At 45.8% G+C, this 461373-nt stretch carries 418 protein-coding genes and 17 tRNA genes (2 of these 435 cut by a window edge); 279 read left to right on the top strand and 156 right to left on the bottom strand.

Annotated features, from left to right (window positions below; genetic code table 11):
- From folP to U1F02_RS03425, 7 genes are all read left to right on the top strand, one after another.
- On the top strand, positions 1-421 hold the end of the coding sequence (gene folP / locus U1F02_RS03455) for a dihydropteroate synthase (RefSeq protein WP_409988947.1). The gene continues 434 nt to the left of window position 1, outside the view; the window shows 421 of its 855 coding nt (coding positions 435-855); its start codon lies beyond the left edge, outside the window; the stop codon is at positions 419-421.
- Positions 422-459: 38 nt separating this feature from the next.
- Positions 460-1797, top strand: a complete 1338-nt coding sequence (gene glmM / locus U1F02_RS03450) for a phosphoglucosamine mutase (protein WP_409988946.1) — start codon at positions 460-462, stop codon at positions 1795-1797.
- Positions 1798-1986: 189 nt separating this feature from the next.
- Positions 1987-2748, top strand: coding sequence for a triose-phosphate isomerase (gene tpiA, locus U1F02_RS03445; protein ID WP_409988945.1), 762 nt, complete (start codon positions 1987-1989; stop codon positions 2746-2748).
- A 49-nt stretch (positions 2749-2797) separates the two neighbouring features.
- On the top strand, positions 2798-3175 hold the full coding sequence (secG, locus tag U1F02_RS03440) for a preprotein translocase subunit SecG (RefSeq protein WP_409988944.1): 378 nt from the start codon (positions 2798-2800) through the stop codon (positions 3173-3175).
- A 7-nt stretch (positions 3176-3182) separates the two neighbouring features.
- Positions 3183-3267, top strand: a tRNA-Leu gene (locus U1F02_RS03435).
- Between the two features lie 177 nt (positions 3268-3444).
- A complete protein-coding gene (locus U1F02_RS03430; protein ID WP_409988943.1) occupies positions 3445-4842 on the top strand; it encodes an MATE family efflux transporter in 1398 nt (465 codons plus the stop codon).
- A 5-nt stretch (positions 4843-4847) separates the two neighbouring features.
- Positions 4848-5579: a tRNA-uridine aminocarboxypropyltransferase gene (locus U1F02_RS03425; RefSeq protein ID WP_409988942.1), complete on the top strand. Its 732-nt coding sequence runs from the start codon at positions 4848-4850 to the stop codon at positions 5577-5579.
- A 327-nt stretch (positions 5580-5906) separates the two neighbouring features.
- Here the strand turns inward: U1F02_RS03425 and U1F02_RS03420 are convergent, their stop codons facing one another.
- Positions 5907-6377: an Lrp/AsnC family transcriptional regulator gene (locus tag U1F02_RS03420; protein WP_409988941.1), complete on the bottom strand. Its 471-nt coding sequence runs from the start codon at positions 6375-6377 to the stop codon at positions 5907-5909.
- Positions 6378-6701: 324 nt separating this feature from the next.
- Between U1F02_RS03420 and adk the strand changes: the two genes are divergently transcribed.
- The 5 genes from adk (at position 6702) to U1F02_RS03395 (ending at position 11873) form a co-directional block, all read left to right on the top strand.
- Entirely contained in the window at positions 6702-7355 is a 654-nt protein-coding gene (adk, locus tag U1F02_RS03415) for an adenylate kinase (RefSeq protein WP_409988940.1), read from the top strand.
- 80 nt (positions 7356-7435) lie between these two features.
- Positions 7436-8143, top strand: a complete 708-nt coding sequence (tsaB, locus tag U1F02_RS03410; RefSeq protein WP_409988939.1) for a tRNA (adenosine(37)-N6)-threonylcarbamoyltransferase complex dimerization subunit type 1 TsaB — start codon at positions 7436-7438, stop codon at positions 8141-8143.
- Positions 8144-8163: 20 nt separating this feature from the next.
- On the top strand, positions 8164-9489 hold the full coding sequence (locus tag U1F02_RS03405) for a M18 family aminopeptidase (protein WP_409988938.1): 1326 nt from the start codon (positions 8164-8166) through the stop codon (positions 9487-9489).
- Positions 9490-9713: 224 nt separating this feature from the next.
- Positions 9714-10760: a cyclic nucleotide-binding domain-containing protein gene (locus tag U1F02_RS03400; protein ID WP_409988937.1), complete on the top strand. Its 1047-nt coding sequence runs from the start codon at positions 9714-9716 to the stop codon at positions 10758-10760.
- Between the two features lie 105 nt (positions 10761-10865).
- Entirely contained in the window at positions 10866-11873 is a 1008-nt protein-coding gene (locus U1F02_RS03395; protein WP_409988936.1) for a tryptophan--tRNA ligase, read from the top strand.
- 69 nt (positions 11874-11942) lie between these two features.
- Here U1F02_RS03395 and bioA read toward each other — a convergent pair whose 3' ends face one another.
- The 3 genes from bioA to U1F02_RS03380 all read right to left on the bottom strand — a co-directional run bounded on the left by bioA (position 11943) and on the right by U1F02_RS03380 (position 15927).
- Complete coding sequence (bioA, locus tag U1F02_RS03390) at positions 11943-13235, bottom strand: adenosylmethionine--8-amino-7-oxononanoate transaminase (protein ID WP_409988935.1); 1293 nt, start codon at positions 13233-13235, stop codon at positions 11943-11945.
- Between the two features lie 171 nt (positions 13236-13406).
- Positions 13407-14978 (bottom strand): methyl-accepting chemotaxis protein, encoded by a 1572-nt coding sequence (locus tag U1F02_RS03385; RefSeq protein WP_409988934.1) that lies wholly within the window; start codon positions 14976-14978, stop codon positions 13407-13409.
- Positions 14979-15087: 109 nt separating this feature from the next.
- Entirely contained in the window at positions 15088-15927 is an 840-nt protein-coding gene (locus U1F02_RS03380; protein WP_409988933.1) for a flagellar brake protein, read from the bottom strand.
- A 354-nt stretch (positions 15928-16281) separates the two neighbouring features.
- On the opposite strand from U1F02_RS03380, the gene ttcA reads away from it, so the two are divergent.
- On the top strand, positions 16282-17184 hold the full coding sequence (ttcA, locus tag U1F02_RS03375; protein ID WP_409988932.1) for a tRNA 2-thiocytidine(32) synthetase TtcA: 903 nt from the start codon (positions 16282-16284) through the stop codon (positions 17182-17184).
- A 353-nt stretch (positions 17185-17537) separates the two neighbouring features.
- Positions 17538-17924, top strand: coding sequence for a hypothetical protein (locus U1F02_RS03370; RefSeq protein ID WP_409988931.1), 387 nt, complete (start codon positions 17538-17540; stop codon positions 17922-17924).
- Between the two features lie 35 nt (positions 17925-17959).
- On the opposite strand, the gene lnt is transcribed toward U1F02_RS03370, so the two are convergent.
- The 6 genes from lnt to U1F02_RS03340 all read right to left on the bottom strand — a co-directional run bounded on the left by lnt (position 17960) and on the right by U1F02_RS03340 (position 24594).
- Entirely contained in the window at positions 17960-19480 is a 1521-nt protein-coding gene (lnt, locus tag U1F02_RS03365; RefSeq protein WP_409988930.1) for an apolipoprotein N-acyltransferase, read from the bottom strand.
- A 131-nt stretch (positions 19481-19611) separates the two neighbouring features.
- Positions 19612-20454: an HlyC/CorC family transporter gene (locus tag U1F02_RS03360; protein ID WP_409988929.1), complete on the bottom strand. Its 843-nt coding sequence runs from the start codon at positions 20452-20454 to the stop codon at positions 19612-19614.
- A gap of 111 nt (positions 20455-20565) precedes the next feature.
- On the bottom strand, positions 20566-21033 hold the full coding sequence (gene ybeY / locus U1F02_RS03355) for an rRNA maturation RNase YbeY (protein WP_409988928.1): 468 nt from the start codon (positions 21031-21033) through the stop codon (positions 20566-20568).
- A gap of 3 nt (positions 21034-21036) precedes the next feature.
- Entirely contained in the window at positions 21037-22104 is a 1068-nt protein-coding gene (locus U1F02_RS03350) for a PhoH family protein (RefSeq protein ID WP_409989061.1), read from the bottom strand.
- Between the two features lie 145 nt (positions 22105-22249).
- Positions 22250-23626, bottom strand: coding sequence for a tRNA (N6-isopentenyl adenosine(37)-C2)-methylthiotransferase MiaB (miaB, locus tag U1F02_RS03345; RefSeq protein WP_409988927.1), 1377 nt, complete (start codon positions 23624-23626; stop codon positions 22250-22252).
- An 80-nt stretch (positions 23627-23706) separates the two neighbouring features.
- Positions 23707-24594, bottom strand: a complete 888-nt coding sequence (locus tag U1F02_RS03340) for an RluA family pseudouridine synthase (RefSeq protein ID WP_409988926.1) — start codon at positions 24592-24594, stop codon at positions 23707-23709.
- A 43-nt stretch (positions 24595-24637) separates the two neighbouring features.
- Between U1F02_RS03340 and U1F02_RS03335 the strand changes: the two genes are divergently transcribed.
- The 3 genes from U1F02_RS03335 (at position 24638) to U1F02_RS03325 (ending at position 27151) form a co-directional block, all read left to right on the top strand.
- Positions 24638-25171 (top strand): YaeQ family protein, encoded by a 534-nt coding sequence (locus U1F02_RS03335; protein ID WP_409988925.1) that lies wholly within the window; start codon positions 24638-24640, stop codon positions 25169-25171.
- Positions 25172-25175: 4 nt separating this feature from the next.
- Positions 25176-26024: a tetratricopeptide repeat protein gene (locus U1F02_RS03330; RefSeq protein WP_409988924.1), complete on the top strand. Its 849-nt coding sequence runs from the start codon at positions 25176-25178 to the stop codon at positions 26022-26024.
- A 170-nt stretch (positions 26025-26194) separates the two neighbouring features.
- Positions 26195-27151: a DUF4380 domain-containing protein gene (locus U1F02_RS03325; protein ID WP_409988923.1), complete on the top strand. Its 957-nt coding sequence runs from the start codon at positions 26195-26197 to the stop codon at positions 27149-27151.
- A 67-nt stretch (positions 27152-27218) separates the two neighbouring features.
- Here the strand turns inward: U1F02_RS03325 and ylqF are convergent, their stop codons facing one another.
- The 3 genes from ylqF to U1F02_RS03310 all read right to left on the bottom strand — a co-directional run bounded on the left by ylqF (position 27219) and on the right by U1F02_RS03310 (position 29885).
- On the bottom strand, positions 27219-28157 hold the full coding sequence (gene ylqF, locus U1F02_RS03320) for a ribosome biogenesis GTPase YlqF (protein WP_409988922.1): 939 nt from the start codon (positions 28155-28157) through the stop codon (positions 27219-27221).
- Between the two features lie 53 nt (positions 28158-28210).
- Complete coding sequence (locus U1F02_RS03315; RefSeq protein ID WP_409988921.1) at positions 28211-28534, bottom strand: hypothetical protein; 324 nt, start codon at positions 28532-28534, stop codon at positions 28211-28213.
- Positions 28535-28721: 187 nt separating this feature from the next.
- Positions 28722-29885 carry an endo-1,4-beta-xylanase gene (locus tag U1F02_RS03310; RefSeq protein WP_409988920.1) on the bottom strand — a complete coding sequence of 388 codons (1164 nt, stop codon included), beginning with the start codon at positions 29883-29885 and terminating at the stop codon, positions 28722-28724.
- Positions 29886-30095: 210 nt separating this feature from the next.
- On the opposite strand from U1F02_RS03310, the gene U1F02_RS03305 reads away from it, so the two are divergent.
- On the top strand, positions 30096-31277 hold the full coding sequence (locus U1F02_RS03305; RefSeq protein WP_409988919.1) for a sugar efflux transporter: 1182 nt from the start codon (positions 30096-30098) through the stop codon (positions 31275-31277).
- A gap of 117 nt (positions 31278-31394) precedes the next feature.
- Complete coding sequence (locus U1F02_RS03300) at positions 31395-32198, top strand: inositol monophosphatase family protein (RefSeq protein ID WP_409988918.1); 804 nt, start codon at positions 31395-31397, stop codon at positions 32196-32198.
- A gap of 81 nt (positions 32199-32279) precedes the next feature.
- On the opposite strand, the gene U1F02_RS03295 is transcribed toward U1F02_RS03300, so the two are convergent.
- The 5 genes from U1F02_RS03295 to queA form a co-directional block, all read right to left on the bottom strand.
- The gene (locus tag U1F02_RS03295; RefSeq protein ID WP_409988917.1) at positions 32280-34283 is read right to left on the bottom strand and encodes a PAS domain-containing protein; all 2004 of its coding nucleotides are present in this window, start codon (positions 34281-34283) and stop codon (positions 32280-32282) included.
- Between the two features lie 138 nt (positions 34284-34421).
- Positions 34422-35591, bottom strand: a complete 1170-nt coding sequence (gene secF / locus U1F02_RS03290; RefSeq protein ID WP_409988916.1) for a protein translocase subunit SecF — start codon at positions 35589-35591, stop codon at positions 34422-34424.
- A gap of 15 nt (positions 35592-35606) precedes the next feature.
- Positions 35607-37487: a protein translocase subunit SecD gene (gene secD, locus U1F02_RS03285; protein WP_409988915.1), complete on the bottom strand. Its 1881-nt coding sequence runs from the start codon at positions 37485-37487 to the stop codon at positions 35607-35609.
- Between the two features lie 174 nt (positions 37488-37661).
- Positions 37662-38795 carry a tRNA guanosine(34) transglycosylase Tgt gene (gene tgt, locus U1F02_RS03280; protein WP_409989060.1) on the bottom strand — a complete coding sequence of 378 codons (1134 nt, stop codon included), beginning with the start codon at positions 38793-38795 and terminating at the stop codon, positions 37662-37664.
- A 293-nt stretch (positions 38796-39088) separates the two neighbouring features.
- On the bottom strand, positions 39089-40162 hold the full coding sequence (queA, locus tag U1F02_RS03275; protein ID WP_409988914.1) for a tRNA preQ1(34) S-adenosylmethionine ribosyltransferase-isomerase QueA: 1074 nt from the start codon (positions 40160-40162) through the stop codon (positions 39089-39091).
- A 443-nt stretch (positions 40163-40605) separates the two neighbouring features.
- On the opposite strand from queA, the gene U1F02_RS03270 reads away from it, so the two are divergent.
- From U1F02_RS03270 to motD, 14 genes are all read left to right on the top strand, one after another.
- Positions 40606-41190: an outer membrane beta-barrel protein gene (locus U1F02_RS03270; protein WP_409988913.1), complete on the top strand. Its 585-nt coding sequence runs from the start codon at positions 40606-40608 to the stop codon at positions 41188-41190.
- 108 nt (positions 41191-41298) lie between these two features.
- Positions 41299-42090 carry an endonuclease/exonuclease/phosphatase family protein gene (locus U1F02_RS03265; RefSeq protein WP_409988912.1) on the top strand — a complete coding sequence of 264 codons (792 nt, stop codon included), beginning with the start codon at positions 41299-41301 and terminating at the stop codon, positions 42088-42090.
- Positions 42087-43367, top strand: a complete 1281-nt coding sequence (gene clsB, locus U1F02_RS03260; RefSeq protein ID WP_409988911.1) for a cardiolipin synthase ClsB — start codon at positions 42087-42089, stop codon at positions 43365-43367. The genes U1F02_RS03265 and clsB overlap by 4 nt, the downstream gene beginning before the upstream one ends.
- The gene (locus tag U1F02_RS03255; RefSeq protein WP_409988910.1) at positions 43364-44359 is read left to right on the top strand and encodes a lysylphosphatidylglycerol synthase domain-containing protein; all 996 of its coding nucleotides are present in this window, start codon (positions 43364-43366) and stop codon (positions 44357-44359) included. The genes clsB and U1F02_RS03255 overlap by 4 nt, the downstream gene beginning before the upstream one ends.
- A gap of 124 nt (positions 44360-44483) precedes the next feature.
- Entirely contained in the window at positions 44484-46715 is a 2232-nt protein-coding gene (gene flhA, locus U1F02_RS03250) for a flagellar biosynthesis protein FlhA (protein WP_409988909.1), read from the top strand.
- Positions 46716-46895: 180 nt separating this feature from the next.
- Complete coding sequence (flhF, locus tag U1F02_RS03245; RefSeq protein WP_409988908.1) at positions 46896-48485, top strand: flagellar biosynthesis protein FlhF; 1590 nt, start codon at positions 46896-46898, stop codon at positions 48483-48485.
- 213 nt (positions 48486-48698) lie between these two features.
- Positions 48699-49517 carry a MinD/ParA family protein gene (locus U1F02_RS03240; protein ID WP_409988907.1) on the top strand — a complete coding sequence of 273 codons (819 nt, stop codon included), beginning with the start codon at positions 48699-48701 and terminating at the stop codon, positions 49515-49517.
- A gap of 33 nt (positions 49518-49550) precedes the next feature.
- Positions 49551-50273: an RNA polymerase sigma factor FliA gene (locus tag U1F02_RS03235; protein ID WP_409989059.1), complete on the top strand. Its 723-nt coding sequence runs from the start codon at positions 49551-49553 to the stop codon at positions 50271-50273.
- 329 nt (positions 50274-50602) lie between these two features.
- Entirely contained in the window at positions 50603-50986 is a 384-nt protein-coding gene (gene cheY / locus U1F02_RS03230; protein ID WP_409988906.1) for a chemotaxis response regulator CheY, read from the top strand.
- Between the two features lie 42 nt (positions 50987-51028).
- Positions 51029-51835, top strand: a complete 807-nt coding sequence (locus U1F02_RS03225; RefSeq protein ID WP_409988905.1) for a protein phosphatase CheZ — start codon at positions 51029-51031, stop codon at positions 51833-51835.
- Between the two features lie 11 nt (positions 51836-51846).
- Complete coding sequence (locus tag U1F02_RS03220) at positions 51847-54207, top strand: chemotaxis protein CheA (RefSeq protein ID WP_409988904.1); 2361 nt, start codon at positions 51847-51849, stop codon at positions 54205-54207.
- A 65-nt stretch (positions 54208-54272) separates the two neighbouring features.
- Positions 54273-55433: a chemotaxis response regulator protein-glutamate methylesterase gene (locus U1F02_RS03215; protein ID WP_409988903.1), complete on the top strand. Its 1161-nt coding sequence runs from the start codon at positions 54273-54275 to the stop codon at positions 55431-55433.
- The gene (locus U1F02_RS03210) at positions 55433-56176 is read left to right on the top strand and encodes a flagellar motor protein (protein WP_409988902.1); all 744 of its coding nucleotides are present in this window, start codon (positions 55433-55435) and stop codon (positions 56174-56176) included. Before U1F02_RS03215 ends, U1F02_RS03210 begins: the two co-directional genes overlap by 1 nt.
- A gap of 34 nt (positions 56177-56210) precedes the next feature.
- Entirely contained in the window at positions 56211-57062 is an 852-nt protein-coding gene (gene motD / locus U1F02_RS03205; RefSeq protein ID WP_409988901.1) for a flagellar motor protein MotD, read from the top strand.
- 20 nt (positions 57063-57082) lie between these two features.
- Here the strand turns inward: motD and U1F02_RS03200 are convergent, their stop codons facing one another.
- The gene (locus U1F02_RS03200; RefSeq protein WP_409988900.1) at positions 57083-57901 is read right to left on the bottom strand and encodes a PhzF family phenazine biosynthesis protein; all 819 of its coding nucleotides are present in this window, start codon (positions 57899-57901) and stop codon (positions 57083-57085) included.
- A 203-nt stretch (positions 57902-58104) separates the two neighbouring features.
- Here U1F02_RS03200 and U1F02_RS03195 point away from each other — a divergent pair, with 203 nt between their 5' ends.
- From U1F02_RS03195 to U1F02_RS03175, 5 genes are all read left to right on the top strand, one after another.
- Positions 58105-59541, top strand: coding sequence for a PLP-dependent aminotransferase family protein (locus tag U1F02_RS03195; protein ID WP_409988899.1), 1437 nt, complete (start codon positions 58105-58107; stop codon positions 59539-59541).
- A 108-nt stretch (positions 59542-59649) separates the two neighbouring features.
- Entirely contained in the window at positions 59650-60456 is an 807-nt protein-coding gene (locus tag U1F02_RS03190; protein WP_409988898.1) for a ParA family protein, read from the top strand.
- Positions 60453-61379 carry a chemotaxis protein CheW gene (locus tag U1F02_RS03185; protein WP_409988897.1) on the top strand — a complete coding sequence of 309 codons (927 nt, stop codon included), beginning with the start codon at positions 60453-60455 and terminating at the stop codon, positions 61377-61379. The genes U1F02_RS03190 and U1F02_RS03185 overlap by 4 nt, the downstream gene beginning before the upstream one ends.
- Before the next feature lie 131 nt (positions 61380-61510).
- Entirely contained in the window at positions 61511-61996 is a 486-nt protein-coding gene (locus U1F02_RS03180; protein ID WP_189416396.1) for a chemotaxis protein CheW, read from the top strand.
- A 111-nt stretch (positions 61997-62107) separates the two neighbouring features.
- Positions 62108-62506 (top strand): DUF2802 domain-containing protein, encoded by a 399-nt coding sequence (locus U1F02_RS03175; protein WP_409988896.1) that lies wholly within the window; start codon positions 62108-62110, stop codon positions 62504-62506.
- Here the strand turns inward: U1F02_RS03175 and U1F02_RS03170 are convergent.
- Positions 62499-63458, bottom strand: coding sequence for an AEC family transporter (locus U1F02_RS03170; protein ID WP_409988895.1), 960 nt, complete (start codon positions 63456-63458; stop codon positions 62499-62501). The two genes, U1F02_RS03175 and U1F02_RS03170, sit on opposite strands and share 8 nt — an antisense overlap.
- 100 nt (positions 63459-63558) lie before the next feature.
- Positions 63559-64974: a glucuronate isomerase gene (gene uxaC, locus U1F02_RS03165; protein ID WP_409988894.1), complete on the bottom strand. Its 1416-nt coding sequence runs from the start codon at positions 64972-64974 to the stop codon at positions 63559-63561.
- Positions 64975-65398: 424 nt separating this feature from the next.
- Between uxaC and U1F02_RS03160 the strand changes: the two genes are divergently transcribed.
- The 3 genes from U1F02_RS03160 to U1F02_RS03150 all read left to right on the top strand — a co-directional run bounded on the left by U1F02_RS03160 (position 65399) and on the right by U1F02_RS03150 (position 69983).
- The gene (locus U1F02_RS03160) at positions 65399-65767 is read left to right on the top strand and encodes a pentapeptide repeat-containing protein (protein ID WP_409988893.1); all 369 of its coding nucleotides are present in this window, start codon (positions 65399-65401) and stop codon (positions 65765-65767) included.
- 229 nt (positions 65768-65996) lie between these two features.
- A complete protein-coding gene (locus U1F02_RS03155; protein ID WP_409988892.1) occupies positions 65997-68255 on the top strand; it encodes a glycoside hydrolase family 3 C-terminal domain-containing protein in 2259 nt (752 codons plus the stop codon).
- Positions 68256-68420: 165 nt separating this feature from the next.
- On the top strand, positions 68421-69983 hold the full coding sequence (locus tag U1F02_RS03150; protein ID WP_409988891.1) for an alpha-N-arabinofuranosidase: 1563 nt from the start codon (positions 68421-68423) through the stop codon (positions 69981-69983).
- A gap of 69 nt (positions 69984-70052) precedes the next feature.
- Here U1F02_RS03150 and U1F02_RS03145 read toward each other — a convergent pair whose 3' ends face one another.
- From U1F02_RS03145 to U1F02_RS03125, 5 genes are all read right to left on the bottom strand, one after another.
- Positions 70053-70979, bottom strand: a complete 927-nt coding sequence (locus U1F02_RS03145) for an HDOD domain-containing protein (RefSeq protein ID WP_409988890.1) — start codon at positions 70977-70979, stop codon at positions 70053-70055.
- A gap of 106 nt (positions 70980-71085) precedes the next feature.
- Positions 71086-71997 carry a cysteine synthase A gene (gene cysK / locus U1F02_RS03140; protein ID WP_409988889.1) on the bottom strand — a complete coding sequence of 304 codons (912 nt, stop codon included), beginning with the start codon at positions 71995-71997 and terminating at the stop codon, positions 71086-71088.
- A 22-nt stretch (positions 71998-72019) separates the two neighbouring features.
- The gene (locus tag U1F02_RS03135; RefSeq protein ID WP_409988888.1) at positions 72020-73144 is read right to left on the bottom strand and encodes an ABC transporter permease; all 1125 of its coding nucleotides are present in this window, start codon (positions 73142-73144) and stop codon (positions 72020-72022) included.
- A 7-nt stretch (positions 73145-73151) separates the two neighbouring features.
- The gene (locus U1F02_RS03130; protein ID WP_409988887.1) at positions 73152-74081 is read right to left on the bottom strand and encodes an ATP-binding cassette domain-containing protein; all 930 of its coding nucleotides are present in this window, start codon (positions 74079-74081) and stop codon (positions 73152-73154) included.
- The gene (locus U1F02_RS03125) at positions 74081-75055 is read right to left on the bottom strand and encodes an HlyD family secretion protein (protein ID WP_409988886.1); all 975 of its coding nucleotides are present in this window, start codon (positions 75053-75055) and stop codon (positions 74081-74083) included. The genes U1F02_RS03130 and U1F02_RS03125 overlap by 1 nt, the downstream gene beginning before the upstream one ends.
- A gap of 107 nt (positions 75056-75162) precedes the next feature.
- Between U1F02_RS03125 and U1F02_RS03120 the strand changes: the two genes are divergently transcribed.
- The 5 genes from U1F02_RS03120 to pepN are packed head-to-tail and all read left to right on the top strand — an operon-like array spanning position 75163 to position 80936.
- Positions 75163-76062 (top strand): NAD(+) kinase, encoded by a 900-nt coding sequence (locus U1F02_RS03120; protein ID WP_409988885.1) that lies wholly within the window; start codon positions 75163-75165, stop codon positions 76060-76062.
- 2 nt (positions 76063-76064) lie between these two features.
- Positions 76065-77069: a metallophosphoesterase gene (locus U1F02_RS03115; protein WP_409988884.1), complete on the top strand. Its 1005-nt coding sequence runs from the start codon at positions 76065-76067 to the stop codon at positions 77067-77069.
- 32 nt (positions 77070-77101) lie between these two features.
- Complete coding sequence (locus tag U1F02_RS03110; protein WP_409988883.1) at positions 77102-77965, top strand: rhomboid family intramembrane serine protease; 864 nt, start codon at positions 77102-77104, stop codon at positions 77963-77965.
- 12 nt (positions 77966-77977) lie between these two features.
- Entirely contained in the window at positions 77978-78244 is a 267-nt protein-coding gene (locus U1F02_RS03105; protein WP_409988882.1) for a YeaC family protein, read from the top strand.
- A gap of 16 nt (positions 78245-78260) precedes the next feature.
- Entirely contained in the window at positions 78261-80936 is a 2676-nt protein-coding gene (gene pepN / locus U1F02_RS03100; RefSeq protein ID WP_409988881.1) for an aminopeptidase N, read from the top strand.
- A 109-nt stretch (positions 80937-81045) separates the two neighbouring features.
- Here the strand turns inward: pepN and U1F02_RS03095 are convergent, their stop codons facing one another.
- The 4 genes from U1F02_RS03095 to U1F02_RS03080 all read right to left on the bottom strand — a co-directional run bounded on the left by U1F02_RS03095 (position 81046) and on the right by U1F02_RS03080 (position 85586).
- Positions 81046-81600, bottom strand: a complete 555-nt coding sequence (locus U1F02_RS03095; protein ID WP_409988880.1) for a hypothetical protein — start codon at positions 81598-81600, stop codon at positions 81046-81048.
- A 72-nt stretch (positions 81601-81672) separates the two neighbouring features.
- Complete coding sequence (locus tag U1F02_RS03090; RefSeq protein ID WP_409988879.1) at positions 81673-84219, bottom strand: M56 family metallopeptidase; 2547 nt, start codon at positions 84217-84219, stop codon at positions 81673-81675.
- Entirely contained in the window at positions 84216-84587 is a 372-nt protein-coding gene (locus U1F02_RS03085) for a BlaI/MecI/CopY family transcriptional regulator (RefSeq protein ID WP_409988878.1), read from the bottom strand. The genes U1F02_RS03090 and U1F02_RS03085 overlap by 4 nt, the downstream gene beginning before the upstream one ends.
- Positions 84588-84755: 168 nt before the next feature.
- The gene (locus tag U1F02_RS03080) at positions 84756-85586 is read right to left on the bottom strand and encodes a S1 RNA-binding domain-containing protein (RefSeq protein WP_409988877.1); all 831 of its coding nucleotides are present in this window, start codon (positions 85584-85586) and stop codon (positions 84756-84758) included.
- An 86-nt stretch (positions 85587-85672) separates the two neighbouring features.
- On the opposite strand from U1F02_RS03080, the gene U1F02_RS03075 reads away from it, so the two are divergent.
- The 4 genes from U1F02_RS03075 to U1F02_RS03060 all read left to right on the top strand — a co-directional run bounded on the left by U1F02_RS03075 (position 85673) and on the right by U1F02_RS03060 (position 91041).
- Positions 85673-86743, top strand: a complete 1071-nt coding sequence (locus U1F02_RS03075) for a site-2 protease family protein (protein ID WP_409988876.1) — start codon at positions 85673-85675, stop codon at positions 86741-86743.
- Positions 86744-86816: 73 nt separating this feature from the next.
- Entirely contained in the window at positions 86817-87212 is a 396-nt protein-coding gene (locus U1F02_RS03070; protein ID WP_409988875.1) for an antitoxin Xre-like helix-turn-helix domain-containing protein, read from the top strand.
- Entirely contained in the window at positions 87212-87907 is a 696-nt protein-coding gene (locus U1F02_RS03065) for an RES family NAD+ phosphorylase (RefSeq protein WP_409988874.1), read from the top strand. Before U1F02_RS03070 ends, U1F02_RS03065 begins: the two co-directional genes overlap by 1 nt.
- 248 nt (positions 87908-88155) lie before the next feature.
- On the top strand, positions 88156-91041 hold the full coding sequence (locus U1F02_RS03060) for a TonB-dependent receptor domain-containing protein (RefSeq protein WP_409988873.1): 2886 nt from the start codon (positions 88156-88158) through the stop codon (positions 91039-91041).
- Between the two features lie 74 nt (positions 91042-91115).
- Here the strand turns inward: U1F02_RS03060 and U1F02_RS03055 are convergent, their stop codons facing one another.
- From U1F02_RS03055 to U1F02_RS03000, 12 genes are all read right to left on the bottom strand, one after another.
- Positions 91116-92075 (bottom strand): alpha/beta hydrolase, encoded by a 960-nt coding sequence (locus U1F02_RS03055; RefSeq protein WP_409988872.1) that lies wholly within the window; start codon positions 92073-92075, stop codon positions 91116-91118.
- A gap of 251 nt (positions 92076-92326) precedes the next feature.
- Positions 92327-93616 (bottom strand): phosphoribosylamine--glycine ligase, encoded by a 1290-nt coding sequence (gene purD, locus U1F02_RS03050; protein ID WP_409988871.1) that lies wholly within the window; start codon positions 93614-93616, stop codon positions 92327-92329.
- A gap of 147 nt (positions 93617-93763) precedes the next feature.
- Positions 93764-95344, bottom strand: coding sequence for a bifunctional phosphoribosylaminoimidazolecarboxamide formyltransferase/IMP cyclohydrolase (gene purH / locus U1F02_RS03045; RefSeq protein WP_409988870.1), 1581 nt, complete (start codon positions 95342-95344; stop codon positions 93764-93766).
- A gap of 188 nt (positions 95345-95532) precedes the next feature.
- Positions 95533-95832 carry a DNA-binding transcriptional regulator Fis gene (fis, locus tag U1F02_RS03040; protein WP_409988869.1) on the bottom strand — a complete coding sequence of 100 codons (300 nt, stop codon included), beginning with the start codon at positions 95830-95832 and terminating at the stop codon, positions 95533-95535.
- Positions 95829-96818, bottom strand: a complete 990-nt coding sequence (gene dusB / locus U1F02_RS03035; protein WP_409988868.1) for a tRNA dihydrouridine synthase DusB — start codon at positions 96816-96818, stop codon at positions 95829-95831. Before dusB ends, fis begins: the two co-directional genes overlap by 4 nt.
- 202 nt (positions 96819-97020) lie before the next feature.
- Complete coding sequence (locus tag U1F02_RS03030; RefSeq protein WP_409988867.1) at positions 97021-98628, bottom strand: DUF3426 domain-containing protein; 1608 nt, start codon at positions 98626-98628, stop codon at positions 97021-97023.
- A 217-nt stretch (positions 98629-98845) separates the two neighbouring features.
- Positions 98846-99730 (bottom strand): 50S ribosomal protein L11 methyltransferase, encoded by an 885-nt coding sequence (prmA, locus tag U1F02_RS03025; protein ID WP_409988866.1) that lies wholly within the window; start codon positions 99728-99730, stop codon positions 98846-98848.
- A gap of 47 nt (positions 99731-99777) precedes the next feature.
- A complete protein-coding gene (locus U1F02_RS03020; RefSeq protein ID WP_409988865.1) occupies positions 99778-100230 on the bottom strand; it encodes an N-acetyltransferase family protein in 453 nt (150 codons plus the stop codon).
- A 72-nt stretch (positions 100231-100302) separates the two neighbouring features.
- Positions 100303-101658 (bottom strand): acetyl-CoA carboxylase biotin carboxylase subunit, encoded by a 1356-nt coding sequence (accC, locus tag U1F02_RS03015; RefSeq protein ID WP_409988864.1) that lies wholly within the window; start codon positions 101656-101658, stop codon positions 100303-100305.
- Between the two features lie 31 nt (positions 101659-101689).
- Entirely contained in the window at positions 101690-102160 is a 471-nt protein-coding gene (gene accB / locus U1F02_RS03010) for an acetyl-CoA carboxylase biotin carboxyl carrier protein (RefSeq protein WP_409988863.1), read from the bottom strand.
- Between the two features lie 48 nt (positions 102161-102208).
- On the bottom strand, positions 102209-102649 hold the full coding sequence (gene aroQ / locus U1F02_RS03005; protein WP_409988862.1) for a type II 3-dehydroquinate dehydratase: 441 nt from the start codon (positions 102647-102649) through the stop codon (positions 102209-102211).
- Between the two features lie 305 nt (positions 102650-102954).
- Positions 102955-104784 (bottom strand): protein-disulfide reductase DsbD family protein, encoded by a 1830-nt coding sequence (locus U1F02_RS03000; protein WP_409988861.1) that lies wholly within the window; start codon positions 104782-104784, stop codon positions 102955-102957.
- Between the two features lie 210 nt (positions 104785-104994).
- On the opposite strand from U1F02_RS03000, the gene U1F02_RS02995 reads away from it, so the two are divergent.
- From U1F02_RS02995 to U1F02_RS02975, 5 genes are all read left to right on the top strand, one after another.
- The gene (locus U1F02_RS02995) at positions 104995-105747 is read left to right on the top strand and encodes a hypothetical protein (RefSeq protein ID WP_409988860.1); all 753 of its coding nucleotides are present in this window, start codon (positions 104995-104997) and stop codon (positions 105745-105747) included.
- Between the two features lie 17 nt (positions 105748-105764).
- Complete coding sequence (locus tag U1F02_RS02990) at positions 105765-106196, top strand: copper chaperone PCu(A)C (protein ID WP_409988859.1); 432 nt, start codon at positions 105765-105767, stop codon at positions 106194-106196.
- An 11-nt stretch (positions 106197-106207) separates the two neighbouring features.
- Positions 106208-107308 (top strand): DUF2333 family protein, encoded by a 1101-nt coding sequence (locus tag U1F02_RS02985; RefSeq protein WP_409988858.1) that lies wholly within the window; start codon positions 106208-106210, stop codon positions 107306-107308.
- Between the two features lie 9 nt (positions 107309-107317).
- Complete coding sequence (locus U1F02_RS02980; protein ID WP_409988857.1) at positions 107318-109690, top strand: DNA polymerase II; 2373 nt, start codon at positions 107318-107320, stop codon at positions 109688-109690.
- A 274-nt stretch (positions 109691-109964) separates the two neighbouring features.
- Complete coding sequence (locus U1F02_RS02975) at positions 109965-110366, top strand: SMI1/KNR4 family protein (RefSeq protein WP_409988856.1); 402 nt, start codon at positions 109965-109967, stop codon at positions 110364-110366.
- A gap of 42 nt (positions 110367-110408) precedes the next feature.
- Here the strand turns inward: U1F02_RS02975 and U1F02_RS02970 are convergent, their stop codons facing one another.
- Positions 110409-111242, bottom strand: a complete 834-nt coding sequence (locus U1F02_RS02970) for a glutaminyl-peptide cyclotransferase (RefSeq protein WP_409988855.1) — start codon at positions 111240-111242, stop codon at positions 110409-110411.
- A gap of 28 nt (positions 111243-111270) precedes the next feature.
- Between U1F02_RS02970 and U1F02_RS02965 the strand changes: the two genes are divergently transcribed.
- A complete protein-coding gene (locus U1F02_RS02965; protein ID WP_409988854.1) occupies positions 111271-111891 on the top strand; it encodes a DUF502 domain-containing protein in 621 nt (206 codons plus the stop codon).
- Between the two features lie 60 nt (positions 111892-111951).
- On the opposite strand, the gene U1F02_RS02960 is transcribed toward U1F02_RS02965, so the two are convergent.
- Both U1F02_RS02960 and mnmC read right to left on the bottom strand, forming a co-directional pair.
- Entirely contained in the window at positions 111952-112395 is a 444-nt protein-coding gene (locus U1F02_RS02960; RefSeq protein ID WP_409988853.1) for a late competence development ComFB family protein, read from the bottom strand.
- Positions 112396-112490: 95 nt separating this feature from the next.
- Positions 112491-114542 carry a bifunctional tRNA (5-methylaminomethyl-2-thiouridine)(34)-methyltransferase MnmD/FAD-dependent 5-carboxymethylaminomethyl-2-thiouridine(34) oxidoreductase MnmC gene (mnmC, locus tag U1F02_RS02955; protein ID WP_409988852.1) on the bottom strand — a complete coding sequence of 684 codons (2052 nt, stop codon included), beginning with the start codon at positions 114540-114542 and terminating at the stop codon, positions 112491-112493.
- A gap of 136 nt (positions 114543-114678) precedes the next feature.
- On the opposite strand from mnmC, the gene U1F02_RS02950 reads away from it, so the two are divergent.
- Positions 114679-116199, top strand: a complete 1521-nt coding sequence (locus U1F02_RS02950) for a helicase HerA-like domain-containing protein (RefSeq protein WP_409988851.1) — start codon at positions 114679-114681, stop codon at positions 116197-116199.
- Positions 116200-116240: 41 nt separating this feature from the next.
- Here the strand turns inward: U1F02_RS02950 and fldB are convergent, their stop codons facing one another.
- From fldB to trmL, 7 genes are all read right to left on the bottom strand, one after another.
- On the bottom strand, positions 116241-116765 hold the full coding sequence (gene fldB, locus U1F02_RS02945; RefSeq protein WP_409988850.1) for a flavodoxin FldB: 525 nt from the start codon (positions 116763-116765) through the stop codon (positions 116241-116243).
- Positions 116762-117208 carry a flavodoxin domain-containing protein gene (locus tag U1F02_RS02940; protein ID WP_409988849.1) on the bottom strand — a complete coding sequence of 149 codons (447 nt, stop codon included), beginning with the start codon at positions 117206-117208 and terminating at the stop codon, positions 116762-116764. Before U1F02_RS02940 ends, fldB begins: the two co-directional genes overlap by 4 nt.
- Before the next feature lie 425 nt (positions 117209-117633).
- Positions 117634-118443 (bottom strand): class I SAM-dependent methyltransferase, encoded by an 810-nt coding sequence (locus U1F02_RS02935; RefSeq protein WP_409988848.1) that lies wholly within the window; start codon positions 118441-118443, stop codon positions 117634-117636.
- Positions 118409-119767 carry a glycosyltransferase gene (locus U1F02_RS02930; protein WP_409988847.1) on the bottom strand — a complete coding sequence of 453 codons (1359 nt, stop codon included), beginning with the start codon at positions 119765-119767 and terminating at the stop codon, positions 118409-118411. Before U1F02_RS02930 ends, U1F02_RS02935 begins: the two co-directional genes overlap by 35 nt.
- Before the next feature lie 439 nt (positions 119768-120206).
- Positions 120207-122387: a peptidase domain-containing ABC transporter gene (locus U1F02_RS02925; protein WP_409988846.1), complete on the bottom strand. Its 2181-nt coding sequence runs from the start codon at positions 122385-122387 to the stop codon at positions 120207-120209.
- A complete protein-coding gene (locus U1F02_RS02920; RefSeq protein WP_409988845.1) occupies positions 122384-122941 on the bottom strand; it encodes a hypothetical protein in 558 nt (185 codons plus the stop codon). The genes U1F02_RS02925 and U1F02_RS02920 overlap by 4 nt, the downstream gene beginning before the upstream one ends.
- Before the next feature lie 457 nt (positions 122942-123398).
- Positions 123399-123878, bottom strand: coding sequence for a tRNA (uridine(34)/cytosine(34)/5-carboxymethylaminomethyluridine(34)-2'-O)-methyltransferase TrmL (gene trmL / locus U1F02_RS02915; RefSeq protein WP_409988844.1), 480 nt, complete (start codon positions 123876-123878; stop codon positions 123399-123401).
- A 182-nt stretch (positions 123879-124060) separates the two neighbouring features.
- Between trmL and U1F02_RS02910 the strand changes: the two genes are divergently transcribed.
- The 17 genes from U1F02_RS02910 to U1F02_RS02830 all read left to right on the top strand — a co-directional run bounded on the left by U1F02_RS02910 (position 124061) and on the right by U1F02_RS02830 (position 141106).
- Positions 124061-124990: an MSHA biogenesis protein MshI gene (locus tag U1F02_RS02910; RefSeq protein WP_409988843.1), complete on the top strand. Its 930-nt coding sequence runs from the start codon at positions 124061-124063 to the stop codon at positions 124988-124990.
- Positions 124990-125604 carry an MSHA biogenesis protein MshI gene (locus U1F02_RS02905; RefSeq protein ID WP_409988842.1) on the top strand — a complete coding sequence of 205 codons (615 nt, stop codon included), beginning with the start codon at positions 124990-124992 and terminating at the stop codon, positions 125602-125604. Before U1F02_RS02910 ends, U1F02_RS02905 begins: the two co-directional genes overlap by 1 nt.
- Complete coding sequence (locus tag U1F02_RS02900) at positions 125604-126308, top strand: MSHA biogenesis protein MshJ (protein ID WP_409988841.1); 705 nt, start codon at positions 125604-125606, stop codon at positions 126306-126308. Before U1F02_RS02905 ends, U1F02_RS02900 begins: the two co-directional genes overlap by 1 nt.
- Before the next feature lie 22 nt (positions 126309-126330).
- Positions 126331-126636, top strand: a complete 306-nt coding sequence (locus U1F02_RS02895) for a hypothetical protein (protein ID WP_409988840.1) — start codon at positions 126331-126333, stop codon at positions 126634-126636.
- 13 nt (positions 126637-126649) lie between these two features.
- Positions 126650-128383, top strand: coding sequence for a pilus (MSHA type) biogenesis protein MshL (gene mshL / locus U1F02_RS02890; protein WP_409988839.1), 1734 nt, complete (start codon positions 126650-126652; stop codon positions 128381-128383).
- A gap of 40 nt (positions 128384-128423) precedes the next feature.
- Entirely contained in the window at positions 128424-129344 is a 921-nt protein-coding gene (locus tag U1F02_RS02885) for an ExeA family protein (RefSeq protein ID WP_409988838.1), read from the top strand.
- The gene (locus tag U1F02_RS02880; RefSeq protein ID WP_409988837.1) at positions 129341-130663 is read left to right on the top strand and encodes a tetratricopeptide repeat protein; all 1323 of its coding nucleotides are present in this window, start codon (positions 129341-129343) and stop codon (positions 130661-130663) included. The genes U1F02_RS02885 and U1F02_RS02880 overlap by 4 nt, the downstream gene beginning before the upstream one ends.
- 7 nt (positions 130664-130670) lie before the next feature.
- On the top strand, positions 130671-132386 hold the full coding sequence (locus U1F02_RS02875; RefSeq protein ID WP_409988836.1) for a GspE/PulE family protein: 1716 nt from the start codon (positions 130671-130673) through the stop codon (positions 132384-132386).
- Between the two features lies 1 nt (position 132387).
- Positions 132388-133611 (top strand): type II secretion system F family protein, encoded by a 1224-nt coding sequence (locus U1F02_RS02870; RefSeq protein ID WP_409988835.1) that lies wholly within the window; start codon positions 132388-132390, stop codon positions 133609-133611.
- A 21-nt stretch (positions 133612-133632) separates the two neighbouring features.
- A complete protein-coding gene (locus tag U1F02_RS02865; protein ID WP_409988834.1) occupies positions 133633-134157 on the top strand; it encodes a hypothetical protein in 525 nt (174 codons plus the stop codon).
- A 192-nt stretch (positions 134158-134349) separates the two neighbouring features.
- Positions 134350-134754 (top strand): type II secretion system protein, encoded by a 405-nt coding sequence (locus U1F02_RS02860; RefSeq protein ID WP_409988833.1) that lies wholly within the window; start codon positions 134350-134352, stop codon positions 134752-134754.
- A gap of 28 nt (positions 134755-134782) precedes the next feature.
- Positions 134783-135196 carry a Tfp pilus assembly protein FimT/FimU gene (locus U1F02_RS02855; protein WP_409988832.1) on the top strand — a complete coding sequence of 138 codons (414 nt, stop codon included), beginning with the start codon at positions 134783-134785 and terminating at the stop codon, positions 135194-135196.
- Positions 135186-135656, top strand: coding sequence for a prepilin-type N-terminal cleavage/methylation domain-containing protein (locus U1F02_RS02850; protein WP_409988831.1), 471 nt, complete (start codon positions 135186-135188; stop codon positions 135654-135656). The genes U1F02_RS02855 and U1F02_RS02850 overlap by 11 nt, the downstream gene beginning before the upstream one ends.
- Entirely contained in the window at positions 135656-136456 is an 801-nt protein-coding gene (locus tag U1F02_RS02845; RefSeq protein WP_409988830.1) for a type II secretion system protein J, read from the top strand. The genes U1F02_RS02850 and U1F02_RS02845 overlap by 1 nt, the downstream gene beginning before the upstream one ends.
- Entirely contained in the window at positions 136446-136946 is a 501-nt protein-coding gene (locus tag U1F02_RS02840) for an MSHA biogenesis protein MshP (RefSeq protein ID WP_409988829.1), read from the top strand. Before U1F02_RS02845 ends, U1F02_RS02840 begins: the two co-directional genes overlap by 11 nt.
- A 3-nt stretch (positions 136947-136949) precedes the next feature.
- Positions 136950-140633, top strand: a complete 3684-nt coding sequence (locus U1F02_RS02835; RefSeq protein WP_409988828.1) for a DUF6701 domain-containing protein — start codon at positions 136950-136952, stop codon at positions 140631-140633.
- A gap of 50 nt (positions 140634-140683) precedes the next feature.
- Positions 140684-141106, top strand: coding sequence for a DUF2721 domain-containing protein (locus U1F02_RS02830; protein WP_409988827.1), 423 nt, complete (start codon positions 140684-140686; stop codon positions 141104-141106).
- Between the two features lie 21 nt (positions 141107-141127).
- Here U1F02_RS02830 and U1F02_RS02825 read toward each other — a convergent pair whose 3' ends face one another.
- The gene (locus tag U1F02_RS02825; RefSeq protein WP_409988826.1) at positions 141128-141664 is read right to left on the bottom strand and encodes a glycine cleavage system protein R; all 537 of its coding nucleotides are present in this window, start codon (positions 141662-141664) and stop codon (positions 141128-141130) included.
- Positions 141665-141746: 82 nt separating this feature from the next.
- On the opposite strand from U1F02_RS02825, the gene U1F02_RS02820 reads away from it, so the two are divergent.
- The gene (locus tag U1F02_RS02820; RefSeq protein WP_409988825.1) at positions 141747-141980 is read left to right on the top strand and encodes a YheU family protein; all 234 of its coding nucleotides are present in this window, start codon (positions 141747-141749) and stop codon (positions 141978-141980) included.
- 6 nt (positions 141981-141986) lie between these two features.
- Positions 141987-143039, top strand: coding sequence for a 23S rRNA (cytidine(2498)-2'-O)-methyltransferase RlmM (gene rlmM / locus U1F02_RS02815; protein WP_409988824.1), 1053 nt, complete (start codon positions 141987-141989; stop codon positions 143037-143039).
- 9 nt (positions 143040-143048) lie between these two features.
- Here the strand turns inward: rlmM and U1F02_RS02810 are convergent, their stop codons facing one another.
- Positions 143049-143435, bottom strand: a complete 387-nt coding sequence (locus tag U1F02_RS02810) for a hypothetical protein (protein ID WP_409988823.1) — start codon at positions 143433-143435, stop codon at positions 143049-143051.
- 110 nt (positions 143436-143545) lie between these two features.
- Here U1F02_RS02810 and tusA point away from each other — a divergent pair, with 110 nt between their 5' ends.
- Both tusA and U1F02_RS02800 read left to right on the top strand, forming a co-directional pair.
- Positions 143546-143785, top strand: coding sequence for a sulfurtransferase TusA (gene tusA / locus U1F02_RS02805; RefSeq protein WP_409988822.1), 240 nt, complete (start codon positions 143546-143548; stop codon positions 143783-143785).
- 140 nt (positions 143786-143925) lie between these two features.
- Complete coding sequence (locus tag U1F02_RS02800; RefSeq protein WP_409988821.1) at positions 143926-144360, top strand: hypothetical protein; 435 nt, start codon at positions 143926-143928, stop codon at positions 144358-144360.
- 39 nt (positions 144361-144399) lie between these two features.
- On the opposite strand, the gene U1F02_RS02795 is transcribed toward U1F02_RS02800, so the two are convergent.
- Positions 144400-145098 carry a hypothetical protein gene (locus U1F02_RS02795; RefSeq protein ID WP_409988820.1) on the bottom strand — a complete coding sequence of 233 codons (699 nt, stop codon included), beginning with the start codon at positions 145096-145098 and terminating at the stop codon, positions 144400-144402.
- A 163-nt stretch (positions 145099-145261) separates the two neighbouring features.
- On the opposite strand from U1F02_RS02795, the gene U1F02_RS02790 reads away from it, so the two are divergent.
- The 3 genes from U1F02_RS02790 to U1F02_RS02780 are packed head-to-tail and all read left to right on the top strand — an operon-like array spanning position 145262 to position 148492.
- The gene (locus U1F02_RS02790; RefSeq protein WP_409988819.1) at positions 145262-146407 is read left to right on the top strand and encodes a 4-phosphoerythronate dehydrogenase; all 1146 of its coding nucleotides are present in this window, start codon (positions 145262-145264) and stop codon (positions 146405-146407) included.
- Entirely contained in the window at positions 146400-147542 is a 1143-nt protein-coding gene (locus tag U1F02_RS02785; RefSeq protein ID WP_409988818.1) for an ATP-NAD kinase family protein, read from the top strand. Before U1F02_RS02790 ends, U1F02_RS02785 begins: the two co-directional genes overlap by 8 nt.
- A gap of 17 nt (positions 147543-147559) precedes the next feature.
- Positions 147560-148492: a class I SAM-dependent methyltransferase gene (locus U1F02_RS02780; RefSeq protein ID WP_409988817.1), complete on the top strand. Its 933-nt coding sequence runs from the start codon at positions 147560-147562 to the stop codon at positions 148490-148492.
- Positions 148493-148549: 57 nt separating this feature from the next.
- On the opposite strand, the gene U1F02_RS02775 is transcribed toward U1F02_RS02780, so the two are convergent.
- Positions 148550-149764: a pyridoxal phosphate-dependent aminotransferase gene (locus U1F02_RS02775; protein WP_409988816.1), complete on the bottom strand. Its 1215-nt coding sequence runs from the start codon at positions 149762-149764 to the stop codon at positions 148550-148552.
- Positions 149765-149853: 89 nt separating this feature from the next.
- On the opposite strand from U1F02_RS02775, the gene msrB reads away from it, so the two are divergent.
- Positions 149854-150249, top strand: a complete 396-nt coding sequence (msrB, locus tag U1F02_RS02770) for a peptide-methionine (R)-S-oxide reductase MsrB (protein ID WP_409988815.1) — start codon at positions 149854-149856, stop codon at positions 150247-150249.
- Between the two features lie 12 nt (positions 150250-150261).
- Here msrB and U1F02_RS02765 read toward each other — a convergent pair whose 3' ends face one another.
- Positions 150262-151038, bottom strand: coding sequence for a hypothetical protein (locus tag U1F02_RS02765; RefSeq protein WP_409988814.1), 777 nt, complete (start codon positions 151036-151038; stop codon positions 150262-150264).
- Between the two features lie 214 nt (positions 151039-151252).
- Between U1F02_RS02765 and U1F02_RS02760 the strand changes: the two genes are divergently transcribed.
- The 4 genes from U1F02_RS02760 to U1F02_RS02745 all read left to right on the top strand — a co-directional run bounded on the left by U1F02_RS02760 (position 151253) and on the right by U1F02_RS02745 (position 151618).
- Positions 151253-151328: transfer RNA gene (locus tag U1F02_RS02760), tRNA-Glu, on the top strand.
- Between the two features lie 3 nt (positions 151329-151331).
- Positions 151332-151407: transfer RNA gene (locus tag U1F02_RS02755), tRNA-Gly, on the top strand.
- A gap of 52 nt (positions 151408-151459) precedes the next feature.
- Positions 151460-151535: transfer RNA gene (locus U1F02_RS02750), tRNA-Glu, on the top strand.
- Between the two features lie 7 nt (positions 151536-151542).
- Positions 151543-151618 (top strand) — tRNA-Gly (locus tag U1F02_RS02745).
- 29 nt (positions 151619-151647) lie between these two features.
- On the opposite strand, the gene U1F02_RS02740 is transcribed toward U1F02_RS02745, so the two are convergent.
- Positions 151648-152052 carry a PA2817 family protein gene (locus U1F02_RS02740; RefSeq protein ID WP_409988813.1) on the bottom strand — a complete coding sequence of 135 codons (405 nt, stop codon included), beginning with the start codon at positions 152050-152052 and terminating at the stop codon, positions 151648-151650.
- Positions 152053-152095: 43 nt separating this feature from the next.
- On the opposite strand from U1F02_RS02740, the gene U1F02_RS02735 reads away from it, so the two are divergent.
- Genes U1F02_RS02735 through queF form a run of 3 tightly spaced genes read left to right on the top strand, consistent with a single transcriptional unit; the run spans position 152096 to position 154647 of the window.
- Complete coding sequence (locus U1F02_RS02735) at positions 152096-153034, top strand: ABC transporter ATP-binding protein (RefSeq protein ID WP_409988812.1); 939 nt, start codon at positions 152096-152098, stop codon at positions 153032-153034.
- Position 153035: 1 nt separating this feature from the next.
- Entirely contained in the window at positions 153036-153809 is a 774-nt protein-coding gene (locus U1F02_RS02730) for an ABC transporter permease (RefSeq protein WP_409988811.1), read from the top strand.
- 10 nt (positions 153810-153819) lie between these two features.
- Positions 153820-154647 carry an NADPH-dependent 7-cyano-7-deazaguanine reductase QueF gene (gene queF / locus U1F02_RS02725; RefSeq protein WP_409988810.1) on the top strand — a complete coding sequence of 276 codons (828 nt, stop codon included), beginning with the start codon at positions 153820-153822 and terminating at the stop codon, positions 154645-154647.
- Here queF and U1F02_RS02720 read toward each other — a convergent pair.
- Positions 154637-156019, bottom strand: coding sequence for an adenylate/guanylate cyclase domain-containing protein (locus U1F02_RS02720; protein ID WP_409988809.1), 1383 nt, complete (start codon positions 156017-156019; stop codon positions 154637-154639). The two genes, queF and U1F02_RS02720, sit on opposite strands and share 11 nt — an antisense overlap.
- A gap of 171 nt (positions 156020-156190) precedes the next feature.
- Positions 156191-157459, bottom strand: coding sequence for a hypothetical protein (locus tag U1F02_RS02715; protein ID WP_409988808.1), 1269 nt, complete (start codon positions 157457-157459; stop codon positions 156191-156193).
- A 160-nt stretch (positions 157460-157619) separates the two neighbouring features.
- Here U1F02_RS02715 and U1F02_RS02710 point away from each other — a divergent pair, with 160 nt between their 5' ends.
- The gene (locus U1F02_RS02710) at positions 157620-158153 is read left to right on the top strand and encodes a nitroreductase (protein ID WP_409988807.1); all 534 of its coding nucleotides are present in this window, start codon (positions 157620-157622) and stop codon (positions 158151-158153) included.
- Positions 158154-158473: 320 nt separating this feature from the next.
- A tRNA-Ser gene (locus U1F02_RS02705) sits at positions 158474-158561 on the top strand.
- A gap of 22 nt (positions 158562-158583) precedes the next feature.
- Here the strand turns inward: U1F02_RS02705 and U1F02_RS02700 are convergent.
- From U1F02_RS02700 to U1F02_RS02690, 3 genes are all read right to left on the bottom strand, one after another.
- Positions 158584-160899, bottom strand: coding sequence for a helicase C-terminal domain-containing protein (locus U1F02_RS02700; RefSeq protein WP_409988806.1), 2316 nt, complete (start codon positions 160897-160899; stop codon positions 158584-158586).
- Positions 160883-162517, bottom strand: a complete 1635-nt coding sequence (locus tag U1F02_RS02695) for a VRR-NUC domain-containing protein (protein WP_409988805.1) — start codon at positions 162515-162517, stop codon at positions 160883-160885. The genes U1F02_RS02700 and U1F02_RS02695 overlap by 17 nt, the downstream gene beginning before the upstream one ends.
- 154 nt (positions 162518-162671) lie before the next feature.
- Positions 162672-163088, bottom strand: a complete 417-nt coding sequence (locus U1F02_RS02690; protein ID WP_409988804.1) for a PRC-barrel domain-containing protein — start codon at positions 163086-163088, stop codon at positions 162672-162674.
- A gap of 277 nt (positions 163089-163365) precedes the next feature.
- Between U1F02_RS02690 and U1F02_RS02685 the strand changes: the two genes are divergently transcribed.
- Positions 163366-164502, top strand: a complete 1137-nt coding sequence (locus tag U1F02_RS02685) for a PA0069 family radical SAM protein (protein WP_409988803.1) — start codon at positions 163366-163368, stop codon at positions 164500-164502.
- A gap of 164 nt (positions 164503-164666) precedes the next feature.
- Positions 164667-164743: transfer RNA gene (locus tag U1F02_RS02680), tRNA-Arg, on the top strand.
- Between the two features lie 125 nt (positions 164744-164868).
- Here the strand turns inward: U1F02_RS02680 and U1F02_RS02675 are convergent.
- The 12 genes from U1F02_RS02675 to fnr all read right to left on the bottom strand — a co-directional run bounded on the left by U1F02_RS02675 (position 164869) and on the right by fnr (position 170631).
- Entirely contained in the window at positions 164869-165198 is a 330-nt protein-coding gene (locus U1F02_RS02675; protein ID WP_409988802.1) for an FKBP-type peptidyl-prolyl cis-trans isomerase, read from the bottom strand.
- A gap of 37 nt (positions 165199-165235) precedes the next feature.
- On the bottom strand, positions 165236-165556 hold the full coding sequence (locus U1F02_RS02670) for an FKBP-type peptidyl-prolyl cis-trans isomerase N-terminal domain-containing protein (protein ID WP_409988801.1): 321 nt from the start codon (positions 165554-165556) through the stop codon (positions 165236-165238).
- A 42-nt stretch (positions 165557-165598) separates the two neighbouring features.
- Positions 165599-166675, bottom strand: a complete 1077-nt coding sequence (locus tag U1F02_RS02665; protein WP_409988800.1) for a hypothetical protein — start codon at positions 166673-166675, stop codon at positions 165599-165601.
- Positions 166672-166857, bottom strand: a complete 186-nt coding sequence (locus U1F02_RS02660) for a hypothetical protein (RefSeq protein WP_409988799.1) — start codon at positions 166855-166857, stop codon at positions 166672-166674. The genes U1F02_RS02665 and U1F02_RS02660 overlap by 4 nt, the downstream gene beginning before the upstream one ends.
- A 370-nt stretch (positions 166858-167227) precedes the next feature.
- A complete protein-coding gene (locus U1F02_RS02655; protein WP_409988798.1) occupies positions 167228-167479 on the bottom strand; it encodes a hypothetical protein in 252 nt (83 codons plus the stop codon).
- Positions 167469-167999 (bottom strand): hypothetical protein, encoded by a 531-nt coding sequence (locus U1F02_RS02650; protein WP_409988797.1) that lies wholly within the window; start codon positions 167997-167999, stop codon positions 167469-167471. The genes U1F02_RS02655 and U1F02_RS02650 overlap by 11 nt, the downstream gene beginning before the upstream one ends.
- An 11-nt stretch (positions 168000-168010) precedes the next feature.
- Positions 168011-168181, bottom strand: coding sequence for a hypothetical protein (locus U1F02_RS02645; RefSeq protein WP_409988796.1), 171 nt, complete (start codon positions 168179-168181; stop codon positions 168011-168013).
- 135 nt (positions 168182-168316) lie between these two features.
- Positions 168317-168529 carry a protein kinase domain-containing protein gene (locus U1F02_RS02640; protein ID WP_409989058.1) on the bottom strand — a complete coding sequence of 71 codons (213 nt, stop codon included), beginning with the start codon at positions 168527-168529 and terminating at the stop codon, positions 168317-168319.
- 23 nt (positions 168530-168552) lie between these two features.
- Positions 168553-168756 (bottom strand): hypothetical protein, encoded by a 204-nt coding sequence (locus U1F02_RS02635; protein WP_409988795.1) that lies wholly within the window; start codon positions 168754-168756, stop codon positions 168553-168555.
- Positions 168757-168903: 147 nt separating this feature from the next.
- Complete coding sequence (locus tag U1F02_RS02630) at positions 168904-169284, bottom strand: SirB2 family protein (protein WP_409988794.1); 381 nt, start codon at positions 169282-169284, stop codon at positions 168904-168906.
- A 7-nt stretch (positions 169285-169291) separates the two neighbouring features.
- Entirely contained in the window at positions 169292-169873 is a 582-nt protein-coding gene (locus U1F02_RS02625; RefSeq protein WP_409988793.1) for a DUF4202 domain-containing protein, read from the bottom strand.
- 2 nt (positions 169874-169875) lie between these two features.
- A complete protein-coding gene (gene fnr / locus U1F02_RS02620) occupies positions 169876-170631 on the bottom strand; it encodes a fumarate/nitrate reduction transcriptional regulator Fnr (protein ID WP_409988792.1) in 756 nt (251 codons plus the stop codon).
- Positions 170632-171086: 455 nt separating this feature from the next.
- Here fnr and U1F02_RS02615 point away from each other — a divergent pair, with 455 nt between their 5' ends.
- Positions 171087-171293, top strand: coding sequence for a cold-shock protein (locus tag U1F02_RS02615; protein WP_189416505.1), 207 nt, complete (start codon positions 171087-171089; stop codon positions 171291-171293).
- A gap of 147 nt (positions 171294-171440) precedes the next feature.
- Here U1F02_RS02615 and U1F02_RS02610 read toward each other — a convergent pair whose 3' ends face one another.
- Positions 171441-173585 (bottom strand): FG-GAP repeat protein, encoded by a 2145-nt coding sequence (locus U1F02_RS02610; protein ID WP_409988791.1) that lies wholly within the window; start codon positions 173583-173585, stop codon positions 171441-171443.
- A gap of 291 nt (positions 173586-173876) precedes the next feature.
- On the opposite strand from U1F02_RS02610, the gene U1F02_RS02605 reads away from it, so the two are divergent.
- Entirely contained in the window at positions 173877-175541 is a 1665-nt protein-coding gene (locus tag U1F02_RS02605) for a response regulator (protein WP_409988790.1), read from the top strand.
- Positions 175542-175577: 36 nt separating this feature from the next.
- Positions 175578-176627, top strand: a complete 1050-nt coding sequence (locus U1F02_RS02600; protein WP_409988789.1) for a DUF4380 domain-containing protein — start codon at positions 175578-175580, stop codon at positions 176625-176627.
- A gap of 66 nt (positions 176628-176693) precedes the next feature.
- Here U1F02_RS02600 and U1F02_RS02595 read toward each other — a convergent pair whose 3' ends face one another.
- Complete coding sequence (locus tag U1F02_RS02595) at positions 176694-177683, bottom strand: D-hexose-6-phosphate mutarotase (protein ID WP_409988788.1); 990 nt, start codon at positions 177681-177683, stop codon at positions 176694-176696.
- 97 nt (positions 177684-177780) lie between these two features.
- On the opposite strand from U1F02_RS02595, the gene rapA reads away from it, so the two are divergent.
- The 5 genes from rapA (at position 177781) to U1F02_RS02570 (ending at position 183961) form a co-directional block, all read left to right on the top strand.
- On the top strand, positions 177781-180747 hold the full coding sequence (gene rapA / locus U1F02_RS02590) for an RNA polymerase-associated protein RapA (protein WP_409988787.1): 2967 nt from the start codon (positions 177781-177783) through the stop codon (positions 180745-180747).
- Between the two features lie 17 nt (positions 180748-180764).
- Positions 180765-181049 carry a hypothetical protein gene (locus U1F02_RS02585; protein ID WP_409988786.1) on the top strand — a complete coding sequence of 95 codons (285 nt, stop codon included), beginning with the start codon at positions 180765-180767 and terminating at the stop codon, positions 181047-181049.
- A 63-nt stretch (positions 181050-181112) separates the two neighbouring features.
- Positions 181113-182726 carry a M64 family metallopeptidase gene (locus U1F02_RS02580; RefSeq protein WP_409988785.1) on the top strand — a complete coding sequence of 538 codons (1614 nt, stop codon included), beginning with the start codon at positions 181113-181115 and terminating at the stop codon, positions 182724-182726.
- A 1-nt stretch (position 182727) separates the two neighbouring features.
- On the top strand, positions 182728-183210 hold the full coding sequence (locus tag U1F02_RS02575) for a hypothetical protein (protein ID WP_409988784.1): 483 nt from the start codon (positions 182728-182730) through the stop codon (positions 183208-183210).
- A 97-nt stretch (positions 183211-183307) separates the two neighbouring features.
- A complete protein-coding gene (locus tag U1F02_RS02570) occupies positions 183308-183961 on the top strand; it encodes a hypothetical protein (protein WP_409988783.1) in 654 nt (217 codons plus the stop codon).
- A 68-nt stretch (positions 183962-184029) separates the two neighbouring features.
- Here the strand turns inward: U1F02_RS02570 and U1F02_RS02565 are convergent, their stop codons facing one another.
- Positions 184030-185928, bottom strand: a complete 1899-nt coding sequence (locus U1F02_RS02565) for a DEAD/DEAH box helicase (protein ID WP_409988782.1) — start codon at positions 185926-185928, stop codon at positions 184030-184032.
- Between the two features lie 528 nt (positions 185929-186456).
- A complete protein-coding gene (locus U1F02_RS02560; RefSeq protein ID WP_409988781.1) occupies positions 186457-186912 on the bottom strand; it encodes a YaiI/YqxD family protein in 456 nt (151 codons plus the stop codon).
- Positions 186913-187005: 93 nt separating this feature from the next.
- On the opposite strand from U1F02_RS02560, the gene U1F02_RS02555 reads away from it, so the two are divergent.
- Together U1F02_RS02555 and U1F02_RS02550 are read left to right on the top strand one after the other, a co-directional pair.
- On the top strand, positions 187006-187848 hold the full coding sequence (locus U1F02_RS02555; RefSeq protein WP_409988780.1) for a 4-alpha-glucanotransferase: 843 nt from the start codon (positions 187006-187008) through the stop codon (positions 187846-187848).
- A 59-nt stretch (positions 187849-187907) separates the two neighbouring features.
- On the top strand, positions 187908-188300 hold the full coding sequence (locus tag U1F02_RS02550; RefSeq protein ID WP_409988779.1) for an HIT family protein: 393 nt from the start codon (positions 187908-187910) through the stop codon (positions 188298-188300).
- A gap of 37 nt (positions 188301-188337) precedes the next feature.
- Here the strand turns inward: U1F02_RS02550 and U1F02_RS02545 are convergent, their stop codons facing one another.
- The gene (locus U1F02_RS02545) at positions 188338-190290 is read right to left on the bottom strand and encodes a hypothetical protein (protein WP_409988778.1); all 1953 of its coding nucleotides are present in this window, start codon (positions 190288-190290) and stop codon (positions 188338-188340) included.
- Between the two features lie 226 nt (positions 190291-190516).
- On the opposite strand from U1F02_RS02545, the gene U1F02_RS02540 reads away from it, so the two are divergent.
- The 3 genes from U1F02_RS02540 to U1F02_RS02530 all read left to right on the top strand — a co-directional run bounded on the left by U1F02_RS02540 (position 190517) and on the right by U1F02_RS02530 (position 194362).
- Positions 190517-191800, top strand: coding sequence for a sensor histidine kinase (locus U1F02_RS02540; RefSeq protein ID WP_409988777.1), 1284 nt, complete (start codon positions 190517-190519; stop codon positions 191798-191800).
- Between the two features lie 44 nt (positions 191801-191844).
- Complete coding sequence (locus tag U1F02_RS02535; RefSeq protein WP_409988776.1) at positions 191845-193353, top strand: sigma-54-dependent transcriptional regulator; 1509 nt, start codon at positions 191845-191847, stop codon at positions 193351-193353.
- Between the two features lie 214 nt (positions 193354-193567).
- Positions 193568-194362 (top strand): hypothetical protein, encoded by a 795-nt coding sequence (locus U1F02_RS02530; RefSeq protein WP_409988775.1) that lies wholly within the window; start codon positions 193568-193570, stop codon positions 194360-194362.
- An 8-nt stretch (positions 194363-194370) separates the two neighbouring features.
- Here U1F02_RS02530 and U1F02_RS02525 read toward each other — a convergent pair whose 3' ends face one another.
- On the bottom strand, positions 194371-194562 hold the full coding sequence (locus tag U1F02_RS02525) for a PA3496 family putative envelope integrity protein (protein ID WP_409988774.1): 192 nt from the start codon (positions 194560-194562) through the stop codon (positions 194371-194373).
- A 244-nt stretch (positions 194563-194806) separates the two neighbouring features.
- On the opposite strand from U1F02_RS02525, the gene fliE reads away from it, so the two are divergent.
- The 18 genes from fliE to flhB all read left to right on the top strand — a co-directional run bounded on the left by fliE (position 194807) and on the right by flhB (position 211167).
- Complete coding sequence (gene fliE, locus U1F02_RS02520) at positions 194807-195178, top strand: flagellar hook-basal body complex protein FliE (RefSeq protein WP_409988773.1); 372 nt, start codon at positions 194807-194809, stop codon at positions 195176-195178.
- 53 nt (positions 195179-195231) lie between these two features.
- Positions 195232-196929 carry a flagellar basal-body MS-ring/collar protein FliF gene (gene fliF, locus U1F02_RS02515; protein ID WP_409988772.1) on the top strand — a complete coding sequence of 566 codons (1698 nt, stop codon included), beginning with the start codon at positions 195232-195234 and terminating at the stop codon, positions 196927-196929.
- A 47-nt stretch (positions 196930-196976) separates the two neighbouring features.
- A complete protein-coding gene (gene fliG / locus U1F02_RS02510) occupies positions 196977-198008 on the top strand; it encodes a flagellar motor switch protein FliG (protein WP_409988771.1) in 1032 nt (343 codons plus the stop codon).
- Positions 198009-198058: 50 nt separating this feature from the next.
- Positions 198059-198853, top strand: coding sequence for a flagellar assembly protein FliH (locus U1F02_RS02505; RefSeq protein ID WP_409988770.1), 795 nt, complete (start codon positions 198059-198061; stop codon positions 198851-198853).
- Between the two features lie 66 nt (positions 198854-198919).
- Positions 198920-200299: a flagellar protein export ATPase FliI gene (gene fliI / locus U1F02_RS02500; RefSeq protein ID WP_409988769.1), complete on the top strand. Its 1380-nt coding sequence runs from the start codon at positions 198920-198922 to the stop codon at positions 200297-200299.
- A gap of 10 nt (positions 200300-200309) precedes the next feature.
- Complete coding sequence (gene fliJ / locus U1F02_RS02495) at positions 200310-200762, top strand: flagellar export protein FliJ (RefSeq protein ID WP_409988768.1); 453 nt, start codon at positions 200310-200312, stop codon at positions 200760-200762.
- A gap of 219 nt (positions 200763-200981) precedes the next feature.
- The gene (locus U1F02_RS02490; protein ID WP_409988767.1) at positions 200982-201287 is read left to right on the top strand and encodes an STAS domain-containing protein; all 306 of its coding nucleotides are present in this window, start codon (positions 200982-200984) and stop codon (positions 201285-201287) included.
- 70 nt (positions 201288-201357) lie between these two features.
- A complete protein-coding gene (locus U1F02_RS02485; protein ID WP_409988766.1) occupies positions 201358-203064 on the top strand; it encodes a SpoIIE family protein phosphatase in 1707 nt (568 codons plus the stop codon).
- Positions 203065-203097: 33 nt separating this feature from the next.
- Positions 203098-203442, top strand: coding sequence for an Hpt domain-containing protein (locus U1F02_RS02480; RefSeq protein WP_409988765.1), 345 nt, complete (start codon positions 203098-203100; stop codon positions 203440-203442).
- Between the two features lie 142 nt (positions 203443-203584).
- A complete protein-coding gene (locus U1F02_RS02475; protein ID WP_409988764.1) occupies positions 203585-205168 on the top strand; it encodes a flagellar hook-length control protein FliK in 1584 nt (527 codons plus the stop codon).
- Between the two features lie 259 nt (positions 205169-205427).
- Positions 205428-206045 (top strand): flagellar basal body-associated FliL family protein, encoded by a 618-nt coding sequence (locus U1F02_RS02470; protein WP_409988763.1) that lies wholly within the window; start codon positions 205428-205430, stop codon positions 206043-206045.
- A gap of 23 nt (positions 206046-206068) precedes the next feature.
- Complete coding sequence (fliM, locus tag U1F02_RS02465) at positions 206069-207079, top strand: flagellar motor switch protein FliM (RefSeq protein WP_409988762.1); 1011 nt, start codon at positions 206069-206071, stop codon at positions 207077-207079.
- Positions 207066-207467, top strand: a complete 402-nt coding sequence (gene fliN / locus U1F02_RS02460) for a flagellar motor switch protein FliN (protein WP_409988761.1) — start codon at positions 207066-207068, stop codon at positions 207465-207467. The genes fliM and fliN overlap by 14 nt, the downstream gene beginning before the upstream one ends.
- A gap of 24 nt (positions 207468-207491) precedes the next feature.
- Positions 207492-208106, top strand: coding sequence for a flagellar biosynthetic protein FliO (gene fliO / locus U1F02_RS02455; protein ID WP_409988760.1), 615 nt, complete (start codon positions 207492-207494; stop codon positions 208104-208106).
- A gap of 9 nt (positions 208107-208115) precedes the next feature.
- A complete protein-coding gene (fliP, locus tag U1F02_RS02450) occupies positions 208116-208955 on the top strand; it encodes a flagellar type III secretion system pore protein FliP (RefSeq protein WP_409988759.1) in 840 nt (279 codons plus the stop codon).
- Positions 208956-208965: 10 nt separating this feature from the next.
- Positions 208966-209235: a flagellar biosynthesis protein FliQ gene (fliQ, locus tag U1F02_RS02445; protein ID WP_409988758.1), complete on the top strand. Its 270-nt coding sequence runs from the start codon at positions 208966-208968 to the stop codon at positions 209233-209235.
- A gap of 15 nt (positions 209236-209250) precedes the next feature.
- Positions 209251-210036, top strand: a complete 786-nt coding sequence (gene fliR / locus U1F02_RS02440) for a flagellar biosynthetic protein FliR (RefSeq protein WP_409988757.1) — start codon at positions 209251-209253, stop codon at positions 210034-210036.
- On the top strand, positions 210037-211167 hold the full coding sequence (gene flhB, locus U1F02_RS02435) for a flagellar biosynthesis protein FlhB (RefSeq protein WP_409988756.1): 1131 nt from the start codon (positions 210037-210039) through the stop codon (positions 211165-211167).
- 103 nt (positions 211168-211270) lie between these two features.
- Here the strand turns inward: flhB and U1F02_RS02430 are convergent.
- A tRNA-Leu gene (locus U1F02_RS02430) sits at positions 211271-211357 on the bottom strand.
- Between U1F02_RS02430 and U1F02_RS02425 the strand changes: the two genes are divergently transcribed.
- Entirely contained in the window at positions 211321-211512 is a 192-nt protein-coding gene (locus tag U1F02_RS02425; RefSeq protein WP_409988755.1) for a hypothetical protein, read from the top strand. The two genes, U1F02_RS02430 and U1F02_RS02425, sit on opposite strands and share 37 nt — an antisense overlap.
- 363 nt (positions 211513-211875) lie before the next feature.
- On the opposite strand, the gene U1F02_RS02420 is transcribed toward U1F02_RS02425, so the two are convergent.
- The 4 genes from U1F02_RS02420 to U1F02_RS02405 are packed head-to-tail and all read right to left on the bottom strand — an operon-like array spanning position 211876 to position 216236.
- Positions 211876-212349 carry a Mov34/MPN/PAD-1 family protein gene (locus U1F02_RS02420; protein ID WP_409988754.1) on the bottom strand — a complete coding sequence of 158 codons (474 nt, stop codon included), beginning with the start codon at positions 212347-212349 and terminating at the stop codon, positions 211876-211878.
- 23 nt (positions 212350-212372) lie between these two features.
- Positions 212373-214079 carry a ThiF family adenylyltransferase gene (locus U1F02_RS02415; RefSeq protein WP_409988753.1) on the bottom strand — a complete coding sequence of 569 codons (1707 nt, stop codon included), beginning with the start codon at positions 214077-214079 and terminating at the stop codon, positions 212373-212375.
- Positions 214079-215122 (bottom strand): cyclic GMP-AMP synthase DncV-like nucleotidyltransferase, encoded by a 1044-nt coding sequence (locus U1F02_RS02410; RefSeq protein WP_409988752.1) that lies wholly within the window; start codon positions 215120-215122, stop codon positions 214079-214081. The genes U1F02_RS02415 and U1F02_RS02410 overlap by 1 nt, the downstream gene beginning before the upstream one ends.
- A 19-nt stretch (positions 215123-215141) precedes the next feature.
- Positions 215142-216236 carry a patatin-like phospholipase family protein gene (locus U1F02_RS02405; RefSeq protein WP_409988751.1) on the bottom strand — a complete coding sequence of 365 codons (1095 nt, stop codon included), beginning with the start codon at positions 216234-216236 and terminating at the stop codon, positions 215142-215144.
- Positions 216237-216564: 328 nt separating this feature from the next.
- Between U1F02_RS02405 and U1F02_RS02400 the strand changes: the two genes are divergently transcribed.
- The 13 genes from U1F02_RS02400 (at position 216565) to U1F02_RS02340 (ending at position 229362) form a co-directional block, all read left to right on the top strand.
- Positions 216565-216951 (top strand): hypothetical protein, encoded by a 387-nt coding sequence (locus U1F02_RS02400; protein ID WP_409988750.1) that lies wholly within the window; start codon positions 216565-216567, stop codon positions 216949-216951.
- An 88-nt stretch (positions 216952-217039) separates the two neighbouring features.
- On the top strand, positions 217040-218341 hold the full coding sequence (locus tag U1F02_RS02395) for a TolC family protein (protein ID WP_409988749.1): 1302 nt from the start codon (positions 217040-217042) through the stop codon (positions 218339-218341).
- Positions 218338-219309 carry an efflux RND transporter periplasmic adaptor subunit gene (locus tag U1F02_RS02390; protein ID WP_409988748.1) on the top strand — a complete coding sequence of 324 codons (972 nt, stop codon included), beginning with the start codon at positions 218338-218340 and terminating at the stop codon, positions 219307-219309. The genes U1F02_RS02395 and U1F02_RS02390 overlap by 4 nt, the downstream gene beginning before the upstream one ends.
- A 57-nt stretch (positions 219310-219366) precedes the next feature.
- Positions 219367-222480: an efflux RND transporter permease subunit gene (locus U1F02_RS02385; RefSeq protein ID WP_409988747.1), complete on the top strand. Its 3114-nt coding sequence runs from the start codon at positions 219367-219369 to the stop codon at positions 222478-222480.
- A gap of 59 nt (positions 222481-222539) precedes the next feature.
- On the top strand, positions 222540-222860 hold the full coding sequence (locus tag U1F02_RS02380; RefSeq protein ID WP_409988746.1) for a P-II family nitrogen regulator: 321 nt from the start codon (positions 222540-222542) through the stop codon (positions 222858-222860).
- 8 nt (positions 222861-222868) lie between these two features.
- The gene (locus tag U1F02_RS02375; protein WP_409988745.1) at positions 222869-223267 is read left to right on the top strand and encodes a hypothetical protein; all 399 of its coding nucleotides are present in this window, start codon (positions 222869-222871) and stop codon (positions 223265-223267) included.
- Positions 223268-223281: 14 nt separating this feature from the next.
- The gene (locus tag U1F02_RS02370) at positions 223282-225327 is read left to right on the top strand and encodes a heavy metal translocating P-type ATPase (RefSeq protein WP_409988744.1); all 2046 of its coding nucleotides are present in this window, start codon (positions 223282-223284) and stop codon (positions 225325-225327) included.
- Between the two features lie 78 nt (positions 225328-225405).
- Complete coding sequence (locus tag U1F02_RS02365; RefSeq protein ID WP_409988743.1) at positions 225406-225615, top strand: hypothetical protein; 210 nt, start codon at positions 225406-225408, stop codon at positions 225613-225615.
- Positions 225616-225645: 30 nt separating this feature from the next.
- Positions 225646-226041 carry a flagellar basal body rod protein FlgB gene (gene flgB / locus U1F02_RS02360; protein ID WP_409988742.1) on the top strand — a complete coding sequence of 132 codons (396 nt, stop codon included), beginning with the start codon at positions 225646-225648 and terminating at the stop codon, positions 226039-226041.
- A 71-nt stretch (positions 226042-226112) separates the two neighbouring features.
- On the top strand, positions 226113-227489 hold the full coding sequence (locus U1F02_RS02355) for a sensor histidine kinase (RefSeq protein ID WP_409988741.1): 1377 nt from the start codon (positions 226113-226115) through the stop codon (positions 227487-227489).
- Between the two features lie 12 nt (positions 227490-227501).
- Positions 227502-227843, top strand: a complete 342-nt coding sequence (locus tag U1F02_RS02350; RefSeq protein WP_409988740.1) for a zinc-ribbon domain-containing protein — start codon at positions 227502-227504, stop codon at positions 227841-227843.
- Between the two features lie 176 nt (positions 227844-228019).
- On the top strand, positions 228020-228448 hold the full coding sequence (locus U1F02_RS02345) for a hypothetical protein (protein WP_409988739.1): 429 nt from the start codon (positions 228020-228022) through the stop codon (positions 228446-228448).
- A 107-nt stretch (positions 228449-228555) separates the two neighbouring features.
- Complete coding sequence (locus U1F02_RS02340; RefSeq protein ID WP_409988738.1) at positions 228556-229362, top strand: hypothetical protein; 807 nt, start codon at positions 228556-228558, stop codon at positions 229360-229362.
- A 270-nt stretch (positions 229363-229632) separates the two neighbouring features.
- Here the strand turns inward: U1F02_RS02340 and U1F02_RS02335 are convergent, their stop codons facing one another.
- From U1F02_RS02335 to U1F02_RS02310, 6 genes are all read right to left on the bottom strand, one after another.
- Complete coding sequence (locus U1F02_RS02335) at positions 229633-229962, bottom strand: YnfA family protein (protein ID WP_409988737.1); 330 nt, start codon at positions 229960-229962, stop codon at positions 229633-229635.
- 13 nt (positions 229963-229975) lie between these two features.
- Positions 229976-230389, bottom strand: coding sequence for a MerR family transcriptional regulator (locus tag U1F02_RS02330; protein ID WP_409988736.1), 414 nt, complete (start codon positions 230387-230389; stop codon positions 229976-229978).
- Positions 230390-230891: 502 nt separating this feature from the next.
- Positions 230892-231368 (bottom strand): hypothetical protein, encoded by a 477-nt coding sequence (locus U1F02_RS02325; RefSeq protein ID WP_409988735.1) that lies wholly within the window; start codon positions 231366-231368, stop codon positions 230892-230894.
- A gap of 41 nt (positions 231369-231409) precedes the next feature.
- Positions 231410-231829: a DUF6957 family protein gene (locus U1F02_RS02320; RefSeq protein ID WP_409988734.1), complete on the bottom strand. Its 420-nt coding sequence runs from the start codon at positions 231827-231829 to the stop codon at positions 231410-231412.
- Positions 231830-231838: 9 nt separating this feature from the next.
- On the bottom strand, positions 231839-233251 hold the full coding sequence (locus tag U1F02_RS02315; RefSeq protein ID WP_409988733.1) for a DEAD/DEAH box helicase: 1413 nt from the start codon (positions 233249-233251) through the stop codon (positions 231839-231841).
- A 2-nt stretch (positions 233252-233253) separates the two neighbouring features.
- Positions 233254-233790 (bottom strand): hypothetical protein, encoded by a 537-nt coding sequence (locus U1F02_RS02310; protein ID WP_409988732.1) that lies wholly within the window; start codon positions 233788-233790, stop codon positions 233254-233256.
- Between the two features lie 64 nt (positions 233791-233854).
- Between U1F02_RS02310 and U1F02_RS02305 the strand changes: the two genes are divergently transcribed.
- Positions 233855-234106 carry a helix-turn-helix domain-containing protein gene (locus U1F02_RS02305; protein ID WP_409988731.1) on the top strand — a complete coding sequence of 84 codons (252 nt, stop codon included), beginning with the start codon at positions 233855-233857 and terminating at the stop codon, positions 234104-234106.
- 63 nt (positions 234107-234169) lie between these two features.
- Here U1F02_RS02305 and U1F02_RS02300 read toward each other — a convergent pair whose 3' ends face one another.
- The 5 genes from U1F02_RS02300 to U1F02_RS02280 form a co-directional block, all read right to left on the bottom strand.
- Positions 234170-234562 (bottom strand): hypothetical protein, encoded by a 393-nt coding sequence (locus U1F02_RS02300; RefSeq protein WP_409988730.1) that lies wholly within the window; start codon positions 234560-234562, stop codon positions 234170-234172.
- 50 nt (positions 234563-234612) lie between these two features.
- The gene (locus tag U1F02_RS02295) at positions 234613-236646 is read right to left on the bottom strand and encodes a hypothetical protein (RefSeq protein WP_409988729.1); all 2034 of its coding nucleotides are present in this window, start codon (positions 236644-236646) and stop codon (positions 234613-234615) included.
- A complete protein-coding gene (locus U1F02_RS02290; protein WP_409988728.1) occupies positions 236643-238079 on the bottom strand; it encodes a tyrosine-type recombinase/integrase in 1437 nt (478 codons plus the stop codon). The genes U1F02_RS02295 and U1F02_RS02290 overlap by 4 nt, the downstream gene beginning before the upstream one ends.
- Positions 238079-239320 (bottom strand): tyrosine-type recombinase/integrase, encoded by a 1242-nt coding sequence (locus tag U1F02_RS02285; protein WP_409988727.1) that lies wholly within the window; start codon positions 239318-239320, stop codon positions 238079-238081. Before U1F02_RS02285 ends, U1F02_RS02290 begins: the two co-directional genes overlap by 1 nt.
- Positions 239321-239452: 132 nt before the next feature.
- The gene (locus U1F02_RS02280; RefSeq protein ID WP_409988726.1) at positions 239453-242383 is read right to left on the bottom strand and encodes a ribonucleoside-diphosphate reductase subunit alpha; all 2931 of its coding nucleotides are present in this window, start codon (positions 242381-242383) and stop codon (positions 239453-239455) included.
- Between the two features lie 1055 nt (positions 242384-243438).
- On the opposite strand from U1F02_RS02280, the gene U1F02_RS02275 reads away from it, so the two are divergent.
- From U1F02_RS02275 to U1F02_RS02260, 4 genes are all read left to right on the top strand, one after another.
- Complete coding sequence (locus U1F02_RS02275; RefSeq protein WP_409988725.1) at positions 243439-244461, top strand: alpha/beta hydrolase; 1023 nt, start codon at positions 243439-243441, stop codon at positions 244459-244461.
- Between the two features lie 117 nt (positions 244462-244578).
- Positions 244579-247317, top strand: coding sequence for a glycoside hydrolase family 3 C-terminal domain-containing protein (locus U1F02_RS02270; RefSeq protein WP_409988724.1), 2739 nt, complete (start codon positions 244579-244581; stop codon positions 247315-247317).
- Between the two features lie 166 nt (positions 247318-247483).
- Entirely contained in the window at positions 247484-247888 is a 405-nt protein-coding gene (locus tag U1F02_RS02265) for an NIPSNAP family protein (RefSeq protein WP_409988723.1), read from the top strand.
- Between the two features lie 159 nt (positions 247889-248047).
- Positions 248048-248410, top strand: coding sequence for a GFA family protein (locus U1F02_RS02260; RefSeq protein WP_409988722.1), 363 nt, complete (start codon positions 248048-248050; stop codon positions 248408-248410).
- Between the two features lie 45 nt (positions 248411-248455).
- On the opposite strand, the gene U1F02_RS02255 is transcribed toward U1F02_RS02260, so the two are convergent.
- The 3 genes from U1F02_RS02255 to U1F02_RS02245 form a co-directional block, all read right to left on the bottom strand.
- Positions 248456-250666 (bottom strand): patatin-like phospholipase family protein, encoded by a 2211-nt coding sequence (locus U1F02_RS02255; RefSeq protein ID WP_409988721.1) that lies wholly within the window; start codon positions 250664-250666, stop codon positions 248456-248458.
- A 45-nt stretch (positions 250667-250711) separates the two neighbouring features.
- Positions 250712-251437 carry a TrmH family RNA methyltransferase gene (locus U1F02_RS02250; protein WP_409988720.1) on the bottom strand — a complete coding sequence of 242 codons (726 nt, stop codon included), beginning with the start codon at positions 251435-251437 and terminating at the stop codon, positions 250712-250714.
- Between the two features lie 140 nt (positions 251438-251577).
- Positions 251578-253197, bottom strand: a complete 1620-nt coding sequence (locus tag U1F02_RS02245) for an NAD(P)/FAD-dependent oxidoreductase (RefSeq protein WP_409988719.1) — start codon at positions 253195-253197, stop codon at positions 251578-251580.
- A gap of 188 nt (positions 253198-253385) precedes the next feature.
- On the opposite strand from U1F02_RS02245, the gene rlmE reads away from it, so the two are divergent.
- The 3 genes from rlmE (at position 253386) to U1F02_RS02230 (ending at position 258580) form a co-directional block, all read left to right on the top strand.
- A complete protein-coding gene (rlmE, locus tag U1F02_RS02240; protein ID WP_409988718.1) occupies positions 253386-254006 on the top strand; it encodes a 23S rRNA (uridine(2552)-2'-O)-methyltransferase RlmE in 621 nt (206 codons plus the stop codon).
- 213 nt (positions 254007-254219) lie between these two features.
- Positions 254220-255377, top strand: a complete 1158-nt coding sequence (locus U1F02_RS02235) for an efflux RND transporter periplasmic adaptor subunit (RefSeq protein WP_409988717.1) — start codon at positions 254220-254222, stop codon at positions 255375-255377.
- Positions 255378-255382: 5 nt separating this feature from the next.
- Complete coding sequence (locus tag U1F02_RS02230) at positions 255383-258580, top strand: efflux RND transporter permease subunit (protein WP_409988716.1); 3198 nt, start codon at positions 255383-255385, stop codon at positions 258578-258580.
- A gap of 44 nt (positions 258581-258624) precedes the next feature.
- Here U1F02_RS02230 and U1F02_RS02225 read toward each other — a convergent pair whose 3' ends face one another.
- A complete protein-coding gene (locus U1F02_RS02225; protein ID WP_409988715.1) occupies positions 258625-259575 on the bottom strand; it encodes a LysR substrate-binding domain-containing protein in 951 nt (316 codons plus the stop codon).
- A 151-nt stretch (positions 259576-259726) separates the two neighbouring features.
- Here U1F02_RS02225 and U1F02_RS02220 point away from each other — a divergent pair, with 151 nt between their 5' ends.
- From U1F02_RS02220 to U1F02_RS02190, 7 genes are all read left to right on the top strand, one after another.
- Positions 259727-260689: an MBL fold metallo-hydrolase gene (locus tag U1F02_RS02220; protein ID WP_409988714.1), complete on the top strand. Its 963-nt coding sequence runs from the start codon at positions 259727-259729 to the stop codon at positions 260687-260689.
- 106 nt (positions 260690-260795) lie between these two features.
- Positions 260796-261680, top strand: a complete 885-nt coding sequence (locus U1F02_RS02215) for an AEC family transporter (protein WP_409988713.1) — start codon at positions 260796-260798, stop codon at positions 261678-261680.
- Positions 261681-261776: 96 nt separating this feature from the next.
- On the top strand, positions 261777-262637 hold the full coding sequence (gene purU, locus U1F02_RS02210) for a formyltetrahydrofolate deformylase (RefSeq protein WP_409988712.1): 861 nt from the start codon (positions 261777-261779) through the stop codon (positions 262635-262637).
- The gene (locus U1F02_RS02205; RefSeq protein ID WP_409988711.1) at positions 262637-263005 is read left to right on the top strand and encodes a DUF6164 family protein; all 369 of its coding nucleotides are present in this window, start codon (positions 262637-262639) and stop codon (positions 263003-263005) included. Before purU ends, U1F02_RS02205 begins: the two co-directional genes overlap by 1 nt.
- Positions 263006-263117: 112 nt before the next feature.
- Positions 263118-264213, top strand: a protein-coding gene (gene prfB / locus U1F02_RS02200; protein WP_409988710.1) for a peptide chain release factor 2 whose coding sequence is annotated in 2 segments (ribosomal slippage) — positions 263118-263189 and positions 263191-264213 — 1095 coding nt in all. Because the reading frame shifts where the segments join, the coding sequence is not laid out codon by codon here.
- Positions 264214-264358: 145 nt separating this feature from the next.
- Entirely contained in the window at positions 264359-265849 is a 1491-nt protein-coding gene (lysS, locus tag U1F02_RS02195; RefSeq protein WP_409988709.1) for a lysine--tRNA ligase, read from the top strand.
- A 9-nt stretch (positions 265850-265858) separates the two neighbouring features.
- Positions 265859-266875 (top strand): cupin-like domain-containing protein, encoded by a 1017-nt coding sequence (locus U1F02_RS02190; protein ID WP_409988708.1) that lies wholly within the window; start codon positions 265859-265861, stop codon positions 266873-266875.
- 295 nt (positions 266876-267170) lie between these two features.
- On the opposite strand, the gene U1F02_RS02185 is transcribed toward U1F02_RS02190, so the two are convergent.
- A complete protein-coding gene (locus tag U1F02_RS02185; RefSeq protein WP_409988707.1) occupies positions 267171-268421 on the bottom strand; it encodes a DUF418 domain-containing protein in 1251 nt (416 codons plus the stop codon).
- Positions 268422-268639: 218 nt separating this feature from the next.
- Between U1F02_RS02185 and U1F02_RS02180 the strand changes: the two genes are divergently transcribed.
- A complete protein-coding gene (locus U1F02_RS02180; protein ID WP_409988706.1) occupies positions 268640-268978 on the top strand; it encodes a DUF6172 family protein in 339 nt (112 codons plus the stop codon).
- A gap of 71 nt (positions 268979-269049) precedes the next feature.
- Here the strand turns inward: U1F02_RS02180 and U1F02_RS02175 are convergent, their stop codons facing one another.
- Positions 269050-270360: a DEAD/DEAH box helicase gene (locus tag U1F02_RS02175; RefSeq protein ID WP_409988705.1), complete on the bottom strand. Its 1311-nt coding sequence runs from the start codon at positions 270358-270360 to the stop codon at positions 269050-269052.
- A 281-nt stretch (positions 270361-270641) separates the two neighbouring features.
- Here U1F02_RS02175 and U1F02_RS02170 point away from each other — a divergent pair, with 281 nt between their 5' ends.
- From U1F02_RS02170 to U1F02_RS02125, 10 genes are all read left to right on the top strand, one after another.
- Entirely contained in the window at positions 270642-271976 is a 1335-nt protein-coding gene (locus U1F02_RS02170) for a glycoside hydrolase family 5 protein (RefSeq protein ID WP_409988704.1), read from the top strand.
- Between the two features lie 102 nt (positions 271977-272078).
- Positions 272079-272555, top strand: a complete 477-nt coding sequence (locus U1F02_RS02165; RefSeq protein WP_409988703.1) for a hypothetical protein — start codon at positions 272079-272081, stop codon at positions 272553-272555.
- A 115-nt stretch (positions 272556-272670) separates the two neighbouring features.
- Positions 272671-273012 carry a DUF1820 family protein gene (locus U1F02_RS02160; protein WP_189416630.1) on the top strand — a complete coding sequence of 114 codons (342 nt, stop codon included), beginning with the start codon at positions 272671-272673 and terminating at the stop codon, positions 273010-273012.
- 66 nt (positions 273013-273078) lie between these two features.
- The gene (locus U1F02_RS02155; RefSeq protein WP_409988702.1) at positions 273079-274569 is read left to right on the top strand and encodes an FGGY family carbohydrate kinase; all 1491 of its coding nucleotides are present in this window, start codon (positions 273079-273081) and stop codon (positions 274567-274569) included.
- 83 nt (positions 274570-274652) lie between these two features.
- Entirely contained in the window at positions 274653-275828 is a 1176-nt protein-coding gene (locus U1F02_RS02150) for a glycerol-3-phosphate dehydrogenase/oxidase (protein WP_409988701.1), read from the top strand.
- A 133-nt stretch (positions 275829-275961) separates the two neighbouring features.
- Complete coding sequence (locus tag U1F02_RS02145; protein ID WP_409988700.1) at positions 275962-276975, top strand: aspartate carbamoyltransferase; 1014 nt, start codon at positions 275962-275964, stop codon at positions 276973-276975.
- Between the two features lie 65 nt (positions 276976-277040).
- Positions 277041-277223, top strand: a complete 183-nt coding sequence (locus U1F02_RS02140) for a DUF4160 domain-containing protein (RefSeq protein ID WP_409988699.1) — start codon at positions 277041-277043, stop codon at positions 277221-277223.
- The gene (locus U1F02_RS02135) at positions 277175-277282 is read left to right on the top strand and encodes a hypothetical protein (protein ID WP_409988698.1); all 108 of its coding nucleotides are present in this window, start codon (positions 277175-277177) and stop codon (positions 277280-277282) included. The genes U1F02_RS02140 and U1F02_RS02135 overlap by 49 nt, the downstream gene beginning before the upstream one ends.
- Positions 277266-277514, top strand: a complete 249-nt coding sequence (locus U1F02_RS02130) for a DUF2442 domain-containing protein (protein WP_409988697.1) — start codon at positions 277266-277268, stop codon at positions 277512-277514. Before U1F02_RS02135 ends, U1F02_RS02130 begins: the two co-directional genes overlap by 17 nt.
- 159 nt (positions 277515-277673) lie before the next feature.
- Positions 277674-278927: a glycosyltransferase gene (locus U1F02_RS02125; RefSeq protein ID WP_409988696.1), complete on the top strand. Its 1254-nt coding sequence runs from the start codon at positions 277674-277676 to the stop codon at positions 278925-278927.
- 77 nt (positions 278928-279004) lie between these two features.
- On the opposite strand, the gene U1F02_RS02120 is transcribed toward U1F02_RS02125, so the two are convergent.
- From U1F02_RS02120 to U1F02_RS02110, 3 genes are all read right to left on the bottom strand, one after another.
- Positions 279005-279424, bottom strand: coding sequence for a hypothetical protein (locus U1F02_RS02120; protein ID WP_409988695.1), 420 nt, complete (start codon positions 279422-279424; stop codon positions 279005-279007).
- A 78-nt stretch (positions 279425-279502) separates the two neighbouring features.
- Positions 279503-281791: a protein kinase domain-containing protein gene (locus U1F02_RS02115; RefSeq protein ID WP_409988694.1), complete on the bottom strand. Its 2289-nt coding sequence runs from the start codon at positions 281789-281791 to the stop codon at positions 279503-279505.
- Positions 281792-281842: 51 nt separating this feature from the next.
- Positions 281843-282817 carry an FHA domain-containing protein gene (locus U1F02_RS02110; RefSeq protein ID WP_409988693.1) on the bottom strand — a complete coding sequence of 325 codons (975 nt, stop codon included), beginning with the start codon at positions 282815-282817 and terminating at the stop codon, positions 281843-281845.
- Positions 282818-283068: 251 nt separating this feature from the next.
- On the opposite strand from U1F02_RS02110, the gene U1F02_RS02105 reads away from it, so the two are divergent.
- Positions 283069-284286, top strand: a complete 1218-nt coding sequence (locus U1F02_RS02105; RefSeq protein ID WP_409988692.1) for a sigma 54-interacting transcriptional regulator — start codon at positions 283069-283071, stop codon at positions 284284-284286.
- Between the two features lie 63 nt (positions 284287-284349).
- Here the strand turns inward: U1F02_RS02105 and U1F02_RS02100 are convergent, their stop codons facing one another.
- From U1F02_RS02100 to U1F02_RS02060, 9 genes are all read right to left on the bottom strand, one after another.
- Positions 284350-285171: a mechanosensitive ion channel family protein gene (locus tag U1F02_RS02100; RefSeq protein WP_409988691.1), complete on the bottom strand. Its 822-nt coding sequence runs from the start codon at positions 285169-285171 to the stop codon at positions 284350-284352.
- 38 nt (positions 285172-285209) lie between these two features.
- A complete protein-coding gene (locus U1F02_RS02095) occupies positions 285210-285950 on the bottom strand; it encodes an electron transport complex subunit E (RefSeq protein WP_409988690.1) in 741 nt (246 codons plus the stop codon).
- 1 nt (position 285951) lies between these two features.
- The gene (rsxG, locus tag U1F02_RS02090) at positions 285952-286605 is read right to left on the bottom strand and encodes an electron transport complex subunit RsxG (protein WP_409988689.1); all 654 of its coding nucleotides are present in this window, start codon (positions 286603-286605) and stop codon (positions 285952-285954) included.
- A 2-nt stretch (positions 286606-286607) separates the two neighbouring features.
- Positions 286608-287672: an electron transport complex subunit RsxD gene (gene rsxD, locus U1F02_RS02085; RefSeq protein ID WP_409988688.1), complete on the bottom strand. Its 1065-nt coding sequence runs from the start codon at positions 287670-287672 to the stop codon at positions 286608-286610.
- 10 nt (positions 287673-287682) lie between these two features.
- Entirely contained in the window at positions 287683-289983 is a 2301-nt protein-coding gene (gene rsxC, locus U1F02_RS02080) for an electron transport complex subunit RsxC (RefSeq protein ID WP_409988687.1), read from the bottom strand.
- On the bottom strand, positions 289980-290597 hold the full coding sequence (rsxB, locus tag U1F02_RS02075) for an electron transport complex subunit RsxB (RefSeq protein ID WP_409988686.1): 618 nt from the start codon (positions 290595-290597) through the stop codon (positions 289980-289982). The genes rsxC and rsxB overlap by 4 nt, the downstream gene beginning before the upstream one ends.
- Positions 290598-290619: 22 nt before the next feature.
- Positions 290620-291204, bottom strand: coding sequence for an electron transport complex subunit RsxA (rsxA, locus tag U1F02_RS02070; protein ID WP_409988685.1), 585 nt, complete (start codon positions 291202-291204; stop codon positions 290620-290622).
- A gap of 91 nt (positions 291205-291295) precedes the next feature.
- Positions 291296-293329, bottom strand: coding sequence for a methionine--tRNA ligase (gene metG / locus U1F02_RS02065; protein WP_409988684.1), 2034 nt, complete (start codon positions 293327-293329; stop codon positions 291296-291298).
- Between the two features lie 94 nt (positions 293330-293423).
- Positions 293424-293921 carry a hypothetical protein gene (locus U1F02_RS02060; protein ID WP_409988683.1) on the bottom strand — a complete coding sequence of 166 codons (498 nt, stop codon included), beginning with the start codon at positions 293919-293921 and terminating at the stop codon, positions 293424-293426.
- 210 nt (positions 293922-294131) lie between these two features.
- Here U1F02_RS02060 and U1F02_RS02055 point away from each other — a divergent pair, with 210 nt between their 5' ends.
- From U1F02_RS02055 to U1F02_RS02000, 12 genes are all read left to right on the top strand, one after another.
- Positions 294132-294485, top strand: coding sequence for a DUF4870 domain-containing protein (locus tag U1F02_RS02055; protein ID WP_409988682.1), 354 nt, complete (start codon positions 294132-294134; stop codon positions 294483-294485).
- 248 nt (positions 294486-294733) lie between these two features.
- Entirely contained in the window at positions 294734-296155 is a 1422-nt protein-coding gene (locus U1F02_RS02050) for a circularly permuted type 2 ATP-grasp protein (protein ID WP_409988681.1), read from the top strand.
- Between the two features lie 41 nt (positions 296156-296196).
- Positions 296197-297144, top strand: a complete 948-nt coding sequence (locus U1F02_RS02045) for an alpha-E domain-containing protein (RefSeq protein WP_409988680.1) — start codon at positions 296197-296199, stop codon at positions 297142-297144.
- A gap of 64 nt (positions 297145-297208) precedes the next feature.
- Positions 297209-298084 carry a transglutaminase domain-containing protein gene (locus tag U1F02_RS02040; protein ID WP_409988679.1) on the top strand — a complete coding sequence of 292 codons (876 nt, stop codon included), beginning with the start codon at positions 297209-297211 and terminating at the stop codon, positions 298082-298084.
- A gap of 49 nt (positions 298085-298133) precedes the next feature.
- The gene (locus tag U1F02_RS02035; RefSeq protein ID WP_409988678.1) at positions 298134-298847 is read left to right on the top strand and encodes a peptidase; all 714 of its coding nucleotides are present in this window, start codon (positions 298134-298136) and stop codon (positions 298845-298847) included.
- Between the two features lie 404 nt (positions 298848-299251).
- Positions 299252-300376: an efflux RND transporter periplasmic adaptor subunit gene (locus tag U1F02_RS02030; protein WP_409988677.1), complete on the top strand. Its 1125-nt coding sequence runs from the start codon at positions 299252-299254 to the stop codon at positions 300374-300376.
- A 75-nt stretch (positions 300377-300451) separates the two neighbouring features.
- Positions 300452-303538 (top strand): efflux RND transporter permease subunit, encoded by a 3087-nt coding sequence (locus U1F02_RS02025; protein ID WP_409988676.1) that lies wholly within the window; start codon positions 300452-300454, stop codon positions 303536-303538.
- Between the two features lie 134 nt (positions 303539-303672).
- Complete coding sequence (gene apbC, locus U1F02_RS02020; RefSeq protein ID WP_409988675.1) at positions 303673-304770, top strand: iron-sulfur cluster carrier protein ApbC; 1098 nt, start codon at positions 303673-303675, stop codon at positions 304768-304770.
- A 111-nt stretch (positions 304771-304881) separates the two neighbouring features.
- Positions 304882-305451, top strand: coding sequence for a dCTP deaminase (gene dcd, locus U1F02_RS02015; protein ID WP_409988674.1), 570 nt, complete (start codon positions 304882-304884; stop codon positions 305449-305451).
- Positions 305452-305501: 50 nt separating this feature from the next.
- Complete coding sequence (locus tag U1F02_RS02010; protein WP_409988673.1) at positions 305502-306695, top strand: NAD(P)/FAD-dependent oxidoreductase; 1194 nt, start codon at positions 305502-305504, stop codon at positions 306693-306695.
- 72 nt (positions 306696-306767) lie between these two features.
- Positions 306768-307316: a hypothetical protein gene (locus U1F02_RS02005; protein ID WP_409988672.1), complete on the top strand. Its 549-nt coding sequence runs from the start codon at positions 306768-306770 to the stop codon at positions 307314-307316.
- Between the two features lie 230 nt (positions 307317-307546).
- Positions 307547-309568: a methyl-accepting chemotaxis protein gene (locus U1F02_RS02000; protein ID WP_409988671.1), complete on the top strand. Its 2022-nt coding sequence runs from the start codon at positions 307547-307549 to the stop codon at positions 309566-309568.
- Here the strand turns inward: U1F02_RS02000 and U1F02_RS01995 are convergent, their stop codons facing one another.
- Genes U1F02_RS01995 through U1F02_RS01985 form a run of 3 tightly spaced genes read right to left on the bottom strand, consistent with a single transcriptional unit; the run spans position 309569 to position 312446 of the window.
- Positions 309569-310462, bottom strand: coding sequence for a hypothetical protein (locus tag U1F02_RS01995; RefSeq protein ID WP_409988670.1), 894 nt, complete (start codon positions 310460-310462; stop codon positions 309569-309571).
- A gap of 38 nt (positions 310463-310500) precedes the next feature.
- A complete protein-coding gene (locus U1F02_RS01990) occupies positions 310501-310935 on the bottom strand; it encodes a DNA polymerase III subunit chi (protein ID WP_409988669.1) in 435 nt (144 codons plus the stop codon).
- A gap of 17 nt (positions 310936-310952) precedes the next feature.
- Positions 310953-312446: a leucyl aminopeptidase gene (locus tag U1F02_RS01985; RefSeq protein ID WP_409988668.1), complete on the bottom strand. Its 1494-nt coding sequence runs from the start codon at positions 312444-312446 to the stop codon at positions 310953-310955.
- Positions 312447-312672: 226 nt separating this feature from the next.
- On the opposite strand from U1F02_RS01985, the gene lptF reads away from it, so the two are divergent.
- Positions 312673-313782: an LPS export ABC transporter permease LptF gene (gene lptF, locus U1F02_RS01980; protein WP_409988667.1), complete on the top strand. Its 1110-nt coding sequence runs from the start codon at positions 312673-312675 to the stop codon at positions 313780-313782.
- Positions 313775-314833, top strand: coding sequence for an LPS export ABC transporter permease LptG (gene lptG / locus U1F02_RS01975; RefSeq protein WP_409988666.1), 1059 nt, complete (start codon positions 313775-313777; stop codon positions 314831-314833). The genes lptF and lptG overlap by 8 nt, the downstream gene beginning before the upstream one ends.
- Before the next feature lie 63 nt (positions 314834-314896).
- On the opposite strand, the gene U1F02_RS01970 is transcribed toward lptG, so the two are convergent.
- Both U1F02_RS01970 and U1F02_RS01965 read right to left on the bottom strand, forming a co-directional pair.
- On the bottom strand, positions 314897-316177 hold the full coding sequence (locus U1F02_RS01970) for a diguanylate cyclase (protein WP_409988665.1): 1281 nt from the start codon (positions 316175-316177) through the stop codon (positions 314897-314899).
- Between the two features lie 222 nt (positions 316178-316399).
- Positions 316400-316759, bottom strand: a complete 360-nt coding sequence (locus tag U1F02_RS01965; protein ID WP_409989057.1) for a YchJ family protein — start codon at positions 316757-316759, stop codon at positions 316400-316402.
- A gap of 156 nt (positions 316760-316915) precedes the next feature.
- Here U1F02_RS01965 and U1F02_RS01960 point away from each other — a divergent pair, with 156 nt between their 5' ends.
- The 5 genes from U1F02_RS01960 (at position 316916) to U1F02_RS01940 (ending at position 322755) form a co-directional block, all read left to right on the top strand.
- Positions 316916-318088 carry a 1-acyl-sn-glycerol-3-phosphate acyltransferase gene (locus U1F02_RS01960; RefSeq protein WP_409988664.1) on the top strand — a complete coding sequence of 391 codons (1173 nt, stop codon included), beginning with the start codon at positions 316916-316918 and terminating at the stop codon, positions 318086-318088.
- Positions 318082-320205, top strand: coding sequence for an ATP-dependent DNA helicase DinG (gene dinG, locus U1F02_RS01955; RefSeq protein WP_409988663.1), 2124 nt, complete (start codon positions 318082-318084; stop codon positions 320203-320205). The genes U1F02_RS01960 and dinG overlap by 7 nt, the downstream gene beginning before the upstream one ends.
- A 37-nt stretch (positions 320206-320242) precedes the next feature.
- On the top strand, positions 320243-320566 hold the full coding sequence (locus U1F02_RS01950) for a YqcC family protein (RefSeq protein WP_409988662.1): 324 nt from the start codon (positions 320243-320245) through the stop codon (positions 320564-320566).
- 44 nt (positions 320567-320610) lie between these two features.
- A complete protein-coding gene (gene mazG, locus U1F02_RS01945; protein ID WP_409988661.1) occupies positions 320611-321414 on the top strand; it encodes a nucleoside triphosphate pyrophosphohydrolase in 804 nt (267 codons plus the stop codon).
- A gap of 90 nt (positions 321415-321504) precedes the next feature.
- The gene (locus U1F02_RS01940; RefSeq protein WP_409988660.1) at positions 321505-322755 is read left to right on the top strand and encodes an HD-GYP domain-containing protein; all 1251 of its coding nucleotides are present in this window, start codon (positions 321505-321507) and stop codon (positions 322753-322755) included.
- A gap of 11 nt (positions 322756-322766) precedes the next feature.
- Here the strand turns inward: U1F02_RS01940 and U1F02_RS01935 are convergent, their stop codons facing one another.
- The 4 genes from U1F02_RS01935 to U1F02_RS01920 all read right to left on the bottom strand — a co-directional run bounded on the left by U1F02_RS01935 (position 322767) and on the right by U1F02_RS01920 (position 326716).
- Positions 322767-322997: a hypothetical protein gene (locus tag U1F02_RS01935; RefSeq protein WP_409988659.1), complete on the bottom strand. Its 231-nt coding sequence runs from the start codon at positions 322995-322997 to the stop codon at positions 322767-322769.
- Between the two features lie 87 nt (positions 322998-323084).
- Positions 323085-323744, bottom strand: a complete 660-nt coding sequence (locus U1F02_RS01930; RefSeq protein WP_409988658.1) for a hypothetical protein — start codon at positions 323742-323744, stop codon at positions 323085-323087.
- Between the two features lie 65 nt (positions 323745-323809).
- Positions 323810-325213 carry an alkaline phosphatase gene (locus U1F02_RS01925; RefSeq protein WP_409988657.1) on the bottom strand — a complete coding sequence of 468 codons (1404 nt, stop codon included), beginning with the start codon at positions 325211-325213 and terminating at the stop codon, positions 323810-323812.
- A gap of 48 nt (positions 325214-325261) precedes the next feature.
- Positions 325262-326716 carry an alkaline phosphatase gene (locus U1F02_RS01920; RefSeq protein ID WP_409988656.1) on the bottom strand — a complete coding sequence of 485 codons (1455 nt, stop codon included), beginning with the start codon at positions 326714-326716 and terminating at the stop codon, positions 325262-325264.
- A 332-nt stretch (positions 326717-327048) separates the two neighbouring features.
- Between U1F02_RS01920 and U1F02_RS01915 the strand changes: the two genes are divergently transcribed.
- From U1F02_RS01915 to U1F02_RS01885, 7 genes are all read left to right on the top strand, one after another.
- On the top strand, positions 327049-327180 hold the full coding sequence (locus U1F02_RS01915) for a hypothetical protein (protein ID WP_409988655.1): 132 nt from the start codon (positions 327049-327051) through the stop codon (positions 327178-327180).
- Positions 327181-327508: 328 nt separating this feature from the next.
- Positions 327509-328375 carry a Ku protein gene (locus tag U1F02_RS01910; protein ID WP_409988654.1) on the top strand — a complete coding sequence of 289 codons (867 nt, stop codon included), beginning with the start codon at positions 327509-327511 and terminating at the stop codon, positions 328373-328375.
- A gap of 109 nt (positions 328376-328484) precedes the next feature.
- Positions 328485-331226 (top strand): DNA ligase D, encoded by a 2742-nt coding sequence (gene ligD / locus U1F02_RS01905; protein WP_409988653.1) that lies wholly within the window; start codon positions 328485-328487, stop codon positions 331224-331226.
- Positions 331227-331378: 152 nt separating this feature from the next.
- On the top strand, positions 331379-334717 hold the full coding sequence (gene treS, locus U1F02_RS01900; RefSeq protein WP_409988652.1) for a maltose alpha-D-glucosyltransferase: 3339 nt from the start codon (positions 331379-331381) through the stop codon (positions 334715-334717).
- A gap of 114 nt (positions 334718-334831) precedes the next feature.
- Positions 334832-335479 carry a DNA-formamidopyrimidine glycosylase family protein gene (locus U1F02_RS01895; RefSeq protein ID WP_409988651.1) on the top strand — a complete coding sequence of 216 codons (648 nt, stop codon included), beginning with the start codon at positions 334832-334834 and terminating at the stop codon, positions 335477-335479.
- Positions 335480-335611: 132 nt separating this feature from the next.
- Positions 335612-336514: an SDR family oxidoreductase gene (locus U1F02_RS01890; RefSeq protein ID WP_409988650.1), complete on the top strand. Its 903-nt coding sequence runs from the start codon at positions 335612-335614 to the stop codon at positions 336512-336514.
- A gap of 19 nt (positions 336515-336533) precedes the next feature.
- On the top strand, positions 336534-336713 hold the full coding sequence (locus U1F02_RS01885) for a hypothetical protein (RefSeq protein WP_409988649.1): 180 nt from the start codon (positions 336534-336536) through the stop codon (positions 336711-336713).
- A 37-nt stretch (positions 336714-336750) separates the two neighbouring features.
- Here the strand turns inward: U1F02_RS01885 and U1F02_RS01880 are convergent, their stop codons facing one another.
- Together U1F02_RS01880 and U1F02_RS01875 are read right to left on the bottom strand one after the other, a co-directional pair.
- Complete coding sequence (locus U1F02_RS01880) at positions 336751-337506, bottom strand: cytochrome b/b6 domain-containing protein (RefSeq protein WP_409988648.1); 756 nt, start codon at positions 337504-337506, stop codon at positions 336751-336753.
- Between the two features lie 79 nt (positions 337507-337585).
- Positions 337586-338083 carry a c-type cytochrome gene (locus tag U1F02_RS01875; RefSeq protein ID WP_409988647.1) on the bottom strand — a complete coding sequence of 166 codons (498 nt, stop codon included), beginning with the start codon at positions 338081-338083 and terminating at the stop codon, positions 337586-337588.
- Positions 338084-338356: 273 nt separating this feature from the next.
- On the opposite strand from U1F02_RS01875, the gene U1F02_RS01870 reads away from it, so the two are divergent.
- The 3 genes from U1F02_RS01870 to U1F02_RS01860 all read left to right on the top strand — a co-directional run bounded on the left by U1F02_RS01870 (position 338357) and on the right by U1F02_RS01860 (position 341728).
- Positions 338357-339253 carry an FHA domain-containing protein gene (locus U1F02_RS01870; RefSeq protein ID WP_409988646.1) on the top strand — a complete coding sequence of 299 codons (897 nt, stop codon included), beginning with the start codon at positions 338357-338359 and terminating at the stop codon, positions 339251-339253.
- Positions 339254-339260: 7 nt separating this feature from the next.
- Positions 339261-339740 (top strand): RDD family protein, encoded by a 480-nt coding sequence (locus tag U1F02_RS01865; protein ID WP_409988645.1) that lies wholly within the window; start codon positions 339261-339263, stop codon positions 339738-339740.
- Between the two features lie 65 nt (positions 339741-339805).
- On the top strand, positions 339806-341728 hold the full coding sequence (locus U1F02_RS01860; protein WP_409988644.1) for an ATP-binding cassette domain-containing protein: 1923 nt from the start codon (positions 339806-339808) through the stop codon (positions 341726-341728).
- Positions 341729-341737: 9 nt separating this feature from the next.
- On the opposite strand, the gene U1F02_RS01855 is transcribed toward U1F02_RS01860, so the two are convergent.
- Positions 341738-342199 carry a universal stress protein gene (locus U1F02_RS01855; protein WP_409988643.1) on the bottom strand — a complete coding sequence of 154 codons (462 nt, stop codon included), beginning with the start codon at positions 342197-342199 and terminating at the stop codon, positions 341738-341740.
- A gap of 88 nt (positions 342200-342287) precedes the next feature.
- On the opposite strand from U1F02_RS01855, the gene U1F02_RS01850 reads away from it, so the two are divergent.
- On the top strand, positions 342288-342776 hold the full coding sequence (locus U1F02_RS01850; protein ID WP_409988642.1) for a hypothetical protein: 489 nt from the start codon (positions 342288-342290) through the stop codon (positions 342774-342776).
- A 3-nt stretch (positions 342777-342779) separates the two neighbouring features.
- On the opposite strand, the gene U1F02_RS01845 is transcribed toward U1F02_RS01850, so the two are convergent.
- On the bottom strand, positions 342780-343484 hold the full coding sequence (locus tag U1F02_RS01845) for a hypothetical protein (RefSeq protein WP_409988641.1): 705 nt from the start codon (positions 343482-343484) through the stop codon (positions 342780-342782).
- A 377-nt stretch (positions 343485-343861) separates the two neighbouring features.
- Between U1F02_RS01845 and topA the strand changes: the two genes are divergently transcribed.
- The 10 genes from topA to U1F02_RS01795 all read left to right on the top strand — a co-directional run bounded on the left by topA (position 343862) and on the right by U1F02_RS01795 (position 356641).
- Positions 343862-346486 carry a type I DNA topoisomerase gene (gene topA, locus U1F02_RS01840; RefSeq protein WP_409988640.1) on the top strand — a complete coding sequence of 875 codons (2625 nt, stop codon included), beginning with the start codon at positions 343862-343864 and terminating at the stop codon, positions 346484-346486.
- Positions 346487-346582: 96 nt separating this feature from the next.
- On the top strand, positions 346583-347083 hold the full coding sequence (locus tag U1F02_RS01835) for a DUF6586 family protein (protein WP_409988639.1): 501 nt from the start codon (positions 346583-346585) through the stop codon (positions 347081-347083).
- Between the two features lie 184 nt (positions 347084-347267).
- Positions 347268-347352: transfer RNA gene (locus U1F02_RS01830), tRNA-Leu, on the top strand.
- Between the two features lie 66 nt (positions 347353-347418).
- The gene (gene tig, locus U1F02_RS01825) at positions 347419-348732 is read left to right on the top strand and encodes a trigger factor (protein WP_409988638.1); all 1314 of its coding nucleotides are present in this window, start codon (positions 347419-347421) and stop codon (positions 348730-348732) included.
- A gap of 178 nt (positions 348733-348910) precedes the next feature.
- Positions 348911-349540, top strand: a complete 630-nt coding sequence (gene clpP / locus U1F02_RS01820; protein ID WP_409988637.1) for an ATP-dependent Clp endopeptidase proteolytic subunit ClpP — start codon at positions 348911-348913, stop codon at positions 349538-349540.
- A gap of 96 nt (positions 349541-349636) precedes the next feature.
- A complete protein-coding gene (clpX, locus tag U1F02_RS01815) occupies positions 349637-350932 on the top strand; it encodes an ATP-dependent Clp protease ATP-binding subunit ClpX (protein WP_409988636.1) in 1296 nt (431 codons plus the stop codon).
- A 153-nt stretch (positions 350933-351085) separates the two neighbouring features.
- Positions 351086-353500, top strand: coding sequence for an endopeptidase La (gene lon / locus U1F02_RS01810; protein ID WP_409988635.1), 2415 nt, complete (start codon positions 351086-351088; stop codon positions 353498-353500).
- A gap of 187 nt (positions 353501-353687) precedes the next feature.
- A complete protein-coding gene (locus U1F02_RS01805; protein WP_409989056.1) occupies positions 353688-353990 on the top strand; it encodes an HU family DNA-binding protein in 303 nt (100 codons plus the stop codon).
- A 168-nt stretch (positions 353991-354158) separates the two neighbouring features.
- Positions 354159-356027, top strand: a complete 1869-nt coding sequence (locus tag U1F02_RS01800; protein WP_409988634.1) for a SurA N-terminal domain-containing protein — start codon at positions 354159-354161, stop codon at positions 356025-356027.
- A gap of 71 nt (positions 356028-356098) precedes the next feature.
- Entirely contained in the window at positions 356099-356641 is a 543-nt protein-coding gene (locus U1F02_RS01795; protein WP_409988633.1) for a DUF1415 domain-containing protein, read from the top strand.
- 3 nt (positions 356642-356644) lie between these two features.
- Here U1F02_RS01795 and U1F02_RS01790 read toward each other — a convergent pair whose 3' ends face one another.
- Positions 356645-357613 (bottom strand): diguanylate cyclase, encoded by a 969-nt coding sequence (locus U1F02_RS01790; protein WP_409988632.1) that lies wholly within the window; start codon positions 357611-357613, stop codon positions 356645-356647.
- Between the two features lie 16 nt (positions 357614-357629).
- A complete protein-coding gene (locus tag U1F02_RS01785) occupies positions 357630-358244 on the bottom strand; it encodes a histidine kinase (protein WP_409988631.1) in 615 nt (204 codons plus the stop codon).
- Between the two features lie 270 nt (positions 358245-358514).
- Here U1F02_RS01785 and U1F02_RS01780 point away from each other — a divergent pair, with 270 nt between their 5' ends.
- The 5 genes from U1F02_RS01780 to U1F02_RS01760 are packed head-to-tail and all read left to right on the top strand — an operon-like array spanning position 358515 to position 365641.
- The gene (locus U1F02_RS01780; protein ID WP_409988630.1) at positions 358515-360575 is read left to right on the top strand and encodes a M3 family metallopeptidase; all 2061 of its coding nucleotides are present in this window, start codon (positions 358515-358517) and stop codon (positions 360573-360575) included.
- Positions 360576-360593: 18 nt separating this feature from the next.
- Positions 360594-362207, top strand: coding sequence for a peptide ABC transporter substrate-binding protein (locus tag U1F02_RS01775; protein ID WP_409988629.1), 1614 nt, complete (start codon positions 360594-360596; stop codon positions 362205-362207).
- Positions 362208-362219: 12 nt separating this feature from the next.
- A complete protein-coding gene (locus U1F02_RS01770) occupies positions 362220-363152 on the top strand; it encodes an ABC transporter permease (RefSeq protein WP_409988628.1) in 933 nt (310 codons plus the stop codon).
- A gap of 2 nt (positions 363153-363154) precedes the next feature.
- A complete protein-coding gene (locus tag U1F02_RS01765; RefSeq protein ID WP_409988627.1) occupies positions 363155-364027 on the top strand; it encodes an ABC transporter permease in 873 nt (290 codons plus the stop codon).
- A gap of 15 nt (positions 364028-364042) precedes the next feature.
- Positions 364043-365641: an ABC transporter ATP-binding protein gene (locus U1F02_RS01760; RefSeq protein ID WP_409988626.1), complete on the top strand. Its 1599-nt coding sequence runs from the start codon at positions 364043-364045 to the stop codon at positions 365639-365641.
- Positions 365642-365643: 2 nt separating this feature from the next.
- On the opposite strand, the gene U1F02_RS01755 is transcribed toward U1F02_RS01760, so the two are convergent.
- Positions 365644-367179 (bottom strand): LysM peptidoglycan-binding domain-containing protein, encoded by a 1536-nt coding sequence (locus tag U1F02_RS01755; protein ID WP_409988625.1) that lies wholly within the window; start codon positions 367177-367179, stop codon positions 365644-365646.
- A 127-nt stretch (positions 367180-367306) separates the two neighbouring features.
- Positions 367307-368089: a hydroxyacylglutathione hydrolase gene (gene gloB, locus U1F02_RS01750; RefSeq protein WP_409988624.1), complete on the bottom strand. Its 783-nt coding sequence runs from the start codon at positions 368087-368089 to the stop codon at positions 367307-367309.
- A gap of 98 nt (positions 368090-368187) precedes the next feature.
- On the opposite strand from gloB, the gene U1F02_RS01745 reads away from it, so the two are divergent.
- The 20 genes from U1F02_RS01745 to U1F02_RS01650 all read left to right on the top strand — a co-directional run bounded on the left by U1F02_RS01745 (position 368188) and on the right by U1F02_RS01650 (position 386019).
- Positions 368188-369039, top strand: coding sequence for a class I SAM-dependent methyltransferase (locus U1F02_RS01745; protein WP_409988623.1), 852 nt, complete (start codon positions 368188-368190; stop codon positions 369037-369039).
- A 23-nt stretch (positions 369040-369062) separates the two neighbouring features.
- Positions 369063-369497: a ribonuclease HI gene (gene rnhA / locus U1F02_RS01740; protein ID WP_409988622.1), complete on the top strand. Its 435-nt coding sequence runs from the start codon at positions 369063-369065 to the stop codon at positions 369495-369497.
- 49 nt (positions 369498-369546) lie between these two features.
- Entirely contained in the window at positions 369547-370290 is a 744-nt protein-coding gene (dnaQ, locus tag U1F02_RS01735; RefSeq protein WP_409988621.1) for a DNA polymerase III subunit epsilon, read from the top strand.
- A 111-nt stretch (positions 370291-370401) separates the two neighbouring features.
- Complete coding sequence (locus U1F02_RS01730) at positions 370402-372105, top strand: pilus assembly protein (RefSeq protein WP_409988620.1); 1704 nt, start codon at positions 370402-370404, stop codon at positions 372103-372105.
- A gap of 3 nt (positions 372106-372108) precedes the next feature.
- On the top strand, positions 372109-372903 hold the full coding sequence (gene nudC / locus U1F02_RS01725) for an NAD(+) diphosphatase (RefSeq protein WP_409988619.1): 795 nt from the start codon (positions 372109-372111) through the stop codon (positions 372901-372903).
- 18 nt (positions 372904-372921) lie between these two features.
- A complete protein-coding gene (locus U1F02_RS01720) occupies positions 372922-373575 on the top strand; it encodes a cation/multidrug efflux pump (RefSeq protein WP_409988618.1) in 654 nt (217 codons plus the stop codon).
- A gap of 27 nt (positions 373576-373602) precedes the next feature.
- Entirely contained in the window at positions 373603-374676 is a 1074-nt protein-coding gene (gene sohB / locus U1F02_RS01715) for a protease SohB (RefSeq protein WP_409988617.1), read from the top strand.
- Between the two features lie 26 nt (positions 374677-374702).
- Positions 374703-375335, top strand: a complete 633-nt coding sequence (gene msrA / locus U1F02_RS01710) for a peptide-methionine (S)-S-oxide reductase MsrA (RefSeq protein ID WP_409988616.1) — start codon at positions 374703-374705, stop codon at positions 375333-375335.
- 22 nt (positions 375336-375357) lie between these two features.
- Positions 375358-377706 (top strand): DNA internalization-related competence protein ComEC/Rec2, encoded by a 2349-nt coding sequence (locus U1F02_RS01705; protein WP_409988615.1) that lies wholly within the window; start codon positions 375358-375360, stop codon positions 377704-377706.
- Positions 377707-377849: 143 nt separating this feature from the next.
- Positions 377850-378476 carry a MotA/TolQ/ExbB proton channel family protein gene (locus tag U1F02_RS01700; protein WP_409988614.1) on the top strand — a complete coding sequence of 209 codons (627 nt, stop codon included), beginning with the start codon at positions 377850-377852 and terminating at the stop codon, positions 378474-378476.
- Between the two features lie 3 nt (positions 378477-378479).
- Positions 378480-378914: an ExbD/TolR family protein gene (locus tag U1F02_RS01695; RefSeq protein WP_409988613.1), complete on the top strand. Its 435-nt coding sequence runs from the start codon at positions 378480-378482 to the stop codon at positions 378912-378914.
- 28 nt (positions 378915-378942) lie between these two features.
- Positions 378943-379941 (top strand): tetraacyldisaccharide 4'-kinase, encoded by a 999-nt coding sequence (gene lpxK / locus U1F02_RS01690; protein ID WP_409988612.1) that lies wholly within the window; start codon positions 378943-378945, stop codon positions 379939-379941.
- 51 nt (positions 379942-379992) lie between these two features.
- A complete protein-coding gene (kdsB, locus tag U1F02_RS01685; RefSeq protein WP_409988611.1) occupies positions 379993-380754 on the top strand; it encodes a 3-deoxy-manno-octulosonate cytidylyltransferase in 762 nt (253 codons plus the stop codon).
- A 2-nt stretch (positions 380755-380756) separates the two neighbouring features.
- Complete coding sequence (locus tag U1F02_RS01680) at positions 380757-381236, top strand: low molecular weight protein-tyrosine-phosphatase (protein ID WP_409988610.1); 480 nt, start codon at positions 380757-380759, stop codon at positions 381234-381236.
- Between the two features lie 57 nt (positions 381237-381293).
- A complete protein-coding gene (gene murB / locus U1F02_RS01675; protein ID WP_409988609.1) occupies positions 381294-382313 on the top strand; it encodes a UDP-N-acetylmuramate dehydrogenase in 1020 nt (339 codons plus the stop codon).
- Between the two features lie 175 nt (positions 382314-382488).
- Complete coding sequence (locus tag U1F02_RS01670; RefSeq protein WP_409988608.1) at positions 382489-383142, top strand: response regulator; 654 nt, start codon at positions 382489-382491, stop codon at positions 383140-383142.
- An 80-nt stretch (positions 383143-383222) separates the two neighbouring features.
- The gene (gene uvrC, locus U1F02_RS01665) at positions 383223-385064 is read left to right on the top strand and encodes an excinuclease ABC subunit UvrC (RefSeq protein WP_409988607.1); all 1842 of its coding nucleotides are present in this window, start codon (positions 383223-383225) and stop codon (positions 385062-385064) included.
- 84 nt (positions 385065-385148) lie between these two features.
- Positions 385149-385709 (top strand): CDP-diacylglycerol--glycerol-3-phosphate 3-phosphatidyltransferase, encoded by a 561-nt coding sequence (pgsA, locus tag U1F02_RS01660; RefSeq protein ID WP_409988606.1) that lies wholly within the window; start codon positions 385149-385151, stop codon positions 385707-385709.
- Between the two features lie 116 nt (positions 385710-385825).
- Positions 385826-385899: transfer RNA gene (locus U1F02_RS01655), tRNA-Cys, on the top strand.
- Positions 385900-385932: 33 nt separating this feature from the next.
- Positions 385933-386019 (top strand) — tRNA-Leu (locus U1F02_RS01650).
- A gap of 316 nt (positions 386020-386335) precedes the next feature.
- On the opposite strand, the gene U1F02_RS01645 is transcribed toward U1F02_RS01650, so the two are convergent.
- Together U1F02_RS01645 and ccoG are read right to left on the bottom strand one after the other, a co-directional pair.
- Positions 386336-387772, bottom strand: coding sequence for a PLP-dependent aminotransferase family protein (locus U1F02_RS01645; RefSeq protein ID WP_409988605.1), 1437 nt, complete (start codon positions 387770-387772; stop codon positions 386336-386338).
- Positions 387769-389202 (bottom strand): cytochrome c oxidase accessory protein CcoG, encoded by a 1434-nt coding sequence (ccoG, locus tag U1F02_RS01640; protein WP_409988604.1) that lies wholly within the window; start codon positions 389200-389202, stop codon positions 387769-387771. The genes U1F02_RS01645 and ccoG overlap by 4 nt, the downstream gene beginning before the upstream one ends.
- Before the next feature lie 203 nt (positions 389203-389405).
- On the opposite strand from ccoG, the gene U1F02_RS01635 reads away from it, so the two are divergent.
- The 6 genes from U1F02_RS01635 (at position 389406) to U1F02_RS01610 (ending at position 395828) form a co-directional block, all read left to right on the top strand.
- Positions 389406-390347: a 5'-nucleotidase gene (locus U1F02_RS01635; protein ID WP_409988603.1), complete on the top strand. Its 942-nt coding sequence runs from the start codon at positions 389406-389408 to the stop codon at positions 390345-390347.
- Between the two features lie 191 nt (positions 390348-390538).
- Positions 390539-391513, top strand: a complete 975-nt coding sequence (cysB, locus tag U1F02_RS01630; protein ID WP_409988602.1) for an HTH-type transcriptional regulator CysB — start codon at positions 390539-390541, stop codon at positions 391511-391513.
- Positions 391514-391683: 170 nt separating this feature from the next.
- Positions 391684-392640, top strand: a complete 957-nt coding sequence (locus U1F02_RS01625) for a YbgA family protein (RefSeq protein ID WP_409988601.1) — start codon at positions 391684-391686, stop codon at positions 392638-392640.
- Positions 392641-392654: 14 nt separating this feature from the next.
- Positions 392655-393566: a MerR family transcriptional regulator gene (locus U1F02_RS01620; protein ID WP_409988600.1), complete on the top strand. Its 912-nt coding sequence runs from the start codon at positions 392655-392657 to the stop codon at positions 393564-393566.
- The gene (gene phrB, locus U1F02_RS01615) at positions 393563-395020 is read left to right on the top strand and encodes a deoxyribodipyrimidine photo-lyase (RefSeq protein ID WP_409988599.1); all 1458 of its coding nucleotides are present in this window, start codon (positions 393563-393565) and stop codon (positions 395018-395020) included. The genes U1F02_RS01620 and phrB overlap by 4 nt, the downstream gene beginning before the upstream one ends.
- Positions 395021-395108: 88 nt before the next feature.
- Positions 395109-395828 carry a hypothetical protein gene (locus U1F02_RS01610; RefSeq protein WP_409988598.1) on the top strand — a complete coding sequence of 240 codons (720 nt, stop codon included), beginning with the start codon at positions 395109-395111 and terminating at the stop codon, positions 395826-395828.
- Between the two features lie 19 nt (positions 395829-395847).
- On the opposite strand, the gene U1F02_RS01605 is transcribed toward U1F02_RS01610, so the two are convergent.
- The 3 genes from U1F02_RS01605 to U1F02_RS01595 all read right to left on the bottom strand — a co-directional run bounded on the left by U1F02_RS01605 (position 395848) and on the right by U1F02_RS01595 (position 398910).
- The gene (locus U1F02_RS01605) at positions 395848-396663 is read right to left on the bottom strand and encodes a sulfurtransferase (RefSeq protein ID WP_409988597.1); all 816 of its coding nucleotides are present in this window, start codon (positions 396661-396663) and stop codon (positions 395848-395850) included.
- A gap of 112 nt (positions 396664-396775) precedes the next feature.
- Positions 396776-397063 carry an EscU/YscU/HrcU family type III secretion system export apparatus switch protein gene (locus U1F02_RS01600; RefSeq protein WP_409988596.1) on the bottom strand — a complete coding sequence of 96 codons (288 nt, stop codon included), beginning with the start codon at positions 397061-397063 and terminating at the stop codon, positions 396776-396778.
- A 2-nt stretch (positions 397064-397065) separates the two neighbouring features.
- The gene (locus U1F02_RS01595; protein WP_409988595.1) at positions 397066-398910 is read right to left on the bottom strand and encodes a flagellar hook-length control protein FliK; all 1845 of its coding nucleotides are present in this window, start codon (positions 398908-398910) and stop codon (positions 397066-397068) included.
- Between the two features lie 205 nt (positions 398911-399115).
- On the opposite strand from U1F02_RS01595, the gene ccmA reads away from it, so the two are divergent.
- The 8 genes from ccmA to U1F02_RS01555 all read left to right on the top strand — a co-directional run bounded on the left by ccmA (position 399116) and on the right by U1F02_RS01555 (position 404811).
- A complete protein-coding gene (ccmA, locus tag U1F02_RS01590) occupies positions 399116-399814 on the top strand; it encodes a cytochrome c biogenesis heme-transporting ATPase CcmA (RefSeq protein ID WP_409988594.1) in 699 nt (232 codons plus the stop codon).
- Entirely contained in the window at positions 399807-400484 is a 678-nt protein-coding gene (ccmB, locus tag U1F02_RS01585; protein WP_409988593.1) for a heme exporter protein CcmB, read from the top strand. Before ccmA ends, ccmB begins: the two co-directional genes overlap by 8 nt.
- A gap of 8 nt (positions 400485-400492) precedes the next feature.
- The gene (locus U1F02_RS01580) at positions 400493-401251 is read left to right on the top strand and encodes a heme ABC transporter permease (RefSeq protein ID WP_409988592.1); all 759 of its coding nucleotides are present in this window, start codon (positions 400493-400495) and stop codon (positions 401249-401251) included.
- Complete coding sequence (gene ccmD, locus U1F02_RS01575) at positions 401248-401439, top strand: heme exporter protein CcmD (RefSeq protein ID WP_409988591.1); 192 nt, start codon at positions 401248-401250, stop codon at positions 401437-401439. Before U1F02_RS01580 ends, ccmD begins: the two co-directional genes overlap by 4 nt.
- A 50-nt stretch (positions 401440-401489) precedes the next feature.
- Positions 401490-401960, top strand: coding sequence for a cytochrome c maturation protein CcmE (gene ccmE / locus U1F02_RS01570; protein WP_409988590.1), 471 nt, complete (start codon positions 401490-401492; stop codon positions 401958-401960).
- The gene (locus U1F02_RS01565; protein WP_409988589.1) at positions 401950-403962 is read left to right on the top strand and encodes a heme lyase CcmF/NrfE family subunit; all 2013 of its coding nucleotides are present in this window, start codon (positions 401950-401952) and stop codon (positions 403960-403962) included. Before ccmE ends, U1F02_RS01565 begins: the two co-directional genes overlap by 11 nt.
- Positions 403955-404488: a DsbE family thiol:disulfide interchange protein gene (locus U1F02_RS01560; RefSeq protein WP_409988588.1), complete on the top strand. Its 534-nt coding sequence runs from the start codon at positions 403955-403957 to the stop codon at positions 404486-404488. Before U1F02_RS01565 ends, U1F02_RS01560 begins: the two co-directional genes overlap by 8 nt.
- A gap of 185 nt (positions 404489-404673) precedes the next feature.
- Entirely contained in the window at positions 404674-404811 is a 138-nt protein-coding gene (locus tag U1F02_RS01555) for a hypothetical protein (protein WP_409988587.1), read from the top strand.
- A gap of 101 nt (positions 404812-404912) precedes the next feature.
- Here the strand turns inward: U1F02_RS01555 and U1F02_RS01550 are convergent.
- Together U1F02_RS01550 and U1F02_RS01545 are read right to left on the bottom strand one after the other, a co-directional pair.
- Positions 404913-404989 (bottom strand) — tRNA-Asp (locus U1F02_RS01550).
- A 70-nt stretch (positions 404990-405059) separates the two neighbouring features.
- Positions 405060-405135: transfer RNA gene (locus U1F02_RS01545), tRNA-Val, on the bottom strand.
- A gap of 195 nt (positions 405136-405330) precedes the next feature.
- Here U1F02_RS01545 and U1F02_RS01540 point away from each other — a divergent pair.
- From U1F02_RS01540 to U1F02_RS01485, 12 genes are all read left to right on the top strand, one after another.
- The gene (locus U1F02_RS01540) at positions 405331-405840 is read left to right on the top strand and encodes a cytochrome c-type biogenesis protein CcmH (protein WP_409988586.1); all 510 of its coding nucleotides are present in this window, start codon (positions 405331-405333) and stop codon (positions 405838-405840) included.
- Positions 405837-407135 (top strand): c-type cytochrome biogenesis protein CcmI, encoded by a 1299-nt coding sequence (gene ccmI, locus U1F02_RS01535; RefSeq protein ID WP_409988585.1) that lies wholly within the window; start codon positions 405837-405839, stop codon positions 407133-407135. Before U1F02_RS01540 ends, ccmI begins: the two co-directional genes overlap by 4 nt.
- Before the next feature lie 176 nt (positions 407136-407311).
- The gene (locus tag U1F02_RS01530) at positions 407312-408430 is read left to right on the top strand and encodes a Gfo/Idh/MocA family oxidoreductase (protein ID WP_409988584.1); all 1119 of its coding nucleotides are present in this window, start codon (positions 407312-407314) and stop codon (positions 408428-408430) included.
- 271 nt (positions 408431-408701) lie between these two features.
- Positions 408702-412211 carry a chromosome segregation protein SMC gene (gene smc, locus U1F02_RS01525; RefSeq protein ID WP_409988583.1) on the top strand — a complete coding sequence of 1170 codons (3510 nt, stop codon included), beginning with the start codon at positions 408702-408704 and terminating at the stop codon, positions 412209-412211.
- A gap of 42 nt (positions 412212-412253) precedes the next feature.
- On the top strand, positions 412254-413291 hold the full coding sequence (zipA, locus tag U1F02_RS01520; protein WP_409988582.1) for a cell division protein ZipA: 1038 nt from the start codon (positions 412254-412256) through the stop codon (positions 413289-413291).
- Between the two features lie 75 nt (positions 413292-413366).
- On the top strand, positions 413367-415406 hold the full coding sequence (ligA, locus tag U1F02_RS01515; RefSeq protein ID WP_409988581.1) for an NAD-dependent DNA ligase LigA: 2040 nt from the start codon (positions 413367-413369) through the stop codon (positions 415404-415406).
- On the top strand, positions 415403-416014 hold the full coding sequence (locus tag U1F02_RS01510) for a transglycosylase SLT domain-containing protein (RefSeq protein ID WP_409988580.1): 612 nt from the start codon (positions 415403-415405) through the stop codon (positions 416012-416014). The genes ligA and U1F02_RS01510 overlap by 4 nt, the downstream gene beginning before the upstream one ends.
- An 89-nt stretch (positions 416015-416103) precedes the next feature.
- Positions 416104-416529 (top strand): hypothetical protein, encoded by a 426-nt coding sequence (locus U1F02_RS01505; protein ID WP_409988579.1) that lies wholly within the window; start codon positions 416104-416106, stop codon positions 416527-416529.
- Positions 416530-416630: 101 nt separating this feature from the next.
- Positions 416631-417608 carry a porphobilinogen synthase gene (gene hemB, locus U1F02_RS01500; protein WP_409988578.1) on the top strand — a complete coding sequence of 326 codons (978 nt, stop codon included), beginning with the start codon at positions 416631-416633 and terminating at the stop codon, positions 417606-417608.
- Positions 417609-417685: 77 nt separating this feature from the next.
- Positions 417686-419209 (top strand): Wadjet anti-phage system protein JetA family protein, encoded by a 1524-nt coding sequence (locus tag U1F02_RS01495; RefSeq protein ID WP_409988577.1) that lies wholly within the window; start codon positions 417686-417688, stop codon positions 419207-419209.
- Between the two features lies 1 nt (position 419210).
- Positions 419211-419960, top strand: a complete 750-nt coding sequence (locus U1F02_RS01490) for a DUF4194 domain-containing protein (protein WP_409988576.1) — start codon at positions 419211-419213, stop codon at positions 419958-419960.
- A 12-nt stretch (positions 419961-419972) separates the two neighbouring features.
- Positions 419973-423629, top strand: coding sequence for an ATP-binding protein (locus U1F02_RS01485; protein WP_409988575.1), 3657 nt, complete (start codon positions 419973-419975; stop codon positions 423627-423629).
- Between the two features lie 100 nt (positions 423630-423729).
- Here U1F02_RS01485 and U1F02_RS01480 read toward each other — a convergent pair whose 3' ends face one another.
- A complete protein-coding gene (locus U1F02_RS01480) occupies positions 423730-424362 on the bottom strand; it encodes a response regulator (protein WP_409988574.1) in 633 nt (210 codons plus the stop codon).
- Positions 424363-424533: 171 nt separating this feature from the next.
- On the opposite strand from U1F02_RS01480, the gene U1F02_RS01475 reads away from it, so the two are divergent.
- The 11 genes from U1F02_RS01475 to U1F02_RS01425 all read left to right on the top strand — a co-directional run bounded on the left by U1F02_RS01475 (position 424534) and on the right by U1F02_RS01425 (position 437019).
- Positions 424534-425385 carry an ATP-binding protein gene (locus tag U1F02_RS01475; RefSeq protein ID WP_409988573.1) on the top strand — a complete coding sequence of 284 codons (852 nt, stop codon included), beginning with the start codon at positions 424534-424536 and terminating at the stop codon, positions 425383-425385.
- Between the two features lie 77 nt (positions 425386-425462).
- The gene (gene ovoA, locus U1F02_RS01470; RefSeq protein WP_409988572.1) at positions 425463-427625 is read left to right on the top strand and encodes a 5-histidylcysteine sulfoxide synthase; all 2163 of its coding nucleotides are present in this window, start codon (positions 425463-425465) and stop codon (positions 427623-427625) included.
- 63 nt (positions 427626-427688) lie between these two features.
- A complete protein-coding gene (locus U1F02_RS01465; protein WP_409988571.1) occupies positions 427689-428864 on the top strand; it encodes a MalY/PatB family protein in 1176 nt (391 codons plus the stop codon).
- A gap of 75 nt (positions 428865-428939) precedes the next feature.
- Entirely contained in the window at positions 428940-429782 is an 843-nt protein-coding gene (locus tag U1F02_RS01460) for a hypothetical protein (protein ID WP_409988570.1), read from the top strand.
- Positions 429783-429906: 124 nt separating this feature from the next.
- On the top strand, positions 429907-431310 hold the full coding sequence (gene rimO / locus U1F02_RS01455) for a 30S ribosomal protein S12 methylthiotransferase RimO (RefSeq protein WP_409988569.1): 1404 nt from the start codon (positions 429907-429909) through the stop codon (positions 431308-431310).
- A 68-nt stretch (positions 431311-431378) separates the two neighbouring features.
- Complete coding sequence (locus U1F02_RS01450) at positions 431379-433604, top strand: DUF748 domain-containing protein (RefSeq protein WP_409988568.1); 2226 nt, start codon at positions 431379-431381, stop codon at positions 433602-433604.
- Positions 433605-433645: 41 nt separating this feature from the next.
- Positions 433646-433903, top strand: coding sequence for a GNAT family N-acetyltransferase (locus U1F02_RS01445; RefSeq protein ID WP_409988567.1), 258 nt, complete (start codon positions 433646-433648; stop codon positions 433901-433903).
- Positions 433904-433922: 19 nt separating this feature from the next.
- Positions 433923-434399 carry a pilin gene (locus U1F02_RS01440; RefSeq protein WP_409988566.1) on the top strand — a complete coding sequence of 159 codons (477 nt, stop codon included), beginning with the start codon at positions 433923-433925 and terminating at the stop codon, positions 434397-434399.
- 146 nt (positions 434400-434545) lie between these two features.
- Positions 434546-435286: a MotA/TolQ/ExbB proton channel family protein gene (locus tag U1F02_RS01435; protein WP_409988565.1), complete on the top strand. Its 741-nt coding sequence runs from the start codon at positions 434546-434548 to the stop codon at positions 435284-435286.
- Positions 435276-435701, top strand: a complete 426-nt coding sequence (locus U1F02_RS01430) for an ExbD/TolR family protein (RefSeq protein WP_409988564.1) — start codon at positions 435276-435278, stop codon at positions 435699-435701. Before U1F02_RS01435 ends, U1F02_RS01430 begins: the two co-directional genes overlap by 11 nt.
- Before the next feature lies 1 nt (position 435702).
- Complete coding sequence (locus tag U1F02_RS01425; RefSeq protein ID WP_409988563.1) at positions 435703-437019, top strand: hypothetical protein; 1317 nt, start codon at positions 435703-435705, stop codon at positions 437017-437019.
- 48 nt (positions 437020-437067) lie between these two features.
- Here the strand turns inward: U1F02_RS01425 and U1F02_RS01420 are convergent, their stop codons facing one another.
- A complete protein-coding gene (locus U1F02_RS01420) occupies positions 437068-438093 on the bottom strand; it encodes a zinc-binding alcohol dehydrogenase family protein (RefSeq protein ID WP_409988562.1) in 1026 nt (341 codons plus the stop codon).
- Positions 438094-438197: 104 nt separating this feature from the next.
- Between U1F02_RS01420 and U1F02_RS01415 the strand changes: the two genes are divergently transcribed.
- Positions 438198-439094, top strand: coding sequence for a LysR family transcriptional regulator (locus tag U1F02_RS01415; RefSeq protein ID WP_409988561.1), 897 nt, complete (start codon positions 438198-438200; stop codon positions 439092-439094).
- A gap of 59 nt (positions 439095-439153) precedes the next feature.
- Here U1F02_RS01415 and tnpA read toward each other — a convergent pair whose 3' ends face one another.
- The 10 genes from tnpA to U1F02_RS01365 all read right to left on the bottom strand — a co-directional run bounded on the left by tnpA (position 439154) and on the right by U1F02_RS01365 (position 444274).
- Positions 439154-439600, bottom strand: a complete 447-nt coding sequence (tnpA, locus tag U1F02_RS01410; protein ID WP_409988560.1) for an IS200/IS605 family transposase — start codon at positions 439598-439600, stop codon at positions 439154-439156.
- Positions 439601-439771: 171 nt separating this feature from the next.
- Positions 439772-440053, bottom strand: a complete 282-nt coding sequence (locus U1F02_RS01405; protein WP_409988559.1) for a pyrimidine/purine nucleoside phosphorylase — start codon at positions 440051-440053, stop codon at positions 439772-439774.
- Positions 440054-440164: 111 nt separating this feature from the next.
- Positions 440165-440240: transfer RNA gene (locus U1F02_RS01400), tRNA-Asn, on the bottom strand.
- 150 nt (positions 440241-440390) lie between these two features.
- Positions 440391-441434 carry a methyltransferase gene (locus U1F02_RS01395; RefSeq protein ID WP_409988558.1) on the bottom strand — a complete coding sequence of 348 codons (1044 nt, stop codon included), beginning with the start codon at positions 441432-441434 and terminating at the stop codon, positions 440391-440393.
- Position 441435: 1 nt separating this feature from the next.
- Positions 441436-442128 (bottom strand): pseudouridine synthase, encoded by a 693-nt coding sequence (locus U1F02_RS01390; RefSeq protein ID WP_409988557.1) that lies wholly within the window; start codon positions 442126-442128, stop codon positions 441436-441438.
- A 5-nt stretch (positions 442129-442133) separates the two neighbouring features.
- Positions 442134-442895: a tRNA pseudouridine(65) synthase TruC gene (gene truC / locus U1F02_RS01385; RefSeq protein ID WP_409988556.1), complete on the bottom strand. Its 762-nt coding sequence runs from the start codon at positions 442893-442895 to the stop codon at positions 442134-442136.
- Positions 442896-442960: 65 nt separating this feature from the next.
- Complete coding sequence (gene folD, locus U1F02_RS01380) at positions 442961-443821, bottom strand: bifunctional methylenetetrahydrofolate dehydrogenase/methenyltetrahydrofolate cyclohydrolase FolD (protein ID WP_409988555.1); 861 nt, start codon at positions 443819-443821, stop codon at positions 442961-442963.
- Positions 443822-443967: 146 nt separating this feature from the next.
- Positions 443968-444043, bottom strand: a tRNA-His gene (locus U1F02_RS01375).
- 46 nt (positions 444044-444089) lie between these two features.
- A tRNA-Arg gene (locus U1F02_RS01370) sits at positions 444090-444166 on the bottom strand.
- 31 nt (positions 444167-444197) lie between these two features.
- Positions 444198-444274, bottom strand: a tRNA-Pro gene (locus tag U1F02_RS01365).
- Between the two features lie 205 nt (positions 444275-444479).
- On the opposite strand from U1F02_RS01365, the gene U1F02_RS01360 reads away from it, so the two are divergent.
- From U1F02_RS01360 to U1F02_RS01335, 6 genes are all read left to right on the top strand, one after another.
- Positions 444480-444974, top strand: a complete 495-nt coding sequence (locus U1F02_RS01360; protein WP_409988554.1) for a flavin reductase family protein — start codon at positions 444480-444482, stop codon at positions 444972-444974.
- Between the two features lie 468 nt (positions 444975-445442).
- Positions 445443-446459: an NAD(P)H-dependent glycerol-3-phosphate dehydrogenase gene (locus tag U1F02_RS01355; RefSeq protein WP_409988553.1), complete on the top strand. Its 1017-nt coding sequence runs from the start codon at positions 445443-445445 to the stop codon at positions 446457-446459.
- 3 nt (positions 446460-446462) lie between these two features.
- Complete coding sequence (locus U1F02_RS01350; RefSeq protein ID WP_409988552.1) at positions 446463-446765, top strand: DUF4389 domain-containing protein; 303 nt, start codon at positions 446463-446465, stop codon at positions 446763-446765.
- Positions 446766-446803: 38 nt separating this feature from the next.
- Positions 446804-447277 (top strand): phosphohistidine phosphatase SixA, encoded by a 474-nt coding sequence (gene sixA, locus U1F02_RS01345; protein ID WP_409988551.1) that lies wholly within the window; start codon positions 446804-446806, stop codon positions 447275-447277.
- Between the two features lie 2 nt (positions 447278-447279).
- Entirely contained in the window at positions 447280-448137 is an 858-nt protein-coding gene (locus tag U1F02_RS01340; RefSeq protein ID WP_409988550.1) for an alpha/beta hydrolase, read from the top strand.
- Entirely contained in the window at positions 448138-449043 is a 906-nt protein-coding gene (locus U1F02_RS01335; RefSeq protein ID WP_409988549.1) for a DUF4892 domain-containing protein, read from the top strand.
- Between the two features lie 45 nt (positions 449044-449088).
- Here the strand turns inward: U1F02_RS01335 and folE are convergent, their stop codons facing one another.
- Entirely contained in the window at positions 449089-449628 is a 540-nt protein-coding gene (gene folE / locus U1F02_RS01330; protein ID WP_409988548.1) for a GTP cyclohydrolase I FolE, read from the bottom strand.
- 173 nt (positions 449629-449801) lie between these two features.
- On the opposite strand from folE, the gene prmB reads away from it, so the two are divergent.
- Positions 449802-450707: a 50S ribosomal protein L3 N(5)-glutamine methyltransferase gene (gene prmB / locus U1F02_RS01325; RefSeq protein WP_409988547.1), complete on the top strand. Its 906-nt coding sequence runs from the start codon at positions 449802-449804 to the stop codon at positions 450705-450707.
- Positions 450708-450771: 64 nt separating this feature from the next.
- On the opposite strand, the gene U1F02_RS01320 is transcribed toward prmB, so the two are convergent.
- Positions 450772-451749: an alpha/beta hydrolase gene (locus tag U1F02_RS01320; RefSeq protein WP_409988546.1), complete on the bottom strand. Its 978-nt coding sequence runs from the start codon at positions 451747-451749 to the stop codon at positions 450772-450774.
- 141 nt (positions 451750-451890) lie between these two features.
- Here U1F02_RS01320 and aroC point away from each other — a divergent pair, with 141 nt between their 5' ends.
- The 3 genes from aroC to U1F02_RS01305 all read left to right on the top strand — a co-directional run bounded on the left by aroC (position 451891) and on the right by U1F02_RS01305 (position 455056).
- Positions 451891-452994, top strand: coding sequence for a chorismate synthase (gene aroC / locus U1F02_RS01315; protein ID WP_409988545.1), 1104 nt, complete (start codon positions 451891-451893; stop codon positions 452992-452994).
- A 67-nt stretch (positions 452995-453061) separates the two neighbouring features.
- Positions 453062-454237: an MFS transporter gene (locus tag U1F02_RS01310; protein WP_409988544.1), complete on the top strand. Its 1176-nt coding sequence runs from the start codon at positions 453062-453064 to the stop codon at positions 454235-454237.
- 48 nt (positions 454238-454285) lie between these two features.
- Positions 454286-455056 (top strand): amidohydrolase, encoded by a 771-nt coding sequence (locus tag U1F02_RS01305; protein ID WP_409988543.1) that lies wholly within the window; start codon positions 454286-454288, stop codon positions 455054-455056.
- A 54-nt stretch (positions 455057-455110) separates the two neighbouring features.
- On the opposite strand, the gene pgm is transcribed toward U1F02_RS01305, so the two are convergent.
- The 3 genes from pgm to mfd form a co-directional block, all read right to left on the bottom strand.
- Entirely contained in the window at positions 455111-456751 is a 1641-nt protein-coding gene (pgm, locus tag U1F02_RS01300) for a phosphoglucomutase (alpha-D-glucose-1,6-bisphosphate-dependent) (protein ID WP_409988542.1), read from the bottom strand.
- 90 nt (positions 456752-456841) lie between these two features.
- The gene (locus U1F02_RS01295) at positions 456842-457546 is read right to left on the bottom strand and encodes a CsiV family protein (RefSeq protein ID WP_409988541.1); all 705 of its coding nucleotides are present in this window, start codon (positions 457544-457546) and stop codon (positions 456842-456844) included.
- A gap of 36 nt (positions 457547-457582) precedes the next feature.
- Entirely contained in the window at positions 457583-461068 is a 3486-nt protein-coding gene (gene mfd, locus U1F02_RS01290) for a transcription-repair coupling factor (RefSeq protein ID WP_409988540.1), read from the bottom strand.
- Between the two features lie 263 nt (positions 461069-461331).
- Here mfd and sthA point away from each other — a divergent pair, with 263 nt between their 5' ends.
- Positions 461332-461373 carry the 5' end (the start) of a Si-specific NAD(P)(+) transhydrogenase gene (gene sthA, locus U1F02_RS01285; RefSeq protein WP_409988539.1) on the top strand. Its footprint extends 1356 nt past the window's final position, so only the first 42 of its 1398 coding nucleotides appear in the window; its start codon is at positions 461332-461334; its stop codon lies off the right edge, out of view.

Here is a 461373-nt window from a genome sequence, read left to right as displayed (position 1 = left end):
CATGCAAGGTCAGCCGCAAACCATGCAGCAAGCCCCACAGTATGACGATGTGGTTACGGAAGTAGCATCCTTTCTTCAAGCGCGGATCTCCGCTTGTAAAGCGGCAGGTATTGCTCAAGATCGCATTTTAATTGATCCGGGGTTTGGCTTTGGCAAAACTCTCGCGCATAATCTCGCGCTTTTGGCGCGCCTGCCTGAATTATCAATCTTGGGCGCCCCGATTTTGGTGGGCTTGTCTCGAAAATCCCTGTTGGGTCAGCTTTTAAATCGTGATGTTGATGAGCGTTTGGCCGGTAGTTTGGCCTTGGCACTAGCGGCGGCGGAGCGTGGTGCAGCGATTGTTCGTGTTCACGATGTGGCTGCCACCAAAGATGTTTTACAGGTCTATCATTCAATAAAAAATGCGATGGCTTCATCGTAAACGCAATACAATTTTTGTTTTTAGTGGAGTAAGGATTCATGGCACGCAAATATTTCGGTACAGACGGCATTCGTGGTTTGGTAGGCGAAGCGCCTATTACACCGGATTTTATGTTGAAGTTAGGTTGGGCGGCCGGCCGCGTGCTTATGGATCGTTTCGACGGTTCTAACATGATCCTTATCGGCAAAGACACGCGCATTTCTGGCTATATGTTTGAATCTGCGCTACAGGCCGGTCTCATCAATGCCGGTGTGGACGTAGGTTTGCTTGGCCCTATGCCGACACCGGGTGTTGCTTATCTGACCCGTACTTTTCAAGCGCAAGCGGGGATAGTAATCAGCGCCTCCCACAATAGCTATGTGGATAACGGCATTAAATTTTTCGGCGGCAACGGTACGAAATTGCCTGATGAGCTTGAGCTACTTATCGAAGAAGAACTGGATAAGCCAATGGTCACTGCCGAAAAGCTCGGTAAAGCGCGTCGTATTGGCGATGCATCTGGTCGATACATCGAATTCTGTAAAGGCACCATGCCGTGGGGCTTCAATCTTAAGGGGCTCCAGATTGTGCTCGACTGTGCGCACGGCGCAACCTACAACATAGCACCGGATGTGTTTAGCGAATTAGGCGCAAAAATTATCCCCATGTTTGTGGAGCCAAATGGTACTAACATCAATCGCAGCTGCGGTTCGACCAAGCCTGAAGCTTTGCAAGAGAAAGTCATCGAAGTGGGTGCAGATCTGGGTATTGCTTTCGATGGCGACGGTGACCGAGTTGTATTTGTGGATCACAAGGGCGAGATCGTTGATGGTGACGAATTGCTTTTTATCATCGCCAAATACCAGCAAGAATACACCGGTGGTTGCGATGGTGTTGTTGGAACCTTGATGAGCAACTTCGGTTTTGAACTGGGCCTTAAAAAGTTGGGTATTCCTTTCGCCCGCGCCAAAGTCGGCGACCGTTATGTAATTGAGATGATGCGCCAAAACGGTTGGCGTTTAGGTGGCGAGAACTCTGGTCATATCGTCTGCAGTAATGTAACAACAACCGGCGATGGCATTATCTCTGCACTTCAAGTGTTGTTGGCGATTACAACCTACGGTGAATCGCTGAATAAGATCAAAAAAGGCATGAACAAGTTGCCCCAGGTAATGATTAACGTGCACATGGCAAAGCGCGTTGATTTGAGTACAGATGCAGCCGTTCAAGCCGCCGTTAAAGCAACGGAAGACAAACTGGCGGGCACCGGCCGTGTTTTATTGCGCCCATCGGGTACTGAACCTGTGGTACGCGTCATGGTTGAAGGTGAGGACAAAAAGTTGGTCAAAGAACTCGCGCAGGAGTTGGCCGCTACCGTTGAGCAGGCCTTGAGCTGAGTAAGCTTTGAAGTCGCTCATAAAAACTACCCAAGGTAAGTATCGGGATTAAAAATCGAACTGCGTTGTTCAAAATTTGACTCCCGATCTCCATAAAACCGATAAAAATCAGGGTGTAAGCTAAGATTAGGTTGTATGTTCAAGTCATCTTAGCTACCATGAGCGCCCGCTTTGGGGGAGGTATTGCTGTTGAACAAAACCAGTAACGCCAAGCGTCGCCAACTTGTAGTTGGCAACTGGAAAATGAATGGAAATCAGCAGTTAAATGCTGAGTTGTTAGCCAAAGTGGTAGCTGGCTGGCAAGGTGAACACCAAGCTGAAGTTGTTGTGTGTCCACCAAGTCCTTATTTACTGCCAGCGTTTGAAAAGATTTCTGGCTCATCCATTATGTTGGGTGCGCAAAACCTGAGTCAGTATGATTCGGGTGCTTATACCGGTGAGGTATCGGCGCAAATGTTGGCAGAATTGCATTGCAAATTTGTAATTATTGGTCACAATGAGCGCCGCCGTTTGCAGGGTGAAACTGATGAGCAAGTTGCTCAGAAATTCATGGCTGCACAGCGCGCAAGTTTGATTCCCATTCTTTGTGTTGGTGAATCATCGGCGCAGCGTGAGCAGGGCCGGCACCTTGATGTCATCGGTGCGCAATTAAAGGCGGTTTGCTCGCAAGTTGGTTGTGATGTGTTTGCCAATGCAGTTGTTGCTTACGAGCCTGTTTGGGCAGTAGGAACCGGTAAAACTGCAACACCGCAACAAGCTGAAGAAGTTCACCGTTTCATTCGCAGTCAGCTGGGTGAAGTGGCAGAAACAGTAAGAATTTTGTACGGTGGCAGCGTTAAAGCCAGTAATGCAGAGCAGTTGTTCGCAATACCGGATATTGACGGTGCTTTACTCGGCGGAGCTTCCTTGGACGCCGACGAGTTTTTGAAAATTTGTAAAGCTGCTGATTAATTTTAAAAAGTTACATCAGCAAAAATGATACTTATCAAGAGATCCAGCAATGGAAAAGTTAGTATTAATTGTTCACTCAATTTCGGCACTTGTAATTATTGTGCTGATTTTGTTGCAACAAGGTAAGGGTGCCGCAACCGGTGCTTCATTCGGTTCAGGTGCATCACAAACGGTATTTGGTAGTGATGGTGGTGGTAGTTTCTTTACGCGCGCTACTGCAATCTTCGCAACCATATTTTTTGTATTGAGCCTTACGCTTGCTGTAATGGCAAAAAATCATTCTAAAGTAGCTGTTCAAGGCATCCCTGCTGTTCCAGCGGCTGCGCAACCAGCGCAAGCGCCAGCAAATACTGATGTTCCTGCAGCGCAAAACCAAGCTGCTCCAGCAGCGAGCGATGTTCCTACTACCACGGAGCAAAGCAAGTAAGAGTTAAGCCCGAGTGGTGGAATTGGTAGACACGCTATGTTGAGGTCGTAGTGGCGTAAGCTGTGCCGGTTCGAGTCCGGCCTCGGGTACCAAATGCAAGTCCGATATTTTTGTTTTGTTATGTAAAATATCATTTAAAAACCCGTCCTTAATTTACATTAGGGGCGGGTTTTTTGTGTCTGTGAGATTTCCCCATTTTTCGATTTTCTCGCGCTGGCGAGTTGAGCTGTATTTCGTTTTAAATCACTTTATTCATTTCTGAGTTTTTCATGTCTGACGTTTCCGCTTCCCCAAATAAATCCCCCGAACCAACAACAACTGCGGCGCAATCTAAAGGTTTGTGGGGAATGGCTCGCCCGCTTCTTGTTGAGCAGGCATTGCAATTAAGTGTCCCTGTTTTGGATACATTTTTTCTCAGCCGTATTAGCGATTCCGCAGCGGCCGGTGCAGGTGCCATGACACCGGTTATTTTTTTCTGCGTAAATATTTTATGGGTAACCGTTTTTTCCGGTTCAAGTATTGCGAGCCAACGCTTAGGTGCGGGTGATCGTGAAAAAACCCTAGCAACTATCGGAACCTACACGACTTGGATTCTGGTTCTAGGTTGTTTGCTCGGCATATTGCTTTATTCAGCATCGCCAATGATTTGCTCATTGATGGGGTTACCCGGACAAATTCATGCAGATGCAGTTACCTATATCCAGGCCATCTCCATGATTATGTTTGTATGGGCCTTGAAGATGGTTTTTCAAACCATTCTGAATATTTTTGGTTTGCCGCAGTGGAATATGTTGGCGAACATTGTGTTTTCTATCTGCAATATTTTGTTTTGTTCTGCTGTTGTGTTTCAGTGGTTTGGTTTGCCTGCCTACGGAATTGTCGGCGTTGCCTACGCGAGCGTGTTTGCCGCTGTTATCGGTGTACTCGTTAGTGGATTCTTTGTATTTACCCGGCTCGATTTAACTTTGAGTTGGAATAGTTTTGTTAAAGAGTTTCGCCCTGCGTCTCGCCATACTTTGCGTATTGCATTGCCCAGCATGATTGAGCCTATGTCGTTTGATTTAAATATGATGGTGCTTAACGGTTTTGCTGCGTCGTTAGGTGCTGCTGCACTAGCGGCAAAAATTTATACGTTCAACACATTTTTGATTGGCCTCGTGATTACCTTGGCATTGACCATGGCGACTGAAATTTTGGTGTGTCAGTTTGTAGGCGCGGGCGCGTATGAAAAAGCGGCACGCCAGCTGCGTCAAAGTTTAAAGGCGGCGCTCTGGGGATCCGCTGTGGTTGTGATTCTGCTACTCGCTTTTCATCACCCCATTATGGATATTTACACCGATGATGAATGGGTAATCAATGCATCTTTTTGGTTGTTTTTATTAGCTGCCTTATCTGAACCGCCGCGTGCAATTAACGTTATGGTTGGTGGTGTGCTTCGCGCGACGGGTGACGGTTTGTTGATTTCTATTATTGGCCCCTTGTTCACGTGGATTGTCGCCATTCCCGCTGCCTATGTCATGGCGTTTGTATTCGGTTGGGGAATATTCGGCATTATGCTGGCCGCTATTCTTGATGAAGGCGTTCGCTCCTATTTTTATTGGCGACGTTGGAATGCGAACAAATGGCACCACACGCACGTATATGCACTTGAGTCCAAAGCGATCTAGCTAATATGGGTGATGTAAAAAACCAATTTCAACTACTTCGTGAACGTTGCCTGGCTGATTCAACGAGAGAATTTCTAGCGCGAGGCAAATCAGTGATTCGCTGTGATTCTTGCCAGCTTGCGGCCTTCGCGTGCATTTGTCAGTGGCAGCCGAAGCTCGAATCGCAGGTTGAGTTTGTTTTGCTGCTACACCGTAATGAAGTATTTAAACCGACGAATACGGGGCGATTAATTGCTGATTTATTGCCGTCAAAAACTCATGCTTTTTGTTGGAGTAGGACGGAACCGGATCGAGCCTTGATAGAATTATTGGCGGACGAAAACCGCCAATGCTTTATCGTTTTTCCGGCAGATACGCCGGGCGCAAAAAATAAATCGCGCGCAGTATTTTCCGAAATTCGGCAAAGTTCAAAAATAAATACGTTCATTCTTTTGGATGCGACTTGGAAGCAAAGTGGCCGCATGTTTCACTTAAGTCGCTGGCTTGAAAATATTCCTTGTGTTTCTCTGCCCCAAGGCGCGTTGCGTGGTTATGCAGTTCGCAAATCCCATCAGGATGATTATTTGTCTACCGCCGAAGCGGCTGCTTTATGTTTGCAATTAGCGGGAGAGTTAAAAAACAGCGAGATATTGCTCGATTATTTTCAATTATTTAACGAACATTATTTAGCCACGCGCGGCAGTCATCCGCCTGTCATGACTGAGCTTCACGAGCGTTTGGCCTTGCTTAAAAATTAATTTTCGTTCTGGCGATAAAGGTTTATATCGCTCACAGAGTGGAGAATGTCCTCACTCATCTGTAGCCAATTTCCTACAAAAAATAGCGCCATTTGCGACTATCCCGAACCCCCTGTTTCCCTGAAAATGGCGTCAACAAGGAGGTCGTCAAGGAAGTTCAGTTGACCAAGAAGGGTCAAGGGAAGCGACTAATTTGTCGGGCGGTTAGGGATGGTTAGTTTTCGCAAGGGAGTGATAAAAAATACGTCCCCAACGAAGCCCGATGTGATCGGGCTTCGTACTTTACGGTCTAATGCGTGGTTACGGTTTAGCGCGGTTTGGTACAGTTTAGATAGGCAGCTGCGTTGTGTATTTAATCTGCTTCAACGAAAAGGTTGAATGAATGCTGCCGACGTTGGGCAATGTTAATAAGGTTTTGCGCAAGAGCTGTTCGTATTCTTCCACGCTGTTGATCACTATCTGTAAAATATAATCCTTATCACCGCTGGTGGAATAGCACTCAACGATCTCGGGGATTGACTGAACGGCGGCTTCAAATGCGCTCAGGGCTTCTTCATCGTGGTTCTTGGCGGTCACAAAGGCGTGTACGCGTACGCCCAAGTCTATTTTCTTGGCATCCAACAGGGTTACTTTGCCACGGATAACGCCCTCAGTTTCCAGTCTTTTCAGGCGACGCCAGCAGGGTGTGTGGGATAATCCAATAAGGTTACCTAAATCTGCCATAGAGAAATCGGCGTTTTCCTGAAGTGCGCGTAAAATCTTGCGGTCGTATTCGTCGAGTTCTACTTTGGAAACCATTATTTTTACCCGTCAATTGTCATTATGGGCGCGATTGTAGGATGAAAATTCCTCCTACACAATGTAAAGAGGACAAATTTAAATCAATCGCTTTCGCCGTGCCCCATTATTAAACACAGGTGTTACCGCGCCTCCATACCCGTGTATAAAGTCCCCCATCTACCTTTATAAGACCGCCTTTGGGTTGTGATTGGACGGCTGGCCGTGTATCGTAACGCCTTTTTTGACCAGCACTTTTTGTGCGCGCGTTGGCATTTACCAGTTGGTTCCTCAGAGGCTTGAAGGCGCTGTTGGCACCCGTATATTTTTGAGGAGCAATCCGTAATGAGAGTGATTTTGTTAGGCGCACCTGGTGCAGGTAAGGGTACTCAGGCGCAGCTGATCATGGAGAAGTTTGGCATTCCGCAAATTTCTACCGGGGATATGTTACGCGCAGCCGTAAAAGCTGGAACTCCTTTAGGTTTACAAGCCAAAGGTATTATGGAAGCGGGTGGTTTGGTTTCCGACGATCTCATTATCGCCTTGGTAAAAGAAAGAATTCTTCAGAGCGACTGTAACAACGGTTTCTTGTTTGATGGTTTCCCTCGCACGATTCCGCAAGCGGAAGCTCTTTTGGATGCTGGTGTAAGCATTGATCACGTAATTGAAATCGACGTAGCGGACGAAGAAATTGTTGCACGTTTGAGCGGTCGCCGTGTTCACGAGGCGTCAGGTCGTGTTTATCACATTCTTCACAATGCACCGAAAGTAGAAGGTCACGACGACATTACCGGTGAGCCTCTTGTACAGCGTCCTGACGATCAGGAAGACACTGTGCGCAAACGTTTAAATGTTTATCACGCGCAAACCAAACCCTTGGTTGGTTTCTACCAAAACCTTGCGGCAAGCGGTACGAAAAATGCGCCTAAATACACGCGCATTGACGGTGTAGGTAGTGTTGATTCTATTGGCAAACAATTACTCAGCGTATTGAGCTAAGGTTTCCGAATTTGTAACAATGAATAGGCTCCCAGTGAGCCTATTTTTTTTATCGCGATTTTTTGAACGAACAGAAAGCTATGACCACAATTTTAGCGCTCGATGCTTCCACCGATGCGTGCTCCGTCGCTTTGTCACGCCATGGTGACGTAACTTCAATTTTTGAGCTTGCCGCAAAAAGCCACACGCAGCGTTTGTTGCCAATGGTTGACGAAATTTTGCGTTCCGCTAATTGCAGTTTGCAAGATTTGGATGCAATTGCATTTGGTCGTGGCCCGGGTTCTTTCACCGGCCTGCGCATTTGCATGGGCGTGGTACATGGCTTGGCGTTTGGCGCGAATTTGCCGGTCATTCCAGTGTCAACCTTGCAAGCAATGGCTCAGGCCCACGTGACACAAAATCCACAAACGTCAATGCCAATATTGGTTGCTCTGGATGCTCGCATGGACGAAATTTATTGGGGCTTGTATAGCGCCGATAAAAATCCCAGCTTATTGAGCGAGGAGTATGTGATGAAGCCGGCGGATGTTTGCGAGCATGATGCGGTGAAAGGCTTGAATAAACAATTTATCGCAATAGGGCCCGGCTGGCACTACGCGGAATTGCAAGCCATCGCGCCCGATATCATTATTCAAGATGCACATCCTAACGCACAATTTATGTTGCCTATTGCGTTGAATGCATTTAACAAAGGCGAAACACAATCTGTTTTTGATGCGCAACCTGTGTATTTGCGCGATTCTGTTTCTTGGAAAAAACGTCAACGTATTCGTACTCAATCCGTTTAAACAAAGCGGCAGGTAATCTTATGTCTTCAGTGCTGGATCAAACCGAATTTAATCAGCAATTACTCAGTTTCATTCAATCTTCTCCTACACCTTTTCATGCAACACATTCAATTGCGACGCGTTTGTCCCTAGCGGGTTTTATTGAGTTGGACGAAGCTGCTGCGTGGGATTTGAAGGCTGGGAAACGTTATTTCATCAAGCGTAATGATTCTTCCATTATCGCGTTTGTGTACGGCAAAAAAAGTTTGCTTGATACAGGGATTCGTATGTTGGGTGCGCACACTGACAGCCCTTGTTTGAAAGTAAAGCCGCAGCCGGAGTTAAATCGCAAAGGTTATTTACAGTTAGGTGTGGAAGTCTATGGTGGTGCCTTACTCGCTCCTTGGTTTGATCGCGATTTATCGCTTGCGGGTCGTGTTACTTACAAGACAACAGAAAATAAAATTGCGAGCGCACTCATTGACTTCAAACAACCTGTCGCAACGATTCCCAGTTTGGCAATTCATTTGGATCGAGAAGCCAATAACAGCCGCAGTATCAACGCGCAGCGCGATATAGTTCCGGTGTTATTACAGTTTGGGCAAGAGCAAACCTTAACACCTAACTTTAAATCCATTTTGTTGGCGCAACTAAAAAAAGAATGCCCGCACATTGCTGCAACGCAAATCCTGGATTTTGAAATCAGTTTGTACGACACACAGGCGCCCGCTTTTATCGGCCTGCAGCGTGATTTTATTGCAAGTGCGCGTTTGGATAACCTGCTCAGTTGTGTAGTTGGTTTGGAAGCTATTCTGCAAGCGAGTGATGAAGTTTCAAGCCTTTTGATTTGCACTGATCACGAAGAAGTAGGTAGTACATCCTGTTGCGGTGCTAAGGGGCCCATGTTGCAACAATTTTTGGAGCGACTGATTCCAGATACAGAAACGCGTATTCGCGTTATTGAAAACTCGCTGATGATTTCTGCCGATAACGCACACGGTGTTCATCCCAATTTTATGGATCGTCACGACGAAAACCACGGCCCCTTATTAAATCGTGGCCCCGTGGTGAAAATTAATGCCAACCAACGTTACGCAACCACAAGCGAAACCAGTGGTTTCTTCCATTTGTTGTGCGAGCAGTTGCAAGTTCCGGTTCAAGTATTTGTCGCCAGAACGGACATGGGTTGTGGCAGCACGATTGGGCCTATAGTGTCCTCTGAAGTGGGTGTTAAGACCATCGATGTAGGTGTGCCCACCTTTGCGATGCATTCCATTCGCGAGTTGGCTGGAGTAGCCGATGCGCATTACCTTTATCAAATTGCTTCCGCTTTTTATCAATATCCTTCCGCGTTGCGGTTCGTCTAAGACGCTTTCTGCGACACACCTGCCTTTATTTTTATAAAGGCGTGAATTGTCCTAAGCCTTGAACTTTGGTTTGGGGCTTTTGTCCGATCTGAGTGTGACTTAGCGCTAAGACCTGAAAACTAGCTTTCACTGCTTACCACTTGGCTGTTTATAATTCGGATAAGTTCGCGAAGCCTTGCATGACGCATTAAACAAGGCATTTCAATTTATAAATAGGCGACACCATGAAGCTTTCACTCGAATTGCTGGCGAGGTTTTCACCATTTAATACGCTAGCTTATGAATATCTTTCTAAAGTGATGGAAAAAGCGACCCTCAAGGAATACTCCAAGGGGACGATTATTTTTAAGCGTGGCCGTGAACTCCACGAATCCTTTTATTTAGTCAGCGGCACAGTTGACTTGATCGATTCACAATTTACCGTGACCTCGATCAGTAGCAGCGATGAGCTGCATAAGGTGCCCATTAACACGAGCGCTCTTACAAAAGTATCTGCTGTCGCCAAATCTGAAGTGGTTATTTTATCCGTTGAGGCTGATTTCTCTGATTTGGTATTGGCATGGAGTGAAAGCGGTAGTAGCCACGAGAAAGAAAAAGCCGATGGTGACGCTGAATTTGAATCGGCAGAGGAGGGCGACTGGATGTCCAGCCTGCTGCAATCTCCTTTCTTTAATAAAATTCCGCCCGGAAACATTCGTCAGTTGTTTTTGCGGTTTAAATCGCAAAAAGTCGCTGCTAACGAAATTGTTATTAAGGAAGGTGAGCGTGGCGAGTTTTTCTATGTATTGGAAGTGGGTAGCGCAAAAGTCATCGACAAGCAGGGAAATATTTTGGCGGCGTTGCGCCCCGGCGATTATTTTGGCGAAGAAGCTTTGGTGGGGGACACTACTCGCAATGCATCGGTACAAATGCTCACTCATGGCAAATTAATGTGTCTTGAGAAAAGTGATTTTCTGACATTGTTGCAAGAACCTGTGCACCGTTTTATTACTTACGAAGAGCTTCAGAAGTCCAACGAACAAAAAATCGCCTATCAAATTATTGATGTACGTTTGCCCTTGGAACGCCGTTTTCAGTCAGTTCCGCACAGCCGAAACATACCTCTAAGCCAACTTCGCAAACATCTACCCAATCTCGATTTATCCCAAGTCTATGTGGTCACTGACGATGCTGGTAGGCGGGCCGATGTGGCTGCGCAGTTGTTAAATCAGGCGGGTTACGAAACTCTCATTTTGAAAGACGCTAGTCTTCATCAAGCGGCAACCCATTAAGCCGCACGTCCCACCCAAAATCATCCAGAGAAAGCGCTAAGTCCGGTGCTTATCTGTATAATAGCGCCTCTTTTAATTCCTCTCCAAATATGTAGAAGTGCAACGATGAGTAAGCAACGTGTTCTTACCGGTATCACCACAACCGGAACGCCTCACTTAGGTAATTACGTAGGCGCAATTCGCCCCGCGATTGAAGCAAGTGAGCGTGCAGATGTGCAATCCTTTTATTTTCTGGCCGATTTTCACGCATTAATTAAATGCCACGATCCTGAGTTGGTTCATCAATCAACGCGAGAAATTGCAGCCACTTGGATGGCCTTGGGTTTGAATACCGACAACGCCATTTTTTATCGTCAATCTGACGTGCCAGAAATTCCAGAACTCTGCTGGATGCTCACTTGTATGGCCGCCAAAGGTTTGATGAACCGCGCTCACGCCTACAAAGCATCGGTAGACGCAAACCTAGCTGCAGGCGAAGACCCTGATTTTGGTATCACCATGGGGCTGTATTCTTACCCCATCCTAATGGCCGCCGACATTTTGATGTTTAATGCCCATAAGGTTCCTGTGGGCAAAGATCAAATTCAGCACATTGAAATGGCGCGTGACATAGGTGCCCGTTTTAACCATCATTACGGCGAACATTTTGTATTACCGGAAGCCATTGTGGATGACAATGTTGCGGTCCTCCAGGGACTTGATGGCCGCAAAATGAGTAAGAGTTACGGCAACACAATTCCCTTATTCTTGCCAGAAAAGCAGCTTAAAAAATCGATTAATAAAATCGTGACCAATTTGCTCGAACCGGGCCAACCCAAGGATGCGGATACTTCAACCGTGTTTCAAATTTGGCAAGCATTTGCAACGCCGCAGCAAACCGCGGATATGCGCCAAGCATTTGCAGATGGTATCGCCTGGGGTGAAGCCAAGAAGCAATTGTTTGAGTTGATTAATAGCCAAGTGGGCGAAGCACGCGAAAAGTACGAAGCATTGTTGGCAAACCCTTCTCACGTTGAAGACGTTTTGCAAGCGGGCGCGGAAAAAGCGCGAGCGCACAGTAAACCTTTCTTAGAAAAGCTGCGCGCTGCAGTCGGCATTAAGAAAATCAAATAGATAATTTAGAAAACGAAAAAGCCCGCTGTAGTAAAGCTGCAGCGGGCTTTTTTATCGGCAATTTAAAAATTAGCTTGAACAGACTCCTGAGAGAACAGCGTTAATTCCGCTCGTTAGCTGCGACAATTCATGCTCGTTAATGATAAACGGCGGCATAAGGTAAACGAGTTTTCCAAAGGGCCTCACCCAAATGCCGCGCTCAACAAACTTGGGTTGCAGCTCAAATACATTAGCGGGCTCTTTAAGTTCCACCACGCCAATTGCGCCTAGCACACGTACATATTCAACAATCGCCAAATCTCGACATGCTTCCAATTCTTGTTTGAGTTGGCTTTCAATGCGCGCTACATTTTTTTGCCAATCGTTTTTCATCAATAAATCAATACTGGCATTCGCCGCCGCACAGGCGAGTGGGTTTGCCATAAAGGTCGGCCCGTGCATAAACACACTGCTCGAGCCTTTGCAAATTCCGTCGCTCACTTTGTCATTACACAGTGTTGCGGCGAGCGTGATATAACCGCCTGTTAAGGCTTTGCCGATGCACATGATATCGGGGCTAATATTGGCGTGTTCACAGGCAAATAGTTTTCCCGTTCGACCAAAGCCTGTGGCAATTTCATCCGCAATTAAAAGCACGTCCAATTGGTCGCACAGTTCACGTACGCGTTTTAGAAATTCGGGCGAATAAAAATGCATGCCGCCCGCACCTTGCACGATGGGCTCGAGGATAACTGCCGCAATTTTTTGGCGGTTGCGTTGTAAGAGTTGCGAGAAATTTGCGAAGCTGCGTTCATCAAAAGTCTCACCAAATTTGCAACTCGGTGCTTCGGCAAACAGGTGATGCGACAAACTTTGATGAAACAAATGATGCATGCCTGAGTGAGGATCGCACACGGACATAGCGCCAAATGTATCGCCATGATAGCCCTGTTTAAGTGCTAAAAACGTAGTGCGTTGCGCTTGACCCTGTGAGTACCAATATTGAATCGCCATTTTCATAGCAACTTCAACAGCCACTGAACCAGAATCAGAAAAGAACACTTTATTTAGGCCCGCCGGCGTAATATCGACTAAGGTTTTTGCGAGCTTTGCGGCAGGCTCGTGGGTAAAACCCGCGAACATTACGTGCGCAACCTGATGTAATTGATCGGTGATGGCTTTGTTGATCGCAGGGTGGTTGTAACCGTGTAAAACGCTCCACCAAGACGACATACCGTCAATTAATTTTTTTCCATCCGCAAGTTCTATATGAACTCCCTGCGCACGGCGCACGGGAAAAACAGGGGACGGATTGGTGAAAGAAGTGTAGGGGTGCCAGAGGTATTCGCGATCAAGTTCAGTTAATTGTGTTGTGGACAGCATAGCGTACTCATTTATGAATTTAATGGCCGCAAAAGTAGTGGCAGCCTGATTCTATTATAGTTTCAAGCAAGTAAGCGTATAGCGATTTGTTGTGGTTTGGCGACAGAAAAGCGAAAAGAAGTAAGCCGACTATTCAGCGTCGGCTTACTAGAATGAATTCTTGCGGGGACATTATTTGAATCGGCTGATTAAATCTTTTTGCTTTTGCGAGAGATCAGCCATTTCATAACTCAAACGATCTGCCTCGTTAACTTGCATTTGGGATTCGTCTGAAATGTGCGAGATCTTATTGGTGTTTTGCTCAATCTCACGAGCCATAGAGGATTGTTCTTCCGCCGCCGTAGCGATTTGGTGTGACATTTGGTCTATAGCGTTCACAGAGTTGGCGATCGAGGTTAGAGCATTTCGTACGTTACCCATTTCATCCACGCTGCGATCTGCCAGCATCCTACAGTTATCCATATTCGTACTTGCCGCTGCAGTTGCTTTACCCAAGTTACCGATAATTTCCTGAATATCCCCGGTGGATTCCTGCGTGCGCTGGGCGAGGTGACGAACCTCATCTGCTACCACCGCAAACCCGCGACCTTGTTCGCCAGCACGCGCTGCTTCTATCGCAGCGTTAAGTGCGAGTAAATTTGTTTGCTCTGCAATACCGCGAATCACATCCACAACGCTGGCGATTTTGCCGCTATCTTCGCTTAACTTGTTCATCACTTGGCCCAAGTCAGCTACGGTTCCAGAGAGGTCGGAGATCGCGTTGTTTGCTACTGAGATAACGTGCTTGCCTTGTTCAACTTCGTTGATCGCCATGCCGGTTGCAGTAGAAGTTTTGGTTGCACCTGCGGCTACCTCCTGAACAGCGAGTGACATCTGTTGCATGGCGTTGGCGACACTCGCAGTTTCCTGCTGTTGTGCGGCTATACCTCGGGTTGTTTTTTGTGCTTGCTCATGTGCCGCTTTAGATTTTATATACATCTCATATGCAGATTCACCAAAGCGCCCGAGAGCTGTCCGCAGGCGTGCTTTCGTCGATATCTGCGCCAACATAATTTCGCCTTGAACATCACAGCGCCCCGTGTAAACGTAGGCAGCTATGGGGTCGTTAATGATGTTGCGTGCTTCATGCAGCGCTGCGGACAAACTGTTCAGGTGAATTTGATGCGCGCTAAACCCGACTACGAGCGATCCGATGATTAATCCGACAACCGCACCAAGCGATAATCCTCCGCCGAGAAAACTAGTGAGCATCCCTACAACCAGGCTGATGAGTGAGACGGAGATAAGCTTTCCCCACATGCCCCACATTTTGTCCCACAGGGGATAGGGTGACTGGCCTTGTCTAATGCGCGCGTAAACAGCTTGCGCGCGCTGGATGCATTGTTGGTCGGCGCGGACTCGTAAAGATTCATAACCCACGGATTGCCCCTTGTCATGGACCGGCGTTACGTAGGCATCCACCCAATAATGATCGCCATTTTTGCAGCGGTTTTTAACAATACCCATCCAGGCTTTGTCGGACTTCAGCGTCGACCAGAAACCCGCGAATACGGGAGCTGGCATGTCGGGGTGGCGAAGTATGTTGTGAGGCTGATTGAGCAGTTCTTCTCGTGAATAGCCAGACACCTTACAAAAGGTGTCATTGCAGTAAAGGATGGTTCCTTTGAGATCGGAAGACGAAACAATTTCTTCGTTGCTGGGAATGCTGACTTCACGTCCCGTGACTATACCGTTGTTTCGCATAGGTATTTCCTTCGTGTGAATGTTTTTCTAAATACTCCGCCGAGGCCCTATAGAATATGGCGCTCACAAAAAGCCTAGCTCAAAATTTTAGTCGTGCTTAATTGCTGATTTAAGCGCTACGCAGTTCGAAATCAGTTGGGGTTTGTTGCAGGTAAATCAGGTTATTAATAAATTGTTGCAACTGTTGCGCGCGCTCCTGAGGAAGATCGACAAATTCGAGACTTATTTGAGTATTGCGGTGAGGTGAGCGAAGCAGGCGAAAACTCCGTACGCGTGCAGCGCAGCCTATGTTCAATTCGTCACTCAAATTCAGCTCGCACAATGGTACTAAAGCGCCATGGCGAAGTTGTCCGAGTAGGTTGCCGGGGATACTAACGCGCAGGCCGCCGCTGGAAATATCCAGTACGCTGCCATAACTAATATCTTGGCCTATAGGGCGAATTTTAACTCTGAGGTTGCTATTGACCTGAGCGCGGCTCAATTGGCGGCGAGGCGCATAGTAAAGTTGTTCCGGCAACATAATGGCGAAACCTGTTGCGCCATAACTGCTACCCCACGCGAGGATCGGGGCGCTAAAACTGAGTTGCTCGCCGTTACGATGATGGCGCAAGGTGATGCGATCGCCCACCTCCAGCACGTGTTGGCTGGGGAAGAGATCATCTAGCCAAAGTAGCCCGCGTTGTATATCTATCGCCAATACAATTGTTTGGTAGCTGAGTGTACTGCCTTCCACTTTGACTTCGATGAGTTGGCGCTGAGTGAGCAATTGCCACAGCGGCAGGTATTGGTCAGGAACGGTCTCTTTGTTTACGCCTTTGCTAGTGTTGGGCATTTGCGTTACCTTGGCCATTAAACTTGCGGCTGTGAATTCTGGCTCCGCAGGTTTCTCTGCCTGCGCATTCGCCTGTTTGCCTGCTAGTTTTTTCCACACTGAACTCAACATCGTCATAACAATACTCTGCTAAAAAGTCGCACCGCGAAATGATTCTACAAGCCAATGCTTGCCGCTAATTAGGTAAGAGCAAAGCCTATGCCATGGGCTGTTTTGCCCTAATTCCTTCGCTAAGGCTCCGCTTTATCCACGGTTATCTAAAGTCAGGGCGGTGATGAGTGGCAAAGCTTTTCCGCTTATTTGAAAAGTGTTTGAAAACTAGACGCTTTTTTGCCGATGAGAATTCACCCTACGTCTATTTTTTTGCCCTAGTTCGAACATCAATTCTGCTGGTACGGGATGCGCAAAATCCGTACAATGCGCGCCTTTTCAGCGGTAGCTGAACCCCGTTTCTTTGTAGAGTCAAACACCATGAAAGAGCTTCACGAACGCCAGGAGCGTCTGGAATTCAACAAGTTGCAAAAACGTCTACGTCGCCTTGTAGGCACCGCGATTGTTGATTACAACATGATCGAAGATGGCGACAAAGTCATGGTGTGTCTCTCGGGCGGTAAAGATTCCTACACCATGCTGGACATACTGCTTAGTTTGCAAAAGACCGCGCCCATCAGCTTTGAGATTGTTGCGGTCAATATGGACCAAAAACAACCGGGCTTCCCCGAGCATGTGTTACCCGAGTACCTCACCGCGCTGGGTGTTCCTTTCCATGTTATTGAGAAAGACACCTACTCAATTGTCAAAGAGATTATCCCGGAAGGTAAAACAACCTGCGGTCTGTGCTCTCGCTTGCGTCGCGGCACGCTTTACAGTTTTGCTGATGAGATAGGTGCAACCAAAATCGCCTTGGGGCATCACCGTGACGACATCATCGAAACACTGTTTTTGAATATGTTTTACGGCGGCAAACTTAAAGCCATGCCGCCCAAACTCTTGGCTGATAACAAACGCAATATTTTGATCCGCCCCTTAGCCTATTGCAGCGAGGCCGACATTATTGAGTTCGCCGAAGCCAAAGGATTCCCGATAATCCCTTGTAACCTGTGTGGCTCGCAAGAGAACCTGCAGCGTCAGGTGATTAAAGACATGCTACATGCATGGGAAAGGCAATACCCTGGTCGTACAGAAACCTTGTTCTCCGCCATTAAAAACGTAACACCTTCCCAGCTTGCAGATACAAGCTTGTTTAACTTTACCGATTTGCGTGCTGACAAAACTGCAGCGGTTGAAGATGAAGCGGAAAGCTGCGCAACGGTTGAAACCTTTACGCCGAGGGCAGACGTTGTTCAGTTCTTAGACGCGAGCGATATTCTCTAAAATCCGCATTTGTTAAGCCAGACAAATATTGGGTAATAAAGCACAGCGATTTGTTACCCAATATCCCTCCTATTTCATGCAGAAAGCCACCTAAAGAAACACATGTTGTTTGTTTTTTGCTCATGTTTTAAAGGGCACACATTTTTTTATATCAAAACGCACCAAGCCTAGAAATAGATTTTAACTGTAACAAATTCAACGTAGACTGCCGCCCGCATTGCGGCCAAGGCGGTCAAAGCAATAGAAAGTCGATAGAAACGAGATTTACAAAAATTAAAAAACCTGAACGGAATTTTAGGAGATAAGGTTTGTCCATGTTTGTACAAGATAACCACAATAAGAAGGAATGCCCAATGACATTACCCAGCTCTTTCAAGCAACACTCGCTAGCGAATCGTTTAGGTCAAGCTCTTGAGCTTGCCGTTTGTCATGCACAGGCTTTTGGCCGTGAATATGTTTTCGTAACGACCTTTGCGCAGCATGCATCTAGCCTTGTCGCAAAAAATGCCGAGCATTTTGCGTTTCAATTACGTGAACTGTTTAAGTTGGACACGCGCCGTTTTGAAATGGTGGAGTTGCGTGGTGATTTAATGAACCCACAATTTTGGCGTTGGCGTTTTGAATGGGTTGGTAATTCACCTTTGTCTGCGCGCAGCGAATTGGTAATTTCACATAGCCAGCGCAATCAAATGCTGAGCTTGCTTCATATTCCAGCGAACATGCAAGCTGCAACTGCTTAAGCGATTGCTCTGTTCGTTAAAGAAAAAATCCAGACTTAGTCTGGATTTTTTTTGCCGAAGAAAAACATCAACATCAAACCAAACGCACTTAACAGCACAACAGGCAAGCTACCAAACATCATAAAAGGTGTTGCGCCATCGACAGCGTATATTTCACTGCTTAATGTGGTTTGTTCAAATGCGTTGGTTTGTGCGGTGATATTGCCTTTGCGGTCAAAAATGGCACTGGGGCCGTTGTTGGTGCTGTAGGCGTAGTAGTGCTGAGTTTCGAGTGCGCGCATTTGCGCCATCTGCATAAATTGGTGACGCCCCAAGGAATCGCCAAACCAACCGAGATTACTTACGGAGATGAGCAGCTGCGAATCCACAGCGTTTTTTGCAATCAAATCTGGGAAGGCAACTTCGTAGCACACGGACGGCGCTATGGATAAATCATCCACTTTTAAACCGTGCTGTTGTTCCGGGCCCAAGCTGATAATTGAAGTGGGTAAATTAAAGAATTCGATCAGATTACGCAGCGCTTCAATCGGTACGTATTCGCCAAATGGAACTAACCTGCGTTTATGGTGAATGCCGATAGCTTTGCCAAAGGTTACAACGGAGTTGTAGTAAACATCCTTTTCGGCATCATCAAAAATAATGCCTGTGATTAAGCCTGATTCGCTGTCCGAGGCTTTACGGTTCATTTCATTTAAAAAAGGCAGTACAGTGCTGTAGGGTTGAATAATAGCAGCTTCAGGCCAAATGATAATTTTGTGTCCCCACAATGGTTCAGTTTTGCTACGCAATAAATCGAAGTTAGTTTCCTGAAAATCTGATTGCCACTTATCTTCTTGGTTAACATTCGGCTGCACAATTGCAAGGCTGGTGGGCGACTTAGCAACTCGCGTCCAATCCAGTTTTTGCAACGCAAAACCGGCAAGCCAAATTCCGACTACTGCAATACAGCCTAATATTACGTTGAGCGATTTTTTGGGGATGAAAATAATCTGGGCAATTAAAGCAGCGGTTAAAGCGCTAAATAAACTTAAACCCATCACACCAACAATTGGTGCCCAACCCGATAACCAATTAGTGAGATCAGCATAACCGATAAACAACCACGGGAAGCCCGTGAGTAACCAGGTTCGCAACCATTCACTAATCAACCAACAGGCAGGAAACGCGACGAGCAAACTCAGCGGATGAAAGCTAAACCAGCGTCCAAACGCATAAAACGGCAAGCTAAAAAATGCTGCCATAAAAAAGACGAAAATAAGAACCAGGAATGCGGCGAGAGGTGCGGGCGCTCCGCCAAATCCACTGATACTCACATAAATCCAGGATACGCCAACCGCATACATACCCACGCCGAACCACCACGAGCGCCACCACACTGTTTTCAGAGATTGATTGTTAATCAGTACCGCGAAAATAACGAGTGCAAGAATACCAAGCGGCCAGATATTAAAAGGAGCAAAGCTCAGTGGAATTAATGCTCCGCTAAGTAGGGCGACTAGGAGTTGTAGCCAGCTGGGCATTTGGTTTAGGCGTTGGATAAGGTTGGATGAGTTCATAGAAGGGTAAAAACGTGTTAGCGAATTCTGGTGCTAGTTATTTAATGCTCTACCGTCATCCCCGCTGCGCGAGGATGACGACTCCCTAAGAAATATAAAAATCGCACCCTTAAGAAGGCGTGTGTTTTGTTTTATAAAATAGTCAAGCGCAGCAAATGGATTTGGCGGTTGTCAGAGTAGAGCACGCGGAATTGAAAGTTGTCGATCACGGCAACTTCGTTGCGTTTTGGGATGTGCCCGAATTCCTGCATCAGAATGCCACCGATAGTGTCGAAATCTTCATCGCTAAGATCGGCTTTGAAAAATTCGTTAAATTCTTCGATGGGGGTGAGCGCTTTGATAATGAAATCGCTATCGCTCATGCGCTTAATAAAATTATCGTTTTCTTCTTCGTCGGTTTCGTCTTCAATTTCACCGACGATTTCTTCCAAAATATCTTCAATGGTAAGCAGGCCGGATATACCGCCGTACTCATCCATGACCAAGGCCATGTGGTAGCGGTTTTCGCGGAATTCACGCAGCAATACGTTTACGCGTTTACCTTCGGGAACAATGTTCGCGGTGCGTAAAATGCTTTCGAGATTGAAATTCTCTGTGCCGTTAAGCGCGAGCGGCAATAAATCTTTTGCGAGCAAAATACCTTTAATATCGTCCAGCGTTTCGCCAATAACGGGGAAGCGCGAGTGGCCAGATTCGATAACTTGCGGCAGAAAATCTTGCGGGGAATCATCCAAACGAATCGCAATAATTTGCGAGCGTGGCACCATAATTTCGCGCGCTTGCAAGGAAGAAACATCCAGCGCACCTTCAATAATGCTGAGCGCATCCTGATCGAGAAGTTTGTTATCAGCGGCGTCTTTGATAATTTCCAATAGCTCATCGCGCGAGCGCGGCTCGTCGCTAAATGCATGGAGCAGTTTATCCAGCCAGGACTTCTCGTGTTTCTCCGTATGGCTGCTGTAGTCTTCCGACATTTTCGTTTCCTAAAAAGCTTCTCTTGATGTTGCGAATCTAAAGTGTTGCAAATCTAAAACGTTGCAAAAGTCTACGGTTTAATTGTTTCAACTCTTAACCGCAGCTGGCAATCAACCCTCAACAGTTTCGGTATAGGGTGCTGGAAAATTGAGTTGGGTAATGAGCCGTGTTTCTAAGGCTTCCATTACTTCCGCTTCATCATCTTCAACATGATCATAGCCCAGCAAATGTAAGGTTCCGTGAACCAACATATGTGCCCAGTGCGCTTCCAAGGTTTTGCCTTGCTCTTGCGCCTCGCGCTCTACAACCGGTGCACAAACTACCAAGTCACCGAGTAAGGGTACGCCCACCTCATCGGGAATATCCGCTGGAAATGACAGCACGTTAGTTGGCTTATCTTTGGCGCGGTACTGAAAATTGAGTTCCTGGCTTTCCTCTTCGTCAACAATGTAAACGCTAACTTCAGCTTCGGCCAATTCATCGCTGTGCAGTGCAGTTGAAATCCAGTGCTCAATGTTTTCTACGCTGGGGATCTTGGTGCTGGAGCTGTTCACTTCAACATCAATTCGGTACGACATGATTTAGCTCGCCTGATTGTTGTTGTGGTTAGGGTTAGCTTTTTCGAACGCTTCGTAAGCTTCCACAATGCGTTGCACTATGGGATGGCGCACAACGTCTTTAGAGGTGAAATGCGTGAAGCTAATGCCGGGAATATTACCCAGAACTTCCATTGCATGTCGTAAGCCCGAGGCTTGGCCGCGTGGCAAATCGACTTGCGTTGGGTCACCGGTAATAATCGCGGTGGTGCCAAATCCGATACGGGTCAAAAACATTTTCATTTGTTCGCGTGTTGTGTTTTGACTTTCGTCCAAAATCACAAACGAATTGTTCAATGTGCGGCCACGCATAAAGGCGAGGGGAGCTACTTCAATCACGCCGCGCTCCATTAATTTGCCCACGGTATCGAAGCCTAGCATTTCAAAAAGTGCGTCGTACAAGGGGCGCAAATAGGGGTCAACTTTTTGGGCGAGATCGCCCGGCAAGAAACCGAGCTTTTCACCCGCTTCTACGGCTGGGCGCACCAACAAAATCCGTTCAATTTGGTCTTTCAATAAAGCTTCTACTGCACAGGCAACGGCGAGATAAGTTTTACCTGTACCCGCAGGGCCAATGCCGAAATTGATATCATTGCTTTGAACTGCGCGCACGTAATTCAACTGATTCCCGCCGCGCGGTTTGATCGTGCACTTCTTGGTGCGAATCAAGGTCACGCCGTTGGACTCGGTCGCATCCAGATTTGTTTCGCGGGTGTTATCAAAAGGAGTGTTCAGTTGTTCCATAAGGGCTTCAATACCAGAGGTTTGCAGTGCGAGGTGAACTTCGTCGGGCGTTAAGTCGATAGATGCTGTTTCGGAATAGAGGTGACGCAAAAGTTCAGCTGCTGTGCTTGCGGGTGTATGCGCGCCGAGTAGGACAAATTCATTGCCCCGGTTGCGGATTTCTATTCCAAAGTGCTTTTCAATCTGATGCAGATGTTGACCAAGGTGGCCACTAAGATTGGCAAGGCGGCGGCTGTCGTTGGGTTCCAGCGTGAGCTGGACGGGTTTGGTAGAGGTCTGATCAGGGCTAGCCTGTTCAGAGCTGCTTATGGGGCTGTTCAAAGTATTCGATAAACTCGTGTGACTGGGTTAAAACCTAGACTAAACCATAACGCAGGTCGGATAAAGCAAAAAAATGTATAGATGGAGGGCAAAGGCGGCCAAAGAAGGCTCCAGCCGCCAGTTTTTCACTGATTTACTTGATCCAATCATCGTCCAATTCTGAGGCGATCAAAACGCCGCGCAGGGAGTTAGTGAGCGCTTCTTCAATAACGATATCCGCAAACTTGCCGATCAGGTCGGTGTTGTCGGAGCGGAAGTTAACCACACGGTTGTTTTCGGTGCGACCAGACAATTGGCCAGGGTCCTTCTTAGAGTAACCCGTCACCAGAATACGCTCGGTGTTGCCCACCATACGTCGGCTAATCGCCATTGCCTGCTGAGTAATACGGTCTTGCAGGATTTGCAGGCGCTGCTTTTTCACTTCTTCGGGGGTGTCGTCCGGCAAATCAGCAGCTGGCGTACCCGGACGCGGGCTGTAGATAAAGCTGAAAGACGTATCAAAGTCCATCTCATGGATAAGTTTCATAGTCGCTTCGAAATCAGCGTCAGTCTCGCCGGGGAAGCCGATGATGAAGTCTGACGAGAAGCTAATGTCCGGACGATTCTTCTTAATGCGACGCAGCTTGGATTTGTACTCCAGCACTGTGTGGCCGCGCTTCATAGCCATCAAAATACGGTCGGAACCGCTTTGAACGGGCAAGTGCAGGTGACTTACCAGCTCAGGAACTTCGTTGTACACCTCGATGAGCGAATCGGTAAATTCCACAGGGTGCGAGGTGGTGAAACGAATGCGGTCAATACCGTCAATCGCGGCCACGCAGGTAATAAGTTCCGCCAAATCCATGGTGGTGCCATCGCCGTTGTCGCCGCGGAAGGCGTTTACGTTTTGGCCGAGCAGGTTAACTTCGCGCACGCCTTGTTTGGCAAGGTGGGCGATCTCGGTGAGAACATCAGCCACCGGGCGGCTCACCTCCTCACCACGGGTGTAGGGCACTACGCAGAAGGTACAGTACTTGGAGCAGCCTTCCATAATAGAGACGAAAGCGCTTACGCCGTCGGCGTCGGGTTGCGGCAAACGGTCAAATTTTTCAACTTCCGGGAAGCTGATATCCACCACGACTGCACCGTTAGCGCGTTTGGTTTCCATCATTTCTGGCAAGCGGTGCAAGGTTTGTGGGCCAAAAATCAAATCTACGTGCGGCGCGCGTTTGGCAATGGCTTCACCTTCTTGGCTGGCAACGCAGCCGCCCACGCCAATCACTAAATCCGGGTTTTTCTTTTTGAGATTTTTCCAGCGCCCCAGCTCATGAAACAGACGCTCCTGCGCTTTTTCACGAATCGAGCAGGTATTGATGAGGATAACATCCGCGTCTTCTGGGTCTTCCGTTGCCACCATGTTGTGGGATTCGCCCAGCAAATCACGCATGCGCGATGAATCGTATTCGTTCATCTGGCAGCCGTGGGTTTTGATATAGAGCTTTTTGGTGGGTTTTTCGATGGTGGTGGACATGAAACGCGCCTGTTTAAAAACTAGTCAAAAACGAGGCGCGCATTATAGGTTAGTTAGGTCGTGAAGCCTATAGCTGCGCACTATTCAGCGCGTCCACAGTGGCTATAAAGAGCGGCTATAAATTGCTCTTTTTCAGGTAATTCCACACACAGATTTTTTTGGCTAAACGGGCATACGAATTCCAAGCGGTATGCGAGAAGCTGCAACCCACATTTTGCTTTTGTGCCGTAGAGTTTGTCGCCCACAATGGGATGACCTATGTTAGCTAAATGGCGGCGAATTTGGTGTTTTCTGCCGGTTTCAATATGAACATCGAGTAGCGTGCTCGTTTCATTCGAGCCGAGTCTCTTGATGTGTGTGATGGCGGATTTGCCATCCAATTCGTAAGAGTGCGTCATGCCTTCGACCGGCAGTTCACAGTCATCAATAACCCATGCCTGATAATACTTTTTAATATCGCGCCCTTGAAACAGTGCGGATAATTTTGCGGCGCTCTTGCTATCGTGCGCGATAATCATGAGGCCAGCGGCATCTGCGTCCAGGCGATGAACTAAAAAACACTCACGCTGGCTTTTGCCATGCGCGTATTCGCCGTTCACTTCCACCCACCGTAAAATGCTGCAGTGATCGCCCCATTGAGAGCCTTGTGCAAGCATGCCTGCGGGCTTGTACCAAATGCTGTAAACTTCCGCGTCGTAAATTAAGGTGGCGGGTTCAGGCTTGCGCGCAAGAACTTGTTCATCGTAAAAAAACTGAATGACTGAACCTTTCTGCAAGATTTTAGTGGCGCGGCGCAACCTTAGGGTTTTGCCTTTCAATGTCCACCAAACGGCGCCTTTATTCATTGCGTCTTTAACGCGCTGTTTGGAAAGTCCCGTTCCTTCCGCTAACAAATCCAACGCTGTTTGTTCGGGTTTGGTTACGGTGAATTCGTATTTTTGCGGTATGTCGAAGGAACTTTCAGCCATTGAATACTTCTAGATTGGGTCGTTAATAAAAGAGAGAAAAATTGTGGCAGAAAAGCCAACTATTCATAAGTTAAATCTTACGCTGTCCAATATGGACACTAATGTCTACGGCGATTACAACCTCACGATTGCACTTCATCCGTCGGAAACCATTGAACGCATGATGGTGCGTATTCTAGCCTTTTGTTATCGCGCTGCGGAGAATTTAACGTTTACGCGCGGGTTGTCCGCTACTGAAGAACCCGCGTTGTGGCTAAAGCACGATAACGGCACCATGCTGGAGTGGATAGAAGTAGGGCAACCATCGCCCGATCGCCTTAAAAAAGGTTGCAGTCAATCTGTATCGGTAAAAGTGTTTAGTTATGGGCGCGGGTTAGATATGTGGTGGAAAACCAACGCGGCTGCCATTACTTCATTACCTAAAGTCTCAACGCATTATTTTGATGCCGATGAGCTACAAGCCTTATGCGAACTTGCCGATAAAACCATGACCTTGACGGTTACGATTACTGAAAATATCGCCTACGTTGCCAGTGAAACAAAAAATGTTGCGGTGACATTGCGCGAAATGGAGTAGTGAAATGAATATCGTTGAAATTAATCTTGAAAACGCCAAACAGTATTTAATTGAAGAATCCTTCAATCGCCCCGTGTTGATTGATTTTTGGGCCGACTGGTGCGCGCCTTGTAAAAATTTAATGCCGATTTTAGAAAAGCTCGCCAACGAATATGCAGGCGCGTTTTTGCTGGCGAAAGTGAACGCGGATGAAATGGGAATGATTTCATCGCAATTTGGTGTGCGTAGTTTGCCAACGGTGGTGCTGATGAAAGATGGTCAGCCCATTGATGGTTTTGCCGGAGCATTGCCCGAGAAAGAAGTGCGCGTGTTGCTGGAGAAGTATTTACCCAAACCTTGGGAAAAAGCCGTAAACGACGCTCAGGCGTTTATCATGAACGGCGATTTTAATGCTGCGCTTCCGCTATTGCGTCAGGTCTATGAAGAATCGAAACAGGATGCGGCAATTGCTTGTTTGTTAGCGCAATGCCATTTGGAATTAAATCGTATCGATAACGCAGAAGCCATTCTAGCAACAATCAAAATGGCTGATCAGGATGCGCATTACGAGCAGCTACAAGCGCAAATCGAACTTAAAAAACAAGCCGCAAAAACGCCTGAACTCGTGGCACTGGAAGCCGCTCATGCGTCAGATCCAGATAATTTGCAGACCTCCTACGAATTAGCGATTCAATACCACGCGGAAGCGGCGCATCGACCTGCGCTGGAGCAACTTATGAGGATTTTGCGCAAAGACCGCAATTTCGCAGAAGGTGCTGCAAAAAAGACATTTATGGATATTTTGGCGGCTTTGGGTAAAGGCGACCCGCTTGCGATTGAATTTCAACGTAAATTATTTACGTTGCTTTACTAGTTTTGACCGAGTATCAAATAGTTATGTGGGATAAACCTCGGTAAACTAGGGGTTTATTGGAACGCTTTGGATTTTATGCAAAGCGTATCCTATTGGATCTTGACAGCGCTGTTTTGGAAAAGGCTTTCACGCAGCGGTTGCCAGAGCACCACTCGTTTTTTGAGGATTAGATGAAGTTATTTTGCCAATTAATTGCCATTGTGGCCTTGGGTTGCATGCTGGGTGCATGCGATTCGCGCAAAAATGCAGTTAATGCTTCCCAGTTGCCTGCGTTTGTTACGCAAAAAGGCTCTCTCTATTCAATTTCCCAAGGGCAGACGCGCCTGGAGATTAACGCTGACAAAGGCGGCCGAATTAGTTCGTTAAAAGTTGATGGCGTGGAATTCTTACTGACGGCAGATCAGACAAACAACGCGGTTTGGGGGAGCACTTTTTGGTCGAGTCCGCAAAGTGAATGGAGTTGGCCGCCTATAGAAGTGTTGGATAATGCTCCCTACGCGGTGAGCGTGGTTGATGACCGTATTGTATTCACCAGCAAAACAGATCCGGGCACCGGCTACCAGTTTGTGAAAAGCTACGGCATTAATGTGGAAAAAAAGTGCATCAGCATTATCTATTCAATTTACAACAAGTCGAATACAGAAAAGAACGTCGCAGGTTGGGAGGTGACTCGCTTTCGTCCAACCGGTATGGCGTTTTTCCCGCAAGGCAATACGGAAAGCAATAGCGGAATTTTCTATCCGCTCGCTGTAGAGCACGTAGGTGACTTGACTTGGGCGCAGTATCGCCCTGAAACGCTGTTGCAAAACCACCATAAGTTAATGACGGACGGTAAAGAGGGCTGGGTGGCTTATACCACCGCTGGAAAACTGTTGGTTAAAGAATTTTCTGATGTGCCTGTAGAGTTGATCGTTGCTGGTGAAGGCGAGATAGAACTCTTTGCTAACCACGAAAAAACATTTTGGGAAGTTGATCAGCAAGGTGTCATGACAAAATTAGCACCCGGCGAACATTTGGATTGGGAAGTTCGCTGGCATACGCGCTCCTTGCCAGCTGACGTGCCAGCAACGCTTGGCAGTGAAGATTTAGTGAATTATGCACGCGGTATTTTAAGCGGTACGCGTTAATAAATAGAGTCTAGTGAAAACTAAAAAGCCGTATTACTCAATACGGCTTTTTTTTAACGTGAAAAGACTATCTGCGATTTTTGCGCGTTTTAAGTCTGCGTATACGGTCTGCTTCTTCTTTTTCTTTGGCTTTAATTTCATCGGCGATTTTTGCGTCGATCACTTCTTTGGTCGTCATTTCTGGTGTCTCAAAGGTAATTCGCCCCAATAAGCCTGCGCGAATTTCTGTAATCAATAGTGATGAAACTTTTTGAATATCCACCCCACCGCCTTTACTGCTGCATCCGCGCTTAGCACCTATGGCTTCCAGTAATTCAATATCGGTTTCCGGCAAGCTTTCTAATTTGTAACGTTCTTTTAGCGCATCAGGGTAGGCCTGCAGCAAATATTCAGCGGCAAATAGCGCGATATCTGCGTAATCAAATACCGTATCTTTAATCGCGCCAGTAATTGCCAATCTATAACCGCAAGAAGGTGGCGTTAATTTGGGCCACAGGAATCCCGGTGTGTCCGTCAGCAAAAATCCGTTTTCCAATTTAATTTTTTGCTGCGATTTCGTAATGCCCGCTTCGTTACCCGTTTTGGCAACTACGCGGCCCGCCAATGTATTAATAAGCGTAGACTTACCCACGTTGGGAATGCCCATGATCATGGCGCGAGCAGGGTGGATGGATGCATTTTTCTCAGGCGCGAGCGCTTCGCACATATGCAGCAGCTGGCGAATTTGTTCCGGGTTTTGTTGGCTAACGGGCAGGGCTTTTACACCTTGTGTTTTTTCTAACTCCGCAATCCACAGCTCGGTAATTGCAGGGTCGGCCAAATCGGCTTTGTTGAGTAATTTAATACAAGGCGTATTGCCGCGCAGCGATGGAACCAGCGGATTCTCGCTAGAGAAAGGCACGCGCGCATCGAGCATTTCGATAATGACATCCACATGGGGCATTACTTCCGCAATTTCTTTGCGGGCTTTGTGCATGTGTCCGGGGAACCAATTAATAACTGACATAAAAACTCAAATAGATATTTTGGGTAAGAGCAAAGTGGCGTGCTCGTCAACCACTACAGGCCGCTAACTTTTTTTGCAGGATCAAAATGATGCAAAATCAAATAGCCTTGCGGAAGTGTTTCGTCCTCATAGGCTGCGATAGAAATCGGTGAAATAACGCTTGAATAATCAGCGTGCAAATAAAGCGCTGATTGCAAATCCTGCCACAACTTTTTTGGAAATTCGGTAAAAAACGTGTAGGTGAGATAGGTTTTACCTTTCTCGCTAAATTCATCAATTTCTGGAGCACGGCCAACTGCGCGAACTTGGGAAAGGAACGCTTGGCGATCGAAAGTCGCGAGGAACTCGGGTTGAATTTGAATGCTGATTGATTGCATGGCAAGGCTCAAATGCTCCCCGTCGAGCGCGTAGGCGCATCAAAGGGTCGTTAAGGAATGGCTGGCATTCTAACCTAAGGCGAGCGTTTGTTCCTGATTGATTTACGCTGTTGCGAGGAGTGAATTGAAGGTGGCCGCGGGCGCACGTTTAATTGGCCGTTGGCACACCGTCAATTCAGACGGAAGATTACTGTGCTTTTTTTGCCAAGGCTGGCACGGCCAAAATTGCATCGAGCGCCGGCTTAGCAGAGCCATCGCGATTCCACAGCAGCGGATAGTTGGTTCTGTTGGGAATTGGATAATCGTTCTTCCAATTCATACCGTCGTGAATTCCCCAGAAGGTCACGCGATCAATTTTGTCGCGTTTGCGGTAGAGGATTTCAAAGATTTCCTGATAGCGCTTAGCGTGCGCAGCCATAACCTCAGCTGGTAGACCGTTGCGATAGGGATCCAGATACTCTTTAAATTCCTCTTCCTGAAATTGTGGGTGGCTCATGCCGGTGCCGATGATTTGCCCCTCACGCGTGAGCGGCAATACATCAATATCAATCTCGGTAATCATGACCTTTACGCCCAGCGCGGCATAGGCATCAATCGCGGCCTCGATATATTCCTTCTTCGGATAATTAAGTCCCCAATGGCCTTGCATGCCGATGCCATCGATGCGAATCCCGGCCGCCTGTAGCATTTTCACCATACGGATTATGCCGTCGCGTTTTGCGGGTCGCCATGCGTTGAAGTCGTTATAGTAAAGTTCTGCGTCTGGAGCATATTGGTGAGCGTATTTGAAAGCTTCACGGACTACGGTATCGCCGTCACCAATACCGTTTACCCACAAAGTAGGGCGGTATTTGCCGTCTTCACCGATGATTTCGTTCACAACGTCCCAGGCATTCACTTTGCCTTTGTAGCGGCCAGCAACAACCTCGATAAATTTGCGCATATTTTCCAGCACTTGCTCAGCGGGGAGGGCTTGGCCTTGTTTGTCTTTAAAGAACCAGTCCGGCGTTTGGTTGTGCCAAACCAAGGTGTGGCCAACGATAAACATCTTGTTCTTTTTGCCCAACGCGACAAAGTCGTCGGCCGGTTTGAAATCATAAACCCCGGGTTGTGGGTTAATGCGCTCCGCTTTCATCACGTTCTCGGGCGTGATGGCATTGAAATGCTTGCTGATAATGGGTTGCCAACGGTTGTCTTGGCCGGAGGATATCTCTTGGTTAATGGCTACGCCGATTTTAAAAGAATCTTTATAGACGTCTTTCAAACCGTTTTTATCTTGTGCCAATGCCGGAGTAAAGACGGCTGACGAGTAGGCAAGCGCGACCCACGCGCACAGATTTTTGTATTTCATGATGAAGTCCAATGGTTGATAGCTGCAGCTAAATTAGTCTTATGATTGCGCTAACATGGTAGCGCGGGAACTTGTTAGCAGACAAGCCTGAGTTGCTTGCTGTAATTCATTAATATGTTTGGAAAGGTTAATTCAACACCGCTCAATGTTATGGGATTATGTTTTCCGCTAAGATTGCGCAATCTGATTTCCCTTCTGGATTGCTATTCCGTGTCCCCTTTATTCCGTCCTTTGGCGCTAGGCATATACGCATTGTTTCTCCTTATCGGCGTTGTATGCGCCTTGGTATTGCCAACGCTCAGTCTATTTTTGGCGAAGGGGTTAGGCGTTCGGCCATTTCTGGTGGGTATTCCCTTTGCGGGCGTTGCTCTTATGAGCATTCTGTACAATCAAGTGATCGGAAGTTGGTCGGATAAATTGGCTGATCGGCGTCCTTTAATAGCAACCTTTTGCTTCATCGGCGCGCTCGCCACCATTTCGCTCGCTTACTCTCGCAACTACCTAGTTGTTGCGGCTGTGGTTATTTTCTTCTTGAGCTTGGCTCTTGTATCTTTTTCGCAATTGCTGGCTTACAGCTTGGACTATGCCGAGCGCAATGTTCCTGCGGAGCGTATTCCTCTGTTTAATGCGATCGTTAGGGCGCAAATTGCTATTGCTTGGGTGGCGGGGCCTCCGGCGGGTTTTTTGTTAGCGAGTTATTTTGGCTTTAAGCAGATGTATCTGACCGCCGCCGGTATGTTTGTGTTTATCGGGCTTGCGATCCTTAAATTCTTGCCGCACCTGGATTCTCACGCCCATCATCTGGATCATCTCGAAAAAGCTGATCTCGTTCCTTTAGGTGCACTTCAAAAGCGTGCCTTGGTTCTTTGTGTGATTGGCTTTTCGCTAATGTGGGGCGCGAACAACGCCTATCTCATCAGCATGCCCCTACATTTGAAAGACGGTTTGCTGATTGGAACCGAATATGTGGGTTGGATTATGGGAACCTGCGCGGGCTTGGAGATTCCGTTCATGATCCTAGCGGGGCATTACGCTGCGCGTACCAATATCATGAATCTCATTAAACTCGCCGGCGCGTCCGCGTTGGTGTTGTATGCTGGAGTGTATGTGGCTAATGCGCTTTGGCAGTTTTTTGCCTTGCAGATCTTCAATGCCGTTTTTATCGGAATCTTGGCAGGTTTAGGTGTTTCGGTGATTCAGGAGCTTATGCCGGGGCGTTCCGGTGCTGCCTCTGCGCTTTACACCAATACCTCGCATTTTGGAAACCTGTTTAGCAGTTTGTTGGTAGCGGTAGTTGCGGATGCGTACACTTACCATCAAGTGTTTTTGGTGAATTTACTGGTTGTGGCCCTGGCAATCTTGGCCTTTGGTCGCGCTAGAGTAAAAAGCTAGAGCAAGGCGTTAGGGACTGTTATACTGCGCGCCCTCGGCGAGAGGCGCTTCCGGTATCGATTGGAGCAGCCTGCGGCCACGCTCTTTCACAATCCACTCCCTCTTATCTGGTGCTCTATGGAACCCATGTTAACTATTGCCTTGCGCGCAGGCCGCAAAGCAGCTGAATTGATTGAACGTGCATTTGAACGTGTTGATTTAATCCCGGTTGAAGCTAAAAGCCGTAACGATTACGTGACGGAAGTGGACAAAGCGGCTGAAAAGGAAATTATCTATCATCTTCGTAAAGCCTACCCAGACCACAGTTTTCGTGGCGAAGAGGGCGGATTCCAGCAAGGCAAAAATTCCGATTACGAGTGGATTATCGATCCGCTTGATGGCACAACCAACTTTATCCACGGTTTGCCGCATTTCTCTATCTCCATCGCATGTAAATACAAAGGCCAGCTTGAGCACGCCGTTGTTATTGACCCTATTAAACGTGAAGAATTTACCGCCAGTCGTGGCCGCGGCGCCATGTTGAATGATCGTCGCATTCGCGTTTCTCCGCGTCGCGGTTTTGAAGGTGCGTTGATCGGTACAGGAATTCCCTTTAGCGGTTATGCCTTGGAGCACATCGGCCCTTATTTAGAAACTATGAAGGAAATTGCGGGCGAAACCTCTGGTATTCGTCGTTGCGGTTCAGCAGCCTTGGATTTGGCCTATGTCGCGGCCGGCCGCTTTGATGCCTTCTGGGAAATGAACTTAAACCAATGGGACATTGCTGCGGGTATTTTGTTGGTGACCGAAGCAGGCGGTCTGGTGAGTGATTTTAATGGTGGTGTGGATTATCTGGAGTCTGGTCACATCGTTTGCGGCTCGCCAAAAGTATTTAAGCCTGTGCTGCAAATTGTTCAGAAGAATTTAGGTTATTTAAAATAATTTTTCGTCACGATAGTAAATAAAAAACGAGGCCAAGTGCCTCGTTTTTTATTTGGTATGAATGAATTGCGAATAAGTGAGTTACTGTATAAAAACTCTATTTAATGTCTCAATCAATTTATTCATATCCACCGGCTTGGTGAGGTATTCAAAAAAACCCGATTTAATCCCGCGTTCAATATCGTAAGGCATAGCATTTGCGGATAAGCCAACGACGGGAATGTGTTTAGTCGAGGGGTCATTTTTCAATACGTTCAGCGCTTCAAACCCATCCATGCCGGGAAGGTTAATGTCCAGGATAATTAAATCCGGTTGATTGCTCCTCGCTTTATAAATCCCGATAAAAGGTTCTTCCGCAATATCTAGACTTAGGCACGAGTGGCGATCAAAAAATTGTTGTAGCAGACGGATATTTGTGGGATTGTCTTCAATGTAGAGCACTTTTTTGTGCTGTTTAAATTCCAATTGCGTTGGCGTGAAGCCTACAGATTTTATAATTTCAGTTTGCTGTTGATTCCATTCCGTCGCAAGCGGAAGGTCAATCCAAAATTCGGTGCCGACATCTTCTTTGCTGTAAAAATCCAGACAGCCATTCATCATTTCGACAAGTTGTTTGGTAATTACCAAGCCCACGCCAGATCCTTCAACTTTGCTGAATTCTGCGTTCAGTCTATTAAAGGGTTGAAATACCTCGGCCTGTCTGTTTGCAGGAATTCCCTTGCCATTGTCGCGCACTATCAGGCGGAGTAATTTGTCGTGGGTTTGCAGTTTTACTTCAACTTCGCCTCCCATATTGTTGTACTTGATGGCGTTGCTTAACAGGTTGATAACAGCTTGCTTGTAGCGCACGTTATCGGCGATCACATAATGGCTTTCAAGATTATTCGTGGTGGCGTAAAGGCGAATGCTACGCGCGTCTGCTTGTGTCTGAACCAAGGTGAACGCTTCGCTAATAATGCGTGACACTAGAACCGGTTCTAGCGAAACGGTCATTTTTCCCGATTCAATTTTAGCGAGATCGAGCACGTCATTAATCAGCTGCAAGAGATGGTCACCCGCTTTACGAATTTCACGCACGTTTACCATTTGTTGCTGGGTTAAATTTAAATCGTACTCAAATAATTGTGCATAACCCAAAATAGCATTAAGCGGAGTACGCAATTCGTGACTCATGCTGGATAAAAATTCTGATTTCGCCTGGTTGGCTTTTTCAGCGGCGACCTTCGCTTGAATAACGCGCTCCTCCGCCAGTTTGATTTGCGTCATGTCCATGTTGGCGCCTGACATGCGAATCGGTTTACCTTCGGCATTGAAACTTGCACGCCCGCGCCCGCGCACCCAATGCAATTGTTTATCTTTTCCTATTAAACGGTATTCAAGATCGAAGGGGCCTTTACCCGCCATATGATCCGCGAGAGCCTGATCGAATTTTTCTAAATCTTGTGGGTGAATATGTTTGCGCCAAACCACCAATTTATCTTCGCCGCGAGTAATCTCATCGTCATTGGCGTTGTAGCCAATGAGTTCCCAACAACGACTGGAAAAATGAAAGCCCCCTTTTTTTGCATACCATTCCCAAATGCCATCGTTCGACGACTGAATAATGCGCTCTTGTCGCGCTTCTGATTCCCTTAATGCTTCTTCTGCTTGTTTGAGCGCGGTAACGTCAAAGCTTACGCCGGACATGATGAGTACCCGACCATTTTCATCGCGAACAGAATCTGCGCGAACCTGCGTCCAAATGTAGTCGCCATTTTTCATGCGAACGCGGTAAAAACTGCTGAAGGGATTTTTTGAGTGGAAGTGCTCGTACAAACTGTCTCTACTTGCCTGATGGTCGTCGGGATGTATGTATTCCCAAACGTTGTTGGCGTTGTTGATATGCTTCTCCTCCTCCTTGCTATAGCCCAGCCGCTCCCAGAAACCTCCCGACCAATCGATGTTTTGGGTTCGCAAATCCCACTCCCAAAATCCGTATCCGCTGCTGCTAAAGATACGCTGGAAACGTGCAACGGTTTCTCGCAGAGTTTGTATGTCTGTGCATTCGGAGAGGTCTGCACTGATTTGGATGTCGTGGGTGATCATAGGTTTTTATTGGTAAGGAAGAGTGCATTAAATTTAGACGAGAGTGAAGATAAACCAGCTGAATGACAATTGCAAAATCGTCGCCCCAGAAACAAAAAAACAGCGCAATGCGCTGTTTTTCTGAGTGCCTAGTGGTGATTAGGGAGCCATATCGGCTTCGGTGCCATCACCTTCTTTGGCGCGCGGCATCAAGTCCTCTTTACCGATACCCAATGCTACGGTTGCGTTGGCGGCGATATAGATAGAAGAGTAGGTGCCGAACACTACACCAATCATCATTGCTTTAGAGAATCCAACCAAAATTTCGCCACCGAAAAAGTACAACACAGTCATTACCAAGAACACGGTGACGTGCGTCATGATCGAACGACCCAAGGTTTGTGTCATTGAAATGTTTACTATGTCGATTGGGTCTGTTTTGCGCATCTTGCGGAAGTTTTCGCGGATACGGTCGAAGATAACGATGGTGTCGTTAATGGAATAACCGATAAGAGCGATGATCGCTGCGAGAACAGTTAAATCGAAATCCCATTGAAAGAATGAGAAACAACCCAGAGTCACAAGGGTTACGTGAATCAATGAAACAATCGCGCCTACAGAAAATTTCCATTGGAATTGAATGGCCACGTACAGGAATACCAGTGCAAACGCACAGATAATTCCCAAACCACCGTTATTCATTAACTCTTCGCCAACTTGCGAACCCACGGTTTCACTGCTGAGGATTTTGATTTTTGAATCGGTAGCGATTTCGATTTTCGTTTTTAAATAATTGCTGTACACAGTGTTCAAAGGGTTGGCAACTATGACTGAAACACTATTGTCTTTCTCAGTGTTGTACATGACTTTGCCAAAACGCTCTGCGTTAAAAATATTGGAGTTAGTTAGCTGGGCTTCAGTTGCGTTGGCAACGACGATGGTTTCTGCATAACCATCTACTTCGCGCGGCGCATTGCCAATGTTTTTAATTTCAACGCCATTACCGAGTTTAGCAAGCTCGGCTGCAATCAGATCGCGCCCTTTGATTTTCAGTTCATCTTGAGTGCGCACCATAATGTCGTTGCTCTCACCAAACACAACGGCCACTGGGCTTTTTAGATGTTCTTCTTCCAATACCTTGCGAATTTTTGGAATATCAGCAGGTTTGTCGAGCAACAACTCAAGTTGCGTACCGCCGGTGAAATCCAAACCAAAGTTAAAACCATGAAAGCCAATTGAAAATACGGCGATGATAGTGAGAATGATAGAGAAACCCGACGTGTACTTGCGGATTCCCATAAAGTTAATTGTTTTTAATTCGTAAGCCATGATTGCGCGCTCCGCTTAAACCGAAATTTTTTGTAAGTTTTTGCGTTTACCGTATACGAGGTTAGCCAGAGCACGGCTAATCATAATGGAGGTAAACATGGAGGTCGCAAGGCCAATACACAGAGTAATGGCAAAACCTTTTACAGCGCCCGTACCAATAGCAAACAAAATCACACCCATAATAAAGGTGGTTACGTTTGCATCCAGAATGGTGATAAAGGCGCGCTCATAACCAATATGAATAGCTTGTTGTGGCGAAACACCATTTTTAAGTTCTTCACGAATACGTGAGTAAATCAGTACGTTGGCGTCAACTGCGATACCCAAAGTCAACACGATACCGGCAATACCTGGAAGCGTAAGCGTTGCACCGAAGAGTGATAAAACAGTGAGCAGCATAAACAGGTTTACAGTAAGGGCGACGTTGGCGAAGAAACCAAACACGCGATAAACCGCGAGCATAAATATAGAAACAACAGCCAAGCCCCACAAACAAGAAGTTACACCTTTCTTAATGTTCTCTTTACCGAGTGATGGGCCGATGGTGCGTTCTTCAACAAAGTGCATTGGCGCGGCGAGGGCACCGGCGCGTAGTAGCAGCGCAAGTTCAGAGGCTTCGCCCGGTGCATCTAAACCGGTAACTTGGAATTGATAACCCAAGGCAGACTGAACGGTTGCTAAATTAATAATTTTACGCTCGATGTACTGGGTGTTTTTCTCAACTTGTTCGCCTTTTTCGTTGGTGACAAACTCAGTATGGTTTTTGTATTCAATAAAGAGAATACCCATTCTGCGGCCAATATTATTTTTGGTGGCGTGGTTCATTTTTACGCCGCCAACGCTATCCAGTTTGATATCTACTTTTTGGCCGTTTGATTGTTGATCGTAACCGCTGCGTGCGTCAGTCACCTGATCACCGGTTACGATAATTTGTTTTTCCAACCATGCTGGACCGCGGCGACGTTGTTCATTTTCATCACGCCAGTTGAATTGTTCTTTGCTTGAAACCATGGCATCTGGAAGTGCTTCCAAATGGAATTCAAGGTTCGCTGTTTTACCGATAACACGTTTTGCTTCCGCAGGGTCTTGCACGCCAGCCAGTTCAACAATAATACGGTTACGGCCTTGTTTTTGAACGATGGGTTCGGAAACACCTAATTCGTTTACACGGTTACGCAATGTCTGCAAGTTTTGGCTAATGGCGTAATCTTCAATTTCTTTTACCGCTGCTTCGCTCAATGACGCGTTAAAAATAAACTCGTCTGCATTTTGGCTTTCAACTTTAGTAAACAAATGCTGTTGGGTTGATTTACGTAACTCTGCGATAGCCTGATCACGGAATTCAGCTGTTTTGAAACGCGCAACAATCACGTTGTTCGGCGTATTTGAAATAGATGTGTAGCGAATTTTTTCTTTGCGGAGTTTTTCTTTGAAATCGTCTGCGGTAATGGTTTGGCGTTTTTCTACCGCGGAGGCGGTATCAACTTCCAGCAAAAAGTGTACGCCACCGGCCAAATCCAATCCTAACTTCATAGGTGCCGCGCCCATATTACTGAGCCATTTCGGCGTAGTAGAGGCGCGGTTCAATGCCACAATATAGTCATCCCCCAAGGTTTGTTGGATGCGACGGCGAGCGGTGGGTTGGTCTTCATCTTTATGCAAACGGATTAGAGCTGATTTGCCGTTTGCTTCAGCGCCGAAGTAATCGATTTTGGCGTCTTTGAGCGCGGATTCCGCTTTCTCAAGCACTGCAGCGTCTATGGTGGTTCCGCTTGAACTGCCGGAAATTTGAACGGCGGGGTCGGGAATATAGAAGTTGGGCACTGCGTAGAGCAGTGAAAGCAGTGTCGTCACGACAAGCAGGATGTATTTCCAAAGCGGGTAGCGGTTTAACATAAAAATTCCCGTGAATGTGTAAACGTATGACTGTCTGAGCGGCCTTTTATAGTGCTCTTGCCGGTTCAGATCATTTTTATAACTGTGGCAGGTGGCGACAGATGAAAGCGCCGGATTATACCTGTTTAACCAGCCACAACAACGCATTCTGGCTGGTCTTGGCGCTTGGTTGATCTATAGTTGGGGCTCTTCCGGCACTTCCAAGCCTTGCTTACCGTAAAAGTCGGTTAAGAAGTCTGCAAAAGTCCCTTCGCTCAAGGCGTTACGCATGCGCGCCATGAGGTTTTGGTAGTAGCGCAGGTTGTGAATGGTGTTGAGCTGGGCACCCAGCATCTCGTTGCACTTGTCCAAATGGTGCAGGTAACTGCGGCTGAAATTCTTGCAGGTATAGCAATCGCAGTTGGCATCCAGCGGGCCGGTGTCGCTGCGGTATTTGGCGTTACGCAACTTGAGCACGCCTTCGGTGACGAAGATGTGGGAATTGCGGGCGTTCCGAGTCGGCATCACGCAGTCAAACATATCAATGCCACGGCGAACAGCTTCCACCAAATCGGCAGGTTTACCCACGCCCATCAAATAGCGGGGTTTATCCGCAGGCATTTGCGGGGGAAGATGGTCGAGGATGCGAATCATGTCTTCTTTGGGTTCGCCGACCGACAAGCCGCCAATTGCGTAACCATCAAATCCAATCTCTGTGAGTGCGTTGAGGGATTCCGTCCGTAAATGCTCATACATGCCGCCTTGAACAATGCCAAAGAGCGCGGATGGATTACCTTCATGAGCTGCTTTTGAACGAGCCGCCCAGCGTTGGGAGAGCTCCATGGAATCCCGCGCTTGCTTCTCGGTCGCGGGGTAGGGTGTACATTCGTCAAAGATCATAACTATGTCGGAGCCCAGATCTCGCTGTACTTGCATGGAGGTTTCCGGGTCCAAAAATACTTTGCTGCCATTAATCGGCGATTTGAAGGTCACGCCTTCTTCTGTGATTTTGCGCATTTTGCCCAAGCTAAATACTTGGAAGCCGCCGGAGTCCGTGAGGATAGGACCTTTCCATTGCATAAAGTCATGAAGATCACCGTGAGCCTTAACCACCTCGGTACCGGGGCGCAGCATTAAATGGAAAGTGTTGCCGAGGATAATTTGAGCACCTATGTCTTCGATATCCTTGGGTGTCATGCCTTTCACTGTGCCATAGGTTCCCACTGGCATAAAGGCGGGAGTTTCTACCACGCCGCGGGGAAAGATCATTCGACCACGGCGCGCACGGCCGCCTTGATCGTTAACTGGCGTGTCGAGTTGGAATTGCATGAAGGTTTTGGTCACGGGTGATTCTCTATTCAAAATTTTGAGTGATTCGTTAACTAGAGGGCTCCTAGAGCGCGCCCTCAAAGGTCAACTACTTGCTTCTCTTCTTTTCAATTAAAACGTATGTCGCAAATAGGAAGAGAAGAGATGTAGACACCGCACCCAAGAAATGCGGTAAGCCCAGTAAGGGAGTTGCGATTGATATAAGGCAGAGCATGATAAGAAAAAGGGCTCTCATACTATCCTCCAAATCCGTTAAATTTTCGTTGTTATCGAACACGTTCAATTTATCCAATTTAGGACGGCATCTCATTAATCGCATCTGGATTCTTGGTGACGAACATCGCATCGCCGTAACTAAAGAAGCGATATTGGTTTGCTACAGCTTCTTTGTAGGCATTCATGGTGTGCGCGTAACCGGCAAACGCAGACACCAACATCAGCAGGGTCGATTCCGGCAAATGGAAGTTGGTGACTAAAGCATCCACAACTTGGAATTGATAGCTGGGGAAAATAAAGATTTGGGTTTCGCCTTGGTAAGGGTGAATTTCGCCTTTATGTTCGGGATTGTTAAACCCCTGCGCGGCAGATTCCAAGCAGCGAACACTCGTAGTTCCCACCGCGATAACGCGTTTGCCCGCGGCTTTGGTTTTTCTCACAAGTTCAGCGACCTCGGCAGATAAGTCCATTACCTCGGAATGCATTTGGTGTTCGGAAATATCGTCAGCGCGTACGGGCTGGAAGGTGCCTGCGCCCACATGCAAAGTCACAAACGCAATTTGAACGCCTTTGGCGCGGAGTTGTTCGAGCATCAGTTCATCAAAATGTAGCCCGGCAGTGGGAGCCGCCACCGCGCCTTTGTGCTTTCCGTACACTGTTTGGTAGCGCTCGCGGTCACTGTCTGCGTCCTCTCGGTCAATATAAGGAGGCAAGGGCATATGGCCAATGCGGTCCAGCACTGAAAGCGCGGTTTCTTCCGTTTCAAATTGCCATTCGAACAGCGCGTCATGGCGCGCGACCATTTTCAGCCGCGTGCCGTCTTCCAAAATGACATAGCTATCCACACGTGGCGATTTGCTGGCGCGGGTATGGGTGAGGATGCGATGCGTATCCAGCACACGCTCCACCATAATCTCCACCTGACCGCCAGATTCCTTCTGACCAAACACCCGCGCCGGAATAACGCGGGTATCGTTAAACACCATTAAATCGCCGGGGTTAATAAGGTCGAGTAACTCCGGAAATTGGCGGTGAGTCAATGCGCCGGTGGAACCATCCAAATGCAGTAAACGACTACCCCTGCGCTCAGCCGTTGGAGCACGGGCAATCAGTGAATCGGGTAAGTCGTAAAAGAAATCCTGGCGGCGCATAAACAAAGCAATCAGCTGGTTAAATTTAGGGCGGCAAGGGTATACCAAAATGGGGATTTTGGAAAATGCCTAAGTGTTTTAGATGAGATAAATTTAAAGAGGTAAGAGTATGTTTGCTTTTATGTCTGTAACGGCGAGCCTGCTGTCCGGCCGCCCATCTTTTCGCATATCGATTTCAATGAAAGTGTACACACTTATCTTTATAAATTGCTCGTTCTATTGAAGCGAAAAACATTCTTTCACAGTTACAAATACCTAATATTTTTCACACGAATATTAGTTCGCTGTCGCACATACATTTCAGTCCTCCCAACTTATTCTGCTCGCATATACAACATTATGGAAACGATGTTTTTCATGGGGTTTTGTCATTAAGCGTTGGTTTATTGGCGAACAAAATTGCGGTCAATTCTGAGCGTAATTAATTGAGTGGAGGAGTGATCATGATTAAACAAAAAAATTTATTAAGTGTTTTGTGTGCCGGTTTGATGGGATTATCGTTTAATGGTTTTGCGGCTGAAGGCGATGAGAGTGGATTCACTGTAGGTATTGACTACGGGCGTACTGAAGCAAAAAAATATTGCGACAATATTGTTACCTGTGATGACACAGATCGTGGCCCTAAATTTGAAGTGGGCTACGATTTTAACAAAACCTTTGGGGTGGAATTAGGCTATACCAGTTTTGGTACTATTTTTGATTCCAACGATAATTCGGTGCAAATTAAGCAGAAATCCAACGCGGTAACCTTGAGCGTATTAGGTAATGTGCCTGTCGGTGATTACTTTGGTGTTTACGCGCGCTTGGGTTACGCCCGCTACGATACCAACAATTCTGGTATGGTTAATGGCGTGGCAATTAGGGATGAGCATGGTAATACACCCATGTGGGGAGCAGGCGTTAAGTTCAACGCAACTGAGCAGATTGCGTTGCGCGTGGAATACCAGAATTATTCGGATCTTTCTGATATGCCCGGTCACAAGGATGATGTAAAAGGATTATTTGCGGGTGGTATTTATCGCTTTTAATGCCTAGAGCAAGGATGATTTACACCCACAACTCTCCTTTATTGGAGAGTTGTTTTATGTGTGCGTAAAACGCGCATTGCACGGTGAATGACATGTGGGAAATTCGACATGACTTCGATAGCAAACACGAATGCAAAAGCAGATTGGCCGGAACTCAATAGCGTTCATTCGCTGCGTATTTTAACGCTTAATACACATAAAGGTTTTACCACGTTTAATCGTCGTTTTATTTTGCCGGAATTGCGCGACGCCGTGCGACAAACGGCTACCGATATTGTTTTTTTGCAAGAAGTTCTGGGTGCGAACACTCAGTATCCAGAGCGTTATCCTAATTGGCCGGTTGCACCTCAATATGAATTTTTGGCTGATAGCATGTGGTCCGATTTTTCTTACGGTCGCAATGCCGTCTATCCTCACGGCGATCATGGCAATGCATTGCTGTCCAAGTTTCCGATTCTTCGCTACGAAAATATCAATGTTTCTGTGGGTACTATTGAGCAGCGCGGACTCTTGCATTCCGTGCTGTTTGTTCCCGGGCAGCAACAGGTACACGCTATTTGTGTTCACTTGGGGTTGCGTGAAAGCCACCGCAGACGTCAGCTCGCTTTGCTCGGCGAACTCCTTGAGAGTTTGCCATCCGATGCGCCAGTTATTATTGCGGGAGATTTCAATGATTGGCGTAAGCGAGCAGACGCCACGCTTGCACATCACGGCGTCACCGAGGCCTTCGTAAAAGAATTTGGCGCACCTGCACGAAGCTTTCCTGCGCGGTTTCCTTTTTTATGTTTGGATCGAGTCTACGTGCGCAACGCAACAACTCATAACCCTCAAATACTGCACAAACGCCCTTGGTCGCATTTGTCCGATCATGTACCGCTATCAGTGGAGATTAGGTTATGAGCGGGCAGTGGCGGGACGGTAACAGCATTGAATTATTAATTAACGGGGAAGAATTTTTTCCGCGGGTATTCGATTGCATTCGCAACGCAAAACGCGAAGTGTTGTTGGAAACTTTTATTCTTGAGCAAGACACTGTGGGTACTGCTTTGCAGCAAGCCTTAATTGAAGCTGCAGTGCGCGGCGTGCGCGTAGAGGTTACGGTAGATGATTACGGCACACCAAATTTGAGTTCAACCTTTGTGCAAAATATGGTGAACGCCGGCGTGAGGCTACATTTGTTTGATCCCACGCCGCGCTTGCTGGGGTTGCGTATCAATATGTTCCGCAGGCTGCACCGGAAAATTGTGGTGGTGGATGCGGAGGAAGCCTTCATCGGTGGCATTAATTATTCTGATGATCACATGGCGGCTTTCGGCCCTAAAGCAAAACAAGATTATGCTGTACAAGTACGTGGGCCTATTGTTCAGGATATTCACAATGCCTGTCTTAAGTTGTTAAACAAAGATTCCACCGATACGCAACGGCACAAACGTGACACCCATTTGTCTCCCGTGGTTGATCTCGCTGGGAGCAGCAAAATGTTGTTGGCCGTGCGTGATAATTTATGGCACACGCGTGACATCGAGCGGCAATATTTGCGCGCAATTCACAGCGCAAAAAAGCGATTGGTTATTGCGAATGCCTATTTTTTTCCTGGTTATCGATTGCTGCGCGCTTTACGCAAAGCGGCGCGGCGCGGCGTATCTGTAACGCTAATTTTGCAAGGCAGGCCCGACATGGCGTGGGTATCCATGTGCACGCGCTTGCTGTACAGCTATTTACTTAAAGAGGGAATCAGCATTCATGAGTATTGCCAGCGGCCTCTACATGGCAAAGTTGCTTTGGCAGACGATGAATGGGCAACCATAGGTTCGAGCAATCTGGATCCTCTAAGCCTTGCGTTAAATCTGGAGGCAAATTTAGTTATAGAAGATAAATCGTTCAACGAGCGTCTTCACAAACATTTAATGCAACTGGCCAATGCACATTGCAAACCGGTTGATGTGCAGGCTGCAGGTCGCGGGTACTTGTGGCGATTACCGCTCATTTTTTTAAGTTTTCATTTTTTGCGAACCTTCCCTGCGGTTGCTGGTTGGTTCCCTACACATAAGCCCAAGGTGCAATTGCTGGAACCTGAGGTTTTAGCTGAGCCGCGTGTTTCCGATATGGCGCAGTCTCAAGATGACCAGACCAACGCGTGGCAACAGCAAATCCGCGATTCCAGGAAAACGTTATGAAGGCTAAACAGCCCTCAAAAAAGTGGGTGCTTGCAAAGCGGGTTTTAAGTGTCGCGTTTTTTATCGCATTGCCCGTGTTTCTTTTCATACTGATTAAACGAGTTGACTGGCACGAAGTTGGTGTTGCTTTGCAGCAATTAAAACCATCCAGCTTGCTTACCGGTTTAGCTGTTGCCGCGCTGAGTTATTGTGTTTATGGAAGTTATGATTTGCTCGGCCGCAAATATTCCGAGCATTCGTTACCGGCGCGGCAAGTGTTGTGTGTTGCGCAAGTGTGTTATGCCTTCACCTTGAACTTGAGTTATTGGGTTGGTGGTTTCGCGCTACGATTTCGGTTGTATTCGCGACTTGGGCTAGATACACCCATCATCACTAAAGTGTTTACGCTGAGCGTAATTACCAACTGGTTGGGTTATGCGGTACTTGCGGGAGCCATTTTTACTTTGCGTCTCCCCGACCTGCCGGAGAACTGGAAAATTGGAGAGACCGGGCTGCAAATGGCCGGTGTGGTTCTATTGCTCATTGCAGCAAGCTATTTACTTGCGTGTAAATTTTCCAAGCGTCGATCTTGGAAATTCCGGAACCACGAAATCACCCTGCCAGGCTTTAACCTCGCCGTTGCTCAGGCAGGCATTGCGGCACTTAATTGGTCGCTTATGGCATTGATTGTGTACCTCTTGTTGCCCGCAAAAGTCGCTTACATCACGGTGCTGGGGATTCTGTTAATCAGTAGTTTGGCGGGCGCCATCGCACACATTCCGGCGGGTTTGGGTGTGCTGGAGGCGGTGTTCGTGGCCATGCTGCAGCATAAATTGTCACACGGAGCCATAATCGCGGCCTTGATTGGCTATCGCGTTATTTATTATTTAATTCCTCTTGCTTTGGCCACAGCAACCTACCTTGTTCTTGAAAGTCGCGCAAAAAACTTGCGGGCGCGCAACAAGGCACACGAGGTATCGGGTAATTCCGCATCCTCCACAACCGGTAGCTAGCAGACTCATTTGCTCCCGAAGCACCTTCCTTAAAAATATGGCCATTTCTACCAGTGCTCACAAATAGGCACGGCTCTTGCGATAGCACCTCACATCCAGCTAAAGCGTCAAGAATCCGTGAATTATGGCAATACCTACTTTCAGTCAGTTAAATAACGTTGGTGGCAAGTCCGCGCTTGATTCATTCCGCGGAATAGGGAAGGGGGCATTCGGTATTCCGATTATGCTCATGATCCTGCTGGCAATGTTGGTTTTGCCCATTCCACCGCTGCTGTTGGACGCTTTTTTCTCCTTCAATATCGCCCTTGCGCTCGTCGTTTTACTAGTGAGCGTTTACGCGCAACGCCCTCTGGATTTCGCTGCTTTCCCCACGGTTTTGTTGATTGCGACCTTGCTGCGTTTGGGTATGAACGTGGCGTCTACCCGTGTGATTTTAATTAACGGCCATGAAGGAGGGCACGCGGCCGGTAAGGTGATTGAATCTTTCGGTGAGGTGGTGATCGGTGGCAACTACACCGTGGGTTTGGTGGTGTTTGTGATCCTGATGATCATCAACTTTGTGGTGGTCACCAAGGGTGCTGGCCGTATTTCTGAAGTAAGCGCGCGTTTCACCTTGGACGCCATGCCCGGTAAGCAAATGGCGATTGATGCGGATTTGAACGCGGGTTTGATCGACCAGGATCAAGCGCGTCACCGCCGTCAGGAAGTTGCCGCTGAAGCAGACTTCTACGGTGCAATGGACGGTGCGAGCAAGTTTGTAAAGGGCGACGCCATCGCTGGCATCATGATCATGCTGATCAATATTTTCGGCGGCTTGGCGGTGGGTGTGCTCCAGCACAATTTGGCGTTTATGGACGCGACCCAAAAATACACCTTGCTGACCATTGGTGACGGCTTGGTTGCGCAAATTCCCGGCCTCTTACTCTCGGTTGCATCGGCCATTTTGGTAACCCGCGTAAACACCGCGCAGGACATGGGCAAACAGGTGATGAATCAGTTGTTTGCATCGCCCAAGGCCTTGGCGGTATCTGCTGGTATTCTGATTGTCATGGGCTTGATTCCCGGCATGCCGCACATTGCTTTCCTCGGTTTAGGCTCTGTGTGTGCGGCAATTGCCTATTACATCTACTGGAAAAAAGAACAACCTGCCGCGGTGGACGAAGGCTCTTTCATACCTTCCGGCAGCCGTTTGGCGCAGGAGTTGAATAACGCCAATCCTCCCAGCATGGGCGGCGGTACCGCAACCTTAGCCCCACAACGTACACCGCCTGCCTTGCCACAAGGCGCGCCTGAAACGCCTGAGTTGGGATGGGATGATGTTCAGCCCGTAGATGTTATAGGTCTTGAAGTAGGCTATCGCCTTATCCCTATGGTGGATAAAAACCAAGGCGGCGAGTTGCTTGGTCGCATCAAAGGTGTTCGTAAAAAGCTTTCGCAAGAGATGGGCTTTTTGATTCCGTCAGTTCACATCCGCGATAACTTGGACCTTATGCCGACCGGCTACCGCATTAGCTTGATGGGCGTCACCGTCGCCGAGGCTGAGGTGTACCCAGACCGCGAATTGGCGATCAACCCCGGCCAAGTATTCGGTAATCTCGATGGCGTAAAAACCAAAGATCCCGCCTTTGGGTTGGATGCCATTTGGATAAACGCCAGCCAAAAAGACCAAGCTCAAACGCTGGGCTACACAGTGGTCGACCCTAGTACCGTGGTAGCAACTCACCTCAACCAAGTTCTGCAAAACCATACTCACGAATTGATTGGCCATGAAGATGTTCAAAAGCTCTTGGATATGCTGGCCAAAACATCTCCCAAGCTAGTAGAGGAATTGGTACCCGGCACAATCAGCCTCAACGTATTGCTCAAAGTCCTGCAAACCTTGCTGCGTGAACGTGTGCCCATTCGCGATATTCGCTCTATTGCTGAAGCTTTGGCGGGGGCTAACGGTAAGAGTCAAGATCCCGTCGCTCTAACAGCGTTGGCCCGCGTTGCACTCTGCCGTCAAATTGTCCAAAACATCATTGGAAACGAGCAAAACCTGCCTGTTATCACTATTGACCCGGGCTTGGAACAGTTATTGCTGAGTACCGTTCAACAGGCACAAAAAGCTGGCGCTGAAGACGGTGCGTTTATTGAGCCTGGCTTGGCAGATCGCTTACAAGAATCACTGGTGCGAGCTGCTCAAAATCAGGAAATGGCGGGGAAACCCTTGGTGTTACTGGTGGCAGCGCCACTGCGGATGATGATGTCGCGCTTCGTGCGTCACAGTCTGCCCGATATGCGCGTGCTGGCGTACACCGAAATTCCCGACAACAAACAAATTACGATTGATGCGAGTGTGGGTGCTGATAGATAGCTCAACCGCTAACCCCACCCCAACCCTCCCCTTGAAAAAGGGGAGGGGGCTGAAAGTGCCAAAATCTAGTAAGTGGCACGGTCAGCTCCTCCCCCTTTCCAAGGGGGAGGTTGGGAGGGGGTTAAATCAACCCTAAAGAACTGAAAGAGAACCGAAGTAGCCGAAAGGCAGGAGCTGAATATGCAAGTTAAACGTTTCGTAGCCGCTGATATGCGCCGTGCGTTAGAACTGGTCCGCCAAGAGTTGGGACCCGATGCAATTATTCTCTCGAGCGGTCGTGTACCGGAAGGTGTGGAGCTGCTGACCACCACAGGTTCAGATAGCGAACTCGCGCAACTGCAACAACAACCTTTAGGCAGAATGGCCTTCGCCAGTGCATCGCCCATGATGAGCGACGGCGCTTGGGCTGAGACCGAAGTGATTGAGCGCGCCGCCAAGCAACATGCGAATTCCAGCTTGGCTGCAAACCTTGCAGCACCCAAAGCCGGTAGCAGTAATTTTGGTAAGAGCGGCCAGCAATTGGTGAATGACATTGAGCAAGCTCGCCTGCGTATGCTCGCTGCACAAAAGGCCGAAGAATCTGCGAAGGAATTTTTGGTAGGCCGCAACACGGTCGTTAACGCGGGTATTCCAAGACAAGCACCCGTAGCAGCATCAACCGCACCAGCCAAAACAAATCGTCCTCAGGGGCGTAAAGCTGTTGCGCCAGTTGAAGCACCTATTACTAAAACCACAATCACCGAAGCGAAATCCCCAAATCCAAAACTCACGGAAGCCAAGCCCAAAGCCATGAGCGCCGCTGAGCGTTACCCCTTAGTGGACGATGAAGATAAGGTTTCCCTGAGCGCGAAATCCAATCATGCGCCCGCCTTTGCTGCGACTAGTGAGCTTCACGAATTGCAGGCGGAAATTGCGGATATGCGTCTCTTGCTTGAACAACAATTAGATCGGTTAGCCGGCACTCCTGCGCCCGTTAACAATTCACCCATATTGGCGAGTGTTGGCCGTCGTTTGGAGCGTTTAGGCTTGCCATCTGCGCTCGTTGGCAACGTGTTAAACCGTTGTACCAAAACCAATAGCTTGAGCGATGCTTGGCCAGATGCCTTGGCCAACCTCGCTCACCAGCTGCCTATCGCTGGCCGCGATATTGTTGACCAAGGCGGCGTATTTGCTTTCGTTGGCCCAACTGGTGTGGGCAAAACTACTACTATTGGTAAGCTCGCGGCGCGCTATGTTTTGCAGCATGGCGCGGACAAGGTGGCATTGATTACTACCGATACTTACCGCATAGCTGCACATGATCAACTACGTTCGCTCGCTCGCATCCTGCGTGTACCTGTGCGCGTGGTGGATGAAAGCAACTCGTTGGAAAGTTTGCTGCGCAGCCTTCGTCATTGTTCATTGGTGTTAATTGATACCGCAGGTTTCCGCCATGGCGATCCACATCTTAAAGCGCAGTTGAAGGCTTTAGCAGACCAACCACAAGTGAAGAGTTTGTTGGTATTGTCCTGCAATAGTCAGGAGCAAATGTTGAAGGCGTCTGTTCACGCCTACGGCGCGGCGCGCTTGCAAGGTTGTGTACTGACCAAGCTCGATGAAACCGCCAGCATGGGCGAGGCCTTGGGAGTGGTATCGCAAAACCGCTTGCCAGTTGTGTACACCACCGACGGTCAGGATATCCCTAAGAACATTGAAGTCGCGCGTGCGCATCAGTTGGTTGCCAAAGCGGTTGCATTGTTGAAAACCAATCCGGCGTCGGCGGTTTCTTGAGAAATAAACCCCCTCCCAACCTCCCCCTTGAAAAGGGGGAGGAGCTAAAAGCTCGCAATTTTTGTGTTCGGAGTGAAGTCAGCCCCTCCACCTTTTCAAGGGGGAGGCTGGGAGGGGGTTAAAACAGTTATAAAAAGTCAGTACCAAACCAAATCAGTATCTATACTCAGTTCACAAATTTAGATTTAGGCCGGTTGTTGGAGTTAATAATCAATGCGCCCAGTACAAGTTATCGCCGTATCAGGCGGCAAAGGCGGAGTCGGCAAAAGTAATATTTCCGTGAACCTGAGCATTGCTCTGGCCGAAATGCGTCGTCGTGTAGTCCTCTTCGATGCCGACTTGGGCTTAGCCAATGTGGACGTTCTCTTAGGCTTAAAAGCGACTCACACCCTTGCCGATGTTCTGGCTGGCACTCATTCCTTGATGGACGTTTTAGTCACCGGCCCTGCGGGTATCAAGATTGTTCCAGCGTCCTCAGGCGTTCAACGCATGGCAGAACTCAGCGCTGCGGAACATGCCGGTTTAATCAATGCTTTCAATGAGTTAAGCGATCAAGTTGATGTGCTTATTATAGATACCGCCGCAGGTATTTCAGACACAGTCGTCAGCTTTGTGCGCGCTGCCAATGAAGTTGTGGTGGTGGTGTGTGATGAGCCTTCCTCCATCACCGACGCCTACGCACTCATCAAACTCCTTAACAAAGAATATGACATGCAACGCTTCCGAGTGATCGCCAACATGACGCGGAATCCTCAAGAAGGCACAAGCATGTTCAACAAGCTCAACACCGTGTGCGAACGCTTCCTTGACGTAACCCTTCAGTTTGTCGGTCAGGTTCCCTTCGACGAAGAAGTACGCAATGCGGTTCGCAAACAAAAAGCATTACTGGAATTCGCTCCCAATTCCAAAGCTGCGATTGCAATTCGCGGCTTGGCGCAGACTGTCGATAAGTGGCCATTACCCAGCGGCCCAAGCGGACGTCTGGAATTTTTTGTAGAACGTTTACTTCGTGCGGCAAACGACCGTTACTGAGTATGACTTATGGCCGCAGTTGATAGGTTAGCCATGTACGATAAAGCGGAGCAAAGCCTGCACAACGCGCGTATTGAAGAATTCGCGCCGCTGGTTAAGCGTATTGCCTACCACATGATGATGCGTATGCCGGCCAGCGTGCAGGTGGACGATCTCATTCAAGCGGGCATGATCGGTCTTATCGAAGCCGCACAAAAATACGATTCCTCTAAAGGCGCCAGTTTTGAAACCTATGCCGGTATCCGCATTCGCGGAGCCATCGTTGACGAAATGCGCCGAGGCGACTGGGCGCCGCGCTCAGTTCACCGCAATTCCCGCCGTATTGCCCAAGCAATTAAAGCCGTAGAAGCCCGCACTGGCCGTGACGCACAAGATGCTGAAGTCGCTGCCGAGTTGGGGGTGGATCTCCCCGAATATTTCAGCATGTTGCAAGACTCCAATTGCAGTCGCCTTTACAGCTATGAAGAAACCTTCGGCGAAGAAGATAGCAACATCGACGCTAGCGACACCAGCAGCGCCTTTGCCAGCCCCTTTGAAGGCTTGCAGCGCGAAGGCTTAAAGCAGGCACTCGCCGCGGCCATTGCCCAATTGCCCGAACGCGAACGCATGGTGCTAGCTCTCTACTACACCGAAGAGCTCAACCTGAAAGAAATTGGTTTGGTTTTAGGTGTTAGCGAATCGCGCGTAAGCCAAATTCATAGCCAAGCCGCGGCGCGACTAAAAGCGCGTTTGGCGGGGTGGCATTCGCAGGGTTAGGGTAATACTTCTTGGGAAGATTGTTCTGATCGAGGGTAGTTTTACGTTTAACAAATGTAGCTCATCCGCGTAGCGGGGATCCAGCTGTTAAAAAAGCACAATCGTTGGATCCCGCTACGCGAGGATGACGACTCCCTGTACTATCCCGTTTCATCTCCTGAGCGGAGTTGAATCTAATCGAGGCGGTTCAGTCTGCCCCTTAAGCAGTTTGAACAAATAAAGTGCAATAAGTAATAAAAAAAGTTTTTAACGTCAGAAAACTGGCTAGATCGATAAGTCTGTCTAGACTAACAGTAAACGAAATTCCTGAAGGTGTGACGGAGGTTGCTTTGGACAAGAACATGAAAATCTTAATTGTCGATGACTTCTCGACAATGCGGCGGATCATTAAAAATCTGCTGAGAGATTTGGGTTTTTCAAATACCCATGAAGCAGATGACGGCATGACGGCATTGCCCATGCTAAAGAATGGCGACTTTCAATTTCTGGTTACCGACTGGAATATGCCCGGTATGACTGGGATAGATTTGTTGCGCGCAGTCCGTGCGGACGAAAAATTGGCAACGCTTCCGGTGTTAATGGTGACGGCAGAGGCCAAGCGCGATCAAATTATTGAAGCTGCGCAGGCTGGCGTTAATGGGTACGTCGTAAAACCGTTTACGGCACAAGCGCTTAAAGAAAAAATTGAAAAAATATTTGAGCGCGTGGGCTAACAAATCTTTTTTGTTGCCACAACCTAACAATAAGGCATACCCATGGCATCCGAGATTCTTGTCAATCCTAACAATGAAATTTTCATCGCTGAGCTTAAAGAGTGCGCAAAGCTGTTAGCAGAAAAATTACAAGGCAATCAATTTGAAGAAGCGTCAGCACTGATTCAGAGTATTACTGAATCACGCGATCGTCATATTTTTCAAACAGTGGGTAGATTAACGCGCGGTTTACACAACGCTATCGTTAACTTTCACGTTGATGCGGATCTTTCTAAAGAGCCACCAAAAATAGAAGGTTCCGATATTCACGACGCGTCAAATCGTTTGAACTACGTCATCGAGCTTACGCAAAAAGCAGCAGAAAAAACCATGGATATGGTTGACGAAGCTGCACCCATTGCCGCAAACCTTGGTCAAGAAGCCAGTTTGTTGCGTGCTGATTGGGCACGTTTAAAACGCCGTGAAATGTCGGCGGATGAGTTCCGTGAATTGTACGATCGTATGGACGGTTTTCTCGGACAAATGGAAGTTGGCACCGAGCGCTTAAATAAAAGCTTGCAAGATATTTTATTAGAGCAAGGTTTTCAGGATTTAACAGGGCAAGTGTTAAAACGTGTGATTGGTTTAATCAAAGATGTTGAAAACGATTTGGTTGAGCTCGTGCGTATGGCTGGTCAAGTAGAAGAAATTACCGGCATTGTTGATGCGGCAGATCAACAACATGAAATTGAAGATTTGATTGAGAAACGTAAACACGAAGCAGAAGGGCCGCAAATCGACAAAGCAAAAGATAACGTAGTTTCCGGGCAAGATGAAGTCGATGACCTTTTATCCAGTCTCGGTTTCTAGAGGGCATGTGAATGAGTTTCGGTGATGACGAGGATATTCTCCAGGACTTTTTAGTTGAAGCAGGCGAAATTTTAGAACGCCTTTCGCAGCAATTAGTCGATTTGGAACAGCGTCCTGACGATAAAAATTTATTGAACGCAATTTTTCGTGGGTTCCACACCGTAAAAGGTGGGGCTGGCTTTTTATCGCTCACTCCAATGGTGGAATGCTGCCATTTAACCGAAAATTTATTTGATATTTTGCGCAATGGGAAGCGAGAAGTTTCTTCTGAATTAATGGACGTAGTGTTGCAGGCGCTGGATAGCGTTAAAGATCAATTTGATATTGTGAGCGCGCGTGGCCAATTACCACCCGTTGACCCTGAACTAATTCATGCATTGGAACGTTTGGTTTCCTGTGAAGATTTAAATGACACTCCTGCTGCTGTAGAAGCTGCACCTGAAGCTGAACCCCAAGCAGCTACGCCAGAAGAAGCCCCTGCGCCGCAAGTTCAAGCTGCGTCGGGCGATATCACTGATGATGAATTTGAAAAACTGTTAGATGCCATAAACGAAGCCCCAGCCGCAACCGCAACGACACCTGCATCACCTTCCACTCCAAGCGCAGCATCTGGCGGAGATGAAATTACTGAAGATGAATTTGATGCGTTGCTCGATCAACTTCACGGCAAAGGCAAAGCCCCCTCTGCGAAAACCGTAGCACCTACACCGGCTCCCGCGTCTGTAGCGGCAGCTCCATCGGCTCCGCCAAGCGCTGCTGCATCCGCTGGAGACGAAATTACAGAAGATGAATTTGAAGCCTTGTTGGATCAACTTCACGGCAAAGGTAAAGGCCCCGGCGTTGAAGCTGCGAAGCCCGCTGAAAAACCTGCAGCACCTGCGGCGCCCTTAACGTCCGCACCCGTGTCCGATGGTTCTGATTTAATTAATGACGACGAATTTGAAGCGCTTTTAGATCAGTTGCACGGCAAAGGCAAAGGCCCTACCGCCGTTGCAGCCTCTGCACCGAAAGCTGCAGCGCCAGTACCTGCACCGTCTCCTGCACCAGCGCCCGCTGCAAAACCCGCTGCCGCACCTGCCGCAGCCAAACCTGCTGCGCCAGCGCCAAAAGCGGAAGCACCAAAAGTTGAACCACCAAAACCTGCTGCGGCCGCACCCGTCGCTGATAAAGATGCACCCGCTGCTGTAGAAACAACGGTGCGTGTGGATACCCAACGCCTTGACGACATCATGAACATGGTGGGCGAGTTGGTGTTGGTCCGTAACCGTCTTGTGCGTTTGGGCAACGCGTCTACGAATGAGGCTTTGACAAAAGCTGTCGCAAATTTGGATGTTGTTACCGCCGATTTGCAAACATCGGTAATGAAAACACGCATGCAGCCCATCAAAAAAGTGTTTGGGCGCTTCCCTCGCGTCGTGCGCGACTTAGCTCGTCAGTTGAAAAAAGAAATCAACTTGGAATTGGTGGGCGAAGAAACGGATTTGGATAAAAACTTGGTAGAAGCACTGGCAGACCCGTTGGTTCACTTGGTGCGCAACTCAGTTGACCACGGTGTTGAATTCCCTGATGTGCGTGAAGCAAATGGAAAACCTCGTACCGGCCAAGTCGTGCTATCTGCCGAGCAAGAAGGCGACCATATTCTGTTGTGCATTAGCGACGACGGCGCGGGTATGGACCCGGTTAAATTGCGTCGCGTTGCAGTTGAAAAAGGTTTGTACGACGAAGATACGGCTGCGCGCTTGTCAGATGTAGAAGCATTTAATTTAATTTTTGCACCGGGCTTCTCCACCAAAAAAGAAATTTCAGATGTATCGGGTCGTGGCGTTGGTATGGATGTGGTGAAAACCAAAATCAACCAACTGAACGGCAGTGTGGAAATTCAATCCACCTTAGGAAAGGGCACACGCTTTATCATCAAAGTGCCTTTAACCTTGGCGATTATGCCAACGCTCATGATTATGTTGGGTCAACAAACATTCGCGTTGCCTTTGGTGAGCGTGAATGAAATCTTCCACATGGACTTATCAAAAAGCCATGTCATTGATGGCCAAGATTGCATTGCCATTCGCGATCAAGCGATCCCATTGTTCTATTTAAAAGATTGGTTGATCCGAAATTCGAGCGTTAGTGCACGGCAGCAGTTCGCGCATGTTGTTATTGTGACCGTAGGTACGCGTCGCGTTGGTTTCGTGGTAGATCAGCTCATTGGTCAAGAGGAAGTGGTGATTAAGCCTCTCGGAAAAATGTTGCAAGGCACTCCGGGTATGGCGGGCGCAACTATTACGGGCGACGGAACCATTGCACTGATTCTCGATGTCCCCAGCTTGTTGCGGCGCTATGCAAGAGGTTCAACCTCTTGGGGCCACACCTAATTTCAAATAATCACGAATTATAATTTATACCGCAATTATGCGAATCGCTGGTCGGAGTAAAGTTCATGCCGTTACGGGTGTTAGTGGTTGATGATTCCAGTTTCTTTCAGCACAGATTGAAAGAAATTATTAATGAACACCCCGATCTAAAAGTGGTTGGTATCGCAAGTAATGGCCGTGAAGCCGTAGAAAAAGCGGAAGATTTGAAACCCGATATCATCACTATGGATTTTGAAATGCCCGTGATGGATGGTATCACTGCGGTTAAACATATTATGGCGAGCCGCAAAACGCCCATCATTATGTTTTCCTCTCTTACTTATGAAGGCGCCAAGGTAACGCTCGATGCACTTGCCGCTGGCGCGCTCGATTTTATTCCAAAAGATTTTGCAGAAGTTTCGCGCAATTCTGCTGCGCTAAAGAAAAAACTTCACGAGCGTTTAATTACGCTCGCTCGTTCCGGCCAGCAAGCTGCGCCAGCGCCGGCTGTTTCCCCTTCACCCGTACAAACCAGCGCAACGGCGGTTGCGACCTCGTTATTAAGTTCAACGCGATCTGCAATGGCAGAGCAATCTGCTTCGCGCTCTGTTGCTGCACCTACGCTAGCGGTTGCTCCCAAAGCGGCACCAGTTTCTGCAGATAGCTACCGTTTAAAACGGCAACCAAAAATTTTGGTAATAGGTGCATCAACAGGTGGCCCTGTCGCGCTGACAGAAGTATTAATGGCCTTGCCTGCAAACTTTCCCGTACCGATCGTACTTGTACAACACATGCCTGAAAATTTTACGAAAGCATTCGCAGAGCGTTTAAACAAGCAATGTAATATTCGCGTACGCGAAGCGGTGGACGGCGATACATTACAGCCCGGCCTCGCGCTTTTAGCTCCAGGTGGTAAACAACTTATGTTGGATAAACGCAACGGCGGTAGTGTGCGCGTTTTGCCAGATGATGATCGTGTAAATTACAAACCTTCGCTCGATATTACCTTTGGTTCAGCAGCGAATTGTTATGGCGACAAAGTTCTTGGCGTCGTTTTAACTGGGATGGGTTCAGATGGCTGCAAAGGTGCAGGTCTCTTAAAAGAAGCCGGTTCGCAATTGTGGTCGCAAGATGAAGCTAGCTGTGTCATTTACGGAATGCCCATGGCGGTGGCGCGGGCTGGATATACCGATCGGGTGTTAAGTTTAAAAGATATCGGCCAGCGCCTCGCGCGTGAGGTTGTGTAATGGATCTGCTCAGCATTGTCGGAGTCATTCTTGGCTTTGCTGTCATCATTGGCGGAAATTTTGCCGAAGGCGGTTCAATCCATTCATTGCTGAATGGTTCAGCCGCTATCATCGTTATCGGCGGAACCTTAGCTGCTGCCATTTTGCAAACACCCAAAAACAGTTTGAAACGCGCGCTCGCCATGTTTAAGTGGGTTTTTCAACCACCGTATTCTCCGTTTAAAGAAGGCATTTCAAAATTAGTGCGCTGGGCAAACGCCGCACGCAAAGATGGCTTGTTAGGCTTGGAGAATATAGCCGAAAAAGAGAAAGACCCTTTTGCGAAGAAAGGTCTGCAGTTGTTGGTAGATGGTAGTGAACCCGAAGCCCTACGCAGGATTTTAGAAGCTGATTTAATTTTGGATGAGCAGCGCGATTTTGATGCCGTAAAATTCTACGAGAGCATGGGGGGCTATGCTCCCACCATTGGTGTGATTGGCGCGGTTATGGGGTTAATCCATGTAATGAACAATCTTGCCAACCCAGCGTTGCTTGGTCCCGGAATTGCGATTGCATTTGTCTCGACCATTTATGGTGTTGCGCTCGCTAATTTATTTTTGCTTCCCATCGCGAACAAATTGCGCATGTGTGTTAACGAGCGTTCGCAATATCGTGAGCTTATTATTGAAGGTATTATCGCCATTGCCGATGGTGAAAATCCCCGTTCAATTGAAATCAAATTGAACGGTTACTTGCACCCTTAATCCTCTGTAGTTATTCCACTGTGGCGTAAAGCTTATGGTACGTCGTCGTCAGCAAGACATTCACATAAATAATGAGCGTTGGCTGGTTTCCTACGCCGATTTTATTACGCTCCTGTTTGCCTTCTTTGTAGTGATGTATTCCATTTCGCAAGTGAATGAAAGTAAGTATCGCGTTTTGTCAGAAACCTTTGTTGAAGCGTTTAATCAGCCAAATGATTCGAAGGCAAATCCACTTCCACAAGAAAAATTAAATCCCTCAAACGATGCTGTAACGCCTATTGATATGGGTAAAACGGCAACAGAAGATCATAGCCAACAATCTCCTATAGTTATTGTTGACGACACTGCAAATCCGCAGATGAACGCGCAGTCAAATAGGACGGCCAAAACGCAAACCTCGGATGAGCTAACGCAAATTTCTGATTTAGTGAACGAGAAATTTTCGCAGCTTATTAATGATCAAATGATTAAAGTGTCCAGCAATGAGCTGTGGTTACAAATTGAATTAAACGACAGTATTTTATTTTCTTCGGGTGGTGTAGAAACCAGTGCGCAAGCTCAGGTTATCTTTACTGAAATCGCCAATATTTTGAAAAATTACGAAAACCCAATTCAGGTGGAAGGCTTTACCGATAACGTTCCGATTAAGAACACCCGTTATCCCACAAATTGGGAACTATCATCAGCGCGTGCAACCGAGATCGTAAAATTTCTGGCCACTAAAGGCGTGGCGCCCGAGCGTTTGGCGGCGGTAGGCTATGGTGAGTTCCAACCGGTTGCTTCTAACGATACCGAAGCGGGGCGCGCGCAAAATCGTCGCGTTGCTGTTATGGTTGCTAAACGTAAAATGGATAGACCTAAAACCACTGCGAATCAAATTCCCTGATTCACAGCGTTTTAGAAAAGTTAAAGTGCTAGGTTTCCCCGCGAAAAAGTTCGGCTTTCACCTATCAGGCTCACATGCTCGGGGTAAACTCCGAGTTCAATTATCCCACGGCGTTTTGACAACTGCTCCGCACGCAAAGACGACTTACCTAATTTTTTACTCCACAAAACTGCCAAACTACAATGTGCTGAACCTGTAACTGGGTCTTCATTAATCCCAAAGCGTGGTGCAAAAAAGCGCGATACAAAATCACGGTCAGGATTTTTTCCGGGGGCTGTAATAATTACGCCGCGAGTATCAATCTTCGCTAACTTATCAAATTGAGGTTCGTAATCTAGAACCTCGTCCTCATGTGCCAGTTCTAGAATAATGTCTTCACCCGCTTGGTAGACGGCAACAATATTTAAATCCAAGGTATCAATTGCAGCGGTTTGTTCATGTAAATAGATGTTGCTAAATAGCTTGGGTTCTATTTTAGGAAAATTAAGGGTAATAGTGTTTTCATTTCCCTTTACGACTAGAGTTCCGCTCAAGGTTGAAAATAAAAACTCCTCATCTTTTAAGCATAACTCACGTGCAAGTACGTGAGCAGATGCCAAGGTTGCATGGCCGCAGAGTTTCACTTCGCAAGTGGGTGTGAACCAACGAAGTTTCCACTGGTTGTTTTGTTGGTGCCATAAAAATGCGGTTTCAGACAAATTAAATTCCGCAGCCACACCTTGCAACCACTCATCCGATGTTGCTTCTTCCAGGATACACACAGCGGCTGGGTTTCCGCTAAAGGGGTTGCTGGTGAAGGCATCTACCACAAAAAAGGGAAAGTGTTGGTTGTATGTCATTGCAAACTCCTGTGATGTTTCACCACCTGTGTATGTTGTCTTTCAAAATATCGACTGACGAGTACAGATTATTCTTGCGTGCTTCATGTGTACAGATTTAAAATTTTCAAATTACATCAGTACAGATTGCTTTCTCGTAATCTGAACTGCTCAAGTAAACCGTGTTCTGTATTGGTTATGCAAAACTCACAGGGTTGAAGTTCATGGGAAATTTATATCATCAGCTCGCTTCAGAAATAATTTCGCAAATTGAATCGGGCGTTTACAACGTGGGTGATAGGTTGCCTGGCGTGCGTGTTACAAGCACGCAGCGCGGTGTGAGCCCTGCAACGGTAGTTGCTGCTTATAACGAATTATTGAGCGGCGGTTATATTGAATCGCGTCCGCGCTCTGGCTTTTATGTCAACAAGTCAGTTATAAAAGACTTTGAGCTTCCACAAATCACGCAACACAAAATGATTCCGCGGGATGTTGTGGACCAGCAAATGATTCTAGAACTCTTTCACCAAATTCAGGAGGTGGCGGAGGTTAATCTCGGTGGCGCTGTACCCGATGTAAAAGTCCTGCCCACGGCTCTCGTAGAAAAATCCATTGCCAAAATGGCTCGGTTGGAACGTTTGAATGTGTGCTCCTATGAATCCTACGCACGCGGAAATCTTCCATTGCGCCAACAAATCGCCAAGCGAATGGCATTGCTGGGTTGTCAATTGAACGTGGATGACATTGTGATTACCAACGGTTGTCAGGAAGCTTTATTGCTTTCCTTAAAGGCGATTGCAGCGCCGGGAGATTATGTTGCTATTGAGTCCCCCAGTTATTACGGGCTTATGCAAATCATCCAACATTTGGGTTTAAAAGCGATTGAAATTCCTACTGATCCTGTAGAAGGTATTTCACTGGATGCACTGCAATTAGCGATGGAACATTGGCCAATAAAAGTGTGCTTGGTTGTTTCCAATTTTAGTAATCCCTTGGGTGCCAGCCTTTCAGATGCGAAAAAGAAATCGCTTATTTCCCTGTGTCGCAAATTTAAGGTGAACTTGGTGGAAGATGATATCTACGGCGACTTAGCCTTTGGTCATCAGCGCCCGAGTGTGTGTAAGCGGTTTGACGAAAAAGTGATTTACTGTTCGTCATTTTCCAAAACCTTGGCGCCAGGTTTGCGCGTAGGTTGGGTGGCATCACGCCAGATTGCGCCGGTGGTTGGGCAGTTAAAGTTTATGAGTAGCATGGCGTGTCCAACTATCGTTCAATACGCAGTCGCCGATATTTTAAAGAGCGGCAAATACGAAAGACATTTGCGCAGCATGCGCATCCAACTCGCTAAAAGTATGCATGAACTGATTACTGCGATTGAGCGCTACTTCCCCGCAGGAACGCGAATCACTCAACCGCAGGGCGGGTATGTGCTTTGGGTTGAATTGCCATCGGAAAATCTCGTCTCTAAAAGTTTCGATACTTATGAGCTGACCTTGCGCTTGATGGAGGAGAAAATCGCCATCACGCCGGGGAAAATTTTTACGACGACGTCAAAGTACAAAAACTGCCTACGCCTGTCGTCTGGCGGCCTCTGGTCACCACAAAAAGAAAAAGCTCTGAAGCGAGTAGGGGAGCTTATTAAACAGTCTTATAAGAACTGAGCGGCAAAAACGACATAGGCATAAACTTTGCTGAATAGCGGTGAGAGGCTTGCTTATACTTATGGCAAGCCTAAACTGACATCTGCTTTTCGCGTGAGGAAAAGGTAAGTGCGTGTAATAACTGTGGCCAATCAAAAAGGTGGTGTGGGTAAAACGACCACCAGCGTAGCGCTTGGAGGCATTGCTTCTTCGCTTGGCTACCGCGTTTTGCTCATGGATATTGATCCGCACGGCTCGCTCAGCACCTATTTTCGCCAAGACCCCGATACCACCGAACTGAGTTCGTACACACTGTTTCAAGAGCGGAAAGAACTTACCGCTGCCAGTGTAAAACGGTTAATTCGTGCCACTGATTACCCCAATCTTCATGTGTTGCCATCCTCAACAGCCTTGGCAACGCTGGAACGTCAGGCCATCGGCCAAGACGGAATGGGTTTGGTGATTAGTCGCGCGCTCTCTTTTATTTACGATGATTACGATTTTGTTTTTATCGACACGCCGCCTCTGTTGGGTGTGCTCATGATTAATGCCTTGGCGGCTTGCCAGCATTTGGTTATTCCGGTTCAAACCGAATTTTTGGCGCTCAAAGGTTTGGAGCGGATGGTAAATACCTTAAAGATGATGAGCCGCTCGCGCAAAAAAGCCCTTGAATATACGATTTTGCCTCTGATGTATGACCGCCGCACGCAAGCCTCAGTTACCAGTTTGCGTACTATTCGCAATACTTATCCAGATGAAGTGTGGCCTGGGCATATTCCGGTTGATACCAAATTCCGTGATGCCAGCCGCGCCGGTGTTCCCCCACATTTGTTCGATGAAACCGCACGCGGGGTAGATGCGTACAAATCTTTGTTCAAATTCCTTATGCAGAAATTTTCAGCTGAAGACGCACGTTTGGCGGCGGGTGGGTTGTGAGCGATATAAAAAATCCGTTCGATAGCTTGCAAGACTATTTTGATGATTTGCTGCCATCAGAAGAGCTATCGCCTACACCAAAAGCCCAAGCCTTAGAGTCCGCAATAAAACCCGCGAAACCGCCAATCGCTCATCGCACGGCTGCGCGCAAGGCTTCGCCTAAAGTAGCGCCTGATTTTGCCGAACCCGATGCCGCTAAAAAAGAAAAGCTTCAAAAACTCCTCAGCAGTGCCCAGCCTAAAATCGCTGTTGCGCCTATCGTAAAAGTCGCGCCGGTTGAAGTTGTCGCGCAACCTAAAACAACATTCGTTAACGACCCCAACGAAATTCAGGAATGGGTGATTGAAACTGCAGCGCCGATTGTGGATGCGCAACCTATTGTTGAAACCCCGGCCGTTGTCGAAGCTGAAACAACCAGCTTTAAAATTCCGGGTCTGGAGTGGATGCCTAATGGTCTTCCGCAATGGGCGCAATCTCGCTTCGATGTGCTGTTATTCAAAGTGTCTGGCCTAACACTGGCGGTTCCGCTTATCTCCCTTGGGCAAATTCAGCCGATCACGGACGAACTGGCGCCACTCTTCGGTCAAGCGGATTGGTTCATGGGATTCCAGCCAACGCCGCAAGGCAAAATCCGCACGGTGAATACCGCAAAGTTTGTTATGCCCGAGCGTTACGATGAAAGTTTCGTCAAAAACGCCAAATATGTCGTTTCGATTAATGGCGTTCCTTGGGGCTTGGCGGTGGATTCTGTTAATCAACCCATAAGTCTTATGCCGGACGAAGTGAAGTGGCGCAGCGACCGCTCCAAGCGCCCCTGGCTGGCGGGAACGGTTAAGGAACACATGTGCGCCTTGCTGGATATTCCCATGATCGGCCAGATGTTAATGGAAGCCGACAAGAACCTGATGAAAAGTCGCGCCTAATGAAAAATAGGCACCTAACGAAAAATAAGTGCCAAGACTGGCGGAGCAAGCAGCCTCGACTATAGTTATAACAATTATCCACATTGTGGATTTTGCGAATGTATAAAGGCTACGCCCTTGAGGAAATTTTTATGGCCAATGATGTAGTAAAGAATAAAAGCACTGACGATCCAGTCCTACAGTGGGTAACTTTTCGTTTAGATGGCGAGACCTATGGTATTAACGTAATGCAGGTACAGGAAGTGTTGCGTTACACCGAAATCGCCCCCGTACCCGGCGCACCCTCTTATGTCTTAGGTATCATCAATTTGCGCGGTAATGTGGTGACGGTGATTGATACTCGCCATAGATTCAATTTGCCCAGCGGCGATATCACGGACAATACCCGTATTGTGATCATCGAAACTGACCGCCACGTTATTGGTATTTTGGTGGATAGCGTTGCGGAAGTGGTTTACTTGCGTCAATCCGAAATAGAAATGGCGCCGAACGTCGGCAACGAAGAATCAGCCAAGTTTATCCAGGGCGTTTGCCACAAAAACAACGAGCTGCTGATTTTGATTGAGTTGAACAAACTCTTGACCAGCGAAGAATGGAACGAGTTAGAAGACGTTTAATTTCTGATGTCATTAAATCCTCGCGCAAGCGAGGATTTCCCTCCCGATTTAACAATCACGCCTTTTGAAGTATGATCTAGTCCAATTTTACGGACTTCTATCGAGATTCCCATGCAACTAACTCCCTTGGAAATAGGCTTGGTTATTACGCTTTTTATCGCCATTGTGGCGTTGATTGTTGCCATCAAAAGTTACGGCGTCGCCCGTTCGCAGCAAGAACACACGGAAAGATTAATTCAAAAGCTAACGCGCGACCTTGCGGTTTCCAACAGTGGTTCGGTGGGAATGGGGCAGCGTTTATTAGCTATGGAAAAGCGCTTGCAAGAAGAACCCAAAAAGGCCGATCAGAAGATTGATTATTATAATGACGATGATTTTCAACCTTATTCGCAAGCTGCTCAATTGTTTAAAATGGGGTTGGATGCAGAAGAGGTTGCTCGCCGTTGCGGATTGTCTCGTGCAGAAGCATCATTAATTCAAATGATGCAAATGAAATCAGACGTTAAATAAATCCCGCCGCCTGCAAAAGCCATAAACCGAGCGTCACCGTTAACATCGAGCCCAATGTGGTTTGCACAATAATATTCGCAGCGAGTTTGGTGTTGCCATTTACCGCTTGTACCATTACAAAACTGATTGTCGCTGTGGGTGATGCAGCGAGTAAAAATAAAATCGCAAGGTTTTGACCGCGTACACCGAGCATAATCGCAATTGCGCAAGCGATAATGGGCGATAAGAAAAGCTTCCACACACTGGCACTTAAGGTTGCCGAATCAAATTTCGCAAAGCGCGACACATCTAAAGCGCCGCCAATGCAAATCAACGCAAGCGGCAACACCATCTGGCTTAAATACTTCCCACTATCCATTAAAACTTTTGGTGAGGTCAGGCTTGCTGCGTTCACAATCAGACCCAGAAGGATCGCAATAATTAACGGGTTTTTTGCAATCCCAATAATCGTTGGTTTGAGCGAACTATTTGCGGGATGCAAACTACGGTTAAGTACATACACAGAAAACACGTTGTAAAACACAACCGTCATAGCCACAGGTAAAGCGGCAATTGCTAATCCCCGTTCGCCATAAGCGTTAGCGCAAAAAGCTAAACCTAAGATGACGAGATTCCCGCGAAAAGCACCTTGAATAAAAACGCCATGGTCGCGTGCATCTTCGCAATGCCAATGAGCGGTGAGTAAACTGCCAAGAAAAACCATAAGCGTCATCACGCTAAACGCAACTAGCACTTTCATATCGGCCATTTCACCAAAGTGTGCAGTGGCGCATGTAGTAAATAACATAACGGGAAGGCCAATGTTATAAACCAATTGCGATGCAACTTTAATAAAGTCCTCATTAATCATGTGCACACGTTTCAGTGCTATGCCAAGCACCAACATCACGAAAATCGGTGCTGTGACTGAAAAGGCAAAGCTGAGTGTGGCGAAAGGTGAGTCAATAATCACGGTGGTCTCTTTGATAAAAATAAGCCCAGCATTGCTGGGCTTATTGGTCACATTACAGGGTGTGTTGTTTCAGAATCGATTTGCTCATCCAGGTTTCTCTTTATTCAGGTACCTTAAACGGAAAATAATTCTTCGCGTTGTTAAAGCTAATATCCTGAATCATTTTGCCAACCATTTTTGTATCGTTGGGAACCAGACCTTTCGCCATATCACGACCGAATATTCCGCACAAAATACGACGGAAATATTCATGGCGTGAATAGCTTAAAAAGCTGCGGCTGTCAGTAAGCATTCCCACAAAACGGCTCAGCAAGCCTAGTTGACTCAAGGCTTCGATTTGGCGAGTCATGCCATCCATTTGATCCAGGAACCACCAGCCGCTACCGAATTGAATTTTGCCCGCAGACGATCCGTCTTGGAAATTACCAATCATGGTGCCAATCATTTCGTTATCGCGTGGGTTCAAATTGTAGAGAATCGTTTTAGCTAAACGGTTTTCACTATCCAATCTGCCTAAAAATTTGGCGAGTGGTTTCGCGTAGTTGTGATCACCAATAGAATCAAAACCAGTATCCGCGCCGATGGTGCGGAAGAGGCGAGGGTTGTTGTTACGAATTGCACCTATATGAAATTGTTGTACCCAACCTTTGGCGTGATCTTGAAAGGCAAATTCAACCATCATGGCAGATTGGAATTTCTCAATTTCTAGCGCATCGAGTTCATTGCCACCGCGAATTTTTGCGAAGATGCTTTTGATTTCTGCTTCGGTGTAATCTGCAGCGTAAACAGTTTCCAAACCGTGGTCAGATAAGCGGCAGCCATTTTCATGAAAATAATCGTGGCGCTTGTTAAGTGCCGCCATTAAATCGTCAAAGGTGCTGATATTGATATCGGCAACAGCCGCCAATCGATCAATATATTTGTTGTAAGCTTCCGCGCTTTCAACTGCCATGGCGCGGTCGGGTCGCCAGGTTGGAAGCATTGCAGATTTGAACGCAGAGTCTTGAGCAACTTTTTTGTGATGAGCCAAATCGTGGATTGGATCGTCTGTGGTGCAAACCATTTTTACGTTGGCTTGTGTCATTAAACCGCGCGCACTGAACTCCGGTGTTGCGAGTAGCTCGTTACATTGATCCCACGTTTTTTTGGCGTTAGTGCTGTCTAACAAGCGATCGGTAATACCGAAAGGTTTGCGCAGTTCTAAATGTGTCCAATGATAGAGTGGGTTGCGCAAGGTGTAGGGAACGGTTGCGCACCATTGTTCGAACTTCTCGTAATCACTTGCATCACCGGTACAAAAGCGCTCGTTAACACCGTTGGAGCGCATGGCGCGCCATTTGTAGTGGTCACCGGCAAGCCACACTTCGGTCAAATTGCGGAATTGCTTGTTGTCGCCAACTTGCTCCGGTGGCAAATGGCAGTGGTAATCGATAATGGGCATTTGTTTGGCGTAGTTGTGGTACAGCTCTTTGGCTTGCTCAGTATCGAGTAAAAAATCGTCATGAATAAAATTCATTTCTCACAATTCCTCAGCGGGTTTTCAAGGGAAGTTAGCCCGAAAATTTGTTATTGAGGTACGTTTAGTTCATGGAGCTGCGCTATTTAGATCGCGCAAACAGGACATTAATTAAACATAGCCATTATCCACAAGCATGACTCAAGGGCTGAGATGCAGGTGAACGTTTAATTACATTGAGGTATTTGACCGAGGGCGAACTTTTGAGGTTCATTTTTAATGTTGTGCTACTGCTATTTTGCAGCTGGTACACCAGTTTAACGCCTGCCCCCTTAAAATGCCATTGCGCTCAACAAATTTGTTGATGGCGTCGACCCCTGAAATCAGTGAGCAAAATTAGGACTCTGAGCTATAGTCAAGGGTAGATAATCTGTTCGTTATTCGATCATTCGAATGAACAAACGATAACCTCTGAGGAGCTGCTATGACTAAGCCAGTTGTTCATCAAAACCCGTTATATGATTTGTTGCGCTCCGAGCAGGTTGAGGAGTTTAATCAACGAAAAGCGGCCGGCGAGCTCAATGAAGGGCAGCTGCGCGGGGGTGATTTTCGCGGCCTTGATTTGCGCGGGCTTGATGCAAACGGGCTCGATTTGCGAGATGCCTATTTTCGCGGAGCTGACTTGCGTGGAATAGATTTTCGTAATACGAATCTTGAAGGTGCCAGTTTTTGCCAGGCGCATATCTCAGGCTGTTTCTTTCCAAAAGAATTGAGTGCAGATGAAATTCGCCTGTCATTTGATTTAGGTATACGGGTTAGATATAGAACAGTGGTTCGCGTTGTTAAGCGGTAAAAACCCTCTTCACCGCGGTGCCCTAACCCTTTGCAAGCACCCGCTGCGTTCGTAACCAGCATTTACAAGAACGATTACAGTGTTGTTACTGTTCGTAAATATTAGTTAAGAAAATCAGCTTAATGATGTCATCACGTTATTATTGAAGATTGGCGTGTTGTGACTTACCGCTCTCCATAAGTCGCAATTCACTTTGTCATAGTCACTCAAACTTATTGAGGAAAATAATATGGGATTCCCCAAAAAAATCAGCCTTTTGGCGATGGCTGTTGCTTTGGTATCAACCACTTATTCATATGCGGCCGATACAAATGGCGCAAAAAAAGCTGAAGCACCAAAAGCCTGGATGAATAAAAAGCTCGCCCCGGAGCAACGTGCAGATTTAGTGTTAAAGCAAATGACCATGGATGAAAAACTCAAATTGGTCTTTGGCTATTTTGGTACAGATGCGCCTTGGAAAAATTTCAAACGCCCCGTTGAGTCTATTACCCAATCAGCTGGTTTCGTATACGGTGTTCCGCGTTTAGGTATTCCCAACCTGTGGGAAGCTGATGCGGGTGTAGGTGTTGCCAGCCAAGCTGGCCCGGATGTTCGCGGTGCAACCGCATTGCCTTCTGGTATTGCGACAGCGGCAACCTGGGATTTGAAAACTGCCTATGCCGGTGGAGCCATGATTGGTTCGGAATCTCGTGCATTTGGCTTTAACGTGCAGTTGGCAGGTGGTGTAAACATCATGCGCGAACCGCGCAACGGTCGTAACTTTGAATACGGCGGTGAAGATCCATTGCTCGCGGGTAAAATTGTGGGAGCACAAATCGCGGGTATTCAATCGAACAATATTGTCTCAACCCTGAAGCACTACGCATTCAACAACCAAGAAACCAACCGTTTCAGTTTGGATGCAAAAATTGACGATGCGTCTGCAAGAATGTCTGATTTGCTCGCGTTGCAAATTGCTAAAGAAGAGGGTAACCCAGGCTCGGTAATGTGCTCTTACAACCGCGTTAATGGTTTCTACGCCTGTGAGAGCGATTACTTATTGAATCAAGTGTTGAAGAAAGACTGGGGCTTCAAAGGTTGGGTAATGTCTGACTGGGGTGCGACCCACAGTACAGTTCCAGCTGCGAATAACGGCTTGGATCAACAATCAGGTATTCCTTTTGACCATTCAGAATATTTCGGCGCTGCTTTAAAAGAAGCGGTTCAAAATGGTTGGGTAAGCGAAGCGCGCTTGGACGATATGGCTCGCCGCGTATTGCACCCAATGTTTGAGTTCGGTTTGGTGGACAATCCAGTTTCACCCAACGTCAAATCCATTAACTTTAAAGCCAACGGTCTTATTTCCCAGAAAGATGCCGAAGAAAGTATTGTTCTGTTGAAGAACGATGCCAATTTATTGCCTATGGCTAAGTTCTACAAAAAGATCGCAGTGATTGGTTCACATGCGGATGTTGGCGTATTGTCTGGTGGTGGCTCATCGCAGGTTTACCCCGTTGGTGGCGTTGCAGGTTATCGTGGTGGCCCAGCGGTATTCCCTGGCCCAATGCTCTATTACCCATCATCTCCAATGAAAGCAATTCAGGCGCGCGCGCTTGAATCTAAAGTTACCTATAACGATGGTACCGACCCGAAAGCCGCCGCCGCGTTGGCTGCCGAGAGTGACATCGTGTTGGTGTTTGTAAACCAATGGACTGCGGAATCGATGGACGTACCAAATCTCTCCCTGCCCGATAACCAAGACGATTTGGTGAGTGCTGTCGCCAAAGCAAATTCAAAAACCGTCGTAGTCATGCAAACTGGCGGCCCAGTGCTTATGCCTTGGCTTTCAAGCGTAGGCGCTGTGCTCGAAGCTTGGTATCCCGGCTCTAACGGCGGCGAAGCTATAGCTCGCGTATTGTTTGGTGAAGTAAACCCATCAGGCCATTTGCCAGCTACCTTCCCGGCGTCGGAATCGCAATTGCCACGCCCTGTCTTGGATGGCTACCCAGAAGTGAAAGATGCTCGCATCACCGTGAATTATCACGAAGGCGCTGCTGTGGGTTACAAGTGGTTCGATTTGAAAGGTCATAAGCCATTGTTCCCATTCGGCTACGGCTTGTCCTATTCAGACTTTGCCTTAGGTGATTTGAAAGCGGAAGTGAAAAACGGTTTAGTGAACGCAAGTTTCTCCGTTAAAAACACGGGTGCTGTCGCTGGTAAAGAAGTAGCGCAAGTGTACGTTGCTCCTGTTACTGCTAAATGGGAATCGCCCAAGCGCTTGGGCGGCTTCCAAAAAGTAGACTTGAAACCAGGTGCAAGCACAACCGCGAGCGTTACTGTAGACCCACGTTTGCTGGGCATGTATGACAGCGCATCCAAAACGTGGAAAATCGCCGAAGGCGATTACAAGGTAATTCTTGCTTCCCATGCTATGGATGCAAAAGCCACCAGCGTAACCGTCCATTTGTCGGCTGCCACTGTGGATATGCACGGCAAACTTGTGAAATAAGCGTTCTCTGCTTAACTAAAAAGGCCAAGTCCATTTGGGATTTGGCCTTTTTTTATGTCGTAAATTTCTGTTAACTTGTATGACAATAATATTGTAGCAGGTATCATTAGCGCTGCTATCGAGCGGGTCACGAGGCAATAACAAGAATCTTAAGAGGTATTTCCCATGGTAAAACTCAATTTGCGCTTGGCAGTCGCAAGCATCGGTTTAGTTGCGGCCAGCGCCTTTGCTGCCGATAAAGTTGAAATAACGGTAGACGCCCAGAAGCCGGGTCCTGTTATTAACAAAAACGTATACGGCCAATTTGCTGAGCATCTTGGTGCAGGTATTTACGGCGGCCTTTGGGTTGGCCCAGATTCGAAAATCCCGAATACCCGCGGTTGGCGTAACGACGTCGTCGGCGCATTGAAGAACTTGAAAGTACCATTGGTTCGTTGGCCCGGTGGTTGTTTTGCTGACGAATACCACTGGCGTGAAGGTATTGGCCCACGCGACCAGCGCCCTGTAAAAGTGAATACTAACTGGGGTGGTGTAGAAGAAAGCAACGCGGTGGGTACCCACGAATTCTTCGACTTGGCTGAAATGTTGGGTGCGGATACTTACATCAACGGCAATTTGGGTACAGGTTCGCCACAAGAAATGGCTGAATGGTTGGAGTACATGACTGGCGAGAGCAAGTCTACTTTGGCTGAAATGCGCCGTAAAAACGGACGTGAAAAGCCATTCAAAGTTGATTACTTCACCATTGGTAACGAGGCATGGGGTTGCGGCGGCAATATGACGCCAGAGCATTACACCAACCTCTATAAGCAAACTGCTGCCTTCCTGAAAACCCCAAAAAACAATACGCCAAAGCTGATTGCGAGTGGTGGTACTACGGGTCATGAAGAGTGGACTGAATACTTAAGTTCTCACGTGACGCCCACTTGGAGCTTGCGTATGGATGCAATCAGTTTCCACTATTACACCTTGCCAACCAACGACTGGAAAGTAAAAGGCGCCGCCTTAAACTTCCCGGAAAAAGAGTGGATTTCTACTTTCAAAGAAACATTGAAAATGGATGGATTTATTTCCGATGCGAAAAAGACATTGGATAAAAACGATCCTGCGAAGAAAGTAGGTTTCTATGTTGACGAATGGGGTACTTGGTACGATGTAGAGGCAGGCACCAACGAAGGCTTCTTGTACCAACAAAACAGCTTGCGTGATGCGCTGGTTGCGGCAACTAACTTCAATATTTTCCATAAGTATGCAGATCGCGTACATATGACCAATATTGCGCAAATGGTTAACGTGTTGCAGGCGATGATTTTAACCAAAGACGACAAAATGATTTTGACTCCTACTTACTATGCGTTTGATTTGTACAAACCATTCCAGGACGCAACATCATTGCCAACCAACATTACTCGCAACACCACCTACACCTTGGGCGATGTTAGTGTTCCAGGTGTTAACGCATCTGCTGCGCGCGGTAAAGACGGTAAGATTTATGTTGCTTTGGTAAATACCAATCCAAAAGAATCGGTTGATGTGTCCGTTAATTTGGATGGTGCAAAAGTATCAAGTGCGAAAGGTCGTATTTTGACATCGCAATTGATGGATGCGCATAACACCTTTGAAAAACCTGACGCAATTAAACCTGCTCCGTTTAGCGCATCTGCTAAAGACGGTAAGTTGAGCGTGAAGTTGCCGGCTAAATCTGTTGTGGTTGTTGCAGCAGAATAAGATCGGATAAAGGTTAAATAAAAAAGGGGGGTTGAAAAGCCCCCTTTTTTATTGCCTGAATTTTGGTGTTTATTCAAAATTTTTTTGCAGCTGTAATATATGACTGATGTTTTCTTCGATAATCAAAAGCTTCTGCTGTTTAATCATTGCGTATTGCGGATTTAATTTTTTAAAAGCAGCGATCTCTTGCAGAGGGATTAAATCATTTTGTGGTTGCAAATAATGGATGGTATGAAATAGCCCTAAGTTAATAACGTCAACCAATTGGAGAAGCCGCCCAGTATCCAATGTCCATGCACCTGTCTTACGTAATACATCTACAAAAACAGGCGACACTCCCCACTTGGCTAACAAAATTGCACCCAAATGTTTGCTGTAATGTTGGCAAAGTATTTTATAAGTTGGCGCTGCGGGCGCAGCGTAATCTTGCAACGATGATAGCAAGGCTAGTGTACCTACCTCACTTAATAAGCTTGCTACTATGGCGTCTTCTGGATTGGGAAAGTGCAGCGTTTTTGCGAGGTGGTAACTCATGCAAGCTTTTAATGTTTGTCTTTGCCATGCCTGTTTGTACAGTGCTTTTAATTGGTGGTTACGTAAAACAAACAAGCTTTTAATGCTGTGTGAAAGTGTCAAACTTTCTATTGCCCCCATACCCAAGCGTTTAATCACATCCTGCAAGTTTTTGGGCTTATCGGCAGTGCGATAAAAAACGCTGCTCGCGTGCTTCATTAAAATGGCGGTCAGGCTTGGGTCTTTTGCAATTAGCGAACTTAAATGATTAAGGTTTACGTTAGGGTTAGAAGTCGCTTTGCGAATTTCCAATGTGATAATAGGTAGGCTCGGTAGCTGGTCGTCATGAGCTCGCATTTTCTCTATGGCGTTTTGGTAGATATGGAATTCCTTTTGGCCATAGAGATCGCCAGCCTCCCGCAATGAAGTTTTAGCGGGTGCGAATTTGTTTCCCTGATTTGAGTAATTCGGGTGCGAGGGCATGGCAAACTCATCCTTATTTATCGCGTGTAAGGACAAGTATAGATGGCTTTTGGCCAAAGAGTTGAAGAGGGAGGGGCAGTGGCTCAGGGAGCCACTGCAATAAACTTTAGAACAGGTCTTCGATGGATAAATAGCGTTCGCCGGTATCGTAGCTGAAAATCAAAACCCGGCTTCCTGCGGGAATCTCATCTTGTTTTTGAGCCAGAGCGGCCAAGCTTGCACCAGAAGAAATGCCTACAAAAATACCTTCTTTGAGCGCACTTTGTCGCGCCATTTCAAATGAGCTTTCTTCGCTTACTAAAATGGTTCCATCCAAAGTGGCGCGGTTAAGTACTTGCGGAATAAAGCCCGCCCCAATACCTTGTAATCGGTGCGGACCTTTTTCGCCGCCGCTAATGACGGGTGATTTCTCTGGCTCAACGGCAAAGGTTTTCAGGTTGGGGAATTTACGCTTCAATACTTCGCTGCAACCGGTGATGTGTCCGCCGGTACCGACGCCAGTAATTAAATAATCAATACCCTCTGGAAAATCTGACAGAATTTCTTGTGCAGTAGTGTTGCGGTGAACTTCTGCGTTAGCTTCGTTCATAAATTGTTGCGGAATCCACGAGTTATTGTGTTCAGCAGCGAGTTCGTTGGCTTTTGCGATAGCGCCACCCATGCCCAACTCTTTAGCGGTCAATACTAATTCCGCGCCATAGGCTTTCATTAATTTGCGGCGCTCAATGGACATGGATTCGGGCATGGTTAAAATCAAACGATAACCTTTTACAGCGCATACCAGCGCCAAACCTATGCCTGTATTGCCAGAAGTTGGCTCGATGATGACTGAATCCTTGTTGATGAGACCTTTTGCTTCAGCATCTTCAACCATCGCCAAGGCGATGCGGTCTTTAATGCTGCTGCCGGGATTAAAACGTTCAACCTTCATCCACACCTCAATATCGTTGCGAAATAAATTGTTGATGCGTACGTGAGGCGTGTTACCAATGGTTTGTAGAATGTTATCGGCTTTCATGGTGATATCCTGATGAGAAAGATTAGTCCAAGCGCTTTTTAAACCGTTTTGCCGCGACAAGCAAGCCTAAGAGCGTAAAGCAAAGTAGCCATAGAAGGTCTCGCCACAAATCGGCGAGGTCCGCCGCGCGTAAAACAATTCCGCGAATCAAGCGAATGAAATGTGTCGCAGGTAGCGCTTCCGCAATCCATTGTGCAACCGCAGGCATACCTTCGTAAGGAAACATAAAGCCCGATAAAAGTATGGAAGGTATTAGCAAAAATACCGTCAACTGCATGGCCTGCAGTTGGGTTTTGGCGACAGTGGAAATCAACATGCCGAGCGTAAGGCTCGCGCTAATAAAAAATAAACTGGCAATAAGGAGATGACTGATTTGCCCGTTAATAGGAACGTCGAAAATGAGATTGCCAAGTCCCAAAATAATGACCATTTGTAACAAGCCAACAAACACATAAGGAACAATTTTTCCAATAATTAATTCCATGGGCTTAATCGGAGTGGTAATCAGTAATTCCAGATTGCCGCGTTCGCGTTCGCGCACCAATGCGGCAGACGTAAACAGCACCATAGTCATGGTTAAAATAATTCCCACTAATCCCGGTACTATGTTGATCGCAGATCGCCGCTCTGGGTTGTACAGCAATGTCATTTCAAAAGTAGGCTTGCTAGCATTGGCAGGTGTGCGCGAATTTAAATCTGGCTGTGGCATATTTCGTAAATTTAAAACGGCATTCCCAACCATGTTGTCTGAACCATCAATAATCCATTGCGCAATAGGGCGCTCGTCGCTCAGGCGTTGAGCTATATCTTTAGGAATCACCAGCGTTGCGCGAACTTGACCGCTTGTAATGGCCTGCGCGCCTTCTTCGGCGGTAGGGTAGGCTTGAATAAAATCCACCACTTGAGTTGCTGCTAGATCGGCGGTTAATGCACGCGCAATTTCACTGTGGCTGTTATCAACAAGGGCAACGGGTAGATGGCGAACGTTGGTATTGATCGCAAATCCAAAAAGCAAAAGTTGAATAAGCGGAATCATGACAATCATGCCGAAGGTGGGGCGATCGCGCGATAATTGCCGCAACTCTTTTGCGACAATAGCGTAAATTCGCAGAAGGGAATTTTTATAAGTTGATGATGGCGTTGTCATGCGTGCCTCACTGACGTCCTTGGCCGGTGCAATGCACAAACACATCTTCAAGGCTAGGACGAACCAAAATAATGTCGCGCGCGTTGAGTTCACTAGAAAACTCTTGCCGTAGCCAATCGATGGGATTTGAAATGGTATTTTTAATGAGTACACGCAAATGCGTACCTTGCTGCGCGGCGGAAATAACATGGGAATGCGCAACGAGTAATTGCTTTAATTGACGAAGATTTTCGCCATCAATCTCTACAACTTGGGCACCTAATTCCTTCATAAGTTGTGCAGGTGATCCGTCTGCACGTTTGATTCCACTCTCCAAAATTGCAATACCGTGGCACCTTTCGGCTTCGTCCATGTAGTGCGTTGAAACTAAAATGGTGGTGCCTTGATCGCATAAATCAAATAGTTTTTCCCAGAAGTCGCGGCGGTTTTCTGGGTCAACCGCAGACGTGGGTTCATCCAATACTAATAACTCCGGTTTATGAAGTGTTGCGCAGGCGAGCGCCAGACGTTGACGTTGCCCACCACTCAAGCTCCCCGCGAGACGAGAAGCGCGCTCGTTTAAACCGTAAGAAGAGAGTTGTTCGTCTATTCGCTGTTTAGCGGTGTGAAAATCCAAACCATAAATTTGTGCAATAAAACCTAAGTTTTCAATCACGCTCAAATCATCGTACAGCGAAAATTTTTGTGTCATATAGCCTATACGTAAACGCAAGGCTTCGGCTTGTGCAGGAATCTCCATGCCGAGTACGTGTATATTTCCTTGCGAGGGTGTAAGCAGGCCGGTAATTAAGCGCATGCACGTAGATTTCCCGCAGCCGTTTGGGCCGAGAAATCCATAAATTGTTTGGCTTGGAATGCTTAGGTTTAAATTATCCACGGCTTTAAAATTGCCAAAGAAATGCGTTAAACCATGCGTTTCTATCGCGATTTTTGACATTAGTTTTTATTCCGCGCATTTTCGGTTGATGACGGAATATCAACTTGCACAGGGATGCCGCTGGGCAAATCAATAGCTGATTCTGGCAAGTCAATCTCTGCCGAATACATAAGTAATGCGCGGTCGTGGGAGTTAAGTGCGTAGTAAGGCGTAAACGCGGGGTCGTGTGAAACCCAACGCAATTTTCCGTCAAAGCTATTTGGGTAACCATCAACATGAACTTTCAACGAATCGCCAACGCGTAAATGTACTCGTGCTGGTTCCAGAACATACACCCGCGCATAAGGTGTTTTTCCTGCCAGAACTACAGCGAGCGGATCGTTAAGATTTGCACGCTCGCCAACATATTTGGGTAGACGATCCAACACGCCGTCGCGCGTGGCTTTAATACTAAGTTGATCGAGCTGGTGCTGCGCTATGCGTAAATTGGCTTCCGCTTCGGCTACCTGTGCATCGGCTTGATTTAAATCTTCAATGCGGGTTCCGTTAGTGAGAGCGAGCAGGTTTTGTGTGGTGCGTTTAACGTTGGCATCTGCCGCGTCGCGAGAGCTTCTCGCTTTATCCAACTCAGCTTGGCCAACCATTTTTTGTTCCGCTAACAATTTAATTCGTTGAAAGTTTGCTCTGGCGTCACTTGCTTGCGCGTTGGCTTGTTCAAGTTGGGCGCGGCTAGCCGCTATTTCTTCCGAGCGGGCTCCGTGTTGCAGCTTGGTTTGATTTGCGGTCGCCATTGCTTGCGCAGCTTTTGCCTTCATAAGGTTATTTTTGGCTTGTGTGTCATCCAGTTTTACCAATAAATCGCCTTGCTTTACCCAAGTGCCCTCACGCACGGGAGCTTCTGTAATAATTTCGGCTGCTGTTGCCTTAAGCACAATGCGGTCGCGTTCCAATGTTCCGAGTGCCTGATATGTGCCCTTATCGCTACACGCGCTGAGTAGAATAAAAAGGATAATTAAGCCCGGAGTTTTGTTCATGGAGGTTTCCGTTGTGTTTGTTGGGTTTAATGCCGTACTTGTGGCTATAATAATCTCAATTCTGCCGTAATTTGGCGATTCTAACAATCAACTCTGTGTGACAAACAATGACTTCCTTCTCTGTAATAGGCCTTATTGGTCATCTCCATAATGAGCGCGCAACCTATTCGCTTAAACGTTTGATCAGTTTTCTACAAAAGCGCAAGGTGGAGTTTGTTCTGGAGCAAGAAACAGCCGGTTTGCTAGCTGATGATCCTCTATTTCAAGCCGCTCACAAAATAGTAGATGTGGATGCCTTGGGTGGGTTGTGCGATTTGGTGATTGTTGTTGGTGGTGATGGAAGCCTGCTACGCGGTGCACGCGCGTTAGCTAAACATAATGTTCCTTTGTTGGGAGTGAACCGCGGTCGCTTGGGTTTTTTAACAGACATCATGCCCGAAGAAATTGAAATAAAAGTAGATGAAGTTTTATCGGGAAAATTTGTGCTGGAAGAACGCTTCTTGTTGGATATGTCCATTCAACATCTGGGTGAAACTATTGCGTCGGGCGAAGCATTAAACGAAGTGGTTTTGCACCCCGGCCAATTTGTTCACATGCTGCAATATGAAATCTATGTAGATGGTTATTTCGTAACAACCCAATCGTCAGATGGAATTATTGTGTCAACTCCAACGGGCTCAACCGCCTATTCATTAAGTGGTGGTGGGCCGCTGTTGCATCCTAAACTGGATGCAATTGCCTTGGTACCCATGAATCCGCACACGCTAAGCAGTCGCCCAATGGTAGTTGCTGGAGATAGTCACATTATGATTCGCGTGGGCGAGCACAGCCGTGCAATTCCCATGATTTCGTGTGATGGTCATAACCATTTTGAAATGACCATGGGCGATGAAATTCATATTTCCAAAAAACCTGACGTATTAAAACTTTTGCATCCCGCCGAATATAATTTTTACGAGCGCTGCCGTACAAAGTTAGGGTGGGGTGGTCATCTTCTTGATAATTAGCCATGCGCAACCGGTACACCCACGAAATACTGCCGCCAGTTGAAGGTTATGACCTGATTGGTGATGTTCACGGGTGTGCAAAAACGCTTGAGCGCTTGTTGGAAAAATTAGGCTATCGAAAAATTCGGGGCATTTATGAGCACCCAAAGCGCCGCGTAATTTTTCTTGGTGACATTCTTGATCGCGGCCCGCGTATTCGGGAAGCCATGTTAATTGTTCATGGCATGGTGCAAAGGGGAAGCGCGCACATGGTTTTGGGTAACCATGAATACAACGCGATCACCTATTTTACAAAAGCGTTAAATTTACAGAGCGGCGAGTTTGAATATTTGCGCCCACACACAGCTGCCAATATTCGATTAATTGCCGAAACTCTGGAGCAATACGCTCATTATCCCGAAGAATGGAAAGAAATATTGCGCTGGTTAAGGTCCGTTCCTTTATTCATGGAGTTTGGTCGGCCTGAGCTTGCCAATTTGTTCAGAGTTGTTCACGCCTGTTGGGATCATGATGTGGTTGCTGAACACAAAGCTATGTTTGGCGATGGTCGCTTTGACGAAAATTTTTTACACCAAAGCGCACTCAATAACACGCCTGAATCACAGGCTACGCAATTGCTTACGCGAGGCGTAGCATTTCCCCTGCCTGATGGCGCAAAAGTTGTTACGCATGATGGCTATGTCAGACATACATTTCGCACAAAATTTTGGGCGGAAAACGCACAAACATACGGCGACTTGTTGTTTCAGCCAGATCCAATTCCGCAAGAAATAGCCTCGCTTCCCATTGCCAAGCACCACCGCGATAGTATGGTGCGTTACGGCTTGCATGAGCCCCCGTTGTTTGTTGGCCACTACTGGTTAAAGGGCCACCCAGCACCAGTCACGAATAATATCGCCTGCCTCGATTATAGTGCGGTAAAATACGGGCGCTTGGTTGCCTACAGAATGGACGGCGAGCAACAACTTCACCCCAAAAAATTTGTTTGGGAATATGTTGATCCTTAGCGCACTGTCGCTTGCAAACTTTCGAGATTATTGTGGACTGGATTGTAGTAAAAAAATTTCCACTGACAGCAGATTTAACCGCGGTAACGGGCTTTTTGCGTGAGCGCGCTATTGTGCACCGTATTTACGAAGAAGCCGGCGAACAAGTTCTTGCGGTAAACGATCCGCGTATGGCTGCGCCTATTGCACAATTTTTAGAAGATGTAGTGCAAGGCCGGCTAATTATCTCTGCAGAAGAAACTGCACAGCCCACTGATGTTAACAACGATTCTTTACCAATCATTGCGCAAATGAAAACGGCGCCGGTTAGCGTTGTTTTGATTGTGCTCAGCGCCTTGGGCGCATTGCTGGAGGCGCTCGATCCTGATCGCGCTTTTGTGCGTTGGATTAGTTTTCAGAATATGGATACCTATGGATTTTTATCCTTTAGCGACTCTTTAAAAGCGGGTGAAATTTGGCGTCTTATCACTCCCGCATTTTTGCATTTCGGTTTTTTACATGTGCTATTTAATAGTTTGTGGGTGTGGGATTTAGGGCGCCGCCTTGAACTGCTCATGGGCAAAAAAAATTATATGTTGTTTTTTATTTTCACCGCGTCAGTATCCAACATCGCGCAGTACCGCTGGGCGGCGGATACTTTGTTTGGTGGAATGTCTGGCGTTGTTTACGCACTGATTGGATTTATTATTGTGAGTCACCGGCTTGCTCCGCATAGGTTAACCGCAGTGCCTGCATCTGTGTTGGGCTTTATGCTGTTTTGGTTAGTGCTGTGTATGTCTGGCGTGGTTGATTATTTTATTGGTGGCGGTGTTGCAAACGCTGCCCATGTTGGCGGCTTACTTGCCGGTGCTGTCTACGCAGCCATAACGGTTAAGAAAACGTCTACAGATTACTAAAGAGAGTGAGCTATGGATTTAAAACAATTGTTAAACGCCATTACGCCTGAGATATATGAAAATTTAAAAACAGCGGTGGAGTTGGGTAAATGGGCTGACGGAAATAAATTATCCAGCGAGCAACGCCAGTTGTGTATGCAGGCAGTCATTGCTTATGAACATAAACATTTACCTCCAGAGCAGCACACGGGTTTTATCCCACCAGAACCACACACATTCTGCGGTGATGACGACCACGATCACGCCGAAACTGAAAAACCCATTAAATGGGTTGAGTAATATTTAAGGAATCTTTATGACTGCGATTGAACAAACGCCAAAAGCGATTTACTTAAAAGACTATAGTGTTCCCAATTATTTAATTAGCAAAACGGAATTGCATGTTGATATTTATGACGGGTATACGCTGGTCACAGCGAATTTAACGCTTTACAAAAACCCGGCTGCAAATAAGGTTTCACAGTTAACATTACACGGTACTGATTTGGAATTGGTATCTATCGCGATTGACGGTAAAGCACTATCTTCAGATACCTATGAGTTCGGCGAAGAAACCCTAATTGTTAAAAATACGCCATCTGAATTCCTGCTAAGCTGCGTCACCAAAATCTATCCGGAAAAAAACACCTCGCTCGAGGGGTTATACAAATCTCGCACCATGTACTGCACCCAGTGTGAGGCAGAAGGTTTTAGGAAGATTACCTATTATCTTGATCGACCCGATGTGATGAGTGAGTTCACTACAACAGTGGTTTCAGATAAAAAATTCCCCGTGCTTTTATCCAATGGGAATTTGATTGAAAAAGGGCAGTTGGATAATAATCGTCATTTTGCGACTTGGCATGACCCTTTTAAGAAACCCGCTTATTTATTCGCGTTGGTGGCGGGCGACCTCGCTCACATAGAAGATAAATTCACCACCTGCTCCAATCGCGAAGTTGCATTAAAAATCTACGTTGAACCGAAAGATTTAGATAAATGCGATCACGCCATGACATCCCTAAAAAATTCCATGCGTTGGGATGAGGAGGTTTATGGGCGTGAATACGATCTTGATATCTTTATGATTGTAGCAGTTGATGATTTCAATATGGGTGCTATGGAAAACAAAGGATTGAATATTTTCAACACCTCTTGCGTCTTAGCAAAACCAGAAACAACAACTGACGCGGGCTTTCAGCGCGTTGAAGGCGTAGTGGCACACGAATATTTTCATAATTGGACGGGCAACCGAGTAACCTGTCGTGATTGGTTCCAATTAAGTTTGAAAGAAGGTTTTACGGTTTACCGCGATTCAGAATTCTCTGCGGATATGGGCTCGCGCACCGTTAAACGTGTGGAAGATGTGAGTTTGTTGCGTACACTTCAATTTGCTGAAGATGCTGGGCCAATGGCGCATCCGATTCGCCCTGAGTCTTACATCGAGATTTCGAATTTTTACACCATGACGATTTACGAAAAAGGTGCAGAAATTGTTCGTATGTTGGCAAATTTGTTGGGTAAAGAAAATTTCCGCAAAGGAACCGATTTATACTTTGAGCGTCACGATGGACAAGCTGTCACTACAGAAGATTTTGTGGCAGCGCTTGCAGATGCTTCAGGTAAAGATTTAACCCAATTCAAGCGTTGGTATTCACAAGCTGGCACACCGCGTTTACGAGTAACAGATGAATACAACGAAGAAACACAAGAATACGCATTGCATATCAAACAATCTTGCCCACCCACACCCGAGTGCCAGCAAAAATTACCATTCCATATACCTATTGCGATGGGGTTGTTGGGGAGTGCAGGTGATTTGCCGCTTTATTTAAAAGATGCTGAGCCAGATTTTGAAACAGACGATAATACCCATAAAGTGATTGAGCTGACCCAGGCAGAGCAAACTTTTGTATTCTCGCGTGTACAAGAAAAGCCTGTTCCATCCTTGTTGCGTGGTTTCTCTGCGCCGGTGAAATTGCAATACGGTTATTCACGCGAAGATTTAATGTTGTTGATGAGTCGAGATAGCGACGGATTCAACCGTTGGGATGCGAGCCAACAGCTTGCGTTGCAAGTGATCAGTGACGTGATCGCCGCTTATCAACGTGGCGAAAATATTAATGCAGTGGAAATTGATAGTCGTTTGATTCAAGCTTTCCGCAATGTGTTGCAAGACGAAAGCCTCGATCAAGCCATGGTCGCCTATATGCTGACTTTGCCGTCCGAAGCTTATATCAGCGAATTGGCGGATATGGTTGACGTAGAAGCAATTCATTACAGCCGCGCTGCGGTACGTAAAAAAATTGCGGTGGAGTTACGCAACGAATTCGCTAGGATTTATAGCGCTTACGATCACCAACAAGTCTACGCCGCCACGGCAGATGCAATCGCAAAACGCAGCTTAAAGAATGTTGCCCTTGCGTACCTGATGTTATTGAACGATGACGACATTGTGCGTGCTTGCGAGCAACAATATTTAACAGCGAATAATATGACCGATGTCATGGCTGCCTTAACGCAATTGGTCAATGCAGAATCGGCTTTTGCGCAACAACTGTCTGGCAATGCCTTGGCTGACTTCTACGAAAAATGGAAAGATGAATCCTTGGTTGTGAATCAATGGCTCACCGTTCAAGCAACATGCAGTCTGTCCAATACACTGGCACGCGTAAAGGCACTGGAAGTCCACAACGCCTACGACAGCAAAAACCCCAACAAAATTCGCGCACTCATTTCGAGTTTCTGCAATAACAATGCGATCAACTTCCACGACAAAGCCGGAGATGGATACAAATTCCTTGCTGATAAAATCATTGTGTTAAATGCACAAAACCCGCAGATTGCATCTCGTTTGCTCACGCCACTGACCAAATGGAAAAAATACGCACCTGCTCGTCAACTGCTTATGAAAGCCCAGCTTGAACGCATTATGGCGGAACCTGATTTGTCTAAAGACGTGTTTGAAGTGGTGAGTAAGAGTTTGGTGTAGATTGTGGTTAGAAGTGCATCGGGCGACTGTAGAAGGTGACTGATAACTTCTAAAAATCTTTGAAAAGTTAGTGCGCCTTCCTTTTCGTGAAGGGGCACTAACTTTATGATTATTTACTTTCGTCTAAACCTTTTATAATTCTTTCAGCGTCCGAGCATTTAATGCCTGAATAATTTCCTGATACAACTTTGTTTGCATTTTTCAACTTCATATTTTTGGGGATTTCAGGGCAGAAGTCCTGGGTTAGTTTAAGGAAGCTTGATAAAGGCTCCTTGTCTAGCTTAACATTGAATGTGTCTTCAGCTGTTGTTGCAGGCGATGTGTTTTTGCTAAGGCCATCATCCAGTTTCTTGATAACTTGCTCGGCATTTTTGCAACTTAGATCAGGAAAATTTCCAGACAAGGTTTTGTCAGCATTCTTGAGTTGGATGGTTTTCGGCATGGTCGGGCAAAAATCTTGAGCAAGTTTTAAAAATGTAGAAAGTGGTTCTTTATCCAACTTTACGCTAAAACTATCATTCGCTGATTTATCTTCCGTCGAATAGCCGGTAATCGAGAAACCAGCACCCGCAAGAAATAACGCCATAATTGCCACTGTTTTTCCATAGGTTTTTCCGAAACTTGCTTCTTTGATGAAAAGACGCTTGATACGATTACGTAACATATTTTTCCTTCCTGTTAAATTAAGTGTTAGTGGTTGGTGCTGTTTTACTTCAGTAAATTGCTTTTTTGGTATCTATAAGTTGCTATTTTTTACAACCATTGCGTCATAGTTTCCTGCTCTTGGTTCAATATTCTGTGCGTCAAAGCTAATAAGGTGAATAGTGTTTTGGGTTTCGCTAAGCGGAGCACGATGTTGGCTGAAAGCAATAAGTCCGCTGGTTGCTTTATTAACGCTTTCCCGGATATTCGCAATTATTTTTTCGTTAATAAAGCGAGACTTCTGCTGATCCGACATGTTGTTAAACCATGTTTTGGACTCTTCGTGAGTGAACTGGTCTTTCAATACCGCAACAATTTCTTTTGATTCAGCGTCTTTTAGCACAACACCAAGAAAAACTTTTGCTCTGAATGGAAATTTCTTTGTGCCCTGTGTGATCGCCGCATTGGCTCCGTTTCCATTTTCTGTATAGGGAATAAGTTCACGTTCCCAATAGGGTTTAATTTTAAAGATATAAATTTCACCGATAAGGCTTTTTGTGCCATTGGGGTTGAGCACCGAACTTTTATCGCTATTAATGGCCTTGAGTAGACTGTTATTAGTTGCTGAAATAAATTCACGATCAAAACCGCCGAATTCGCGTTGGGCATATCTGTAACTTTTGGCGTCCGTGGTATCAATTAATTTTTTTCCCAAAAATAGAGGCGCGAATTCAATGTCTTTGTAGCTGGCTATATTTGCTTGGCTATTGATTGATAGTCCGGATTTGAAATCCCCATCTTCGGTTTGATGGTCTTCGTTGTTGTTTGTAGTTGAGTTGCTTTGATTGTATTGCGTGGTTGCGATGTGTGAAGTGTCGCTTGCGTTGGATGTCGTGGCTTTAGTCTCATTGCGCCACTTGATTCGAATGCTAATTCCCTTTGCAGTCACTGCGTGTCCATCCTCCATTTTTATGGGGAACTTAGCTTTTTTAGCGGTGTTACTGATTAAATTTTCAAAATAGCGCTTTTGTTCATCGTTGGGGCTTACGCATGTTGGCACTATATCTTTGCCCAATCCTTTCAGGTCCACCGTGAATGTCACTGTACAATCCCCAGTGTAGCCCTTGTCTACAATTTCTTTGGGAAAATTAAGTTCCTTATAAAATGCTTTTTCGTATTCGCTTGGTTCTTTAATCTCAATTTTTTCTATTTTCCCTACACGAACCGATTGACCGCCTTCGCTGGTATCCATGTGTTTGATAGCGTCTTGAATGCCCCCACATGGAAGGTTTTCTGCCTTAAAGCTTACCAATGTGTCCGGGTTGTTTATTGTTATTTTTCCTTTTAGTTCTGGGCAGTAGCTTTCAATCTTATTAGCTAAGGTTTTCAAAGGTATATTTTTTTCATCGACTACTATGCCAGTTAGGCTTTGATTAAGACTATCGTCTAAGCCTTTTATCATGCGCTCTACAGACCGACATTCCAAATCTGGAAAATTTCCTGAAATTGGTTGATCGGGGTGTTTCAGAGAAATTTTCCCTTTGATATCCGCGCAATAGCCTTCGGTTAGTTTTAATAGCGTGGATAGGGGTTCCTTCTCTATTTGTATGCTGAAGGTATCTGCTTCAGATTTTTTCTCTTCTGAGTATCCTGTTACTGAGTAGCCAATGCTGGCCAAAAAGAACACCATTAGGGTGAGTAGTTTTCCGTAGGTTTTGGCAAAACTTGTATCGCTAATAAACAAGCGTTTAATGCGGTTGAACAGTAAATTTTGTCTGCCGGTCATAGCAACTGCTGGGGAATAGTTGTTATTCATTTCCGCAAACTCCTTTAGAGTATTGGCATAAAATAATGGGTCTTTGCATTGCGATACAGCTATATCGTCGCATGCATTTTCACGTTCTTCGTCAATCTTGGAGGAAATCCAACGGGCAAATGGGTTGAAGAAATAAAACACGTTTATGAGAGTTTGCAGGCCGCTGATAAGGTAATCGTTGCGGCGTACGTGGCCGAGTTCGTGCAGTAAAATAACTTCTAGCTGTTTGGCGGAGAGGCCAAGCACAAGGCTAGCTGGCAAAAGAATAACGGGTTTGAAGTGACCTATAACGCAGGGGATATCAACAATATCTGAGATTCGAAGCTGAATATTTTTATGCAAATTTAGCGCGTCTTTTAAATCGTCAAAAAGCTTGAGTAGGTTTTGTTTGGGTTCTGTAACGCGATTGTTTTTGATGTGCTGGCAGTAGAAATATTCGGCCATATATTTGCTTATATATAACACAAACCCAACCAACCAAATAAATGCTATCTGATTAATATACTGGTTAATAAGGTCTGATATGCTTTGAAAATGTACGGGGCTAAGGTTTGGGCTCATTGTAGCTATATAGTCGGTACTAACTATTTCAATGGCGACCGAATCATAATAATTTAAGTAAAAAGTCACGCCACTTGTCAGAGCACAACTTAAAAGGCCTGCGCAGTTAATCCAATAACGTAGTGATGCAGACGACTTTTTGGTGAAGGCGTAGCTAATGGCAATGAGCAGGGCGATAAGTGTGCATTGCCATAGCGAATGAATGATTGTCCATGTGATTGCGTAGTTGAACTCGTGACTGAATAGCTGAGATAAAAGTTTCATTTTTTACTCTCCATTTCATTGAGAAATTCCCGGATGTCTTTCAATTCCTGCTTGGATATTTTTTCGCTTCCTAGCAGCTGCATTACCAATTTTGATTTTGAGCCACCGAACGCAGAGTGGAGTAAGCGCTGAAGCATAGTGGTTTGGGTATCTTGTTGTTCTGCGGCGGGGTAGTAGATGTGGCTTTTTCCATCTTTTCTGCGCCCGAGCAGTCCTTTTTGCTCCATGATTTGCATGGTTTTAAGTGTGGTGGTGTAGCCCACGGGCTTGGTTTTACATTGTTCGTCGTTTACGGCCTGAACTTTGGCTTCGCCAAGGCTCCAGATAATGCGCAATATTTCCAGTTCTGCGGGTGTCGGGTTTGACATGGTGCCTCCATTGATAGGCTTTCTACGTAAGTCTTCGTAAAAAGATATACGAAGGTTTACGTAGTTGCAAGTTTTGGGTGTGTAAAGATTGTGTTGGGTGTTAATGGAGGGGGAAGGGCGTACCTACGTAAAGCACGGTACGCCATATTTTTCGTTGCGGGTTTTCAATTACACTAAGGTAATCTTCTCTTTCGTAATCAAAATTTTTCTTTCTTTATAAAGCTTGCTCAGCGCATTTTTATAAATGCCTTTGCTCACTTTGTATTGCGCGTAAATATCTTCGGGGTCGCTTTTGTCGGTAAGTGTGGATACGCCGTCGTTTTCTTTTAAGAAATTTAAAATAACTTCGGTAAGCTCATCGCGCACTTTGCTGTTCACAGGTTGCAGACTTAAACCAATTTTGCGGTCAGGTCGAATTTCTTTAATGTAGCCTTTTAATTTTTCGCCGTAGAGAAGCGTACGTGGTGCGTTGTCGCGAAAGATTAATCCCAGGTGTGAATTATTGATAACGGCTTTAAATCCTAAATCTGAGCGACCGCATATCAACAACTCTACTTCTTGCTGTACTTTTAAACCATTGGCACGTTCTTCCAAGTGGTGGCTTAAGCGTGATGAGGCGGTAATGCGCGATGTATGTGCATCCAAATAAACGTAGACTACGTAGCTTCGGCCCACTTCCATGGGTTTTAATTGTTCGTTGTAGGGCACCAATAAATCTTTTGGTAAACCCCAATCTAAAAATGCGCCCACGGCGTTTACATCTTTTACTTCCAAATGTGCGCATTGCCCAACCATAACTTTGGGCGTTAATGTTGTGGCGATAATGCAATCGTCAGAATCCAAATAAATAAATACATCCAGCTCGTCCCCAATTTTTGCGGTAGCGGGCACGTAGCGCTTGGGTAGCAAAATATTGCCGTATTTTTCACCATCCAAAAACAGACCGAAGTCCACTTGTTTGAGTACGCGCAAGCGATTCATTTCACCAATTTTAAGCATGTTTAACCTTTTGTTTACAGGGCATAATGGCGGCTATTGTAAGGCTTGTGCCGAGTTTAATGCGATTTAATTAGAGTAGATCACTTATGGAATTGTTTGCGTTTGAAGTTCGTGAAAGGCGTTTCGCGGTAGACCTTGATCTAGATTTGCGACTGCAGCGTTTGTTAATCGATGGCGCGGTTATGTCCGTAAAACCTATGGATGATGGGACTGGCATTCATCGTGCTGAAGACGAGCGTTTAGGTGAGTTTGAGTTGCGCTTTGCTTTGAGTCCCCATGCCGCGCGTTATGAGTTGGACTTTAAAAATGCCGAAACCCTGCAAGGTGAGGTTGAGTTGAATGAACAGGCGAAAGCATTGTTGGTGGATATGACCCCTAACGCGCAACCCGCTCCCAACAAAGCGAGCGGGTTTGTACTGGTGGGGATTGCGCTTAAGTTGTTTAAGAGCTTTAAGGTAATCAAAGTCGCTTTGTTAGGTGCATCGGTCGCCGTCTACAGCGTGATGTTTACGGTGGAGTTCGCATTGGCGTTGGTTGCGGTGCTTATGTTCCATGAGTATGGCCACGTGCGTGCGATGAAGAAGTTTGGCATACCGACAAAGGGCTTTTACTTAATTCCGTTTATGGGCGGTATTGCGATTGGTGATAGGGCGCGTACCCAGTGGGAGTCCCTTTATATTGCCATGATGGGGCCTGTTTATGGGCTGATTATGACGGTGGCGTTTTACCTGGCCTACCTCATCACCCATAGTCATTTCTGTGGCTTGGTTGCGGCTATCAGCGCCTTCCTTAACCTCGTTAATCTTTTCCCTATATTGCCCTTGGATGGCGGTCAGGTGGTAAAGGCCTTGGTGTTTTCCCGTCGCAATCGCATAGCCTTTATGGCTTTGTTGGTGTCTTCGGCCTTGTGTTTGTACGGTGCTTGGGCGTTGGGCTTTTACTTTTTGTGCTTTTTTATCGTTATTGGAGTGGTGGACATCATTGCCAACTGGTCGGTGCCGGTAGCCGAAGATTTAGTGCCGCTCAAAACCTACGGTATTTGGTTCTCGTTGCTATGGTACTTGGGCGTAGCTGTGGCATTTATCCTGATTATTGTGCTCTTGGTAGAGGCTCAAGTTCCCGGAGCAGAGATAGTTACCAAGGTATTAAGCTCATAAAGTTGTCTTTTTATAGACAAATATTGATTTTATGTTCTATTATGAACTTAACAGGTAAATGTTGAGGTTCAAAATGATCGCTCTAGCCCAAGCCTTACCCGCTAACGCTGCCCAAGCTGCGGTTGCTACTGCCTTGAATATCATGGACAAGTGGGAGTGTTCAGAGAAAGAGAAAATGGCATTGCTCGGGGTAGGGCGCTCAACCCTGCATAAGTATCAAGCCGCACCGGCAAGTGCTCGTTTATCTCCCGATTTGCTGGAGCGTATTAGCTACCTGCTTAATATCCACGCAGTGTTGCGAATCCTGTTTGAAAATCCAGAAAACCAATATGGTTTTTTGCGTATGCCCAATAAAAACAGTTTTTTTAACGGCAAAGCGCCTATGGAAATTCTCAGCTCTGGATTGATGAGTGCGCTTTATGAAGTGCATCGTCATTTGGATGCTATACGTGATGGGCAATTCGCTTAATGGATTTGGCTACTATCCCTCTGGTTAACTTACTTAACCAAATTGCCTATAGGTTAATTCCCAGTAAATATCCACCGCGTTCATTATTTGATGACGTTGCAAATCACGATGAATTTGAAATTCTCTTCGCCATACAAGAACTCACCAACCCACGTATTCGTAACGAGCTTGGCAATTTAAACCGAGTACCTGCCGAGCAGCGCCCTTATGGCATTCGCGGCTGTAATTATGCACTTGGACCTTTCGTTCATTTAAATCCTGCAGGGTCGCGTTTTTCTAACGGTGACTTCGGTGTTTATTACGCTGCGGAAGATGTGCAAACGGCCATAGCGGAAACCCGTCATCACCAGCAAATTTATTTTTCAGGTGTGGTGGGCTTGAAGTTTGATCGATTAACCATGCGCTGCTTGAAAACACAATTTACGGCAGGCTTGCATGATATTCGAGGCGACGAATTTAAAAACGAAAATTGGTATCTCAAAGATGACTATACCGCTGGGCAGCAATTGGGCTCTTTAATAAAGCGAGAGGGCATGGATGGTTTGGCTTATCTTTCTGTGCGGCTCGAAAATAAAACCTGCTACGCGCTTTTTTCACCCATTCTAATAAAAGATGTAGTTCAAACAACCCATTACGAATATATATGGGATGGTGAAAAAATTGTGGTTGCGTTAGAAACCACAGAGGTTAGTTGACTGAATCGATAATTTTCGTGCCATTATCCCCATAACTGTTGCTCTTTTGTTACTAAAAGAAATCCTTTCCCCGTAAATTTCTTATCTCTCGAAGAATCCGCTAGAATTACTAACACTAGTTTTTACTAGGCGAATAAGTGGCTGATTTAATTTGATAACAAAACTAAAAAGGAAAAGCTATGAACAGCACAAAACTTTGCGCGCATTTTTCAAAAAGGGCTCTGGCATCAATTATAGGTGCGCTTAGCATGTCTTTACTATCGCAAGTAAGCTTCGCGCAAATTGGCAGTGCCAGTGTGCAAGGTATGATTGCATCGCATCTTCAGCCACAACCGGGCGTTGAGGTTATCGCGAAGAACGTAGATAACGGATACACCTTTCGCGCAGTTACTCAAAAAGACGGCACCTATTCTTTTAAAGGTTTGGCACCAGGAAATTACCAAATATCGCTTGGTGCTACAGGGGAAAAATCCCCAAAAGTTGTTGCTTTAAAAGTAGGTCAAGCCATGGCTCTCGATTTCGAAATCGATAAGCCAATTACAAACACCGATAAAGTCGATGAAATTTTTATTATTGGCTCGCAATTAAAAATTAAAAGCAGTGGCGGAGAAATCGGCACAAACGTATCGCTCGAGCAAATTAATAAGCTTCCACAAAACACGCGTAACTTTCTCGCCTTTGCTGACCTTGCCCCGGGTGTTCAATTCACCCAAGGCACAGACGGCAGTACTAGTATCAAAGGTGGTGCACAGAGTCCAGATGCGATTAACGTTTTTATTGATGGTGTGGGTCAAAAAAATTACGTTTTACGCGGGGGCATAACCGGGCAAGATTCCAGTCGCGGAAATCCGTTCCCACAATCAGCTATCGGCGAATACAAAGTCATTACGCAAAACTATTCGGCTGAATATGACCAATTGAGTAGCGCAGCTATTGTCGCTGTTACTAAATCGGGAACTAATGAATTTCACGGCGGTGTTTTCGTTGACTACACCGACGAAGGCATGCGTAAGCCTCGTCCTACCGAAGAAAAAAATAACAATGAAAAAGTAGAAAGTACACAAAAGCAATTTGGCTTTAGTGTGGGCGGCCCTATTATTCAAGACAAGATGCATTTCTTCTTTGCCTATGAAGGCAAAAATAATGCAGACCCCAAAGATGTTATTCCAGGTGGTGGTGCTACTGTTGCTGATCTACCACCTGCGCTACAAGCACAAACGGGCGGCCGCTCTGCCGACTTTAAAGAAGATTTATATTTTGGAAAGTTGAGCTATGTCATTTCAGATGAACAAAAGCTCGAATTGACTGCAAAAGTTCGCAAGGAAACTGAACTAACAGGCATTGGTGATGTAAATACGCTTTCTTATGGTACCGACAAAAAGAACGACGAAACGCGAATTGATCTAAGCCACAACTGGCGCACCGATAATTGGATTAACGATGCACACTTGCTGTACGAAGACAATAGTTGGAATCCACGCCCGCATTCATTGGGTAATGGTTTTAAATATAGCAACGGTGGTGGCAGCGCCATATTAAATGTTGGTGGAGGCCCAGATTTTCAAGACAAAGGGCAATCAGGTTGGGGGTTTCAAGAAGACTTCACTTATCTCGCCATTCAAGATCACAGCATTAAAGCTGGAGTGAAATATAAATCTATTGAGCTACATGCGAAGGAACAGCAACCATACAATCCGCAGTACGAATACAACGTGCAATACGATAAGAATGCAACTGTGCCTTTTAAAGTTCGTTGGGGTGCGCCCTTGGCAGGTATTGGAAATGGCACTGCAAAAGCAGACAACATGCAGCTTGGCATTTATTTGCAAGACGAATGGACAGCTACCGATAATTTAACCATCAATGCGGGTTTGCGGTGGGATTACGAGGAATCTGATAGCTTCCTTGATTACAAAACGCCAGCGGATGTTCGTGCCCAAATTGCTAACTGGGTAGGTATAGGCAAATCTGATATCAACATTAACGATTACGTCAGTACAGGCAGCAACCGCAATGCGTTTAAAGATGCATGGCAACCACGTGTTGGTTTCAGTTATAAATTTAATGATGAACACGATATGACGTTGTTTGGTGGTGTTGGTCGTGCTTTTGATAGAAATCTATTCGACAATTTACAACTGGAATCTACCAAAGCCACTTTCCCTGCCTATGAAGCTTTATTTATCACTGGCGATCCATCGCATCCTTGTGCACCCGGTGCGTGTGTAGTGTGGGATCCAAAATACTTAACGCGAGATGGTTTGACCCAATTGCAAAGTGGCAACAAAGGCGCTGGTCGCGAAGTGTTTATGGTGAACAATAATTTAAAAACACCTTACTCCGATCAATTTAGTTTGGGGTTACGCGGCAGTATCAGCGAAGGCTGGAATGGTGAAGTGAGTGTCTCGCGTATCGTCAGTAAAGATGGTTTTGCTTGGCGTTTGGCAAATCGTCGCGATGACGGTAGCTTTTTTGCACCGGGTACAACTTGGGGTGCGCCTTGGGGCTTTGGTATTCCAACCTTTGGTGCAACTATCATTGGCGACAACGGAATTGAGACAAAAGCAAATTCGCTATACGTAAAAGTAGAAAAACCTAAAGCAGATTCGAATTGGGGAATGGCTTTGGCTTATACCTATACAGACCCAAAAACGAATCGCGAATCGGGTGAAACCTTTGCGTTGGATTATCCAACCTTGGATGATTACGGAATGCATCCAGCCAATAAAGTTCCAAATCATAGATTGGTTTTAACATCAATTGTCGGTTTGCCAATGGATGTGGATTTTTCAGCCAAATTGAATTTGCAAACGGATCGCTATTTCTACGGGACAGATTGTCGCGCAGGCTGGAGCGACTGTAAGTTCAATACATTTACACCCGATAGCCGCTTTACCTATAAACAAGTTGATATTGCTTTCAGTAAAAATATTCAAACCGGCGGTTGGGTAACCGATAGCAGCATGACCTTGCGTTTAGACGTGTTGAATTTGTTTAATAGCTTTAACTATGACGGCTATGAGACCTGGTTTGGCGGTGCTGGAGAAAACTTGCCGGACAATTTCGGGAAGCACAATGACAGTCTTGCTGGCCCAACTCGCACGGTAAAATTGGGTTTAAGTTGGAACTGGTAGTTTAAAATTTTTTTAGCACAACAAAAAAAGGCGATACATTTCTGTATCGCCTTTTTTATTTTCGGAATTAACGCTTAGCTTTTGGGTTTCAAGAAGCCATGCATGTCCAACCAACGAACAAAACTATCAAACCAGCCAGTGCTTGTTGTTGTTTTTGGATACATACCAAAACCGTGGCCGCCTTGCTCAAACAAATGGAATTCCACTGGGCGTTTTGCTTCGCGCCAGCTATCAATCAAACCGAATCCTGCATTTGCAAAGAATGGATCATCTGCAGCCAAGCCAATGAAAAGAGGCGGTGCATCGGCAGGAACATCCACTTTGGTTAATGGGCCGTAGATATCGCCAATAAACGCTGGTTTGGCATCTTTGCCATAAAGCGTGGTTGAAATGGTGAGCATTGCACCGGCAGAGAAACCGACCATACCAATGCGGTCAGCATCAATTTGCCATTCTTTGGAGCGTTTACGAATTAATGCAAAAGCCGCTCGTGCGTCAGCAATCTGTTCTGCAAATTCAACAGCAGGGTCTTGCTGAGCAAGTGGACGATTAGCGCGAGCTGCACCGGAAAACATTTCAGCCATGGCTTTCTCAAAGTCAGCCATGTCCGCAGGCGTTTGTTTCAAGCGGTATTTAAGAACAAAGGCCGCGATACCTTTATCGGCCAGTGCCTTTGCTACATCCCAACCTTCATTGCTCATTGAAAGCGTGCGGAAGCCGCCACCTGGAGCAACTATGACTGCTGCGCCTGATGCTTTACCCGTCGCAGGAAAAAATGGCGTCAATGTAGCCACTGTTACGTTACGAGCGAAAACGCTGCCGTATTGGCTGTGCCAAGACTCTTTGGCTTTTGCACCGGGCAGTGGGCCGGTGCCAAGTTCAATAGCGCTTGGTTGCGCTGGAATGGCAATGGGCGTCATTTTGTCATCTGCAGCGAAAGAAGCTGCCGATAAGCTAAGGCCGAACGCGGCGAGGCTGAGTGCCAACGCACTAGCCAATTGATTAAAACGGGGTTTGCGAAGTGTTTTGATCATCGTTATTAGTCTCCTGAAATCCTGATCTACCGGAGGTAGCCGGTGTGTTTGCCGATTTTCAGCTGGCACCGCGACTTAGGCAAGTGCATCAGCCGAGCGGATAATTACACAGAATGGAGGCTATTAATACTTTTATACTATAAAAATATTAAAAGGTGATAAACGTAATATCATGGCCACAGAAAAGCAAAAAGCCCGTAAAGTGCGAAGCTCTTTACGGGCTAATTGGTTGCGTAATGTTTTAGGAGTAATTACTTCGCTTGTTCCCGAGCAATGGCGCGGTAAGCAATGTCATTGCGATAAAACATGCCGTTCCAGCTAATTTTTTTAGCCAGCGCGTAAGCGGTTTGTTGGGCTTCTAATACAGTATTACCCAAGGCTGTTGCGCAAAGAACGCGTCCACCATTGGTTACAGTATTGCCATCTTTCGATGCTGTACCCGCGTGGAAAACTTTTTGGCCTGCAACTTCCGTTGTGGGTAAGCCTGAAATCACATCGCCCTTGTTGTAAGCATCGGGATAACCGCCTGCGGCTAACACAACTCCGATTGAAGCGCGTGGATCCCAGTCAGCAGTCGCCTTATCCAAATCACCCTTCAAAGCGGCTAAACAAAGTTCTACCAAGTCAGATTGCAAACGCAACATAATCGGTTGGGTTTCCGGGTCGCCAAAACGGCAATTGTATTCAATCACTTTTGGTGTGCCTGCGGCGTCAATCATCAAACCGGCGTATAGGAAGCCAGTGTAAACATTGCCTTCAGCAGCCATACCGTTAACGGTTGGGTAAATGATTTCTTTCATTACACGATCGTGAACAGCTTGCGTCACAACGGGAGCGGGAGAGTATGCGCCCATACCGCCGGTGTTCGGGCCTGTATCGCCGTCACCAACGCGTTTATGGTCTTGGCTGGTTGCCATTGGCAATACGTTTTTGCCGTCAACCATCACAATAAAGCTGGCTTCTTCACCGGCTAAAAACTCTTCGATCACTACACGGCAACCTGCGTCACCAAACGCATTACCTGAAAGCATATCGCGCACGGCGTCTTCAGCTTGTTGCAAGGTTTCTGCGACGATTACGCCTTTACCTGCAGCGAGGCCGTCGGCCTTAATCACAATAGGTGCGCCTTTTTCTTTTAAATAGGCGAGGGCGGGTTCAACTTCGGTGAAATTTTGGTAATCAGCGGTTGGGATTTTGTGACGCGCAAGAAAATCTTTAGTGAACGCTTTAGAGCCTTCCAATTGCGCAGCGCCTTTGGTCGGGCCAAAGCACAACAGATTTTGAGAACGGAAATAATCAACAACACCAGCAACCAGAGGAACTTCTGGTCCAACGATAGTTAAACCTACGCCATTATTTTTTACGAATTCAGCAAGCTTTGGAAAATCCAGAATATCAATCGCAACGTTCTCGATATTATTTTCCAGCGCGGTGCCTGCATTACCGGGCGCAACAAATACTTTTTCGACGTGTTTGCTTTGTGCGGCTTTCCACGCGAGGGCGTGTTCACGGCCGCCGCTGCCAATAATTAATATGTTCATAAATTTCAATCTCTATGTTGGCCTCTGATATAAACAGCCATTTAATAGGGAATCGTCATCCCCACTGCGCGAGGATGACGATTCCCTTCTTAATTACAACTCTTGTTAGCAAAATTAAGTTGCAGTGTGTCTACTATGGCGTACAAATTAATGACGGAAGTGACGCATACCCGTAAACACCATTGCCATGCCATGTTCATCGGCTGCAGCGATAACCTCTTCATCGCGCATTGAACCACCTGGTTGAATTACAGCAGCAATACCAACTTTCGCCGCGTTATCAATACCGTCGCGGAAAGGGAAGAATGCATCAGAGGCCATCACAGAGCCAGCAACCTGCAAACCAGCGTGCTCAGCTTTAATGGCAGCGATACGCGCAGAATTTACGCGACTCATTTGGCCAGCGCCAACGCCGATGGTGTGTTTGTGTTTTGCGTAAATGATTGCGTTTGATTTAACAAACTTAGCGACTTTCCATGCGAACAACAAGTCTTGAATTTCTGCAGGAGTCGGCGCACGCTTGGTAACGATTTTTAAATCGCTTTCAGTAATGATGCCGTCATCGCGATCTTGTACTAACAAGCCGCCGTTGACGCGTTTGTAATCCAAACCTTTCACACGCACTTTGCTCCACTCACCAGTAGCGAGCAAACGAACATTTTGTTTAGCTTTAACCACTTCAATTGCCTCTGGGGAAACACTTGGAGCGATGATCACTTCAACGAATTGGCGCTCAACAATGGCTTTTGCTGTTTCTGCATCCAATTCGCGGTTGAACGCAATGATGCCACCGAATGCAGATTCGCTATCAGTTGAATAGGCCAAGTCATAAGCGTGTTTAATAGATTCTGCTACAGCAACGCCACATGGGTTTGCGTGTTTAACAATTACACATGCTGGCTCATCAAATGATTTAACGGTTTCCAATGCTGCGTCAGTATCGGCAACGTTGTTGTAAGAAAGCTCTTTACCTTGCAATTGTTTTGCAGAGGCAATGCCCACTTCTTGTGGATTTTTTTCTACATAGAAAGCGGCTTTTTGGTGTGGGTTTTCACCGTAACGCATTTCTTGCGCTTTGATAAATTGGGTGTTGAAGGTGCGTGGGAAATCAGCGCTGCCGCCTTCAACCATACGGCCAAAGTAATTGGCGATAGCACCATCATAAGCAGCTGTGTGTTCGTAAGCTTTTATCGCTAAATCAAAACGGGTTTTATAAGACGTGCAGCCATTGTTTGCTGATAGTTCAGCCAAAATTTTTGTGTAGTCAGACGCATTAACAACAATATTTACATGTGCGTGATTTTTCGCAGCTGCGCGAACCATGGTTGGGCCGCCGATGTCGATATTTTCTACCGCGTCTTCCAATGAGCAATCTTTATTAGCAACAGTTTTTTCGAAGGGGTAGAGGTTTACAACCACCATATCGATATTGTTGATGCCGTGTTTTTGCATCACCGCATTATCAACACCGCGACGCGCCAGAATGCCGCCGTGAATTTTGGGGTGAAGTGTTTTTACACGGCCGTCCATCATTTCTGGAAAGCCAGTGTAGTCAGAGACTTCAATCGCAGGGATTTTGTTTTCAGTGAGTAATTTAAAGGTGCCGCCAGTGGACAGAATTTCTACGCCTTTCGCGTTGAGCGCTTGCGCAAACTCAACAATACCGGTTTTATCTGAAACACTAATAAGTGCGCGTTTTACCGCTACAAGATCAGCTGTGTTACTCATGGTTGAGTCTCCTGGATAGTAAAAGATAAAGATAAGTACGCAATATTCTGAACAGGATATCTATATCTAAAATATTGGGTACTTAGCTCTATGTCATGCTGGATATAAACAAAGGTGGAAAATAAAAAGGGGTGGAAACGAATTGCCACCCCTTTTTTCTGCGTGGCGAAATGAGTCGCCCGCGTTAATTACAATAAGCCGTATTGCTTTAACTTTTTGCGCAAAGTGCCGCGGTTCAAACCCAATACTTGCGCTGCGCGAGTTTGGTTGTGACGAGTGTATTTCAAAACGATTTCGAGCATTGGAGCTTCGACTTCGGCCATTACCATTTCGTAAACATCGCTTACCGATTGGCCATCTAAATGTTTGAAATAATTTTCCATCGCTTGCTCAACACAGGCGCGCAATGATTGCTGTTGTGCAGGTTGGTTCAGATTCTGCGCGTTGTTGGTGTTGACGGGTTGGGTAATAAAAGTTGCAGTGTTCATGCGGCTTTTTCCTCTTTCTTTATCAGCTGCTCAAAAAAACGTTGTACGCTATCTTGTTGCGCTTGAGCCGTTTCCAGTTTGTTGAATTCTCGGCGAAATAATTCGCTATCGGGCACTGTTTGCAAATACCAACCCGCATGTTTGCGAGCGATTCGTGGCCCCATAAATTCCCCGTAGAAACAGTACAGTTCGCGCAGATGGCTGCTTAAAATTTCTCTTACTTCGTGAAGAGAAGGTTCGGGTAATTCGTTTCCTGTAACCAGGAAGTGCTCAATTTCGCGGAAAATCCACGGGCGTCCTTGAGCTGCACGACCGATCATCACCGCTGCCGCTTGGGTGTGATCCAATACCGCTTTGGCTTTGCGTGCTGAATCTATATCACCGTTGCTAAACACCGGGATACTGACGGCTTGCACAACCGCTGCGATAGTGTCGTACTCGGCCTCGCCGGTGAACGCGCATGCGCGGGTTCGGCCATGTAAAGCGAGGGCACTTATGCCGGAATCTTCTGCGATGCGCGCAATGCGTAACGCGTTGCGTTCTTCGGTGCTCCAGCCGGTGCGGAACTTGAGGGTTACCGGCACATCGACTGCGGCGACGACTGCTTGCAGAATTTCGGCGACCAACTGTTCATCTTTTAACAAAGCTGAGCCAGCGGCTTTTTTACACACTTTTTTGGCGGGGCAACCCATATTGATATCAATAATTTGGGCGCCATTGGCGACGTTTAAACGTGCTGCCTCTGCCATCATTTCCGGGTCACCACCGGCGATTTGTACCGCAATGGGTTCAACTTCGCCGGTGTGATCCAGGCGCAGACTACTTTTGCGTGTACCCCAAAGCTCCGAGTTTGAGGTAACCATTTCAGATACCACCAAACCAGCGCCCAATTGCCGGCAAAGCTGGCGAAAGGGGCGGTCTGTCACTCCGGCCATGGGCGCGAGAATAACTTTGCTGTCAAATTGGTAGGGTCCGATACGGAACATTAATGCTCCTGCTGAATGCACGCGCCAGCAAATACCGCGCTGGCTTAAAGGTTCTGCACCTGCGTAAAAGGGGCGCCATCATAACCGTTCAGGGGCGGATTGAAAACGAAAAAACGCCAAAAATTGGCGTTTTTTTGAGCTAAAAATTTGCTTTAAGGGGTTGCATTTTTGTGGGCTAGATGCGTGCGTAGCTCAAAGCATTTTAGTGAGTAAGAAGGCTGTAATTTACGGCGTCTGGACCCGGGTCTGCGATTTCAATCGTGATGTGTACAGGCTGGCGCACCGGAATGTGTTTCATGCCAGCTAACTCTCCCGCTAAGTATTCGGCAGGTGTAAAGCGGCGGGTGGCGACAGGTGTTTCATCCAGTTTGCTGAAGGATAGGGTCAGATCCGGAAAGGGCTGCTCGAACGGTGCGTTGTTAATCAATATAGCGTCAACCATCAAGGCGTTCGCGGCCTGTGGGTGATTCCGTACGATGAGGTTGGTCGCCAAAATTTGACTGGTGTCGATGAGCGTAGGAACCTCACAACCAAAAATGGGGCAAACAAATAAGTAGGCTGTTCTGTAGGGTTCTACGCGGCTGAAGTAATCGAACTTGAAATAGGCTACTTGGAAAAACAGTAAAAACGCCATTAAAAAGCTGAGTGTTGACCAGAGCTTGCGTTGGTACCAGCGGCGCATGCGCTTGGCCGTAAACTCCACGGGGGCCGGCATAATATTCATAAGCAAGGCGGCACGAGATGTATCGAAGGCGCGGATCTTGGATGACTTGACTGGACGTTTCGAGCTCGCTTTTTCTGATTCGGGTTCAGAGTCGAGAGGGCTTGAATTGGCTCCGCCGCTGAAAAGTGCTGCGGCGAAAGAGGCTGCTTCGGCGGCGCGTTCCTCTTTCGCTTGCGGGGAATTTGTTGCATTCAAGAATTCTTGGCTGAATACAGTCTCTTCCTGCTGTTCCTGTTTGGGTTCGCCTTTTGATTCTTCTGTTTGCGGGTTAGGGCTTTCATCAACCAAGCTGAACACAAGGCCGGAGTAGGGTTTCGGGGCCTCGGGTTTGAGTTCTTTCGATACGACTTCTTCTGGTTGACCGTAAGACTCTGCAAACTCCTCTTCTTCCGTTTTTACGATGGGCGGCGCAGGCTTTTTAAGTTGATGTAAAACCTCTTCGTTGTCGTCCAGTAACTCCTCTGCCCAAGATTCGTCTTCAGGCTCCTCTTTTTCGTCAGTTGGTTGCTCGTAACGAATTTCGCGTTCGAACAGAGAAACAGTTTGCTTGGGGCGTAGATCAATATCTAGAAAGCCATCGAACTCGTAAGTCGAGTTTTTCTCAGTTTCCTGATCCATGTCATCGCTAATAAGCACATCATCTTCGTCTTCAAGCACTTTAGCTTTATCGATGACAGGTTTGGTGATGGGTGTTTCGGCTTCGAAAGTAGAGGGGTGTGCCTGTATCGGGGCTGCTTTTGTGGCCGAGGGTGTTTGCACGCTCGAAACGGCGGTGGTATCGGCCAAAGGTTTGGTAACTACTTTGGTTGGCGCAGCTACAGTCGGTTGTTCAAGAGGAAGTTGTTCGGTTTTAAATTGTTCTGGTTTTGGTTGCTCGGCTTTCGCGGCAGGTTTAGTAGCTTGTGGCTCAGGCTTTTTGAGGGCTGCTGGCTCTTGCGGATTAGTTGTTTTTACAAGGTAATCTTGGGCTTTGAAAATGTGCAGGCACGAACCGCAGCGCACTGCGCCCTTAGCTGACTCAAGTTGGGTGCTGGTGATGCGGAAAGCAGTTGCGCATTTCGGGCAGCGGGTAGCCATTTGGGTCATGGTAGCGGAGATTCCTTGTTGAATTACCTGTGAGTGTAGCGGCTCACTTTGGCGGGGTAAATTGTTCTTATCATGGAGTGTTAAACCTCCCGCATTTGTAAACAAATACGGGACTTAAAGCAACTTATTCACCCTAATTCTTCAGTTTCTTAATTTCTAGGTTTTTAGGTTTCTAGCTTTTTGGTTCGGAAGTGTCTTGATTCTGGAGTTCAAACCTTTAGGCGCGAACTTTGGTTCCCGTTATGCGCACCCACTCTTCTTGAGTGGCGATAGGGTCGAAATCAAACCACTGCGCGTAGGCGGCTTTAACGGCATCTGCTTGAATTGCCAAAATGCCCGACAAACAAATTTTACCCCCAACTTTGGTCATGGCGTTAAGTGCGGGCGCAAGTTCGGCCAAGGGGCCGGCGAGAATATTGGCTAGCATCATATCCGATTGGAAGTTCGGGCAATCTTTGGGCAGGAATACGGGCATTGCATCTTCGGGGAGATTATTACGCTTAGCGTTTTCGGTGGTGGCGAGGAGTGCTTGGGGGTCTATATCAACACCAATCACTTTTTTCGCGCCCATCAAGAGTGTGGCTATACCGAGAATACCTGAGCCGCAGCCGTAATCCACAATATCTAAGCCATCGAAATTTTGCTGGTCGATCCACTGCATGCACATAAAGGTGGTGGGGTGTGTGCCCGTGCCGAAAGCGAGGCCGGGGTCTAGCATTAAATTGATTTTGTCCGGCTCAGGCGGTTGTTGCCAGCTCGGGCAAATCCACAGGCGCTCGCCGCAGCGAATGGCGTGGTAGTTGTTCATCCATTCGCGTTCCCAATCTTTATCTTCCAATTGTTCCCATTTGTGATGGGGGATTTGACCGCGCAACTTGTTGGCAATTTTAGTGGTGATTTCTGCGGTATTTACTTCTGCATCATAAAGGCCGGTAACGCGTACTTGATCCCATAGCGGTGTTTCGCCCAATGCTGGCTCAAAAATAGGTTGATCGGCATTGTCCTCAAGTGTGACGGATGCGGCGCCCGTTTTGAGTAAAGCGCTTTCGAGTTTTTTTACCTCGGTGCGGGGAGATGCAATTTTTAATTGAAGCCAGGGCATGGTTAGTTACTCAGAAAAATCTTGTGTAAATAAAAGGTGATTTCGTATTAGACGCTTTTATTGTAAGCATAAAAAATGTCATCTCTCACCCAGTCTAAAGATTCATACAAAGACTGAGCGGTTAAATTCGTTTTGGCAGTCGTTAAATCCATGCGTGCAATTTTATTTGCTTGGGCGTGTTCGTGTGCTTGTTCTAGCAGCATTTTCCCCAAACCTGATTTGCGTACATTGGGCGATACAAATAAGTCATAAAGCACATAAATCGGTGCACCTATAACAGAGCAAAAACTGGGGTAAATCTGGCAGAAGCCTAGCGCTGTTTGCGAATCATCTTCAGCAATAAAAATAATTGATTCGTTGTTGTTTAGTCGCGCGTAAAGAAACTCTTTGGCAAACTCCAAATTTGGTGCTTGTTCGTAGAACTGGCGATAATCATTAAAGAGAGGTGCAACTTTGTCTAGGTCTGCGAGGGTTGCTCTGCGGGTTATAAACTTTTTCATTCTTGCTCCATCAAAATAAAAATACCCCAGTGCAAAAACACTGGGGTATTTCTAATAAACAAAATGTGTTTATTAGTGATCCATACCCAATTTCTTTTCAAGGTAATGGATGTTCACGCCGCCTTTGCGGAATTCTTCATCGCGAACCAGCATTTGTTGTAGCGGAATGTTGGTTTTGATTCCGTCAACAATGGCTTCATCCAACGCCTGACGCATACGATCCAATGCAATCTCGCGCGTATCACCATAGGTAATGATTTTCGCGATCATTGAATCGTAATTCGGCGGAACTGTGTAGCCGTTGTACAAATGCGAATCCACACGAACACCCAAACCGCCAGGAGCGTGGAAACCTTTTACTAAGCCGGGGCAAGGCATAAAGGTTTGTGGATCTTCGGCGTTGATACGGCACTCGAAAGAGTGGCCACGAATCACAACATCAGATTGTTTGATGGAAAGCGGCAAGCCCGAGCAGACGCGGATTTGTTCTTTGATCAAATCAATGCCGGTCACCATTTCAGAAACCGGGTGTTCTACCTGAATACGAGTATTCATTTCGATAAAGTAGAAGCGACCATTTTCGTATAAAAATTCAAAGGTGCCTGCGCCTTTGTACTTAATATCGATACAGGCTTGCACGCAGGCCTTGTAAGTGGCTTCCCGAACATCTTGTGGAATTCCCGGTGCCGGAGCTTCTTCCAACACTTTCTGGTGACGGCGTTGCAAAGAGCAATCGCGGTCGCCCAAATGAATCGCATTACCTTGGCCGTCTGACAAAATTTGCACTTCAACGTGACGTGGGTTTTGCAGGAATTTTTCCATGTAAACCGTGTCGTCACCAAAAGCGGCTTTTGCTTCGCCCATGGTGATTTGAATTGAGCTGATCAAGTTCTCTGCTTCATGCACAACACGCATGCCGCGACCGCCACCACCAGCAGCAGCTTTGATAATGATTGGGTAGCCGATGCGCTCGGCGATTTCCATACATTTTTCGGGCTCTTCGCTTGGGTTTGGCAACGCGCCGTCGGAACCGGGTACGGTTGGAACGCCGGCTTTTTTCATCGCCTTAATCGCTTCAACTTTATCGCCCATCATGCGAATTACATCTGGATCTGGGCCAATAAAGGTGAAGCCGCTTTTTTGCACGCGCTCGGCAAAGTCAGCATTTTCTGCAAGGAAACCGTAGCCGGGGTGAACGGCTTCAGCGTCAGTGATTTCCATGGCGGCGATGATAGAAGGAACGTTCAAATAACTTTTTGGCGATGGATTGGGGCCAATACAAACGGCTTCATCGGCAAGGCGAACGTGTTTTAAGTTGCGGTCTACTACAGAGTGAACAGCAACCGTTTGAATGCCCATTTCTTTACAGGCACGCAAAATGCGGAGTGCAATTTCGCCGCGGTTTGCAATGAGAATTTTTTTAAACATAAACCAAGTCCTCAGCAGTTAGCTGTTATTGTTAGGCAATAATCACTAATGGCTGATCGAATTCAACGGGGCTACCGTCTTGTACCAGAATGGCTTCAATAACGCCGGCTTTGTCAGCTTGGATTTGGTTCATCATTTTCATGGCTTCGATAATACAAATTACGTCGCCAACTTTTACGGATTTTCCTACTTCAATGAAGGGCGCTGAACCGGGGCTTGGCGCGCTGTAGTAGGTGCCCACCATGGGAGACTTAATGCTGTGGCCGCTAATAGCAGCTGGTGCGGCAGCGGCAGCAGGTGCTGGAGCAGCTGCAGTTGCGGCGGCTGGAGCTGGGGCAGCTGCTTGCGCAGGTGCTGGAGCATAGTTGGGTGCAGTTACGTATTGAACGGTGCCGCTGTTGCGGGCAATGCGCACAGACTCTTCGCCTTCTTTGATTTCTAATTCACCGATGTTTGATTCTTCAAGCAATTCGATGAGTTTTTTAATTTTGCGAATATCCATAGGATCCTCTTTGCAACAGTTGTTGATTTTAAAAATAGTAATTAACGATTAATTCTTGAGTAATGAAAAAGCGGCTTGCATCGCCAAGCGGTAGGAGTCAGGGCCAAAACCGCAGATCACGCCTTGGGCGATATCAGAAAAGTAAGAGTGGTGGCGGAAGGCTTCGCGTTTGTGCACGTTGGATAAGTGCACTTCAATAAACGGAATGTTCACCGACAAAATTGCATCGCGCAGGGCAACGCTGGTATGGGTGAAGGCAGCGGGGTTGATCAGAATAAAATCTACGCCTTCTTTGCGCGCATCGTGAATACGGTCGATCAATTCATATTCCGCATTGCTTTGCAGCGTTTGAAAATGATGACCAGCTTCTCCACACATTTGGGCTAACTGCTGGTTTATGGTCTCAAGAGTGGCGGCACCGTAGATGCCGGGTTCACGTAAGCCAAGCATGTTTAGATTGGGGCCGTGAAGAACCAAAATTGTAGCCATAGTGAGTCCTATTGTTGTGAACGGCTGCGATCGGGCGGTTTGACCGCGAAAGGTCGTCACAAGTTTCATCGGATATCAAAAAAGTGGCGGGAGTTTGCCGCAATTTGTTACTTATGTCCACGATGAGGGTGAAATTAATTTAAATTGCTGAAAATCGCTGCAAGTTTGCAGAAATTGTTACGGAAGGTGATGTTGAAGGCGGTCAGAACAGGAATTTTAGTGACTTGTTACCGCATCTTTTACGCTTTTTAGAGGCAAGATGCGGCAACTTCGCTTAATTGGTGCCTAAATGCAGTAAATTTCGGCTATTTGGGTTCTTTGAGTGCGTTTATGACAATGGATGGGGTTAGGAGTTGTGGCAAAACGACGCCTTTGCTGTTTTGACCGGCAGGGAACCATATATACAAAGGAACGCCAATTCGACCATATTCTTGCAGTAACTGCTTAATATCTTCGTCTGAATTCGTCCAATCTGCTATCAAGGTTGTTACTTTTAGCTCGTCGAAGACAGCTTCTACTTCCGGATGTGTCAGGGTTGTGCGCTCGTTGACCTTACAGGTAATACACCAATCTGCGGTTACATCGATAAAAACGGGTTTACCCTGCGCACGCAAATCCGCCAAAACGGCTGGAGTATAAGGCGTCCAGCGCTTGCTGCTTTCTTGTGTTTTCATTGCTTGATAAGGGATGTATATCGCCAAAAGCAGTGCAACGAGGCCAATCGCTTTATAGATTTTGCTCGCCAGACCTACAGCGGGGCGACGGTAAATCCAAAAGGCAAAGGCGATGGATACAGCACCGAGGCAAGCCGCGAGCATCATTCCCGAACCGGCTTGATTAGTGAGCACCCACAGCAGCCAGATGGCGCTGATATAAAGGGGGAAGGCAAGGAACTCTTTGAGTGTTTCCATCCACATACCGGGTTTTGGTAGGCGCTCCGCCAGTTGCGGCAAGAAGCACAGCAGTAACAGCGGCGCGGCCATGCCCAAGCCAAGTGCCGTGAAGACGGCGAGACAAATATAAGCAGGCTGGGTCAACGCGAAGCCTAGGGCTGCGCCCATAAAAGGAGCTGTACAGGGGCTGGCAACAACAGCAGCTAAAACGCCAGTGAAAAACGAACCCTGCAAGCCCGATTTTTCCGTTAGATGTTGGCCGACTCCCATGAGCGATCCACCAAGTTGGATGTACCCACTCATGGCCAAACCCATCACAAAGAACAGGTAAGCTAGCGCCGTAATCAGCCCAGGTGACTGCAGTTGGAAGCCCCAGCCAACCGCTTGTCCACCTGCTTTGGCGGCCAATAACAGGCCAGAGAATCCTAAAAACGAAGCAACAATTCCAAGAGTGTACATAAGCCCGTGCAGCTTGATGGTTTGCTCATGGCTTTGTACAAGGCTAAGCACTTTGATGGAGAGCACGGGAAACACGCAAGGCATAAGGTTCAAGATAACGCCGCCGAGGAACGCAAAAAGCAAGGCTTGCCATACCCAAAGTTCGTCTTTCGGTTGCTCTGAAACGGGTGCTGCTTGTTGAGCGGGTTCTGCGGCTGATTGGGCATTTGTCGCAGGCTTGTTCGCGGCCTTTTCTATTTGATTTTGAGTGGGATCGACATGAAGCGTTTCTGAATAGGGGGGGTAACACAATCCCGCTTCCGCGCAGCCTTGCGAGGTGACTTTTAGATCAAAAGCGGGTGTTGAGCTGGGGAGAACAAAGTCTGCTGTCACCTCATGGTAGTGAAGTGTCATATCTTTGCCTGCAAATTCGTCGAATTTGGGTTTTCCTTTCGGACTAAAGCTTGGAGTGAGCGTCACCTCAGGCGTGGCTTTGAATTTGAAGCGCTCTTCGTAAAGGTAATACTTGTCAGCGATGGTCCATGTAAGGCTGAGTTTCTTGCTGTTGGCATCTACATCCTTTATGTCTGCCGCAAATTTATAGGCTTCGGTAACCGGTAAAAACTCATCGTGAGTGGTGAAGCCTGCCGTTGTCGTAGAAGCGCCGGTATCGCCCGCCGCTTTAAATCCTTCAGCAGAGGTAAAGGATGCTGGCAAGAGAATTGAGCACAGAATTGCGCAGGCGAAGTGCTTAATTCGCATCTGTAACAAATTAAATTCGGGCAAGCGGAAAGAACTTGGCATAATGAGCGCCTTACTGCAAAAGTGAGCTGACAAACCAGCCGATTGAACGAAGTGGCGTAAAGTGCTGCAAGTGTAGTCGAGTCGGGAGTCCAGCCGCTAGTCGTCTTGTTGGAATGGGATTTGGTGAGGCTTTTGCGCGCGCCCTATGTCACAGCTTCCATCACTGTTTTGCATCATCAAATTATGTTTTGTTTAGTAGAGAAGGTAGTCATGTTCAGCCTGTTAAGTATTTCCAGTATAAAAGCGTCCAAAAGTTTCAATGTGATTGGCATTATTGGGTTGGCAGCAACATTAAGTGCTTGCCAATCAACTCCGAAGCAGGAAGAGCCTGCGCCTGTAGCTCAAAGTGTACAAGCTCCGGTTGAATTGACTGCGCAGCAAAAGGTAATCAATTCTCTTCTTTCTGAAGCTGATTACTGTTTGTCACAAAACAAATTACTTAACCCCATCTCGGATAACGCGCACGATCGTTATCGCTCAGTGCTGTTGATGGACCCCGAAAATGAGCGTGCAAAAACGGGATTGCAGACTATCTCCCTGCGTTTGGTAGACCTTGCCCGTAATGCTGCCAAGCGCGGTAACCTGACCGAAGCGCAAACCATGATCAGATACGCACGTGGAGTTGATAACAATCCTGTCGTACAAGATGCAGCTGAAACATTGCGTAAACAAATTGCTAGCGGCGGCGCTCCGGTGGAAAGAGCTTACACACCAAGCGAAGGCGAAGTTGTACTAGATGCGAAATTATTACAAGCGAAAGATCCACAACTCACTGCACAATTGGTTGGTGTTGCTCAAAAAGCAAAACAGACTGATCAGTTTGTATTGATTACTGCCCGCACCGACGCCGATGGCCGTTATATCTACCAATTATTGCGCAATGCGGTTCCGGGTTACTTGGTGCGCGGTGATATTAAAATCGGCGCGCCTGCGCGCGTTAAATTGGTTAAATCCCTCGACTGATAACAACAAGGTGCGCCATGGGAAACTTAATTAAAAATATTGCGTTGCTTCTTACTTTTTTTATCGGTACAAGTAGTGCATTCGCAGCTACCACCTCTGTGTCTGATTTTAGTGTAAGTAATGCATTTTTTTACGTGCCTTTAGGTACGAGCAAAACCACCATGGCGTTTTTTACCATCACCAATAATACAAATAGTGACGTTCGTATTACTGGTGTGAAATCTAGTTCGGCCAACCAAATAGTTGTCATGCCTGAGCCAGTCTTACTGGTTCCAGCTCACCAATCTGTTGCGTTGAAATCCAGTGGGCGTTATCTCCAAATTAATGGTCTCAAAGGCAAGCTAAGTACCGGCGACGAGCTACACTTAATAGTAAGTCTCAGTAACGGGCGCAGTATTGACGTTATCGCTCTCGCGAAAAGTGCTTACGACCAAATGCATGGCCATTAAAGGTTGGCATCATGAGCCTATTAAAGTCTTTGGGTGTTAAAGCATTATGGGTGCGCGGAATGCGCCGAGCCCGCGATGAATATGAAGACGCCCAGAGTGATATAGAACATGCCCGCCCGTTTTATCGTTGGGCGATCTATGCGGTTCTGCTTTATTTTTTATGTGCGCTATGTGTTGGTATTTATTGGAGTACCGCGCCCGCACCAGTGAATGTTCAGGCAGAAATTCAACGTCAAATCAATTACTCAAAAACCACCGCGAGCACACCTTTGGTCAAGGGTGTTGCCACAACATCTGCATTGATTGCCATTGCTGAAACCCTGATAGATAAAAATGGCGGCTATATTTCAAACGATGTATTTCCTCCGGGAATTTGGCTAGACAACATGCCCCATTGGGAGCTGGGTGTTGTTATGCAATTGCGTGATACGACCCAAATTTTGCGTAGCTCACTCAGCCAATCTAATTTAAATCACGATTTGGATCTGGATTTGCAAAAGGCGGAAGTGCGGTTTAATTTTTCAAATAACTCTTGGGGCTTTCCCGCTACCGAATCGCAATACCGATCTGGCATTGAGCATCTGCAGGCATACAATTTCCGTTTGTTAAAATCTGGTCTGGGTAATGCGCAGTTTCACGCGGATGCCGAACACTTAAACGATTATTTGGCTGGTGTTGAGCAACGCTTAAAAGTATTGTCTCAGCGACTAACTGCCAGTGTAGGGCCTACAACCAACTCTTCGTTGGTAGAGGTAGATTCGAGGGAAACAAAAAAAATTGTGAGTTCCCTCTACACAAAAACACCTTGGTACAAAGTGGATGATGTTTTTTATGAAGCACGCGGATCCTCTTGGGCGCTTATTGCATTGCTGCAAGCAGTTGAGATTGATTTTGCAGATGCCTTGCAAAACAAAAACGCGCGGGCGAGTTACGAGCAAATTATTCGCGAATTAAATCCAACACAAGAATCGGTATTTAGCCCGGTTATTTTAAATGGCGACGGTTTTGGTTTGGTTGCCAATCATTCGCTCACCATGGCCTCCTATTTGGCACGCGCACAAACAGCCATCTCCGATTGTCGCCGCCAGCTTTTAGTTCCTACATCCCGGTAAGTCCCGCTTATGCTTAATGCTTTTTTATTGACTCGCCAATGGCGCGATACTCGCGAGGGTATAGTGCTGGATTTTTGGTGGGCAACTGAGCAGGGTCCGCTGTGGACGCAAGTAGGCGCTCAAGAAGTTGTGTTGTTTGTGCTGCGTGAAGATGCGCAAAAAATTCACAAAGCTCTGGCAGGTTTACGCAAATGGCGAATGGCAGACGTTGAGTTAAAAACCTTTTTGAATTTGCCGGTTAGCGCCTTGTATTTTTCCAGCCAGCGTACCGCGCGCGAGGCAGTGGAATTGCTTAAACGAGAGTTTATCGGTCACTGGGAGGCCGATATCCGCCCCCATGAACGATACTTGATGGAGCGATTTATTACGGCATGCGCAAATATTGATTTACCGCAGATACCAAATGCATTAACGCCTGTTCTGAATCCACGCTTGAGCCCAAGCGATACACGTGTCCCGCTAAAAATGGTTTCGCTGGATATTGAAACCTCCATGGACGCAAAAAATTTATTTTCCATCGCGGTGTGGGCAGAGCATGATCGAAAAGTGTTTATGATTGGTGAGGGCGAATACTCTCAGTCTTCATCTTCGTCTAATTCCGTATTTTTTTATCCGACACAGCGCGAATGTTTGCAAGCTTTTCTGAATTGGCTGCACACCTACGATCCCGATATTTTAATTGGCTGGAGCGTTGTTCAGTTTGACTTGTGGGTTTTGGAAACCTTGTGCCAAAACGAAAACATAGCATTTGAGTTGGGGCGAGCAAAACAAACGGTGCATTGGCGGCAAGACGAAAGCGATGGCCGACGTTACGCGGTCATCCCGGGTCGTGTTGCGCTGGACGGGATTGAATTATTAAAGGCAGCTAACTATCGCTTTGAAAGCTATTCATTGCAGTTCGTGTCTGAGCAGTTGCTGGATAAAGGAAAGCTCCTTCAGGGTTCCGGCCGTGGTCACGATATAGCACGATTATTTACAGAAGATAAACTCGCCTTGGCTGACTACAACCTTCGTGATTGCGAGTTGGTGTGGGATATTTTTGCGCAGAAAAAACTGCTGCACTTCGCAGTCGAGCGAAGCCAATTAACGGGACTGCTGCTCGATAGAATTGGCGGCTCTGTCGCTGCGTTTGAGTATTTATATTTGCCTCGCTTGCATCGCAAGGGTTATGTGGCGCCGAATTTGGGTGAACTTGAATCAGACGTGACTAGCCCCGGTGGTTACGTGATGAATTCAAGGCCCGGAATTTATGACAACATTCTCGTGCTGGATTTCAAAAGCCTTTATCCAAGTATTATTCGCACCTTTTTAATTGATCCATGCGCGTTTTGGATTGCCGAGCATGAGCGTCTGGCAGATGAACAAGTGTTAGACGGTTTTAACGGAGCTCGTTTTGCTCGCGAAGGGCACATACTGCCGCAAATCATTGAACACCTTTGGTCGGCACGCGACATTGCAAAACGGGAAAAAAATGCTCCGCTTTCCCATGCCATTAAGATTATTATGAATTCTTTTTATGGAGTGTTGGGCTCCACAGGTTGTCGATTTTTTGATCCGCGAGTGTGTAGTTCAATTACCTTGCGAGGGCACGAAATCATTCAGCGCAGCCGTGATTGGATTGAGCAACAAGGCTACTCCGTTATTTACGGCGACACAGATTCGCTGTTTGTATGGTTAGAAAATAATTGCGTTGGCAAGCCACCTAAAAATAAAGAGCAATGCCAAAAAATTGGTGGCCGTTTAGCAAGAGAGCTCAACGAATGGTGGAAGAAAACCTTAAACACCGAGTACAACATCAAAAGTCACTTGGAAATTCAATTTGAAACTCTCTACCTTCGTTTCTTAATGCCTACCATTCGAGGCAGTGATTTGGGAACCAAAAAGCGTTACGCAGGAGTAGTGGAAAATGATGGACAGACAGAAGTTGTATTTAAAGGTTTGGAAAATGTTCGCACCGATTGGACTCGGCTCGCCAAAAATTTTCAGGAGCAACTTTACTCCAAGGTTTTTGCGGGAGAGGATTATCTCGACTTTCTGCGCGAAACGGTTGCCGATGTACTTGCTGGCAAACGCAATGAAGATTTAGTGTATAACAAGCGTTTGCGTCGCCATTTGCATGAATACGAAAAGAATGTTCCGCCTCAGGTTCAAGCTGCGCGCAAATATGTTCAGCTAACGGGTAAGCCAATAAAACGCGGCGATTGGATTGCCTACGTCATCACCACCAATGGTGCTGAACCTGTAGCCGCTCAGCAAAGCCCGCTGGATTACCAGCATTATGTGGATAAACAACTTATGCCGGTAGCCGATAGCATTTTGCATTTTATGGAACAAAATATGACTGAGCTGGTGGACACGCAAATGTCATTGTTTGTCGATTGAGATTAAACGGGAATTTTTTATGAAACTCAAAATTGTGTTTTTTTTAGTGATATTTCTTAGTTCTTGTGTTGGTCAACCACTTAATGAATCAGCGCGGAATACTATGAAGCTTAAATGCCAAGGCTTGCCAATACCGCAGCGTAACGAGTGTTTGGCCGATATTCCACCGGAATACAATAAATACCAAGAAGATCGATAAAGGTTACTGAACGAACGAGCTAGACCCAAATAAGATTGCTTTGAATAAATGCTGCTAAAAAATAGAGTAAATGAAATGGAAGAAATACTAGAACTACTGCGCGACCACAATGTCACTGTTCCCGTGCCTCTGGATTTGCCCGACGAAGATCAATTGGTAATGATTGAAGAGGAGTTGTTGTTGCCAATTCCTCGCGATGTACGAACGTTTTTGTTGGAGGCAAGTGACGTGATTTACGGTTCACTTGAGCCTGTGACAGCTGCAGATCCAAATTCGCACACTTACTTGCCGGAAGTGACCGCAGTAGCTTGGTCAGAAGGTGTGCCGCGTTATTTGTTGCCCATTTGTGAAGACAAAGGTGCTTATTACTGCGCTGATCCTGATGGCGAAATTGTGTTGTGGAAGGATGGCGATTTAACCGATGAAACCTGGCCTTCAATTTGGCAATGGGTTCGCGATGTTTGGTTGGAATCGTGAGTGAATGCGGGTTAGCTTTATTGGGCTAGCCCGCGTTGATAATCAGTGTGTCATTTTTATCAAAAACATTTTGGGCCATTGTTTACCGGTGATCCAGAATGCCTTTTTTTCAGCATCGTAAGCAATTCCATTTAAGACACTTTCTTCATCCTTAACTTTGAGGTTCTTGGCTAGGTCTGACATATCCAGTGCGCCGACCACATCGCCAGTCGTGGGGTTAATCTTAATGATTCGGTTGTCATGCCAAATGTTTGCCCAAATAAAACCCTCGGCGTATTCCAATTCATTTAGATTCAAAATGGCTTCTTGTTTATATTTTACTGAAATGGTTTTTTCAACGGCAAAGGTATCAGGGTTGTGGAAAAATAATGTCTGGCTTCCATCGCTGCGAATAATATATTTTCCATCGGTCGCCAAGCCCCAGCCTTGTCCGGTGTAGTTGAATGTTTTCACGAACGAAAAATCTGCAGCCTTGTAAACAAATGCGGTGCCTTCTTGCCAAGTAACTAAGTAGAGTTTGTCGTTGAGCAGGGTTAAGCCTTCTGCAAAGAATCGGTCGGGCAATTTTTGTTTTTGGCTAAAGGGCGCAGTCATTTTTTCCCAAGCGCTGGCAGGTTCGGCGAGTGGATAGGAAACTATATTGGATTTTGAGTAGAGCCCACTGCTCTCGAAAAAGCTGCCATCTTTGAATAAAAAGCCTTGCGTAAATAGATTGGTTTTGTGGGAGCGCTCGGCAATTATGCTGTAAGGAATTTGTGTTGCCTTTGCGAGCGAGTCGGCTTGTGCTGCGGAGAAGTTCGCAATCAATGTCAGGCTAAGGCAAAATAGGCGAATAATATCTTTCATAGTTTCAAGCTTTCCGAGCGAATCACTCATTTATTTATTCAATTTTAGGGCGAGTATCATGAAGCGTTTGCGGTCATTTGTCAGTATCACTTTGCTTGGCGGGTTTATGGTGGTTTTGCCCGGAGCTATTCTGGTTTTGTTTGCTGAATGGCTGTTTGGTGTGATTAGCCGATTGGTGCAACCCTTTAATGAATGGGTGGCGAGTTGGACGCCCCTTACGAGCTATATGGCGGATTTTACGGGAGTTGCCGTTTTGCTTGTGGGCTGTTTCTTAATCGGCCTTTTGGTAAAAACAAACATTGGCCAGTGGCTTCACGATTTGATTGACGATTTTCTGGGCAAAGTTTTGCCCGGTTACCAAACTATTAATAAGCTTGTGTCTCAATTACTAGGCGGCGAGGGCAATACATCCTTGTTAAAAGGTGAAGCCTGCCGCGCTTACATCATGGGGCCTAATGTACCTACGTCCGTAACCGGCATTGTCACAGCCAAGCATGCGAACGGTGATTTTACGGTTTACGTTCCGACAGCGCCGTTTTTAACCTCGGGGATGGTTTATCATTTGGGGGCAGACAGTGTTGTGTTGTTGCCGCATATCTCGGTGGAAGCAGTAATGCGTACTATCATTGCTTGCGGCAGTGGGTCACAAGTGTTGATACAACCCCCACCGGAAGAATAATGAGTGAATTAAAAAGGCCGCACTTGCAAAACAAGGCGGCCTTTTTTATTGGGTTGATGTTTACTTTTTTGCGGGTGATTTTGGTTTTGCCGATTTCTTTGGGGTTGTATCGTCGGACGTTATTTTTGCATCAGATTTAGCTGGCTTGCTGGCGCGTGTGCCTGAAAGCGACACGTTTACCGAAGGCAGTGCAGGATCTTCACCGCGCTCGCGGCTTTCCACATAGTTAATGGCATCTTTCACCGCGTTAACCACTTTGTTGTGTATTTCCTGAATGTCCTGCGGGGACATGAAGAAAGTCATATCCACGTCGTGACGAATGTAGCGAGGCGGCATTCTATTGAGCGCTACGCAGGCAACATCGGCCAAAAAATCTCTATCGCCTTCCTCCGCGCGTTTGCTTTGCGCAAAAATCTCTTCGAGTACAAGTCGCTCGTAATAATTGTGGATAAAGTCAATTTCGTCGTAAGCAACAAGATTGTAATTGCGGGAATTGGTCAGCATGGCGTAGTTCTCTTATTAAACTTGGGCAGATTTCAAAAGAGTATAGACCGGGTTTTGGCTTGTGGTGTGTTTTGCTGGTGCAAGGGGCAAATGGCTTAACGCTTGTTGCGGGTTAAATCTCTTATCACAAAGCGCGCCGGATGTAGGGCATTCACCAGTTCGCGGGGAAGGGGTGCTGGTTCCTCACAAATATGCGATGCCAGCAATTCCGCGCATAGTGGTGTGTAAGCCAAGCCGCGGGCGCCGTGGCCTAGATTAATATATAGCCCCGGCCAATAACTCCCTCCGCAGGTGACGCCAGCTCTGGCGTTTTTTCGCAAGGGCGCAAAATCAGCCACCATTTTATCCACGATAGGTAGAGGCCCCACCGCTGGCAGGTAATCCGGCAAAGAACACCTAAAAGCAACGCGGCCTTGCAACTCGTTTGCATCTACCTTTGCGTCAAACGCAGGCAAGTGCTCATGCAAGTTGTCTAGATTGGTTTGATGGTCGGAAACGCGCAGCGCCGTTTCATCATCTTTAAGATTGAATGTCGCGCCCGTACAAAAAATGCCTTGCTGCGCGGGACTAATGTAGCCCTCCGCGCATACAACCGTGTTCAATGACGCACCTGTGCTATTCGCTGGAACATAAGTGACTTGGCCGCGAATTTTTTTGAGGGGGAGATGATCAGACAAAGAAAAATTTGCAGCGTCTTTTGCGTTGGCAATAACCACAGCTGGCGCATTCAATGGTTCACCCGTTGGTGATGATAAAGTCCAGCCGTGTTCAGTTCGCGTGATGGAATCAACCGCAAAATCGTAAGTCACGTCGATGTTGGGATGATCAACCAAATGAGCGCACAAACGACGCGGATCTATCCAGCCCGCTTTCGGGAAAAAGATGCCACTCTGAGTGAGCGCAATACCAGCGATCTTACTTGCTTCATCTTGATCAACGAAGCGAACCAACTCTTCCGCTTGTGCAAATTTTTCGCGCAGTAGCATCTGCAAATCTACTTCTGATGGTTTGTGCGCGAGCTGTAAAACGCCGCAGTCATCTCCAATTTCACTCCACAGAGGCCGATAAAAATTCAAGGCGTATTGCAAGCTCGCTAAATTAAACGCAGCTTGCACTTCTTCCATCGGCGACAGCTTGGCGTAAAGCACACCTTGTGGATTGCCAGAACCTTCCTGCGCAAGCGCGCTATGTTTCTCAAGAATATTAACCTTCCAGCCGCGTTCTGCGAGCGCGCGCGCCGTATGGCAACCCGCTAAACCGCCACCGATAATAAGCACGTGTTTTTCGTTGACGCGTAGTTTTTGCGTGTCGATGGTCCACGGAACGGGGTAAGGAGAAAAGCTTCCGCGGTAGGTAAAATCGGCGGGGTCGAGCGGTAAAAATTCTTCGGTAAATTCAGCTTTGACCATTTCGCGTTTGCGGCCAAAACCGGCAACCTTTTGTATTGCAAAACCGGCCGATTTTAATCCGTTTTTTACAATGGCTGCCGCGCTAAAAGTTGCGGCTGTTGTGCCCGGTTTACTTAGGTTTCGTACGCAAGAAAATAAGTCGGTACTCCACATTTGCGGATTTTTTGACGGCGCAAAGCCATCTAAAAACCAAGCATCTACTTTTATACCTGTTGCACAATAAAGCGGGTGTGTTGTGGCAAGTAATTTTGCAAAACCTTGCGCCGCGTCATCAATAATGAGCGTTAATTTTATGCGACCGTTATTGAAATTGAGTCGATGAAAACCCGTACTCACAAACACCGGGTAGGCGGCAATGAGTTCATCGGCGATATGTTTAAGCTCTTGCCATAGGGCAAGCGCGCGCTGTAAGTCATCTTTACGCAGCGGAAATTTTTCCACGCTAATGAAATGCAATTGCGCAGTGGCGGGCGCAACTTTAATCCATAAATCCCACGCAGCTAAAAAATTCAAGCCCGAACCGAAGCCGGTTTCGGCGATCGTAAAGCTTTCGTTTTGTGTTAATGCGGCCCAGCGCTCGGATAAATGGTTGTGCTTTAGAAATACGTGACGTGTTTCTTCCAGTCCGTTGGCTTTAGAGAAATAAATATCGCCGAATGTGCTCGACAGGGGTTGGCCTTCTGCATCCCATTCCAAGGTTGCAAGCTCAAGACTGGGGTTAGATGGGGATAATTTCATTAGCAGGCAGGTACACTATTAAAGGAACCGCGATTTTGCCACAAATCATTCACGAGTGGCTGTTAAGTGGGATGAAAGCGGGTGCCGGTTATAAAACGGCCTGTTATGATTCGCGTAAATCCTCGGGAGACTCACAATGATCGAACCTATTTATTTAGCCCGCAGCGGCACTCAAGATTTGGTTTTACTGCCTGCCTTGGCCAATCGTCATGGTTTGATAACGGGCGCTACGGGCACCGGAAAAACCCTAACCCTGCAAAAAATGGCAGAGTCGTTTGCAGCCATTGGTGTGCCGGTTTTTATGGCCGATGTGAAAGGCGACTTGTCGGGTATTGGTGCAAAAGGTGTTTTGTCAGAGAAGCTGAGCGCCGCCATTGCCGAGCGCGGAACTTTGGTGCCTGAGCCGGTGGCAAACACCCCCGTGTTTTGGGATTTGTGGGGCAAGGCTGGGCACCCGGTGCGTGCAACCGTTTCGGATATGGGGCCGATTTTATTGGGGCGCTTGTTTAATTTAAATGATACGCAAGCGGGCGTTTTGCAGTTGGTGTTTAAAATTGCTGATGACAACGGATTACTGTTGCTGGATTTAAAAGATTTGCGCTCCATGCTCAATTTTGTGGGCGAAAACGCTAAACAATTTACAACGTCTTACGGAAACATTTCGGCGGCATCAATAGGTGCAATTCAGCGTGCGCTTATGGCGCTTGAGCAGGAGGGTGGCGACAATTTTTTTGGCGAGCCCATGCTCAATATTCAGGATTTGTTGCAAACCGATACACGGGGCAGAGGCGTTATTAATATTTTGGCCGCTGATAAATTAATGTTAGCGCCAAAAGTTTATGCGACTTTCTTGCTGTGGCTCTTATCGGAACTATTTGAGCAGTTACCCGAGGTGGGCGACTTGGAAAAGCCCAAACTGGTGTTCTTTTTTGATGAGGCACATTTGTTATTCAACGATGCACCACCTGCGCTGGTTGAAAAAGTTGAACAAGTTGTGCGCTTGATTCGTTCAAAAGGTGTGGGCATTTATTTTGTTACGCAAAATCCATTGGATATTCCCGACACAATTCTGGGGCAACTTGGTAACCGTGTGCAGCACGCGTTGCGTGCCTTTACTCCGCGTGATCAAAAAGCGGTAAAGACGGCAGCGCAAACCCTGCGCGCAAATCCAGCGTTTGATTCGGAAAAAGTCATCACCGAATTGGGTGTTGGTGAAGCGTTAATTTCGATGTTAGACGAGAAAGGTCGCCCCACCGTAGTTGAGCGTGCGTTTATTAATGTTCCGGGTTCGCGTATTGGCCCGCTCACGGCAGAAGAGCGCAGTGCACACATTGCTAATTCTTTGGTGGCAGGTATTTACGAAGCGGTTGAAGATCGTCAATCAGCATTTGAACTTTTGCAAGCTAAGGCCACGCAAGTAGAGTCCCCGGCAGCGGCACCCAGTGGTGGTGCTGCGCCTACTGCTTCAGGCGATTCAATGCTGGGCGGCTTGAATGATATTTTATTCGGCACAACCGGCCCTCGTGGAGGTCACCGCGATGGTGTTGCGCAAATTGCTGCTAAAACAGTTGCGCGAACCATTGCGAGCGAAGTGGGTCGCCAAATTATTCGCGGTGTTTTAGGGTCAATTTTAGGTGGCGGCCGCTCACGGCGATAAATTTTTTGAGCAGCTCAGGCTAGCGCTGAGCTGCTCAAAAATTAAAGCCCAAACTCATCGCGGATTTGGGCGCACCACAAAGAAATGCGTTCGGCCGTTTTGGCGAATTCGTTTTCTTCGTCCAAGGCCAAGCCGACAAAATGAGTTCCATCTGGCGTTAGCGCTTTGGATTCCTCATAGGTGTAGCCTTCATTGGGCCAGTAGCCACATGGAATGGCTCCGCGCGCTACAACCTTACTGTGCAAATAGCCCATAGCATCCAAAAACCATTCGGGGTAGCCAATTTGGTCGCCAAGGCCGTAGAGCGCAACCTTTTTGCCGGTGAAGTCTACTTCATTAATATCGTCCCAAATTTCTTCCCAATCTTCCTGTAGCTCGCCGTAATCCCATGTGGGAATCCCTAAAATAATGAAGTCATAAAACTGCGCGGTAATGATGGGGGTTTCGTTGATGTTGAAAAAATCCACCAGTTCTTCGCCCAGTTCAGTGCGAATTTTTTCGCCGACCATTTCCGTGTAACAAGTGGAGCTTCCGTAAAAGAGAGCAATAGGTGCTTGTTGGGTCATAGCGATTGCCCCCACGCATGAATCCAATCGCGAGTCTGCGCTTCGGGGTTGTCACCGCTACAAGCATCTAACACCAATGGTTCACCGATACGCACCGCGCCAAGATTAGCGAAGGCAGCATCTAACATACGACCTGCTTCATTAAAGGTGTTGTAGCTACTATCGGCTAGATTGATAACGCCATACCGCTTACCCGCAATGCGCGGATAGTCGCGTGTTAAATGAAGGTAGATGGGTTCAATGTTGTCCGGCAGCTCGCCTGCGCCCGTGTTGGAGTGGCAGAGCAACAAAATTTCATCGGCATTGCGCACCAAGTCTTCGGGGCGAGCGTAGGTGTTGAGGCTTACCTCATGCCCGAGCCCACGCAGGCTCGCGGCGGCAACCTCCGCGATTTGTTCGGCGCGGCCGTAAACGCTGCCGACGAGTATTTGAATAGAAGCCATGACAGAAACCTACTTTCGGAGATGGCGCGCATCATAGAGGTTTTCAAAGCGAAACAAAACTAGCTAGTTCTAAATCCGACTTAGATAAAAATAGCTGAAGAAGTATCAGAAACAATTCATCCATCGGCATACCTATTCGTGTTTGGTTGGTGTAATTCATAGAGATAATAATAGGTTGGAGAAACTCCATTTGCTTGAACAAACGAATCTAAATACTTAGGAGTTTTTGCTACAAGTTGGTAACAATAATCAAACAAACATGGCTCGTAATTTATATGAGTTAAGATCTATAGAGATTAAGTTTTACCGTTATTGTTAAAATTGTTGGGCGCAATCATCAGATATCTTACTTTATTTGATTTAATTTTTTCCAAAAAAACGCTAGTTAAGTGGCTCAAGCGAAACATAGGGTAATAGTAGCCGTGTCAGACGCTTTTTATTCCAATGTAGTTAACGGTATCTTCTAATCCCTGCTGCTCAATTACCTCTTTTCCTTTATCTTTAATATGATTATCTTCGATCACATGAAAGCCAATGTTGCGAAGCTTATCTGCAAAATCCAGCCCATAGAGTCTTACATGATCCCACTGCCAAAAAGCTTTGGTTCTTGCCTCCGGGCTGATGATAGAGCTGTCTTCGTAAGTGGTATTTCGTTTAGTGTCGATTGGTACGTCAAGCAGGGCTTTTCCGCCTGGTTTTAATACACGAAGAAGTTCCTGCATTGCCTTTTTGTCATCGTCTATATGCTCAAGGACATGCATGCAAACAATAAGATCAAATTGGTTATCTTTAAATGAAAGTTGTGTAATATCCTCTTTTCTCATCGCTCTACGGTGATCAATGTCAACGCTTAGATAATCTACTTTTGGGTTAATCTTCAATAATTCAGCAATAATACGCTCTGGTGCAAAATGTAAAACTTTTATCTTATCCTGTTGAAATTCATTTAATATTCGATCCATCGTATATTTATATGATCTATGTCGTGGATGTGAAAAGCATTCAGGGCACAAAGTTTTTTTAAATACAAAATCATAGCCCACATGAAAATCCACAAAATGCTTTCCTGACCAACCACAAAGATTACAGGACACCTTGTTTTTAGCATGCTTATAAGCACTTCTTGCATCAACAATACCCTTTATCATTTGTATATATTTTTGGATAGGGGTTTTCTTGTTTGTAGCTATTGCATGGTATCTAGCATGCTGCGCAACTCTCAATAATTTCTGCATTTTTATTCTCTTGATTTTTTAAAAATTGGTTAATTATTTTGCAACAATTTTCAACACCATTTTCATTGCGCACCAAGTCAGAGTAGTAGGCAAGAAGTTCTTGACTCTTTGGATTACTTTCGACGTGCAGCAAAATATTAGCCACGGTATCTGCATGAAATGCTTCTGGAAAGATTGAGCCGCCTAACCCAAACATCATTACTCGGACACCGTTTGCAGGCTGGTCATACATGCGGGGCCGAAGGATTTGAGGAATACCTGCACGAATTGCTTGTGCAACTGTTCCTATACCACCGTGGTGAATTAAACATCTTGCTTTGGGGAGTAGATGTGAAAATTTTGCGTGTTCGATATAAAGTAAAGGAACATCATCCACCTTTTGCAATAGATCAAAAGCACGTTTTCCATGTTTTGAGCAAAAAATCCCTGGCGAACCTAATTTACGACAAATCGGGATTATTTCATTAACAAAGGCCTGCACATCCTCTACTGCTGTACCAGGAGTGAATACTATTGGGCTGCCATATGCGTCAATAAAACGATCAATAGCAATTTCCTGTTCGCCGATTGTTTCTTCAATAAAGGGGAATCCCGCAAAATAAAAATCCTTTATGCTTTTGTCTATAGGTTCACAGAACCAAAATGGTGCAAGAACTATTTCCCGTGGGGAGTTAAACTTCGAATGAGTTTTTTTTGATTTTAAAAAGTTTAGGCTTTTCAGAAGAATTTGCCAGTTGGAGGCCACCGGCTTTAATCCCAACTCTTTTCTATACGCATTAAATTGATCTTTTACTTCAAAATTGAGCTTCAATTTCATGATATGTAGAGGTGTTTTTATATAGCGAATCCACCACTCATTATCACTGTAGAAGCTTGCGCAAAGAATTGCATCTTCAAAATTGTTCAATATCTGGGATGGGGCATAATGGGTATAAATAATAGGAATATCAAACGCCTCACAGGCCAAAACTGCAGGGCTCAGATTGCCGTGGGTGACAACAACGAGTTGAATACCTTGGGCAACTTTTTTAGCTATAAAATCATAAGTTTTTTTATAGCTTTTTCCGATAACGTGTTCGTACCTGCGTTTTCGGCCTTCGGTGCTTTCACCTGAAAGTGAATTGGTTTCACGTGCTGCCACTTGATCTTCAACTGTTCCAATAGGAAAGAAGTTAACTTCTGCCGCTTCTATGTGTTCACGAAAATATTCGTTTGTTAAAAAAGTAACTGTTCGGGTTTGCTGCATTCGTTTTGCAACGGCGAGTAAAGGGAATATGTCGCCTAAAGATCCAAATCCAACAAATAGAACTTCTATATTTTTCATGGTGTGCTCATGTGAATTCAGCGGTCATCGAATTTGAAAACGCAGCCGGTCTAGTGACCGGCTGCGTTAGTCTCACAAATGCTTATAAACAATTAGTTGTCCAGTAGCCTTGGTTATATCCAGTGCTAACCCATCTTAGAGCACATTGTTTTGGTTCTGGCGGTGCAGGGTAGTAAGTGCAGCTATAGGTAGTTGTGCTGAAGTATTGGTTGTAGCCGCATTGTTGTTGTCCACCGCTAACAGCTTTCATTTCTTTTTTTGATAAAGTACGCATTTTTATGTATTCCATATAAAAATATATTAAATATGCAGTCGAAACTGCACGTGTTTTTTGCATCCAGCAAAGACAACTTTTACAAGCTACCTTACGAAAAATGCTTTTTACTTAAACAGCGATATGCTTATCATTGTTTGTTAAAATAACATTTTCCTTTTCGTCCTAAAAACTCGCTAGTGCGCCCCCCATTAAAATTTTTTTATCTGCTGATTTAATCGTTTCTGGTCTGTGAGCAATGAGCACTTTCGTAATGGCTAAGTCTTTTATATGTTGGTTAACTAAAGATTCGTTAGCGATATCAAGATGGCTTGTTGCTTCATCCAAAAATAAAATACGAGGTTCGCGATATAAGGCTCTCGCCAACACAATGCGCTGTTTCTGTCCCCCGCTTAAGCTGGAGCCCATATCCCCCACAAGCGTTTCGTAATCCATAGTGAAATTTAAAATTTCATCATGCACACAGGCCTTCGATGTGGCGAGATAAATGCGATGCCAATCAGTGGTCGATGAAAATAATGTGATGTTGTCTTTAATGGAGCCGGAAACCAATTGATCGTCTTGCATTACTCCAGCGATTTGGCTGCGATATTGTTTGAGTGATTTGATCGGTTTCCCATCAATCAATATTTTTCCTTGCGTTGGCTCCAGTAACCCCATCAAACATTTCATGAGCGTTGTTTTTCCGCAGCCACTCGGCCCAACTATCGCGACTGATTCACCTGATTCAATGGTGAATGAAAGGTTTGAAAATAAATCTTCATCCTTGCCATCAAAACGGTAAGCCAGATCGAAAGCTTCAATTTTTCCCGAAATCACAGGGGCATTAATCGCGTTGCCAACTTTGGGTAAGTGTTCGTTAATGTTTTCCTTTTCCGTGAAAGCAATATCGCTGATGCGCTCTAAGTGAATGTCTAGCATTTTAAAATTAATGGCCTGAGTAATGAGATTGTTCACTGCAGAGATAAAGCTAATTTTAAAGCTCATAAACGCGAACAGCATTCCTATGGTAAAGCTACCTGTCATCACCAGTTTTGCAGCAAGTAAAACAACAATGATATTTTCTAGTCCGAAAATAGTGCCTTGAGCTGCACTAAATCCAATACCCCATTGGGCGATTTTAATTTCCTTATTAATGGTGGCAGCCAAACGATTTAACCATTGTAATTGGCGATCATTTTCTTGTTGAAATATTTTTAAGGTTTGAATTGCCCTCAATGTTTCCATGAAGTGTGAGTTTTCTTTGGCGCTCGCAATCAGATTTTCCAGGTTGAGTTGCTTAAAGGGTTCATAGAACGCAATTCGCATGAAAATATAAATCGCAACCACCGCCAAAACGACTATGGTTAACTGTGTGTTGTAATACCACAATACTGCGAGGGTTATAATTGCCATGAGGCCATCTAACACCGCACTTAGAATGCCTGTAGTTATCATTTGGCGAATGTGTGATAGCGAGCCGAACCGAGATAAAATGTCGCCTACATGTCGCTTCATAAAAAAACTTAAAGGCAAACGAACTAAGTGGTAAAACAAATTTGCAGCCATTTGAATATTTAGTTGGCTTGATAGACGCAAAAGTGCTAAATCTCTCGCGGCTGAAACAGCAATCTGAGTAAACATTATTAGAGTGAACCCGAGCGCAATTGTATAAAACGCATCTAGGGAGTGCTGTTTGGGGATTAAATCAATAATAATTTGTGAATAAAGTGGGGCAATGATTGTCAGGCATTCAATCAAAAGCGAAATAACTATTATTTGAATTAGACTCTTTCTTAAGCCAATTATTTCGCTCCATAAATCAGAAATTTTTAAGCGTCTGGTGTTGTCCTTTTTTTCAAAATCTTTTGTTGTGAATAGTTCAAGTGCAACACCAGTGAATTGCTTTTCAAATTGAGCCCGTGAAATTTTTCGTTTGCCGTACGCAGGGTCGTGAATGATCACGTGGTTTGCGTGGATTGATTTAATCACAACAAAATGATTTACGTTCCAATGAATGATACAGGGCAGCTTAATCTGAGATAGTTCGCTTATCTCGATGCGAATAGCGCGGCTGGCAAAATTCATGCGTCCCGCAATGTCTGCCAGCTGAGATAAATCCATTCCTTGTTGGGAGATGGGGTGATTTCTGCGTAGGCTAATTAAGTCAATAGAATACCCATAAAAACTAGAAACCATGGCAAGGCAAGCCAAACCACACTCAGCACTTTCAGATTGCAAAATAACAGGTAACTTACTGTGAAACTCAAAATTCAAAAAATTTTCTATCGGTAAAATCTGAGGTTTCTCTCTGTCAGCTTTCGGTTCAGGATCAATATGCATCATATTGTTTTCGGCGTGTGTCATTTATTCGCCCCTGCAAGATATTTCTGCAGCCATGGGAGCAATTTTTCGGGTTTGCTATTCAATGTAAACGAAAATATGATTCCTTCAGAAAGCAAAAATTTCTGATTTTGAAAGAGGACTGCAGAGCCTATTAATGATGCGTCAACTTTTAGGTTTGCAATATTCGCCTCACTAGAGTGGGGCGGGATTGATACTGAGAGGGTTTGATCTATATGAGAAATTTTTATATTGGTATTAAGGTGTTGGGTCTCTGAAAGTCCTATTAATTGAATGGGGATTATCTCGCCAACTCGAACTTGATTTGCGAAATCAATTGGCAGCATAAATCTGGCGACAAGGTTGTTGTTTTCTTGCAAAACCAATTTGCCAGTAATTATTTTAGGGGAATTTATTTCAATGAGCTGGTATATGGAAAACATTAAAGCTAACCATGCTGCACCACATAACAAAAAGACTTTGGAAGAAATATTAGGGTTTAATAGTATTTCACCATTGAGCTTGTTGTTAAGCTCATCTATGACTTGCTTCCGAAATAAATCCTGTTCTATTTTCATAATTTTTTTATGTTATTTATTATAGAAATCCATTTTTTAACTATGATTAAGCAGCTTATAGTTAATTTGACTTGTACGTTAATAACGAAAGACGGGGTTGTCAATGAAAAATATTTTTAATCGGGAGTGCTATAGCGTTTTTGAGAAAATAATCACGTTAGCGCTGAATGAATATAATTTCTGTCGCTTAAATAAACATTTGTCGGTGCGAGGTTATTGATTTAAAAAATTTTAGTGAAAAGAAATCTTAATGGTGTGCTTTTTTTTGAGTTTGTCGCCAAAAAAGATATCTCTAAGATTCAAATCCGATAGATTTTTATCCTGCACCTTTTTGTCGTTGCGGATTTTTGAGCTGTTGGAGTTGTGACATTGCATCATTCAATTCGAGAGGTACCTTATTCCGATTTTTGGTGAGCTACATATAAAAGTTGACAGTGTGTGTACTGTCAGCGGTTCCTCATTTGCTTGATACATCCAAAGCGCCTTGATAGCCTTGTTGTCGCCAAGCTTCAAATACCATCACCGCCACCGAGTTAGACAAATTCATACTGCGGCTGTTGGCTACCATGGGAATGCGTAAGACCTGTTCGTGCGGAAGTGATTCGCGCAAGCTTGCGGGCAGGCCGCGCGTCTCCGGGCCGAACAGCAAATAGTCGCCGGGTTGAAACTGCGGCTCACTGTGGCAACGAGTGCCTTTGGTACTGAGCGCAAAAATACGAACAGGTTGCTGTTTGGCTAAAAACTCATTCCATCCTTTGTAGGTTTTCACATCTTGCAGTTCTGCATAGTCCATTCCTGCGCGGTTTACGCTCTTCTCATCCAGCTTAAAACCCAGAGGTTCAATCAGGTGAAGTTGGCAGCCGGTGTTAGCGGCTAACCGAATAATATTGCCCGTATTTGGCGGGATTTCGGGTTCAAACAAAACAATATGAAACATTTGGCATTTTTACCTTTTATGGTCTAAGGTCATGATAAAGGTTATGTTTGTGTTCTCAATTATAGAGAAGAGTTATTAGGCAATTATAAAGAAGAGTTTTTAAGTGGTTGGGAAAAGTCTCATCAAATCCACCGCGCAAATTTACCTCATCCTATAAACATTCAGCATCAAGAGGCCCTTGGTTGAACTGGTTCGGTGCAAAATCGCGGAAAAACGAAGTTATCGGTGTTGAATTTACAGCCGAAGGCGTCGCATTCGCTTATATAAAGCGCCCAGCAACACAGCAACCTTTACTCAGTCATTGTGAATTTATTCCGGTTGACGCGGGTCTCAATGCGGCAGATTTGCTGCGCGCGCGGCTAGGCAAGCTAGGCCTGCTAAAGGTCCCATGCAACATCGTCATGAGCCCGGGCACCTATCAAATGTTGCTGGGTGAAGCCCCTAAAGTACCGCCAGAAGAACTTGCAGAAGCCTTGCGTTGGCGAGTTAAAGATTTAATTCAATTTCCCATCGCTGATGCCGTTCTGGAAGCTTTCCTATTGCCCGAAGATAGCGCGCGCGGAACCAGCCGTATGGCATATGCCGTGGTTGCCCAGCGCAACAACGTTGTGCAGTTGATCGGCCAAGCAAAAGCTGCTGGTTTGGATCTGCAATCCATTGATATTGCGGAGTTAGCCTTACGAAATTTAGCCCAAGCCTGTTGCGACACTAAACGTGGTATCGCCTTGGTGAGATTGGGACAGGGCGGTGGCAGCTTACAAATTATTCGCGATGGCAATGTTTACTTAAGCCGCCAATTCTCACTTGCTTATAACGCAGGTCTGCTCGACGATTTACCTGGCGAAGCACTTGTATTGGAGTTGCAGCGCTCACTCGATTACTTCGAGCGCCAAATGCGGCAAACGCCACCGAGTCATGTTTATTTGTGTGGTGAAAACGTCACAAGCGATAAGCTCACACCGGAAATTCGTAACAGTCTCGCGGTAAAAATCGAGCTATTTAATCTCGAAGCAGGTTTACAGTTTGGAGAAGGGGTGCAAGAGCACAGCTTGTCCTTATGCTTATTAGCTTTAGGCGCAGCCTTACGTGAAGACGAAGTGGGGGCGGCGTGATGCAACAGATCAACTTATACCTGCCCGAGTTTCGTCCTAATCGTGAACCTGTACGCGCGATCCACATGTTGTGGGCTGGTTTGGCGTTTATCGTTTTGTTAATCGCATTTTCAATTTATTCCAACCATCAATATAAATTGTTGGAGCAGCAACTCACTGATGAAAAAGCTGCGCAGCACAATATGCTTGCTCAATTGCAAGCGATTGCAGCCAGGAAACCCGCTCAAACCAGTGCGCAATTAGATGCGAAAATTGCACAGTTGCAAAAAAACTTGCAGCGTCATAACCAAATTCTGAGCATGATCTCGCATCAAGATCTTGGGAACGATAAGGGCTTTTCTGCTCAAGTTGGTGCGCTTGGGCAAGCATCATTAAATACCATGTCTTTGGAGAGTTTTTCTTTGCAAAAAGGTGGTAAGTACGCCGAACTAAAAGGCCTTACGCGCACAGCAGATCAGATTCCGCTCTATTTGCAGCGTTTGCGTAAAGACCCCGCATTTAGCGAAGTTGGTTTTGGGGTGCTCACGATGGAACGCGACATACAAACAGGCTTGTTAAAATTCAGCCTTGCCAAAGCAAAAGATGAGAAAGATGTAGCGGGAGGTAAGCGCTAATGTTTGAGTCTCTCAAATTAGACTTTCTGCTGTCGTTACAGGAAAAAATTGACGCGCGTATTATGCGTGAACGAGTGCTTATATTGCTAACACTTCTCGCACTTATTTTTATGTTGTGGAATTTTGCCGTTCAGTCTTCTATCGACAAAAAATCACACGAAGCGGCTGAGAGTTTGGCAAATCTAGTTAGCCAACGCGCAGCATTGCAAAGTCAGATTGCAGCAGCAACGCAAAGTTTGCTCAATGATCCAGACAAGCCTAAAAAAGAACAAATTGAACAACTCGAAAAAGATGTTCAAGGTCTTGAAACCCAGTTGCAAAGCGTTTCGCAAAATTTAATTAGAGCGGAGCAGTTGCCACAGGCTTTGCAAGAAGTTTTGCAGAAATCTCAAAGCCTCACCTTATTGGAAGTCAAAACTTTACCTGCGAAAGAACTGCAGCTAGTCGATGCGGCATCGGCGAGTCCGTCTGCTGCGCAAGCGCCAACTGAAGGCGAGCCTACAGTGGGTGTTTACCAACATGTAGTTGAATTGCGCGTTTCCGGTAGTTACAGCCAAATGCTGCATTTTTTGATGGAGTTGGAACAATTGCCATGGCGTTTTTACTGGCAAAGTTTGGACTACAGTGTGGATAAATATCCAAACGCGGAAGCCGTTTTACGTGTATATACCCTGAGCTCAGAAGAGGGCTTGTTCGGTGTTTAAAAATTTACTATGCGCATTGGTTATGTTTCCGGCTTTTTTCGCCAGTGTTGAGGCTCAGGAATCCGTTATTGATCCAACTAAGCCCTTAGGTTTTTCCGGTGGGGCAGGTGTGGTTGGTGTGAGCGCGCAACAAACCATTCAGTTGACGAGCATTTTAATTGCCGAAGATAGAAAGGTGGTCATCATTAATGGCCAAGCACTCCGTGAAAATCAAACCTTGAAGGGTGTTGGCGCTACAGTGAAAAAAATAGATGCAGATGCGGTAACACTGCAACAAAACGGTAAAGTCTGGCGCGTGGCTTTAAACAACGCGGCTATTCGCAAATAAAGCTTTTGGAGTTATGGCTATGCCACTCAAAAAAAATAATCTTATTCTTCATCGCCCGCTGGTGCTGCTTTTAATCGCGGCCTTTACGTTGGCGAACGGGTGCTCGAATAACGGCAACAAAAAAATTACCGCCGAAAATGAAATGAGCGCAGTTGTTGCTGAGCAGCTTGAGCGCAATAAAAAAGTAGCAGAGGTTCCTCCCGAGGTAACTCAAGCACTGTTAGATAACAACACCATCAAAACCGCCAGCGGCAAAAAATTTGCCGATCATTTTGATGTTTCTGTGCGAGCGGTTCCTGCACGGGATTTTTTTCTGGGCTTGGTAAACGGAACCGGCGTTAATGTTGTGGTTCATCCAGACGTGACGGGAACTATTTCGCTCGATTTAAAAAATGTAACTATGGATGAAGTCTTGCGCGTAACACGCGACATATATGGGTATGAATACAAGCAAGAACGCGGTATATACACGATTTACGCGAATGCCATGCGCACCGAAGTTTTCCGTATTAATTATTTGGATGTTCAACGCGTAGGTGTGTCTGATACCGCAGTGCTTGTTGGTCGGGCACAATCCAGCGGCCAGGGCAATAGCAATAGCGGCAACAATTCCGGCGGATCTAATAACGGAGGCGACACCGCTAATTTATTGGGCATGCTCGAGTCAGCAGAAAAAAATAAATCATCCAGCAATAGTGGTCAGGGCATTACACCTGGGTCGCGCGTTCAAACACTAAACCACACGGATTTCTGGTCTGGTTTACAGCGTACAGTTGCGTCCATTATTGGTGGCGAAGGCGGTAACCGTTCTGTAACTATTTCCCCGCAAGCAGGCATGATTGTTGTTAAAGCATTGCCAAGCGAATTAAGCGCGGTGCGGGAGTTTTTGGAGCGCTCTGAGTTGAGCGTAAAACGTCAGGTTATTTTGGAAGCCAAAATTTTAGAAGTTAATTTGAACGAAGGTTTTGAAGCGGGTGTTAACTGGGGGGCGATTTCGGGTGGTCTGCAGCAAGCCTATTCAAAAGATACAACTTATGGATCAACGGGTAATATAGATTTGCCTACTTCGATTAGCGCGAGTAAATCTTTTTCATCGGTATTAGCAATCGAGGATATCACCCAAGTTTTATCTTTATTGCAAACCCAAGGTTCCGTGCAAGTGCTCTCAAGCCCACGAGTCTCAACAGTTAACAACCAAAAAGCTGTTATTCGTGTTGGATCCGACGAGTATTTTGTAACAGGTATTTCCAACAACACGACTTCAAACGCGACCTCTGTTTCAAGCACACCTAATATTGAGTTGTCACCATTTTTTAGCGGAATAGCGTTGGATGTTACGCCGCAAATTGGGGAAGATGGCGAAGTTGTTCTCCATATACATCCTGTGGTTAGCACAGTGACAGATCAACAAAAAAACTTCACTGTAGGAAATCAGGATTTTTCTTTACCACTCGCACTTCGTGGTATTCGCGAATCAGATAGCATTGTAAAAGCCAAAAACGGGCAGGTGATTGTACTCGGCGGTTTAATGCAGGAAAACAAACGTAAAACCAATGGCAAACGGCCGGTCTTGGGTGATGTTCCTTTGGTGAATGGTTTGTTTCGCACGCAAAATAAAGCCAGTTCTAAAACCGAACTCGTTATTTTGTTGCGTCCCGTAGTTGTTGATGGCGACACATGGCAAAGCCAGTTGCAAGACAGTGAGGTGCGTATTCAAAAAATGGGCGATGAATTTAGGAACCAATAAACTCCTTTTGCTTGCAAGATAATCGTTAGTCGAGGTCACTATGTACCGCCAGCACTTTGGATTAGTGGAGCATCCGTTTTCGCTGACGCCCGATACACAATTTTTCTTCAACAGTCAAAGTCATCGTGAAGTGTTGAGTACGCTTCTGCTGGCGCTTCGTCATAGCGAAGGCTTTATTAAAATTGTCGGCGAGGTGGGTACGGGTAAGACCTTATTGAGCCGCAAGTTGTTGGCGAGCCTTGGCGATAATTTTCTCACCGCTTACATTCCAAATCCTTATCTTACGCCAGAAGAACTCAAGTGGTTTCTGGCAGAAGAAATTGGCATTACCTATTCACCGGAAATACCTTCTTATCAGCTGTTGCGTGAAATTAACCAACGCTTGGTAGAGCTTGCACAACAGAAAAAGCAAGTGGTGTTAGTAGTAGACGAAGCTCAAGCCATGCCGCGCGAGACAATTGAAGCACTGCGATTGTTAACAAATTTAGAAACAGAAAAAAATAAACTCTTACAAGTAGTCTTGATAGGTCAACCGGAGTTAGATGATCTTTTAAATAGACCCGATCTTCGTCAGCTCAAGCAGCGCATCGTTTTTTCCGAATATTTACATGGAATTCCGCGTAAAAGTTTGGCGGATTACATCAGTTATAGGTTGAGTTCCGCTGGTTATCGCGGTGCGCATTTATTTTCCGCAGGTGCAATTAATTTGCTTTACCGCGCATCGGGTGGTGTTCCGCGCTTGATCAATGTGATATCGCATAAAGCCATGCTTGCGGCCTATGGCGAAAAAAGTGAAAAGGTCACGCGTAGCCACATGGCTCGTGCCATTGCAGATACCAAAGAAAGTAAATCTATTGGCCGTATTCTTGCGCAGCGCAATATTTGGCTGTGGCCTGGTGTTGCCGCGGCAGCTGCAGCATCAGCCTTAATTCTCCCGAGCTTGTTTGGGGTGAACTTATGAGTTTGCTCAACGACATGCTGAGAGATTTGTCTCGCCAAAAACCGGTTGGTGATGGTGTTGAAGCTTACGATAACGCCTTGCTGGAAACATCGTCCCTAGCTCCTAGAAAGCAGCCCTCCTGGGTGCCCTTTGTTGTTTTTTTTGTGGTGATTTTTTGCATTGTCTTAATGGCTAAACGCTATCTTTCTTCGAGTCAGTCACTAACGCAATCAACACTGGCTCATCAAGGCACAAATATTTTGCAAGAAGCGTCATCGGTTGCATCGAATAATTCGGTAGTAACACCGGCGGTAGTGCAAGCTAATGCCGTAAATCTTGATGCTGCATCGGCTTCTGAAAATCAGGATCATATCAATGATTTGTTAAATCAAGCTGAGCGTGCGATCAGTATGGATCGTTTAACGGTACCGATTGAAGATAACGCTTACAACTACTACCAAAAAATTCTTGTATTAAGCCCTAATAACAACCAAGCCAAAGAAGGCTTGGACAAAATTGCAAGCCGCTATATGGCTATGGCGCAAGATCAAATAAATGCAGGTAACTTACAGCAAGCGCAAGCCCTTATTCAGCGAGCTCGCTTTGTGTCTGAGCGTTATGTGCAGGCGCATGAGATTTCTATTGGCGAGGTTGCGGCACAAAACCTAGGCGCTGTTGCGAGTGAAAAAATTAACGCCGAGCCTGTAATTTCAGAAACCATCAAGTCAATTCCTGAAGCAGAAGCGCAAAGTCTTTCTGTTACACCCAACGCAGCGTGGAAAGATGAACAACTGGCTAAGCATGCACAAGAACTTGCGCAACAAGGAAAGCAAACCGAGGCGCTGGCGCTGTTAAAAAGTTTTGTTGCAGCGGAGCAAAAGCCAATATTGTCCGCCGCACTCTTAGCGGATTTGTATATTCAGCAAGCCAATACCCAGGCAGCAACAATTGTGTTGCAAAAAGCAACTTATTTGCCAATAGATATAAGTACAAAATTACACGCTCAAATACTGGTTCAGCAAGGCGAGGAGAGTGAAGCTATTTCCTTGCTGGAAAAAAATATTGGCTCCGCGCAGGCAAATGAATCCTATGGTGCTTTACTTGCGAGCCTATACCACAAAACTGCGAACTATCAGCAGTCTATTCTTAGTTACCGAGGGCTACTCAATCATTTTGGTGAAAAGCCTGCCTATTGGTTAGGGCTTGCGCTTGCTTATGATGGTTTGGGCCAAACTAAAAATGCCCTTCAGGCTTACAAGCGTTTGGGTGAATTCCCGCAACTGCAAGAGCAAGTAAAAAAATACACAGATCAACGAATTGCTGCTTTAGGTGGCGAGTGAGATAAGCATGTTTAGTTCATCAAAACGTATTCGTATTGGCGATTTGCTCGTCGAAAAAAATATGATCACCGAGACCCAGCTGGCTCATGCGCTGCAAGAGCAAAAGCTGACGGGGCGTAAGCTCGGCAATCAGCTTGTCGAGTTAGGTTATGTTGATGAAAACGAATTGCTAAACTTGCTTTCTACGCAATTAGAAATTCCTTTTGTACAGCTAAAGCAGTTTCGATTTGATAAAGATTTAGTTCAAACCTTGCCCGAAACCAGTGCGCGCCGTTATCGCGTTATCGTGTTGCGCGAGGATTTCGATGGTTTGTTGTTGGGTATGGCTGACCCTACCGATATTTTTTGTTTGGATGAGTTGCAACGTATTTTGCAAAAAAATCTCAAACCCGCTGTAGTGCGTGAGTCTGAGTTGCTGGATATTCTGGATATTGCCTACAGCCATGCCAGCGAAATTGCCTCTTTGGCGGGTGAGTTGGATGAAGAGCTACAAGAGTCCGCCGTGGATTTGGATAGTTTTATCGCCGACTCGGTTGATAGCGACGCGCCTGTTGTTAAATTGCTGCAAAAAATATTTGAAGAAGCGCTAACCAACAAGGCCTCGGATATTCATATTGAGCCTGACGAAAAGGTATTGCGCATTCGTAATCGTATCGATGGTGAACTTATTGAGCAGGTGATGAATGAAAAGCGCATCGCGTCAGCGTTGGTCGTTCGTATCAAATTAATGGCTGGTTTGGATATTTCCGAAAAGCGTTTGCCGCAAGATGGTCGCTTTAACTTAAAAGTTAAACATCACAACATCGACGTGCGCTTATCCACCATGCCGGTACAATTCGGCGAATCTGTGGTAATGCGTTTGTTAGATCATACCGACGGCGTGCGCAGTTTAGATAATGTAGGCATGCCTACACATTTGGTTTCTCGCTTTAGAAAAATTATTACGCGACCTCATGGCTTGGTACTTGTGACTGGGCCTACAGGTAGCGGTAAAACCACGACGCTTTATGGCGCGCTCTCTGAATTAAATAAACCGCAGAAGAAAATTATTACGGTTGAAGACCCGGTTGAATATCGCTTGCCACGTATTAGCCAGGTGCAGTTGCACGAAAAAATTGGTTTGACTTTTAGTAGTGTGTTGCGCGCAACCTTGCGACAAGACCCGGATATTTTATTGGTGGGCGAAATCCGTGATGCCGAATCTGCAGAGATTGCTTTGCGAGCGTCAATGACAGGGCACTTGGTGTTATCAACACTTCACACTAATGATGCTATTAGCTCGGCGTTGCGTTTATTGGATATAGGTGTTGATGGCTATTTGGTTGCGACAGCCTTAAAAGCTGTTGTCGCGCAGCGACTTGTTCGTCGCATTTGTTCCAGCTGTATTCAAAATCACACCCCTGATGCAAATGAATTACAGCTGCTCGCAACAATTTCAAAAAATAGAGATTTCAGCTCAGTTGGATTTAAGCAAGGTGCCGGTTGCCCGCACTGTAACAACACAGGTTACCGCGGCCGTATAGGTGTATTTGAAATGCTGGAACTCACGGCGCCCATGGCCGAAGCCTTGCGGACGTCTGATATTAACGGTTTCGCAAAAACCGCCAGTGAAAGCCCCAACTTCAAAACGCTAAGCCAAGCGGCTCTGGAATATGCTGAACAGGGCATTACAACGCTCGATGAAGTTATGAATATTACCGCGCAAATCGAAGAGTTGAATTGATATGGCTGTATTCCTTTTTAAAGGGCGCAACGCCGATGGCCGATTGGTGAATGGTCAGGTGGAGGCTGCAAATACTGATGCAGCGGCAAGCCAACTATTGGGGCGCGGCATTACCCCGGTTTCCATGGATGAGCAAATCATTCAACTGAGTTTGCGTGAGCGGTTTGAGCGCTCTACCAATCTTGGCAAAGTTGAAACCGTTGAACTGATTATGTTTTGTCGCCAAATGTATACCATTTCAAAATCGGGTATTCCGTTGGTAAAAGGTTTGCGTGGATTATCAATGTCGTTGCGGAATTACATGTTTCAACGTGCGTTGGAAGATATAGTTGCGCGTTTAGAGACAGGCGTTGAGCTTTCAACGGCTATGCGCTTTCACCCCAAAATTTTTAACAATCTTTTCGTCAGTATGGTGAGTGTTGGGGAAAATTCCGGCCGTCTGGATTTAATATTCAAGCAGTTAAGTGAATATATGGAGCGCGACCTAAACACCAATAAAAGTATTAAAACGGCGTTGCGCTACCCCATGTTTGTGCTAATTGCCATTAGCATCGCAATGACCATTATTAACGTTAAGGTTATCCCTGCATTTGCAGGAATGTTTGCAAACTTTGGGGCGCAGTTACCCTTACCCACGCGAATCTTAATTGGTATATCAGATTTCTTTGTCGACTTCTGGCTGTATATGTTAGTGGCCGTAGTTGGTGCGGTCGCCTGGTTTTTCCACTATATAAAAACACCAGAGGGTAGCCGTTGGTGGGGACAAAAAAAATTAGGGTTGATTGTGGTGGGCGATATTATTGAACGTGCATCGCTTGCACGTTACGCGCGTTCGTTCAGTTTAATGTTGAGCGCAGGCTTGCCCATTTCAAATGCCTTGGAGCTTTGCGCTCGCGCAATCGACAATAATTATTTGGGCGATAAAATTCGCGGCATTCGAGCAGGTATAGAGCGCGGCGAAGGCTTATACCAAACACATTTGGTTAGCGGTATGTTCACCCCGCTCATTTTGCAAATGATTTCGGTGGGCGAAGAGAGCGGTCAAGTCGACAGTTTGCTCACTGAAGTCGCAGAGTTTTATGAGCGAGAGGTTGAATACGACACGAAATTATTGGGCGACCGAATTGAGCCGCTTATGATTATCATTATGGCGGGTTTTGTTACGGTATTGGCGCTGGGTATTTTCTTGCCAATGTGGGACATGTACGCCATTCAAAAACACTAAATCTGCTGCAGAACGTCTGTCATGAAAAAAAGTTTAGGCTTTTCCAGCTTTGAATTTTATTTTGTGATGTCGATTATTGGTGTGATATTGCTCGTTGGATTTCACAGGTACAACCGGCTTGCCGACGAAACAAGACGTTTGAGCTTTGAGGTGCTCGCGCAAAATTTTAGTGCGGCGGTTCAAAGTCAGCACGCCCACTGGATTATATCGCAGCAAAGAATCGGTTCAGATTCATTGCTTGATGTGGAAAACAGGCGAGTACAGTTTTCACCGGATGGTTGGCCCATAGGGGTAGATCTCGCAGATTATGGTTCTGCACAAATAACCCTTTCTGGTTGCTTTAGCCTGTGGGTAGCGTTTTTGCAGAACGCACCCGCGATTTCCGTGAGGGGCGCTAATCCTCCGCCTAAAGAGTCTTACAGACTAGCGCTTTCGAACGATGGACAGTGTCGTTATATCTGGACGCTAGCTGAACAGGAACTCCACTTCGATTATTCGCCGGTAACCGGGGTGGTCAAGATTAATAATTTGCAGGCGCACGAATAAACAACCAATTTCTGAATAAGAACTGGCAAGTTCCCGTGATTGAACTATATTTTGGTTAATCAAGCCGTTCTCACATAAATGTCTTGACGAGACAGGGATGGCACTGTCGACCTTGCTCTTGTTTTGATGTTTTAAGATTGGATTTAACTTTAATTATTAGTCGTTAACACACACTTGGTTTGGAGTCTTGCTATGAAAACTCAACAATCTGGTTTTACACTGATTGAACTCATCGCGGTAATTGTTATTTTAGGTATTTTGGCGGCGACAGCTTTACCAAAATTTGTGGATATGTCTGGCGCTGCTGAACAATCGGCTGTTGATGGAGTAGCCGCTAGTTTAACGAGTGGGGCTGCCATGAACTATGCAAACGCGGTTGCAATTAGCTCCGGTGTAATCAGCGGAACTCCAAAGGTCACCGTTGCAAAGTGTAGTGATGTTGCCAAAACTTTGCAGGGTGGAGCACTACCTTCAGGCTACAATGTGACCGGTACAGACACAGCAGTGGCAGCGCTGGGTGATGAAGCAAATTGCACATTATCGGGCAAGGGCTCTCCTCGCAAAACAGCTACCTTCACTGCAATTGGTGCTCCGTAGTTTTGACGTGTGATTCCGGTGAGGTTAAATGCACAAAGGTGAGCAGGGGTTTACTATTATCGAGTTGGTCACTGTTACCGTTCTAATTGCTATTTTGTCGGTTACGTTATTTTCTCGTATAGGTAATTTCTCCAGCACTGCTGTAAATGCAAGCCGCGATGACGTGATCGCGGCTTTATTTTTTGCGCAACAAACCGCAATGGCTCGTAGCAATATTCAACTTATCATCACATCCAATTCCGTAAGTGTTACAGAGAACGGCGCCCCTATTGTTGTTCACAATAAGGGCTACCCGCTAACACTCGCTTCGGGCGTAACAGCAACACCTGCTACTTTATCTTACGATAAGCTTGGCAGAACAACGGCAACTACAATTGGTTTGTCTTCAACCTCCGGAGCGAGCGCGAGTATCGTGGTAGAGGCGAGCGGTTATGCACATTAATGCCAGTGCTAAGCTCAACATGCAGCAAGGCATTAGTCTCATTGAGCTTATTGTTTTTCTGGTGATTGTAAGTATTGCCAGTAGTGCATTAATGGCCACTTATATCAACAGTGTTAGGAAAAGTGCAGATCCGATTATTGCTATACGGGCGCTTGAATTGGCGCAAGCGAGGCTCGATGAAATTCTCGCGCTTAAATACGATGCCAATACACCAACGGGCGGAATTCCCGCGTGTGATAGTTCGGCTGTTGGCGCGGCAACCTGTGATAATCTTCCTGATGCTGACATGAATGACGTCGACGACTATAACAATGTTACAGACACGCCTTACGCGGGCTACACACGCAGTGTAAGCGTTACAGCTGTGGCAAATAATCAAAAGCTAATAACGGTAAGCGTGACCGTTACTGCTCCTCGAGCCATGACTTATACGCTTGCAGCTTATAAGGCGAACTTTTAATGTTGCCCTTATCTTCGCCAAAATTTTCACGCGGATTCACCTTAATAGAAATTATTGCAGTGATTGTTGTCTTATCCATTTTGGCGGTTTTAGGTGGAAAATTTGTTGTTGAGTCCACCCAAGCCTATCAATCAACTCAAACAAAATCACGTTTAATTAATACTAGCCGACAAGCGCTTGAGCGAATGTCACGGCAGTTGCGCATAGCATTGCCTTATAGTTTGCGAATAACCAATAACAGTGCGTGCCTTGAGTTTTTACCAATTGCTAGCGGCGGAAATTACCCGGATTATGTTCCGGATTCCGTTAATAGCGCAGCCAAGAAAACGACTCTGGACGTTTCTCCGCACAGCATAGGTTTTGGAACGGCTATTTACGTAAGTATTGGAGCTATGGCTCCGGGAGAACTTTACGGTGCGAGTCCAAGTTCTTTAGCAACCTTAACATCTCGTTCTGTCAATGTTATTAATTTTTCACCAGAAAAAGGCTGGAAACAAAACTCGATTAATAAACGTTTTTATCTACTTGATAGGCCTCAGGCTTTTTGCATTGTGAACAATCAGTTGCGATTTTATGCAGATCAAGATGTAACAGCGGGCGAGGTGAATACAAATTCTGCATTTAGTTTGTTGGCAGAAAATGTTACGAGCCCTACGGTGCCCTTTGCGCTGACGCTGGGCAGTGAAAACCGCAATACAATCGTGCAATTTAATATCACTTTTGCGCAGGCCAATACTCTTAAAGGTGGCACCGAATCCGTAAACATGAATCACTCGGTGATGATACGAAATGTTCCGTAAAAATCTAACAAAGCAGCAAGGCTTTCTCATGCCACTGGCGATTTTTATCGTGGTGGTGATGGGCTTGTTTGCATTGGTGATTTCACGTAACTCCATTCAATCTGCAACATCCGTGACTTTGGAGTTTGTATCCACTCAAGCTTTTTACGCAGCGGAAAGCGGTGCTCAGCGGGGCATGCAAACGTTGTTTTTTCCTACTGCACCTGCGAATAACACGCGTCAGCAAGTTGATGGGCGATGTGTGGGTTTAAATACAACGCATACTTTTACGGTTCCCGGCTTAAATAAGTGTTCTGCTGAAGTAACTTGCAGCTGCAAATTTCAAGACGACTCCAGTTGCTCACCGATTACTGCGGCAAATTACACCGTCGCCGCTCTGCCAGCAAAAGCAACGAGCTACTATACGGTTACAAGTGTTGCTAGGTGTGGGTCTGGTAATTTGCGCGCGGTGCGAACAATTGACGCAGGTGCGTTTTTAATGCAGGAATAAATGATGAATCATTTTAAAAAATTTTTATTTTTGCTGAGTGTGTTGTTGATGTTTCCGCTAACGGCTAAGGCTGTTAATTATTCGTTAGTGAGCGGTGCGAGTTGTGGTAGTGGTAGCACATGCCCGGTGTGTAGTAACGGGACTTGGAGTGTATCGGGCGCAAATTTCACTTGTAGCGGCGGTATTACCTTGGGCAGCGGCGATACGGTTACCATTTCTGCGCCGGGTAGCATTACTGCTACTACCGCTATTGCGTTGAATAACAACGTTATAGGCTCCGCGACTAACACCATTAATTTAACGAGCACGAATAACACTATTACAACGACGGGTAGTTCAAGCGTATTTGGTTCTATCGCATCCAATGGTAGAGCCTTAAGTTTAACGGGTGGCAGCGTAAGCGGTTCGGTCACCAGTGCGTGTTGTGCTATTACAACCAATGGTACGGTTATTGGAGGCTCAATTTCAGCTCCGAGTGGAGCCATCAGCATAACCGGGGGCAGCGTAGGCGGTTCTGTCACCTCCGGGTGTTGTACGGTTACCGCAACCAATACCGTAATCAGTGGCTCTATATCGGCCAATACAGACATTACCTTTACGAACAGTACCATTGGCTCGTCCTCATCGCCGGTGAGCGTCACTACGACAAGTGGCGCTATTACGCTGAACACGTCCACAACTGGTTATGGCACGTTTACGGCGCCGTCCTGGTCCACCGTTTATGTGAATTCCGGCAGTACGGTTTCTGGAAGTTGTATCCCCAATTCCACACCTGCGAATGCGTGTAATTCCTCGCCTGTGCTGTTGGGGTCTTGGCGTATGGACGAATTGTCTTGGAACGGAACTGCCGCCGAAGTGAGAGATTCTAGCGGCAGTGGGAACCACGGTAGGGCGCGAATTGCAGCGGGTTCTACCGCTCTGCCATCAACAACTTCGGGTTCACCTGCTTATACCAACGGTGCGCAGAGTACCTGTCGCTACGGGGTATTCGATGGTACGACAAATGGTGTGACACGTACTTATGGCTATGTCGAGTTATCGGGTTTTCCATCATTACCAAACGGTTTTACCTTTGCTGCATGGATTCGTTCGAGCAATGCCAGCGCGCAGCATCAGCGAATATTGGTGCGAGATGATAACCAAAATGGCTGGGGCTTGAGTTTGGCGGGCGGTACCAGTCAACCAAAATTGCGTTTTTTTGCGCGAAATATTACGAATAATGGCGCCGTAACAGGGCAGGGCACAAACCCCAATTGCGGTGTTTTCTGTGTGGATACTGATCCGGTTATAGCTAATGACACCTGGTATTACGTCGCTTCTGTTGTTGATACCTCAGCAAAAACTGTCACCCTCTATGTTTACAACACAGCGGGAACTCTCTTGGCTAAAGCCACCGGCGCATACTCTGGAACCTGGACAGACGGAACCGGCACGGCTGCTATAGGTGGAGAGACTTCTGCCTCCAGTGAAGGGACGCAAACCTCGTTTCATTTTTTAGGCAATATAGATGAGGTTAATATTTATTCGGGCGCGTTAACCCAAACCAATATCAACACGTTGCGAACAACCGTAAGAACATGTCCCGCGCCAGATCACTATGAATTGGTGATGTCGGCCAATAATTTAAGTTGTTTAGGCGCGGATGTGACGGTGCGAGCTTGCGCTGAAAGTGTATCGCCCTGTACCAATATTGATTACAGCATTAACAGCAACGTCACTGTCGCTACCAACGCCGGTTCGCTTACAGCCACCACTTTTCCCTTGGTTTCTGGAAGTGCAACAACCAAATTGTTTTATCCCGCAGCGGCAGAAAATGCCACGGCGACAGTTACGCTTTCGGGTGAAGTCACTGCTGCAATTAATCCTCGTAGGTGCTGTCTGGGGGGCACTTGCACCACCAGTAATAGTTGTACCACCACCTTTAAAACTGCGGGTCTTATTTTTCCCGATAGCGCTACGGGTACTAGCGATAATATCGCCAACCAAGTCGCTGGTGTGACGAGTGCAACGGGTACCGCATATGTAAGAGCCTTACAAACCAACACAACAACCGGTGCTTGTACCGCACGTTTCACCACTCCTCAGACAGTGAAAATGGCTTATAAATGTGTTAACCCCGGAACCTGCATTTCTGGACAAACATTGACCTTAAATGGCACTGGAGTGCCCGCCAATGCAAACAGCGTAGCGCTTAACTCGATTGTTTATGGCGATGTTAATTTGAATTTTGATGCTAACGGTTCCGCCAGCATTCCCATCAATTATTCGGATGTAGGGCAAATCCAGCTGTTTGCGCAAATTATAAAAACGCAGACAGCGACCGATCCCGCAATTACCTTGACTGGCGACAGCAATTTGTTTGTTGTTAAGCCGCACTCCTTAGTGGTTCTGCCCATCACATCAAACCCTGGCACAAGCGATACTGGCTCGCGTTTTGTATCGGCTGGAACAGAGTTTCAGGTAAAGGTTGAAGCGCGAAATGGCGCTGGCTCCTTAACCCCAAATTTTGGTAAAGAAAGTATTCCTGAGGACATCACACTTAAAAATCTTACTCTTGTCTACCCCGCTGCTGGCGGCACAGCCAGCGCTTTAACCTTGGGGGAAAATTTTGCCGCAACCACACCCACGGGAACATTCGTTAACAATAAGGTGAGCTGGAAACAAGTGGGCAGTTTTACGGTTCAGGCGCGCTTATCCGACGACAATTATCTCGGTGCAGGTGACTTGGCTAGCTTGGCGACTAGTGCGACCGTGGGCAGAATTTTTCCTGACCATTTTCGCTTGGTAAGTTCTACCTTGGCTAACCAATGCGGCGCTTTTACTTACATGGGCCAACCCTTAAACATGAGCTATAAGCTGCAAGCTGAAGCAGTTGATGGAACTGTCCTGACTAATTACGGTGGTAATTACAAAACCGTTTTACCTACCTATGTTGCGGAAAGCGCTAACAACGGCACAGATCTTGGAGCGCGGCTTTCGCTCGACACTACGCCAACATGGGTGTCGGGCGTCTATGATGTTACTGCAGCAATAAAAACCCAATTTGACCGGGTTTCTTTGCCAGATGGACCCCAAACGGACCTGAAAATTGGTTTGTTTATGGACGATAAATTGGATTTAAGAAACGTCCAGAGTTTGGATATGGATGCATCAACTTCAGGTGCGTGCACTGCCAGCACATGCACCGCAAAATCAATCGGGGCAGCCTTGGATTTACGCTACGGACGTCTTCGTTTGGATGATGCCTTCGGCCCCGAGACCTATCCATTAGATGTTAATTTCGTCACCGAATATTGGGCGGGAAATCGTTTTGTGTTGAACACGGCAGATTCCTGCACACAGGTTCCGCGCTCGGCCATAACTTACCCCGCGGGTGCTATTTCTACCGATGTCAAGCGAACTGTTGCCTTATCGAGCGGTTCAACGCAAGGGATATATGCAAATTTAACCTCCGCCTATGTTGGATTTAATGCGGGCACAGCAGGCCAAAAATTCACTAAACCCTCTGCGGGTGGCACAGGTACGTTCGTTGTCTCGGTGGATACAAGTCCCTTGCCTTGGCTAAGCTTCGATTGGGACCAAGGTAAAACAACGGGGCCCGATGATAAATTACCAAACGCAACTTTTTCATTCGGTTCTTATCGCGGCCACGACCGCATCATTTACTGGCGAGAAAGATTGCAGTAGTTGGATTCTTTGTTAAGCTCAGAACCTTATTGATTGTTGGATCTAAATGTATGGAAATGACTACACCGAGCCTGTTGTTCCCAGCAATTTCTTTGCTGTTATTGGCTTACACGAACCGATTTGTGGTGCTGACGAACGTAATTCGCCAGTTAAGCAGCGTGGAGAATGCCGCGGCTATGGATTTGGTTCGTCGACAAATAGATAACTTGCGTCTGCGTATTCAGGTCATTCGCCGCATGCAGGCCTTTGGCGTTTTGTCCTTCGTGATGTGCACGCTCTCCATGTTTGCGCTCTTAATGAAATGGCCAGTCGCCGGTCAATTGTTATTTGCTAATAGTCTTATATTGCTGGTTATTTCACTGATGTTTTCGTTTTACGAAGTAAATATCTCTACCGAAGCAATCAACATTGAATTGGAGAAATTCGACGCGCGCGTTAACGCAGGGGAAAAATCCGCCGAAAAAGACGGTTAGTGCTTTTTCGGCTGGCTCTTCTTAATGGTGGACGTCTTCAGTGGGCGCTTCAAGGCGAATATCAACGGCGAGTTCATCTGCAATAGTGTCCAGCTGATCGTAAAGCTCATCCATATTGACTGATTTGGGCACTTGAATAAGGCCCGTCGCTTCAAACATAGGTTCGCCAGACCACGGCATACTTGAGCAAGCGGTTTCAAGCTCACTCATGTTAATATGGCGCCCGGCGAAAGCTTGCGCGATTTCAAAGATGATACCGGGGCGGTCAGCTCCAACCACACTGAACTGAAATTCTTTGCCGGCAGGCTTGATTGAATCAGTGGCTGATTCAACCACGATTTTTAAACCTTGATCGGCCAAATTACCTAAAGCTTCGCGTAATGCTGCTTCGTTTTCACTATCAATCGCGACTTGCAAAATACCCGCAAATTTTCCCGCCAAATGTGCCATGCGGCTTTCGAGCCAGTTACCTTGGTGTTTGGAAATAGTTTGAGCTAAAAGTTCGACAACACCGGGTTTGTCGTCGCTGAGAATAGTAAGCACTAATTGTGTTTGCACAGTTGTTTCCTTTTTATGATGGCTTGGCAATGAGTCCAAGGTTAACTTTCTCCAAGCTTATGAACAAGTAAAATATGAACCTATGATTATTCCCCATCAACAACTTTCTTCCGAGGCCTTGCAAGGCTTAATTGAAGAATTTATTACCCGTGAGGGTACGGATTACGGCGCAGTTGAGGTTTCGCTTGCGCAAAAACTCGATCAAGTAAAACGTCAGCTGGACCGTGGCAATGTCGTCATTGTGTTTGATCCTGCTTCTGAAAGCGTTTCCATATTAACTAAACATGATGCCAAATTAATGACATCTAACGAATAAGATTCTATGAACCATTTGTTTTTACATTGTCGCGCCGGTTTTGAAAAAGAATGCGCCGCCGAGATTACCGATTTGGCGGCAGAGGCGGGCGTTTATGGCTACAGCAAAACCAAAGATAATTCCGCCTATGTTGTATTTATTAGTCATGATCCGAAAGGCGCGATGCAAGTCCACGAACAAATTCGTTTTCGTAAATTAATTTTTGCTCGTCAGTGGTTCGTCACTCAAGCACCTATTAGCAACTTGCCGGTGAATGATCGTGTAACACCCTTGGTTGCTGCAGCAGAAACTTTTCCAGTCGCGCGTGAGCTACTTATTGAAACCGTCGATACTAATGATGGAAAAGAATTGTCAGGTCTTAGCAAAAAGTTTGCAGCGCCTTTTAGTAACGCGCTGAAGAAAAGCCAGTTATTAAATCCCAAAAGCCCATGGCGATTGCATTTGGTTTTTATCACGGGAACTGAAGCTTATATTGGTGTGAGCCTTTACTCGAACAGTTCGCAGTGGCCCATGGGCATTGCACGTTTGCGTTTACCCAAAGAAGCGCCGAGCCGTGCAACCTTGAAATTGGAAGAGGCCTGGCATCACTTTATTCCCGCTGCGGATTGGGATACGCGTTTGGCGTCGGGGATGCGTGCAGTAGACCTTGGTGCCGCACCCGGCGGATGGACCTGGCAACTTGTTCAGCGAGGAATGTACGTGGAGGCTGTGGATAATGGCCCCATGGACAAAAACCTGTTAGAAACTGGTCAGGTTCTGCATATATTAACTGACGGCTTTTTGTATGAACCTAAAAAGAAAGTTGATTGGTTGGTGTGTGATATTGTCGATAAGCCTGCACGCGTAACTAGCATGATTATTCGCTGGTTTGGCAAAGGTTATTGTCGAGAAGCTGTGTTTAATTTGAAGTTGCCCATGAAGCAGCGCTACTTGGAAGTTAAAAAGTGCGAAGAGCGAATTCTTAAGGAGTTATCGAGTTTGGGGTTTGATGCGAGCATTCAATTTAAACAGTTGTACCACGATCGCGAAGAGGTCACGGGGCATTTACGAGTCTATTAAATCACCCGGTCAGGCTGTTTTGTCTGACGCTGTGCGGTTTAACACCCATTCCGTTAATTTGGCCCAGTCTTCGATCAGATGTTTTAATTGGTTTACATGCTCGCTAGGCATGTCGTGATTATTTAAGGCTTGCTCGCCGATTTCAGTTAATGCAGAGACAACTTTGCCTATCGTATAAGCTGAAAGTGATTGGTAAATTTCCGCGTTGAAATACATTTCCCCAGTGTATGCACCGTGCAGGTTTTCGTAAGGTGCAACATGAATGTGTGTCAAGGCGTTGTTGATTGCGTTAGCCAAACCGGGATTATTGTTACGCAACAACCTAAACGTAAGCTCTAAGGTTTGATGGCTAAAAAAATCATCCGGCTGATGGTTTTCAATATGAATCCGAGACATCGAACCTTGTTCCCCGGTTATGAATGGAAGTCCATTGTTTTTTAATATCCTCAGTTTGAGTTTAGCAATTGATTGTTGTTTTGCCGGGTGTTTTTAGACGAAGAAATACTATGAATAGTGAAATCGATAAAGTTTTAGATACCACGGGTTTGCTTTGCCCGGAGCCCGTAATGATGCTGCATAAAGCCGTAAAAGATCTTCCAGAAAATGGAGTGATTAAAGTTATTGCAACAGATCCCTCTACCACGCGTGATATTCCCAAATTTTGCCATTTTTTAGGTTATGAATTAATTCGCCAAGAAGCTGACGAAAAGGAATATCTTTATTTCATCCGAAAAAAAACTGACTGAAATTTGGACATTGCTAAGTGCGCTAGTTCTCAATATCGCTTGTATTTATTTATATAAATTGACACATCAATAACTCTTCATTAGTTTCGCCCGCGCCAACGATTGGCGAGGTCTTTTTGAATAATTGTGGAGTATTTTTTGTGAAAAAGTTGTTGTTAGTTTTATCCTCCGTTGCTTTATTGAGCATGCAAGCAAGTGCCGCTGATCTTTTGGGTTCAATGAAGAAAGCGACTTCGAAAGTTGAGGAAACCCAAACCAAAGTAAATGAGACAAAAGCGTCTGCGAAAGATGCTGTTTCCTCCCCGGAGCAAGCGGCGTTGGGTTTGGTTAAAGCAAAATTGAAAACCGGTTCAACCAAAGAGCAAGTTAGAAAAGAACTTGGTGAACCCGTGGACGTATCTAATGGCGGTGAGTCTGAAGTGTGGTTTTACGACGTAAGCGCAGTTAATGCATCTTTGGGTGAAAAGGCGGCGATCGCTGAAGCCGTAGGTGTGAAGGTTCCAGGAGCTGATAAACGCGTAGCTATCAGCTTCAAAAGTGACAAAGTACACAATATCAAAGTTGCCGGTGAATAAAGCCGCAATCAAAAAAACCGCCCTAGGGCGGTTTTTGGTTTAAACGTCGTCAACCAATAAGGATATTGCAGCTAAGGCTTCCGGGTCCTGCGCTTTGATCTTGTTGGCGATTTGGTGCTGGAAAAAATACCGGAAGTTATCGTTGGTCTGTGCTGCGTATAAGCAGTCATCACCGGGTAAAACGGGTGTACTGACAACCTTGGTGTGGTCGGTCAGCATGCCGTAAATCGTCCCGTTGTGCAGCAGACGCCAGCTCACCACCTCAACCAAAGACAGGTGCTTTTGGCCGGGTGTTGCCAAGACGGCATGTGTGCCAATCATATCCGGCACTTCCTGAACCACGTCATCATCGTTCTCGCACTCAATTTCGTAGTATTCGGCTGCTGTTTCCAGTTCCACAACCTTATGAATCGGCGCTTCGAAAAACACTTCGTCAATCCCTTGGTCATAATAACCTTCAAAATGACCGTTTAGTGGATCGCACAAATCGGGGCAGGGCACAATATCGTTTAACCAAGGCACCAACCCCACCACTTCGCCGTTAGCGCGCAAACCCCAGCACAGGATTTTAAGGCTAAACAGTTTTTCGGAGCTTGTGTCGTTCGAGTAGAGCATTTCCAAGCCATCCAGTTCGGGGGCAAGGCGTATAAAGCGCTCATCATGCAGGGTTGAGAAAGTTTTGCCGGTGAAGAAATCCACCACATTGTCCATATTGTGGGTTGGGTTCGAGGTCTTCATAATGCCACCCCCTTAATACAAGCGGTTGGTGATAGCCTGCTGGACGCTGGCTGGCGGTAAGGGTGCTGTCGTAAACGCGACCCTTGAACTAAGTATATGCTAAAGATTTCCGGTACAACACCCTTTTATTGACAAAAAGCCCATAGCTTTGAAGAGATGATTTATGAAAATTTTGGCGGATGAAAATATCCCTTTAGTGCACGAGTTTTTTGAGTCAATGGGTGATGTGGTTACTCGTCCCGGTAGAAACATGTCAAACGATGATGCGCGTTCCGCATCTGCTTTGTTGGTGCGTTCGGTCACTAATGTTAATCAAAACTTATTGGAATCCAGTCAAGTTAGCTTTGTAGGGACTTGTACGATTGGCGTGGATCATTTAGATCAACAATGGTTGCAAAATAATCACATCACTTTCTCGAGTGCGCCGGGTTGTAACGCGAATTCAGTTGTCGAATATGTTTATGCCGCACTTTGTCATCTTGATGTGAATTGGCTTGATAAAAAATTCGGCATTATCGGTTGCGGTAATGTTGGTGGTTTGTTGTACCGACGTTTAAAACTGCAAGGTGTGGATTGCTATTGCTACGATCCTTTGCGTTCGAGCGAATCCAATCCTGATTTATGTTCGTTAGAGGAGGTGTTGAGTTGTGACATTATTAGCATGCACACGCCTTTAACGAAAGCTGGATCGCATCCAAGTTTTCATTTAATTGAGCTACCTGAATTACGCCAATTAAAACAAGGTGCAGTTTTATTAAATTGTGGGCGCGGCCCGGTTATTAATAATGCGGATCTTTTGCAATTCTTGGATGAACGCAAAGATGTACGCGTGGTCTTAGATGTGTGGGAGCCAGAGCCAGATATTTCACTGGAACTATTGGATAAGGTAGCCTTGGGTTCGCCACATATTGCGGGCTATAGCTATGACGGTAAGCTGAAAGGTACAGAAATGATTTACCAAGCTCTGTGCAAACATTTAAACAGATCTCCTGAGCTTAGCGTGAAAAAATTGGTCCCACCGTTGAAAAATAATCAGTTAGTGGCGGATTCACAATTGTCGACGTGGGAACAAATCAAACGATTGATCGCAGAAGTTTATTCTATTTCATCCGATGATCGGGATTTGCGTGCGCTCGCAACAGCCGCACGTTCTGGTCATGAGAACTTTGGCCTTGGGTTTGATAAGTTGCGTAAGTATTATCCGGTTCGTCGAGAATTTCACAATTATCAAGTGTTCGGCGCAGACAAAAAAACAGCCGAATGGCTCAGTGTTTTAGGTTTCGGTTTAGCAAGCTCTGCAAATGAATAAGTTTAAGTTAGGCGTCATTGTTAACCCCTTCGCCGGTGTTGGCGGTAGCGTGGGATTAAAAGGTAGCGATGGTGATGATATCCGCGCGGAAGCCTTTGCTCGCGGCGCGGAAACTCGTGCGCTAACACGTATGCAGCGCTGTCTTTCACTGTTGAAAGATTTTAAAAATTCTATAGAAGTATTTTGTTTTGCTGGAGATATGGGCGAGTTGCCGGCACGCGATGCGAACTTGAATTACCGTATAGTGGGTTGTGCCCAAGCAACTCCATCGGGTGCGGAAGATACCATTAGTGCAGTTAAATCTTTGGTCAGTGAATCTGTCGATATTGTTTTGTTTGCCGGTGGTGATGGAACTGCCCGTAACGTCGCTGATGCGCTGCAACAAATAGGTGCGCCCAATCAGGCGGTGCTAGGTGTTCCGTCGGGTGTGAAAATGCATTCGGGTGTGTACGCAGTTACGCCTGAAGCAGCAGGTGAAATTTTGTTGTGCTTGCTTAAAAAACAATTGGTCAACCTACAAGCTTGTGATGTGCGTGATATTGATGAGGTTGTATTCCGCGAAGGAAAAGTGAAAACGCGTTTTTATGCATCCATGTTTGCGCCAGTGCTCCCGCAGTTTTTACAGCAAGTTAAAAATAGTGGCGCCACTCAAGATGAATTGGTAAAGCTCGACATAGCCAACTATTTAATTGATAACCTAATAGATGATGCGCTCTATATTGTCGGTCCAGGCTCAACTACTCAGGTATTTCTGGAACAGTTGGGTATTGAAGGCAGCTTGTTAGGTGTTGATGTAGTTCTTAATCGCGAGCTGGTGGCGGCTGATGTAACAGCAACACATTTAGCTAATCTCGTTGCTGAACATAGGGGTGAAATTAAACTTATCATCACTGCTATCGGTGGTCAGGGTCATATTATTGGGCGAGGAAATCAGCAGCTATCTGCGTCAATTATAAAGCGTCTTGGGCGTGACAATATTCAAGTCATAGCGACCAAAGATAAAATTCTTTCGCTTTCAGGCCGCCCTTTGCTTGTGGACTCAAATGATCCCGAACTGGATAAATCTTTCTCTGGTTACCAGTCAGTCTTGGTTGGCTACGATGAATTTATCTTATACCCCATTGGTATTCAGTGAAGAAAAATAATCAGTTCATGAATCAACTTTTTCTCAGTATTTCCAATCTGCTCAAAAATATTCAATCAAAATTCACGCTTGATAGTTACCGACTTTTGCATGGGCGAGGGCGGTGCTTTGATGGATTGGAATTCGTTAATATCGATTTTTTTCAGCCCGTATTAGTCGTCGTTTTTTATAAAGAGCCACCAGAGAATTGGCTTGAGGATTTAACGCAATTTTTAAATGGCTCTTTGTGTGATCGGCTCTCCTGTGTTTTGGTGCAGCGGCGTTATTTAGCGAATTCGCCCTCGGAGATTGTCTTGGGGGAATTGCCGGAGAAAGTATTTGCGCGTCGTGGACGTTTGTTATTTAACCTTCATTTGAATGCACAACAGAACTCCGGTTACTTTTTGGATATGGAATCAGGTCGGCAATGGGTTGAAAAGCATGCGGCCGGTAAGAGAGTGCTTAATCTTTTTGCATATACCTGTGCGTTTTCTGTAGTGGCTGTTGCAGCGGGTGCAGAAAAGGTAGTGAACGTTGACATGAGTAGCCCCGCGTTAAATCTTGGGCGAGCGAATCATCAGCTTAATCAATTACCAAAAGAAAAATCAGAATATGTGGCTGAAAATATTCTGAAATCCTGGAGTCGTGTTAAAAAGCCCGGTCCTTACGACTTGGTTATTATTGATCCACCTTCGTATCAGAAAGGTAGTTTTGTTGCGGAGAAAGATTACGCAAAAGTGATTCGGCGTTTGCCAGAGTTAATGCCGCAGGGTGGGTTGGTTCTTGCTTGTTTGAATGCACCGGAGTTGAGTGATGCGTTTTTGGTCGAACAATTTTCCGAACATCTTCCTCAAGCAGAGCTTCTGGAGCGGGTGCAGCCGCACAAAGATTTTCCCGACGTGAATCCGGCGCAGCAACTCAAACTCTTGGCTTATAAAATCCCTGCACACATTTTCGATTAAACCCTCCAAAACAAAAAGCCCGCATCTGCGGGCCTTTGATTATTCAGTCTATAAAACTCATTGCGTATAACGTGACAAAAACTCGCCAAAGCGATTAATAGCTCTGGTTAAATCGTCTTCACGTGGTAAGAAAACGATACGGAAATGATCTGTGTTTGGCCAGTTAAACGCGGTGCCTTGTACGAGCAGAATTTTCTCCTGAATCAGGAAATCAAGCACCATTTGTTGATCGTCTTTAATTTTGTACATGTTCAGGTCAATTTTAGGGAACAGGTACAAAGCGCCTTTCGGTTTTACACACGAAATGCCCGGCACCGCTGCGAGCGCTTTCATTGCTGCATCGCGTTGGTCGCGGAGGCGGCCGCCGGGAACGATTAATTCGTTGATGCTTTGATACCCGCCTAATGCGGTTTGAACAGCATACATAGCAGGTACGTTTGCACACAAACGCATAGACGAAAGCATTTCCAATCCTTCAATGTAGCCTTTTGCGCGATGCTTGGCGCCGCTGATGACCATCCAGCCTGAGCGGAAGCCTGCGAGGCGATAGGATTTGGAAAGACCGTTAAAACTAACGCATACAACGTCCTGAGCCAAACGCCCCATTGGGATGAATTCCGCATCGTCATATAAAATTTTGCTGTAGATTTCATCGGCAAAAATAATCAGGTTGTGGTCGCGCGCTAATTGAACGATTTGTTCAAGCACATCTTTGCTGTAAACAGCGCCAGTTGGGTTGTTAGGGTTAATAACAACTATGCCGCGTGTTTTGTCGGTAATTTTACTTTTGATGTCAGCGATATCGGGATACCAATCTGACTGCTCATCGCATAAATAATGGCGAGCTTTACCGCCAGCAAGATTTACGGCTGCTGTCCACAAAGGATAATCTGGAGCGGGTACCAAAACTTCATCGCCGTTGTTCAATAAAGCCTGCATGGCCATAACAATTAATTCGCTGGCGCCGTTGCCAAGAAAAATATCATCAATTTCCACGTTGGGAATTTGCAGGCGCTGGCACTCTTGCATAATAGCTTTGCGGGCCACAAATAGACCGCGTGATGCGGTGTAGCCTTCAGCGTTAGGTAGGTTGTGAATAACGTCTTGAATAATTTCGTCAGGTGCAGCAAATCCGAAAGGGGCAGGGTTGCCGATATTCAGCTTGAGGATGCGATGGCCTTCCTCTTCAAGGCGGTAAGCGTGTTCAAGTACGGGGCCGCGAATGTCGTAACAAACACCGTTTAACTTGTCGGATTTCTTTATGATATTCATTTGCAGTAATATGCCTTAGGTGGGTAGCGAAACTAAATTGCAAGCGCGAATAATCGGTGTTTGCGGCGTCTCATGTCAAGGGAATCATTATGTCTGAATCACAATTTAACGATGATGCTTATTGGCTCGAAAAGCTGACTCCAGAGCAGTACCGAATCTGCCGTCAGAAAGGTACAGAGCGAGCCTTTACGGGCGAATATTGGAACGAGTTTAGTGATGGGACTTATTTGTGCCGCGGCTGCGCTGAGCCACTGTTTATGTCAGACACAAAATTTGATGCGGGATGTGGTTGGCCAAGTTTTTATCAGCCTGCATCCAAAAGTGTTATCAAGGAGGTTTACGATAGTAGCCACGGTATGCATCGCACAGAAGTCGTTTGCCGTAAGTGCGGTTGTCATTTAGGGCATGTGTTTACCGATGGCCCAGCACCTACCGGACTGCGTTACTGCATTAATTCGGCATCGATTCAGCTGAAGAAAGAGTAGGACGTTTGCAGCTTAATCGTAAATTTGCTTTTTCTTCCAGCTGTCCATATCGTCAGCTGCAATAACATCTTTCCGTTTGTTCTCGGTGTCGGGCGCAGTTTCTATTTCTGCAGGAGCTTCGTTCGCAAGCCGCGCCTTCTCTTCCAGCTTTGCGGTGATGTCGTCAAGTTGTGCAATTTGTTTGTCATAGGCGCGAGTCGTATTTTCAGCAATCAGCAATTTTTTCGCTAAGGTAAAGTAGTGAATAGCCAAACGAAGTTTGCCTGCTTGTTGCGCCAATTTGGCGTGGTAAAGGTAGGCATCGACAGCCATTTGTAGGCTTAGGCGTTTGACCTGATCTGTGTAAGCACCAAGTTGAACTTTATTAATTATTTTTAATGCTTCCTGCTGCGCAAGAAAATGCTGGAGTTCTTGCAGGTGCTGGCGTATTTCCTTCATTTGCTGCGGATTATCGACCCTCGGCCGTTGCGCGCTATTGGTTTTTGGCAGAGTCCCCAATTGGTTGGTGTACAGCGTAATATCATCAAGGTGGCGAGGGTCTTTAGGTTCAATTTTGCTAAGTTGTTCGCAGGCGTCTATTAAGGCTCGATAAATCAAGCTTAATAATTCCGTGGTAAGGAAGTTTGGGGGAAATCCATTGATCAAGTGAACGAGATTCCGCTGCTTGGTTTTGAGCGTCATGAGGATACGCTGCTTCTGAATCATTTTCTTCTCAATGGACTGGCTGATGAATGCATAACAAGCCAAAGCACTGAGTAGTATGACGATTGCGGCGAGGAATATAGCCATAGATATGTTTCTAAAAATAATAATATCAGCAAGTATAGCACCGTTAATTAATCAAATAGATTAGCTAATACTCAAAGACTCCACAGGCGCTAAGTGCTTGTTTCCAAAGTTATAAAATTAAAAATAAAAAGTGTTGACAGAGTAGGGTCTGCTCCTTAGAATGCGCCCCACTTCTGCAGACGACGTCACAAACGTTAAAGCAGAAGGATTCTGGGTCCCCATCGTCTAGTGGCCTAGGACACTGCCCTTTCACGGCGGTAACAGGGGTTCGACTCCCCTTGGGGATGCCAATTGCGGGAATAGCTCAGTTGGTAGAGCATAACCTTGCCAAGGTTAGGGTCGCGAGTTCGAGTCTCGTTTCCCGCTCCAATTTTTTTGAAGTGTTGCATCAGCTTTGTTTACCAAGACAAAGTTTCAGATTGTCCCCTTCGTCTAGTGGCCTAGGACACTGCCCTTTCACGGCGGTAACAGGGGTTCGAACCCCCTAGGGGACGCCATTTTTAAGCGGGAATAGCTCAGTTGGTAGAGCATAACCTTGCCAAGGTTAGGGTCGCGAGTTCGAGTCTCGTTTCCCGCTCCAGTTTCTTTCCTCCCAGTTCTCCATCTCCCTCAGTGCAGTCCCATTGATTTTAATCGTTCATTTTCGTATGAAAATGGCTCACCTGTTTCGTTGGCTTGCTGGCGTAGCTCATCTAGTGTTTGGAAAACGCTTATCTCTTCGTCCGGCATGTAGTGCAAGCAATCGCCCCCAAAAAACCATAGCAAGTCTCGCGGGACTAAGGGCATCAGGTGTGGATAGACTGCTACAATTCTGCAAAACAGATGCTGCCCTTGTATTAACAGATTTGAGCCCCCACTATGGGGAAGCTCGCTAAGTTCCAGAAAAAAATCTTTGTCTTCTTGCGTGCAGTCTTCTAGGAAAAAGGGTGGCTGCTCTTTCGCTTGCGTTATGAAGGCCTGTAAAAGACGCATGTGAAAATCGTAATATGCTTTGTCGTAATCGTTCATTGTCATGGTTATTGAACTCGTAATATTCCATTGTTGAAAAAGAGGCGCTATGTCTGCTGCACTTTCAATTCGAAATCTCACCAAAACCTACAACAACAAATTTGAAGCTTTGAAAGGTATTTCTCTTGATGTAATGCCGGGTGATTTCTTCGCGGTGCTGGGTCCTAACGGTGCTGGCAAGTCTACCACAATTGGTATTATCAGTTCGCTCGTACGAAAAACATCCGGTGATGTAGAAATCTTTGGTGTGAATATAGATACCAATTTTTCCGAAGCGAAAAAGTTCCTGGGTGTTGTTCCGCAAGAATTTAATTTCAGCATGTTTGAAAAGGTGGAAGATATCGTTTTGCAGCAAGCGGGCTATTATGGTTTACCGCGTGCTTATGCAAAAAGCCAAACAGAAAAATATTTGAAAAAACTTAACTTGTGGGATAAACGTAGTACACCGGCGCGCATGTTATCTGGTGGAATGAAGCGTAGGCTCATGATTGCTCGCGCTCTGGTGCACGAGCCAAAGTTATTAATTCTGGATGAGCCAACCGCTGGCGTGGATATTGAATTGCGTCGTTCTATGTGGGATTTTTTGCGCGAAATTAATGAAGCGGGCACGACTATTATTCTAACAACCCATTATTTGGAAGAGGCTGAAAGCCTTTGTCGTAATGTGGCCATTATTGATAAAGGTCTATTGGTAAAAAATACAAGCGTTAAAAGTCTACTGCAAGGTTTAAATAAAGAAGTGTTCATCTTTGATACCAGCTCTGATTTGCCTGAGCCGTTTTCAATTGATGGTTTTTCTGTGGAAAAGATTGACAATCATTCTTTCGAAGTTGAGGTGGCGAAAGGGCAATCCTTAAACCAGGTGTTTGCGCTCTTAAGTGAACAACAGGTTTCGATTATTAGTATGCGAAATAAAGCAAATCGTCTGGAAGAAATGTTTGTGTCTATGATTGCTCAATCAACGGTTACTAAGAGTGAGGCGCAATAAAATGGAAGCAAAAGAACAGTGGATCGCTTTTACGACAATCTTGCGCAAAGAAATAAAACGTTTTACTCGCATATGGGTACAAACCTTGTTGCCGCCAGTTATTACGATGGCTTTGTATTTTGTTATTTTTGGTAAGCTCATTGGTAGCCGAATTGGTGATATGGGTGGATTTAGTTATATCCAGTTCGTGGCGCCGGGTTTGATTATGATGGCGGTGTTGACCAATGCATATTCAAATGTCGTATCGTCTTTTTTTAGCGCGAAATTTCAGCGCAGTGTAGAAGAGGTTTTGGTGTCGCCCACACCTAATTATGTAATTCTTCTCGGTTATACCATGGGCGGTGTTGCGCGAGGTCTTTGCGTTGGGTTTTTAGTTACAGTGATGTCGTTAATTTTTACCGATCTACATATTCATAGCTGGTTTGTTACTTTCGCCATAGTATTGCTTACTTCCACCTTGTTTTCGTTGGCAGGTTTTATCAATGCTGTTTATGCGAATACATTTGATGATGTTTCCATTGTGCCAACTTTTATTTTGACGCCGTTGACTTATTTGGGTGGCGTTTTCTATTCAATTAGTCTGTTGCCCGAAGTTTGGCAGCATGTCTCGCGATTGAACCCTATATTACACATGGTAAATGCGTTCCGTTACGGCATTCTTGGTGTTAGCGATGTCAACATAGTGAACGCTATGCTTGGCTTGGTTGCGGGCGTTATAGTGTTATTTGCTGTGAGTTTGCATCTCTTAAGAACAGGAAAGCGTTTGCGCGCTTGATGAGCTATTCATGAAACCATCAGTTGATCATAGTCCTCTGGGACAAAAAACCGCTTATGTTTCTTCCTATGACGCGAGTTTGCTTTTCCCTATTCCGCGTGCGGAGTCGCGTAAACATCTAGGGATTGACGGCGATCCTTCGTTCTATGGGGTCGATGTTTGGACAGGTTACGAATTATCTTGGCTCAATCTAAAAGGAAAACCAGAGGTTGCGGTTGCTGAATTTTTAATTCCTGCACATAGCATTAACATTATTGAATCAAAGTCTTTCAAGCTGTATTTGAACTCTTTAAATCAAACAAAGTTTGCCTCTTTTAGTGAGGTAAAAAATATCTTGATTAAGGATTTGTCCGCAGTGGCGAATGCGGATGTGGTTGTTAATTTATGTTCTCTCAAGGATTCGAGCCTGCTGGTGGATTGTGCTTATTCTGCTGTTTGTATCGATGAGCTTGACATTGATGTTAATGAATATCACCCGCACCCTGATTATTTGACGGCAAACGCGGACGTTATTATTACTGAGGTGCTGTCTAGCCACTTGTTAAAAAGTAATTGTCCGGTAACTGGTCAACCAGATTGGGCGAGCGTGTTCATCGAATATGCGGGGCCACAAATAGATCACGAAAATCTGCTGCGTTATGTGATTTCATTTCGTGAACATCAGGATTTTCACGAGCATTGTGTGGAGCGAATGTTTACAGATATTTTGCGCCAGTGTAAGCCGCATTCTTTGAGTGTTTATGCGCGCTACACGCGACGCGGTGGTTTAGATATAAATCCGTTTAGATCAACTGAAAAGAATGCGGCACCAAAAGTCGGCAGATTGATTAGACAATAACCTTGTCGCGCAATCTGCTTGCGGCTTTTTCTAAAGACTCGATAACTTTTTCTTTATCGTAATTGCGGATTTTGTCCATATCGAGATACATGGAAAAGCCTTCTGCGCGATCCTCAAAGTAACTTTGGTTTTTACCCAAGTCTTTCCGCAAATCGGCGACTTGGTAAACCTTAATCGGTTGTGCAAAACCCTTAACCTGAATTTCGCCTTTGTCGCGACACATAATGGTGTCTTTGCATAACGACCAGGTTTCGTGAGAGATCAAAATTTCATCCGGCTCTGCGGCCGATTCCAAGCGACTCGCCAAATTTACTTGAGTACCGAGTACGGTGTAATCCAAATGGCTGGATGTACCGAACGTACCTACGGTGCAGTAGCCAGTGTTAATTCCCATGCGTATTTGCAATGGTTTTTTGATCCCTTGGTTAAACCATTCCAGTTGCAAAGAGCGCATTTTCTTTTTCATGGCTACCGCCATGGACACGCAGCGTACGCAATCCGCTTTCACTCCTTGGCTGTTGCTATCGCCAAAGAGAACCATGATGGCGTCGCCCATAAATTTATCGATAGTGCCGCCATACTGGGTCACGATCTTGGACATTTCAGTAAGATAATGATTGAGGAGCTCATTCAATGCTTCGGCTTCAATCTCTTCTGCGAGTTGACTGAAATCTTTAATATCTGAAAAGAAAATACTGATTTTTTTACGTTCGGCTTGCAGGGTTTCGTCCTTGCCTTGATTGATTGCTTTCCATACTGTCGGCGGTAGGTAGCGTGAAAGCTTATAGGCGCGGATTTTATGCCATTTTTGTTCGTTCTCCAGTTGCTTTTGAGCAATCGAAAGCTTATGAAACCGGTTATGCATGTAAACGGCGTATACCAAAAAATAGGCTGCTATACCAATTAGGCTCGAAAGGCTGATTTCAATACTTGTGGATAACACGAAGCTAGGGGCGTGGAAAACAAAGCTGATCAATACTCCAACAGCAAATGCTGTATTGTCTTCCATCAGTTTCTTGAGCCCACCACTGATCAGCGCATTAAACTGAATCATGGTTAAAAATAAAACGCAGGGTAAAACACTAAAATTGGTAAAACCGAGAACGATACCGATGAGTGCCGCGTCCACATACGACAGCCAACGCACGCTCTTTACTAGCGTTTCTGCATCTTGTTTGTGGGTAAAATGGAAAGTGGCGAAAGCATATATCAGTAGCAGAACAATGGTTGCGCTGTAGAGCAAGCTGATATTAGACCAGTTTATGTAGGATGCGAGCGTTCCCGCAGCGGCAAAGCAAATAAGTGTACGAAAATAGTACTGCTGCTGGGGGGATTCTACTTGGATAGAGGATGGTTCATTCTTTTCTGTCATTTCCAAGGCCTGGTAGGGACGCGTAATAATTATTTAAAATTTATATAAAGCGCTGTTGTTATGGGTATTAAACGGTTTTTTGTGTTGAATGTCTATCAACTGATCAGGCCTAAATTATATTAGCCCTGTCTATTCAGATGCTTTCAGTTATCAATAGGGTTAAACACGCAACTAACCCCCCATTTTTAACTCCAGATATTTTTCTTCAAGTTCGGCATATTGCTTTTTGAGATCGTTTAGTTCCGATTGTATTAATTCTTGGTTTATGGAGCTTGATTCGGAAACTGCTTGTGCAGGGGGATACGTAAAGCCTGATTGTTTTAGCGAGTCGTTTTCCATTTCGAGATTGTTAATGCTATTAATTAGATCTTTGCTTTCCAGTGTGAAGTTATGAAGAGCTTCTTTTATCTGGCGATTTTCTTCGCTGATTGCGCTGGTTTCATCGAGTGTTTTTTCTTTCAATGAAATCTCTTCATGCGCCTTGGCCAACTCGTCTTCCAGCAATTGTATACAGGTTTCTGACTCTTGGACGAACCTGATTTGGCGCTGTAACTGTTGTTGAAGTTCCTGAATAATAAGTTCCTTCTCCTCGCTAGTGGTGGCGTCCATTAGCTTTCTTTGCAGATTGTTAATGATTCGGTGCTGGTCGGCTGCCACGTTCCGTAATTTTATAATTTCTTCGGCAGCTCGCGGATCCTGGCGAGTAATATTGATTGTTTTGTGAGAGATTGAGTCAGGATTTTCAAGGATTTGTGTGAAGTTATGATGAATACCGTCGTATACGCCGTGATAGCTTTGAAGAACATTATTAAATGCTGCTCGATCATGGACGCCGTCTGATAAGGCGAGCAATTGTGCGTAGTAATCCTGTGCGTTTGCTTGGGCTGTTTCCCACTGCTTTTCCATATCAAAAAACAATCGCTTAAATTTTTCGAGGTTTTCAATTCGTTTTTTGGCAGTCTCGAGTTCTTCATCCGATTCATTACTTACTTGGCCTGAAAGTAGAGGCTCTAAAGCTTGAAGGAAAATACTCCAGTATTCAGGACTTCCCCTGTGCTCTGTAGTACCTAATTCTTCAGATCGCAAGAAAGCATATCGTAAAGCAAGAATGCGTTGGATTAATGAGCTGTCTGAGGGTAATTCCAAGGCAATATCACCATCCGGAGAATGCACTGCAAATTCAGCGGCGGTAGCATCCAACTCTTCGTTTAAAAAAGTCTTATAGCTTTTGGCTTCAATTGCCGGAGAAGGCTGTTTTACAGGCTCTGGTGCGGGAGCAGGTGCGGGCTTTTGGTTTTTTAACAGTTCTAACAACTTTTCCTGTTGGCGACGAACAAGAGATTTCAATTTGCGGGCATGTATAAAGAAAAACACCAAGCCTATTAAAAGCACTATGATGATTTCCGCGGCGACAATAATAAGAGCGTTGGGTACCAGCATGTCATGGACTCGTTATTGGGGATGGGCTTTAATTAATGCCTATTTCTACATTCCGTAATTATGGTACAGAGTTAGGGGATATACTAATTTCCACATTTATTAAATCTGGCGATAAGTATGTGAGGTAAAGTTGAACGCAATAGAAGTTTTGCAAAATAGAGTGTCTATAACCAAGCTGATGGCTCCTGGCCCTAACGAGCGCCAGCTATTGGAGATCTTCAAGGCCGCTAATCGCGCCCCGGATCACGGTAAGTTGCAGCCATGGCGTTTTTGGGTCATAGAGGGCGAGGGCCTCAACCGCTTAAGTCAGGTATTTGTTGATGCCTTAAGCTCGTACGATGCTGAGATATCGCCAACGGTTTTGGAGAAAACCAAAAACATGCCATTTCGCGCCCCGATGATCATAGTTGCCATCGCGAAATGTGAGGATCATCCTAAGGTGCCCAAGCAGGAGCAATTGCTGGCCTGCGCCTGTGCTACCCAGAATCTTCTCAACGCCTGTTTTGCGCTTAACTTTGGCGCTGTATGGAGAACAGGCGAGCTCGCTTACAATCGGGATGTTAAACAATCGCTGGGGTTAAAACCTATGGAAGAAATCATTGGCTTTATCTATGTTGGAACGCCAGTTGGCGCCATCCCCTCAGCGCCAGAAGCGGACACCCAAGCTATTTTTGCTACTTGGCCTCCGATTTAATATTGCCTTTTGGTGTGTCCTTGTGTACATTTGCGCCCCCTTAGGCAGGGTCAGAAGATAACCTGTGGCCCCGTAAGTTTTATTCGTTAAATGTTCCGAGTGGTTGAGTTGGAGTTTCACGGAGACAACAGCCGAAGGCTGGTAACGAGCATGCAGGCGTGCAGTTTAAAACGCAGATTTTAAGTTTAGTTGAAAGTTTTATTGGTGAGATGTCCGAGTGGCCGAGTCGGAGTTTCATGGAGACAACAGCCGAAGGCTGGTAACGAGCACGCAGGCGTGCAGTTTAGAACGCAGATTTAAGTTTAGTTGAAAGTTTTATTGGTGAGATGTCCGAGTGGCCGAAGGAGCACGCCTGGAAAGTGTGTATATCGCAAGGTATCGAGGGTTCGACTCCCTCTCTCACCGCCATCTAAATAAACCCCGGAGTGTTTTAAAGCGCCCGGGGTTTTTTATTGCCTGAATCCAAGGCTTCACTTTTTATTGCCCACCAGCTGGGTAGTAAATTTCTTATGTCTTTTTGCAAAAATCGTTCATCTAGTAGCCATAGGTACCCGGTATCATCTTGGGTTCTTATTACACGGCCGGCAGCTTGAATAACTTTCTGAATTCCTGGAAATGTATAAGTGAAGTCATAACCCCGCTGAAATCGAGATTGCATTAGGCTGCGAATGTATTCGTTAATCGGGTTAATTTGGGGGAGACCAAGCGTTGTGATAAATACCCCCTTCAGCGAATCTCCAACAAGATCAATTCCCTCACCAAACACTCCTCCCAGTACAGCGAGCCCTAAAATGTTGTTGTGTGTGTTGAATTCCTGAATAAATAATTGCCGTTCTTGCTCGCTCATTCGTCTCGCCTGCTGAAGAAGCTTAATATCCATATCAGCGAACGTGTAACGCAGATGCTCGTTTACTTTTTGCAAAAAGTCGTAGCTTGGGAGAAACACAATGGCGTTTCCTGGTTGTTCTCGCAATTGTTGGCAAATTAAATGGCACACGGTATCTACAGCTGCGTTACGATCTTTAAAGCGCATGGATAAGTTATTTGCGATCTTAACGGTGAGCTGATTCTCCTGAAAAGGCGAGGGCACATTTAGCTGCACGCTATCATCGGGTAAACCTAATAATGTTCGATAATACTCCGGGGGACTTAATGTTGCTGAAAAGAAGCAGGATCCACTGGCTAGTTCCGTTCGCTGAGAAAGTAAACGCGCTGGAATTAAATTGCGCAGCGTAAGTATTTCGGCGTTTTTATGCTGCGATTGCAAATCTATACAGAAATCATCGTCAATAGATTCAAATACATTTTGAAATCGCAAAGCAGAAAAAAAGAATTCGTGCGCTGGTGTATGTTGAATTGGGTGATCCGGATGTTGTTGCAGCAACTCGACATATTTATTTGTAAACTCAAGTAATGACAGAATGAATTTTTCAGGCAGATTAGGAATGACTGAAAATTCATATCGCCCCACATCATCAATCATTTTTGACCATAATTTATTAATCGCACCCAAAGGTTTTTTTATAGATTTGACAGCAGCTTTTTTTGCGCTTAAAAGTTGTTTGCGATTTAGTTCGGCAGAGTACATTTGGCGCCCGCGATCAATTAGATTGTGGCATTCATCCACAAGTAAATAGGGGCGCCAGTTAAACTCTTGGGTGAGTCCTAGAAGCAGTGGAGTTCCGTCGAAATAATAATTGACATCGGCAACCACTATATCCACCCAACGGCACATCTCCATGCTCAGATAAAACGGGCATATCTCGTACGTATGAGCAAGTTGAGCAAGCGTAGTTTTGTCTAGGATCGGGTATTCATAAGCGGCCTCTCTTGCGCGCTTTAACTTTGTATAAAAATCGAGAGCATAGACGCATGTATCACCTCTGCATTGGCTTCCAGCCTGTAAACAGGATTTTTCTTGCGCCGTTAATTCCAAGGCTCGCAACGGAACCGTGCCATTATCGCTTGCTATTAAAGCGATGTTTTCCAGAGCTAAATGTTTACCCGTGGTTTTGGCTGTGAGGTAAAAAACTTTATTGATCTCTGTACGCGTCATTGCTTTTAACGCGGGAAACAGCCCAGCCAAGGTTTTGCCTGTGCCGGTTGGTGCTTCTGCCAACAACACGCGACCGGTTGCTGCAGATTTGTAAACGGCTTCCGCCATAAGGCGCTGGGATGAGCGCATGGTGCCGTAGGGAAACGCAAGTTTTTCGATCCAGCTGCCGAGCTGAACAAGACGCTGATTAATTTTAGTGTGCCAAGCTAAATAATGTTCGGCTAGTTCTCGAAAAAAAAGTTGTAGCTCTTGTGCGGTACAGGTGTTTTCAAAACGATGTTCTTTTTGGTCCGTCAAATTAAAATAAATAAGTGCCACCTTAATCGATTCGCAACCAAGCTTTTCACATAGCATCCATGCATAACATTTTATTTGCGCCCAATGTAAGTAGGTGTGATTCGTTGGGATGTTTTCAATATCGCCGTAAAATGTTTTGATTTCTTCAACACAATGGCTAGCGGGCTCGTATCCATCTGCGCGACCGCGAAAAGTGACTCCCTCAAGCTCTGTGCTTAAACTGACTTCGGTCTGGTAATCATCGGGGCGATTCGTAGTGACGCGCTTGTGACCCTCGATACCCTCTTGTCCACTGGGTGATGGGTTGAATTTACGATCCAGACTGCCAGTTTTTGCTGCGAACTCAACGAGTGTTTTTATGGCCACAACCGTAGTTTTATTGCCAGCTAACATATAAAACCTCAGCCGGAATATTGTGTTCGGAGAAATAATTGAACCAGCGTCGCTGATTGTCTTGAATCCTGTCTCCCGGCCCCTTTACTTCAATCAACAAATAACTCCTGCTTTCGGGGAAAAATTGAATAAGGTCAGGGAGGCCGCTGCGGTTATTTCGGATATCGAATAAGATGCGTTTAAAAATAAGTTTTAAATGATTTGCAGGTATCGACTCCAAGGCAAGATCGATAAGGTTTTCGTTCAAAAAATTCCAGTTTACAAAATGGTTTGCAAGCCCGAGTTTCGTCTTCCAAATATGTTTGATGTGGTCTTTATAGATGTCGCTTTCAAACAACTCGAATAACTCAGTGATCTTTAGTCGTTTATCGGTAAAGTTTTGCTCATACATGTCTAAAGGCGCTGATTGAAAAGGGTTGGCAAATGCGCCATCTACGCCTCTAAACATTTCGGGCCATAACCATAAACCGAACAGCCCAAGAAATAATTGGTTTTCAACATATATACAAGGAGAGGAATCGCAATTAATATGTTGGCGTACTATTTCTTCAACGCGTGATTCACCATTAAACTTATTTAGAAAAATGGATTTTTCGTTAAGTTGCGGATTGATGATAGGAATTACTGGTCTTCCAAGCTTTTTAGAAATTCTTGAAGAGAGACGCCCGAAGATCTGTAGTTCTTGTTCATCAATTGGATTTTTGGAAACAGCTTCTAATAACTCCCAAGCTTCTGCGTACATTCCCTGTTTTTCTAATAAGCGTATCCGGCATTCGCGAGCAGGAGCCAAATGGCTTTGACGATACAATTCTATTGCCAGCGAGTGATTGTTATGTCGCACTAAAGCATTTGCTAGCTTATTACACAGTTTTGATTTCCTGCGTAACAGGATCTCAGATGACACCGAAGCGGGAATTTGCATTGCAATGCAGACTAGCTCTTCGTTTAATGTGGCAAGCTCGCATTGTTCACGAAGATTACTCAACTTCTGGAATAGGCTAAGTTCATCGCGAGTCTTGAAAATGCGATACTGATGATCAATTTGATAGTTTTCGTATCGAAAAATACCCAAATCTTGCAACACAAACTCTGTTAAATTTTGATGGGTGTTACCAAAAAAAAGCAACGTAAAAGTGTTAAGTAATTCTTGCCACTTTAAGCGATAAAGATGACCGAATATTCCCGAAGTCCATTCGTGCCAGTCTTTGGTTTCGGGATATTGTTGAGCTACGCGATCAATCAGGTCACATCTACGTTCACTCTTGTGATTTTGTCCGAATAGATGTTGGAGCTCTGGTTTGGTTAAGACTCGTGAGAGATCGCTCACGTTCAAGCTCACATGAATATCTATCAAACCAGCATGAACTAAATGAAGCGCGGAGCTCTCAATACATTCAATTTCCGCGTATTTAATTTTATCTGCACGAAAAAGGTTGCCAGCGCGACTTGCCAAGCGAACATAAAGGCATTGGCTACCCTGGGGTAAGCTTTCAAAAATCCTCACAAAGTTTAGTTCGTCTTGTGTTAGCAAATCTGTATAGCGATTAACAACCCAGCTCACTAAAAACTGAAAATTGGATAGATAATAGTAGGGGGCGAGATCGGGCGCGCTATTCATTGAATTCAAACCAAAAGTTTTTATATTTATATTGTACTGGTTATAGATACAGTTTGCGAGCCTGCTTTAACGATTAACTTTTGAATTATCCGGCGCCGAATAAAAAAGCCATATCCGAAGATATGGCTTTAGTCGAGCAGAGTAGCGGCTGTTATTAATGTTGGCGGCTACTAAAAGGTTCAGTTTCGTAAAAGTTGTGAATGTTTTCGGACCAAGAGGTGTCAGCCATATCAGGCCAGTCATCTTTGTCGAATCCGGGTGCGTTTTGTAAGCGTTCTTTGCTTACATCTAAAATGAAGCGCTTGTTTTCTGTATCAAGTCTTAAGGCCTTCCAAGGCACTGCGAATAGCTTTTCACCCAAGCCCATAATGCCGCCGAAAGAAAGTACTGCATAAGCGATTTTTCCACTTGCTACATCAAGCATAATTTCTTTGATGTCACCCAGATCTTCATCGTTGTTGTTATAAACATCATTTCCATTGAGTGTGTCTGCGCCCATTAAGCGTGGGCCGGGGCCGGAATGATATTTGTGTTTGTACATGCCATAGGTATCTCGAGTTTCGTAGTTCATATCTATCTCCGAATTTTTAACCTAAGTGAATTTTTTGCTTGCAGTATGTTTACTACATATGCATCTAATAATTATTTGATTCCTAAATCTGTACGGGAACGCACAGGAATAAATTTGCTGGCGTTTAACTAATTTCTTTGAAAAATTATTTCAACGGAGGAGTGCTTCATTTTTTGTCGATTTGTTTCGATTTTGTTGAAGACATTCTGCTCAAGCATCCTTGACTTCCTAAATCGCTAACCCTATATTCTGTATATTTATACAGTATTGGTGGCGCATGATGGTTCCGGATGAGTTTGATGAATCCCGCTGGATCTTGGCGCCGACTAACGCCAAAAAGGGCAGGGGCGCCGTTAGTAATTTATCTGGTCGTTTCGAGATACAAACCAGTGAGTGGGTGGATGACGGGTGGTGGCAGGGTGATGAGCCTCAATCTGTATTAAAGACGCAAGTTACGCCCGAGTACGCGAAAACTATCTTGTCTCGAAACCAATCACCGGATTTACCTTTCAGTGTGTCGTTGAACCCATATCGCGGATGTGAACATGGTTGTATTTACTGTTTTGCTCGTCCATCACATGCTTATTTGGGATTATCGCCAGGGTTGGATTTTGAAACTCGTTTATTTGCAAAGCTGAATGCTGCCGAGCTTTTGCGCAGTGAGCTCGCGGCCGATTCATACGTTCCTGGTGCCATAGCATTGGGTGTCAATACTGATGCATACCAACCGTGCGAACGAAAGTTGAGGCTTACGCGGGGCGTGCTTGAGGTTTTGAAGGAATCCAGACATCCGGTTGGTTTGATTTCCAAATCCTCACTTATTGAGCGGGATATAGATTTGCTCTCGGATATGGCAAGTCAAAATCTTGCTATGGTAGCGGTGACTATCACTACATTGGATCACGAAACAGCCCGCACCCTGGAGCCTCGCGCAGCCTCTCCTGCGCGACGATTGGAGACTATCCGCAGGTTAGCTGCTGCCGGAATTCCCGTAGCGGTAAGTGTTGCCCCAATTATCCCCTTTGTGACTGATCAAGATATTGAGAAAATAATCTGTGCCGCCTTCGACGCGGGGGCCACTTCTGCTGGCTACACCATATTGCGGTTGCCTTGGGAGGTAAATCCGTTGTTTCAGGAGTGGCTGCAAGCTCATTTTCCTGACCGTGCAGAAAGGGTTATGAACAGGGTAAGAGATATGCAGGGCGGCAAAGACTACGATGCCAGCTTTGGCTCGCGGATGCACGGGGAAGGTTTATGGGCTGATATGATTTCCCAGCGCTTCCGCAAGGCCTTGTTGGGGGTTGGGATTGGTAAGCACAACCGGTTCCAGCAACTCGACACCTCCGTATTCCGGAAACCTCTCGTTATTCCGGCCAAGAAGCGGGGGGACGAGCAAATGGATTTTTTCGGTTAGCGGAGCGGGTTGGGTCTTGAGAAATAGCCTGCAATTTATTCAGATTGTCTGTTTTGTGTATTCAATTGATTTTTAAGAGAATAATTTTCAAAAAGACATAGTAGAAAAGCAAATAAATGCTTGACGATGTTGGCTTGGGTCAATAGAATGCGCGCCTCGACACTGCACTCATAGCTCAGCTGGATAGAGTACTCGGCTACGAACCGAGCGGTCGGAGGTTCGAATCCTCCTGAGTGCGCCATACAAGATAAAGGCCTAGCGTAATCGCTAGGCCTTTTTTGTTTCAGATCCGCTTGCTGCTCGTCCTTAAATTCCTCGACAATATTTGCCGCTTTCCAGAACCAATTACGAGTCGATACAGGCAAGTTATTTGGTATCCAACAACTCGAGTTCGTAAATAACCAAAGCAGAGGGTGGTACTTTTGAATTTCCCTCTGGGCCGAAGGCTAGTTTAGCGGGAACATAAACTTCCCACTTGGAGCCTTTTGGCATCATTGGAATTATTTCGCCCCAACCAGGTAATCCGGCTTTTGCTTGAATTGATAGCGGCTGACCTAATTTTTTGGAGCTATCGAACTCAGTTCCATCAATCAATTTGCCAACATAATTTAAATTCAGAATGTCGTCTGCTTTAGGTTTCTCGCCCGTTCCTTTTTGAATAATCTTGTACCGTAAGCCGTTCGGTGTTGTTAGCACACCGTCTTGCTTCTGGTTTTCTTCGAGGAACTTCTTTTCAGATAATTGGTTTTTGTTGCTGGAATTTTTTTGCTCTTCGGATTTTTTTCTCTAATTTTGTTTGCAGCTCGGCCATTGCTTGGTTCATCTCTTGCTCGGTAAGCCTTGAAGGTTGACCTAATAGTACATCTTTAAAGGCTGCGGCTAGTACCTCTGCATCCAGTGATGCGCCATCTTTTTGCAGGTTCAAGGCTAGGCCGCGAGCTATAGCATATTGCGCTTTTTGTTCCAGAGTTTGTACTACGAGCGGTTTTTGCTGAGCTTTATCTTTTTGACTGCACCCGACCAAACAACTTGACAAAAGTAATGCAAATATCATTGTTTTAAATTGCCTTAACCTGCCTCTGTGCCAGATTTTTCCTTATGGCAACACTACTGTCTTAATATTTTCCAGCGGACTTAAATCCCCATCAATTATTTTTGACCTTCCTATTAACCTAAATTCATTAAGTGATGGAAAATTGCGCAGGAAACCCAAAGAAGCTATATCCCCGCAATCCATAATCAAAATCTTTTCTAGATTCGGCAACCCCTCTAGATACTCAAAATCCATTATTTTTTTACACGCCTCTACGTGCAACGTACGTAGATTTTTATGATTGCTTATGGATTTAACGCTTTCAAGTGAGCGGCAATTTGCGATCAATAAATCTTCCAGATAAGGAACAAACTCAAGCCCATGAACAGATTTTATTTTGGATGTTTTTACCCTAAATGTTTTTAATTGTGGAGCTTTTTCAAGCAAAGAAAAATCCACCTGATCAAAATCTATTGCGGCCAAATACTCTAAATTTAAACAATGCTCAATGCCGAGTATTTTATTTTTCCGCCATTCAAGAACCAATTTTCTTAGCTCTTTAAGCGGTTTCAAATCAATTATTTTTTTTCCTTCAGTTATGACAGAGAATTCATGCAAACCGCCAAAAAAATTTAAAAAATCGTAATCATGGTCATCTCTGGAAGCAATGCTCAAAAACTTAAGAAAATTAAAATCTTTTAAAAAGTCAAAACTCTCAACTCGATCTTCATTTAAGACTGCAAATAACCTCATCCCCTTTAATTTTTTTTGTTCGATTACTGATTTTACAAATTCTGGCGTATAACCTTTTTTGTAGTCCAATACAGTATTGTCGTAAGATAATTTAATCTCTTTGTTCATTTTTTTATCTCGGCAAATTATATTTTGTAATTGCATCGTCGACCATATCGAAAACTTATCCATTCTTCCACCCATGGGATTGACTTTATTGAGAAGATTTTCAATGCCATCATTCGTTATGATTTTATATTGTTCATATACTTCTTGTTCAAGCTTAGTGGAACCTTCCATTTTATAAAACATGGCCTCGATTTTTGTATCGGCAGGTATATAGCTTGGGTTGGCAGGGCCGTTACACTGCTGGTAACGGCGCTCGCCCAAGCACCGTTGGTTTCTCACACGACGTCTGCAGCGCTGTTGAGCGTTTCATTTGATGTGGCGACTATGGGGCCTACATGGTTGCGGTGCAAGTATTTGTGGGTTTTGGTGGGTGTGATACCACCGGCTTGAATAAACAACCCGAAGTCGCCTACGTAATGAATCTTTTGCGTGATGCCGCCACGTGTTACTTCTTCGTACAAGCCACCTACGTATTTGGTAAAACTTGCTGTACTGGATACGATCCTGATTAGGGCCGTAAGCCATTGTGGAGAAAGCCGAGCCTTGGGTAATGCTAGTAGGGGTGTTGAAAGGACTATAGTGTTATAGCAGTTGATGGTGACGTAACTATGTGGCTTCTTTATTTTTTAAAGAACATTTTTTAATGCGGTGACTAAAAATATTTTTCGATAGAGTGCGCCCTTAAAATCGAAATTTATATTGCGATTGTTTAGTTGGGAATTTATCAGCGAAGCGGTGCCTGGTAATTTAAGATGGATAATCGCTCGCGATTTTTTACAAGGCTTTCCTTTGTGTTTAAGGTTTTTTTGGTCTTGCTAAGTTAAAATCCATTCAGTCCGCCCTTGCTCCTTTAAATGGCATTTCCTCAAATATCCATATGAATGCCATGGTAAGTTTTTTAGGGACGCTATTAATTGAAAAGTAAAGTTGATCCTGCCCCTCATCGACATCATACATAAAAACATCAATAAGTTTTTTTACGTCATTTCTTAATTGAAGATTGGGAATACTATCTGCTTCGTTTTTCTTTGACTCCAAAAAAATACGTCCATTTTTTACAAAAACAAAATCATCATTCGCCATAGGTAATTTTTGATTTTCTAAATCTACCCCCCCCCCTAAACCCAAAATCATCAAATATAATTTCACTAAAGTCATTGCCTATAAGCCGGTTTTCCGTTCTATTACTGGTTTCTAGGTTGTACGGGAGAAACTTATTAAAATATCCCTTTTTAATTTTTCCGGAAAAACTACAATTAATAAACTCTATTTGGTAGCAATAAAATTCCCGCGCAAAAATATTTTTAAAAGTGCAATTTTCAAACAATGCATCTCCTGAAGCTGTTGAACGAAAATCAAAATTCTCAAACAAACATGATCTGTACTTGCTTTGTTTATAACCTCCACCAAAGCAAGCTTTATCAGCTTTAATATCTCGAAAAGTACAATTAATAAATTCGCAATTTTCAACAGAAAGCGAGCCAATTTTTAAATTTTCATATGTCATGGAAGTAAGCTTTTGATTTGAAAAAGACAACTCTTCTTTAACAATGCGGAGGCCAGGTTTTTTTAGCCTAACTTGAAACTCAGGAATCTCGCTCACTTTTAACTCCATCAAGGAAAAGGTGTATAGGTAACTATTGATTCCCAACCACCCAAACGAGCGGCATGATTACCAGCTTGTTTGGTTGTTGTTAATTCAATAATTTCACCAGTAAATTTATCAATAAAATCAAACTTGCGTGTAGCATTGTAATCGAACCTACCTGGGAAGGCAGCCTCCAATAGTCGCTCCGTCTCTCTATGCACAGCGCCCGAGGCATAAATATCTAAGCTTGCTGATTCGATTTATACCTTTTTGTCTAGACCAATTATCTTGTTCAAGATAGGTGTGAGCCGGGAATCCAAAGTCTGTAATCTTTATAAAGTTGTTTTCCGCAAACAGTCGTTTTTCGTGAAATAACCTGCTATACCGAAATCAACCAGGCGTACATGTCCGTCATAATCAACTAAAATGTTGCCCGGCTTAATGTCGCGATGAATCACGCCGTTTCGATGCGCATAGGCTAATGCTTTGCAAATTTGTATAGCAATATCAATTTTACGCGTTGTGCTAATGTCATTTCTTTTCAGAATAGCGCTGAGTGGAACTGATTTTAAAGGGCATTACAAAAATAGGGGCGTCCTTGATCACTAATACCCTGATCGATGACTTGAACTATGTTGGGGTGATTAAGGCTCGCAATTAATTTTGACTCTTGTTCGAATTGAGATTTGATGAAAGCATCATCAATAAGAGATGCGTCGAAAACTTTTATGGCAACTTGACGATCTAACGACTCTTGCATTGCAAGATACACGTCGCCACTCCGCCAGAGCCCAAGGTTGTTTTAAGGCAATAGCCTGTAATTGTGTCCTCCAAAACCTGCTTCCGCAATTGAGTTAAATTGCTTTGGTTTTGGGTAAGTAAAAAACGCGCTTTAAAGCGCGTTTTAATTGGATTTGCCTTAGCCTGCGAAGAAGCCTAGCGGGCTTTTGCTTTTTGCGACGCTGACGATAAACGCGAAAACGATCAGCGCTGTAATCCACAGTATTTTTCTAATGAAGAGTTTCGGATGCTTGAAGGTAGCAATGCCTAATGCGATATAAACGACCAAAGCAATGAGTTTTGCTGCTAGCCACGGTTGAGTCGACGGGGTTAGGTGCAAGGTTACTGCTAGCCAGATACCGCTGGCAATTAAAATCAAATTAACGATGTGAGGTGCGATCAAAAAGAGCTTATTTATCGCGTTTGGAGATTCGCGCATCATCAGAATACCGCGAGCGAAAAAAAGCAAAAATGAAACAGCTAAGGCAGTTAAGTGAATGTGCTTTAAAATCTCGTACATATGAATCCTAGGCTTGCAGTGCTTTGGTAACTAACGAAAGCATTTGATTGGAGAAAGTAAGTTTTAATGCCGCCGCATGGCCAGCATCAGACATTTTATTCCAAGTTTTCTGGATGATATCGATAAGTTTGACCTCATCGTGTTTGCTTGCAAAATCTTCCAAGTAAAATTCCAGAAAAACCAGGCAAACAACATCTTCCAGAGCTTGAACTTCTGCGTCACGTTTTAAGCTGCGTTTCAATAGCAAGTCTTTTACACGTTGTACTTTATCGTCCCCGTAGCCATTTTTAATCATTACATTGCCCGCAGTTTCGCCATGGAACACTGCAAGATCCAAACGCCATTTTTTGTAGCCTTGGCGATCCATTGGGTAGTCGCTGCGTGGAATTTTCCAACGGCAAATATGCTGACTACGCGCTGCTAATTGGAGTTCTTCGGAAGGTTGGTTCACAAATTTGTGGAGCTGAGTCGTCATGCGTTGGCTGTAGAGCAACTCCTTCGCAACTGTCTCACCATTTGATATTTCGGTATTGGGATCTTGGGCGTTAAGCTCATCGAAATCTGCCAGCGTTTGTTCAAGCTGATTCATGCTTAGTCTGTGCCCTTGGCAATTATTTGAAGGTTTTCCATGTCGACGATAGAGATTTCTTTTTTGTCGACAACAATCACGTTATTTTTTTGCAAGCGCGTGAAAACCCGGCTCACGGTTTCAATAGTGAGTCCTAGAAAATTTCCGATGTCTGTGCGTGACATCGGCAAAATGAAATTGTTGGTTGATAAGTTTCGGCGGCCGTTTCGAGCAGAAATACTCAGCAGCAAACTGGCGATACGTGCTTCGGCGCTACTTTTACTTAACAGCGTGATAACTTGTTGTTCTTGCGTAATCTCACGACTCATAAGCTGGAAAAAGTGGCGCTGCAAGGTCGGAATCTGCAAGCTCAGCTCTTCAAGTCTATTGAAGGGAATTTCGCAAACCGATGAGGTTTCAAGCGCAATCACGGAGTTGGTATAAGTATCGGCTGCGAGGCCATCAAGTCCAACAACCTCTCCGGGCAGATAAAAACCCGTTACCTGCTCATCGCCGGTTTCGCTAATGCTAACGGCTTTTACAGCGCCTGATCGAATCGCAAATACCGAGTCAAAAGGATCCTGCGCGCGGTAGAGGTATTCACCTTTTTGTAATGGCTTACCACGTTGCACAATGCTATTCAGGCGATCTATATCCTCAATATGCAGGGTGATAGGAAGACAAATGGCGTTCAATCGACAGTTAGTGCAGCTGATACGCTTGTCGTGAGCGCAGTGGACGTCGTGAGTTTTTATGAAGGGAGGTTGAAAGTCGTTCATGGGCAACTCGTTGCTAGCCAGTGTGGTTTAAAAAGTGGATTGTTGCAGCTTTAGTGCAGGCGGTAAATAGTAGAGTGGCGTTGTTTCCACTCGATGCCTTACTTATACGCTTGGTTCGTTGGTTGGGGTGAAATGGGGCCTGTGTTAGTTCTTCCTCGAACACCATACTTTATTGCGGGCTACTGGAAGAACTATTTGCTGGCTAATTCTCGGCTTGCGCAATTAAATCTTTACTTACCGGAATATGGGGCATATAGTTCCTTCGCTGGCCAAATTGCAGCGTGAACATTTGCTTAGGCTATGTTCACAATTATTTATGGTAAGTCACATCCGTTGTTCTAGCAGTGCATCTCACTGGTTTCCAGTGTTAGGTTAATAGTAACTCGATGCTTCTTCATAAGTAACACCGATCTGTCAGCATTACATTTTTATTTTTAAGATCATCGAGGTTTAAAATGGCTAGAAGCACTGGCACAGTTAAATGGTTCAACGAGTCAAAAGGTTTTGGTTTTATCGCTAGCGAAGCTGGCCAAGACGTTTTTGTACACTACAGCGCAATCAGCGGTTCAGGTTTCAAAACCTTGGCTGAAGGTCAACGTGTTGAGTTCGACGTTAAGCCAGGCCAAAAAGGCCCACAAGCTGAAAACGTAACCGGTCTCTAATCCTTTAGGATTCGGCTGAAAAAACCGCACTTGTTGCGGTTTTTTTATGTCTGTGATTTTGCTGTGGATGACTGCATCATATCCTTATTTCTTGCAGACCAAAAAAAAGCCCGCGTATGCGGGCTTTTAGAGCTTGGTATAGTTGTTTTAGTAAAGATAGGCTGCGCCTGCTGCTTGGGCGGAGTTGTTGTTCCTGTCTCCATTGATACCGGTTGCGTTACTCTCTTCACGGTAGGCTCCAACTGCTAGGTTTTCCCCCGAATCATCGAGCTCTAATGTGCGCGCGAAGCGGTCTAGTGCGTTAGTATTGGGGGCTTTCACATAGCTTTTCTGCGCCCAAGTGCTTCCTGTACGGGTGAATATATATGCGGCACCAGCAGTGACTGCGCCTGTATCCAGCTGATCTCCATTTATTCCTGTGGCTTGGCTTGAGTCTACCCAAGTTCCCACCGCGAGTATATTGCCGTTAGCCGATAAGGAAACTGCACTGCCGAACAGGTAGCCCGGAATAATGTTTGCGGTTTTTATGTAGGCTTGTTGTGCCCATGTTGTGTCAGATTTCGCAAAAATATACACAGCTCCGGAGTTGTGTGTTGTGTCGTCATCGACATCATAGTCGGTGCCAGTGGGATTAATCCCGCCAGTTTTGACTTTATCTGTTGGTGAGCCAACCGCCAATGTCAATCCATCATCTGAAATCTTAATTGATGCGCCGAATCTTTGTGCCCAATGCGGGTTAGACGGCTTAAGCTTCGCCTTCTCTGACCACTTGGTTCCTTCGCGGCTGAACACATACACGCCCCCGAAATCGGAGTTAAAATCTACCTTGTTGACCAGAACCGTATCATTATTAGCGCTGCTGTCTTTACTGTCTTCAAACGGGGCGCCTACTGCCAGTAAATTTCCATCGTAAGAAAGAGTTACAGCTGCGCCAAAAGCATCGCTCTCTCCCGCATCAGACGCTTTTACAAAAGCTTCTTCAATCCAGCCCGTTTCTTTCAGTGTGTAGACGTAAACAGCGCCAGAATCTGCTCCACCAGGAGTGCTTGAGCTTGTCGAGCTGGTTTTGCTTGATGATGAGCTTATTGATGATGACGATGAACTTGATGATGTGCTTGAGCTTCTGCTGGATGAGAAATCCAGACATTTGAATGCAACCGAGCTGCTACCTTCACCAACTGCGGGAATAATTCCTGATTGCTTAAGTTTGTCTGCAGTTGTGCCCACAGCTAAGGTTTTCCCGTCGCCTGAGAGGGCAATTGTGCTGCCGAACGCCAAATTTGTATTGCCGTTATAGTAACCAAAGATCGGCTTGATATAAGCCTGTTGGGTCCAGGACGCGCTAACACGCTTGAACACGTAAACGGCACCTATGTCAGTGTTGCGGGTTTCGGTTACATAGCCTTGAGAGTTGGATGCGGCTGAAGAAATAGTCAGGTAGTGTGGCTCACAATTTACCCCAATGGACACGCTGTCTTCGTTAATGGCGCTTACCGCGAGTGTATTGCCGTCTGTGCTCAGTGCGACCTGATAGCCAAAACGTGCATTAGGGTTGGGAATCGGGGCGGAAACACCATCGCCGGGTTGTTCAGTGTTGGATGCTTTTAAGTAAGCCTCTTGTTGCCAGTTACCGTTCACCTTGGCGAAAACATAAACGGCGCCCGAGGTTGTGCTGGTGTTGCTGGTTTGGTCACCATTCACTCCTGTGGCGTTACTGGCTTCTGTGGGAGCACCAATCGCCATGGTTTTGCCATCACCGGAAATCGTCACGCTCCACCCAAACCAATCGTTAGCCTCAGTGTTAGACGCTTTGAGGTAGGTAATAGCGGAGTTCATGGCGCTGTCTGCAATGATCGGGTTTGAATCTTGGCAGCCACTGTCGTTACAGGCTTGAACTTTGTAGCGGCTGTTTACCCAATCGGTCAGATGGACGCTCACAGGGTCAATAGCAGAGTTGGTCGTGAAATCAGCCCCAACCTGAGTAAAGGTGCTGTTGTTATCTGCTTTTTTTAATAACTTGTAATGGGTTGCGCCGGAAACAGGCGTCCAATCAAACTTGAGGTTTTTGGTGCCGCTTGCAGAAACCTTTACATCTGGCCACGTACCGCTGCCGGGTGGTGTGACTGGTGTTGAACTAAAAACATGGGAGCTGGATGAGCTGCTGACGGAGCTGCTACTGCTGCTTTTACTACCGCCGCCACCGCCACATGCGGTCAGTAGCAAGCCTGAGCCTAAAACGGTCAATAAAAGTGTGCTCTGCTTCAGCAAACGAGAGATTCTAACAATATTCATTCAGCTAATTTCCTGATGTTTCAACATAGCCGGCGATTCTGTGTGGCGCGGCGCTCGGTGTCAATCTAAACCCTTCATTATCTTCAATGCTTGCGCAATTCGATTTCGTGCGGGGGCAAGGCTTAAAGGCTGGCTTAGGACACTCGGCTTGAGCGGAGGTTCCGACCGACAAATCAATCACTTAGCCATAACTAACGAAGGCAGATTTGTAGCGGGCTGCTAAACTCCAGTTATAACGGATTTCCCCTCCCGAATTTGTATAAAAATTGTCATTAGGTGAATTAAACCTGCATGCGTCAAATTGATTTAATAAGACTCTACAGCCAGATGAAATGTCTCGTTGTAGACGATATGCCCGATGTGCGAGTCGCTATTTCCGGGATGCTGCGAGTATTTGGTGTCCAACATGTAGACGTGGTCGCCAACGGCGAACAAGCTATGGACGCCTGTTTCGGCAATCACTACCACATGGTGTTGTGCGACTACAATTTGGGGCCGGGTCGAGATGGCCAGCAGGTTCTTGAGGAGTTGCGTTACCGAAATCGTCTCAATAACACCAGTATATTTGTGATGGTAACTGCGGAGACCTCGCGTGAGATGGTGCTCGGCGCATTGGAATACCAGCCGGACGACTATGTTGCAAAACCTATTACGCAAGCTTTGTTGCGGCAGCGGTTAGATCGCGTCTTACTTCGCCATCGCGAGCTGTACAGCATCAAGCAGGCAATGGACGAAAAAGATTATGCCGCCGCAGAACAGCGCTGCGCAGATCGCCTGAACGCCAATACGAGTTATCGTGGTGCCTGCTTGCAAATTCAGGCGGAAATGAATTTACGTCTGCTCAATTTTAAACGCGCTGAAGACATATATCGTGGTGTACTGAACGAGCGCCCAGTGCTATGGGCGAAATTGGGATTGGGTAAAACCCAAGTGTTGAAAAAAGAATATGCGCAAGCGGAAGGTAACTTAAAAGAGGTGATTCGCGACGACCGGCGCGTAGTAGAAGCGCACGATCTTCTTGCCGATGCCTATTTAGGCCAAGGCGATACAATTCTCGCGCAGCAAGCCATGCAAGATGCAGCAGAAGTTTCGCCAAAATCCGTCATGCGCCAACGCAGGCTCGCAGAGCTATCCAAATTAAATGCCGATATGCAAGCGTGCTTGGAAGCCAGCAGGCGGGTCATAAAAACTGCGCGTAACTCTGTGTATGAATCACCTGACGACTATTTTAATTTAGCGCGCAATCTCGCAGACATGAGTAAAGAAGGTGAGCCAAACGCTGATAAATATGTGAAAGAAACATTTGAGGTTTTGCAAAAGCTTGAGAAACGCCCTTATTTTGATGTGAGTGCCGATGTGCAAAGTAATGCGTTGAAATCACGCTCATTGTTAAACAACAATAAAGCAGAAGCGGCAGATCCTTTTTTAGAAAAGGCCAAGAACTTGTACAACGACCGCAAAGAGGAGCTAAAACCTGAAGTCGGTTTGGATGTTGCGCAAACACTCATTGTTAAAGGGGATAAAGCGGCGGCAGATGAAGTATTGCATGAGTTGGTCGAGAAATTCCCGACCCACGAAGCGGTTGTTGCCAAAGCGGATTCCATGTCTGATACACCGAAGAGTAAAGAGGGCCGCAAAAAAGTGGCGGATATGACCAAGGCGGGTATCGACTATTACGAAAGCAAAGAATACAAAAAAGCCGTCGAGACATTTAGAAATGCCATTGGTATCTTCCCGGGGCATATCGGCCTCAACTTAAACCTTGTACAGGCTGTTATTGCCGAGGTCAAAATTCACGGCGAACAAACCGGATACGAAACTCTGTGTAGAAATTCATTGTCACGTATTTCCAATATTGATCCGCAAGATCCACAGTACGCACGCTATTCCCATTTAACCAAAGAAGTGGATGAGCTGTTCAAAATGGATTTGAGTGGGCTCGATATTGAGTGGTGAGTGGTTTTACGTTTAACAATAAATCTGGATAAAAATATGTTTAACCTTTCGCTAAAAGCGCTTTTGTCTGCTGTATTGGTTTTGGCTTTTTCCATAGGTTCTTCCCTCGCTATGGCCCAAGTGCAAAAATTTAATTTAAGCAACGGCACCATTAACGCAGAAATAACACCGGATATAGGCGGGCGCTTGTTATCTTTTTCGTTGAAAGATCAGCCTAATTTTTTGCTGGTGGGCGATCTTGCTGCATTGGATACGCGCGCACAACCAAGTCCAACATCGCCACATATAAGCTACATGGGGCATGAAGTTTGGTTAGGGCCACAAAGTGAATGGTGGGTTCATCAAAACCTAAATGCAGAGCGTGCCGCCAAAAAAGCTGTGTGGCCGCCAGACCCTTATTTAGCGATTGCCAGGAATACGGTGCTTGAGCAGAGTGCGGAAAAAGTGCTGCTGAAAAGTGCGGAGAGCAGCATCTCTGGTGTGCAGTTGGTGAAGGCTTATGCATTTATCCCTGATCGTAAAAATAGTTTAAAACTGCAAGTGCGTGCTACCAATATTCGTAAAGAGGATATTGCTTGGGATCTTTGGTTTAATACCCGTGTAGCATCCAATACAAACGTTTATGTCCCTGTTGCAAACGCTGCCGATATTCGTCAGCAGCTAATGACTTCAGACGCAGTTGATCCCTTAACTTACAGCCTAAACGATGGAATTTTTGCTCTGGATTTTTTGCCGCCCACTCAAGGGAAAGCGATGCGTAAAGGCAAACTCATGATTCAGCCATCGCAAGGTTGGATTGCAAGTTTTTCCGGTAAGCAACTTTTTATTATTCAATTTCCATTACAACCACAATCTGCAATTCATCCTGAGCAAGGGCAGGTTGAGTTGTACAACGAATATAATCCGGAAAATTTGCAGGCTGGAATAATGGAGCTTGAAGTTCATGCTCCCTACAAAAAGCTTGCACCCAAGGAGTTTATGATTGCGGAGGAAACTTGGACGTTGGTTGAATATAAAGGCGCGGCGACGCGAAATGCGCAACTTGAATTTTTGCGTGCGCATGCGGCCGAGCTGGGTTTGCGTTAAATTGATCTTGCCTTAAAGCGAGAAGTGCTGCTCGCGCGTGATGATTTATATCAGAGCTTGGTTGTATTAAATTGCTTTAATCTTCATCCACGCACTTCTGGTTTCATTCGCTGTTAAGGTCCATTTTTCGGACAGAACCGCACCACGCTCTACGCATATGTATTCTTGTTCGTGGCCGGCACCTATATCTACAATTTTTGCGGCATTGATGTGGCCCGGATTCCAAACAATTACGCTCGGGCAGTTATGGTGCTCAATCTGAATTTGGGGTGAGCCCGAAATACGGATGTCGTTATTGATGTCTGGGAAAACGCGGTCAACCTCAGCGTGGAAGTCTACATCGCCGTACTGATTTTTAACCGCGTGCTGTTCCAAGTTGTCTAGATAGATTTTTCCTGAGAGTCCGAGTACGCGAACCTCGTTCAGCGAGCTGACCGGGTAATAACTATGTAATGCCCAGCTGCAATCGAACGAATGGGTGTCGGTGTTTGTGATGCTCAAATTCAGCTTGATGCTGGAACCTAAAGTCATGGTGAGTCTGGCGCTGAAGCTGTACGCGAATAACTCATCTGCAGGGCTATCAAAATCAAATACTAACTCCGCTTCCCCAGAGGGAGAGCAGTGCGCGTTGGTTAATTGCCAGTCCCGGTTGCGTGCAAATCCATGCTTTGGCAATTTCGGGTTCGTTGGATGAGGGCCAAACCAAGGCAGGCACACCGGAATGCCGCCGCGTAAAGCGACCCCGGGGCTGAAGTCGCAATTGGGACTGGTCCATAAAAGTGGCTTCCCACCTTTGGCCTGAAAGCTCAGTAATTGCGCTCCCTGAAGTGCTATATGCGCCGTAAATAGTGGGGTGGATACTCGCAATATCGGTAGTCCTTTGCCTCTGCTGCCAGGAAAAGCCATCTGGCTGGACACTAGGTCAATAAAATCGCGGTTGGCGACTGTGCCCAATAAACTTTCGCGGGTGAGAGAGGTAGTACCTGAGGTGGACATAAGATAGACCATAGCAAATTTCAGTCGGCCAATTTTATACAAGTCATTAGTTGTAATCATCTTATAGATCATGATTTTTTTGGTTTTGGCGCGTTAAAAACAGTATGATGCACGCCCTTTTTAAGTATCAGATTTTTTGCAGATATAGGTGTGTTGAGTGAGTAAATCGCAAGTAGGTAGTCAGGCCTTTACTATTGGCCAACGCTGGATTAGTGAAGCAGAAGCTGAGTTGGGCTTAGGCATAGTGTTGGATATTGCAAACCGTCGTTTGACACTAAGTTTTCCCGCGGCAGGAGAGCGCCGTACCTACGCGATGGAAAATGCGCCAGTGAGCCGTGTTGTGTATCAAGTAGGCGAAAAGGTTCGTCATCAAGATGGTACCAGCGTAAAAATTACGCGTGTTGTTGAACAACAGGGCTGTTTGCTTTATTACGGATTAGCATTTGATAAAGACAAAAACCTGACAAAAGAAGAAGTTGCGATTCCAGAATTCGAATTGGACAGTTTTGTTCAATTCAGCACTCCGCGTGACCGCCTGTTCGCGGGCCAAATTGATAAGCACACGCATTTTACCTTGCGCTACAAAACACTCGATTATCTCAACAAGCACCGCCAATCAGCTATTTTTGGTCTCGCGGGGCCGCGCGTGCAGCTGTTGCCGCATCAACTTTATATCGCAAACGAAGTTGCACAACGCCATGCACCACGGGTTCTTTTAGCAGACGAAGTAGGCTTGGGTAAAACTATTGAAGCGGGTTTGATTTTGCATCAACAGTTAATTAGTGGTCGAGTAAGCCGCGCATTAATTGTTGTGCCCAATAGTTTGCAACACCAATGGCTGGTGGAAATGTTACGCCGATTCAATCTGGCGTTTACTTTGTTAGACGAAAAACGCTGCCAAGCTATTGAAGGTTTGGATAGCTTTGAGGAATCAATCGACTATGTTGATGATTTTACCGATGACATTGAGCGTGAAGCGACCAGTGATAATCCATTTGAATCCGCGCAATTAATTCTATGCTCGCTCGATTTTCTCACAAAAAATCCGCAGCGTTACGCGCAAGCCTTGCAAGCGACTTGGGATTTGTTATTGGTAGACGAAGCCCATCACCTCCAGTGGAGTGACGGCAAGGCCAGTGTCGCTTACCAATATATCGAAGGGTTGGCCAAAGTGGCGAAAGGTTTGCTATTGCTAACCGCCACGCCAGAGCAACTTGGATTGGAAAGCCACTTTGCGCGTTTGCGTTTGCTTGATCCGGATCGTTATTACGATTTGGAAAAATTTATTGCAGAACAAAAATCTTACCAACCACTAAATGATTTAGTTCAATCGCTTTTAGCGGCGCACAGTGATGATGCTAAGGCGATTCCAGAAAACTTGGCTAACCAATTAGTAAATTATCTGCCCGCTGAAACGCTAAAAGAACTGGATTCACTTGCTGTAGAAACGGACCTAGGTACGGCTATTGATAAGGCTATCGGTTACTTGTTAGATCGACATGGTACAGGCCGCGTATTGTTTAGAAACACGCGCAATTCGGTAGCGGGTTTTCCGGAACGAAAATTACATCAACATGCAGTTGAGCTTTCGCAGGATCAAGCGGCTGAATTTTGCAAATTACCGCTTGAAAAACAACTTCGTGCGGAAACCTATTGGCAACAAACTGAAAATGAATGGTGGCTGCAAGATCCTCGTGTCACTTGGTTAAGCGATTGGTTAAAACAAAATCGCCGTAAAAAAGTATTAGTGATTTGTGCGAATGCAGATACGGCGCAAACGCTTGAAGATTATTTGCGCTTGCGTAAAGGCTTGTTGACCGCTGTTTTCCACGAAGGTTTGAGTCTTATCGAGCGCGATCGCGCTGCCGCTTACTTCGCCGATATGGAAGAGGGCGCGCAAGTGTTGATTTGTTCTGAAATTGGTAGTGAAGGCCGTAACTTCCAGTTTGCACAAGATCTGGTGTTATTTGATTTGCCGCTTAACCCGGATTTATTAGAGCAGCGAATTGGTCGCTTGGATCGGATTGGCCAGACTGCAACTGTCAACATTCACACGCCTTTCTACGCGGGTACGGCGCAAGAGAAATTAATCCAATGGTATCACCAAGGTTTAAATGCTTTTGAGAAAACCTGTGCCATAGGCCAAAACGTTTACATTAAATATGCGGATCATCTTTTGCCATCGTTGGTGAATAATGACGAAATGGTCTTCACCAATTTATTAAAAGACACCCAAACCTATGCGGCCGATTTGGTGGCACAGTTGCAAAAGGGACGTGATCGTTTATTGGAATTGAATTCATGCAAGCCCGCGCAAGCTGATGAACTGGTAACCGCATTGGCGGAGAAAGATGAAGATGAAAACCTCATCAATTATTTGGATGCGGTGTTCGATGCATTTGGAATCGATTCAGAAAAACACAGCGAGCATAGTCAGGTTATTCACCCAAGCGATCATATGCGCGTTGAGCAATTCCCCGGGTTGCCAGAATCCGGTTTGACCATTACTTATCAACGTCAGCAAGCCTTGTCTCGCGAAGATATGCAGTTTATAAGCTGGGAACACCCGCTAGTGCGCGGCGCCCAAGAGCTTATTTCATTAACTGAATTTGGGAACACCGCATTCTGTACATTGAAGTTACCGCCTTTGAAGCCTGGCAATTTAATGTTGGAGGCTTTGTATGTTCTGCATTGCCCGGCGCCCGCAGAATTGCAATTGTTCCGCCATATGCCGCAGTCAATGTTGCGTGTGCTCTTGGATCATAATGGTAAAGATCTCAATGCGGTGTTGGGCATTGATCAGCTCGGTAAACTATTACAAAAAGTACCGCGCAATAACGCGCAGGAACTCGTTCGTCATGCACGCCCCGCATTGGTGGACATGTTGCAGAAAGCGGAAGACAAAGCCAAACCACAGCAAGCTGAACTTATTGCCGCCGCGCAACACAAAGTAAAAGAAGAAATAAGTGCTGAGCTAGATCGTATGAAAGCTTTGGCACAAGTTAACCCGAACGTTCGTCAATCAGAAATTGATTATTTGCAGGAGCGTTTGGCGGCGAGCCAACATTACCTCTCGCAAGCTAAACTACGTTTGGATTCCTTGCGTGTGATCATGACTGTTTAATTAATGTGAGTTTTCTTATGTATATTTTTTCTGTAAATGCCAAGGCAAAAAAAGATCGCGACGACGGAATCAAAGAAGGACAATTAGTTCCTTTCATTGTTTATATCAATTTTATAGATCTGTTCGGAGCAGAGCAGCTTTGCAAAGTTTACTTAATGCGTGCTGGTTTCACGGAAATTGAAATAGAAAAGCGTAAACTTGTGCCGAGCAGCTTAACGGATGACCCGCGAGTTGTGGCGGCAGATAAAGCTATGGCAGAGGCTATTAAGTCTGGCTATATGATTCAAATGTTTGACGAATAACAGGTTTCTCCAAAGCCGCTCTGTAAGCGATCGAACGTGCTAAAAATAAGGGAGTAAGTCAACGTGTTAAAAAACCAATGTTTTTATGTGGGCATGTTAGTGTGCCTGCTAACGGCTTGTGGCGGTGGTGGTGGCGGGTCATCAGACTCTAATTCATTAACGAATGTTACTCAAATCGCTTCCTCGAGTATTAGCTTTTCAAGTAGTTCCGCGGAAAGTAGTCTAAATGCGTCATCCTCTATCGCAAACTCATCCATTTCTTCCTCAATACAATCCTCGGTGTCACGAAGTTCACGATCACTCCCTAATATTGCTAAAGTGTTTCAAGTTGGTAGCAGCACTTTGGTTGAGCCGGTTATCCAAATAACGCCTGCGCCTGAACGCGTACAAACAGGTGAGGTTTTCACTTTACAAACGGTAGCCTTTTCTGAGGAAGGCGAGATAAAAAATATTAACTGGACGCAAGTTTCTGGGCCTACAGTGTCATCTGCTGAAAGTGCTAACCAGCTGAAGGTAAGTGCTGGTGATCCTGGTGACGTTGTCTTGGAAGGCAAGGTGACGGATAACAAAGGTAAAAGCGTGTCAAAGCAAGTCGCTTTCACAGTTGCGCAACCTTTTTCCTCAAAGGCGAAATTGTTACAAGGTAATAGCAATGGTCGGGGCGTCGATTTGGTCATTGTCGGCGACGCGTTTTTGGCTGAAGATCAGGCAAAGTTAGAGGAGGCTGCGCGCGATTTGCTGGGCTATATATTTGATTATGACGATTACGCCTTAATGCACTACCAGTCATTGATCAATGTGTGGTTGGTGGAATCTATATCATCGTCGCGAGATGTTCCGCAAAGTAATTCGGGGGGCAATACTTTGTTGGGTGCCTATTTCGGTTGTGCGGGTATTGCTCGCTTGCTTTGCGTGAATGACCAAAAAGTTATCGATCATATTGCGCAACATGTTCCGCAATATGATCAGATATTGGTGCTCGTTAATAGCGGAATTTACGGTGGAGCAGGTGGTCACGTTGCAACGGCCTCACTAAATAGCGAAGTGAAAAATGTTGTGCTTCATGAGTTGGGCCATTCGCTTGTCTTGCTGGCTGATGAATATGTAGATAGCAATGTAGGGATTTATTTTAACGAGGAGCCGTTCGCCGCAAACATTACTATTAATCCAGCTGTGCTAGACGTTAAATGGAACTATTGGTTCGAAGATAAAAATTCCATCGCGGGTTATAACAAAAGCAATTATTCGGACTCCGAGGTGGGGTATTTTTTGGGCGGGGGTTACAGAGCTACAGGAATTTGGCGAGCAACAAATGATTCTATTATGCGCTCGCTAAACGCGCCCTACGGGAGCGTAAATCGCGAAGCTTGGGCGCTAACGATATGGAATTACTATTCAGCAACGGATAAATTTTTACCCTCAGGCGCTACAGTTTCACGATCCTCAAATTCACAAGTTTTTTCTGTTCCTCTGATAATTGACCCTGCCTATATGCGCGTGAACTGGTGGGTAAATGATGTAAAAGTTGAGGCTGCGAACTCAGCTCCATTTTTGATTTTGACGGCTGTGGATGAAACTATTCGTAGTGTTAAAGTAACGGTTGAAGATGATACGCAATTTATTCGTCGCGATCTTAAAGGCGTTAGCAAATTTCAACACTCGTGGAGCATTCAATAACATGAATTTAATTAAATCTATTGTGTTGTTAGTGTGTTTGCTGGCGAACACTACTTATGCGCAAGAGGTGAAAACCTTGATGCTTAAGTTAGAGGTTTCCGATACCACATATCGTCTGGTTGATGCCTGGCTAATACCTCGTGCTTTTCCTGCTACCGCAACTTTGCAAAAGCCAAGTGAAGGGGCGCTTAATTGGGATATTTCTTCCTCGTCAGGTGTAATTCTCGCAAAAGGTATTATTGCGGACCCACAAGTTATTCGCGCTCATTTTGCGGAAGCTGACAAGTTTTCACGCGGTCAGTCACGGTTGGAAAAGACTACCGTGGTTATTCGAGTTCCCTATAATAGCGAGATGCAAAAGCTCAGTATTGAACGAACCCCTATTATTTACCTGCCTTTATTAGAATCTTCGGGAACAACGAAGTCTCAGAAATTAACTCAGCGTAAACATGATTTTTTGATTACCCCAAGGGAAATTAAATAAATCACTCAAAGTTCAGGGACTTATCTTAAAGGTTAAGATGGAACTTTCAAGATGGTGCAACGTCTAGAGTCCGGTTAATAATATAGGGCTCGGTCGTATGGGATTTTTCCAATTACAAGGTAGTCATTTTTATTCTTCCTCAAAAGACCGATTAAGGATTCGCTCATCAATTGTGTTGGGCGTTATTCTGTTGTTGCATGCCTTAGTTATCGTGCTGGTATTTAATGATAGAGAAAGGCCGGAAAAGACCCGTCCTGAAAAAATTCTGCGTTTGATTAATGTGTTGTCGAAGCCTGAGGAAACAAACTCAGTGCTTCCAGAGCTCATTGTGAAGCCGCTCCAGCTGTCGCACTGGAATCCTCCCAATATTCAGATCGCTGAGCCGGTTATATCACCTTTGGATATTCAGATTAACGACTCGTCTTCTGAACTCCCCTCAAAAACGTCTGGGCAGTATGAGAATGTATTTGATCCAAAAATGCGGCAGAAATTATTGGACTCGCAAGGAGTAAATCGACCACGCGTGCAGGAAAAATCTAAAACATGGACGGCAATTGATGGCAGAACATTTATTGAGATGGGCGATGGGATGTGTATGGTATCTATGGCTAAAATGGATTCACGTGATCGCGCAAATAATTGGGGTTATACCACTTGCGGAAAAAACGACAGTGAAAAAGCTATGGATAGAGTTATGGCAGATTTTGAATCGCGTAAAGCCCCGCTTGGGAAACCGAAATCTAATCCCTAAATTTCGCGGTAATAGAAATAAAAAAGCCAGCTCAATGCTGGCTTTTGTATAAGTTTGATTGTTATGGATTAATCAAACTTCTTTGGACGAAAGCTTTTGCTTTTTTCGCTTCTCGGTTTTTCACCCAAACCTAACTTTCCGCGTGGCGCACCATCACGTGGTTTGTCTGAATAGCTACGTTTTTCACCGCGTGGCTTTTCATTGTATTCACGTGTGCGTGGACCGCGGTCGCCGAAGTCGCGGTCACGGCTGTTACCGCCGCCACCTTGATCAACACTGATTTCCAATGGACGATTGCGTACACGAACTTTTTTCAGTTGGCTCAATACATCGCCAGACAAACCTTTTGGTAAATCTACCGTTGAGAATTCATCGTGCAATTTAATGTGACCGATATTTGCGCTGGAAATACCTGCTTCATTGGCGATAGCGCCAACGATGTCACCGGGACGAGCTTCGTGGTTGCGACCTACTTCAATGCGGTAGCGAACCATGTTTTCATCATTGTGTTCACGGCGTGGACGATCTTCACGTGAGCGCTCGCGGCCACCGTCACGACCACCACGATCGCGCGAGCCACGGTCTTCACGACCACCACGATCATTACGGTCACCACGGTCGCGAGATTCGCGCTCTGGTTTTACATCGGTAAATTTAACTTGCAGTGGGCGCTCTTTTTGCAACAGATAAGCCAATGCAGACGCAATGTCTTCTGGAGACACATCATTTTTGTGGCTGTATTCGGCCAGCAAATCATTGAAGAAACTTAAATCAGTTTGCTCAGCAAATGTGTTGGTAATTTGTTGTGTGAATTGATCAATACGGTGTTTGGTTACAGTGGCGCCGCTTGGCAATTCCATTAAAGTAATGGGTTTGCGAGTCGCTTTTTCGATGGTGTAAAGCAAACGCTTTTCACGCGGAGCAACAAATAGAATTGCCTTACCGCTACGACCCGCACGACCAGTACGACCAATACGGTGAACGTAAGCTTCGCTGTCGTAAGGAATGTCGTAGTTGACTACGTGGCTTACACGTTCAACGTCAATGCCACGCGCAGCAACGTCAGTGGCGATAACTATATCCAATGAACCGCTTTTTAAACGCTCAATGGTGCGCTCGCGCAATTGTTGGTTCATGTCGCCGTTCAAGGCAGCAGCCGAGAAACCACGTGCTTCCAATTTTTCGGCGAGTTCAACGGTTGCAGTTTTAGTGCGCACGAAAATAATCATGCCGTCGAAAGGTTCAACTTCAAGAATACGGGTCAGTGCATCCAATTTATTGGTGCCGCTAACCATCCAGTAAACCTGTTCAATATTGTCGCCGGTGGATTGAGTGCTGGCGAGTTTAATTTCTTTGGCATCGCGTAAATAGTTATCGCACACTTTGCGAATTTCGCGCGGCATGGTTGCAGAGAACAATGCGGTTTGGCGAGTCTCAGGAGTATGTTCCAAAATCCATTCAACGTCATCGATAAAGCCCATGCGCAACATTTCGTCGGCTTCGTCGAGCACCAGGCTTTTCAAATTATTTAAATTCAAACTGCCGCGACGCAAGTGATCCATTACGCGACCAGGTGTGCCGACTACGACGTGCACACCGCGTTTCAATTGGCGCAATTGACTAGTCATATCCTGACCGCCGTAAATCGGTAATACGTGGAAGCCGGGAATTTCGGCGGCGTATTTTTGGAAAGCTTCTGCTACTTGAATTGCAAGTTCGCGAGTTGGTGCCAACACGAGGATTTGTGGGTCAGCTTGTTTTACATCTAATTTTGACAGCAGTGGCAATGCGAAAGCTGCGGTCTTACCTGTACCGGTTTGCGCCATGCCGAGAATGTCGCCACCGTTGAGCAGCACAGGAATAGCGGCTGCTTGAATCGGGGAGGGTACTTCGTAGCCAACATTTTGAATGGCTTTGAGTACGGGCTCGGAGAGGGCTAAATCGGTAAACAGAATTTGGTCAGTCATTTTTAAACCTTTGGGTTGATCACAAAAAGTTCGATTGAAAAACAATAAAGCAAAGCCGTCGCTGACATTCAGTAAAGCGCGTCAGTTAAGGATTCGTTTTTGTTTTTATTGATCGAATAAATAAATTTGCTGCGTGAAAGCGCAGCTCATGTGGGAGCGATGATCGGGTCGCTATGGGTGAGAAAGTAAAAATTTTCCCACAAAAGAAATTAGCAACAGCGTTGCTGAAGCAATATAAGGCGATTAAATCAACGGATTCCCGCGTGCCCTAACCAAAAAATAATTGGCTAACTGGAGCACAGTGCAATTGAAAACATCGTGTTTTCTAAAATTGCGCACTTTATAGCAGGCTGAAAATTTGAACTTCATGTTGTTGATCGGTTTTGGAAACCGATATTTGGGCAGCCCTCAGGCATCCTGCCTGCTCAGCATATCCCCACAACATAAACTCAAAAAGGAGGGGCGTTACTGAAAGTGCGCGCAGTATAGGGATTTGCGACCCATAAAGCCAGCAAAATAGCGCTTGGTTCACATTTTAGGCGTTGGCTTTGCGAGTAGGGAGTCGAGGGCGTTGGCAAAAGCTTGCTTGTCGCGGTCGTTGTAAGGCGGCGGCCCATCATGTACAACGCCGCTGGAACGCATGGTTTCCATAAAATCGCGCATGTTCAAACGCGCGCCGATAGAATCTTTGGTATAGCGCTCACCGCGCGGATTAATCACGGCGGCACCTTTAGCAATGGCTTCTGCAGCGAGGGGAATGTCGGCGGTAATGACGAGATCACCCGCAACGAGTTGTTGAACTATGTAATTATCTGCCACGTCAAACCCGCCCGCGACCTGAGCTGATTTTATCCACGGTGAAGCGGGAGCCGATAAAAACTGGTTGGCTACTAAGGTCATGGTGATTTGGCGCTTATGTGCAGCGCGATAAAGAATTTCTTTTACCGGCTTTGGGCAGGCGTCTGCATCGACCCAAATCTGCATGGCGTTCGTCTCTTAAATGGTTTGGCGCGATTATACATTTTGCTATAGCCATGGGTTAGACTCTTGGGCAAACTGATTAAGGAAGGTGTTTTTATGACAGAGCGGAAAATTTCCACCACGGTGTTGGCCAGAATATTAAACAAAAAAAATAACGACCTGTTTACGCTTTTGGCGCGCGCGGGTTGGATCGTATTTCAGGAAAGCCAGTGGACGCTCACGGAAAAAGGGCGATTTGAAGGTGGAACCTATATCAACCATCCTAAATTTGGGCCCTATATTGCCTGGCCTGAATCGATTCAACATCATCCGTTATTAGCACTCTTACCGCCGGCACCTTTAACGGCTACAGACCTTGGATCAAAATGGCATATACCCGCGCGGTTAATCAACCATCTTCTTGCTGAGCGCGGTTGGCTAAAAAAACATATTCGCGGTTGGATGTTAAGTGCGCGCGGAAAGGCGCTGGGCGGTGAGCAGCATTTTAGCGAACAGTCTGGGGTGCCTTACGTGACCTGGCCAGAAACGATTTTGGACAATTCCCTTTTCAACGAATCCATTGCACAAATTACAGGGGCAGCTTTTCCATCTTCCGGTAACCAACCGATCGAAGCATTGAGCGGCCAACTGATGAGTTCTGCGGAGGCATTAATTGTTGAAAACTGGTTGTATCTGGCCGGCGTGAACCACGCTTGTAATTACCCGCTAGCTCTCGGTGGTGACACAGTGACGGTCGATTTTTTTATTCCGGACGTGCAAGTGTGTATCGATCTTTGGGGTGCAAAAGATAATGCCGCAGCTTTAGCAAATAAGTTGGCGAAGCAAGAGTTCTATGAGAAACACGCTTACGACTTTATTGAAATTCACGATGAAAACATCAGCCAAATTGATGAGCTTTTAGCAAAACGATTGTTGAGTTTTGGTTTGGCAATTTATTAATGCAAAGGTCATTTTCAACCTGCGAGTGAAATGACCGAGATAAAGATTAGGAGAAAATAATGGCAAGTGTATTTACATTAATTATGGAAGGAAAAATCCCAGGGCACTTTGTTTATGAGGATGAGAAAGCCGTTGCTATATTAACCATACAGCCTATCCGCGAAGGCCATGTGTTAGTTATCCCTCGCGAAGAAATCGACCAATGGAGTGACCTCCCTGTTGGTTTGGCCGCGCATCTCATGATTGTTAGCCACAAAATTGCGAATGCCATGAAAGGTATTTTCCCGTGCACACGGATTGGCCTGATGATTGCGGGTTTGGAAGTTCCGCACACGCATATTCATTTAGTCCCGATTGATTCCATGGACGATTTGAATTTCGCATTTGCTAAAAATGCGGATCAAGATGCTTTGAAAAATACCGCCGCAAAAATTCGCGCTGCATTCGCTTAGGGTTGAAAAAAAGCCCGCGTAAAAGCGGGCTTATAAATTATTTTTCCAAACTAAAGGCATCTCGTATTTTCCAATCTGGATTTTTCTGGTCATCGCGTTCAATCCAAAGTGGGCGATTGTCTTTGTGATCATTGATAACCCAGCGCTGCGGCACTTGGTCTGTTCCAATCATGTAGCCATGCAGTGTGCCTTGGCTATCAATACGAAAGCGCAAAAAGCCTTTGTATCCTTGGTGTGCAATGGCAGAAAAGGCGTTGTTGGCGAGCCGACCAACGCGTGCCATTAATGTGAAGTAAATACCGAAAAGTAAACCTCCCACCACTACACCGCCACCAAAAATGAACCAACCTTTTAAATAAGGCCCCCAGTGGTACGCACTGCCAATCCAAAACAGGGTTGCTGCCGCGAGAATATGTAAAACGCTATAGATCACGCTAAAGAAAAAGGCATAGCCTCCATCTTCCTTTGCAATAGCACCGCATAGGCAGAGTAAGACAGCATGAATCAAAAAGGCGAGGGGGCTGAAAAATAGTGCCTTGAACCACAGGCCTAAAAAAGCCAGTAGATGCAAGTCGCCAATTTCGCTGGCGTGAATAAAACCATCAGCTTCAAACGAATGGGTGAAGACGAAACTGTTGCAATAGACCGCAAGAAAGTAGAGCAGGCCCAATAAGATGGGAAACATAAAGTTTCCGCCCAGCAAGCCTTTTTTGAGTTCCCCTAGCCGCTGCCAAGTGCGCTGAAATACACTGCCTTTTACTTCATCCGCGAATAGCCCAAAAATGGAGGTGGGCTTAAATAGTGCAACCAAATTCCACCAGGACAACCCCTTACTCGTTTTTCTACTTGGGTAACTCTTCTGGTGGTTATACCGGCGTTGGTTTTGCGTTTCTTTGCCTGCCTGAATGCCCACGCAAACGCGTTCGCTAATATCGGGAGTCATAGCGTTCTCATCGTCAATACGATCTAATACCTTTGTTGCGGTAACGCGTTTGGCATGTGTGGGATGCAAGAAAGCCCCGCCAGATCCGCAGGTTACGAGCATGTCCTCATAATCCAGTTGAGCTCCGGTGGTGGCAGATTCGCGTACGTAATGATGTAAATCCCCCGCGAGCCGCATACGGATTTTGATCCCTGCATTGAGAAGGGCGGCTTCCAGTCTTTGGTAGCGGCGTGGGTAACCTTCACCGGCGCCATCACCCAGCGGCCGCGTCCAGTAGGGTTCGGGGTAAAGCAGTATTAGGTTGTGACCTGCCTGAATTTTCTGATCCGAAGTATCGCCGACTTCCGCGATCAGGTGTAGAAAGGACTCATATTGCGTGCGGTCAAGGTCGCCAACCAAAGCGAAATCCAACCCGAAAATCCACCAGTTGTGGGGCAGACGGGTGGCGAAATAGCTGCGATTTTGCGGGGTGTGCGCCTGTAGGAAATGGTTGTCGTAGTCACCGATAAAGTGACGGTTAAAGCTGGAGATGTTGTCAAACCAATCATGGTTTTGCGGAATAGAAACAACATGCAGCTTGTTATCGGCCTTAGCCCCGCTAGCGACACGCGGTTTAGCTGCCTCCCACATTTCGATAAACCGGTATTGATATTCCTCGTTGCTCGCGCCGGGATATGCCAAGTCGCCGCCCAAGACCAAAAGATTGCTGGCGGGCAACTGGTTTGAGATTTCCGGGGCGACGACCCCGTCATCTATTCCTACGGGCAGTTTCGGGGTTTGCATCGCCCGCGCGACCGTGTAACTGGAATTGCCGCCATCGCCGCTATCGGAAATGAAATCCCACCAGTAATCACCGCCTTCGTAGTCTTTAGCTTGATCAATGACCTTAAATTCACCGGTGAACAATTCCCTGCGGTCAAAGTTACGGATGAAATCGCCCGTAGCCACCATTTCCCGTGCTGAGCGAAACAAGACAAAAGGGTGATACCAAGCCACCGGCCAACGCATATGCGGGGGTTCGTGTTTACCAAATTTGTAGTCGGCCACTGTTGTTCTCCTTGGGTGGTGGGCGTGCTTTGTAGACTTTGGCGAAGTGTAGCACCAGCGGTGCAAATTATGGCGCCCCGATTATTTGGTTTTCGGAGTTCCAAAAAGTGCCAAGCTTTTGACTTTCTATGTTTCAGTTTTTTTAAGCTTTTGAATTTAAAGAAAAAAATCTATTGGCATTGCCTTTGCAAAACCTCCCTTGAGAATTCATTCAGGCGTTAATTGTTTGACGCCACCACAAAGTGAGGGTTGGCCCATGCCGGGCATGCTGACTATCCAAACGATAAACACACCTTTGAAGCTGGTGCCATTGGAGATGATTGAGTCATCACCCAAAGCACAAGATAAAGCGCTGGATAAAGGTCAGGATTTAAAAAGCGCGTTTGATCTCTTTAACGAGATGTCGCAGCAGCTCACCGATTCATATTTTATGTTGGAGAATCGTGTCGCTGAGCTTAACCAAGAGCTTAGTGCGGTTGCCGACCAACGCATGCAAGAGTTGGCTGAGAAAGAAAAGATCGCCAACCGTTTGGAGAACCTGCTCAATTTTCTACCCGGCGGTGTAGTGGTACTGGATTGTTCAGGTCGCATTTCTGAATGTAACCCCGCCGCTATTGATTTGCTGGGCGAACCTTTGCGTGGCGAGTTATGGCGCGACGTAATTGTACGTTCCTTTGCTCCGCGTCAGGACGATGGCCACGAAGTGTCTCTGCGCGATGGTCGTCGTATTAGCATTTCTACTCGCAACCAAGGTGAAGACGGTCAAATTATTTTGTTGACCGATCAAACCGAAACGCGCCGTTTGCAAAGCCAATTGAGTCGCCACGAACGTTTGTCTGCGCTTGGAAAAATGATGAGCGCTTTAGCCCACCAAATCCGCACGCCTTTATCTGCTGCAATGTTGTATGCAGGACATTTGTGCAACAGCAAGTTGGATGAAGAAAAGCGTCACCAATTTTCAGAAAAAATTTGCAATCGTTTAAACAATATCGAACGCCAAGTGCAAGACATGCTGATTTTCGCCAAAGGCGAGTTACCCTTAAAAGATGTAGTCAGTGTGACTGAATTGCAGCAAGCCTTAACCGAGGCCATGGAAGTTCCGTTGATGACGACAGAATCCACTTGCGTTTGGCAAAACGACTGTGGCGAACAAGTTATTCAATGTAATCGAGAAGCCTTGATCGGCGCGTTGCTCAATCTCGTTAACAATGCCATTCAAGCGGTAGAACGAAAGGCAAAATTGCGCATTACCTTTACATCCACCCAACCTAAAAATGCGGACGAAGAACCGCTGTTAATGATTGCGGTGTGCGATGCAGGCCCCGGAATCGCGCCGGAATTATTACCTAATTTAGGCGATTTGTTTGTTACCACAAAAGCGCAAGGTACTGGCCTTGGCTTGGCGGTGGTGAAGGCTGTGGCGCGGGCGCATCACGGCAATTTCAGTTTGCAATCAACGGTAGGGCATGGCACTTGCGCCAGCCTCTTTATGCCCTTTGCGGATCTTTAATTTTCGCGCTCAATAATTTTTGTTAATCGGTAGGAGAAATACACATGGCACTTTCAGCATTGGCGATGAATTCATCATCCGATTACGGCAACAGTGAAATTAAAATTTTGGTAGTTGAGGATGATGCTAATTTGCGCGAGGCGCTAAGCGATACTTTGCAATTGGCGGACTACTCCGTGATTGCGGCACGCAGTGCCGAAGATGCTTTGAAAAAATTAGCAGAGCACGACGATCTGCGCATGATTATTTCTGACGTGAACATGGGTGCAATGAGCGGTCACGATTTGCTGCGTGAAGTTAAGGCGAATTATCCACATATTCCCATGATGCTGATTACTGCTTACGCGAGTATTAGCCAATCTGTTGACGCGATTAAAAACGGTGCAGTGGATTATTTGGTTAAACCATTCGCGCCGAATATTTTAGTGGAAACCATTGCGCGTCATTTAGGCGTGGCGCAACTTCAAGGCGATGAACCTATTGCGCAAGCACCGTCCAGCCGCCAGCTTTTGCAATTAGCGCAACGCGTCGCAAAATCAGAATCTACAGTATTAATCGTTGGGGAATCCGGTACGGGTAAAGAAGTTTTAGCGCGTTATATTCACAACCATTCACCCCGTGCAAACCAGCCTTTTATTGCCATCAATTGCGCGGCTATTCCAGAAAATATGTTGGAAGCCATGTTGTTCGGCCACGAAAAAGGTGCCTACACCGGCGCTCATTCAAGTGCTCCCGGAAAATTTGAACAAGCAAATGGCGGCACATTGTTGCTAGATGAAATTTCCGAAATGGATATTGGGTTGCAAGCAAAATTATTACGTGTATTGCAAGAGCGAGAAGTAGAACGTTTGGGTGGCCGTAAAACCATCAAGCTCGATGTAAGAGTTATTGCAACGTCTAACCGCGACATGCGCGAGCAAGTGGTAGCAGGTAAATTTCGTGAAGACTTGTATTACCGTTTAAGCGTTTTGCCATTGCAATGGGCTCCTCTGCGCGATCGTTTGGAAGACATAGTGCCGCTCGCACAAAAAATTCTGCAAAAGCACGCGCAAAAGCAAAATCGCCACGGTGTGAGTTTGACCTTGGCTGCGCAGCAAACGCTGTTAACTTATTCGTGGCCGGGCAATGTGCGCGAGCTGGATAACATTATGCAGCGCGCGTTAATTCTTCAGGTCGGCAGCGCTATTGATGCGGTCGATTTAGGTTTAGACGCGGGCAACATTTATAGTCAAAAACCCAATTTAGTGGAGGCGGCTATGCACTACCAAACTAACCATTTGCAACCCGTTCACGCGGCGCGTGAATTTGCGCGGGATCTAGCAGTTCCACAGCATAACGCGGAAAATATTGCGCTGATTAGCCCAACCCCATACGCACCTAACCCTGCATTGGGAACAGATTTAAAGCAGCGTGAATACGAAATTATTATGGAAACCTTGCGCAAAGAAGGTGGCAGCCGGAAAAACACGGCGGAGCGATTGGGGATAAGTGCCCGTACTTTGCGTTACAAAATGGCTCGTTTGCGTGAAGAGGGGTTTGAAATTACCGAGTAAAAGCCATTACCAAAAGTCGCTTGAGCCGTTGGGTGGTCTGAATATGCCTTGAGGTAAGGTTTAATCCTACATAAATTGGATTAATTCGTCTCCTTGAGCTATAAAGAATATCCAATAATAATTTACAGCGACTTACGAGTCCTCTATGGCCTGGCTTCGCTCAACCCGAATCAATCGCTTATCGAAATGCATGCTCATTTTATGCGCATGCATTTTGAAATCATTTAGCGCATATGCAGACCCGCTGCGCGTAACGATTAGCGGAAGCCCCAATACCGATAAATCAGTTCCCGCCTATTTTTACGAACAAATACTTAAGGTTGCCTTGGAAAAAACGCGCGCAACCGATGGCGACTTCATAATTGCGTACAATGTGCACGGCGGTGGTATAGCGCGAGATCGCGCCATGGTTATTGCAGACGCGGGTATCGATGTTATGTGGGGTTCTGCAACCAAAGAGCGTCAAGAGCAAATGCGTTTGGTGCCGATTGATCTGCTTAAAAACCTCAACAACTACAGGGTGTTGTTGATTCACAAAGATTCAAAGAATGATTTTGCGCAAGTCAAAACCTTGGAGGATCTAAAAAAATTTACCGTAGGTTCGGGTGAACATTGGACAGACGGCATTATCTTTAAAGATAACGGTTTCAACGTATCCTTCACCTCGAGTTATTGGGGGTTATACAAAATGCTTGCGGCGCACAGATTCCAATTTATATCCCGCGGCGTACATGAAATAAGTTTTGATGTCGCTACTTTTACAGATCTGGGTTTAGTTCAAGAAGAAACACTGCTACTAAAATACGATGTGCCGGTTCATTACTCGTTTTTTGTCAACAAAAATAACCTCGCCCTAGCTGATCGTTTGGAGCGCGGCTTAAAGCTGGCGCAGTTCGATGGCACCTTTGATCGGCTATTTTATGAAATGCCTAGCTTTAAAGAGGGCGACGCGATTTTAAAAAATTCGCGCCGAACCCTTATTGAAATCAAAAATACTAAAGTGGATTAATCACTCGTTTAGTTAAAGTCAAATTCGGAAATTTCCCGCTGTAAACGCTGTTCCTCCATTTTTATCTCCAGCTTTCGTCTGCATTCCATATTGTATTTGATCCGCGAGTTCTTGCTTTTAGCGTTTAAGGCCTGCCTTAAAAATGCGGCCATGGCGTGTTCAATCACATCTGATTCGTAGTGCTGCATTGATTCTTTCATCGCTCGTCCTCGTCGTGTTTCAGCAAATGGAACGCTAAAAAGCTACGAAGGCGGCGTTACATCTTGATGAATAACCTAAGTCATTTTTGTGAAACAGGTGGTTTGTTTTTAACCAAGAGGACATGCTTTGCCGCGCGGCAATTTTTGGCCTGCTTTGTGCAATATCGTCTGTAACAATTCAGCGTGCCAAATTATTGTCGCTGGCAGTACTTACAAACGTTAAGCAGAGTTTCGGAGAAATCCCATGACAGATCGCGTCGATATCAACCGTCTTCTTGGTGAAATGCGTACCCTCAAATCACAAACTCAGGTATTCCAGCGTCCGCAAATTAACGGCGACATGGGAATTAACCGTGGGCTTAACAATTTACAAATGGATACCCAAAACAAGGTTCCAAGCTTTGGCGATTTAATGACCAAAGCAATCAATAACGTAAATGAGGTTCAACAAAAATCCAGCGCCATGGCAACTGCCTACGAGAAAGGCGTCGACGGTGTTGATATCACCGATGTAATGATTGCCTCGCAAAAAGCGTCTGTGTCTTTTCAAGCCATGGTGCAAGTCCGTAACAAATTAGTTGAAGCCTATAAAGACGTCATGAGCATGCCTATTTAAGGCAAGTTAACGCGAATCACTCCATTAAAAAGTGTTGAAGAAAGGTTTTTGATATGGCCACCGCAGCAGACGCAAATCTCCCCGCAAAAACGAAAGGCCGCGCAGGCGATTTGGCAGAAGGCTTTAGCAGCCTGAATTTATTTCGCCAAATTGGTTTAATGATCGCGCTGGCAGCGAGCGTTGCAATAGGTTTCGCGGTGGTACTTTGGACACAAGGTGATGATTATCGTCCGTTGATGGGACGTATGGATAATTTGGACGCGGCAAGCGTTACTCAAATTCTCGATCAAAACAGAATCAAATATAAGCTCGACACCAATACCGGTGCGATTTTAGTGGCAGCAGATTCCATCCATGTAGCTCGTATGAAAATCGCTGAAGTCGGTTTGCCAGGAAGCGCAACACCCGGCTTTGAATTGATGGACAAAGAGCAACCATTGGGCACCAGTCAATTTGTTGAGAGCACTCGTTACCAGCGCAGTATAGAAGGTGAATTGGCGCGTACCATTACCAGCATTAGCAGTATTCGCAGTGCGCGCGTGCATCTGGCCTTGCCGAAAAAAACGGTTTTTGTACGTGATGCGTCTAAACCTACAGCGTCGGTTTTTGTAGAAGTTTTCGCCGGCCGTACAGTGGAACCTGCTCAAGTAAAAGCCATTATGAATTTGGTGGCTTCGAGCGTGCCTGATTTAAAAATGGCTGACGTAACCGTTGTTGATCAACACGGCGATTTACTATCCACTGGCGAAGATAGCCAGGATTTAATGCTCGCTACCAAACAACACCAATATTCAAAAACAGTAGAAGACTCTTTAATCAAACGTATCACAGGAATTCTAGAGCCTGTTGTTGGCAACGGAAAATTCCGTACGCAAGTGAGTGCAGACATAGATTTCACCGCAGTTGAACAAGCTGCTGAAACCTTTAATCCTGATTTACCTGCTGTGCGCAGCGAGCAAAAATTAATTGAATCAAAAGCAGGCGGTGCGGATGCTGCCGGTATTCCAGGTGCATTGACCAATCAACCGCCCGCTACCGGCCAAGCGCCTGAGCAAGCAACACCGCAAGAAGGTCAAGCGGCGGCGCCCAAAACAGCGACGAATAATCGTGAGCAATCCACACGTAATTTTGAGCTTGATCGAACTGTCAGTTATACCAAACACCAACAAGGTACTCTTAAACGTCTAACCGTTGCGGTAGTGGTGGATGATAAAATAATCAAAAATGAAGACGGCACAGAAACTCATCAACCTTGGACGGCAAACGAACTCGAACGCTTGGCTATACTGGTAAGAGATTCCGTGGGCTACTCCGCTGTGCGCGGTGATAGCGTCAACGTATTGAACGCGCCATTTACTGCGGGTGTTGAAGTCCCCGAAACAGAATTACCCGCAGTACCTTGGTGGGAAAAATGGTTGATGCCACATATTAAATCCATTGCCAGTGTCATCATTATTTTGGCGTTAATTTTCGGTTTGCTTCGCCCTGTGTTTAAAAGTTTGGCGCGCAACGGCGGCAGCATTGCTGAGCAAGAAGAAGCTCGCCAGTTAGCCGCACTTGAAGCCGCAGGCTTGGGTGGCATGGAAGGTGTTTCAGATGAAACCGTTACACTTTCCGGCGGCAGCGCGCTCTTACTAGGCGGACCAGAACAAGGTTACGAACAGCAACTTAATGCGATCAAAGGTTTGATTGCCGATGACCCGGGCCGAGTGGCGCAAGTGGTAAAAAAATGGGTCAACCAAGGCGAATAGCAGATCAATCATTAAATCTGCGTACGAACAAATTAAGGTAAAGATTGATGGCGAATCCACCCGAAAAAGCCGGTGAAAAGACCAAAACAAAATTGCGCCCCGTTGATCAGGCTGCGATTCTGTTGATGTCTTTAGGCGAACAAGATGCCGCTGAAATTCTTAAGCACATGGGGCCAAAAGAAGTACAACGTATTGGCGCTGCTATGACGCAATTAAGCAACGTACAACAAAGCGATGTGCAAGCCGTCATGGGTAACTTTTTGGATGAAGTGCGCACCTTAACTGGGTTGGGTGTAGGTGCAGACGGCTACATTCGCAAAATGCTGGTAACCGCATTGGGTGAAGATAAAGCAAACGGCCTTATTGACCGTATTCTTTTGGGCGGAAATACCACAGGTTTGGATACGCTGAAATGGATGGACGCTCGCTCAGTAGCAGACATTATTCGTAACGAACATCCTCAAATCCAGGCCATTGTGATTGCTTATTTGGACGCAGACCAAGCTGCCGAAATTTTGACTTTCTTCCCCGAAAAAGTTCGCCTCGACATTATGATGCGCGTTGCATCATTGGATACGGTTCAACCCAGCGCTTTACAAGAATTGAATGACATTCTTGAAAAACAATTCTCCGGTAATGCTGCTTCGCAAACCAAAGCCATGGGCGGTTACAAAGTGGCTGCGGAAATTATGAACAATTTGGATGGTTCTATCGAAGCCGATTTGATGGATTCCATCAAAGAAATCGACGAAGACATGGGTAACCAAATCCAAGATCTTATGTTCGTATTTGAAAACCTCAAAGATGTGGACGACCGCGGCATTCAAGCACTGTTGCGCGAAGTGTCTTCCGAAGTTCTTATTGTTGCGCTCAAAGGTGCAGACGACGAACTCAAAGAAAAAATCTTCAAAAACATGTCAAAACGTGCTGCAGAACTCTTGCGCGATGATTTGGAAACCAAACCTCCAATGCGCCTTGCCGATGTGGAAGCAGCGCAAAAAGAAATTCTTACTACCGCACGCCGGATGGCCGATTCCGGCGAAATTATGTTGGGCGGCGGTGGCGAGGCCATGATTTAATTTTTAAGTTCGCGTTTAAACGAATTTAATGCGTTCACAGTAGGGCGTTTATGACCACCAAATCCATGCCAGGCCGAATTCCATCGGAAGAGTTGGGAGAAGTAAAATCCTGGATGCTTCCACCTGTGGACGATACTGGCAGGATTTTATCCAGCGCTGAAAAAGAAGCGCGCATGCGTCGTGAAAAATTGCTGCAACAAGGCAAAGAAAAAATCGAAACTGTTGAAATTCCGCCGCAACAAAAAACGGGCATGACCGCGCAAGAAATGCAGGATATTTTTGATGCAGCCGAAAAAGACGGCTTCGCGCAAGGTCACGCTGCCGGTTTTGAGCAGGGCAAAAACGAAGGTTACGAAGCAGGGCGCCAACAAGGTTTAATGGAAATGCGCGCTCATTTGACGCTTGAGCAACAACGTTTTCAACATCTTGCTAATTCATTATTAAATCCGCTTACGGCGCAAGACAACGACATTGAACATATGTTGTTGGACGTGATCTGTTCACTCACGCAAAGCGTTATTCAACGCGAGTTAGTTACCGATTCTTCGCATATTTTAGAGTTAGTAAAAACAGCTGTTGAGGCGCTTCCAGTCGGCAGCAAAAACATTCGCATCAGTTTGAATCCAGAAGATCTAGCGGTTGTTGAGACTTACGCCAGCGAGCAACAACTGGATTGGAAATTCTTTGCTGACACGCAATTGCAACCTGGTGGATGCAAAGTAGAAACGCCGGAAAGCCGCGTAGATTTTTCTGTGTCCCAACGCTTGCAAACTGTACTCGAACAATTTTTAACGGGGCAACTGGCGCAGGTGGATGCAGAAGAAAGCTCTCCGAGCGTTGAATGATTTATAGCGAACTCAACACTAAATAGCCGTCATACTCACATTCTAGCGCCAAAAAATGGTTCTCCCATGTCAGAACGCCAATCCATAAGTTCCCGCCTGCAACACTACGCGCCGCGCCGCGTTGTGAAAAACGAGCCAGTGGCGGAGGGCCGAATTACACGTTCCGTGGGTTTAACCTTGGAGGCTGTTGGTCTTAAAGTATCGGTGGGAAAACAATGTGAAGTGATCAACAGCGATGGTCGCCAAATTGAAGCGGAAGTTGTTGGTTTTGCCGGTGACCGTGTTTTTTTAATGCCGATAAAACGCGTCGAAGGTTTGCAACCCGGCGCACGCGTTGTACCTGTATCCGCACAGCAAGGTATGCGAATTGGTTTGCAAACCTTGGGGCGTGTCGTCAATGGAATTGGCCAGCCTTTGGATAACAAAGGCCCGCTCATCGGCGACGAATTCCTCGATTTCAATCCTTCAGAAATTAACCCCTTGCAACGCCATCCGATTAGCGAAACCTTGGATGTGGGCGTTCGCGCAATTAATGCCTTGATTACCGTGGGGCGCGGCCAACGCTTGGGCTTAATGGCGGGCTCGGGCGTGGGGAAAAGTGTACTCATGGGCATGATGACCAAATTCACTACCGCCGACATTGTGGTGGTCGGTTTGATTGGCGAGCGTGGCCGTGAGGTGAAGGAATTTATTGACCATATTCTGGGTGAAGAAGGTCTGCGCCGCGCCGTTGTGGTTGCGTCACCAGCGGATGACGCGCCGCTGATGCGTTTGCGGGCTTCGCAATTATCCAGCCGCATTGCGGAATACTATCGGGACAAAGGCTTGAATGTTCTGCTGTTGATGGACTCGCTGACCCGCTACGCCCAAGCGCAACGTGAAATCGCACTCGCCATTGGGGAGCCGCCCGCCACCAAAGGCTATCCGCCGTCTGTGTTCGCCAAAATCCCGCAGCTGGTAGAGCGAGCAGGTAATGCCGATAAAGGCCAAGGTTCAATTACAGCGTTTTACACCGTTCTAACTGAAGGCGATGATTTGCAGGATCCTATTGCCGACTCGGCACGTGCAATCTTGGACGGCCACGTGGTTTTATCGCGTCGCTTGGCGGAAGAGGGTGTTTATCCCGCTATCGATGTGGAAGCGTCTATTAGCCGGGCCATGCAGAACATAGTGCCGGAAGAGCATTTGAAGCAAATGCAGCGCTTTAAACAGCTTTTATCACGCTATCAACAAAACAAAGATTTGATTGCGATAGGTGCCTATTCCCAAGGTGCGGATGCAGAAACCGATGCGGCTATTGAACGTTTCCCTCATTTGCGCGCATTTATCCAGCAAGGCATTAACCAACGCGTACTCATGCCGGAATCAATTGCCAATTTGCAGTCTGTTATTCGTACCCAACAGCCTAAAGGTAATGGGCCTTTGGCAGCTCAACATCAGCGATAGGTAGTTATTTATGGCTGAATCTCGCGCCAAGCGTATGCAGGTTGTTCTAACCTTGGCTGAACGGGCAGAAGAGGCCGCCGGTCAACAGCTGAGCCAAGCCCAAGCTCAGGTGGCGGCAGAAGTAGAACAGTTGCGCCAGTTGGACGAGTACGCCGCACAATATCTGGCGATATATGGCGAGCGAAAAACCGGTGTTAGGCCCCATGAACTCATTGCCTATAGTGGTTTTATCCAGCGATTAGGCGATGCGCGGAAAGAGCAAGAAGCACGCCTCAAGCGGTTCCAGCAACAACTCGAACGCCTGCGGCAAGCATGGCGAGTTGCACATCAAAAGTGTGAATCTATCAAGGAGCTTATCCTTCGCTTGCAGCACGAAGAAAATGCACTTATGGAAAAGCGCTTGCAGAAAGAGTTGGACGAGCTTGTGGGGCAGGCCTATGTCAGGCGCGAGCAAGTCGATTGACCCTGTTAGCTTGCTTGCACGCCAATAGTGGGTTGCAAAAGCCTATATATTTTTTGGGAATCCTTGGTCTTGCTCCTATACAAAAGGCATTTATCGACTAGTCTTAACATGGAGACCTAGTGCTATCCATATTCCAAAGGCGTTGGTGGTGGGTGGCAATAATCCTAGGCATACACGAAACAAATAATGATTATTTGGACAATGTGATAGAGGTAAGTTATGGCGATCACGTCTACCGTTTCAGCAGATGGTTCTCAATTGACCATCTACATCCAAGGGCGTTTTGATTTCAGTTCGCATCAGGATTTCCGCAACGCTTACGAAAAGCTTGCCAAAACTCCCAGCCGTTTTCGGGTAGACCTACAGGGCACCTCCTATCTGGATAGTTCAGCCTTGGGTATGCTCTTATTGTTGCGCGATCACGCCGGTGGCGAACGTGCTGATATTGAAATAGTAAATTGCTCGCAAGACGTAAAAAAAATATTACTCATATCGAACTTTGAGCAGCTGTTTGCCATTCATTGACGGATAAAACGCTTGGAATTGTTTCAAAGCTGTAGCGAGACTGGACGGACGGTAAACGGAACTGACTGCTATGAATGATCTGCGCAATTTAAAAATTCTGGTTGCCGATGATACCGATGCAGACCGATTGATTTTAGAAACCATTGTGCGCAAGGAAGGTCACCACGTTTTTTCTGCACGTAATGGTTTGGAAGCTGTTGATATCTATCGGCAGGAGCGCCCGGATATAGTCTTGCTTGATGCGCTTATGCCAGAGTTGGATGGTTTTGAAGCTGCAAGACAAATTAAACAGCTGGCGGGCGATGAACTTGTCCCCATTATTTTTCTTACCTCCCTTCAAGACACAGATTCCCTTGTAAGTTGCCTGGACGCCGGTGGCGATGATTTTTTATCAAAGCCCTATAACCGCGTTATTTTAAAAGCAAAAATAAAATCCTTTAATCGTATGCGTGGTTTGCACAACACCATGATCATGCAGCGAGATCAATTGTCGCAGCACCACCGTCGTTTATTGCAAGAACAAACAGTTGCCAAACAAGTGTTCGACAATGTTGCACACAGCGGTTGTTTGAACGCGAACAATGTACGTTATTTTCTGTCGTCGCTCGCGGTGTTCAACGGTGATGTGCTCGTTGCCGGTATGCGCCCGAACGGTAACATGATGGTATTGCTGGGCGATTTCACCGGGCACGGTTTGCCGGCCGCTATTGGTGCAATGCCCTTGGCATCCACGTTTTATGGCATGGTCAACAAAGGTTTTTCCATGTCAGATGTATTGCGCGAAATCAACAAAAAATTGAAATCCATTCTGCCTGTTGGATTGTTTTGTTGCGCAACCATGATTGATTTTAATTTTCGAAAAAAACGTATAAAAGTGTGGAATGGTGGATTGCCAGCAGGCATGGTCTACCGCAAAGACGGCTCCGTTATTCCTTTGCGCTCTACACATTTGCCTTTGGGTGTGCTCGCTGAAAAAAGTTTTAAGGACGATACACAAGTCATTAATCTTGATTCCGGCGACAGGGTATTCATGTGGTCGGACGGTATCCACGAAGCACGCAATGCACAGGGCGAAATGTTTGGCGAAGAACGTCTTCTGCAATTGTTTGAAGAGAATGAATGCAACCAAACCGCATTTGATGAAATTTTGTTAGGCGTCAAAAACTTCATCGGCTCCGGCGAGCAAGACGATGATCTATCCATGATAGAAATTTGTATGGATGCGCCGGAAAATCTGAGCATACCAAGTGCCAGTTCGGGTAAATTGCAACAGCATGGGCAAGTGGAATGGGAATTGCGGTTTGAAGTGAAACCGACCAGTTTTAAAACCTTTGATCCTTTACCTTTTTTGCTCAATATACTCACAGAAGAACCCGATTTGCGCGGGTTTAGTGGCAGCTTGTACACGATTCTAGCCGAGCTTTACTCAAATGCACTTGAGCACGGGGTGTTAGGCTTGGGTGGCGATATTAAAAAAACGCCGGAAGGCTTTGCAAACTACTACACGCAACGTGAAAAACTGTTGAATGAAATTACAACGGGGTTTGTCCATATTTATTTTGCTTATTCATCGAACCTTGACGGTGGTTCACTGACACTTCGTGTAGAGGATAGCGGCAAGGGCTTTGATTTCAGTTCGCGGCAGGGTAAAGAATTATCCATTACCGGTTATAGTGGTCGCGGTATTAGTTTGGTTGAAAAGCTATGCAAAACGGTGCGCTATTACGGTTGCGGTAATAAAGTGGAAGTCGTTTTTGAATGGGCTAATGACGACTGATGTTTGTCGCATAATTTGTTGCTTGGGTTGCTTATGAATGATGTACAGCATTTGGATTACGATGCGCTAAATGCGCTTAAAGAGGTTATGGAGGACGATTTTGGTTTATTAATTGAAACCTACCTGCGTGACTCCACCGACCGCTTGCTAAGCCTGCAACAAATGATTGGTGGTGAAAATCTGGATGCTATCCGCAGAACTGCACACAGCTTTAAAGGGAGTAGTAGCAATTTGGGTGCTGTGCATTTGGCATCGCTCTGTGCTGTTATAGAGCGCAATGCGTTGGATGCAAGCCTTGGGTCGCTCGCAGGAGATGTATCGCGCGTTGAAACTGAATTTCTTATCGTCAAACAAAAAATGCAGGATTATCTGCGCTAATTATTTATCAAGTTATTTGCCATTTTGGCACCCGCCTTGCTCTTTCTATTTTAAATTCATCAACTAAGCCTAACTCCTGATAAAGCGGCCATGTGTTGCCGTTTTATCCCTTGTGCGGCGGCAATAGAATGAGGTTGCGGCAATGAATAACAGTTCAGCGAATATGGTTTTCCTTAAATCAGCGCAAGCAACTGCAACACCGAATCCTGCGCTCAAGCGCGATTATCGCGAAGATGCCTCTTCCAGTTTTCAGCAGAGTTTAAGCGATGTGCAAGCATCGGCGCGTGCGGAACGCCAGCTGGCGGCCAAGCCTCCCGTTAAAAAAACTACGCAGTCGAATAAATCAGAATCGGCTGTAGAATCTGCTAAGCCTGCCGCCAAGCAAGTTGCCCGCGCAACCAAAGACGATCAACCTCTTCGCCATAGCAGAGAGCCTAAGTCGAACCATAGTTCAGATGTTCAAACTGAAAACACAAATTCTCGCGAACTCAAAACCGCGCGTAAAGTGGCAGCTACGCAGAGCAAACCAAGCGAATCCGACGCTATTCCAGTTGCTGTTGAACAAGTTCCTCAAAATCCCACTGATGAAAACAGTTCGTCAGAACTTGGCGTGCTAATGGCCGCGCTCCCGTTTGCGTCTCCTGCGGGAGAGACATTAGATACTCAGCCCGAACAGGGCGAGGGGGCGGATGCAAACACCACATTGTCACTTGCAGGTTCCGGGGATTCCACAGAAGGTGATTTACCTGTTTCGGCGAACTGGCTGGATAAGCTTGCAACCCAATCTTCGGTAGCAAATGAACCATCAGCGGCGGATGATACAGAAGGTGCTCTGACTGATAAGAATACCTCTGAATCCATTTCTCCCATGCAGACAGTACTGAGTCCGGATCAAATGACGCAACAAGCGACTGATGTCGCCTTGGCTGCCGGCGCGGCTCAAACGCAAATGATAAAGCCAACATCCGGCCTGAGTGCGTCCCCGGCTGATACGACGGAATTGGAGGGGGAGCCGGTCGGTCTGTTGGCGGTCTCGTCAGAGGCGAAGTCAGTGGTTAAGGCAGAGGTTTCCGCATCCGCTTTGCCGGAGGTGGTGGATGGCGAGTCTGAGGAGTCTCAGTCCGCCAAGCTGCCAACGGGCTTCGACAAATTGTTACAGGCTGCGTCTCAAACGAATGGCCACGCAAAAGACGATGTAACACAAGCACCGCCCGCACCAGTTGCCAACACTCCTTCATCGGGCGGGGTGCACGCTTGGTTGCAATCGGGGAACACAGAAATACCCGCTGCACGAACCTTTGTTGTCCAAACTGCGGTTTCAGTTCCCGTGGGGCAACCCCAGTGGAGCCAAGCAGTCGGTGAAAAAGTTTTATGGCTTGCCGCTCAAAATGTAAGCTCGGCAGAAATCAACCTCAACCCGGAACATTTGGGGCCGATGCAAGTAAAAGTCAGCGTCAACCAGGAACAAACCAGCGTAAGTTTTACCAGTCATCACCCAGTCACGCGCGAAGTGCTCGATCAAAATTTGGGGCGTCTGCGAGACATGTTTAGTGAGCAAGGTTTAAATTTGGTGAACGTGGATGTATCAGATAAGTCATTCAATCGTCATCAAGGTGACGCACAACATCAAAACGGGCAGGGCGCAAAACAGGACAAGGTTGAAGACGAGACTCCTGTTGCGGTGAGCCTAATTAAACAGCAGCGTCTGGTTGACCACTACGCTTAATTTTTTAAATAGGGTGAGGCTTTTAATGGCTTGCCCATGCAAACTAACGCCACACAGCTCGTTTCAGCTGAAGGTGTCGCTGCATAAGTGATCAGCTTGACTGCATCGCAACCAGCGTTCGTAATTTCATTTAAGAAAGCGAAAATCCCCCACCTGCTTCGCTAGCAATCAAACAATCCGCTGCTACTCTTTAGTGAGCAATAGCTGGCATAGCTATTGCTCAAACCCTATTAACCAAAGAAAGTGACGGAGTTTTGACATGGCCGCTGGAAAAAAAGAAGAGAAAGACGACAAAGCAGATCAGCAGGTTGATCCTGCCGCAGCAGAGGCCAAGCAAAAAAAGAAAAAGCTGTTCATGTTTATTGGTATCGCAGTCTTGCTGGTGCTCGTTTCTGTTGGCGCGACATTTTTTATTGTCTCTAAAATGATGGGTTCCAAACACGCGAGCGAGGAAGAGGCCAGTAGTGAATCCAGCGAAGCAGCTGAGGTGGTGGCACCGGCAATTTACTATCCGTTGAAGCCTAATTTTACTGTGAACTACGATGTAAATGGCCGGCAGCGCTTTTTACAAACAGAAATTACTTTGATGTATCGCGACGCAGAAATTTTGAAAACACTTGAGCTCCATATGCCTGCCGTAAGAAATGGATTGGTTATGTTATTGAGCAGCCAAGTATTCGACGAGTTGCAAACAGCAGAGGGTAAGGAAAAATTGCGAGCAGCTGCACTCAAAACAGTGCAAGAAATTATCGCTAAAGAAGAAGCGGCAGGCTCTGAGAAAGATAAAGAATCTGAAAAGGATGACGAAAAATCCAAAGCGAAAAAAACACCACCTAATATTGAACAGGTTTTATTTACCCAGTTCGTAATGCAATAGTTGTGAACAAAGGATAGCGAGACGTGCAAGATCTTTTATCGCAAGACGAAATTGACGCGCTCTTACACGGCGTTGATGACGGCGACATAGAAACCGAATCGGAGGTAGAGCCCGGCGCGGTTAAAAACTATGACCTCACCAGCCAGGATCGTATCGTGCGTGGGCGCATGCCCACACTCGAAATGATTAATGAGCGTTTTGCGCGTTACACTCGCATCAGCATGTTCAATATGTTGCGTCGTACAGCCGATGTTTCTGTAGGCGGTATTCAAATTCAAAAGTTTGGCGAATACGTTCACACACTATATGTGCCCACCAGTTTAAATATGGTGAAGTTTCGGCCTTTGCGCGGTACTGCATTAATTATTTTAGACGCAAAGCTTGTTTTTAAATTGGTGGATAATTTTTTTGGTGGTGATGGCCGCCACGCAAAAATTGAAGGGCGCGAATTTACGCCCACTGAATTGCGCGTAGTACAAATGGTATTAAACCAAGGCTTCGTTGATTTGGCTGAAGCCTGGAAAGCGGTAATGCCCATCAACTTTGAATATGTGCATTCCGAAGTAAATCCGTCATTGGCAAACATTGTTAGTCCAAGTGAAGTGGTTGTGGTCAGTACATTTCACGTTGAATTGGATGGCGGTGGTGGTGAGTTACATATCACCATGCCTTACTCCATGATTGAACCCATTCGTGAAGTTTTGGATGCCGGCTTGCAATCAGATACCGATGAGCAAGACGAGCGTTGGGTTAAAGCCTTGCGTGAAGATGTGCTCGCGGCAAAAGTAGAATTGGAGTGCGATGTTGTGCGCCGCGAAATTACCTTGCGCGATATTGTTGATTTAAAAGCTGGCGATGTTATTCCTGTTGAGTTCCCTGACTTTCATGTGGTGACCGCAAATGGCGTACCCATGTTCAGAACGCAATTAGGTCAGCATCGCGGCAATTTAGCCTTAAAAATTAAAGAATTCATTGACCGCTCTAATGCGCAAAATGTAACTGGTACCCCAGGAGTTAATCATGGCAAGCGATGATGTTAATCAAGACGATATGGCGGACGATTGGGCAGCCGCAATGGCTGAGCAAGCTATTGCTGATGAAGCTCTCGCAAATCCCATTTCGTTTGAAGAATTACAAAGCGAAACTATCAAGGCGAACCCCAATCCTGAATTGGAGGTTATTCTGGATATTCCAGTCACTATTTCAATGGAAGTGGGGCGCACATCGATTACGATTCGCAATCTATTGCAACTCAACCAAGGCTCTGTGATTGAATTAGATCGCTTGGCGGGTGAGCCTTTGGATGTGCTGGTGAACGGTACATTAATCGCCCACGGTGAAGTGGTTGTGGTAAACGAAAAATTCGGTATTCGCATGACCGATGTAATAAGCCCGGCCGAACGTATTAAAAAGCTGCGCTAATTCTATTCGTATAAAGGTGGTTCTATGCAAAATTTTACCGGCTCATTGTTTAAATCCACTGCCGGTATTTTATGTGTTTGTTGTCTGCTTTTTTCCGCGTCATTTTCATTCGCTGCTACCTCACCCACTGCGAGCGAAAATGCAACTGCAATAACAAGTTCAGCAGCCAGTTCCGTAAGTGCAATACAATCGGGTCAAGAGCCTGCATCGGTTTCATCTGCTGCGCCGTTAAAGCCAGCCGTATCAACCAAAACAACTAGCGCATCGCAGCTCACCAGTTTGGCGGGCGGCTTGGCGCTTATTTTGATTTTAATTTATGGATTGTCGTGGTTTGTAAAACGCTTTAGTCAAGGTGGTTTTTTAAATAACCCCACCATGAAAATTGTGTCAGCCATGCCTTTAGGTACGCGCGAGCGTCTAATGCTGGTAGATGTTGGTGGAAAGCAACTACTCTTGGGGGTTACCGCGACGCAAATTAATACCTTGCATGTTTTTGATGAACCTGTGGTGTCAACCGAAAAAAATCAGCCTGCAACATCTGATTTCAGTCAAAAGCTAATGGCGGTGTTGCAGCAGAAAAATGTGGCCTCGGGAGCTTCATCTGCAACTGAAAGCCCGAACACAACATCTAATTCGTAAGGAATTATTATGTCTATTTACGGATGGCGAAATTGTTCGCGCTTTGCCCAATTTTTCCTACTGACAATTTTCGTATTCATCAGCTCCAATAGCTGGGCGCAGGCAAACACTAATCAGCCCGCCGCTACACCTGCATCGGTTGCGAATATTGGTGGATCTCTACCTGCAATTCCCGGCTTGCCCGCACTTACCGTAAAAACCAATAAAGACGGTACTCAGGAATACACAGTAACGCTGCAAATTTTAGGCATCATGACGATGCTAACTTTTTTGCCTGCGTTGCTGATGATGGTCACCTCATTCACTCGCATCATTATTGTGTTTTCAATTTTGCGGCAGGCGTTGGGTTTACAGCAATCGCCGTCAAACCAAATTTTAATCGGCTTGGCCTTGTTCCTCACATTTTTTATTATGCAGCCGGTGTTTAACAAAGCTAATCAAGACGGTTTGCAACCCTATATCAACCAACAGATTACTGCCAATGTTGCAATAGAGCGTGTTGCTGCGCCTTTCCATTCCTTTATGTTGGCGCAAACCCGCGAGTCGGATATTAATTTATTTGTAGGAATTGCTAAGCATCCTCCCATTGCGACACCGCAGGAAACACCGTTTAATATTTTAATTCCTGCATTTATTATCAGTGAACTAAAAACTGCCTTTCAAATTGGGTTTATTATTTTTATTCCATTTCTGGTTATTGATATTGTCGTTTCCAGCGTGCTTATGGCCATGGGTATGATGATGTTGTCACCACTCATTATTTCACTCCCGTTTAAGATCATGCTGTTTGTGTTGGTTGATGGATGGGCAATGATTGTTGGGACACTGGCCGCCAGTTACGGGGTTTAACGGAGGTTATATGACACCCGAAGTTGCAATGGATTTATTTTCCGAGGCTTTATATCTCACCGTTTTGCTCGTGTTGGTAATTGTTGGCCCAAGTCTGATTGTCGGTTTAATTGTGAGCATGTTTCAAGCGGCTACGCAAATTAACGAGCAAACACTCAGTTTTCTCCCGCGGTTGATAATGACTATTGCGACTATAGGTATGGCGGGGCCTTGGATTATTACCAAATTTATGGATTTGTTTACGCGGCTTTATACCAATATACCCACGCTCATCGGCTAATGTTGATATCACAACATGCAAGAACTCGTTGTTAGTGAAGCGCAAATTAATCAATTTATCGGTCAATATTTATGGCCGCTAATTCGTATTAGCGCGTTTTATTTCGCGGTTCCTATCATCGGTGCTCGCACAGTTCCTGCTCGTGTTCGCCTCTTGTTAACCTTGTTTACCGCTTTGCTTGTCGTTCCGCTCTTACCCAATGCCCCGGTTGTTTCATTTTTTTCGCTGCAAGGAATGCTAATGGTTGCGAAAGAAATCATCATCGGCTTGGCGTTAGGTTTTTCATTACAAATTGTGATGCACGTATTCGTACTGGCCGGTCAGTTGATTGCATTAAAACTGGGGTTGGGATTTGCCGCGCAGAACGACCCTTCAAGCGGTGTGAGTGTGACAGTGCTTTCCCAGTTTTATTTGCTGTTGTCCACGTTGTTGTTTTTAGCAATCAACGGTCATTTGGCTGTTATTAATATGATCGTTAATAGCTTTACAACTTTTCCTATCGGTGGACCCGGGCTTACGTCCGATGATTACCTGTTAATTGTGCATTTGTTTTCGTGGATGTTCGCCGCGGCGCTCCTAATAAGTTTGCCGCTATTTACCTCCATGATGATCGTTAATTTATCCTTCGGAGTTATGGGGCGTTCCGCGCCACAACTCAACATTTTGAACGTAGGTTTTCCTATCACATTAATGTTCGGTTTTATTTTGATGTGGTATTCGCTGTCAAATTTCTTGCCACTTTTCTATCAAATTATTGATGAAGGTTTGGCTGCTGCTAATACCTTGATGGGAGCACGCTAAATGGCAGAAGACGATAGTCAGGAAAAGACGGAAGAGGCCAGTGGCCGAAAGATTGAGAAGGCGCGCGAAGAAGGGCAGGTGCCTCGCTCGCGTGACCTTACAACTTCCGTTGTATTGCTATTAGGCTCTATAGCTTTGCTTTACTACGCCGATTTTATGGGCGGAAAATTTGTAGACATGATGCGCGTGAATTTTGTGCTGTCGCGCGAAACAATTTTTGATCCCAATGCCATGATTGGCCATTTTGTGTCGGCCTTGTTTCAGGGACTACTCAGCATGGGCCCATTTATGGCCATTATGATACTAGCGTCCATTATCGGCCCAATCGCTCTGGGGGGGTGGTTATTCAGTGCTGATGCCATGATGCCCAAACTCAGTCGTATGGATCCTATGGCTGGCTTAAAGCGCATGTTCTCGATGAAATCGCTTGTTGAGTTGCTCAAATCGACTGCAAAGGTCAGCATCATTTTGGGGGCAACCGTTTTTCTGTTGAAGTTTTACGCGCAACCCATGTTTCGCATGAGCGATGAATCAATTAATTCCGCCATCATCCACTCTACAAAAATTAGCGGCTACGCATTAATTGCATTGTCCGCGTGCACATTAATTATTGCAGCCTTTGATGTGCCGCTACAGATTTTTGAATACAACAAAAAATTAAAAATGTCTAAACAGGAGGTGAAGGACGAAGCAAAAGACACAGATGGTAAGCCAGAAGTCAAAGGCCGTATTCGTCAGCTGCAGCGTGAAATGGCGCAACGCAGGATGATGTCAAATGTTCCCAGCGCAGATGTCATTATTACCAACCCTACGCACTATGCAGTTGCACTCAAATATAATCCTGAAACTATGGCAACGCCGATTTTGCTGGCTAAGGGCGGCGATAATATCGCGCTTAAAATTCGCGAAATTGGTAAAGCCAAAGGCGTTGAGATTATCGAATCCCCCGTGTTGGCGCGCGCGATATTCCATACAACGGAATTAGATCAGGAAATTCCATCCGGCCTTTATTTAGCCGTAGCCCAAGTGCTCGCCTACGTCTTCCAGTTGCGCACCTACCGCAAAGGTCGCGGCCAAAAGCCACGTTACCCAAGCAACATCACAGTGCCAAAAGATATGTATTTTGATTAGCGAACTTGGAAAACTCTGAGTGGGAGTAAAGAGGGCAAAAACAAAAAAGCCGCAATTAAGCGGCTTTTTTGTTTAACCGACATTGGTAGTTGTCAGTTTAATGTGGTACCAGTGGTCGGACTCGAACCGACACGCTTTTAAGGGCGCCGGATTTTGAATCCGGTGCGTCTACCAATTCCGCCACACTGGCAAAGAAAGTGGGCGCATTATATCAACGAGTTTTGCGGCGTCAACGATATTTTTCGTTTTTTCCAAGGTATTTTCAGTGGACGCCTGAAAAGCCGTCAGCTCGTTGGTTTATCGGACAAGCCGTTTATTTTAAAGGCTTCGCTCCTGATTCTTTGATCTTCCGAAAATAAAAAAGGCGACTCGAAAGTCGCCTTTATCATCTTGCTGCTGGGCTATGCAAGAACTTTACTGGCATTATATCTAACGCAAATCCGTATACATTATAAAATGTCCTTATAAATCAATATAATGTGAGTAATAAAGCTGCCTCTAAATCATATAGCGTATACATTGAATATTTTTTCATTAATATTTTTGACTAAAGTATCCGCTTTGATAGGCACTATATTGGAAGTATCCTTTGGGCACAACATGTGGTGTTATAATATTTTTGAAGCACTAGATATATGCCATAAATAATTTTGATTACTTAGCTATCTAATAGCTTTTAAATTAGCCATATGCAAGCTTTCGCAATGATTACTCAATATCCCAATGGAGAAGCTTTCCATCCATGTACGAGTAAACACTTATTCCCCCCTTATCCAATCCCTGACCTAAAATAACCATCAACAAACCATTTGTGGCGAGATTGGAACTCTTCATTAATCGTCTCATTGCATCAATATCGTGCCCAGAAGCTCTAGGTACTTTTTCGGCATGGGTATGCCACTCACCTAAATACACATTACCAAATTTTGCTTGTTGCTTAATTTCAGACTGAGCGCTCATCGCATCAGATCTATAGTGACGTGGACCGCGGTCGTCTTTTGAGTAAGGACCTGTAGCACAGGTAATAATAATTGAATCTGGATCTACGACTCCAAATAATTGCCCACCAGCCTCCAAACTTCTTGCATGTAATTGACGATGTTGTGAAAGATACTTAATAACTTGTGCTTGTATTGACACACTTTGTGTAAAGCTACTATTTACCGCTTTAAGCTCCAACATAAATAATGGTTAACTCCATAGTTTTAGTGCCATGGAAAGTCTTTAATACATGAATCATCATTAAAGTCTGCTCTAGGTATTAGATTACGCTGCAATGCTTCATCTCGATTTCCAAACCAAGTTCGTCGCGTTGAATTTGCAACTTTATTCATAAGGATATCAATAACAATTCGAGCTGCAATATTGACGGTTGACTGAAGTTCGATAGCACCATGTGGCTGAAATACATCACCACAACCTGCCATAGCAACTAAATGGTTCGCGCTTTCGGGAACGTCGCATGACCTAAAAATAATCTCCATATTTTCATCAAACATAGCGCTCACACTATCGTCATTAAATAAGGCGACGGCGTGTCCTGCAACGGCAAAAGCTTCTGCCCATGCGCAAACATGTACTGATTCATTGCTGTGAGTTCTTCTCCATTCATCCAAAAATAAGTCCCCTGAAATATCGATACCGGCGCTCACAATTACATCGGCACCTTGTATCAGCTCCAATTCTTGCTGCGTTAATGTTTCAAATTTTTTATGATGTGCAGTAACTTCTAACATGTGAGGAAAATCAGCAAGCAAAAGTTTTCGTAGTGATGTTACTTTGCTCGCACCAGAGCTTCCCACGCCTAATATATGACGCGATGCATTATGAGATGCAACTGTATCATTATCGATTAAATGAATTGTACCCACCCCAGCTTGCGCTAGTAACCGGGCTACCGATGCACCTAACGAACCGCATCCGCATATCACCACTTTTTTGTGATGTAAAGTTTCATAGTTTGGATCATGATCTCGTCCATGCACCCAAGCTCCATCAATTCTAGACACATTGGCTTTAAGAATTTTTTTTGTAGTAAAAGCTTTATGGACAAGCATAGTAGGAAGTTTTGAGGTTGTTCTAAAACCTCGCATGGCTTCCGATAGTTTTTGACTTCTTAATAACGATGCCAAAAAAATAATTCCATTGTCAGTTTTTGCCCCTATAACAATTAAGCAGTCTCTTCCGGCCACCAGTATTTGATCTAATATATTTTTAGGAATTAAATTTAATAGATCGCTACCAAATACGGGAAATTCATCCGGGAGCCAAGGACTATCCAACCATAATAGGTAACCTGGATAAATTTGTGCTGATTTCTCGGTACTACGAAGATTTTTTAAGTATTGAGTAAGCTCTTCAGGGGTATCTGCAGCAAAAAAAGTTTGATGATTATCTACTGAGTAAACGATTAAACGGCTTTCTGCATTAAGAGAGAGCAGGCTATAAATTTTTTCTTTGTTATCGTGAGCTTGATCCCAATAAGCAGCAGCTTCTCTCGCAAAATCCTTGCGTCTATTAATGGGATCCATGTTTAACAAGCTTTGTGCCCACGCAAGATGCTGAATAACTCGCTGAGCAGGATCGTCTGCCATAGATGATTTAGGAAGACAAAGATTTCCATAAATATCGATGTGCGGCCAACGTTTACTTTTCCCATGCACATATTGAGGCAGCCATATTATTGGCTGAGTTCTAGGATACTGATTGTCGATAGCAACAAAAAGATGGGTAACATTTGGGTATGTAATATCACCCTCAATAAACTCGACACGCCATATTGCCGCAAGCAGATTTAAAGACCGTTTAATACTGGGCGCGTTGGTTGTAGGAACTAATGACCAACGCGCCGGTAATTGGCTATTTAAAACAGCTCCAATATTTTGTACGAGCAGTGATTGACTTGGATTCATTAACCGAATCGACCACCATCATCATTACGCTCTGAAACTTTTGAGGGTGTTACCACAAAAGCTGACTTCTGAGACTTGGTATCTTCTGTAGCTCGTGCTGCAAAAAAAGAAGCACTAAAAACTATATCCCAGGCTTCTAACGCATTTTTATGCGAACAATCCTTTTCATCGAGCACATTGAGTTCTTTGAGTGCCCAAGCTAATTTATCTTTGAAAAAAGTTACTGCGTCATCATCTTTTCCTGATAGTTTTGTGTCTTTTAATACGGGATGATTTACTTCAGTGGAAGCATCTAAAGCTTTCTTTATGGCTTTCCAAGTATTTCGAATAGCAAGATCATCTCTGCCATCGCTCGACTGGAAATAATCAACAACTAACTTTGTAATAGTTATGCCTGATGCTGTTTTTTCTTTCCAGTCAGCTACGCTACGTGCAAACTTTTTTGTGTATCTTACAACTCGACGTAGTTGGCTACCGTCATTAACCTCACCGGAATTAAGGTTGGTCACGTGACCATTAAACCAACTCGTAACTGCTCGTGCATCTGATCGAACCCAGTCATCACCGCTTGCTAATTCAAAATATTCTTCTTCATTTCCATCGCTGTTTGTTTCTGTTTTGATTCGGTAAACGGGATAGTCGATATGGTAACCCTGCGGATAAGTTTGGCGCACACAATTTCGTTTCACTTCAGCGGGACTTTTCAAACGCTCATCATCCGACAGTGCTTCACAAACACGAGCACGTGCATCTGCGGGTGATAGCTCAAAAACAACTAGCCACGTGAGATCTTCGGGTTTGAAGTAAACCCCATCATCAATGTCATATTCACATGCGTCATCCTGCACCATGGTTTTCATGCTGTAGGAGCCTTGAGATTCAATTTTTTCTGGTACTGGTTTCTCTAGTCTGGTTAAACCATTTCGTAAACGTGTGCGGCCAGAATCGCGACGACTACGCATCGTATCTTGATCGGATTTACCCAATGTAACTTTTTCATTGTGGTAAGCGCGTAAGTCTTTATTACAATCTATCTCTGCCATTTGCATCAGTCCTCTTTGTTTAATTAAGTGTAGTCATCAATGCATCCCTGAAAGACTGCATGCGATTCGTGGGATTTGTAGTATTCATTTGCGCCCAAGCCCAATCCACATCGGATATTGCTTGACGTTCCAGCGCATTCAGTGCTTTATGTCGTGCGTCATCTAAATTTTTTAAATAGTTTCTAAGTTCATTTGAGGGGCATTGCGCGGGCATTCGATATGCAAAGCTTCCATCGTTTCGAAGTGATGCAATTTTCGATGAAATATAATCATAGCCAACAGCTTGAGCATTAAGACTTGCTTCAATAGCTTTTATACCTACTCCCCAACCAAACGAATTTCGATGTAGTTTTGCATCGGAAATTTCTTCGCCTCCTTGGGAGGGTAAAGATCCCAACATAAATAAATGGATAGGTCGAACTTCGTTTCTATCTTGAAGAATTTCACACGCTTCAATCATTCCAAGAGCGCCTGGATTGTTTGCCCATAATCCGCCGTCTATGTACACAGCGGTTGTTGACGTTCCTGCACTACTAGGTTCGATGAGTTTGGCCATAGAGCGAAGCATTGGTGCTGCTGAGGTTGCAAGACAAACATCGACTAATGTTCGGGAGTTATCACGTCCATTTAAACGAGATAGGTGGTGGGTTTTAAAAACGACGGCAGAATGTCTATTGATATCTAATGTAGGAATTGCAAATGCGATTCCTCGTTTTTTATAGACTTCATCAACTGTTTGAGTATTAAAAGCAGTATTAAGCGCAGCTTTCAGAGCGTCATTACCTGCGGATAAACCAATGCCAAGCCCTCTTATAGCAAGGCTTCCAAGTAATGGAATATGGCGAATAAATTGATGGGGGAAAATTTTATGACCTTCTTTGTAATAAAGATCACGAACCTGCTGTAATGGCACTCCAGCGGCCAACGCGCAGGCAACTATTCCTCCTGTACTTGTTCCTACAATGAGATCAAAGCTCTTGCCAACGTCTATTGTTTTTCCACCATCTAAACCAGCAAGTCTTGATGCGAAAGTGTTTAAATACGCGGACTGGTAAACACCGCGCATTCCTCCACCGTCAAGACATAAGACCCGAAAAGGCTGTTTTTCATTCATCAATTGATCCATTTTGTGATGCGTTTAACGACATATGGGATCTTCTGGTCGAATTTCAATCGTTCTGTTCAAAAAAAGATGATTTTTATGCCGAGGTTGCACCAATCTGGCGAGATTGGAGGCGAGGTGGTAACCGATAACTGCGTAAAACTTTACTTAACAGAAGTTTTGCGTTGTAAAGCTGATAAATTTTAATCGATCTAATTTCTCCCAAATTTAGATTAAATCAGGTATTTCTCTCAAAACGGATTGTCTTTCTGACAAAAAATGACTATCGTTTAAAAAGGATATGGTTGGTTTTTGTACTAACCCCATTTGAGACGCTGACTTGAAAAAACTGGTCCATCACAAAAAATATGCCTATATCGCATTGCTCATCTGGTTTATCGCCAGTTTGACCGGGATGCACGGGCACTATTGCTTTGACGGTGGTGAGCCTCCAGTATCGGTTCATTTTGATGTTGTAGATGGTCCAGATGTTGATCACAATGCCTTGGGCAAAGTGCATATCGATGTTGATAATAACCCTGCCCAGGCCAGCGCGATCAAGGTATTCAACCTCGATTTACCCTTTCTGGCACTAGCGTTATTTCTTGTATTTGTATGGCCCGTTATCCGTGGTCAACACTACAATCTTTCCAATACGCCCTCAGCTTGGCTGACCGTAACAGGCTTACGCCCGCCGCTTCGCGCTCCACCTAAAAACTCCCACTAAGTTCCATTTGTTGTGTTATTGGCTTTTGCTCGCTAAGCGACATGGCTAGTAGCGTGTTTGCGCATCTGCGCATTAGTTGGAGTTCATTATGTCCCTTTTTCGAATCAGGTTCGCGCTGATAGCGACCTTGTTATTCTGTTCGTCTGCTATTCAAGTTTCAGCCCAAACAACGGCTGATACCAAGACTGCCTCAGGCAGTAAGTTATCTTTGCGGGATGCTGTCACGGCAACTCTCGCCCAAAACCCTCAACTCAGTAGTTTCCAATTTCGCAGACAAGCCCTTGAGGGAGAGCTTCAAACCGCAGCCTTGAGACCCGCTTTACGGGTTGGTGCAACGGTTGAAAACGCTGCCGGAACCGGTGATTACTCCGGAACCAAAAGTGCCGAAGTCACGCTTGCCTTGTCATCAATTATTGAGCTGGGTGATAAACGTGAAGCTCGTATGGGTGTCGTTACTGAGCGCCAGCAAGGCTTGGCGGTTCAGCAACGCATTATCGAATTGGATTTGCTGTCAGAGGTAACACGCCGTTTTATTGATGTTGCCACCGCACAGCAGCAGCTCGGTTTACGCCAATCCACACTTTCGCTTGCTACTGAGACAACTGCATCAATCAAGCGTCGAGTAGATGCAGGGAATACTCCTGATGCGGAGCTAGCGCGTGCCCAAGCCAACCAATCTCGCACAGCCATTGAGTTAAAGCAGGCGGAGTTAAATTTCGATGCTGCACGAATCAAATTGTCTGCTATGTGGGGTACTACTGAACCAACTTTCACCTCGGTAAATGCCGATCTTCTCAGTACTGGTGATTCTCTCCCTCTTAACGAACTTCTGACTCAACTTTCGGATAGTCCTGACATTCTGCTCTTTGCAAACGAAGCACGTTTGAGAGACGCGGAAGTTCGTTTGGCTCTCAGTCAGCGTAAGGCAGATCTTGAATGGAATGCAGGTGTACGTCGCCTGCAAGCCAGCAAAGATTCAGCTGTCGTTGTTGGCGTTACCGTCCCTCTTTTTGGAAGCAGTCGAGCAGCGGGCGAAGTCGCGACCGCAAGAGCAAATCGTTTAAGTGTTGATAACGAGCGTGAAGTGGCATTGCTTCAAATGCGCGCGCAATTGGCAGGTCTTTACCAGGAGCGTCAGGCTGCACTTTTTGAAATCAAAAGCTTACGCAACGATGTTATTCCCCAATTAAAAAAAGCGGTGAGCGGTACACGAGCAGCATTCGACAAAGGTCGCTATGGCTATCTCGAACTTAGTACTGCCCAGCGTGAATTGTTAGAAGCCGAATCTGCATTAATTGATGCAGCGGCAAATGCGCATTTGCTGCGCGCTGAAATTGAACGTCTCAGTGGCACTGCCACCACCGCACAAAATTCCGGGGTTAATCCATGAAATCATTTTTAAAAGTTGTACAAAAAAAATTATCTACAAAGAATCTTTTGCAAATAGGATTTTTGAGCGTTGCGTTAATTGGTATTTCATTGGCAAATGCAGCCAAAGAAGAACCAAAAGGTTCTGCTAAGCAGGAACAAGCGGAAGAACATGAAGAAAAAGCCGCAGCCTTAACAAATGAGCAATTGAAAACAGCGGCAATTGGTCTTGCGCAAGTTGGACCTGCCGACATTCGTGAAACGATTTCGCTTTACGGTACGGTCGATGCTAATGGTGAAAAAATTCAACGTGTTGCAGCACGTTTTGTTGGCACTGTGCGCACCGTGAATAAAAAAGTTGGCGACGCTGTAAGAGAAGGTGAAGTCTTAGCAACCGTTGAAAGTAACGAGAGCTTAAAAACCTATTCGATTACGTCAGCGATCAGTGGTGTCATTGCAGAACGACATATTAACGTTGGTGAGCAAACTACGGATAAAACAGTATTTGTCATTGCAGACCTTTCGAGTGTTTGGGTGGATGTTGCAATTTTCCCTCGCGATGCTGCAAAAATTCGTGTTGGACAAACCGTAAAAGTTACCAATCCATCAAGTGACCTTACTGGCGAAGGCGAAATTATTTCAGTGTCGGCCCTAGGTTCCAGTACAAATCAATCCTTAACTGCTCGCGTGTTATTAGCGAATGCTGAGCATGAATGGACACCGGGTCTTTTCGTGAATGCTGATGTCGTGCTTGCAAAAAAAACTGCTGCTTTAACGATTCGTAATGAGGCTTTACAAGATCACGAAGGTAAGCAAGTTGTATTTGTTAAGGGACAAAAAGGCTTTGAGCCGCGCCCAGTAAAAGTGGGCCGTACAGATGGTGAGGTCAGCGAAGTTCTCGGTGGTGTTAAAGCGGGTGAAACCTATGCCAGCAAAAACAGTTTCATCATCAAAGCTGAATTAGGAAAGGACGGTGCTGAACATGAATAATTTCTGCATTAGTATTCTTTCCTTCCGGAAAAATATGGTTAACAAGGAGGTGACGTCATGATTGATGCACTTCTAAAATTTTCCATTTCTCGCCGTTGGTTAGTATTGTTTTTAGTGTTGGTTGTAGCAGGTGTTGGTGTATGGAATTACCAACGTCTTCCAATTGATGCTGTTCCCGACATCACTAACGTGCAGGTGCAAATCAATACAGCTGCTCCTGGATATTCTCCATTGGAAGTTGAGCAACGTATTACTTATTTGGTTGAAGTTGCTATTGCAGGTTTGCCTAACGTTGAAGAGACACGTTCATTGTCTCGTTATGCATTGTCGCAAGTAACGGTTGTGTTTAAAGACGGAACCGATATTTATTTTGCGCGCAATCTTATCAACGAGCGTTTGCAGCAAGCGAAAAGCCAAATGCCTCAAGGTATTGAGCCTGGTATGGGGCCAGTGGCAACCGGCTTGGGTGAGATCTTTCATTACGCTGTACATGCCGATAGCAAAGCACGCCAAGCGAATGGTCAACCTTACGATGCAACCGCGTTGCGTACATTGCAAGATTGGGTGATTCGTCCGCAATTGCGTTTAGTGCCAGGCGTGACAGAAATCAACACGATTGGCGGCTTCGAAAAACAATTTCACATCACCCCTAATCCAGCGAAGTTGTTGGCTTACGGAATTACATTTGAAAATGTTGTAGAAGCATTGAAGAAAAACAACGTGAGCGTTGGTGCTGGCTATATCGAAAAAAATGGCGAGCAATACTTAATACGTGCTCCAGGCCAGGTCAGCGATATCCCTTCGATTGAGCAAATTATTCTTGCTCATCGCGGCAAATTACCGGTGACTATTCGCGATGTGGCGGACGTAAGTTTTGGTAAGCAATTACGTACAGGTGCTGCAACCAGAGACGGTGCGGAAACTGTGCTAGGTACAGCAGTGATGTTGCTTGGTGGAAATAGCCGAACAGTGTCTGAAGCTGTGTCTGCCAAAATTACTGAGATTAATAAAACGTTGCCAGAAGGTGTGACTGCCGAGCCTGTCTACAACAGAACTATTTTGGTTAACAAAACCATTGCAACTGTTCAAAAGAATTTGCTCGAAGGTGCAATCCTGGTTGTAGTTGTGTTGTTGGTAATGCTTGGAAATGTGCGTGCCGCTTTACTCACAGCAATGGTTATCCCACTTTCTATGTTGATGTTAATGACTGGCATGGTTCAAACAAAAGTCAGCGCAAACCTGATGAGTTTAGGTGCATTGGATTTTGGTTTGATTGTCGATGGTGCGGTGATCATTGTTGAAAACTGTATTTTTCGCCTCGCGGGACGACAACATCATTTGGGTCGCAATTTAAATTTGGATGAACGTTTTCAAATTGTATTCAGTGCAACTCGCGAAGTGTTCACGCCAAGTTTAATCAGTGTTTTGGTTGTAATTCTTGTGAACCTTCCAATTCTTGCATTGACCGGTGTTGAAGGAAAAATGTTTTCGCCTATGGCCATGACCGTCATCATGGCACTGATCGCAGCGCTGATTTTGTCGTTAACGTTTGTTCCTGCTGCTGTTGCTCTTTTGTTATCAGGTCATATCGAAGAAAAGGAAAATATTATTGTTCGTAAAGCCAAGCAGGGATATACCGGCGTACTCGATTTTGCGTTGCGTTTACGCAAACCAATTTTAGCGGGCGCCGTTGTTTTCGTTTTGATTTCGGGATTCATTGCTACCCGCATGGGAACAGAATTTATTCCGAATTTGGATGAAGGCGATGTCGCTGTTCAAGCGTTACGTATTCCAGGTACAAGTTTGACGCAATCCCTTGATATGCAATTTCAAGTTGAAAGTGCTGTTATGAAAGTGCCTGAGGTAAAAACGTTTTTCTCTCGTGTAGGTACCGCTGAAGTTGCTAGCGATCCAATGGGGCCAAACATTTCTGACGGTTATGTCATGCTGAAAGATAAAAAAGAGTGGCCCACACCTCATCGTACTAAAGCTGAAGTACTTGAGGATATCGAATCGAAACTCGCGTTGGTTCCAGGTAATGCTTACGAAATTAGCCAGCCTATCCAACTTCGCTTTAACGAATTGATTTCAGGTGTACGTTCTGATCTGGGTATCAAAATCTACGGTGAAGATCTTGAGCAGCTACTCGCTTCTGGTAATCAAATTGCGAGTGTGCTGAATGGCATTAAAGGTGCCGATAGTGTGAAGGTTGAGCAAGTGGATGGCTTGCCCATTCTCTCTGTTGAAGCAATTCGTCCTGCGCTTTTACGGTACGGATTGAATATGACAGATGTTCAACAAACGTTATCCATCGCGACTGGCGGTGAAGAGGCTGGGCAAATATTTGATGGCGATAAGCGTTTCGATCTCGTTGTTCGATTGCCTGAAAAACTTCGCAATGATTTGACTGCACTTTCACGTCTTCCTATTCCATTAGCGGATGGTGGTTATGTTCCGCTAGGTGAAGTCGCGAAGTTAAAAATTGCTCCTGGTGCAAACCAAATCAGTCGTGAAAATGGCAAGCGTCGCTTAGTGGTAAGTGCGAACGTAAAAGATCGTGACCTTGGAGGTTTTGTTGCTGAGGTTCAACAGAAAGTTGAACAGCAAGTAAAACTTCCACCAGGTTATTGGGTTCGTTACGGCGGCACGTTTGAGCAATTGCAATCTGCATCCAAACGTTTGAGTGTTCTGGTTCCAATTACATTACTCGCAATCTTCGCGCTGTTAATGATGACCTTCGGTTCAGCAAAAGATGCGCTCCTTGTATTTAGCGGAGTACCGCTTGCACTTACCGGAGGCGTGATATCACTTTGGATTTGTGGCATTCCATTGTCCATTACCGCAGGTGTTGGGTTCATCACTCTATCGGGTGTCGCGGTACTAACCGGCGTGATGATGGTGTCTGCATTCCGTGATGGTTTAAAGGAAGGCAAATCGATTGATGTCGCTATTAGTGAAGGCGCAATGATGCGTTTACGCCCCATCCTGATGGTTGCATTGGTTGCTGCACTAGGCTTCCTTCCAATGGCGCTCAATACCGGTACTGGTGCGGAAGTTCAACGACCTCTCGCCACAGTGGTTATTGGTGGAATCATCTCTTCAACGTTACTGACATTGCTTGTATTGCCAGGGCTTTATCGCATGGCATTTCGACCAGTAAGTAAATCTTAATTAACGCAACGACAGCTGTTTATCGATTCGTAAACAGCTGTCTTATGAGGTGATACATCATGAAATTAATTACAGCATTTTTACACCATGTAAGAGTCAACAATGTTGTTGACGCATTAAACGATGCGGGTTATCGAAATCTCATTCTGCAAGACGTTCGAGGCACATTGTCACCACTCGATGAATTCGAAAGAGTTTATTCGGCAGAAGCAAGGTTAGTCATTTCAGAAGCGAAACTATCCATTGCGTGTAATGACGCTGAAGTTGAAAGCATCACAACGACTATTCGCGATGCTGGAAAAATCGGTGAGGAAATTTCTGGTTGGGTGTATGTCAGCGCCATAGAGCAAGCGTTACCCATTGGCGGTCCGTTGCTATAGGAGCCCCTATGAAGCTCTTAATTCGTAGTGCGGGCATTGGCATCTTGTTAATTTTGATAACTGGATGCGCATCAACACCTTCGTATCACACGATCTACGCAGATGATTTTAAAAATCACAATTTGAATCTGACTTACTCAAAAGTAAGCTTTGATAAGAACACTTTACTTATTGAGGGTGGAATTCAGTTAGCCAGAATTGCAGGACATGTGGCCAGTGGCCATATTAATATTTTGATAACTAATCAACAAAACGTTGTCTTGAAAGCTGTATCCCCAGAGTACTCGCCTCGTGAATTGTATTTAAGGCCAAAGGAGAATCGTACAGGTCTCTTCTCAGTGAAAATTGATGGTATAGAGCCGCAACCGTTACACATTCAATTTAGCTACCACGAAAATAGCATATAAGTAAGGAGCGTAAAGTGGAACATCAGCATATTTATGATCGTAACGGTAAACAGATTTGTTGTACAGAAGAAGAGAAAATTAATCATCATGCAAATGTGTCTATAAAAAAGCACGAAAATGAATCATCCAAGGGTGATAGCCATGATCACGATCATGAGCATTCGCATGATGACGGACATGATCATTCAGGTGGAAATGACAGCACTGCAAGTATGTTCGTATTTCCGGCAATAAGTTTTATAACACTTATTGTTGCTCTGATTCTTGATAGCTATGTGAATCAATCCTGGTTTACGGGCTGGCTGCGCGTTATTTGGTATCTAGCCGCTTATTTGCCTGTTGGTTTGCCGGTGTTGAAGGAAGCCATTGAAAGTATTCGCAACGGAGAAGTGTTTTCTGAATTTCTACTTATGAGTATTGCAACCCTAGGGGCATTTGCCATTGGTCAATATCCTGAAGGTGTTGCGGTGATGCTGTTTTATTCGGTGGGTGAGGTATTCCAAACACTCGCCGTGAAGCGCGCAAAATTAAATATTAAAACCTTACTTGATCAACGTCCTGATGAAGTCACCATTTTAGAAAATAACCAAGCAGTTGTACGCCGGGCAGAAGATGTAAAAATCGGCGATAAAATCCAACTGAAGGCGGGTGAAAAGCTGGGATTAGATGGAGAGCTTTTATCCGAAACCGCTTCTTTCAACACTGCCGCCCTGACGGGCGAAAGTAAACCAGATGCCAAGACAAAAGGTGAAACTGTTCTTGCAGGAATGATTAACTTAAATATGGTGTCGCTCGTAAAGGTCACAGCGGATTATAAAGATAGTAAGCTATCTAAAATTCTTGAACTGGTACAAAACGCCTCCACACAGAAAGCGCCTACAGAATTATTTATTCGAAAATTCGCAAAAATATATACTCCTATTGTTGTAGCGCTCGCGCTTGCAATTTGCCTGCTGCCGTACTTTTTTATAGATCAGTATGTCTTCAGTCAGTGGTTGTATCGTGCACTCATTTTTCTCGTTATCTCTTGTCCTTGTGCATTAGTTATCAGTATCCCCCTGGGATATTTCGGAGGCATAGGCGCGGCCAGTAAAAATGGAATTTTATTTAAAGGCAGTAATTTCCTGGACACTATTGCTGATATTAAGCATGTGGTTATGGATAAGACCGGCACCATGACAGAAGGTGTTTTTAAAGTTCAGGACGTTAATTTAAAACCTAACTTTAACAAAGACGATGTTTTGAAATGGGTGAACAAATTAGAAAGCCAAAGCACACACCCGGTTGCGACCGCTATTCATAATTTTGTAGGTGATATAGATAGCAGTATCGATTTGCAAAATGTTGAGGAAATATCAGGACACGGATTAAAAGCAAGCATTAACGGTAAAGAGCTCCTTGTAGGGAATTTTAAGCTGCTTGATAAATTCAATATTGCTTACGATGTTGATCCCAACTCCATTGTTTATACAACTATTGCCATCGCCTTCGACAGAAAATTTGCAGGCTATCTAACTATTGCAGATAGCATCAAAGAAGATGCGCAGGCAACGATTGATGCATTAAAAGGCATGGGCGTGAAAGTAACCATGTTGAGTGGCGACAAAAGTTCGGTAGTGAAATTTGTTGCAGACAAATTAGGCATCGAAAATTCGTTTGGTGATTTGCTTCCGGAAGATAAAGTTAAAAAAGTTGAAGAGGCAAAATCGCAAAGCCAAACCGTCGCATTTGTAGGTGATGGTGTCAATGATGCACCCGTAGTCGCGCTGAGTGATGTCGGTATTGCAATGGGTGGCTTAGGTAGTGACGCCACCATTGAAACAGCAGACGTAGTTATTCAGGACGATAGGCCGAGCAAAATTGCAATGTCCATCAATATTGGGAAACAAACGAAAAAAATTGTGTGGCAAAACATTATTTTAGCGTTTGCGGTAAAAGCAATCGTCCTGATTTTAGGTGCAGGTGGTTTAGCCACTATGTGGGAAGCGGTATTTGCTGATGTTGGCGTTGCGCTTCTGGCAATTATAAACGCTGTCCGCATTCAGCGGATGCGATTTTAGTTCAAGGCGTTAGTGCTGATATGTCTCATACAAAACTTTCAATAACGTGCGTGAAGTTGCTGCGTTAAGGCTGAGTTTATGAGATCCACCCGAAAAAAATTATCTACAAAGCCTGTAGAAAAAAGCGTATTTAAGACCAAACCCGTTTTATTCGTTCTCGCCGTTTTATTGTGTATGTTTTTGATTGATCTATACAGGGTGATTACCGCTGACCCTAAGGCTCATCACCATCATCACCATGCAAAACGTGTAGAGCAAAAAACTCAGGATGGTATTAACAAGCTTTGATTAAATTATCCAATTAATGGGATAACTAAAATGACAATTTCATTTGAATCAGCGTTAGGGTTGCACGAAAGAGCGTTGCGTTTGCGCGGTCAGCGAGCGGCAGTGTTAGCCGATAATTTGGCCAATATTGATACACCCAATTTCAAAGCAAGAGATTTGGATTTTAAAAGTATTCTCAGGCAGGAAGTCGAAAGCAGAATGTCTGCTGCCCAAACCAATCCACGTCATTTTGAAATTGAAACAGAAAGTGGATCAGAGAGTCAGCTGTTGTATCGCACACCACAGCAGGCATCCATTGATGGAAATACTGTTGAGGATCAAATCGAGCACGCCGAATATATGAAAAACGCGTTGGCTCTTCAAGCGAGCTTTGAATTTTTAAACGATGAATTTAAAAGTTTAAAGACAGCCATTCGTGGCGATTAACGATTTTCAATGAAGAACAGTCCTTCGTTTTAAGCAGTAAGCAACCGAATTATTTTCATGCAGAGATAAACATGAATTTTCGATTTTTTTTAATACAATCACTTCATCATCAATTGGCTATATGTTTGTCAGCAATTATTTTGTTGATAGCGCTAGTGACTGCTTATATGTCTTATTCGGCAGAACTTGAGAATGCCTTGGAAGCTCAAAATCATCATTTAACACATATTGCCCAATCATTAGATCCAAAAAGCATTACAGAAGACTCATCTGAAGTTTTAAAAAAGGTTGCTAGAGAACAGCTTGATGACAAAATAATTGTTCAGCAGCTAGACCCTAATCGAGTGTTTCAACGAGCCGAACCTTACCTACCCACAAACCTTTCTGATGGACTTCAAGCACTGACAATCCATGGAACACCTTTCAGAATGTATGTGAAAACATTTTCGCCTGAAATAAAACTCGCCATTTTTCAAAAAGCAAATTTCATTCATAAAATTGCCTTTAGGGAGGCCATACGGACTTTTTTATCAGTTCTCGCTGCGTTGCCATTTTCGATCTTTTTCCTATACGTCTTCATTAAGGGAAGATTTAAAACAATAAAGCAAATGGCAAATGATGTGCGAGACAGTGTGGAAAAAGGAGTAAAACCTATTGTAGATACCCAGGTTCCTGAAGAGGTCAGACCCTTTGTGTATTCAGTCAATCAAGTATTGGTGAAAGTTTCCAATACGATTTCCGCCCAACGGCGATTTGTGGCAGATGCTGCACATGAGTTGCGATCATCTTTAGCTTCCGTGATGATTCAGGTAGATCATTTAGATTCTGAAGAATTGTCTGAGGTATCTAAAAGAAAAGTAATTTCTTTAAAGGCAAGAATAAAACGCGCTTCAGATTTTCAAAATCAACTCATAACCTATGCTCGCCTTCATGATTCTGACCAACCAAAAGGCAAAAGTGTTGCGGTATTGTCAATATTTCGCAGGGTTATTGAAGACATGATTCCGTTGGCAGAGGAAAAAAATATAAAGATTAGTGTGATTGGATACGATGATATTTTAATAGATGTTTCTGAACTCGACCTTCTGCTTTTAGTAAAAAACTTGGTAGATAATGCAATCCGTTTTACTCCGCAAAATGGAAAAATTAAACTTTCTATATTTTATTGGTATGGCCAATACATTATAGAAGTTAGCGATAATGGTCCTGGAATCGCTGAAACAGAACGAGAAAAGGTGTTTGAACCTTATTACCGAATCCCTGGAAATGGGCAAACTGGTACGGGATTGGGATTATCGATAGTAAAGAACATCGTTATACGTAATCGTGCAAATATTCAAATTAAATATACGGATGAAGTAGCTAAAACTGGGCTTACTGTGTGGGTAATTTTTTCTGCGTCAGAACATTTTGATGGTGTAATGAATAAAGGCCATTTAACGAGCTAAATTTTCACAAAAATGTTATTTAAATTGATGGTATGTGCCATTCAACCAATACGAGGCAATCTCATGAGTTTTTTTAAAAATCTTTTTAATAATTTAGGTGGACATCACGGTGGTGGTCATGGAGGATCTCATGGGCGTGGGCATCATGGCGGCAATTATGGACCCTCCAATTATCCGCCCACCACTCAAGGGCCAAATGGGGTCGCTTGCCCTTCGTGTAATAGTATCAACTCTCCCAATTCACGCTTTTGCCAGCAATGTGGTACCGGTCTTGGTGAAAAAATCTGTGCATCCTGCAATTCTCAAGTTCAAGCGGGAGCGAAGTTTTGTTCAGGTTGTGGTAAGCCAATTTAATTATTACGGCTAGCTAAATACTTGGTCTTCCAAAACCCAAATGTATTACGTTTAAGCTAAGTGTTTTGAACTTCTGTACCGATCCAATTCTTTTTTGGCAGAACTACATTTACACACCTTTGTATTTAAGTTCATGAGATTGATAAATCGTCACGCTAGCGGCAGAGGAAATTAACATGAAACTAAAAATTTTTTTGAGCGCGGTAATTCTAGGGGTAAGTGGATGTGCTAGTGTGCAGCAACACTATCAATACGAAATACTAAATGCACAAACAGATCATATTAAATTTAAGTTCTTAATAGCATCTAACCGGGATGGTCACGAAACTTTATCAGGCTCTCTATTCCATAAATTTAGTAAGCTTGAATTTGATAAAGGGCACGTTGATATCAGTGTTTATGATGCATCAGGAACGTTTCTTTTTGATGCTATTGGAACTTATCGACCACCACTCAACGCTTATCATGAGTGGGTACAAACCGGCGTTAAATTCAAAGTAGATCTCCCCTCAGAAATTCCACAAGGCGCAACTGTTAAATTGGCTTTCCATAAAGAGCAATTTTCAGAAAAAGATGGTGTTCACGGTAAAAATATATCGCGATAAATAGTTGTATTTTTAGAACTGTTTTCACTGTAAAGAGCGGATAAATTTGATTTTAGAATCTTGTGCTAAGCTCAAAACAACTTTAGGAGAGTTTACAGGAGCTTTGCATGAACCGTTTTATTTATTCCATGTTTCGGATTTTCTTTCTTTGCACTCTTGTGGCGAGCCTCCAACTACAGGCAGAGGAAGCCGGTCCTATTGCAGACAATTCATTTCTTATTGAAGAAGCTTACAATCAAGAAGAAGGTGTTGTTCAGTACATTCAAGCCTATCAGTATTCGCGCCACACAAAAGAATGGATTTACACGTTTACTCAAGAGATTGCCGTTCCAAATCAAACGCATCAATTATCGTATGTAATACCCGTTGCCAGTGTTGGTGATCCGAATTCAGAAAAAGGTATCGGCGATGTATTAATTAATTATCGGTATCAGCTTGTTGCGAATGACACACTTGCTATTGCGCCTCGCATTACTTTAATAGCTGCCACTGGTGATGAAGAAAAGGGTTTGGGAAATGGCGCTACAGGTTATCAAGTTAATTTACCGATTAGTTTATTGCTTAATGAAAAATGGATAACCCACTGGAACCTTGGTACAACTTATACACCTAATGCAAAAGATGGCCTTCACCCAAAACAAAATCTGTCAGGTTACAACTACGGTGCGAGTATTATTTATCTACAATCAAATACCTTCAATTGGATGCTCGAATACGTTAAAACGAGTTCAGATGCATTTGATGAAGACGGTGGTAAAGTTACAGAAAGTGCAGCATTTATAAACCCAGGATTTCGTTTCGCCAAAAATTTCAGCTCTGGATTACAAATTGTATCTGGACTTAGTTTTCCTATAGGCCTTGGACCATCTAAAAATGACAATGGCTTTTTGCTGTATTTATCTTTTGAAAAATAACAACTGGCTCCAGTTAGAAGTCTTTGAGCTCAACGGAAATCCTTTTGCACCTACCTAATCAACAAGGGCCAAGGATTGGTCCATGCACCTTAGTCTTTGACTGAAGACGCCCGAAGCAATATTCGTTGTAGAAAATCAATCAATTGCAATGACGATAAGTGGCAAATAATGTTTCATTGAAAAAACCGTTAATTAATTATTGTTAGTGAAAAAAAGTGCATTTTGCTTATCGCCATGAAAGCTGTTTGAAAAATATATTCAGCATAATTTTCATTGAACGCTTTTCCAGCCAGCAACAATAATCGCCATTCCTAACAAGGCAACACCAGCTCCGATCCAATCGTAAATTGACAGAGTTACACCATCCACGAATCGCAGCCACACTAACGCCGTTGCAACATACACACCGCCATAGGCAGCATACACACGCCCACTTGCTGCGGGGTGTAACGTAAGCAACCACACAAATAGTGCTAGGCTTGCCGCTGCGGGCAGAAGTAGCCAAATTGATCCACCTTTACGAAGCCAAAGATAAGGTAGAAAACAGCCGATAATTTCTGCCAACGCAGTAGCGAAAAATAATAATGTTGTTTTGATCATATCTGCCTTCAGATTATTCGTTGTGTTTGTTGTAGAGGGTATCAACAATAGTGCAATCAGGAGCTTTGGTGCCAGGACAACAGCATTTGCAGCTTTGCGCCATTGCCAATAATGAATCTTTAATGCGCTGAAGTTCCGCCAGTTTTTCGTTTACGGTAGTGAGATTGGCTTCTACTAGCTCTAATGCCTCAGCACATGATCGCTCGGTGTTTTCCGATAAGCTTAATAATTCTCTAGTGTTATCCAGAGTAAAGCCCAACCCACGGGCTTTTAAAATAAATCCTAGTCGCTTCTCATGCTTTTTCGTGTAAAGGCGATGGCCTCCGCCAGTGCGTTGCGGCTCAGGTAGTAAGCCCAGTTTTTCGTAATACCGGATAGTCTCAATATGGCATCCAGTCTCGCGTGATAGTGCGCCAATTCCTGTCATCTAAATTTCCCTCCGCAAAGTGCTTGCATCTGTAGCTACTACAGATTTTATCCTTAATGTACCTGTAAAACACAACCCAAAGGAGTTTTGTATGAATAAGCCCAAGTCTGTATGGCTAACCATTGCTGCGATTATCGCCTGTGTTGGTTGTTGTAGTGTCCCCCTGTACTCCTTATTCGTTGGAGGTGCAGGACTGACGCTCTTACTGAGTAGCACTACAACTGAGATACTGAAATGCGTTCTGCCACTTTTTTTATTCGGCCTTGGATATCTACTTTATCGCAAGTACCAAGCAAGGAAACATTGTTGCCCATCCCCCCAAAGTGAGTGCAGCAGCAAGAAGTGCGCAAGTAGTCCTGATAGTGAGTGATAGTTGTTGGTTGACTTAAGCAAAGGCAAAAATCTCATTGGTACGTGTCAAATGATGATTTCACCTGAGCTTTTGTTGCATCATGATGCTGTAGTTGGCTTAGTGTCCAGTGTTTATATTTAACCGTCCGAACTATTTATTCTTGAGCAATTTTTCCACTGTTAACGCTATGGCCCAAGCGTCGTGATCCGCACGATGTTGCGTTAATTTATTGTTTTCGAAGGTCTTGGTAAGCTCACTGGAAAAGCTCGCGCGCTGGTCATTGCCGATTAGTTCACCAATGTCAGCGATGCGAAGATTGAATACTCCCAGCCGCTGCAACCATAAACTTTCCCACGCCGGGGCATCAGAATAGATGACCTCATGCCCATTCAGTTTTTCTGTTATTTCTGCATACACCTGATGAGCAGGAATACCATGCTCTTCGATAAACGAGCGCCTTAGCCCATGAATAGCCTGACTTTCAAGTGACCAATCAATCCAATCAGCTCGTGGTTTGATAACCCAGTAATAAACCTGTCCCGCGACAACCAATCCTGCGCTTATGGGATAACTGGTGTCGGACAAACTGCTTGCTTCAAAATCCAGAATCGGAGGTAATACCATCATAAAGTCCTGATATTTAAGTCATCCACAAGCATCATTACGCTTTAGAAATGCAAGCTTGCTGCTGCTTGCGGATCGACAGTTTTCCGATGTCCTTTGCCCACTAGAATATAGGCGGTATTACGCGTTATAAAAAAACAGTTTTCTTCAAACCTGACCAATGCCGTGGTTTTGACATTCCAACCTTCTTGGAAACGCCTGCTGCTGTCCCAAATCAAATAATGAGCAAAAACGATAGCTGGCTGTATTCCATTTTCTTGGAAAAGACCACGAGTTTCCTCTGATACTTCAAAGTCCCACCACATCCAGCTCTTAACAGCCCTAATAGCTCTGTTGGGGTAGCGTGTTTTTGCCATATCAATCATGGCAGGCAAAAGTGATTCATCGATACCAAAGTCACAAAAGATTCCAGTTTCGTAAAGCATACCAGCCACTTCTTGAATGGCATCAGTCGGAGCTTTCATGGAAATACCTTAGGCGCAGAGCCGTTGTAATGTGAGCAATTCTTGCCGGAAACGACCAAACATATTGATATTGGCTTCGTAATAGGTTGCGAGTAATGTGCCTTGTGGAGCTGGATTGATGTCCTGTGACGCAACTGAAGGAGATGGCGCACTATCAAAATCAAAATGCAATCGTTCCATCTCAGTACTGGGCGGCTCACTTTGAGCCTGGGGTTTTGATACATCGTCTGCAACCAACAACGAAGGCATAACATCGCGACGGAGGGTGCCTGCGTCTGGAATTTCTTCAATGATACGTCCGGCATATTCAGCCAAGCTGGGCTCAGCTGGAACGTACAAGTAGCTATCACCAGGGTGAATACCATCCATGCGTAAAATACGTCCCAACACTTGTCGAAAATGCAGCTCAGTTTTAACGCGAGTTAAATGACAGCACACTCGCAAGCGAGGAATATTGGTACCTTCACTCACCATACCAACAGATATGATCCAGGGTTCGTTACTCGCCCTGAACGTCGTAATCGCGGCTTGCGGATTCTCGCCCATGTAAGTGGCAATCACGGCTATTTCACCCAAGCGACGCTGCAAAATATCCGCAATCTTGTAGGCGTGTTCCACTGAGGCGGCCACAATCAGCCCACCAGCGTCAGCGTGTTGTTTGCGCAACGTACGCAGCTTCTTTGAAGATTGCTCCAATAGATAGGTAATTAATGCCTCGTTTCTGATGAGTTCCTGATAGGAACAATCAGACTGCTTCAGGAGGTCAGCAAAGCACGTAAATATCTGCTCCTCACTTCCTTGATGAATGTGAATGCGATCATTATCCACCAGCGTAATCACCGGAGCGCGACACACATTATCCTTAACCGCATCTCGTAACCCGTATACGAAGTCGCAGTGAACTTTGTCTTCTAATGTGTAATTTGCCAAGGAAATAGGAATACGGTCGGAACGCCAGGGTGTACCCGTCAAAGCTAAAGTAAACGCGGCTCGCCCTTGAATGCGCTCAATAATTTGGTGACCCCAAGCATTGGTATTGTCTGCTGAATCGCCTGCACAATGATGAATCTCATCAAAGATAGCGAATATGCGGTACCTATCGAACAATGACCAAAATTTTTCATCCTGAGTCAACATGGATTGGTAAGTCAGCGACTGTCCCTTTGATCCCAAGCGACCATCCATCGGCAATTGGACTTGTTGTTCTAGTGCACTTTGAAAATCCGTCGCGACTATAACGGAGGGAGAAAAGCACAGAACCAAATCAATTTTATTTTTTTGGAGCAGTAATCCCGCCAGTGTGGCGGCCATTCGCGTTTTTCCAGCGGCAGGCGTTGCTAAACAAAGGAAGTGATGATGACCACTGGTGTATTGAACTAAGGCTTTACGAATGCAGTTTGACTGCCACTGGCGCAGACGCATAATTAACCCGCTTCTGTTACCAATAAGCTCTCCAATGCTTTTACTCGTCCCAGTAATCGTGAACAACGCTCGCGCGACTCGTTATAGCGTGGTTGAGCAATCTCACGCAAATCTGGCATCTCTTGGCAAATTGCTTCGTATTCCTCCATTTCGCCCATCGCAGTCAAGACTTCCGCTTGATGTACTTTTAGTCTTTCTTTAAGGCTTGCCAGTGGATCAGTATTCAATTGCACAGCATCTGTATCTACAGATGGAAAAGGTGATATTGCGACTGAGGGGGTAGCTTTGTACAGCTGGATAAATTGCTGCGTCAACGCGTAATGCGGCCATCTACCAGCTGCTTTTAAACGCTCCATATAACCCACTTTCATCAACCTTTGCATATTACGATATACAAATTGCCGAGCTGCTTTTTTTGACGTATGCAAGCTTGAAGGATGTTGTAGGTAAGTCTCTGTAAGCTCATCCACCGTAAATGAAGTAACACTAATATCTTTCAATACATCAAGTATTTCAGACTTCAAAGCAATCTCTTTCATAGGAATAATTATCATTTGTGCCGCGAATTTCGCGCCATTCTAGCCGGTCTCTATCATCCGGGCAATGAAATCCTCTCCTTATTCACCTCACTATGAAAAACTCCAGACTTGGCTGAAAGAACAGCGAGGAAAGAGTGGCTACTCGCAGCGCGAAGTATCCGAAATCATGAATCGCCATCACTCGATTGTGGGCAAGATAGAACAACGCCGAAAGAAAATTGAGTTGCTGGAGTTTGTAAAATACTGCCAGGTGTTAGGCGCAGATCCGCATGAAGGGCTAGCACTATTAATTCAATCCCTTGGGGAGGAAAACTAGTTGTTGCTTACTCTGGCTAACTTATTCTCATTAGTTAGCAATGGATGCAACTTATTAATTTAATCAGCGGCGTGGAGTTTGCTGATCAAGGTCTTCCAGGGATAGTCCTTTACGAATTGCGTTATTAGCCCACCTTACAAATTGTTCCAATAATTTATCATTTTCACGTTTTAGTCGAGCGGTTCGCTCTTCTAGTTCGTGGATTCTATCTTTTGCTTGCTTGAGAGCTGCGTTGCCATATCCTCCTTCTTGTGGTGTGCTTTGTAATCTATTCTTTGCATGATCCCAAGCATCTTTAATTCGAGCGTGACGAAGCATTGCAGCTTTGGTGTACTTGTGATTGATTTGAGTAGCTAATATTGCTAGATATCTTTCCCATGTTAACTTTCCTGTCCAGCCATCAAGTAGTTCTACAGCTTTTTCAATATTTTTGTCATTGAGTTTTGGGGCGCCCATTAGAATATACCTATATTTTTATCTTTAAAAAATTGAGAACTGTTAATAATCTACGGCTGCATTGCTATCTCGAAAGCCAGTCCAGTCTTCGTTTGGCTCATGGGGACTTTAGGTAGTGATATAAGTGTTGAATCTTTAATGTTTGGATCTTTTAGTTTTTGGACTGCCAGCTTCCAGCGCTCCAGTTTTGGTCGATTTAATTCCAACCATCGTTCTACACCTGGCTCACCATTCTCTAAAGCTTCTGTTGCTATCCGTACTGCATTTTGAAGTAATTGCAATTGAGTCTCTGCTTCTTCTAGCTGAGCTCTATCTCCTTTCGTAAACAAGTGCTCACCACAATTAATGCAATCTTTGTCTTTGGGGCAGGGTGTCAGAGAATAATCGTGCCGGCACAGTCCATATCTAGTTACGTGAATAGCTCCTAATTCATGCTTAATTGCGTCGGCTTTGGTAATTAAATTGATGTCTGCAATAGTATTAGTTTTTTCATTCAATGGGCCTTCGATCGCGGGCTCAGGCACGTCTGCTTGCAGGAGTCGATAGGCTTCGATAAACGCCTCTTGAGGTACGTGGTTGTACCATTTGTTTTGGCTAACATCTCTTCTGCCGGACCACAGCGCTATCAATGATTGGTTGAGGTACTTGGATTGCGCGAGAGTATTTAAAAAGTGCCGAAATTGATGGGAAGTAATTTCTAAAGGATTGCCGTCCTCGTCGATTTTATTGTTTCTGAAGAATACAGTGAGGCCAGCTGGATGTGCGCCTAGTTGATGGTTTATCTGGCTGACAGATACAGTGTCTGGGACATATTCGAGTGTATCGGCACGTGGTCTGAAAATGTTTTTAGGAAGTGTGAATAAAGCGTCACTGTATTTAAGATTGCTAGCCTTACAAATTATAGGAAATGATTTTGGAAGTTGGGCGTTAACCCAGCGTTCAACTGATTTAAAGCAATAAATGGCTGCACTTGTTGTGTTTTGTGCTTCATTGAAACGGGATTTATCAGTAGTCAATCCTACGTTGATAAATTTACATGTCTCTGCAGCAAAAGAACTCTTAATTAGGTTTCTTCTTCCTAGTATTTTAGTTATTTCGCATAGAGTTAATGGTTGATCTCGAAGATGCTCAAATCCTTCTGGAAGATATAGTTGCCCTGGATTTAATTCATACCACGATGCGGCCTTTCTAGCATTTGCTCCAATATCAATAAGATAGTTAATTGCACTCTGAGTGAGAGCGGCGGCATTGTCAGAAAGAGCAAATTTTGTGATAGGTTGCCCCCCCTTAATTGGGTGCCATCGTAATCCCATTGCCACTTGATTAGGGCCTTGCGCTTGTACAACACACTTTACTGAAAGTGATAAAATTTCAGTCACTCTGCTTGGTGCGTGCATTGCTAGACATACCCAGCTGGTTGTTATTTTGTCTGGAGTATATAGTGAAGAGTTATGGATTTCTGCGAGTGCTAAAATTGTTTGTACTGATGGAAGTTTTTCGTGGTTGCCATTCGAGTTTACTCGATCACTGCGGGTAGGTGTTTTATATTTAAAAGGAGACTTCCAATCGAGAAATTGATTGCTTAGCCGAGCAGGTTCTATGAAATTTATTATAATCTTCTCAAGTTGTTTTCCGAGTAACCAAGGATCTTGATAGCGCTCTTTTAAAAAAATACTGGTTGTATCAAGAACATCTGTAGAAAGATTCGTAATGCAAGGAATTTGTTTGCAATGAATAAGTGCTTGCTCTAAAGTTTGTAGAGCATACAAAGGACGTTTATATTCCACCGGTCTGTATTTTCGCAAATATTCAGAAAAGGTAGCTTTAGCAAAACTTTTAAATGGCTCTTGAAGTGGTGTAGTAATTTTGGTTGAATTTTTTGTATCTGTTGCTGATTTAAAATATACATACGCTTTCCCTTTTCCTTGGTAACCTTTTTTACATATTTCTGTTACGTCCCATATATCGCTATTCCAATCTACGTTGTCTAGAGGACAATTTTGTTTGGCGTGCTGAATAAATTTCTCAAGATTTTGCTGGGCTGTTAATTCGGCGTGTCCCTGAAAAGAAGTGATTATATTCATTTTGTATTTTCCCCTTTTAAATCACGTAAACTAATGATTTCTTTTGTTGCATCAATTGCATTTTGGGTAATCATTTTTATGCGATCTTCACGCTCTTTGGATTGATCTTCCTCGAGCTTACTTAATAGTTGATTCCATGGGGCTTCACGAAATGGTTCAAAGTAACTGCAGGTCAAGCAGGCGATTGGAGCATTTTGATAACATTTGGCTTGGGTTCCACACGCACCTAATTGTTGTCCTGTGAGATGCATAAAATCCCTTATTAAACTCGCGCCTTTATCTTGTTGAGTTGCTTCACTTATATCAGCAATTAACTTACCCCTAAATGCTCGCGCAAAATAATCCATTTCCTGGCCGATTTTTTCCCGAATAGGTTCTTGTAGTTCTGGCATGGAAGCTCGGTAAAATTGGATACAGCTTGTGCTGCGGTGAGTGAGCAAACGAGCTACTTCCATATCAGACGCTCCTTGGCGAAGCGCTCTTGTCGCGAATGTATAGCGGAATCGATAAGGTGTAATGGGAATGGTGCTTTCTAATCTATCTGACCAAGTATTTAGTTTGTCAAACAGTGTCGTGATTCGATTTGATAAAGTGCTTGAGACTCCTTCAAAAAGTGATTTTTCGGTGCTTAACTGAAGCTGCTCAATATAGGTTATCAGTATTTCTGCTAATACGCTGGGAGCACGACGCCACCAATATGATTGTTTTGCTGTTTGTTCGCCTTTTGCAAGTGGCACGCGCAGATTGACTTCTTTGCCTTCTGGCCCTTCCAAGATTTGTACATCTTTGACTTTCATGCGCGCGATTTGAATTGGCCGAAGTCCAGTAGCAATAAACATCCATGTAAGTGCGAACGCAGAAATGTCAATTTTGTTGGTGCTGAATGCGTAATTTAACTCTGTGTGAAGACTATGCAATTCTTGATCAGTTAATGCGCCACATTCAGGGTCATTGGTTATTAATGAAAAATACGAACCATTACCTTTTTCTTCCCATTTGTAGTCCTTTAGGAGAAATTCTCTTGTTTCTTCGTCAATTCCTTTCAGGCCAGTTGAAATTTGGCGACGAAGAAACGGAACTATAAAGGGATGATAGCTTGAGGGGATTTTAGATAATAGGTTAATCGAATTAATGGATATTTCATCATCTGAGACCAGATTAAGTTCATCATTCCAAATTTTTAATCCGCGGGAAGTTACGGCTAAATAGGTCAGGCTATGAGTTGCAGCTAGATTACAGATACCTTTAAACCAGTTTTTATGAACAACATATCCTGTGTTTAGCCATGCAAGATGGATTATAAAATTGCCTGCATCTGATGTGGTAAAAGTTTGCTCGTTCGCTGCTTTTATTAATACTGCTCTCCCGTCCAAGAGAATAACTTCTTGCTCCATCACAAGACTTTCCGGTATTGGAATAGGTTGACGATTCATCAATTATTTCCCTGCTGCCATGGGTTGTTTGCGAGATATTCTGCATGTGAATCGGCAGATTTTCTAATATGCCTTTTTGCATATCTTATGGCTTCGCGAGAATTATCCGACCAACCCATAAGTCGATTGCGCATTTGTTGTTCTTGTTCGGAAGAAATTTTATTTGGATTATTATCAATCATTTCACTGAAACGGTCATTCCATGTACGTCGCATCGAGTGAGGGGATAAAAAATTTGGCACCTCTAAGATATTTTCTCGAATATTTTTAAATATTTTATTGATCGAATTATTAGATAAGTGCGCGCCTTTTTCTGTTGTCAGCAAGTAGCCTTTCTTGCGACTTGATAAAGGCAATTTCGACCAATAGTCTAAAATATATCTATGAAATCTATCTGAGAGTTCTTGTGAGTGCGGTACTGTGCGAGGAATGGTTTTAGATATTCTTATGCGTGTGTGGCATGTAATTCGGTCAATATCATCAATTTTAATATTTCTGATTTCATCTCTACGGGCCCCTGTATCATAAAAAAGGAGCCATACAATGAGGTTACGGTGTTTAATAAAATTTGAGTTAAATGGATTTTTTGGTGATCCTGGGTGTAGTGCTTCCTTAATTATAGTAACTATTTTCCTGTCAAGTCCTTCAAGATTTTCGTCGTCTTCAGCAGGATGTACCCTTGGTGTTAATGATCGTAAGTAATTAATACTTGTTTCTGCAAGGGATTTAAAAATTTCCAATGAATTTGCGTTGATATCAGATTTACTGACTCGTCTTCTTTTATGATATTCCAGATACATTGCTATCCAGCGTATACGACTAGCGCCTTCATGGCGGTTACCTGCAGTGATAGATTTGTGCTTCGTTTCTCTAGCATATCTAATTTTTTCAGAGGAAATAATATTCCTGTGATTGTTCTTTGATTTTTTTAAGTATGCGTTTTGTGACTCTGCATTACAGCGAAGGAATATAGCTAATTCCTCAATTTCATCAGTGTTGAGAAATTCTCCCGTTGTTAAGCGTTGATCTAAATCTTTAATGGTAGTTTGGATTGATGCCCAAGCGTAAAGCATCCCCAATGATCTTAAAACTTTTATGCAAGTGTTATGTGATTTTCCTGTATTTCGGTATTGAGAGTTGACAAATATGTTTGCCCAAAAAAAAGGGCTGCCCTCATCATTGATGAGGACAGCCATTTTGTCATTATCAGCGGCAATAAATGTTCTGATTGAGTAATTCATAATGTATACGCTCTCCCTAGTATTCAATAACTAAGAATAACGGAAAGAGCAGGTATACGCAAAAAAGATAATAAACTATAGGTTTATCAAATAGTTATCCCAGAAAAGTATATGTTTCATCTGCGGTGATTCCTATTGGCAAGCCTCGCAATCCGGGTTGTCGATTGAGCATGCCAGTGGAACTGGCGCTGCCTTCTCGAAACTAGCTTGTTCAATTTCCGAAACCACAGGCGCTGCCACCGCAGGAGCTGCAGCAATTCCACCGGCACCTGTTGCAGATACGGCATTCAATGCACCTGTATTGATGGTGGATTTCTCGGTTGTAGTGGCTGCTAAGGCGCGCAGGTAGTAAGTGGTTTTAAGGCCGCTGTACCATGCCATACGGTAGGTGATGTCGAGCTTCTTACCATTAGCGCCAGCGATGTACAGGTTCAAGCTTTGGGCTTGATCGATCCACTTTTGGCGACGGCTTGCAGCTTCCACAATCCACTTGGGTTCTACTTCAAAGGCGGTGGAATAAATCGCTTTCAAATCGGCAGGAATGCGATCAATTTTTTGCACGGAACCTTCGTAGTATTTCAAATCATTAACCATTACCGCATCCCACAGGCCGCGAGCTTTAAGGTCGTGCACCAAGTGTGGATTTACTACGGTGAATTCACCAGACAGGTTAGATTTCACGTAGAGGTTTTGGTAAGTCGGCTCAATGGATTGTGTTACACCGGTGATGTTAGAAATAGTTGCCGTTGGTGCAATTGCCATCACGTTTGAGTTGCGCATACCTTGCGATTTAACTTGTGCGCGCAATGAATCCCAATCAAGCGTTTGGCTGCGATCAACTTTAATGTAATTTTCGCCACGGTTTTGTGCGAGCTTCTCAATAGAGTCGATCGGCAAAATGCCTTGGCTCCACAAAGAACCTTCGAAGGTTGAATACTTGCCACGCTCTTTTGCCAATTCACTTGATGCTTTAATGGCGTAGTAACTTACTGCTTCCATTGAGGTATCTGCGAAGGCCACAGCTTCATCAGAGCTGTAAGCGATGCGTTGCAAATAAAGCGCATCCTGAAAGCCCATAATGCCCAAACCGATTGGACGGTGACGCAAATTAGATGCTTTAGAAGTTGCAACCGCGTAGTAGTTAATGTCGATAACGTTATCGAGCATACGAATTGCAGTTTGCACTGTGCGCTCTAATTTCGCTTGATCAAGTTTGCCATTCACAATGTGTTGTGCAAGGTTAATAGAACCGAGGTTACATACGGCAATTTCATCATTAGCTTTAGTGTTCAAGGTAATTTCGGTACACAGGTTAGATGAGTGAACCACGCCTGCGTGTTGTTGTGGGCTGCGCAGGTTACATGGATCTTTGAAGGTGATCCATGGGTGGCCAGTTTCAAACAACATGCCGAGCATTTTTCGCCACAAATCTAATGCGCGAACAGTTTTAAATACTTTGATTTTGCCCGCAGCGGCTTCTTGCTCGTAGAAACTGTAGCGATCTTCAAAGGCTTGGCCGTATAAATCGTGCAAATCTGGAACATCGTTTGGCGAAAAAAGAGTCCACTCTTTATCATCAAACACACGCTTCATGAACAAATCGGGAACCCAGTTAGCGGTGTTCATGTCGTGGGTGCGGCGGCGATCGTCACCGGTGTTTTTGCGCAGCTCTAAGAATTCCTCGACATCCATATGCCAAGTTTCTAAGTAAGCACAAACAGCACCTTTACGCTTACCACCTTGGTTTACAGCTACTGCGGTATCGTTCGCCACTTTTAAGAATGGAACAACACCTTGTGATTTGCCGTTAGTGCCTTTGATGTAGGCACCCAATGCACGCACTGGAGTCCAATCGTTACCCAAACCGCCTGCGAATTTACTGAGCATGGCATTGTCTTGCATTGCGCCGTAAATGCCATGAAGGTCATCGGGTACGGTTGTTAAATAGCAAGATGACAACTGTGGACGTAAAGTACCTGAGTTGAATAGGGTTGGGGTAGAGCTCATGTAATCGAATGAACTTAACAAGCGATAGAATTCAATCGCGCGCTCTTCTTTGTTTTTCTCTTCAATGGCCAAGCCCATAGCAACACGCATGAAGAACACTTGTGGCAATTCAATACGAACATCGTTGCTGTGAATGAAGTAGCGGTCGTATAGCGTTTGCAAACCTAAGTAGGTGAATTGCAAATCGCGATCAGCTAATAAGGCTTTACCCAATTTTTCGTGATCGAATTTTAATAATTCCGGTGAAAGCAATTCCAGCTCAACACCTTTTTTCAAATAAGCGGGCAGGGCGCGAGCGTAGTAAAGCTCCATATCGGATTGGGTCGCTTCTTTGGCGATGCCGAGGAAGCCCAATGCTTCAGCGCGCAATTTGTCCATCAACAAGCGTGCAGTTACAAAAGAATAGTTGGGCTCTTTTTCTACCAGTGTGCGGGCAGTGATAACCAAAGAAGTGTTTACGTCAGATTCGTTTACGCCGTCATAAAGATTGCGCATGGCTTCATCGAGAATCGCTTTCTCTTCTACGCCTTTTAAATTAGCGCAAGCTTCAGCAACTATGGTGCGCATGCGGGCGATGTCCAATGGCGCGCGGGTGCCGTTGGCCAAAGTTACGCTAATGCTTGGGTATTCATTATCGGCAGCTTGTTCAGCAGCGCGTTTTTCAGCGCGCATACGCGAATGCTGTTCGCGATAAAGCACATAGTCGCGAGCTACTTTTTGCTCGCCAGAGCGCATCAGTGTCAGCTCAACTTGATCCTGAATCTCTTCAATGTGAATAGTGCCACCAGAAGGCATGCGGCGTTTAAAAGTCGCGGTAATTTGCTTGGTAAGGTTGTCTACGGTTTCATGGATGCGGGTAGACGCGGCAGCAGTACCACCTTCAACAGCAAGGAACGCTTTGGTCATTGCAATAGCGATTTTGCTTGCATCGAACGGAACAACAGTACCGTTGCGTTTAATGATACGCAGCTGCCCCGGTGCCGTAGCGGCCAAGTTTGGAGTGCCGTGAATGTCGTGTTGAGGTGCTGTGCTGGTGCTTTCAATGTCGGTGTGCATAGACGTCTCCCGCATGAGGTCTGATCCGTAGTTATGGTGTAAAAACGTAAATCGGCTAAATCCTTGATTGAATTGATAATGCTTATGGCTGTGACAACTCAATCGATCGAAAAAACTGAGCGAGGCTGGGCTCGTTCTTGATATCCAAGCTGTTTAACTAAAATGTGAGTACCAAAATCACTAACTTAAGTCGCTAACTCATCTAACCCTTATGAGGACGAGTGCCATCTTTGCGTTATTAAAATCAGGGCTAAACGGTTTGTCGGCAGGCCTCACTAATTGCTACCTACCGACATACTGCAACCACTATCGCCCCGTATTTACCGACCAACTTTAACTCCAGGACTCAGAGTTGAAGGTAAACACAAGATATAGTGGAAGCGGTTCCCCATACTGCTGATTCCAAAACCTCGCGCTTAGGCTCTGTTTCGGCTGTTTATACGGTTGAAACACCTGATAAACACTCAATTGGGTTAAAAAGTCTCGCTAAAAACCTATTGACAGACGCGTCGCCTTACTATGGTTAAAGCCCAAAATGTCGATTGGAGAAGTCTGTCACAAAACCCTATATATAGGGGTAAATCAAAATTGAGCTACAAGATAATGCGGTTAAAAGATTAATGCAAGCCTGAAAAAAGACGCTTGCCCTGTGGATAAGATGTGGGTAGTCAGTGAAAAAGATGCGCATAACCCAAGAAATACAGTAGTTCCGCGGTGTTTATTGCTTTAGCCTAGCTTTAGATGAAGGTTAGAATTTTTTCTTCTAGGTAAACAAAGTGTTTATTACTACATATTGTGGTCTTAATGAAAGCGGATTTGGTGTAATTTGGCTGTGTGTTTTATATGTAATATTCAGGTGATGGTCAGCGCAAAAGCTTGCGATATTATTATCATATAGTAATAATGACTAATTGGTTGTGAGTGTGCTTGCGCTAACAATCCAATAGTTAACAGCAGCGAAAAACCATAAAACGAAGGCTAATAAAGCTAAATACTTAAAGCTAAACGCTGCCTTTTAAAGCTGAACACTACCTTTGCATGAGGAAACAATAAGAATGTACAAGCTAACTCGGTCCATTATTGCGTTACTTTTACTCTCTCCTTTCTGTTCTGCCGCATTCGCGGATCATCCGGTAAAACACAATGTGGGTATCGTCTGGGCGAGCCCAAAAGACTTCAAGTTGACCTTGGATATACATGTACCCCAAACCCAAAGTACAAAACCCAAGCCCGTTTTGGTGATTTTCCATGGAGGCGGCTTTCTATTGAATAGCAAATCGATCATGACTGACCTTGCCACCAGCATCGCAAGTCGTACCGACGTAATCACCGTGAATGCTAACTACCGTTTATTGTCGGACCTCGATAACACCACAACCATCAATGAAATTATTGAAGATGGCATGGGCGCGGTTTTGTGGGTGAAAGACAATATTCAACAATACGGTGGAGACCCAACCAAGGTTGCAGTAACGGGCGATAGCGCTGGCGGCCACTTGGCCTCTATGGTGATGCTGGCTGGTCGCAATTTGGATAGCGATGGTTTTGCGAAAAAGCCATTAGGATTTAAGCCTACCTACCTTCCGCAAGGTATGACGGCCGAACAGGTCGCGAAAAAAGACGGCCTGAAATTACAAGCTGCAATTCTCAGCTACACTGGTTTTAGTTTGGTTGGTATGGCTGAAAATGGCTTTGAGAAAGGCGGTCCGATATGGGGATGGGCACACGCAAAACCGCGCGGCTTTTTTGGTGATGCTATCAACCTAAAAGATAACCCTGAATATTATTTGGCTTTGTCTCCAGACCAATATTTAGTAAGTGCCAAGAAATATAAGTTGCCACCACAATTTGTGCATGTGGGCGAGAACGACCAAGCAACCAAACCAGAATTTTCGCAAAAATATGTAGAGCAACTTAAAAGTTTGGGACAAGAGGCCAAGCTTAAAATTTATCCTGGTAAAAAGCATGGCTTCCTGGATTCCGGTTGCAACGATTACAACCAAGGATGTTTTGACGATATGTCTAAACCAGCGGTTGACGACATGATCGCGTTCTTAAACGAAGTATTTGGTCTATAAAAAATCCAGTTTTGGTCTCCGCATAAACGTAGAAAGTTGTGCGGAGATTAACAAGCGGGCAACACAGCGCAGTCACCTCAGGCTGCGTATCTCTCCAATAAAAAGATGGAAATCATTATGGGTAAATTTACGCTTCCCCAGTTAAATCATTTTCCGCGCATGCACAAATTGACTTTGAAAAAGCTGCGTTTGAAAAAACATATCGGCACTCTTAATTCAGTCGCTTCGACCTGTACTCTTGTTTCGGCAATGCTGTTCTCCACATTCGCCAGCGCGCAGCTCATGCCAGATCAATTTCGGCCAAAAGTGTTGCCGTACAAAGATACCTCGCTCAGCTTTGAAGAGCGCGCCAAAGATTTGGTGTCACGCATGACGCTGGAAGAAAAAACACCACAGCTAATTAACGACGCTCCGGCAATTCCTCGTCTTGGTGTGCGTGAATATAACTGGTGGAACGAAGGCTTACACGGCGTTGCCGCGTTAGGTGATGCAACCGTATTTCCACAATCTGTAGGCATGGCGGCCGCATTTAACGAACCCCTTATGCACGAAATTGGCGATGTGGTGAGTACCGAATTCCGCGCAAAACATTTCTCCAAACTTCATCGCTTCGGTGGTTCAGATTGGTTTGCAGGTTTAACCGTTTGGGCGCCGAATATTAATATTTTTCGCGATCCGCGCTGGGGACGTGGTCAAGAAACCTATGGTGAAGATCCATATTTAACATCACGTCTTGGCACTGCTTATGTAAAAGGTTTGCAAGGCGACGATCCACGTTATTTAAAAACCGTTGCGACTCCCAAACACTACGCCGTGCACAGTGGGCCAGAAGCAGGTCGTCATCGCGATAACGTAAACCCAAGCGCAAAAGATCTTGAAGAAACTTATTTGCCTGCATTCCGTGCAACGGTTGTTGAGGGTAAAGCGGAATCCGTAATGTGCGCCTACAACGCAATCAATGGCGTTCCAGCTTGCGCAAACACCATGTTGTTAAAAGATCACTTGCGCGATAAGTGGGGCTTCAAAGGCTTTGTTGTATCTGACTGCGCCGCCGTATTTGATATTTATTTCAAAGGCAGTCATGGGTTCACCGCAACACCAGAAGAAGGTATTAAAGCCGCCTTTGAGAGTGGTATGGATTTAATTTGTGGCGAAGCCGACGAAGCAAATAATATCAACAGTGCACTTAAAAAAGGTTTAATCACTGAAGCACAAATTGATGCTTCTTTAGTACGTTTGTTTACGGCAAGAATGCGCCTCGGTCAATTTGATCCGCGCACGCAAGTCTTCCCTAAAATTACGGCGAATGATAACGACACTGACGAGCATCGCAATTTGGCTCGCAAAATTGCTAGCGAATCGCTCGTGTTGTTGAAAAACAAAGACAACTTCTTGCCATTCAAGCCGTCTGTTAAAAAGCTTGCGGTTATTGGTCCAAATGCCGATAGCGTTGCTGCGCTGGAAGGAAACTATAACGGCAGCCCTTCAAAACCTGTCACTGTGTTGAAAGGTATGCGCGCACGTTTTGGTGAAAACAATATTCAATTCGCGCAAGGAACTGGATTGGTTGACCCTGTGCAATCAGCTGTGCCTAACGACGTATTGTGTGCCGACGAAAAATGTAAAAAATCTGGCTTGAATGCAGAATATTATGTGGACAAGAGCTACAAAGATAAGCCTCTCAGCAAGCGTGTTGATGCCAACGCAACTGTAACCTGGAGCAATCAAGTAGCGAGTGGCGCCGTGCGTTGGACGGGTTTTGTGAAAGCGCCTGAAACGGGCACTTACTCTATGCGCTACCTCGCCGATGGCGGCTACCGCATTTGGGTCAATGACAAAATCGTTATTGATGCGTGGAATGTTGACTGGCGCCCCGTAATTGCAAGCGGTACTGTCGATATGGTTGCAGGTCAAACCTACCGTTTGAAAATTGAAGCATTCCAACGCGGTGAGAAAGGCGACGAGAAATTATTGTGGAGCCTGCCATCTAACCCAGGGGCGCAAGCTGCTGTGGCTGCGGCGAAAGATGCAGACGCGGTTGTGTTTGTTGGTGGTATAACTGCCCAAGTTGAAGGCGAAGAAATGCCGGTACCCATGCCCGGTTTTACCGGCGGTGATCGCACGGATTTGAATTTGCCTGCTGCGCAACGCGCGTTGCTTAAACAACTTTACGCCACCGGCAAACCTGTTGTGGTTGTGTTGATGAATGGCAGTGCTTTATCAGTTAACGAAGAAGATGCATCTGCAACTGCATTGGTTGAAGCTTGGTATCCCGGTGGGCAAGGTGGAGAAGCGGTCGCATCTATGTTGGCAGGTGATTTCAGCCCAGCAGGTCGTTTACCAGTAACCTTCTACAAATCGCTCGATCAATTGCCAAAGTTCACCGATTACTCCATGGAAAACCGCACCTACAGATTCCATACGAATGATGTGCTTTATCCATTCGGTTACGGTTTGTCTTACAGCAAGTTCACTTACAGCAACGTCAGTGCTCCTAAACAATGGGATGCGAATGGCAATGTCACTGTAACTGTAGATGTAACCAACGCGGGCAATATGGATGCCGACGAAGTTGTGCAGGTGTACGCCGCTCGCAAAGATATTCAAGGCTCACCGATTCGCACTCTCGTTGGTTTCCAACGCGTTCATATTGCCAAAGGCAAAACGCAGAAGGTGACTTTCCAATTGGATGATCGTCGTTTAAGTACGGTAGATGCCAAAGGCCAACGCGCAGTTGTCCCCGGCACTGTTAATCTTTGGGTTGGTGGAGGCCAACCAGCGCAACGTGCCGGTCTTGAGCCTGCTGCTGGAAGCGAAACCAGCGTGATCATCAAGAAAGGTAAAACTGTGTTGTAATCTGTCTAGTGATGCTTATCTTAAGCATTCATATTGATAAGATCATGAAATGGCTCCGATAGACTCGGAGCCATTTTTTTATGGAGCCGTAAACATTCGGCACTTACTTTTCTGCCAACATACTCATTCACTAACATACCCATCCACTAACTCAAGAAAAATCTCTATGAAAAAGTTAATGATTGCTTTAAGTATTTTAATTAGCATTTTTGCGGTTACCCCCGCACTAGCTGCTGAGGATTCTCCTGTGTTTGAATTGCGTGTTTACACTACTCACCCCGGTAAAATGCCAGATTTGTTAGCGCGCTTTAAAAATCACACCACTAAAATCTTTGAGCGACACGGGATGGTTAATGTCGGCTATTGGTTGCCGGTTGAACAGAAGGATGGCGACAAGCTTTATTATATTTTGAAGCACAAAAGCCGCGCAGCTGCGGAAGCTTCTTGGAAAGCTTTTGGTGCTGATCCAGAATGGGTAAAAGTGCGTGCGGACAGCGAAGCTAAAGGGCCGATAGTGGCGAGCGTTGAATCAACGTTTTTAACGGCGACAGAATTTTCGGCGATCAAATAGTCGGTTGGAAATATTGGATGTCACACACTAATTACTTTGCGCTTTCAGGTTATGCAGACAGGGCGCGAAAAAACAAAAATCAATTTTGGTAAACATAGATCGGCAATGAGGTAAAAACCTATGTTCAGCGGGCATTGTCTTTGTGGCGCGGTACATTACATGTCTACAGGTCCCGCTTTATTTTCCGTAGTATGCCACTGTAGAGACTGTCAGCGTGCGTCTGGCACGGGAGGTGTTCCTGTTCTTGGCGTTCCCCGCGAGTCATTCTCCTGCAGTGGCCCTGTTAAGCAGTCTAAAGTGGTTGGCGGTAGCGGCTATATGGCCGTCCGCAATTTCTGTTCTGAGTGTGGTTCTCTTTTGTTTGGTACGCCTGAATCCGCTCCTGAGATGGTTACCATTTACGCTGGTAGTCTGGATGATTCATCTTTATTTTCTCCGACAGATGCAATCTTCGTTAGCCAACGCAAGGAGTGGGCAGTGCTGGCCCAGTCTCTCAATGAACACCACGGGCTTCCCAAATAATAGACTTTCTTTCACGACGATTTAGTGGCAGCTGGCGCACTCTGCTTAGTGCGCGCCCACTTGCATATAAAGATTTAATTTTCCATCGTCCGCAAAACCAACACCAAGATAGGCAGGGCCTAAAGGTGTTTCGCCGCCTAAATAAATAACGGCTGAATTAAGCCAGCCATCTGTTTCATCGTAGGTATACGCCCGTTTTAATTTCGCCGCTTCCAAACCAAAACCTAACCGTAAATCGCCGTTAAACCCAAGTGGCATTCGCCCGATAATTCGCTCGCCGCGCAAGTGTGTGTAAAGTGCATTGTCAGCAATAATTTGGTTGCTCGCGTAGGCGGAGAGATTTAAAAAACCTCCCAGATAAGCGGCGTCAACCGGAGGCAGTTGCCCAAAGGTAGAACGAATGTAAGTTGTGCGGCCTGCCAATACAAATTTGTCGAGCGGATAAGCAAAGTTGAATTCGCTACTGAATTTCCCATAACCTTCATGCGTGGATTCAAAATAACTTAACTGGGTTGACCAACCGCGTGAGGGAAAGTGCAAGCGGTTGCGGCGATCAATATTAATATCCAACAAAGTACCGCCAAATTTATCGTGGGAATTGCCTAAATCAACAGAGCTTAAGTCAGATATGCTTTTTATATCGTATTCACGCCACGCAAATTTCGCCTGACCGAAGTTACCCAAATTTCTGCCCAAAGCAAATTCAGACCAAGCGCGAATCACTTCGTACTCCGCAACTTTGTTATCGTTTTGAAATACATTCACCATTTCACTTTTGCGATAAATGGAAGGCTGCACAAAATAAGTTTGGCGATAATTCAGGGGTTGATAAAGTTCGGCTTCAAAACCGGGATTGCTACCAATATCTACGCTGCCAAAAAGCTCGCCGCCGTGATGATTAATCCAAGTGCTGCGGTAGGCCCCGCGCAAATCAAAGTTGGTGCCTTGACGGTACTCGTTATTAATATCAAAACCAAAAGTAAAATAATCTGAACTCCATGTGGCTTCGCGCGCGTTGATTTTTAAAATGTTCCGTGATTCTTGCGATGCAATGGTGTAATCCACATTTTCGTAAAAGCCATCGCCGTAGAGGCGAATCAAATCCTGTTCCAGTTTTGTAACGTCCAGCGGTTTGTTTACTTTTTGACGAATATGTTGCTGTATGTAGTCGGGCGATTGGTCTTTCAGCGGGCTAATCGCAATTTCGTCGATGCGAACAGGTTCTTGCGGGCCTTTCTTTTCATTGCGCCATGCGGTGTAAGCCACCTCACTGACTGAATATTGTTTTAGCTTATCTATCTTCGCCTCAGCGGCGGCTTTGCCTATATCTGCAGCTGTCTTGTAATGTAAAAAATCGGCAGCCGAAAATTCGCCGAGTGCGGGCTCTATATAAATATCTTGCGAGCGCAGGGTGGAAATAGATTGCGCCACATTTTGCTTGGCCAAGATATCAATCATCTGCGTGGTAACGCTTAAGAGCGAATCAATTTCTTCGGCGGGCTTTAACGGGGTGCCGACATTTACGGCAATAATAACATCGGGATGGCAAAGCTCGCGCGCAACGCTGATGGGCAAGTTATCAACCAAGCCACCGTCAACTAATTTGTGGCCTTCGTAATCAACCGGCGTCATGAGCCCCGGTACTGACATGCTTGCGCGCATCGCGAGTGGGAGGCTGCCTCTTTTGAATACAAATTTTTCGCCTGTGCCTATATCAGTTGCTACCAATGCAAGCGGAATAGGCATTTCTTCAATGTTGCGAGCAGCGTAATCTGCGCCAACCAGCAAATTGAAAAACAATTTAATTTTTGTGCCCGCGATAACACCTGATTTAAGCGTAACACCGCGTTTAGTTAACCCGAGCTCAGCGCCCGATAGAAATCTATTGGTCACACGCTTTTTACGAAACCCAAGTTCTGAATAGTCTGCAGAATCCAGAAATAAATCTGTCCAATCTGCTTTGTCTAATTTCTCGCGCATTTCCGCGGAAGATAAACCTGCCGCGTAAGCGCCTGCTGTAAGGCCGCCCATACTGGTGCCAACCACGCATGCTAAAGGAATTCGCTCACGTTCGAGTACCTCCAGCACACCTATATGCGCCGCGCCGCGCGCGCCACCGCCACCTAACACCAGCGCAATACGTGGAGATGTTTGCGTATTTTGTTGTGGTTCGGTAGCTGTCTGTGCTTGAGTGAAAAAAGCGTGGATGCAGATGATAAGCATCAGGAAAAGACGTGCGGAAAAAAATTTCTGCATGGCGACAATTCGCATCCTTTGATTAAGCTAAGTTGAACAAGTTTATTATTGGCGCAAAAGCTCGTAAGCACACATATTCACCGCAGACGCGAGGTTTAATGATTCAATAGCGCCAGAGCCGGGAATGCTAAATGAATGAACATCGATCTCTGTAAGTAATTCATGAGGTACGCCGCGCGCTTCGTTACCAAATAAATAACAATCAAATTCCTTAAAGCTAGCATCGCTGGGTTTGTTGCCGTGCATATCAAGGCAAGCAATTTTGTTGTAGCGGTTATTTATTTCATTCAGTGAAACATCAAGTTCCATCGGTAAATGAAAAATAGCGCCCATACTTGAGCGAACCACTTTCGGATTGTAGGGATCTACCGAATTCGGGCTAAGCAACAAACGGAAATTTCCAAACCACGCGAGGGTGCGCACTATGGTGCCGAGGTTGCCCGGATCCTGCACTTCGTGAAGATAAATTGCTCGCTCACCTTTTTGCGCGTTATCACTTTTAGGTAAAAAAGGCACAACCGCAAGAATACCTTGTGGTGTTTTGGTATCTGAAATTTGTGCCATTTGTTTTTCGGTAATCAGGCTTTTCCGAAATTCACTTGGCCAATCTGCAAAGGCTTCGGTAACGTAAAGCTCGCTGTGCTTGAGCGAGGGAATTTTCTCTGCTGCTTTCTGCAGTTCAAGAATAAGATGCTCGCCCTCAACCAAAAAATGGCCAAGCTCTTCGCGATATTTTTTTTGTTGTAATTTTTTTACGTCGTCGAGTTTCATATTTTTCCTGTGAGTGCTTAACCCCCTCCCAACCTCCCCCTTGGAAAGGGGGAGGGGTTGAATGTCCCACTCACTAGTTTTGGCGCTAACAGTTCCCTCCCCTGCGAAGGGGAGGGCTAGGGTGGGGTTTCGTTTTTTAATTAATTTTTCAAATCTTCCAGCATCGCCTTAGCCACCGCTTCCGCCACTTTAATGCCATCCACACCCGCAGACAAAATTCCTCCCGCATAACCGGCGCCTTCACCGGCGGGGTACAAGCCGCGTGTATTTAAACTTTGTAAGCTGTCGTTGTCGCGTGTGATGCGTACGGGCGATGAGGTGCGAGTTTCAATACCCGTGAGGATGGCATCGTCACGATCAAACCCACGAATTTGTTTGCCGAACTCTGGCAAAGCTTCGCGAATGGCTTCAATGACGTAGTTCGGTAAGGATGGATTCAAATCGCCAAGACGCACGCCGGGTTTATAGGATGGCTCCACTTCGCCAAATTCGCGCGAGGGTTTGTTGCGAATAAAATCGCCCACCAATTGGCCGGGCGCGCAATAATCGCTGCCGCCTAAAACATAAGCTGCCGATTCAAGTTTTTCTTGAAACTCTACCCCTGCAAGTGGGCCTCCGGGGAAATCCTCTTCTGGATTAATACCCACCACAATGCCTGAGTTTGCATTGCGTTCGTTGCGCGAATATTGGCTCATGCCGTTAGTCACTACGCGTTCTGGTTCAGAGGTTGCCGCAACCACGGTTCCGCCGGGGCACATACAAAAGCTGTAAACCGCGCGGCCATTTTTTGCGTGGTAAACCAGCTTGTAATCTGCTGCACCCAATTCAGGATGGCCTGCATATTTGCCTAAACGTGCTTTGTCGATTAGTGATTGCGGATGTTCGATACGAAAGCCAACCGCAAAGGGTTTTGCTTCCACGTAAACACCGCGCTCGTGAATTTTTCGGAAAGTATCGCGTGAGCTGTGACCCAGCGCGAGCACCACGTAACGGCTGCGAATTTCTTCGCCGTTCGCCATGATCACACCTTCAATACGTCCATCTTGAATGATGAAATCAGTCACCTTGCTTTCAAAACGCACTTCACCACCGAGTGCGCGAATTTCTTCACGCATGGTGGATACCACGCCCGTTAAACGAAAAGTACCAATGTGCGGTTTACTCACGTACATGATTTCTTCCGGCGCGCCCGCCCGCACAAATTCGTGCATCACTTTGCGGCCGTAAAATTTGGGGTCTTTGATTTGGCTGTAGAGTTTTCCGTCCGAGAATAAACCCGCGCCGCCTTCGCCAAATTGCACGTTGGATTCGGGCGTTAACACCTTTTTTCGCCAGAGCGCCCAGGTATCTTTGGTGCGACGACGAACGTCTTTACCGCGCTCAAGTACGATGGGCTTAAAACCCATTTGCGCGAGCGTTAAAGCAGCGAACAAACCGCAGGGGCCAAAGCCAATGACCAAGGGGCGCTCAGTCAAACCTTCAGGCGCGGTGGCAACCGGGTAGTAATTGGTGTCAGGAGCGGGGCGAACGTGGGTGTCATCGGCAAAGCGCGCCAAAATGCGATCTTCGTTGTTAGCGCTCAGGTCGATGATGTAAACAAATTTGATTTCGCTATTTTTCTTACGCGCATCGTAGCTGCGTTTAAAGACGGTAAAGTTCAGTAGGTCAGCGTCTTTGATTTTCAGGCGTTCAACAATAGCTTTGCGCAGGTCTTCAGCGGGGTGATCTAAGGGTAAAGCAAGTTCGGTAATACGAATCATGGGCAGGTTCCTGGCCGGTTACTCCGGCAGAGGTGGCTTTAAAACCCGCAATTCTACGCTGGTTGGTTTGAGGCGTCACCGCTTGTTTCGCCCGATAGAACTAGTGTTTGCGGGTTCCAACACATACAATTGCGTCCCTTCTATCAATTAATCCTCGCTCCTTGAGCCTCTCTCTACCCAAACACACCATGGCCCGATCTAAAAGCAGTAACCGTTGGCTCGAAGAGCATGTTAACGACCCCTATGTAAAACGCGCTCAGGTGGATGGCTACCGTGCGCGCGCGGCCTACAAGCTAATTGAGCTCAATGACAAAGATAAACTGATTCGCCCCGGTGATTTAGTGGTGGATTTGGGCTCTGCTCCGGGTAGTTGGTCGCAAATTGCGGGGCGTTTGGTGGGTGTGAAGGGAAGGGTGGTTGCTTCGGATATTTTGCCGATGGATTCGCTCGAAAACGTAGATTTTATTCAGGGCGATTTCACCGAGGTGTCGGTATTCAACCAGATCATGGAGTTGCTTGGCGGTAACAAAGCAAACGTGGTGATTTCGGACATGGCGCCCAACATTAGCGGTGTAGACGTGGCCGACCAAGCGTCGTCTATGTACCTTGTAGAACTTGCATTGGATATGGCGCGCTCAGTGCTCAAGCCAAAAGGCGATTTTGTGGCCAAGGTATTTCAGGGCGAAGGCTTTGATGACTACGTGAAAGAGGTTCGCACCAGCTTTGATAAGGTCGTAATCCGTAAACCAGACGCATCGCGCCCGCGTTCGCGTGAGGTTTATGTGGTGGGTAAGGGCTTTAAAAGCTAATTGGCTGGCTATTTTTCGATCAATTTCCACTCGATTTGTGGCTTGTCTCCTCTGCGCGGGTAGGCCTTCATGCAAGATGCGTTTTCTTTGCGCATTTCTTTACAGTTTCACACATTAAAATTTCCCAAGGTGCATCTAAACTGCACGCAGCTATCGTCTAACGACTGTCTCAACCCATTTCACCTATCTCAGATCGATTTTTAAGGAATTGTTATGCCGAATAAAACGCTAATTGCTTTGGGCCTGGCGGCGCTCTTGTCTGCCTGTGGTGCGTCCAAAGAAGCGCCTTCCAAAGATGCCAAGCAAACCATGCTGATCGTAAAGGAAGATTTGGTCACCATCTCGTCTGGCCGTGTTGCGTCTGGGCCCATTATTTCCGGTTCTTTGGAAGCCAAAAAACAAGCCGATTTGCGCGCAGAAGTTTCTGCCATAGTGGTTCAGGTGCTTAAAGATAATGGCGATAAGGTTCAGGCTGGCGATTTGTTGGTTCGTTTGGACGATACGATTTATCGCCAAGCCTTGCTTTCATCGCAAGAAGCCGAGCGCGCGGCGCAGCAAAGTTTCGATCAGGCAGAACGTCAATTTAATCGTTTGAAAGCCTTGTCTACCAGCGGTGCGGTTTCTACCCAAGCGCGTGAGGATGCCGAGCTTCGCCGTAACGCGGCACAAAGTGAATTGGCGGCGGCTCGCTCACGCTTGGCGCAAGACACTTTGCAACTTGCCCGCACGCAAGTACGAGCACCTTTCGCCGGTGTTGTTGGTAACCGCGCGGCATCAAATGGCGATACCGCACAAGTGGGCAAAGCGCTGTTAAAAGTCATCGACCCGAGCAGTATTCGTTTTGAAGGTTTCGTACCTTCTGAACAAATCCAACAAGTTAAAGTCGGCCAAACCGTTAATTTTTACGTGAATGGTTCGCGTGACCAACTGCATGAAGGCAAAGTGGAGCGCATCAATCCGGTTGCTGATACCAACACTCGCCAAGTGGGTGTTCAAGTGAGTTTGAAAGACACCAAAAACTTAACCGTAGGTTTGTTTGCGGAAGGTCGTGTGCAAAGCCTTACGCAACAAAGTTTGACCATTCCTGAAACCAGTTTGATTCAGCAGGGCGATCACGCTTACATCTGGCGTGTGCAGCAAGGCAAGTTAAATAAAGTTGAAATTCAACTGGGCGCGCGCGACATTCAATCAGGTGATTACGCTGTGAACACGGGTTTGAGTGAAGGCGACACTATTTTGCGTCATCCACGCGGTATTTTGATTGAAGGCGCAACGGTGAGTTTGGAGAAAACACCGCCTAATGCGACTAAAGCAGCAAGCGCTGTTCCTGTTGAAAGTAAAACGCCAGCGGCAACCAAGAAGGAAGGTTAAGACTTATGTTTTTATCTGACTTTAGTATTAAACGGCCGCTAGTGACGGTGGTATTAGTCCTCGGTTTAATGGCGATAGGTTGGCTTGCCTTGGGCAAGTTGCGCGTAAACGAGCGCCCAGACGTTGCTCCACCGGTATTGCGCATCACGATTCCTTACCCCGGTGCTTCGCCCGAAACCGTTGAGCGCGAAATTGTCGATCGTTTGGAAAAAGCCATGCAAGGCATTCCCGGCGTACACCAAATGCGCGCATGGGCCAACGAAGGTAACGCGAGTTTCAGCATTGAATTTGAATTCAACAAAAATTTGATTGAAGCGGCGGATGAAGTGCGCAACTCCATTGCGAGTGTGCGTTACAAATTGCCGATTGAAATGCGTGAGCCGATTATCAGCCGAGTTGATCCAGATTCCTGGCCGATAATGTCGCTGTCCTTATCCTCATCCAGCCAAAGCCATATTGAATTATCTATTTTGGCCGAAAAAGAAATTGGCGATCGGTTGCGCGCAATCCCCGGTGTCGCCATCGTGAATATTTCTGGCGATTTAAAACGTGAACTCTCGGTGTTATTGCGCAGTGAAAAATTGCGTATGCACAATATTTCCGTTGTGGAAGTTCAACGCAGTTTACAAAGCCAAAACCTCACCGCACCCGGCGGAAAAATTCAGGGCGATCTTGAAGACCGCAGTATTCGTTTGTTAGGACGACTCGCTACTCCAGAAGATTTTGGCCGTATTGTGTTAAAGCGCAACGGCGATGAAGTTTTGCGTTTAAGCGATGTGGCTGATGTGGTGGACGGCAACGCCGAACAAAACAGTATTAGCTTGTACAACGGCCATGTGTCTGTGGGCATTAATATTATTCGTACCCGTGATGCGAGCACGGTTTCTGTTTCAAAAGCTGTACGCAAAGAACTCACGGAAATTCGTAAAAACCTAAAACCCGGCACTGTGATTGAAATCGCTAACGATGGCGGTGAATGGGCCGAGTCAAGTTTGAACAACGTGATTGAAGCGCTGATTCTTGGAGCAGGTTTAACCATCTTTGTGGTTTACGCATTTTTGAATTCCTGGCGTTCAACGCTGATTACCGCGCTCTCGCTGCCGACTTCTGTGCTCGCTGCATTTATTGCGGTGTGGTTGTTTGGTTTCTCGCTCAACTTTATGACGCTGCTGGGTTTGTCACTCGCTATCGGTGTGTTAATCGATGATGCGATCGTGGTGCGTGAAAATATTGTGCGACACATGGAGCGCGGTTCAGATCGCGTAACAGCATCGCGCGAAGGCACCAAAGAAATTGGTTTGGCGGTAATGGCGACGACCTTTTCGATAGTCGCAGTATTTATTCCCGTTGCTTTTATGAGCGGAGGCCCAGGCCAATGGTTTAAACCTTTTGCCTTAACCGTTGTGGCATCGGTTTTAGTATCGCTGTTAATTTCGTTTTCACTCGACCCTATGTTGTCATCGCGCTGGGGTGACCCGGTGGGTTACCAGGAACAACCCAAGCGCGGTTTTAGCGCTTTGTTAAAACGTTTTAACGAGTGGTTTGATCATCAGGCAGATCGTTACACCAATGTAATTCGCTGGGCCTTGGGTCACAGACGTTCCATGGCGGCCATTGCAATTGCGAGTTTTGTGGGTGCGTTAGTTTTGCAATCCGTAAAAGGTGGTACCAGCTTTTTGCCCGCGGCAGATAACGGGCAACTTGTTGTGAATATTCGTTTACCTTCCGGCGCGAGTTTGGAATATGCGCGGATTAAAACAGAACAAGCTGCGGAAATTGCGCGCAAATTGCCAGAAGTAAAATCGGTGTTTAGTGATATCCGCCGCAACAATAGCCGCTTGGATATTGATATCGACAAACCAAGTACACGCAAACGCACCGCTGCAGAAATTGCCAAAGAATTACGCGCAAATACCAATCGTTTAGTTGGGGCGGAATACACCGTACAAGATGATACGAGTAACGGCGGCAACAAACCTGTAAGCATTAATTTCTACGGGCAAGATTCGCGCAAGCTCATGGAAATTACCGATGCCTACATGGAAAGTTTGCGTAAAGTAAAAGGCGCAGTTGACGTTGGCCTTGCAGATCAGGATGCAATGCCTGAATTGCAAATTGAATTGGATCGCGGCTTGGCAAACAGCTTGGGTATTGTCGTGAGCGATGCAGCGCAAGCCTTGCGTCTTGCCTTTGCGGGAACAGAAGTGGGCGATTGGGTAGACCCTAATGGCGAAACACGCGATGTTGCCATTCGGCTTCATCCAGATGATCGCGCAGATGCTTTGGCGCTTGCACGTTTGCCTTTGGTTCCCGGCGGAAGTAATTCGGTTGTACCGCTTGAACAAATTGCAAATATCCGCATGGATAAAGCGCCATCGCGTATCGCGCACTCCGACGGTAAACGCACTGTAACAGTACAGGCAAACGTGGAAGGCGCTAACCAAGGCCAAGTTATTGATGAAGCTATGAAGCTCACCAAAGCTATAGATTTCCCACCGGGCTACGGCATTCAGTTGCGCGGTGCAGGGCAAGATCAACAAATATTGTTTAGTGCAATGTTTACGGCGCTTATCTCGGGTATCGCCTTAATGTATTTTATTTTGGTGATTCAATTTGGTTCGTTCCTGGCTCCTGTACCGGTAATGATGAGCTTGCCGTTAAGTTTGATCGGCGTGGTTATAGCGCTGGTTTCAACGGGGCACACGCTTAACTTGATGAGTTTTATCGGCATCATTATGTTGATGGGCTTGGTAGCCAAAAATGCAATATTGTTGTTGGACTGCGCGCGCGCAAAAGAGAAGGAAGGCTTTAGCCGAGAGGAAGCATTGATGCATGCAGGTCGCTCGCGCTTGCGCCCAATCTTGATGACGACCTTTGCATTAATTGCAGGCATGTTGCCAGTTGCTATTGGAATGGGCGAGGGCGGTGAGTTCTATCAACCGCTGGCGGTGGCGATTATTGGTGGAACTATTACGTCGACAATTTTAACGCTGTTAATGATTCCAACCTTTTATGACAGTATTGAAATTGCGCGCGATCGTTTGATTGCAAAATTCCATCGTCGTGCAAGCGAGCGCGGTACTTTCGTGAGTGCGATATTAATCGCCTTGGAAACCTTGGCGACCTTAACCTTTGGTCGGTTGATTTATCGTTCCATCAAACAGCTTATTGGTAAGCGCTCGAACTCCGCTGCCGCTGCCTAAGAAACGGTGAGGGGATTCAACCGAATAAAGCCGCGAAAGCGGCTTTATTTTTTTGTGGCGAATTGTTTGGCTGTAAATTCGTTAATGTCTTTATCCCAATAAGCGGGCTCACCAAATTCACTTTTTAAGTGCGCAATAAATAATTGGGCTTTCGCCGCGTGGGAGCGGCCGGGCATTCGAACAGCGTGAATGGCTGGGGCAATTTTTGCGGGCAAATCTTCGTCAGAAAACAGCGGAACTAATTCGCCAGAGAGAATTTTGTCTCTCACCAACCAGCTCGCTAAATGAATGATTCCAATGCCTTCCACTGCAGCATTCAGTAGCGAGTAGGTATCGTTACTGATCAAAGAGCCCTTCACAGGTAATGCCGCGCCTTTGTTCAGACTTGCAAAACACCAGAGTCCGTAAACAGGTTTTACGTGGCTGGCGAGCAGGCAATTGTGGTTGAGTAAATCCTCCGGTGTTTGTGGCCGGCCATGCTTTGCGATGTACTCCGGGCTTGCGCAAACCAAACGCTTGCTAGGCGCTAATTGCGTAGCCACTAAATCGCTGTCGGGTAATACGCCGATGCGAATGGCGATGTCGATTCGCCGTGCGGCTAAATCGATAATCTCATCGCCGATGTGTAAATCAATTTGCATCTGCGGATAGCGTTTTAAAAAGCGCGCGACGGCGGGGGCAACGTACATGCGTCCAAACGACGAAGGTGCGGTGACGGTGAGCAAGCCCTTCGGGTCTGAACTCAACGCGGAAAGATCGTGTTTGGCTTCCTCAAGCTCCAGCAGTATGTTTCGGGCGCGCGGTAAGAACTGTTCGCCTGCGTCTGTTAGCAGTAGCCGACGGGAACTGCGGTTAAACAATTTGAACCCAAGGTCAGCTTCCAGCGTATCGAGCTTTCGCGATACAGAGGAAACGGCGATGGTCTCTTGCCTTGCGACTCGGGAAAGGCTCCCATGTTCGGCAATAGCAAGGAAAATCCGTATGGCATCAATCATGGAAGCGCTCTCGTTGTTTTGCAAATAAAGCAAAGATGGTTTGCATTTTTGATGATTGTTCCGATCTGCGCAACACCATACACTTTTTTCGTCCGCGTTAATCGGCAAATATCCCACGTCACAAGTCCTAAAAAGACCAAACGGAGAATTTATGTTTAATCAAAAACTTAAGAAATTATGTGTAAGCCTCGCGCTTGTTTCAGGTGGCTTGATGAGTACAGCTGCCATGGCGTCAGCGCCCTTTGCCAAAACTTCAGCGCCCGGCTATTTCAGAATGATGCTAGGTGCCTATGAAGTAACTGCTTTAAATGATGGCACTGTGGATTTACCGGTCGACAAATTACTGATGGAGCCAGAGGAACAAACCAAAGCAGCTTTGGCAGATTCCTTTTTAAAGGCTCCGTTGGAAACCTCAGTCAACGCATTCCTTATCAACACTGGCGGCAAATTGGTATTGATTGACACCGGTGCCGGAACCCTGTTTGGCCCGACTCTGGGTAAGCTGTTGGCTAACTTAAAGGCGTCTGGTTACGAGGCGGCACAGGTTGATGACATTTTTATCACCCATATGCATGGCGACCATGTTGGCGGTTTGGCAGCGGCAAGTGCGGCGGCTTTCCCAAATGCGACTATTCATGCGGATAGGCGCGATGCAGATTACTGGTTGAGCCAAGCCAATCTCGATAAAGCGCCCGCCGATAAAAAAGGTGGCTTCCAAGGCGCCATAAGTTCTTTTGCACCCTATGTGGCAAGCAAGAAATTTGTTCCGTTTAAAGGCAGTGCTGAGCTGGTTCCTGGCATTAAGTCTTATTCCGGTTACGGCCATACACCCGGTCATACGGTCTACGTGGTGGAAAGCCAAGGCCAAAAGCTGTTGTTGATTGGCGATTTGATCCATGTAACAGCAGTTCAGCTAGAACACCCAGAAGTGACTATCGCCTTTGATTCCGACGCAAAAGAAGCTGCCGCCGCGCGCGACAAGATCTTTACCGAAGCTGCGAAAGAGGGGGCTTTGGTCGGCGCATCACACATTCAATTTCCCGGTTTAGGTCACCTCAAGAAAACGGGCAATTCTTACAATTGGTTGCCGGTGAACTTCACTCAGCTTCGTTAATGAAGCACTCAAAGAGCGCTTCGTGCGCTCTTTTTAATTATCTTATTTATCAAATCAACGCTCTGCCTGCTAGAATGCGTACCTTCTTTGCAGTCCTGAGCGCACCATGCTGAACGAACTTTTTGCCATTTTGGCTCCCATTATGATTTCAACCGGCATGGGCTATTTCTGGGGCAAAAGCGGGGCAGAGTTCCCCACTGCATTTATCTCTCGCATCGTAATGAACATAGGTACACCCTGTTTAATCATAGGGGTAATGGCCAAAGTTGAAGTAAAACCTGAAGTCATGGGCAGAGTTGCTCTCGCAACGGCGATTGTCATGACTGCTATGGGTTTGCTCGGCTGGCTTTGGTTGCATCTTCAAAAACTCTCGATCCCAACCTATCTTCCACCGCTGATTTTCCCTAACAACGGCAACATGGGTTTGCCCTTGTGCTTGTTCGCTTTCGGCCAAACCGGGCTTGCGCTCGCACTTGGTTCTTTTATGGTGATGATGATCGCCACTTTTACCGTGGGCTTGGTGTTAGTAACAGAGGGTGGTTGGCGTGAGCGTTTTACGTCTATTGCGAAGCAACCAGTCATCTATGCAATGGCCATTGCCGTCGGGTTGCTGGTGACCCACACGGCTTTACCGCGTTGGATGGCTAACACCGTAGATTTACTCGGCGGTATCGCGATTCCCTTAATGACCATCGCCCTCGGCGTATCACTTGCAACCCTAAAAATCCAATTTCTGTCCCGAAGCATAGCTTTCAGTCTCGCCCGAGTACTCGGCGGTTTAGCCTTAGGCTTTTTGGTCTGCGAACTCATGGGGTTAACGGGTGTTTCTCGTTCCGTGGTGTTGCTCCAATCTGCAATGCCTATTGCCGTGTTTAACTACTTACTCGCATTACGCTACAACCGCCAACCGGAAGAGGTTGCGGCAATGGTGTTGGTATCTACCTTAGTAGCCTTTGCCGGCTTACCGTTTTTGTTAGCTGCACTTTTGTAGCCGAATAGCTTTCAGGTTTACGCTCCCGGCAACTGCACGTACAATGCGAGCATCACGCTGCAAGCCCTTAATTTAAATAGTAAAACGGAAATCATTATGTCGGGCGTACAAGAAATCGTCTTAACCTTTAGTTGTCAGGATTCCAAAGGCATAGTTGCTGCGGTCGCCACTCTGTTTGCAACTTTGGGTTTTAACATCAAAGAGTCTTCGCAATTTGAAGACGTTGAACAGCGCCGCTTTTTTATGCGTACCGTGTTCGAATGTCCAAGCGGTTATAGTCTTAGTCAAATCCGTTCGTTGTTTAAGCCCTTGGCAGAGCAATACCAAATGGATTGGCAAATCTCCGATAGTCACGTAAAACCACGCGTCTTGATTGCCGTTTCTCAGTGGGGCCATTGTTTGAATGCGCTTTTAAACAGCTGGAAAAATGGCTCCTTACCGATTGATATCGTTGGGGTGGTTTCCAACCATAATGTGATGCGCGATTTAACCGAATGGTATCAACTGCCGTTCCATTATTTGCCGATCACACCTGCTACCAAGGTTGAACAAGAGGCGCAGCTTTGGCAGCTCATGCAAGATTTACAGGCGGATTTTTTGGTGCTCGCGCGATACATGCAAATCTTGTCTGACGATCTGTGCAAAAAATTAAACGGTCGTGCGATTAATATTCATCACTCATTTTTGCCCGGTTTTAAAGGCGCAAAACCCTATCACCAAGCCTTTGATCGCGGCGTAAAACTGATTGGCGCTACCGCGCATTTTGTGACAGCGGATTTGGACGAAGGGCCGATCATTGAACAAGCCGTTGAGCGCGTATCTCACATTAATTCGCCGGAAGATATGGCGGAAATTGGCCGCGATACTGAGGCTGTTGTGTTGAACCGTGCGGTGCGTTGGCACGCGGAACATCGTGTTTTGTTAAACGGCAGCAAAACCGTTGTGTTCTCCAAGTAATGACCATTCTCTTATTCAAACTTAAAGATGTCCCTGACGACGAAGCGGAAGAAATCCGAGAGTTACTTGCCAGCAGCGACATCTACTTTTACGAAACTCATGCGGGTTTTTGGCGCTTGGGGGTGGATGGTCTTTGGTTGCCGGACGATACCCATCTCGAGCGTGCTCGGGATTTAATTCGCAACTACCAAACCGAGCGCACGGCGAAACAGCAAAAAATTTATGCTGAGTTGCTTGAGAGCGGGCAGGCGCCAACACTTTGGCAAAACTTTCTCTTGTCACCACTGCGTTTTATCGCGCTCATTATTGCAGTGTTTTTCATTCTCACGCTCACACTCGCACCCTTTGGGTTTATGGGAAAGCATTAATCCCTTGGGGCGTTTGGCCTTAACCGCTATCTCATGTAGAATGCCCGCCTCGAAATTTACCGTCCTAATTCCTGTAAAATTGGGCACAAATTAAGGTTTATCAGTCACTTCCATGGAAATTAATCCGCTATTAAATGCCCTCAAAGACCTCACCGAGCGTACCGATGTGCTCCGGGGGTATCTTTGACTATGCCACCAAAAAAGAACGCTTAACCGAAGTAGAGCTTGAACTTGGCGAATCCAACGTTTGGGAAAACCCCGAGCGCGCCCAAACCCTCGGCCGCGAGCGCTCAAGCCTCGAAAACGTCGTAAAAACTATTGATGATCTCGACAGCGGCGTGGCTGATTGCCGCGAACTGCTGGACATGGCGGTTGAAGAAAACGACGAGGCTAGCGTTGCGGATGTACAAGCTGAAATTGAACGCCTCGATCAGCAACTTGCTGCATTAGAATTCCGCCGCATGTTCTCTAACGAGATGGACCCCAACAACGCCTACCTCGATATCCAATCTGGCTCCGGTGGAACCGAAGCGCAGGATTGGGCAGAAATGGTTTTGCGCATGTATTTGCGCTGGGGCGAAGCTAAAGGCTTCAAAGTAACTTTAGAAGAATGTTCTGCAGGCGATGTGGCTGGTATTAAAAGTGCGACCATTCGCTATGAAGGTGAATACGCCTTTGGTTGGCTGCGTACAGAAACAGGTGTCCATCGTTTAGTACGTAAATCGCCATTCGATTCCGGCAATCGTCGCCATACGTCTTTCTGTTCTGTGTTCGTTTCGCCAGAGATTGACGACAATATTGAAATTGATATTAATCCAGCTGATTTGCGCATCGATACTTATCGCGCAAGTGGCGCGGGCGGCCAGCATGTTAACAAAACCGATTCGGCGGTGCGTATTACGCACATCCCAACCAACATTGTTGTGCAATGCCAAAACGAACGTTCGCAACACGCTAACCGTGATCAAGCTTATAAAATGCTTCGTGCAAAAATGTATGAGCACGAAATGCAAAAACGAAACGCTGAAAAACAAGCGATGGAAGACAGCAAATCCGACATCGGCTGGGGCAGCCAAATTCGCTCCTATGTGTTGGACGATTCACGCATTAAAGATTTGCGCACCAGCGTACAAACCAGCAACTGCCAAGCTGTTTTAGACGGCGCGCTCGACCAGTTTATGGTTGAAAGTTTGAAAGCCGGTTTGTAAGAAAAATAACCCCTCATCCTAACCTTCTCCCGCAAGGGGAGAAGGGATTCCTCCCTCTCCCCTTGCGGGAGAGGGCTGGGGAGAGGGGCACACAACGCAATGAGAAATTCAATTTAATTATTAAGCAATTATCACAGTGACCACTATGACTAACGAAACAACTTCTTCACAAGCGCATGATGAAAACAAATTAATTGCCGAACGTCGCAGCAAGCTTGATGCTATTCGTGAGAAAGGCAACGCATTTCCCAATGACTTTAAACCAGAAAATAAAAGCCAGGAATTGCAAAATGCGTTTGGTGAAAAAACCAAAGAGGAGTTAGAAGCGCTTAATCATATCGTTAGCGTTGCTGGTCGTATCATGGCCAAGCGTGGCCCATTCCTTGTGTTGCAAGATGGTCATGGCAGCATTCAATTATATGCCGATAAAACTGCGCAAGAAGTCATCAAAGATAAATGGGGCGTGTGGGATATTGGCGATATCGTCGGTGTGAAAGGCGCGCTACACAAATCAGGTAAAGGCGATTTATACGTAAACTGTGAAAGCTTCCAATTGCTTACCAAAGGTTTGCGTCCGTTGCCAGATAAATATCACGGCTTAAGTGATCAGGAAATTCGTTATCGCCAACGCTATGTGGATTTAATTGTAAATCCAGAAGTGCGTGACACTTTCCGCCTGCGTTCAAAGTGCATCAACTTCATTCGACAATATATGGTTGGTCGTGATTTCATGGAAGTAGAAACACCCATGTTGCACGTCATTCCCGGTGGTGCATCTGCAAAACCATTTATTACGCACCACAATGCGCTCGATATGGAAATGTATTTGCGTATCGCTCCAGAGTTGTATTTAAAGCGCTTGGTTGTTGGCGGTTTCGAACGCGTATTTGAAATCAACCGTAACTTCCGTAACGAAGGTGTTTCAACGCGTCACAACCCAGAATTCACCATGATGGAATTCTATCAAGCTTACGCCGACTACAAAGACTTGATGGATTTGACGGAAGATATGTTGCGTAAAATGTGTCAGGAAGTGATGGGCACCACCACGCTGAAATACCAAGAAAGCGAATACGATTTTGGTAAGCCTTTTGTACGCTTAACAATGTTTGATTCTGTGTTGCACTACAATCCGCAAATCACTGCGGAGCAATTAAGCACCGTCGAAGGCGCAACTAAAGCAGCAGAAGCCTTAGGTTTAAAAATTAAGCCGGGCACAGCATTGGGTAAAATTCAAACCGAAATTTTTGAAGAAACCGTTGAGCACAAATTGGATCAACCAACCTTCATTACCGAATACCCAATTGAGATTTCACCACTAGCACGCCGCAGCGATCACAACCCAGCAGTTACCGATCGCTTTGAGTTTTTCATTGGCGGCCGCGAATTAGCAAACGGCTTCTCTGAGTTGAATGACGCGGAAGATCAGGCCGAACGTTTTATGCAACAAGTGCGTGAAAAAGATGCCGGTGATGATGAAGCTATGCACTATGATGCTGATTTCGTACGCGCACTCGAATACGGTTTGCCACCAACTGCAGGTCAAGGGATTGGTATTGATCGCTTAATTATGTTGTTTGCAAATGCTCCATCTATTAGAGATGTGTTGTTGTTCCCGCATATGCGACCTGAGTAAATCTCGAATATGTACGAGTCATTTGCGAAGACAAAAGAGCTTTACGGTGTAACTGAGGCGATTTTTAAGGAAAAAATTATTCCTGCAAATCGCCCGGTCATCTTGCGCGGCCTGGTTGATAGCTGGCCTTCCGTGATACAAGGGAAAAGTTCTCCTCTCGATACCTGCAAATACCTGCTTCAATTTTATCGTGGTGCTAAAGTACCTCTGTTAATTGGTGACACTCCTGGCAAGCGACATATCTTTTACGAAGACGGGATGACTGGGCTCAACTTCGAGCGCTACCCAGTAATTTTACCTGAGGCTTTGCACGCACTCTTAGACCAAATAGGCGATTCGAATGCGCCAGCAGTGTTTATGGAGTCTCTTCCCTTACCCAAATACTTACCGCAGTTCACTGATCAGAACTCTATTCCTTGGTTGAGCAGCGACATAGCGCCTAACATCTGGATTGGAAATGCTGTAAAAGTTCAAACTCATTTTGATTTGAAGCAAAACGTTGCCTGTGTTGTCGCCGGCAGGCGACGCTTCACGCTTTTTCCACCCGAACAGCTACCTAATTTGTATATTGGCCCGTTGGATTTCACTCCTGCCGGAACCCCCGTTAGCATGGTGCCTTTTGATAATCCCGACTTTGAACGCTTCCCCCGTTTTCGACAGGCTCTGGAATTTGCAGAAGTCGCTGAACTGGAGGCTGGCGATGCCTTATACATTCCTTACGCATGGTGGCATCAAGTTCAGTCGTTGGAGAGTTTTAATATATTGGTTAATTATTGGTGGAATGACGTCGCTTCACCTACATCGCCCTACGACGCGTTACTGCATGCGGTAATGGCTTTCCGTGATTTACCCCCGAATGAGCGTAAAGTTTGGCAAGGCATGTTTGAGTATTTTGCTTTTGAGGCACATGGCGGCGCCTTAGAGCACCTTGCGCCTGAACATCGCGGATTAATGGGCCCGACATCATCGCAGAGGACTGCGGAAATTAAATCCGTGTTGGCTCGAGCCTTTAATCGACCTGAATAACCAAAAAAGCGCCAAAAGGCGCTTTTTTTATGCTTGAAGCATTTCAATTTCATCTCTTCGGACTTTTCTCACGTGCATTGCCATGTCCGCTTTTGAGATTGCTGGATTTTCCGAATTCGCTTTTGCCGCCGGATTTTTTACTTTTGTCTTCTGGATGTTGGCTCATTTTCTAATCCTCTTGGTTGTTTCTATATCGCTGGGATCGCTGATAGCTGGCATTTTTCTGCGAGCTGTCTTGAGTCTCTCTCCGAAATATTTTTGTATCCGTTCGGTGGCGCACGTTTAGGTTGCAGCCCTAAGAAGGCTTTTTAAGAAGCGGTTGCCATTTAAAATAAGTTGCAGATCGCCACAACCATTCCACTGGGCCGTAGTTAAAGCGAGTGAGCCAAAATTTACAGAAAGCAACTTGGATAACAAATACCGTTACACAGATTACGGCGTTTAGCGAGGGTGATGTTAAAAAGAATAAACCGAGTCCAAAGTTGAAAAATAAAATCACACCGAAAAGCGATTGGCTTAAGTAAGAAGTGAGTGCCATTTTTCCAATGTGGGACAGTGGCGCCAAGCGCGTGTGCCATTTGGGCTTGAGCATAAGCAACGGTATGGATGCAATGTAAAAAAGCGTTACGCTGGCATTAAGTGCGTCATAAATTAATCCACCAAACCAGCGGCTCCACACAGCATGTTCTGCATCAATGGCGAGTGCTTGCAGGCAGATCAAAAAAACGATGCCTGCTACTGAAAATCCAATACTGGCGAGCCCGGCTTTTTTCCACACCTTCTTAAAAAAATCTTTGGATGTTTCAATATCTTCAAACCATTTTAAGCGCCCGGCCAACATGCCCAACATAAAGAATCCGAAGGTGATAACCAAACGACCAGAGGTGAGTTGATAGTCAATTTTTTCTTGAATGGCATAGATGTTGTGAGCAACTACATCGGCAAAAGAGCCTTGCGTTACAGCTGCATAATATTTAGCGCCGTTCTCCACTATATTATCAGCGATGAACACCGGTGTGCCTTGTGTGTAAATGGAAATAACTTCGATAATCTTGGCGGGCACGTTAAGAATAAAAAGAGCTGCAATAACAATGGTAGCTCTGTTACTTAAGTTGCGAGCAAATAACAGCAAGAGGCCAAGTGAAGCATAGATAGTTAAAATATCAGCGCGCCAGAATAGATGGTGCACAACTCCGATTAGTCCCAGTATCAGCAGGCGCCAGGCGAAACGTAAATTAGGGTTGGCATCCTTGGCAACTAAACCTTTTATCTGAATGTAAAAGCTCAAGCCAAACAAAAATGAGAACAGCGAAAAAAACTTGGCGTTAAAAAATAAAAAATTGAGTGCAATGACGATGCCGTTTGGAATATCCATATAAGCGGTGTAAACATATTCCGGCAGAGGACCTCCTTGATACCAGAAAATCATGTGTGCATACAAAATGCCGAGGAGTGCAAAACCGCGCAGAACGTCAATGGTTAAAATTCGCGGTTGTGCTTGTGTGCTAAGAGCTGGTGTTGGTTTGAGGAAGCTGACATTGCCCATAATGGTTCCTTGAGTTCTTGTTTTGCTACAGCTAAGACGCGGTTATTCTGGTTTTGGATGCAACTGTATAAAAAATCTGTGTGTAATTCCCTTATCGCATTTTCCGGCGCTTCCTCGATATGCGTGGTAAGATGCGCGCCCGCTATTATTTTGTCCGGCGCACTTATTCACAAGCTGGTTGGTCTCGAGCGCAAGCCGGTAGGTTTAAAGGTTAATCCATGAAAAAGACATTCAAACTCCATGTGGAAGGCAAGAACAGTGATCGTTTGTTAGAGGCGATCAAGCATGAAGTTCGTAAGTACGTTAAACGTGAAAAACGTAAGACACTGCCGCAAGGCGCCAACTATTGGGCATTTGACTGCAAGTTCGGTACAACCGAGGCGGCTGCTGAGGTCTTGCATTTAGGGGAAATCACAAAGCAGATGGATGTGGTTTCCAAAGCGGGCGGTGATAGTTTTTACGTAGAAATTTTAGCTCGCCCAGCTGTTCGCACGCCGCGTGAGCGTTCGGTGGATGAGAATGACTTGAATGATGACGATGATATGTTCGATGAGTAAACATCGATAAATCGATCAAAAAAAGCCGCCAAATGCAAATCTGGCGGCTTTTTTGTTTTAGGTGATTAAGTTTATTTGGGCTTTTTAGCAGAGGTCGTTTTAGGCTTGGCCGCATAAACTTTTTTAGCCGCTTTGTTAACAGTCTTGTCCCCACCGCGACGAATTTTCTTGGGAGCATCGGCGCGGGTGGCGGGCTTTTTGGGGGCGGGAGCCGCTTTTACCTTGCGTTGGTTTAGTGGTGGCGCTTCGGTAACGTCAAAACCTTTAACACGTACGCGTTTGATTTTGCTGCCTATTAAATCTTCAATTAGCGTGAGCTTGTATTCCTCGGCGGGCGAAACCAGCGAAATCGCTGTGCCCTTTGCGCCGGCGCGGCCGGTGCGGCCTATGCGGTGAACATAGTCTTCCGTAAAGAACGGCAGGTTAAGGTTTACGACGAAATCCAAACCTTGAATATCCAATCCCCGTGCGGCTACTTCGGTCGCAACCAATACTTGCAGTTTGCCATCTTTAAAATCTTGTAAGGCGCGGCGGCGGGAGCCTTGCGTCTTTTCGCTGTGGATTACCGCCGCGTCTACGTTGTCTTCTTTCAACGCATCAATCAGCTTGTCAGCTTCTTCGCGGGTACTGCTAAACGCCATGACCTGATACCAGTTTTGGCTGCGCAACAGGTGCACAAACAGCTCGTATTTGCGTGCGTCATCCACCGGGTAGACCACGTGCTCGATGGTGTCCGCCACCGCATTGCGTTTGGATACAGCGATCAACGTAGGTTTGTTCATCGCCTGCTTGGAAAGGTTAGTAACCAAGGGCGAGCTGGTAGCAGAGAAGAATAGGGTTTGGTGTTTGCGCGGAATACTGGTGAGGATTTTGTGGATGTCATTCACGAAACCCATATCCAACATGCGGTCGGCTTCGTCCAAAACGGCAAATTCCACTTTGGAAAGATTAAGGTTGCCAAGCTCCACGTGCTCCAGCAAACGACCCGGCGTCGCCACCAATATATCCACGCCTGCGCGAAACTTAGCGGCTTGGCTGGTTGCTTTAACACCGCCGTAAGCGGTAGCCACTTTGAAGGTTAGGAACTGGCTGAGTTGCTGAATGCTTTCGGCCACTTGCTGCACCAGCTCGCGGGTTGGGGCGAGTATCAGCGTACGTGGATGCAAGGGTTCGGCAGACTTTGGCTTATCGAGCATTTGTTGAAGCACGGGCAGGGCGTAAGCCGTTGTTTTGCCGGTTCCCGTTTGGGCTGTCGCAAGCATGTCCACGCCGCGACGAGCAACAGGTATGGCTTGCTGTTGAATAGGAGTCATCTGCTTGTAGCCCAACACTTTAATGGCGTGGAGCAGTTCGGGGGCAAGGCCAAGGGATGCAAAATTCATAATCAACGCGCTAACTAAAAAAGGGCGTGCAGTATACCAGCTTGCGCCTCGGGCGATTGGGTTTGCTGTGTTTGCAGCTTTTGGTCGGCGCCTGGTCTGTGTAAAGCAATGTAAAAAGCTCGCGCTATGCAACAGCTTGGGGGTTTGCGTCAGATAAAATAAGTTCGCCTATAAAACCATAAATAAGGCCATTACGTTTCTGTTGCCGCTCAAACCTAGCGGTGCCTATAACTATAAAAACCAATCTAAAAACTTATACCTACAAAAATGAGAGAACCTCTATGCAATTGTCCAAACAATTACTGATCTTTTGTGCAACCTCAATTCTGTCTGTTGGCTGCGGTGGTGGGGGAGGTGGTGGTGGCAGCACTACGCCACCCGTGACCACAACCAGCTCTTCGGCGGCAACTTCATCCTCGTCTGTATCTTCATCAAGCTCCAGCAGTTCGGTGGCGACTTCATCCAGCTCCAGCACGGCATCGGGCTTGGCTTTCTGTACCTTGCTCACGTCAGATCCAGATGGCGACGGCATTGGTTTGGAGAACGATAAGTCGTGCCAAATGCGTACTGGCTTCGACATTACCGCTGAAATGGGCATGGGCTGGAACTTGGGTAACACCATGGATGCTTCCGGCAACAAGGCAAACCCTTTGGATGACGAAACCTATTGGGGCAACCCAAAAACCACTAAAGCTAACATGACTGCCTTGAAGGCCGCTGGCTTTAAAACCTTGCGGTTACCCGTGAGCTGGGATGATCACACAGGTGCAGCGCCTGATTTCACCATTGATGCAGCGTGGATGAACCGCGTGGAAGAAATCGCCAATTACGCTCTGGGTAACGGCATGTACGTAATTGTAAACATCCACCACAATACCGGCTGGGAAAATCCAACGCTTGCCAACGAAGCCAACGCCAAGGCTCGCTTGCAAAAGTTGTGGACACAGATCGCCACACGCTTTGAAAAGTATGACCATCACGTCATTTTCGAAACTATGAACGAGCCACGCGACCAAAAGGTGGAATCGGATTCGGGCGACGATGATTGGTGGGGTAACGATTCAAACTACTTTACCGTGCTGAACCGCCTCAATGCAGCAGCCTTGGACGCGATCCGTGCGACTGGTGGAAATAACAAAAAACGCTTGGTGATGATGCCGGGTTACACCGCCGGTGTTGCTGAGCACCAGCTCAGTGCTGTGGTAATTCCCAACGATAAGATGGTCGCTTTGTCGGTTCACTCTTATACCTCATACAACTTCGCGCTCAATTTAGGTTCGGGTAGCGTGACTACTTTTGGTGATGGTGACCGAACTGAAATCGACGCCATTTTTAACCGTATCGATAGCAAGTTTCTGCAAAAAGGCATCCCAGTGATTATGGGCGAGTGGGGCTCCACCGATAAGGGCAATTTGGCTGAGCGGATCAAGCAAGCCAAGTATTACGCGCAAAAGAGCAGTACCTACAAAGTACCCATGGTTGTGTGGGATAACGGAAACCTAGCAACCTTTGACCCTAACAAAAATCAGGGCGAAATCATGGGTTTGTTTAATCGCAACAATAACACTTGGGTCTTCCCAACTATACTGGATGCCATTATGGGTGGCGGTAAATAAAGTTTGGTTGTATGGAAAAATGCCCGGCAATTCGCCGGGCATTTTTGTTATTGTGCGCGCCTTCCCCTTAACCTAAAACGCCACACCTTAAAAGGAATAATCGTGAGCCCACTATCCATATCTCCTAATACAGCCTACTGGTTGGACAAAATTGCAGACGCCTACACCCCCTTACTGTTGATTATTGCGGTGGTAGAAATTTGCCTAAGCTGGCGACGCGGCCAGCGCATGCATCTTGTCTACTTGGTTTATGCGGTAACCATTGTGTACTCCTTAATGTTTGCAGATGAGCGTTGGGGCTTCTGGGGAAGCATCGGGCTGGACTATTCCACCCATTCTGCAGCCTCCTTTTGTTTGGTTGTGGTGATTTGTTGGTACAAAAATGCCAGCGCTTGGCTGTTTGTGGCGACGACGCTAGTGGCCTATGGGCTTCTCATGTACATCTTGAATTACCATAGCTGGCTGGATATGTTCACCACTGTTTTGGCGTGCGCTCTGTGTTTGCTTCCTGTGGGGATTCGCCGAATTCGGCAGCTCAGAGCGTCCAAACTCAGTAGTGCCAATTTGGTGGCGGGCTAGGCTTCGGTCAGGCTCACGTTGCCTCAGCGAGCGCGGAAGGAGCGCGAGAAACCAGCAATTTTGTGGTATTCTGCGCGCCCTTTTAGTGAAACCCGAGTGTGCATCAGAGAGTCATATGGCAGTAAAACCCGTTTACCGTGTAATTTTCCTCAACCAAAACCAAGTTTACGAAGTCTTCGCCTGCGCCATTTACCAAAGCGAAATGTATGGTTTTATTGAAGTGGAAGAATTCGTGTTTGGTGAGCGCAGCCAGGTATTGATCGACCCGGCGGAAGAGAAACTGAAAAACGAATTCGCGGGCGTAAAACGCTCCTACATTCCCATGCATGCGATTGTGCGTATCGACGAAGTAGAAAAAGAAGGCCCCGCAAAAATTAGCGAAGTAAAAGGCGGCGGCGACAAAATTGCGCAGTTCCCCTATGGTGGATTTATCCCTAATCCAAACTTGGGTGAATAGAAATCAAAGCGGCTTAGGCCGCTTTTTTTATGTCTACAATTAAGAAAACTAGATTACAAAATTTTTATGACATCACCTCTAATCCTCGCCATCGACCAAGGCGGTCAAAGTTCTCGCGTTGGTGTTTATTCACTGCAAGGCGAATTGCTGCATTGCTTTTCTGCAAGCTGCGCCACTAGGCATGAAATGGTAGGTGATGTTGAATATATCGAACAAAATCCGGTTGAGATTTTAAAGGGTATTCAATCGTGTCTTGATCAAGTTCGCGTCGCCCTCGGTAAAGATGTCGCACGTATTAGCGCGGCAGGATTTTCGGGGCAGGGTTCGTCCTTGTTGTGTTGGAATGCAAAAACGGGCGAAGCCTTATCGCCGGTTTTGAGTTGGCAAGATATTCGCGGTCAGCATTATTTCAAAGATATTTCGCTCACACATGAGCAAGCACAATCACGCACGGGGTTACGTGTGTCGCCGCATTACGGTGCGAGTAAAATGCGTTGGTGTTTGGAAAATAATTCACAGGTAAAGCACGCGTTTGATGCAGGCTCCTTAGCTATTGGCCCTATCGTCAGTTATATTTTGTGGCATTTGTGCGGTGAGTTTTCTGTAGATCCGGGCCATGCGCAAAGAACCTTGTTGTGGAATTTGCACACCAAAGATTGGGATGAAAATTTACTACAGCTTTTTAAAATCCCGCGCGAGATTTTGCCCAAGTGTAAATATCACAGTAGCAATTTTGGCAGCTTGTTACTTGGCGAATGTAAAATTCCGTTTCGTGTCAGCGCACGCGATCAAGGTGCATCATTATTTGCGCGTGGTTTGCCCGATAAAAATGTGGGTTACATTAATATTGGAACGGGCGCGTTTATCCAACGCGTGAGCGAACGCCTAAGCGCACCGGAAGGTTTGCTTGTTAGCCCTTTGTGGATTTCCGAACAAACGGCGGCGCAAAACGATATTGAACTGGCGTCACCAGTTTGTTACGCCAATCAATTTGAGCCAGCCTTATACGCATGGGAAGCCACTGTAAACGGCGCGGCATCTGCAATCAGTTTTGTTGAAAAAGAAGCGGGTGTTGCGATAACGCCCGATGTCATTCAGCGTGTACTCGAACTAGAGCCTGCACACGCTTGCTATTTTCTGAATGCTGTTGGTGGATTAAGTGCGCCTTATTGGCGAACGGATTTGGAATCGCGCTTTAGCGAAAATCTCTCCGCAGATGAAAAAATTTTGGCGTGGCTTGAATCCATTCTTTTCCAAATTTTTGTTAATTTAAAATTAATGGAGCAGCTCGGGCCTTTACAGAAGCTCTACGTCAGCGGCGGTATTAGCCGTGCCGATTCTATTTGCCAGCGCTTGGCCGATTTGAGCGGCGTGCCTGTGGTTCGCAGCGAAAATACCGAGGCCAGCTTGCAGGGCATTGCGTACATGGCGGCCGGGTTACCCAGTGTTTGGAATCAATCAGTAGGGGGGCAGATATTCCAACCCAAAAGCAATCCACGCTTATTAAATCGTTACAGCCTGTGGCAGAATGCCTTAAATGACTGGCTTAGCGCATAATTTTCAAAAATCGAAACGAATTAGGCCTCAAAGGTATATAAAACTCAGCTAAACTCCACCTATCTTCGCTTGGACTCTACGTGATGAAATACGATTTGGTCGTGATAGGAGCAGGTATTCAAGGTGCGGGAGTCGCACAAGCAGCGGCAGCGGCAGGCTACACCGTGTTGGTGTTGGAACAATCCACCCCGGCGGCGGGCACGTCTAGCAAATCTTCAAAATTAATCCACGGCGGTTTGCGCTACTTGGAAAGCGCCCAATTCGGTTTGGTGCGTGAGAGCCTGCATGAACGCGCGCTTTTGCTTAAGCTGGCCCCTGAGCTGGTTAAACTGCAACCCTTACATATCCCCGTTTATAAAGATTCAAAACGCAGCCCGCTCACCATTCGCGCAGGCCTAAGTCTTTATTCCGTGCTTTCTGGCTGCGATTCCAACGCCTATTTCCGCAGTCTTCCACGCTCGCAATGGGGCGAGTTGGAAGGTCTTAAACAAGATGATCTTCAAGCCGTATTCCGCTACCAAGAAGCCCAAACTGACGACGCAGCTTTAACCCGGGCGGTTCTGCATTCAGCCATGGAACTGGGCGCCGATTGTGAGATTCCCGGCCATTTTGTAAGAGCCCATGTGAACCCGGCATCGTGCTTGGTGGAGTACCAAAGTGAATTCGGCTTTAAAACGGCGAGCTGCCGCGTACTAATCAATTGTGCGGGGCCTTGGACGAGCGACGTCATTTCGGGCATTGAGCCAGACATGTACTTACCCAAGGTCGATTTGGTCAAAGGCAGCCATTTACTACTACCGCCGCTGCTCAAAGACTATTTTTACCTTGAAGCCCCACAAGATAAACGCGCCGTGTTCGTCTTACCTTGGCAAGGCAAGTTGATGGTCGGCACCACCGAAAAGATGCACTATGGCGCGCCGGAAGACGCGCAATGCTCGCTAGAAGAACGCGATTACTTGTTGCAAGTACTGCTGCATTACTTCCCGTATCTTTCCATTGATATGAACCAAGTGGATAGCTTTGCCGGTTTGCGCGTGTTGCCGCGCAGCGATCTCAACGCTTTCTCGCGCCCACGCGAAGTGCTATTCGAGGTAGATAACGAAGCCTGCCCACGCGTACTTTCTATCATGGGCGGCAAGCTCACTACTTACCGCGCAACGGCCTTGCACGCCTTGGCGAAAATCAAAAAATCCTTGCCCGTGAAAACGCGCATTGCAGATACCAGCCGAATTCCTCTCTCGCCGGTAAACTGGCATTAATTCCCGCCCCAGAAAATCCACCTTTCATGATAAAAATCATTGGTGAGCCGCGCATCTGCCGTTAAAATGCGGGCACTCCATCCGGCAAGCTTCACCGCTTGCCCCTGTCCACCCTCAGCATTAAGGACTCACTGTGAACTTTACCGGCGCCCACATTCTCTCCATCGAACAATTTGAACGTGCTGATATCAAACGAATCTTCGACGTGGCCGACGCCATGGAGCCTTACGCCCTGCGCAAAAAAGTCACGCGCGTGCTGGAAGGGGCGATTCTGGGCAATATGTTTTTTGAGCCAAGCACGCGCACCCGCGTTAGCTTCGGCGCAGCCTTTAACTTGCTGGGCGGAAACGTGCGCGAAACCACCGGCTTTGAAAGCTCATCCATCACCAAAGGCGAATCGCTTTACGACACAGCGCGAGTGCTTTCGGGTTATAGCGATGTGATTTGTATGCGCCATCCTTCGGGTGGATCGGTTGCGGAATTCGCGCAAGGCAGCCGTGTTCCTGTGATTAACGGTGGCGATGGCCCCAACGAACACCCCACGCAAGCGCTGCTGGATTTGTACACCATTCGCAAAGAAATGCGCTCAAAAGGCCGCAAGTTAGATGGTTTGCGCATCGCCATGATCGGCGATTTAAAACACGGCCGCACGGTTCACTCCCTGTGCAAACTCGTGCGCTTGTTTAGCGATATTCAACTCACGCTAATTTCGCCCAAAGAATTAGCCATGCCGGAATATATTGTTGAGGAACTGCGCATGGCGGGTAACAAAGTCACCATTACCGACGATTTAACTCACAGCATTTCTGACATTGATATTGCTTACTCAACACGCATTCAAGAAGAGCGCTTTAGCAACAAACAAGAAGCCGACATGTACCGCGGCCGCTACCGTTTGAATCAGCGCATATACACCGAACATTGCCAACCTAACACGGTCATCATGCACCCGTTACCGCGCGATTCCCGCGAAGAAGCTAACGAGCTGGATAACGACCTCAACCAAAACCCAAACCTCGCGATTTTCCGCCAAGCCGATAACGGCGTGTTGGTGCGCATGGCATTGTTTGCGCTGGTGTTAAACGTAGCGGACCAAGTGGATAAGTATTCGCGCGAAGTGAATTGGCATAGCTCCTTGCGGGGATGATCAAGCGATAAAACCCGAGTATGCTTAACTGGAAGCAAGGCAACTTTTAAAGTGTGGAGAGATCAATGCCCGTAATCTTGCGGCTCAATGGATTTAGATTTTTCTTTTATTCGAACGAGGGAAATCCTTTAGAGCCTGCCCATATACATGTTTCAAAGGATGGGGACGAAGCGAAGATTTGGCTTGACCTACAGTTGCTTTGGCCAGAAATGACGGTTTTGATGCGCGCACCTTGCGTGAAATTTTAACCATTGCGGCTGATAACCAAACGTTTTTTGTGGAGAAATGGAATGAATATTTCGCCTAAAAGCCTGACTTTTGATGATAACAATATGTGGTTAGTTTTAAGCGATGGCCGCACTTTGGGCGTCCCACTGGTTTGGTTTCCACGTTTAATGAATGCACCTAAAGCGGAGCTAGAAAAATTTGAGCTAAGTTCTCGCGGTATTCATTGGGATTCATTAAATGAAGATATTTCAGTTGATGGATTGCTGCTCGGCCAAGGCGACATCACTCACAAGCCTCATAGAGCTGCTTAAATTTTTCAAATTCTAATTAGAAGTGAATCGTCATCCTCGCTGCGCGAGGATGACGACTCTCGGTTTAATCCTGTGTTGCGTGGCGATAAAAAAATAATTAGAAAAGTGATCTAAACGCGTGTTATTTTTTTCGCGTATTCAACCTCAGCGGAATCCCCAATGAAAAAAATAATAATTTACGCGCTCGGTACGGGCGGTGATGTTGATCCTATGGTTGGGTTGGGTATTGAATTATTGCGTCGAGGTTTTGCGGTTACGTTTTTGTGTAATGACTATTTTAAACCAAGAATTCTTGCAGCCGGTTTAGAGTTTGTATCGGTTGGCACTGTTGAGCAATACGAAAAAGGGAATAGTGAGGAAGCGTGGGAGTCGCGTAATCATGTTGATAATTTTCAGTACTACCACGCCCCCGCATTTGAACCTGCGTTTGAATACGTAAAAAATCATTCCGATAAAAATACCTTAATAGTCGTTTTAGGTGAAGAGAATGGCGCTGGTGTAGCTGCCGATAAATTTGGCATTTCTTTTGTTAAATTTATTATGTCACCCAATATTGTTTTTTCTGTCTACAGCCCACCAGCGCCCATGTCGCGGGCAATTCCAAAAAAGCTTCCGCGTTTTATTGTTCGGTTTCTGCTGCGCAGAAATCGTAAAACCCGTTTTAAGGTGTTTTGCAAAATGCCACACACCGCAGATTACCGTACTACGCGTGAACGTTTGCAGTGCCCCTTAAGGTTTACAACGGATTCAAACGCGTTGCTCCAAATTGGCTTTTTCCCAGAATGGTTTGGCATGCGAGCGAAAGACTGGCCGCAGAATTTGAAGCTTGTTGGTTTTCCGTTGCAGAACCGCGCGAGCGCGAACATGCGCAGCGAGTTCGATGCGTTTATTGCCCAGCGCGGTTCGCCTATTATTTTCACCTCCGGCACCGGCGTAAAAGATGTCGCTCAGCTTTTTCAAGAAGGGCGAAAAATTTGCGAGCAGTTGAATGTACCCGGTTTGTTTGTGGGCGGCAAAAGCGGCGCAGAGTTTCTGGAAGGTTCTGAGTTGTGCGCACACATGGGTTACATAGATTTTGAATACGCCTTGTCAAAAGCCTTGGCCATTGTTCACCACGGTGGAATAGGTACGACGGCGCAGGCCATTAAAGCAGGCATTCCGCAATTAATTCGCCCCATTAAATACGACCAGCCAGATAATGCGGAGCGAATTTACAAATTGGGTTTAGGTACTTATGTAATGCCGGAGGGTTTCAAAGTAGAGCAAGTGGCGCCTATGATGAAGTCGATGCTCGAAAAAGCAAAAACCTCAAAAGCCTTACCGCACTACGCGGCAGACGTTCGCAAGAGTGCTGCAATTGTTGCGGCGGGTGATTTGATTGAGCGAGAGTTTAGAAAATTGTGGTCAGAGTAAAAATAAAAATCGACAGTAATTCAGCTTAGTGAAACTCCCAATTTAATTTTACTCTGACCTCAATTTTTTTTTGTGGATCAGTAGCAAGTGCCTTCCGGGTCAAGATAATAGGCGGCTTTTTTGCCTTTGAATGTATAAAGACCTAATAGATGGAACATCCAAGTGCCTTTGCGTTTTTTAGCAACTTCCAGAGGTTTATCAAATAAATCTTCTGCAATAAAATCGATGCTTGCTCTGTCGTAAGGTGGGGCAAACATACTTGGGCCAATTGATTCATTGACGGGATAAGAGGTAAATAAGCAACTGTTAATTTTATCGCACTTGGTCTCGTCTGCTATAACAAAAGTGATGGTGTCGCCGGCAATAAATTCGTCCGGCATTTTGTTGGTAGGTAGCGGTTCTTTAGTGGTTAAGTTAGTCACCTGAAAATCTGCGTTGGTCACTGCTGATTTCTTGGGTTGCGTATTAAATAGAACAGCAAAACTATAATTGGCCATTTCTTTTTCCTTCTTGATGGTTAGACTTTTCTTGCAGTTGTGTTTTTCTAGGCGGTTACGCTTTTCTAAAAAAATACGTCAATTAAATGCTCCGCTTGCACGGCGCAGATCCAATAAATCAGGCTCTGCTTGAATAAATTTTAACGGAAAACCGAGTTCTGTTGCTTTAGAAAGTGCTGCAACGGCTGCATCACGTTTACCTAGCAATTCATAAGCTAGACCCACCCGAAAATGAGCATAGGCATTATTGGGCGCGAGCGCAATTACGCGCTCTAACAAAGGTTCTGCGCGCGCTCCATCGCCTAGCCTTGCAGAGTAAAGTGCCATGCGCGACATCAGAGTTACATCGCCATTTCTGCGCTCTAAGAGTGGTGTTAATAATTCAACTGCTTTCCGGTACGCTTTATTAGCTTCAACCTTGCGACCAGGAATCCAGAGTAAAGCATCTGCCAAATTGGCCCACGCGAGGTGGCTATTGGGGTTGCCTTTAGTGGGCGATAATGCTGCTTCAAATGATGCGACCGCACCCACATAATCGCCTCTATTGAACAAGGCGGTGCCAAGGTTTCCATAAAGTGCTTCGCTAGAGCGAATTTGCAGCCCTTGCTGCAAAACTTGCAAGGCTTCGTCGTCGCGGTTTTGGCGAACTAGTGCCACATTGAGGCCTGCATAGGCATTGACGGCATCGGGCTGGAGTTGAATACTTAACCGGAATGCTTCTTCAGCTTTAGCGTAATTTTCTTGATCTATGTAGATACTGCCCAACATATCTGCAAAGGAACGCTCTTGAGGAAATCGTTCTAAGCCCTGCCTTGCGAGTTGAACTGCCTCGTCATAACGCTGAGCTGATCTCAGTGCATGTACTTTACCACGCCACGCAAAAATATTAGTTGGCTCAAATAAGAGGGCTTTTTCAAATGCAGCGGAAGCTTTTTCGTGCTCAGCTTTAAAGGTAAATACTCGCCCTAACGCGACATGAACCAGTGCAAGCTGAGGATTTAATTGCAACGCTTGTTGTGCGCTTGCGTTTGCTCTTTGTAGCCAAATGGGATCCTCATTGTCACTCCTATACTTGTCGCAATATACCAATGCTAAACCCGCAACCGCAGCTGCGTTTTCTGGTACATGCGAAAGAATTCTGTTAAAACTTTTTTCGGCTGCCTCCAAACTCCCGGGGCGATCATAGAATTTGAGCGCTTCCATCCCTTTTTTAAATTCCCGCGCTTGTGAATAAGGCTCCTCAGAATTTTGTTCCTCTACTACTACTTCTTCACTTTCAACCTTAGGCTGCATCTTCCATATCAACCCGCCAACCGTTCCCGCCAAAATCAAACCAAACACCGCAAAGGTTGCAATGTTATTGCGTAGGTAATTTTTAGCGCGTACAGAAAAAGGCGCAGATTTTTTCAGCAAGTGTGTTTCAAAGGTGGGGTGTTCTTGCGTTTTGCTGCGCTTGATTTGAACGCGAATGCCGGAATCGCCCGCGCCACTTAGCGCTACAGTATTGTCTTCTTCTACTTTGGTGTTGGCGAGAAACCATTGGTACAGCTTTTCGCACTGCGCGGCTACCCAGTGGGTGTTGGCAGGGCGGTTGTCCGGGTTTTTGCTGAGCAATTGCCCGAGCAGTTCCACCGCCTCTACGGGTAGATCCGGGTTGTTTTTGGTGGGTGAAATAGGTGGGTGCGAAATAATGCGCTGCATGATTTGCAGTTTGTTTTCCGCTTCGCCAAAAGGGTGTGTGCCGCACAAAAGTTGGTAAGCCAAAATGCCGAAGGAGAATAAATCACTGCGGAAATCTATGGTTTCGCCCATGGCCTGTTCGGGTGACATGGAGGCGTAACTGCCGGTTACGTGATCGGTCAGCGTCGCATTAAAGTCTTGGGATTTGGCGATACCCAAATCGGTAATTTTGGCGAGCTTGTGCTTGTTAATTAGAATGTTTTCGGCTTTTAAGTCGCGGTGAATAATGCCGGTATCGTGCGCGGTGGCCAAACCTTGGGCAATTTGGGTGAGCCATTGCATACGCAGGGTAATGGGCGCTATGTGCTCACGCAGGTGTTGCTGCAGGTTTAGGCCGTCTACGTATTCCATCACCAGTGCGAGCTGGGTTTCAGTTTCTATGTAATCGTAAATTTGAACGATATTGGGATGGTTGAGCTTGGCGAGCAGTAGTGCCTCGCGCTTGAACCGCTCGCGGTATTGGGGTTCGTACAAATCGCTGCGCAAGCATTTGATGGCAACTTGGCGATCTAACCGTGGGTCGTGCGCAAGGTAGACCAAGCCCATGCCGCCGCGCCCTAGGGTGCGGAGGATATCGTAATGCCCAATATGGGCTAGGTCTTTAGGAAGTTGCGCCAATGTGCTCATTCAATCTCAGTTGTTATTAGTTACTGCCACACGCACGTTTTACATCAGGTTTTAAGGCGAACTCAGGGTTAGGGTTTCGCCTTTGTAGATTTTAAATTTCTCACAGCCGAAGCGGATTTTGCCACCGCGCCTTTCCAACAAAATTTGTTGCCCAAGTATAGTCGGCAAACTGTCAGCTATCTGCTTGCGAAGGCGGAAAATGTAGATATTCATGTGGGTTGTGTCCAACCCCAGCTCGCTGGCGAGCACTTCGGTGTAAATCCAACCGCGACTTTTGCTATCCAGCCCTTTTTCGGCGTCCGCCGCGCGGTGGCGGGCGAGCTGCGCCAAGAGGTAATGGTGGTTGCGCACGCCGAGATCTATTTTTTGCTGACCATTCACCAATTCAAGCTGGGTGCTTTCTTCATCCAAACTCAAGTTAAAGATAAATTCCATATCGCTAAGTTGCTGGGATGCGAAGGAATGGGCTTCCGTTGGGCCAACAACTTGCGCGCGCATGAGCTGCCAATGCTGGCTGCCCAGCTGGACGAGATCACCATCATTCAGTGAGTGAGTATGGTGCTCCTGCTGGGAGTTCATGGATTCCATTTGCCACTGTTGGGTTTGGTCATCCAAATAGAGCGCAAGCTCGGGCGTGAGGCTATCGGGCAGCAAGTGGTAGCGGGTTAAGTAAATAGGCTCAGGTTTGGTGCCTTTGAGTGCATCCAATGGCCACAGCATATCGGCCGGCGGGTGAAGGTCGATCACTACAAAACCGGGGTCGTCTTGCTTGGCGAAGTGCAGGCGGTCATTCACATTCAAGGGCAGGAATTCATTGGCCGCCAGGCTTACGCCATTTACCCAGGTGCCGTTAAGGCCTAGGTTTTTAATTCGCCATTCTTTGCCGCTCCACTCAATGGCGGCGTGCAATTTGGATATGTAGGGTTTGTCGATATGGGTATCAACAGAATTCGCCAAGCGCCCAAAAGTATGGTGCGGTGCAAGGGCGACGTAGCTTTGAGTCGATGAATTAAAAATATGAGCCATAAATCGTAAGTACAGGGTTAGCGCTGAATAGTAAGTCCCTGTTTTTATCGTCCACTGAAGCCCGGCTTTTCATGTTATCTCTCGTTATGACATGTAATAGCGTGTAATGGGCAATTTATTAGTAAGCACATAGAGTGCCACAGACACGGCAAGGTTTCACCCGTTTATAGCGCTTATTGCAAGAATGGATTCTTGCTTCCCCGCTAGCGTTTATGAACGGGTGAAATCTTCGCCTTTCTGGAGCTGCACTCATGATCTCATTATTTAAAAATAATAAGTCGACCAAGCCCCTTACCAAGGCGGTATACGCTTTGGATGAGCAGCCGGGCGCTAAATGGGTTCCTCTCAATAAAAGTTTTATTACGCTCATGAGCATGGTGTTGCACACCGCTGCAGAGCGTATTGGTATTAGTCATCTCGCTGTCACATTGCGCTGCATTCACCACCAAGGCTATCGCCACCTTTTGTTGGCGGGCGATGATCTGGGGCCAACCGGGAACGCTATGGGGTTGGTCGAAGAATTTATTATCACCAACGATCATGACATTGCGCCTGCTACGCAATATTTGAATAGTGAAGAAGGTATTTCTGTTCCCATTGATTATCAGGGGCAACGCCTTGGTTATTTGCTAGCCACCATAATGACCGATGATTTTGCAGAAGAAAAAGCTGCGCAATCGCCACGTTTGATTGAATCTGAGCTGGATTTGGTGGTTGCGGAAATTAATTCCATTGTCACCCGTTACCAAACTCGCCATCGTGCAATTTTTATTTACGGTGATCAACATTATTGGATTGGCAACAGTGCCGCATTACACCAAGTTGATATGCGCATTGAGCATTTAAAAAATGTTCGCCAGCCCGTTTTAATTCGTGGCAACAAAGGAACAGGTAAGGCTATTGCAGCGCGCAGCTTGCATTGTTGCCGTCATCAAGGCATTACGCCGTTTATTGAGTCTTCCTGTAATGAATGGCAAGAGGGTGCAGCGACCAGCGTATTGCAGGCGCTTTATTCCTATGCAAAAGGCGGAACCTTGTACCTGCGCAATGTGGATACTTTGTCGCACAGCAACTTTCGTGTGTTGCAGCGCTTTTGGGCGAGGCTCAAACGCGAATACGCCACTAAGAGTGCAGAGGATTCCGTAAGCATTATTTTTTCGGTGAGCGGCAGGCAATTTCTAAAAGATTTTGAAATTGCGGCATGGTTGAAAGAAAACACGCTGGAATTGCAATTACCTGATTTGGTGGAACGCAAAGGCGATTTACGAGATTTGGTGAGCTTTTTTATTAAAGAATACAAGCTATCAGTAGACTTTGATTTTACCGAACATGCATGGCGTTTATTAGAGTCTTACAGTTGGCGCGAAAACGTAGATCAACTCAAACGAGTTATCCAAAAAGTTGCGCTGGTAGCTGACGAGCCATTAATCAGTGTGAGTTTGTTAGAGCCATTGATAAAGGAATGGTAGGAATTTTGTAAAACGCCGCGTCAGGAAGGCGCGGCGTTTTATTAGGGCTCGTATTTGAGCTGGTTATTCTGCAAGCTTCTTAATGTGTAATTCGGTTTGCGGAAAAGGAATCGTAATACCGTTTTCATCAAATGCGAGTTTGATTTTTTCATTCAACGCGAACTTCACCGCCCAATAATCATCCGCTTTAGCCCAAGGGCGAACGACAAAATTTACACTGCTTGCGGCTAATTCGCCTACTGCAACTTCTGGTGCGGGATCTTTCAGTACACGTTCTTCTTCGCTCACTACTTTCAAAATAATCTCTTTGGCCAAGCGCAAGTCGTCGCCATAGCTTACGCTGAAAATCATATCGATACGGCGCGTTTTGCGCGATGAATAATTGATAATGTTGCTGCTGTATATGGCACCGTTGGGAATGATGACTTCTTTGTTGTCGCCCGTGTGTAACTTGGTAGAGAAAATACCGATGGAGTCGATGATTCCCGATGTTCCTGCCGTCTCCACAAAATCACCCGCTTTAAAGGGGCGAAATATCAGCAACATAAAACCAGCTGCAAAGTTTTGCAGCGAGCTTTGCAAGGCTAGACCTATAGCAAGGCCTGCAGCACCAAGCATGGCAATGAGTGAGTTGGTGTTTACGCCGAGTTGATCCAGCGCAGCAACAATAATTACAACCAACAGCAATGCGCGTACAACAGAACTTAGGAAATCAATGAGGATTTTGTCGAGCTTGGTGTGCGCCAAGAGTTTGCCGATAATGCGGCTAATAATTTTGGCAATAATTTGGCCGATAACGAAAATAGTCAGCGCAACGCCAATTTTCATCATCCAAGGTACGACATGGACGTGGAAAAAGTTTAAAAGTTGGGTTTCTTCAATCATGTTTATCTCGTCGATCAGTTATTAAGTGAATCAAATTGCTAAGCGATATGGCCAGTGGTGCGCACGCGCTTGCTGCCTTTCGCTTTTTGTTGTTCATTTGCTTTAGCTTGTGCACGGGCTTTTAGGCGCAAATCAATCACGTTTTTTCCCGCCATTAAAAAGCCAACCACAATAAACGCACCGGGCGGCAATATGGCGAGAATCATACCGGGGTAGTTATCGCCTAATAAATGCAACGTCCAGTTGGCTGCTGAATCGCCAAACAATAATTGCATGTTGTTAAAAATTGCTCCTGTACCGAGAAGCTCGCGAATCGCGCCAACGCAAACCAATACCACGGTGAAGCCCAATCCCATCATAAAGCCGTCAATGGCAGACGGAATGACTTTGTTTTTGCTGGCAAAGGATTCGGCGCGCCCAAGCACGGCACAGTTAGTTACTATAAGCGGAATAAAAATTCCCAAAATTAAATAAAGCTCGTAGGTGAACGCTTTCATGAGTAATTCAATGCAGCTTACTAAAGATGCAATAATCATAACGAACGCGGGCAGACGAATCGTATCGCTAATGTGGTTGCGAATTAATGACACGGCAGTATTGGATGCGGTTAAAACCAAGAGCGTGGCCAAACCCAAGCCGAGCGCGTTCACGACGGATGCACTTACCGCAAGCAACGGGCACAACCCCAACACTTGTACCAACGCCGGGTTATTTTTCCACAAACCTTTTTCGATAATATCCTGATAGTCCGTAGACTCTTTGTTAATATTCTCGCTCATTTTATTTCTCAGTTGCTTTAGTATTCTTGCTGAATAATTCGTCGCGGTGCGAATCTACAAATTCTAAAACCTTGCGAACCTGATTTACTACCGCGCGCGGTGTAATTGTTGCGCCTGCAAATTGATCGAAATTGCCGCCATCTTTTTTAACTTTCCATCTTGAGGCTTCTGGCGCTTGCAGGGATTTTCCATTAAAGGCTAACACCCATGGCGATTTGTTTAAATCTACCTTATCGCCCAAGCCCGGTGTTTCGTGGTGATCCACAATGCGTACACCCGCGATGGAACCATCTGCATTAATACCGACCAGCATTTTAATTTCACCGCTGTAGCCGTCGGGCGCTACCGCAGGAATAATAAGCGCAACTGTGTCATCAACGCGGCGCGCTACATAAATTTCACCACCGCTTTTTAAACCTAAGCCTGCCCATGCATCTTCTGGAACTTGAATGACTTCGGTGAGAAGGTCATTGTCATGGCTGGTGCGCGGCAAGATTTCAAACAAGGCTTTTTGTTGCGCTTCACGTTCGGCTTTAGCAATGCGCTCTTTGGTGAACTCTGCTGTTAAAGCGAGTATGGCGGTTGTCACCAACGCAAATAGGCCTAGCATTAAGCTGTTCTTGCTGATGGATTTTGCGGTGTTTTTATCTGACATAACTATTTATCCGCTTTTTCTTTTTGGATAACAACACGCGCTTTTTTGTGCCCGTAGGTTCGCGGAACTGTGTAGTAATCAATAAAGGGCGCGGCAAAATTCAAAAAGAGCACAGCAAAAGCAACGCCATCTGGATAGCCTTTTCCCCAAACGCGAATCACATAAATCAAAACGCCAATTGCGGCGCCGTAAATAATTCTGCCTTTTTTGCTCACGGCAGACGTAACAGGATCTGTAACAATAAAAAACGCACCCAACATGGTTGCGCCAGATAACAAATGGAAAACGGGCGAGCCGCCACTTTGCGAACTGCCGTTGTCATAAAAAGCAGCTGCCATAATTGCGAGTGCAATCAACATTGAAATAGGTGCGTGCCAGGTAAAAACTTTACGATAGAGTAAAAATAATCCACCTATCAAGAATGCAATATTGACCCATTCCCAAGCGGCGCTAGCGAAGTATCCGTTTTTCAACAAAGGTTCTTTTTTGTAGATTTCTTCTAATGCGAGCGACGAATTTTGTTTCATTACATCCAACACAGTTGCGGATGCGTAGCCGTCAATGGGTTGCGCTAGAAAAACTTTATTGAATGCTGCGGTTAAGCTGGGGATATGAGATGCATCCAAATTCGCGGGTGTTGCCCATTGCGTCATTGGGATAGGGAAGGACACCAATAAAATAACGTAAGCCACCATGGCGGGATTAAAAGGATTTAACCCCATGCCGCCGTAAAGTTGTTTTGCCAAGACAATTGCGCAAAAACTGCCAGTAACCACCAACCACCACGGGCAATAGGGCGGTAAAGAAACGGCCAATAAAAATGCGGTGACTAAAGCGCTGTAGTCTTGCAAATAAAAACGAATATCCCGGTTGCGCAATTTCAACACAAGTGCTTCAAATGCCAAGCAACTGGCACTGGCTAAGATCACATTAAAAAATACACCCACGCCAAAAAAATACGCCAAGGTAAAAATGCCGGGTACAAGCGCGTAAATCACCAAGCGCATAATTTGCGCGGTGGATAAAGCCCCGTGGGTGTGGGGTGATGTGATGCTTAGTAAGGCCATAACAATACTTTTATAAGTCTCTTAACTTCTCTTCCACATTTACAACCGCTTTTCTAAAAGCTGCGACATTCGGATCATTTTCCGCTTCTGCTCTTGCTAAACGCGCTTTGGCTTTTTGCAGGCGAGCCTCCAAGGTTTTTATGTGGTCGGCACGTTTCTCATCATCGCTCATATTGGCTAGTGCAATGGTTCTTGCTTTGGCTCTTTCCATGGCATCTGCAACTGCATTTTGTTCTTCCAGTGTCGGTTGTTTGGGTGGAGATTTTAGGAGTTCATCCAACTCTGCTTGTACATCGGCAATTTTTTCCTGCATTTTGGCCACGCCTAGCTGCAAAGCGTTCGCAGTAGGGCTTCCTTCCGCTTTTGCTTGTTCTGCTTTCTCTTGGGCTTTTTGCAAGCGGGATTGCAGCATCTCTAAATTTGCACGCAACTTTTCTTCTGGCGACTGGTTTATTTTTGCTTGGGCGCGTGCAATAGAAGGTGGCACAAGTTCTTCAACGATTGGTTTTGTATCTCGTGCCGTTTGATTTCCCAGAAATTCAGCCAGCTTCTTTTCCGCATCCGCTAGTTTTAACTCGGCTTGCTTAATACGTGATTGTTGGCGAATGAGTTGCTCTTCGGTAATAGGGAATTCCGGGTTTTTCGGCACCAGTGGAGCGCGAGCACTTTCCAAGCTATTTTTTGCGGCGGCCAGCATACGTTCCAGTTTAGATTTTTGTTCGTCAAAACCAATATCAATATTGCTTGCTTTTACAACAGCGGCTACAACTATATTTGTAACAGCGAGGTTTTCTTCTGCTGCGTTGGTTTGCGCTGCGTTTGCTTTCTGTTTCGCCAATTTTTGTTTTGCTTCATCTGCCGCTTTTTTGCGCGCAATACGTTTGGCTTCTTTTTCGGCTTCTTCTTTGTCGATACGCGCTTGGCGGAATTCAAAGCGTTGGCGCGCGCGATCGGCTTTTTCTTTATCGGCGAGTTGTTTGCGAATGCTGCCTTTTGCGGCACGGTAATATTGAACGAGCGGAATTTTACTCGGGCACACGTATGAACAAGCGCCGCATTCAATACAATCGAAAAGATTGTGCGCTTCCAAGCGATCTGTGTCTTGTGCCTGCGCATACCAAAATAGCTGTTGCGGTAATAAGCTTGCGGGGCAGGCTTCTGCACATATGCCGCATCTTATGCATGCTTGCGCAGGTGGCGGGGGCGGTAATTCTTTTGCGCTGGGCGCGAGAATACAGTTAGTCGTTTTAATCACAGGCGCGCGCAAATCTTTTAGCGTGAAGCCCATCATAGAGCCACCCATAATGACGCGGGACGCTTTTGCGGAATCAAAACCATTGTGCTGTAAAAGATAGTCAATCGGTGTGCCGATCAATACATCCACATTGCGTTGAACCGACAGCGATTCACCAACTACTGTAGTGATACGTGAAATTAAAGGCTCGCCTAATGCAACAGCGCGCCATGCGGCCGCAGCCGTGCCTACATTTACGCAACACACACCTACATCTGCTGAATGATGGACGTGCGGAATTTCGCGGCCAGTTATTAGTTGCGTTAATTGTTTTGCGCCGCCGGATGGATATTTCGTGGGAATGCTAATAATTTCAATCGAGCGGTTTATGTCAACTTGCGCAAGCGCAGTTTGCAGCGCAGTAATGGCTTTAGGTTTGTTGTCTTCAACCGCAATCACCACGCGCTGTGGATCGTGAAGTATGTAAGCAAGCAATTGCGAGCCAAGAATAATATCCTCGGCACGCGCTTGCATAAGCATATCGTCCGCAGTGATATAGGGCTCGCACTCGGCGCCATTGATAATCAGCGTATCAATTTTTTGTGTGGATTTAACATTGAGTTTCACGGACGTGGGGAAACCAGCGCCGCCTAAACCTGCCACACCTGCGGCGCGAATTTTTTCGAGTAGTGCCAAACGATCTTGCTGATAAACATTGCTGCAGCTTTCAAACGCAATAAATTCATGTTTGCCGTCGGTATCAATAAGAATACATTCACCACTCACGCCCGATGGATGCGGTAAAGGATGCGCGCCTATCGCACTGACAATTCCCGAACTTGATGCATGAACGTTCGCGCTGAAAGTTCCATCTGCTGCGCCAACTAATTGGCCTGCCAGAACTCTATCACCGACCTTCACAACCGCTTTCGCAGGAGCGCCTATATGTTGACTCAGCGGAATAAATAATTGCGTTGGAATAGGCAAGCTACCCAAAGGCAATTGCGTGGATTGTGTTTTATTTTCCGGTGGATGAATTCCGCCGGGAAAATCAAAGAGAGAAATCGCATTTGTCATGCTGCTTTTTCTCCCTGATGCGAAGGCTGCTTTTTATCGCTCGCGATGAGTTGAATAGGTGACGGTAATTCCCATGCCCAGGTTTTCACCGTGTCTGCTAGCGGAACCATATCAATGCAATCAACGGGGCAGGGCTCTACGCATAAATCGCAACCGGTGCATTCATCAATAATGACGGTGTGCATTTGTTTTGCAGCGCCGAGAATGGCATCAACAGGGCAGGCTTGAATACATTTAGTGCAACCAATGCATTCATCCTCACGGATAAACGCCACTTTTTTTACACTGGATTCTACGCCGTGTTCTTCATCCAACGTGGGTGCTTCAACGTCTAATAAATCTGCCAAAGCATTAATGGTGGACTGACCGCCGGGTGGACATTTGTTAATGGCATCGCCATCAACAATGGCTTGCGCATAAGGTCTGCAACCGGGGTAGCCACATTGACCGCACTGCGTTTGTGGAAGGAGCTTGTCGATTTGCTCAACAAGAGGATTGCCCGTGACTTTATAACGAACTGCTGCAAAACCCAATACCGCGCCGAACACACAGGCTAAGCCAACAAGTGCAATCAATGCGGACAAAATTGGATTTTGAAGAATGAGTTCGAACATACTTTTTTGTGCGCAATTAAAATTAATGAACTAAGCCTGCAAAACCCATGAACGCCAAGGACATCAAACCAGCGGTAATCATACCTATGGCTGCGCCTTTAAAGGGAAGCGGAACATCTGCAGCGGCAAGCCGTTCGCGCATGGCAGAAAATAAAATAAGCACTAAAGAAAAACCGAGCGCACCACCGAATCCGTAAAGTGTGGATTCGAAAAAATTGTGCACTTTTTGAATGTTTAACAGCGCTACACCTAGCACGGCGCAGTTCACTGTAATCAGCGGCAAGAAAACACCCAGCACGCGATAGAGCAGTGGACTGGTTTTCTCCATAAACATTTTTACGAATTGAACAACGGCCGCGATCACCAGAATAAACGCAATGGTACGTAAGTAACCTAAATCCAGCGGCGCTAAAATCCAGTGGTCAACTAAATAAGTACAGACTGACGCGAGCGTCATTACAAAGGTGGTGGCTGCGCCCATGCCAATGGCAGATTCGAGTTTGTTAGATACACCCATAAACGGGCAAAGGCCAAGGAACTGCACCAGCACAAAATTATTGACCAGCACTGTACCCAGTAAGATGAGGAAAAATTCATTAACAGACATGGAACCACCTTGGTGATAGGGGTGTTCTCTGTGGCGCTTGATTGAGTGAATTCTAAGGTGATTTTTATCTCACCTTAGAATTCATTCCAATTTACATTACGCGTTGGCCAGGTTTTGCACCTGCGTGAGGCTCCAGCAAATAAATCTCTTTATCGCCTGGGCCCGCTGCTAACACCATACCTTCGCTCATGCCGAATTTCATTTTGCGTGGTTTTAAATTGGCTACCACTACGGTGAGCTTGCCAATCAAATCTTTTGGATCGTAAGCGCTTTTAATGCCGGAAAAAACGTTGCGCGTTTCGCCGCCTAAATCCAAAGTTAAACGCAATAATTTATCCGAGCCTTCAACATGTTCAGCATTAGCGATTAATGCAATGCGTAAATCCACTTTGGCGAAATCGTTAAATTCAATTTCAGGTGCGAGCGGATCGTCAACCAATGGGCCAGTTGCTTTTGGCGCGGCTGCTGCGGCAAGTGCTTCTTTGGTTGCTTCTAGCATTGCGTCTACCTTTTCTTTTTCCACACGAGTTAACAAGGGTTTAAATTCGTTAATGGTTGAGTTGCCACGGAAGCTTACTGGCGCAGTCCAACTTAAAGTTTCACCGAGGAATTTTTCTGCATCGGCCGCTAGCGTAGGAACAACGGGTTTTAAGTAAGTGAGAATGGCCCGGAACATGTTGATGCCGAGCGTGCACACAGCTTGAGTTTGCGCTTCTGCACCTGCTTGCTTGGCAAGCTTCCAGGGTTCTTGTGTGGCAATATATTCGTTCGCCAAATCGGCTAGCGCCATAATTTCGCGCAGGGCTTTGCTGTAATCGCGTGCTTCGTAATGTGCTGCAATGACTTCGCCTGCATCTACAAATTTATTCCACAAATCTACATCAGCAATGTCGCTTACCAAATTACCGCCAGCGTTGTTAATAAACTTGGCGGTACGGCTGGCGATGTTGACTACCTTACCAACCAAATCGCTGTTTACGCGCTGAATAAAATCTTCGAGATTCAGGTCAATGTCGTCCACTGCACTGGTGAGTTTTGCGGCAAAGTAGTAACGCAAATATTCGGGATTCAAATGATCCAAATAAGTTTGCGCGTTTATAAAAGTGCCGCGCGACTTGCTCATCTTGGTGCCGTTTACAGTGACGAAACCGTGAACACAAATTTTGGTTGGTGTACGCAAGTTTGCGGAATCCAACATCGCGGGCCAAAAGAGCGCGTGGAAGTTCACGATGTCTTTGCCGATAAAGTGGTACACCTCGGCAGTGGAATCCTGCTTCCAGTAATCCATCCAGTCAATGCCGTGTTTGTCGGTGTAATTTTTTAAGCTGGCGATGTAGCCGATAGGTGCGTCCAACCATACGTAGAAGAATTTGCCGGGTTGGCCAGGAATTTCAAAACCAAAGTAGGGTGCATCGCGGGAGATGTCCCATTCTTGCAAGCCGCTGTCCAGCCATTCAGCCATTTTGTTGGCGACTTCATCTTGTAGGTGGCCGGCACGCGTCCAGCTTTTCAGGAAGTCATTAAAGGCCGGCAAGGTAAAGAAAAAGTGTTCTGAGTCTTTGGCGATGGGCGTTGCGCCAGAAATCGTAGATTTTGCGTTCAACAAATCCATGGGCGAATAGGTGGCACCGCATTTTTCGCAGTTATCGCCGTATTGGTCTTCACTCTTACATTTCGGGCAAGTGCCTTTTATATAGCGATCCGCCAAAAACAATTGTTTTTCGGGGTCGAAGGCTTGCGAAATTTTGCGGCTGGCGATGTGACCGTTGGCCAACAAACGCTCATAAATCATGTAGGACAGCTCGCGGTTCTCGTCGGAATGCGTGCTGTGGAAGTTAGTGAAGTTGATGTTAAAACCGGCAGATACAGATTCGTGGTCGCGCTTGATGTTGGCGATGTGTTCTTCTGCGGTAATGCCTTTTTCTTCTGCCTTGAGCATGATGGCGGTGCCGTGCGCGTCGTCCGCACAGAAATACAGGCAATCGTTGCCGCGCAAATTCTGGAATCTCACCCAAATATCGGTTTGGATTTGCTCGAGCATGTGGCCGAGGTGCAAATCGCTGTTGGCGTAAGGGAGGGCGCTGGTAACGAGGATTTTACGGGCTTGGGGCTGCGCTTGGGTCATAGTTCCTACAGGGTCCGAATACTGGTTTGCAAAAGGCGCGCACTATAGCATTTTGCAATGAACACGTCTGTAGAATCAGGCGTAGCAGCGGGTTTTACTGGCTGAGGCTTTTGAGTTGTTCGGCGTTGATTTCCTCCGCGATTTTACTGATGGCGGCGGCGAAGTCCGGGTCTTCCCCATGGAGCAGTTGGGGCAGGGCATTCCGGAAATCCTCCCGGGCGCACCATTCGCGCATAAAGTCTTCCCAGCTGAGCCACATACGCAACTGTTTACGGTCCATTTTGTCTTCATGGACAAGTACGTAAGCACGTTCAAACAAGCTCACCAAAATCGAAAAAAGGACGATTCGACGCTCCTCCTGATCCGGCGACAATGGTGGAGCTACGTCAGTGGATCGCAAACGCAGGTCGGCATTTTGGAGCACAAGCTCCATAAAGCGGGTGTAATCGTCGGAAAGTTGTAGGTAGATTTCCTCTTCTTCGTTGGCGCGCTCGCGGCGCTGCTCAAGAATAAAGACAGCTATACCAAAAGGAAGGCCAACAATGGTCACTACAAAGCTGGCCATTTCAAAGAGTTCGTGGAGGTTTTCCATGAGGTAGATCCTGATAAGCCCATTAACAGGCGTTGTGTAGAATTATAGCCTGCGAGAACTATGCCGCGCTTTAAACAATCGTCACTAACTTACGGTGAAAGTTTGGTGGTTTTGCCGTTGCATTAGGTAAACACCTTTGGGCATAGTGAGGCTTCATGTAATTTCTCAACTATGTAGTTCCCTAACACTCATTTTCTAAAGGCGATCATTATGGAAGACCAAGCTTTTTCAAACCCCGTTTCGGTTCCGTCTCAAGATTCCAAAAATATCGGCATGCTGATGTGGATAGGCACCATCTTTTTTGGTTTTATTCCGGCTTTGATTATCTACCTTATTAAAACAGACGATTCTTACCTGGCAGATCAAAGTAAAGAAGCGCTGAACTGGGCGATCACCGTGCTAATCGGTGTCGCGCTGGCTTGGGTCTTATGTTTGATATTGATCGGCTTCTTAATGCTGCCAGTTATCGGCATTCTCAATGTAGTCTTCTGCATCATGGGAGTGGTGGCCGTATCGAGCGGCAAACTGTATCGCGTTCCTTTCGCGCTTCGCCTTATTAAGTAATCTCCATTAACAAAAGAGCACTTTTTGTGCTCTTTTGTTTTTCATGCACCAAATCTTCTGCAAGTTACTCACTCTATCCTCGCCTTCATTTCCAAATTTGCCTCAAAAAAGCACCGAATTGGCATTTATTTTCGTTGTTGCCCTTATGTGGTGCATTTGCTGTCATAAAGCCCCGCAAAAATAGGGATTTTCTTGGCACGCATTTCGCTCCAGTGAAAGTACCGATAATAAATCTGTAAGGGTGTGTAATGGCTAACCCCGTTTTTTACGATGAAATGTACTCCGCTCCAGATATTTTACGGCCTCACTACGACGTCTACGGCCAATGGCTGAAGACCTTGCCGGCAGAGCGCTTGGCTCGTAAAAAGGCAGAGGCCGATCTAACTTTCCACCGCTTGGGCATTACCTTCGCCGTGTACGGTGAGGAGGCAGGCACAGAACGCTTGATACCCTTCGATTTACTTCCCCGAATTATTCCGTCCCACGAATGGAAAATGTTGCAAAAAGGTTTAGAGCAACGCGTAAAAACGCTCAACCTTTTCCTGCACGATATTTATCACGATCAGGAAATTTTGAAAGCGGGTTTGATTCCGCCGGAACAAATCCTACGCAATGCTCAATACCGCCCTGAAATGCAAGGTGTTGATGTGCCCAACCAAATCTATGCACACATCGCTGGCGTAGACATGGTGCGAGCTGGCGCGGGCGAATTTTACGTGTTGGAAGATAATTTGCGCGTGCCGTCCGGTGTGTCTTACATGTTGGAAAATCGCAAAATGATGATGCGTTTATTTCCAGAATTATTCGCCAAGCACGCAGTGGCGCCGGTTCAACATTACCCGGATATGCTGCTGGATAATCTACGCCAATGTGCACCCCAAGGTGTTGATAATCCGACAGTGGTGGTGCTCACACCAGGCAGTTTTAACTCTGCCTATTTTGAGCATGCCTTTTTAGCGCAACAAATGGGTGTGGAATTGGTTGAAGGCCGCGATCTGTTTGTACGCGACGATTCGGTTTACATGCGCACAACTCAGGGCCCAAAACGCGTGGATGTTATTTACCGCCGCTTGGACGACGACTTCCTTGATCCGCTCGCGTTTCGCCAAGACTCCATGTTGGGCGTTGCAGGTTTGCTTTCTGTTTATCGTGCAGGTCGCGTCACTTTGGCTAACGCAATCGGTACCGGTGTTGCGGATGACAAATCTATTTATCCTTACGTGCCGGACATGGTTCGTTTTTATTTAGATGAAGCGCCTATTCTGAATAATGTGCCAACGCACATGTGCAGAAAGCCAGAAGAACTCGCTTACGTTTTAGATAACCTAGCTGATTTGGTTGTAAAAGAAACTCACGGTGCAGGTGGTTACGGAATGTTGGTTGGCCCCGCAGCAACCAAAGCTGAGATTGAAGAATTCCGGGCGCATTTGATTGCGAACCCTAGCAAATATATTGCGCAACCCACGTTGGCTTTATCCACTTGTCCGATTTTTGTCGATGTGGGAATTGCGCCGCGCCATATTGATTTGCGTCCTTTTGTTTTGTCTTCAGGAAAAGATATTCGCATGGTTCCCGGTGGACTAACACGTGTGGCATTGCGTGAGGGATCGCTGGTTGTGAATTCATCGCAAGGTGGTGGTACGAAAGATACTTGGATTTTAGAAAATTAATTATTGCGCTAGTTCGATAAAACGCGTGGATGGAGAAAAATATGTTATCGCGCACGGCAGATCATTTGTTTTGGTTGGCTCGCTATATTGAACGTGCAGAAAATATTGCACGCCTTTTAGATATTACTTGGCAAACATCACTCGCACCTCAGTCAGCAGAAAGCGCTAGCCGTAACTGGCAAGCTGCGCTCTTATGTAACGATCAATTGCCCGCTTATTTAAAAGCTTATTCAGAAGTTAGTGCTGAGAATGTGTTGGCCTACATGGTGTTTGATCCGCACAACCCGTCCTCTATTTATTCTTGCTTGAAAACCGCGCGTGAAAATGCGCACGCTGTACGCGGGACGCTTACCTCTGAAATGTGGGAGACGATAAATTCCACCTGGTTGGAAATGGTGGCGCACAGCAAACGTAAATTACAGGACGAAGAGTTTTCGAGCTTTTTTGAGTGGGTAAAAACGCGTTCATCGCTCTCACGTGGTGTTACTTTTGGCACCATGCTGCACGATGATGCATTCTGTTTTATTCGTTTAGGTACTTACCTTGAGCGTGCAGACAACACTGCGCGTTTGTTGGATGTTAAATATTATTTGATAGCAGAAGGTGAGCCTGTTGGAACTGCCGCCGACTACTATCAATGGGGCGCCTTGTTGCGCTCGGTGTCTGCGTTTGAAGTTTATCGTCGTGTATACCGCGACAGTGTCTTGCCAAACAAAGTTGCCGAGTTGCTCATCATTAACTCGGAATTGCCGCGCTCGTTAAACACTTGTTTGACAGAAGTGTCGTCCATGCTTAACAAATTGGCGAATCAAAATTCATTTGAGACGCAACGCTTAGCGGGTCGACTCAGCTCGCAATTACGCTATGTGACGATAGAAGAAATATTAGAGGAAGGGTTGCATCCGTTTTTGGAAAAATTCCAACGCCAAATTTACGATTTAGGTATGCGCATCAGCCACGATTTCTTAATGCCGATGCGCGCGGCCTAAGGCTAGTCTTGAAATAGAGAAAGCTATTCCTTGAAGCATAATACTTAAGCGAGAGGGAAATAATATGTTGCTTAATATTCAACACGAAACTGTTTACCGTTACTCCACACCCGTGGATTACACCATTCAACATCTACGGTTGACGCCGCGTCATGAAGCGCACCAGCAACCAATTGATTGGAAAATAAATGCGCCGGGAAAATATCAACGCCACTTGGATGCCTACGGCAACGTTGGTCATATTTTGGTGTTAGATAAGCCTCACGAGGAAATCCGCATTACGGTTACGGGGCAGGTGGAAATCGCGAAAGAGAACGCACATTTACCGTCAGACGGCGGCGAGGTGCCTTTGCTGGCTTACCTGCAGCCCACGGCTCTGACCACGGCGGATTTGGCGATTCAGGATTTAGCCAAAACAGCCTGCAAGTCCAAACGCGGTGCTGTGGATTCTATGTTCAAGCTGATTGATGGAATTCAACAAGCGGTTGCCTATGTGCCGGGCACCACGCAAGTGACCAGCACGGCCGCAGAAGTGTTAGAGGCGGGGACCGGGGTTTGCCAAGACCATGCTCACGTGTTTATCGCTTGCTGCCGCGCATTAGATTTACCGGCGCGTTACGTCAGCGGTTACATACACCCAGGCGATAGCGACCACGCGGCCAGCCACGCGTGGGCCGATGTTTGGTTGGAGGGCTTGGGCTGGGTTAGCTTTGATGTGACCAACGCAAACTTTGCGGCGTCTGAGCATTGCCGGTTAGCGGTAGGGCGCGATTATCTTGATGCTTGTCCTGTTCGCGGCGTTCGCCACGGCGGTGGGGCAGAGGCAATGGAAGTTATGGTGCGCATTGCCCATCCCGATTCTGCAGGTGTGCTGCTACAATCGCTGGTGACCTATCCACCGCGTGAAGCGGTGAGCAAGAAAGGTCTTCAACAACAGTAATTTTCGCGCTCTGAGCCAAGCCTTGGAGCGCAACTCCAAGGTTTAGGTTATGACGTATTGTATTGGGCTCCAAGTTGACTCGGGTTTGGTGTTTTTGTCGGATTCCCGCACTAACGCCGGCGTGGATCACATCAACACTTTTCGCAAGATGACGGTTCTCGAGCGCCCCGGCGATCGTGTCATGGTGTTGCTGACCTCTGGAAATCTGGCGATTAGCCAAGCCGTGATCAACGAGCTGAAACCTATGGAGTCCAGCCTTTTGGTCGATGCCAAAAATATGGTTGAGGCCACGCGTGTTGTGGGCGATGCACTGCGTAAAGTTTACAGCCGTGATGCTGAAGCTTTTAAAGAGTTCGGGTTGGATTTTGCGGCGAGTTTTATTTTTGGTGGTCAAATTGGACACGAACCGCCACGTCTGTTCCAAATTTATGCAGCGGGCAACTTCATTGAAACCACACGCGAGACCCCGTATTTTCAAGTGGGTGAATCCAAATACGGCAAGCCGATTATTGACCGCGTGGTTGAACCCAATACGAGTTTGAAAGATGCGGCTAAGTGCGCGCTTATCTCGATGGACTCTACGATTCGGTCAAACCTCAGCGTTGGTATGCCACTCGATCTTCTAATATATGAAGCAGATAGTTTGACGGTTAAAACTCACGTGAGTATCGGTATGGATGATCCTTACTACAAACAACTGCGTTCGAGTTGGGGTGATCGTCTGCGTCAAGCGTTTAACGATATGCCGGATCCTTCCTATTAATTGTCTTTTTGACAATATCTTTTTTCAAATCCGTTTGTCGTAAATGCTTAAATCACATTGCTTGCTTCAGACGGAAAAATTCGCGAATTTAAACTGATCAATTTATCCCTATTAATTGTGGGGATAAGTTGGTCAGTTAATAACTACTAAAAACCTCTAATCCTATTCCTACATTTTGTGTTACTGAAAATCTCGCTAGATTTGCGGTCATCAGCGTGAAATGGCTGCATTGTTAATCTGCTTTTGATTAATTGCTACTTCATAGGTGCATGCGTGTTGATTTAGCGTAAATACCTTCATGGTTACAATTAGTGACATTTGTGAATTTTTGTTTGGCAAGTGGCTATGACACAATCCATTTTAAAATTTTTCACCTTAATTTCGTCATCGAGTGGTCATCTGTAATGAAAAAACATAAGTCGATATTAATTGCCGTAGCTGCAGTTGTAGGGATATTCCTGATTTTGGCACTCACAAAGTTCAGCCAAATATTTGCAATGGTGCAAGCAGGTAAAGACTTTGTACCACCACCCGTAGCGGTGGGAGCTTATACCGCCCAATATCAAGATTGGCCAAATAGCTTTACTGCTATGGGCACTGTCGAAGCGGATGAAGGCATTAATATTTCTGCAGAAGTCGCAGGCAAAGTTAAACAAATTATGTTTAAGTCCGGCGAGCAAGTTAAAGCCGGTACCGTGATTTTAATTCAAGAATCAGGTAATGAATCGGCGCAGTTGAGTGCGGCTACTGCGCGCTTGCGTTTAGCAGAAGCAAATTACGAGCGTATGGTGCAATTGCGTAAAAAGAACACAGTATCGCAAAACGAATTAGACACTGCGCTCCAACAAAAAGAATCTGCTCAAGGTGATGTTGATAACCTGAAAACAACCTTAGAGAAAAAAGTTGTGCGTGCTCCATTCGATGGTCGCTTGGGCATCCGTAAAGTGGATTTGGGTCAGGACCTTGCGGTTGGAACAGAAATTGTTTCATTGCAAGCGACTAACCGTGTGCGTGTGAATTTCCCTGTACCGCAACATTGGTTGGTAAAAATGACCAAAGGTTTACCCGTAAAGGTTCAGTTGGGTGATGGTTCCAACAATGTTGTAAATGGTGAAGTAACTGCTGTAGGTGCTGATATAGATCCAGTGACACGTAGCGCAACCGTTCAATCATCACTTGAAAATAGTAAAAACCAATTTATTCCCGGTATGGCCGTTCAAACGCAAGTGACTTTGTCCAATCCACAAAAAGTATTAGCTGTGCCTTCAGCATCCGTCATTTTTGCTCCCTTCGGTGATACCGTGTTCGTGATTGAAAAAGACAAAGAGAAAAATGTTCTCAAAGCTCGTCAACAGTTCGTTCGTTTGGGTAAGTCACGCGGTGACTTTATTGAAATTGCTGACGGTATTAAACCGGGCGAACAAGTGGTTAGCGCCGGCGCATTTAAGTTAACCAACGGGCAGTCTGTGATATTGAGCAAAACTGCGCAGCCAGACTACAAAACTGAACCCACGCCAATTGATCAATAATGTTCAATGGTGCGGTGGATGTATTCAGTACATCCACCAAAAAATATTTCACTCAAACCTACTTGAGTTATTGATATGAAATTTACCGATATTTTTATTAAGCGACCCGTGCTCGCCATGGTCGTCAGCCTGCTGATCTTATTAGCAGGTATTCAAGCAGCAAGTTCTTTGTCTGTGCGGCAATATCCACGCAGTGATATCGCTGTTATTACTATTAACACCGTATACGTTGGCGCGAACGCCGAGTTGATTCGCGGTTTTATTACCACGCCGATTGAGCGTGCAATTGCGTCTGCAGATGGCATTGATTACATTGAATCAAGCAGTGCCATGAGCATGTCTACCATTAATGTTCATTTGCGTTTGAACTATGATCCGCTTAAGGCAATGACCGAAATCAGCGCCAAAGTGAATCAGGTGCGTGGTAATTTGCCGCCCGAATCAGAAGTTCCAGCGATTACCGTTGAGTCAGCAGATAGTCAGTTTGCTGCTGCCTACTTGACCTTTAACTCGAAGATTCTTGAGCAAAACCAAATTACTGATTTTTTAACGCGTTCCGTTCAGCCGCGTTTAACGGCGATTGCTGGTGTGCAAAAAGCTGAAGTGTTGGGCGGCCGCACCTTCGCAATGCGTATTTGGTTGAAGTCTGAAAGATTAGCGGCGTTAAATATTTCTCCATCGGAAGTTCGCCAAGCGCTTGCTAATAACAACGTTCAAGCAGCAATTGGTCAAACACGCGGTAGCTACACCCAAGTGAACTTGCGTGCCGATACCGATTTAAAATCTGTTGATGATTTTAAACGTTTGGTTGTTCGTCACAGTGCTGAAGGGACTATTCGTTTAGATGATGTTGCCGATGTTGTATTAGGTGCGGAAGATTACAACACAGAAGTTAACTACTCGGGCGACACAGCCGTATTTATGGGTGTGTGGGTTGCACCCAATGCAAACTCGTTGGAGGTTATTCGTAACGTCACCAAAGAGATGGAAAAAATCAAAGCAGATTTGCCATCTGGTTTGAAAGGTGCGGTTGCTTATGATGCAACCAAATATATTGAATCCGCGATTCACGAAGTTATCAAAACCCTTACTGAAACTCTCATCATTATTATCATAGTGATCTTCCTGTTTTTGGGTTTCAGTCGCTCGGTCATTATCCCTGTACTTGCGATCCCGCTCTCGCTAGTGGGTGCGTTGTTCATCATGCAAATTTGCGGCTTCTCGCTGAACTTGCTTACGCTCTTGTCTATCGTGCTCTGTGTAGGTCTGGTGGTAGATGACGCAATTGTGATGGTCGAAAATATCGAACGCCATATTCAAGAAGGTAAGTCGCCATTCAACGCATCTATTATTGCAGCACGTGAATTGGCCGGCCCCATTTTGGCAATGACCGTAACACTGGTTTCGGTATATGTTCCTATTGGTTTGCAAGGCGGTTTGACGGGAACGCTGTTTCGCGAATTTGCGATTACGCTCGCGGGCGCGATTACAATTTCTGCGATAGTTGCTATTACTTTGTCGCCCATGCTCGGTTCGCGCATGTTAAAAGCGCACCGTGAAATTGACGCGCCTTTAGCAAAATCTTTTGATCGTTTCCAAGCTTGGTATAGCAATAAGTTGGAGTACAGCTTACAAAATCGTAAAGCCGTTTATGTGTTCTGGATTGGTATCGCCTTATTGTGTTTCCCTTTGTATAGCTTCTCGCCAAAAGAGCTTGCGCCTACAGAAGACCAAGGCGTTATTTTCGGTGTGGTCGATGCACAATCTAATGCAACTATGGATCAGGCATCGCATTACGGAAAAGTGGTTAACAAAGCGTTCATGGATATTCCAGAAACAGACTTTACTTTCCAGCTTACTTCGCCCACAGCAGGTTTCGCCGGCATGGTGTTAAAACCTTGGCACGAACGTGAACGTACAGTGTTCGACATCATGCCTGAAATTACAAAATCTCTGTCTGATATTTCCGGTGTTCGCATTCTGCCCATTACGCCACCGGCTTTACCGGGCGGCGGTCAATTCCCTGTGGAATTTGTTATTGCTTCTACCGAAGATTCAAAAGAAATTTACAACTACGCACTCAAGCTCCAAGAAAAAATGGCTGCTAGTGGTATGTTCTATTTCAATGTGCTGGATATGAAAGTTGACCAACCGGATTATCAATTGAGCATTGATCGTGAAAAAGTCGCTGACCTCGGTTTGAATATGCAGCAGGTGATTAATGATTTGGGAACATTGTTAGGCGGTGGTTATGTGAATCGCTTCAACATGGCGGGCCAAAGCTACAAAGTTATTCCACAAGTTAAGCGTGCTGAACGTTTAACGCCGGAAGATTTGACCAAACTGTATATCACAGGGCCGAAAGGTAAGTTGATTCGCGTTGATCAAATCGCCAGTTTTAATCACACCACTGCGCCACGTAGCATCAGCCGTATGCAGCAATTGAACTCGGTAAAAATCAGTGGCGTGAGTGGTAAGCCTTTGAGCGAAACTTTGGAATGGCTTGAAACAGAAGCTAAACAAATTTTGCCAAAAAATTACAGCATCGATTACACCGGCGAGTCGCGTCAGTTGAAGCGTGAAGGCAATACCTTTTTGCCAGCGTTCCTAATGGCTGTCACCATGATCTTCCTAGTTCTGGCCGCTCAGTACAACAGCTTCCGCGATCCAATTGTTATTTTGGCAGGTTCTGTTCCGCTGGCGATGTTTGGCGCTCTGGTATTTACCTTTATCAAAATGCCAAATCCGCAAATGCCATCGCTCACGGAATCTTTCTCTAGTACCTTGAACATTTACTCGCAAGTAGGCTTGGTAACCTTGATGGGTTTGATTGCGCGTAACGGTATTTTGGTGGTTGAGTTTGCTAACAGAATGCAGGAAGAGGGCGCGACTAAATTTGAAGCGATTCGTCAGGCTGCTGTAATTCGTTTGCGCCCCGTATTGATGACAAGTATCGCGACCGTTGCCGGTCACTTACCGCTGATTTTTGCAGGCGGTGCTGGTGCTGAAGCCCGTAACTCAATCGGTGTTGTATTGGTATTCGGTATCGCAATCGGAACATTCTTTACTTTGTTCGTTCTGCCATCTGTATATGTCTTGCTTGCCAAGGACCACCATTTGGATAAACAACATCTTGCAGAGTTGGAAACCGGTCAGGCTTAAGGCATCGTTAAATAAGAGCTGTTACAATGGCTCCATTCTAAAAAAGGGCACCACAAGGTGCCCTTTTTGTTGTCGGCAGGGCATCAACAGCGTTCCTCGGCCGACATTTGTTCCGCTTTATACGTGAGGTTTTTATGTCTTCTATCACTCAATCCGCCGTAGAACAGGCGCTGCAAAAGGTTATTGACCCGACCACTGGCCGCGATTTGATCAGTCTGAATGCTGTGACGGACATTGCCATAGATGGCACCAAGGTGGATGTGACTTTACTCCTCGGTTACCCTGCCAATAGCGTTCATTCGGCCATTGCGGTTGCGGTCAACGAGGCCTTATCCAAAATTGGAGTTGAGCGTGTCGGGCTTGATATAGGTTGGACGGTGTACGCAAATCCCACGGCCAATTCCCAGCAAGCTCTGCCGGAGGTTAAAAATATTATTGCCGTAGCATCGGGCAAGGGCGGTGTGGGTAAATCCACTACGACCGCCAATCTGGCTTTGGCGCTGGCTGCAGAAGGCGCGCGCGTGGCGGTGCTGGATGCAGATATTTACGGCCCAAGCCAACCGCAAATGCTCGGCGCGCCAGAGCGCCCGCCGCAAGTTATCAAGCACAACGAACAGCAATTTATGGTGCCGGTTGAGGCGCATGGCGTCCAAGTGAATTCCATGGGTTTTATGGTGACTGAAAATACGCCCATGATGTGGCGCGGCCCCATGGTGAGCGGCGCATTGCAGCAGCTATTGACCCAAACCTACTGGCAGGATGTGGATTACCTGTTGATCGACATGCCGCCCGGTACAGGGGACATCCAAATCACGCTGGCACAAAAAGTCCCTGTGACTGGCGCAGTTATAGTCACCACGCCGCAAGATATCGCCTTGCTAGACGCTAAAAAGGGTATTGAGATGTTCCGCAAGGTAAACGTGCCCGTGATTGGTGTTGTTGAAAACATGGCGATACACATTTGCTCGAATTGCGGTCATCAAGAACACATATTTGGTAGCGGCGGGGGAGAGCGAATCGCTAAGGACTATGATACCCAGCTACTGGGCTCCTTACCGCTTAACTTGAGCATTCGAGAGGACGCGGATAACGGCAAGCCCTCTGTGGCTGCTGATCCTGAGTCCGCCGTGAGCAAAATCTACCGCGATATAGCTCGCAAACTGTCCGCTAGTTTGTGGCTCCAGAATCTGGATGCGCAATCTATGCCTGAAATCGAAATAACCGAAGACTAAACGAGCCCTACAGCGGGGGCGGCGATTGGAGTTTTTTAGCGGCCGGAAAACCGCTATGATGCCGCCCCTAATCCTTAGATCTCGTCTTCAAGAATCAACCCGGGAGTACCAATGAGTATCAAATCCGACAAGTGGATGCGCCGCATGGCAGAGCAACACGGCATGATTGAACCCTTCGAGCCAGGTCAGGTTCGTTACGATGCAGCGGGTTCCCGTTTGATTTCTTACGGTACCTCAAGTTACGGTTACGATGTTCGTTGTGCTGACGAATTTAAAATTTTCACCAACGTTCACTCGACGGTTGTTGATCCTAAAAACTTCGACGAAAAAAGTTTTGTAGATATTAAAAGCGACGTTTGCATTATTCCACCGAATTCTTTTGCATTGGCTAGAACGGTTGAATATTTCCGCATCCCTCGCTCAATCTTGACCGTGTGCTTGGGTAAATCTACCTACGCGCGTTGCGGCATTATTGTGAACGTAACGCCGCTGGAGCCAGAGTGGGAAGGACATGTAACCTTGGAATTCTCAAACACAACACCGCTACCTGCAAAGATTTACGCGAACGAAGGTGTTGCGCAAATGCTGTTTTTTGAAACCGATGAAGTGTGCGAAACCTCTTACAAAGATCGCGGTGGCAAATATCAAGGCCAGCGTGGCGTAACCCTTCCTCGCACTTAATTTCCCTTCCGAACACTTGCTCGCCGTAACGCGGGCAAGGCGTGATTTCTATGCAGCAGTTTGATGTCGTTATTATCGGTGGTGGCGCAGCAGGTTTAATGTGTGCTGCCAATGCCGCTGCTCGTGGCCGCAGCGTGGTGGTCTTAGATCACGCCAATAAAGTCGGCAAAAAAATTCTTATGTCCGGCGGCGGGCGCTGCAATTTCACTAATATGGAAGTGCTGCCCAAACATTATCTCTCGGCAAATCCGCATTTTTGCAAATCCGCTCTTGCACGTTTTACTCAGTGGGATTTTATTGCGCTCGTGTTAAAACATGGCGTTGCCTATCATGAAAAAAAATTGGGCCAATTATTTTGCGATAACAAAGCGCAAGATATTTTGAATTTACTCTTGGATGAATGCGCGGAGGCTGGCGCAATTATTCAAGCAAATTGCGCGATTGAATCGGTAACTGCGTTGACGGGTGAATCTCTACCGGCACGCTACAAAATTCATACGGGTTTGGTCGAGTATTCCTGTGAGTCGCTTGTGATTGCAACCGGTGGTTTATCCATTCCGACTATGGGCGCAACCGGGTTTGGCTACCAAATTGCAGAACAATTCGGATTAAAGCTAAAACCGCGCAGTGCGGGCTTGGTACCTTTTACCTTATCCCCAACACAGCTTGAGCAATTTAAAGAGTGTGTGGGGAACGCAGCAGAGGCGAGAGTCAGTTGCGGTGAGCAAATCTTTACAGAAAATATATTGTTTACCCACCGTGGTTTAAGCGGCCCGGCTATTTTACAAATCTCGTCCTATTGGCAGCCGGGGCAAATGGTGACGATTGATTTGTTGCCAAACATGAATCTCATTGACTACTTAACGCGGCAACAACAGGCGCGCCCCAAGGTTCTGTTAACAACATTGATGGCTGAATTGCTCACAAAAAGTATCGCGCAAAGCTTTTGTAACTTTGTGCCGGAAATAAAACCTATCAATCAGTACACACCTAAAGAAATTCACGCTATCGCCGATGTGTTTCACCGTTGGGAAATTATGCCGGCGGGAACAGAAGGGTATCGCACTGCTGAAGTAACCTTGGGCGGCGTTGATGTTGATGATCTCTCCTCCAAAACCATGGAAGCCAAAAACCAGCCCGGCTTATTTTTTATTGGCGAAGTAGTGGATGTAACCGGGCATTTAGGTGGGTTTAATTTTCAATGGGCCTGGGCGTCCGGGTTTGCCGCAGCGCAATATGTGTAACTCAATTAGACTTTATTTGTCACAAAGCCGAGCTAAGCTTGGCTAATTGCTAACTCTTTTCTTATTTTTATTATGTCCAGATTTTTAGTCCCCCTGTTGTTTGCATTTTCGTTGCTAATCAGTTCATGTGCCAGTCGTGCTCCCATACATGCTAATAATTGGCCGGCCCACATTCCACCTCGCGATTATTTCGTTGAGCGTTATGAAGCAGATGCGGATAACAAAGCGAGTGAAGATCTGGATGAATACTTGCTGTGGGTTGTACGTTTCTACGAGGGATGGGAGCTCTACAGTAACGGCTGGACAAAAGTGACGCAGGATTCCCTACATGGTGTGAAAGATCCTATTTTAGCACAAGAAATCAAAACTAAAATGGATTTAATTGGTAAAGGAATCGCCAGCGAATGGCCTAAGAATAAAAAAGATCGCCGTATTTTTACCCGTCACATTGTGGTGTGGGGAAATGCCTTGGTTGAAGCCATTAAGCGTGATCAAGAGTTACACTTGATCAATAGGGTTTTGGCTGACGTTGATGGATTGGTGGCCTATCGAGTTGCCGTAGACGACATCAAAGCTGAGCGATACTTCCCCAAAGATGCTGGCGACGATGTTTTTATGTGAGTCTTTTTTGCCCCAAAATTGTGCTTCTTGTACTAATTTTTATTTTTCTTCCTGAACCTCTTATTTCATGGGGTTATTTTTTTTCTTTGGCTGGCACTTGGCTAAACCATCGCTAAACTTTCTATTAAGTTATCTCTCTTGATTGATGTTTCAAGTTTTGAGTTTAAGTACCTAAACATTTTTTGCTTATATCCGAAAAATAGAAATGATTCGCATTCGAAGGTAATCGTATGATGGTAAAACCTCTAGGATTGAAGACATCGTTCAGCCTTATGTTAGGCGCACTGGTCATTGGTTTTGTCGTATTCGGCTTGGTATCGCTCACCTTAATGGAACGATTAAAAGTTAAAGGACATCTATATGACAATGTCGTAAGAGGAAAGGATTTGATAGCGGATATTCTTCCCCCACCGGCTTACATCTTAGAGGCGAATCTCACAACTTATGAAATGGCAGCTAATTTGAACGCGAGTGATCGAACTCTGCTTGCTAAACGATTGCAACAATTGGAGGCTAATTTTCAAAGCCGTACAGATTACTGGCGCAAACAGCCTTTACCAAAAGACATCTCTCAGCTGTTATTACAAGATGCTCATGATTCCGGAATCCAGTTTTTTAAGATGGCTAACGTCGAATTTAAAGCTGCGTTAGATTCTGGGGACCCTAAGCAAATTCAGGATAGCTTGCGGAAAATGAAGTTGGTATACGAAACGCATAGAGCTGCAATCGATAAGATTGTTAAACTCGCTAATGCCTATAACGAGCAACAAGAAGCGATTGCTGATCAAGATATTTCCTCTGGCCGCGTTTGGTTGTTGGTGATTTTTGTAGGTTCAGTGTTGTGCGCACTCGCGGTTACAGCTTGGGTTGCGCGCGGGCTCACTAAAGCAATGGGCGGTGAACCTTATTATGCGCAGGAGGTCGTGGCCCGTATCGCTAAGGGCGATTTAATTTCTTCCATCAATAGCTCGCGCGATTCACAAAGCTTGTTGGCTGGTATTCGTAGCATGTCAGACAAGATAACTGACGTGGTACGCGGCATAGACGATACCAATCGTGAAATTAGCCAATCCATTTTTAGGGTAGCCAAGCTTTCAAAAGAGATTGCTGAAGTTAGCTCTGCTCAACAGCATGAATCCGAGAAGGTTTCTCATGCTACCGAGGAGTTGCGGCAAATTTTGTTATCTGTCCAGGAACTTACGCAATCGGCAAATCAAAAAACACAAGCTGTTGAAACCTTGGCGAAAGCGGGACTCAAATCAGTTGCGGAAATTTTGCACGATATGGACGGCGCTGTACATAAAGTGGATAGTACAGAAGAGTCTGTGCGTAGCTTGGCCGCAGCAAGTGGAGAAATTAATTCCATAGTTTCAAGTATCAAGAACATCGCAGATCAAACAAATCTGCTCGCTTTAAACGCAGCTATTGAGGCAGCGAGGGCAGGAGAGCAAGGCCGTGGTTTTGCTGTTGTTGCCGATGAAGTGCGCACCTTGGCAACGCGAACTGCCGAAGCTACAACCATGATTCAAGTTATTGTGAATGGATTAAATACTAAGGTTGATCAAACCTTAGGTATCATGACTGACGTGTCTAGTGCGGTTAAAACTATGCAATCCCGTGCGAAGGACAATGGTCAAGTCATACAAGAAATGGCCGCGGAAGCGCATGAGAGCAGCCAATTCAGTATGCGAATATCGGAGGTATCTGAGCAGCAAATTAATCGCTTGTCTGATTTGGATATGCGCTTAAATACGCTGTTTGATACGCTTCGTTCAAGTGGAGGAACGTTGGATTTGATACACAGTGTTAGTGATGTACTACAAAGCTCTGTTAACGGTCTTCAGCAAAAAATTAAATTCTTTAATTTTACTCCAGAGATTAAGAAAGAGGTTCATCCAGGCAATCAGCGTCGATATCAACGTGCACGCCACAGCTTGCACGTTGGGATTCAATTCGGTGGAAAGGTAATCCCATCGCTTGCAAAAGACTTCAGTATGGGAGGAATTTTGTTAGTGGTTGCTGACAGCCTTCCTCTATCTAAAGGCGAATTACTGAGTTTAGAGATAACGCCGCCGGTCGAAGAGTTAGATGCATATCTAAATCAACCTGCTTTTAATGTAACGGGCAGGGTTGTTCGCGTAGATAGAGTTGGTCGTGAATTTTTATACGGTGTCGAGTTTGAAAAGTTATCGCCTGAATCAGAAGTGTCGTTGCGAAAAGCAGCAGAGTTTTATCGTACCGCCATTGCGTAATTAGCTGTTGTAGCGAGCAAGGTCTTCGAGTTGTTCTTTGGTAAGAGTTTGTAGTTTTTCCCTCAGCTCTTTCTCGATGTCGGGCATAAATTTTTCAATGACGCTATCAATAAGCGCGTTGCGTAAGCCCGCTGTTTTTGAAACAGGAGCTGCGCCATAGGTATTGCCCAGTAGTCTCGAGGGGATAGTGGTGCTAGCAATTTTCTTTGCGGTTTCTTGTGCAAATAATGGCGGTGGATTATTGCCGTGCAAGCGGGAGCGAATGTGAGCTGGCAGAAATGGATTTTCTCCTGTTGCTTTCGCTAAGGAGGGGCGAGAGTTGGTTTTGTGTGCGTCTTGCGCGAATTTGTTTGCCGTGACTTCTGCAGTGTGTTTTTCCAGCTCATCAATAGTGTTGAGTAAATCTTTTTCTGGTTCTGTTGATTGAGCTTCGGGTTTTAAAGCATCGGGCTTGGGTAAATCAAAAAAATCCTGTTGCTCTTCCACAATCACTCTGGGGGCGGGTTTTGATGTTTCAGTGTTGATGAATTGGCTCGATTGTTTATTTGAAAACGTTTCTTGAAATGATGAGTATGAAGGCTGAGCAGTGAAGGTTGTAGAACCGGATAAGTCGGTAATCGACAAGTCTTTATCTAACCTGCTGTTCTCATAGACGTCATCTAATGCGTGCTCGTCGAAATCTTCCTCATCAAATGCACCAGTGTTGATGACCACCGCATCCACATCCGAATTGTTCGTGTGCCTTAGTTCTAGATCGAAATGCTGAGAATCAAACGCTTCTGCGTCTTCCACTTCTTGCAAGATAGGGATGTCGTCTTCTTCAAGTAAAAGTCCCTTTATAGATTCCAATTCAAGTAGCATGGCTGCTTTTGTTTTAGTGGTTGTATCGACCATACAGTGCCTCAAATATCGCAAAAAATCTCAGTGAAGACTTACCGCTGATGTTGGTTAATAGGATAACCCCGCTGCTTATAAAATCTATAGTGATCGCGCGTGTTTTCTAAAATTTTTGGTTCTTGAATCACAATTTCGGCCACGCGTGCAAAGCGGCTAAAAAAATCCGGGATCTTGCTGCTCAGGTTAATTAAAACATCCTGATGTTGACCCGATGGAATAGTGCCGGATTCTTCCGAGTAGGTGATTTCAACTTTTACGTCTTCCTCGCCCCCAATAATTTGATGCGGGATAAAACTTTCCGGCTTAAAACTCCAGAGTAAATCATCTATCTCCTGCGCCTGATCGAAGTTGTCTACTACGACCAAGATGCTGTGACCCAGACGTTCAACCTTTTCGATAAAGCGACACACGTATAACCAGCGTGCTTCCACGCTGGTGTCCTGAAGAATATGAAAATCAATTTGCGTCATGTTGGTGTGGAGTGCTGCTACTGGTTATCTAACAAATACTGAACGAGAAGTGGAACAGGGCGGCCAGTTGCTCCCTTCGCAGCGCCGGAATGCCAGGCAGTGCCGGCAATATCCAGATGCGCCCACGCAAAATTTTTGGTGAAACGAGACAAGAAGCAAGCCGCCGTAATGCTGCCACCTGCGGGCCCACCGATGTTGGCAATATCCGCAAAATTGCTGTCGAGTTGTTTTTGGTAGTCGTCCCACAATGGCATTTGCCATGCGCGGTCGTTGGCTGCTTGACCGGCTTTGAGTATCGCTTGCGCGAGGTCTTCGTTGTTACTGAACAATCCACTTGCGTGATTGCCGAGGGCAACGACGCAGGCGCCGGTAAGGGTTGCGATGTCGATAACGCTTTTAGGTTTGAAGCGTTCGGTGTAGGTCAGTGCATCACACAACACCAAGCGTCCCTCGGCATCTGTATTGAGAATTTCGATGGTTTGGCCCGACATGGAGGTAACTATGTCGCCCGGTTTGGTTGCGCTGCCGCTGGGCATGTTTTCGCTTGCGGCGATAATGCCTACAACATTAATGGCAGGTTGGAGCTCAACAAGCGTTTTGAATGTACCTAAAACACTGGCCGCGCCGCACATATCAAACTTCATTTCATCCATGCCAGCACCGGGCTTTAGACTAATGCCGCCGGTATCAAAAGTGATGCCTTTGCCGACCAAGGCAATCGGTGCGTCTTTTTTGTTTCCGCCCTTGTATTCCATCACAATTAATTTGGCAGGTTGATCGCTACCGGCTGATACGGAAAGCAAAGCCCCCATACCAAGCTCTTTCATGGCTTTTTCTTCCAGAACTTTTACGCTCAGCGCTGTCTGACCACGTGCGAGACGCTTGGCTTCAGCGGCGAGGTAGGTAGGTGTGCAGATATTACCAGGCAAGTTCCCGAGCTCGCGCGCAAGATCAACACCCTTGGCAATAGCTTGGCCGATTTTGATGCCTTTAGTTGCGTCGGAAAGTTGCGCCTTGTTAAAGCCTAGGGTGACTTTTGCCAGTACAAAACTGGGTTCGGCAGGTTTGCTTTTAAGGCTATCGGCGCGGTGTTGGCTGGCAATCAGGATTTCAACCGCTTGGCGTGCCTGCCATTCGGCACTTTTCTGGTCAATTTTTATGTCGCCTAGGACGAGCGTAATATCGCTGCAGGGCGTGGGTTTAAGCGCTTCGGGGATTTTTTGCAAGGCTTTGCGGAAGTTATCTGCGCTGATGTTTCCGTTTTTATCTTGTTCGCCCAAACCGAGAATCAGTACACGTTCGGCGGCGATTCCTTGGGGATTTAACAGAAGTAGGGCTTGGCCATTTTTGCCGGTGAATTTTTCGCGTTTCAAGAGCTGTTCAAGTTGTTTGGCATCTGCCGCGTTGATGGCGCTGGCAGCGGTCGACAATTTGCCGCCGTCAAAACTGTTAACAACAAGGCATTGGGTTGAGTGCTTAACGGCATCCACAACTTTGGCGTTAATTTGCATGGGGAATTCCTCTCTTGATGCGAATCTTCGTGCGAATAAATGATGCAGGCAGGCTTAGGTAAATAAGCAAAAAGGTCCAAGACAAACCGGTGCAGGTACGTGATAATGCCACACTTTCGACGCCTGTGTTGACTGACTTTAAGCGTCCTTCGGGCTTTTTTATTAAAGGCTAAATTTTAAGCAAAAGCAGGGCTTTTGCAGCAGAGATTTTTTTGGGGAATAGTGCGTGATTATTTTTCGCTATCTCAGTAAGGAAATATTAATTACCACCCTCGCGGTGTGTTTTGCGCTTTTATGTATTTTTCTTAGCGTGAGATTTGCAAACTTGCTGGCTGAGGCGACTGCGGGAAAATATGCGGTCAACGTGCTGTTTGAAATGATTTTTTACCGCATGCCGGGTTTTGTGCAGATCATCCTGCCGCTGGGATTTTACATAGGGGTGCTATTGGCCTACGGGCGTCTTTACATGGAAAGTGAAATGGTCGTGTTATTTGCATGCGGTATAAGTCAGCGACAATTGCTTGCAATTACGCTTGTCCCCGCGCTTTTAGTGGCATTTTTGGTGGCGCTGTTTACGGTTTGGTTTACACCGTCAGGCACGCGCATGTACGCGCAAATTTTGGACGAGCAACGGAACCGTAGTGAATTCGATATGTTGAACGCGGGCCGCTTTCAATCGCTTGGGGGCGGGCAAACCATCACTTATGTCAACGAGATTGTTAACAGTCACAAGAGCTTGAACGATGTTTTTGTTGCGCGCGAAAGTAATGGAAAAACGGCGCCGACAATTTTATTGGCGCGCCAAGGCGAACAAATGCAGCATCCCGAATATGCTCAACGCTATTTGGTTTTAAAAGATGGCTATCAATACGATGGTCAACCCGGCACTGCGGAATTTCGTGTAACGCGTTTTTCATCTTATGGTCAGTATATGCCGCCCGTCATTTTGTCAGGTGATTACGCCTCTGAAGCCGATGCAAAACCTACCGGCGAATTATTGTCTTCCGATGATCGTGTGATGCGGACAACTCTGCAATGGCGTTTTTCTTTACCGATAATGGTTTTTGTAATTGCTATGCTCGCAGTTCCCTTTAGTAAAACTAACCCACGTCAGGGCCGCTACATGAAAATGTTACCTGCAATATTGGTGTTCGTTTTCTATTACGTTTTCTTGTCCAGCGTGGGAGGATTGATGAAGCAGGGCAAGTGGCCGATTTATCCAGGCTTTTGGGTTGTTCACGCCTTTTTTGCGGGTTTGGCTTGGCTAATGTTTAATTGGGATCGCATAACCACTAAGCGCCGCAGATTTGTACCAGAGGTGGCAAACCATGCGTAAGCTTACTCGCTATGTTTCCATGAGCGTGTTTAATGCAATTGCGCTTACACTTTTTGTGTTTGTGTCGCTCTACGTCATTTTTACCTTGATCGATCAAATGCAAGGTTTGCGCAACAATTACACCGCCTTGGAAGCACTGATTAACGTTATGTTGCGTGTGCCTTATGGTGTTAGTGTTTTAATTCCCTTTGCCTGTCTTATTGGTTGTCTTGCCGGATTGGGTGCGCTCGCCAGTTCCAGCGAACTTGTCATTGTGCGCGCTGCGGGAGTATCCACCGCGCGTATTTTATGGATGGCGCTTCGGCCTGCACTTATTTTTATGCTGTTGCAATTTTTAATTGGTGAGTATGTTGCACCTTATTCCGAGCAAATGGCGGTGAACCGTAAAGCTATTGCGCAGGGTTCGAGTGTAAAACAGTCCCAGCAACAACTATGGAATCATGAAACCAACGAGTTTATGCATTTCAACGCGGTGTTGCCGAGTGGCGTCATTTACGGTTTGAGTCGCTATCAGCTGAATAACGATCATCAATTAGTGGCCGCAAGTTTTACCAAGCAGGCAATTTATCAAGGGGATTATTGGCAGGAAGAAGATGTTGCTATTACACATCTTGATGCTGATAAAACCAGCGTGGAAAAGCTTCCGTCACGTCGCTGGGACACTCAACTAACGCCAGAACTGCTTAACGTGCTGGTGTCAGATCCTGATAATTTGTCGATCAGCAATTTGTACTTTTACACGAACTATTTGCGCAACCAACATATAGAGAACAACGATTACAGTTTGGTATTTTGGAAAAAAGTGTTGGAACCGCTTGCAACGGCCAGTTTGGTGCTTATTGCAATTTCATTTATTTTTGGTCCATTGCGAAGTGTAACCATGGGGCAGCGCGTATTCACCGGTGTGATGTTTGGTGTGGCTTTTATGATTGCGCAGCGTTTATTTGGCCCCGCGAGTTTAGTGTTTGGTTTCTCACCGCTGTTGGCAGTGCTGTTTCCCATTTTGATCTGTATTGGAATCGGTTTTTTTATGTTGAGAAAAGCGGGTTAGGGTTGAGAGAAATCGAGCAAAAAACCAGCAAATTGCTGGTTTTTTTCTTTGGGCACATAGAACTCAATGGATCAAAAACTGAATTTTTTGCTGCAGCGCATCTTTATCGATTGGTTTTTCCAGACAGCCGCGAATGCCTATGGTAACGTCTGAAATAGGTCTGTAGCTGCAGTTTTCATCCGAAATCAGGACTATAGGGATAGCGTTGGTTTTGGGGTTGCGCGCTAATTGCCTGCACAACCGCTCATTGTTTTCATCTGCGATGGCTGCGTCCATCAGGATAAGATCGGGATGAATATCCAAACAAATATCCAGAGCCTCATCCGCAGTTTCGGTATACAAAATATTGTATTGCGGTGTCAGCATTTGAATCAGGCTTTTGGTTGCGTCAGTGTCTTGCTCAACTACCAAAATCGTTTTGTGTACCGCTATATCATCAACCAGAGAGCGATTGCGGCCCGAGTGTTTGGCTTTGTATAGCGCACGGTCTGCACCTTTGATTAGATCTTCCAACGAGTGCGTGAGTGTCTGCGCACAACTGGCGCCGCCAATACTAACCGTCACATGTTCGCGGGTTGGGGAAACTTCGTGGCGAAGACCAAGCTTTTCCATTTGTGCGTTAATTGCGTCCGCAACTTTCAGCGCACCATGGCAATCTGTTTCCGGTAATAGAACGATAAATTCCTCACCGCCATAACGGCCAAGCAAATCGTAGGGACGGTTTAAGCAATCGCGAATTGCTTGCGTCACTCGCTTGAGACAGGCATCGCCGGCGGGGTGGCCGTAATGGTCGTTGTAGAGCTTAAAATGATCCACATCGATCATTAATACGCTGATCGGGCCCTGTTGGCGTGTCGCGAGCAACCATTGCTGCTGAGCCATTTCGTTAAATGTGCGACGGTTGTAGGTCTGTGTGAGACTATCAAGCTGGCTTAGCGCTTCCAGCTCTGCGTTCAGCTGGTTGAGTTGGTCGCGCATCTCCGTAATGCGTTCCATGGCGCGAATCTTGGCTTTGATGATCATGGCGCTCACGGGCTTGATGAGGTAATCATCCCCACCGGCTTCGATGCCTTCGCGGTAGCTTTCGTCTTCATTGCGACCGGTAACGAAAATGATCGGTATCCAATGACCGCCCAGCCATTCGCGAATCAATCGCGTGGTTTCAAAACCGTTCAAACCGGGCATTTCAACATCCATGATGATCATGTCTACAGGTGTTGTTTCTAACATCTGCAAGGCCTCTTCGCCGCTTTGCGCAATGAGCGGCGTGTGGCCGGCTTCAATTATGTAATTGCGCATGGCATAGCGAAGAGTGGCACTATCTTCTACAAGGAGGATCTTCATTAATGGGTGAACTTTGGGTCTGGATTTATAGGCTAGGGTTGAACGCCGTGATTGAACTCAAGTCTAGTCAATAATTTGCAAGCGTGTAGTTTATTCTTTTCGTGCAATTTTAAAGCGGGCCATTCGCTGAGTCGATTATAAAGAGCGATAAACGGTCGATATTTCCCAGCTTCGCAATGGCCGTCACATATTTCCCCATTCTTTGGAATGGTTTGTGTAAGGCTAGGGCTCCTTGTGATCCAAATAGAACCAACTTCCTAAGCTCTTTTTAAATACAGAGATTTCGTGGTGCTCGTGCAGCTCTCCATTTTGCCGGAATAAGGCGACAAAGCTCACAAATCCTTCGTTATCCTGAGTTTGGCCTTTCTCAGTCGCGAGAATTTGCATGCCTAACCATTCGCAGCTCTCCGCCCAGCGCTTAATATCCTGTTTGCTCGAACGAACCCGATTTTTCGCACTCCATGTTTCCCACAAATAATCGACGGCGACCAGAACATGGGCCGTGTAGCGCGAGCGCATAAGTGTCTCTGCCGTTGGCGCTTTGAGTCTGCCCTCGATGTAGGGAAGACAGCAATTTTCCAAAGTTTTGGTGCTGCCACAGGGGCAAGGTGATTGAGCATTTAGGCGGTGTTTTGGTGGCAATTTTGACCTCTTTTCGGTATGTTGTGCGGCTATTTTGCCGGGGCCGATCTTGCTTGGCTCCAGGTTTTACCCTTCTGTGTTTAAAGTGAACCAAGCATGACTCAATTTGACGATATTCGTCCTTATCACGACGCTGAAGTGCGTCCTACGATTGATCGTATTTTAGCGGATCCTGAACTGGCAGATGCAGTTGCGCGCCTCCGTTTTCCCAAGCTCACCCAATGGCTCGGTTGGCTGATTAGGCCATTGGTTAAAAAGCGCTTATCCCAAGAGTTAGCTGGCGTGAACGATGTTGCAGGTTTTCAGGACGTTGTAGAGCGCTATATGTCTGGAATGCTTGCTGAAGCGACGACCGCTCTTACAATTTCCGGTCTAGATGTGCTGGAGCATCATCAGTCCTATTTGTTTATTAGCAATCACCGCGATATTGCAATGGACCCTGCGTTCGTCAACTGGAGTTTGTACCACAACGATTGCAATACACTGCGCATTGCGATTGGCGATAACTTGCTGACCAAGCCTTATGTGTCAGATTTAATGCGTTTGAACAAAAGTTTTATTGTGAACCGTTCTGCAAAGGCACCGCGCGAGAAGTTAAAAGCAGCTAAGCATTTATCCGCGTATATTCATCATTCAATCGTCAATGAAGATTCAAGCATTTGGATTGCACAGCGCGAAGGGCGTGCAAAAGATGGTTTCGATAAAACCAATTCGGCCGTGATTGGGATGATCACGCTCAATAAACCCAAAACTCAAGAACTTAGCGATTACGTTAAAGAATTGCGCATTGTACCGGTATCCATTTCGTATGAGCTTGATCCGTGTGATGCTGCAAAAGCACGAGAGCTTTACCACCAGCGCACGCAGGGAGGCTATCAAAAAGAAGAGCATGAAGATGTGAAAAGTATTGCCATGGGTATAGCCGGTCAAAAAGGACATGTGCATGTCGCTTTCGGTCGCGTTTTGGATCACCACTACGATGATACCGATCAAATTGTGGCAGATTTGGATCAACAAATTATTGAAAACTATGTTTTGCATGCCACCAATTGCATCGCTTACGAGATTCTTCACGGCACAGTGCCGCAGGTGAATTACACCGATAAAAACATTCCCTACGATCCCGCCGCCGTTGCAGAACAAAAAGCAGCCTTCGTTGCGCGAATGAACGAGATTCCAGCGGAGTATCGCGATATTGCCATGGGCATTTATGCTAATCCTGTTGTCAGTAAATTAACCAAGCCTACGGCTGAGCCGGCTGAATGCTAACAGATGCGGTAAAGAAGCAAATTCAAAGTGCGTACAGCAAATTTTTGGAAAGCAAAAATTTAAAGTCGCGCTACGGCCAAAAATTAATGATTGCCGAAATTGCCAAAACGCTCGGTAATATTGATTTGGATGACGAAAATGTTCGCCAGTCCTCCGGCCATATTTGTGTGGTGGAAGCGGGGACAGGTACAGGTAAAACTATCGCCTATTTATTGCCATCTATTGCGATTGCCAAAGCACTCGGTAAAAAACTTGTGGTATCAACTGCTACGGTTGCTCTGCAAGAACAAATCGTCAATAAAGATTTACCTGAACTTCACCGACACAGCGGCCTATCTTTTTCTTTTGCTTTAGCGAAAGGAAGAGGGCGTTATTTGTGTTTGAGCAAGCTCGATAATTTGCTCGCCGAATACCAAAGTGGATTGAATCCAACGCGTGCGCTTTACGAAGATGAAATGCCGAGCGTAACAGCGCAAGGCATAAAACTTTATCAATCCATGATGGAAGCACTTGCCTCCAATAAATGGAATGGCGAGCGTGACACCTGGCCGCAAGCGCTTGAACAAGATCAATGGCAAATAATCACCACAGATCATCGCCAATGCACAGGGCGTCGATGCTCTAATGTGTCGACTTGCAGCTTTTTTAAAGCACGCGATTCATTACACAGTGTGGATTGCATTGTTACCAATCACGATTTGGTGTTGGCGGATTTAGCCTTAGGTGGCGGCGCGATTTTGCCTGATCCGAAAGATACGCTTTATGTGTTTGACGAAGGCCACCATTTGCCGCAAAAAGCGCTCAGCCATTTCGCCCACCACAGCCGCATGACATCTACTAGCAAGTGGTTAGATCAATGCAATAAAGGTTTGGGAGCTGTGCTCGGGCAAATTAGTGGTGCGGGTAATGTGGATCGTTATGCTGAACAATTGCCTGCGGCTTTTATCGATTGCAAGCAACGACTCGATCAGCTTTATCCGTTACTGCTCGAGTTGGTGGAAACCATTGCATTAGATGATCGCCAATCCAATTACCGTTTTAAAGACGGTGTAATTCCGCAAGAGCTTCTAATTCCTTCAGTTGAATTGCAGCGCAGTTTTGATCGCTTGAGTGAATTGCTTGGGAAAGTATCGAGTGAATTGACCGAGGCGATGGAAGATCCGCATTGTCCTGTTCCCAAAATTGATTTAGAAAATAATTTCCCCATTGTAGGAACCTGGCAAGCACGTGCAGAAGCCAATCGCGAACTATGGGCAACCTATGCCGTGCCAGACTCAGCAACTTCAGTGCCTAGAGCGCGTTGGTTAACTCCGGTTGATGCGTCCGGCAATATGGATATTGAAGTGTGTTCCAGTCCTATATTGGCGTCAAAGACACTCGAATACAGCTTGTGGGATAAATGCTGCGGTGCGGTGGTGACTTCGGCAACTTTAACCGCGTTGGGAAATTTTCAACGCTTTCAAATGCGCGCCGGCACACCGAATGATGCGAACTATCAGGTTGTTCCGAGTCCTTTTAATTTTACTCAAGCGACGCTTGAAGTACCTGCATTTGCGGTGGATGCCAGCAACGCCGATGTACACACAATTTCGTTAATCGATCATTTACCCAAGTTGCTCGACAAAAACGAAGGCAGCTTGGTGTTGTTTTCGTCGCGCCGACAAATGTTGGACGTCTACGATGAAATGCCAGATAGCTTACGCGATTTAATTTTGATTCAAGGCGACAACTCCAAGCAAGAAATGTTAATTCAGCACAAGCAAAAGATAGATCAAGGCGAAGGTAGTATTTTGTTTGGACTCGCAAGTTTTGCTGAAGGTGTAGATTTGCCGGGCAAATATTGCACTCATGTGATTATTGCTAAATTACCCTTTGCTGTTCCTGATGATCCTATTGAGGCGGCCTTGTCGGAGTGGGTGAGTTCTCGGGGTGGAAATCCGTTTATGGATATCACGGTTCCAGACGCATCCTTAAAATTAATTCAGGCCTGTGGGCGCTTACTTCGTACCGAGACCGATACCGGAAAAATTAGTTTGCTTGATCGCCGAATTATCACCAAGCGCTACGGCAAAGCGATTCTAAATTCCTTGCCGCCCTTTACTCAGGTTGTGCATTGATACCTAAACGATTTGTGTAAAATTTTTGAGCGAAAAAATGTCTTCAAAACACATTGCTGTTGCGGAAATTTTAATAGACGTTGAAAAGGAATTGCGTGAGTTACGCTTGTGGGAATTTGAACAGCCCTCTGAAGAAGCATTGGCGAGCACGCAACCTTTTGCGATAGACACCTTGAATTTTCCGCAATGGCTACAGTTTATTTTCATTCCTCGCCTTTACTTAATGATTGAACAGCGTTTGCCCTTGCCGAGCGTGAGCGGTGTAAAGCCAATGGCAGAAGAGTATTTTGGTGTGCTGAAATTAAACAGCGCCCCGTTGATCTTTCACTTAGAGCAAATTGACAAATTGTTGTCCGAATAAATTGCCTTCTGAATGAACCTATTGATGGCCCAGAGCATTTCTATATGAGCACCTACCAATATTCCGTTGATGACCTTTTGTATCTTATGGCTCGCTTGCGTGATCCACAGACTGGATGCCCATGGGATATTAAACAAGATTACGCCAGCATTGCGCCGTCCACCTTGGAGGAAGCTTACGAGGTGGTGGATGCGATTGAAAAACAGGATTTTGTCCACCTGAAGGAAGAGCTAGGTGATTTATTGTTTCAGGTGATTTTCTACAGCCAGATCGGCAAAGAAGAAAATCGTTTTGAGTTTGCTGGCGTTGTTAATGATCTCGTGGAAAAGCTGGTTCGCCGTCATCCTCACGTGTTTCCAGAGGGGATCTTGCACAGCAAAATCGATAATCGCCATACCTTGCCGACGGATGTCAAAGCACGTTGGGAGGCCATAAAGCAACAGGAGCGTGAGGCCAAAGGCGCGCAAAGTTTACTGGCAGATGTCCCGCTCAATTTGCCAGCCTTAAGTCGGGCAGCAAAGTTACAAAAACGTGCGGCGAGCGTTGGGTTCGATTGGGATGATGTACAAGGGCCCATCGCCAAAGTCCGAGAGGAGTTGTTGGAGGTTGAGGATGCTTTGAGTAAGGCTGATGTCTTGGGGGTAGAGGAAGAGTTAGGAGATTTACTCTTTGCGGCAGTGAATATTGCTCGTTATCTCAAGATCGACCCGGAACAATCCTTACGTAAGGCTAGTCATAAGTTCGAGTCACGGTTCAATTACATCGAAACCCACCTTGGCAAGCCTCTTACGGATGCGTCTATTGATGAAATGAACCAGTTGTGGGATGGAGCGAAACATCAAAAGTAACATCAGCTCTATTTTGTGGCCAATTAGGCTAAAACCGCTAAAATTAAAATGTCATATTAATGGTTTGTCATAGGTTTCAACGAGGTTAGTTTGGACTTCAACGAAGTGCGTCCCGGGCATCTTAAATCTTCAGAAAAGACGATCAAGATCCATATTTCAGAGCTTAAAATCGGCATGTTTGTGTCCAAACTTGACCGCCCATGGCTTGAAACCCCGTTTCTAATGCAGGGCTTTACGATTGAGTGCCTTGAGGATATAGATGCCGTTGCCGAGTACTCGGAATACGTGTGGATTGACGCTGTCGCTGAGGAATGGATTCCACCGGAGGCGCGTGCGTCGCTCAAGACCCCCTCCAAAAAAATCTCCTATATCAACAAGGTCGATGCGAAGGCCGAGCATGCCCGGGCGATGGATACCTACCGCGAGGCGCGCCGGTTGACTCGTACCTTATTGGATGATTTGCGTTTGGGCGGCGTAGTTAACACCGAGCAGGCAAAGACGACGGTCAAGGATTGTGTTAACAGTATTTTGCGGAACGCAGATGCGTTGATTTGGATGTCCAAGATTCGCTCGCAAGATGAATACACGGCAGAGCATTGTTTGAATGTGTGCATTCTCGCAATTGCGTTTGGCCGACACCTCGGCATGGGCGAAGCAGATCTTGAGCGTTTGGGGTTGTGCGGGTTGCTGCATGATGTAGGAAAAATGCGCGTTCAATCAGATGTGCTTAACAAGCCCGGATCGTTGGACGAAAAAGAAATGAATATCATGCGCGCTCACACAGTACATGGGCGCAACATGCTTATGGCTTCACCCGGTATTCCAAACAGCACGATTGACGTGGCTTACAGCCACCACGAAAAAATGGACGGCACCGGTTATCCGCGGGGTTTGAAATCATCGGGGATTTCAGAATTAGCGAAAATTATCGCAATTGTAGATGCATACGATGCTATGACAGCAGACCGTTGTTACTCACCGAGTATGCCTTCAACCGAAGCATTGAAAATTATTTTCAAAGATCGGGGCACTCATTTTGATGATCGTCTGGCATTGGAATTTATTAAAAGTGTAGGACTTTATCCACCGGGTACGCTGGTTGAATTAGTAAATGGATTGGTGGCTATAGTATTTGAGACTCACAGCAAGTACCGTCACTTACCCAAGGTATTTGCAGTGCGTAAGCAAAACGCACGCTTAGAAAAAAATGTGGCGATTGATTTGTCTGCCATTGAAGCGGGGCGCTTGGATAAAAGCTTCCTGATTAAACGCGCGCTTAATGATGGTAGTTTTGGCGTGTTTATAAAAGACTACCGCGAGCTAGGTTTGGTTTTAAACTAAGCACTTGGGCTTTATTTATCGTCCGTTGCATCATCAACTTGCTTCATTCTTTCCTTTGCCGTTTTATCCAGCAATTCTTCAGTTTGTTTCGCTTTCTCCAGGGTTTTTTGTTGGCTATCCGTCAATACTCCCTGGGATTTCTTTTGCGGTAAGTTGGTAGGTTGTTGTTCGGGTTGTTTAGGTGAGCAGGCACATATCACCCCAGAGAAGACAACTAAGCTCAGTATTTTCTTAATTTTCATGATAGTGCTCCAAAAGCGGCTGGCGAATATGTTCATAGTAAATGTACATTTCGCCAGAGTATAGCTGTTGGATGTGGGGGGCGCTCCCTAATCGAGCAGATCCTCGTAGGCTATGGTTTGATAGGTACTCAAATTGTTCCAAGGTAGGGTGGGCGGTGCTGCGGTGAGTGTCAGCGTAATTTTATTGCTCATAGTTCCATCGAGCCTCGCTGTTTCAATGCTTAAGGGAAATTCTTTTTTCTCGTCCCACAGAATACGGGTAACCTGTTTGGCATCCTTTTTTTCGTACCATTGAGAATCATCGCTTGCTCCCTTTTTAGTTGGCGTCATTTTCTTTAACGCCGTACGATTGACTAAATAAAAAGCCGTTTCCCATTCACCATCAAATCCTAATGTTGCGTATTCGGATACGCGTGGCTGAATAATTTTCTTTTCCTGCTTGCGCACGAAAGCGAGGTTTATTTGGTTATCTGCTTTACGTGAAATCCATTTACCCGCTGCAGCAAAATTGAGATTGTGCTCGTGTTCATCAGCTGCATCCTCGTGCATGTGACTTACTGCCGACGGAACTATGCGCTCGTTCCAAACCACATTATTGTCGCGAATAAAACGTTCCTGAAAGTAAGTTTGCTTTTTAACACCATCAGCCGTAAGTACCATGCTTTCGAATGTTATGATGGCAGATAAAGGCGCCGCTATTGCTGTGAAGGGAGTCAGTAGTGAAATAATTAATAGGAATTTTTTCATAAGAAAATGTCTTTCCGGAAAAAAGAAAACACCTGATCAGTAATCAGGTGTTGACCAAAAGCGAATTAAAATCCAAATGCGGTGTTAATCAGGTTAAATACTTTGGTGTTGTCTATAGTACCTTTGAATGTTTTGGCTGCTGCGCCAGCTCCTGTTGCGAACAGCATTACATCACCGCCGCCGTGAGTTTCAGAGCTGAGTTTGATGGCAGTTTCCTGCAAATAATCATCATGCAAGACTTGAGTTGAATCCGCAGAGCCTTCAACCAATGTACTGCGTACAGCTGGGCGGTTCGGGCCGTTACCAAATACGAGTGTGGTGTAGTTTTTACCATCAACATCCAGCAATTCTTTGCCATCCTTGTAGCTTTTAACGGTACCTAAAATGTTGCTTCCGCGCTTACCGTAACCATTAAACGTCATGGTGTGGTCATGGTCGGCAGTGACAACAATCAAGGTGTTTTTTAAATCGGGGTCACGCTTTTTCATTTCGTCGAGCGCTGCTTTTATCGCATCGTCAAACGCAATCGTATCTTCCATAACGCGTTTTGCATTGGTTCCGTGAAGTGCGTGGTCAATACGTCCACCTTCTACCATCAGGAAGAAACCTTGTGAGTTTTGTCCCAATACATCAATTGCTTTAAGAGTCATCGCCGCAAGGCTCGGCTCGTCGATATTTTTCTTAACGCGATCTAACTCATATTCCATGTGGCTTGCGTTAAAGAGGCCAAATAATTTGGCTGTGGTTTTCCCGTCGATGGCAGCAAGGCTAGTGCCCGTATTTGCGTAGGCGTAGCCAGCGGTTTTCATTTCTGCGATCAAATCACGGCCGTCTGTGCGTTTACCTTTGCCATTAGCAGTTGCTACTGCTGGCAAGAAATTATCACGACCACCACCGAGCAGAACATCCAAGCCTGTGCCCAATTTTTGGTTATAACCTGCGCCGCCTACTACCGCTTGTGCAGCAATATTATTCTCCGCGTCACGATGGCAAATATGTGAAAAAGTTGCTGCTGGTGTTGCGTGCGTTACGCGTGTGGTTGTTACAGCGCCTACAGATTTTCCTTTTGCTTTTGCAAGTTCAAGAATCGTATCAACAGGTACACCATTGCCCGTAGCAGGGCAGTTTGAATCTGCGCCCGTAGGTTTAATGGCCTTGGTATCTGCCGACATAGACAGCACTTCGTTATTCATTTTCACACCGGTCATGTAGGCTGCCATTGATGGCGCTGAGTCGGTGGTTTGTGCATCGTTTGAATAGGTTTTGATGCGAGCGGTACGAGTTTTACCGTCGAGTTTTTCCATGTTCAATTCGCCTTCTTCCTTATATTTGTAAATGCGTGCTGCAGTTACAGTGGTTGGGCCCATACCATCACCGAGGAAGAAAATAACATTTTTTGCTTCGCCTGCAGCAAAGGCCGCTTGCGAACATGCTGATGCTAATACAGCAGCGATTAATAATTTTTTCATGATCTGTTCCTATAAGTCTTGGACATTACGACAATGTTCAGCAGAAAGTTAGAGGTCGATTGCGCTGCGAATCAGCGTAAAGACTTTAGTGTTGTCTATAACTCCAGCAAACGAATCTGCATTTTTTCCCATTGCGCCAAGGAATACGTTTGTACCACCGTGTGTTTCACTACCAGCGGCAACTGGAATGGCTGCTTCCTGGTGATAAGAATCAGCAAATACTTGTGTGTCAGTAAGGGCAGGGAAATTTTTGCGATCACCCGCAACGCGGTTTTCGCCGTTACCAAAACCTATGATGCTAAACGGCATACCATCTGCATCTTTTGCAATTGAACCATCGGTGTAATTTTTTAATAAACCCAATACGCCAGGATTATTTACACTTGTTTTGCCTGTTCTTGCCGCGTAACCGTTAAGTACCAAGGTGTGATCGTGGTCGGCAGTTACAACAATGAGGGTATTTTCCAAATTTGGATCAGTTTTCTTAATCTCAGTAATCGCCGCTTTAATGGCATCATCAAACGCAATGGTGTCTTGCAAGGCTTTGATGGCAGTTGTTTCATGGAGCGCGTGGTCGATACGACCGCCTTCAACCATCAAGAACATTCCGTTTGGATTTTTCTTTAAGGTTTGAATAGCTTTAACAGTCATTTCTGACAAGCTTGGTTCACCGGTACCGCTGCGCACCAAGTCGTAGTTCATGTGGCTTGCGTGAAATAAGCCGAGCAATTTATTGGTGCCGTTGGGTGTAAACGCGTTGAGTTCCGTTTGATTACTCGCGTAGGTGTAACCTTTTGCTTTCATTTCAGCGATTAAATCGCGACCGTCTGTGCGTTTGCCGCCAACAGACGTTGGCTGGAAGAATTGGCGACCACCGCCAAGTACAACGTCAACACCGTCTAATAATTTGTCGTTGAAACCCTTGTCCGTGGCTGCAGGTACGAGTTGTGCGGCAATGCTGTTTTCTGCATCGCGGTGACAAATATGCGAATAAGTTGCAGCGGGCGTTGCGTGAGTAACGCGAGTGGTTGTTACAACACCCGTTGCAATACCTTTTGATTTCGCAATTTCCAATAAGGTTGTTACAGGTTTGCCGTTGGTGCTTGGGCAAAGGCTATCAGTAACTTTTAAATAGGCTGCGCCCTTATCGTCAAAGGCTTTGGTGTCCTGACTCATGGAAATAACTTCATTATTCATTTTGACGCCCGTCATATAGGCGGACATTGATGGAGCTGAATCAGTTACCTGCGCATCATTTGAATAGGTTTTTACAAAGGCGGTTTCAGGAAAAGTATCGATCGTTAAGCTGCCATCTTCACCAGCGCTGTAAATACGTGCTGCGGTGAGCGTTGTTATACCCATACCATCACCTAGAAAAAACAACACATTTTTGGGTTTGGTGGTAGGTGTGGTTGTTGGTTCGGTGGTAACGGAATGGTTAGATGAACCACCGCAGGCGGTCAATAAAATGGATATGGTTGAGCAGAGTAAGAGTTTTTTCATAATAGCCTCCTTAAGCTAGGGCTAATTTAGAAGCCAAGTATGAAACTTTTAAGACGGCAACATGACAATTTAAAAACACGCGTGCGGCGAGCTCACTCCGGGTGTGTTTAACGCCATTTTTTTGGATTTTATAAATGAATTCAAACGGGGGTTTGTAAAAAGCGAGATATGCGTTATTGAGGCGACAATTATGGGTGTTAATCGAAAAAAATGTTGAAACACTGAATTAATGGTGTTTACATAAAATCCAGATTATTTTTTTCAATTATGTAAATTCGCGTCGTAATTTCGCTGCATCGCGGTAACCGAAAATTAACATAGGTTTTTTTGAAATGAAAAATTTGGAAAAGTTAATTGCGCGCCAGGTTGTTTACGCATTGATTCCGTTGGCCGACATGAATTGCCGCTCGGGTCACGCGCTTTCTATTATGCCTATGCCGATTTCACTTGCGGGAGTTAAATAAATACTTGTGGTGATGCGTGCAATGTTGATTAAGGAATTTAATTTCCATTTGGCGTGGACGGATGTGATGAAGCAAGGAGTTGGCTATGTGGGTTTAATTGAATATCAGCGAAAACTACCAGGGCCGCTAATACATTCGTTGGTTCAGGTGCTTGGGTTTTAGGCAGCAAGCCCATGGCCGAGGACGAAGCGGAGTATGCGGCGGTAGCCATGTTGGAACAGATTCGCGAAATTACACCAACCGGGAAAGTTATTTATAAGGATGGCGTGTCGCTGTAAATGTTTTTTTTGAGCCGTTCATTTGGCCAGTGATAAAACTAAGGTGATATATGGCTAGGGCAATTTGGAAGGGAGCAATTAGTTTTGGATTGGTGCATATTCCCGTTGCCCTACAATCGGCAACCCAATCCCAAAGCATAGATTTCGATTGGTTGGATAAACGCTCAATGGATCCTGTCGGTTACAAGCGAGTCAACAAAGTTACCGGAAAGGAAATTAGCGCAGAATATATTGTTAAAGGTATCGAATATGAAAAGGGCAGGTATGTTATTTTAACGGAAGAAGAAATTAAGACTGCTCACCCAACGTCCACCCAAACTATTGATATTTTTTCGTTTATTGATAGTGAACAAATTCCGCTTACCACCATAGATACGCCTTACTACCTTGCGCCCGATAAACGCGGCGAAAAAGTTTACGCACTTTTACGTGAAACTTTATCTGCAACAAACAAAGTCGCTTTGGCCTACGTGATTTTACACACGCGCCAACATTTAGCTGCACTTATGCCCATAGAGTCGGCGCTTGTGCTGGTGTTATTACGTTGGCCTAGCGAGGTAAGAAGTTTAGATACGCTCGCACTTACAAAATCCGCAACTGATGCAAGCCTAAGCAAGAGTGAAATGGAAATGGCCAAGCGGTTGGTGAGTGACATGGCGGGTGAGTGGACGCCCGAAGAATATCGCGACAGGTTCCACGACAAGGTGATGGAACTTGTGGAAACTAAAGCTCGCGAAGGGGAAATCGAAAACGTTGAGACCGGCATGGATGAGTCTGAACGCAAAACTGCTGACATCATTGATTTGACCGAGCTTTTAAAGCGCAGCTTACGCGGAAGCGAGAGTTCCAAGTCATCAAAAGCAGAAGCAAAGCCTAAGGTTGCAAAAAAATCTTCTAAAACAACAGCAACAAAATAAAATCCGGAACCCGTCACTCCAAAACCAAATTCCAAAACAAAAGCGAAAGCTGAGTCATCAGAAACATCTATTGCAGTTAAAAAATCCCGAAAAACGGCGAGGTAGCAAAATGGCGGATCACTTGGGCGAATACAACCGCAAACGAGATTTCAAAATAACTGCTGAACCGCAAGGTGAGAAAAAGAAGTCAAAAAAAAGCGCTCACGCTTTAACATTTGTTATTCAGAAGCACGCCGCTCGCAGGCTTCATTATGATTTTCGCTTGGAAATGGATGGTACTTTAAAAAGTTGGGCTGTTCCTAAAGGTCCAAGTCTTGATCCAAAAGATAAACGCTTGGCTGTTCACGTTGAGGATCATCCCCTGAGTTATGCTTCTTTTGAAGGCTTTATTCCACAGGGTCAATATGGTGGTGGGGATGTCATTGTTTGGGATCGAGGCATATGGCAGCCGCATGATGATCCGGTTGCTGCACATAAAGCGGGAAAACTTAAATTCACTCTTATCGGTGAGAAATTAAAAGGTGACTGGACACTCGTAAAAACACATTTGCAAGCGAGTGGAGATAAAGAGCAATGGCTGTTGATTAAGGAGCGTGATACCAGTGCGAGAGCGATAGAAGATTATGACGTGGTCGCCGAACTTCCAAAAAGTGTCATCAGCGGAGCTGAAATTGCCGATGAGAATAAACATAAAACTGAAAATAAAAGCGATACAAAATCACGTAAATTTACCGACTTAAAAGCCAGTAGCGCTAAGGCAGATCTCGTTAGTGCAATTGGAGCAAAATTTGAAAAGTCTGGTGCGCAGTTAGAGCAAAAAAATAAAACGCGGGTAATAAGTAAGCTCCCCGAATTTATTTCACCTGAGTTGGCGACTTTGGTTAGTGAGCCGCCGGCTGGCGATTGGCTCTACGAAATTAAATTTGATGGTTATCGAATTCTTGCGCGTGTTCTCAAAGGAGAGGTTCGTCTATTCACTCGGAATGGACACGACTGGACGCACAAGCTTCCGCAACAGGCCAAGGCTATCGCGGCATTAAACTTAGGTGATTCCTGGCTCGATGGTGAAGTGGTTGTGTTAGATGAGGGTGGCTTACCCAATTTTCAAAAATTGCAAAATGCATTTGAATCGGAAAAGAGCAGCGGAATTCTTTATTACTTGTTTGATGCGCCCTTTCTCGAAGGTGCCGATCTACGTGCTGAGCCCTTAGAAGAGCGGAGGGCTGCATTAGAGCGAATCCTTGATAAAGCAAAGAACACGCCTTTGCGATTTTCATCCGCTTTTATTTTGGAACACAAGAGTATTTTGGCAAGCGCTTGCGCAATGTCTCTTGAGGGAATTATTGGAAAGCGAGCAGCTAGCCCTTACGTCAGTAAACGCAGTGGTGATTGGATAAAGTTGAAATGTCGGTTACGGCAAGAATTCGTGATTGTTGGTTACACAAAGCCTCAGGGTTCGCGCTCGGATTTTGGTGCATTGGTGGTAGCGGTTCATAAAGATTTGGGTAGGCGCGATTTGGTATATGCGGGGCGTATAGGTACAGGTTTTGATACGAAAACCTTGGATCATTTATATGGGTTAATGCAAAAACGTCTACGGGAATCAACGCCGCTTTCTAACAAGCTTCCATCCGCTCAGGCTAAGGGTGTGCAGTGGATTGAACCCGACTTAATCTGTGAGGCGGAATTTGCACAATGGACAAGTGAAGGAATTTTGCGTCAAGCCGCATTCATAGCGCTGCGAACTGATAAACCGGTACGCGATATTATTCGCGAGCGCCCGCGTTCGCCCAGTCAGATTCCTCCGCCTGAGATTCCAATAAGTGCGGGAACAAGAAAAGAAAATTCAAGTGATTCTAAAAAGAATAGGAGCTTTTCCGAGTTGAGGGAAGTTGGCGATGGAGTTACGAAAAAAGAGACAAAAAAAATCGAAACGGGGTCTACTAAAAAATCAGCAAAAGATAATCTGGCACACACCATTAAAATTACCCATCCCGATAGAATTATCGACCCCCATTCTGGTTCCACTAAAGAAGAGCTTGCAGAATTTTATGCCGGAATATCAAGGTGGATTCTTCCTCATCTCGATAATCGGCCTGTATCGCTGTTGCGCGTGCCAGAATCAATTGAAGGTGAACAGTTTTTTCAAAAGCATATTCAGCAGTTGCACATTCCTAATATTAAACTTTTAGATGAATCGCTTGATCCCGGTCACGCTGCACTAATGGAAATTGATACTGCTGAAGCTCTGGTGGGTGCGGCGCAAATGGGAATGGTGGAGCTACATACTTGGGGCGCCAGAGTCGATAAGATTGAAAACCCGGATCGCATTACGCTCGATCTTGATCCAGACCCCGCATTACCTTGGCGAAGTCTTATTGAAGCCACGCAATTGACGCTAGCGGTGCTTGATGAATTAAAGCTGACAGCCTTTTTAAAAACTACAGGTGGAAAAGGGTTGCATATAGTCATACCACTTCGTCCAAATGCAGGCTGGGATCAAGTAAAAGAATTTTCTAAATCTATTGCCCAATTTATGAGCCAACAAATCCCTGAGTGTTTTGTGGCAAAAATGAGTCCTAAAAATCGTATCGGTAAAATTTTCATCGATTATTTACGTAATCAACGTGGAGCAAGTGCTGTGTCCGCCTATTCCGTGCGAGCGCGTTCAGGTTTACCGGTTTCTGTACCTATCAGCAGAGATGAACTCGTGGATTTACAATCGTCGGCTCAGTGGAACATTCGCAATTTACACGAGCGTTTAAACCAACTTGAGGAAGATCCCTGGGGGGCTTATAAAAATAATCAAACGATCACTCAAGCTATGTGGAAAAAGCTGGGTAAAAAATAATAAGCGCATTAGCAATAAAGGAACCTATAAGAAACCGCTACAAATTCGGGTTATGTTGTGTGGCGTACAGTTTATTGGCATCCATCGCTCGATCATAAATGCATTTCAGTTCAGGCAGATTGTTGAACACGGATCATTGAAAGGGCGTTTCTATGTCTATTGGTGCAGTTGCTATCAGCCCCCTTGAGGGGGACAGTGTTAAACGAAAACCGAAAAATTCGTCGGATACCTTTTTAAAAGATCCCTTGTGGTACAAAGATGCAGTCATCTATCAAGTCCATGTTAAATCCTATTTTGATGCTAACGATGATGGCGTTGGTGATTTTGCCGGACTGATTGAAAAGCTGGATTACATTGCAAAGCTAGGTGTTAATGCAATTTGGCTTCTTCCGTTTTACCCTTCACCCATGCGCGATGACGGTTACGATATAGCTGAATACCGCGATATACATCCAGCTTACGGCACTATGGCAGAAGCTCGCCGCTTTATCAGAGAGGCGCACAAGCGTAATTTGCGCGTCATTACTGAAATGGTTATTAACCATACGTCGGATCAGCACCCTTGGTTTCAGAGAGCGCGTCGCGCAAAGAAAGGCTCCAAAGCCAGAAATTTTTACGTATGGTCTGACACCAACCAAAAATATGAAGGGACACGTATTATTTTTTCTGACACCGAGAGCTCAAATTGGACATGGGATCCTGTTGCGGGCCAGTATTTTTGGCATCGTTTTTACTCCAACCAACCCGACCTTAATTTCGATAACCCCGATGTATTAAAAGAAGTTTTAAGCCTGATGCGTTTTTGGTTTGACATAGGCGTCGATGGCTTGCGTTTAGATGCAATTCCTTATTTGGTTGAGCGAGAGGGAACGGCAAATGAAAATCTTCCGGAGACGCATGAGGTTTTAAAAAGAATTCGCGCTGAGTTAAACGCGAATTATCCCGACCGCATGTTGTTAGCTGAAGCCAATTTATGGCCCGAAGATATACAGCAATACTTTGGTGATGGAGATGAATGCCATATGGCATTTCATTTTCCGCTCATGCCTCGCATGTACATGGCAATCGCACAAGAAGATCGTTTTCCTATCATCGATATTTTGCGGCAAATGCCGGACATTCCGCAAAACTGCCAGTGGGCTATTTTTTTACGCAATCACGATGAGCTCACACTTGAGATGGTTACCGATCAAGAGCGTGATTACTTATGGAACTATTATGCTGCAGACAAACGCGCGCGCATTAATTTGGGGATTCGTCGCCGGCTTGCGCCCTTAGTCGAACGAGATCGTCGTCGAATTGAATTATTAAACAGCCTGTTATTGTCTATGCCCGGCACTCCGACGCTTTATTACGGTGATGAAATAGGTATGGGTGACAATATTTTTCTGGGAGATCGTCACGGTGTGCGTACCCCCATGCAGTGGTCTGATGATCGCAACGGCGGATTCTCCCGAGCTGATCCGGCGAGCTTAATTGCACCCACCATTATGGATCCGCTTTACGGATTTCAAGCAATTAACGTGGAGGCCCAAGCCCGCGATACTCACTCGTTATTGAATTGGACGCGGCGAATGTTGGCGGTACGTAAACAACAAAAAGCATTTGGTCGCGGTAATTTGAAACTGCTTGCACCGGCAAACCGACGGATATTTGCATATTTGCGTGAGTACACGAGTCCAGAAGGTGTGAGTGAAATTATTTTATGTGTTGCGAATATGTCACGTGCAGCACAAGCGGGCGAGTTGGATTTATCGGCTTATTCCGGAAAAATTCCGGTTGAAATGATTGGCGGAACATCATTTCCCATTATCACTAACTTAAACTATTTATTAACACTTCCTCCTTACGGATTTTATTGGTTTCTGCTTGCAGACGACACGCAAATGCCCAACTGGTATGTAGCGCCTGTTGAGCGGTTGCCTGAGTTGCGGACTGTGATCATCAAAGAGGACTTGTTCGAACTTCTGCAACCACCTGCTCAATCGGTCTTGGAGCAAGAGGCGCTACCTGCTTATTTATTCAAATCTCCTTGGTTCCAACAGGGGGGGCAATCTTCAGGTGCGATCAGATTATCGCGTGTGATACCGCTCGAGGGTTACGAAGCAACTTTTGCTCTGGTGGAGCTAGACGTTATTCGAGACGGTTTAACTGAAAATTATTTTTTGCCGCTGGGTGTGGTTGCCGATCATCTTGCGGGTACTGCTTCGCAGCAATTGGCTGTTTCTCGATTGCGTCAAAAACGCAACGTAGGTTTGTTAACAGATGCTTTCACTTTGCCGGACTTTACTCGCGCCATTCTGCGTATGATTCGCGAGAATTTCATGCAGCCGCTGGGTGATGGTGAATTACGGTTCGTCGCAACGTCGAGGTTAAATGCGATAGAACAAAAAGCCGATGCTGAAATAGATTTAGTAGCAACCAAAGATGCCAACGGATCTGTAGTTATTGACGGAGCAATGGTGCTTAAACCTGTGCGCAAGTTAGTAGAAGGTGAACATCCTGAGATTGAAATAAGCCAGTACCTCAGCAATTTGGGTTTTGCAAACACGGTGCCGTATCTTGGCCACGTGACGCGAGTAGGAAATGATGGAAAATCCTACACGCTGATGATTTTACAAGCCTATGTCAGCAATCAAGGTGACGCCTGGCAGTGGACCCAAAATACGCTCGAGCGAGCCTTGCGTGATCGTTTAACTGCGGGAACCTCTTCAATGGATATTCAATACCCCGCAATGGATGAATTAGAAAGTTTTGCTCAAATCGCGGGTGAGCGACTTGCTGAAATGCATTGTCTGTTGGCTAAAGAAACTGATACGGCGGGCTTCGGTTATAGGGGCTCATCTAAAAAGGATATGAGTGATTGGGCGCGAAATATTAATGATCACTTTCACCAAGTGCTCTCGATTTTGGAGTTCAGAAAATCAGAGGGCACAATCTCTAAAGAGTTAATCTGGTTGAATGCGCGCAAAGCAAAAATATCTGCCCTAATAAAAAACTTAGCCAAATACTCAGTCGGCAGCACATTGATTCGTATTCATGGCAATTTGCATCTCGCTCAAGTTCTGGTATCGCGCAGCGATGCTTACTTTGTGAATTTTGAAGATGGCACATCCCCAGAAAATAAATCGCATATGAGTCCCTTAATTGATGTTGCCGATATCCTATGTTCATTTGAGGATGCCGGCGCAATTACGCTTAATGCGGCGCAGGGAGTTGATGCTGAAGCCGAAATAATTCGTTTACAACAAATATCTGTTAAGTATCGGCGCAAAACGTCTGAGGTATTTTTTAAGGCCTATAGCCAAGCTGCTCAAGCCTTGCCGCACCTATGGCAATCGGCGAATGCTGCGGATTACTGTTTACGGTTAGCTCGAATCAATAATCGATTAAAACAGATCATAAAAGCCGGTCACAGACCTGAGTGGATGCCTGTTCCTTTGGCGGCGCTTATTCGAGAGTTTGAGGAAGCCCTAAGGATTGAGATGTAAGTTTCGGTGAGGTGAAAGATGCCTGAAGGTCCATCGCTTGTTATTTTAAAAGATTTGACCCAGGAATTTGTGGGCCGAAAAATTTAGCATGTGGAGGGAAATAGTAAAATTGATTTGGCCCGCATCCAAGGCCAGCATATAAAATCCATACGCACCTGGGGTAAGCATTTTCTTATAGAGCTTTCCGGCTTTTCTATTCGCATACATTTGCTGATGTTTGGTAGTTACCGTATTAATGAGCGCCGTGAAAGTCCCGCGAGGCTTAGTTTGCAATGTTCCGATCATACAGAGCTCAATTTTTACGCCTGTTCGGTAAAGTTTATCGAAGCGGAACTGGACGATGTGTACGATTGGAGTTCGGACGTTATGTCTGATCAATGGAACCCCGCAGCGGCGCGAAAAAAGTTGCGTAGCTCACCGCAAAAGCTTGCCTGTGATGCGTTACTGGATCAAGACATATTCTCCGGTGTTGGCAATATTATTAAAAACGAAGTTCTTTTCAGGGTTCGTGTTCATCCGCTGTCAGAAATAGGTGCCTTGCCTGCAATAAAACTGAGAAGCTTGGTTGATGAGGCTCGCCAATATAGCTTTCAATTTTTGGAATTAAAAAAAGCATTTGTATTGAGGCAGCATTGGCTCGCACATAACAAGCGCACCTGTCCCCGTTGTAACATTCCTTATAAGCGAGCGCATTTAGGTGCAACTCTCAGACGCAGTTTTTTCTGCGAAAAATGTCAAAAGAAATATCTGCTTCAAATCTAACTTTAGAAAGCACCGCCAATCTTGTCTTGAAGTTAGGCAGCGTACAGAGCTGGGTTTGCTTCACACGCATATTGATACCCCGATGCAATCAAAGCCACAGCTTTCAATCTTGCTATTTGTTGGAGGTCTTCCGTGAAAATTTTCGATCAGTACACAATGCAGGATCCGCGCACTCAGTATCCGCTTCCACAAGGTTCCGCAGATGCAAGCCAGCCCGAACCTGGCTTGGATAGCCGGTTAAAACCCAAAGCAGATCATGGCGAAACATCTTATCGCGGTGCAAACCGTTTGCAGGGGCGAAAGGCGCTTATAACGGGTGGTGACTCGGGTATAGGCAGAGCGGTTGCGATTGCGTTTGCACGTGAAGGAGCTGATGTTGTTATTAGTTACATGCCGAGTGAAGAGGAGGATGGGCAAGAGACAATCAAACAAATAAAAGATTGTGGGCATAAAGCGATTGCAATTCCCGGCGATATTACTGACGAAGATTTTTGCAAAAAATTAGTGGCAAAGGCAGTAGCAGAGCTTGGCTCTTTGGATATTTTGGTTAATAACGCGGGCAAACAGCAGTATGTGGAAGAATTAAAAAATATCACTACCGAACAATTTCAAAAAACATTTGCTACTAACGTGTTTGCGATGTTTTGGATTTGCCAAGCTGCTGTGCCGCACATGCCGCCGGGCTCCAGTATTATCAATACCACATCCATCCAATCTTATCAGCCCTCTGCTGGCCTGTTGGATTACGCATCCACAAAAGGCGCTATCACCGCATTTACAAAAAGTTTAGCGAAAATGTTGGTTAAGCAAGGTATTCGCGTGAATGCAGTGGCTCCCGGACCGGTGTGGACACCCCTGCAACAAAGTGGCGGTCAACCACCGGAAAAGCTCGAACATTTTGGCGAAAAGGTTCCATTAGGTCGCCCCGGTCAACCCGCAGAAGTTGCACCGGCCTTTGTGTTTTTGGCTTCGCAGGAGTCAAGCTATATTACGGCTGAGGTGATTGGCGTAACCGGTGGTGAACACTTACCTTAAGTTGCATGAGGAGAAATGTATGGATTGGATCACCGAGCATTCGCTGTGGGTTTTGTTTGGTTTTTTGTTTTTGGCGGCGGTATTTGTGATTACTTTCGCTGCGCGTAATCAACGAGCAAAAACGGATGACGGGAGTAATTTACATTCAGACGCGAAACCTACCGGCACAACACCTTTAAAAAGATCTGATAAGGTTTGATTTAACTCACAATTACTCGCCCGACATCGAATCTAATCTAATATTCTTCTGTATAAGAAGCAGCTTCAGGAGCGTGGTAAATAATCCACGCTAATACAAGTGATAAAATAACAAGGATTATTAGAGCAACGAACGTTCGCGAAGAATTGATGGATACTTGATCTACCGCGTCGTGTCGCTTCTCTTTGGTTCCTCTAAACATCGCAGCAATAATATTGTCCCGCTTTAAAAATTGATGAACCAGAACTGCGACTACATGAAGTGCTACTGCGCCTAATATCCAGTAAAAAAGTTGTCTGTGAAGGGTGGTGATTTTTAAACTGAGCTCATCGCTAATATAGGCGTAAAGCGGGCCGACATTTATAATCTCATCATTGGTGAATAATCCGGTAATTCCTTGAACAAGCGAACCTGTTAGCAGAATAATTACCATAATCGCACCCAGCGGGTTATGGCCGGTGTAATGCTTTTCCGCTCCGCGGAAACTACTCAGCGCATATTTAATCGTCGTAATAGGGTTGCGAATAAAATTCACAAAACGGGCATGGTAGGTTCCTATAAATCCCCACACAATACGAAAGCAAACTAAAACAATAATCGCGTAGCCACACCAAAGGTGATACTTAAAATAGTTGGTCCCCAATGAATTGGTGATGTAAGCAGCCACAAATAAAGCAACGAGTGACCAGTGGAAAAACCTCACCGGGAAATCCCACACTTTAATTGTGTTGGTTTCAGCGCTACTCCCAATGGCATCGCTCTTGGGAGAAACCTTTTCATTCAAATTGGTCATCGTTTTTAAGGCCTTCTAAACAACACATAAATGCCCCCGTTGAACTAGGGGGCAATATCTTTAGCAAACACCAGTCTGATTATTTAGCTTTGTAGGACTCGTGGCAGCCTTTGCAATCTTTGGCCAAGTTGCCAAAGGCTTCTTTAAATGCGTCTGATGCGGTTTTTTCCGTCGCGGTTACTTTTGCGAGTGCAGCAGCGTGCTCTTGGAAATCTTTTAATTTTTTGTCGAAGTCCGCTTTGTTCGTCCAAATATCGGCTTTCGCTTTTGTATCTGGCTCGCCAAGGTTAGAGGCTTCGGGGAACGCGGTATCTAAAAATTCGGAAAGCATGACAATGCGATTTGCACGTTTTTGAATATCAGTCTGGTTGTATTCGGATTTCCCTTGAGCTGCGTCGCCCAAGGGTTTAAAGCTGTTGGCGATCAGTGTAAAAGCCGCCTTGCGTACTGCAGTGGCCTGCTTGCCGGGGTTCGGGCCAGCTTGTTTGTCTGCCGCCGGTGCTGCGTCGGCGGCGAAAAGGCTGGCACTTGTTGAAGCTAAAAGGGCGAAACTGAGGATTTTTACGATTGACTTCATTGCAGCTCTCCAAATTGGTGGTTGGCCTTTAGGGCCTTAAATTATTAATACTTAAGCCTGAAAGATCTCATGCGGCTCGATTGTTATCGAAATCCAAAACACCTTCAACCTGCCATGGCCGTTAAATTAGCTACTCAATGAATGACTGGAACATGAAGATTAAGGTGTCATTAGCTGGGAAACATGCGCTTTTTTCAGCATAATTTCCCATTAAGTAATTATTAGCGCCTTCGGCCTGTTAGAATTCGCAAAAATTGTTAATAAGTAGCCGCCATGTTCAACCAAAACTCCCTTCAAGCCATTATGTTTGCCGATGTTTCCGGCAGCTCCGCGCTTTATAAGCAGTTGGGCAATCAGGAAGCCAAGGCCATTGTGGATGACGCGGTCAGTCATATGGCGGCGACGACCATTGTGCACGATGGGGTAGTGGTTAAGACCATTGGCGATGAAGTCATGGCGCGGTTTGATAGTGCTGCAACGGCTTGCCGGGTTGCCATCGCCATCCAACAAAGGTCCAGCCGCGAATTTGCCGATTTGGGCTTGGGTATACGCATAGGCATTGCCTTTGGCGATACGGTTATTACACCCACGGATGCCTTCGGCGAAACTGTTAACGATGCTGCTTTCGTTGCACATATAGCGCGCGCCAATCAAATTGTGCTCACCCAAGGTGTGATTGATCAGCTTGATGCAACCCTTATGCAGCAGTGCCAGCTGTTTGATCGCGTGAATATCAAAGGTGATAACCAAAAGACGATTATTTATCGCCTCGCGTGGGAAACTTCGCAACACAACGATTTATCAACTCGGGTGATGCCGGTGCTCGACGTTACTCGCTATGTGTCCACCTTTGAGTTAACCCTCAGAATGGGGGACAAAGTCATTAGTATTTTGCCTGACCAAACACCCTATTCCATAGGGCGTGATTTCAACAAAGTACATTTACATCTGGATAGCTCCGTGTGTTCTCGCGAGCATTGCCACATTGAATTTCGTCGCGGTAAATATGTCTTGGTCGATCACTCCACGAACGGCACTTACGTTCACGAAGAAAACAAAACGCCGATTTATTTGCGCCGTGAAGAAGCACCTTTGCAGGGCGGTGGTGTCATCAGCATTGGGCAGCAAGTTGATTCTAAGAATCCTTGGTTAATTCATTACCAACATTAAGCTTTCCATGAAAAAAAATCCCGTACCTTCCGTTGAGTTTGCCGCTCCGGGGCTTCCCCGAATTTTTGCCGCCATGGTTTACGATGGCCTTTTACTCGCTGCCATCAGCATCGCATACGGTGCTTTGGTGGTTGCGATTGATGTCGCGATTTTTGGCCGACCAGAAGTGGGCAAACACATTCAATGGAGTCTGCCAGCAAAACTCTTAATCACTGCTGGTTGGCTATTCGCAGTCATGTTTTTCTACGTGTATTTTTGGCAAAAATTTGGCCAGACGTTGGGCATGAAAACCTGGCGTATGCAAATCGTTGATGCAAAAACTCACCAAATTATTAGTTATTCCCAAGCGGTGAAGAGATGCGCTGCCGCCTTCTTGTCCTTCATTTGTTTCGGCATGGGCTATTGGCTAAAACTGGTTCATCCCCAAGGTCGCTTGATGCACGATTTACTCAGCGGAACCCAGATTATTTTGCTCAAAAAGAAGTAATCCACTTTTCATTTTTTACGAGTCTCGACTGAAAATGTTTGGCTCGTTTGCTCAAGAAAATTTTTATGTCGCTTATTAAAATTGAAAAAGCTTATTTAAGTTACGGTCTCCAAGTTCTGCTGGATGAAGTTGATCTGGTTGTTGAAAAAGGGCACCGGCTTTGTCTGATTGGTCGCAATGGCGCGGGTAAATCCAGTCTCCTAAAAGTGATTGCTGGCGAAGTAGATTTAGACAAAGGCGACGTAATTGTTCAAAACGGAATTCGCATTGCGCGCCTGGAGCAAGACTTACCGGATGCCGATGATCGGTTGGTATTTGATTCCGTTGCCAATGCGTTTCCGGGCTTGGGTGAACTACTGAGCGAGTATCACCAACTTGCGCATGCGACAGAATTTAATGATGCCAGCATGAGGCGCATGGAAACATTGCAGCAAGAAATTGAAGCGCGTGATGGTTGGTCCATGCAGCAAAAGGTCGAAGCGATTTTGACGCGTTTGGATTTGCCTGCTGACAAATATATGCGCGAGCTGTCTGGCGGTTGGCGTCGTCGTGTTGCCTTGGCGCGTGCTTTGGTTGTTGAGCCCGATGTACTTTTACTCGACGAACCAACTAACCATTTGGATATCGCCGCGATAGATTGGCTAGAAAAGCAATTGCTTAACTTCAATGGCGCGCTCGTTTTTATCACCCACGACCGCTCACTCTTGCAAGCCATTGCAACGCATATCGTTGAGCTGGATCGCGGACATATTCGTTATTGGGCGGGCGATTACGCGTCATACCTTGTTTATCGCGAACAAGCGCTTGCAGAAGAAGCTCGCCATAACGAATTGTTTGATAAAAAACTTGCGGAAGAAGAAGTGTGGATTCGCCAAGGCATTAAAGCGCGCCGGACTCGCAACGAAGGTCGCGTACGTGCGTTAAAAGAGTTGCGCAATATTCGCGCCGAGCGACGCGAACTCATCGGTAAAGCAAATTTTTCGCTCGCAACAGGCGAGGCGTCTGGCAAGCTTGTGGCGGAATTAAAAGATGTTTCCTACGCATGGGGAAACAAACCTATAGTTAAAAACTTTTCGTCCGCCATTATGCGCGGTGATCGCATCGGCTTGGTAGGCGCAAATGGCGCGGGCAAAAGTACTTTGCTCAAATTAATTCTCGGTGAGTTGCAGCCGCAGTCGGGTTCGGTGCGCTTGGGCACGAATTTAAAAGTCGCCTATTTTGATCAATTGCGCGATCAGCTAGATTTAGATAAAAGTGCGGTGGATAACGTATCTGAAGGGCGTGATTTCATTGAACTGGATGGCAAAGCCAAACATATTTTCTCCTACCTGAGCGATTTTCTATTCAGTGGCGAACGCGCGCGTACACCGCTCAGAGCACTATCGGGTGGTGAGCGAAATCGCGTGCTCTTAGCAAAGCTATTTAGTAAATCAGCAAACTTGCTTGTGCTCGACGAACCTACCAATGATCTTGATGTGGAAACGCTGGAACTCTTGGAGGAGATCCTCACAGATTATTCCGGCACCGTTTTACTCGTCAGCCACGATCGCGCATTTTTAAACAATATTGTTAGCAGCGTTATTGCCTTTGAAGGCCGTGGAAAAGTGCTGGAATATGTGGGTGGTTATGATGATTGGATTCGCCAAGGTGGCAAATGGACGGAAGAAGACTTACCTGAACCAAGTCAAGTAATTGCGCCGAAAAAATTAGATGAAACGCCCAAGGCGCCTGCGCAAGCGGCAGTGCCACGTGCCAAAAAATTGAGTTACAAATTTCAAAAAGAGTTTGATGAGCTTCCGCAAAAAATAGAACAACTCGAACAAAAAGTGGATGCTATGAAAGCAGTCGTGGGTGCAGCAGATTTTTATTCGCAAGCGCCCAAAGTTGTTGAAGAAAAGTTGCAGGCTCTGGCGCAATTGGAAATGGAACTGGAAGCCTGCTTTGAACGTTGGGCAGAGTTGGAAGATATGCAACAGGGCGAAGCCTAAGACGTAGATTTATTCCACCGGTGTGCGTGGTGGAACGTAAACTGCCAGTACGTCGCAGGTGGCTCCGTGCAAAACGCTATTGGGTGTGGAACCCAGCAGCAACGCAAAACCTTTACGGCCGTGGCTGCCCACAATAATCAAATCGGCGTCCTGTTGCTCAGCCAAGTAATGCAGTTCGCTGGCGGGCTGTCCAACCAGCACATGTTCCTGCACCACGGGGTAATTAATGCTTTTAGCGAGTTCTTGCAGCTCTTTTTCCGCTCGCTCAACTTGCTGGGTTTGTACCTCAGAAATATCCAGCGGTAAATCGCCACCATAAGCAAAGGTGATAGGTTCAAGTACGTGGGCGACGCTTAGTTTTGCATTGCAGCTGCGCGCAAACTCGACTGCCTTAGCAAGAACTTGCGGCGTTTCATCCGTTAAATCTAAACCCACCAAAATGTGGTTGTATAAGCAATTAGTTTGGTTCATAACAAGCTCCTTATTTTGCCCGGTTTGTCTTAAGCCTAGCGTTGGACAAGCAAACTAGCCAGTCGTCACATATTCGAGGTTTCACAAAATGCATATTGGGTTAATTGTCATTATTTTGGTCGTCATAGCGCTCATCTTGGGGCCAATTCGTATGATGCAACCCAGCCCCGAGCAAAAGAAACGTGAAAAACTCAGGTTGGCAGCCCGTGCTCAGGGTGTTCATTTCGCCATGCGCAATCTTCCTCAGCAGGCGGATGAGCAAGAAGCAACGGGTATAATCCCCGTTTATTTTCTGCCGCCCTCAAAAAGTCAGACGGAAAAAGGCTGGATGCTCGTTCGCGCAAATTACGAACATGAAATTCATTTCTTGGGCTGGTGGGCATGGCAAAACGATGTGCGCCCTTCATCTGCTGAGTTGAACATACTCAGCGAGCGCTTAGGCGCTTTACCGCAATCGGTGCGCGGAATCAGCGCCGGTGCCGAAGGGATTTGTATTTTCTGGTCGGAGCAGGGTGGTGATGCGGTTTTGACCCAAATCATTCAGTTGCTCAAGGAACTAAAAGCCGCCGCCGAATAGTCATTAATCCGGCAAAGGGCGGGCGGGTAATAGATCGGAGCTCATGGTTTTTCGCGCTCCCTCAATAATTTCGCTCAGCTCTTTAATCATGCGCACCCGTTTGGGATTAGGGTGCATTGATTCCATCAATAACCCTTGCGCCTTCTGGTAGTAGCCTTGCGCGGAGAAGCGGTCTTCGAGCGCAGAAAACTTGTAGCCCTGCGCTATAAAAGAAGCAACACTCACCATTAAAAACGCCCATGAAAGCTCGCTGGTATAGGCTTCTAGCTCTACGTCAGTGATTTTTCCCTGGGCGCAAATGTGTCGCAGAATTTTCACCGCCTCACTGAGCTGAACCTGGGTTTGGGTAATCTGGGCGTCGCTGTCTTTTTGGTAACTCGCATTGGCGTATGTCTTGGCGCTGGCCAAGTCTTCAGAGCGCAGCATGGCGTGGCGAATGCTGCTTTCAATATAGTTTTTAGGCCCTGTTTCCAAAATAAGAATCTGTTGCAGCAAGCCGATTGTTTCATCATTTATATGCTTGGCGATCATTTGGTTGGGAACGGTTTGCTCCAGGCAATTCACCACATCAACAATTGCTTCTACCTGTATCCGCAATTTACGTTGTTTGGCTCGGCGAGCGTTTTCCAGCTCCTGCTTGCGGTTAATGGCGCTCACCACAAAAAGCGCTGCGAGCGCGAGCACAACTAAAACTATCAACACCGTCATGAACAAGGTACCTGAGCCAGCAGAGGTAAAACGAAAAAAATATCGGGTTTAGTTAAACAAATTTATGGGTAAATCGCGCAGGCCCAGAGTGCTGCCTCGAGCCACCAAGTAACCCAATGAATTTTAAGGATAAATATAGCAACGAATGCCAAGTCGGCCAGCCTTAATTCTAGGCGACATGACACATTTTTCAATTTATATGATTTAAACAATCGCTTGACCCTTGAGGTTTCAGGTCTTATATATGCGCACCTCTAATGCAAAGTGGCTAATCTGTAACTATCCTGAGATGCCATATTGCTAACATCCTGGCGATCATTAGCCACCAGAATTCATCTCTTCGTAGATCCACCTATTTAATGAAAGACAGTTAAAACATGGGCAAATCCTTAGTTATCGTAGAATCGCCTGCCAAAGCCAAGACTATCAACAAGTACCTTGGTGCAGACTTTATTGTGAAATCCAGTATTGGACACATCCGGGATTTACCGACCAGCGGCGGCGCCAAACCTGTTGACGCCAAAGAGCGTGCAAAGCAAGCCGCAGCAACACGTAAGCTCTCCGCCGAAGAAAAAGCTGTTTATCAGGCGCAAAAAAGTAAATCCCAACTGATCAACCGCATGGGCATAGACCCCGAAAACGGTTGGCAAGCCCACTACGAAATCCTCCCTGGTAAAGAAAAGGTGGTGGATGAACTTAAAAAGCTCGCCGAAAAAGCTGACACCATCTATCTCGCAACCGACTTGGATAGAGAAGGGGAGGCGATCGCGTGGCACTTGCGCGAGGCTATCGGCGGCGATCACGACCGCTATAGACGCGTCGTTTTTAACGAAATTACCAAAACCGCCATTCAAAACGCCTTTAAAAGCCCCGGTCGTTTGGATCAAAACCGTGTTGATGCGCAGCAGGCGCGCCGCTTTCTGGACCGCGTTGTGGGCTACATGGTGTCTCCCTTGTTGTGGGAGAAGGTCGCGCGCGGTTTATCTGCGGGCCGCGTGCAATCAGTAGCTGTACGTTTGGTGGTGGAGCGCGAGCAAGAAATTCGCGCCTTTGTGCCTGAAGAATACTGGACAGTTTTCGCCGATCTACAGGCGTCCAAATCCGAGCAGGTTCCGTTTGAAGTGAAGAAGAAGGGCGATGATGCCTTTAAGCCTCTCAACGAAGCCGAAGCCATGGCTGCGGTAAAACTCCTGCAGCAATCGACTTACAAAGTTGTGAGCCGCGAAGACAAACCCACTCAATCAAAGCCTTCTGCACCTTTTATTACCTCAACGCTGCAACAGGCTGCGAGCACGCGTCTAGGCTTTGGTGTTAAGAAAACCATGATGATGGCGCAACGCTTGTACGAAGCGGGTTACATCACCTACATGCGTACCGACTCAACCAATTTGAGCAAAGATGCTGTTGACGCCTGCCGCGATTATATCCTCGACAACTACGGGCAAAAGTATTTGCCAGATAGTCCCGTTGCATACTCCAGCAAAGAAGGCGCGCAAGAAGCGCACGAGGCGATACGTCCTTCAAGCGTGACTGTGTTACCCAACCAACTGAGTGGAATGGAACGCGATGCAGAGCGCCTCTACACCCTGATTTGGCAGCAGTTCGTTGCTTGCCAAATGAGCCCCGCGGAATATACCAGCACGAGCGTTGTGGTTAATGCCGGTGACTTTGAGTTGCGCACGCGCGGTCGCGTCGTGCGTTTTGATGGTTTCACTAAGGTGTTGCCACAAACAGCCAAAAAAGACGAAGACTTGGTTCTGCCGGATATGAAAGTTGGCCAAGTATTGCCCTTAGTTAAGCTCAATCCTAACCAACATTTCACTAAACCAACGGCGCGTTACACCGAAGCCAGTTTGGTAAAAGAGTTGGAAAAACGCGCTATTGGTCGTCCATCAACTTACGCCGCGATTATCTCCACCATTCAAGAGCGCGGCTATGTGCGTGTAGAAAACCGCCGTTTCTACGCCGAGAAAATGGGTGACATAGTTACCGAGCGCTTGGTTGAAAGTTTCGACGATCTTATGGACTACAGTTTTACTGCCAATATGGAAGAGTCGCTGGACGACATCGCTCAAGGCGAGAAAAAGTGGCGCAAAGTGCTAGACGACTTCTACGCAGGTTTTACTAAAAAGCTTCAGTTGGCCTCCAGTCCTACCAAAGGTATGCGCGCTAACGACCCTACAGATACGGACATTCCTTGCAGTCTGTGCGGTCGCCATATGCAAATCCGCACCGGCGGCACTGGTGTGTTCCTTGGGTGCTCGGGCTACGCATTACCACCCAAAGAGCGCTGCAAAAACACCATGAATTTGGTATCTGGCCACGAAGCGGTGGACGCTGATGCCGATGAAGAAGCGGAATCCAAACAGCTGCGTACCAAGCATCGCTGCAAAATCTGTAATTCAGCCATGGATTCGTATCTGCTCGACGAAACCCGCAAAATTCATATTTGCGGTAATAATCCTGATTGTCCGGGTTATGAAGTCGAGCAGGGTAGTTACAAACTCAAAGGTTACGAAGGACCAACGCTTGAATGCGATAAGTGCGGCAGCGAAATGCAGCTCAAAACCGGTCGCTTCGGCAAGTATTTTGGCTGCACTAACAGCGAGTGTAAGAACACTCGTAAATTACTCAAAAATGGCGAAGCTGCGCCACCAAAAGTGGATCCTATCGTCATGGCCGATTTGCGTTGCGAGAAGGTGGACGACCATTACGTATTGCGAGATGGTGCTGCCGGTTTGTTCCTCGCGGCCAGTCAGTTCCCCAAGAACCGCGAAACCCGCGCGCCCTTGGTTGCTGAGCTTCTGCCTTATAAAAAGCAGCTAGACCCCAAGTACCACTTCTTGCTCAGTGCACCTGTGGCGGACCCTGATGGGAATAAAGCTATCATTCGTTTTAGTCGCAAAACCAAAGAGCAATACGTACAAACCGAGGTGAACGGCAAGGCGACTGGATGGAAGGCATTTTACGAAGGCGGTAAATGGAAAGTCTCATCCAAATAAGCTGAGTGTTAATCCTTCCAAAAGACAGAAAAACGAGCGTTTTTCTGTCTTTTGCATTTCTGATAATCATTTTTAATGGTTCGACTGAGGTTCGCCATGGCCAATCTTTCATTAACCCGTGTTAATCAAAAGCTGATGCAGGCCAAGATACTGCTACAAGGAGTCGATGAAGAATCCCTGACACCGGTGCATCGGAACTCTCTGTTGGAGGCCGCCGCTTTTCATCTGATTTGCGCACACCAGCACTATCTGCGTGAACTTGCGGAGAACTACGGGTTAAAGAACATCATTGCCTTGCGCAATGAGCAAGACCTTATCGCCGCTTTCGAGGCGGCAAAGAAATATGCGGTAGAAGCACAAGAACTTCAGGAGTTGCGTAAACAATCTGCGTCTTGGTTGTCCCAGCTCCAGACTTATTACGATTCCTTGTGGCGCACTCCTGTTCGAACTGAACCTTCGCAAAGCGAAAACCTGATTAGCTTGGTTGACGAGGATTCGGCATCTTTGCCAGAAGTTGATCTAGCTTCGGTGCGCAATTGGCAAAGCGAATTTACCGCGCTCGTATTGCGTCAACGCGAAACTAGCGCTGAGTTTTAGGGTTTTACACTTAATTTCGATGTTCCAGCGCGAAATTCCACTTCAAATCGATACTAAGGTTGAACACCGCAAGTGTCTATGGCACAATTCGCACCCTTCGTGCAAAGGCTCGGTTGATTATTTAATATTCGTATAAAAATCAATCAGTTAGCAAGAAATAGAACTGCTTTAACATTAAAGCTCTGCGGACGTGGTGAAATTGGTAGACACACCAGGTTTAGGTTCTGGCGCCGTGAGGTGTGAGAGTTCGAGTCTCTCCGTCCGCACCATATACTTCTCAAGAGCCGCTTTGCGGCTTTTTTAATATTGATTCACATCTATCTTACGAGGCAGATATGCAAGTTTCTCTCGAAACAACTTCTGGTCTGGAACGTCGTCTTACTATCGGTGTACCCGCTGCACAAGTTGACGCTGAAGTCGAAAATCGTTTAAAGCAAGCTGCTCGTACAGTGTCTATTAAAGGTTTCCGCAAGGGCAAAGTGCCAATGTCTGTTGTTCAGCAACGCTTTGGTGCTGGTGTTCGTCAAGAAGTGGTTGGCGATGTAATCAGCCGTTCTTTCTATGCTGCGGTGCAAAAAGAAAACGTACGCCCAGCCGGTAACCCGAACATTCAGCCAGTACAATTGGCTCCCGGTCAGGATTTGCAATACGTTGCAACCTTTGAAGTTTACCCAAGTATAACCTTGAGCGACCTTACTGCTTACGAAATCACTCGCTACACCGCTGAAGTAACCGAAGCAGACGTAGACAACATGATTGAAGTATTGCGTAAGCACCAAACTACTTGGGTTGCTGCTGACCGCGCCGCTGCTGACGGCGACCAAGTGAACATTGACTTCGTTGGCACAAAAGATGGTGTTGAGTTTGCTGGTGGTAAAGCTGAAGGTCAAAATTTGGTGTTGGGTTCAAACACCATGATTCCTGGCTTCGAAGCTGGCATCGTGGGTATGAAAGCGGGTGAAGAAAAAACTATCTCTGTAACTTTCCCAGCCGACTATCAGTCTGAAGAATTGAAAGGCACTGAAGCCCAGTTCGCAATTAAAGTAAATTCTGTATCTGCTCCACAACTCCCTGAATTGAATAAAGAATTCTTTGTTAAGTTCGGCGTTGAAAAAGGCGGCGAGAAACAATTCCGCAAAGAAGTTAAAGCCAATATGGATCGCGAATTGGCTAACGCGTTGAAAGCCAAAGTTAAAGGTCAAGTGATGGATGCCTTGTTGGCTTCTCACACTACCGAGCTGCCAAAAGCCTTGGTTGCTAACGAGATTGAAGTATTGCGTAACCAAATGCTGCAACGCTTCGGCGGTCAAAAGCAAAACTTTGACGTTAAGTCTTTGTTGCCAGACACCATGTTCCAAGAAGAAGCGCAACGCCGCGTAACCTTGGGCTTAATCGTGGGTGAGATCGTTAAGACCGCTAAGTTGAAGCCAGATGCCAAGCGCGTTAAATCAATGATTGAAGACATAGCTTCAACCTACCAAGAGCCTAAAGAAGTGATTGAGTACTACAACAGCAACCCAGAGTTGTTGTCTGGCGTAGAATCTGCTGCTTTGGAAGATCAAGTCGTTGACTATGTTTTGGCTGGCGCCAAAGTAACTGAACAAACTTCAGCTTACGAAGAAATCATCAAAGCTACCGCTCCGCAGTAATCGTTCAAAAAAGCCGCAAAGCGCACGTTTTGCGGCCTTTCCTCCTCGCAATTTCTCCCCAATTTACGCTTGATACTGGCATATAATCAAATCACAGGTTAAGCTCCTTATTGTCAATTCTCTCGACTTAGGGTTAACCCAAAGTTGCTGTAACCTTTGTTTAAGGATAAAAGGCAATATGTCTTACGATTATTTGAAAAACCCATCACCTATGGCAGCTGGCGGCTTGGTACCTATGGTGATCGAGCAGACCGCCCGCGGTGAGCGCTCATTCGATATCTATTCCCGCTTATTAAAAGAGCGCGTTATTTTTCTGGTTGGCCCCGTTGAAGACTATATGGCGAACCTCGTGGTTGCCCAGCTCTTGTTTTTAGAGGCTGAGAACCCAGATAAAGACATTCATCTGTACATTAATTCTCCCGGTGGTTCCGTAACCGCTGGTATGTCGATTTACGACACCATGCAGTTCATCAAGCCAGACGTAAGCACTATGTGTATTGGTCAGGCGTGCAGTATGGGAGCGTTTTTACTAAACGCTGGCGCCAAAGGTAAGCGTTTCTGCTTGCCTAACTCACGCGTTATGATTCACCAGCCAAGCGGTGGTGCACAGGGTCAAGCCTCTGATATTCATATTCAGGCGCAAGAAATTTTGAAAATGCGCTCGCGGTTAAATGAGTTGATGGCGTTTCACTGCGGTCAACCAATTGAAAAAATTGAAATTGATACTGAGCGTGATAATTTCATGTCTGCCGAGCAAGCCAAGGCTTATGGCTTAATCGATGATGTTATCGAGAAGCGCGTTCGTTAATCCAAAGCTACACTAACTCCGTATCGGATAATGTTTAGTTGTTTTACGATTTTTCCTGAGCAGATATTTTGCTTACTCAAGATGGAGTAGTTCCAAATGACCGATCACACTGGTGATACAGGCGATAAAAACGGAAAGTTACTTTACTGTTCTTTTTGCGGTAAAAGCCAACATGAGGTTCGCAAGTTAATTGCGGGTCCATCCGTATTTATTTGCGATGAGTGTGTTGATCTTTGTAACGATATTATTCGCGAAGAGATTCAAGAAAGTGCAACCGAAGGTTCGTCCGAAAAGTTGCCAAAGCCGCACGAAATTTCTGCCATTCTTGACCAATATGTTATTGGTCAACGCCGCGCGAAAAAAGTGTTGGCGGTAGCTGTTTACAATCACTACAAACGCTTGCGTCTTGGTTCAAAAACCAAGGAGAAAGAGCCGGTTGAATTAGGTAAAAGTAACATCCTGCTTGTTGGTCCAACAGGTAGCGGTAAAACTTTGCTTGCCGAAACTTTGGCTCGTTTGCTTGATGTTCCTTTCACCATTGCTGACGCAACTACCTTGACCGAAGCGGGTTATGTTGGTGAAGACGTTGAGAACATTATTCAAAAGTTATTGCAAAAATGTGATTACGATGTAGATAAAGCTCAACAGGGTATTGTTTACATTGACGAAATCGACAAGATTTCACGCAAATCAGATAACCCGTCGATTACGCGAGATGTATCCGGTGAGGGCGTGCAACAAGCTTTGTTGAAGCTAATCGAAGGTACTGTGGCGTCTGTTCCTCCGCAGGGCGGTCGCAAACATCCGCAGCAAGAATTTTTGCAAGTTGATACTTCCAATATTCTATTTATCTGTGGCGGTGCTTTCGCTGGTTTGGATAAAGTTATTCGCGACCGTTCGGAGAAGGGCGGTATTGGTTTCAGTGCAGAAGTTAAAAGCAAAGATGAAAAGCGTAACTTCGGCGAAACCTTGCATGACTTGGAACCAGAAGATTTGGTGAAGTACGGTTTGATTCCGGAGTTCGTAGGCCGCTTACCCGTTATTGCGACCTTGGATGAATTGGACAAAGCCGCTCTTATCCAAATTTTGACAGAACCCAAAAACGCATTGACTAAACAATACGCACGTTTGTTCGAGATGGAAGGCGTTGCCATAGATTTCCGTCCCGACGCACTTGAAGCGGTTGCTGCGCGTGCAATGGAACGAAAAACAGGAGCGCGTGGTTTGCGTTCCATTATGGAAAATGTACTGCTCGATACAATGTATAAGATTCCTTCGGAAGAAAATGTGGTTAAAGTTGTGGTGGATGAATCAGTCATTAAAGGCGAATCTGAACCACTGTTGGTATACGAAAACGCTGACATGCCCGCAAAAGCTGCTTCGGATGAATAATCTGTTTTGTTGATTTTTTATTCAGAGTGTATCGAAAGGGCGCAATTTAGCGCCCTTTTTACTTATTTAACGTCATCAAACTTGTAATTTGGGAAACTTCCCCCACTCTTAGTTGTGTAAATGAGGTCTTTACCTCACACCTGAGGATGCCTAATGGAAACACAAGATTTAACTTCGCAAGTATTAAATGAACTACCTTTGTTGCCTTTGCGCGACGTCGTGGTTTATCCGCATATGGTTACCCCTTTATTTGTCGGCCGCCAAAAATCGATTGAAGCGCTCGAAATTGCTATGGCTGCGGATAAACATGTTTTATTGGTAGCGCAAAAGAATCCGGCACTTGATGACCCCAAAGCTGAGGATGTTTATCAAGTTGGCACTATCGCCTCAATTCTTCAATTACTCAAACTGCCCGATGGCACGGTTAAAGTTTTAATTGAAGGTAAAGAGCGCGCGCAAATTGAAAAGATTGAAGAGCTTGAAACTCACTTCAAAGCTCAAATTTCTCCGCTGGAAGAAATTGGTGTGTCTAGCGCTGAAGCTCACGCGATGGTTTCGGCCGCAGTGAGTCAGTTTGAACAATACGTGAATCTAAGTAAGAAAGTCCCAGCGGAAGTTATTACCTCTTTGTCTGGTATAGATGATCCCGGTCGCTTGACGGATACCATTGCTGCGCACATGTCTCTTGAGCTTGCGCAGAAGCAAGCCATTTTAGAAATTATTGATGTTCGTGCGCGTCTCGATCATCTGCTCGGATTAATGGATACCGAAGTGGATGTATTTCAGGTTGAGAAAAAAATTCGTGGCCGCGTGAAAAAACAAATGGAAAAAAGCCAGCGCGAGTATTACTTGAATGAGCAAATTAAAGCCATTCAAAAAGAGCTTGGCGAAATGGGTGAGGATGTTAGCGAAGCGGACGAGATCGAGAAAAAAATCGCTGCCGCCGGTATGCCTAAAGACGCCGAAGATAAAGCGCGTGCTGAAGCCAATAAATTAAAAATGATGTCTCCCATGTCAGCGGAGGCATCGGTTCTGCGTGCTTATATTGACTGGATGGTTAAAGTACCGTGGTCCAAACGCAGCAAAGTTCGCCACGATCTTGTACGCGCCGAAGAAGTTTTGAATAAAGACCATTTTGGTTTGGACGAAGTTAAAGAGCGCATCCTTGAGTATCTCGCTGTTCAACAGCGCGTGAAAAAAGTTAAGGGTCCAATCTTATGTTTAGTAGGCCCACCAGGTGTTGGTAAAACATCCTTGGGTGAATCCATTGCACGCGCGACTAATCGTGAATTTGTTCGCATGGCTCTCGGCGGTGTCCGCGACGAAGCTGAGATCCGTGGGCATCGTAGAACCTATATTGGCTCTTTGCCTGGTAAGCTCATTCAAAAGATGGCGAAAGTTGGCGTAAAAAATCCGCTGTTCTTGCTCGACGAAATCGACAAGATGGGAATGGATAATCGCGGCGATCCGGCATCTGCTTTGCTGGAGGTTTTGGATCCTGAACAGAACAATCACTTCAATGATCACTATCTTGAAGTGGATTACGATCTGTCTGATGTGATGTTCGTTTGTACATCTAATTCCATGAATATCCCAGGTCCGCTGCTGGACCGTATGGAAGTTATTCGTATTCCTGGTTACACGGAGGATGAGAAGCTCAATATCGCGACTCGTTACCTGATTCCAAAGCAAATGAAGGCTAACGGTTTGAAAGAAAACGAGGTTGAGATTAAACCGGAAGTTATTCGTGACATAGTGCGTTATTACACGCGCGAAGCGGGAGTGCGCGGTCTTGAACGCGAAATTGCCAAGCTCTGCCGTAAGATCGTTACCCGTCACGTTAAGGAAAAGAAATTAACGGCCGACGTGGTTACATCCTCCGAGCTGGAAGAATTGCTTGGCGTTCACAAATTTGACTTTGGAAAAGCCGAAACTAACGATCAAGTTGGTCAAGTAACTGGCTTAGCGTGGACTCAAGTTGGCGGTGAGCTGCTTACTATCGAATCTTCCGCCGTTACAGGTAAGGGGCGCATTATCAAAACTGGTTCTCTTGGTGATGTAATGCAGGAGTCGATTCAAGCTGCCTTGACTGTCGTGAGATCACGTGCGCAGATATTGGGTATAGCGCCGGATTACCACGAGAAAGTGGATATTCATATCCATGTTCCTGAGGGGGCGACGCCCAAAGATGGTCCTAGTGCGGGTATCGCCATGTGTACAGCCTTAGTTTCTGTGCAAACCGGAATTCCTGTGCGTGCGGATGTCGCTATGACCGGCGAAATTACACTGCGTGGTGAGGTCTTGCGAATCGGCGGCTTGAAAGAAAAGCTGCTCGCCGCTCACAGAGGTGGAATTAAAACGGTTGTGATCCCAGCGGGCAATGAGCGTGATTTAAAGGAGATCCCAGCCAATATCAAGGCCGATCTTTCCATTAAGCCCGTACAGTGGATTGATGAGGTGCTCGAAATTGCGCTTCAGCATATGCCAAAGCCTTTATCTGATGAGGAATACCGCGCGTTAGAGCAGGCTGCGCAAAAGTCTGATGCCGCTCGTATAAGTACTCACTAAATGCTTATGTGTTGAAACGACACAATCTGGCCAGGGATGGCGATTACAAAATGATCAGAACGTAAAATGCTTTGCAGAATGTTTGATGTTTCCTTGACCCTCCTCTCCTCAGTTGGTATAAATCGCAATTCATTTATTGTATAGGCCGCGCACCGCATGCTTCTCAGAGAGGTGCGAGCGCAAATTAATTGAACAAATAATCAGAAAGGGGTCAAGTGTGAACAAAACTGAACTTATCGAAGCGATTGCCGCGTCAGCAGATATTCCTAAAGCCGCCGCCGGTCGCGCATTGGATGCAGTTGTAGAAAATATCACTAATGCCCTCAAAAGTGGTGATTCAGTTGTGTTGGTTGGTTTCGGTACTTTCGCTGTTAAAGAGCGTGCAGCACGTACTGGTCGTAACCCACAAACTGGTAAAGAAATTCAAATTGCTGCTTCTAAAGTGCCAGGCTTTAAAGCCGGTAAAGCGTTGAAAGACGCTGTAAATTAATATTGTAGTGCTGCCGACTTCTGTTCATCACGTTGGTGGTAGGGTAGGAAAAAGGCGCATTGTAAAGTGCGCCTTTTTTATTAATGGTTTATCTGAATTTGTTTGCAAAGCAGCATAGTTTTGAATGCTTTTGTGCGTATAGATTAAAGAGTCTGTTGGGAGTTTAAAATGCTACAAGAATTGCGCGACAAGTCTACGGGCATGATTGCGAAAGTCATTATCGGTTTTATTATTGTGATTTTTGCGTTGTTCGGGACCGAGGCTCTTTTTCAAAATTATGGTGCGGCCAATAAAGGCATAGCTGTTAACGGTGAAAAAATTACCGAAGATGATATTGCCCGCGGTATTCAAAGTCGCAAGCAACAAATTATTAGTCGTTACGGAGATTCAGTTCCTGCGGAATACCTCACTGATGAAAAATTACGTCAGCCAGTTATCGAGGGCTTAATTCAGCGCGCATTGTTATCCCAGGCTGCGAAAAAAGGTGGTTTGGCTGCGAATACTGCCGCTATCAACAAAGAAATAGTTAGTGCTCCAGTGTTTCAGCAAGACGGCGTGTTCAACCAAGATCGTTTCGTTCAATTACTTCGTTACCAAGGCTTAACGCCTGCCAAATATCAAAAAGCACTTGCGGAAGATACGGTAATCAATCAATTGCAATTTGCTATTGCTAACTCATCTTTCGTAACTCCTGCTGAGTTAAAAAATATTATTGGATTGAGTTTTCAATCGCGCGACTTTAGTTACTTCGTAATTCCAACAGAATCTGTAGAAAAATCAGTTGTTGTTGAAGATCAAGATATTAAAGCGAATTACGACGCAAATGCTGCTACCTACACAACACCAGAACAAGTTGCTGTTGACTATGTTGAATTGAGTATTGGTGAATTGGCTAAAAATATTACCGTGACTGATGATCAAGTTCAGAAGCAGTTTGAGCAAAACTCAAAAACATTTGTTGCTAAAACAGAGCGCCAAGCTGCACATATTTTATTTGAAGGCGCGGATGCTCAGAAGCGTGCTGAAGAAGTGAAGGCTAAATTGGCAGCAGGGGAAGATTTTGCAAAACTGGCGAGTGAGTTTTCTGCTGACTCGGGCTCAAAGAATCAAGGCGGCGATTTGGGTTTTTCATCTGGTGACGCGTTTCCTGCTGAGTTTGAGGCTGCATTGGCCAAGTTGAAAGTAGGTGAGATTTCTGCTCCCGTGAAAACCGATGCGGGCGTTCATATTATTAAGCTGGTATCAGAACGCGGCTCCAAAGCGCCTACCTTTGAGGAGTCAAAAGCGAGTATTGTTGATCAACTAAAACGTACCGAAGCTGAAGCCCAGTTCGGAGTGAAGCTAGAGAAACTTAAGGATTTAGCTTACAACGCGGATAGCTTGAATGACGTGGCTAAAGAATTAGGTCTGACTGCACAGAATACCGGGTTGTTTACCAAAACCAATGGTAAGGATCTGACCGCGAATAACGCATTTGTTAATGCCGCGTTTTCAACGGAAGTGTTAGAGCAGGGTAACGCTAGCGAGATTATCGAATTGGAGCCAAGTCGCGTTGTTGTGCTGAAGAAGACGGATCGTAAACCAGCACAGTTGCAACCGTTGGATTTGGTAAAAGATCAAATTGCTGCAGTCGTTCGTGCGGAAAAAGTACAGGTGCTCCTGTCTAAACAAGCGACTGACGTAGTGGCTGCGTTAAACGCTGGTGGTTCAATTGCCGATCAAGCTAAGACTCTGGGCTTTGAAGTGAAGTCAGCAGCTGGTGTAACCCGCTCTGATAGCTCTGCTGATCGTGACGTGCTGCAATACGCTTTCAGTCTTGCGGCACCATCTGCTGGAAAATCCGTTTTTGGTAGCGTTAAGACGGCTAAAGGTGGTTATGCAGTTGTAGCTTTAAATGGTGTTCAATTAGCGGGAGAAGATAAAGTTCCTGCCGAACAACGTGCCGCTATTTCGCAACAATTGGCAAACATTAATGGTGAGTATGATTTCAAGAGCTACCAAACTCACTTGCAAGAAGTTGCGAAAATTAAGAACTAATGCAAGTTAGTGATTCACAAAAAGAGCTGCTTGCAGCTCTTTTTTTATGTGCGTGATATTGAGGCCTGTTTATGAGTGCGGTAGAAAAAGACGTTCTGCTCTGGTTGAACTCGGTCGTCATAGGCTTAAACCTTTGTCCATTCTCAGGCAAGCCAACGCGCGAAAATCGGGTAAGGCTTGTGGTAAGTGATGCGTCTACTGAAGAAGACGTTTTAGCCGATTTATTTTTAGAGATGGAGTTACTTGATAAAACACCTGTCTCTGAACTCGAAACAACTTTGTTGATAATTCCAAAGGCGTTAACGGATTTTTTCGACTACAACCATTGTCTAGCATGGGCTCAATCGCAATTGAAGAGGCGAGGATGGTTGGGCATTTATCAGCTAGCGAGCTTTCATCCTGATTACTGCTTTGCGGGCGCAGAGCCAGAGGATGTGGAGAATCTGACGAACCGTTCGCCTTATCCGATCATTCACATTATTCGTGAAGCTAGCCTGGAAAAAGCACTAGGTTTTTTTGAGGGCGTAGAAGAAATTCCAGAACGAAACAAGGAAACTGTAGCTGCTCTTAGCGAAGCGCAAAAACAACAATTGTTCCCTTATTTGTTTAAATGATTTTTATTCAGCGATAGTGAACCGGTTTCGGCCGCCCTCTTTGGATTGGTAAAGCGCAGCATCGGCTTTTTCAATCCAGGCTCTATGATCGGCCACTTTGTCGGTAAGTTGCGCGAGACCCAAGCTAATCGTAAATCTCACTTGCTGTCCTTCGGAAACAACAACCATTTTCTCAACACTGGTGCGTAATCTTTCCGCAAAAACGCTAGCACCTTTCACATCGGTACCGGTAAGAATCACACCGAACTCTTCACCGCCGTATCGTCCAGCTATATCCAGATCGCGTACTTGTTCTTTTAACGCGCGGCTTACTTGGCGAATAACGTCATCACCTACGGTATGTCCGTATTTATCATTAACTTTCTTAAAGTGGTCAATGTCCATCATGATCAAGGTTGATGCCTGATCGTAACGATCATAACGCTTAAATTCTTGGATCAGGCGCAACTCCCAATAGCCACGGTTAAACAATCCGGTAAGGTGGTCGGTGCGGCTAAGGTTTTGCAGCTGATTGTTTGCTTGTTGTTGGGCCATCTTGTTAATGGCGGTATCGGTTACGTCATAGATGATCAAACAAATTTGCTCTACATGCCCCTTAGAGTCCATTAGAGGAATAATGGTGCTGTTTTGGTACATGTGTTCCGCTGTGCCGGTGATAGGGCGATAGTGTGGAAAGCGGAAGAGGTAAGGGCGCTGTTCCCAAGTGGTGAATGTAGCGTTCTGCAGCACAAATACTGATTGAGCCTTGTGCTTAAACCACGTTTCGGAAAGCTCAGGGAAGACGCTAAAAATACTGCGTTGCAATACGTCTTCCGGGGTTTTGCCGCTGTGGTTCTGCATAAAGCTGTTCCACATAACCACCTGGTAATTGCGATCCATTACCACCAGGCCAACATCAATGTTTTGGAGGATGTCCATAAACCAATGGACATCTTCGAAAAACTTACTGAAATCTTTATTGTTCGTTGTCATGCGATATGGGCAGCTTCTAGTCGAGTAAGTAATTGAGTTTTTCTACCAAACCATCGATCGAGTGTTCAGCAATTACTATTAGTAGATCGCAATTGATCTTGTGGTTCTCAATAGAGTAGTTGATTTCAACTACTAATGCCTGTTTCCAGCTCATATTGTTGTTTTGGAGCAGGTCAGCGATATTGCAGTGCTGGCCTAAAAGCATTGGTGGGCCGAAGCTAAAATGGGTGTCCAATTGCTCCGCTAAACCTTTCAAGCAAGCACCGTTCAACACGTTAGCGGTGTCCATTAACAATTCATACTCAGCCTGCTCGTCAGTAACGCGATCGTACTTCAATAAGCTGGCAAGGTCGTTGAAATCGGTTCCGTTGAATATCAGCATGGCTTCGCCTGCTATACCACCACCGATAAAGCCTTGACATACCCCATGCACCACATCGCTACTTTCGCGGTTCAAGGACTGAAGTGCCATAGCGATATCGGTGGGGTTGAGGATACTCACGTGAGGTATTGAGAGAACAACAAAAACGTCCAAAAGTCTGGCTAGCCGGTCACCAGCGCGCCCCATGGCCACGTTGGTAATCTCCTGAAGGCAGTCACGTTGATCTTCCGTTAGCAGGTGTGCGTGCATAGTTATAATCATGCTAATTAGGTTTAGGTTATTCCAAGCTTAGCAGCTGTACAGCAATATGCGATTCACTTGTTAAAAAATGTGTCAATTTATTGATTACTTTAACAAAACGGGTGTCTCATGCAGTTGTTCGTATCCCTTTTTCCAATCTTTTAGCGCATATTAAAGTGTAATAACATGAGCTAAGTTTCTGTAGTTCTGGCATTTACAGACTGTTACGGCAAACAACGGCGCTTAAGGCTGACTATCAATTCAACAAGGCAGATAAAAATGATCAACCCTTCCCGTAAGGTTCACAGCAAATCCAAACAAATTGTATTGAGTGCGGTATGCCTGATAATGGTTGCCTGCAGTCAGTCAAGCTCCAAGCCGAATGCTAAACAACCCCAGATCACTCAACGACCCGCTTGGGAGTTGCCGACAGATGCAGAGGCGAAGGCGTATCTTGCGGAGTGTGAGACTGACTTTAAAAAGTTGGCTTTTGAGCTTGATAGTTTCTCCAGCGTCTCCACGACTAAGGATAAAAGCTTGCTAGACAAGCTTAACCGGATGGACATGATATCTGATGCGCAGATGAGTAAGGCGGGGCTTTACTCCAGTGTTCATCCCAACAAAGAAGTGCGCTCAGCGGCAGAAGCTTGCGAGCAGCACTTTGTTGAGATCAACACGGACATAAGTTTATCCCGTGCCATATATGATCAGGTTAGTAAAATCGACGCCAGCCAATTAGGTGCAGAGGATAAGCGTTATCTTGAACATATGCTTCGTGATTTTCACCGCTCCGGTGTTGATAAAGATGATGCTACTCGTGACAAGATAAAAAAATTAAGCGAAGAAATAAATTTAATCGGTCAGGAATTCGATAAAAATTATCGTGATGGTGGCAGGAAGATAGAAGTTGCTTCGGTGAAGGAGCTAGATGGTCTTCCGAAGGATTATATTGAGCGCCACAAGCCAAATTCAGACGGAAAAATCATTCTTACCACAGACTCTCCCGATTACATTCCGTTAATGCAGTACGCCAAAAGCGATGCGCTAAGAGCGCGCGCTTACAGGGTATATCGCAGCATGGCGTATCCTGAAAATAAGCCCGTGCTTGAAAACCTCTTGGTTAAGCGATACGAGCTATCGCAGTTGCTAGGTTATAGCGATTACGCGACCTACGTCACTGAAGACAAGATGATAAAGTCGCCAAAAAATGCGCAGGAATTCATTGATAAAGTATCTACGCTCGCAACCCCACGTACTCAAGCTGAATACCAAGTATTGCTTAAACGTTTGCAAAAAATTGATCCCAAAGCAACTCGTGTAAACGACTGGCAAAAAATGTATTTGCAGGAGCTGATTAAAAAAGAGAAATATCAAGTCGACGCTCAAAAAGTTCGTCAGTACTTCCCATACGCTAGGGTGCAGCAAGGTATTTTCGATTTAACCCAAGCCATGTTTGGTGTGACTATTAAACCTTGGCAAACCCAAACTTGGCACCCTTCGGTAAAGGCGTTTGAAATTTATGACGGCGACAAGGTTATTGGTCGTTTTTATCTCGACATGCATCCTCGCGAAGGAAAATATAAACATGCTGCGCAATTTGGGATTCAAAGCGGCATAAAAGGTGTCCAGCTGCCTATCGCTGCACTAGTGTGTAACTTTCCCGGCGGTGAAAATCCTAACGATTTGCTAGAACATAGTGATGTGGAAACTTTTTTACATGAATTTGGCCACCTGTTACATACCATGTTTAGTGGTGACCACGAGCGCGTAGCGTTTTCTGGCGTGAAAACAGAATGGGATTTCGTAGAGGCCCCCTCACAAATGTTGGAGGAGTGGGTTTGGGATGCGGATACTTTGGCAAGTTTCGCTCGCAATGAAAAAGGTGAAGTGATCCCTAAAAATCTAGTGGATAAAATGCGCGCAGGCCGAGATTTCGGGCGCGGTCTTTGGACCAAGCATCAGTTGTTCTATGCCGCGACTTCTTTAAATCTCTATAACAAAAATCCTGCAGACATAGATCTGGATAAAATTACCGCACAAATTCAGGCCACATATTCTCCCTTCGGTTATGTAGACGGTACGCATTTCTATGCAAGCTTTGGCCATCTGAACGGATATTCAGCCATTTATTACACCTACATGTGGTCTCTTGTGATTGCGAGCGATATGTTCAGCGAGTTCGAGAAGCAGGGGCTTCGCAATCAAGCTGTAGCATTAAAATATCGCAATTCTGTTTTAGCTCCGGGCGGGTCTAAAGATGCGGCGGATTTGGTATCTGATTTTTTGGGTAGACCATTTAGTTTTGATGCGTTCGCCAGAAAGTTGGAAAAGTCACTTTAATATCGCGCCGGATAAATTATGAAGTTTTCAGCGGTAATTATTTTTTTTGCGGTGTGTTTGCCGATCCTCACTGGTTGTGAGAAGCACAAAACCCTAGTAGAGATCGGTAATGAACAACAAATAATGCATATTGGTAATGCGCTGGAGCCGCCTGACATTGATCCCCATGTAACGACTGGTTTGCAGGAATATCACCTGCAAATGAATATCTTTGAAGGGTTGGTTTCAAAACATCCTCAAACGCTTGAAGCTGTCCCAGGAGTTGCTGACTCCTGGGAAATTTCAGAAGATCAAACCGTTTATACATTCCATATTCGCGACAATGCTAAGTGGTCTGATGGCGATAAACTCACCGCGTATGATTTTGAGTATTCTTGGAAGCGCGTTCTACAACCCGAGATTGGGTGTGAGTACACGACGGATTTTTTTGTCATAAAAAATGCAGAAGAGTATTACAAAGGCGAGGTTAAAGATTTTAAAGACGTTGGTATTAAGGCTTTAGACGAATCTTACTTCCAAGTGACCTTGAAATTCCCTGTCCCATACTTTTTGTTGCAAATGGATAATTTTGCAATGTATCCGGTGCAAAAAAAGACAATCGAGAAATTTAATGCATTTAAAGAGCGTGGCACTCGGTGGACAAGAGCTGGAAATTTTGTCGGTAATGGTGCTTTTGTGATTAAAGAGTGGATTCCAAGTGTGGTGTTTTCGGTCAAGAAAAATCCTTACTATTGGGATGCTGCCAATGTGAAATTAAATGAAATTAATTTCTATCCCTATGACAATATTTTACTTGAGGAGAGAATGTTTAAAGCGGGGCAGCTACATAAAACCGAATATTTACCAACAGAAAAAACCGAAAAGTATAAAGGTTCAGCGGACTACTATCAGAGTCCGTTTTATGCAATTTACTATTACCTCTTTAACAATAAAGTTAAACCTTTTGACGATGTTCGCGTAAGGAAAGCGCTTGCCTATGCAGTTGACAGAGAGTCCTTGGTTAAGAACGTTACCAAAGGTGGGCAGACGCCCGCTTATCATTACACGCCCGATAACCCATACGGTTATACCGCCAAGGTAAATTTTTCATATGATGTCCAGCTCGCAAAAAAATTACTTGCTGAAGCTGGGTATCCAGATGGTAAAGGCTTTCCCAAAATTGAGCTTACTTACAACACTCATGCGGATCATTTAAAAGTTGCCTTGGCAATCCAGCAAATGTGGAAGAACAATCTTGGGATTGACATTACCTTGCGAAATTTGGAATGGAAAGTTTATTTGGATGCGCGTAATTCCCGCGACTTTCAAATTTTAAGGCGAGCTAACGTGGCAGATATTCTTGACCCATCAACTTTTTTGCTTCCAATGATGACGCACGACCCCATGAATGATTCGGAGTGGGGAAGTAAACGTTATGACGAATTGATGGAGCTCTCCAAACGAGCCAAGACACAAGAGGAGCGTTTCGCGTATTTTCAGGAAGCGGATAAGATTTTGGTAGATGAAATGCCCATGATCCCCCTGTACTTTTACACTACCAATAATTTAGTTGCCTCTAATGTGAAGGGATATTATAAAAATATTCTGGATTATCACCCTTACAAATATGTTTATTTAGAGTCAACTCACTAGCAGGTTCGAATAATGTTTGTTTTTATCCTCAAGAGACTATTGCAAGCAGTGCCTGTGCTACTGGTGGTAACTCTTGTTACATTTTTTTTAATTCATTCTGCACCTGGTGGGCCCTTCGATCAGGAGCGAAAAGTTTCGCCGGACGTTCTGAAAAATCTTAATGCTCGGTATTATCTGGACGAACCTACCTGGAAACAATTTTTACGATACACAGAGAGTCTAGTGCAAGGTGATTTTGGCCCGTCCTTTAAATATCCCAGTCACACTGTGAACGATCTGATTGCGGCGGGGTTTCCCGTTACATTTGAGTTGGCCTGTTACGCGATTTTGTTTGCGTTAGTTATTGGGCTAGCTGCGGGAATAATGGCATCCGTAAAACCAAATAGTCTTTGGGATTATCTTCCAATGTCTGGTGCCATGATGGGAATTTGTTTGCCGTCTTTTGTATTAGGTCCATTACTCTTGCTGGTTTTTGGAATTTGGTTGCAATGGTTACCTGTAGCAGGCTGGGGAAAAATACCGGGCGATAAAATTCTTCCTTCGATTACCTTAGGTGCATCTTACGCAGCATACATTGCCCGCATAACGCGCGGTGGAATGCTAGAAGTTCTGTCGCAAGATTACATTCGTACCGCACGCGCGAAAGGCATGTCAACCGCAAGAATCATATTTGTTCACGCATTACGTGGTGGTTTAACGCCCACGGTTTCCTTTTTGGGGCCAACCATTGCAGGCTTACTGGCTGGCTCATTTGTGGTGGAAAGTCTTTTTCAAATCCCGGGGATAGGTCGTTTTTATATACAGGCAGCATTCAACCGTGACTACACAATGATTATGGGGTGCACCATTTTTTTTGCATTCTTGATTGTCTTGTTCAATATTCTTTCAGATTTGGTTCTGCTACTTCTCAACCCTAAGCTTCGACACCAAGTGCGCGGGGTGTAAGCATGAACAACACTACAATTATCGAAAGCGGTACCTCTTTGACGGAAGATGCGTTCTTGCGTTTACGCAAGAACAAATTGGCAATGTTTGGATTATGTGTGTTGGTGGTTTTAATTCTCATAGCATTGCTGACTCCGTTTATCGCACCCTACACCTATGATGGACAGAATTTAGAGCTAGGTGCTACCGCGCCCTCAGCCCAACATTGGTTGGGGACAGATGTTTTGGGGCGCGATCAACTCACACGAATTATGTACGGTAGCCGTGTATCCTTAATGGTTGGATTTGTCGCAACCTCCGTTGCTCTTTTAATTGGCGTGCTATGGGGCGCGACCGCTGGTTTTTTCGGTGGGCGGGTTGATGCCATTATGATGCGTATTGTCGATGCGCTATTTGCTTTGCCGTTCACTATCTTCGTTATCTTGCTCACCGTTATTTTTGGCAGCAGTATGCTGTTGCTCTTCTTGGCGATTGGTGCTGTTGAATGGTTAACCATGGCTCGCATTGTGCGCGGTCAAGTATTGAGCATTAAGCAACAAGAGTTTATTGAAGCCGCCGTTACTATGGGGCTATCGCCTTGGCAAATTATTACTCGTCACCTGATTCCCAACGTCGTCGGTCCCGTTATCGTCTACACAACATTGACTATTCCAGGTGTGATTTTGCTGGAATCTTTTTTGAGCTTTCTGGGTTTAGGAATTCAACCACCTGCAAGCTCATGGGGTTCGCTTATTTCGAGTGGTGTTGAGGTGATGGAAGAATATCCTTGGCTCCTGATTTTTCCGGGCTTAGCTTTGTCAATCACCTTGTTCTCGCTCAACTTCTTAGGCGACGGTTTGCGTGATGCGCTTGATCCCCGTGCATCAAAAGATTAGATCTGGAGCCCTTATATGCTAACCGTTAAAAATCTCCGTATTGCTTTTAATACTCGAAATGGTGCGAGCCTTGCCGTCGAGGATCTAAGTTTTGAAGTTAAGGCCGGCGAAGTTTTGGGTATTGTCGGAGAATCTGGTTCTGGAAAATCCGTTGCTTGTTACAGTTTGCTGGGGTTAATTCCGTCGCCCCCAGGCAACATTGAAAATGGCTCTGCCTTATTTCTAGGCAAAGATTTGTTGGGAATGAGCGAGACTGACTTGCGCAATATTCGCGGACGAAAGATCAGCATGATTTTTCAAGATCCAATGACCTCGCTCAACCCTTATATGCGTGTTTCAGATCAACTTATTGAAACGGTCATGCAGCATCACGACATTTCTAAACAGGAAGCCCGTAAGCGTTCTATTGATGCTCTGGTAGAGGTTGGTATTCGTGACGTAGAAAAACGAATTGATCATTACCCTCACCAATTTTCAGGCGGTATGCGCCAGCGCGTTATGATCGCTATGGCCTTAATTAGCGAGCCAGAATTATTAATTGCAGATGAACCCACAACGGCACTGGACGTGAGTGTGCAAGCGCAAATTCTAAACCTCATAAAAAATTTGCAACGCAGTCGAAATCTTGCTGTTATTTTCATCACTCACGATTTGGGTGTGGCTGCGCAAATGGCAGATCACGTAGTGGTCATGGAGAAAGGCAAGCTCGTAGAGCAAGGCAAAACTGAAGATATTTTCTCTAATCCAACGCAACCTTATACTCGAAAATTGCTAAGCGCAGTTCTAACAACAGCTAAACCCACACCTTGTCTCGCAGACGAAACCCGGCCACCTTTTTTAGAAATAAAGAACCTCCACACCGACTTTTCTCAGTTCGGAGGCCTTTTTTTTAAACGACTGATCAATACGCAAAAAGCGGTTGATGATATTAGCCTGACGATTAGGCGTGGAGAAATTTTGGGTGTGGTGGGCGAGTCTGGTTCGGGAAAATCTACTCTAGGGCGCACCATCATGCGTCTGGTAGAAGCTCAGTCTGGCAAGGTTTTATTGGAAGGGCAAAACTTGCTCAAGTTATCGGACGCCGATTTAAAACGAGCGCGTCGAGATTTTCAGATGATTTTCCAAGATCCCTATGCGTCACTGAATCCTCGAATGACTGTGTTTGATACCTTGGCCGAACCGTTATTAACACACGGTCTTGCGACACGGAAAACAGTGTTAGATCAAGTCAACCAGCTTTTGGATGATGTGGGCTTGGATCGTCAATCTGTTCGAAAATATCCGCACGAATTCTCGGGTGGGCAGCGTCAACGCATCGCCATCGCACGCGCGATTTCCCTAAAACCGAAATTAATTATTGCTGACGAGCCTGTGTCGGCGTTGGACGTCACTATACGTGCACAAATTCTGAAGTTGTTGTTAGAGCTAACGCAAAAGCATCAATTAACGATGCTATTCATTTCGCATGATATGTCGGTTGTTCGCTACCTATGCGATCGCGTCTTAGTTATGCAAAACGGGCGATTGGTTGAAGAAGGTAAAACGGAAGCTATTTTTGCTGCGCCAAGGGAACCTTACACACAGCAGTTACTAGCCGCTATACCAAAACTCTGAGCTTAGTTTTTAGCATCAACCAGCACAATTAATTCCTGATTAGGGCGAATGCTGGTTTCATCTTTTATTTTATTCCACTCCATAATTTGTTTAACGCTTACGTCGTATTTGGCTGCAATCTTACCTAAGGTGTCACCGGACTTAATGGTGTAATTAAGCGTTTTCGATTGAGAAGCTACGCTGTTTTGCGCTTGAGCGGTTACCAAAAGTTTTTGGCCGGGTTTAAGCCCGCTATTGGCTGTCATCTTGTTGAGCTTGGTTAGGGCATCGACCGTCATATTTTGCGATTTCGCAATCGACCATAAGTTATCGCCTGATTTTACGGTGTAAAAATTGGACTTTTCCTTTGGTACAGTTTGCTCAGCAGCTATTTTTTCGGGTGCCAAAGAAGTTGGGATTTCACTGGTAGGTGAGAGCGGGATCTGCAAGCGTTGTCCTAAACTGAGATTGGTGCTTTTCAAATTGTTGATGGTCTTAATTTGGTTTGCATCAGCTCCGTAACGCTTTGCAATAGCATCCAGCGTGTCGCCTTTTTTAACTTGGTGTTCCTGCCATTTAAGATTTGCCACCTTGGGTAAGGTATCAAGCTGGAGTTTAAAGCTCGCCGCAGCGTCAACGGGTACAAGTAATTGCCTCGGCTCTGTTGGATCTGTGAGCCAACCTTTGTAACCGGAATTCAATTTTTTAAGCAATGCTCCGTCAAGGGCGCTATTTTGTGCTGCTTCTGCAAGATTCACTTGCGAGTCCACATTTATTTTGACGAAGTAAGGAACGTCTGCAATAGGGTAAAGTTTGAAATCGTAAACATTTGGGTCAGCCACAATTTTGGAAAGTGCCAAGAGCTGTGGAATATACCCTTGCGTTGTTTTGTTAAGCGGTAGCGACCAAAAATCGGTGGGTTTTCCTGCGCGGCGATTTTTGTCTACAGCTTGTTGTATCGCGCCATCACCAGCATTGTAGGCGGCAACGGCTAACAACCAATCCTTATCGAATTTGGTGTATAGCTTTTTCAGCAGACGAATAGCCGCATCTGTCGAGGCAACTACGTCTTTTCGCCCGTCATACCAAGAGTTTTGTTTAAGCCCGAAATTACGTCCAGTCGCGTCCCCGAACTGCCACATTCCCGCATTACTTGCTGAAGCTGCGGTTGGGTTGTAGGAGCTTTCAATAAATGGCAAAAGCGCAAGTTCCATCGGCATACCGTTGGCTTCCATTTCGCTCACAACGTAATGCAGAAATGGTTCGCTTTGCTGCGTGATTTTATAAAAGTAGGCTTTGTTACTGGTGTAAAAACGAATTTGTGCATCAACGGCAGGGTTAGACGCTTGCGGCAAACTGAATCCGGCTCGAATGTGATCCCAAACGGTATCGTAGGTTTTCTGTGTGGATGCTTGTTCTGTTTTGCCAACTGGATGCCACTTGGCTTCAGCGGGGGAATCGGTAGTTTGGGGTGCTGGCTTGAGGTGCAGGCCATCGCAACTCGCTAGGAGGGCAGTCAGGGAAACCATCGTTAATAGAGGTCGATTTATAAATGTCATAGAGTCACATCGTTATAGGTGATTATCTGCCTCCTCCTTGCTGTATGAATATTGATCTGCCACGCCATCAGAGGGCAAGTCTATGGATTGCGCCAGAATGGGTCAACCCAAAGATTCGCTTGAGTTCTCAGAAGTTATCCTTAAGGAGTCTCAAATTAATAAAGACATCAACTTCGGTCGCCAGTTGCTTCCCGCATTTATGCTCTACGGCGCCACGAACTGAGTTTAAATGACAACGTAAAAAAGGATTGGTTCGCCGCTCTATCTCCAAGTGCGTAGGTACGGTGGGAATACCTTGAGCTCGCTTTTGCGATTCGTCAGTTTCCCTTGTTTTGAGGTCTTCGTTTTCTGGCTCTATGCTGAGCGCAAATCGAAGGTTGGCGAGCGTATATTCGTGTGCGCCGTATATGAGTGTGTTGTCTGGCAATTCAGATATACGTTGCAATGAGCTATGTAAAAGTTCTGCCGTGCCATCGAATAAACGGCCGCAACCGGCAGCGAACAGGGTGTCGCCACTGAAAAGACGTGGGTTATCTCCCGGTAGTTTGAAGAGATAGGCGATATGATCCAAGGTGTGTCCTGGCAGCTTCAACACATCCGCCTCTATAGAGCCAAGGGTGAGTTTGTTTCCCTCATATAGATGGTGTGTAACCATTGGCATCCGAGGCGAATCTGGGCCGTAAATCGGAATGTTGAAAAGTTCGCTTAGCTCGGCAGCGCCATCAACATGGTCGTGGTGGTGATGGGTTAGGAGTATTCCCCGCAGATCAAGCTTGTATTGGGTGAGGCATTCAATAACAGGTTGAGCAGAACCTGGATCAACTATAAAAGCATCCGGTACTTGTTGATCTGGCTGGATCAACCAAAAATAATTGTCTTTGAAGGCTGGAATTGTGTGAATGTGAAGCATAATGACCCAATATCAAAGAATTCAAATAGCGAGTTCCTCTCAATGCTACCTGAGCGGCCTAATTTCAAGATCTAAACCGGTTTATATACGAGTTGCCTATGTCAAACCTGTTAAAGGGCCTGTCTTTAAAAGGCTTGAAGCGCCAATGGCGAAAGCGCTTTGGTGTTTTGCCCCTGCGTACAAGCCTGGACGGCCTTAGTGAATGGTTTGATTCACCCCTTGGCCAGTTGTTGGTGGATAAAGAGCGAGATTGCCTTGATGGCGAGTTAGGTGATTTGTTCGGTTACCATCTGCTGCAACTCAGCGTTGCGCGACAGCTGGATCTAACCCAGGCCAGCCGAATTTCCCACCGATTTGCGCTTTACCCGCAAGTAACTCAAAACCCTATTGTAACGGGGGTTGCTGATTTCACCCATCTTCCTTTGCCGCCTAACACGGTAGATCTTGTGATTTTGCATCATGCACTGGACTTTAGCCAAAAACCGCATCAGGTGTTGCGCGAGTCCGCTGGTGTGCTCATTTCCCAAGGGCATTTGGTGGTGGTTGGGTTTAACCCTTGGAGCTTATTGGGGTTGTGGCGCTGGCTAACACGATTTTTTAGTGATGCACCTCAGTGGCGCCATCAGTCACTTCGCTTGGGGCGAGTATTGGATTGGCTCGCGGTTCTGGATTTCGAACCTGTTGCCGTGCGTCAAGGTTTTTACTGCCCCCCAACTCATAAATCCGGCGTGACTAAATATTTGCAATGGATGGAACGCTGGGGTAAAAGACTTTGCCTGCCGTGGGGTGGCTTTTATGTAATAGTCGCTCGTAAAGATAGCGTTGCTATGACCCCCATAAAGCCTCAGTGGCAAGCCTATAGAGGGTTGCGGGGCTGGGGCGTCACTAAAATTCTCGGTAAAGCAACTCGCGATAAAGAGCCGCAGATGCACAATACTTCTAAGAAATAACCTGATATAAATGGAATAACTGATTGAAGCAAATAGAATTATTTACCGATGGTGCCTGTAAAGGTAACCCGGGCCCAGGCGGTTGGGGGGCCTTGTTGCGCTACGGTGATATCGAAAAATCACTGTACGGCGGTGAAGCAGAAACAACAAACAACCGTATGGAGTTGATGGCCGCTATCGAAGGTCTTGCTGCGTTAAAAGAGCCTTGCTCGGTGCTGCTGACCACCGATTCCCAATATGTATTGAAAGGTGTTACCGAGTGGATTGCAGGCTGGAAGCGCAATGGCTGGAAAACCGCCGCCAAGCAACCCGTCAAAAACGCAGATTTATGGCAACGCCTGGATGAACAAACTCAGCGACATGCAGTTGAGTGGCGCTGGGTTCGCGGCCATACTGGGCATAGGGAAAACGAAATTGCCGATAGCCTCGCCAATCGCGGAATAGAAGAGCTAGGCTAAATAAAAACGCTAATACAAAACCCATCATATTTTTAAGCTCGGACATTACATGCGTCAAATTGTTTTGGATACTGAAACCACTGGTCTTGAAACGACCCAAGGCCATCGGATTATCGAAATAGGTTGTGTTGAACTCTTTAATCGCCGCCTCACTGGTCGCCACTACCATCAATATATAAATCCTGAGCGCGAAGTAGACGCGGGCGCTTTTCAGGTCCACGGCATCAGCAATGAAATGCTGGCCGACAAACCTAAGTTTGCCCAAATTGCAGACGAGTTTATGGCGTTTGTGGGCGATGCGGATCTCATCATCCACAATGCGGCGTTTGATATAGGTTTTATCAACGCAGAATTTGCGCGCCTTACACCTCGTCCGGCTACGATTGAAACCAACCGTACGGTCATTGATAGTCTTTTATTAGCTAGAGCAAAACACCCTGGTCAGAAGAATAATCTCGACGCTTTGTGCAAACGCTATGGGGTAGACAACTCTCAGCGCGATCTCCACGGCGCTTTGCTCGATGCTGAAATTCTCGCTGATGTTTATTTGCTTATGACAGGTGGTCAAACTGCCTTGTCTCTGGGTGGTAATCAATCCAGCAACAAAGACTCCAGTGCAGCCGTTAGCGAAATTCGCCGATTACCCGCTACTCGTAAGCCTTTACCAGTATTGATCGCAAGTGCAGAAGAGTTGGTTTCGCACGAAGCAAAACTTGCGGCTATAGATAAGAGTAGCGGCGGCAACTGCATTTGGCTGAAGGAAGCCATTTTGGACGCTCAAGTCAGTGTATAGACGCCTATTTGAGAAACCATTAGCATTCCTCATAAACGACAAGTAAATATCAGGCAAAGTCTCCGCAAGTGAGATAGAGTCAAAAATAACATTAAAACTAGGATCTGATTCATGAGTGCAAATGAAGCTTTTAATATTGCCTCGTTAAAAATGGTACACGATGAACTCTTGGCAACTATCGAACAATCAGCGCTTCGTTTAGAGCAGTTCGCGGGCGATAGAACTAACGGCGAACTCTTGCAAAACTGCATTGAGGGCGTTCGACAAATTCGCGGTACCTTGAGTCTGATTCAATTAAAAGGCGTGGATCTCTTAGCCGACGAGCTTCTTGAACATATCAATGACATTACGCTAGGTGATAATCCCGCTACAGATAAAAAGTTAGAGTTACTGACCGCTGCCTTTTTTATGCTGCCTCGCTACCTTGAGTTTTGCCTACAAACATCGCGTAGCATGGCGCTATTGTTAATTCCCCATATCAACGAATTACGACAAGCGCGCAAAGCACCCTTGTTGCCAGAAAGTTTTTACTTTAACTACGAACCCTTAACAATTTCGCGCACCGCTCAACAAACAGCACCTTCGCAAGAAAATCTTACTGCCCTCGTGCGTCGCCTACGTCATATGTATCAAGCGGGGCTTCTTAAGGTGCTGCAAGGCTCGCAAATAAAATCTTCGTTTGGAATTATGTGCCGGGCCTTGGAACGTTTGGAGTCCGTGTGTGGTGCTACTGCGTTGGGTAACTTGTGGTGGCTTGCGAATGCAAGCTTAACGTCCGTTAGTGAAGAAAACTTGCGGATCACCAAAAGCCGGAAAATGTTGTTTAGCAGTTTAGATCGCGAAATTAAGCGCTTGCAGTTTGAAGGTGCTGCGGTTATGAATCGCCAGCCTGATGCCGCGTTGGTTAAAGAGCTGTTGTACCTGCTCACATTATCAAAATCGTCAACCGATAAATCAAAAGCAGTCTTATCCGCTTATGCCGTTCCCTCGCTTAGTTACAGCGACAAAGAACTCGCGCGTGAAATGGAATTTTTGCGTGGCCCAAGCGTTAATACGATTAACTCAATGGCTGCTGTGTTAACCGATGAATTGCATAGCACGAAAAATATTTTGGAACGCGCTGCACAAAGTGGCGCAGAAACCTTATCTGAATCTCCTGAGCTTGTTGATACGCTGAAAAAGATTGCAGATATTCTGGCGATTGTTGGTCTGGTGTCACCGAGCAATGGCCTCAAACAGGAAATTGAAAAAATCCAACGCTGGAAAACATCAGGCGAAGCGGTTAATCCAAGTGATTTATTGAGTGTTGCAGACACGCTGTTGTACGTTGAAAGCACCATTGCAGGCTTAGGAAAATCCAATCTGTCTGATGAAAAGCTCGCACAAATTAACGCATTGTCACGCGATGATGTAATGGCCAATAACCAAATCGCTGAAGCAGAAAAGTTGGTGATTGACGAAATCGAATCAGGCCTTGCCATGGTCAAGCGAGCTTTAAGCGCCTTCGCCGAATCCAATTACGATAAAGCTCACATTGCCAACATATCTGCGACTCTTGATACAGTGCGCGGTGGTATGTTCGTTTTAGGCTTACCGCGTGCCGCTAAAGTCATTGCCGGATGCATGAAGTTTATTGATGAGTCTTTAATGGACGATGAACAACAAGCGGCAATTCAACACATGATGGATACCTTTGCAGACGCCATCATCAGCCTCGAATATTACTTGGATAATTTAAAGGTTGATAAAAAAGCCGATACTGACGTCTTGGGAATTGCTGAAGAAAGTCTGGAAGCCTTGGGTTATAAGGTGTAATCAGTGCAAGACACGCATGTGCATTATGTCGTTGCTGACGAAAAATTTTTGTGTACTGAAGATGGGAAAATCGCGTTTTTAAGTCATGCGGACTTGGCGCGGTTGAACTTTGAACCCGATATAAAGCACGCCCTAAAAAGTAAATCATCTGAAGAAGACTTCGTCGTCAGTGTTGCTTATAAAGAAATTCCGGGTTTCAGTTGGCGCACATTGCGCAGCCTCGTTGAATCAGTGACGGAAGAGGAGTTTCAAACCGCAGGGCGAGCTTTGCAAATTTTACGGTGGCATTTTGATCACCAATATTGCGGTCGCTGCGGGAAACCAACGGAGCAACATGCACGAGATTTCGCGAAAGTCTGCGTGTCGTGCAAATTAGATTTTTATCCGCGCCTCTCGCCGTGCATTATCACATTAGTGACGCGAGGTGACGAATGTTTGCTGGCATGGCACGCGCGCTCGAAAGATGAAAAATACAGCTGTCTTGCAGGTTTTATTGAAATGGGCGAAAGCCCCGAACAAACTCTGGAACGAGAAGTTAAAGAAGAAGTAGGCGTTAGCGTTGCTAACATCCGTTATGTTGCTAGCCAGCCTTGGCCTTTCCCCGGTCAGCTAATGTTGGGTTACTTCGCCGATTACGCTGAGGGTGACTTAACCGTAGATGGCGAGGAAATCCGAGCGGCTTATTGGTATCGCTATGATCAGCTACCCAATATTCCTGCTGCATCAACTATATCGGGCCGTCTAATAAGAACTTTTGTACAAGAAAGACAATCTATTCGTTCAAATAATGAATCATAAGCTTAGATAAGGATTCCTATGTTATATACCTTGGTTGCGCTTGTTATTGTATTAGTTGCTGCTTTTTTTATTTACCGTGCAGCAAAAGTTCTTTGGTTGAGAAGCTGGTTTATGGGTTGGCTCACCGGTATGTTCGGTCTTGGTCTGTTGGCTATCGGTGGCGCCATTGGATTAGTGTCCTACGACATTTATAGTTACAAGCAAATTTTGGTCGGACAACCCGTAGCAACTATTAATTTTGAAACTATTGAAGATCAATTTTTCGACGCGTTAGTGGTAGACGCTAACGGAAAACAACAACGGTTTAGTTTGCACGGTGATCAATGGCAACTGGATGCGCGGATTATTAAGTGGCAGGGATATTTTTCTGGTTTTGATATAAAACCCGCATTCAGGTTAGATCGTTTGAGTGGTCGTTATTACGACATACAAAAGGAAACAACCGAGAAGCGTTCAACCTACTCATTAGTTGAAAGCCCCCTGGGTTTAGATTTATGGAAGCTGATTAATGCACGCCCGCAATGGTTCTCTGTTATTGATGCTCATTACGGTACTGCACGTTATTTGCCGATGAAGAATGGGGCACTTTACGAGATTAGCTTGGCCAGTAACGGTTTAAATGTTCGGCCTTTGAATGACGTCGCAAGTAAAGCGATGGAAGATTGGAAATAGTTTATTTATCTTGATTGGAGTTATACGTTGGAATTCTTAACAGAGTACGGTTTATTTTTAGCAAAAACAGTCACTTTTGTGGTGGCTATAGCGGTTGTTGTCAGTTTAATTGTATCGGCAAGTTCACGTGGGAAAAAGTCAGAGAAAGGCCATATACAAGTTAGTAAGTTGAATGAAAAGTTTAAGGCTATGCGTGAAACCTTGCAGCACGCAGTGCTAGACGAGGAGCAGGTTAAGCAACTTGATAAAGATGAAAAGAAGCGTTTAAAACTTGAGAAAGCTGAGCAAAAGAAATCCGCCAAAGAAAAAGGTAAAAAGAACGCTGAATCAGCATCAGATGAGCATAAGAAGCGCGTGTTTGTGTTGGATTTTCATGGGGATGTCAAAGCCTCTGCAAATGATAGCCTACGCGAATCCATTAGCGCGGTGCTCACCATGGCAACCCCAAAAGATGAAGTTGTCGTAAAGGTAGAAAGCGGCGGTGGCATGGTCCATAGTTACGGTTTGGCCTCGAGTCAATTAGCTCGTATTACCAACAAAGAAATCCCGCTAACCGTGTGCGTAGACAAAGTGGCTGCGTCTGGCGGTTACATGATGGCTTGTGTTGCCAATAAAATTGTTGCCGCGCCTTTCGCTATTTTAGGTTCTATCGGCGTTGTGGCTCAGTTGCCCAACTTTCACAAGTTGCTCAAGAAAAATGATATTGATTACGAAATGTTTACGGCAGGTGAATTCAAACGTACCGTAACCATGTTTGGTGAAAATACTCAGAAGGGACGCGAGAAATTTGTTGAGGATATTGAAGACACTCATGTTTTATTCAAAGACTTTGTCTCAGAACATCGCCCCCAAGTCGACATAGCCAAAGTTGCCACAGGCGAAGTGTGGTTTGGGCGTCGTGCGAAAGACGTAAATCTTGTGGATGTATTGCAAACAAGTGATGAGTATTTATTAGATCAAGTCGAGACAGCTGATATTTTTGAGGTCGAATATGCGGTAAAAAAATCTCTCCCCGAAAAGATGGGGTTAGCGGCTCAAGCTGCGTTTGAACGCGCGCTTTTGAGCGTGTGGGAAAAAGCGCAATTAAATCGTTGGTTTTAGTTTTGTAATCTAGCTGGAGATAAAACATGTTTTATGTACAGCAAAAATTCACCTTGCCAACCCCAGAGCAAGCTTTGCCCGGGCGTACTGAAAAAATGCCGGTGACTCATAAGCACATGGTTTTAGGAACGACCTTAACAGAACCTTTCCCTGCGGGGCTTGAGAAAATTGTTTTTGGGTTGGGTTGCTTCTGGGGAGCTGAACGTCGTTTTTGGCAGCAGCAAGGCGTATACACTACGGCCGTGGGCTACGCAGCAGGTTATACGCCCAATCCAACTTATGAAGAGGTTTGTAGTGGGATGACTGGGCATAACGAAGTTGTGCTGGTTGTATTTGATCCTCAGAAGATTTCGCTTGAGGCTTTGCTCAAAGTTTTCTGGGAGTCACATAATCCTACGCAAGGTATGCGACAAGGAAATGATCGCGGTACTCAATACAGGTCTGGTATTTACACCTATAACGACCAGCAACTTTCTTCAGCTAAATCCTCACAACAGATCTATCAGAAAGCATTGACTGAAGCTGGTCTAGGCGAAATTACTACGGAAATATTACCCCTAACAGAGTTTTTCTACGCTGAAGCCTATCATCAGCAGTATTTGGCGAAGAATCCAAATGGTTATTGCGGTTTAGGTGGCACAGGTGTTTGTTTAACCTGATTGATTTATAAACAAGGATGTTATGCTAAATCTACTTTTCTTCTGTTCAGGCATTGTATTGGCGGGATATTTGCCGACTTTGCCGTCACCCGTAACGCTGTTGTCTGCCGCTGTCCCCGTACTTTTCGTATCCATTTTGTTTTTTCGGAAATTCCGCCCCGTTTTATGGGCAGTCCTATTTTTCTTTGGCTTGTGTTACGGAATTTTTTCGGGTTATCGTTTATTAGCTAATCAATTGCCACACTCTTTGGCGGAAAAAGATTTGGTTGCGGAAGGGCAGGTAGTTGGTTTGCCACAGGAAAATGATCGACGTCAGCTATTTACTCTGAAAGTTGACCGCGCATATTTCCCTTACGATTACGCTGAGCCATTCACACAATTTCCACACAAAATAAATGTGAGTAGCTACACAAATCTTCGAGTAAAAACCGGTGAGCAATGGCGGTTGACTGTGAAATTAAAGCGGCCCCGCGGCTTTGTGAATCCGGGTGGGTTTGACTACCAAGTATCGCTGCTTAGACGTGACATTGGAGCGACAGGTTATATTCGCCAAGGTTTAAATGAGCGCTTAAAAACTCAGCCAAAATTTTCGATGGACGTGCTGCGTTATGATTTGCAGCAATGGCTTCTAAACGCGAGTAGCAGTCCTCAAAAAAGTATTTTAGTGGCGCTGTTGGTAGGTGATACCTCATTGGTTGATAAAGACCAATGGGGACAAATGATCAAGACTGGCACCAATCATTTGATCGCCATCTCCGGTTTGCATTTAGGTTTTTTCGCCATAGTCGGTTTCTTTTTTGGAAATCTCATCGGCCGAAGTTTGCAATCAGTTTGGTCGAAGTTCCCGTCAGTTTTTTATGGTTGTGTTTGCTCGGTTATCTTCACACTTTTCTATAGCCTACTTGCCGGCTTTAATATTCCTACCATACGCACCTTAATCATGTTGATGGTTGTTCAGCTTGCCTTGTTATGGCGACGCAGCTTCTTTGCCAGCTATAGTTTGGTCATCGCATTAGTTTTGGTTCTGCTTTACGATCCCTTAGCCGCTTATGACATGGGTTTTTGGTTATCATTTGTTGCGGTAGCTATGTTGATTTTTTGTTTTTCTGGAAGGATTTCTACTTCTTTACGAAGTGGTGTGAGTGATGCAACCAAAAATTATCTTGTTGTGTTTGCGAAATCCCAGTGGGTAATGTTTATTGGCCTGCTGATTCCGCTATCCCTTTTAATTCATACATCTTCATTGCTGGCTCCCCCAGCGAATTTCGTTGCAATCCCAGTCATCACTTTTTTTGTAGTACCGTGTTTGATTATTTCAGCACTGAGTCATTTTTTGTTTCCATTTGCTGAATCATTTTTTCTGCATTGTTCCGAATGGGGAATGTTGGTGGTGCATGAATGGCTCTCTTATTTATTGAAATTGGGGGAAGGTAAATTTAATCCCTTATTGAATTTAAATCCCTTGGCTTTGGGGCTTGCCATTATCGGAGTATTTTTGATTCTCTCGCCTCGTGGACTTGGAAATAAATATTTAGGCGGGTTTGGGATCATCCTTGCCTTAGTCATTCCATTAAACCAGCTGCCGTCTTTGCAAATGCTGGTATTTGATGTGGGGCAGGGAACTGCGGTTCTCGTGCGCACACCTCATCATCAATTACTTTACGATACCGGGCCTGTTTACACGGAGAACTTCGATGCAGGTAGCGGAATCATTGTTCCTTACTTACAAAGCCAAGGTATTAATTACTTGGAGCACTTGGTAGTAAGTCACAATGATCTAGATCATCTCGGCGGATTAGCAGGTGTACTGGCTTCAACTGACGTTGACGATTTGTGGCTGGGTGAACCCGAAAAATACCAAGCTCAATCAAAACCCGTGCCTGTGGATACTTGCCACTCGCAGAAGCCTTGGCAGTGGGACGGTGTTAATTTCGCATTCATTAGGTGGCCACTGAAAACGAATGCCAAAGCGAATAATCATTCCTGTGTACTTATGGTTGAGTTTAATAACCACAAAATATTGTTGACGGGCGATATTGAAAAAGACGTGGAGCGGAGTTTGGTGGAGCAGGGCGGGTTAAGTCCGGTGGAAGTATTGCTGGCACCGCACCATGGTAGCCACACGTCATCGACTCCCGAGTTTGTTGCCAAGCTTCAGCCGAAGGTTGTTGTTTACAGCGCCGGATATCACAACCAACATGGGCATCCCCATGCGGATGTACAAGCGCGCTATCTTGCGCAAGGTTCAAGGCCCCTCAATACGGCAACAGGTGGCGCCTTAACGTTCAGTTGGGTGAATGATGACGCAGAGATAAGGGAGTATCGACTATTCGCAAAGCGTTATTGGTTTGATGACACATATCTCCAATAGCTTGATTTCTAAGGCTTCATCGCTAGAAAAGTTGAAGCCCAGCATGGTTTTCTACACGTCTTGTGGTAAGGTACGCCGCAATATCTGTGGTTTTTGGTTAGCCTGAAAAGTATTCAATAATAAGTTCGATAGTGAGGTCGCCTGTGTTCGAAATCATCGTGTCTGGTGGTGTAATGATGATTCCAATCATCCTCTGTTCAATTGCCGTTATTGGCATCAGTATTGAACGCTATTGGACGCTTAATCCTAATAAAGTCGCTCCCCGAACTCTTCTCGCGCAAGTGTGGAGTTGGATAAAGAGCAATCAAGTTGATGCGGCAAAGCTGCGTGAATTAAAGCAATCCTCTCCTCTTGGTAAAATCTTGGCCGCTGGTTTAAGCAATTCCCGTCATGGCCGTGAAGTGATGAAAGATTCTATTCAGGAAGCGGCCAACCAGGTTATTCACGATTTGGAACGCTACCTTGGTGCTCTGGGCACAATTGCAAACGTAGCTCCCTTATTGGGTCTCTTGGGGAGCGTATTCGGTATGATCGAAACTTTTAACGCGATCATGTTGAAAGGTTCGGGGAATGCCGGTGTTTTGGCGGGCGGTATTGCGGTTGCCTTGATTGCAACTGCAGCTGGTTTGATTGTTGCTATTCCAGCGACCATTTTGCACCGTTATTTTTTGCGTCGAGTCGATAGCTTGGTGGTTATCATGGAAGAAGAATCCATCAAATTGGTAGACGCATTACACACCGACCGTAATGTTGATGTGAAGCTGGTATAACCCATGAAATTTCGCCGCCAGTCCCGCGAACTCGAACCCATGAACCTCATATCACTAATTGATGTGATGTTTTTTTTGCTGATTTTTTTCATGCTGTCGAGCACTTTCACCAAAGAAACGCATTTAGGTGTTGAGTTGCCCGAAGCCAAAGGCGAGCCTTCAACCGATTCAAAACAACAAATTGAAATTGTGATCAGCGAACAGGGTAGTTTCTCTATTAATGGCCAAAGCTTGGTCAATAATGAAACAGATACTTTGCGTGCAGCAATTTTAAAAACATCCGAAGGCAAAACCGATATGCCGTTGTTATTAACAGCGGATGCTAAAACCCCGCATCAGTTTGTGGTAACGGCCATGGATGTAGCGGGGCAGCTTGGATTCAGTCGATTAAGTATTACCTCCCGTCAACCTGAAGCAGTAGACATTAAAAAGAAATAATCTGTTGCTGATTTGTGCTGGGCACCGCGTGAAAACATCACATAACCTCTTGTTAAAGGCTTGGTACGGTAAATCCTTTTGGGTTTATGTGTTGTTGCCTTTGAGTTGGTTGTTTTATTTCATCAGTAACATCCGTAAATTCGTATTGGTGAGATTTTTTCAACAACAGGTTTCTGTTCCTGTTGTCATCGTGGGGAATATTTCCGTCGGTGGTACCGGAAAAACGCCACTTATTATTGAACTTGTTAAGTATTTGCAGGATAAAGGACATAAGCCCGGTGTTGTGAGCAGGGGCTACGGCGGTAAAGCTCCGCATTACCCGTTTTTATTAAATGAAAAGTCCCTTGCATCAGAATCCGGGGATGAACCTTTGTTGATTTCCCGTTCGACGGGCTGTTGTGTTTGTGTATCGCCCGATCGTGTCGCCGCTGCAAAGGTATTAATTGAAGCTGGTTGCACAATCATTCTTAGCGATGACGGTATGCAGCACTACGTCTTGGGGCGGCAGCTGGAAATTGCTGTGGTTGATGGTCAGCGTTTATTCGGGAATCAACATCTGCTGCCTGTTGGGCCTTTGCGTGAACCTGTATCGCGGTTAAATAATGTTGATTTAATCGTTGTAAATAATCCGGGCGAAACCAAACTTATGCCCCATCACCCTAATATTCACGCGATGAATTTGGAGCCTGTCGCTTGGCGCAATATCGCTGCTCAAAAAGAATTTTCGCTCGATGCCGTTATATTGATGCAGCCGGTTCACGCGGTGGCCGGCATTGGTAATCCACAGCGTTTTTTTAAGACACTTGATTCTCTTTCGATAAGTTTTAACGCGCATCCATTTCCAGATCACCACACTTTTTCCCCGCAAGATTTTTCCGGCTTTAACAATGGGACTGTTGTGATGACTGAAAAAGATGCAGTGAAATGTCAGGCGTTCGCAAAACCCGATTGGTATTCCTTAGTTGTGGGCGCGCGGCTAAATGAACATTTTTGGTCAGCGTTTCAGCAAAAGCTTGATGCTTTATAAAAGAAATATTCCAAACACGTTGTTTTAGAAAATTGTCTAAAAGGTAAAACCATGAAATTTACGGTTGTAATACCGGCCCGCTATGCTTCCACACGTTTGCCGGCTAAACCTCTTAAAGAGATTGCTCGGAAACCTATGATTCAGCACGTGTATGAGCGTGCCTGTGAAAGCGACGCTCATCAAGTGATTATTGCTACAGACGACGAGCGAATTGAGGCCGTTGCCACAGCATTCGGTGCGCAGGTATGTATGACATCTGCGGAACACACATCTGGAACAGATCGTCTGCAAGAAGTAGTTAAACGCTTAGGCTTGGCCGATGATGAAATCGTCGTGAATGTACAAGGTGACGAACCTTTAATTCCCGCGCAAGTTATTAATCAAGTCGCAAATAATTTGGCGTCAATGAGCTCTGCGGCCATGGCCACACTCAGCGAACCCATTCATAGCTTGGCTGATTTTCGAAACCCAAACATCGTAAAAGTTGTTGCCGATAAAGAAGGGCGTGCTTTGTACTTTTCGCGCGCACCTATTCCTTGGCCCCGCGACCATTTTGCGCAGGCTGATGTAACTGAATTGCCGAATAATTTTCCTGCGCAGCGTCATATAGGTATATACGCTTATCGTGTCGGTCTATTGCACAAGTTTGTAACCTGGGCTCCCGCACCTTTGGAAAAAATTGAATTGCTCGAACAATTACGTGTTATGTGGAATGGCGAGCTAATTCATATCGCTGAAGCGATTGTTGCGGTTCCGGGCGGCGTTGATACAGAAGAAGATCTACAACGTGTTAAATCCTTGCTTGAGAAATAAAAATGCCGGTGAATGTTTTATTTGTGTGTTTAGGAAATATCTGCCGTTCACCCACCGCTGAAGGCGTTTTTCGAAAATTGGTGAACGAAGCGGGCTTAAGCGAACAGATCCACATAGACTCTGCGGGCACCGCAAGTTGGCATCAGGGAAAAATGCCGGATGCGCGTACCATCCTTGCTGCGAAAAGTCGTAATATTGATTTGTCTGTGCTGCGCGCCCGCGCTGTGCTCGCAAAAGATTTTCATGAGTTTGATTACATTTTGGCGATGGACGAGAGTAATCTCGAATATTTGCAATCGCTTAAACCGCAGGATTACGCGGGTCACCTAGGCTTGTTTTTAGCGTTCGGAAAACAAACGCATTACCGTGAAGTGCCAGATCCTTATCACGGCGGGCAGGCTGGTTTTGAATTAGTGCTCGATTTGGTTGAAGATGCTGCCGCAGGTTTGCTTGAAACGATTCAAAAAAATAAACTGCGTTAGTCGAAAGGTTAATCATTCGCTGACTACTTTAAAAGTCCGTTTATCTAGGTTTTAACTGTGCCACTTTATTTGCCTCATTTTAATTTACAGAACTACAACACACTTGCCTCGCCAGTGTGCGCGGATTTTTTTGTCTCCGTTAAAGATGAAGAAGAATTACAGGCGGCCATTAAGTTCGCGAAAGAAAAAAATTTTCCGCTGTTGGTATTGGGTGGTGGGAGTAACATAGTTCTGCATGAAAACTTTCCCGGTTTAGCCATTCACGTTCAATTGTTGGGAAAGGAGTTGGTGCGGGAGGACGATGAATTTTATTACGTTAAAGCAGCAGCGGGTGAAAACTGGAGCGATTTTGTCGATTACTGTTTGGACGAGGGATTTTTCGGACTTGAAAATTTGTCCTTAATTCCCGGCAATGTTGGCGCAGCGCCCATTCAAAACATCGGTGCTTACGGCGTTGAACTAAAAGACGTATTTAGTGAGCTAAGCGCGGTGGATGTTAAATCTGGTTTATCCATCACTTTTACACCGGAGTCTTGCCAATTTGGCTATAGAGATAGCGTGTTCAAAAACGCGCTTCTTGATCAGTTCATTATTACGTCGGTGACTTTTAAGCTGGGTAAAAAGCCGAACCTCAACATCCAATATCCCGCATTGCAGGCCGCTTTAGTCGGCTACAGCCCACAAGAAATTACTCCTGAGCTGGTGAGCCAAGTGGTTTGCGATATTCGACGCAGTAAATTGCCAGACCCGAAACAAATACCTAACGTAGGCAGTTTCTTTAAAAATCCTATTATCACCCCTAGCAAGTTGGTTGAGCTTCAGCAAACTTACCCCGATATAGTTTCTTACCCCGTAGATGAGACCAGAGTAAAGCTGGCCGCCGGGTGGCTAATAGATCGAGCGGGTTGGAAGGGGCGCGAATTGGAAGCTACTGTTCATGCCGAGCAAGCTTTGGTACTCACGAACCCTAAACGCTTAAAAGGCACCGCAGTTCTAGCCTTGGCGTCGGCTATTAAAGAAGCTATTTTGTTGAAGTTTGGCGTTGAATTAGAGCAAGAGCCAAGAAACTATCCCTAAAGCTTCAAAAAACCTTTAAGATTTGTAGAATGCGTTGATTGCGCTGTCTTGTCGGTCAAAGGCCGAGGCAATCAATGTCTGGTAGTTTGGATTGTGTAAGACTACAATCGCGAAAAATGCGCCATACAGCGTCCATTAGAAAAAATAACACTTGCCACAAGGCATGGGGGCTAGCTTGACTAAAATACTCGTTGTCGATGATCACGACTTGGTACGCATGGGGATAGTGCGTATGTTAGCCGATATAGACGGCTACCAAGTGGTAGGAGATGCCAAAAGCGGGGAAGAAGCAGTAACAAAAGCGCGCACACTTTTACCGGATGTGGTGCTCATGGACGTCAAGATGCCGGGAATGGGCGGGCTCGAAGCCACCAAAAAATTGTTAGTCGTAAATCCCTCCTTGAAAATTATTGCGGTAACCGCCTGTGATGACGATCTGTATCCAACGCGCTTGATGCAAGCTGGTGCTGTTGGTTATGTCACCAAAGGTGCAGAGTTTTCGGAAATTACCAGCGCTATCGACAAAGTGATTCGCGGTGACTTGTATATGAGCAGCAGTATTGCTCAACAGTTGGCGTTGAAAAACTTCTCCGGTAATAGCAGTCAGGATTCTCCATTTGAAAAGCTATCGCAACGTGAGCTGCAAACCGCCATGTTGATCGCCAACGGGCAAAAGGTTAACGATATAGCTAACACCTTTTGTGTGAGCCCTAAAACAGTAAACAGTTACCGCTATCGAATTTTCGAAAAGCTGGATATCAACAGCGACGTAGAGCTTACTTTGCTCGCCGTAAAACACAATCTGCTTGATCCGGAAGCGGTTGTGTAATTTTGGCGCAAAGCCCTGTATTGATCCTTCCTGATTGATGTAAAGTGCAGCCTACATTTTGTTGCCGCACTTTAATTCACATGTCTGAAAAATCTGTCGCCCCACAGTTTGATTCGGTTCGCTTTTTGGCGGATGCATCCCAACAACCCGGCATTTATCAAATGTTTGATGCCGAGGGAAAGATTTTGTATGTCGGCAAGGCCAAAAATTTAAAGTCTCGCCTTGCAAGCTATTTTCGTAAAACGGGTTTGTCGCCCAAAACTCATGCCTTAGTTGCGCGTATTAATCGCATCGAAGTAACCATTACTTCCAGCGAAGCGGAAGCCTTGATTCTTGAACAGAATCTCATTAAAGCCAACCGTCCGCCCTACAATATTTCACTGCGTGACGATAAATCCTACCCCTATATTTTTGTTTCTAGCGGTGAGCCTTATCCGCGCATCAGCGTGCATCGCGGTCCCAAGAAAAAACAGGGGGATTATTACGGACCATTCCCAAATGTAGGTGCTGTACGTGAAAGTTTGCACTTTCTGCAAAAAACATTTCGCGTGCGCCAGTGCGAAGATAGCGTGTTCAATAATCGTTCACGTCCTTGTTTGCAGTACCAAATTAAGCGTTGTACCGCGCCTTGTGTTGAATTTGTTAGCAAAGAAGATTACGAGAACGATCTTCGCCATACACGCATGTTTTTGACCGGTAATGGTCAAGAGCTCATGAGTGAACTAGCGAATCAAATGGATGAAGCAGCACAACAGTTGCAGTTTGAAAAAGCAGCACAATTCCGCGATCAAATTACTTTCCTGCGCAGCATTCAATCGCAGCAAATTATTGAAGAGGGGCAGGGCGATATAGATGTTGTTGCCCTTGTGAGTCGCCCTAACGCGCTGTGCGTGCATATTTTATTTGTGCGGCAAGGTCGCATTCTGGGAAGTAGAAGTTTTTTCCCGCAGATGGGGCTTGCCGAAACACCTGCAGATATTCTCACGCAATTTATTGCACAATTTTATTTGGCCAGTGCGGGGCGCGATATTCCGCGCGAAATTATCACCAATTACGAATTGGAAGATGTAGAGCTTTTGGCTACGGCACTACAGCAAGCTATTGGCCGTCAGGTTTATTTTTCACACAGTGTGCGAAGCCACCGCGCGCAATGGCTGCAAATGGCGGTGAACGCAGCAGAACAAAATTTAATTACCCATCTCAACACAAAACAAAATTCATTGGATCGCTTTGTCGCCCTGCAAGATGCATTGCAGTTGGACGATATACCGCAACGAATGGAGTGTTTTGACATTAGCCACAGTAGCGGTGAATTGACCGTTGCATCCTGCGTTGTGTTCGATACCAATGGCCCACTCAAATCGGACTATCGTCGATTTAACATTGAAGGTATCACACCGGGCGACGACTACGCTGCGATGCAGCAAGCCTTGGAGCGCCGTTACACGCGCCTCAAAAAAGGCGAGGGCAAGATGCCCGATATTTTGTTGATCGATGGTGGTAAAGGTCAGCTCGGAATTGCGAAAACTGTCTTGGCCGAGTTGGGAATTGATGATGTCTTGATGATCGGTGTCGCGAAAGGCTCGACTCGTAAAGCGGGTTTTGAAACGCTCTATAACGCGCAAACTGATACCGAAATTGTGCTTAACAACGATTCACCTGCGTTACATTTGATCCAACACATCCGCGATGAAGCGCACCGCTTTGCGATTACTGGTCATAAGCAGCGCAGAGATAAAAAGCGTAAAACTTCTACATTGGAAGATATCCCAGGTGTGGGTGCTGTTCGTCGTCGTGAGCTGCTAAGGCACTTTGGTGGAATTCAGGAGATTCAAAAAGCGAGCATTAATGACTTACTGCGGGTCAGTGGAATCAACCAGCACTTGGCAGAAGAAATCTATGCATTTTTCCATAATGAATAGGTGATAGTGTATGATCCACCTAACTTGCACGCTTGGCCCCGCTATTGCCTGCTCTGACCCCGTTTTTGGCGAGAAATACTGGTTATGACTTTTGCTAATCAGCTGACACTTCTGCGAATTGTTTTAATTCCCTTGTTTGTAGTGATCTTTTATTTACCCGTCCATTGGGCACATATTGCGTGTGCCCTAATATTCGCGGTCGCCGCCATTACCGACTGGTTAGACGGCTACGTTGCGCGCAAATACGATCAAAGCACTCCCTTCGGCGCATTCCTCGATCCGGTTGCCGACAAACTTATGGTTGCCATTTCTTTGTTGCTACTGGTTTCTGTTCACCATGATTCGGCTTGGTTTGTAGCGGCAGCAGCAGTGATTGTGGGGCGTGAAATTATTATTTCGGCGCTGCGTGAATGGATGGCTGAGCTCGGCCAACGCGCCAGTGTTGCGGTTTCGTTTATCGGTAAAATCAAAACTACCTTACAAATGGTTGCCATTTTGGTTTTACTAATGGATATAGACCGGTGGTACCTCATGGAAATAGGTTACTTGGCTTTGGCGGGCGCTGCGGCTCTGACTTTATGGTCCATGGTGATTTATTTGCGCGCTGCCTATCCCTTCTTTTCAACCACTTCGCCCAAAAAATAAGCATATCGTCGATTTTCACTCCTCAAATAGCTTGCAGGTCGCAAAAAAGACTTATAACTATCAGAAAACACTAGGATTTTGAAAATGACTCCGCTAAAATTGCGGCCTCTTGAAATGGCGCGATAGCAAAGCGGTTATGCGTCGGATTGCAAATCCGTTGAGCCCGGTTCGACTCCGGGTCGCGCCTCCACTTTTCTTTTACTTACCGAAGTAAAAGCACTCTGCCCGAGTGGTGAAATCGGTAGACACAACAGATTTAAAATCTGTCGCTCTTTGGGGCGTGCCGGTTCAAGTCCGGCCTCGGGCACCATCTATTTAGATGCGATTTTTTAGTTTCCTTCGTAAGAAAATATATCGCGTGACTTGAACCGGTACCCGGTTCAGGTGGTTCGCACATCCCTATGCTCAGCCCTGCGGGCCAGCTTAGCTGCCAAATTTTGTTCCTGACAAAATTTTCCGGCCTCGGGTAGCGCCCTAGCTTATTGCGTTCTATTTCCCTCTTAAAAATATATAGTGTCGTGCTTAAATTTCTTAGGTGAGTTTCCAATTTTTGGCATCAATTTATTGCAACACCGTATTTTAATGTGCGTTCAGGTTTGCGAAGCGAAAGATCTGCAAAAGGCAAATTATGAGACATGCTGAAATGAATTGATAAGCTTCCCAAGCAGCTTCAGCGATTCTTCAATCTTTGCATCCCAGATGTTTCCGTAATTCAAACGAATACAGTTCTTAAAGCTTTGGCTGGCAGAGAATATTGGCCCGGGTGCAATGCTAATACCTTGCGCGAGGGCAAGACGGAAGAGTTGTAGCGAATCTACATCGTGCGGTAGCTCTATCCATAAAAAATAACCGCCTTTAGGTTTGGTGACGCGAACGTCGGTGGGGAAATAACGTTCAATGGCGAGCATTAGTTTTTGTTGTTGTGCTTCCAATGTTTCGCGCAGTTTGCGCAAATGACGATCGTATCCGCCATGTTGTAGGTAATCTGCAATAGCGGCTTGTGCCGGGAGCGATGGAGAAATGGTTGTCATGAGTTGTAAGCGGTGAATTTGTTTGGCAAATTTTCCACCGGCAATCCAGCCGATTCGGTAACCAGGTGCGAGGCTTTTTGAAAAAGAACTGCAGTACATCACCAAATCATTTTTATCAAAACTTTTTAATGGTTTAGGTGGTTGTAAACCGAAATAGAGTTCTGCATAAACATCATCTTCAATGATGGGTAATTGGTAGCGCGCGCTTAATTCGCAAAGTTTTTCTTTTTTCTCATCGCTCATGCTCGCACCCAGCGGATTTTGAAAGGTACTCATAATCCAACAGGCTTTGATCGATAATCGCGTTAAGCTTTCTTCTAAAATGTGTAGATCAATTCCATCTCTGGGATGAACCGGAATTTCAACCGCTTTTAATTTCAATCGCTCAAGCACTTGCAAGCTGGCGTAAAACGCTGGCGATTCAATGGCGACTAAATCGCCGGGTTGGGTTAGGGTTTGCAAGCACAAGTTAAGCGCTTCCAAAGCTCCATTGGTAATCACTAATTCTTCCGCAGTGTATTTGTTTCCGGTTGACATGGCACGCAGCATAATTTGCCTGCGCAAAGTTGCGTTGCCAGATGTCATATCCGCAACGACTGCCTGCGCAGGCGTTTCGCGCAAGGCTTTCGTCATTGAGCGAGATAAGCGTTGTAGTGGAAAGAGAGTGGGGCTTGGAAATGCGGAACCGAGCGGAATGGTGGATGGGTCTTTCATCGAATCTAAAACTGAAAATACCAATTCGCTGACATCTACATCCGTTGCCACGGTTTCTTGCGGCAGATGAGCCAGATTTGATTGTTCCGGCTCCACAAGCACGCCGTTCGCATGGCTTCTCACAATATAACCAGAACGTGGGCGAGCCTCAATTAATCCCCGACGTTCCAATAAATAATAGGCTTGAAACACAGTCGCGGCGCTGATGTTGTGAGTACGGCTTGCGTAGCGAACCGAAGGAATTTTTTCGCCCGCTTGTAAGGTACCAACGCGAATTAATTCAGCAATTTCTTCGGCAAATTGTTCATAGAGTTTCATTGCTTGGGCACGCTTTCTGTTATTTTGGGGTAGATAAAAGTGGCTGGTTGCAAAATACTTTCTTGAGCGACATTGATGTTGCTCACTTTAAAATTGAAATTAATAAAGCCGGTCGAATCTTTCGGGGCAGATCGTTTTAACCTAATCGATACGGGTAAGTCAAAACGTTCTCCTGGCGCTAAGGTGACTTCGTAGGGCTTTGGCAAATACAAATCATCGATTGCATCTAATGTTACCGCGTAGATCTTTGTCTCCTGCGTTTTGTTGGTGATATTTAAACGATAAACGTTGATCACTTCACCCGCAGCGTTAGTGTGGAATAAGTTTCTATCTCTATACACGCTCATGCTGATTTGTGCGCGATCGTGCAAACTGAATAAGAGTGCCGCAACAATGATTAAAAGAGCAGCGACGTAAGAGAATAAACTCGGCCTCCACGTGACTCGTTTTTCACCTGCTAATTCTCGCTCTGAGGTGTAACTAATGAGGCCGCGCGCATAGCCCATTTTATCCATCACCGAATCACAGGCATCGACGCAGGCAGCACAACTAATGCAATCCATTTGCAGCCCTTGGCGAATATCGATTCCGGTAGGACACACTTGTACGCACATGTAACAATCAACGCAATCACCTAAGCCACGCGCCTTGTAGTCTTCATCTTTTTTGCGTGAACCGCGTTGATCACCACGTGAGCTGTCATAGGCTACGACGAGCGTGTCTTTATCAAACATCACACTTTGAAAACGAGCATATGGGCACATGTGTGTACAAAATTTTTCGCGCAACCAGCCCGCATTAAGATAGGTGCATAAGGCTATAAAACCTACCCAGAACGCATAATCTAATTCAAGCGATGCAGTTAGCAGGTTGGGTACCAAGTGGCGGATGGGAATGAAATATCCCATAAAAGCAATCGCTGTCGCGAGAGAAGCCAAAATCCACAGGCTATGTTTGGCGGCTTTTCGTAAAAGTTTTTTGGCGGAGAAGGGCGATGCATCTAATTTTGCGCGTTGGTAGCTGTCGCCTTCAGTTATTTTTTCCATCCAAATAAATGCCCAAGTCCAGGTACTTTGCGGGCAGGCGTAACCACACCAAACACGCCCAGCAAACACTGTAACCGCAAACAATAAAAAGGCTCCAATAACCATCGCAAAAGCGAGTAGCGAAAAATCCTGCGGCCAAAAGGTGGCACCAAATACGTAAAACTTACGTTCGCCCAAATCCCAAAGTACCGCTTGATGACCATTCCAGTTAATCCAGGCTGTAGCGAAAAATAGGATGGCCAATAACCCGGCAACACCGATGCGAATATTCTGGAATCTGCCTGTAAAGCTTCTTACATAAATTTTGCCACCCAATTGGGATGGTGTAGGTTTTTGATGCTCGCTTTGGCTGGGGAGGTTATAGACGGGGATGGATTCGCTCATAGGGATATCTCTCAAAAAGACTCCAATCCATTATGTTTTGGCAACTGCACCCGTAACAGATTCAGAAATCGCATAAAACACCGTATCAGATTGGATTGCCTTACAAGCGTATTGGGCTTGAAAAAATTCCCTGATGACCAAATTTGGTGATAGCTTAAGAGCGACCTTTAGATTGGAATGACCCTATTAAATTGGAATACCCTATGCCCAGCGGTTTCGGAACCAAACTTGTTATTGCCATATCCTCACGCGCTTTGTTCAATTTGGATGAAAGCCACAAGATTTATGAAAGTGAAGGTTTGGACGCCTATGCGCGCTACCAAATTGATCATGAAGACGAAATTCTTGCTCCGGGGGATGCGTTTCCCTTGGTACAAAAGCTGTTGCTATTAAATGAGCGATTGGGTGGAGAGCCTCGGGTTGAAGTGATTTTGCTGTCGCGCAACAGTGCGGACACCGGTTTGCGTGTGTTCAACTCCATTGAGCATTATGGGTTGAAAATAACGCGCGCGGCCTTCAGTGGCGGGACTTCGCCTTATGGGTACGCGACGGCTTTTGGTTGCCATCTATTTTTATCAACAAACGCGGAAGACGTTAGGCATGCGCTGGATCACGGTATAGCGGCGGCGACCTTGTTGACCTCTAAAAATAAAAGCGAGCATGAAGGCCAGATTCGATTCGCGTTCGACGGCGATGCGGTGCTGTTTTCGGACGAAGCCGAGCGAGTTTATAAGCTGGAGGGACTGAGCGCTTTTACCGAGAGGGAAAAAGCTTCTGCGAAAGAACCGCTTTCCGGTGGACCTTTTAAGGAGTTCCTTGCAGCGCTACAAGGTTTGCAGCGAGAGTTTGGCGAATACGATTGCCCAATTCGCACAGCACTGGTAACAGCGCGTTCCGCACCAGCGCATGAGCGGGTGATTCGAACTTTGCGAGCATGGAATATTCGTATCGATGAATCACTCTTTTTGGGCGGCTTGTCCAAAGGCACTTTTCTGAAGGCTTATGGCGCAGATGTATTCTTCGATGACCAGCGCATTCATTGCGATTCGGCCAGCGAGCATGTGGCAACCGGCCATGTTCCGCACGGAATCGCCAATCAGCCGTTAGATTCACCACACCCAGTCGGAATAAAAAAAGCGGACTAAAAACTATAAAAATCTCAGATATGGTCTAAAGTTGTAAGAAACCGAATTTTTGCGATATATGCAAATAAATTGGACATTCAAACTTAAGTGTCTATTCTTGAAAAGCATAACATTTAAGTTTTTTTATAACTGTTGATTGCGCCTGTGATTAACGAACATTCCTCCAGTTCAATGAGCCATTTGGAGGGCTTATGAAGCTGCAACAATTACGATACATCTGGGAGGTTGCGCACCACGACCTTAACGTGTCGGCGACAGCGCAAAGTTTATATACCTCTCAACCAGGCATTAGTAAGCAAATCCGCCTGCTCGAAGATGAGTTGGGCGTTGAAATTTTTTCCCGTAGCGGTAAGCACTTAACCCGCATTACTCCCGCTGGTGAAGCTATTTTAAAGAAAGCCGGCGAAATTCTGCGCAAGGTAGAGAGCATCAAGCAAGTTGCGCAAGAGTTCAGTAATGAGCGCAAAGGTACGCTCACAATTGCGACGACTCATACCCAAGCGCGCTACGCACTGCCGCTTGTAATTGGCCAATTTATTAAGCAATATCCGGAAGTTGCCTTGCATATGCACCAAGGCACACCAATGCAGATCTCTGAAATGGCTGCTGATGGCACTGTGGATTTTGCGATTGCTACCGAAGCCATGGAGCTGTTCAGTGATCTGATCATGATGCCTTGCTATCGTTGGAACCGTTGCATAGTGGTGCCTAAAAATCATCCGCTGGCTCAGGTTTCACGCCTGACGTTGGAAGATGTTGCCAAGTTCCCCATCGTGACTTACGTCTTTGGGTTTACGGGCCGCTCCAAGTTGGATGAAGCCTTTATCAATCGTGGTTTGGCGCCTCGCGTGGTGTTCACAGCGGCAGATGCGGACGTTATTAAAACCTACGTGCGTCTCGGTTTAGGGATAGGCATCATTGCTCATATGGCTTATGACGCAACTGTGGATACAGACTTGGTTTCACTCGATGCCAGCCATTTGTTTGAGTCGAGCGTGACCAAAATTGGTTTCCGTCGTGGTACTTTCTTGCGCGGTTTCATGTATGACTTTATCGAGAAGTTCGCTCCGCATCTCACCAAAGATATAGTCAACGAGGCGTTTAATCGTCATTCGCGCGCCGAACTGGATGAGCTGTTTGCGGACGTAAAAATCCCAACGCTCTGATTCAAATCCAGCTAAGCCCCCTAAAGCCGACGTCAGTCGGCTTTTTTTTGCCTCAAAGTCCTGCCTCAACTTTCCATCCTCAAAAAAACTTATACGCCATATTTGCTTTGTACAAGAAAATGGGCTTAAACTTATACATGAATTCAATTCTTGTATAAGGTTGGTGTGCCGTGGATAAGATTCCTTTGGGTGTGAGCAAATGTCTTCTAGGGGAGCCTGTGCGTTTTGATGGCGGGCATAAACGAAATCGTTACCTTACGGATGTTCTCTCGGAATATGTGGAATTTCGCCCGGTCTGCCCCGAAGTGGCTATTGGGTTGGGAATTCCCCGCAAAACTATCCGGTTGATCGTGACGGATGGGCAAGATCGTATTCGCGGCGTTGAAAATCCCGATCTGGACGTTACAGATGCCCTTGTGAAAGAAGCTGAGTTAGCGGCTCAAGCTATGCCCGATATCTGCGGTTATGTGTTTATGCAGAACTCTCCCAGTTGCGCTGTGTTTGGGCTCAAGCGCTATGGCACCAACGGTTACAGTATCGATAGCCAAGGTCGCGGTGCCTACGCAAAACGCTTTATGGAGTTGATGCCGCTAATTCCTGTTGAGGAAGCGGGCAGGTTAACGGATGCTGGTTTGCGCGAAAATTTTATAACCCGCATTTTTGCGTTACACGATTGGCGCAAGCAGTTACAACACAATCCCACACCAAAAAAACTCATCGAATTTTATTCACGTTATAAGTATCAAGTGATGGCTCATCACGTGCCAAGTTATTTTGCAATTGGAAAGTTTCTGGCGAATTTGTCAGCAAAGCCAATTGAAGAAATTAACCAGCAGTTTATTCACATGTTGATGACAGCCTTAGGCCACAAAGCATCGCGCAAGGGCAATACAAACGCCATGATGCATCTGCGAGGCTATTTAAAATCACACATTAACAAACTCGAAAAAGAAGAGCTTGGTCACCTCATAGAAACCTACGGCAAGGGACAGGTTCCGATTATCGTTCCGCTGACGTTGCTCAAGCATCACTTAATGAAGCTGGATAATCCTTACTTAAAAAATCAAACATTCTGGTCACCTCATCCAGATGCTTTGGGGTTGCGTAACTTTGTTTTAGAACACTAGCGGCGAAAATTTCCATGACAACTGAAAATTCAGAAGAGACTTTGCCTATTCGTGAAATTTCACGACTCACGGGCGTCAACAGCGTTACCTTGCGCGCATGGGAACGTCGTTATGGCTTGATTAAGCCACTGCGAACGCACAAGGGCCATAGGCTTTATCGAAAAGAAGACGTTGAGCTAATCAAAAAAATTCAGGCGTGGTTGGCGCGTGGATTGGCTATTGGAAAAATCAGCGAGCTCTTGGACCCGAATCAATTTTCCTATGAGTTGAATGTTGAAAATGTGTGGCAGTCCTATTTGGATGAGCTGCTTTCACTTATGTCAGACCTTAATCTGGGAAAACTGGATGCGTGGTTTAATCAATTATTTTCTGTGTACCCGGCCGATATCATAGCAGATCAATTAATCGCCCCGACGCTGGAGCATTTTGAACAGGGCGTGTATGGCAACGCGACTAAGAAATCCATTTTGGTTAATAGGGTGTCTGAATATCTGCTGATGCTAACGCAACGCCAACGCCAGGGCGCCAAGCGTGAACGTGTTGCGATCATTCAATTAACTGCAGAAACAAATCCTTTGCTCAATATAATGCTGCATTACGGTTTAACGACCAGTCAATTCAAATCCGAATTGCTTGGGGTTAGCACAACGAACGAAATGCTCTTTGCTGTAAATCAGTTAGGGTTAAATGGCATTGTTATTTACAATAATTCGTGTTCGAGTTTGGGTGATTTCCAAAAAGAGCTGCAACTTTTTTCACAAAAAATAGCCAAGCCAATTATTGTTGCTGGCAGTGTTGCTGCCGCACTTCATTCCGATTATCCATCTCACGTCAGCATTCTCAGAACCGGTGGATTACAAACTGTCTTTGCTACGCTAAATCATATTTTCCCTGCCGATAGAAAAGATGGTGAGGTGAATCTATGACCCCTCCAGCGAGTAAGTCTGAACACGGAAAATCAATTACTAGATTTCAGAAAATTGTTTGGTTTAGGAATGATTTGCGTGTTTACGATAACCCAGCCTTATATAGAGCCGCCGAGGATGAGCAAGGTGTATTAGCGGTTTATTTTATTTGCCGCGATTTTATTAAGAATCACGTTGTTGCTCCAGCACGTGTTGATTTTATTCGCCGGCATTTGTTGTTGCTTAATCAAGATTTAGCTGAGCTCAATATTCCGTTACTTGTGTTTGATGTAGAAAATGTTTCAGAGGTTATTCCACAGCTTCAACTGCTTATCAGCAAATACAATGTAGAGCAGTTGTTTTTTAACGCAGAATATCCTATTGATGAATTCGAGCGAGATAAAAAGGTTGCTGAGGTTTTGCGCGCGCAGGGTGTTATTGTTAAGCGTTTTCACGATCGTGTGATGATTCCTCCCGGAATGGTTAGAAACGGTAAAGGCGAACCTTATAAAGTTTTCACCGCGTTTAAAAACAATTGGCTTGAACAGGTTAGGGGTTTAGAGCTTCAACCACTGAAAAAGCCAAAGCTTCAACCCGCTCACAAAGTTGCACACCTGGGTGATGATGCAATCAATCAGCTATTCGCTAACCTAGAGTTGCGAGATTTATCATCCTTGTGGCCCGCAGGTGAAAAAGAAGCGAGCAAACGTTTAAAGCAATTTGTTAAAAATCGAATTGAGGGCTACCAAACAGCGCGTGATTTTCCCAATCAAGACGGAACCTCTCAGCTGTCACCGTACTTGGCGATTGGCTCTATATCACCTCGCCAATGTATTGCTGCAGCGCTACAGGCGAATAATGGTGAGCTGGATTCAGGTAATGCTGGCGTGACGACTTGGATAAGCGAGTTGATTTGGCGAGATTTTTATCAGCATGTCGTCGTGGATTTTCCCAGCGTTTGTAAATTCAAAGCTATGCAAAAACATACGGAAGCCTTTCCATGGAAATACGACCAAAAGCTATTTGATGCTTGGTGCAATGGCGAGACGGGTGTTCCCATTGTTGATGCCGCCATGCTGCAATTGAAAGAAACGGGTTGGATGCACAACCGTTTGCGCATGGTCGTTGCCATGTACCTGACCAAGAATTTGCAAATTGATTGGCGAATGGGGGAGCACTATTTTATGACGCAATTGATTGATGGCGATTTTCCAGCCAACAACGGCGGCTGGCAGTGGAGTGCTTCAACTGGAACCGATGCAGCTCCTTACTTCAGAATTTTCAATCCCATTAGTCAGTCCCAGCGCTTTGATCCTGAGGGGGCGTTCATTAAAGGTTACTTGCCCGCGCTCAAACATTTGCCCGCGAAGCTTATCCATAATCCACCACCTACGCCGGGCTACCCTTTACCCATTGTCGATTTATCAACCAGTCGCAAAGAAACCATCGCCTTATTCAGTGCTCTAAAAGCCTGATTTAAAAACCGCCGAATGATTACTGCATGCAAATTACCGCCAAGTATTTATACTTGCGGTAATGTTTTATCTTTGCGAGGTATTTGTAATGGGATCCACCTGTAGGCTGATGTTTGTGTTGTGCTTGTTAGGTTATGGCACAGGAGTTTTGGCTAATGACGGGTACGCGGTCTCTGGCAATGTTTATAACCTTAAGACCGGTAAGCTAGCTTACAGAGAATTATTCACCTCGCTCGACGAAAACAAAGAGGTTCAAGTTAACTACGCGAAACCGGACGGTGTTATTTTTGCGCGCAAGACTCTGAATTATTCCACTGAAGTATTCCAACCTGGTTTTGTATTAAATGATGAACGCGATGACGAAATTGTCTCCGCCCAGTTTGATGGTGGACGGTTACTCCTAACACATGGCGTTAAAGGTAATTCGCAAACGAAAACCCTGTACGAAACCTCCAAACTAATTATCGATGCTGGATTAGATGCGTTTATCCAACAACAGTGGCCAAAGCTCACTGCAGGAAAGAAAATTGAGTTTGATGCAGCAGATGCACGTCACTTGGGGATTGAAAAGTTTGTGATTAGAGAAGTGGACGCAAGCGTTTCCCCTTTGGCTTACAAAGGCGCTGGTGAGAACTGGAAATATTTCCGAGTGGATACTGCAAATAAACTTTCTTCCATTTTCACCGATCCGATTTATTACGCCTACGACCCAAATGGGCTTTACTTGATGCGTTATCAAGGTAGGGCGAATATCGATAATGAGAATGGCGAAGCTTGGGATGTTCGAATCGAGTACGAATATTTCTAAGCCTTATCCGTGATGGGATTTAGCTATTTTCAGGTAACGGAAGATAGCTACACCAATCACTCCAACTTCCAGGGTAGAGCTTTGCATCAATTCCGCATAAATGCAGTGAGAAAATGTTGACGCAAGCTGTTACGCCGGAGCCGCAATAAACACCAAGATTGCCAGTTGTTGGTAATGTATTCCAGTGAGCTTGTTGCTCAGCGAGAGATTTCACAAATCCCTTATCATTGGTCACATCTTGCCAAAAGAAATTGACGGCGTTTGGAATATGGCCTGCGATGGGATCTATAGGCTCTTCCAATCCTTCAAAACGGCGCGCCTCGCGCGAATCAATTAGCCTGATCGAATCATTGTGGAGAATATCGTCTCTGCTAATTGTTTTGTTCTCTTGCAAATGTAATTTGAAGTTTCCGTGCTTGGGTGCGGGTTCACGTCTGTCTATGGCTCCTTTGTTCGCCACCCATGCGTTGAATCCGCCATCCAAAATGCGTACATCGGAAAGCCCCATGTGCTTCAGCAGCCACCAAGCACGCGCTGCGTATGCCATGCGTGAATCATCATAAACAACAACCGTGCTGAGTTGATTAACGCCCATGGCTCGGCATTTTTCCTGAAGTTGCTCAAAGTCAGGTAAAGGATGACGCCCGCCATGAACTTGAATGGGTGATGAAAGATCGCGTTCTAAATCCAGATAAAATGCGCCGGGAATGTGCCCTTGGCGATAGAGTGTGAGCCCTTGGGTTTTGTCCATCAAATTAAAACGGCAATCTACTACGACAAAGCCTTTGCCCAAATGTAGTTGTAATTCGCTGGCTGAAATTAACGACGGATGCATAGGTGATGTTTGGATCTATTGGTTGATTAATGTGCCGATGTTGGCACTAATCATCTGTACTGTGAAGTGAGAAATGAGCAATTTGAACAAATTTTAACGTTTTTATTCTGAATTATTCTGGTTTTGTCCAAGCTTCCGGCTCTTTACCTTCCAATCGATAGGCGAACGCGATGATGTAGGCGACTGCGAGATAAAGCGTTTCGGGAATTTCGTCGCCCAATTCAAGTTGCACCAATAATTCAACTAAAGCGCTGTTATCGCACAAAGGCACGCCGTGCTTTTCCGCTACGGCAATGATGTTGTCCGCTACTGCTCCAGTTCCTTTTGCAGTGACGGTCGGTGTGCTTTTGCCATCGTAAAAAAGTGCGACGGCCTTTTGAACTTTACTGTTAGTTGTCATGCTTAGGTCGAAATATCTATCAGTGAGTAGCTTAAGGCCATGGGCTTTTTAGGTGGCATTCCGCGCATGCATTGGAGGAATTTTACTTGAATACCTTCGTTCTCCAATTGTTTACGCAATCCGTCGACATGGTCTTTTACTTCTTTAAAGGTTTTTTCCTGGGTTGCCCATAAAGTGGCGCTGACTTGCGTGTTCACAATGGAGAGTTGTGCGCAAAATTCGCCAAGTGTTGGCAAATCAAAACGCAAAGTAACTGACCATTGTTTGATTTTTGAATTACTTTTTTCGGGTTGCGATTCATTTTTCTCATCGACCCATTCGCGATCAATGCGGAGATGAACCTGATGTACATCGTTGTGATGTTTAACAGGAATTTCAATTTGCCACGAAGCGCTGGGCGTATTGCTGTCGCGCGTGTCCAGCTCGTGATTAAGGCTGTGGAGCTGTTGTAGCTGGATTTTGGCAAGGCTGTGCAAACCGTGTTGCTGCAAAAGAACTAGCAGTTGTGCCCGCAACTCCTTATTGGAAAGTTCTTTGACCGGCTTCTGCATGAGTTCTTGCACGAACAATCCCAATACTTGGGTGATGTCTTGCTTGGTGGTTGAGGCGAGGTTGGTTTGATTAAAAACGGGAAGGCTAGCTAGATTTTGAAATAGCTTCACCGCCTGTTCGCTCGACAGGGGTTTGTTATTGCCATTCAATTCTTGCGATGCCTTGTTAACAAGAGTCAGAAGAGCCCCTTTCAGATCTTGTGAATAGCTATTGCTGATTGCTCGGCTATGTTCCTGCGGGCTGCTGGCTACGGCTAAGTGTTTGCCAAGTGTATTTTCAAAAAATACACCAGAATTTTTTAAAGTTTGCGCTAGCACTTTGGGTTGAGCGATTTGCTCTGGCGAGCGAATTTTTTCGGCGACACTTTTTAATGCTTGCTCAAGGCTGGGTGTAAATAGTTGCGATTTTGCGGCCGGTGGTAAGTTGTTCAACTGAACAACGGCGGACAGCAAGGTGTTGGGTGTATCGCGATGTGGTAGCAAGTTGCGAAGTTGTTCGCTCACTATCTGTTTAACGATAGAATTATCGTTAAGCGGTTGTTTTAGGGTTGTGGTTGTCGGCGGTTTTAGTTGAGCTTCCGCTGTGTTGTAGAGATTTATTTTTTGTTGAACCGCTTTGTTTGTTGAATCAAGTAAAGGCGTGCTCGCTTGATTCTTCTCAATCACGGCCTTTAGGTTTTTTTCACTAACAGCGGGGGTTAAATCTTCAGCTGCCGTTTGGATAGTGGGATTAGTTGGTGTTTTGGGTACAGAATCCCCGAGCGGTAAATTTGTAGCCAACTTCACCAATTGTTGCGCCGTTAACGCACTAGCCACAGCAGGTGGAGTTTTGGGTGTTAGGGCTGTACTGTCTGTTGTCGATTGGTCTTCATCCCCGGCAGGTAAATCTAACAACACCAATTTTTGCGGGCTTTGCATTTGAACCGGAACACTTTGGCCGGCTGTCAAAGGTCTATCGCTATAAGTCAAAAGTGAGCGGCCGTTAACCTTTAGATTTATCCATTTCAATTCGGGTGACTGGATTAGATTTTGCTGTTGCATTAATCGCGCAATTTCATTTTTTATTGCGGGTGTTAGTTTTCCAACAGTTTGCTGATTCAATTGCGCCAGCGCAGCCGTAGTTTGCTTCAATAATTCAGCGCGTTCTTGCGGTGTAACGGGTTCGGTTGATACAACGCTCGCCATCACGGTTTTCCCCAATACCAGATTGAGCACACGGCTCAATGCAGCAAGCTGATCTGTGCTTTTTTGTTCAAGCGTTTTGATCAGATTTTGGGGAATATTGGTTATATCCATGCGCGGCCTATACCGAAACAAAAAGTTGGTTGATTTCTTGCAAAATATTTACATATCTTTGACCGCCATCATCAATAAGGCGTGAAAGACGCTAGGGCTGCCGCTATAATCGCCCGGCAAATTGCACTTGGGAAACCTAAGGCTCTTTGATTATAGCGACCTCTTGGCGGAAAGCCTGAGCTCTTATTATTGAACCGCTTAGTTGATGCGAGTTCCCAAACGTCTGTTGGATGATTCCTTGGCTGCCACTCCACTCCTAGAACTGCGTAACCTTGCCTGTGAGCGTGACGAACGTTTTTTGTTCGCGAACCTCAATGCGGGTTTTTCGGCAGGCGATGTGGTACAGATTTTAGGTCCAAACGGCAGTGGTAAAACCACGCTTCTGCGAATATTAGCCGGCGTCTCTAAGGATTTTCACGGCGATATTTACTGGAATTCGCAGCCAATAACAAAGGTACGTTGGGAGTACGCCAGTGAGCTGCTTTATCTCGGTCATTTACCCGGCATTAAAAAATCCTTAACTGCGCTGGAAAACTTGCAGTGGTACGCAGCGAGTCAAGGTGTTACCGATAAAGCTATTCTCTTGGCTGCCTTGGCGACAGTGAAATTAGCGGGCTACGAAGATACGCCCTGTTATCGGCTATCGGCGGGGCAGTTACGGCGAGTTGCTTTGGCTCGGTTGGAATTCAGTCGGGCTAAGCTGTGGATTTTGGATGAGCCATTCACCGCCTTGGATAAATCCGGCATCGCTCAACTCGAGCTGCGCTTGGCTGCTCATGCGCAGGCGGGCGGTCTTGTTTTGGTTACATCCCATCAAGACATAAATATACCCAACCTAAAATCATTGGATCTGCAGAATTTTCCTGCCGCCAACTTCGATACAGAGGAAGCGAGCCATGGCTGATTCCTCTTTGTTTCTGGCGACACTTAAGCGCGACCTTACTTTGGTCTTCCGTAACCGGGGCGATATGGTTAATCCGCTCGTCTTTTTCCTGATTGCGATTACCATGATTCCTTTGGCGCTCGGTCCGGAAAAGGCTGTGTTGATGCGTATTGCGCCCGGAATTATCTGGGTGATGGCGCTTTTGGCAACGCTTTTGTCGTTGGATGGTCTATTCCGCAGTGACTTCGACGACGGCTCATTGGAGCAGTTGCTGATTTCGCCATACCCGCTTTCTTTAGCGGTAACGGCTAAGGTGTTTGTGCATTGGTTGGCGACAGGCTTGCCGCTGACTCTCTTGGCACCATTGTTGGGTGGGATGCTGTCTTTGCCGTCCTCGGCCTTTGGCGCGTTGCTGTTGTCTTTGGTTCTTGGGACGGCTGCCATGAGTCTTATAGGTTCCATAGGTGCAGCGCTAACGGTCGGGTTACGCAAGGGCGGGGTGCTTATCTCATTGATTGTTATGCCGCTGTACATCCCGATTTTAATTTTTGGCGCAAGCGCCGTTCAAACCGCAGCGCTTGGCGACCCGTATACAATGCAGCTTGCTGTCTTGGGTGCAATTTTGGCGCTGGCGTTGGTGTTAGCGCCTTTGGCAGCAGCGGGTGCGCTGCGCATCAGTATTAATGGTTAGAGGTTGTTATGAATTGGCAATGGTTTCATCGCTTGGGTTCGCCGCGCTGGTTTTACGAAAAAACCAACGCGTGGCTGCCTTGGCTGGCAGTGTCCGCGTGGGGCTTGTTGCTCATCGGTGGAATTTGGGGCTTAGGTTTCGCGCCGGAAGACGCCAAGCAACATAACAGTTTCCGCATTTTGTACATCCATGCACCCGTAGCGTATATATCCATGAGTTGCTATTACATCATGGCCATTTCCGGTGCTATTGGTTTGATATGGAAAATGAAATTGCCTTTTATGGTGATGAAATCCTGCGCGCCGATTGGTTTGGGGTTAACAATTGTTGTCTTAGCAACCGGTTCTATTTGGGGTAAGCCGACTTGGGGAACTTGGTGGGAGTGGGATGCGCGTTTAACCTCCTATTTAATCTTGAGCTTTTTGTATCTGGGTGCAATCGCATTGCAGCAAGCTTTTCAAAATCGCGATACTGCCGACAAAGCCTGCGCTATTTTGGCCTTGGTAGGAACCGTGAACATCCCCATTATTTATAAGTCAGTTGATTGGTGGTACACCTTGCATCAACCGGCAACCTTGAAGATTGTAGGCAAGTCCACTATAGATGCTTCAATGTTGTATCCCTTGTTTTTAATGATTGTCGCGTTTTATTTATTTTTCACGCTGGTGTTGATTTTATATACGCGCGCCGAAATTTTGCGTCGTGAGAGCCGCACTCAGTGGGTTAGAGAATTGGTCTTAGGTAAAACCGATGGAGCACATTCATGAAGTTTCAATTTGATTCCTTAAGTGCCTTTGCGTACATGAATGGACACGGTGTATTTGTGTGGAGCGCCTATGCGCTTGTTTATGGAATTTTAATTTATTTGACGGTGAGCCCGTTGCTCCAAAAAAATACGTTTTTGAAGCAACAAAAAAAATGGCAACAACTTCAAAAAAATTCCGATTCGAATTAGTTGGTCTTGGTCGAATCAACAACCGATTTCATTTTGAGTAGAAGTAATTTATGCATCCTGTACGTAAACAACGTTTGATCTTTGTGATTGCTGGAGTTGTGTTCAGCAGTATTGCGATAGGTTTAATCGTCTATGCCATGCGCGAAAACATCAATTTATTTTATCCACCTAGCAAAATTGCCAGCGGTGAGGCACCTCATAATCGCAATATTCGCGGCGGCGGCTGTGTGAAACCGGGAACGGTGGTGCGTGCAACAGACTCGTTGGATATCAAATTTGTGCTAACCGACGGCATTGCTGACGTTCCGGTTAAATTCTCCGGCATATTGCCGGACTTGTTTGCCGAAGGTGAAGCCGCTGTTGTTAACGGAAAAGTGGATGACAAAGGTGTATTTAATGCCGAGCAAGTACTCGCGAAGCACGATGAAACTTACACACCACCCGAAGTCGCCAGTATGAATAAAGCAAATGATCACAAAAACGATCAACTAATTTGTAAGGGGATCAAATATGGTTCCTAGTTTGCTCGTCCCAGAGCTTGGGCATTTTGCGCTTGTGCTTGCGCTTTGCATTTGTATGGTTCTCTTTGTGCTGCCAATGGTCGGCGCGCACACCGGTAATCAACTTCTCATGCATTCCAGTCGGTCATTCGCTGCTGGATTTTTTATTTTTGTCGCCATCGCATTTTATTGTTTGTCTTACTCGTTTGCGCATGATGATTTTTCGGTCAAATACGTCGCTAATAATTCCAACACACTTCTGCCTTACTACTACAAGCTCTGTGCTGTGTGGGGTGGGCATGAAGGCTCTTTGTTGTTGTGGGTATTGATGCTTTCCGGTTGGACATTCGCGGTTTCTATTTTTAGTAAATCTTTACCGCTGGATATGCAGGCGCGTGTTTTATCACTGCTGGGTTTTGTGGGCATTGGTTTCTTGTCTTTTATGTTGCTTACGTCGAATCCGTTCGACCGCATCTTACCTATACCACCGCAGGACGGTGGCGATTTAAACCCGGCATTACAAGACTTTGGTTTCATCATTCATCCACCCATTTTGTACATGGGGTACGTTGGGTTCAGCGTGGTATTTGCGTTCGCTATTGCAGCTTTATTAACTGGCCGATTGGATAGCGCTTGGGCTCGTTGGTCACGCCCATGGGCAACAATGGCGTGGGGTTTTTTATCCGTAGGTATAGCGCTCGGTAGCTGGTGGGCTTATTACGAACTAGGGTGGGGTGATTGGTGGTTTTGGGATCCAGTAGAAAACGCATCCTTCATGCCTTGGCTTGTGGGAACTGCGTTAATTCATTCACTTGCGGTTACCGAAAAACGTAGTCTCTTTAAAAACTGGACCATTCTACTTGCTATTTTTACCTTCTCATTAAGCTTGCTTGGTACCTTTATAGTTCGCTCAGGTTTGCTGACTTCCGTGCACGCGTTCGCGTCAGATCCTGCGCGCGGTATTTTTATTCTCGGATTCTTATTGGTGGTGATTGGTGGCTCGCTTGTTCTATATGCCTTCCGCGCTCCCGTTGTGAAAAGTGAAGTGGGTTTCAATTGGTTTTCCCGTGAAACCTTGCTGATGGGCAACAACATTATTTTATCGATTGTTATGCTCACCGTTTTACTGGGAACGCTTTATCCCATGATTGCCGATGCTATGGGCTGGGGAAAAATTTCTGTTGGCCCGCCGTATTTTAATTTTTTCTTTTTGCCACTCATGGGTGCCTTGTGTCTGCTAATGGTATTGGGCCCTGTAGCGAATTGGAAACAAACAAAACCAAAGCAATTGCTGTCTCTTTTGTGGAAGCCTTGGGTCATCAGCTTGGTGCTGGCGATTCTTGTTCCTTGGTTTTACGGCGATACGTTTAAATGGTCGGCTGCGGTTGCAGTATTTATTTCAGGATGGATTGCAACTGCCCTAATTGCGGATGTGATTTATCGCCTGCGTCATGCAGATTCAATTTCAGCAGGCGTAAAAAAGTTAAGCCTAAGTTACTATGCAATGGTTATTGCCCACTTGGGGATCGCGGTTACCCTAATTGGCATCGCCTTCTCAAGTGCTTACAGCACCATGCGCGATATGCGCATGGAAGAACAGCAAACCGTAAAACTAATGGATTACGAATTCACCTTGCAGGCATTGCAACAAGTCAAAGGCCCAAACTACATGGCGGATGAAGCGGTAATTTTGGTGAATTACAAAGGCAAACCTATGTCTGAAATGCATCCGCAAAAACGCCGTTATGTTGCGCGCGCGAGTATGAGTACTGAAGTTGCTCTTGATCCGGGTTTGTTCAGAGATTTATATATCGCCATGGGCGAGCCCGTTGCAGAAAAAGCTTGGGCTATGCGTGTACACGTTAGGCCTTTTATTCGTTGGATATGGTTGGGCGCGTTAATGATGGCGTTCGGCGCATGCTTGGCAGTCATGGATAAACGTTATCGTAAGCGCGTGAAAGTAGTGGAAGAAACGTCTGTTGCGAAAGCAGGCACTGTGGTAGGTGTTGCTGTACATGAATAAACAACGTCTCTTTTTATTTATTCCAGTTGTTGTATTTGCTGTGCTGGCGCTTTTTTTCTGGCGGGGTTTGTCCTTGAACCCCAACGACATGCCTTCCGCATTGCTTAACAAGCCCATCCCAAACTTTTCGCTCCCGCGCTTGGAAAACACCCAGGAGGTTCGTAATGAATCGCTCCTGCGCGGAAAAGTAAGTCTGTTAAATGTATGGGCGACCTGGTGCGTTACCTGCCGGGAGGAGCACGCTTTTTTAAATAAACTGCAGCAAAGCGGTGTACATATTGTTGGTATTGATTACAAGGATAATACCGAGGATGCACAACGGTGGATTGCAGAATTGGGAAATCCCTACGACGAAATTCTTATTGATGAGGATGGCCAGTTGGGCTTGGATTTGGGTGTTTTCGGCGCGCCTGAAACCTATGTGGTGGATAAGCAAGGTATTATCCGTTACAAACACATTGGCGATTTGAATCAAAAGGTGTGGGACGAAACCATTCAGCCCATAGTGAAATCGCTCGAAAAATAGCAGCTTCGAAAAGCCTGAATAAGCCTCGTATAAAGCCCGACCTTTTCGGGCTTTATCTTATTTCGAATCTCGCCCTGCAAATGAGCAGTCATACGATGTGAGTTGATTTGCATCAATACTCCCAAAACCCATGTTTGTAGACTGAAAGTAACCGCATTGTGCGGGTCTTTCAACGGGAGAGGTTTATGTATATTGATACTGTAGTGGCATCTGGTTTGGTGATTGTGGCTTTAGTTTGCGTAATGGCAACCTACATCGGCATATTTGCCTATAAGCATATTAAGCAAGATATTGCTGAATCTGAAAAAGCCAAACAAAAATAGCAGACATAAAAAAAGTCCCTTGTAGGGACTTTTTTGATTTAAAGATAAGATTTAAAAACGTGGATTTAAATATGATCTTTAAGTCGAATTCAGTAGGGGAGTGGCGGACCGGACGGGGCTCGAACCCGCGACCTCCGGCGTGACAGGCCGGCATTCTAACCGGCTGAACTACCGGTCCGCAAAAACAAATAACCTTTGTTGGGGTGCATATTTACCTTGTGAGCAACATGCTTACCTGATGAGTTTTTTGGTGGGCGGTACAAGACTCGAACTTGTGACCCATGCCTTGTAAGGGCATTGCTCTACCAACTGAGCTAACCGCCCGATCAGGTGACGCGCATTCTAATGATCTGGAAGATTTGGTCAACCACTTTTTTAAAGATTTTTTTGTTTTTTGGTAAAAATGGTTTTTTTGGTTAAATAACAAACGCTTGCGTTATTTTTCAAGCACTACCGCAATTCATCGCTAGTCCTCTGTACTCTTGGTATACTTCCGCGATCAAATTTTTGGGGTATGTCATGAGCTTGTCGGTTAAAAGATTTCTGCTCCTATTCGCATTCGTGTTTGCAAGTATCCCTACGCTTGCTGCGATTGAAACACATGAATTCAAAAACGATGTGGATCGTCAGCGTTACCAAAGTTTTATTGAAGAGATGCGCTGCCCCAAATGTCAAAACCAAAACCTCGCCGGTAGCGATTCCCCTATCTCTGCTGATTTGCGCCGCAAAATCTACGAAATGATTGAGGCTGGTAAGTCGGATAAAGAGATTGTGGATTTCATGGTAGAGCGATATGGCGATTTTATTTTGTATCGTCCCCGCGTAACACCAGTTACCTATGCCTTGTGGGGTGCACCGATTGGCTTGCTTATTGTTGGCAGCGTGGTACTTATTTTTATGTTGCGCAGACGTAGACAGCTCGGTGCTACAAAAACCAATTCTGCACTCAGCGATGAAGAGCAGCGTCGTTTGGCGGATCTCTTGAAATCCGTTGAAACTAACAACGACAAAGAGGAGCGCCGCTCATGATTGGTTTGTGGTCTTCTTTGCTTGTTTTAGTGTTGTTATCCGCATTATTTTTCGCGTGGCCTTTTTGGCGCTATAAATCATCGCTTAACAACAACGGGTTAAATAACTCTGAAACTCAGGCTCGTCTCGTCGAGAATGTGAGGATTTTCCGAGAGCATTTGGCCGAGTTGGAAAACAGTCTTGCATCCCAAAACATTACCCAGGAAGAATTTGCACAATTAAAAGTAGAGCTTGAACGAAATTTGTTGGAAGACGAAGCAAGCTTGCGCGCGAATCACTCGGGTTCGTCTCGGGGTATCGGGGTTAAGGTTGCGATTACTTTCTGTGTGCTTGTTATTGCGTTCGGAATTTTCTTTTATCAAAAACGCGGCAATCTTGCGGATGTTTATATCCAAAACTTGCAGCAGGAAAAGCTGCAATTGGATTATCAGGATATGGTTCAAAACCGCGATCCCAATCCGGCGCGCTCGCAGCAGCTCATTTCTGAATTTGAAGCCAGACTAAAAGATAAACCGGACAATGTTCAGTACTGGTTTTTGCTTGCGCGGGCGCAAATGGAAGTGGCGAATTTTGCGGAAGCTGTTAAAGCCTATCAACGTGTGCTCGAGTTAGATGCAAAATCTCCAATGATTATGGCAGAACTCGCGCAAGCTTTATTTCTGCGAGATGGAAATAAAACCACACCAGCAACCGTTGATTTAGCCAAAGACGCTTTGGTATTAGACCCCAAAAACACCATGGCTTTAGGTCTCTTAGGCATAGATGCTTTTAGCAAAAAAGATTACCGCGCTGCGATTCGCTATTGGCAGAAATCGGTTGATTTAATGAGCGGAGAATCACAGGGGCGCCGCGCGTTACTAGCTGGAATCGAAAAGGCCAAGCAATCTTATGTTGAAGCCGGTGGTAAAGCAGAAGACCTAACGGCTAAGTCAGCTTATGCATTAAAACTTTCGGTTAGCTTGGGTGAAAAAGTAAAAGCGTCACCAGATCAAACCGTATTTGTTTACGCGCGTGCATGGCAAGGTTCTCCCATGCCGCTTGCTATTTCACGTATTAAGGTGAGTGATTTGCCTGCAAGCGTTCAGCTTGATGAAACCATGGCTATGTCTCCCACGGCAAGCTTGGCGACAGCGACAGATATTGAGGTGATTGCGCGCGTTTCGCCTTCGGGGTCTGCGAAAGCAGAGGCTGGCGATTGGATTGTGAAACAAGGCCCCATTTCCATGAGCGCCATTCCAGAAAAAATTGATTTGAATATCAACGAGCAAATCACAGCGGATGGTGTAAAACCGTAAACATTTGTTTATCTATGTAGGGTTCGGTAATAGTCTTGGCGGTGAATGCCGCCAACGGCTTGAATAGAAATAAAATTTGTCGGTATTCTTGCGTGCCGAATAGCACGGATAAAAATGCAATTAGATTGAGTTGCTTTTTATCTTCCGCAATTTCACCTTAACAGGGATTTATTTCTATGAATTCTCGTCGCGATTTTCTTCAAAAACTAACCGCTTCTCTCATTATTCTTAATTTACCGGGTCAAGTCTCTGCAGCCACCAATAGCCTAACGACTCAATCCACTCAAACTTATGACGGGCCCGCATTGCGCGTTGCAATTATGGGGCTGGGTAGTTACGGCGCTCGCGTTGCTGAAGCAATGCAGGCGTGTAAGAAGGCCAGAGTTGTTGGTGTTATTAGCGGAACGCCTTCCAAAATTTCGGAGTGGCAGCGCAAATATAATATCCCTGCCAAAAATTGTTACAACTATGAAAATTTCGACGAGATAAAAAATAATCCTGATATCGATGCCGTCTACGTCATCACACCCAATGCGTTACATCGCGATCAAGTGATTCGTGTTGCAAAGGCTGGTAAGCATGTGATTTGTGAAAAGCCCATGGGGCTTAATGCAAAAGAATGCCAAGACATGATTGATGCCTGTAAGGCGGCCAAAGTGAAGTTGTTGGTGGGCTACCGCATGCATTTCGAACCCAACACCGTGGATATTATTAATCAACGTAAACGCGGTGAGTTTGGAAAAATCTTATCCTTTGAAGGCGGTACTGGTTTCCCAATTGGCGATCCAACCCAATGGCGTCTTAATAAAGCCTTGGCGGGCGGTGGCTCTTTAATGGATGTAGGTATTTACGCCATCAACGGCGCGCGCTACATGGTAGGTGAAGAGCCTGTTTGGGTGACTGCGCAGGAAACTAAAACCAATCCCGCCAAGTTCAAAGACGGTGTTGATGAAACCATTCAGTTCCAGCTGGGTTTCCCCAGTGGCGCTATAGCAAGCTGCGTTACCAGCTATAACATCAGCCTCGACCGTTTTATGCTCAACGGCGACAAAGGTTTTGCCGAGTTAAGGCCAGCTTTTGGTTATGGGCCAATTAAAGCGCGAACTAACAAGGGCGAGTTGGATTTCCCGCATGTCATGCATCAAACCACGCAGATGGACGAAATGGCAGCGATCATTTTGGGTAACAAAAAGCCAGTGGTACCGGTGGATGGAGAAGAAGGGCTCAGAGACCTTAAGATCATAGATGCGATCTACCAAGCGGTTAAAACTGGTTCAAAAGTATCCTTAAGTTAATCGCTTTTTGCGGGATTGGCGGTCGCATCAGATCGGCCGACAGTCCCGTTACCCATCAAATTTCCCGCTTTGTGTAAAATTTGCTCAAGTTCCACAAGTTTCCGTTTTTTAGCCTCGAATTGGGCGCAAATGCCTTTCTTAAGCGACCCGCAAGCGTGTAGAATCCAGCCCTTTAGAAGGTTATAGCTTCGCTCAGATTTCCGCTTAAACAATAATGAAATCAAGCGACTACAGCTTAAGACCCCAACGAATTCATGAGTGACACGGAACTATGCGGCTAAAGTGCATCAAGCTGGCAGGCTTTAAATCCTTTGTTGACCCTACAACGGTTAACTTCCCCAGCAATCTGTGTGCGGTTGTCGGCCCCAATGGTTGCGGTAAGTCCAACATTATCGATGCTGTGCGCTGGGTTATGGGTGAATCATCAGCCAAAAACCTGCGCGGCGAAAACATGACCGACGTTATTTTTAACGGCTCAAGTGGGCGTAAACCTGTCGGTCAAGCCTCTATTGAACTCGTTTTCGATAACAGCGACGGCACCTTGCTTGGCGAATATGCCGCTTTCACTGAAATTTCCATTAAACGTAAAGTAACGCGCGACGGCCAAAACCATTACTACCTCAACGGCACTAAATGCCGCCGCCGCGATATTACCGATATCTTTTTGGGCACAGGTCTCGGCCCACGCAGCTATGCGATTATCGAACAGGGCATGATTTCCCGTTTGATTGAAGCCAAGCCGGAAGATTTGCGTGTTTACATCGAAGAAGCTGCCGGTATTTCCAAATACAAAGAGCGCCGCCGCGATACCGAAAGCCGCATGCGCCGCACCCAAGAAAACCTTGAGCGTTTAACCGACATTCGCGACGAATTAGAGCGCCAACTAGCGCGTTTGCAACGTCAGGCTCAAGCTGCCGAAAAATACACGGAATACAAAAAAGAAGAGCGCTTATTAAAAGCGCAGTTGCAGGCACTTAAATTCCAAATTTTGGATGAACAAGCAAAAGCCAAACAAACGTCCATTCGCGATTTGGAATTGCGCATGGAATCTTTTGTGACCGACCAAGTCAACAAAGATACCCAAATTGAAAAGTACCGCAGCCAATACACTGAGATGGGCGACAAGTTCAACGAAGTGCAGGGCCGTTACTACGCGATAGGTGCGGACATCGCGCGTATTGAGCAAACAATTCATCACGCGCAAGAGCGTTCCCGCCAGTTGCAAACGGATTTGGATCAAACTCAACGCGATTGCAAAGAAGCAGAAGAAAATTTACTGATCGACGCGCAAAAAGCGGAAGGTTGGGAAGAAGAAATTTTAGTGATTGAACCAGAATTGGAAATGGTGAAAGCCGCCGAAGAAGGTTCAAATGAAGTGCTGTTGGACGCAGAGGAAGCAATGCAGCGCTGGCAAAATGAATGGGATGCGTTTAACCAACGTGCATCCGAGCCGCGCCAAAAAGCAGAAGTGCAACAATCGCGCATTCAACACCTTGAACAAGTTCAACAGCGCTTGTTGCAGCGCATTGAAAAACTTAAAGAAGAAAAGGCAAATTTGCAAGTTGATGGTGTTGACGAAGAAATTGGTCAACTTACAGAACAGCTCGCTGAATTAGATTTGGCGGCGGAAGAAAAACGCAGTCAAGTTGAATCTATCACTGAGCAGCTTGATCAGCGCCGTAATGAAAATACCCGCAACAGCAATGAGCTGGATCAGGTGCGCAGTCAATTGCAAACCATGCGTGGTCGTCATGCATCTTTAGATGCGCTGCAACAAGCTGCGCTTGGCGAAAAAAATAAAGCGGTTACCCAATGGTTGGCTGCGCAAAATTTAACGAGTCAACCGCGTCTTGCGGAGTCTGTTAAGGTTCAGGACGGTTGGGATAAAGCACTGGAAACTGTTTTAGGAAACACCCTGCAAGCGGTATGTGTTGAAGGGCTCGATGCAGTAACCTCAGTGATCGGTAATCTCACCCAAGGCGAATTGGTTTTATTTGATACTAAAGCAAAATCTGCTGCAAGCAGCTCTACCAAAGCCTCATTATTGAGCAGCAAAGTATCTGCAGCTTGGGACGTTGCTGGTGTGCTGAACGGAATTTATATCGCTGAAGATTTACCTGCTGCTTTGCAGTTGCGTAATCAGTTATCCGCTAATGAATCTGTTATTACCAAAGAGGGTATTTGGGTTGGCGCGCATTGGTTGCGTGTGGCGCGTGATACAGATGCAAGTTCTGGCGTAATTGCGCGTAAACAAGAAATTGAAGAGCTGTCAGCAAAAATTGCTGAAGCCGAAGAAAAAGTTGAGCAATTGAGTTCTGCGCTTGAAGAAGGTCGCACGCAGATCAAAACGCTCGAACAGCAACGCGAAACTGTGCGCCGCGAAGCCGACGAGCAAAGTCGCCGTTATGGTGAGTTACGTTCGCAATTATCCGCTAAACAAGTTCGTGTTGAACAAGTCAATATGCGTCGCGAACGCGCTGAAAATGAAATTCGTGAAGCGCGCGAGCAGTTAGAACAAGAAGCGGAGCATTTGTCTGAAGCGCGTATGATCTTGAGTGAAGCCATCGAAATGATGGGCCAGGATACAGATCTGCGTGAAGAGTTGTTAAAGCAACGCGATGATATTCGCACTGGTCTCGATCAAGCGCGTCAGCGTGCGCGTCACGATAAAGACAAAGCGCATGAATTGGCAATGCGTTACCAATCCCTGAAAACCCAATTGGACAGTATTCGCTTAAGCATTGGGCGTTTGCGCGAGCAAACCGCGCGTTTGCAGGAACGTCGCGAGCAATTAATTGTCACCCTTAGTGAAAACCGCGATCCGATTGAAGAATACAAATCCGAATTGGAAGCTAATCTTGGTAAGCGTCTGTCGGTTGAAGCTGCGTTGACAGAAGCGCGCCGCAACCTTGAAACCGTAGAACATGAATTGCGCAACGCCGAGCAGGGGCGCAATAGAGCTGAACAAGAAGTTCAGGCTGTGCGTGCCCATTTGGAACAAGAGCGTTTGGCGGCGCAACGTTTTGAAGATCAGCGCAACGCTATTGTTGAACAACTGGAAGAAGAGGAATTGAATCTGCAAACCATTCTGGCCGAAATTCCAGAAGGCACAGAAATCAAACCTATTGAAGAAGAGCTTGAAGCCATTGCGGGGCGTATTGTTCGTTTGGGGCCAATTAACCTAGCAGCAATTGACGAATACAAAACCGAATCCGAGCGTAAAAATTATCTGGATGCGCAAAATGCAGATTTGCATGAAGCGCTAGAAACGTTGGAAAACGCTATTCGTAAAATCGACCGTGAAACTCGTACGCGTTTCAAAGAAACATTCGACCAAGTGAACAAGAGTTTGCAAGAACTTTTCCCCAAAGTATTTGGTGGCGGTCATGCGTATCTCGAGTTAACAGGTGAGGATTTATTGGATACGGGTATCACCATTATGGCGCGTCCGCCCGGTAAGCGTAACAGTACGATTCATTTGCTGTCGGGCGGTGAAAAGGCGCTCACGGCAATTGCGTTGGTATTCTCTATCTTCCGTTTGAACCCAGCGCCGTTCTGTATGCTGGACGAGGTAGACGCACCGCTCGACGACGCCAACGTGGGCCGCTATGCGCGTATGGTTGAAGAAATGTCGTCACAAGTACAATTTATTTATATCACCCACAACAAAAACGCGATGGAAATGGCTCACCAATTGCTGGGTGTAACCATGCATGAGCCCGGCGTATCGCGTTTGGTAACTGTGGATGTGGACGAAGCAGCTGAATTGGCCGCTTCCTAATTTAATTATTTAGAACAATTTGAAAATAAGACGGATGACTTTATGAGCAACTGGCTAACCGGCGTTATTGTTCTTCTCATTATTATTATTTTGATTGATGGTTATCGCCGTCGTAATAAAAACCGAATTGATGTTTCTCCTGCACTGAAGAAAAGTTTGAGAAACAGTTCCGTAGCCAGCGAGCCCGATGAAGAGGCTCCAAGTTACATAAGTGAATTGCCAAACGGTGGTGCGCGTGTTGTAGGTGTTCGTGATCCGTCTGACCAACCTGCAAGAGATCGGAAGCCGAGTGCTCGTGAATTAAAAGAGCAACGTCGTCGCGAAGAAATAGCGAACCGTACCCCAGAACAGGCGCGTTTAAATCTTGATGAATCAGTTCCCATTCTCATGGAGTCTGTTGAACAATCTGAAGCTCACGCGGACGAGCACGGCCGTATTGAACCCAGTTTTTCTGCGCGAGATGATTACGAAGATCATCATTCCGCCCATGAAGAAGATCATGAAGATTACGTGGAAGAAGACGATTACGAAGAAGATTATGATGAGGAATTCGACGAGGGTGATGAGGACGACTCAGAGGAAGATTACGCCGAAGACGAGGAAGTAAGTGAACAAGAAACCAAAGCAGCTGCCCCCCAAGCCGAACCTGAAGAGGTTCTGATTATTAACATCATGGCACCGAAAGGTGAAATGTTTAATGGCGGCGACTTGCTGGATATCGTTTTGAAATGCGGTTTGCGTTACGGCAGTATGGATATTTTCCATCGCTACAGCGATACCAAAGGCGAGGGTGCCTTGTTGTTCAGCATGGCAAACATGGTTCGTCCTGGAACTTTCGATTTAGATGCAATGGATGAGTTCACTACGCCCGGCGTAAGCTTGTTTATGACCTTGCCGATTGATGCGGATTCAATGCAATCTTTCGATTTAATGGTTGAAACCGCGCAAGCTATTTCTCAAACCTTAGGTGGTGAGTTGAAAGATGAACAGCGCAGTGCAATGACTCGCCAAACCCTTGAACATTGTCGCCAACGCATCAGTGATTTTGAACGTAAAAAATTATTTCGTCGTCCACGCTGAGTTTAGTTAATGATATGCAATGGTTAAAGTCACTGTCTCAGTGACTTTAAATCGAAAACAATATTGGTGCCATTCATGTCTAGCACGCAAAACCATGCTGTTGTTCTTGAGCTTGAACAGCTTCGTTCGCAAATCAATTACCATAATCATCGCTACCATAGCCTAGATGCGCCTGAAATCAGCGACGCTGAATACGATCGCCTCATGCAGCGATTGAAATCTCTTGAGGCAGAAAATCCCTCATTAATTACACCCGATTCGCCCACTCAGCGAGTAGGTTCAGCGCCGCTTTCCGCTTTTACTACCGTTGTTCATGAAATGCCCATGCTTTCTTTGGATAATGCGTTTAGTGATGATGAATTACTGGCTTTTAATAAGCGCATTCAGGATCGCCTCAAATCGAAAGACGATATTGAATTCGCATGCGAAGTTAAGCTCGACGGTATCGCAGTGAGCTTGATTTATCGCGACGGTTTACTAGTGCGTGGAGCCACACGTGGTGATGGCACCAACGGCGAAGACATTACCCAAAATGTTCGCACCATAGCTTCAATTCCGCTGCGACTTCTCGGAGAAGGTTATCCGCAAACGCTGGAAGTTCGTGGCGAAATTTACATGCCCAAAGCAGGCTTTGAAAAATTCAATGCAAAAGCCTTAGCGGCCGGCGAAAAACTTTTTATTAACCCGCGTAATGCTGCCGCGGGGAGCCTACGTCAACTTGATCCGCGCCTCACAGCAACACGCCCTTTGGAAATGTGCGCCTATAGCGTTGGGTTGGTTGCCGGTGGTGATTTGCCGGATCGTCATACTGACGTATTAAAAACTTTGCAGTCTTGGGGTTTTTTAATTAACCGCGAGATGCAAACAGCAAAAAATATTCAAGAGTGTTTAGCCTTTTATCGTCGTATTCAAGAGAAGCGTAGTGCGCTCGCATACGATATAGACGGAATTGTTTTTAAGGTAAATTCGCGAGAGTTGCAGGAAACCTTAGGTTTTATTTCTCGTGCTCCGCGATGGGCTGTGGCTTATAAATTCCCTGCGCAAGAAGAAATGACGTTGCTGCAAGATGTAGAGTTCCAGGTTGGACGGACAGGCGCGGTAACGCCAGTGGCACGTTTGCAACCGGTTTTTGTTGGCGGAGTTACAGTGTCTAATGCCACCTTGCATAATCGTGATGAAATCAATCGTTTGGGTTTGAAAATTGGTGACACAGTTGTTGTTCGTCGTGCGGGTGATGTAATTCCCCAAATCGTCGCCGTTGTCGAATCAAAGCGCCCCCAAGATGCGCGCGATATTATTTTTCCAACGCATTGCCCTGTTTGTGGTTCGCCCGTGGAAACAGTTCCCGGTGAAGCAGTCGCACGTTGCGATGGCGGTTTGATTTGTGCGGCCCAACGCAAAGAAGCCATTAAGCACTTCGTATCGCGCAAAGCCATGAATGTTGAAGGTATTGGCGACAAGCTCGTCGAGCAATTGGTTGATCTCGATATGATTGCCGATGTCGCAGATATCTATTCGCTCACTCGCGATCAGTTAGCCAATTTAGATCGCATGGGTGAGAAATCTGCGGACAACATTCTTTTTGCTTTAGAGAATAGTAAAAAAACTACGCTCGCTAAATTCATTTATGCTCTTGGAATTCGTGAGGTGGGTGAGGCGACCGCGCGTAACTTCGCCAAACATTTTGGCACCTTGGAAGCCTTTGCTGCAGCGGATGAACTAAATCTGCAACAAGTAACGGATGTCGGCCCTGTTGTCGCGCATTTCGCTTATGAGTTTTTTCAACAAGAGAATAATCGCCAAGCAATAGATAAGCTCAAATCGGCTGGTGTTCATTGGCCAGACGAAGTTGCTACCGCAACTGATGCACCGCTTCTTGGTCTTACTTATGTACTGACTGGCTCGCTTGAGCTATTTAGCCGCGATGACGCAAAAGCTCATCTCTTGGCGTTGGGCGCCAAAGTTTCCGGAAGTGTGTCAGCAAAAACGGATTATGTTGTGGCAGGGCCCGGTGCGGGCTCCAAGTTGCAAAAAGCAGAGGAGTTAGGAATTAAGGTGCTAACGGAAGAGGACTTGTTAGCGCTCTTGAAGCAACATGGGCAATTGCCAGCATGAAATTCATATCCTCATTATGCTTACTGGTCTGTATTGGCTTTTTGAGCGGTTGCGCAACAACGCCACCCTCAAATCCGAATAATATTTGCGACATATTTGGTGAGAAGAAAGATTGGTATAAAGCGGCCAAAAAATCAGAAGATAAATGGGGTTCTTCCGTGCCTGTGATGATTTCCATCATGTATCAGGAATCTCAATTCGTACAAAAGGCACGACCAGCTCGCACCAAGATTTTATGGATTTTTCCCGGCCCCCGGCCAAGTAGCGCGTACGGTTTCGCACAAGTAAAGTCAGACACCTGGGACGATTATCAACGCGACGCAGGTGGCATGTGGGCACGAAGAGATAACTTTAAAGATGCTGTAGATTTTATTGGTTGGTATAACTACCAAAGTGAAAAACGTAGCAAGATAAAACGTAATGATGCATACAATCTTTATCTCGCCTATCACGAAGGTCACGGCGGGTATAACAAAAAAACCTACAATAGCAAAGCTTGGTTGAAATCAACAGCGCAAAAAGTCGCAACGCGAACTGCTGAATACACCAAGCAATTGCAGCAATGTGAAGACGATTTAGATCGCGGTCATTGGTGGTGGCCATTTTAAATATTTAGGTGGACACCCTAAGCAGTCATTGTAGTCAGTGCTTTTTCGCTCGGTTATGTAATGTATTTTTGATAAGCATCGGAGCCAATATGGATCAAGAATCAATTGTGTATGGTTGCATAAAAGATATTCCCGCCATGGCAAATTATTCTGAGCGCTTGCGCGTAAATCGCGAAGCCATGTTGAGCTTGCCTACGGCAGATCAATGGCCTTTTCTTTGCCAGGAAATGTTTTCCATTCCTGAGGTAGACGTACTCAACAACAACTATCAAACCGAAGTCTTACACTTTGGTGCGTCTTATAAAGCAGTTGAATACGAATGGGATCAATGGATTGCACAGTTCGAGCAATTGCTCAGCAGAATGTATTGGGTATCTGCAACAGTGCATTTAGAAACAGAATTATCTGGAACCCACACCTTTACATGGGAGGCAGGCGGCAGTTGCCATGTGCCGGGGTCTGGCGAATTCAATGTAAAATGCGAATGGAGCCATGAAGGTGCTCTAAGCATTTAGCGAAAATAACGGCACTCCTGTTTTTAACATTTACGATTAACAGCAAAGAGCTGGATCTTCGCTACGCGAGGATGACAACTCCTAGAAAATTGGTAACCAAGATGTCAAACAAACTAATCACTCCCGACTTTCGCTTCCGTCGTTTGCGCAGAACAACTGCGTTGCGCGAGTTGGTGCGCGAGACGCATTTGCGGATGAGTGATTTTATTTTGCCGATTTTTATTGAAGAAGGAATAACGGCGCCTGTTGCTATCAAATCCATGCCGGATGTATATCGCTACCCGGAATCGCAATTGGCGGAAGTGGTGAAGCGTGCATGGAGTAAAGGCGTTCGTGCAGTACTCTTATTTGGCGTATCGACTCACAAAGATGATGTGGGTTCTGATACCTGGAGCCAAGATGGTTTGCTCGCGCGCATGATTCGTATTGCAAATCAAGCACAACCTGAAATGTTGGTGATTAGCGATAATTGTTTTTGTGAATACACAACTCATGGCCATTGCGGCGTTGTGCATGATCATGATGTTCATAACGATCTGACCTTGGAAAACTTACAAAAACAAGTTGTATTAGCTGCGCAAGCAGGCGTTGATATGATTGCACCCTCTGGCATGATGGATGGAATGATTACAGCTATTCGTCAAGCTTTGGATGATGCAGGCTTTACACATATTCCGGTGATGTCTTACTCAACGAAATTTGCGTCGGCTTTCTATGGGCCATTTCGTGATGCAGTTGATAGCAGCTTTAAAGGAACTCGCAACACATACCAAATGGATTTCGCCAATCCGCGCGAAGCTCTCGCTGAATCTATGCAGGATGAAGCAGAGGGTGCCGATATTTTGATGGTAAAACCCGGTACAGCCTATTTGGATATTCTCGCGCACATACGTGCAAATTCATCGCGCCCTTTGGCGGTTTACCATGTCAGTGGTGAATATGCCATGATTAAAGCGGGCGCTGCAGCGGGTGTTATAGATGAGAAATCTATAGTGCTGGAAACTATGACTGCGTTTAAGCGTGCTGGTGCTGATTTAATCATTACCTACTACGCAGAAAAGTTGTCCGATTGGCTTTAAGCATCTCTTAATTTTTTTGGCAAATCCTTCACGGAGGATTTGCTCAATCTTGTTGTATCCCGAGAATAATATCCTTCATGTTTTTCAGCGATTCCCGCCAGCATTTTTTTAATCCTCTCACCGGTAAATACCGTGAGTTGGTAGCCCAATGCTTGAGTCTTTTGTATCAGCGCTTCTATACCGATTTGCGTGATTACGGTAATGCCATGAACCGCGAACAGCTGGTGGATATTATTAAGGAAGCTATAGCTCGCTCCCCCATTTTAGACGCTGATAAAGATGATGAAGAATTCAGCAGCCAAAATGAACTTATTGAAACGCCAGAAGGGCGCTTTAAATCCCAACGCGATCTAGCTAGCTTTATTTTAAATCGACTGCTTGAAAATGGATGGCTGGAAAAGCAAGTTGACGAAGCCAGTTTACAAAGCACCTACGGTTTTACCCGCATGGGTCGTTTATTTACTCAGGCTTTTGCAGACAATCAGGCAAATCATTTTCGCACACGCAACCGCAACACGCGCAACACGCGTAACAGTTTGCAAGCATTTTATGAGCAAGGTGAAATTCACGATTTGCTCGATGCTTACGAATATTCTGAGCGTATTATCAGTGATTTCACCGATGTGATCGCTGAGTTGGAAGAGCGCAAGCGGCAATTAGTGCGTGAAGTGGAGTCCCGCCAATTAATTCAACAAGCTAGCGATGAATTCTTCGATTTCATGGAGACGGTATTCAAACCGGACTTGGAGGTTCGTTTATCGGCTGATAGTGTTGAAAAATATCGCGATCAAATTTCAGACATCATCACCAAAATTCGTCGCAAAAGAAAATATGGTCAAGGTGATGTAGAAACGGCAGAAAAAGATTGGCGTGCGGTAATGGAGATTCGTTTACGCAAGGCATTGCCGCAACAGGTCGTTCCGGGCGTTTCCCTGCTGGATTCTTTATTGCAGGCGATTGAATCTCGATTAAAGAATGCTTGTGAAATTATGCTGCCCGCCTTGCGTCGCGCTCTAAATACCTTTACGCAACGTGCCGATATTGTTATTCGTCAGCTAAGTTATATCAACAGCCGTAGCCAAGATGATGTGATGGATGTCTATCGTTCGTTAGCGAATATGTCATCTGAACAGCAAGCCGACTTGTTCGAAGCACAGGGGCGTTCTTTGGCATCTATGCAATTGAACTTTATAGACCCGTCACAAATTTCATTAAGGGCAACGCGTACCCAGCAAATTGTGCGCTCTACACTTGATGAGGATAAAGCCTTGGACACAGAAGCACAAAAAGAGCTTTTCATTCAACAAGCTTTAGATCGTGCGTTTATCTTGCAATCAAGTGAAGTTCGCCAATATGTTCAGTCAGCCTTGGGGGCAGGGCAGCAAATTAATAGCAGAGATTTACGTGCAGGATCTATGCAAGAGTTGCTTAATCTTGCCCATGCAATTGAAGTCGGGGCCGTTGACAATCTCTCGTCACGTTTTCGTTTTGGGATTGAGCAACAAGATACCTGGTTGCACGAACCACCGCAAATTCAAGATGAAGACTACTTCAAACAGCGTGACCAGTTTGTTATAGCTCTGCACGATAGTGGAAATTAACATGAGTAATATTTTTATTGCCAGCTTGCAAGATGAGTTGGATAAACACAATTTATCCGTGGAAGACTGGCGAGAATTAATTCAACGCTTGTTGGATTACGGTGTACTTTGCCGCGACGACTCTTTAGTTGAAGCAGAGCTTTATGACAGGTTTTTGCGTATTCACGAAGCGGTGAATGACTATCTGGCGCTGATGGGTGTGCGTTTTCAACACGACACTCAATTTAATTTTGTTCGCATCTTGCCGCCGGGCGCACGTCTACCGGGTATGGATGACGAAAGCGACGAGCCTTTCAATGGTGGTTTCCGTAGCCGTTTAAACCAGCATGAAATTGCATTGATTTTGGTTCTGCGTGCGGAATACGACAAGTCATTGCGCGAAGGTGTTGTGGATGAAAAAGGCTGCGCTACTTTGTCAGTTGAAGCAATTGCCTTGGCAATGAAAAGTTTATTGCGCCGGAATTTACCAGAAAACCTGAGTGAGCGACGTCAGGCATTTAAGCGTTTGCGGCAGTTACGCTTGATTCATTATTTTGCCGAAGCTGATATTGATTCTGGTGAAAGCTGGATAAAAATTCGCCCCCTTATTATTCATTTGGTCAGCAACGAATGGTTGAATCAAATTCGCCTCCATCTTGCTGACAATATGTTGCTTGTGGATGACGAGCTGGAAAATGCTGAGCCGATCAAAAAGTCTCCCTCAAAGCGTTCACCACATTTAACAAAATCCATATTCGATACCGAATCCTAGAAAGTCTGAATTATGTTTTTAAAGAAATTTATCTACGTTAACTGGGGCAACGTTCCCAATACGGAATTCGAATTTGGTCCGATCAATTTGTTTTCGGGCGGCAATGGTTCTGGCAAAACGACAGCGGCAGATGCAATCCAAACCATCATGACGGCTGCGCACGACAACCTGTTTCATTTCAACCCGGGGCAAGATGAATCCAGCCAACGGGGCAGGGGCGGCAAAGTCGTGCGTACTCTTGCATCCTATGTGTTAGGTTGTGACGACGGTGCTTATGCGCGCCCTCAAGGCTGCGATGGTTATTTGGCCGCGGTCTTTCATCCAACTCAAGGCGAGAACAGCGAGCCTTTTACCGCACTTATTGCCATGAGAGCTTTTGTGGAAACTGCAGGCTCAGGTGCAAACCTGCAAAAAGTTGCGCGTCTGGATGAATGTCAGTTCTACATATTGAGCGATGTGGCTTTAGGTCTGAAAGATTTGCTCAAAGAAGAAAAGACGCATAAATATGTTGTACCGCTCGACAAGGTATACGCGGCTTTAAAACGTCAATACGGTGCTGAGCAAGTTGAAAAATACGATAAGAAAAAATCCTACCTTTGTCGCTTATACGGAATTTTACGCGGCCGCAAAGATGCCGTGTCAGAACGTGAGGCAATGAATGCAGCAAGGGCTTTTTCTCGCTTTATGGCGTACAAACCGATTAAAGGTATTGATGAATTTGTGGCAAACGAGGTGCTTGAGTACCGTGATTTAGGTGAAGCAATTCGTACCGTTTCAGCCATGCTTAAACGCATACATACTATGGAGGCAGATGCACGACAATTACGCCAAGCGATTGATCGCATGGCCGCAGGGCGTAGCCTGAGCGATAACTTTATTGCTAGCTGGCTTGAGCAACAAGTTTTGCATTATTCAGTTGCTAAACGCCGTTTTAATGATTGCCAATCTCTTTATTTGGATGCAAAGCACAAACAACAGTCTTTACGTGAAAGCGCTGCAGCTTATGCGCAGTCCTTAGCCTTGTGCGAAGTTAAAAAAGATGAAATTAATCAGCTTATCTTGGCGGCCACGGCAAAACGTTTAGGTGTGCCTGCGTTGCGTGATAAAGATCAGTTGGATCGTGAAAAAAGTGCGCAGGAAAAACTTATTCATAGCCTCGTTCCTGATTTATTAAAGCAGTCACAACACTTATCTCTTAACAAAGAAGCCGCTCAGCAGTTTGTGTTGGCTTTGCGTAATACCTCTATTTCTCTTGAGATTCCCGTTTTAAAAGACAACTATTTGCACCAACTGGCAAAATCAATTGTTAATGATGATAAGTCGCTTGACGTTCACCAATTGTTGAACCGCGACTGGATTGATGTGGAGCCTCTAGCGCAGCATATTGATCTTGTATCCGAGCAACAGAAAACACATAACCTCTTTGTGCAGAGTTTATTTTCTGCAGAGAGTCAGTCGCTTCAGGGTAATAAAATAAATTTGCGTGATTTGCTAGCGCAAGAGCGCGATAAACGCAGTGCAAGCGCAGAGCGCCTGCAAAAATCCATTGAAACTAAACGCCGCGAAATTCAAGCTCTAGAGTCGCACCAACTTAGCTACCCTAATTTTGTTCGCGCTGCCTTGGATGCACTCGCGGCTCAACTGCCCGAGGCAGATGCACGTGTTTTGTGTGATTACGTAAGCGTTGCCGATCCTGATTGGCAGGCTGCGATCGAAGGTTATATAGGCGCTGCGCGCTTCGGTATTATTGTTTCGCCCGAATACGAAGCTGAGGCCATAGCCTTGGTACGCAACCTTTCCGGTCATGGCAGCCGCGCACGAATTATTCAAGGCGATAAAGCTCGCGTGGATATGGAAAAATCCGGTGAAATTCCGCAGAACTCGATTTTGAATATTATGAGTTTTTCGCACGCAACGGCTGAAGCCTATTTGCGCGCGAGCTACGCTAACGTACAACGTGTGGAATCTGCCAAAGAGTTACGGAGCACTCGTCGCGGTGTGACCAAAGACGGAATGGGTTCCGGTAACTACGCAATGTTTCGTTGTGATATGCCGGAATCTGATTTGGTGTTCGGCCAAGGTGCACGAGTGCGTGCGCTGGACGCAAAGCGCACGGAATTTAATTCGCTCAATATTGAATGGCAAGCCGCTAAAGAGTATGTGGTAGAGGTGCAGCAACTATTGGCCGCGGTTGATAAATTAAAACCCTTGAGTTACGCCGATACCTTGCAGCAAATGCTTAATGCGCAGCAACGCATAGCTGCGATTGAATTGAGTCTTCAGCAGCTAGATCTCAGCGATACTAAAGCTTTGGATGAAGAGCTTAATGAATTAAAAACACAGTTGCAGCAACAGCAGCAATCCTTTAACGAGATTAACAACGCCCAAGTTGATTGCCGTGCAGAGTTAAAAAATGCTGATGCCCTTTGTCAAAAGCTGAATGCGGAGCAAGATAAAACCTTGCTAACAGTGGATGAATGCGAAAGCAACTTGAAGGCTATTGAAGGTGTGTGGCCAGATTTCAATATTGATGAGCGACTTCAAACTGCAGATGAAGCTGTGTTGCAGCACAGTGCAAGCTATTTTGAAAATAATCTAGCGGGCGTGAATGCGGAGTTAAAGTCTATTTTGCATCGTTTGCAGCAAGCGGTAATGCAACACAACCAATACTGTTTAACGGCTGATTCAATTTTATTTAATCTGGATTATAACGATGAGTTGGGCTCATCTAATTTCCGGCAGGTGTGCGATATGCGTCGTCAGTTTGACGCGCTTTATAATCGCGACAAGAACCATATATTGGCGCAACGTCATCAAGAAATTGAATCGCTTCGGTTAAGTTTTAATAACGCCTTTGTATCCAACCTTTGTCATTCCATTTATCAAGCAATTAATGATGGCAAGAAAACGTTGGAAGAACTTAACAAGGAGCTTGAGCACCACCGCTTTGGCGCGGATCGTGAGCGGTTTCGTTTTGATTGGTCGTGGGTGCCAGAATTTAAAGAGTATTGGCAGTTCTTTAAAGCTGTCATCGACAGCCCAAATGTGAACGACAACGAAACCTTGTTCACTATGAAGTTGGATGAAAAACACCTGAAAGTTCGTGAGCGCCTCATGAGCATGTTACTCGATGAAGACGAACAAAAAGCTCAGCGTGAATTGATGCGTATTGCAGACTATCGCAATTATCGTAGCTATGAAATTTACAAAGAGCCGGAAGGTAAAGCACCCATTGCCTTAAGTCAGTACGGAACAGGGTCGGGTGGTCAGCTGGAAACGCCGGCTTATATTATTCGCAGCGCGGCTATTACATCTGCTTTCCGCTTTAACGAGGGGAACAGCCATTTGCGAATGGTTTTGGTAGATGAAGCATTTTCCAAAATGGATGAGCATCGCTCGCGCGAGGTCATTCATTACTTAACAGAAAGTTTGGGCTTGCAACTTAACTTTATTATGCCGAGCAGCAAGTCTGGGCCGTTTATGGATTTGATCTCCAACCAATTTGTATTCAGCAAATGCCCAACGGCGGAACCTGTTGGCGAGCTGAAAACACGTGTTTTATTAGATAGACAGGTTTGTGATCAGGAAAAAATTGCCAAGCTAATGGCCAATCATCGTCGCACTATAAGGCAACAAGCGAGTTTGGATTTTATGGCTGAGGTTGAGTAGCCGAAACCTGTTTTTGCGCGCAACGGTGTAAAGAAGAAGCTGGATTAGGGGCGGTTAATCGAATCTAAACTGCCCAACAAACTGCGCGGATTGATGGACTCTATTTTGCAAACTTTGGAAAATGACGAGCAAATTTTTTAATAATTTTTTGTTCTTCGATGGGTTTTACAATGTAATCATCTACGCCTTCTTCGATTGCCGCGCGAATTTGTTTTGCTTCGGTTACTGCGGTCACTAACATGAAGCAGGTGTCCATGTAACGCTCCGCCGCGCGCATAGCATTGTGTACATCCAACCCGTTTTTAATAGGCATATTCCAATCACACAATACCAAGTCGTACACGGGGTTGGCATCGTAAAGCATGGTTATAGCTTGCAAACCATCTTGTGCGGTATCAATGTGGGCTACCCCGTAGGACTCCAGCAACACTTTCATCATGGACGAAATCAAGGTGTCATCGTCAACCACCAAAACTTTAATTTCGCTGGGTTCCATCTGGGCGCGTTTTTGAGCGATGCTCACGGGAACTCTTTTGGAGGTCTGTTGTGTGTCGGCAGCCGCTGGCTTTTGGGTGGAAACGAGTTTTGCCAAAGCGCTATCCAAAACTTCTAAGGTTTGTTGATGTTGCGCTTTGTGTGATGCCAAATCGGGGTTTGCCATGTTTTTAACAAGCCATTCGCGTCGCTGCGTCAGGGTTTGGGCAATTAGCTGGGCTTCTTGTTTGGTGAACATGGTATTCCTTGAAAGATAGGCTGCTGACAACAATTGGCATACAAGTATCTATAATGGCGAAGCCTGAATAGATGCAGGAATCAACTGGGAGGCTGAGCCTTTGTTGCATGCCGAGCTAGCTCCCCAAAACTATAGACTATTTTCAGGCTAGCTCCAGAATTGAGGTACAACATGTCCGAATTAGATCAAATTGTTCAACTTTTAGAGCGCCTGGTGAATAAGGTAGAAGCCGTGTTCCCACCACTTAATCCCGAGCCAGATTGGTCGGCAGGTGCTTTCCGCTGGCGTCGTGAAGCAGGTGACAAAGGTTACTTGCAGGTGGTGAAAAATCCACACAGGATAGATCTAAATTCTCTTAAGAACGTAGAAACCCAAAAGCAAGCCATAGTCCGTAATACCGCTCAGTTTGTTGGGGGCAGGTCTGCAAACAATGTTTTGCTGACGGGTGCGCGCGGTACGGGAAAATCGACCTTGGTAAAGGCCTGCTGGAACCAGTTTTCAGCTCAAGGTTTGAAGATTATCGAGGTGGATAAAACTGACCTGATCCAGCTATCGGACATAGTGGATTTGGTAAGTGAGCGGCCTGAAAAATTCATTATATTTTGTGATGACATGTCCTTTGAGGAGGGTGAGAGCACCTATAAGGCGCTCAAATCAGCTCTCGATGGTTCGATAGCGGCGCCTTCCAACAATATTTTGTTTTATGCCACCTCAAACCGCCGGCACCTGCTGCCCGAGAAGATGCGAGAGAACCTAGAGGTCAACAACGAAAATGGCGAAATTCGGCCGGGCGATACCACCGAAGAAAAAGTGTCGCTTTCTGAGCGGTTTGGTCTTTGGCTGAGCTTTTACCCTTTCTCTCAAGAGGATTATCTAGCCGCTGCGCGCTACTGGGTGGAATATTTGGGTGGTATTTGGGATAAAACTACCGAGCTCGAAGCGCTGTTATGGCACCGTACACGTGGCGCGCGCAGTGGGCGAATCGCGTGGCAATTTGCAAAAGATTTTGTCGGTAAGTTGTAACAACGGTCTGGCTCAATCATCTAATCGCTTAAGCTTTAGTTTTTCGATTTATAAAAATGGGGATATAAGGTCTAACTATGCCAACAGGAAATACTAGTGTACGCAAAACCAGCGAGCTGACCGATGTTTCTCCAAGCAAGCGGCTGTTCACTCGCACGCCTAATCTTCGTGAAGAAAATCCTCTTATTCTTCGGCAACAGTTACACGAATATTTTGTAACGACTTTTGATCGCTATGAATCATTGTTTGAAACGCTCGCGAGCGATCTGGCTTATTACGAAAAGCCAATTTCACTTCGCCACCCATTAATTTTTTACTTCGGTCATACGGCCACTTTTTTTGTCAACAAACTGTTACTGGCTCGTATGATTGATACACGCATTAATCCGCGTTTTGAGTCGATTTTTGCTGTGGGTGTTGACGAAATGAGTTGGGATGATCTCAATGATGCTCATTACCAATGGCCAACCCCTGCAGAAGTAAAAGCTTATCGCGATAAGGTTCGCGCACTGGTCACTCATTTGATTGAAACAGCGCCTCTACAAACGCCAGTAGATTGGAATAATCCGTGGTGGGCAATCATCATGGGTATCGAACACGAGCGAATTCATTTAGAGACTTCATCTGTACTTATTCGCCAGCACAAACTCGCTCATGTGAAAAATCATCCTGACTGGAAACCCTGCCGGGAAACTGGTCATGCTCCTGTCAATGGACTTGTTAAAGTTGCGGCTGGAACAGTTACTTTGGGTAAAGAAAAATCCAATCCCTATTACGGATGGGATAACGAATACGGTACGCATTCTGCGGATATTCCAGAATTCCAAGCCAGCAAATTTTTGGTGAGCAATCAAGAGTTTTTAGAATTTGTTGAAGCTGGCGGCTACAAAAATCAAAGCCATTGGGAAGAAGAAGGATTGGGCTGGGTCGCATTTACGCGCGCGCAACACCCTACCTTTTGGTTGAAGAAAAATGGCCAGTGGTATTTGCGTTTAATGACTGAGGAAATTCCAATGCCGTGGGATTGGCCTGCAGAAGTTAATTATCACGAGGCAAAAGCCTTCTGTAATTGGAAAAAAGTGGAAACTGGTTTGGCTGTTCGTTTGCCGACAGAAGATGAATGGTATCGTTTATACGCCGCCGCCGGTTTGCAAAACCCTGGTCCGCACAAAGCAAACGGAAACATCCATCTTGATTATTGGGCGTCGTCTTGCCCCGTCAATAAATTTCCGCAAGGAGAATTTTATGATGTTGTCGGTAATGTTTGGCAATGGACTGAAACGCCAATTTATCCGTTTGCAGGGTTTGATGTACACACCATTTACGACGATTTTACAACTCCAACATTCGATGAGCGCCACAACTTAATTAAGGGCGGCTCATGGATTTCTTGCGGTAACGAAGCGCTTGTTGAATCTCGTTATGCATTTCGCCGTCATTTTTTCCAACACGCGGGTTTCCGCTATGTTGTTTCAGGGGAATTAAAACCAGTGCCAGGATCTCATTACGAAACGGATAAACTTTTATCGGAGTATGCAGAATTTCATTATGGTGACGAATATTTCGGCGTTGCCAATTTCCCAAAAGCCTTGGTCTCCTTAGCAATTGAAACCCTGGGTGATTCTACTAAGGCGAAAGCTTTGGATTTGGGCTGCGCTTCCGGTCGTGCGACTTTTGAATTGGCCAAGCATTTTGATTTTGTTACTGGCGTAGATTTTTCTGCGCGTTTTATCGGTCAAGGCGTTCATCTTTCACAAAATGAAACCTTGCGCTATACCTTGGCTGATGAAGGCGAGCTTGTACAATACAAATCGCGGAGCCTGTCTGATTTAGGTTTGGAACGTACCAAGGATAAAGTCGAATTCTTCCAAGGTGATGCGTGTAATTTAAAGCCGCAATTTACCGGTTACGATTTTATTTTGGCCGCCAATTTAATTGATCGTCTTTATAGTCCTGCCAAGTTTTTGCATGCAATCCATGAACGTTTAAATATCGGAGGCGTTTTGATGCTTACATCGCCTTACACTTGGTTAACTGAACATACACCGCGCGAGGAATGGATTGGTGGTTTCAAAAAGGACGGTGAAAGTTTTACAACTCTGGATGGGTTAAAGGCACATCTGGGTGAGCACTTCGAGTTAATTAAGGGGCCTTTGGAAGTTCCTTTTGTGATTCGCGAAACCAAACGAAAGTTCCAGCACACGCTCTCTGAAGTGACTTTCTGGAAACGTGTTAAATAATTGACTTGTCTTCTTGGGTCGATTTAGTCTAGCGGCTACTTCGACTCCAAGAGCGTCACTGAAATGTTGTTTGATTTTGATACTCCAATATCCCGCGAAAATACCAACTCCGTAAAATTCGATGGCAGAAAGTCCTATTTCGGAACCACAGATGTAAGGCCGCTTTGGGTTGCTGACATGGATTTTCCAGTACCCGATTGCGTTACGCGTGCTCTGCAAGAGCGATTACATCACCCCGTATTTGGTTACACTCTTTACCCTGAAAGTCTTTATCAATCAGTGATTGACTGGTTCGCGCGTCGTCATCATTGGGTAATTGAGCGCGAATGGATTGTGATGGCTCCCGGTGTTGTTCCATCGCTCTTTGCAGCTGTTCAAGCCTTTGCAAATGAAGGTGAAGGAGTCATTGTTCAGCCTCCGGTTTATTTTCCTTTTTTTTCAGCAGTCACTACCAATAATCGAAAGTTGTTATTAAACCCTTTGGTTGAAAAAAATGGTTGTTATGAAATTGATTTCGATCATTTAGAGGGCTGCACAAAACAAGGTGCAAAGTTGCTCATGCTTTGCACTCCTCATAATCCAGTAGGAAGGGTGTGGAAAGAACATGAACTTCAAGAGGTTTTACGCATTGCTCGTCAATACGATTTAACGATTTTATCCGACGAAATTCACGCAGATCTTGTTTATACAGAAGCCACTCATATCCCTCTCGCACGTTTGGCACAGCCGGGCGATAAAATTATTACCACCGTTGCGCCCAATAAAACATTTAATATCCCGGGGTTAGGTTTGTCCGCGCTAGTAATCCCAGATGCCGAGCAGCGCAAGGCGATGAAAAATGCATTTGAAATGCTTCATGTAGGAAATACCAATCCTTTGAGTATTGTGGCTTTTGAGGCTGCTTATACTGGCGGCGAAGCTTGGCTAGAAGCGCTCATGAAGTATCTGGAATCGACTCGTAACTATGTTGCGGATTTTTTGCAGGAGAATATTCCGCAAATTAAATGTTCGAAACCAGAAGCGACTTACCTGATGTGGTTAGATTGTAAAGAGCTTGGAATGACTGACACACAACTCCGTGATTTTTTTGTTAAAGAATGCAAGCTCGGGTTGAACCCTGGAATTGTGTTTGGTGAAGCGGGAAGCGGATTTATGCGATTGAATATCGGAACAACAAAAGCAACAATCAGCGCGGCCTTGGAGTCCTTAAGCGCCAATATCAAATTAAGGCGCTTATGATCTGAAAATCATTGGTGTTTTTTTCTATCCTGCACTATGTTTTAGCTGTATATCATTAAACTCTGGGTAGTTCATATGGCGGATTTTCATAGATCGTTACGTTTGGGTGATCTACTCGTTGAAAAGGGCTTGATTACACCGCTGCAATTACGTGAAGCAATTGAAGTTCAGCAAAATTTACAGTCGCAACGTTTCGGGAAGAAAGATCTTCATGTAAAAACCGAGCTCGGAGAAATATTAGTTCAACTGGGTTTTATTAGCCGACTTCAATTGCATGCTAATTTGAATTGGCAGCGCCGTTTAAAAGCGACGACAAGAGCAATGGTTTTCATCGCACCTCTGTTAACGGCTGCTTGCGGTGGCGGAGGGGGTGGCGGCGCAGGCGGTGGTTCACAGGCATTAAGCAATTCAAATGTGGCGGTTTCCAGCTCGGTTGCTCCTGTAGAATCCTTGCCTAAAACCGAGCCTGTTCCTAAATCTTCGTCGATAGAGGCGGCTTCATCGGCTAACTCCTCGGTGCCCGGGACATCACCATCGCCGGGCGTTTCGCCTAGCTCTGGTTCCCCAACCAATTCGTCTTCATCCGCAATCAGCCAGGTTTCAACATCGAGTTCAAGCCAGCCTTCGCTGGCATCCTCTTCGTCCATTTCAAACAAACTCGTTGATGGTTCTGTCCAGTTGTTATGGAGCGTTCCCACACAGCGGGAGAATGGCGATTATCTGGATATCACGGAGATTGGTGGTTATGAGTTGCGCTATAAATTACGAAGCGACTCTGAGTACAAAACTATTCGTATTACCGATGGCTTTACGGATGCCTATTATTTTGATTATTTAAAAGGCGATTACATGTTTGAAATTGCCACATTTGATAAGGAAGGGCTGTATAGCAATTTCGTCAGTATAAATCCCACATAGCGACTTCTTTTTCGCTTTCGGTGACGCCGCCGCTTAGATCCCCATGCAAAACACAGCCTAAACGCCTACAATAGCGGCCTTTTTCCAGCTTTATGCCAAGCCCTGAATCGGCCCGCGAGATTTTATGACCGTAAATACCTTCGACCCTTCTCAAACAACCACTCTAGACACCCCTGCAAAAACGCTGGCGAGTCAGACTCAGCCGGGCAGCAAAGGCAATACGATTGGCTTTGTATCCCTCGGGTGCCCTAAGAATCTGGTGGATTCCGAGCGAATTCTCACCCAGCTGCGCACCGAGGGTTACAACATTGTACCCAGCTACAGCGATGCTGATATGGTGATAGTGAACACCTGCGGATTTATTGATAGCGCGGTACAGGAATCCTTAGGCGCAATTGGTGAGGCCTTGGCAGAAAACGGTAAGGTACTGGTAACGGGGTGTTTGGGTGCGAAGAAAGACGAGATCGTTCAAATTCACCCCAATGTGCTGGGGGTAACCGGTGCACACGCTTACGAAGAAGTATTGAAACAGGTTCATGAGCATTTGCCGCCAAGCCCTACGCACAATCCGTTTACTGATCTGGTGCCACCGCAGGGTATTAAGCTCACGCCGCGCCATTACGCTTACCTGAAGATATCTGAAGGCTGCAACCACTCCTGCAGTTTCTGCATCATTCCAGACATGCGTGGGAAGCTGGTCAGTCGCCCAATCGGGCAGGTCATGGGTGAGGCCGAGCGTTTGGTGAAAGCCGGTGTTAAGGAACTCTTGGTGATTTCCCAAGACACTTCCGCTTACGGTGTTGATATCAAACATCGCACCGACTTTTGGGACGGTCGCCCACTAAAAACCGATATGTACCAATTAGCTGCCGCTTTGGGCGAGTTGGGCGTGTGGGTGCGTTTGCATTATGTGTATCCCTACTTGCATGTAGATAACATTATTCCGCTCATGGCCCAAGGCAAGGTGTTGCCTTATCTGGATATTCCTTTCCAACACGCCAGCCCGACTTTGCTGCGTAAAATGCGTCGTCCTGGTCAAGTGGAGCGCACGCTGGAACGAATTAAAAGTTGGCGCGAGCAAGTGCCAAATCTCACGATTCGTTCAACCTTTATTGTGGGTTTCCCAGGCGAAACAGAAGATGATTTTCAACAACTTTTAGATTTTCTAAAAGAGGCACAATTAGATCGCGTAGGCTGCTTCCAATATTCACCGGTTGAAGGCGCAAAAGCCAACGACTTGCCAGATCATGTTCCAGATGACGTAAAGCAAGAACGTTACGATCGTTTTATGATGCTGCAACAAGAAATTTCTACCGAGCGTTTAAAACAAAAAGTAGGGCAGACCTTACAAGTGTTAATTGATGAGGTAGATGATGAAGGTGCTATTGGCCGTAGCTTTGCAGATGCACCTGAAATCGACGGTTGCGTTTATTTAAACGGCGAAGAAAACGTGAAGCCGGGTGATTTGGTGAATGTATTAATTGAGCATTCAGATGAATACGATTTGTGGGGAACCAAAGTCGATTAATTGATGCTTTAAGAGCCGCTGCAAATTCCATTGCTGGCGGCTCGGGTTCTAATAGGAGTTTCGTTAACTTGAGCCGCTATTCTTTTCCTTTCGCTATAGCCCGCCGTTTTTTATCCATTTTTTTTAAATCCATTATTGTTCGTGTTCTTATTGTTGTCGCGCTTTTGCTTTGGGGCGGATATTACCTTGTGCTTTTGCCGTGGGTTAACCGCGCGCTCTCGGATCAATATTTTCAGCAAACAGGTCATCACTTACAGCACGACAAAATCAAGGTTGAGCTTTTTAGATGCAATATGGGTGTTAGCCATTTAAAAGATCTCAATAATTTGTGGCAGGCAGAAGGTGTCGATATAAATCTCGCTTGCGCGCAATCTTTCCGTGAACGTCGGTTGGTCATCAACGATATAAAAATTCGGCAATTAAAAACAGCTGCGGTTCAGCAGGAGAATAGTGCATGGAATTTTGATGATGTGTTGAAGCATCAAAAAGCTGTGGCGAAAAAAGCTGCAAAAAACGATCAATCTTCAAGGGTGTCCGTTTTAATTAAAAACCTGTCCATTGTGAATGCCAGTGTGCATACACACGTTCAAATCCTGAAAAATAATCCTTTTGATCTTTCTGCGCTAAATATAACGCTTACTGATGTTGATTTGGGAGCGTCAAAGCCGTCTCATTTCACGCTTGAAACGACGCTGAATAACGCATCACCAATATTAATATCTGGCCAGTTAAATGTGTCTTCATTATCAGGCAGTGTCGATATCAATGGTCAAAATATTCCATTCGTTTGGTTTAATAGCTTTTTGGAGCCCTATGTAAGATTGGAAGTTTTGAAAGGTGCAATAGAATTTCAAAACCACATTGAGCTAATTGCAGGTCAACCCCAAAAAATAAAAAGCCACGGAAAATTGATTGACCTCAAGCTAAAACCAACGAGCATGGAACAAGATGCTGTTAGATGGAAAAGCCTTGAGTGGCAAGGAGCAGAGATTTCGCTTGCGGATAAAACAATTCATGTTCCCGTGTTAATGCTCAACGAATTAGACGGGCAGTTCATTATTGATAAAAACCGCAAAACCAATGTCCAGGCAATGTTGGTGCCTCAAGTAGAAAAACCTAATGAAAAGACGGCAGAAGGAAATGCTGAAAAGAAATGGCAGTTTGCAGTTGATAAGCTCGCGATTAATAATGCTGCAATCGGTTTCTATGATCAGTCGTTAGTCCCATCGTTCACGGCCATTGTGCAAAATTTTTCGGGTGAAGTTGTTAACATTTCTTCAGATGAAAGTACACTCGCCATTATTGACCTTAAAGGAAATGTAGACGGATATGCCCCGGTTACTCTTAAGGGTAAAGCAAATGTGTTTAGAACTGCGCCAAAACTCGATGCACTTTTATCGTTTAAACAAATGGATATGGGGGCGTTTTCTCCGTATTCCGCAGAGTACGCGGGCTGGAAAATTAACAAGGGTTTATTAAGTGCTGATTTGAATTATCATTACGAGGACGGCAAGGTTCTTGGTAAAAATCACGTTGTGATAGATCATCTCGAGTTTGGTGAGAAGGTTCGTGGAACTCGCGTTATAGATATACCTTTGCGTCTTGGGTTGGCGATGTTGACTGATGCTAATGGAGTTGCTGTCCTCGATACCGAAATATCTGGCTCACCGAGCGATCCACAATTTAAATTACGCGATCTTATTTTACGTGCCTTGGGAAATACGTTAAAAAAGATTGTAACAGCACCCTTTCGTTTTTTTAGTAGCCTTCTAAATACAAAAGAGGATTTGGGAAAGGTTCAATTCACAGCGGGCGAATCACAGCTGACTAATGCAGCACGAGAAAAATTGGCACTTATAAAAGAAGGCTTGGCCAAGCGCCCCAAGATGCGTTTAAGTGTTCAAGGTACCTATGACCAAACCAGTGATCTGATTGCGCTTAAAGAAGAGCAAGTTAAAAGTGCGTTGCAAAACGCAGGCGTTAGTAGTGAATCCATGCAATTACACGATGCGGCGTGGATGAAAGCGGTAAGTGCGAAATATAGCGCTCAATTGTCAGCTATCAACAATGCGGAGATGAGCGCAGAAGAACAATATCAAGCCTTAATTACTGCGGAAAATGTTGATCCTGCACGCTTAACCAGGCTGGCTCATGAACGTGCGCAAGCGGTTAAGCAGTACCTGATCTTGCAGCTGGCAGTTCCCGGCGAAGCTATTTTATTGAATTCAGAAATGCGGTGCGAGAAAGCAGAGCAATGCTCGACCAGCGAGGCTATATTTACCTTAGAAGTCTAAGGCTTTGAAATTTAAGAAGGCCAACTTTTAGCGGAGTTCTTATGGAAAAAATTGATCATTTGCCAGAACAAAATATGTTCTTAATTGATGTTGGTGGCAACCGAGGGGAATTGCACTATCGCTTGAGCGAGCAACCTTCTGGCACAACTTCTATAGATTTCACTAGCACCTTCGTACCTCCGGTTTTCCGCGGTAAAGGTCTGGCGGAAAAACTGGTGCGCGCCGGAATCAAATGGGCAAAAGAGCAGGGGTACGAGCTGCACGCCAGTTGTTGGTATGCAGCTAAGTTTATTCGCTGAAAGTCATTAAGGGATGAGCATGCGCAAATCTGCGGGTTTTACGTTGCTAGAAATGATGGTCATATTGGCGATTATTGCCATATTGGCGACCATAGCCATGCCCAGCTTTAAATCCAAAAACACTCGCGCGCAGATTATAGAATCTGTTGAGCTTTTAAAAAATTTAAAAGACAGCGTTGGCCTTTTTTATCAGGTTCAAAAAAAGTTCCCGCGAAACAATTTAGATGCAGGAATACCTAAGCCAGAGTTTCTTATTGGAAATTATGTAGAGCGCATAGATTATGAAATGGGCTCATTTAATATTACCTTCGGCAACAAAGCGAATGGTGTTTTAAAAAAGAAGGTTTTGACTATTCGCCCTATAGTGGTGAAGGGATCACCGGAGAGTCCTATCTCATGGGTATGCGGAAATTCGCCTGTACCTGAAGGCATGATTGCGGTGGGCGTGAATAATACTAATATCGACAATCAATACCTACCCATCAACTGTTACTAGCTTTTGCCAATCGCTGTTCCTTAAATCTCCACTCATCACGCCTAACATCCGCTCGGCATCTTTTTCTGCGTTTAGGTTCCAACTTTTCAATAATACTTTCAATCCAGCATTCGAGATTATTCTCTTTATTCAATCGCAGGTTAAGTATGTTGAAACTTTCTAATAATCGTTACCCGATTTTCTTTGTGTTATTGGTGTGCCCGCTAGCTGCACGCGCAGCCGATATTAATCTTGCAGAGCAATTATCTGAGGGTGGGATTGCGCTCGTCATTATCCTTCTTATGTCGGTATTGCTGGTTGCGGTTAGTGCGGAGCGCCTTATCAATTTCCGTGCGAAACACCTTTATCCTTATGAACTCATCACTCAAATAAAGCCCTTATGGCAGGACAAGCGATTTCAAGATGCGCAGCGTCTACTTGAATCTGAGAACAATACCTTGGGCCGCATTTTGTATTTTTTGACACTTTATAAACACCGCAACCCAGACAGCCTAATAACGGGTGCAAGTGAAATTGCATCCTTAGAATTGCGTCAACATCAACAAAAAGCTTACGCGCTCGCCATTATCGCAACAGTCGCCCCTATAGTGGGTTTGTTAGGAACCGTCATTGGAATGATCGAGGCATTCCACGTAATTGCATACTCGCAGGGTATGGGTAACCCAGCGCTCTTGGCGGGTGGCATTTCAAAAGCGCTTATCAATACCGCCGCAGGATTAAGCGTGGCTTTGCCAGCCTTAGCAATGCATCATTTTTTTAAGCATCGTTGTGCGTCCTTTGGCTTGCAGTTTGAAAGAATCATCAATCAACTTGTCAGCGAAGGATTTTCAGATTCACAAGAAACCTCCGTGTTTCCAGACGCGAACAAGGTGGCTTATGCGAATTAATCTTGGTGAAGATGAGCAGCCCGAAATAGGTTTAATTGCGCTTATTGATTGTATCTTTTTTCTGTTGATGTTCTTTATGGTATCTACATCCTTCTCCCAACAAACTGCAACACAAGGGCAGCGTGAGCTGGCGGTTGTGTTACCAGAAGCAAGTACTAGCTTGGAGCCAGCCGGGACGTCGGGCGGCGTTGTATCAATTAGCGTTGATAAAAAAGGAAACCTATTTCTGGATGGGGAAGAAATTTCAACTAAAGGGTTGCAAGATCATTTGCGAAAAATTGGCGAAGCAAACAAGCAGACCTTAGTTGAAATAGCGGGTGATGAAACCGCCTCTTACAAAACCATTGTCAGCGTTATAGATATCTGCCAATTCGAAGGCCTAACTAATATTGCCTTGCAAACCAGGAATAAATAACGTGGCCGTTAATATCTACATGCCATCTTATGAAGGTTATAGTAAATCGCTGTTTACTAAACAGGCTTACTTTCTGTTTTCAATCGCGGTTCATGTTCTTTTGATTTACGGCTTGAGCCATCTTACGGTTAAAACACCACCGCAAAAGAATAATGTAGGGCAACGCATCCAGGTCTCGATGAACAATACCTACAAAATGAAGATGCGCCAAAGTCTGAAAAATATTGCTCAGGTTCAAACGGAGTTAGTGAATAATCTCGATGAATCTTTCAAAAAGGAGTTAAATTTAGAACCCGTAGATCTCAATGAAATTAATAATCCCAAGTTAAGCACGTCGCGTTTAATGGAATTAGCTAACAAGATTTCAGAGAATATTCGCAAAATAGAACGTGAGTTCCGCGTAAGGGATTTGCAGCGTGCGGTAACCATGCCGCGAAGCGACGTCATGAAACGTGTGATGAGTATGGAAATCGATTTGCCCCAATACAGGGGCAACAGAATTCCCGGATCCACCATGATGAAACTTGCTGAAGATATGGAAACCGAGGCGCAAAATATATTGGCGCACCGCGAGAACGATATAAACGTGAGAGGATTAGGTAATTCCGCATTCGATATTAAAAAGACTGATAAGCTAATTGCGGCCTACCACAGCGAGGGAGATCCTTCGCTGAAGAAAGGTTTAGATGCATCTCTCTCTCAGCGAAATGGTGAGCAAAGAGTTCATACTAAAAATGATTTTGTGGATGTCTGGTTAGATTACATTCCACCCGTTAATCACGCTAATCCTAAAAAAGTGGCCGGTAGAATTATCAACGCCGGAGGGCAACCCGCGGATCGTTTGTTTATAAATTCCTGGTACATTATCGGGCCTTTCCATCCATCAAACTTAAAACATCCACCCGAATATGCGGTAGATCTTGAGGGCGTTTATTACGGAAAAGACAATTACCCAATAAGTTGGAAATACCTTAGCAACGCCTCTTATCCCGTAATTCCTCCGCAATCGGATAAATGGGGTGTGTTTTTCGGGTACACAGAAGTCTTTGTCGATAAGGATCAAGATTTATGGGCATGGATTGGAGCTGACGATTTCGCAAGCCTTGAGCTGAATGATAAATTGATTTGGGATAGCAATATATTCAATAAAAAATTTAACGATTTGGCTTATGAACCCAACAGCCAAAACCGTAAAGATTGGAACCTAACAGAATTCAAGCGGCGCGTTCATTTTAAAGCGGGGAGAAATATCTTTAAATTTAAGCTCACTAATACGGATACCAAAGCATTTTTTTCGTTGGTTTTATCGAAGCAGTAAATTCTGAAAATGATTACAAAATTTACTGCTGCGAGTGACAAGAAATAGTTACCAGTCTTTAACCACTATCTTTCCAATAGTCGTTCCCGTTTCAATTTGCGCGTGTGCATTTTTCAAATTCTCAGCGTTTATTGGGCTTAGTGTTTTGTTGAGGCTTGTTTTAATTTTGCCTTCATCTATCCATGCGGCTATGCGATTTAATAAAGCGCCTTGCTTCTGCATATCGTCGGTTTTAAACATGGATCGGGTAAACATGGATTCCCATACAAAGCCTACCGATTTGGATTTTAAAAGACTTAAGTCCAGTGGCGCTTCGGGCTCCACAATTGAACAAATGGTTCCTTGCGGAGCAATTAATTCACACATGCTTGCCCAATGCTTTGCTGTTGAGTTTAAACAAAAAATATAATCCGCATATTGAGCGCCTTGGGCGCGAAAGGCCTCAACCATATTCTGATGATGATCTATCACAGTATCTGCCCCCAAACTCAAACACCATTCTTGGGATTCGCGTCTTGATGCGGTTGCAATAATACGGAGCCCGGTTATTTGTTTAGCGAGTTGTATAGCGATTGAGCCTACACCGCCTGCGCCACCGATGATGAGCACGGTTTTACCCACCGAGTTTTCTGGGATAATTCCCAAACGATCAAATAGGCCTTCGCCAGCGGTAATACTCGTTAACGGAAGGGCGGCGGCCTCGGCCACACTCACACTTTTTGGTTTTTTACCGACGATACGTTCATCCACTCGCTGAAATTCGCTGTTGCTACCGGCACGGGTAATGTCGCCCGCGTAAAAAACCTCGTCACCGGGCTTAAAGAACTCCACCTTGCTACCTACAGCGACAACTGTGCCCGCTGCATCCCACCCTAATACGCGAAAATCGGACTCAGCTGGTCGGTTAGAACGTCGCACTTTGGTATCAACAGGGTTGACGGATACCGCTTCTACGCGAACCAGTAAATCCCGCTCTCCCGGCGTCGGAACGGGGAGAGTGGTATCTATCAATGCCTTAGCATGGTTGATGGGAAGGTACTCTTTGAGGCCGACAGCTTTCATGGATTGATTCATTGCATTGCTCCAGTTAAATGTGAGCTCACAGCCTATCCTTGCTTCTTATAATTGATAATATCTAGAAATTTTTAAATACTGTTAAAAAATATTTGAGAGTGTCTATGAACAGGTCTTATTCATTACAGGATTTAGAATTACTCATGCAGGTTGCCGAGCGCGGCAATATGAGCGAGGTAGGGCGGCAACTAAACATGACGACAGCCGCAGTATCGGCGGCCATAAAGCGATTGGAAAAGGCGCTGGGCGTAAATCTGATCGAGCGTACAACACGAAGTTTGCGCTTAAGCGCAGCAGGCGAAACCTTAATGCCCTACCTTCAACAAGTGCTTGGAACTTTGGAAGAAGCGGAAAACGAGCTAGGTAATCATCAAGCATTAGCGGTGGGTGAAATTCGTATCGGCGTTCCTTCTGACGTGGGGCGGAACCGTATATTGAGTTCGTTAAACGCGTTTCAAACATTAAACCCCGGTGTGAGCATAATCGTTCAGGTGTCTGATTTAATTCAGGATTTGTATAGGGATGAGCTGGATATAGTGGTTCGATATGGTGAACCCAAGGACTCCAGCTTGATAGCAACCAAACTATGCGATAACAGACGAGTTCTCGTTGCTTCGCCAGCTTATGTCGCGAATCATGGCCCAATTAAACGGATTGAGGACTTGGTGAATCATAACTGCCTGCTGTTTTACTTGAGCGGTAGGTTGTACAACAAGTGGCAATTTGAGACACGGGAAGGAAGTGTAAGCATTAAAGTTGCTGGAAATCGATCAGCCAACGATGGCGAGCTGGTAAAGCGATGGGCGATTGCGGGTGAGGGAATTGCCTACAAATCCGCGTTGGATGTTGCAGGAGAGCTTTCCTCAGGCGCTTTGGTGGAGCTTATGGCGGGGCATTACGAAGGTCAGCCATCGCCCATATATTTGCTATACAAAGAGCGTAGGTATCAAGCCTATCGAATGACTGCGCTCATTCGTCACCTCAAAAAAAGCTTCGCTTGAAGTAAAAATCCACCTGCATAGCAGGTGGCTTTGATTAGCACCCTATAAGGGTGCTTGTCTTAAACCGTTACCTCTAACCGCAGCTGGCGCTCATCTTCCTCTCTCGCCTGCTTATCTTGATAACGTACGTATCTCCGAATCACCTCTTCATTCGCGCCAACTGAATCTACAAAATAGCCACGCTGCCAGAAATGATTTCCCCACATTTTATTCTTTCTTAAATACGGAAATTTATTGAACAGTCTTATCGCTGTTCTTCCTTTCAATGTCCCCATTAGCTCCGAAACACTTATGCTGGGCGGCGTCCTTACCACCAAATGCACATGATCTATCTGCACATTTAGCTCAACTACTTTGCAATTCTTCATCCCACAAAACACATAAATACTTCGATACAACTCTTTTCCTATATTTCCCGTCAATATCTTGAACCTATACTTCGGCGTCCAAACAATGTGATACTGACATCGATAGAATACGTGTGAAGCGGATTCATATCTGCTCATGCTTTTTACTCCTGATCATTTGCTGGTAACAAACGATTGTGTATCTAGCATGGGCACTTTTCAGGCATAGCCCCGAGTAGCTGATCACCACCTCCATAGGAGGTGGTTTTAGAATGGCAATAAAAATGCCCACCTGAGGTGGGCATTTAAATATGTAGCCTAAGCGACAGCTTATTCGTATTTGCAGAGGTAAGAGGTTTCAACGTCGGCCGTTACCTTGAACTTTTGGTTCGCTTCCACAATAAAGGTTTGGCCTTCTTTAAAGGTTTGTGCTTTATCGCTGCCGGGCAGCACAACGGTCAAACTGCCGCTTACAACAGTCATATATTCTTTTTGGCTGGTGCCAAATTCATAGTCGCCCTTGGCCATTACGCCAACGGTGGCTGGCAAGGTTTCGGTTTGGAAGGCGATAGACTTAACCGCGCCGTTGAAGTACTCGTTCACTTTAAACATGTAGAATCTCCGCCTAGTGATAATGGTGATGGATAGCTATTAAGACAGCTGAATAGGTTTCTAACACGCACAAAAAAGGCCGCATATTCATGCAGCCTTCTTCGTTAAATTTGGCTCCGCCTGCTGGACTCGAACCAGCGACCCAATGATTAACAGTCATTTGCTCTACCGACTGAGCTAAGGCGGATCGGTGACTTCCTCTGTGGAAGTGGTGCGCATAATATAGATGAGACTTTCCTTGGTCAACCCTTTTTCCTAAAAAAATCATCAATATAGCGAGTGTTGGTTAATATCTCTACGGCCTGTAACTTCGGTGTACAGATTGAGGTAAACAGAGTTAATTTTTGCGCAATTCTACGATCTTAAAACTTTTGTTACGCGCGACTAAATTGATGTGTTTGAAATAAGGGAAAGCCTTTTTTTCTAGTGCGATAAATTGGTTGACCACAAAATAAGCCACACCATCAGGGTCCAATAGTTTTGCAGCGTTACGCAAAAATTTATCTGTTAAATCTTCATCTACGCTAAAGCCTTGATGGAAAGGTGGGTTGCACAAAATTAAATCAAATGGAGCGTCTAACTTTTCGCCGGCATCGCTTGCAACAACTCGGGCGTTAATTCCTAATCTGTCGCAGTTAGCTTTTGCGGTAGCAAGCGCTGCCGCGTTATTGTCAGTTAAGGTACGGGTTCTGATGTTGAGGTGTTGGCTTGCGAAGGTTAAGTAACCATAACCACAACCTAGATCCAAGCAATGTTTAAGGACGCGCGACGCTAACAATTCGCTGATGGCGGAAATTAAAAATTCGCTACCTTCATCAACTTTATTCCAACCAAACTGACCAGGCTTACTCAATAATGTTTTATCACCGATGCGTATGCATTCCCGCAAATTCGCATAGTCATCATCATTTAACCTCGCGCCGGTTTCGAATTGCTTTATCAGTAGACCGGAATAGTTCATTCCATCTTTCTGGATATTTTTTTCGCAACCAAAGAGCGAAGCCGCTTTTTCAATATAGGTCTTAATACCCTCATTTTTTAAGCCGCATATCCAGAGCTTTCCGTTTGCTTGCAACACACGGTGCGATTCATTGATCAAATGGTGGGTCACTGCTTTTTCTTTTGAAATACGGTAGAAAATGTGATCAACACTTGCATCGGGAATAGCGGATAAATCGAAATCGCTAAACTCTGTTTTGAATCCAGCGATTTTCATTTGCTCCGCAAGATCCCAGCGGTTAGTGATAACAACCGGGTTATTTGAGCGAGATGTTGCGCCGTTTATTTGCTTCAACAGGTTTTCATCAGTCAGCCATAGACTTGACGCCGTTGTATACTGCTGAATTTGTTGCGTGAGCCATAGAGTAGGGGTGTCTATCATCTTATTGACCAAAACTCTCAACTTCTTGAGTGGTGAGATATCGGAATTGCCCCGCAGGTAAATCGCCTAAATAAACAGAACCGATTCGGTTGCGATGCAGAGCAATCACATGATTTCCCACAGCAGCAAACATGCGTTTCACTTGGTGGTACTTCCCTTCACAAATGCTGAGCTCAGCATGGTGTTTATCCAAAACCTTAAGCTCGGCAGGTAAAGTTAATTTTGTTTCGCCCTTTAGTATCACGCCGTCAGCAAATATTTTTATATACGAATCTTCAATCGGGTTTGCCGTGGTCACTAAATAATTTTTTGTATGCATGTGTTTCGGTGATGTGATTTTATGATTCCATTGGCCATCATCCGTGAGTAATACCAAGCCTGTGGTATCTACATCCAAACGTCCCGCAATTTGCAATTCATGTTTGAAGGGCGCATCCACTAAATCTAACACTGTTGGGTGTTCGCTATCTGTATTCGCGCATACATAACCCGCAGGTTTATGAAGCATCAGGTAGCGAGGTTTGCGTGGTTCGATAACCTGATCGTCCACCATAACTTTATCGGTATCTTTAATCTGTGTATTAGTTTTGGTAACTAAAACATCATTTACATAAACGATCCCTTGCTTGATCGCTGCATGGATTTGCGTGCGACTAAGTTGCGTGTTGTTACCAATAAATTTATCCAGACGCATAGATTCTAGGTCGTAGTTTGTGAGAAGAGCCAAGCTTTAGGAATGACATTATACCAACCAAATCGATCTATAAGCTGGGTCATTGTTTGGTCTAAGGGGGCGCTTAGCCTAATTGGCGTGTTTATTATTGGGTGTGTGAATAGAAGTTCAGTTGCTGCGAGTAACAAGCGGTTTGAATCGAAAGTATTCTGAAAAAATCGATTATGGTTTCCTTTTCCGTGCTTGGCATCGCCAATAATAGGGTGGCTGATGTGTTTTAAATGGCGGCGGATTTGGTGTTTGCGTCCGGTTTTAGGTAAGCACTTAACAAGTGAGTATCTGCTTTCGGGGTATTTATCGATCGCATAAGGTAAGGAGACCTGTGCAAGTCTAAAAAATTCGGTAACGGCTGGCTTCGGTTCGGCTGTGCGAGCTTTTTGATCGGTGTATTTGTCTTGTTCTTCGGTCAGCGGATAATCAAGTAATAAATATTCGGGGGCCACACCGCGCACAATCGCCAGATAGGTTTTTTGAAGTTCGTGCCGGAAAAAAATATCGCCCATAAGTACGGCAATATCCGCGCTCAGTGCGAAAACCAAGACACCAGAGGTGGGTTTATCCAACCGATGGACTGGGAACACGTGTTGCCCAATTTGGTCGCGCAAGATTTGCATGGCAAAGCGTGTTTCATGGCGATCAATCATGCTGCGATGCACCAACAAACCACTGGGTTTGTTGATCGCAATTAAATAATCATCGCGATAGATAATATCGAGCAATTCGGCCATGTGATGTGCTGAGCAGAAATAAAAACAGGCGCATTAGTAGCGCCTGTTTTTAAAATTAACGATATTTATTTAGCTTTTGTTGATCCCATTTTTTTCTCGCCGGAATCAACGCTTTGATAAATGAGAGTATTAATGGTCATTGGGCCAACGCCACCGGGAACGGGCGTGTAAGCGGAAACGCGATTAACCAGCGGAGCCAGTTCGATATCGCCAACGCCACCGGGGTGATAACCAGCATCAACAACAACCGCGCCATCTTTAATCCACTCGGCTTTAATAAATTCTGGTTTGCCAACGGCGCCAACAATAATATCGGCTTGCTTGATCAAGTCTGGAAGATTTTTAGTGCGTGAGTGGCAAATGGTGACTGTACAGTTGGCGTTAAGCAACATCATCGCCATCGGCTTTCCTAAAATAGGACTACGGCCAACAACAACAGCGTGCTTGCCCGAGAATTCAATGTTGTAGGCTTCAAGCAAACGCATAATGCCTTTTGGTGTTGCGCAACCGTAAGCTTCTTCGCCCATGCTCATACGGCCAAAGCCCAAGCAAGTTACGCCATCAACATCTTTTTCTGCGGCAATCGCATCAAAACACAAACGCTCGTCAATTTGTTCTGGCACTGGGTGCTGCAACAAAATACCGTGAACATTTGGGTTGTTGTTTAATTCCTGAATTTTTGCGAGCAATTGCTCAGTGGTAGTGCTCGAAGGTAATTCAACTTTTAAAGAATCCATTCCAATACGGGAGCAGGCGTTACCTTTCATTTTCACGTAGGTGGCAGAAGCAGGGTCATCACCCACAAGAATCGTAGCCAAAATGGGCGTTTGGCCGTTTGTCGCCGCTTTTAGTGCGGATACGCGTTGCGATAATTCTTGTTCGGTTTTTGCAGCAAGGGCTTTGCCATCCAGTACGAGTGCAGACACAGGTATCTCCAGAAAGGTTTAAAAGGAATCAAAATTTGCGTGCATTTTCACACAGCGAAGAATGTGATCCAAGTGAAAAACCGTCGGAGTGGCTAAATTAAACTTAAAGATAGGAATTAGGTAGAAAAAAGACTAACAAAGGAATATGGGGTGGCTGACGGGGATCGAACCCGCGACAACAGGAATCACAATCCTGGGCTCTACCAACTGAGCTACAGCCACCGTAGAACAAAACTTGGGAAGATTGGGCGTTGATGCAAACCCTGAATGGCACGCCCGGCAGGGCTCGAACCTGCGACCATCCGCTTAGAAGGCGGATGCTCTATCCAGCTGAGCTACGGGCGCGTACTGGACTTGATGTTAGGGTTCTAAAAAGTGGTCGGAGTGGAGGGATTCGAACCCCCGACATTCTGCTCCCAAAGCAGACGCGCTACCGGACTGCGCTACACTCCGAATACTTAAGATGCACTGCATTTCAAGTGGTGCGCATATTATCTATGCCCCCCAAGTTCGTCAACGAAAAATTTAAAAAAATTCAATTTATTCTTGGGTTTAGATATTTTCTAGGCAACTTGGCCGCTTAATGAGCGCAGCTGATAGTTTTACTTGTTTCGCCGAAAGTCTCTGTCAGAATAAGCGGCCAATAAGAGGAGAAGTTATGCACGATAAATCTGTTAGCGAGGCGATGAAGCTTGGCATGCGCCGATTGGCATCAGGCGTCTGTGTGATTGCTGCACGTATAGGTAATGATAAGTTCGCAATGACAGCTTCATCTGTTACCTCCGTTTCCGATAATCCTGCGTCCTTATTGGTTTGCATTAATAAGTTGGTTTCTCAACAAGAATACTTCTCCACCCAAGGCAGCAAATTCTCCGTCAATATCCTTGGTGAAGAGCATGAAGATATTTCGAACCTATGTGCCGGGCGCGAACCGGGCAAAGACAGGTTCAGCTTGGGAAATTGGCATTTTGAAAAACCAACTCCTTATTTAGCGGATGCACAAGCGGTATTTTTTTGTGAAACCGATATGTTCATTAGTTACGGTACCCATCAAATCGTTATTGCGCATATACAGCAGGTGCGTATGGGTGATGTTGTCTTTGCACCACTTCTTTATGCTGATGGTGGCTATGGTCAATTCAGGCATAAATAGTTCGAGTGATCGATTTCCAACTGGTAAAAATGCTCTATTTCGGTGACTGAAATTTTTGTAGAAAATAACTTGCATTGTGAGAATTTTGCTTCTACCGAGGATTCACGGTTAATGATCACTAACTTTTTTATGCACATCTAGCGTGCGTTGATCATGGCGTAATCGATATAGTTAAACAATCATCAGAATTGCTTAAAAAACGCTTATAAAATTCTGTAACATATTGAAAAATAAAGATTTTATAGTGTAGATTAAAAAATAACCAATTTAAGGTGCTGGTAGATTTTATAAGGCTTTGGGCCTGTTTCCCAAAAACTATCCACTAAGTTATCCACAGAAAATGTGGACAATTTTTTTGTTAAAGAATTTGTGCAAAAAAGTTACATTTTTAATTCGATATCACTTTTTTTCACTTTATATCTGTTGATAAAACCTATTTAGTTCACATTTTTTGTTCAGGTTTTCATTATGACTATAAGTTTGACCGTAACTGTGCTTGGAGGGGGAAGTTTCGGCACAGCGATTGCAAATATCATCGCGCACAATAATCACAAGACTTTTCTGTGGATGCGTTCATCTGAACATGCCGCTGCCTGTCAACGTGCTCGTGAAAATACGCAATATTTGCCCGGGTATCGTTTGGCGGATTCCTTGGAAGTTACCGCCGATTTAGAAATGGCCGTCAGCCAAAGTGACCTCGTATTTGTTTCCATTCCCAGCCATTCATTTCGTTCAGTTACTCAGGCTATACGTCCATTCCTACGTAAAGACGCTATTGTCATAAGCACAGCTAAAGGCATAGAGCCCCAAGGCTTCACTCTGATGAGCCAAATCCTTGAGCAGGAGCTACCGAATCATCCTATTGGTGTATTGAGTGGGCCTAACTTTGCTAAAGAGATTGTTCGCCAGCAACAAACCGGATCAGTGATTGCGAGTAGTGATGAACGTGTTATTGAATGCGTTCAAAAAACCCTTTGTTCGGCGAGCTTCCGTGTTTATTCAAACCATGACCGTTACGGTGTTGAGCTTGGTGGTGCGCTTAAAAATATTTATGCGATTATCTGTGGTATGGCGGCAGCCTTGGGCGCAGGACAAAACACTCAAGCCATGCTGCTTACGCGAAGCCTTGCTGAAATGGGGCGATTTGCCCATCTCATGGGTGCGAATCCAATGACTTTTCTTGGTTTGGCCGGTGTTGGTGATTTGATTTTGACCTGTACGTCGGATTTGAGCCGTAATTACCGCGTTGGTTTTGCCTTAGGGCAGGGGAAAAATCTGGATGAAGTTGTAGCCGGGTTGGGGCAGGTTGCCGAAGGTGTAAATACACTCAAACAAGTTAAACAAAAAGCAGATGAATTGGGCGTTTATATGCCATTGGTATCGGGGTTATACGGTATTTTGTTTGAACACAAAGCTATCGCAGATGTTGCGCGCGGTTTGATGATGGGCGAACAAAATACTGATGTAGATTACTTGGGAGTTTAAGTCATGAACAACGAACACATTAAATCCAACTTAACCTCAAGTAAGCACTGGCTGCGTTTGATTTTTATGCTGATCTTCGCGGCGATTTTGCAGCTAGCCAGCATTGTGATGTGGATTCTGGTTATCGCCCAATTTTTATTTTCGTTGATTACGGGCGAAGACAATATCAACCTGCGCAAGTTTGGTCATAGCCTGTCGATTTATATTTTTGATACCTTAAAATTTTTAACTTACGCGAGCGAGGAAAAACCTTTTCCCTTTGCGGATTGGCCTGAAGTTGATCAAACGAGTGAGCAACAGGAATAAATTTTCTCAACAATGCCTTTTCGGTTTGAGGTAAAACTATGCAGGTTTTTGTATTGCGCCACGGTCAGGCTGAACCGCAGCTAACGACAGATGAAGCGCGAAATCTCACCGAGAAAGGGCGTGTTGATGTTGCAGCAAGCGTTAAAAACTCGCTTAGCGAATTGTTGAAAGTTCAGGAAATTTGGGCAAGCCCCTTGGTGCGCGCGCAGCAGACAGCGGAAATTGTGCGCGACATTCTTGCGCAGAATGGTGTAAGTCTTCAAATAAAAACGACGAGCTTGATTACACCGGAAAGCGATCCTTTGCGCTTCTTTGATGAGCTGCAGGTCGCTAATACCAATTCAGTTTTGTTGGCGAGTCACCAGCCATTTGTAGGTGACTTTATCGATTTCTTTTGTGGAAGCCCGCGTGGCGCTCATCCCATGAACACTAGCTCAATGGCGCTAATTGACTGTGATGTTGCCGCGGCTGCATGTGGCGAATTGCGTTGGCTCAGGCACGTGGTGATATAAGTATGAATCCGCAGGAGCTTCGTTTTGAAGTGGCGGGTTTAGTATTCCACGCGCAGGCTTGGGGAAATCCCGAGCATCTTCCTGTTTTAGCTTTACACGGATGGCTGGACAATTCCGCCAGTTTTTTTGCGTTAGCGCCTCTACTGAAAAATGTTTATGTTGTTGCGCTGGATATGGCGGGGCATGGTCGCAGTAGTCATCGTCCCGGCTCATTGCCTTACAATATTTGGGAAGATGTCGCAGAGATTTTTGCCATTGCAGATCTTTTAGGTTGGCAAAGGTTCGCATTATTGGGGCATTCCCGTGGTGGAATTATTGCAGCACTAGCGGCTGGAACATTTCCGGATCGAATTTCACATTTGGCGTTGATTGAAGGCTTGTTGCCCGAGCCCACGCGTGTCGAAGATGCGCCTGTACAATTGGCTCGATCTATAGAAACCACGAAAGCTCGCGCCGACAAAACTTTATCTGTTTATCCTGATGTTGCCATCGCCGTAAAAGCACGCGAACGGGGAATGTTTCCGTTGAGTCATTCTGCTGCCGCTGCGTTGACAGAGCGCGGTTTGAAAAAAGTTGAGCATGGTTACCAGTGGAGCACGGACCCGCGTTTAATGATTCCTTCTGCTGTTAAATTTTTACCGGAACAAACGGCTGCATTTATCAATCGAATTCGTTGTCCGATAGCGTTAGTGCTTGCGGAACAGGGTATGCCCGTTCTACACCCCAACTACGCCAAATCAGTTGCTGCTTTTCCGCAGATCGCTGTGTCATGTTTGTCTGGCGGTCATCATCTACATATGGAAAAAGAAGTTGCTGAAGTGGCAGCTGTGTTTAATCCGTTTTTTGCGAAAAGAGATTGAATGAAAAAGTTTATTTTCGTCCTATGCGCCTTATGCTTTTCTTCATTCGTGGGAGCGGCCGATTTGAAGTTGCAGCCGTATCCAAATGCGCGTGAAATATTTCATAGCGAAACGGAGGAAGACAGCTTTTTGCTTGCCTTAAGCGCCTATAAAAAAGTAGATGACACTTGGTTGGTGGATAGATCGCAGCGACTAGGCGGTAAGCTTGAGCGCCATACCTTCGAGTTACCCGCGGATCATAACGCCGAAGCCGGGTTTGCATTCTTTAAAGATCAAATCGACAAATACAACTTGCGCGAATTATTTCATTGTCGCGCGCGGGATTGCGGAACGAGTAACAGCTGGGCGAATAATCATTTTAAAATTATTCAGCTTTACGGCATGGATCAATACCAGTTGTATGGCGCTTACGAAATTACCAATGCGGATGAAAAACCGTTTTATGTTGTGATTTACGCCGTAATGCGCGGAAACAAACGTGCATATGTACAGCTCGAGGTGCTTCATATAAACAAGGTGGATGATTTTGGTGTTGCTTCCAGCCCGGAAACATTAAACAAGTTACTCAATACCAACGGTTATTTTGTATTCCCGGATTTTGTGAGTAAAGATGCAACTGGCGGCGCGCATTTGCAAATTAAGCAGGCGCATATCCAAGCCTTGGTGGCGTTGCTGGCTTTGCAACCCAAGTTAAATATAGCCTTGGTGGGACACGACTATTCGCCTGCGTCAATCGAACAGCAACAAGCTGAATCGAAAAAGAATGCTAACCAAATCAAAGCAGCATTGGTTGCGGCTGGTGTCAGTGAGAAACGCTTGCAGACCTTCGGCGTTGGAAGTTTGGCGCCTGCTGGGAGAGGTGATAGAAGTGCGAGGGTTGAAGTTGTAAAAGTGGGCGATAACTAAATGCAAAACGGACCATCAAGGTCCGTTTTTTTTAAGTTCTTTTCACTAATTCACTAGCGACAAAAATTCCATCCGCGTCGCTTGGCTGCTACGGAAGCTACCCAGCATGGCAGATGTTTTCATCAAAGAGTTTTGCTTTTCAACACCGCGCATCATCATGCACATGTGTTTGGCTTCAATAATCACACCTACGCCGCTTGCACCGGTGATTTTCAATACAGATTCCGCGATTTGTGTTGTCAGTTGTTCCTGAATTTGTAAACGACGCGCATACATATCCACAATTCGAGCAACTTTAGACAGGCCAAGCACTTTACCGGTGGGAATGTAAGCCACGTGCGCTTTACCAATGAATGGGAGCAAGTGGTGTTCGCACATTGAATAGAGTTCAATGTCTTTTACCAGAATCATTTCGCTGGAGTCGGATGGAAACAGAGCGCCGTTCACCACTTCATCAAGTGTTTGCTGATAGCCGCGGGTTAAAAATTGAAACGCTTTGGCAGCGCGCTCGGGTGTATCTTGCAAACCGGGGCGATTCAAGTCCTCGCCAATGCTGGAAATAATATTCGCAAAATGTTCTTTCATGGAGTCCTCGCTGCGCAAAAAGCTTTTTTGCGTGTATTTGAAGTTTTAACGGCGGGCATTTTACCCTGTAAGCATGCGTAAAACGAATCTGATTTTGGGCATGAGGCAAGATTCTTTCGCTCGCAGCCGCTGGCTTGGTTAGAATAGCGACAAATTTTCCACGAGTTCTAATTATGGTTACAACTTTCCTTGACCCTTGCGATGAACTGTTTAGCTTGCGCGATTTCATTCGCTGGGGAGCTAGCGAGTTCACAGCGGCAAACCTCTATTTTGGTCATGGTACGGATAACGCATGGGATGAGGCTGAGCAGCTTGTGTTGCATGCGGTTCATTTGACCCCGCCCTTAGCAGACGAATGGTTGAGTGCACGTCTCACGCATCCCGAGCGCAAGCGAGTGGTTGAAAATCTTACCCGCCGAATCCAAGAACGGATTCCCGCTGCTTACATTACGGGTCAAGCTTGGTTTGCTGGTTTGCCATTTACTGTGGATGAGCGCGTGTTGGTGCCTCGTTCGCCTATTGGCGAGCTCATCCAACAGCAATTTTCACCTTGGTTAAGTCAGGAACCTGCACAGATTTTGGATTTGTGTACGGGTAGCGGGTGCATAGGTATCGCTTGCGCTTACGCCTTTCCCGATGCAGAAGTGCAGTTAAGCGATATATCTTTTGATGCGCTTGCCGTTGCGGAAGAAAACATCCAACAGCATGGTTTGGAAGACCGCGTATTTGCCATGCAATCTGATTTGTTTGGAAACTTTGGCGGTCAGCAATTCGATTTAATTGTTTCGAACCCGCCTTATGTTGATGAAGACGACTTGGCCACTATGCCGCCGGAATATCATGCAGAGCCAGAAATAGGCTTGGGTTCAGGCGCAGATGGGCTCGATTTCACGCGTCGCTTGTTGCGGGAAGCTAGTCAGTATTTAACAGACGAGGGCGTACTGATTGTCGAGGTTGGCAACTCATGGGTTGCGCTTGAAGAAGCCTTCCCGGAAGTTCCTTTCACCTGGATTGAATTTGAGCGCGGTGGTCACGGTGTGTTTATGCTGCGTAAGGCGGATTTACTCGCTCACTTTTAGTCTCGTGCGGCCTTGTTGTGCAATCCAAGGCCGCCATCCCATTCAGCGTTTTGAAGCGCTGTCGTTATTTTGTATTCCACATCCATCTCAAAATGTCTGGCAGCAAGGCACCGCCGTGTTGATCTGAATGTCCGCCGTCGCCCCAGGTGTAATTGAATTCGTAGCGCGGGCCTGCGTCCGCATTTTTATCCGCATTAGCGTTGGCCCATTGCAGTGAGGACAACATCTGCTGGTTAGCTAAAAACCAGTTACCGTGTTCGTTGCTGAGGTCGTTACTGCCGTCCTGCAAGTAAATTTTCATTGGACGAATCGGTGATTTGCGGATCAAGCCGGGGTACAGGTCGCCACCGGGTTGCATCGGTGTTGTGGCTGTCGCTGGTTGGTAACCAATAGACGTGTAGCTGCCAATCATGCTGATGACCTTTTGAAATACATCCGGGCGGTGCCACGCAACGGTAAATGCGCAAATCGCGCCGCTACTGGTGCCACCAATAATGTGGTCGCTTGCTTTGGGGCTATATGGATATTTTTTTGCCACTTCTGGTAACAGCTCGTCAATTAAAAAGCGCGCGTAGTTGTCGTTAAGCGCGTCGTACTCAGGTGCACGATGGTCGGGGTTAGACATGCCCAAGTTGTCGGGATAATGCTCGCTTAAATTGCCCGGGGTGATGAACACGCCTATGGTTTGCGGTATAGCTTTTTGGTAGATCAAATTATCCAATACTGTGGGTATACGCAGTGAGCCCTTGGGGTTGGTAGCACGTTGGCCATCCTGAAAAACAAGTAGCGCCGGTTTGGTTTTGGCTTTCGCTTTGTAGTCCGCGGGTACGTAAATCCAGTATTGGCGTACGGTGCCGGCAAACACTTTACTGTGAAATTCAAAAGGGCCCTCCAGTTTACCTTTGGGGACTTTGGGTTGCTCCAGAGAATCAGCTGTGAACGGGTAGTCGCCGGGTTGGCGGGGCTTGGCTTGATCCTCAGCCCATACCATAGTGCTTAATAAAGCCAAGAACGCCATTATTGTTATTTGCAGCTTCTGCATGAATCACCTCATCAGTATTTTTATTCGTGGGGATTTATAGCACGGAAACCCAGCGTGCCCTAATGGCGCGCATGTAAAAGTGTGTTTAGTTAACGTATAATCGCGCCCACTTTTGCACGCGTTCATTGGGTTGGAACACACATGTCTGGTAATACTTACGGTAAATTGTTTACGGTCACCACCTTCGGCGAAAGCCACGGCCTCGCGCTTGGCGCGATTGTTGACGGTTGCCCACCCGGGTTGTCTCTGACCGAGGAAGATTTGCAGATAGATTTGGATCGCCGTAAGCCAGGTACCTCTCGCTATACCACTCAGCGCCGTGAAGATGATTTGGTAAAAATTTTATCGGGTGTGTTTGAAGGCAAAACCACGGGTACGCCAATTGGTTTAGTAATTGAAAATACCGACCAGCGTTCTAAAGATTACTCCAACATTAAAGATCAATTCCGTCCTGCCCATGCGGATTACACCTACATGCAAAAATACGGTGTGCGCGATTATCGCGGTGGTGGCCGTTCATCGGCACGTGAAACAGCCGTGCGTGTTGCGGCGGGTGCTATTGCCAAAAAATATTTAAAAGATTTTCATGGCATTGAGGTTCGCGGTTATTTATCGCAGTTAGGCCCGATCAAAATTGAAAGCGTAGATTGGGATCAGGTTGAACAAAATCCTTTCTTCTGTCCCGATGCAAGCAAAGTCCCTGAGATGGAAGAGTTTATGAAAGCCCTTAACAAAGAGGGCGACTCCATAGGTGCGAAAATTACCGTTATTGCCACAAATGTTCCACCGGGTTTAGGTGAGCCTATTTTTGATCGCCTTGATGCAGAAATTGCTCATGCGTTGATGAGTATTAACGCAGTGAAGGGCGTGGAAATTGGTGAAGGTTTTGGTGTGGTAGATCAACGCGGCAGCCAACATCGTGATGAAATGACGCCAGAAGGTTTCTTATCCAATAACGCTGGTGGTATTTTGGGTGGCATTTCTTCAGGGCAGGACATTATTGCGAATATCGCGTTAAAGCCTACTTCAAGTTTGCATATTCCCGGTCGCAGTGTTGATGTGCACGGTAACCCCGTAGAAGTAGTTACCAAAGGCCGCCACGACCCTTGTGTTGGTATTCGCGCAACACCTATTGCAGAAGCTATGCTTGCATTGGTTTTGATGGATCACATGCTCCGTCATCGCGGCCAAAACGGTGGTGTAAAACATTCGGTTCCTGTAATCCCCGCCAGCGTTAAGTCTTAAAATCCCGGTTTACCGTCGCTCAACGGGCGACGGTTCACATCTTTAGCGATTCCAGCTTTAAGCAACTATGCCCAATACATCTGCTGTTCCACATTCCTTTCCGTATTGGCGTCTTTCCAGTTTTTATTTTTTCTATTTTGCCGTTGTGGGTTCACTCACACCTTACTGGGGCGTGTATTTAAAATCCTTGGGCTACAGCTCCAAAGATGTTGGTTTTATCACCGCTATTATTTTAGGTACGCGTATTATTGCGCCCAATTTTTGGGGTTGGCTTGCGGATAAAACGCAACAGCGCTTACGCATAATTCGCCAAGGTAGTGCCATAGCCTGCGTTTGCTTTGCGGGTGTGTTAATTAGCCATGATTATGCGTGGCTGGTGTTGGTCATTAGCTGTTACACCTTTTTTTGGCACGCGGTCTTGCCGCAGTTCGAAGTTATCACCTTGTCTTATCTGGGCAATCAATACCAACGCTACGGCCAAATTCGCCTATGGGGTTCCATAGGTTTTATGGCAGCGGTCGTTGGGCTGGGCTTGTTGTTTGATTTTTTGCCCGTTCGGTTTTTGCCGCTCGCCATTTTAAGTTTTCTGTTGTTGATATTTTTATCCAGCTTGTCTTTAAAAGCGGTTCCCGTTGCAAAAAGTGCTGAGCCCAGCAAAGGCTTTTTTCATTTGGTGGCGCAACCCGCAATCATCTGCTTTTTGTTGGCGAGTTTTTTGTTGCAGTTAAGCCACGGGCCTTATTACACCTTTTACAGTTTGTATTTGCAGGAAGGCTACGGGTACTCCAGTACATCCACAGGTTTACTTTGGGCGCTTGGAGTCTTGGCTGAAGTTGCTATCTTTTTGGTGATGCCAAAAATCATGCACAGGTTTGATGTGCGGAATTTGCTGCTGGTTACTTTTTTTGTCACAGCCTGCCGTTGGTATTTGATTGGCTATTGCGCGCAGTGGTTAAGTGTTTTGTTATTTGCGCAGCTGTTGCACGCGGTGAGTTTCGGCATTGCTCACGCTGCGTCAATCGAAATTGTCCGTAGTCATTTTAAAGGTGCACATCAAGGGCAGGGGCAGGCGCTTTACAGCTCACTCGGCTTTGGCGCGGGTGGCGCGCTTGGCGCCTTAATCGGTGGTTTTCTCTGGGATCACAGCGCAAGTCTCACATTTTTGGTCGCGAGCCTTTCCTCATTCGCCGCTTTTGTTATCGCGTTTTTTGGGCTACATTTAAAAAAATCTTCTGCGGCTTAGTTGGAGATCAACTGTCACAAGCAAGCCGTTTAGTAGCGAGAGTCCCTCATGCAAAATCTCAAACTTGCGCTTATCCAACAAGAAATTGTTCCCAACAATCCCCAACACAATTTAGATACTTTTTCGAAAGCGATGAGCTCGTTAAAGGATGTTGACCTCATTATTCTGCCAGAAGTATTTACCACGGGCTTTTGTAGTAACGCGCGCAATTATGCAGAGCGTATAGATGGCACGGCTTATCAATGGATGGCAGATCAAGCGAAGAGATTGAACGCGGTGGTGACGGGTAGTTTGGTCGTAAAAGTAGGTGATCAACATTTTAATCGTCTAGTTTGGATGCGCCCCGATGGAACCTATATTCATTATGACAAACGCCATTTATTCCGCATGGCAGGTGAGCATGAACGCTATGCAAGTGGCAACGAACGCGTGCTGGTCGAGCTCAAAGGCTGGCGAGTTTTGCCCATGATTTGTTACGACTTGCGTTTCCCTGTGTGGAGCAGAAATCGTAATGACTATGATTTGGCGATTTACGTTGCCAATTGGCCAAGCGCTCGCGCACTACATTGGAATCGCCTGCTACAGGCGCGCGCTATTGAAAATTTAGCTTATGTCGCTGGTGTTAATCGCGTCGGCATGGATGAAAAGCACCAACATTATTCTGGCGATTCGAGCGTGTTCAGTTCACTGGGAGAGACTGTGTTTACTTCGCAAGAACCGGGCGCATTTGTCGTGGAATTATTTGCAGATAAATTAAACGAGCATCGCGAGAAATTTCCTGCCTACATGGATGCCGATGATTTTGAAATTAAAATCTAAACAAAAAAGCCGCTGTAGATAGCGGCTTTTTTGTTTTAGCGAATTGCTTGTTTACTAGCTGATCGCTTTGTCTACAATCTTCTGCGCTTCGGCAATCAATTGTTGCAAATGATCTTTTCCTTTAAAGCTTTCTGCGTAGATTTTATAAATATCTTCAGTACCCGATGGGCGCGCGGCGAACCAACCACTCTTGCTGGATACTTTAATGCCGCCAATTGCTGCATTGTTCCCCGGTGCATGGGTAATAATGCTTTCAATTTTTTCACCCGCCAACTCTGTCGAAGTGATTTGATCTGGCGACAATTTTGAAAGCGCTTTTTTCTGCGCGGTGTTTGCAGGTGCTTCTACGCGGCTTTCTGCTGCATGACCAAATTCGTCGGCTAGCGCTTTGTAGTGTTGGCCAGGATCGCGACCCGTTTTAGCCACAATTTCACCTGCCAGAAGCGCTGGAATCAGACCGTCTTTGTCAGTTGTCCACACACTGCCATCAATACGCAGGAACGATGCACCCGCGCTTTCTTCGCCACCAAAACCTAAAGAACCATCAAACAAACCGGGTGCGAACCATTTAAATCCGACAGGGACTTCATGCAAGCGACGGCCAAGCTTTTCACTTACACGATCAATCATGGCGCTACTCACAACGGTTTTACCAATAGCGGTTTTCGCACCCCATTGCGGACGGTTGGAAAATAAATATTCAATCGCCACCGCTAAATAATGGTTCGGTGGTAATAAACCTGCGCTTGGCGTCACTATGCCGTGGCGATCGTGGTCGGCATCGCACGCGAAGGCGACTTGGTAATCGTTGCGTTTGGCGAGCAAGCCTTGCATGGTGTAAGCAGAAGAAGGGTCCATGCGAATTTTTCCGTCCCAATCGGCCGGCATAAATTCAAAGGTTGGGTCGATGATTTGATTGATCAAATGCAAATCGATTTTATAAAAATCAGCAATCGCACTCCAGTAACGCAAACCAGCGCCGCCTAATGGATCTACACCCAAACGTACGCCCGCATCGCGAATTGCATTCATATCCACCACGTTAATTAAATCTTTCACGTAATGACTGATGTAATCGTGGTGATGGGTGCTTGGTGCTTTTATGGCAACGCGGTATTCCATGCGTTTTACATCGCGCAAGTTATTTTCCAAAAGCTCATTCGCGCGCGCTTGCATCCAATTGGTCACGTCAGAGTCCGCTGGGCCGCCGTTGGTTGGGTTGTATTTGTAACCACCGTTATCGGGCGGGTTGTGCGAAGGAGTAATCACAACACCGTCGGCCAAGCCATTGGTGCGACCTTTGTTGTAAGTCAGAATCGCGTGAGACACCGCGGGAGTTGGAGTGAACTCGCCACCGGTCGCCAAAAAGATATCAACACCATTCGCGGCAAAAACTTCTACTGCGCTGATTTGAGCGGGTTCAGACAGCGCGTGCGTGTCAATCCCAACATAGAGTGGACCGGTAATTCCTGCTTGCTTGCGGTAATCACAAATCGCTTGGGTAATGGCGAGTACGTGGTTTTCGTTGAAGCTGGTTTTTAACGCGGAGCCGCGATGGCCAGAAGTACCAAAACTGACGCGCTGTTCGGCAATGCCGGGGTCAGGTTTTTTATCGTAGTAAGCGGCGGTCAGCAGAGTGACATCTACCAGCATTTCCTGTGGTAGTAATTTGCCCGCGTATGGACTAATGCTCATGTAAGAACTCCTTCGTGCACTATGGCTTTGTTCTGGTTGATAAGTTGATACCGAAAAGGTTGATCTTTAGATGTGTTCTCAGGTGTCAGTCTAGTTAATTTTTCCTGCCGTATCGTAGGGAATGATTTTTACCACAATTCCCAGCAGCGGGTGATCAATATAGTGCACCTCGTTACTGCGCATGCTGCGCTCCTGGCTTACTTTTACAATGCGTTTAATCAAGTAGTCCTGACTTTTGTCTGATGTCGTAGCCTCTGCAAAAGGCAGTGGCGGCAAGCTTGGCCAAGATTCGGTCAGGTTTGTTCCAGCAGGCGCAAATTGCGACAGCCACAAATTCGTTTGAATCTTTAAATATTGCCCAACGCTCAGGGCGATACTGCCTTCTAATTCCTGATGCCCGCCCACGTTTTTACCGCCGCTGATAAAAATATGTGTTTTGCGCGCATAAATGGTTTGACGCCAAGCTTGGTGGTAGAGCACAGAATAGGTGCCGCTCCGCGCAAGGGTGGCTGCCTGGGCATTCAATGTGCGCTCACTCGCAGGCAGAAGACTAAAGCCCTCGGAACTGTTATCCGTTTTTAAGCTGACAAGATTATCGGGGTAACTCAGCTTCACGTCTGTTGGCCAAGCCTCTTGCGGATTAATTTCGGGGCGTGAAAACACAATTAACTCGACTTGATACACGCGTTCGTGGTTTTGTGGTGTATCTGTATCAGTTTGCGCGTGGCTGCAGGTGGCAAATGCCAGCAAGACTAACTGCAGTACAATGAATCTGACGTATTTTTGTAGGGGCATAATCAATTCTCTAGCTTTCGATTATTTATTAAGCGATTAAGGCATTAATTTGTCGAGCAAGCCAGTGACTTCTTGCAATCGTTGCTCGGTAGTTTCCATGGGCAGCGTAAATTTTAGCTTGTTTGCGCCTTCCAATTTATAGGCATGAGGAGCTGCTTGCACCATTTTTACGATGGTGAGCGGTTCAACGCGCGTATCGCTGCTGAATTCAATCACGCCGGAACGGGCGCCAGCTTCCAATTTGGTAATGCCAATGGTCTGCGCTTTAAGTTTTATTTGCGTGACACGAATGAGATTTTTGGTTTGCTCGGGCAATAAACCGAAGCGATCAATCATCTCCACCTGCAATTCGCGCAAGGCTTCGTCGGTTTCGGCGTTGGCCAATCGTTTGTACATAATCAGGCGCGATTGAACGTCGGGCAAATAATCCGATGGGATGAGCGCTGGAATGCGCAGGTTAACATCCACCATGCCATCGAATTCATTGGTTGGGTCAGGGATTTTGCCTTTGCGAATAGCTTTAACAGCACGGTCTAACATTTCCATGTAAAGCGTGAAGCCAATGGTTTGGATTTGCCCGCTTTGCTCTTCACCGAGCAATTCGCCGGTGCCGCGAATTTCCATATCGTAGGTCGCCAAAGTGAAACCCGCACCTAAATCTTCGGCGGCGGAAATAGCTTCCAAGCGTTTAACAGCATCGGCCGTCATTGAACGTTTGTCAGGCGTTAAAAGGTAAGCGTAAGCCTGGTGATGCGAGCGACCAACACGTCCGCGCAGTTGGTGTAATTGCGCCAAACCGAATTTATCGGCGCGATGAATTACAATCGTATTTGCGTTGGGAATGTCGATACCCGTTTCGATAATCGTTGTACACACCATCACATTAAAACGTTTGTGATAAAAATCAGACATAACACGCTCAAGTTCGCGCTCACGCATTTGGCCGTGGCCAATCACAATGCGCGCTTCGGGTACAAGCTCTTGTAAATCGCGCGCCGTTTTTTCAATGGTGCTAACTTCGTTATGCAAATAATAAACTTGGCCACCACGCAAAATTTCACGCAGGATCGCTTCTTTAATGATGTTGTCATCGTGTGTGCGCACGAAAGTTTTTACAGACAAGCGGCGTGCAGGTGGCGTTGCGATAATCGACAAATCGCGAATGCCTGACATGGACATATTCAAGGTGCGCGGAATTGGTGTTGCAGTGAGCGTTAAAATATCAATCTCAGCACGCAAGGCTTTGAGTTGTTCCTTTTGACGAACGCCAAAGCGATGCTCTTCGTCGATAATTAACAGGCCTAGATTTTTGTATTTGATATCAGGCGAGAGCAGGGCGTGAGTGCCCACAATAATATCGATTTTGCCTTCGGCAATACGCGGTTTTACTTCGTTAACTTCTTTTGCGGTTTTAAAACGCGAGAGCACTTCAATGGTAATCGGCCAATCCGCAAAGCGGTCCTTCAATGATTCGTAGTGTTGTTGTGCCAACAATGTGGTGGGCGCAAGAATCGCCACTTGCTTACCGGCGTGGCTTGCGACAAAAGCCGCGCGCATGGCGACTTCAGTTTTACCAAAACCTACATCACCACACACCAATCTGTCCATGGGTTTTGGCGAAAGCATATCGGCAATAACGGCTTCAATCGCGCGTTGCTGGTCTGGCGTTTCTTCAAAGGGAAAACTCGCCGCAAAATTTAAATAAGCTTCTTTGGGATCGGCAAACGCAAAGCCTTTTCTCGCAGCGCGGCGAGCGTAAACTTCCAGCAATTCAGCGGCTGTATCGCGAATTTGTTCCGCCGCTTTGCGTTTGGCTTTTTGCCAGGTCTCGCTACCGAGTTTGTGTAGCGGCGCTAATTCTTCATCGGTGCCGCTGTAGCGGCTGATCAAATGCAGATTGGTCACGGGAACGTAGAGTTTGGTTTCGTCCGCGTACTCCAGCGTTAGGAATTCGTTGGTTTGGTCGTCAATCGTGATGGTTTCCAATCCACGGTAACGGCCTACACCGTGATCTATGTGAACAACTGGCGAACCGATTTTTAATTCTGTCAGGTTTTTAACAATTAAATCGGAGTTGTCCTGGCTTTGTTTGCGGCGGCGTGTTTGCTGCACGCGTTCGCCAAATAATTGCGTTTCAGTAATAAGCGCAATTGAAGGTTCCTCGAGTAGCAAGCCTTGCTCAAGCGGTGCAGTGGTAATGGCTATTTTTTCTTTGCCACTAATGAAATTTGACCAGCTATCGATAATCGTGGGTGTTACACGAATTCGGCTTAACAATTCCAGCAAGCTTTCACGTCGACCGGCAGAATCTGCGCAAAAGAGCACACGCCCGCTGAACTCAAATAGAAATGCTTGAATCGCAGTGAGCGGATTTTCCGCTTGCGAACGAATCGGCATGCTTGGTGGTAACTGGCTTGAAAAATTCGTGTTACCAGCTTTTTCTTCCAATATTTCTGAAACAATAAAGGTGCGGCAATAATCTTTGAGGTGACCAAAAAGCTCATCAATCGCCAAATAAATTTCTTTGGGTGCAAGAATAGGGCGTTGTGGGTCTACCCTGCGGCTTTCATACCGGCGTAAAAGCTCAAGCCAAAAGTTTTCGGCGGCTTTTTCAATATCACCCAAGCCATATATTTGTGTGTTCTTCGGCAAGTAATCGAAGAGCGTGCTGCAGTTTTCAAAAAACAACGGCAAATAATATTCAATGCCCGGTGGTGATATGCCGGCGCTTACATCCTGAAAAATGGAACAGGCCTTATGGTCAACATCGAATTTCTCCATCCAATGTTGTTTAAAACGCTGAATGCCAATTTTGTCGAGTGGAAATTCTTTTGCGGGTAGCAGTTGAATACTGTTGACTTGTTCAACGGTTAATTGTGTTTCAGGATCAAAAGTGCGTAGTGTTTCAATCTCGTTGTCAAACAAATCCAAACGGTAAGGTTGCTCGCTGCCCATAGGGAATATATCCAGCAGCGCGCCGCGCACAGCGTATTCGCCGTGCTCGTAGACTGTATCAACGCAATGGTAACCGGCTTTCTCAAAGTTGCGGCGCATTGCATCTATATCAATTCGTTGCCCGCACTCCACCATTAAGCTGTTACCGATTAAGTAATCGGACGGCATTAATCGCTGTAACAAAGACGTCACAGGAACGACCAAAATCCCTTGCTGGGTTTGAGGAAGTTGGTAAAGCGTTTTTAAACGATCAGAAATAATGTCCTGATGCGGCGAAATGGTGTCGTAGGGAAGTGTTTCCCAATCAGCGAGGTGCAATATCGGAAAGTCCTCGCGCTGGTTAAAGAACATAAGTTCAGTTTCCAGACGAAGCGCGCTGCTGGTATCGGCGGTGACCACCAAACTAAAACCTTGGGTGGCGTAAGCGCCGTTCAGTATGGCGAGTGCCTGCGCACTGCCGTGCAGTTGCCCCCAGCTTTGTCTATTACCAGAGCGGGACGATACGGGAGGATTGTTGATAGAGACCATCGTAAAGCGCTTTTCAACCTGTAATTGCGAGGGGCACATTGTACCTGCGCCTTGGTGAAAAGTGGGTTCTGTAGCTCACTATTTGTGGTACAGATTTGATGTGGCAATTGAAAGACTGGAGAGGGAATTGCTTAGAGTTTGAAGGATTTGTTCAAGCGCCGTTTGTGTGCGCAAAACTTGAGCATAAGTTGATCTGTAACATCTTCACCTATGCCTTCTGAGGCATTTGCTGATTTTCGTTGCTACAATGGTTTCATGTCTCGGGCTTGTCGCCTGACCAAGAGTAACGCTAGGGGGAAAAAGTGGCAGATTTCATGTACGACGTTTTGGTTATTGGTTCGGGC

This window comes from Cellvibrio sp. (assembly GCF_046347455.1).
Lineage (GTDB): Bacteria > Pseudomonadota > Gammaproteobacteria > Pseudomonadales > Cellvibrionaceae > Cellvibrio.
The sequence above is the reverse complement of the archived record's forward strand: the minus strand, read 5'-3'. Positions and strand labels throughout refer to the sequence as shown.

Excerpts from the sequence above, each read along its gene's own strand:
- glmM (WP_409988946.1), top strand. The coding sequence starts at position 460 with ATGGCACGCAAATATTTCGGTACAGACGGCATTCGTGGTTTGGTAGGC.
- secG (WP_409988944.1), top strand. The coding sequence starts at position 2,798 with ATGGAAAAGTTAGTATTAATTGTTCACTCAATTTCGGCACTTGTAATT.
- U1F02_RS03430 (WP_409988943.1), top strand. The coding sequence starts at position 3,445 with ATGTCTGACGTTTCCGCTTCCCCAAATAAATCCCCCGAACCAACAACA.
- U1F02_RS03425 (WP_409988942.1), top strand. The coding sequence starts at position 4,848 with ATGGGTGATGTAAAAAACCAATTTCAACTACTTCGTGAACGTTGCCTG.
- U1F02_RS03420 (WP_409988941.1), bottom strand. The coding sequence starts at position 6,377 with ATGGTTTCCAAAGTAGAACTCGACGAATACGACCGCAAGATTTTACGC.
- adk (WP_409988940.1), top strand. The coding sequence starts at position 6,702 with ATGAGAGTGATTTTGTTAGGCGCACCTGGTGCAGGTAAGGGTACTCAG.
- tsaB (WP_409988939.1), top strand. The coding sequence starts at position 7,436 with ATGACCACAATTTTAGCGCTCGATGCTTCCACCGATGCGTGCTCCGTC.
- U1F02_RS03405 (WP_409988938.1), top strand. The coding sequence starts at position 8,164 with ATGTCTTCAGTGCTGGATCAAACCGAATTTAATCAGCAATTACTCAGT.
- U1F02_RS03400 (WP_409988937.1), top strand. The coding sequence starts at position 9,714 with ATGAAGCTTTCACTCGAATTGCTGGCGAGGTTTTCACCATTTAATACG.
- U1F02_RS03395 (WP_409988936.1), top strand. The coding sequence starts at position 10,866 with ATGAGTAAGCAACGTGTTCTTACCGGTATCACCACAACCGGAACGCCT.
- bioA (WP_409988935.1), bottom strand. The coding sequence starts at position 13,235 with ATGCTGTCCACAACACAATTAACTGAACTTGATCGCGAATACCTCTGG.
- U1F02_RS03385 (WP_409988934.1), bottom strand. The coding sequence starts at position 14,978 with ATGCGAAACAACGGTATAGTCACGGGACGTGAAGTCAGCATTCCCAGC.
- U1F02_RS03380 (WP_409988933.1), bottom strand. The coding sequence starts at position 15,927 with ATGACGATGTTGAGTTCAGTGTGGAAAAAACTAGCAGGCAAACAGGCG.
- ttcA (WP_409988932.1), top strand. The coding sequence starts at position 16,282 with ATGAAAGAGCTTCACGAACGCCAGGAGCGTCTGGAATTCAACAAGTTG.
- U1F02_RS03370 (WP_409988931.1), top strand. The coding sequence starts at position 17,538 with ATGACATTACCCAGCTCTTTCAAGCAACACTCGCTAGCGAATCGTTTA.
- lnt (WP_409988930.1), bottom strand. The coding sequence starts at position 19,480 with ATGAACTCATCCAACCTTATCCAACGCCTAAACCAAATGCCCAGCTGG.
- U1F02_RS03360 (WP_409988929.1), bottom strand. The coding sequence starts at position 20,454 with ATGTCGGAAGACTACAGCAGCCATACGGAGAAACACGAGAAGTCCTGG.
- ybeY (WP_409988928.1), bottom strand. The coding sequence starts at position 21,033 with ATGTCGTACCGAATTGATGTTGAAGTGAACAGCTCCAGCACCAAGATC.
- miaB (WP_409988927.1), bottom strand. The coding sequence starts at position 23,626 with ATGTCCACCACCATCGAAAAACCCACCAAAAAGCTCTATATCAAAACC.
- U1F02_RS03340 (WP_409988926.1), bottom strand. The coding sequence starts at position 24,594 with ATGGCTGAAAGTTCCTTCGACATACCGCAAAAATACGAATTCACCGTA.
- U1F02_RS03330 (WP_409988924.1), top strand. The coding sequence starts at position 25,176 with ATGAATATCGTTGAAATTAATCTTGAAAACGCCAAACAGTATTTAATT.
- U1F02_RS03325 (WP_409988923.1), top strand. The coding sequence starts at position 26,195 with ATGAAGTTATTTTGCCAATTAATTGCCATTGTGGCCTTGGGTTGCATG.
- ylqF (WP_409988922.1), bottom strand. The coding sequence starts at position 28,157 with ATGTCAGTTATTAATTGGTTCCCCGGACACATGCACAAAGCCCGCAAA.
- U1F02_RS03315 (WP_409988921.1), bottom strand. The coding sequence starts at position 28,534 with ATGCAATCAATCAGCATTCAAATTCAACCCGAGTTCCTCGCGACTTTC.
- U1F02_RS03310 (WP_409988920.1), bottom strand. The coding sequence starts at position 29,885 with ATGAAATACAAAAATCTGTGCGCGTGGGTCGCGCTTGCCTACTCGTCA.
- U1F02_RS03300 (WP_409988918.1), top strand. The coding sequence starts at position 31,395 with ATGGAACCCATGTTAACTATTGCCTTGCGCGCAGGCCGCAAAGCAGCT.
- U1F02_RS03295 (WP_409988917.1), bottom strand. The coding sequence starts at position 34,283 with ATGATCACCCACGACATCCAAATCAGTGCAGACCTCTCCGAATGCACA.
- secF (WP_409988916.1), bottom strand. The coding sequence starts at position 35,591 with ATGGCTTACGAATTAAAAACAATTAACTTTATGGGAATCCGCAAGTAC.
- secD (WP_409988915.1), bottom strand. The coding sequence starts at position 37,487 with ATGTTAAACCGCTACCCGCTTTGGAAATACATCCTGCTTGTCGTGACG.
- tgt (WP_409989060.1), bottom strand. The coding sequence starts at position 38,795 with ATGCAATTCCAACTCGACACGCCAGTTAACGATCAAGGCGGCCGTGCG.
- queA (WP_409988914.1), bottom strand. The coding sequence starts at position 40,162 with ATGCGCCGCCAGGATTTCTTTTACGACTTACCCGATTCACTGATTGCC.
- U1F02_RS03270 (WP_409988913.1), top strand. The coding sequence starts at position 40,606 with ATGATTAAACAAAAAAATTTATTAAGTGTTTTGTGTGCCGGTTTGATG.
- U1F02_RS03265 (WP_409988912.1), top strand. The coding sequence starts at position 41,299 with ATGACTTCGATAGCAAACACGAATGCAAAAGCAGATTGGCCGGAACTC.
- clsB (WP_409988911.1), top strand. The coding sequence starts at position 42,087 with ATGAGCGGGCAGTGGCGGGACGGTAACAGCATTGAATTATTAATTAAC.
- U1F02_RS03255 (WP_409988910.1), top strand. The coding sequence starts at position 43,364 with ATGAAGGCTAAACAGCCCTCAAAAAAGTGGGTGCTTGCAAAGCGGGTT.
- flhA (WP_409988909.1), top strand. The coding sequence starts at position 44,484 with ATGGCAATACCTACTTTCAGTCAGTTAAATAACGTTGGTGGCAAGTCC.
- flhF (WP_409988908.1), top strand. The coding sequence starts at position 46,896 with ATGCAAGTTAAACGTTTCGTAGCCGCTGATATGCGCCGTGCGTTAGAA.
- U1F02_RS03240 (WP_409988907.1), top strand. The coding sequence starts at position 48,699 with ATGCGCCCAGTACAAGTTATCGCCGTATCAGGCGGCAAAGGCGGAGTC.
- U1F02_RS03235 (WP_409989059.1), top strand. The coding sequence starts at position 49,551 with ATGTACGATAAAGCGGAGCAAAGCCTGCACAACGCGCGTATTGAAGAA.
- U1F02_RS03225 (WP_409988905.1), top strand. The coding sequence starts at position 51,029 with ATGGCATCCGAGATTCTTGTCAATCCTAACAATGAAATTTTCATCGCT.
- U1F02_RS03220 (WP_409988904.1), top strand. The coding sequence starts at position 51,847 with ATGAGTTTCGGTGATGACGAGGATATTCTCCAGGACTTTTTAGTTGAA.
- U1F02_RS03215 (WP_409988903.1), top strand. The coding sequence starts at position 54,273 with ATGCCGTTACGGGTGTTAGTGGTTGATGATTCCAGTTTCTTTCAGCAC.
- U1F02_RS03210 (WP_409988902.1), top strand. The coding sequence starts at position 55,433 with ATGGATCTGCTCAGCATTGTCGGAGTCATTCTTGGCTTTGCTGTCATC.
- motD (WP_409988901.1), top strand. The coding sequence starts at position 56,211 with ATGGTACGTCGTCGTCAGCAAGACATTCACATAAATAATGAGCGTTGG.
- U1F02_RS03200 (WP_409988900.1), bottom strand. The coding sequence starts at position 57,901 with ATGACATACAACCAACACTTTCCCTTTTTTGTGGTAGATGCCTTCACC.
- U1F02_RS03195 (WP_409988899.1), top strand. The coding sequence starts at position 58,105 with ATGGGAAATTTATATCATCAGCTCGCTTCAGAAATAATTTCGCAAATT.
- U1F02_RS03180 (WP_189416396.1), top strand. The coding sequence starts at position 61,511 with ATGGCCAATGATGTAGTAAAGAATAAAAGCACTGACGATCCAGTCCTA.
- U1F02_RS03175 (WP_409988896.1), top strand. The coding sequence starts at position 62,108 with ATGCAACTAACTCCCTTGGAAATAGGCTTGGTTATTACGCTTTTTATC.
- uxaC (WP_409988894.1), bottom strand. The coding sequence starts at position 64,974 with ATGAATTTTATTCATGACGATTTTTTACTCGATACTGAGCAAGCCAAA.
- U1F02_RS03160 (WP_409988893.1), top strand. The coding sequence starts at position 65,399 with ATGACTAAGCCAGTTGTTCATCAAAACCCGTTATATGATTTGTTGCGC.
- U1F02_RS03155 (WP_409988892.1), top strand. The coding sequence starts at position 65,997 with ATGGGATTCCCCAAAAAAATCAGCCTTTTGGCGATGGCTGTTGCTTTG.
- U1F02_RS03150 (WP_409988891.1), top strand. The coding sequence starts at position 68,421 with ATGGTAAAACTCAATTTGCGCTTGGCAGTCGCAAGCATCGGTTTAGTT.
- U1F02_RS03145 (WP_409988890.1), bottom strand. The coding sequence starts at position 70,979 with ATGCCCTCGCACCCGAATTACTCAAATCAGGGAAACAAATTCGCACCC.
- cysK (WP_409988889.1), bottom strand. The coding sequence starts at position 71,997 with ATGAAAGCCGATAACATTCTACAAACCATTGGTAACACGCCTCACGTA.
- U1F02_RS03135 (WP_409988888.1), bottom strand. The coding sequence starts at position 73,144 with ATGACAACGCCATCATCAACTTATAAAAATTCCCTTCTGCGAATTTAC.
- U1F02_RS03130 (WP_409988887.1), bottom strand. The coding sequence starts at position 74,081 with ATGTCAAAAATCGCGATAGAAACGCATGGTTTAACGCATTTCTTTGGC.
- U1F02_RS03125 (WP_409988886.1), bottom strand. The coding sequence starts at position 75,055 with ATGAACAAAACTCCGGGCTTAATTATCCTTTTTATTCTACTCAGCGCG.
- U1F02_RS03120 (WP_409988885.1), top strand. The coding sequence starts at position 75,163 with ATGACTTCCTTCTCTGTAATAGGCCTTATTGGTCATCTCCATAATGAG.
- U1F02_RS03115 (WP_409988884.1), top strand. The coding sequence starts at position 76,065 with ATGCGCAACCGGTACACCCACGAAATACTGCCGCCAGTTGAAGGTTAT.
- U1F02_RS03105 (WP_409988882.1), top strand. The coding sequence starts at position 77,978 with ATGGATTTAAAACAATTGTTAAACGCCATTACGCCTGAGATATATGAA.
- pepN (WP_409988881.1), top strand. The coding sequence starts at position 78,261 with ATGACTGCGATTGAACAAACGCCAAAAGCGATTTACTTAAAAGACTAT.
- U1F02_RS03095 (WP_409988880.1), bottom strand. The coding sequence starts at position 81,600 with ATGTTACGTAATCGTATCAAGCGTCTTTTCATCAAAGAAGCAAGTTTC.
- U1F02_RS03090 (WP_409988879.1), bottom strand. The coding sequence starts at position 84,219 with ATGAAACTTTTATCTCAGCTATTCAGTCACGAGTTCAACTACGCAATC.
- U1F02_RS03085 (WP_409988878.1), bottom strand. The coding sequence starts at position 84,587 with ATGTCAAACCCGACACCCGCAGAACTGGAAATATTGCGCATTATCTGG.
- U1F02_RS03080 (WP_409988877.1), bottom strand. The coding sequence starts at position 85,586 with ATGCTTAAAATTGGTGAAATGAATCGCTTGCGCGTACTCAAACAAGTG.
- U1F02_RS03075 (WP_409988876.1), top strand. The coding sequence starts at position 85,673 with ATGGAATTGTTTGCGTTTGAAGTTCGTGAAAGGCGTTTCGCGGTAGAC.
- U1F02_RS03070 (WP_409988875.1), top strand. The coding sequence starts at position 86,817 with ATGATCGCTCTAGCCCAAGCCTTACCCGCTAACGCTGCCCAAGCTGCG.
- U1F02_RS03065 (WP_409988874.1), top strand. The coding sequence starts at position 87,212 with ATGGATTTGGCTACTATCCCTCTGGTTAACTTACTTAACCAAATTGCC.
- U1F02_RS03060 (WP_409988873.1), top strand. The coding sequence starts at position 88,156 with ATGTCTTTACTATCGCAAGTAAGCTTCGCGCAAATTGGCAGTGCCAGT.
- U1F02_RS03055 (WP_409988872.1), bottom strand. The coding sequence starts at position 92,075 with ATGATCAAAACACTTCGCAAACCCCGTTTTAATCAATTGGCTAGTGCG.
- purD (WP_409988871.1), bottom strand. The coding sequence starts at position 93,616 with ATGAACATATTAATTATTGGCAGCGGCGGCCGTGAACACGCCCTCGCG.
- purH (WP_409988870.1), bottom strand. The coding sequence starts at position 95,344 with ATGAGTAACACAGCTGATCTTGTAGCGGTAAAACGCGCACTTATTAGT.
- fis (WP_409988869.1), bottom strand. The coding sequence starts at position 95,832 with ATGAACACTGCAACTTTTATTACCCAACCCGTCAACACCAACAACGCG.
- dusB (WP_409988868.1), bottom strand. The coding sequence starts at position 96,818 with ATGTTCCGTATCGGACCCTACCAATTTGACAGCAAAGTTATTCTCGCG.
- U1F02_RS03030 (WP_409988867.1), bottom strand. The coding sequence starts at position 98,628 with ATGACCCAAATGGCTACCCGCTGCCCGAAATGCGCAACTGCTTTCCGC.
- prmA (WP_409988866.1), bottom strand. The coding sequence starts at position 99,730 with ATGCCCTGGCTTCAATTAAAAATTGCATCTCCCCGCACCGAGGTAAAA.
- U1F02_RS03020 (WP_409988865.1), bottom strand. The coding sequence starts at position 100,230 with ATGAAAAAGTTTATAACCCGCAGAGCAACCCTCGCAGACCTAGACAAA.
- accC (WP_409988864.1), bottom strand. The coding sequence starts at position 101,658 with ATGTTTAAAAAAATTCTCATTGCAAACCGCGGCGAAATTGCACTCCGC.
- accB (WP_409988863.1), bottom strand. The coding sequence starts at position 102,160 with ATGGATATTCGCAAAATTAAAAAACTCATCGAATTGCTTGAAGAATCA.
- aroQ (WP_409988862.1), bottom strand. The coding sequence starts at position 102,649 with ATGGCTACAATTTTGGTTCTTCACGGCCCCAATCTAAACATGCTTGGC.
- U1F02_RS03000 (WP_409988861.1), bottom strand. The coding sequence starts at position 104,784 with ATGCCAAGTTCTTTCCGCTTGCCCGAATTTAATTTGTTACAGATGCGA.
- U1F02_RS02995 (WP_409988860.1), top strand. The coding sequence starts at position 104,995 with ATGTTCAGCCTGTTAAGTATTTCCAGTATAAAAGCGTCCAAAAGTTTC.
- U1F02_RS02990 (WP_409988859.1), top strand. The coding sequence starts at position 105,765 with ATGGGAAACTTAATTAAAAATATTGCGTTGCTTCTTACTTTTTTTATC.
- U1F02_RS02985 (WP_409988858.1), top strand. The coding sequence starts at position 106,208 with ATGAGCCTATTAAAGTCTTTGGGTGTTAAAGCATTATGGGTGCGCGGA.
- U1F02_RS02980 (WP_409988857.1), top strand. The coding sequence starts at position 107,318 with ATGCTTAATGCTTTTTTATTGACTCGCCAATGGCGCGATACTCGCGAG.
- U1F02_RS02975 (WP_409988856.1), top strand. The coding sequence starts at position 109,965 with ATGGAAGAAATACTAGAACTACTGCGCGACCACAATGTCACTGTTCCC.
- U1F02_RS02970 (WP_409988855.1), bottom strand. The coding sequence starts at position 111,242 with ATGAGTGATTCGCTCGGAAAGCTTGAAACTATGAAAGATATTATTCGC.
- U1F02_RS02965 (WP_409988854.1), top strand. The coding sequence starts at position 111,271 with ATGAAGCGTTTGCGGTCATTTGTCAGTATCACTTTGCTTGGCGGGTTT.
- U1F02_RS02960 (WP_409988853.1), bottom strand. The coding sequence starts at position 112,395 with ATGCTGACCAATTCCCGCAATTACAATCTTGTTGCTTACGACGAAATT.
- mnmC (WP_409988852.1), bottom strand. The coding sequence starts at position 114,542 with ATGAAATTATCCCCATCTAACCCCAGTCTTGAGCTTGCAACCTTGGAA.
- U1F02_RS02950 (WP_409988851.1), top strand. The coding sequence starts at position 114,679 with ATGATCGAACCTATTTATTTAGCCCGCAGCGGCACTCAAGATTTGGTT.
- fldB (WP_409988850.1), bottom strand. The coding sequence starts at position 116,765 with ATGACCCAACAAGCACCTATTGCTCTCTTTTACGGAAGCTCCACTTGT.
- U1F02_RS02940 (WP_409988849.1), bottom strand. The coding sequence starts at position 117,208 with ATGGCTTCTATTCAAATACTCGTCGGCAGCGTTTACGGCCGCGCCGAA.
- U1F02_RS02935 (WP_409988848.1), bottom strand. The coding sequence starts at position 118,443 with ATGCAGAAATTATTGAGAGTTGCGCAGCATGCTAGATACCATGCAATA.
- U1F02_RS02930 (WP_409988847.1), bottom strand. The coding sequence starts at position 119,767 with ATGAAAAATATAGAAGTTCTATTTGTTGGATTTGGATCTTTAGGCGAC.
- U1F02_RS02925 (WP_409988846.1), bottom strand. The coding sequence starts at position 122,387 with ATGACACACGCCGAAAACAATATGATGCATATTGATCCTGAACCGAAA.
- U1F02_RS02920 (WP_409988845.1), bottom strand. The coding sequence starts at position 122,941 with ATGAAAATAGAACAGGATTTATTTCGGAAGCAAGTCATAGATGAGCTT.
- trmL (WP_409988844.1), bottom strand. The coding sequence starts at position 123,878 with ATGTTTCATATTGTTTTGTTTGAACCCGAAATCCCGCCAAATACGGGC.
- U1F02_RS02905 (WP_409988842.1), top strand. The coding sequence starts at position 124,990 with ATGCAACAGATCAACTTATACCTGCCCGAGTTTCGTCCTAATCGTGAA.
- U1F02_RS02900 (WP_409988841.1), top strand. The coding sequence starts at position 125,604 with ATGTTTGAGTCTCTCAAATTAGACTTTCTGCTGTCGTTACAGGAAAAA.
- U1F02_RS02895 (WP_409988840.1), top strand. The coding sequence starts at position 126,331 with ATGTTTCCGGCTTTTTTCGCCAGTGTTGAGGCTCAGGAATCCGTTATT.
- mshL (WP_409988839.1), top strand. The coding sequence starts at position 126,650 with ATGGCTATGCCACTCAAAAAAAATAATCTTATTCTTCATCGCCCGCTG.
- U1F02_RS02885 (WP_409988838.1), top strand. The coding sequence starts at position 128,424 with ATGTACCGCCAGCACTTTGGATTAGTGGAGCATCCGTTTTCGCTGACG.
- U1F02_RS02880 (WP_409988837.1), top strand. The coding sequence starts at position 129,341 with ATGAGTTTGCTCAACGACATGCTGAGAGATTTGTCTCGCCAAAAACCG.
- U1F02_RS02875 (WP_409988836.1), top strand. The coding sequence starts at position 130,671 with ATGTTTAGTTCATCAAAACGTATTCGTATTGGCGATTTGCTCGTCGAA.
- U1F02_RS02870 (WP_409988835.1), top strand. The coding sequence starts at position 132,388 with ATGGCTGTATTCCTTTTTAAAGGGCGCAACGCCGATGGCCGATTGGTG.
- U1F02_RS02865 (WP_409988834.1), top strand. The coding sequence starts at position 133,633 with ATGAAAAAAAGTTTAGGCTTTTCCAGCTTTGAATTTTATTTTGTGATG.
- U1F02_RS02860 (WP_409988833.1), top strand. The coding sequence starts at position 134,350 with ATGAAAACTCAACAATCTGGTTTTACACTGATTGAACTCATCGCGGTA.
- U1F02_RS02855 (WP_409988832.1), top strand. The coding sequence starts at position 134,783 with ATGCACAAAGGTGAGCAGGGGTTTACTATTATCGAGTTGGTCACTGTT.
- U1F02_RS02850 (WP_409988831.1), top strand. The coding sequence starts at position 135,186 with ATGCACATTAATGCCAGTGCTAAGCTCAACATGCAGCAAGGCATTAGT.
- U1F02_RS02845 (WP_409988830.1), top strand. The coding sequence starts at position 135,656 with ATGTTGCCCTTATCTTCGCCAAAATTTTCACGCGGATTCACCTTAATA.
- U1F02_RS02840 (WP_409988829.1), top strand. The coding sequence starts at position 136,446 with ATGTTCCGTAAAAATCTAACAAAGCAGCAAGGCTTTCTCATGCCACTG.
- U1F02_RS02835 (WP_409988828.1), top strand. The coding sequence starts at position 136,950 with ATGAATCATTTTAAAAAATTTTTATTTTTGCTGAGTGTGTTGTTGATG.
- U1F02_RS02830 (WP_409988827.1), top strand. The coding sequence starts at position 140,684 with ATGGAAATGACTACACCGAGCCTGTTGTTCCCAGCAATTTCTTTGCTG.
- U1F02_RS02820 (WP_409988825.1), top strand. The coding sequence starts at position 141,747 with ATGATTATTCCCCATCAACAACTTTCTTCCGAGGCCTTGCAAGGCTTA.
- rlmM (WP_409988824.1), top strand. The coding sequence starts at position 141,987 with ATGAACCATTTGTTTTTACATTGTCGCGCCGGTTTTGAAAAAGAATGC.
- U1F02_RS02810 (WP_409988823.1), bottom strand. The coding sequence starts at position 143,435 with ATGTCTCGGATTCATATTGAAAACCATCAGCCGGATGATTTTTTTAGC.
- tusA (WP_409988822.1), top strand. The coding sequence starts at position 143,546 with ATGAATAGTGAAATCGATAAAGTTTTAGATACCACGGGTTTGCTTTGC.
- U1F02_RS02795 (WP_409988820.1), bottom strand. The coding sequence starts at position 145,098 with ATGAAGACCTCGAACCCAACCCACAATATGGACAATGTGGTGGATTTC.
- U1F02_RS02790 (WP_409988819.1), top strand. The coding sequence starts at position 145,262 with ATGAAAATTTTGGCGGATGAAAATATCCCTTTAGTGCACGAGTTTTTT.
- U1F02_RS02785 (WP_409988818.1), top strand. The coding sequence starts at position 146,400 with ATGAATAAGTTTAAGTTAGGCGTCATTGTTAACCCCTTCGCCGGTGTT.
- U1F02_RS02780 (WP_409988817.1), top strand. The coding sequence starts at position 147,560 with ATGAATCAACTTTTTCTCAGTATTTCCAATCTGCTCAAAAATATTCAA.
- U1F02_RS02775 (WP_409988816.1), bottom strand. The coding sequence starts at position 149,764 with ATGAATATCATAAAGAAATCCGACAAGTTAAACGGTGTTTGTTACGAC.
- msrB (WP_409988815.1), top strand. The coding sequence starts at position 149,854 with ATGTCTGAATCACAATTTAACGATGATGCTTATTGGCTCGAAAAGCTG.
- U1F02_RS02765 (WP_409988814.1), bottom strand. The coding sequence starts at position 151,038 with ATGGCTATATTCCTCGCCGCAATCGTCATACTACTCAGTGCTTTGGCT.
- U1F02_RS02740 (WP_409988813.1), bottom strand. The coding sequence starts at position 152,052 with ATGACAATGAACGATTACGACAAAGCATATTACGATTTTCACATGCGT.
- U1F02_RS02735 (WP_409988812.1), top strand. The coding sequence starts at position 152,096 with ATGTCTGCTGCACTTTCAATTCGAAATCTCACCAAAACCTACAACAAC.
- U1F02_RS02730 (WP_409988811.1), top strand. The coding sequence starts at position 153,036 with ATGGAAGCAAAAGAACAGTGGATCGCTTTTACGACAATCTTGCGCAAA.
- queF (WP_409988810.1), top strand. The coding sequence starts at position 153,820 with ATGAAACCATCAGTTGATCATAGTCCTCTGGGACAAAAAACCGCTTAT.
- U1F02_RS02720 (WP_409988809.1), bottom strand. The coding sequence starts at position 156,019 with ATGACAGAAAAGAATGAACCATCCTCTATCCAAGTAGAATCCCCCCAG.
- U1F02_RS02715 (WP_409988808.1), bottom strand. The coding sequence starts at position 157,459 with ATGCTGGTACCCAACGCTCTTATTATTGTCGCCGCGGAAATCATCATA.
- U1F02_RS02700 (WP_409988806.1), bottom strand. The coding sequence starts at position 160,899 with ATGTTAGCTGGCAATAAAACTACGGTTGTGGCCATAAAAACACTCGTT.
- U1F02_RS02695 (WP_409988805.1), bottom strand. The coding sequence starts at position 162,517 with ATGAATAGCGCGCCCGATCTCGCCCCCTACTATTATCTATCCAATTTT.
- U1F02_RS02690 (WP_409988804.1), bottom strand. The coding sequence starts at position 163,088 with ATGAACTACGAAACTCGAGATACCTATGGCATGTACAAACACAAATAT.
- U1F02_RS02685 (WP_409988803.1), top strand. The coding sequence starts at position 163,366 with ATGATGGTTCCGGATGAGTTTGATGAATCCCGCTGGATCTTGGCGCCG.
- U1F02_RS02670 (WP_409988801.1), bottom strand. The coding sequence starts at position 165,556 with ATGATATTTGCATTACTTTTGTCAAGTTGTTTGGTCGGGTGCAGTCAA.
- U1F02_RS02655 (WP_409988798.1), bottom strand. The coding sequence starts at position 167,479 with ATGGCGAATGATGATTTTGTTTTTGTAAAAAATGGACGTATTTTTTTG.
- U1F02_RS02630 (WP_409988794.1), bottom strand. The coding sequence starts at position 169,284 with ATGTACGAGATTTTAAAGCACATTCACTTAACTGCCTTAGCTGTTTCA.
- U1F02_RS02625 (WP_409988793.1), bottom strand. The coding sequence starts at position 169,873 with ATGAATCAGCTTGAACAAACGCTGGCAGATTTCGATGAGCTTAACGCC.
- fnr (WP_409988792.1), bottom strand. The coding sequence starts at position 170,631 with ATGAACGACTTTCAACCTCCCTTCATAAAAACTCACGACGTCCACTGC.
- U1F02_RS02615 (WP_189416505.1), top strand. The coding sequence starts at position 171,087 with ATGGCTAGAAGCACTGGCACAGTTAAATGGTTCAACGAGTCAAAAGGT.
- U1F02_RS02610 (WP_409988791.1), bottom strand. The coding sequence starts at position 173,585 with ATGAATATTGTTAGAATCTCTCGTTTGCTGAAGCAGAGCACACTTTTA.
- U1F02_RS02605 (WP_409988790.1), top strand. The coding sequence starts at position 173,877 with ATGCGTCAAATTGATTTAATAAGACTCTACAGCCAGATGAAATGTCTC.
- U1F02_RS02600 (WP_409988789.1), top strand. The coding sequence starts at position 175,578 with ATGTTTAACCTTTCGCTAAAAGCGCTTTTGTCTGCTGTATTGGTTTTG.
- U1F02_RS02595 (WP_409988788.1), bottom strand. The coding sequence starts at position 177,683 with ATGATTACAACTAATGACTTGTATAAAATTGGCCGACTGAAATTTGCT.
- U1F02_RS02585 (WP_409988786.1), top strand. The coding sequence starts at position 180,765 with ATGTATATTTTTTCTGTAAATGCCAAGGCAAAAAAAGATCGCGACGAC.
- U1F02_RS02575 (WP_409988784.1), top strand. The coding sequence starts at position 182,728 with ATGAATTTAATTAAATCTATTGTGTTGTTAGTGTGTTTGCTGGCGAAC.
- U1F02_RS02570 (WP_409988783.1), top strand. The coding sequence starts at position 183,308 with ATGGGATTTTTCCAATTACAAGGTAGTCATTTTTATTCTTCCTCAAAA.
- U1F02_RS02565 (WP_409988782.1), bottom strand. The coding sequence starts at position 185,928 with ATGACTGACCAAATTCTGTTTACCGATTTAGCCCTCTCCGAGCCCGTA.
- U1F02_RS02560 (WP_409988781.1), bottom strand. The coding sequence starts at position 186,912 with ATGCAGATTTGGGTCGATGCAGACGCCTGCCCAAAGCCGGTAAAAGAA.
- U1F02_RS02555 (WP_409988780.1), top strand. The coding sequence starts at position 187,006 with ATGACAGAGCGGAAAATTTCCACCACGGTGTTGGCCAGAATATTAAAC.
- U1F02_RS02550 (WP_409988779.1), top strand. The coding sequence starts at position 187,908 with ATGGCAAGTGTATTTACATTAATTATGGAAGGAAAAATCCCAGGGCAC.
- U1F02_RS02535 (WP_409988776.1), top strand. The coding sequence starts at position 191,845 with ATGGCACTTTCAGCATTGGCGATGAATTCATCATCCGATTACGGCAAC.
- U1F02_RS02525 (WP_409988774.1), bottom strand. The coding sequence starts at position 194,562 with ATGAAAGAATCAATGCAGCACTACGAATCAGATGTGATTGAACACGCC.
- fliE (WP_409988773.1), top strand. The coding sequence starts at position 194,807 with ATGACAGATCGCGTCGATATCAACCGTCTTCTTGGTGAAATGCGTACC.
- fliF (WP_409988772.1), top strand. The coding sequence starts at position 195,232 with ATGGCCACCGCAGCAGACGCAAATCTCCCCGCAAAAACGAAAGGCCGC.
- fliG (WP_409988771.1), top strand. The coding sequence starts at position 196,977 with ATGGCGAATCCACCCGAAAAAGCCGGTGAAAAGACCAAAACAAAATTG.
- U1F02_RS02505 (WP_409988770.1), top strand. The coding sequence starts at position 198,059 with ATGACCACCAAATCCATGCCAGGCCGAATTCCATCGGAAGAGTTGGGA.
- fliI (WP_409988769.1), top strand. The coding sequence starts at position 198,920 with ATGTCAGAACGCCAATCCATAAGTTCCCGCCTGCAACACTACGCGCCG.
- fliJ (WP_409988768.1), top strand. The coding sequence starts at position 200,310 with ATGGCTGAATCTCGCGCCAAGCGTATGCAGGTTGTTCTAACCTTGGCT.
- U1F02_RS02490 (WP_409988767.1), top strand. The coding sequence starts at position 200,982 with ATGGCGATCACGTCTACCGTTTCAGCAGATGGTTCTCAATTGACCATC.
- U1F02_RS02485 (WP_409988766.1), top strand. The coding sequence starts at position 201,358 with ATGAATGATCTGCGCAATTTAAAAATTCTGGTTGCCGATGATACCGAT.
- U1F02_RS02480 (WP_409988765.1), top strand. The coding sequence starts at position 203,098 with ATGAATGATGTACAGCATTTGGATTACGATGCGCTAAATGCGCTTAAA.
- U1F02_RS02475 (WP_409988764.1), top strand. The coding sequence starts at position 203,585 with ATGAATAACAGTTCAGCGAATATGGTTTTCCTTAAATCAGCGCAAGCA.
- U1F02_RS02470 (WP_409988763.1), top strand. The coding sequence starts at position 205,428 with ATGGCCGCTGGAAAAAAAGAAGAGAAAGACGACAAAGCAGATCAGCAG.
- fliN (WP_409988761.1), top strand. The coding sequence starts at position 207,066 with ATGGCAAGCGATGATGTTAATCAAGACGATATGGCGGACGATTGGGCA.
- fliO (WP_409988760.1), top strand. The coding sequence starts at position 207,492 with ATGCAAAATTTTACCGGCTCATTGTTTAAATCCACTGCCGGTATTTTA.
- fliP (WP_409988759.1), top strand. The coding sequence starts at position 208,116 with ATGTCTATTTACGGATGGCGAAATTGTTCGCGCTTTGCCCAATTTTTC.
- fliQ (WP_409988758.1), top strand. The coding sequence starts at position 208,966 with ATGACACCCGAAGTTGCAATGGATTTATTTTCCGAGGCTTTATATCTC.
- fliR (WP_409988757.1), top strand. The coding sequence starts at position 209,251 with ATGCAAGAACTCGTTGTTAGTGAAGCGCAAATTAATCAATTTATCGGT.
- flhB (WP_409988756.1), top strand. The coding sequence starts at position 210,037 with ATGGCAGAAGACGATAGTCAGGAAAAGACGGAAGAGGCCAGTGGCCGA.
- U1F02_RS02420 (WP_409988754.1), bottom strand. The coding sequence starts at position 212,349 with ATGTTGGAGCTTAAAGCGGTAAATAGTAGCTTTACACAAAGTGTGTCA.
- U1F02_RS02415 (WP_409988753.1), bottom strand. The coding sequence starts at position 214,079 with ATGAATCCAAGTCAATCACTGCTCGTACAAAATATTGGAGCTGTTTTA.
- U1F02_RS02410 (WP_409988752.1), bottom strand. The coding sequence starts at position 215,122 with ATGGCAGAGATAGATTGTAATAAAGACTTACGCGCTTACCACAATGAA.
- U1F02_RS02405 (WP_409988751.1), bottom strand. The coding sequence starts at position 216,236 with ATGAATGAAAAACAGCCTTTTCGGGTCTTATGTCTTGACGGTGGAGGA.
- U1F02_RS02395 (WP_409988749.1), top strand. The coding sequence starts at position 217,040 with ATGTCCCTTTTTCGAATCAGGTTCGCGCTGATAGCGACCTTGTTATTC.
- U1F02_RS02390 (WP_409988748.1), top strand. The coding sequence starts at position 218,338 with ATGAAATCATTTTTAAAAGTTGTACAAAAAAAATTATCTACAAAGAAT.
- U1F02_RS02385 (WP_409988747.1), top strand. The coding sequence starts at position 219,367 with ATGATTGATGCACTTCTAAAATTTTCCATTTCTCGCCGTTGGTTAGTA.
- U1F02_RS02380 (WP_409988746.1), top strand. The coding sequence starts at position 222,540 with ATGAAATTAATTACAGCATTTTTACACCATGTAAGAGTCAACAATGTT.
- U1F02_RS02375 (WP_409988745.1), top strand. The coding sequence starts at position 222,869 with ATGAAGCTCTTAATTCGTAGTGCGGGCATTGGCATCTTGTTAATTTTG.
- U1F02_RS02365 (WP_409988743.1), top strand. The coding sequence starts at position 225,406 with ATGAGATCCACCCGAAAAAAATTATCTACAAAGCCTGTAGAAAAAAGC.
- flgB (WP_409988742.1), top strand. The coding sequence starts at position 225,646 with ATGACAATTTCATTTGAATCAGCGTTAGGGTTGCACGAAAGAGCGTTG.
- U1F02_RS02355 (WP_409988741.1), top strand. The coding sequence starts at position 226,113 with ATGAATTTTCGATTTTTTTTAATACAATCACTTCATCATCAATTGGCT.
- U1F02_RS02350 (WP_409988740.1), top strand. The coding sequence starts at position 227,502 with ATGTTATTTAAATTGATGGTATGTGCCATTCAACCAATACGAGGCAAT.
- U1F02_RS02345 (WP_409988739.1), top strand. The coding sequence starts at position 228,020 with ATGAAACTAAAAATTTTTTTGAGCGCGGTAATTCTAGGGGTAAGTGGA.
- U1F02_RS02340 (WP_409988738.1), top strand. The coding sequence starts at position 228,556 with ATGAACCGTTTTATTTATTCCATGTTTCGGATTTTCTTTCTTTGCACT.
- U1F02_RS02335 (WP_409988737.1), bottom strand. The coding sequence starts at position 229,962 with ATGATCAAAACAACATTATTATTTTTCGCTACTGCGTTGGCAGAAATT.
- U1F02_RS02330 (WP_409988736.1), bottom strand. The coding sequence starts at position 230,389 with ATGACAGGAATTGGCGCACTATCACGCGAGACTGGATGCCATATTGAG.
- U1F02_RS02325 (WP_409988735.1), bottom strand. The coding sequence starts at position 231,368 with ATGATGGTATTACCTCCGATTCTGGATTTTGAAGCAAGCAGTTTGTCC.
- U1F02_RS02320 (WP_409988734.1), bottom strand. The coding sequence starts at position 231,829 with ATGAAAGCTCCGACTGATGCCATTCAAGAAGTGGCTGGTATGCTTTAC.
- U1F02_RS02315 (WP_409988733.1), bottom strand. The coding sequence starts at position 233,251 with ATGCGTCTGCGCCAGTGGCAGTCAAACTGCATTCGTAAAGCCTTAGTT.
- U1F02_RS02310 (WP_409988732.1), bottom strand. The coding sequence starts at position 233,790 with ATGAAAGAGATTGCTTTGAAGTCTGAAATACTTGATGTATTGAAAGAT.
- U1F02_RS02305 (WP_409988731.1), top strand. The coding sequence starts at position 233,855 with ATGAAATCCTCTCCTTATTCACCTCACTATGAAAAACTCCAGACTTGG.
- U1F02_RS02300 (WP_409988730.1), bottom strand. The coding sequence starts at position 234,562 with ATGGGCGCCCCAAAACTCAATGACAAAAATATTGAAAAAGCTGTAGAA.
- U1F02_RS02295 (WP_409988729.1), bottom strand. The coding sequence starts at position 236,646 with ATGAATATAATCACTTCTTTTCAGGGACACGCCGAATTAACAGCCCAG.
- U1F02_RS02290 (WP_409988728.1), bottom strand. The coding sequence starts at position 238,079 with ATGAATCGTCAACCTATTCCAATACCGGAAAGTCTTGTGATGGAGCAA.
- U1F02_RS02285 (WP_409988727.1), bottom strand. The coding sequence starts at position 239,320 with ATGAATTACTCAATCAGAACATTTATTGCCGCTGATAATGACAAAATG.
- U1F02_RS02280 (WP_409988726.1), bottom strand. The coding sequence starts at position 242,383 with ATGCACACCGACATTGAAAGCACCAGCACAGCACCTCAACACGACATT.
- U1F02_RS02275 (WP_409988725.1), top strand. The coding sequence starts at position 243,439 with ATGTACAAGCTAACTCGGTCCATTATTGCGTTACTTTTACTCTCTCCT.
- U1F02_RS02270 (WP_409988724.1), top strand. The coding sequence starts at position 244,579 with ATGGGTAAATTTACGCTTCCCCAGTTAAATCATTTTCCGCGCATGCAC.
- U1F02_RS02265 (WP_409988723.1), top strand. The coding sequence starts at position 247,484 with ATGAAAAAGTTAATGATTGCTTTAAGTATTTTAATTAGCATTTTTGCG.
- U1F02_RS02260 (WP_409988722.1), top strand. The coding sequence starts at position 248,048 with ATGTCTACAGGTCCCGCTTTATTTTCCGTAGTATGCCACTGTAGAGAC.
- U1F02_RS02255 (WP_409988721.1), bottom strand. The coding sequence starts at position 250,666 with ATGCAGAAATTTTTTTCCGCACGTCTTTTCCTGATGCTTATCATCTGC.
- U1F02_RS02250 (WP_409988720.1), bottom strand. The coding sequence starts at position 251,437 with ATGAAACTCGACGACGTAAAAAAATTACAACAAAAAAAATATCGCGAA.
- U1F02_RS02245 (WP_409988719.1), bottom strand. The coding sequence starts at position 253,197 with ATGATTCGTATTACCGAACTTGCTTTACCCTTAGATCACCCCGCTGAA.
- rlmE (WP_409988718.1), top strand. The coding sequence starts at position 253,386 with ATGGCCCGATCTAAAAGCAGTAACCGTTGGCTCGAAGAGCATGTTAAC.
- U1F02_RS02235 (WP_409988717.1), top strand. The coding sequence starts at position 254,220 with ATGCCGAATAAAACGCTAATTGCTTTGGGCCTGGCGGCGCTCTTGTCT.
- U1F02_RS02230 (WP_409988716.1), top strand. The coding sequence starts at position 255,383 with ATGTTTTTATCTGACTTTAGTATTAAACGGCCGCTAGTGACGGTGGTA.
- U1F02_RS02225 (WP_409988715.1), bottom strand. The coding sequence starts at position 259,575 with ATGATTGATGCCATACGGATTTTCCTTGCTATTGCCGAACATGGGAGC.
- U1F02_RS02220 (WP_409988714.1), top strand. The coding sequence starts at position 259,727 with ATGTTTAATCAAAAACTTAAGAAATTATGTGTAAGCCTCGCGCTTGTT.
- U1F02_RS02215 (WP_409988713.1), top strand. The coding sequence starts at position 260,796 with ATGCTGAACGAACTTTTTGCCATTTTGGCTCCCATTATGATTTCAACC.
- purU (WP_409988712.1), top strand. The coding sequence starts at position 261,777 with ATGTCGGGCGTACAAGAAATCGTCTTAACCTTTAGTTGTCAGGATTCC.
- U1F02_RS02205 (WP_409988711.1), top strand. The coding sequence starts at position 262,637 with ATGACCATTCTCTTATTCAAACTTAAAGATGTCCCTGACGACGAAGCG.
- lysS (WP_409988709.1), top strand. The coding sequence starts at position 264,359 with ATGACTAACGAAACAACTTCTTCACAAGCGCATGATGAAAACAAATTA.
- U1F02_RS02190 (WP_409988708.1), top strand. The coding sequence starts at position 265,859 with ATGTACGAGTCATTTGCGAAGACAAAAGAGCTTTACGGTGTAACTGAG.
- U1F02_RS02185 (WP_409988707.1), bottom strand. The coding sequence starts at position 268,421 with ATGGGCAATGTCAGCTTCCTCAAACCAACACCAGCTCTTAGCACACAA.
- U1F02_RS02180 (WP_409988706.1), top strand. The coding sequence starts at position 268,640 with ATGAAAAAGACATTCAAACTCCATGTGGAAGGCAAGAACAGTGATCGT.
- U1F02_RS02175 (WP_409988705.1), bottom strand. The coding sequence starts at position 270,360 with ATGAATTTTGCATCCCTTGGCCTTGCCCCCGAACTGCTCCACGCCATT.
- U1F02_RS02170 (WP_409988704.1), top strand. The coding sequence starts at position 270,642 with ATGCAATTGTCCAAACAATTACTGATCTTTTGTGCAACCTCAATTCTG.
- U1F02_RS02160 (WP_189416630.1), top strand. The coding sequence starts at position 272,671 with ATGGCAGTAAAACCCGTTTACCGTGTAATTTTCCTCAACCAAAACCAA.
- U1F02_RS02155 (WP_409988702.1), top strand. The coding sequence starts at position 273,079 with ATGACATCACCTCTAATCCTCGCCATCGACCAAGGCGGTCAAAGTTCT.
- U1F02_RS02150 (WP_409988701.1), top strand. The coding sequence starts at position 274,653 with ATGAAATACGATTTGGTCGTGATAGGAGCAGGTATTCAAGGTGCGGGA.
- U1F02_RS02140 (WP_409988699.1), top strand. The coding sequence starts at position 277,041 with ATGCCCGTAATCTTGCGGCTCAATGGATTTAGATTTTTCTTTTATTCG.
- U1F02_RS02130 (WP_409988697.1), top strand. The coding sequence starts at position 277,266 with ATGAATATTTCGCCTAAAAGCCTGACTTTTGATGATAACAATATGTGG.
- U1F02_RS02125 (WP_409988696.1), top strand. The coding sequence starts at position 277,674 with ATGAAAAAAATAATAATTTACGCGCTCGGTACGGGCGGTGATGTTGAT.
- U1F02_RS02120 (WP_409988695.1), bottom strand. The coding sequence starts at position 279,424 with ATGGCCAATTATAGTTTTGCTGTTCTATTTAATACGCAACCCAAGAAA.
- U1F02_RS02115 (WP_409988694.1), bottom strand. The coding sequence starts at position 281,791 with ATGAGCACATTGGCGCAACTTCCTAAAGACCTAGCCCATATTGGGCAT.
- U1F02_RS02110 (WP_409988693.1), bottom strand. The coding sequence starts at position 282,817 with ATGGCTCATATTTTTAATTCATCGACTCAAAGCTACGTCGCCCTTGCA.
- U1F02_RS02105 (WP_409988692.1), top strand. The coding sequence starts at position 283,069 with ATGATCTCATTATTTAAAAATAATAAGTCGACCAAGCCCCTTACCAAG.
- U1F02_RS02100 (WP_409988691.1), bottom strand. The coding sequence starts at position 285,171 with ATGATTGAAGAAACCCAACTTTTAAACTTTTTCCACGTCCATGTCGTA.
- U1F02_RS02095 (WP_409988690.1), bottom strand. The coding sequence starts at position 285,950 with ATGAGCGAGAATATTAACAAAGAGTCTACGGACTATCAGGATATTATC.
- rsxG (WP_409988689.1), bottom strand. The coding sequence starts at position 286,605 with ATGTCAGATAAAAACACCGCAAAATCCATCAGCAAGAACAGCTTAATG.
- rsxD (WP_409988688.1), bottom strand. The coding sequence starts at position 287,672 with ATGGCCTTACTAAGCATCACATCACCCCACACCCACGGGGCTTTATCC.
- rsxC (WP_409988687.1), bottom strand. The coding sequence starts at position 289,983 with ATGACAAATGCGATTTCTCTCTTTGATTTTCCCGGCGGAATTCATCCA.
- rsxB (WP_409988686.1), bottom strand. The coding sequence starts at position 290,597 with ATGTTCGAACTCATTCTTCAAAATCCAATTTTGTCCGCATTGATTGCA.
- rsxA (WP_409988685.1), bottom strand. The coding sequence starts at position 291,204 with ATGTCTGTTAATGAATTTTTCCTCATCTTACTGGGTACAGTGCTGGTC.
- metG (WP_409988684.1), bottom strand. The coding sequence starts at position 293,329 with ATGACCCAAGCGCAGCCCCAAGCCCGTAAAATCCTCGTTACCAGCGCC.
- U1F02_RS02060 (WP_409988683.1), bottom strand. The coding sequence starts at position 293,921 with ATGGAAAACCTCCACGAACTCTTTGAAATGGCCAGCTTTGTAGTGACC.
- U1F02_RS02055 (WP_409988682.1), top strand. The coding sequence starts at position 294,132 with ATGGAAGACCAAGCTTTTTCAAACCCCGTTTCGGTTCCGTCTCAAGAT.
- U1F02_RS02050 (WP_409988681.1), top strand. The coding sequence starts at position 294,734 with ATGGCTAACCCCGTTTTTTACGATGAAATGTACTCCGCTCCAGATATT.
- U1F02_RS02045 (WP_409988680.1), top strand. The coding sequence starts at position 296,197 with ATGTTATCGCGCACGGCAGATCATTTGTTTTGGTTGGCTCGCTATATT.
- U1F02_RS02040 (WP_409988679.1), top strand. The coding sequence starts at position 297,209 with ATGTTGCTTAATATTCAACACGAAACTGTTTACCGTTACTCCACACCC.
- U1F02_RS02035 (WP_409988678.1), top strand. The coding sequence starts at position 298,134 with ATGACGTATTGTATTGGGCTCCAAGTTGACTCGGGTTTGGTGTTTTTG.
- U1F02_RS02030 (WP_409988677.1), top strand. The coding sequence starts at position 299,252 with ATGAAAAAACATAAGTCGATATTAATTGCCGTAGCTGCAGTTGTAGGG.
- U1F02_RS02025 (WP_409988676.1), top strand. The coding sequence starts at position 300,452 with ATGAAATTTACCGATATTTTTATTAAGCGACCCGTGCTCGCCATGGTC.
- apbC (WP_409988675.1), top strand. The coding sequence starts at position 303,673 with ATGTCTTCTATCACTCAATCCGCCGTAGAACAGGCGCTGCAAAAGGTT.
- dcd (WP_409988674.1), top strand. The coding sequence starts at position 304,882 with ATGAGTATCAAATCCGACAAGTGGATGCGCCGCATGGCAGAGCAACAC.
- U1F02_RS02010 (WP_409988673.1), top strand. The coding sequence starts at position 305,502 with ATGCAGCAGTTTGATGTCGTTATTATCGGTGGTGGCGCAGCAGGTTTA.
- U1F02_RS02005 (WP_409988672.1), top strand. The coding sequence starts at position 306,768 with ATGTCCAGATTTTTAGTCCCCCTGTTGTTTGCATTTTCGTTGCTAATC.
- U1F02_RS02000 (WP_409988671.1), top strand. The coding sequence starts at position 307,547 with ATGATGGTAAAACCTCTAGGATTGAAGACATCGTTCAGCCTTATGTTA.
- U1F02_RS01995 (WP_409988670.1), bottom strand. The coding sequence starts at position 310,462 with ATGGTCGATACAACCACTAAAACAAAAGCAGCCATGCTACTTGAATTG.
- U1F02_RS01990 (WP_409988669.1), bottom strand. The coding sequence starts at position 310,935 with ATGACGCAAATTGATTTTCATATTCTTCAGGACACCAGCGTGGAAGCA.
- U1F02_RS01985 (WP_409988668.1), bottom strand. The coding sequence starts at position 312,446 with ATGCAAATTAACGCCAAAGTTGTGGATGCCGTTAAGCACTCAACCCAA.
- lptG (WP_409988666.1), top strand. The coding sequence starts at position 313,775 with ATGCGTAAGCTTACTCGCTATGTTTCCATGAGCGTGTTTAATGCAATT.
- U1F02_RS01970 (WP_409988665.1), bottom strand. The coding sequence starts at position 316,177 with ATGAAGATCCTCCTTGTAGAAGATAGTGCCACTCTTCGCTATGCCATG.
- U1F02_RS01960 (WP_409988664.1), top strand. The coding sequence starts at position 316,916 with ATGACTCAATTTGACGATATTCGTCCTTATCACGACGCTGAAGTGCGT.
- dinG (WP_409988663.1), top strand. The coding sequence starts at position 318,082 with ATGCTAACAGATGCGGTAAAGAAGCAAATTCAAAGTGCGTACAGCAAA.
- U1F02_RS01950 (WP_409988662.1), top strand. The coding sequence starts at position 320,243 with ATGTCTTCAAAACACATTGCTGTTGCGGAAATTTTAATAGACGTTGAA.
- mazG (WP_409988661.1), top strand. The coding sequence starts at position 320,611 with ATGAGCACCTACCAATATTCCGTTGATGACCTTTTGTATCTTATGGCT.
- U1F02_RS01935 (WP_409988659.1), bottom strand. The coding sequence starts at position 322,997 with ATGAAAATTAAGAAAATACTGAGCTTAGTTGTCTTCTCTGGGGTGATA.
- U1F02_RS01930 (WP_409988658.1), bottom strand. The coding sequence starts at position 323,744 with ATGAAAAAATTCCTATTAATTATTTCACTACTGACTCCCTTCACAGCA.
- U1F02_RS01925 (WP_409988657.1), bottom strand. The coding sequence starts at position 325,213 with ATGAAAAAATTATTAATCGCTGCTGTATTAGCATCAGCATGTTCGCAA.
- U1F02_RS01920 (WP_409988656.1), bottom strand. The coding sequence starts at position 326,716 with ATGAAAAAACTCTTACTCTGCTCAACCATATCCATTTTATTGACCGCC.
- U1F02_RS01915 (WP_409988655.1), top strand. The coding sequence starts at position 327,049 with ATGAAAAATTTGGAAAAGTTAATTGCGCGCCAGGTTGTTTACGCATTG.
- U1F02_RS01910 (WP_409988654.1), top strand. The coding sequence starts at position 327,509 with ATGGCTAGGGCAATTTGGAAGGGAGCAATTAGTTTTGGATTGGTGCAT.
- ligD (WP_409988653.1), top strand. The coding sequence starts at position 328,485 with ATGGCGGATCACTTGGGCGAATACAACCGCAAACGAGATTTCAAAATA.
- treS (WP_409988652.1), top strand. The coding sequence starts at position 331,379 with ATGTCTATTGGTGCAGTTGCTATCAGCCCCCTTGAGGGGGACAGTGTT.
- U1F02_RS01885 (WP_409988649.1), top strand. The coding sequence starts at position 336,534 with ATGGATTGGATCACCGAGCATTCGCTGTGGGTTTTGTTTGGTTTTTTG.
- U1F02_RS01880 (WP_409988648.1), bottom strand. The coding sequence starts at position 337,506 with ATGACCAATTTGAATGAAAAGGTTTCTCCCAAGAGCGATGCCATTGGG.
- U1F02_RS01875 (WP_409988647.1), bottom strand. The coding sequence starts at position 338,083 with ATGAAGTCAATCGTAAAAATCCTCAGTTTCGCCCTTTTAGCTTCAACA.
- U1F02_RS01870 (WP_409988646.1), top strand. The coding sequence starts at position 338,357 with ATGTTCAACCAAAACTCCCTTCAAGCCATTATGTTTGCCGATGTTTCC.
- U1F02_RS01865 (WP_409988645.1), top strand. The coding sequence starts at position 339,261 with ATGAAAAAAAATCCCGTACCTTCCGTTGAGTTTGCCGCTCCGGGGCTT.
- U1F02_RS01860 (WP_409988644.1), top strand. The coding sequence starts at position 339,806 with ATGTCGCTTATTAAAATTGAAAAAGCTTATTTAAGTTACGGTCTCCAA.
- U1F02_RS01855 (WP_409988643.1), bottom strand. The coding sequence starts at position 342,199 with ATGAACCAAACTAATTGCTTATACAACCACATTTTGGTGGGTTTAGAT.
- U1F02_RS01850 (WP_409988642.1), top strand. The coding sequence starts at position 342,288 with ATGCATATTGGGTTAATTGTCATTATTTTGGTCGTCATAGCGCTCATC.
- U1F02_RS01845 (WP_409988641.1), bottom strand. The coding sequence starts at position 343,484 with ATGACGGTGTTGATAGTTTTAGTTGTGCTCGCGCTCGCAGCGCTTTTT.
- topA (WP_409988640.1), top strand. The coding sequence starts at position 343,862 with ATGGGCAAATCCTTAGTTATCGTAGAATCGCCTGCCAAAGCCAAGACT.
- U1F02_RS01835 (WP_409988639.1), top strand. The coding sequence starts at position 346,583 with ATGGCCAATCTTTCATTAACCCGTGTTAATCAAAAGCTGATGCAGGCC.
- tig (WP_409988638.1), top strand. The coding sequence starts at position 347,419 with ATGCAAGTTTCTCTCGAAACAACTTCTGGTCTGGAACGTCGTCTTACT.
- clpP (WP_409988637.1), top strand. The coding sequence starts at position 348,911 with ATGTCTTACGATTATTTGAAAAACCCATCACCTATGGCAGCTGGCGGC.
- clpX (WP_409988636.1), top strand. The coding sequence starts at position 349,637 with ATGACCGATCACACTGGTGATACAGGCGATAAAAACGGAAAGTTACTT.
- lon (WP_409988635.1), top strand. The coding sequence starts at position 351,086 with ATGGAAACACAAGATTTAACTTCGCAAGTATTAAATGAACTACCTTTG.
- U1F02_RS01800 (WP_409988634.1), top strand. The coding sequence starts at position 354,159 with ATGCTACAAGAATTGCGCGACAAGTCTACGGGCATGATTGCGAAAGTC.
- U1F02_RS01795 (WP_409988633.1), top strand. The coding sequence starts at position 356,099 with ATGAGTGCGGTAGAAAAAGACGTTCTGCTCTGGTTGAACTCGGTCGTC.
- U1F02_RS01790 (WP_409988632.1), bottom strand. The coding sequence starts at position 357,613 with ATGACAACGAACAATAAAGATTTCAGTAAGTTTTTCGAAGATGTCCAT.
- U1F02_RS01785 (WP_409988631.1), bottom strand. The coding sequence starts at position 358,244 with ATGCACGCACACCTGCTAACGGAAGATCAACGTGACTGCCTTCAGGAG.
- U1F02_RS01780 (WP_409988630.1), top strand. The coding sequence starts at position 358,515 with ATGATCAACCCTTCCCGTAAGGTTCACAGCAAATCCAAACAAATTGTA.
- U1F02_RS01775 (WP_409988629.1), top strand. The coding sequence starts at position 360,594 with ATGAAGTTTTCAGCGGTAATTATTTTTTTTGCGGTGTGTTTGCCGATC.
- U1F02_RS01770 (WP_409988628.1), top strand. The coding sequence starts at position 362,220 with ATGTTTGTTTTTATCCTCAAGAGACTATTGCAAGCAGTGCCTGTGCTA.
- U1F02_RS01765 (WP_409988627.1), top strand. The coding sequence starts at position 363,155 with ATGAACAACACTACAATTATCGAAAGCGGTACCTCTTTGACGGAAGAT.
- U1F02_RS01760 (WP_409988626.1), top strand. The coding sequence starts at position 364,043 with ATGCTAACCGTTAAAAATCTCCGTATTGCTTTTAATACTCGAAATGGT.
- U1F02_RS01755 (WP_409988625.1), bottom strand. The coding sequence starts at position 367,179 with ATGACATTTATAAATCGACCTCTATTAACGATGGTTTCCCTGACTGCC.
- gloB (WP_409988624.1), bottom strand. The coding sequence starts at position 368,089 with ATGCTTCACATTCACACAATTCCAGCCTTCAAAGACAATTATTTTTGG.
- U1F02_RS01745 (WP_409988623.1), top strand. The coding sequence starts at position 368,188 with ATGTCAAACCTGTTAAAGGGCCTGTCTTTAAAAGGCTTGAAGCGCCAA.
- dnaQ (WP_409988621.1), top strand. The coding sequence starts at position 369,547 with ATGCGTCAAATTGTTTTGGATACTGAAACCACTGGTCTTGAAACGACC.
- U1F02_RS01730 (WP_409988620.1), top strand. The coding sequence starts at position 370,402 with ATGAGTGCAAATGAAGCTTTTAATATTGCCTCGTTAAAAATGGTACAC.
- U1F02_RS01720 (WP_409988618.1), top strand. The coding sequence starts at position 372,922 with ATGTTATATACCTTGGTTGCGCTTGTTATTGTATTAGTTGCTGCTTTT.
- msrA (WP_409988616.1), top strand. The coding sequence starts at position 374,703 with ATGTTTTATGTACAGCAAAAATTCACCTTGCCAACCCCAGAGCAAGCT.
- U1F02_RS01705 (WP_409988615.1), top strand. The coding sequence starts at position 375,358 with ATGCTAAATCTACTTTTCTTCTGTTCAGGCATTGTATTGGCGGGATAT.
- U1F02_RS01695 (WP_409988613.1), top strand. The coding sequence starts at position 378,480 with ATGAAATTTCGCCGCCAGTCCCGCGAACTCGAACCCATGAACCTCATA.
- kdsB (WP_409988611.1), top strand. The coding sequence starts at position 379,993 with ATGAAATTTACGGTTGTAATACCGGCCCGCTATGCTTCCACACGTTTG.
- U1F02_RS01680 (WP_409988610.1), top strand. The coding sequence starts at position 380,757 with ATGCCGGTGAATGTTTTATTTGTGTGTTTAGGAAATATCTGCCGTTCA.
- uvrC (WP_409988607.1), top strand. The coding sequence starts at position 383,223 with ATGTCTGAAAAATCTGTCGCCCCACAGTTTGATTCGGTTCGCTTTTTG.
- pgsA (WP_409988606.1), top strand. The coding sequence starts at position 385,149 with ATGACTTTTGCTAATCAGCTGACACTTCTGCGAATTGTTTTAATTCCC.
- U1F02_RS01645 (WP_409988605.1), bottom strand. The coding sequence starts at position 387,772 with ATGAAACTCTATGAACAATTTGCCGAAGAAATTGCTGAATTAATTCGC.
- ccoG (WP_409988604.1), bottom strand. The coding sequence starts at position 389,202 with ATGAGCGAATCCATCCCCGTCTATAACCTCCCCAGCCAAAGCGAGCAT.
- U1F02_RS01635 (WP_409988603.1), top strand. The coding sequence starts at position 389,406 with ATGCCCAGCGGTTTCGGAACCAAACTTGTTATTGCCATATCCTCACGC.
- cysB (WP_409988602.1), top strand. The coding sequence starts at position 390,539 with ATGAAGCTGCAACAATTACGATACATCTGGGAGGTTGCGCACCACGAC.
- U1F02_RS01620 (WP_409988600.1), top strand. The coding sequence starts at position 392,655 with ATGACAACTGAAAATTCAGAAGAGACTTTGCCTATTCGTGAAATTTCA.
- phrB (WP_409988599.1), top strand. The coding sequence starts at position 393,563 with ATGACCCCTCCAGCGAGTAAGTCTGAACACGGAAAATCAATTACTAGA.
- U1F02_RS01610 (WP_409988598.1), top strand. The coding sequence starts at position 395,109 with ATGGGATCCACCTGTAGGCTGATGTTTGTGTTGTGCTTGTTAGGTTAT.
- U1F02_RS01605 (WP_409988597.1), bottom strand. The coding sequence starts at position 396,663 with ATGCATCCGTCGTTAATTTCAGCCAGCGAATTACAACTACATTTGGGC.
- U1F02_RS01600 (WP_409988596.1), bottom strand. The coding sequence starts at position 397,063 with ATGACAACTAACAGTAAAGTTCAAAAGGCCGTCGCACTTTTTTACGAT.
- U1F02_RS01595 (WP_409988595.1), bottom strand. The coding sequence starts at position 398,910 with ATGGATATAACCAATATTCCCCAAAATCTGATCAAAACGCTTGAACAA.
- ccmA (WP_409988594.1), top strand. The coding sequence starts at position 399,116 with ATGCGAGTTCCCAAACGTCTGTTGGATGATTCCTTGGCTGCCACTCCA.
- ccmB (WP_409988593.1), top strand. The coding sequence starts at position 399,807 with ATGGCTGATTCCTCTTTGTTTCTGGCGACACTTAAGCGCGACCTTACT.
- U1F02_RS01580 (WP_409988592.1), top strand. The coding sequence starts at position 400,493 with ATGAATTGGCAATGGTTTCATCGCTTGGGTTCGCCGCGCTGGTTTTAC.
- ccmD (WP_409988591.1), top strand. The coding sequence starts at position 401,248 with ATGAAGTTTCAATTTGATTCCTTAAGTGCCTTTGCGTACATGAATGGA.
- ccmE (WP_409988590.1), top strand. The coding sequence starts at position 401,490 with ATGCATCCTGTACGTAAACAACGTTTGATCTTTGTGATTGCTGGAGTT.
- U1F02_RS01565 (WP_409988589.1), top strand. The coding sequence starts at position 401,950 with ATGGTTCCTAGTTTGCTCGTCCCAGAGCTTGGGCATTTTGCGCTTGTG.
- U1F02_RS01560 (WP_409988588.1), top strand. The coding sequence starts at position 403,955 with ATGAATAAACAACGTCTCTTTTTATTTATTCCAGTTGTTGTATTTGCT.
- U1F02_RS01555 (WP_409988587.1), top strand. The coding sequence starts at position 404,674 with ATGTATATTGATACTGTAGTGGCATCTGGTTTGGTGATTGTGGCTTTA.
- U1F02_RS01540 (WP_409988586.1), top strand. The coding sequence starts at position 405,331 with ATGAGCTTGTCGGTTAAAAGATTTCTGCTCCTATTCGCATTCGTGTTT.
- ccmI (WP_409988585.1), top strand. The coding sequence starts at position 405,837 with ATGATTGGTTTGTGGTCTTCTTTGCTTGTTTTAGTGTTGTTATCCGCA.
- U1F02_RS01530 (WP_409988584.1), top strand. The coding sequence starts at position 407,312 with ATGAATTCTCGTCGCGATTTTCTTCAAAAACTAACCGCTTCTCTCATT.
- smc (WP_409988583.1), top strand. The coding sequence starts at position 408,702 with ATGCGGCTAAAGTGCATCAAGCTGGCAGGCTTTAAATCCTTTGTTGAC.
- zipA (WP_409988582.1), top strand. The coding sequence starts at position 412,254 with ATGAGCAACTGGCTAACCGGCGTTATTGTTCTTCTCATTATTATTATT.
- ligA (WP_409988581.1), top strand. The coding sequence starts at position 413,367 with ATGTCTAGCACGCAAAACCATGCTGTTGTTCTTGAGCTTGAACAGCTT.
- U1F02_RS01510 (WP_409988580.1), top strand. The coding sequence starts at position 415,403 with ATGAAATTCATATCCTCATTATGCTTACTGGTCTGTATTGGCTTTTTG.
- U1F02_RS01505 (WP_409988579.1), top strand. The coding sequence starts at position 416,104 with ATGGATCAAGAATCAATTGTGTATGGTTGCATAAAAGATATTCCCGCC.
- hemB (WP_409988578.1), top strand. The coding sequence starts at position 416,631 with ATGTCAAACAAACTAATCACTCCCGACTTTCGCTTCCGTCGTTTGCGC.
- U1F02_RS01495 (WP_409988577.1), top strand. The coding sequence starts at position 417,686 with ATGTTTTTCAGCGATTCCCGCCAGCATTTTTTTAATCCTCTCACCGGT.
- U1F02_RS01490 (WP_409988576.1), top strand. The coding sequence starts at position 419,211 with ATGAGTAATATTTTTATTGCCAGCTTGCAAGATGAGTTGGATAAACAC.
- U1F02_RS01485 (WP_409988575.1), top strand. The coding sequence starts at position 419,973 with ATGTTTTTAAAGAAATTTATCTACGTTAACTGGGGCAACGTTCCCAAT.
- U1F02_RS01480 (WP_409988574.1), bottom strand. The coding sequence starts at position 424,362 with ATGTTCACCAAACAAGAAGCCCAGCTAATTGCCCAAACCCTGACGCAG.
- U1F02_RS01475 (WP_409988573.1), top strand. The coding sequence starts at position 424,534 with ATGTCCGAATTAGATCAAATTGTTCAACTTTTAGAGCGCCTGGTGAAT.
- ovoA (WP_409988572.1), top strand. The coding sequence starts at position 425,463 with ATGCCAACAGGAAATACTAGTGTACGCAAAACCAGCGAGCTGACCGAT.
- U1F02_RS01465 (WP_409988571.1), top strand. The coding sequence starts at position 427,689 with ATGTTGTTTGATTTTGATACTCCAATATCCCGCGAAAATACCAACTCC.
- U1F02_RS01460 (WP_409988570.1), top strand. The coding sequence starts at position 428,940 with ATGGCGGATTTTCATAGATCGTTACGTTTGGGTGATCTACTCGTTGAA.
- rimO (WP_409988569.1), top strand. The coding sequence starts at position 429,907 with ATGACCGTAAATACCTTCGACCCTTCTCAAACAACCACTCTAGACACC.
- U1F02_RS01445 (WP_409988567.1), top strand. The coding sequence starts at position 433,646 with ATGGAAAAAATTGATCATTTGCCAGAACAAAATATGTTCTTAATTGAT.
- U1F02_RS01440 (WP_409988566.1), top strand. The coding sequence starts at position 433,923 with ATGCGCAAATCTGCGGGTTTTACGTTGCTAGAAATGATGGTCATATTG.
- U1F02_RS01435 (WP_409988565.1), top strand. The coding sequence starts at position 434,546 with ATGTTGAAACTTTCTAATAATCGTTACCCGATTTTCTTTGTGTTATTG.
- U1F02_RS01430 (WP_409988564.1), top strand. The coding sequence starts at position 435,276 with ATGCGAATTAATCTTGGTGAAGATGAGCAGCCCGAAATAGGTTTAATT.
- U1F02_RS01420 (WP_409988562.1), bottom strand. The coding sequence starts at position 438,093 with ATGAATCAATCCATGAAAGCTGTCGGCCTCAAAGAGTACCTTCCCATC.
- U1F02_RS01415 (WP_409988561.1), top strand. The coding sequence starts at position 438,198 with ATGAACAGGTCTTATTCATTACAGGATTTAGAATTACTCATGCAGGTT.
- tnpA (WP_409988560.1), bottom strand. The coding sequence starts at position 439,600 with ATGAGCAGATATGAATCCGCTTCACACGTATTCTATCGATGTCAGTAT.
- U1F02_RS01405 (WP_409988559.1), bottom strand. The coding sequence starts at position 440,053 with ATGTTTAAAGTGAACGAGTACTTCAACGGCGCGGTTAAGTCTATCGCC.
- U1F02_RS01395 (WP_409988558.1), bottom strand. The coding sequence starts at position 441,434 with ATGATAGACACCCCTACTCTATGGCTCACGCAACAAATTCAGCAGTAT.
- U1F02_RS01390 (WP_409988557.1), bottom strand. The coding sequence starts at position 442,128 with ATGCGTCTGGATAAATTTATTGGTAACAACACGCAACTTAGTCGCACG.
- truC (WP_409988556.1), bottom strand. The coding sequence starts at position 442,895 with ATGGCCGAATTGCTCGATATTATCTATCGCGATGATTATTTAATTGCG.
- U1F02_RS01360 (WP_409988554.1), top strand. The coding sequence starts at position 444,480 with ATGCACGATAAATCTGTTAGCGAGGCGATGAAGCTTGGCATGCGCCGA.
- U1F02_RS01355 (WP_409988553.1), top strand. The coding sequence starts at position 445,443 with ATGACTATAAGTTTGACCGTAACTGTGCTTGGAGGGGGAAGTTTCGGC.
- U1F02_RS01350 (WP_409988552.1), top strand. The coding sequence starts at position 446,463 with ATGAACAACGAACACATTAAATCCAACTTAACCTCAAGTAAGCACTGG.
- sixA (WP_409988551.1), top strand. The coding sequence starts at position 446,804 with ATGCAGGTTTTTGTATTGCGCCACGGTCAGGCTGAACCGCAGCTAACG.
- U1F02_RS01340 (WP_409988550.1), top strand. The coding sequence starts at position 447,280 with ATGAATCCGCAGGAGCTTCGTTTTGAAGTGGCGGGTTTAGTATTCCAC.
- U1F02_RS01335 (WP_409988549.1), top strand. The coding sequence starts at position 448,138 with ATGAAAAAGTTTATTTTCGTCCTATGCGCCTTATGCTTTTCTTCATTC.
- folE (WP_409988548.1), bottom strand. The coding sequence starts at position 449,628 with ATGAAAGAACATTTTGCGAATATTATTTCCAGCATTGGCGAGGACTTG.
- prmB (WP_409988547.1), top strand. The coding sequence starts at position 449,802 with ATGGTTACAACTTTCCTTGACCCTTGCGATGAACTGTTTAGCTTGCGC.
- U1F02_RS01320 (WP_409988546.1), bottom strand. The coding sequence starts at position 451,749 with ATGCAGAAGCTGCAAATAACAATAATGGCGTTCTTGGCTTTATTAAGC.
- aroC (WP_409988545.1), top strand. The coding sequence starts at position 451,891 with ATGTCTGGTAATACTTACGGTAAATTGTTTACGGTCACCACCTTCGGC.
- U1F02_RS01310 (WP_409988544.1), top strand. The coding sequence starts at position 453,062 with ATGCCCAATACATCTGCTGTTCCACATTCCTTTCCGTATTGGCGTCTT.
- U1F02_RS01305 (WP_409988543.1), top strand. The coding sequence starts at position 454,286 with ATGCAAAATCTCAAACTTGCGCTTATCCAACAAGAAATTGTTCCCAAC.
- pgm (WP_409988542.1), bottom strand. The coding sequence starts at position 456,751 with ATGAGCATTAGTCCATACGCGGGCAAATTACTACCACAGGAAATGCTG.
- U1F02_RS01295 (WP_409988541.1), bottom strand. The coding sequence starts at position 457,546 with ATGCCCCTACAAAAATACGTCAGATTCATTGTACTGCAGTTAGTCTTG.
- mfd (WP_409988540.1), bottom strand. The coding sequence starts at position 461,068 with ATGTGCCCCTCGCAATTACAGGTTGAAAAGCGCTTTACGATGGTCTCT.